This window comes from Pseudomonas sp. S2_A02 (genome assembly GCF_054668495.1).
In genome coordinates this window covers 3,797,352-4,253,454 of sequence record NZ_CP162776.1, presented here as the reverse complement: position 1 = coordinate 4,253,454, position 456,103 = coordinate 3,797,352, and the positions used below count along the sequence as shown (strand labels likewise).

Sequence of the window (456,103 nt, the reverse complement as noted above, 5' to 3'; positions counted from 1 at the left end):
GTACAGCCAGCGCGTGCCGACCTTTATGTACGTCACATCGCCACACCACACCTGATTGACCGCTGTAACATCAAACTTGCGCTTGAGCACATGCGGCGCCACCAGCGCTTCCACGCCGGAAGATTTGTACTTGTGCCGCCGGCGCTGACGACTGGCAACGCCCGCTTCGCGCATCAGGCTGCGAGCCATATGCCGCCCAACACGATGTCCCTTGGCTTGCAGCTCCTTGGCCAAAGTGCGCGAGCCAGCAGATGATCTGGATTCCTTGTGATGTTCGACCAGCACGGCCTTGAGTTTCTCCCTCTCAGGTTTGACCTTGCCTTGGCGCTGACGCCAGGCATAAAAGCTGCTGCGGTTGACGCCGAACGCCCGACAGCAATTGTTAACGCCGTACTGCTCGTCCAGCTCATCGATCAACGTGAATGATCTTTGGCGTCCAACAGCAGGAGAGCACTGGCCTTTTTTAGGATTTCGATATCCAGGTCTTTTTGCCTGAGCAAGGCTTTGAGTTGCTGGATCTCTCGCTGATCGGCGGTAATCGCCTTAGCGCCCACCGGAGTCGAGCCCAAACGTTCCTTCCGAACCTGGTCGACCCAGCGGCGCAGGGCCGTAGGACCGATATCCAGGCTGGCGCAGACCTCGGGAACTGACTGTCCCTCGTCCAGCACCATGCTCGCCGCCTTGAGTTTGAACTCACTGGAATAAGATTTACGCATAGCCAAAACACCTCAGATTTGGGCGCCATCATAGCGCCCGATTGAAGTGTCCAAAATCATTAGGCCAGTTCAGCTTGCTCGCGAAAGCGGTTTAACATTCAACATTGATGCAACTGAGCCACCGCTTTCGCGAGCAAGCCCGCTCCCACACTTCGTTCCGTGCTCAACCGTGAGCTCGCGCTTGAGCTCAAGCTTTAAAGCGCTATGCTGCCGACACTGCCCATGATCGAGATCGTCGCCATGTCCGTCCCCAGCATGACCTTGTTCCACAACCCTGCGTCGCCCTTCGTTCGCAAAGTCATGGTGCTGCTGCACGAAACCGGTCAAACCAACCGCGTGGCGCTGCAAGCCAGCCAGCTCACGCCGGTCAGCCCGGATCTGGCCCTCAACGAAGACAACCCGCTAGGCAAAATTCCAGCCCTGCGCCTGGCCGATGGCAATGTGTTGTACGACAGTCGGGTGATCCTCGACTATCTCGATTACCAGCACGTCGGCAATCCGCTGATCCCTCGCGACGGCTCGGCGCGCTGGCGGCGTCTGACCCTGGCTTCCTTGGCCGACGGGATCATGGATGCCGCAGTGATGATTCGCTATGAAGTGGCCCTGCGCGTCCCGGAAAAGCACTGGGACGAATGGCTCGACAGTCAGCGCGACAAGATTCGTCGCGCTCTGGCATTGCTGGAGGCCGACGCGATTGCCGAGCTGACCAGCCATTTCGATGTGGCGGCGATCAGTGTGGCCTGTGCCTTGGGTTATCTGGATCTGCGCCACCCGGATCTGGAATGGCGCAAAGAGAATCCGAAGCTGGCGGAGTGGTATTTTGAGGTGAGTCAGCGGCCTTCGATGATTGCGACGATGCCGAAGGTCTGAAACTCGCGGTGACTGGTCTGCCGTCTTCGCGGGCAAGCCACGCTCCTACAGGTCCAAGTGATCCGTAGGAGCGAGGCTTGCCCGCGAAGGAACCACCGCAATCCAACGGAAACAACCCGGCAATCCGCGTCGCCAACACCTCTCCCACTCGCTGATCCTCGCGCAACCCCAACGACCGGCTCATTCCACGGCTCCAATATCAAAGGCCAGCGGCTTGGCGGTTTTTTGCCCGATCCCGTACCAGTCCAGCTTGCGCGTCAGCACCATGAACACGCCCAGCAGCCCGAACAACAGCAGCGAGCCCATCAACAGCGCGTAATCCTCGGCACTCAGCAAGCCGTAGAGCAAGCCATACAATGCCGCCAGCCCCGCCGAAAAACTCAAACCGTGATGCACGCTGCGTAGCACATGGCAGACATAGAAACCGATCAACAACACACAACCACTCGCCGACAGCAGATACGCCAGGGCGAAGCCGATGTGCTCGGACAGCGACAACAGCAACAGGTAGAAGAACGCCAACGCCACACCCACCAAAGCGTATTGCACCGGGTGTACTGCCAGGCTTTTCAGCACTTCGAAGAGGAAAAAACCGGCGAAGGTCAGGACGATGAACAGCAACGCGTATTTGATTGCCCGGTCGCTTTTCAGGTACTGGTCCACCGGGTCGATGAAACTCACGCCGAAGCTGCGACCGATGAACGCCTCGCACTGGCCGCCAGACACGCAACTGTTCAACGCCTCTTGCAGGTTGGTGGAGAAAAACGAGGTCTGCCAATTGGCGGTGAAGCCCTGATCGGTGATTTCACGCTGGGCCGGCAGGTAGTTACCGATGAAGCTGGGGGTGAGGCCAATTGGCGGCCAGTGAAACCTTGCTGGTCTTGCCCACCGGGAGAATCTGCAACTGGCCGGTGCCTTGCAGGCGCAAGTCGAAACCGAAGGCCAGCTCCGTGGCCTGTTGGGTGTTCAGCGCTGGCAGCGTCACGTGCACACCCTCGCCCAACCAGCCCACTTGGCTACCCGGTACAAAGTCCAGGCTCTGGCCATTGAGTTCGAGTTTCAGGGCATTTTCGATGCCGCGAATGTCGCTGATGCCGACGGTCAGGAACGGTTGATCGAAGCGGTAATCGGCGAAATCCTCCTTGATGCCCAGTTGCGCCGGGACCGAGAAATGCCCGCTGATGCGGTTGTCGGCATGGAACAGCCGGGCTTCGTAGATACCCCGGGCGCGAAGTTCAGTCTGGACCTGGCCGTCCAGTTCGAAGCGCTCCGGCAGGAAATACAAACGCCCGCGTTCCTCGCCGACATCCTGGTAACGCTGGTTGGTTTTTTCGTTGGTTTTCCAGGTGCGCACCGTTTTTCGATAGGGCACCACCATCAGCGGGCCGCTCAGTTGCTGGCTGTAGCTGGAGCTGCGGGCGATGTCTTCGAGCACACCATCGCGCAGTTGTTGCCGCTCCTGGATCACGCCGTTGATCATCAGCAACGGGATCAGCAGCAATAGAATCAAAAGGGCAATCGCCCCGAGTTTTAGGGTCAGGCTACGGTTCATGGGACTCTCCCTGTTTGGATGGGGAAAGTCTGGAGTCGGTGTGTGGGAGTTTTATGGGGGGAATGTGGAGACTTTGTGGAGACTGGGCCGGCCTCTTCGCGAGCAAGCCCGCTCCCACAGTTAATCGGCGATGGGCACCTTTTTTGTGATCACAGGAGATCCAGTGTGGGAGCGGGCTTGCTCGCGATGGCCGCGACTCGGTCCTAAGGCAGGCTCAATTTGGCTTCAACCCCGCCGTCGACATTACCGATACTCATCACCCCGCCATGCAACTTGACCACCTCTTCAACGAAGTTAAGCCCCAACCCCGTACTTTTACGCCCACTGTCCGGGCGCGGCAGTGAATAGAAGCGCTCGCTCAAGCGCGGCAATGCATAGTCGGGAATCGCCTCGGCCTGGTTGAACAGCCTGAACTCAATCTGCTCACCGACTCGTTCAGCGCACAAGCGCAGCACGCCTCGAACCGGGGTGAAGTCCAACGCATTCTCCAGCAGATTGCCCAGCGCCTGACGCAACAGAAACGGCTCGCCGAGCAGGTTCAGATCCGCTGCAATTTGCTGTTCCACACGCAACTGCTTGCCTTCGATTCTCGCAGCCTGCGCGCTCAACAGCTCATCTACCAAACCCGCCAACGGCACGGCCACCCGCTCTTCCAGCCCTTGGCGCTGTTCCACCTGCGCGAGGTTCAGCAGTCGTTCGATCAACTGCTGCATGCGTACGCTTTCGCTGTCGATGTTGCTGACGAATCGCTGCTGCTGAGCCAGCGGCATCTCGCCTTGCAGTAACTCCGCCGCACCACGAATCGCCGCCAGCGGGCTTTTCAATTCATGGGTCAGGGTGTGCACATAACGCTCGACGTAGGCTTTGCCTTCGAGCTGGGTGCGCATCTGCTCCACTGCCGTGGCCAGTTGTTCCAGCTCGCCGCCACGATAATGCGGTACCTCGACCCGCCGGCCTTCACTGACTGCCTGGGCATACGCCGTCAACCGCCGCAGCGCCACGCTCAGCCACCACGACAACAACGCACCGAACAGCAAACCCAGGCCAATCAGCCCGGCGCCATAAATCAGCAATCGCCGCTCGGTGCGGTCAACGTAAGGCTGCAGCGAGCTGTTGGGCTTGGCCACCGTCACCACGCCAATGATCTGGCCGTTGTCGCGAATCGGTGCACCGACGTGCATCACCGACGAGTTCGAATCATCCGGGTTGCTGCGCGTCGAACGAGCGCCGTACTCGCCGCGCAAGGTCAGGTAGACGTCGTTCCAGCGCGAGTAGTCCTGGCCCACCGCGACGCCGCTGGAATCCAGCACCACAATGCCCTTGGCATCGGTGACGTAAATCCGGTGGTTGACCTGATTCTTCGGCATGCCCCAGATACTCGCCTTCGGTTGCCGTTCACCGTAAGCCTTGAGCAACTCGGGCCAGCGGTTCTGGCTGAGGGTGCCAGCCTTGAAGTCGTCGCGCAGGATCTCGGCCATCAGGTTGGCGGTGTCCACCAGGGTTTCTTCGGTGGACTGGCGCACGCCGGGGCGAATTTCTTCCATCACGGTATTGAGCACGAAGTAGCCGGTCAGGCCGATGAACAGCACGTAGACCAGAAAAATCCGGATCCCCAGTGGCATCAGCTGTGCCCCGGGCTGTAGCTGTAACCGAGGCCGCGGTGAGTCTGGATCGGTTCGGCGTCGGCTTTCACCTGGCGTAATTTGGCGCGCACACTCTTGATGTGGCTGTCGATGCTGCGCTCGTAGCCGGCATCGGCGGCCACGCCCAGCGCATCGAGCAATTGCTCGCGGCTGAAGACTCGCTCGGGTTGCTCGAGCAGGCACTGCAGCAAACGAAACTCATGGCGAGTCAGGCTCAGGGGCTGACTGCGATAGCTGATCTGTACGCGTTCGCTGTCGATGCGAAACAGCGCTGACGCCACCTCCGCCACCGGTCGTGGCGCCATGCGCTTGAGAATCGCCCGGACCCGCGCCGCCACTTCCCGAGGGCTGAACGGTTTAACCACGTAATCGTCGGCACCGATCTCCAGGCCCACCACCCGATCGATCTCTGCATCACGGGCGCTGAGGAAAATCACCGGCACTTCGCTAAAACGCCGCAACTGCTTGCAGGTCTCGAAGCCGCTGATGTCTGGCAGGCCGACATCGAGGATGATCAGGTCGGCCGGCGTGGCGCGCTGATGTTCAAGAGCCGCCCCGCCAAGGCTCAACCAGGTGGTGGTGAAGCCCTCGCCCTGCAAGGCGAAAATCAGGGTATCGGCAATCGCCGCTTCGTCTTCGACAATCAGGATATGAGGCATGGCGTCCGAGCCCGCTGGTTAAGTGGGCGAACGGTGCCCCAAGGCTGATTCGCCGTCAATCAGCAGTCGGGTTTGTCTGCCGTAAAACGCCGTGCCGGGTTCACCGCCGCACCGAATTCACGCAGCGCTTTGGCGCCGATCAGCAACGGGTAATTGAAGCTGCTGCGGTCGGTGAGGTTGACCTCGACGGTGCGTTTGACGTTGCCCAGGCACAGTTCCAAATCAACCACCGGGCGCTTGGTGGGCTCGATCGCTTCCTTGTCATCCTCGTCTTCTTCGGAGCGGGTCTTGATCTTGCTGATCCGCGCGACCTTGTGTTCATAGACCTTGTTGCTGGCACCTTTGGTGGCGAGGCGGAAACGCACCCACTCGTCGCCATCGCGGGTGAATGTTTCGATGTCTTTGGCCGACAGCGACGCGGTCAGGGCGCCGGTGTCCATTTTGGCCTTGAGAACTTCGCCGCCGATTTCCGGCAGCGCGATGTATTCGTAACGCCCGTACAGGGTCGGCTCAGCGGCCAGGACCGGAAGGGCCACGAGGGAAAGCAGTGCAAGGAGAGATTTCACGTAATGGGCTTCCTTGAAGAGTGGGCAGTGGGATTTTAGACCGTTGTGTGAATGATCGTTCCCATGCTCCGCGTGGGAATGCCGCATGGGACGCTCTGCGTCACGCTTTGGGGACGCGGAGCGTCCCGGCTGCATTCCCACGCAGAGCGTGGGAACGATCGTTATGTCAGTCAAACATACCGCCACAAACGTGAAACATTCGTCACCACCGATTTGGCCTGTCGCCTGAAGCTGCTTATCATGGCGCGCCCAAACGCTTTCAAGAGTTACCTATGCGCCGCCTGCTCACCGGCTGTTTCGTCACCCTGCTGCTGTTGCTTAACACCCTGGTGCTGTTCGGGCCTTTGATGGTGTTCGCCCTGCTGAAGCTGATCCTGCCCGGGCGCTTTCGCGATTACGCCTCCTGGACGGTGATGTGGATTGCCGAAACCTGGGCCGAAATCGACAAGCTGATCTTCCGACTGTGCATTCCCACCCAATGGGACATTCGCGGCGGCGATGATCTGCGCCGCGACACCTCGTATCTGGTGATCGGCAACCATCAGTCCTGGGTCGATATTCCGGCACTGATCCAGACACTTAACCGGCGCACGCCGTTCTTCAAATTCTTCCTCAAGAAAGAACTGATCTGGGTGCCGTTCCTGGGTCTGGCCTGGTGGGCGTTGGACTATCCGTTCATGAAGCGCTACACCAAGGCGTTTCTGGAGAAAAACCCGGAGCTGGCCGGCAAGGATCTGGAGATCACTAAACAAGCCTGCGAGCTGTACAAGCGTCAGCCAGTGACGGTGGTCAATTACCTGGAAGGTACTCGATACACCTCGGCGAAAAGCGCCCAACAGCAGTCACCCTTCACTCACCTGCTCAAGCCCAAGGCTGGCGGCGTGGCTTTTGTGCTGGCGGCGATGGGTGAACAGCTGGATGCCGTTCTCGATGTGACAGTGGTGTATCCGCAGCAGCAGATTCCAGGTTTCTGGGATTTGATCAGCGGCAACGTGCCAAGGGTGATCATCGATATCCAGACCCGCGAACTGGACCCGGCGCTGTGGCAAGGCGATTACGAAAACGATCCGGCATTTCGCGAAAAGGTCCAGAACTGGGTCAACCAGCTCTGGATCGAAAAAGACCGGCGCATCAAGGCGCTACGCGCCGAAGGCTGACTTAGCTACCGGTGCCTGTGCCCCAGATCCCGCCGAGGTTTTGCAGCAGCGAACCGGCCACGCCTTGCTGACCTAGGTATTGCAGGATCACGGGGGCAAACATGCCGATCATCCCGGTGTCCATGCCCAGGGCACTGAAGGCGTTGTTCAGGTCGCTAGTGTCCTTGACGTTACCCAACAAGCCATCGAGCAAAGCATTCTTGTCCGAACCGCCGCCGAGCAGTCCACCCAATCCATTCAAGCCACCGATGGCACTATTACCGGCGATTTGACTGAGGCCCGGTACGTTTTTGCTCAGTTCGGAGAAGTCCTGGCCGCTGAGCTGATTTCTCGCCAGCCCCAGCATCGCACCGGCACCGCCGATGGCCTGCTCCGGGGTGATGTCGAGCTGCGAGCCCAGGGTATTGAGCAAACCGGCGGCCTTGGGCGCCGCTGCCACGATGCCATCGGCCTCATCGCTCTCGTTGCTCATGTCGCCTTCGTCGCCCTGCATCGCCGAAACCGCTTTGGCCGCATCAACGAGGCTGAACTGTGCAAAGGCCGGGTTGGCCGCCAGCGTCGTCAACGAAGCAACAGCCATGAGCGATGCCAGTGCAAAACCGCGTGAAACGTTCATCAAGACATCCTCTATTGGCATGAAAACCGCCCGGTAACGAGGCGGAAAAACTGCCGATTTGACCGGGTATCCGCTGGCATGTTCCCCCGTCACGTCGAGGAAACGTGAAACCCCGGACTCACGCGATGAATGGCATACAGGCGCCCGGACCTGGAGGAAGAAGTGAGGCGACGTTTGTGGCGAGGGGAGCCACAAAGGCCCCCTCACCACAGGGTAAGCGTGACGCATAAAAAAACGGCGACCCGAGGGTCGCCGTTTTGCTTTGCTTGAAGCCTTACGCCGCGCTGAACATCTTGTGCGGATCGATCACAAACTTCTTCGGCACGCCCGCATCGAACTCGCCATAACCACGGGGTGCGTCATCCAGGCTGATGACTTCAACACCGACGATGTCGGCAATCTTGATGCGGTCCCACATGATCGCCTGCATCAGTTGGCGGTTGTACTTCATCACTGGCGTCTGGCCGGTGTGGAAGCTGTGGGATTTGGCCCAGCCCAGACCAAAGCGAATGCTCAGGCTGCCCATTTTCGCGGCTGCATCCACAGCACCCGGGTCTTCAGTCACGTACAGGCCAGGGATACCGATTTTGCCAGCCACGCGAACCACGCCCATCAGCGAGTTGAGCACAGTTGCCGGAGCTTCATGTTTCACGCCGGCATGGCCGTGACCGCGGGCTTCGAAGCCCACCGCATCAACAGCACAATCCACTTCCGGCTCGCCCAACAGCGCGGCGATCTGTTCGTGCAGCGGGGTGTCTGTCGACAGGTCGGCAATTTCGAAACCCTGCGCCTTGGCGTGAGCCAGGCGGATCGGGTTGACGTCACCGATGATCACCACTGCAGCACCCAACAAGCGAGCCGAAGCGGCAGCTGCCAGTCCGACTGGGCCGGCACCAGCGATGTACACGGTGCTGCCAGGTCCAACGCCGGCGGTCACTGCGCCGTGGTAACCGGTCGGCAGGATGTCGGAGAGGCAGGTCAGGTCGCGGATTTTCTCCATCGCGCGATCGCGATCCGGGAGTTTCAGCAAGTTGAAGTCGGCATACGGCACAAACGCGTACTCGGCTTGGCCACCGGTCCAGTCACCCATGTCGACATAACCATAGGCACCGCCCGGACGCGCCGGGTTAACGCTCAGGCAGACGCCAGTATGTTGCTCTTTGCACGAACGGCAACGACCACAGGCAACGTTGAAAGGTACCGACACCAAGTCGCCGATCTGCAGATTCTCGACACCGCTGCCCTTCTCGATCACTTCACCAGTGATCTCGTGGCCCAGCACCAGACCGGTCTGAGCGGTGGTACGACCGCGCACCATGTGCTGATCGGAACCACAGATATTGGTGGAAACTACGCGCAGGATGACACCGTGCTCGATCTTCCTGCCGCGCGGGTCCTGCATTTTGGGATAGTCGATTTTCTGTACTTCGACCTTGCCAGCGCCGAGATACACCACACCACGATTACCAGACATGCTTTCACCTCGCTGTTGTTTTTATGTAGCGGTCGCGTCGCCATGGATCGGCGGCGCGTTGATTACTCGGGTTATTGCCTGTGTCTTCTTGCGTTGTCTGTTGGGGCCTCATCGCGGGCAAGCCCGCTCCCACAGTGGATCTGGGTGGGCCCAAGGTTTGTGAACGACCCAAACCCTGTGGGAGCGGGCTTGCCCGCGATGGCGATCTAAAGAACGACGGTGCGATTGGCGTTCAAAAACACGCGTCTTTCAATGTGATAACCAACGGCCCGCGCCAGGGTCAGCCCTTCGATATCCCGCCCTTTGGCGATCAAATCTTCGGGATAGTGACTGTGATCCACAGCCTCCACGCCTTGGGCGATGATCGGGCCTTCGTCCAGGTCGTTGTTGATGTAGTGCGCCGTGGCGCCGACCAGTTTCACGCCCTTGTTGTAGGCCTGGTGATAGGGTTTGGCACCCTTGAAACCCGGCAGCAGGGAGTGATGAATGTTAATCGCCTTACCATCGAGTTTGCGGCACAGCTCTGGCGACAGGACCTGCATGTAACGGGCAAGGACCACCAGTTCAGCGCCGGATTCTTCGATCACCTGCCAGACCTGACGCTCCTGCGCCGGTTTGTCGTTCGGGTCCAGCGGAAAATGGTAGTACGGAATCTGGTGCCAGTCGGCCAACGGCTTGAGGTCCGGGTGGTTGGAGACCACGGCGACCACGTCCATCGACAACTGGCCGATGCGCTGGCGGTAGAGCAAATCGTTGAGGCAGTGATCGGCCTTGGAGACCATGATCACTACTTTTGGCCGGTGGTGCGGCGGGGTCAGCTCGAAGACCATCCCGAAGGCGTCACCACGCTCTGCCAAACCTGCGCGGAAAGCTTGTTCGTCGAAGCCATCAGGCTGACGAAATTCCACGCGAATAAAGAAACGGCCCGAGAGCCGGTCATCGAAGGAATGGTGCTCGGTGACGTAGCAGCCCTGCTCGAACAGAAAGCGGGTCACCGCATCCACGGTGCCGAGGACGCTAGGGCAATCGGCGGTCAGAATCCATGTGTCTGGGGCGCGGCTCATAGTGCGGTGACTCCTGTTCGAAAATACCTACGCGACTGCGAAGACCTGTGGCGAGGGAGCTTGCTCCCGCTGGGTTGCGAAGCAACCCCTATTTCAGCAACCGCATTCCTGCAGATGGAACGCGGACTCAGGTTTTACGACTGCTGCGCAGCCGAGCGGGAGCAAGCTCCCTCGCCACAATTACGCCTGGACGCTAAGCCCGTACTCGGCGGCAGCATCCTGCAACCACAACCACCAGTAATCCGAGAAGCTGCGACGAATCAGCAGTTCCCAGGTGTCTTCGGCAGTGTGGCGGATCATCAGTTGCGACTTGGCGAACACCGTGCCGACAGCCTTGCCCACCGGGAAGTTGTTGGGATGCACGTCGTAGCTGGTGGACTTCATCAGCACCTGGCGTACGTTCGGGCCGCTGAGTTCGAGGATCTGCTGGCCGCCGCTGACGTTGACGATCTGGATGTGCAGGTCGCCCAACGCTTTGCGCAATTTCTGCTCGGCGGCGAATTCTTCACCGGTCGGCACGATCAGCAGCCATTCATCCGGCCCCATCCATTGCAGGCTGGTTTCGCCCTTGATCACCACGGTCAACGCGGCTGGCAGCTCCAGGCCCAGAGCCTTGTGCACACCGGCAGCGAACGCTGGATCATGGCCATCGCCACGAATGGTCAGGTGACCGAGGAGTTTTTTCTCACGCACGATCACGCCGGCGTTCTTGCGGCCCTTGCCCACCAGGCTGGCGAGGTCGGCGTGATGCAGCGACGACTCGGCCTTGGCCCCGGTGGTTGGGCGTTGTTGGTAAACATTGGCTGCGGTCATAAAGCACCTGTTCCTGAATTCAATTTCCTGTGGGAGCGTGGCTTGCCCGCGATGGGAGCAACTCGGTCTGCCTGTGGCACCGCGTTATCGTTCATCGCGGGCAAGCCCGCTCCCACAGGGGACTGTGGTGTTACACGTTCTGGCGATCGCCTTTCGGATCGAAGAACACCGAAGAAACGATTTCCGCCTCGATCACGCTGCCGTCGGCCAGCGGTGCGAACACCCGCTCACCCATGCGCTTCAGGCCGCCCTTGACCACACCCATGGCAAACGAATAGCCCAGGGAGTTGTGCAGGTAGCTGGAAGTCACGTGACCGACCATGGTCATCGGGATGGTTTGCTTGGTGTTGAACACCAGTTGCGCACCTTCCGGTAGCCACTTGTTCGGATCGATCGGCTTCAGGCCGACCAACTGTTTGCGTTGATCACGTACACAGTCTTCACGGTTCATGCCGCGCTGGCCGATCCACGAGAACGGTTTGGTGCGACCGACACACCAGCCCATGTTCAGGTCGTCCGGGGTCATCGAGCTGTCAGTATCCTGGCCGACGATGATGAAGCCCTTCTCGGCCCGCAGTACGTGCATGGTTTCAGTGCCGTACGGAGTCAGGTTGTACTTCTTCCCGGCCTCGACGATTTTCTCGAGTACGCCCATGGCGTAGTCGGCCTGCACGTTGACTTCGTACGACAGCTCGCCGGTAAACGAAATCCGGAATATCCGCGCCGGTACGCCGCCGACCAGAGCTTCTTTCCAGGTCATGAACGGGAAAGCTTCGTTGCTCAAGTCGACATCGGTGACTTCGCTGAGCAGCTTGCGGCTGTTCGGCCCGGACAGGGTCATGGTTGCCCAGTGATCCGTCACGGAAGTGAAGTACACCTTCAGGTCTGGCCATTCGGTCTGATGGTAGATTTCCAGCCATTGCAGCACGCGTGCAGCGCCGCCGGTGGTGGTGGTCATCACGAAGTGGTTGTCGGCCAGGCAGGCGGTCACGCCGTCGTCGAACACCATGCCGTCTTCTTTGCACATCAGGCCGTAACGCGCCTTGCCCACGTCAAGCTTGGTCCAGGCGTTGGTGTAGATGCGGTTGAGGAACTCGCGGGTGTCCGGGCCCTGGATGTCGATCTTGCCCAGGGTCGAAGCATCCAGCAGGCCGACGCTGTCGCGCACGGCTTTGCATTCGCGCTTCACGGCGGCATGCAGGTCTTCACCGTTTTTCGGGAAGTACCAAGGACGTTTCCACTGACCGACGTCTTCGAATTCAGCACCGTTTTTCACGTGCCAGTGATGCAGCGCGGTGAAACGAACCGGCTCGAAGATGTGCCCACAGTGACGACCGGCCACGGCGCCGAAGGTCACCGGCGTGTAGTTCGGGCGGAACATGGTGGTGCCCATCTGCGGGATGGTCACGTTCAGCGAACGGGCGGCAATGGCCAGACCGTTGACGTTGCCGAGCTTGCCCTGATCGGTGCCGAAGCCCAGTGCGGTGTAGCGTTTGACGTGCTCGACCGACTCGAAGCCCTCGCGGGTCGCCAATTCGATGGCGGCAGCGGTGACGTCGTTTTGCAGGTCGACGAATTGCTTCGGCGCACGGGCAGTGGCTTTTTCGTGAGGCACCTGGAACAGCGCCAACGTCGGTTCTTCCAGACGGCTCAAGGCTTTCGGCAAAACGCCTTCGACCTTGCCGAAACCGGCTTCGCCAGCGGCGCGAGCACCGCCTTCAAAACCGTCGGCCAGCGAATCGCCGAGGCCGTAGACGCCGTTGATGCCACCGACGCACACGCGTTTTTGCGGTGCTTCGCCTGGTACGAAACCGAGGATATCTTCACGCCAGATCGGCTTGCCACCCAAGTGCGACGCCAGGTGAACCACCGGGCTGTAGCCGCCGGAACTGGCGACCAGGTCGCAATCGAGCCACTCGCCCGGGCTGGTCACGGTGTGTGCTTTTACGTCAATCGCGGCAACGCGAGCGGCGGTGACGTGCTTGCTGCCACGGGCCTCGATCACGGCACTGCCGGTCAGGATGCGAATGCCTTTGGCGCGCGCTTCTTCCACCAGCGCACCGCGAGGGTTGCTGCGGGCATCGGCGATTGCGACCACTTGCAGACTGGCATCGAGCCAATCCAGCGCTACGCGGTAAGCGTGATCGTTGTTGGTCGACAGCACGAGCTTTTTGCCCGGTGCCACGCCGTAACGGCGAACATAAGTCGACACGGCGCCGGCGAGCATGTTGCCCGGCACGTCGTTGTTGCCGTAAACCAGTGGACGCTCGTGAGTACCGGTCGCCAGCACTACACGTTTGGCGCGAACCCGGTGGATGCGCTGACGCACCTGGCCGATCGGGGCGCGGTCGCCGAGGTGATCGGTGAGGCGCTCGTGAATGGTCAGGAAGTTATGGTCGTGGTAACCGTTGACCGTGGCGCGCGGCAACAGCAGCACGTCCGGGGTGTTTTTCAGCTCGGCGATGACGCTGGCAACCCACTCGGTAGCGGGTTTGCCATCGAGGCTTTCGCGGGAATCGAGCAGGCTGCCGCCGAACTCTTCCTGCTCATCGGCCAGGATCACACGCGCACCGCTACGGGCAGCCGCCAGTGCAGCCGCCAGACCCGCAGGGCCAGCGCCGACGATCAGCACGTCGCAGTGCTGGTTCATGTAGTCGTAGGTGTCCGGATCGTTCTCGGTCGGCGAGCGGCCAAGGCCGGCAGCCTTACGAATGTACTTCTCGTAGGTCATCCAGAACGATTGCGGGTACATGAAGGTTTTGTAGTAGAAGCCCGGTGGCATCAGCTTGCCGCCGACCTTGCCGAGAATCCCCATCATGTCGTTGTTCACGCTCGGCCAGCCGTTGGTGCTGGTGGCGACCAGGCCTTGATACAGCGCTTGTTGCGTGGCGCGCACGTTCGGGATCTGCGTGGCTTCGGTCGCACCGATCTGCAGCACGGCGTTCGGCTCTTCGGCACCGGCGGCGAAGATGCCGCGCGGGCGCGAGTACTTGAAGCTGCGGCCGATGATGTCGACACCGTTGGCCAGCAAGGCGGCAGCGAGGGTATCGCCTTCAAAGCCTTTGTAGACCTGGCCGTTGAAAGTGAAGCTCAGCACTTTGTTGCGGTCGATGCGTCCGCCATTGGACAGGCGATTGATCTGGCTCATACCTTCTCTCCCAGAGCCGTGGCGGCCGCTTTCGGGCTGTCGGTCTTGTCGGTGAACTGCGGCTTGGCGCCGATCTTGTAGGTTTCGAGAATCTCGTAGGTCACGGTGTTACGGGTGACGTTGAAGTACTGACGGCAACCGGCAACGTGATCCCACAGTTCGTGGTGCAGACCGCGAGGGTTATCGCGGAAGAACATGTAGTCGCCCCACTCCTCGTCGGTGCAGCTGTTCGGATCCAGTGGACGCGGGATGTGCGCCTGGCCGGATGCGTGGAATTCCTCTTCGGAGCGCAACTCGCCGCAGTGAGGACAGAAGATATGCAACATGGGGATTTCTCCTGTTAGTGGGCAACCGCAGCAGCGCCGTGTTCGTCGATCAACGCACCGTTGTGGAAACGGTCGATGGAGAAAGGTGCAGCCAATGGGTGCATTTCACCCTTGGCCAGGCTGGCGGCAAATACGTTGCCCGAGCCAGGTGTTGCCTTGAAGCCACCGGTGCCCCAACCGCAGTTGAAGAACATGTTCGGTACCGGGGTTTTCGAAATGATCGGGCACGCATCCGGCGTGGTGTCGACGATGCCGCCCCACTGACGGTTCATGCGTACGCGGGACAACACCGGGAACATCTCGACGATGGCCTGAACGGTGTGCTCGATCACCGGGTACGAACCGCGCTGACCGTAGCCGTTATAACCGTCGATACCGGCGCCGATCACCAGATCGCCCTTGTCGGACTGGCTGATGTAACCGTGTACGGCGTTGGACATGATCACGCTGTCGATAATCGGCTTGATCGGTTCGGACACCAGCGCTTGCAGCGGGTGCGATTCGATCGGCAGACGGAAACCGGCGAGTTTGGCCATGTGCCCGGAGTTACCGGCGGTGACCACACCGACGCGCTTGGCGCCGATGAAGCCCTTGTTGGTTTCAACGCCGATGCACACGCCGTTTTCCTTGCGGAAGCCGATCACTTCGGTCTGTTGAATCAGGTCCACGCCCAAGGCGTCAGCGGCGCGGGCAAAACCCCACGCCACGGCATCGTGACGAGCCACGCCGCCGCGACGCTGGACGGTTGCGCCCATCACCGGGTAGCGAGTGTTCTTGGAGCAGTCGAGGTACGGAATCTCGTCGGCTACCTGTTTGGCATCGAGCAGTTCGCCGTCCACGCCGTTGAGGCGGTTGGCGCTGACCCGACGCTCGGAATCACGAATGTCCTGCAGGGTATGGCACAGGTTGTAGACGCCACGCTGGGAGAACATCACGTTGTAGTTCAGGTCCTGGGACAGGCCTTCCCACAGTTTCATCGCGTGTTCGTACAGGTGCGCCGACTCGTCCCACAGGTAGTTGGAGCGAACGATGGTGGTGTTGCGCGCGGTGTTACCGCCGCCCAGCCAGCCTTTCTCGACCACGGCCACGTTAGTGATGCCGTGTTCCTTGGCCAGGTAGTAAGCGGTCGCCAGACCATGCCCGCCACCGCCGACGATGACCACGTCATAGACCTTTTTAGGGGTCGGCGTGCGCCACATCTTCTGCCAGTTTTCGTGATGGCTGAGGGAGTGTTTGAAGAGGCCGAAGCCCGAATAGCGTTGCATAGTCATTTACTCCAAAACCGCGCTCAGCGATAAACCGGGAAGTCCGCGCACAGGGCTGCCACTTGCTGCGCGACATTGGCCTCGACATCGGCGTCGCCGAGGTTGTCGAGGATGTCGCAGATCCAGCCGGCCAGTGTGATGCACTGGGTGACCTTGAAGCCGCGAGTGGTCACCGCCGGGGTGCCGATACGCAGGCCGGAGGTCACGAACGGCGACTGTGGATCGTTCGGGACAGCGTTCTTGTTCACGGTGATGTGGGCGCGACCGAGTGCTGCATCCGCCTCTTTGCCGGTGAGGCCCTGACGGATCAGGCTGACCAGGAACAGGTGGTTATCGGTGCCGCCGGACACTACATCGTAGCCGCGTTTGATAAATACGCCGGCCATGGCCTGGGCGTTGTCGATCACTTGTTGCTGATAAGCCTTGAAGCCAGGTTCCAGCGCTTCCTTGAAGCACACCGCCTTACCGGCGATCACGTGCATCAGCGGGCCGCCCTGGGCACCCGGGAATACCGCGGCGTTGAGCTTTTTCTCGATTTCTTCGTTGGACTTGCACAGGATCAGGCCGCCACGAGGACCGCGCAGGGTCTTGTGGGTGGTGGTGGTGACCACATCAGCGTACGGCAGCGGATTCGGGTACAGGCCAGCAGCGACCAGACCGGCAACGTGGGCCATGTCGACGAACAGCAGCGCACCGACCTTGTCGGCAATCTGGCGGAAGCGAGGGAAGTCGAGGGTCTTGGAGTAGGCCGAAAAGCCGGCAACGATCATTTTTGGCTTGCATTCGACGGCAAGGCGCTCGACTTCGTCGTAATCGATCAGACCGGTTTTGGTGTCGATGCCATACTGCACGGCGTTGTACAGCTTGCCCGAAGACGACACTTTGGCACCGTGGGTCAGGTGACCGCCGTGGGCCAGGCTCATGCCGAGGATGGTATCGCCGGCTTGCAGCAGGGCCAGGTACACGGCGCTGTTGGCCGAGGAACCGGAGTGCGGCTGGACGTTGGCGTAGTCGGCGCCGAACAATTGCTTGGCGCGTTCGATGGCCAGGGCTTCGACCTTGTCGACGTGCTCGCAGCCACCGTAGTAGCGCTTGCCCGGATAACCTTCGGCGTATTTGTTGGTCAGGCCGCTGCCTTGCGCTTCCATCACGCGCTTGCTGGTGTAGTTCTCTGACGCGATCAGCTCGATGTGATCTTCCTGGCGTTGCTCCTCGGCATTCATCGCCGCCAGCAGTGCATCGTCGTAACCCTTGATCTGGTCTTGCTTGCTGAACATCGCGTCTCTCCCAGCGGCATCTATGCGCCATTCGTCTCGGTAAGGCACTGGCGTTACGGCAGTGCCCTTTGGATGCGATGGTATGACCGGCGCAGACAGGTCAAATGCCTATGGACGCCACGCAAAGGTGCGTTTACGACATGGGCCAAAAAGGCAGGACCAGGGAAGGCTCTTGTGGCGAGGAGCTTGCTCCCGCTCGGCTGCGCAGCAGTCGCAAAACGACCAACACGATCAACCTGAAGAACCGCATTCGCTGGGTTTGGGGCTGCTACGCAGCCCAGCGGGAGCAAGCTCCCTCGCCACAGAGCCTGGGGGTCAGGCGATCAGTTGGCGCAAGGCCAGAAGCACGAGGAAATGCGCGGGATAGAGCGCGTAAGCCCAGCGACGCATCGGCGCTGGCCGGATGCCTTGGGCGTGTCGCAATAGCAACAGCCCCAATAGTGGCGCAATCAGACAAGCGGCAATGCCGAGAATGGCTACATCGCTATGAAGTCGTGCAGCGTAATACAGCACTTGCCATTGATTGGCCGCCAGACAGACTAGCCCCGGCAGCAGGCTGAAATACCAGGGCCGATGGATCACCAGCAGCATCGCCAGCGGCAACAGCATGCCGAAGAACCCGAACATCAGTCGCTCCGGGAACAAAGCCGCCAGCAACAAGGCACCGGCCGCCAATAGTCGCGATTGGAGCATCCCCTGCTGCCAGCCACGGGCGATCAACAGACCCAGAACCAACGTGGGCAACACGTTCAAGGTGTCGTGATCAGGAATGTACATCCGGTAGGGGATTTCGCTTACAGCGCTAAACAGCAACAACCAACCGAGGTAACGCCACTGGCCGTCGGTCGTTGTTGCAGGTGCCCGCGATAGATTTGCCGCCATCGCCAAACAGAACCACGGGAATGCCAACCTACCCGGCACATACAGAAAGTCGATGGAGTAACCGACATATCGCAGGTGATCGAGCACCATGCACAGCAGCGCCAGCCACTTGAGCAGATCCAGTGCACCGTCCCTCTGAGTCATGTGCATAATTGCCCAAGGCGTTTGTAATTTTCTGACAGACTCACCCCGTGTGCTCCCCGGACGATCTTCGGTAAAGTGCGCATCATCATTGACCAACGAAGCGCCACAAGCGCCTCGATCACGGAAGCAGGCCATGACCGACAAGAGCCAACAATTCGCCAGCGACAACTATTCCGGTATCTGCCCCGAAGCCTGGGCTGCCATGGAACAGGCCAACCACGGCCACCAGCGCGCTTACGGCGACGATGAGTGGACCGCACGCGCCTCGGATCAATTTCGCAAACTGTTCGAAACCGACTGCGAGGTGTTCTTCGCCTTCAACGGCACCGCGGCCAACTCGTTGGCCCTGTCGTCACTGTGCCAGAGTTACCACAGCGTGATCTGCTCGGAAACCGCCCACGTCGAAACCGACGAATGCGGCGCGCCGGAGTTTTTCTCCAACGGCTCCAAGTTGCTCATTGCTCGCACCGAAAACGGCAAGCTGACGCCGGAATCGATCCGCGAAATCGCCCTCAAGCGCCAGGACATCCACTACCCGAAACCGCGCGTCGTGACCCTGACCCAGGCTACCGAAGTCGGCAGCGTGTACACCCCGCAAGAAATCCGCGCCATCAGTGTCACCTGCAAAGAACTGGGCCTGAACCTGCATATGGACGGCGCGCGTTTCTCCAACGCGTGCGCATTTCTTGGCTGCTCACCAGCGGACCTGACCTGGAAGGCCGGCGTCGACGTACTGTGCTTCGGCGGCACAAAAAACGGCATGGCAGTGGGCGAAGCGATTCTGTTCTTCAACCACAAACTGGCTGAAGACTTCGACTATCGCTGCAAACAGGCCGGGCAACTGGCGTCGAAAATGCGCTTCCTCTCGGCACCGTGGGTCGGGATTCTGGAAAACGACGCCTGGCTCAAATACGCCCGCCACGCCAACCACTGCGCGCAGCTGCTGGCCGAACTGGTGAGCGACATTCCGGGCGTGGAACTGATGTTCCCGGTGCAGGCCAACGGCGTGTTCCTGCAGCTGTCAGAGCCGGCCATTGCCGCACTGACCGCCAAGGGCTGGCGCTTCTACACCTTCATCGGCAACGGCGGCGCACGATTTATGTGTTCATGGGACACCGAAGAAGAACGCGTGCGCGAATTGGCGACGGATATTCGCGAAGTGATGGCGGCCTGACACCCACCAGTCTGATCGTTCCCACGCTCTGCGTGGGAATGCCTCTCGGGACGCTCCGCGTTCCTGCCTCACCGCTGACGCATGTCCAACACCCTTGTGACGCAGAGCGTCACGGGCTGCATTCCCACGCAGAGCGTGGGAACGATCATTAGAGGCGCGTCGCAATTTCCCACTTTCTCTGCGGCGCTGTCCGCTAGCACCACTACATCACCCCGCTCACCCTAGTCATTCCCTCGCAAAGGAATGCATCCATGGGCCGAAGTCGCTACACCATCACCGAACCCGACAAACCCCATTTCCTGACCTGCACCCTCATGGAATGGCTTCCGCTGTTTATCCGCCCCTACATTGTCGAGCACCTGCTCAATTGCTGGCGCTATCAACAAACCCGCCAAGATCTAAAGCTGTATGGTTACGTCGTCCTGGAAAACCATCTGCATTTCGTTGCCGAGGCTCCAGACCTGAGCAAATGCCTCCGCCAGTTCAAATCCTTCACCGCCCGCCAAATCATCGACGATCTGCAAAACAAAGGCGCAGAGCGCGCATTGCAACGACTGCGCTTCAGCAAACGGGCACATAAGCAGGATCGGGTTTATCAGTTGTGGCAGGAAGGTTCGCACGCGGAAATGGTGTACAGCGAAACGGTGATGCGCCAGAAGCTGGATTACATCCACTTCAACCCGGTGAAGCGTGGGTACGTGGATTTACCTGAGCACTGGCGCTATTCCAGTGCGAGGAACTATGCAGGGATGGAGGGGCTGATCGAGATTCAGCGTTGGTATTGAGGGCCCCCATCTGATCGTTCCCACGCTCTGCGTGGGAATGCAGCCCATGACGCTCTGCGTCACCAACGATGCTGGGCATTGTGTCAGCGGTGAGGCTGGAACGCGGAGCGCCCCGAGAGGCATTCCCACGCAGAGCGTGGGAACGATCATGATCGCGCAAGAGTTGGTCTACATTGACTGGCGAGCCGTTTCGATCCGCATCGATAACAACAATCAGGAGCGTACGCATGTCATTGAAAGGCAAAACCCTGTTCATTACCGGCGCCAGCCGCGGGATCGGGCGTGAGATTGCGCTGCGGGCAGCCAAGGATGGGGCCAACATCGTGATTGCCGCCAAAAGCGCCACCCCTCACCCCAAACTGCCTGGCACCATCTTCAGCGTGGCGGCGGAAGTTGAAGCTGCGGGCGGCAAGGCGCTGGCCTTGCAGGTAGATGTGCGCGATGAAATTGCCGTGCGCCAGGCCATGGCCGACGCCTCTGAGCATTTCGGCGGCATCGATGCGCTGATCAACAATGCCGGGGCGATCAAGCTGACCGGCGTGCAACACATCGAGCTCAAGCGCTTCGACCTGATGCACCAGATCAACACCCGCGCCGTGCTGCTGTGCAGCCAGGCTGCCTTGCCCTATCTGAAAAAAACCGCCGGCCACATCCTCAACCTGTCGCCACCGCTGAACCTGGCCACCAAGTGGTTCGCCCAGTACAGCCCTTACACGGTGACCAAATACGGCATGAGCATGCTGACTTTGGGCATGAATGAGGAATTTGCCTCCTACGGCATCAGCGTCAATTCCCTGTGGCCGCAAACCATGATCGCCACAGCCGCCATCGAGTTTCAGCTGGGGTCACGCGAGTCGTTCAAGCATGCGCGTTCGCCGGCGATTATGGCGGATGCTGCTTACGCGATTCTGAGCAGCAGTGGTCGCAGCATTACCGGGCGCTTGCTGATTGATGAGGAGATTTTGCGTGAGCATGGGGTGACCGAATTCGATCATTACCGCTTTGAGCCAGACAGCAACGACAAGCTGATGCCCGACTTGTTTGTGGACTGAAATACCAACCATTGTGGGAGCGAGCCTCATCGCGAGCAGGCTCGCTCCCACATAGGTTCTGCGGTGAGAATCAGAACTCGATCCGCACATCCCCCTTCGGCACGCTGCAGCACGACAGAATGTAACCCTCGGCCTCGTCTTCCTCGGTAATCCCGCCGTTGTGGTCCATTTCGACCTCACCGCCCAGCTTCATCACCTTGCAGGTCCCGCAGATCCCCATCCCGCAGGCCTTCGGAATCAGTAAGCCAAGCTTGGCCGCCGCCGCATGCACGGTTTCGCCCGGTGCCACACGAATGCTCTTGCCGGACGCGGTGAACTCCACCTGATGCAGATCCGCCGCATCGACTTCCGGAGCATCCGCCGCTTGTTCGGCTTGCTCCACCGCATCGGCACGGGCTTCCGCTGGCGTCGCGCCAAAGGATTCCTCGTGATAACGCGTCATGTCGAAGCCCGCCGTCTCGAGCATGCGCTTGACCGCGTTCATGTACGGGGTCGGGCCGCAGCAGAAGACTTCACGCTCAAGGAAGTCCGGCGCCATCAATTCGAGCATCTTGTGGTTCAGGTAACCGCGATAACCGGCCCACGGCTCGCCCAGACCATGCTTCTCGCAGATCAGGTGCAGACTGAAGTTGTCGATCCGCGATGCCATGTGTTCCAGCTCGCGGTGATAAATGATGTCTTTGGGCGAACGGGCGCTGTGGATAAACACCATGTCGACGTTGCCGTTGGTGTCGTAGAACCAGCGAGCCATCGACATAACGGGCGTAATGCCGACACCACCGCTGAGGTACAGCACTTTCGGCGCGGTGAAATCCATGGCATTGAACAGCCCGACCGGCCCGTGCACCGCCAGCTCCTGGCCTTCATGCAGGGTGTCGTGCAGCCAGTTGGACACCTTGCCCCCCGGCACACGCTTGATCGTCACCGAAAAGCTGTACGGCACCGACGGTGAGCTGGAAATGGTGTAGGAGCGCATAATCGGCACGCCGTCGATTTCCAGCTCCAGGGTGACGAACTGCCCGGGCTTGAAAAAGAACAGGACTGGCTGGTCGGCCATAAAGCAGAAGGTGCGCACATCCCAGGTTTCCTGGATGACTTTGACGCAACGGACAATGTGTCGACCATTGGCCCAGGTCTGGGTGGTTACCGGGTTCAGGAAGCTGTTGGACATGCTGATCTCCACGGCCGACTGTCGGCCTTCATGTTGGCGATTCTGCGTATAGCGCAGCCCCTCCATTTACCTATCTGCGACATTCACATACTTATCGCGACCAGCCCCCAATTACCGGGGGTTGCGCGTCGGGAACAGATTGGGCCATGTCGCCCATGGATAAGGTTCTGGCGAGCGCCGGCCCCACACTCGCCCCATACCAAGACACAACCTTTACACCTTGCGTAGCAAACCTGATCAGCCACTTTCGCGGCCACGCAGATGGCCTTGAGGAAACACACGATGGACGTCACCACTACCCTGAGCCTGGGCGATCCACTGGAACCCGCACGCAAGGCCACCGCGCAGATGCTACAAGAGCGCGAGCGCACTTTCTCGCTGCCGCAGCCGTTTTACTCTGACGAGCGGCTGTTTGATATCGACATGCAGGAAATCTTTCAGAAAGAGTGGTTGATCGCCGGCATGACCTGCGAAATCCCGACCAAGGGCAACTACCTGACCCTGCAAATCGGCAAGAACCCAATCATCGTGATTCGTGGTGCCGACGGCGTGGTCCATGCGTTCCACAACGTCTGCCGTCACCGCGGTTCTCGGCTGTGCACCAGTGAAAAAGGCAAAGTCGCCAAACTGGTCTGCCACTACCATCAGTGGACGTATGAGCTGGACGGTCGCCTGCTGTTCGCCGGCACCGAAATGGGCGCCGACTTCGACATGAAGCAGTACGGCTTGAAGCCTGTGAACGTGAAAACCGCTGGCGGTTACATCTTCATCAGCCTGTCGGAGAACCCACCGGCCATTGATGACTTCCTGTCGACGCTGAACCATTACATGGAACCGTACGACATGGAGAACACCAAGGTGGCGATCCAGACCACCTTGTTCGAAAAAGCCAACTGGAAACTGGTGCTGGAAAACAACCGCGAGTGCTACCACTGCAACGCGGCGCACCCGGAACTGTTGAAAACCCTGCTGGAATGGGACGACGTCACCGACCCGCGTGCCGACCAGGCCTTCAAGGACCACGTCGCTGCTTCGGCCGCTGCATGGGAAGCCGAGAAGATCCCTTACGCCCACGCCAGTTTCGGCCTGCGTAACCGTATCGTGCGCATGCCGCTGCTCAAGGGCACCGTGTCGATGACCCTGGATGGCAAACAGGGCTGCGCCAAACTCATGGGCCGCATCAAAAACCCGGACCTGGGCTCGATGCGCATCCTGCACCTGCCGCACTCGTGGAACCACTGCATGGGCGACCACATCATCGTGTTCACCGTGTGGCCGATCAGCGCTCAGGAAACCATGGTCACCACCAAGTGGATCGTCCATAAGGACGCGGTCGAAGGCGTGGACTACGACGTGGAGCGCATGCGCCAGGTCTGGGATGCGACCAACGACCAGGACCGTCGCCTGGCCGAAGAAAACCAACGCGGGATCAACTCCACCGCGTACCAGCCTGGGCCTTACTCCAAGACCTATGAGTTTGGCGTGGTGAACTTCGTGGATTGGTACAGCGAGCGGTTGCTGAACAACCTTGGGGCCGAGCCTGCACCGTACCTCAAAGGAGTTCCGGTTCAAGGCTAAAAAGCATCGCGAGCAGGCTCGCTCCCACACTGGATCTATGTGCATTGAAGATCCCTTGTGGGAGCGGGCTTGCCCGCGATGAGGCCGTAACATTCACTCCATTACCTTGAAGACCACCGCACACTGCCATCCTCGCCAATAAACGTCTCTTCGATGTTCTCCCCCACTAGCCGCACCTTCACATAACCGTTCAATACCCGATCCGGGTACGCCTCATCCCGCGCATTTTGGGTTTCCGACCACAGCACCCGTGCATGCCCGTTCAGCTCACTGGCATTGCCGTAGGGAATCGCCCCGTGCCCGGCGCAACGCGCATGCAACCCGCCTTGCGCGGCATAGCAGATGCCGTTGTGCAAATGCCCCCAATACCAGTAATCCGGTTCGCGCCCCAAGGCATCGCAGACCGGTTGGTACAACGCCGTCTTGTTGTGCCCGGAAATATCAAAGCCCTGGTGATGACTCAGCACCATGATTTTCTTGCGCTGGGGCAGGCTTTTCATCCAGTCGATCTGCGGTTGGTTGAGGGTGCCATCCATGTACAGATTCATGGCGTCCGAGGCATACGCCGTGTCGAGCCCGATCACCAGCCAGTCATCGTTGTACAACGCAAAATAACTGGTGCCTTGCTGCGCCGGAAAACGCTTGGCCAGTTCCTTGAAATAGCCGTGGGCGCCGTTGTACATCTCATGGTTGGAATTAAGAGTGAACGAGCCCTGCGTGCCCATCGGCCAACCGGCCATGTCCACGTCTTCCTGGGAATGGGTGCCGGCGTAATACACATCCCCCAGGTGAATGGTGAAATTGGCCCGGGCCAGTTGCATCTGATTCGCCACCGCCACCGCCGGGGCATGGCTGTCGAACGGCCCGGTGCCCCAGTCGCCGGCAATTGCCAGGGTCACGTCGCGCTCCATTTTCACCAGTGCCGGGTCTGTGGCGAACGGCGCGTGATGCCGCAGGTTTTCGATCCACTTCAGCAGGGCCTCGCTCCATAACAGGTCGAGCAGTTCCCATTTGCGGCAACCGAGCAGACTGCCGTCCTTCAGCACCCGGGTTTGTAGCTCATCAACCGATTGCGGCAACGGGCTGACATTACCGATGCGCAGGATCGACAAACCATGAGCCAACTCCCACGGCACGCCCGGCTGATCGTCCGGCAACTCGCCGTGTTTGAGCACGTACTGCGCCTGATCGTGGCCGCGTTTGAGCAGCGCAATGATGGCTTCGAACTCCTGGGGTTCGAGTTCGCTGACGAGCTTCATCCAGGCCATTTCCACGCGCGTGAGCAAACCATGCAGCCGCACTTTGACCTTGTCGTACTCGTGTTCCCAATGACTGACCAATGACATGTCGTTTTCCTCCATCCGTAGTGGAATCACAGGGTTTTCATGAACTCGATGAGCGCCCGCTTATCGAGTTCCGACAGCTGCGTACCGTACAGATGGCCGCCGTTGTGGTTGCCCTCCAGACGGGTGTCGTATTTGAAGTCCGCCGAGGCCTTCATCTGCTGGCCACTGGTGACGAAGCCGACCTTGTCCTGGTCGTACACATCGGAGCCGGTGAAGAACACCAGCGGTCTCTTTTCCGGTGGTTGCAGCAAGTCCCACAGGGTCGGCACCGAACCGTTGTGCAAGTATGGCGCGCGCAACCAGACGCCGTCGGTGGGCGTGTTGCTGTAGCTCTGGGTCTTGCGATAGGCGCCAAAGTCGAACGGCGATTTCTTGAAGCCATGGAATGCCGTCACCAAACCTGTGGTGAAAGAGTTCAGCCGATGGGGATCGGTGCCCAGTTCATCAATGCTGGTGGTGACCTGACCGGTGTCGGTGCGGCCAAAATCATGGCAACCGGCGCAGTTGTTTTCCCAGACCGGTTTACCCCGTGCGACTTTGGCCTGATCCAGCGCGAACGGCCATGCCGGCGCCTTGTGGCCCAGCAACCAGTTGGTCACCCGGTTGAAACTGGCCGGCAATACCGACTCCGGCGTTGCGCCCACGGCCATGGCTGCCGCGTAGTTGCGCTCATGGATGTCGTTATTGTTGCCGTCCCAGTGCAGGTACAGCGACTCCCGAGGCTTCTGGTTCCAGACTTGCGGCAAGTCGACGGTGCCGATGGTCGAGTCATCCGGGAAGCCGAACACCACCATTTTCGTCGGGTTGAAGGTGTCGGTACGTCCCGGCCCTTGCGGTGCGCGCAGTCGTTGCCAGGCATAGGCCTGCTTCTGTTTGACCAGTGCGCTGGTGGCCATGGGAATGATCACGTAGCGGTTGTACAAGCGCTCGAAAAACCCGAGCTGGAACTTGCTGTTGATCGCCGTCATCACTGCGTCGGGGGTGAATGTCGGGTCGCTGGCGCAATTGTAGGCGAACCACTGGAAGGCCTGCAGTTGCAAGGTATTGGCCGGCGCGGTGGCCACCGGGATGGCGACGTCGCTGGTAGTGGCCCGGTAAGAACCGGTGTGACACAAGGCGCAGTTGGGCTCCACGGTCGGGTAGCCGATCTGCCGCTTGGCCATGCCGATCGGCAGGTCCTTGCCGTTCTCGTAGAGGAAACCGAAGACTTCGTAGCCGCCGGGTTTGGGCAGTTTATCCGGGCACATCTGCGGTAATACGGCGAACAGGTAATAGGGAATCCGCGCCTCGATGCCCAGGCCGATGGCGCCGTATTTGTAGTGGTCCTCATCGGAGGCGTATTGCTCTGCCGGCACCACCCGCAGCATCTGGTACCAGGTTTCGTAGCCGATAAACCCCAGCGCCAGTACCACGACCAGCGTGGCAACCTTGAAGCTGTGCCGCTGCCAGCGTCGTGCCCACGCCTCGCGCCACTCATGCAAGCCATCGCGAAGCAACGCCAAGGGCCGATTGGCCGGCGCGCTGCCCAAGTAGAGCAGAGTCCCGAGGATCAGGAACATGCTCAGATCGCCCAGCAGCATCGGCACGAACACCTGGGCCTGGTTGCTGGTGTTGATCAGGTAAATCCAGAACGCCACGGCGACCAATCGCGACAACACGCACAGCCACGAATGCACCACGTATTTGGGCGCGTTGAAGCCTGACGGCATGTAGAACAGGCTAATCCCCACCAGCAGCATGCCGGCGTTTTCCAGCCACGGATCGGAGAGCTGCGGCGGCATCCCGAGCATTGAGGTCAGCAATGCCGGCGCGAACAGCGCCGGGATCGCGAAGACCATGTTCATCACAATGCCTAGCCAGATGAAACGTTGAAACCAGCGGATGTAACTGTCCATAGCATCCATTTCCTTGTGCATGACCCGCGAGGTATAGCGCCTGATAGATCGCCTTCGCGGGCAAGCCTCGCTCCTACAAAAGCAGCGCGAAACCTGTAGGAGCGAGGCTTGCCCGCGAAGAATCCAACTCGGTCTAACGACTAGCCGAGCGCTGTTTTCTCCAGGTGTTGCAGGATGATCGGGTACACATCGAGCACCGCATTCTTGCCGAACATGCAGTCGATATGCCCGTAACCCGGCACCACATGCCGGCTGTAGCGCTCCGGTCCATGGGCTTTGCACACGCGCTCATAGGTCTTGAGCGTGCTTTCCGGCAGGTAGCATTGGTTGTCTTCGCCGCTGATGAAGCAGATCGGCATGGTCAGCCGGTCGAAGTGCGGCATGTAGACGTCCTGGCCCTTGAAGTCCACCAGATGGCCTTTGCGCAGGATTAGCGCCAAGTGTTCGAAGGTCTGCATATTCGATTCGCCGAACAGTTCATGCAGGTTGTCATGCAGGGTCTCGTTGAGCGTGTCGTGCCGGTACAGCGACGCGTACATGAAGGTGATGCGATGGCACACCGGGTTGGTGCAGTAGCCCTGAGCCTCGATGCGGGCGTAGCCGTTGAGAGCCTTGTCGTAGAGCTTGTTGAACCAGCTCTCCTTGTTGTCGGCATACGCGGTGAGGGATTTGATGCCGATGGCGTCGAGCATCCCCGGAAGGTGCAAGCCGGCCTTGAGCCCGGTTGCCGTGGCGACCACCGTATCCGCCGCGATCTGTGAACACACCACCGAACGCACGCCCTGCAACCCGGCCAGCAGCGACATAAAGAAAGTCGTCGCCCCGTAGCAATGCACCACGCATTGCACGTCCGCCGCCTTGGTTGCTTGCTGGATCTGCGCGATGGCGGCCTTGAAGTCGAACTGCGCAATCTGGTCGCCGTTCCACTCCTTCTTGCTCGCAGGCAGCAGAATGCTCACCCGCAGATCCAGCAGCCAGACGTCGTACTCGTGCTTGCACAGGTACTCCAGCAGGTTGGTCTGGATGGTGTCGGTGGAGAAAATATTCGAGCCCACGCCCAAGCCATGCACCAACATCACCGGCCCTTTGCTGCCGCCCTGATAGCGGGTCAGGCGTAGCTGGACGCTGTCTTCAGTCTGGAAGAAATGCACGCTCGGCGTCGGTGCGTCCAGCGGACGTTTCTGCCGGGGCGGTGCATCGGGGTTGAAGTAGATGTCGCCGGCGAACACGCCGCCGTAGCTTTCCCACAAGATGCCGGCGAAGAACTTGCCGAACCGTGCCAAGCCTTCAACACGCTCGCGTTCGTTGCGGGCGTTGAGCACCTTCATCGTGGTCATTTGCTTGGCGAAATCGGCCGGATGAATGTGCATCACACCCGAACCCATCACCTCACCGGTCTTGTCCGACCCGCGATACAGCGTCACGTAAAGAGTGCTGGTGTCATGCCAGACGTTCAGCACGCCGTTGTCTTCGGGCACGGTCTTGAACGCGCTGAAGTAATAATCGCTGCCGTCCTCGGCGGTCAGTTTCATGTCGTATTTCATGTGCCGCACGCCGACCTGTTCCTGATATTCCTCAAACAGGTTGAACACGCCATTGCTGGCGGTCAGCGGTTCCCGCGACAGGCCTGGTGCATTGAGCGTGCCGACCAGCGTCGCAGCGTGTTGCGGCTCCTTGATCATGCGGTTGAGGTCGTTGGCGGTGATGGTCAGGGTGAACTCGATCGGCGAGTTCTCCGACTCGCCGCGTTTGGCCGCCGCTTCGTAGAGTTTGAGATCGGTGCCCTGAGGCTGAGTGAAGTCTTTGGAAAAATAGCCCTTCATGGTTTCTGTGAACTGCACGCCGAGGGTCGGCGGCGCCACCTGTTTGCGCGGCGCCGAGGGCAGCGTGTAGTCGATGTGCCAACCGCGATCGGCCGCCAGCAGGCCCATGTTGCGCTCGCTCACGGCGGAGATGGTCAGCAGCGGATTGACCGCCAGGGAGGTCGGAATCACCGCGCCGTCGGTTACGTACAACCCGGCGTAGACATTGGTGCCACTGGTGCTGCTGAACACCTGGCCCTTGTGATTGACCACGCCCTGCTCCGCGTCCTCGCCCATCACGCAACCGCCCAACGGGTGGACGGAAACGATGCTGTGTTTGAGCAGCTCGGTCCAGATCGGGTTCTCGACCCAGATCCCGCCTAATGCCTTGGTGCTCTGGTGCAGTCGCTCGTTACCGAGTTTGACGTTTTCCTGCTCGCCAACGCCCGGCCAGTCGATGCGCAGCTGATCCTTGCTGTCGAGCACCATGCGCCCCTTGCCGTCATCGTGACTCATGATCAGGTAGGTCTGCATGTTATGCAGGGCGCCGTGATACGGGCCGCGCAGGAAGCTTTCGGTTTCGCGCTCGGCGTACTTGAGCTTGCCGCTGAAACTGTCATCAGTGGGTTTGCCGATCAACCCGGCGAATGCGGCCATGCTCGGCACCATGGGCCGGCCGAGCGCGCCGGGGATCGAGCCTTCTTCGATGACCATGCGGCTGCGCCAGTCGCCTTCGGTGCGCATGTCGATGATCGAGGTGATGCACGGGCCGACCGGTTTCATTTCACTGGCCGGGTGCGCACCGAAACCGATGCCGTTGATCGCTTGGTCGCAGTTGTGGCCGAAACCGAGAATGTCACCGTTGCCGCTCATGTTCTCGCCGAGCTGATCGGACGTCGCCAGACCTTTGTCCCGAGAACGCAGGAGGATTTCGGTGGACCCCAGAGTGCCGGCCGAAACCACAACGACGTCAGCCTTGACGAACAGCGTCGGTGCCGAGAACTTCTCGCGGCCACTGTCCAGGTATTGGAAATGCACGATCCAGCCGTCGCCGTCGCGCTCCAGATGCCGCACCTCGGCCTGGCAGAAAATTTCCGCGCCGTGGTTCCAGGCGTCCGGCAGGTAATTCATCAGCGTGGTGTTCTTGGCCTTGTTGTTACAGCCCGACACGCAGTCGCCGCAGTGGTTGCACGGTAATTGCTCGACGCCGACATGGTTGAGGTTGTTCGGCAGTTTGTCGAAGGTCACGTTGATCGGCGGCTTGTAGAAGTGTGCATCTTGCTTGAGGTAATCCGCGGACTTTTTATTAGCGTCCAGCTTGGGCAGGTTTGGCGCGGTGTTCGGATACGGATTGGGTTTGAGCATCTCCCGAGCCCGGGCATAACCGTCCTTGAGCAGCGTGTCGCGGTGTTCACGCACCGCCAGTGGCCATCGTGGGTCGTCGAACACACCGGGTTCCGGTTCCAGCGCAACGTTGGCGTTGATCAGCGATGTGCCGCCCAGGCCGCAACCGACCACCACGTTCTGCTGGGCATTGACGTGCAAGTCGAACAGCCCGGTGCGCGAACCGATGTGCCCGTCCGGGTCATGGACTTGCAGTTCTTCAGTGGCCGCCAGCATCGTATTGGGGTATTCGCCGGGCTGGATTTCCCGTCCTCGCTCCAGCAGGCACACCCGCTTGCCGGCCCGGGACAGGCGCGACGCCGCGATCCCGCCGCCGTAGCCGGAGCCGATGACAATCACGTCGTAATGTTCCTTGATGTCGCTGATGGGCGTGGCGATCCGTGTCATGGGTCATTTCCTCTCAGGCAGATGGGCAACTCTGTGGTTGCCTGCAATCGATCGACGAACGAACGCCTGGTCACCAGGCACGGTCGGGCCTCAGTGGCAGCGGCGTCAGGGTATGGGGAAAGGTTTCAGGCGCTATAGACGAGCGCGCTGATTGGCGGCGCGACGGTGAATCCGCTTACGCAACAACGTCGCGGGTGTCGGTACACAGGTCGCGCAGGGATTTGGGTGCGAGCGATGTGGCTGGCTATCCATCACGCGTTCTCCCTGAACCAGATGTGGATAAGTGACGGCTGTCCTTGTGCCATGAGAGTGAAGACAGACGACAGATCGAAGTCAAGGAAGTGTCTTAGAACTGTATGAAATCTGATCTATCGCGTTGCGGCCTATATGGGCCGTGGCTTGCAGGGTTTAGCGAACAAGTTATCCACATCTCCACCCACAGCTATTGGGGACAACTGTGGATGAGGGGACAAATTTATTCACAAAAAACCAAGAAAAACCGTGACTTATCCAGAAGCAGGGTTTTGGGCACGCATTGATCATTTTTTAATCAGAAGCCTGTAGCCCACGGTTTATATGACGTGCAGAGGATGGCGAACACCTTATCCACAGAAGCGCCAACAGACTTTGGGGGCAACTTTGCAGGTTCTGTGGAAAACTGCTGAAAGCCGCGAGAATTCGGGGTTTGCGGAAGGATTAGTGAGAGAAAAGGGTCAATTGAACATTATTTGATCAACCCACTGAAAGCCACGGTTTATATAGCCTGTAGCGGACAGCGAACATCTTATCCACAGAAGCGCCAACAGAGATTGGGGGCAAGTATCCGCTTGCGAGCGAAGTCATTCTGTGGAAAAAGCTCGAAAAAACCGGGGGTTAGGCTGGTTGTTTTTTGTACGGAGGGATGGAGGGCTTGATGGGCATGGGGTGTAGAGAGGGGCGAACATGTTATCCACAGAAGCACTAACAGGGATTGTGGGTAACCACAGCGGATTGTTGGTGCCCACACAATCTGTGATCGACACTGCTCCGTGTGGGAGCGGGCTTGCTCGCGAAGGCTGACTGACCTTCAACATCGATGTCGACTGACCCGCCGCTTTCGCGAGCAAGCCCGCTCCCACATGGATTGGGCTCGGGCCTTAAGGCCGATACATCAAATAGGCTTCCCCCGTGACCCGAATCATCGGGTGGGGCGTGATCTGGCAGGTATCGACGATCCGGAAGCCATGGCGCTCATAAAACCGTCGGGCGCCGGTGTTCACCGCGTAGTCGATCAGGCTCAAGCCATTGAGCCCCAACCGGTTGGCACGGTCGTAAGCATAGGCGAGGAATTGTTTGCCCAACCCCTGATTGCGCCAGCCCTCATGCAGGGCCAGGCTCGAAATATAAAGGGTGTCGGGAATTTCCATCGTGGCATACGGCGCCAGGACCGGATCGGTCACGGGAGCAGCCTGCGGATCGTGGCGCATCGCGTAGCTGTGCAGCATGCCGATGACCTCTCCCTCGGCCTGCGCGATCAGGCAGTTTTGGTAGGAGAAATCGACGTCTTCGCGAGCGTAACGACTGGCACCAACCTCCAGCAGATCCTGCCCGGGCTCCGCCAACTGGCTCCAGATGTAATCCGCCGCACCTTCTGATGAGATCTGAAACAAGCGAGCAATCTCGCGCGCATCCGCGCGTGAAGCCGGACGAAATTCAACTTCCATTATTTCCCCATAAATTTCGGTGAGATGACTTTCACGTTCTGCGTTTCCGGCATTTCACCTGTTCGGGGCACGAACGGAGCCTCTGTGGGAGCGAGCCTGCTCGCGAATGCGGTGGGTCAGCCAGCGTATATGCTGAATGTCATGACCCCTTCGCGAGCAGGCTCGCTCCCACATGGATCGATGGTGATTATGAGTTAGCGAACCACGCCTTCTTCAATCAACAACTTGAGAATGGCTTCGGCGCCCGCCTGCGCGGTTACGCCCTTGAGCACCTGTCCGCCTCCACCACTGGCCTTGGCCGTCGCGGCTTTCATGCGGTCTGCACCGCTCTTGGCCTTGATCACTTTCAAGCGTTTGGGCCGTGGCTTGGCCGGTTGCAGCGTGGCCACCGCGAGCAGTTCATCGTCGATCACCTCGACTTCATCCGCCTGCAATACCCCGCGACGTGCCGGACCATAGGCACTCTGCCGAGGCTTGGGCGCCGCGTTATCCACAGTCGCAAGAAACGGCAGGCGTACTTTCAAGCGACGACGCTGCCCGCGCGGCAAGGCCTGCAGCACCAGCGCTGAACCACCGTCAATGGATTCGACCTGCGCCAAACCCACCACCAGCGGCCAACCAAGACTTTCCGCCAGCAGGAACGGCAACATGCCCGAGCCTTCACCGGTTTCCGCCTGGCTGCCGGTCAGCACCACTTGCGCCCCGGCATCGCGCAAATACGCGGTCAACGCTGGCAGTGCGTCCGCACCTTCAGGTTGCTCCAGCACATGCAGCTGTTCCAGGCCCATGCCCAGATAAGCGCGCAGTGCCGGTTCCGCGACGTCGCCGGCATGCAGCACTTGCAGGTTATCCCCAGCCAGTTGCAAACCCAGTTCAACCGCCCGCGCATCCTGCTCGGCGCGGCGTGGCCGGCCGGAGGTCGGGTGGGCGCCGATGGACACCAGGCTGATGATTTTCGTGCTCATAACCCTTTCCTTTCCTTAAGCCGCATCGCGCTTGGCTTCATTGCGGTAAGCCTCTAGCGCATCGATCAAGGCTTGAAGAATCTCGGCGCTCTCGCCGATCACCGACAGGTCGGCCCGTTTGATCATGTCGCAACCAGGATCGAGGTTGATCGCCACCACCTTGTCGCAGGCACCGATGCCTTGCAGGTGCTGGATCGCCCCGGAGATACCCACTGCCACGTAAACCCGTGCCGTGACCCAGGTGCCGGACGCACCGACCTGACGGTCGCGTGCCATGAAACCATCGTCCACCGCCACCCGCGATGCACCTTCGGTCGCGCCCAACGCCTCGGCCGTCCTGTGGAAAAGTCCCCAGTCCTTGACCCCGTTACCGCCGGAGAAGATGAACTCGGCTTCGGCCATCGGAATCGCCGCCGGGTCCACCGCCACCGCGCCCAGATCTTCGATCCGCGACAGGCTGCGGGCGACCGCTGTGGATAACTCCACCGGCAAGGCCTCATGACGGGTTTCGCTGACCGGTTCGGCGCATTCGGCAGCCGCCAGAATCAAGCGTGCGACCGGACGTGCAAGGTCTTGCAAACCAGCACCGGCGCGGCCGATGCACTCCTGATCCTTGACCTGCCAGACCCGCGTGGCCGGGCGTTCGCCCAGTGCGGCGGCAAAGCGGCGACCAAGTTCGCCACCACCGCTGCGGCTGTCCGGCAGCAACCAGTGACGTGGGCTGAACTGGTTATCCACAGCCCGCAGGCCCTGGACGCGTTGTTCCGGTGCATAACCGCTGAATTCGTCGCCCTCAAGCACCAGCAGGCGATCAACGCCAGCGGTGGCGAAAGCATTTTCCTTGTGTTCACCGAAGACCACGGCCAGTACCGCGCCGTCCTTGCCGGCCAACTGATGAGCCAGGCCGAGCAAGTCACGGTCGTGGCTGCTCAAACGGCCGCCGACCATGTCCGGCACCACGCAGATGTAGAACACGGGTGCAGGCACTTGATGCAGCGGCAATTGCACTTCAACCACGGCCGAGCGTTTGGTCGCCCCGCCCTGCTGAGCGCCGCTGCGGTCAATACGTTTGATGCCGTTGGGGCCGAGAAAACCGATCCCGTGAGGATTCTTGCGGATGAGACCGTTAGGCCCCATCCAGCTGTGTTGCGCCGGTTGCATGGCCGCGTGCAGCGGGTGCAAGCGGTTGCGGACGATCCATTCGGCGCGTGGGTCGCGGCGGATAATGTCGCTCATTAATGCACCTCCGCAGGTTCACGTTTGGCCGGTGCCGATGGCTTTCCCGGCGTTGCGTCTTCGAGCAACGCATCGGCTACCAGTTCGGCGATGTCCTTGATCATTGGACGCGGTTCGACCACGCCTTCGAGCATCGCAGTGCACTGTGGACAACCCACGGCCACCAGTTCGGCGCCGGTTTCGCGGATGTCTTCCATGCGCATGTCGGGAATCCGTTGCTTGCCCGGAATGTCGGTGATCGGCGCTCCGCCACCGCCGCCGCAGCAGCGTGAACGGAAGCCGGAGCGTTGCATTTCCTTGATCTCGATGCCCAGGGCGCGCAGCACTTCACGCGGCGCCTCGTATTCGCCGTTGTAGCGACCGAGGTAGCACGGGTCGTGATAGGTCACGCTGCTGCCTTTGTGCTGGCCGAGGTTCAGGGCGCCTTCGCCAATAATCTCAGCCATGTAAGTGCTGTGGTGCTGCACGAGGTAGTTGCCGTCGAAGGCGCCGTACTCGTTTTTCAGCACGTGGAAACTGTGCGGGTCACAGGTGACGATGCGGTTGAAGCTGTACTTGGCCAAGGTCTGGATGTTGCGTTTGGCCAATAGCTGGAAGGTCGCTTCGTCGCCCAAGCGTCGGGCCACGTCACCGCTGTCGCGTTCTTCAAGACCCAGCACCGCGAAGTCGACCTTGGCCGCTTTCAGCACTTTGACGAAGGCACGCAAAGTGCGCTGGTTGCGCATGTCGAAGGCACCGTCGCCGACCCAGAACAGTACGTCGGTGGATTTCTTCTCGCTGAGCAGGTTCAGGTTCAAATCCGCCGCCCAGTTCATCCGCCCGCCCGGCGCGAAGCCGCCAGGGTTGTCGGTGGCGATCAGGTTTTCCAGCACTTCGGCGCCCTTGTTCGGGGTCGCGCCTTTTTCCAGAGTCAGATGGCGACGCATGTCGACGATAGCGTCGACGTGCTCGATCATCATCGGGCATTCCTCGACGCAGGCACGGCAAGTGGTGCATGACCACAGGGTTTCAGCGTCCACCAGACCGTTGACGATCGGCTGATGCGGATTGCCACCGTGTTCGCCGATGGCTTTGCCCGGATAGGGGCTGCCGGCGAACTTGGCATCAGTGCCACCGGCCAGGCCAACGACCATGTCCTGAATCAGTTTTTTCGGGTTCAGCGGCTGGCCGGCGGCGAACGCCGGGCACGCGGCTTCGCATTTACCGCACTGCACGCAGGCGTCGAAGCCAAGCAGTTGGTTCCAGGTGAAATCCTTGGGTTTTTCCACACCCAGCGGTGCGTTCGGGTCATTCAGGTCCAGCGGTTTCAAACCGGTGGAACGACCGCCGCCAAAACGTTCGGCGCGACGGTGCCAGGCCAGGTGCAATGCACCGGCGAAGGCGTGCTTCATCGGCCCGCCCCAGGTCATGCCGAAGAACAGTTCCGACACGCCCCAGAGCACGCCGACGCCGAGGATCGCAGCCACCACCCAACCACCGAAGTTTTCCGGAAGGATGCCGGCGACCGGCAGGGTCAACAGGAAGAACGACGCCGAGAACGCCATCAGGCTTTTCGGTAGGCGCATCCACGGGCCTTTGGACAAGCGGGCCGGTGGGTTGCGACGGCGCAGGAACATAAAGATCGCGCCGACAAACATCACTGCCGACATCAGCAGCAGTGCATAACCGAGGATGCGGTTATGCAGGCCAAAGCCATGAACCAATATCGCCAGCACAATGGACGCCACCGCACCACCAGCCGTGGCGACGTGGGTGTTGGCAATGTATTTGTCCCGCGCGACGACGTGGTGCAAATCGACCATGTAGCGTTTGGGCATGGCGAACAGACCGCCGATCAGGTCGACTTTCGAAGCCCGGCCCTGACGCCACATAGCCACCCGCCGCAACGCGCCCAGGACAGCCAGGCCCAAGGCAGCGAACAACAGGATTGGAAGAAGGGTGTTCAACATGTGGAGCTCCCAAAGACCGCAGGGTCTTGCAGGCCAAACTACCTGGATGCCTTGCCCGAATCCCTGTAGGAGCGAGGCTTGCCCGCGAAGGCGATGGATCAGCCGACATCAATGTTGAATGTCAGTCCGCCTTCGCGGGCAAGCCTTGCTCCTACAGGTTATCCACAAGCTCTTAGAAATCCTTGCACAACCGCAACGCGTCATAGATCGCCGCGTGGGTGTTGCGCTGGGCCACGCAGTCGCCAATGCGGAACAGCAAGTAGCCGTCGCCCGCCTGGCTCAACGAAGGTTGTGGCTTGATCGCGAACAAAGCTTCGATGTCCATCTGGCCTTTGTTGCGCGAGCCTTCCTTCAACGCGTAGTAGATTTCTTCGTCTGGACGCACGCCGTTCTCGACGACGACCTGGTCCACCACCCGCTCCTCTTTGGCGCCGGTGTATTCGTTTTCCAGCACCGCCACCAGTTTGTCGCCTTCGCGGTAGACCTTCTCCAGCATCATGTCGCCGGTCATGATCACTTCTTTCGGGTACATGCTGCGGTAGTAAGTCGGGAACGACGTACCGCCGATGGCCACACCCGGTTTGATGTCGTCGGTGACGATCTCGACCTGGCTGCCCTTGTCGGCGAGGAAGTCGGCCGTCGACATCCCGGTGAACTCGCAAATGGTGTCGTAGACCAGCACGTTCTTGCCCGGCGCAACCTTGCCGTCGAGGATGTCCCAACTGCTGACCACCAGGCCTTCAGCCGCGCCCCAGTGTTCGTTCTGCTCCAGGAACGGATGACCGCCGACGGCGAGTACCACCACGTCCGGACGCAGGTCGAGAATGGTCGCCGCATCCGCCGCCACGCCCAGGCGCAGATCGACTTTCAAGCGCGCCAGTTCCAGTTGGAACCAGCGAGTGATGCCGGCGATCTGGTCCCGTTGTGGAGCTTTCGACGCGGTAGTGATCTGACCGCCGATGAATTCTTTCTTCTCGAACAGGGTCACATCGTGGCCACGTTCGGCCGACACGCGAGCCGCTTCCATCCCCGCAGGACCGGCACCGACCACCACGACTTTGCGCTTCACACCGGTCGATTTCTCGATGATGTGCGGCACGCCCATGTATTCACGGGAAGTCGCGGCGTTCTGGATGCACAAGACGTCCAGGCCCTGGTACTGACGGTCGATGCAGTAGTTGGCGCCGACGCACTGTTTGATCTGGTCGACCTGACCCATTTTGATCTTGGCGATCAGGTGCGGGTCGGCGATGTGGGCGCGGGTCATGCCGACCATGTCGACGTAACCGCCTTCCAGAATACGAGTCGCCTGGTTCGGATCCTTGATGTTCTGCGCATGCAAAACCGGGGCCTTCACCACTTCTTTGATACCGGCGGCCAAATGCAGGAATGGCTCCGGTGGATAACTCATGTTCGGAATCACGTTGGCCAGGGTATTGTGGGTGTCGCAACCCGAACCAACGACGCCGATGAAGTCGATCATGCCGGTGTCATCGTAGTACTTGGCGATCTGTTTCATGTCCTCGTGGGACAAGCCGTCCGGGTGGAATTCGTCACCGCACAGGCGGATGCCGACGCAGAAATCCGGACCGACTTCCTTGCGCACAGCCTTGATCACTTCCAGGCCGAAACGCATGCGATTCTCGAAGCTGCCGCCCCATTCATCGGTACGCTTGTTGACGCGCGGGCTCCAGAACTGATCGATCATGTGCTGGTGCACGGCGGATAATTCGACGCCATCCAGGCCACCGGCCTTGGCCCGCGCGGCTGCGCTTGCGTAGTTGCCGATCACCCGCCAGATTTCTTCCGGCTCGATGGTTTTGCAGGTCGCGCGGTGCACCGGTTCACGGATGCCCGACGGCGACAGCAGGGTTGGCCAATGCTCGCCGTCCCAGCGCGAACGTCGGCCCATGTGGGTAATCTGGATCATGATCTTGGCGCCATGCTTGTGCATGGCGTCAGCCAGGTTCTGGAAGTGCGGAATGATCCGGTCGTCGGCCAGGTTGACCGACTTCCACCAGCCTTGCGGGCTGTCGATGGCCACACTGGAGGAACCGCCGCAAATCGCCAGGCCGATCCCGCCCTTGGCTTTCTCTTCGTAATACTTGACGTACCGGTCGGTGGTCATGCCGCCGTCGGTGGCGTAGACCTCGGCGTGCGCGGTGCTGAGCACGCGGTTGCGGATGGTCAGTTTGCCGATCTGGATCGGCTGGAACATTGCTTCGAAAGCCATGGCGGGGTCCTCGACTTACAACGGCTTGACGGTGAACAAACCGTCGTCGTGGCCTTCTTCGGAGCCACCGTAGACTTGTTCGGCGACTGTACGGATCTTGCTGCCGCGAGCGGCCAGGATCTGGTCCATGGCGCCGGCGAACCAGCCAGTGAACATGTAGTCGACCTTGCGCCCGACCTTGCCGTACACGTAGACAAATGCGGAGTGTTCGAGCTTGACGCTGGCGGTGCCTTTGTCGAGGTCGATGTCCTGAATCTTGAACAGCCCCCAGCCGCGTTGCGACAGACGTTTCATGTAATGCTCGAACACTGCAACACCTTCCAGGCCGTGGCATTCAGCTTCTTTTTCACACCAGTGCCAAGCGGACTTGTAGCCGGCCTTGTAGAGGATTTCGGCGTAGGCGTCGGCGCCCAGCACTTCCTCGATGCCCATGTGGTTGTTGACGAAGAAATGGCGCGGCACATACAGCATCGGCAGGGCGTCGGAAGTCCAGATACCGGTTTCGCTGTCGACTTCGATTGGCAATTGCGGGGCGATTTTGGCCATGGAAACTTAACTCCAGAAAATTCGTTGTGTTGCCCCCGGCACGGACGGCCGGGGGAAAGGATTCAGAGGTGCGGTGGCTTATTCGCCCCAAACGTCTTTGAGGACGTTCACCCAGTTCTCGCCCATGATCTTGCGTACCACCCGCTCGGAATGGCCGCGCTTGAGCAGGGTCTCGGTCAGGTTCGGGAACTCGCCCACGGTGCGGATGCCCAGCGGGTTGATGATCTTGCCGAAGCTGGTCAGACGGCGGGCGTAGCCCTTGTCATGGGTCAGGTATTCGAAGAAGTCCTGGCCATGGCCCTGGGTGAAGTCGGTGCCGATGCCGATGGCGTCTTCGCCGACGATGTTCATGGTGTATTCGATGGCTTCGGCGTAGTCGTCGATGGTCGAATCGATGCCCTTGGCCAGGAACGGCGCGAACATGGTCACACCAACGAAACCACCGTGATCGGCGATGAACTTCAGCTCTTCGTCGGATTTGTTACGCGGGTGCACTTTCAGACCCGACGGCAGGCAATGGGAATAGCAAACCGGCTTCTTGGATTCGAGGATGACTTCTTCGGACGTTTTCGAGCCGACGTGGGACAGGTCGCACATGACGCCGACACGGTTCATCTCGGCAACGATTTCACGACCGAAACCCGACAGGCCGCCATCGCGCTCGTAGCAACCGGTACCGACCAGGTTTTGGGTGTTGTAGCACATCTGCACGATACCGACGCCGAGCTGCTTGAAGACCTCGACATAGCCGATCTGATCTTCAAACGCGTGAGCATTCTGGAAGCCAAAGAGGATGCCGGTCTTGCCCTGTTCCTTGGCCTTGCGGATATCGGCGGTGGTGCGCACCGGAATCACCAGGTCGCTGTTCTCGCGGATCAGCTTCTGGCTGGCGGCGATATTGTTGACAGTGGCCTGGAAGCCCTCCCACACCGACACGGTGCAGTTGGCCGCGGTCAGACCGCCCTTGCGCATGTCTTCAAACAGCTCGCGGTTCCACTTGGCAATAATCAGCCCGTCGATAACGATGCTGTCGGCGTGCAATTCGGCTGGGCTCATCAGGCTGTCCCCTATTAGCGATTCATGCGCCGAATCGTGTGCCGGCGCTTTGGGGCCAGCATATGCCTGAGGGACGGGGCAGCCGGGTGCAAAAACGACAGGGGGTTTGCCGAAAGCGTCAATCCGCGACAAAGGGTCATCAACAGGCGTCATTGCCTACCTATCCAACGCCGCCTGCTTGGGCCAGAATTCGCCGCATCACTTGGTGTAATCACTGAATTAAGGGCGGCGACGCAATGAAATCGATCTTCCTGGCTTTGGCACTGATAGCGACTGGCGTACAAGCAGCTGAAGAGGCCGACGACAATCCCTGCGACGCCGTCGAAAACGAAATCCAGACCCTGGAATGCTCGGCCTACAGCAGAACCACCGCCGAACAGCTGCTGAGCGACAACTATCAGAGCCTGACCGAGCGCATGCAAACGCTTTACGGCAACAACAAGGCACAACTGACCGACATCACCGCCAAAATCAAAACCGCACAACAGCAATGGCTGAAAACCCGGGATGCCGATTGCGCTGTGGATGCATTTCCGGCGACCAGTGGTAGCAAAGCATTCACCATTGCGCAGAATGATTGCGTGGCGCGAATGAGTGACGAGCGGTCGGAGTTTTTGGAGACGATTGGGCAGGAGTGATCCTGAATCGCCCGTCGAAAGCTGGTAGCCCTACCAGCTTTTACTTTCAATTAAGACCTTTCCCACAGGCTTCACCGAGCAGGCCTACAACTCCCGCTGGGTAAGGGTTAAAGCACTTTTTTCGAGCAACATCCCGACAAATTTCGTTTGTTGGCCACCTGAAAAATATAAGCAAAGATTAGCAAATCTTATAAAAGACTTATACTCTCCCATGAACAGCATTCACTGGAGGCAACGTCAAAGCACTGGTTGGTCATGACTATGCCTATCGACTGCGAGTCGGTAGCTATCGGGTCATGTTCGACTGGGATGGCGCGATCAAAGTGGTCAGTATTCAAGAGGTCAAAAAACGCGATGAACGCACCTACTGAGATTCAAATCATCAACGACGCGGAAGGAAAACCAGCGTTCGTAGTCATTCCGTACGCGCAATATGTGGCGCAGAAGATCGAGCCCGATCTAATCCCCCACGAAGTGGTCAGTCGCATCGTCGATGGCGCGACGCCCATTCGCGCCTGGCGCGAACACCTGAACCTTACGCAGGATGAAGTTGCCAAGCGCATGGGCATTTCACAACCGGCTTTCGCCCAGCAAGAGACGGTCGCCAAGCCCCGCAAGGCAACCCGTGAAAAAATTGCCGCAGCTTTTGGCATCACCGCCAACCAACTAGAGTTGTAAGCTGAACGCCATCAGCCAGTTAAGGGATTCAACATGAAAGTCTGCGGCATCGAAATCAAAGGCAGCGAAGCGATCATCGCCGTGGCGTCCCTCGACGGTACGAGCCTGAGTCATGTCGCGCTCAACACCAAGAAAATCGCCCTCGATGAGGATGACGAGGCGGCCAACGTCAAGCTGTTCGCAGCGCACGTGGCGTCGTTTGTTCGCGAGAATTCAATCGACCGGATCGCGATCAAGAAACGCAGCAAGAAAGGTGAGTTCGCCGGTGGGCCGACTACGTTCAAGATCGAGGGGATTTTCCAGCTGCTGGAAAATTGCGAGGTGACACTACTGTCGCCGCAGACCATTAATGCGCAGAACAAGAAGTTCGATTTTGCACTGCCGGACACGTTGAACAAGTATCAGCATGAGGCTTACAAAGCGGCGTGCTCGGCCCTGATGAAGAAGTAACGACACACCTCGCTCCTACAGAGGGTCGGTTTCAGGCCTTCTGGCTTTGCTGTCGGTCTTCACGCGGGCACCGCTCAAATCTCGCTCGATAACTGCGGGTGAAATACGACGGCGATTCAAACCCGCACGCGATACTCACCTCCAACACACTCATGTTCGTCTGGCGCAGCAACTGCCGCGCCTTCTCCAGCCTTAACCGCAGATAGAAATTGCTCGGCGTGTCGTTCAGATGCAGGCGAAACAGGCGTTCCAGCTGACGCCGGGTGACTTTGATCGATTCCGCCAGCGCCAGCGTACTCAGCGGCGGTTCGCTGTGCTGTTCCATCTCCCCGATCACCTGCACTAGCTTCTTGTTGCTGATGCCATAACGCGTGGCAACTTCCATGCGCTGGTGGTCTTTACGCGGGCGGATGCGCCCGAGTACGAACTGTTCGCTGACCTGAATCGCCAATTCCGGGCCGTGGGCTTGGCCGATGAGGTCGAGCATCAGATCGATGGAAGCCGTGCCGCCGGCAGAGGTGATGCGCCGACGGTCGATCTCGAACAGCTCCTGAGTGACGCTGAGCTGTGGATAAGACTCTTTGAAAGCATCGATAGCTTCCCAGTGCAGGGTCAGGCGGTGGCCGTCGAGCAGGCCGGCTTCGGCGAGGACAAAGCTGCCGGTGTCGATAGCGCCGAGCGTCACGCCTTCGTTGTCCAAACGACGCAACCAGTGCTCCATCGCCGGGGTGGTGAATTTCAGCGGTTCGAAACCGGCGACCACCAGCAAGGTTGCGCCTTTCTTCAGGGGTTCCAGCGCTGCATCGGCGTTGACCGACATGCCATTACTGGCCAGCACCGCCCCGCCATCAGCGCTCAACACATGCCAGCGGTACAGCTCACCGCGAAAGCGATTGGCGACCCGCAGCGGCTCGATGGCCGAGATGAAACCGATCGCCGAAAAACCCGGCATCAACAAGAAGTAGAAATCCTGGGACATGGAGCGCACTCGATGGCAGGTAGCGAGAGGGCGGGTAGCGTGTGGACGTTGATACGCCACTTGCAACCGGCAATCAAGCGCGCAGGTCGCTGCAGTGCAAGAGCTGGTCGCCGCAGTGCGTTTTTACGGGGGCTTTGCTGCGTAACTTGGCAACACCGGCGCACGAAGACGCCCGGACCCACAATAACGACCTGCCGAGGAACCCGACATGAAACGACTGATCAGCAGCTGTGTTCTTGCACTCAGCGGTACCGCTTTCTTGAGCGCCAGCGTCATGGCCGCCGAACCCGCGTCGTGCCAGAACGTGCGCATGGGCGTGGTGAACTGGACCGACGTAATCGCCACCAGCGCCATGACCCAGGTCCTGCTCGATGGCCTCGGCTACAACACCAAACAGACCAGCGCCTCCCAGCAAATCATCTTCGCCGGGATTCGCGACCAGCGGCTGGACTTGTTCCTCGGTTACTGGAACCCGCTGATGACGCAGACCATTACGCCGTTTGTCGATGCCAAGCAGGTCAAAGTGCTTGAAGCGCCAAGCCTCAAGGATGCTCGCGCCACCCTCGCCGTTCCGACTTACCTCGCCGACAAAGGCCTGAAAACCTTCGCTGACATCGCCAAATTCGAAAAAGAACTGGGCGGCAAGATTTACGGCATCGAGCCTGGCTCGGGCGCCAATACTCAGATCAAGGCGATGATCGCCAAGAACCAGTTCGGCCTGGGCAAGTTCCAGCTGGTCGAGTCCAGCGAAGCCGGCATGCTTGCGGCGGTGGATCGCGCCGTGCGGCGCAAGGAAGCCGTGGTGTTCTTCGGCTGGGCGCCGCACCCGATGAACGTCAACGTGCAAATGACCTACCTCACCGGCAGTGAAGACGCCCTCGGCCCGAACGAAGGCATGGCCACCGTGTGGACGGTCACCGCGCCTAAATACGCCGAGCAATGCCCGAACATTGGACGTTTGCTGAGCAACCTGACCTACACCGCCGAAGACGAGAGCCGGATGATGCAGCCGCTGCTCGATCACAAGGACGCTTTCGAGTCGGCCAAGCAATGGCTGAAAGATCACCCGCAAGACAAGCAACGCTGGCTCGAAGGCGTGACCACCTTCGATGGCAAACCGGCGGCTGAAAACCTGAAACTGACCAGTAAATAAACCTGAAATGAATCACCGATTCGCAGCCCGATGCGGGCTGCGAACGGAATCGTCACGCCCTGAGCCACACCCAAAAATCACGCCTGTAAGGAACCGCCTCATGAACCACGACGTCATCATCACCTGCGCACTCACCGGTGCTGGCGACACGACCGCCAGAAGCCCACACGTGCCGGTCACCCCGAAACAAATCGCCGCGGCCGCCGTGGAAGCCGCCAAGGCTGGCGCCACCGTGGTCCACTGCCACGTTCGCGACCCGCAAACCGGCAAGTTCAGCCGTGACGTGGCGTTGTACCGTGAAGTGATGGAGCGTATCCGCGAGGCCGACGTCGACATCATCGTCAACCTCACTGCCGGCATGGGCGGCGACCTGGAAATCGGCGCGGGCGAGAACCCGATGGAGTTCGGTCCGAACACCGACTTGGTCGGCCCGCTGACCCGTCTGGCCCATGTCGAAGAACTGCTGCCGGAAATCTGCACGCTGGATTGCGGCACCCTGAACTTCGGTGACGGCGACACCATTTACGTGTCCACCCCAGCGCAACTGCGCGCTGGCGCCAAACGCATTCAAGAGCTGGGCGTTAAGCCTGAGCTGGAAATCTTCGACACCGGTCACCTGTGGTTCGCCAAGCAGATGATCAAGGAAGGCCTGCTCGATAACCCGCTGTTTCAGCTGTGTCTGGGCATCCCGTGGGGCGCACCGGCCGACACCACCACCATGAAAGCCATGGTCGACAACCTGCCGGCCGACGCGGTCTGGGCCGGGTTCGGCATCGGTCGCATGCAGATGCCAATGGCGGCGCAAGCGGTGCTGCTCGGCGGCAACGTGCGGGTCGGTCTGGAAGACAACCTGTGGCTGGACAAGGGTGTTTTGGCGACCAACGGCCAACTGGTCGAACGCGCCTCGGAAATCCTCAGCCGCCTCGGCGCCCGTGTTCTGACGCCTGCTGAAGGCCGTAAGAAAATGGGCCTGACCACGCGCGGTTAACCCCCACACACAATACCTGTAGGAGCGAGGCTTGCCCGCGAAGGCGGTATTGCTGCCGTAAGAGATCCGTCGGATGTACCGGCCTCTTCGCGGGCAAGCCTCGCTCCTACAGGGATAACCAACCTTTTTAGGACGTCGCCATGAGCTTTATCACTGATATCAAAACCTTCGCCGCACTGGGCAGCGGTGTCATCGGCAGCGGCTGGGTGTCTCGCGCCCTCGCCCATGGCCTCGATGTGGTGGCTTGGGACCCGGCGCCCGGTGCCGAAGCGGCGCTGCGCAAACGCGTCGCCAATGCCTGGGGCGCACTAGAGAAACAAGGCCTGGCACCCGACGCATCGCCGGATCGTCTGCGCTTTGTCGCCACCATCGAAGAATGCGTTCGCGACGCAGATTTCATTCAGGAAAGTGCGCCAGAACGACTGGACCTGAAACTGGAACTGCACAGCAAAATCAGCGCGGCGGCCAAGCCCAATGCCTTGATCGCTTCCAGTACTTCGGGGCTGTTGCCGAGCGAGTTCTACGAGAGTTCGACCCACCCGGAACGCTGCGTGGTCGGGCACCCGTTCAACCCGGTTTACCTGCTGCCATTGGTGGAAGTGGTCGGGGGCAAAAACACTGCGCCAGAAGCGGTACAAGCGGCGATGAAAGTCTATGAATCCTTAGGCATGCGCCCACTGCATGTGCGCAAGGAAGTACCTGGATTTATTGCCGACCGTTTGCTCGAAGCGTTGTGGCGTGAGGCGTTGCATCTGGTCAACGACGGCGTGGCGACCACTGGCGAAATCGATGATGCGATTCGTTTTGGCGCGGGCCTGCGCTGGTCGTTCATGGGCACCTTCCTGACTTACACCTTGGCAGGCGGCGACGCAGGCATGCGGCACTTCATGGCGCAGTTCGGGCCGGCGTTGCAGTTGCCCTGGACGTATCTGCCGGCACCAGAGCTGACCGACAAATTGATCGATGACGTGGTGGATGGCACCAGCGAGCAATTGGGCAAACACAGCATCTCGGCGCTGGAGCTCTATCGTGATGATTGTTTGCTGGCGGTGCTGGAGGCGGTGAAGACCACCAAAGAGAAGCATGGGATGGCGTTCAGCGAATAAGCCGGCTCACTGATCGTTCCCACGCTCTGCGTGGGAACGATCATCCCCGATCATCTCTGGAGAGCAAGATGCCCACCCTCACCACCTACCAAACCAAAATCATCCCCGACTGGGTCGACTACAACGGCCACCTGCGCGATGCCTTCTACCTGCTCATCTTCAGCTACGCCACCGACGCGCTGATGGATCGACTGGGCATGGACAGCAACGACCGCGAAGCCAGCGGCAACTCGCTGTTCACCCTCGAACTGCACCTCAACTACCTGCACGAAGTGAAGCTCGATGCCGATGTCGAAGTGCACACCCAGATCATCGGCCATGACCGCAAGCGCCTGCACCTCTACCACAGCCTGCATCTGGTGGGCGGTGACAAGGAGCTGGCGGGCAATGAACAAATGCTGCTGCACGTCGACCTCGCCGGGCCACGATCCGCACCGTTCAGCGAAGAAACCTTGAGCAAACTGCAAGCCATTGTCGCCGAGCAAGCCGACCTGCCCGCACCCGCCTTAATCGGTCGAGTAATCGCTTTACCGCCCGAAAAATAATAAGGAGCTCGTCATGAACACCGCCGCCGCTTTTGCCGATTTCCGCACCTACCCGTTGATCAGCGCGTTGACCGCCGTGCACCCCCTGGCGGACCGCATTCAAGTGCAGTGGGCGGACGGTCGGGTCAGCCCTTTTCATCATCAATGGCTACGGGACAACTGCCCGTGCCCGCAGTGCGTCTACACGGTGACCCGCGAGCAAGTGCTGGAAATCGTCGATGTCGCGGAAAATCTGATCCCCGACAGTGCGCGAATCGATGCCGAAGGTTGCCTGTGTATCGATTGGCAGGACGGCCATCTCAGCCGCTTCGACCCGGGCTGGCTGCGAGCCCACGCCTATGACGACGAGTCCCGCGCCGAACGCCGGGCCACCAAACCGAAAAACAAGCTGTGGGACAGCCAGCTGAAGTTGCCGGTGTTCGACTATCAGGCGTTGATGGACGACAACGATGCCTTGCTGCAATGGTTGCTGGCCGTGCGCGACATCGGCCTGACCCAGGTTCGCGGTGTGCCCACGGAGCCGGGCTCACTGAAGCTGATCGCCCAACGGATCTCCTTCATCCGCGAGAGCAATTTCGGCGTGCTGTTCAATGTGCAATCCAAGGCCAACGCCGACAGCAATGCCTACACCGCCTTCAACCTGCCGCCGCACAGCGACCTGCCGACCCGAGAGTTGCAACCGGGGCTGCAATTTCTGCATTGCCTGGTCAATGACGCCGACGGTGGCGAGAGCATTTTCGTCGACGGTTTTGCCATCGCTGAAGCCTTGCGTCGGGAAGATCCCGAGGCATTTCAGGCCTTGTGTGAAATACCCGTGGAATTCCGCAACAAGGACCGCCATAGCGACTATCGCTGTCTGGCGCCGATCATCGCTCTGGACTCTTTCGGGCAAGTGTCGGAAATCCGCATGGCGAACTTTCTGCGTGGGCCGTTCGATGCTTCAGTCGAGCAAATGCCCAAGCTGTATCGCGCTTACCGACGCTTCATTACGATGACCCGCGAGGTGCGGTTCAGGCTGATGCAAAGGCTCAATCCCGGCGAGCTGTGGTGCTTCGACAACCGCCGCACCCTCCACGCCCGCAACGCTTTCGACCCCGCTACCGGCGCCCGGCATTTCCAGGGGTGTTATGTTGATCGGGATGAGTTGTTGTCGCGGATATTGGTATTGCAAAGATAAACCGCGTCATCGTTCATCGCGGGCAACACCAAACCCTCTGATTCACACGCAAAAAAAACCCCGATCAAGCCGTGACAGGATCGGGGCAGAGGTGGGTACTGTTGAGGAGCCGTTGCGCGAGGGTGACCAAACCTTCGTGAATCCAGCTGAGTCCAGTGTGCCCACTCTCCTCGCTCGCAAGTTAGCCGAAAACGACCTGTTCATAGGTATTGCGGCCATTGCGACAAATCGTCCTTGCCGCCATCCCCAGCCCCTACCAGAATCGAGCCACGACACCGTTCCCTGAAGAAGGATTGCGTCATGATGCACGCCGATTTGATTGACCAGGAAGACCTGTTGGGCCAGCTGAAATCGTTGGGTTTTCAAGTGCCGAATGGCTCTACAGCCGAACAGGCTTGCGAGTGTGCGGTGCGAGGCTTGAACGACGAGCGGGCGATGACGCTGCGGACCATGGTCAAGCAGATGTACACCAGCAGCGCGACCATCCTGCCGGCCGTGCGCCAGGCCATTGACCAGCAACTGTTACCCGCATTGGCGCAGTACCAGCAAAGCCGTAGCGCCTGAGTACCGCCTCGCCATGATCGTTCCCACGCTCTGCATGGGAATGCAGCCCGGGACGCTCCGCGTCCCTGCCGAAGCGGACGCAGAGCGTCCATTGAGGCATTCCCACGCAGAGCGTGGGAACGATCAGAGCATTAGAGCCTTACGCTCGCGAAAGTCGACTCATTGCGCGCCTGACTCAACGCCGACAGCGGCCCGGACAACGGCGATAGCACCAAGGCTTGCGGCAGCGGCATCATCGCCACTTGTTGTGTGGTGTTGGAACCCACACGCTCGTCACGCGGCGGAATGCCGAAGTATTCGCGGTAGCACTTGGAGAAGTGCGGCGTAGACACGAAACCACATACCGACGCGACTTCGATGATCGACATCGGCGTTTGCTTGAGTAGCTGCCGAGCGCGGATCAGACGCAGTTTCAGGTAGTACCTCGACGGCGAACAGTGCAGGTATTTCTGGAACAGCCGCTCCAGCTGACGACGCGAAACAGCGACGTACACCGCCAGCTCATCGAGGTCGATCGGCTCTTCGAGGTTGGCTTCCATCAACGCCACGATTTCCTGCAACTTCGGCTGGTTGGTGCCGAGCATGTGCTTGAGTGGCACGCGCTGGTGATCCTGCTCGTTGCGGATGCGCTCGTAGACAAACATCTCCGAGATCGCGGCCGACAGTTCACGACCGTGATCGCGGCTGATCAGGTGCAACATCATGTCCAGCGGCGCGGTGCCGCCGGAGCTGGTGAAACGGTTACGGTCGAGGGTGAACAGCCGGGTGCTCATGGCCACCCGCGGGAAAGCTTCCTGCATCGACGCCAGGCATTCCCAGTGCACGCTGCAATCGAAACCGTCCAGCAGACCGGCGCACGCCAAGGCCCAGCTGCCGGTGCAAACCGCGCCAAGACGACGATGCTGACGCGCCTGACTTTGCAGCCACGATACGTGCTCGCGGGTCACGGTGCGCTGAATGCCGATACCGCCGCAGACAATCACAGTGTCCAGGGGAGGCGCTTTGTGCATCGCAGCGTCGGGGGTGATCTGCAGACCGTCACTGGCCCAGACCTGACCGCCATCAACGGTGAGTGTGGTCCAGCGATACAGCTCGCGGCCGGACAATTGGTTGGCCATGCGCAGAGGTTCTACTGCGGAGGCCAGAGAAATAAGCGTGAAATTGTCCAGCAGCAAAAAGCCGATGGATTGAGGCGCACGGTTCTGGGGTTGGGCCCCGGAGTTGAACGTCGTCATCGCGGTATCTCCTCACACAAAGCGGGTGATGGCCTCAGGCGGAGGCTCTTTTTATTGCCATCGTTCTCGCGTGGGAGACGGGCTTTGTAATGACAGAGCAATTGCCATGCCTAAAATTGAATACGTGTTCAATAACTCCTGAAAACGACGTCGCGATGTGTCTGGATATGGCGCGCAGAGATAAGAGGTTATAAGTGCCATTAGAGGCCGCAAACCCGCTACCCCGTTGCCTGTGAGCAAATCGGTAGCACTTGTGGGAACCGGGCTGCGACGTGCCGGGAACGAGTGTCACCGCAGGCACGGGTGACGGACGGTCAGGCTTGAATTGGATCCCCGATCAGGGAAGACAGACTTACCTGTTTGCGACGCGCTAAAAGGTGGCGCGTTTTGGTGCGGGTGTTCACTTGGTGCGCAGTTTTGACTGGTCTGGCGCTATCGCGGGCAAGCCCGCTCCCACAGGAATTGTTGTGTGACGAAGAACTAATACACACCACAAATACTTGTGGGAGCGGGCTTGCCCGCGATGGGGTCAACCCGGTCTCAACATTCAACCGCGCTAACCGCCAACCCACCGCGCGATGTCTCTTTATATTTGTCGTGCATGTCGGCACCGGTATCACGCATGGTGCGGATCACCCGGTCCAGCGAGATAAAGTGCTGACCATCGCCGCGCAGCGCCATCTGCGCCGCGTTGATCGCTTTCACCGCGGCAATTGCGTTGCGCTCGATGCACGGCACTTGCACCAGGCCACCCACCGGGTCGCAGGTCAGGCCGAGGTTGTGTTCCAGGCCGATTTCCGCCGCGTTGCACAGTTGCTCCGGGGTGGCACCGAGAATCTCCGCCAACCCGGCTGCCGCCATGGCGCAGGCCGAACCGACTTCACCCTGGCAACCGACTTCGGCACCGGAGATCGATGCGTTCTTCTTGCACAGAATCCCTACCGCCGCAGCACTGAGGAAGTAATCGACCACGTTGGCGTCGGTCACTGCCTCGCTGAATTTCATAAAGTAATGCAGCACCGCCGGAATGATTCCCGCCGCGCCATTGGTCGGTGCCGTTACCATGCGCCCGCCGGCAGCGTTTTCTTCGTTGACCGCCAAGGCGAACAAGTTCACCCATTCCATGGCGCTCAGGGTCGAGCCGATCACGTTGGGTTTGTTCAGTTCTTGCAGGCTGCGGTGCAGTTTGGCTGCGCGACGACGCACATTCAGGCCACCGGGCAGGATGCCTTCGTGCTTGAGGCCTTGCTCCACGCAATCTTGCATCGCGCGCCAGAGTTTCATCAGGCCGGCGCGAATTTCCTCTTCGCTGCGCCAGACTTTCTCGTTGGCCATCATCAGCTCTGCAACGCGCAGGTTGTGCTGCTTGCAGAGACTGAGCAGCTCGACGGCACTGGAGAAGTCGTAAGGCAGCACGGTGCGATCCAGATCCACCACGCCACTGGAAGCTTGTGCCTCATCGACGACAAAACCGCCACCGATGGAATAGTAGGTGTCGCGATGCAGCTCGCCGTGATCGCCTTCGGCAACCAGGGTCATGGCGTTGGGATGGAACGGCAGGTTCTCGTCGATCAGGCGCATATCCCGAGCCCAGATGAACGGGACCGACAAACGACTGTCGAGCAATAGCGTGTTGGTTTCACGCAGGGCCGCGATACGGATGCCGATTTGCGACGGATCGATCGCGTCCGGCCACTCGCCCATCAGCCCCATGATCACCGCATTGTCGCTGCCATGACCGATGCCGGTGGCAGATAGCGAACCATAAAGCTGAACTTCGACACGGCTTACTTGTTCCAAAAGACCCTGCTCGCGCAAACCTTGCACGAACAGCGCCGCAGCTCGCATAGGCCCGACGGTGTGTGAACTGGAAGGGCCAATGCCGATTTTGAACAGGTCGAAAACGCTGATAGCCATTACTGCTGAACTCCTGGATGTGCCTGCTCCAGGCGCAAAAGCGCCCAGTGACGGAGCTGCTACGCTCAAGCTGCAATCCGCCGAGATGGCCGCATCATCAGGCTTTTGTCATGTCGTTCGACGTCTCACACCGACGCACTCATGCCCGCTAGCGCCGCAAGCCGCTCATGCAGTGTTTTCGCCGTTTTTTTGCGGATCAGCGAGGCAAAACGGGCTGAAAAAAGCTGTAAACGACGTCACCGACACTGGATGCGACCATCCCTGTACTGGTTACGACGCCCCCTGTAGGCGTCAGATTTTCACTGGTACATGATCGTATCGACTCGATTGCAAGGCGCCGTGGTAGAGCTGTCTCCAAAACGCCATCCAACCGCAACAGATAAGTGCGGTGGTCCAGTCGGAACACTGCCAAAAAAAACACCAAGGAGTCGCCCCTTATGAAAGGTTCCCCGTCGTTGTTGTTGGCCGCCATGCTGAGTCTGCCGTTTCTGGCTCAAGCCGCAGAACCGGCCCAATGCAGCACCGTAAACTTCTCCGATGTCGGCTGGACGGACATTACCGTCACTACCGCCACCACCAGCGTCGTTCTCGATGCCCTGGGCTACAAGACCAAGACAACGATGATTTCCGTGCCGGTGACCTACAAGTCCCTGGCCGACGGCAAGAACATGGACGTATTCCTCGGCAACTGGATGCCGACCATGGAAAACGACATCAAGGCCTACCGTGATGCCGGCACCGTGGACACGCTGCGCGCTAATCTGGAAAACGCAAAATACACACTCGCCGTCCCCGAAGAGTTGTATAACAAAGGTCTGAAAGATTTCGCCGACATCGCCAAGTTCAAGAAAGAACTCGACGGCAAGATTTATGGCATCGAACCGGGTAACGACGGCAACCGCCTGATCCAGAGCATGATCGACAAGAACGCCTTCGGCCTGAAAGACGCCGGCTTCAAGGTGGTCGAGTCCAGCGAGGCAGGCATGCTCTCGCAAGTCGATCGCGCCCAGCGCCGCAACACCGCCGTGGTGTTCCTGGGCTGGGAGCCGCACCCGATGAACACTCGATTCAAGATGAAGTACCTGACCGGCGGCGACGAATACTTCGGCCCGAACTTCGGCCAGGCGACCATCTACACCAACACCCGCAAGGGTTACGCACAGGAATGCAGCAACGTGGGTCAGTTGCTGAAAAACCTGGTCTTTACCCTCGACATGGAAAGCACGCTGATGGGCAACGTCCTGGACGACAAAATGAAGCCTGACGCGGCCGCCAAGGCCTGGCTGAAAAAGAATCCACAGGTGCTCGATACCTGGCTCGCTGGCGTGACCACCATTGACGGTAAACCTGGCCTGGAGGCCGTGAAAGCCAAGCTCGCGCAGCCTTGATTTAGGAAGCATCGCTTACGCCGGGCGAGCCAGCTCGCCCGGGCTGTTTATTTCCTTGCATGCGGACGTTCACTACCATGCTGATTGATCAGAAAATACCCTTAGGCCAGTACATCGCGGGCTTCGTTGAATGGTTGACGCAAAACGGCGCCAGCACCTTCGACGCAATCGCTGTGTCACTGGAAACGATGATCCACGGCGTGACTTTCGCGCTGACCTGGTTCAACCCGCTGGCATTGATCGGCCTCATCGCGCTACTGGCACACTTCATTCAACGCAAATGGGGCCTGACCGTTTTCGTCATTGCCTCCTTTCTGCTGATCCTCAATCTGGGGTACTGGCAGGAAACCATGGAAACCCTCGCCCAGGTGTTGTTCGCCACCCTGGTGTGCGTGCTGATCGGCGTGCCGTTGGGCATCGTCGCCGCGCACAAACCGATGTTCTACACATTGATGCGGCCGGTGCTCGATCTGATGCAGACCGTGCCGACCTTCGTGTACCTCATTCCTACCCTGACCCTCTTCGGTCTGGGTGTGGTCCCGGGTCTGATCTCGACGGTAGTGTTCGCGATTGCCGCGCCTATCCGCCTGACCTACCTGGGTATTCGCGATGTTCCGCAGGAATTGATGGACGCCGGCAAAGCCTTCGGCTGTTCGCGCCGTCAACTGCTTTCACGGATTGAACTGCCCCACGCCATGCCAAGCATCGCGGCCGGTATCACCCAGTGCATCATGCTGTCGTTGTCGATGGTGGTGATTGCGGCACTGGTGGGCGCCGACGGCCTGGGCAAACCCGTGGTCAACGCACTGAACACTGCTGATATCGCCCTGGGCTTCGAAGCAGGCCTGGCGATCGTACTGCTGGCGATCATGCTCGACCGTATCTGCAAACAACCCGACGCTAAAGTAGGGGGTGACGCATGAGCATTATTCGCTTCGAAGACGTGGACGTGATCTTCTCCAAAGACCCGCGCGAGGCCCTCAAACTCCTCGACCAGGGCATGACCCGTGATCAGATCCTGAAAAAGACCGGGCAAATCGTCGGCGTTGAAAAAGCCACGCTGGACATCGAAAAAGGTGAAATCTGCGTGCTGATGGGCCTGTCCGGCTCCGGCAAATCCAGCCTGTTGCGCTGCATCAACGGTCTCAATACCGTTAGCCGTGGCAAGTTGTTCGTCGAGCATGAAGGCAAGCAGATCGACATCGCTTCCTGCACCCCGGCGGAACTTAAAATGATGCGCACCAAGCGCATCGCGATGGTGTTCCAGAAGTTCGCCCTGATGCCTTGGCTGACGGTGCGCGAGAACATCAGCTTCGGTCTGGAAATGCAGGGCCGGCCGGAGAAGGAACGGAAAAAACTGGTCGATGAAAAACTCGAACTGGTGGGCCTGACCCAGTGGCGCAACAAGAAGCCGGACGAACTCTCCGGTGGTATGCAGCAACGTGTGGGCCTGGCCCGCGCGCTGGCGATGGATGCCGACATTCTGCTGATGGACGAACCGTTCTCGGCCCTGGACCCGCTGATCCGCCAAGGCCTGCAAGACGAACTGCTGGAACTGCAAAGCAAGCTGAACAAAACCATCGTGTTCGTAAGCCACGACCTCGATGAAGCCCTGAAGCTCGGCAGCCGTATCGCGATCATGAAAGACGGTCGGATCGTCCAGTACAGCAAGCCAGAAGAGATCGTGTTGAACCCTGCGGACGATTACGTGCGCACCTTCGTCGCCCACACCAATCCGCTGAACGTATTGTGCGGTCGCAGCCTGATGCGCACCCTGGACAACTGCAAACGCATCAACGGTTCGGTGTGCCTGGATCCGGGCGGCGATTCGTGGCTGGACCTGGCCGAAGGCAACACCATCAAAGGCGCACGCCAGAACGGCTCAAGCCTGGACCTGCAGAACTGGATACCGGGACAAGCGGTTGAAGGCTTGGGTCGTCGGCCAACGCTGGTGGACTCCAACATCGGCATGCGCGATGCGCTGCAGATTCGTTATCAAACCGGCAACAAGCTGGTTCTGCACGACAACAACAAGGTGGTCGGGATTCTGGGCGACAGCGAGCTGTACCACGCACTGCTCGGCAAGAACCTGGGGTAAGAAGCAGCAGACACAAAAAACGCCGCGAGATGATCGCGGCGTTTTTGTTTGCGGGATATCGGGTCACGCAGCTGTGCGGCTGATGACCCCTTCGCGGGCAAGCCCGCTCCCACAGGGATCGGTGTCGTGATCAATATTTGCGTCACAACCTGATCTTGTGGGAGCGGGCTTGCCCGCGATGAATGCGACGCGGTGCTTCAGACAGAAACACCGCGCCACTCACTTCTTAGCTATAAACCCGGCCAAGCAGCTGCCGATGGCTTTCAAACTGATCGAGCACGTCACGGGTGATCTGATCCTGAGTGAAACCCATCAGGTCGTAGTCCTGGCTGCCGTTATGCAGGTACACCTCGGCGCGGTAGTAACGTGCGCGCGGTTCATCGGCACTTTCAGCAGACACCGTGTCACTCGCCGCCGCCAGATAACCGTCCAGGCTCACTTCGTAGACAAACGGGTTGCCCTCTTCCATCTCGATCCGCACGCCCATACAGCGTTTCGACTTGCCCAGCAACGTCTGCACATCCAGACCCTGAGCACGCAATTGCACAGCCGCATCTTCCAGCGCCGGGCTGACTTGCTTGTCCATGAAACGCTGAACGATCGACTGGTTCGGTTGCAGATCCAGCTGGGTCAAGCGCTCGCTGAAACCACGACGACCACGCGCCGCCAGTTCCGCTTGCTCCTGTTCGATTTGCACGTCCTGGCGCATGGCCTTGTGCAAACCAAACATGAAGAACACCAGCACCACCGAGAACGGCAGCCCCGCCAGCACCACCATGGTTTGCATGGCTTCGAAGTTACCGGCGAACAGCAGACCGATGGTCACCAGGGTGATCACCGCCGACCAGAAAATCCGCAGCCAGTGTGGCGCATCTTCATCTACATTGCCGCCCTTGCAGGAAAGGTTGGCCATCATCACCGCGCCGGAATCCGCCGGGGTCAGGAACAGTACGAAGCCGACAAAAATCGACACGCCGATCACGATTTTCGACGCGGGGTAATGCTCAAGCAACTGGTAGATCGCCATCGACGGCTGTTCCAGCGCCGTCTTCCCGAGCTCCACCGCCCCATGATTCATCACCAGGTCCAGGGCCGAGTTACCGAAGATCGACAGCCATGCCAGGGTGAAGCCCAGCGGAATCAGCAGCACGCCGGCTACCAGTTCACGCACCGAGCGACCACGGGAAATCCGCGCGATGAACATGCCTACGAATGGCGCCCAGGAAATCCACCAGGCCCAGTAGAACAGGGTCCACAGGCCCAACCAGCGGTCGGACTTCTCACTGTCGCCTTCATACACATAGAGGTCGAAAGTCTTCAGCACCACGCCGTTCAGGTAGTCACCGATGTTCTGCACAAAGCCGTTGAGCAGGTGCAGGGTCGGGCCGAACAACAGCACGAAAATCAGCAGACCGCTGAACAGCACGATGTTCAAGTTGGACAGACGGCGAATACCGTTTTCCACGCCGGACACAGCAGCGATGGTCGCCACGGTGCTCATTACGATGATCACGATCAGCAGGTTGGTGTTGTTGTGTTCCATGCCGAACAGGTTTTCCAGCCCCGACGACACTTGCAGCGAACCGATCCCCAGGTTCGTCACCAGCCCCAGCAAGGTCACGAACATGCCGAAGCCGTCCACCGCATGACCGGCCGCGCCTTTGACCCAACGCTCGCCGACCAGCGGATACAGTGCCGACCGCAAGGCCAGCGGCTGGTTATGACGGTAAGCAAAGTACGCCACGGCCAGGCCGACCAGTGCGTAGATCGCCCAGCCATGCAGCCCCCAATGCAGGAACGTCAGTTGCACCGCATGACGAGCCGCAAGGTTGCTGCCGGCCACGCCTTCCGGTGGATTGAAGTAATGGTCCAGCGGCTCGGAAGCACCGAAGTACAGCAACGAGATGCCGATACCCGACGAGAACAGCATCCCCGCCCAGGCGCCGTAGCTGAAATCCGGGGTGTCGTCCTTGCTGCCCAGTTTGAGTTTGCCGTAGGACGAAAACGCCAGGCCAACCACAAAAACCAGATAGGCGGCGATCACCACCATGTAGTACCAGCCGAAGCTGCGGGACAACCAGGCCTGGGCAATGCCGAGCATTCTGCCGGCCTCTTGCGGGGCGATGATCAGAATGGCGGTCAACAGCAGGATCAGCGCGGTAGAGGTGTAAAACACCCAACCGTTGACCGTCACCTTCTCGGGTGGGGTCTTTATTAGAGAGGCAGAACTCATGGCACAGATGCTCCAGGCAGTGCGAGAGAAGAACACAAGGCAACGCGGTACCCTACCAATCGGTTAGTTGGCAGCCGACCGGCGGGTGATATAAAGACACCCCGAAAAAAGCCCGAAACCCTTGGGACGCTTGCGCGTATGGGTTTCGAGCATTTTTGGATGTCGTTTTTCCGCCAACTACACGTAGGAAAAACCTGTAGGTAGCGACGATTTGTCGCAGATCTTATTCTTTGTTGATTGAACGTTCAATCAAAACAAAATAGACTGGCCTTCGATCCGGTAGCCGTTTTTCGTCCACCGGAAGGCCTAAGGAGATGTGCAAGATGCCCAAGGTCGGTATGCAACCCATCCGCCGCCAGCAATTGATCGAAGCCACGATGCAGGCTGTCGATCAGGTCGGCATGGGGGACGCCAGCATTGCGCTGATCGCCCGTTTGGCCGGTGTCTCGAATGGCATCATCAGTCACTATTTTCGGGACAAGAACGGCCTGATCGCCGCCACGGCGCAGTACCTGATGAGCGTCCTCAGCGAGAACGTCACCGCGCGCCGTCAGGCGCTGGAGGACACCAGCCCACGGGCTCATCTTCAGGTGATTGTCGAAGGCAACTTCGACGCCAGCCAGGTCAATGGCCCGGCAATGAAAACCTGGCTGGCCTTCTGGGCCACCAGCATGCACCACCCGTCTTTGCACAGGTTGCAGCGGATCAACGATCACCGTCTGTATTCCAACCTGTGCTGCCAGTTCCGCCGTGTGTTGCCGCTTGATCAAGCGCGCAGCGCCGCCCGTGGCCTGGCAGCCCTCATTGACGGTTTGTGGTTGCGCGGCGCGCTGTCGGGAGATGCTTTCGACACCGGGCAGGCGCACCAGATCGCTTACGAATACATGGATTTCCAACTGGCAAAGCAGGTGAGTTAGAGCACACATAAAAACGCTCAGCCCCTGAACCGCCACTGATCAGCGTCGCCAACGCTACACGGCACGCCCCAGTGGTTAACGCCAACCAACTTATGCACTTGCGAGGACTTTATGGCCCGTTTCGAACTGCAAAAACTCTACATCGATGGCGGCTACAGTGACGCCAGCAGCGACGCCACTTTCGAAGCCATCAACCCGGCTAACGGTGAAGTCCTCGCAACCGTACAACGTGCGACCAAGGAAGACGTTGAGCGCGCTGTGGTCAGCGCCGAAAAGGGCCAGAAAATCTGGGCCGCGATGACCGCCATGGAGCGTTCGCGCATCCTGCGTCGCGCCGTCGACATCCTGCGCGAGCGCAACGATGAACTGGCCGCGCTGGAAACCCTGGACACGGGCAAGGCGTACTCCGAAACCCGTTACGTCGACATCGTTACCGGTGCTGACGTGCTGGAGTACTACGCAGGCCTGGTGCCAGCCATCGAAGGCGAGCAGATTCCACTGCGCACCACGTCTTTCGTTTACACCCGTCGCGAGCCGCTGGGCGTCGTGGCCGGTATCGGCGCCTGGAACTACCCGATCCAGATCGCTTTGTGGAAATCCGCACCTGCCCTGGCGGCCGGTAACGCGATGATCTTCAAGCCAAGCGAAGTCACTTCCCTGACTACCCTGAAACTGGCTGAGATTTACACCGAAGCTGGCGTTCCGGCTGGCGTATTCAACGTTCTGACCGGCAGTGGCCGTGAAGTCGGCACCTGGCTGACCGAGCACCCACGCATCGAAAAAATCTCCTTCACCGGCGGCACCGACACCGGCAAGAAGGTAATGGCCAGCGCTTCCGCCTCGTCGCTGAAAGACGTGACCATGGAACTGGGCGGCAAATCCCCGCTGATCATTTTCGACGACGCCGACCTGGATCGCGCCGCCGACACCGCGATGATGGCCAACTTCTACAGCTCCGGTCAGGTCTGCACCAACGGCACACGCGTGTTCGTACCGAGCCATCTGAAAGCTGCGTTCGAAGCCAAGATCGCTGAGCGCGTTGCACGCATTCGCGTCGGCAACCCGGAAGACGAAAACACCAACTTCGGCCCGCTGGTCAGCTTCGCCCACATGGAAAGCGTGCTGGGTTACATCGCCAAAGGTAAGGAAGAAGGCGCTCGCCTGCTGTGCGGCGGCGATCGTCTGACCGACGGTGAATTCGCCAAAGGCGCGTTCGTGGCACCGACCGTGTTCACCGACTGCACCGACGAGATGACCATCGTTCGCGAAGAAATCTTCGGCCCGGTGATGAGCATCCTGACTTACGAAACCGAAGAAGAAGTGATCCGTCGTGCCAACGACACCGAGTTCGGTTTGGCCGCTGGCGTCGTCACCAAAGACTTGAACCGTGCTCACCGTGTGATCCATCAACTGGAAGCCGGTATCTGCTGGATCAACGCCTGGGGCGAGTCCGACGCCAAGATGCCGGTCGGCGGCTACAAGCAGTCGGGCGTGGGTCGTGAGAACGGCATCAGCTCGCTGAACAACTTCACACGCATCAAATCGGTACAGGTCGAACTGGGCGATTACGCCTCGGTGTTCTGATCTGACGCGGTTCTGGAGTCGCGGCCCTTTGTGGCGAGGGAGCTTGCTCCCGCTGGGCTGCGAAGCGGCCCCACTCCAGGCACCGCATTCCTTCAGACAGAACACGGTCGCTGACTTGCGACTGCTGCGCAGCCGAGCGGGAGCAAGCTCCCTCGCCACAAGTGAGTGGTGTATCGGCGACCCGCGACCTGACCCAACACCAAAGAGGGTGCATTCAATGTCCCAAGAATTCGATTACATCATCATCGGCGCCGGCTCGGCCGGTAACACCTTGGCGACCCGTCTGACTGAAGACGAAGGCGTCACCGTCCTGCTGCTCGAAGCGGGTGGCCCGGATTACCGTCTGGATTTCCGCACACAAATGCCGGCCGCCCTGGCGTTCCCGCTGCAAGGTCGTCGCTACAACTGGGCGTATGAAACCGATCCAGAGCCACACATGGACGGTCGCCGGATGGAATGCGGTCGCGGCAAGGGCCTGGGTGGTTCTTCGCTGATCAACGGCATGTGCTACATACGCGGCAACGCGATGGACTACGACAATTGGTCGAAGCTGCCCGGTCTGGAAGACTGGAGCTACCTCGATTGCCTGCCGTATTTCCGCAAGGCGGAAACCCGTGACATCGGCCCGAACGACTACCACGGTGGCGACGGTCCGGTCAGCGTGACCACGCCGAAAGCCGGCAACAACCCGCTGTTCCACGCGATGGTTGAAGCAGGCGTGCAAGCCGGTTACCCGCGTACCGAAGACCTGAACGGCTACCAGCAAGAAGGTTTCGGCCCGATGGACCGCACCGTGACGCCGAACGGCCGCCGCGCCAGCACCGCTCGCGGTTACCTGGACGTCGCCAAGAAGCGTTCGACCCTGACCATCGTCACCCACGCCCTGACCGACAAGATTCTGTTCGAAGGCAAGCGTGCGGTCGGCGTGCGTTACCTGATCGGCGCCGCTGAAGAGCGCGTTGAAGCCCGCGCCCGCAAGGAAGTGCTGCTGTGCTCCGGCGCCATCGCTTCGCCGCAGATTCTGCAACGCTCCGGCGTCGGCCCGGCCGAACTGCTGAAGAAACTCGACATTCCGGTGGTCCACGACCTGCCGGGTGTTGGTGAAAACCTGCAGGATCACCTTGAGCTGTACCTGCAATATGCCTGCACCCAACCGGTCTCGCTGTACCCGTCGCTGCTGCTGCACAACCAGCCGGCCATCGGTGCCGAGTGGCTGTTCAACGGCACCGGCATCGGCGCCAGCAACCAGTTCGAGGCCGGTGGTTTCATCCGCACCCGCCCAGACTTCGAATGGCCAAACATTCAGTACCACTTCCTGCCGGTGGCGATTAACTACAACGGCAGCAACGGTGTGAAAGAGCACGGCTTCCAGGCGCACATGGGCTCGATGCGTTCGCCGAGCCGCGGTCGCATCCAGGCCAAGTCCAAGGATCCGCGCCAGTACCCGAGCATTCTGTTCAACTACATGGCCACCGAGCAGGACTGGCAGGAATTTCGCGATGGCATCCGCCTGACCCGTGAAATCATGCAGCAGCCTGCACTGGACGCCTTCCGTGGCCGCGAAATCAGCCCGGGCATCGACGTGCAAACCGACGAGCAGCTGGACAAGTTCATCCGCGAGCACGCCGAAACCGCGTTCCACCCGTCCTGCTCGTGCAAGATGGGCACCGACGAGATGGCCGTGGTCGATGGCGAAGGTCGTGTGCACGGCATGCAGGCCCTGCGCGTGGTCGATGCCTCGATCATGCCGATCATCACCACCGGCAACCTGAACGCGCCAACGATCATGATGGCCGAGAAAATCGCCGACAAGATCCGCGGTCGCAAGCCATTGCCGCGTAGCAAGGCCGCCTATTACGTGGCCGGTGATGCACCGGTGCGTGGCAAGCCGTTGCGGGATGTGAGCCTGACTGCTCAGTAAGTCGTAATACCGAGGCGCGGCCTTCGCGGGCAAGCCTCGCTCCTACAGGGAATCGCATTCCCCCTGTAGGAGCGAGGCTTGCCCGCGAAGGGGCCAGCCCAACCAACACACAACCTCTGACACATCCTGGCAATCCCTCCCTACACCGCTCCGCCCTTGATCTACCCCCCGCCCAGGCCTAATCTAGCGCCACGCAAACGCTTCACCCCCCTCGCAACATCGATGTACCGCCACTCCATACCAAGGAGGTTCCCGAATGTTCGATTTCCACCCCCAGCTCAAGCAGCGTTTTGCTGCCTTGCGCACGGGCGCTGAATTCTTTTCGCTGCGTTATGTGCGCGAGTCCGGCCAGTACCTGTCGGTGCGCAAGAACGTCGCCGAACCGCCGAGCCTGAGCCGTGACGAAGGCGCGATGCTGACCGTTCGGGTCAACGGCGTCGAAGCCTATGCCGCAACCAACGATCTGTCCCAATCCGGCCTGCAAGCCGCGCTGGAGAGAGCCGAGCAACAAGCCCGTCGACTCAAGCCTCACGCCCTCCTCGACCTGCGCGAGCAAGCCGTCTCCAGCGACCGCGCCGACTATTTCTCGCCCAACTTCGACCAGCCCTTTCCGTCCCTGAGCGATTGCTACCAATTGCTCGGCGCCGAATCCGCCGCCGTGCCCAAGGACGAGCGACTGGTGAACTGGCAGGCGAGCATCGGCATCACCAATGTCGAGCAAATCTACCTCAACAGCGCCGGCGCCGAATTGCGTCAGGCCCAGCGTTTCGTCTACCCGAGCGTGGACGTCACCGCCTACGACGGCAGCGACAGCCAGACCCGTACCCTGGGCCGCGAGAATTTCGGCCAGCAGGGCGGCTTTGATGTGATCAGCCGTTGCGGCCTGATCGGTGCCGGCCCGAAAGTCGCCGATCAGGCGCTGCAATTGCTGCTGGCGCCAAACACCCCGCAAGGCCCGCGCGATCTGTTGCTGATGCCCGACCAGATGATGCTGCAGATCCACGAGTCCATCGGTCACCCACTGGAACTGGACCGCATCCTGGGCGATGAGCGCAATTACGCCGGCACCAGTTTCGTCAAGGCAGAAGACTTCGGCCGCCTGCAGTACGGCTCCGAACTGCTCAACGTGACGTTCGACCCGGACATCCCCGAGCAAATCGCCAGCTATGGGCATGACGACGACGGCAGCGCCGCCAGCAAGCAATTTCTGATTAAAGAAGGTTTGTTGCTGCGGCCATTGGGCGGTGCGCTGTCGCAATTTCGCGCCGGCATGGATGGCGTTGCCAACAGCCGCGCGTGCAGCTGGAACCGCCCGCCGATCGACCGCATGGCCAACCTCAACATCGAGCCCGGCGATCAGCCGCTGGAGCAACTGATCGGCAATATCGAGCACGGCATTTTGATGAGCACCAACCGTTCGTGGTCAATCGATGATGCGCGCAACAAATTCCAGTTTGGCTGCGAATGGGGCCAACTGATCGAAAACGGCGAACTCAAGGGTGTGGTGAAGAACCCGAACTACCGGGCGATTTCCGCACAGTTTTGGAAAAGCCTCAGCGCTGTCGGCGATGCCAACACCGTCAAAGTGCTAGGCACGCCGAACTGCGGCAAGGGCGAACCGAACCAGGTAATCCGCGTCGGCCATGCTTCGCCGGTCTGTGTGTTCAGCAATGTTGATGTGTTTGGAGGAGACGCCTGATGAGTACTTCCACGAGCACTTCAAATAGCCAGGCCGAGTCATTCAAGGACCTGGTCAATTGGTTGCGCGATGCACTTCGCACGCCGGAGCAATTCACCCTCAGTTACGCCGCCGAGTCGTCGGCTTTCGTGCGCTTCAACCACGCCAAAGTCCGTCAGGCCGGGCAGGTGCAGCAGGCGAGTGTCGGGTTCAAACTGATTAACGATGGTCGTCATGCCGATCTGAATATCACGCTGTCGGGCGACCCCGAAGTCGATCTTCAGCGTCTGGCCGAAGGCCTGCAACAGTTGCGCGAAACCCTGCCACTGTTGCCTCAGGATCCATACCTGCTGCTTAACCAGAACGACTGGCAGAGCAACAACGTTCAGGATCATCCCCTGCCGGATACTGAGCAGGTGGTCGCTGAAATCACTCAGGCTGCCGAAGGGCTGGATCTGGTCGGCTTCTATGCCGCAGGTCCCATCAGTCGCGGTTTCGCCAGTTCCTCGGGCGCATTCGGCTGGCATCAGGCCAACAGCTTCAACTTCGATTTCAGCCTGTTTCATGAAAACGGTCAGGCAGTGAAAGCCAGTTATGCCGGGCACGACTGGAACAGCGAAGGGTTTGCCAGGCGCTTCCAGCAGGCCCGCGAGCAATTGGCGTTTCTGGGTCGGCCATTGCGCACGCTGCCGCCCGGCGAATACCGCGCCTACCTGGCGCCGGCAGCGCTGGAAGAAATCATGGGCATGTTGAGCTGGGGCGGGTTTTCGGCCCAGGCGATTGCCAGCAAACAGAGCCCATTGCAGAAGTTCTACGCCAGCGAAGCCTGCTTCAGTCCCGACGTAGGGTTGAGTGAGCAGGTCAGCGGTTCCTTGAGCCCGGCGTTTTCCGACGAAGGTTATCCTCGCGATGATCTGGGGTTGATCGCCAAAGGCATGGCCAATGCCCGACTGATCGGCTCCCGCAGCGCCGCCGAATACGACCTTACTGCCAACGGCGCCAGCAGCCATGAATACCCGACAGCGCTGGTCATGCAAGGCGGCAATCTGGAGCAGGCGGAGATCCTCAAGCGCCTCGGCACCGGGCTCTACATCAGCAACCTGTGGTACCTGAACTACTCGGACCAACCGGCGGCGCGCCTGACCGGTATGACGCGATTTGCGACCTTCTGGGTCGAGAACGGCGAGATTCAGGCACCGGTCAGCACCATGCGTTTCGATGACAGCGTCTACAGCCTGCTCGGTTCGCAGCTGGAAGCGTTGACCGAGGAACGTGAGCTGATGTTGTCGGCCAGCACCTACAGTCAGCGGGCGACTGCTTCGGCGTTATTGCCGGGTGCGCTCGTCAGCCGACTTACATTGACGCTCTGACACAGATCGTTCCCACGCTCTGCGTGGGAACACCGCCCGGGACGCTCGGCGTCCCATTGCAGGCGTGACGCAGAGCGTCACAGGATGCATTCCCACGCGGAGCGTGGGAACGATCATCTCCGCCAACAAGAGGTCCCATGCCCAACCGCCCACCTCTCGACGCTGTCACCGCCCGCTGGGTACCTTGGGTTGTGGCCATTGCCTTCTTCATGCAATCCCTCGACGGGACAATCCTCAACACCGCCCTCCCCGCCATGGCCCGGGACCTGGCCGAAGACCCGCTGCGCATGCAGGGCGTCATCATCGCCTACATGCTCACCGTCGCCTTACTGATCCCCGCCTCCGGCTGGATCGCCGACCGCTTCGGCACCCGGAAAATTTTCTTCGGCGCGATCCTCCTGTTCAGCTTCGGCTCATTGCTCTGCGCCTTGTCCAGCACCCTGAGCATGCTCATCGGCGCCCGGGTGATTCAGGGCTTGGGGGGCGCCTTGATGCTGCCGGTCGGGCGATTGGTGGTGCTGCGCGCATATCCGCGCTCGGATCTGGTGCGGATCATGGGGTTCATTACCATCCCTGGCCTGCTTGGCCCGCTGATCGGCCCGACCATGGGCGGCTGGATGGTGCAATACCTGACCTGGCACTGGATCTTCCTGATCAATTTGCCGGTGGGCGTCCTCGGTTGCTACGCGGTATGGAAATTCATACCCGACCTGCGCGGCACTGAGCGCACCCGCTTCGATAGCTTGGGCTTTTTATTGTTTGGCGCGGCGATGGTACTGATCACCATCGCCATGGAAGGCCTCGGCGAGCTGCACCTGCCGCACTTGCGGGTGATGTTGCTGCTGTTTGGCGGCATGGCCTGTCTGGCGGCGTATTGGCTGCGGGCCGGGCACGTAGACAATCCGCTGTTTGCGCCATCGTTGTTCAAAACCCGGACCTTCGCCGTGGGCATCCTCGGCAACCTGTTCGCTCGCCTCGGCAGCGGCGCATTACCGTTCCTGGTGCCATTGCTGCTGCAAGTGGCGCTGGGCTACTCGCCCTCTCAGGCCGGGATGAGCATGCTGCCCTTGGCCGCGGCCGCGATGGTCGCCAAGTCAGTGGCGCGGCCGTTGATCGAACGTTTCGGCTACCGCACCGTGCTGACCGGCAACACACTGGCGCTGGGGATCATGCTGGCAAGCATGGGCCTGGTCAGCGAGCAGACGCCGTATTGGCTGCTGCTGGCTCAGTTGGCGATTCTGGGGGCGATCAACTCCTTGCAGTTCACCGCAATGAACACCGTCACCCTGATCGACCTTGACGACGCCAGTGCCAGCAGCGGCAACAGTTTGCTGTCGGTGGTCGCGCAATTGTCCCTGAGCCTCGGTGTGGCCTGCGCCGGCGCCCTGCTCGGAGGCTTCACGGCGGAGATCGGCAACGACGGCGTGGACACGGTCCTGGGCGCGTTCCAGCTGACGTTTGTGACAGTCGGAATCATGGCGATGCTGGCTGCAACGATCTTCTCGCAGCTGTCTAGAACTGACGGACGGCGCGTCAGGGGTCCGGAAGAACACATCGAGCCTTAGTTTCCAGACGATAAGTGCCTGCGCTCGACCATGCTGCGTTGAAAACAGGCTCGGAATGCTCATTGGCTAAAGCCAAGTCGAGTGCGACCCCAGCCGTTTCTCGCCTATTTTCGCCTTGCCTGGTCTGCGCTCGGCGACTTCTCGTCTGGAAACTACGGGCGAATGGCCATGGGACTGATACACTGCGCGACATTTTGTTTTGCAGGCCCGTCCCGTGACCACCATCGCCACCGCTTTTAATACTTTGCCGCTGTCCGCCGCCATGCTGGCTAACCTCGACTCCCTCGGTTATGCCCAGATGACGCCGATCCAGGCGCAAAGCTTGCCGGTGATCCTCAAGGGGATGGACCTGATCGCCCAAGCCAAGACCGGCAGCGGCAAGACCGCCGCCTTCGGTATCGGCCTGCTGAACCCGATCAATCCACGCTTCTTCGGTTGCCAGGCGCTGGTCATTTGCCCGACTCGCGAGTTGGCTGACCAGGTTGCCAAGGAAATCCGTCGTCTGGCCCGTGCCGAAGACAATATCAAGGTACTGACCCTGTGTGGCGGCGTGTCCTTCGGCCCGCAGATCGGCTCGCTGGAGCACGGCGCGCACATCATCGTCGGCACCCCGGGTCGTATCCAGCAACACCTGCGCAAGGGTTCGCTGGTGCTCCATGGCCTGAACACGCTGATCCTCGACGAAGCCGACCGCATGCTCGACATGGGTTTCTACGATTCCATCGAAGAAATCATCGCCCAGACCCCGGAGCGCCGCCAGACCCTGCTGTTCTCCGCCACGTACCCGGTGGGCATCAAGCAACTCGCGTCGAAATTCATGCGCACCCCTCAGATCGTGAAGGCCGAGGCGTTCCACGACGATACGCAGATCGAGCAGCGCTTCTACGAGATCTCTCCGGAAGAGCGTATGGACGCGGTGGTCAAAGTCCTCGCGCATTTCCGTCCGGCGTCCTGCGTTGCCTTCTGCTTCACCAAGCAGCAGGTTCAGGAAACCGTTGATCACCTGACCTCCAAAGGCATCTCCGCCGTGGGTCTGCAGGGTGATCTGGAACAGCGTGACCGCGATCAGGTATTGGCCATGTTCGCCAACCGCAGTACTTCGGTACTGGTCGCCACCGACGTCGCCGCTCGCGGTCTGGACATCGATATGCTGGACATGGTGATCAACGTCGAACTGGCCCGTGATTCGGAAATCCACATTCACCGTGTCGGCCGTACTGGCCGTGCCGGTGAGAAAGGCATCGCGATCAGCCTGGTCGCCCCGTCCGAAGCGCACCGCGCCCAAGCCATCGAGCAACTGCAGAAGTCGCCGTTGAGCTGGGATCAGTTGGACAACCTCAAGTCCCAGGGCGGAGCACCGCTGCTGCCGGTAATGAGCACGCTGTGCATCGGCGCTGGCCGTAAAGACAAGGTTCGTCCGGGCGACATTCTCGGCGCACTGACCGGCGACGCCGGCATTCCGGGCGCTCAGGTCGGCAAGATTGCGATTTTCGACTTCCAGGCCTATGTGGCCGTGGAACGCGGTATCGCCAAGCAAGCCTTGCAGCGCCTGAACGACGGTAAAATCAAAGGCCGCTCGTTGCGCGTGCGCATCCTCTAACCTGATCGTTCCCACGCTCCGCGTGGGAATGCATCCCGTGACGCTCCGCGTCACATAACGGCGGACGCAGAGCGTCCGTGGCGGCATTCCCACGCAGAGCGTGGGAACGATCATTGTGTGAGGACACCGTTTTGCGCTCTACCGAAGTCGTGATCATTGGCGCTGGCGCCGCAGGGTTGATGTGTGCGCTGACCGCCGCCGGGCGCGGGCGCAAGGTGATGTTGCTCGACCATGCGAACAAGGCCGGCAAGAAAATCCTCATGTCGGGCGGTGGGCGCTGCAATTTCACCAACATGTACACCGAACCGAGCAATTTTCTCTCGCAGAACGAACACTTCTGCAAATCCGCGCTGGCGCGCTACACCCAGTGGGATTTCATCGGTCTGGTGGCCAAACACGGCGTGCCATACCACGAGAAGAAACTCGGCCAATTGTTCTGCGATAACAAATCCAGCGACATCCTCGAAATGCTGCTCAACGAGTGCGATCAGGTCGGCGTCAGCCTGCACCTGGACACCTCGATCCAGCACATCGAAAAAATGGAAAGCGGCTACCTGCTGCAAACCACCCTCGACCAAATTACCTGTGAGTCTCTGGTGATCGCCACCGGAGGCCTGTCGATTCCGACCCTCGGCGCCACCGGTTTCGGTTATCAAGTGGCCAAGCAGTTCGGCCACGATTTGCTGCCGACCCGCGCCGGCCTCGTGCCGTTCACCATCACCGATCAGCTCAAGGAGCTTTGCACCGAGCTGTCCGGTACATCGGTGGATTGCCTGGTGAGCTGCAACGACCAGAGTTTCCGCGAGAACATCCTGTTCACCCACCGCGGCCTCAGCGGGCCGGCGATTTTGCAGATCTCGTCGTTCTGGGAATCCGGCGACACGGTGGAGATCAACCTGATGCCGGATCACGACGTGCCGAGCTGGCTGCAACAGCAGCAGGCCGAACGCCCCAACAGTGAGCTGAAAACCCTGCTCGGTGAAATCTTCACCAAGAAGATGGCCAACCTGCTGGCGGACAACTGGTTCGTCTCCAAACCGATGAAGCAGTACACCCACGCCGAACTGGCGGACATCGCCGAAAAACTGGCGAGCTGGAAAGTCGTGCCGGCCGGCACCGAAGGCTACCGCACTGCTGAAGTGACCCTGGGCGGCGTCGATACGCGGGAAGTGTCGTCCAAGACCATGGAATCGCTGAAAAGCTCCGGCCTGTATTTCATCGGCGAGGTGCTCGACGTTACCGGGCATCTGGGTGGTTTCAATTTCCAGTGGGCCTGGGCCTCCGGTTACGCCGCCGCGCAATACGCCTGACAAACAAAATTTAAATGTGGGAGCGGGCTTGCTCGCGAAGGCGGTCTGACAGTCAACCTAGATGTTGAATGTACCGGCCTCTTCGCGAGCAAGCCCGCTCCCACAGATTTCTCTGCCAACCACAGAATTTTTGATCGGCAACAGATCCCTCATACTCCCGGGAACAGATTTTGCTGTCAGATGTGATCGGCGCCATTGCGTCGGCGTCATTAGTGGCTCAATTTAGCGTCATTGCCTCGGAAGGCCTTCGCACTTCATGTCATCGACCACATTTCGGCAGTCTCTGCGTCGCCTCTGGGCGCTGGATAAATTCAGCTACAGCGTGCGGGTATTCATCGCCCTGACCGGCAGCATGGCGCTGTGTTGGTATCAGGATGAAATGGGGCTGCTGATCCCGTTGTTCCTGGGGATCATCGCCAGCGCCCTGGCCGAAACCGACGACAGTTGGCAGGGTCGCCTCAACGCACTGGCCGTGACGCTGATGTGTTTTATGGTCGCCGCCCTGTCCGTCGAACTGCTCTTTCCCTACCCCGTCCTCTTTATCATCGCCTTTGCACTGGCCAGCTTTTGCCTGACCATGCTCGGCGCGCTGGGCGAACGTTATGGCGCGATTGCTTCGGCAACACTGATTCTGTCGGTCTACACCATGATCGGCGTGGACCAACGCGGTGGCGCGGTCACTGATTTCTGGCACGAGCCGGTGCTGCTGGTGTCCGGTGCGGCCTGGTACGGCTTGCTCTCGGTGCTGTGGCAGGCGCTGTTTTCCAACCAGCCGGTACAGCAGAGCCTGGCGCGGCTGTTTCGTGAACTGGGTTATTACCTGAAGCTGAAATCGTCGCTGTTCGAACCGATCCGGCAGCTGGACGTGGAAGCGCAGCGGCTGGAACTGGCCCAACAGAACGGTCGGGTGGTGGCGGCCCTGAACGCCGCCAAGGAAATCATTCTGCATCGGGTCGGCGACGGTCGGCCGGGCGTAAAAGTCAGTCGTTATCTGAAGCTGTACTTTCTCGCCCAGGACATCCACGAGCGCGCCAGTTCCTCGCACTACCCCTACAACGCGCTGGCCGAAGCGTTCTTCCACAGCGACGTGCTGTTCCGCTGTCAGCGCCTGCTGCGCCAGCAAGGCAAGGCTTGCCGCGCATTGGCCGAATCGATCCAGATGCGCCAGCCGTTCATCTATGACGCAAGCTTCGCCGAGGCCCTGAACGACCTGCACGCTTCCCTCGAACACCTGCGCATCCAGAGCAATCCGGCCTGGCGCGGTCTGCTGCGTTCGTTGCGAGCATTGGCTGCCAACCTCGGCACCCTCGACCGTTTGCTCAGCGACGCCAGTAACCCCGATGCGCTCGCAGACGCCACCGATAGCAGCCTGCTCGACCGTTCGCCACGCAGCCTCAAGGATGTCTGGATACGTTTGCGCACGCAGCTGACGCCGACCTCGTTATTGTTCCGCCACGCCCTGCGCCTGCCCCTGGCGTTGAGCATCGGCTACGGCATGGTGCATTTGATCCACCCATCGCAAGGTTACTGGATCATCCTCACCACGCTGTTTGTCTGTCAGCCGAACTACGGCGCCACCCGCCGCAAACTCGGGCAGCGAATCATTGGCACCGCCATTGGCCTGACCGTGGCCTGGGCGCTGTTCGATCTGTTCCCGAACCCGTTGATCCAGTCGAGCTTCGCCATTGTTGCCGGGGTGGTGTTCTTTACCAACCGCACCACCCGCTACACCTTGGCGACTGCCGCGATCACCCTCATGGTGCTGTTCTGCTTCAACCAGGTGGGCGATGGTTATGGGCTGCTTCTGCCGCGACTGTTCGATACCTTGCTCGGCAGCCTGATCGCCGGGCTGGCGGTATTTCTGTTCCTGCCGGACTGGCAGGGTCGACGCCTGAACAAAGTGCTGGCCAACACCCTCACCTGCAACAGCATTTACCTGCGCCAGATCATGCAGCAATACGCCGCAGGTAAAAGCGACGACCTGGCTTATCGCCTGGCCCGACGCAACGCGCACAACGCCGATGCCGCGTTGTCGACAACGCTGGCCAACATGCTGATGGAGCCGGGGCACTTCCGCAAGGAAGCGGATGTCGGGTTCCGTTTCCTGGTGTTGTCGCACACCTTGCTCAGCTATTTATCGGGGCTGGGAGCACACCGCGAAACCCAACTACCGTCGGATGTGCGCGAGCATTTGATCGACGGCGCCGGTGTGAACCTGGCCGCCAGCCTCGACGAAATCGCCAAAGGCCTGGCGAGCAAACAGCCGATTGCGATTCAGAGTGATGAGGAAGAAGCGCTGGCCAATGGGCTTGAGCAGATGCCGGATGAGATCGATGAAGGACAGCGGTTGGTGCAGACGCAACTGGCGTTGATCTGCCGGCAGCTGGGGCCGTTGCGGACGTTGGCGGCGCATCTCATCAAGGACACTAGCGAGGCCTGAGATTTGTAGTGACTGGTCTGACGTCATCGCGGGCAAGCCCGGCTCCCACAGGTTTGTGCAAATCCTGTGGGAGCCGGGCTTGCCCGCGATGACGCCAGCAGCTTCAACACAAACACCGGATCAAACCCATCACATCCCATGCTGCTTGAGCAACTTCTCATAACTCCCATCGGCCTTCATTGCCGCAATCTCACGGTCGAACCCGGCGACGATCTGTTCATGCTGGGGGTTCTTCAGGCTCACCAGAATATGCAGGCTGTTCTCGCTCAATGGCTTGGGCAAAAACTCCACGGAATTGCGTACCCTGGATGATTCCCGAGCCAGGTAATACCGGGCGACGAACTCGTCTTCCAGGGTCAGCTTGACCCGGTCGGCCGCAACCATGCGCACGGCCATGGCGAAGTTATGCACCGGTACTTTCTGCAACGACACATCGTCATCGAATGCTTGCGAGTAGGCATAACCGCGTACCACCGCTATCGGGTAGGTGTTCAGTTGTTGCAGATTGCTGAATTCGATCGGCGTGTCTTTGCGCTTGAGAAAGCGCACGCGGTTGAGCAGGTACTCGCCGGAAAACTGCCCCAGTTTCGTGCGTTCATCAGTGTACCAGGCGTTGACCAGCACGTCGTAACGCCCCTCGCCTACCCCAAACAAGGCTCGCGCCCAGGGCACTTGTTCGAAATCACTGGCATAACCGGCCCGTGCCAGCGCGGTGCTGACGATGTCTGTGGCCAATCCGCCATTGACCAACGTCGCGTCGGTAAAAGGTGGCCAGGCATCGGCTACCAGACGCAGCTTTTCCGCTGCCGCGCTCTGTGTCAGCAACAGCAATCCAATCAAAGCAAACGCTCGATGCAATCGCGGCATGCCAGAAAATCCTTAGCGGGCGGACTGCCCGACGTGTTTCTCAGCCAAAACTCCAAGGCCCCTCTAACGGCGAAACCCAGGTCCTCACATTAGCTTATCGACAACATTGCACAGAGCTTCATCGCAGATTACACAAAGAAGACAATCTCGCGAGAAATGAATGATGGCATTTTGGCCTTTGTCACAGATTTCTCTGCCATCAAGACATTCCGCATCCGGACGCTTAATATCGGAGCTACGTTGCTCAAGGAATCTGAAGATGACAATCGATTGGGTCTGCAAACATCACAGCGATCTGGGGAAAGAGCAGCTGTATGCCATTTTGCAGTTGCGTGCCGAGGTATTCGTCGTCGAGCAGAAATGCCTTTATCAAGACATCGATGGCCAGGACCTGGAAGGTGATACCCGCCATTTGATGGGCTGGGACGGGGATCGACTGGTGGCCTATCTGCGCTTGCTCGACCCGGAACTACAGGGCGGCGACGTGGTGGTTGGCCGGGTGATCATTGCTCCCGCTGCACGCGGCATCGGGCTTGGGCATGAGATGATGAGCCAGGCGTTGAAACAGGCCGAAAAGCACTGGCCTGAAGTGTCGATCTACCTCTCGGCCCAGGCGCATTTGCAGGGGTACTACGGACGGTACGGGTTTGTGGTGGTGGGTGAGGAATATTTGGAGGATGACATTCCGCATATCGGGATGCGTCGTTCCTGAGGGCCCCATCGCGAGCGGGCTCGCTCCCACATTGGACTTTTGGTGGGAATTTTATTTAAGCCACACAGAAGATCTATTGTGGGAGCGAGCCTGCTCGCGATGACGTCAGCCCTGTCACCGCAGGCATTCAGGGATATTCCAGCACCGCTTTGATCTGCCGCAGATTGCGCTCGATCCACCCCCGATCAATCGCCCCCCACTCGCGAATCCGATAGCGCCCCGCATGGTTACGCGCGCCTTCTTCCTGCTCGAATTCACAAACAATATCCAGATCCGCCAATGCTGCGATGGTGTCCTGGGCCGTGCGCCGGGGCATGCCGGTGACTTCGGTCAACGCCGGGACGCTGCTGGCCAGTCCGCTGTCGATCAGGTACGCCACGTACAAACGGCGGTAGAAGCTGCTTTTGGTCTTGCTCACGTCCATCCATGCGCTCCTTGTTAGAAGATCAAAGGATCGCAGCCTTCGGCAGCGCCCGCAGGCGCGTAGCAGTTGCCGAAGGTTGCGATCTTTTGATCTTGATCTTCTATTGCATATCCCGCCAAGTCAGGTACACCCGCAAATCGAACTCCACCTGGTGATACCCCGGCAACATGTGTTCGCACAACTTGTAGAACGCCTTGTTGTGATCCGACTCTTTGAAGTGCGCCAACTCATGCACCACGATCATTTTCAGGAACTGTGGCGCCGCGTCCTTGAACAACGAGGCGACGCGAATTTCTTTCTTGGCCTTGAGTTTGCCGCCCTGCACCCGGGAAATCGCGGTGTGCAGGCCGAACGCGCGGTGGGTCAGGTCCAGACGGTTGTCGAACAACACCTTGTCGATCGCCGGGGCATTACGCAGGTATTCCTGCTTGAGATCCAGGGCATAGGTGTACAGCGCCTTGTCGCTCTGCACCCCGTGCTTTTCTGGATACCGCTGGCTCAGGTAGTCGCCCAGTCGACCTTCGGCGATCAGCTGGCGCACTTGGTCCTGCAAAGCAGCGGGATAGGCCTGGAGGTATTTCAACGCGGTCATTGGGGCGGCAACACGAGTCACGAAAAGGTCGCCAGTGTAACGAATTCAATTCGTCAGCGCGCTCCAGTCGAACGGTTCCACAAAGTGACGGGTGTCCTCGGCCATCAGCGGTCGCGCGACCAGGAACCCCTGCACGTACTGGCAACCGTTGACTTGCAGCCACTCATATTGCGCCACTGTCTCCACCCCTTCAGCGATGACCAGCAGACCGAACTGCTTGCACAAATCGATGACACTGCGCGCCAGCGCCGCATCCCGTTCGGACCCCGGCAACCGGGCGATCAAATGCCGGTCGAGTTTGAGCGTGTCCAGTTCCAGGTCTCGCAGGTGTGCCAGCGAACAAGCCCCGGAGCCAAAGTCATCCAGCGCCACCCGAACCCCCAGATTGCGCAGCAAACGCAATTGCTTGCGGGTTTCGTCGGGGTTAAGCATCAAGGCCTCTTCCGTGACCTCGACCTCCAGCTGCCGCGGTTTCAAACCATGGCGCTCCAGCACCTGACGCAGCTCGGTGACCAGGTTGGGCAAACCGAACTGCGTGCTGCTCAAACTGACACCCAGCACCAAGTCTTCGGCAAACAAGGTTTCCCAGGCTTTTCGCTGTTTGGCCCCTCGATGGTAAATCCAGCTGCCCAGGCGACTGATCAACCGCGCCTCTTCCAGCAACGGCAAAAACAGCCCCGGTGGAACATCGCCGACACTCGGATGCTGCCAACGCAGCAACGCCTCGAACCCGCGAATCTGCCCGTCGGCAATGGCCACTTGAGGCTGATACACCAAGTTGAAATCTCGGTTCTCGATGGCCGTGCGCACGCTCTCTTCGAGCATCAGCCGCGAGCGCGCCCGGCCATTCATTTCGTGATCGTAGAAGCGATATTGCTGACGCCCGGCACGTTTGGCTTCGTACATGGCGATGTCGGACGCGCGCATCAACCCGTCGAGATTAGCGCCGCAATCGGGGTAAGTGGCAATGCCGATGCTGGCGCCCAAGGCGATGTCCATGCCTTCGATTTGCTGACAGATCGATACCCGCTCGATGAGCTTCTCGGCAATCTTCGCCGCTTGCTCGGGGTGCTCAAGATCCAGCAGCGCGGTGAACTCATCGCCACCCATCCGCGCCAGAATATCGAAGGGCCGCAGGCAGGCCTTCAGCTGCTCGGAGACCCAACGCAGCACCCGGTCGCCAGCATCGTGGCCGAGGGAATCATTGACCCGCTTGAAGCCGTCGAGGTCCAGGTACAACAGCACCCAGGTACTATCGGAGCGTTCGCCGCGCAGCAGCAGGTTTTCAGCGGTCTGATAGAAACCCCGGCGATTGAGCAGCCCGGTCAGCGGATCGGTCACCGCCTGAAACTCCAGCTGCTGATGCAGATGGCGCACCACCGACATGTCCAGCACCGTCACCACCATGGCCTGTTGTTCGGCGGGCAACGGCGCACAGGACAACGCCACCGGCACTTGCTGGCCGGGCGCCGTACGCAGTAATGCATCGTGCAGGCGCAGGGTTTCACCGCGTTTGTAGCCGGTAAACAATTCGGAGTCAGCCCAGATCGGGATGTGCGGTTTTTGCAGGAAATCGAGAAACTCTTTGCCTTGCAGCTCATGCACCGTGGCGTTGAGCAGGCGGGACATTGCCGGGTTGGCAAAGCGAATCAGCCCGTCCTCGCCCACCACCAGAATGCCTTCAGCGGCGTTATCCAGCACCGAGGCATTGAAGGCTCGGGCGACCTCCAGGTCATGGCTCAACTGCTGCAAGGCACGGCGATTACGCTGATGCTCGAGCAGGGCCTGGACTTTGGGCTTGAGAATTTGCGGGTCGAACGGTTTGAACAGGTAATCCACCGCACCACTGGCGTAGCCCTTGATCACGGCGTCCTGGGATTGTTCGTTGGCGGTAAGGAAAATGATCGGCGTGAGGCGGGTACGCTGGCTGCCACGCATCAAGCGCGCCACTTCGAAACCGTCCATACCTGGCATCTGCACATCCAGCAGCACCAAGTCGACGTCGTGTTCGAGCAACAGGCTGAGCGCTTCAAAGCCGGAAGCCGCGGTGATGACCTGCCAGTCCTGGCGCTGTAACAACGCGCGCATGCTGATCAGGTTTTCGGGGTAATCATCAACAATTAAAAGGATTGAGCTGCCTTCAGCTGGCGTAGGTTGTGCGCATTCCATGCTGCATCTCTTGTGCTGGACCTCAGGCCGGTCTCTTGTGAAAACCGGACACATAGTGCGACTTCACTCTAGACCCGGATCTGCGAAAGCAGAAGCAGCCAGAGTGCTATCACTTCAGTAAAGTTTCACATAGCCGACTAACGGTCAGTCCTACAGCCCCCGTAAACCGGGAAAGATGGCATTTCGACAGGATGTTGACGTCAACCATCTGCCAAACGGGCATTAACAAATAACCGTTCTACGCTTATAAAGACGGCCCGAAGGCGCGCGCTAGAGCTTCTGGCACGTGCGTACAGAAAAAGTGGAAGCTCGAATATGATCGATCTCGCAACCTGGAACCTCAGCGTTCCTGTCGGCAGTCCGCCGTACACCGTTGAAACAACCAAACTGGTGGACGGCTTCAAGGATCAATACTTCCACTCCGACACCGGCACCTTGTTTTTCTGGTCCCCGGTAACCGGCACCCGCACTGAAAACGCAATCTACCCTCGCACCGAACTGCGCGAAACCTACAGCAACGGCACGCTGAAAAACTGGTACTACCCCGACGCGGACAACTCCCTGCGGGCGACCCTTTCGGTCAGCCAGGTACCCAGTTCGGGCAAGATCGTCATTGGCCAGATCCATGCTTACAACAGCCAGAAGCCCATGGTGAAGGTCGAATATCAATACAAAGACTCCAGCGCAACCGGCAACATCGTCGCCAAAGTCCGCATGCACCCCGACGACGACACCGCCCGGGTCATCACCATCGCCACCGGCGTGAAACTCAATCAGGAATTCTCCTACCTCATCCACCTCAGCCCTGGCGGTGCATTGGGCATTAGTGCGGTGGGTTACTCATGGGACACCGACATCAGCGCGATGTGGCGGGATAAACCGCTGTACTTCAAGGCTGGCGTTTATGTGCAGGACAACACCGGATATACCAGCGAGGGTGGGGAAGTGACGTTCAGCAAGCTGGATATCGATCACGATACGTAATCCCTAAAAGATCGCAGCCTCCGGCAGCTCAGGTTACGCGTCCTCTTAGGAGCTGCCGAAGGCTGCGATCTTTTGATCTTCAGCTCCGAAAATCTCGTAGGAATCCATCCATTGTGGCGAGGGAGCTTGCCCCCGCCGGGCTGCGCAACAGTCCCTCTTTTTGGGGGCCGCTTCGCGCCCCAGCGGGAGCAAGCTCCCTCGCCACAGGTTCTTTATATCCAACTTCCTCTCTTCACTGATCGACATCAGCCCCCACTTAAACGCCCACGTTTAAAGGCACTCAGCGTTACTTCATGAGACCTACAACAGCTTGCGTCACCGCCTACGGTTACGCCAGAATCCGCCGACTTGTGCACCTTGAAGCCCATCGGTAACTTGATTCGCATCACTGATTCCCAGTGATCGGGTTTAGTAGCCCGTGGTGTTTTTTCAGTTAGGTGCAAAGCTCTGTCCATCAGATGTTCCTGTCTGAACGTGATGGTGGCTGTGCTCAGGGCGCTTCGGCGCGCCGGTTAATGCTGATAACTCCCCGGTCTACTAACCTGCGCACAGCTGCCACCCTTCTTTTAGTAGAGAAGGTTAAGCAGCTCCATTCAGGAGTTTTCAGCTTATGTTCAAGGTAACGCCTAATCCGCCGGACACAGACCCGGCCTCCCCCTACGAATCCCTCGATTCGAAAAAATTCCACGAAGCCGCCGAGCGTGCCCTCGACCACTATCTCAACCCAGCCGCCCAAATCATGGCCAGCACCAACGAACCCGAACCCATGTTCCTCGCCAATCCGAAGTACAACACCGAATCCCTGCTGGCCAACGCCAGCGAAACACTGGGCTCGGCCACCACCATGCTTAACGATTTCGCGGCGCTGCTGGAGACCTCACATCGCAAGACCCTGCTGGGTATTGCCCAGGTGGTCATGCTCGGCGAACTGGCGGTAAACCAGGCGCTGGATCACGTCGAATTGAAGGAGTAATCGCGGCCCAATTAGAGCAAGGCGAGCAAACTTGCTTCCAACAAAAACCCGCCTCTCGGCGGGTTTTTTACTACGTGCTTATTCTGACTCTTTCGGCAATGTGAAAGGCGCGGGTCCTTTAGAGTTTTGGATACTTTCCGGCTTTGGTGCAACTGGAATTGTGACAGGCGCAGGGCCTTTCGCTTTTGGTTTTACATCCTTGGTGCTCATAACTGCGTACTCCATTACAGGGTGGAGTTTTATTCTGAAAGAATCGATAAAGGCTGTCTACTATCAGATATGACAGTCCTTTAGATATATTGGCAATAACGCTCCAAATAACCGATTAAAATAAATCCGTCCTTTACTCATTAATCACCTTCTCGGCTATTTTTCAAAACAGATCTTTTCTCAATCGCAAAAAGTTATAAAACACTATCAATTCTTACGCGAAAAGCGAGAAAAGGGGACCAGAAAAGGGGACAGATTTATTTTCTATCACGCGCGCCCATGCATTCGCCTCGTTGTTATTTTCCGCTAGGCTTCGTGCATCACTACAAGGACGTAGGAGGCTATATGCCCAGAATGGGACGCATTGTTTTGCCAAATTATCCGCATCATGTCGTGCAACGAGGCCACAACAGGCAGGTTGTGTTCCCTGAGCCGAGTGACTTCCAGCGTTACCTCGAAGATCTGCGAGAGCTCAAAACGCTATACGACGTTAAAGTCTATGCCTTCTGCTTGATGACCAATCATGTCCATCTACTACTCGCGCCAGGAGACTCCGTCGCGAGTCTCGGACAATTGATGAAAGGCTTGGCAGGCCGCATGACGCGTTATCGCAATAAGCTGGAGGGGCGCACCGGTACCTTGTGGGAGAGTCGATACAAATCCAGCGTGGTTCAAACCGACACCTATTTGCTGGCTTGTAGTCGATACATCGAGCTAAATCCGGTGCGAGCGCAAATAGTTCAGCATGCGCAGGATTACCCTTGGTCGAGCTTGCACCTACGGCTCAACGAAACGGCAGAAAATCATTGGCTCGATGAAGACCTTTGCTTCAACGAGCTCGGTGAAACCCATAGCGAGCGCCTTGCTCGCTACACCTCCTTTATGGAGCAAACGACTCCTTCCTCGGAGCTGCAGTTGATCAGAGGCGCCCTCCAGCGTGGACAATTGACGGGCAATCCTCGATTCACAGATGAGATTGAAAAAATCACTGGATTGCGAATATCGCATCGAGCGCGAGGCAGACCTGCGAAACAACTCGAATAAAGTATGAGGGGCGACTAACTGTCGATTCCGATAGAAAGTGATGATTAAATAAATCTGTCCCCTTTTTTGTCCCTTTTCTATCCTATTAAAAACCTTCACCTATCGCGAAATGATATTAAAGACTGTCAAATCTAACAGGTGCCGCAGAAAGCATATCTGTCTATCCTCTTCTACGGAACATGAAAAGAAGCGAAACAGCGCAACCAATTAAATAAACTTTCCATCTAATTGAATTCGTCGACGCTCGATGAATTAAGGAGAAAAATATGACTGTTATAACTATAAACTCAGTCGTGCCATGCGGGAGTTATTTTACTGTCAATGGCGCAGGAGATCCAAATAGGAATTTTGTCGTGTGTGTAAGTGGCACAGGGCAGCAATTATCGCAGGGATGTACAGATCACAATGGAAATTTCTCAATCAATGTTACTCCGGGCTCTAACCATGAGTACGACATTGTTTTGCGACATTTGGAACAAGATGGGACGATAGGTGACAACAGAAGCTGGTCCACATCATTTCGCAACCCCGTAAAATGAAAGTTTTGTAAATGACATCTTCTACATAGCACTGGCTTATTTAAGTCAGTACTGATTCTTCCCCGCAATAAAAACCCGCCTCTCGGCGGGTTTTTATTATTACTCAAATACAGAGGCTCAATTCACCTTAGCATTCAACTCACCCTTCAAATACCGCTGATACATCGCTTCCAACGAGATCGGCTTGATCTTCGAAGCATTACCCGCCGTACCAAACTGCTCATAACGCGCAATACACACATCACGCATCGCAGTCACGGTCGCGCCGAAGAACTTACGCGGATCGAACTCGCTAGGGTTGGTAGCCATCAGGCGACGCATCGCACCGGTGGATGCCAGGCGCAGGTCGGTGTCGATGTTGACCTTGCGCACGCCGTGCTTGATGCCTTCGACGATTTCCTCAACCGGTACGCCGTAGGTTTCTTTGATGTCGCCGCCGTACTGGTTGATGATCGCCAGCCACTCTTGCGGAACCGAAGACGAACCGTGCATCACCAGGTGGGTGTTCGGGATGCGTTTGTGGATTTCTTTGATGCGGTCGATGGCCAGCACGTCGCCGGTAGGTGGCTTGGTGAACTTGTAGGCGCCGTGGCTGGTGCCGATGGCGATGGCCAGGGCATCGACTTGGGTGCGCTTGACGAAGTCAGCGGCTTCTTCCGGGTCGGTCAGCATTTGGCTGTGATCCAGAACGCCTTCGGCGCCGATGCCGTCTTCTTCACCGGCCATGCCGGTTTCCAGCGAACCCAGGCAGCCCAGCTCGCCTTCTACCGATACGCCGCAGGCGTGCGCCATGGCGACGGTTTGTTGGGTAACACGGACGTTGTAGTCGTAGTCGGTCGGGGTCTTGCCGTCTTCGCCGAGGGAACCGTCCATCATCACCGAGCTGAAGCCCAGTTGGATGGAGCGCTGGCAGACGTCAGGGCTGGTGCCGTGGTCCTGGTGCATGCACACAGGGATGTGCGGGAATTCTTCGATTGCCGCCAGGATCAGGTGACGCAGGAACGGTGCACCGGCGTATTTGCGAGCACCGGCCGAAGCCTGGACGATCACCGGGGAGTCAGTCTTGTCAGCGGCTTCCATGATGGCGCGCATCTGCTCAAGGTTGTTGACGTTGAAGGCTGGAACGCCGTAGCCGAACTCGGCTGCGTGGTCCAGCATCTGGCGCATGCTGATAAGTGCCATTGTGTGTGTCTCTCCCGGTTGAGGGTCGTTAATCGTGCCAGCCTGCCGTAGCGGCGGCGGCTATTCAAGTTATTGCAGATCGGGGGTTGGCCCGGGCTGCGAATTCGGTGTTGCCTGAATCTCTACGAGCCGTTGATTTCCTGTAGGAGCGAAGCTTGCTCGCGAAGAGGTCATCACATTCAACACATATGTTGTCAGTTAAACCGCTTTCGCGAGCAAGCTTCGCTCCTACAGATTTGGCGCAAGCCTTCAATTACTCGGCTTTACAACCGCGGCCGATCAAATCATTGGTGGCGACCCAGTACACCAGGCCTTCCTCACCTTTTACGTGAAACGCCAGCATGTCGTTGCTGTACAGCGAACCTTCGGCGCCCGGTTCAAGCTTCAAGCGGTAGACCTGATCGGCACCGCCCAGGCGCACGTCGACTTCCTTGCGGCTGACATCAGTGTAGCGCCAGAGCACTTTGGCCTGGCTATCGCAGGTCCAGGTGCTCCAACTGTCCGCAGGCTCGGCAGCGTTGAACAGATTCAAATTGGCGCAACCTGCCAGCAATGCCACTGCCGCAACGGCAATAAAGCGTTTCATCCGTGTTCCTCGACTGACGGCGCACGCTGCCAGCCTTGAGTAAAGAGTCAGACCCCTCAAGGGCAACCATGTTCCTTGGCCGGGGTCTGTGTCTCATATTTGTCCAGGCCATCCGGCCCGGAACGCTTGTTGATCACCGGGTTGGTTTCCGCTTGCCAGTCGGCCTGGTAGCAGCCTTTTTCCTGTGTTTGCGGCGCGGGTTCCGGCGTGGCTTTCGGGTTACTCCCGCAAGCCGCCAACATACCCGCGGCGATCAACAACACTAAGGTCCTGACCATCTGAACACTCCTTTGCCTGGTCAAATGCGCGGCCTCAGGCCTTGGCCCGGCTTTCCAGGACTTCAACGGCCGGCAGGACTTTGCCTTCGACGAACTCGAGGAACGCGCCGCCGCCGGTAGAAATGTAGGAGATTTGCTCAGCAACGCCATATTTATCGATGGCTGCCAGGGTGTCGCCGCCGCCAGCGATGGAGAACGCCGAGCTGTCGGCGATGGCCTGGGCCAGCACCTTGGTGCCGTTACCGAACTGGTCGAATTCGAACACGCCCACCGGGCCGTTCCACAGAATGGTCTTGGACGACTTCAGCAGCTCGGCGAAATTCGCCGCGGTCTGTGGGCCGATGTCCAGGATCATGTCGTCTGCAGCCACGTCGGCAATCAGCTTGACGGTCGCGGTCGCGCTTTCAGCGAATTCCTTGGCAACCACCACGTCGACCGGCAGGGGCACGCTGACTTTGGCAGCGATTTCACGGGCGGTGTCCAGCAGGTCTGGCTCGTACAGGGATTTGCCGACCGGGTGACCGGCAGCGGCCAGGAAGGTGTTGGCAATACCGCCACCGACGATCAGCTGGTTGCAGATCTGGCTCAGGCTGTTGAGCACGTCGAGTTTGGTCGACACTTTGGAGCCGGCCACGATAGCGGCCATCGGCTGCGCCGGGGCGCCCAGGGCTTTGCCCAGTGCATCCAGTTCGGCGGCCAGCAACGGGCCAGCAGCGGCGACTTTGGCGAACTTGGCCACGCCATGGGTCGAACCCTCGGCGCGGTGAGCGGTGCCGAAGGCGTCCATCACAAACACGTCGCACAGGGCAGCGTATTGCTTGGCCAGTTCGTCAGCGTTCTTTTTCTCGCCCTTGTTGAAGCGCACGTTTTCGAACAACACGATGTCGCCGGCTTTCACGTCGACGCCGCCAAGGTAATCGGACACCAGCGGCACTTCGCGGCCCAGCGCCTTGCTCAAGTAGTCAGCGACTGGCTTGAGGCTGTTCTCGGCCGAGAACTCGCCTTCGGTCGGACGGCCAAGGTGCGAGCAGACCATCACGGCCGCGCCTTTTTCCAGGGCCAGCTTGATGGTCGGCAGCGAAGCCAGGATTCGCGCATCGCTGGTGACAACACCGTCCTTGACTGGGACGTTGAGGTCTTCGCGGATCAGTACGCGCTTACCTTGCAGATCGAGGTCGGTCATCTTCAACACGGTCATGGGTCGCATTTCCTGGATAGCTGTTTTAGAGAGCAGGTTTTGGTTGGGGTGCAGCTGTTTGCAAATAGTGTTCTGCAACGTCCAGCATTCGATTGGCAAAACCCCATTCGTTGTCGAACCAGGCCAGGATGTTCACCAGCCGTGGGCCGGAAACGCGGGTCTGACTGGCATCGACGATGGCCGAATGTGGGTCGTGATTGAAATCACAACTGGCGTGAGGCAACTCGGTGTAAGCCAGAAGGCCCTTGAGCGGGCCATGGGTGGCGGCCTCGCGCAGAATCCGGTTGACCTCGGTGGCGTCGGTATCACTTACGGTCTGCATCGTAATGTCGAGGCAGGACACATTAACCGTCGGCACCCGCACGGCTTTGGCCTGAATTCGCCCGGCAAGTTCCGGCAGCAGGCGTTCAATGCCTCGCGCCAGACCAGTGGACACCGGAATCACCGACTGGAACGCCGAGCGGGTGCGACGCAGGTCTTCGTGGTGATAGGCGTCAATCACCGGCTGATCGTTCATGGCCGAGTGGATGGTGGTGATCGACACATATTCCAGACCAATGGCCTGATCCAGCAGGCGCAACAGCGGCACGCCGCAGTTGGTGGTGCAGGAGGCGTTGGACACCAGCAGCTCGTCGCCGGTCAGGCAATCCTGGTTCACACCGTAGACGATGGTAGCGTCGACATCCGCCTCGCTGGCCATCGGCTGGGAAAACAGCACCCGGGGCGCGCCAGCGTCGAGAAAACGCTGCCCATCCTGACGGGTGTGGTAAGCGCCGGAGCACTCCAGCACCAGATCGACGCCCAGCGATGCCCAATCGATGCCTTCGGGGGTGGCACTGCGCAGGACCTTCACGCAGTCGCCATTAATATGCAGACAATCGCCTTCGACCTTCACTTCGCCGGGAAAGCGCCCGTGAGTTGAGTCGAAGCGTGTCAGGTATTCGATGCTGGCCATGTCGGCCAGATCGTTGATCGCGACAATTTCAAACCCGGCCGTCGAGCCTCGCTCAAACAACGCACGCAAGACGCAACGACCAATCCGGCCGTAGCCGTTGAGTGCAACTTTGTAAGGACGCGGTTGAGGCATGGGGTTCTCGATTACCGTGGTGAATCCGTCAGTGTTGCGTTGCATGTTCAACTGCCTTCGCGGGCAAGCCTCGCTCCTACATGGGCGGCATAAATCCCTGTAGGAGCGAGGCTTGCCCGCGAAGACGTCAGCACAGACAACGCAGCTGTCGGACTTAGTCTTCCAGCAGCTCTTCAGCCTGACCCAGGATGTTTTCCAGGGTGAAGCCGAACTCTTCGAACAAGGCAGGCGCAGGCGCCGACTCGCCGTAGGTGGTCATGCCAATCACGCGGCCTTCCAGGCCCACGTACTTGTACCAGTAGTCCGCGTGAGCGGCCTCGATGGCGATACGAGCGCTGACCTGCAACGGCAGAACCGCTTGCTTGTAGCCAGCGTCCTGGGCTTCGAAGACGCTGGTGCATGGCATCGAAACAACACGCACCTTGCGGCCTTGCTCGGTCAGTTTGTCGAAGGCTTGAACGGCCAGGCCGACTTCCGAACCGGTGGCGATCAGTATCAGCTCAGGCTCGCCTGCGCAGTCTTTCAGCACGTAACCGCCACGCGCGATCTCTTCGATCTGGATCGCATTGCGGGTCTGGTGCTGCAGGTTCTGACGGGAGAAGATCAGTGCCGACGGACCGTCGTCACGCTCCAGAGCAAATTTCCAGGCCACAGCCGATTCAACGGCATCGGCTGGACGCCAAGTGTCGAGGTTCGGCGTGCAGCGCAGGCTGGCCAGTTGCTCGATCGGCTGGTGAGTCGGGCCGTCTTCGCCCAGACCGATGGAGTCATGGGTGAACACATAGATGATGCGTTTCTTCATCAGCGCCGACATGCGCACTGCGTTGCGGGCGTATTCCATGAACATCAGGAAGGTCGCGCCGTAAGGCACCAGGCCGCCGTGCAGGGCGACGCCGTTCATGATCGCGCTCATGCCGAACTCGCGAACGCCGTAGTACATGTAGTTGCCGCTGGCGTCTTCGGCGGTGACACCTTTGCAACCTTTCCACAGGGTCAGGTTGGAGCCTGCCAGGTCAGCCGAACCGCCGAGCAGTTCCGGCAGCAGCGGGCCGAACGCGTTCAGGGCGTTCTGGCTGGCTTTACGGCTGGCGATGGTTTCGCCTTTGGCTGCGACTTCAGCGATATACGCCGAGGCTTTTTCAGCGAAGTCAGTCGGCAGATCACCGCTCAGACGACGAACCAGTTCGTTGGCCAGCTCCGGGAAAGCAGCGGAGTAAGCAGCGAAGCGCTGATCCCACTCGGCTTCGGCCGCGCGACCAGATTCCTTGGCATCCCACTCGGCATAGATGTTGGCCGGGATTTCGAACGGGCCGTGGTTCCACTTCAGTGCTTCACGGGTCAGAGCGATTTCCGCGTCACCCAATGGGGCGCCGTGGCAGTCTTCCTTGCCTTGCTTGTTCGGCGAACCGAAACCGATAGTGGTTTTGCAGCAAATCAGCGTCGGTTGCTCGCTTTTGCGCGCAGTTTCGATGGCGATCTTGATTTCTTCCGGGTCGTGACCGTCAACGTTGCGGATCACTTGCCAGTTGTAGGACTCGAAACGCTTCGGCGTGTCGTCGGTGAACCAGCCTTCGACTTCGCCGTCGATGGAGATGCCGTTGTCATCGTAGAAGGCGATCAGTTTGCCCAGGCCCAAGGTACCGGCCAAGGAGCTGACTTCGTGGGAAATGCCCTCCATCATGCAGCCATCACCCAGGAACACGTAGGTGTGGTGGTCGACAACGTTGTGGCCCGGACGGTTGAACTGCGCCGCCAGGACTTTTTCTGCCAGGGCAAAACCAACAGCGTTGGCCAGGCCTTGGCCCAGTGGACCGGTGGTGGTTTCAACGCCCGGGGTGTAGCCGAATTCCGGGTGACCCGGGGTGCGGCTGTGCAGCTGGCGGAAGTTCTTCAGGTCATCGATCGACAGATCGTAGCCGGTCAGGTGCAGCAGCGAGTAGATCAACATCGAGCCGTGACCGTTGGACAGCACGAAGCGGTCACGGTCGGCGAACGATGGATTGCTCGGGTTGTGCTTCAGGTAGTCACGCCAAAGTACTTCGGCGATATCCGCCATACCCATAGGGGCACCGGGATGGCCGCTGTTGGCTTTTTGCACGGCATCCATGCTGAGGGCACGAATGGCGTTGGCACGCTCACGACGGCTGGGCATCGCTGTTCTCCTGCGGATATTGAATCGAGAGTTAATAAAACGAAACGGAAAAAAGGCGAGCATTTTCCCTCACCGACAGCCCTCGGGGCAATGACAGATAGTCATCCGAAGACGTTTTTCCAATCGATAACGACGTATTCGACGGGTGAAACCTTTCCGCCGTTCATTTGCTGACTGAACCTAACGCTGAGAAGTGCCATCCATCGAGCAATATCAAAACTTTTTGATATTGCTCTTGCGATGATTTCTGAGCGTCACTAGACTGCTGGCCTTATGAATTTACGCGTGCCTTCCATTCGACATGACGATTGCGATGAGCTGGCGGCCCTGTGCAAGGCCGGCGGCGATCCTCTGCGGCTGAATGTACTGCGCGCGCTGGCCAACGACTCGTTCGGCGTACTGGAACTGGCGCAGATCTTCGGCATCGGTCAGTCGGGCATGAGTCATCACCTCAAGGTTTTGGCCCAGGCCGATCTGGTGGCGACCCGCCGTGAAGGCAATGCGATTTTCTACCGTCGCGCCCTGCCCCACACCGATCTGCTGGGCGGCAAGCTGCATACCGCGCTGTTGGAAGAAGTGGATAACCTGACCCTGCCGACTGACGTTCAGTCGCGGATCGGGCAGGTACACGGGCAACGGGCGGCGGCCAGCCAGGACTTTTTCTCACGGGTGGCGGAGAAGTTTCGCGCCCAGCAAGACTTGATCGCCGGCCTGCCGCAATACCGCGAAAGCGTGGTGACACTACTCGACAAGCTGAGTTTCGGCCCCGGCGCCACAGCCATCGAAGTGGGCCCTGGCGATGGCGGTTTTCTGCCGGAGCTGGCGCGTCGTTTCGCTCGAGTTACGGCGTTGGACAACAGCCCGGCGATGCTCGATCTGGCTCGTCAGGTCTGTGAACGTGAAACGCTGGCTAACGTCAGCCTGCAATTGGCCGATGCATTGAACGGTGTAAGTCTCAAGGCTGATTGCGTTGTACTGAACATGGTACTGCACCATTTCGCCGCGCCGGCCGAAGCACTCAAGCACATGGCCGACTTGCTGCAACCGGGCGGTAGCCTGCTCGTGACAGAGTTATGTAGCCACAACCAGAGTTGGGCCAGGGAGGCCTGCGGTGATCTCTGGTTGGGGTTTGAACAGGACGATCTGGCCCGTTGGGCCACCGCTGCGGGACTCGTTCCCGGGGAAAGCCTCTATGTAGGCTTACGTAATGGTTTCCAGATTCAGGTCCGCCATTTTCAGCGACCGACTGGCGACACTCACCATCGGTAAATTCAGGAAAAAATCGAGATGAGCGAATACTCCCTCTTCACCTCCGAGTCCGTGTCCGAAGGGCATCCGGACAAAATCGCCGACCAGATTTCCGATGCGGTGCTGGACGCCATCATTGCTGAAGACAAGTTCGCCCGCGTGGCGTGCGAGACTCTGGTGAAAACCGGCGTGGCAATCATCGCAGGTGAAGTCACCACGTCGGCCTGGGTCGATCTGGAAGACATCGTCCGTAACGTGATTCTCGACATCGGCTACAACAGCTCCAATGTCGGCTTCGACGGTGCAACTTGCGGCGTGATGAACATCATCGGCAAGCAGTCCCCTGACATCAATCAGGGCGTCGACCGTGCCAAGCCTGAAGACCAGGGCGCCGGCGACCAGGGCCTGATGTTCGGCTACGCCAGCAACGAAACCGACGTGCTGATGCCAGCACCGATCACCTTCTCGCACCAGTTGGTTCAACGTCAGGCTGAAGCCCGTAAATCCGGCCTGCTGCCTTGGCTGCGCCCAGACGCCAAGTCGCAAGTGACTTGCCGCTACGAAGGCGGCAAGGTTGTCGGTATCGACGCCGTTGTACTGTCGACCCAGCACAACCCTGAAGTGTCCTACAAAGACCTGCGCGAAGGCGTGATGGAACTGATCGTCAAGCACGTATTGCCTGCCGAACTGCTGACCAAGGACACCCAGTTCCATATCAACCCGACTGGCCAATTCATCATCGGTGGCCCGGTTGGCGACTGCGGCCTGACCGGTCGCAAGATCATCGTCGACAGCTACGGCGGCATGGCCCGTCACGGCGGTGGCGCGTTCTCCGGCAAGGATCCATCGAAGGTTGACCGTTCGGCGGCCTACGCCGGTCGTTACGTGGCCAAGAACATCGTCGCTGCCGGCCTGGCCGAGCGTTGCGAGATTCAGGTTTCCTACGCGATCGGTGTTGCTCAGCCTACGTCGATTTCGTTGAACACCTTCGGCACCGGCAAAATCAGCGACGACAAGATCGTCAAACTGGTTCGCGAAGTGTTCGACCTGCGCCCATACGCAATCACCACCATGCTCGATCTGCTGCACCCGATGTACCAGGAAACCGCTGCGTACGGCCACTTCGGTCGCACTCCGGCAACCAAGACTGTGGGCGAAGATACTTTCACCACCTTCACCTGGGAAAAAACCGACCGCGCCGACGACCTGCGTGTCGCGGCCGGCCTGTAAGACTTTCCTGGCGGTACCCAAAGCCCCGCACGGTTCGCCGTGCGGGGCTTTTTCATGGGAAAGATCAAAGGATCGCAGCCTTCGACAGCGCCCACAGGCGCGGAGCTGCCGAAGGCTGCGATCTTTTGATCTTCCTATCTCGAAACACGCAGAATTACACCCTTGCAACCCACACCCGAAAACTGACTAGCCTTCAAGCATCCCACTGAGCAAGGACGCTCTCGATGCTGCCCAACCTGCGCCTGTTTTTCGGTTTTCTGCTGACCTTCACCTGCCTGACCACCCATGCCGCCGAATGCCCCGACTGGCCGCCCGCCCGCGCACTAGACGAAATCACTACCCTGCAACTGCAAATCGATCGCTGGGACGACAGCTACCACCGTGAAGGCCAGTCGCTGATCGCCGATGAACTCTACGATCAGTCCCGCGCGCGACTGAGCGAATGGCGCGAGTGTTTTGATTCAGGCCCCACCGACGAACCATTGCGTACGGCTGGCGGCACGGTTGCTCACCCCATCGCCCACACCGGCCTGGAAAAACTAAGCGACGGGCACGCCGTCGAAACCTGGCTAAAAGATCGGGAAGCGGTCTGGATTCAGCCCAAGGTCGATGGTGTGGCGGTGACATTGGTCTATCGCAACGGCTGGTTGCACCGGGTAATCAGTCGGGGGGACGGGGTAAACGGCCAGGACTGGACTGCCTCGGCGCGCCAGATCGCCGCCATCCCTAAAAAACTTTCGCAGTCGCTGGACTTGCTACTGCAAGGCGAACTCTATTGGCGCCAGACCGAACACGTACAAGCCCAGGCCGGCAGCCTCAATGCCCGCGCCACGGTGGCGGGGTTGATGGCGCGCAAGACGCTAAGCCCAGAGCAAGCGACTGGTATCGGGTTGTTTGTCTGGGACTGGCCGCAAGGCCCGAAAAGCCTGCCGGCCCGGGTGGCGGCCCTGGATGAATTGGGGTTCCCCAGCACGGCGCCCTACAGCCAGCCGATCGAGGCATTTGCCGATGCCGAACGCTGGCGCGATCACTGGTATCGCACGCCCCTGCCTTTTGCCAGCGACGGGGTCGTGTTGCGCCAGAACCAACGCCCGCCGGCCGAGCGCTGGCAGGCGAAAACACCTTACTGGAGCGTCGCCTGGAAATACCCTTTTGCCCAGGCGCTGGCCGAGGTGCGCAAGGTCCGCTTCAAGATCGGGCGGACCGGACGGATCACACCAGTGCTGGATCTGGTACCGGTGATGCTCGATGACCGACAGATCAAACGCGTGAGTGCCAGCTCCCTGCAACGCTGGGAAGCGCTGGACATTCGCCCGGGCGATCAGGTCGCCATCAGCCTGGCGGGGCTGACCATCCCCAGGCTCGATGGTGTCGTATTGCGCAGTACTGAACGCCCGGAATTGAATGTACCGCTGGCAGCAGACTTTCACTCTTTAAGCTGCTGGCAGCCAACACCCGGATGCGAAAGCCAATTCCTCGCACGCCTGACCTGGCTCAGTGGTAAACAGGGTTTGGCATTGCCTCATGTCGGACCAGGCACCTGGGAGAAACTACTCAAGGCCGAACGCCTCGGCAGTCTGCTCGATTGGATGACCCTCGATGGGCAAGAGCTTGCTAACATTGACGGCTTCGGTGAGCGCAGCAGTGCTCGTCTTTTGGACAGCTTCAACAGCGCCCGGCAACGCCCATTCACTCGCTGGCTCAAAGCCCTGGGTTTGCCGCCGACTGGCCAGGCACGCCTCGCCGATACATGGCAGGCGCTGGCGCAACGAACCACCGAACAATGGCAGGCCGAGGCCGGCATCGGTGCGGGACGCGCAGCGCAGTTGAGCGCATTTTTCCGCGACCCACAGGTCCTGGCCTTGAGTGAGACATTACGTGTTGCCGGGATTGACGGTTTCTAGACGCCAGGCCGCTCTGATAACCGGGAACCCAAAGGTGCCGATGCGCTCAAACAGCCCATCGCTATATCGAATTTTTCACCTGGAGCTTTTATGAAACTTCTTTCACCGCTCGCCGTGTTGACCCTGTGCAGCGTGATGGCCGCTCCATTGATGGCCGACGAAGATGCCCCGGGCCTGACCGGCTGCGCCGCAAAAAAACAAGGCATCATCAACCAGATCGAACTGGCCAAGTCCCGCGGCAACGCCGATCAACAGGCTGGCCTGGAAACCGCCCTGAACGAAGTCACTGCCCATTGCACCGACGCTTCCTTGAAGAAGGAACGGGAAAACAAGGTGCTCGACGCCAAGCACGAAGTCAGCACGCGTCAGGCCGACCTCGAGAAGGCGATGAAAAAAGGCGACGCCGAGAAGATCAACAAGCGCAAAGACAAACTGGCTCAATCGCGCAAGGAATTGCAGGAAGCACTGGATGAACTGGATAAGTAAGAATAGGTAAAAGACCAAGATTTTTGTCGTGCTTCGAGCAGCTTTCGCGAGCAAGCCCGCTCCCACATGTACGATGATTTCCTGTGGGAGCGGGCTTGCTCGCGAAGACGTTAGCCAGAGCGCCGCAAATCAATGATCCCGAAACTCTTTATGGCAGGCACTACAGGCGTCTTCGACTTTCTGTACCGCCGGCCCCAGGTTGCTGACCTTGTAGGGCTGAACCTTGCTGGCAATCACCAGTTCACCGGTGGCGCCTTCAAGGGTGCGGGCCATTTCCTGGAAGCGTGCCTGCTTCTGCCAGACATCATCCTTGGCGCTGGTGTGATCCTCTTCGCGCACCTGCGGGAAATGTTTCCACGGCTCATGGGACAACGCGTCGAGCTTCACGGCGCCGTCGACGAATTTCGGGCCATCGAACGGAATACGTCCGCGCAACATGCCACCCAGGTCTTCGCCGGTCTTGAGCATCTGTTTGAAGATCGCCTTGCGCTGACCCAGCGGCGAGTTCGGGTCGACACCACCGCAGGCGGACAAGGTCAGGCAGGCCAGCAATACAACAGAAAGTCTTTTAAGAGTCATGGTGGCTTCAGATCACTGGAAACGGCGGCCAGTATCCTCGCGTCACCGGCAAAGACCAATAGCCCTATTATCAATACGGGTTGTTCGAGCGCATGGAGCACTCAGGCAACCGGCAAAGGAATTACTCCATGAACAGCCGTTTCAAGGCATGGCGTCACAACCTGGCCTGGACCCTTCCGATGGTGGCCGTGCTGGCAGGCTGCACCGGCGGCGACAGCAGCAAACCGAAAACCCACGCACTGGCGACCTACTCCAGCGCCACCTGGGAAGCGCTTCCGGCGGTGTCCGACAACGACCTCGTCGCTGGCTTCGGCTCGTGGCGCAGCGCCTGCACCCGACTCAAGGCCGATCCGGTCTGGGGCGGCACCTGTGCGGCTTCCGTCAATGTGCAGCCAACCGCCAATGACATCCGCGGCTTCCTCAAACAGAACCTGGACGTCTATGGCCTGCGCGCCGCCAATGACAACCCCAACGGCCTGATTACCGGTTACTACGAACCGGTGTACCCCGGCAGCCTGACCCAGACCGAAGCAGCCAATATTCCGGTGTACGGTGTGCCCGAGGATATGATCATCGTCTCGCTGGACAGTATCTATCCGGAACTCAAAGGCAAACGCCTGCGCGGCAGACTCGAAGGTCGCGTGCTCAAGCCGTACGACGATGCTGCAACCATTGAAACCAAAGGTGTGAAGGCGCCGGTGATTGCCTGGCTGACCGACCCGATGAACCTGCAGTTCCTGCAAATCCAGGGCTCGGGTCGCATCCAGCTTGATGACGGTCGTCAGTTGCGCATCGGTTACGCCGACCAGAATGGCCACCCGTATCGCCCCATCGGCCGCTGGCTGGTGGACCAGGGTGAGTTGAAGAAAGAAGACGTGACTATGGGCGCTATCAGCACCTGGGCCAAAGCCAATCCGATGCGTATTCCCGAACTGCTCGGCAGCAACCCCAGCTACGTGTTCTTCACCCGCAACCCCGACAGCAACGAAGGACCGCGTGGTTCGCTGAATGTACCGCTGACCGCAGGTTATAGCGCGGCGGTGGACCGCAAGGTGATTCCGCTCGGCAGTCTGTTGTGGTTATCGACCACACGCCCGGACGGCAGCGCATTGGTGCGCCCGGTGGCCGCGCAAGATACTGGCGGCGCAATTGCCGGCGAGGTCCGCGCAGACCTGTTCTGGGGCACGGGGGACGCAGCCGGGCAATTGGCCGGCGACATGAAACAGCAGGGGCAGATCTGGATGCTGTGGCCTAAAGGGGCGGCGTTGCCACAAGTACCACAGGTGGCTGACAAACTTTAAAAAGCAAAAGATCGCAGCCTTCGCCAGCTCCTACATTGACCGTGTGCGCTGCAATATCGCGGATGAACATCGATCCCTGTAGGAGCTGGCGAAGCCTGCGATCTTTTGATCTTGTCTTTAAACAGACACAACAAAGAAACTGACAATCAACCCTATGCCTATGGCCCACACCAGCGACCGCAAAATCGCCCAGTCCGCCAGATAGCAAATGATGTACAGCAGTCGACTGGTGATAAACAACACCGCCAGCACATTGATCGTCACCAGATCGGCATTACCGGCCAGGTGCGCGACGATTACCGCTGCAGCAAACGCCGGTGTCACTTCGAAGCTATTCAACTGCGCCGAATGCGCACGCCTGGCCACCCCTTCGAGCGAATCCAGAAATGCCCGCGGATCGTGATTCTGTTTCAGCCCGAACTTGCCGCCGCTGAACTTGGCGACGCCTGTGCATAGATACGGCAAACAGATCGCAATCAAAATGCACCATAGAGCAACCGTCATAACGCAGTCCCTTCTTCAAAGTTATAGAGAGTCGAGTTCCATCAGGGGCGACTAAAACTTCATCACCAACATGCCGACCAGCACCAGCCCACAGGCTAAGAGCCGGGGTCTGCCGAAAGGTTCTTTCAGGTAGCGCATACCGAACAGCACCACCAGGATCACACTGATTTCGCGCAGCGCCGCTGCTTCGGCAATCGAACCGAGCTGCATGGCCCACAGCACCAGAGCGTAGCTGAACAGTACGCAAAACCCGACCGCCAACCCCAACCGCCACTGCTCACGCCAGAACACCATGAACGCCGGCCGCTTGCGTACCATCGCCAGCAATGGGAACGGCCAGGCGCTAAGCAAGGTGACCCACACCAGGTAGTCCAGCGGGTGAGACCAGCGCCGTAAAGCCTGGCCATCGATGAAGGTGTAGCAACCGATGCACAACCCGATCAGCGCCACTACCGGCAGCATTGACCACGGCAGACGCACCCCGCCACCGCCCTGCCAGAGCAGGCACAACATGCCGAGCGGGATCAGTAAAATGCCGAAGATCTGCTGAGCCGTCAGCACTTCCCCGGCGAAGATCAGTGTCAGTGCCAGCACCACTAGCGGCGACAGGCCACGCATCAACGGGTAGACCAAGCCGAGATCGCCGACCCGATAGGCCTGGATCAACAGATAGCGATAGAGCAACTCGAATGCTGCCGACGCGAGAATCCACGGCCACATCTCCAGTGGCGGCAACATCACGAAGGGCAGCATCAGGGCGACAAACAGCAGCGCCACGCTATCCATGCAGGCCACCACCAACAGCCGCTCCGCGCTGAATTTGATCAGGGTATTCCACGCCGCGTGCAACAGCGCCGCCACCAACACCAGAACCGTCGCAAGCACGGCACACTCCTTATGTTCCCCCCTCCCTCGCAGGAGCTGCCGAAGGCTGCGATCTTTTGATCCTGGCAATCCACGCCGCACCAAAGATCAAAAGATCGCAGCCTTCGGCAGCTCCTACAAGGGCGGGAGCAGAGAATTGATTCGCCATATATCCGCAGCTGTTTATACTGCAAGCGACTACGCCGCACTCAGTTGCGCACACACTAATTCCAATAATTCCTGCCTCTGCCCGCTCTCACCGGACTTACCGTGGACCGGCGCACTGGTCAGCGGGTTGACGGTACTGACGGCGCTGTTTTTCATCTACCTGCAGCGTCGCAGTGCTGTCGCGGCCAATGTGTCCGGCTGATTGACTGCATTGTTGCGCAAACCGCTATCGCGAGCAGGCTCGCTCCCACTTGGACAGCGTATTTCCCGGTGGGAGCGAGCCTGTTCGCGATGAAGCTTACGCGGTGCACCTCACTTCACTCATCTTTACGCTTGCGTGGATCCGGCGTTTGATCCGTGCTCTTCTTCGGCGGCCCGCTTTCACTGCGAATCTGCGCATGACTGATCAGCGCGAAAATAAAACTGCCACCGATGATGTTCCCCACCAGCGTCGGCCCAGCGAATACCAGCCAGAAATCCTTCCACGGCAACTCGCCGGCAAACACCAGATACGAAACCTCGACCGATCCGACCACAATGTGGGTGAAGTCTCCCAGCGCCATGAAATAGGTGATGAGGATGATGATCCACATCTTGGCGCTTTCCATGGACGGGATCATCCAGACCATGGTGGCGATCATCCAGCCGGAGATGATGCCTTTGGCGAACATTTTGCTCGCGTCGTTCTCCATGACCTTGCGTCCGATGTCGAGGAAGGCCAGATCGGTCTTGGTGTCGAAAATCGGCAGGTGCAGCATCACGTACGCCACCAGCAAGGTGCCGCAGAGGTTGCCCACCAGCACGACTGACCACAGCCGAAACAACCGACCGAAATTACCCAGCGTAGGCTTGCTCATGATCGGCAATACGGCAGTCAGGGTGTTTTCGGTGAAGAGTTGCTGACGGGCCAGAATCACCGCGAGAAAACCTGCGCAGTAACCGAAGCTGGCGATCACCTTGAAGCCTTCGCCGTCCGGCAGACGCGAGTTGAGCAGCCCCATCCCCATCAGTGACAAGCCCATGGTCAAACCCGCAGCCAGGGCTGACCACCACAGCGCCGCAACGCTGCGCTCGAGTTCCTGATTACCTTGGGTGCGAATGATTTCGTGCAGCACCGCCGCGCGCGGTGGCTGATTCTTGTCGACCTCGCGCTGTTCTTGCGCCGAGAGGTCCGGTGTCTTGCCGTCTTTGGGCGTGTCCATAAAGCTCCTGAACCCGTGGCGTGTCGTTTAATTACGACACGCGGGGTTCGGAGCTGTTCACTACCTGGCGAAACGAAGCAAACCCTGTGGCAATCACTGGCCGATGTCATCATCCTTGAACTGGTCTTTGACGTATCTGATCTCGGTCCGGCCATGCGGTGCCGGCAGGCCGTCTTCGCCCAGGTTCACGAAAACCATCTTCTCCACCGTCAGGATGCTCTTGCGGGTGATCTTGTTGCGCACTTCGCAGGTCAGCGTGATCGAGGTGCGACCGAACTCGGTGGCGGTGATGCCCAGTTCGATGATGTCGCCCTGGCGAGAGGCACTGACGAAGTTGATTTCGGAAATGTACTTGGTGACTACGCGCTGATTACCCAGCTGGACGATGGCGTAGATCGCCGCTTCTTCGTCGATCCAGCGCAACAGGCTGCCGCCGAACAGCGTGCCGTTGGGGTTGAGGTCTTCGGGTTTTACCCATTTGCGGGTGTGGAAATTCATACTCACTCCTGACCGTCTTGCCGATTGATGCCGGCCATCATGGCAGAGCCCGGACTAGAGCTCTATTACGCATCGACTATGGTCTCGATTACCGTTCGGACATTGACCAACAGAAAGGCTTTGGAAGATCAGCATAGCCCGCTATAATCGCCCCCGTTTCAAAACGGTAATGTTCACTTGCTACCGTTTTCCCGCCACCTGTCCGAGGGGCGCTGCAGCAGGTTCGACCTGTCAGGCTCGGATGGGGCGTTGACTGGCCACGGCCAGACACTAAACGCACAACGGCGCCCATTCGCATACATTACGAATGGAGGCTCATCATGAGCGCTGTTATCACGCCTGTAGATTTTAACGATTACAAAGTCGCCGACATGTCCCTGGCTGCCTGGGGCCGTCGCGAAACCATCATCGCCGAATCCGAAATGCCAGCCCTGATGGGTCTGCGCCGCAAGTATTCCGCCGAGCAACCGCTCAAAGGCGCGAAAATCCTCGGCTGCATCCACATGACCATTCAGACTGCCGTGCTGATCGAAACCCTGGTTGCCCTGGGTGCCGAAGTACGTTGGTCGTCCTGCAACATTTTCTCGACTCAAGACCAGGCCGCAGCCGCTATCGCCGCTGCCGGTATCCCGGTTTTCGCCTGGAAAGGCGAGACTGAAGAAGAGTACGAGTGGTGCCTGGAGCAAACCATCCTCAAAGATGGCGCGCCTTGGGATGCCAACATGATCCTCGACGACGGCGGCGACCTGACCGAGCTGCTGCACAAGAAATACCCGGCGATCCTGGACCGCGTCCACGGCGTCACCGAAGAAACCACCACCGGCGTTCACCGTCTGCTGGACATGCTGGCCAAGGGCGAGCTGAAAATCCCGGCCATCAACGTCAACGACTCGGTGACCAAGAGCAAGAACGACAACAAGTACGGCTGCCGTCACAGCCTGAACGACGCGATCAAGCGCGGCACCGACCACCTGCTGTCCGGCAAGCAAGCGCTGGTCATCGGTTACGGTGACGTGGGCAAGGGCTCGGCCCAGTCCCTGCGCCAGGAAGGCATGATCGTTAAAGTGTCCGAAGTCGACCCGATCTGCGCCATGCAAGCCTGCATGGACGGTTTCGAACTGGTTTCGCCGTTCATCGACGGTATCAACAACGGTACCGAAGCGAGCATCGACAAAGCACTGCTGGGCAAGATCGACCTGATCGTGACCACCACCGGCAACGTTAATGTTTGCGACGCGAACATGCTCAAAGCCCTGAAGAAGCGCGCTGTTGTCTGCAACATCGGTCACTTCGACAACGAAATCGACACCGCTTTCATGCGCAAGAACTGGGCATGGGAAGAAGTGAAGCCACAGGTTCACAAGGTTCACCGTACCGGCCCGGGCGCATTCGACGCTCAGAACGACGACTACCTGATCCTGCTGGCCGAAGGCCGCCTGGTTAACCTGGGCAACGCCACTGGCCACCCAAGCCGCATCATGGATGGCTCGTTCGCCAACCAGGTTCTGGCTCAGATCTTCCTGTTCGGCCAGAAGTACGCCGACCTGTCGCCAGCCCAGAAAGCCGAGCGCCTGACCGTTGAAGTACTGCCGAAGAAACTCGACGAAGAAGTGGCCCTGGAAATGGTCCGCGGTTTCGGTGGCGTGGTCACTCAACTGACCAAGCAACAGGCTGACTACATCGGCGTGACCGTCGAAGGCCCGTTCAAGCCGCACGCTTACCGCTACTGATTGGTCCTGCTGCCTGCTCTCCCTTGTGGGAGCGGGCTTGCTCGCGAAGGCGGTTTAGCATTCAACATTAAATGTCGTTTGACCCACCGCCTTCGCGAGCAAGCCCGCTCCCACATTGGGATGTGCAAGCGTCCGGCTTACGCGTTTCCAAGGATATGACCATGTCCCAAGACCGTCGCTACAGCTTCGAGTTCTTCCCCACGAAGACCGATGCTGGACATGAAAAACTGATCGCCACTGCCCGTCAGCTGGCGACTTACAACCCCGACTTCTTCTCCTGCACCTACGGCGCTGGCGGTTCGACCCGTGATCGCACCCTCAACACCGTGTTGCAGCTTGAAAGTGAAGTCAAAGTCCCTGCCGCACCGCATCTGTCTTGCGTGGGCGACAGCAAGGACGATATTCGTGGCCTGCTGAGTCAGTACAAGGCAGCCGGCATCAAGCGTATCGTTGCGCTTCGCGGTGACCTGCCCTCGGGCATGGGCATGGCCAGCGGCGAGATGCGTCACGCCAATGATCTGGTTGAATTCATTCGTGAAGAGACCGGCGATCATTTCCACATCGAAGTCGCCGCCTACCCGGAGATGCATCCGCAAGCGCGCAACTTTGAAGACGATCTCAACAACTTCGTGCGCAAGGCTAACGCCGGCGCCAACAGTGCGATCACCCAGTACTTCTTCAACGCCGACAGCTACTTCTATTTCGTCGAGCGTGTGCGGGCGAAGGGTGTGACCATCCCGATCGTGCCGGGGATCATGCCGATCACCAACTACAGCAAGCTCGCGCGTTTCTCCGACGCTTGCGGTGCGGAAATCCCGCGCTGGATCCGCAAGCAACTGGAAGCCTACGGCGACGACACCCAAAGCATTCAAGGCTTTGGTGAGCAAGTCATCACCGAGATGTGCGAACGCCTGCTGCAGGGTGGAGCTCCAGGGCTGCATTTCTACACGCTGAACCAGGCTGAGCCGAGTCTGCTGGTGTGGAATAACCTGAAGTTGCCGCGTTAATCGTCGTTAAAGCAAGATCAAAAGATCGCAGCCTTCGCCAGCTCCTACAGAGGTACGTATCCCCCTGTAGGAAATGCCGAAGGCTGCGATCTTTTGCTTTCCGGCGCCCCTTTATTGTGCAGTCATATCCTGAGATAGAGCTTCTGGATCCGGTTTCTGGCTCTTTATGATTTCTCGTCGTAATCTCAACCCATGCCCCTGATCGCTCAGCTACTGACCGTGCTTCTATTCACTTGCCTGAGCTTCACCGCTCGGGGCGAGAAGCTACGTATTGTCACCGAACCCTGGGCGCCTTACGTGTATGAGGAAAACGGAAAATCGCTGGGGCTTGACTACGAAACCACAGCCATCGTCTTCAAACGCCTGGGGATCGACGTGGAATGGCAGTTCCTCCCGTGGAAGCGTTGTCTGTCGATGCTCGAGCAAGGCCAAGCGGATGGCGTGCTGGATATTTTCTACAGCGATGAACGCGACGCGACCCTGCTCTACCCCAGCGAACCGCTCTCGCAAGTGGAGTTCGTGATGTTCTACGCCAATGAGCGAGCGCATCCGTTTCGCACGCTGGAGGATCTGAAAGGCCTGACCATCGGCACCTCGCCGGGCTACCTGTACAGCAAGGACTTCAGCGAATCGACGCTGTTCACTCAAGAGCCGGCACCCACCCATGAAGCCAACTTCGGCAAGCTGGTGCGCGGCCGCATCGACCTGCTGATCACTGATCGCCGGGTTGGCCAGTATTTGCTCGATCAACTGAATATCCGCGACAAGATCACCGAAAACCCGATCATCATCAGCCAGCAAAGCCAGTTTCTGGCGGTACGCCGCAATGCCGGGATGGATTTGTTGGTGCAGCGTTTCGGTGCCGAGCTCAAACGCTTCAAGCGCGAGCCGGCCTACGCCGAACTGAGCGCCCGCTACGGCGCCGGCCCGGCCACGGAAGCGCGGGCCGCCAGCGCCACCGCAACCGGCGGAAAAACCGTTGAGCAGCAGGAAAGCGGCGCGCAGTGATTGCTCTGTTATACTCCGGCCTTCCCGCCAGGCTCACGCCCGGACGCTCGGACTTGTTCAAGGCATCTCGATCCCGCTACAGCGCAGCTTTTCAGCCCGCGCGAGCGCTCCAGACGAGCCTTCGAGGCCCAGCAGGACCGGACGGGATTGCGTCCTCTTAAACGCGATTCGCGCCAGGCAAGACTCCCATTGGGCCAAGCCCTAACTAAAACAGGATTACTCATGTCCTTTGCTTCCCTCGGTCTCTCCGAGGCTTTAGTCCGCGCCATCGAGGCAGCGGGCTATACCGAGCCTACTCCGGTGCAACAGCGGGCCATTCCCGCCGTGTTGCAAGGTCGCGACCTGATGGTTGCGGCACAGACAGGTACTGGTAAAACCGGCGGCTTCGCCCTTCCGATTCTGGAGCGGTTGTTTCCCAACGGTCACCCGGACAAATCCCAGCGTCACGGCCCGCGCCAACCGCGCGTACTGGTCCTGACCCCAACCCGCGAACTCGCGGCCCAGGTGCACGAGAGCTTCAAGGTCTATGCCCGTGACCTGAAGTTCGTCAGCGCCTGCATCTTCGGCGGCGTCGGCATGAACCCACAGGTTCAGGCCATGTCCCGCGGTGTCGACGTGCTGGTGGCCTGCCCCGGTCGCCTGCTCGACCTCGCCGGCCAAGGCAGCGTCGACCTGTCCCACGTGGAAATCCTCGTACTGGACGAAGCCGACCGCATGCTCGACATGGGCTTTGTCCATGACGTGAAAAAGGTTCTTGCCCGCCTGCCGAGCAAGCGCCAGAACCTGCTGTTCTCGGCGACATTCTCCAAAGACATCACCGACCTTGCCGGCAAGCTGCTGCACAACCCGGAACGCATCGAAGTCACGCCGCCGAACACCACGGTCGAGCGGATCGAACAGCGCGTATTCCGCCTGGCCGCCAGCCACAAGCGTTCGTTGCTGGCGCACCTGATCACCGCGGGCGCCTGGGAACAGGTGCTGGTGTTCACCCGCACCAAGCACGGCGCCAACCGCCTGGCCGAGTACCTGGACAAACACGGCCTCACCGCCGTCGCGATCCACGGTAACAAGAGCCAGAACGCTCGCACCAAAGCCCTGGCCGACTTCAAGGCCGGCGAAGTGCGCATCCTGGTCGCCACCGACATCGCCGCTCGCGGCCTGGACATCGACCAGTTGCCCCACGTGGTCAACTTCGAACTGCCGAACGTCGACGAAGATTACGTGCACCGTATCGGCCGTACCGGCCGTGCCGGTCGTTCGGGCGAGGCGATCTCGCTGGTCGCTCCGGACGAAGAAAAGCTGCTGAAAAGCATCGAGCGCATGACCAAGCAGAAGATTGCCGACGGCAACCTGATGGGCTTCGACTCCAGTGCCGTGGAAGCCGAGAAGCCAGAAGTTCGCGAGCGTCCGGATGTGCGTAACCCGCGCAACCCACGTGGCCCGCGCGGCGACGGTCCGAACGGCAGCGGTGGTGGTGGCGGTCGTAAAGACAAAGGCAAGGACAAGGGCGGCAAGGAAAACCTGCTGCCACTGGCCGTGGTGATCGCCCTGCCCGTGAACACAAGCCCCGCGAAGGCACCCCGGCCCGTGAGCAACAGCGTCCGGCACCTCGCGCCGCCGCTGACCGTGCTCCGGACGAGTTCCTGGACGACGATGTCGATAACTTCGGTAACCGCGTCGACTACGTGCCTCAAGCCAAACCTGCTCAGGGCCGTGGTCGCCGTCCGGGCGCTCCGGCACAAGGTGCAGGTGCAGGTGCTCCGCGCACCGGTCAGCCACAAGGTCGCCAGAACGGTCCACGCAGCAGCAGCGGCGCAACCACCGGTACTCCGCCGGCCAAGCGTAGCGGCCCACGAAATGGTGCTCCACGTGACGGCCAGGCCCGTCGCGAAGAGTCCCGCAACCGCCGCCCGGCCCGTGACGAACAACCTCGTTCGGAACCAGCCGTGCAGAACCCGCGGGGCCCGGCACCGAAGATCATTCACAAGGAGTCGAAAAGCGATCGCTTCCCGACACCTGAGCAACTTGATCAACTTCCAGGCCGTCCACGCGGCGAAAAACCAGCCTTGCTGACCCGCAATCGCTGATTTATCGCTGATATGAAAAATGCCCCGGATCGCAAGATCAGGGGCATTTTTTATGCTGGCGAAGAACCCTGTGGGAGCGGGCTTGCCCGCGATGGCGTCCGTCCAGTAAACATTTATATTGACTGACCCACCGCCATCGCGGGCAAGCCCGCTCCCACAGTGGCTCGGCACCGTCCGTATGGATTCTGGCAGACCATAAAAAACGCCCCCGATCGCGAGATCAGGGGCGTTTTTTTGTTCAGGCAGCGAAATTCACTTCGCTTTCACGCCTTCAAACGTAACGTACAGCTCAACCGCGTCGGACGCTGGGCCCAAATCTTTCTGCTTGCCGAAATCGGAACGCTTGATGCTGGTGGTACCTTCGAAGCCGGCACGGTAGCCGCCCCATGGATCCTTGCCTTCACCCAGGAAGGTGGCTTTGACTACGATTGGCTTGGTCACACCCAGCAGAGTCAAGTTACCGGTAACGTCGGCAGTGTCTTTGCCAGCGGCGTTTTTGCCGGTGGATTTGACGCTGGTGGAAACGAACTTGGCGTCGGCGAATTTGCCCACATTCAGGAAGTCACCGCTGGCAATGTGCTTGTCGCGCTCAGCGTGGTTAGTGAACACGCTGGCGGTGCGTACATTGAACTCGATCTTGCTGTCTTCAGGTTTGGCGGCGTCAAAGCTGAACTTGCCGTCGATGTCCTTGAAGGTACCAGTAATATAGCTGTAACCCAGGTGACTGATCTTGAAGTCAACGAAGGCGTGCTGACCTTCTTTGTCGACAACGTAATCGGCCGCCATCACATTAGCGGACAGCAGAGCAGAACCGATTGCCAGAGCGGCGAGCGTCTTTTTCAACATGCTTTCTATTCCTTTGGAGTCGAGGTTGAACATCAGGCTTTGCGTCCCAGCATTCGCGTCAGGGTCGCATCACGGTCGATAAAGTGGTGTTTCAATGCTGCCAACGCATGGAGGCCGGAAAAAATTACCAGCGCCCAAGCCAGGTACAAATGGATCACACCAGCGGTGTCTGCCTGGTCCGGTAGTCCGGAAACCAGTGCAGGAATTTCAAACAGGCCAAACACCGGGATTCCGACACCGTCTGCGGTGGAAATCAGGTAACCGGCAATCATCACAACGAACAGCCCGATATAGAGGAAGGCATGGCCGAACACGGCGCCAAGACGTGTCATGCGGCTATAACTTTGCAGGGGCGGTGGAGGTGGGCTGATGAAGCGCCACAACACCCGCAGCAACATGACTGCGAACAACACCAGGCCAATGCTCTTGTGCAAATCCGGCGCATCTTTACGCCAGGCGCTGTAGTAGTCGAGACCGACCATCCACAACCCCAACGCGAACAGGCCGAAGACCGCGAGCGCCACACCCCAGTGCACGAAGATGCTGATCCAACCGTAGCGGGAAGAAGAGTTACGTAGCTGCATTGCCCAAATCCTGTAAGAACTGCGCCCAAGACTATCGAGTTATCTATCGACTTAAAGCGGAAAATTTCGCTCTGAAACATCGAGAAATACGATCATGACCTTGGGGTCGAGATGTTAAGAGAGTGTTAACCAGAAGAAAAAACCTACAGCCGCTGTCCCATATTCGCTTCAAAAAAGCTTTTACCATTCGTCAGAACTGTCATATCTGACAGTAGCCACCATTGCAGGTCATTGATGAACCTGACCTCGGGCGTTTGTCCGAGCCTCTGAACAGGAGTTCTACCATGAGTCACCATTCGAGTTCATCCTCCGCAACTACGCAAAACCTATCCAATTCGATACCCGTAGGGGAAGGACCGCGAGGGTTAGCCATCAACAACGATGGATCACGGGTTTTTGTTTGTAATTACATTTCAGGCAATGTGTCAGTGATCAACACCCGGAACAGAAAGGTCATTCGCACCATCGCCGTCGAGCGTTATCCCCAAAACATTGTTCTTGCCCATGGAGGGAAAAGAGCTTACGTGACCAACTACGGTTCAAGTTCGGTTTCAGTTATTGATACTGAAACCTATGCAGTGGGTAACGTCACGGTGGGAAGATATCCTCGGGGAATCGTCGTCAGCCGAGACGGGAAGCATGTTTACGTCACCGTTCGACAAGATAAAGAGTGGCTGGCAATTATTGATACCCGCACTTATGCGGTGAGCAGAGTGCGAGGACTACCCTCTCCCTCCATAAGTGTGGATATCAGCCAGGACGATTCACGTCTTTATATTTCCAGCACAAACTCTCCTGACGGCCCTTATCAGGACGCACTAACGATCATCAACAGCAAGACTTTCAAAGTCCTGGACATCATCAAAACCGAAAAATATCCGTCAGCGATTACCGTCAGCCCCGACGACAGAGAAGTGTATATCGTGTGCCTGGACGCTCAAAAACTGACCGTACTGGACCCTAAGTCATCGACCACCAGGCATTTCGATTTTGTGACGTGCGAAGGGAAAATAGTGTTTGGCGAAAAAAACGCTTATGCCGTTGATCAAATCAAAAAAGAGGTCGTGGAAATTAATACCGCCACGTATGAAATTGTTCGCCGGGTGCCCATCCCTGATGCTTCCGAACCGTATGACATGGTTCTTGATCAACATGAGCAGGCTTATGTCAGCGACTACCAAAGCGACAAAGTACATAGGGTCGATCTAGCTTAGCGTCAAAGCTAAATCAGCCGCCGGCTTTGGGGCGACATACCCAAGACATAAAAAAAGCGCGGCATCACTGCCGCGCTTTTTTTGATTCCAGGACTTACTGCGTCTTGGTTTCAGTTGTCGCCGGGGTCTTCGCAGCAGTACTGACCGCTGGTTTCTTCGTTGGCTCAGTCTTTTTCGCCGTCGCCTTGACCGGAGCTTTTTTGGCCTCGGTTTTGGCAGCAGGCTTTTTCACTGGCGCTTTGGCCGGTGCTTTCTTGGCAGGCTCTGCTTTCACCGGTGCGGCAGGTTTCGGCGCCTCAACCGGTGCTGGCGCTGGAGTCGGCGCAGGTGTTGGGACGGGTGCCGGAGCAACCGGGGCCACTGGTGCTGGCGCCTTGGCCGGTTCCGGTTTGTCGTCAGAACCACCGAACAGATTGGTGAAGAAGTTGCCTTTCTTCGCCGCCACTGCACCGGCCGCTGCTGCGGTCGCCGCCGGAACAACCTTCGCCGGCTCAAACGACTTGCCTGCCGCCAGGTCTTCTACCTGACTGGCTGCACGCTGACCGGTGCGCAATGCGCCTTCCAGAGTGCCTGGGTACAAGGTATCGGTGTGTTCGCCGGCAAAGGCTACACGTTGCAGCGGACGTTCCCACAGGCGCCAGTATTTGCTCATCTGGCCAGGGCCGAAGGCCAGGTAAGCGCCACCCATCGACGGGTCGGTGCTGTAGCGACGGATTTCATAACCGGTGAACGAACCGCGTGCCTGTGGATAAAAGGCGTGCAGACGAATCAGTACCTGATCGACCATCTGCTTGTCGCCGAAGGCCTGCATCACGCGCGCGTTGTCGCCGGACAGGTTGATCACCACGTTGGCGCCGCCCTTCAAGGCCGGCTCAACCCACAACATGCCCAAGCCGGTATTGCTGTAGATCTCGCCAGACATGCGCGCCTTGCTTTCCCATACTGGCGTCTTGAACTTCAGCATGATCTGGTCGCGCCAGCCGTAGTTGGTGCCTTTGATGGCGCCCATGTGCTGGGCATCCAGCGCCGGGGTCATCTGGATCTTGTTCAGTGCACGCAACGGCACGGCCAACACAACGTAGTCCGCCTGATAGCCAACACTGCCGACTTTGACGGTCACACCGTCCTTGTCCTGAGTAATGGCCGAAACCGGGGAGCTGGTCTTGATGGTTTTCAGTTGTTTGACGAAGGCCTGGGCCAGCAGCGGGCTGCCACCAGGCAGACGCGCGGCGCGCAGGTCACGGTCGGCAATGCCACGGTAGACGCGGCTCTGTTGTGCGAAGTACAGCAGTGACAGGCGCGAAGGCTCGTCATAGTGGGTACGAATCTGCTGATTCACCAACTGACGCGCAGTGGCTGGCAGATTCAGGCGATCGAGCCAGTTGGACACGTTGATCTGGTCCAGAGCAAACAGCGTACTGTTGGCGGCCGGGTTCTGCGGGTCCTCAATCGAACGCGCCAGATCATCCAGGGTCTTTTCATAGCGTTTCAGCGCTTCGGCGGTGGCTGGCTGTTTAGTCGCCAGATCGGCGGCGGTGTAGTATTCACCGTCGATCAGATAGCCTGGGGTGCGTACGAATTCAGGAGCTGGCGTGGTGGTCAGCTTGAACGTCGAGACGTACTTGTTCAGCACCGGCTGGGTCTTGTCGCTGCCGATCCACTCACTGGTGGCCATACCGGAACGACCACCCAAAGTCGGTTTGGCTTCCAGCAGGGTGACCTGCCAGCCTTTGTTCTGCAGCTCGTAAGCCGCAGTGAGGCCCGCAAGCCCGCCGCCGACCACGATCGCCGTTTTATCCTTGGCCAGCGCCGAAACGCTGAACAGCCCCAACATCACCAGCGCACAGGCGCGCAGCCAACCAGCAGACATTCAGCGAACTCCGGAAATACACGAGGAAATAGCGGTTTTACGAGTCAGACGACCCAAAGAACCGCGAAGAATACGTCAGCCATCAAATCGCCGCCAGCGACGTCTATCTCCTTATACAAAGTAGCTCAATCGACACAATGGGTTGTCCCGATGACGCGCATTGCATAGGCTTGCGCGATTGTTTGCCCGCGCACCCAGCGAGCCGCCTCGAGGAGACTGAACATGGGCCTGAATAATCAGTGGATGCAACGCGATCTCGCGGTGTTGTGGCATCCCTGCACCCAGATGAAAGACCACGAACAGCTGCCGCTGATCCCGATCAAACGCGGCGAAGGCGTCTGGCTGGAAGACTTCGAAGGCAAACGCTACCTCGACGCCGTCAGCTCCTGGTGGGTCAACGTTTTCGGTCACGCCAACCCGCGGATCAACCAGCGCATCAAGGATCAGGTCGATCAGCTGGAACACGTGATCCTCGCCGGTTTCAGCCATCAGCCGGTGATCGAACTGTCGGAGCGTCTGGTGAAGATGACGCCCGAAGGCCTGACCCGGTGCTTCTACGCTGATAACGGTTCGTCCTGCATCGAAGTCGCGCTGAAAATGAGCTTTCACTACTGGCTCAACCGCGGCCAGCCGAACAAAAAGCGCTTCGTCACCCTCACCAATGGCTACCACGGCGAAACCATGGCAGCGATGGCGGTGGGCGACGTGCCGCTGTTCACCGAAACCTACAAAGCCCTGCTGATGGACACCATCAAGGTGCCGAGCCCCGATTGCTACATGCGCCCCGAGGGCATGAGCTGGGAAGAACACTCGCGCACTATGTTCGCCGCCATGGAGCAAACGCTGGCCGACAACCACGACACCGTGGCCGCTGTGATTCTGGAGCCGCTGATTCAGGGCGCCGGCGGGATGCGCATGTATCACCCGGTGTACCTCAAGCTGCTGCGCGAAGCCTGTGATCGTTATGGCGTGCACTTGATCCACGATGAAATCGCCGTCGGCTTCGGCCGCACCGGAACGATGTTCGCCTGCGAACAGGCCGGCATCCGCCCGGACTTCCTCTGTCTGTCCAAGGCCCTGACCGGCGGCTATCTGCCGTTGGCGGCCTGCCTGACCACCGATGAGGTCTACAGCGCTTTCTACGACGACTACCCGACCCTGCGCGCCTTCCTGCATTCCCACAGCTACACCGGCAATCCGCTGGCGTGCGCGGCGGCATTGGCGACGCTGGATATCTTCGAAGAAGACAACGTTATCGAGAACAACAAGGCCCTGGCCCAACGCATGGCCTCCTCCACCGCGCACCTGGTCGATCACCCGAACGTTGCCGAAGTGCGCCAGACCGGCATGGTCCTGGCCATCGAGATGGTCAAGGACAAGGCCAGCAAGACTGCTTATCCATGGCAGGAACGTCGCGGTTTGAAGGTGTTCCAGCATGCGCTGGAGCGGGGTGCTTTATTGCGGCCGTTGGGCAGCGTGGTGTATTTCCTGCCGCCGTACGTGATTACCCCGGAGCAGATCGACTTTCTAGCCGAAGTGGCCAGCGAAGGCATCGACATCGCTACCCGTGACAGCATCAGCGTGGCGGTGCCGAAGGACTTTCATCCGGGTTACCGTGATCCGGGCTAGTTCCTCTCGTTCCCACGCTCTGCGTGGAAATGCAGCCGGGGACGCTCTGCGTCCCGAAAGCGGACGCGGAGCGTCCGGTGAGGCATTCCCACGCAGAGCGTGGGAACGATCAGTTCAAACGAATTACAGAGACCATTGATGAGACTGTCCCGCTTCTTTATCGACGCCCCCTTGAGCATCGGCGAACACGAACTGCCCGAGGCCCAGGCCCATTACATCAGCCGCGTGCTGCGCATGGCCGAGGGTGATGCGGTGCAATTGTTCGACGGCTCAGGCCATGAGTTTCGCGGCACGCTGGCGGACGTCGGCAAGAAGCGCGTCTCGGTGCGCATCGATGAAAGCTTCGCCGGGCAGGTCGAGTCGTCGCTGGCGGTCCATCTCGGCCAGGGTTTGTCCCGTGGCGAGCGGATGGACTGGGCGATCCAGAAAGCCACCGAACTGGGCGTCAGCGAGATCACCCCGATCTTCACCGACCGCTGCGAAGTCCGCCTCAAGGACGAGCGCGCCGACAAACGCCTGATGCACTGGCGTCAGGTGGCGATCAGCGCCTGCGAGCAGTGCGGGCGCTCATCGGTGCCGGTGATTCATCCGCCGCTGCTGTTGGCCGATTGGCTGAAGCAGACGCAGGCCGAATTGAAATTGGTGCTGCACCCGGTGGCCGAGCCGTTGGTGAGTCATGCGAAACCGGCGACGCTGGCGTTTTTGATTGGCCCGGAAGGCGGGTTGTCCGACGCTGAAGTCGAGCAGGCCAAGGCTGGCGGCTTTCATGCCGCCCGCCTCGGCCCTCGCGTGTTGCGCACCGAAACCGCGCCGGTGGTGGCGCTGGCGGTGGCCCAGCAGTTGTGGGGCGACTTCTGACCCCATGATCGTTCCCACGCTCCGCGTCACTGGACGCGGAGCGTCCGTAGAGGCATTCCCACGCAGAGCGTGGGAACGATCTTTCAGGCACTACTGCACCGGATCACTCACCGGTTTGGCGATAATCGCTTTCAACTCGCTGGTCATCGGAAACTCAAGGTTCAAACCTTTAGGCGGAATCGGCTGCTGGAACCAGCGGTTGTAGATGCCGTTGATTTCCCCTGAGCTGTACAAATCGGCGAGCGTCGAATTCACCAACTCGAGAAATTGCGGATCACCCTTGCGCACCATGCAGCTGTAGATTTCCCGCGATTGCTCCTCGCCCACCACGACCCACTTATGCGGATCGCGCGCCTTGGCGCGTTCACCGTAAAGCAGCGCATCGTCCATATAGAATGCCGCTGCCCGCCCTGACTGCAGCATCTGGAATGCTTCACCGTGGTCCTTGGCGCTGATCACGAACATATCGATCTTGTGATCGACGTTGTAGCTCTTCAGAAACCGCTCATTGGTGGTGCCGGCGGTGGTCACAACGTTCTTGCCGCGCAGATCAGCGAAGCTCTTGATGCCGCTGTCCTTCGCCGTGAGCAATTGCCCCTTCACGTAGATGAACCCATAGGAAAACGCCACTTGCTGCATGCGCTCGGCGGTCACACCGGTGGAGCCGCATTCAAGGTCGACCGTGCCGTTCTGCACCAGCGGAATGCGCGTTTGCGAGGTCACCAGGTTGTACTTCACCTGCAGATCCGGCAGCTCGAGTTTTTGCTTGATGCGCTCGACAATCTTGCTCGCCAGGTCCACCGAATAGCCCATCGGCTGCCCCGTGTGATCACCCACGTAAGAGAACGGCACCGACGCGTCGCGATAACCCAGCGTGATGCTCTTGGCATTGGCGACTTTGTTCAGCGTGCCGGTCAGCGGCGCTTCGTTGGCCTGGACCTGACTGGCGAGCAGCAGGCCGAGGGTGCAGCCGATCAACGTGATTTTTTGCATTGTTATTCTCCGTTGTGGGTAAGTGCGATTAGCGGCGGGCGGCGATCACGGTGATTTCCACCAGAACCTCTGGACGGGCCAGTTGCGCCTGCAACGTGGTGCGAGTCGGTGCCTTGTCCGGCGACAGCCATTGTGACCAGACCTCGTTCATGGCGGCGAAATCGCGGCCAATGTCGCTCAAGTAAATGGTCGCGCTGAGCAAGTGATCCTTGTCGCTGCCAGCCTCGGCCAGCAACCCATCGATTTTCGCCAGAACCTCTGCGGTTTGACCGGCGGCATCGTGGCTGTCACCCGGCACCTGCCCCGATAGAAATACCAGTTCGCCGAAGCTTACGGCGCCAGAGAGTCGACTGTTGCTGTTGAAACGCTTGATGCTCATCGGTTGTTCCTTTTCCAGTCAGGCGACGCGGGGTGCGAGGCCCTGCATTTCGATCGAGGGTGCGCGCCGGGCAATCAACTCACTCAGCAGCCGGGCGCTACCGCAGGCCAACGTAAAGCCCAAAGCGCCATGGCCGAGGTTGAGCCAGAGGTTGCGGTACGCCGTGGCGCCAATCAATGGCACGCCACTGGGAGTCGCCGGGCGCATGCCGGCCCATTCAATGGCAGCGTCATAGTCGCCGGCATTGGGTAAGGTTTCCTGCGCCTGGCGCTTGATCAACGCCAGACGCCTGGGGTCGAGCGCCGGGTCGAAACCGACAATGTCGACCATCGCCGCCACCCGAAGTTGTGCACCGATGCGGGCGTAAACGATCTTGCGGTTGTAATCGGTGATGCTCAGCTCCGGCGCGCGATGTTCGGCGCGGATCGGCAGGGTCAGGCTGTAGCCCTTGAGCGGGTACAGCGGCAGGTTCATGCCCGGCAACGCCAGCGCCGGGCTGCGATGACCGGCAGCGATCACCAGTTGCTCGACCGGCAGCACCTGCGCGCCCATTTCGATGGCCTGCACCGCGCCATCCGCGTGACGAATGCCGGTGACCGTGCGGCCCAGCAAAAACTCGCAACGCCCCGACGCCTTGAGCCGGGCCACCAGTTGCTGGCAGAACGCATGGCAATCAGCGACTTCTTCATCAGGCGTGTAAATCGCGCCCACAAACGGCGCCTCGGCGAGTGCCGGCTCCAACTGTGCGCACTCGGTCCGGGACAACACCTGTTGCTGTCGTGGATCGGCCAGACTGTGGCGCGCATGCTCGAAACTCGCGGCTTCACGAAACGTCACCAGTTTGCCGTTGCGCCGCCAATCGAAACCGTCGAGCCGGTCGTCGTCGCGCCAGCCTTGCAGCGTGGCCTGGCTCAGCAACGCCAGGCGCAGCAGGTGTGCGCCGTTGCGCTGATTCACCGAACGCCGGCAGGCCGCCAGAAAGGACGCCATCCAGCGCCATTGCGCCGGGTCCAGACGCGGGCGCAGCTTCAACGGCGAGTCCCCGCGCAACATCCAGCCCAATGCCTGCAACGGTACGCCGGCGTCGGCCAGTGGCGCGACATAGCGGTAGGACAACTGGCCGCCATTGGCGAAACTGGTTTCGCTGGCAAACGAATCCCGGGCCTCGATCAGCGTCACGTCGATGCCGTCGCGAACCAGTGCGTAAGCCGTCGTCAGCCCGATGACGCCACCACCGATGATGCAAACCCGCTGAGCCATGTCTGTCCTTAAGCGTTGTTGGAACGTGCTTCAGGTTAGGACCAGGTGACAGCCGTTGAACAATGCATAAAGATGGCTGACCCATAAACAAAGGTTATGGACTTGCCATGCGACTGCGACACATCGAAATTTTTCAGGCCATTCGCCAAACCGGTTCGGTCAGTGGCGCTGCACAACTGCTGCACGTATCGCAGCCGGCGGTGAGCAAGGTGCTGCAACACGCTGAACAGCAACTGGGCTTTCCATTATTCCTGCGGGTGCGCGGTAAATTGCAGCCGACGCCCGAAGCCCTGGAACTTGAGCGCGAGGTCGACAAGGTCACTGAAAGCCTGCAAGGCGTGCGACGTCTGGCCCAAAGCCTGCGCCGCGAGCCGGGCCACAGTGTACGGATTGGCGCGATCCCGGCGCTGGCCTTGTCGCTGCTGCCGCCGGCAATCAACGAATGGACGCAACGCTACCCGGAAATCGCCTGCGAACTGTCCAGCGCCCACAGCCGCGAGCTGATGCAGAACTTGTTGATGCGCGAAGTGGATGTCGCTCTGACGCTGCAACTGCCCGATCATCCGGGCCTGAAGGCGCAGGCCCTGGCCTGTGGGATGCTGGTGGCGCTGGCGCCGAAAGGCTTTTGGGCCGACGACACTCACGGTAAACCGCTGCCGTTGATCGAACTGGCCGGCGCGCCGCTGATCGGCTTGTCCAGCGCCGACCCGCTGGCCGCCAGACTCGACAGCTACCTCGAGGCGGTCGATCCGCCGCCAAAGGTACGCATCGCGGTGCAGACCTACTCGCTGGCGCGGGCGATGGTTGAATCCGGGGCCGGGTTGGCAGTGATCGACCCGTTCACCGCGCTCGGCGCGTCCCCCGCCACCACGGCGATTCGCCCTCTGGCACCGGCGCTACCAATCACCCTGTACGCAGTGACCCGCGCCGACGAACCGCCGCCACACACCTTGAGCGACTTGTTGCAGGTGTTCAGCCGACGGGCGCAGGCGCAACTGGATCGCCTGCGTCCCTGAGGGAGAAAGCCTGCTCGCGATCCCCTGTAGGAGCGAGGCTTGCCCTAATGTCACTCGGTTAAGCTGCGGAACCTGTGGGAGCGTGGCTTGCCCGCGATAGCGATCTGTCTGACACATCAATGGTGAATGTGCTGCCGCCATCGCGGGCAAGCCTCGCTCCCACAGGTTTTGCAAATAGCGATCTACAAGACATAAAACAAAATCGCCACAAAGTGCAGCAAGCTCCCGGCAATCACGAACAGATGCCAGATCCCATGCGCATGACGCAGGCGATTGTCGAGGGCAAAAAAGATAATCCCCACGGTGTACAACACCCCGCCCGACGCCAGCCAGGTAAAGCCGACTGGCCCCAGCGCGGCCAGTAATGGCTTGACCGCCACCAGCACGATCCAGCCCATCACCGCGTAGATCACGATCGACAGAATCCGCGCTTCCGAGCGGGGTTTGATCTCTTGCAGGATGCCGATCAGCGCCAGCCCCCAGACAATCCCGAACAGCGTCCAGCCCCACGGCCCGCGCAGAGTCACCAGGCAGAATGGCGTGTAACTGCCGGCAATCAGCAGGTAGATCGAAAAGTGATCGACCTTCTGCATGATCGCTTTCTTGCGCCCGCGCACGCTGTGATAAACGGTCGAGGCGCTGTAGAGCACCAGCAAGGTGAACGCGTAAATCGCCACGCTGACGATCTTCCACGGACTGCCGTCCATACTGGCGATCACCAGCAGCCACACACCCCCGACAAACGCCGCCACCGCCCCGACCAAATGCGTCCAGGCGTTCAATCTCTCCCCGTGATACATGTGTTGCTCACCTCAAAATTCGTTGCCGCATCGCGCAAGGCTCAGGCCTTGAGACTAAAAGCGCAATGTTTCAAAACACAATGCCCCCTGTAGGAGCTGTGTAGGAGCTGTCGAGTGAAACGAGGCTGCGATCTTTTGATCTTGATTCTAGGCGCCCTCTGAAAGTGCTGAAAGATCGCAGCCTTCGGCAGCTCCTACAAAAGCCATCGAGCCAAACGTCAGCCAATTGGGCACAATCGAGCGATTCGAATAAGAGTCACGCCCATGCTGATCGATGAAGAGTTGACCCTGAAAAAACTCGAGGTGTTCCTGGCCTTCATGCGCACCGGCAACCTGGCCCGCGCCGCCGCCGAGTTGCAAACCAGCAACGTCAGCGTGCATCGCGCCATCCACTCTCTGGAAAGCGCCCTGCGTTGCCCGCTATTCAAACACGAAGGCCGCAACCTGACCCCACTCGAAAGCGCTTATGTGCTGGAAGAACGGGCGCAGAAGCTGATTCAGGACGTACTCGAAAGCGTGCGCCTGACCCGCGAAGCGGCTGGGTTCTCGGCTGAGCGCTTCAAACTTGGGTCACTGTATTCGCTGACAGTGAAAACCGTGCCGCAGCTGATCATGGGCCTGAAGATTCGCCGTAGCGAACTCAATATCGACTTGATCCTGGGCTCGAACATCGACCTGTTGTACAAGCTCAAGAACATGGAAGTCGACGCGATCCTGGTGTCGCTGGATGACAGCGTGAATGACCCGGACTGTGAGCAGATTCCGCTGTTTTCCGATGACATCTTCCTCGCCACCCCGGCTGATTCGCCCTTTGCCCAGCGGGCCGAAGTCGATCTGGCCGAGGTGCGTGACGAGACATTCATCACCTTGACCCAAGGCTTCGCCACACACCAGGACGGTATTCGGGTGTTCAAGCAGGCGGGGTTCGAGCCGAAGGTGGCGATGCAGGTCAACGACATCTTCACCCTGCTGAGCATGGTCAGCTCCGGGGTGGGTTATGCGTTGCTGCCGGGAAGGATTGCGGCAGTGTATGAGAACCGGGTGAAGCTGATTCCGTTGCAGGAAAAGTATCGGTTGCAGCAGCATATCGGCGTGGTGTTTTTGAAGGCCAAGGAGCGTGACCCGAATTTGCTGGCGCTTTTGGCAGAGTGTCGGATGTATGCCAATCGCCAGGCTTGAGACCGTGTTGTGGCCTTCGCGGGCAAGCCTCGCTCCTACAGGATTTCGCAGTGCCGCAGAATTGCGGCACAACACATAACCCGTAGGAGCGAGGCTTGCCCGCGAAAGCGTCATCTCAGGCGATACACCTCTCGAACCTACCCCACAATCCCGCGAACAATGAAGTACAGCAACGAAGGCCCCAGCAAGCACCCAAGCCCGGTGTGGAACGTCGCCGTCAACGCGCCATATGGCACCAGCCGCCGATCCGTCGCCGCCAACCCGGCGGTCACACCGCTGACAGTCCCGGCCAAGCCGCCAAACACCATCGCCGAGCGCGGGTTATCCAGCCCCATCCAGCGCGCCGCCATCGGTGTGCCGACCATCACCAGAATCGCCTTGATCAGCCCGGTGGCAATCGACAACGCCATCACGTCGGACGTGGCACCAATCGCGGCCCCGGTCACTGGCCCGACGATATACGTCACTGCGCCTGCGCCAATGGTGGTCATGCTGATCGCATCGCGATAACCGAACACCCAGGCAATGCTCGCCCCGACAATGAACGGCAGGATCGTGCCCAGCAGCAGCGCGATAACACCAATCATCCCGGCCTTTTTCGCTTCGGTGGCCTGCACCTCGAACGCGGTGGCGACAATGGCGAAGTCACGCAACATCGCGCCGCCCATCAAACCAATGCCGGAAAACAGCGACAAATCCGCCAGGCCTTTTTGCCCGCCGGTCATAGTGCCGCCAACCCAGGCCAGCACCAGGCCGATGACGATGGCAATCGCCGAGCCGTGAATTCGTCCGAAGGTCAGGCGTTTGGACAACACCACCGACACCCACATGACCACGCCGACGAAGGCGAACGCCGTGACCAGACTGTTATTTACCAGACCTTTCTCGATGAGTTCCCACATATCAGCGACCTCCTGCCGGTGCGCCAACCGACGTTATATCCGCCGGTTCATCGGGCAAGGGTTCGCCCTTGTGGGTCCGGCTGATCAGGGCAATGGTGCAGCCGCAGAGCACCACCGAACCGATCGCCGCCAGCACCGCCACCGGGCCGCCGTGAAGGGCGGTGACGACGTTCTGTTGCGCGGCCATCGCCACTACCACCGGAATGTACATGGCGCCCCAGAAGCCGACGCCCATCTCGCAATCCTTGGTCATGCCGCCGCGTTTTTGCATCCACAACCGCGCGCAAATCAGCAGGATCATCGCGATCCCGACCCCGCCGACGTTGGATTTAACGCCCAGCAACGCGCCGAGCATGTCACCCATGATCACCCCTGCCAGCGTACAGATCGCCAACAGCGCCACACCGTAAATAATCATTGTTGTAGTCCTCAAAGTGCATCGTCGGAATTGTTGTTTTTGTAGTTCGCAGCCTGAGTCGGTGATCTAGGGTTGGCGGCTTCCCTCCTCATACAACAGCGCCTGCAGGGTATCGAGCCGCGCACCGTCGAAGGCAATCACGGTGCCCTGCTCGAACACCCGGCGCGCCAGCCCGGTCAACACCGCACCGGGCGGCAGTTCGATCTGTAGACGTACGCCACGCTCGTAAGCGCTTTGCACCGTGCCGCGCCAATCCACCACGCGGCACATGTTGAAGGCCAGGTCGTCGCGTAACGCCTCGGGATTGATAACAGGCCGTGCGCGACTACCGCTGAGATAACCCAGCATCGGCGTTTTCAATTGCACCTTGGCGAAGGCTTCGGCCAGGATTTTTGCCGGTGCTTCCAGCAGCAAGCAGTGGGACGGCACGCTGACCGCCAGACGTTTGGCCAGACCGGCGCCACAACCTTTCGCCAACTCGGCAACCGCTTTCATCGCACCATCGCTGCCGGCGATGACGACTTGGTTATCGGCGTTGATATTGGCCAGGTAAACCGGCGTGTCGAGGCTGTGAACCTGCGCCAGCAAACCTTCCACCGTCGCCAGATCCAGACCGATGATCGCGGTCATGCCATAGCCTTGAGGATAAGCCTGCTGCATCAGCTCACCGCGCAGGCTGACCAGATGCAGTGCATCGCTGAAACTCAAGGCGCCCGCGACCACCGCTGCCGGATAGGCGCCAATGGACAATCCCGCCACGTAATCCGGCGCCATTGATAACTGGCGCGAAGCGGCGACGCCGGCAATCAGCAGGCAAAGTTGAACGGCTCTCGTCGACAGCAACGCCTCGGCAGAATCGAGCAGCAAGGCATCTTCGCCAAGCACCTCACTCGCCTCGATCAGCGTTTCCCGAGGCAAACGATGGAGCATGCCCGGTTGCTGCGCACCCTGACCGGGGAACACCAGCAAACTGCTCATGCTGCTTGCTCCTGCGGGTTCCAGGGATCGGTTACCAGACGGGCTTCAAGGGCGTTTTTGAGTAGAACCCAGTGCGAAGAACCAGCCCATTCGCGCAAAGCGACAGCGCCATAAGGCGTCTGCAATTGCATGTCGGCCAGACATTCAGCGGTGCCGAGAAGCGTCACCCATTCTTGTGCTTGAAGTCGGCTCAACGGTTGCGGTGTACGCAGAATCAAATCCAGATCGCTGCGCTCATGCAACGCCGCAAAACCGCTGGCCAATTCAAAACCGGCGCTGCCGCTGACACCCCACACCCAACCGCAGGCGTCGAGCATTGGTCGCAATTGCGCCAGCGCTCGCAAAGCCGGGAGATCCCGAACCGTCTCGACATGACACAGCTCTTCCGGCCTTACCCGACGTGAAATCGCCGTGATCGCCATCGACGTTGCATAACGCTGCTCACGCAAGCGTCCGCGCACGCCGACCGCGATTTGATCCGGCGCAGTCATCGCACGCCGAACCACCACCGGCTGACCCAAGCTGATCGACTCGATCACCCACGCGGGCGCATCCGCAGGCAACTGCTTCGGGGTCATCCCCCAAAGCAGGTCGTGGGCCAGAAACGTGTTCACCACTGCTCTCTCAGCAGTTGGCGAACCTTGCTCGACGCGGCGCGATTGCTCGCCCCCAAGCGGCCGCTCAAATCGCGACGACCTGCCTCGACATCTGCAATTGCCTGAACCAGACACTCGTTCACCCGCACCAGATCCGCCGTCGTCGGCTGTTCGATCTGATCCACCGACAAGGTTTCCCAGAGCAAACCCAGGCTGGCAAAGCTGTCGATGTCATACGCCATCGGCGGCACGCTGGCGGCCAAGGCTTCAAGTTCTTCGACGCTGCGCAAGGTGACCCGCGCCGCCGACGCCTTGCCCATCGCATGCACCATCACCCCCGGATCGCGCAATGCGATCAGCCGGTTGGCCTGATAGCCATGAGCGAGAAAGGCACCAGACATGGCCTTGCCCACCAGCAAACCAATCACTGCGTGCCCGGCCAGTCGGGCGCGGGCATAACTGTCCGCCGCACCGGCCAAGGCCTGATGAATACCGAGGGCTTCTTCGCGTCGGCCGTAAGCCTGACTGGGTACATCGACAATGGCGATCAAGGCGCGTTTTTGAGGCTTGTCGTTATCTGCAGCAATGACGTCATCCACCGCTTTGGCCAGGCCCCAGCCTTCCAGCAAACCGACCTCGCCATTGCGGGCGCGGACGAAGCGGTTGTCGGGATCGGCCACCACCGCGATAAAACGCGCAGGCTGCTCACCCAATAAACCATCGGCGACTTTCAACGACGCCGGTAAACCCTCGACCGGTTTCGCGCCGGCACTCAGGGCGTTGAACCAGTTCAAGCCTCTCAGGGAATACAAACTCATGAGCGCTCTCCTTGATACAGATCGCGAACCGTCGCCGGCTCGATTTGTGGTTCAGCGTCCAGGCTGGCCAGCCGTTGCAGGAACCATTCGGCCTGGCGGCTGCGTTGCTGCGCCGGCAAACCCTGCTTAAGCAATTCGCCGACCTGCTGCTGAATCTGCGCCACGTCGTCAGCGACATAGCGATCCACCAACCCACTGGCGAGCCGTTGCTCGCCGCCGGTCAGGCTCCAGATAAACGGCCGGTCACGGGAGTCGTATTCCTCAAGCCCGGCTTCCTGCTCGATCACTTGGGGGCCGTTAAGGCCAAGGCGCGCTTCCTGAGTCACCAGCAAATAGCTGCACAACCCGGCGGCAATCGACATGCCGCCAAAGCAACCGACGCTGCCGGCGACTACGCCAACTACTGGCTGGTACTGGCGCAAATCGACAATCGCCGCGTGAATATCGGCAATCGCCGCCAACCCGAGATTCGCTTCTTGCAAACGCACGCCACCGGTTTCCAGCAGCAATACAGCGCACGTGGGAATGCCTTTGCGGTTGTCCTCGGCGGCCAATTCCAGCGCACCGGCAATCTTCGCCCCGCCGACTTCACCCAGGCTGCCGCCCTGAAACGCGCCTTCGATGGCCGCGATCACCACCGGCAAACCGTCGATGCTGCCCTTGGCGATCACCACGCCGTCATCGGCTTGCGGCACCACGCCCTGGCGTGACAACCACGGCGACATGACCCGCTGAAACGGGTCGAGCAGCTCACGGAAAGTACCCGCGTCGAGCAAGGCTTTCGCTCGTTGCCGGGCGCCGAGTTCTACGAAGCTATGTTTGCTGAGAAGCGATGCGCTGTCAGTCATGGCTGATCTCCTCAAAGCCTTGTTCCAGGCGCAAACGCACCACGCCGGGAGTGGCGCCGAAATCGTGGATATCAATCGCCATCGCGGGCGGTGTCTGGCCGTCGAACATCCGCGCGAACAGATGCTGCCAGCGTTGTTCACTGCCATTGACCGAGGTCTGCACCTGAATCGTCAGCTTGCCGGCCAACCCCGGCTCGATCAGCACTTCCAGATCGCCCGAGCCCACGCAACCCACCAGCGCCTTGCCCCGTGGCGGCTGCCCGGCGGGAAATTCAAAGGATAAGGTTTCCATCAAAACGCTCCCTGGAAGATGCCGTCGCCCGAGTCGATACGGTCGATGAACAGGCAGGCTGCGAGCAAGTCCGCAGCGCCGCCGGGCGAGGCATTCAACGCGATTAATTGTTGGTCCAGCTCATGCAAACGGCGACGGCCGGCCAGGCTCGCACTGCCGCCGGCGTCGAGCACTGCTTGGGCGCCGATTTGCATGGTCTGCAGGCCTTGTTCGCCTGCGCGGTAGAGCACGCAGGTGTCGGAGAGATGGGTCATGATCGCCAGCAAGGCGTCGAGCCGAGCATTCTGTTCGCCATGGCCGGCGGCGCGGCTGAGTTTGAGTTGCGGCAGTGCGCGTTGAATCACCGCCGGAAAGCCCAGCTGTGCTTCTTCGCGTGCACCGCGAGCGCCGTAACGCTGGGCGACTTGGGCGCCATGGCTTAGAGGACGCGGCGCGTAACGGTCGTCGAGCAAGGCCAGACGTGCAGCGCGCAAGGTCACGGCACTTGCTTTGGTATTCGTGCACTCCAGCGCCGCCGCAGCGACCAACAGCCCCAACGCCCAGATCGCCCCACGATGAGAATTCACACCGTTAGTGGTGGCGAGCATCGTTTGCTCACCGTCACGACCAATCCGCCCGAGGGCTTCGCGCAGGGGTAAACCGACTTCGCCAAACTCGATGGCCGCTTCTGCCATTGCCTTGAACGCCGGCCACAACGACAGCGCCGAGGCGTGCATCAGGCTCAGGTGTAAATCGGTGTGCGCGCCATTGCCGCGACGGTCGACCAGCGCCGGTTTCGGCGACAGATCCGCTTCGTCGATCAGCGCGTCCACCGCGAGATCCGCCAGCCGCTCAGTCAGGGTTAAAGGTTTCGGTTGCAGATTAAATGCGCGCATTACCAGCTCCTGAACTTGGCGGGGGGGTTGTAGAGGCCACCGGACCACTCCACCAGATCGGCCACGCTTTTCGCTGCGAGCAGCTCGCGGGTCGCGTCGGTGCGGCGGATGCCGAGGTCTTCGGGCAAAGCGATCAGGCCTTCGCGGCGCATGCGGGCGGTATCTTTCGGGTTGTGGCGCAGGCCGATGGCGGTCACCCCGGCGACAGCAGCGATCATCGCCTGACGTTCTTCCAGCGAACGGGCCTTGTACAAATAGGCGATGCCTTCTTCGGTGAGCAGATGGGTGACGTCGTCGCCGTAGATCATGATCGGCGCCAGCGGCATGCCGCTTTTCTTCGCTACGTCCACCGCGTCGAGGGTTTCGACGAAGGTCGGTTTGCCGCCCTCCTGGAAGGTCTCGACCATTTGCACCACGAGTTTTTTACCGCGCTCCAGCAGCGCTTCGGGCGCATCGTCGTGACGCATGTCGAGCCAGGCCGGCGTGCCATGGCGGCGACCGCGCGGGTCGTGGCCCATGTTCGGCGCACCACCGAAACCGGCCAGGCGACCGCGAGTCACGGTGGAGGAATGGCCGTCGCCATCGACTTGCAGGGTCGCGCCGATAAACAGGTCCACCGCGTATTGTCCGGCCAGTTGGCAGAACATTCGGTTGGAGCGCAGTGAACCGTCGCGGCCGGTGAAGAACACATCCGGTCGAGCGGCGATGTAGTTTTCCATGCCCAGTTCAGTGCCGAAGCAATGCACGCTTTCGACCCAGCCGCTTTCGATGGCCGGGATCAGGGTTGGGTGAGGATTGAGCGTCCAGTTGCGGCAGATCTTGCCCTTGAGGCCGAGGGATTCGCCGTAGGTCGGCAGGATCAGTTCGATAGCCGCAGTGTTGAAACCGATGCCGTGGTTGAGCGACTGGACGTTGTGTTTTTCGTAGATCCCGCGGATCGCCATCATCGCCATCAACACGTGCACAGGCTTGATGTGTCGTGGGTCGCGGGTGAACAGCGGTTCGATGTAGAACGGCTTGTCGGCCACCACCACGAAATCGACCCAGGACGCGGGAATGTCGACACGGGGCAGTTCGCTGACATCGTCCACCAATTGGTTGACCTGGACGATGACGATGCCGTCGCTGAACGCCGCCGGTTCGATCAACGCGGGGGTGTCTTCGGTGCTCGGCCCGGTGTAGATGTTGCCCGCGCGGTCGGCCATGAAACCGGCCGAGAGCACGACGTTCGGGATCAAGTCCACCACCAGCCGCGCATAGAGTTCGATGTAGGTGTGGATCGCGCCGATTTCCAGCAAACCGTCTTCAAGCAACTGGCTGATGCGCAGGCTCTGGGTGCCGGCGAACGAGAAGTCGAGCTTGCGGGCGATGCCGCGCTCGAACAGGTCCAGGTGCTCGGAACGTCCGACGCTGGGCATGATCATGTGCAAGTCATGCAGCTTGCCCGGATCGGCCTTGGCCAGGGAGCGGGAAAGGAAATCTGCCTGCTTCTGGTTATTGCCCTCCAGCACCACACGGTCGCCAGGCAGAATCAACGCCTCCAGCGCCGCAACGATCTTGTCGGTGGGCAGCACCACACCGTCGGCTAGATCCTTGACCAACTCCAGGCGCCGCTGCTTTTCGCTGCGCCGCCGCGTCCATCGCGAGTCGGGGGATATTGTTGTTGTCATGACCACTCCACGGGTTCGCTGTCGTGGGAGTCACCTTAGGAGCGTTGGGTGGGGGGCATCAATCAAGCAAAGTGGTGGATCGTTACGCTGACCGTAATGATCAAACACCGTCCCGATCGTTCCCACGCTCTGCGTGGGAACGATCAGGTCCGCGATGAACTGAAGGTCGCCATCTGTTGCTGCACTCGAATCAGAAGCTGTTCAGCACTTTCCAATAGCTGCGCCAACAACGCCGGATCTTCATCCATATAGCCTTCGTACTCCGCCAGGTTTCGTCGCTCATGACACAGGGCGAATAGCCGAACCTGTACTTTTGCCAATATCAGCGGTATGAACCAGGCACTGAAACACCAGATATCGCTTGTCTGAACGGTAGCCGCACAAGCGAAGAGCCGTCAGTGCAAGGGCATGGGCAGCGTTGTAAGCCAGGTCGAAACGACTCGCGAAGGAAAGCGAAGACATTTGCGCGTCTTTCAATCGATCCACAGCCGACCGCATCAGCCCTTCGCATTCCTTGCGGTCCGGCGGCTCAGCTTTCAGTCCACCGCTACGTAACAGGTTTTCCAGGTTCTCGTTGCTGCCCATCCTTGGACTCCAAAGGGTTTCCCCCATCAGATTGATCTTGTCCTGCTGCGCTACCCGCACGACAAAACTATTTTCAGCCGCCAGTTTGGCGGCCCAGTCGTCGGGGGTGTAGAGCGTCGGGTTGAGGACGCGGCCCAACTGCTCTTCCATCGGTATAAGCCGCTCCATCACTTCACTGTAGTGGAGGCCCTCACCGATCAGCATGAGATCAATGTCACTGGATGCGTTTGCCTGATCCTTGGCGATAGAGCCGTACACAAATGCCCAGGTGATCTGTTCGACAAAGGGTTGGAGCGCCTGACGCAGAGGCTCGGCAATACCAAAAGTTTTACGGGCGATACCCAGCAGTTCGGCATAGATCGGGCAGTCGGGATTGGCTTGATAGTGGGTCTGGTTGCCCTGACGGCTCATGGTCAGCACGCCTGCCCGCTGCAACCGATCCAGCTCGCGCATGAGGCTGCCTTTACCCACTTGAGCCCAGCGGGCGATCTCGTTGGCGTAAAAACTTCGGTCGGGTTTACCAAACAGCAGGCCGAGCACTTTTTGCTGGGTGGTGGTGAACAAGGCTTCGCTTAGTGACAGGTTTTTCACGGCAACGACCGATAAGTCCCAAAAAAGGAACGATAGGTCCCTTTTTGGGAATCTTCAACCTGACGCAGCGTAAACCATTGTTCTCGGTGTACCTGATACACCCCGGTTGCAGGTTTTGGGGCTGCTTCGCAACCCAGCGGGAGCAAGCTCCCTCGCCACAGGGGGGGCCGACCACTTGGGGTTTTGTGTTTAAAAGTTTGTCCGCAGGAGCGGTGAGAGGCTACGCAGTCTGGCGTCGCTGCCTACAGCAATGCCGGAACCCGCTGACTGGTGCGGTTTTGCGTTGATCTTTATTGTTTGTCGGTCGCTGCCAATTCAGCGACCGGGATTGGAAACCCCGACGAGCAAACGGCGTGAAAGCGCCACTCATGACGTATGCTTGCGCACCTTTAAAGTGTGCACTCCGTTATGGCGGCTGTGCGCGGGAGACCTTCGGGTCAACCGGGTTGCCGTTTCCCGGGTTTCCAGCCTGCGTACAGCTGCCACCCCTTCGTTCGGAAACCGAAAGGGCCAGCTCCAAACCATAAGCGGAGAATCACTATGTTCAAAGCTACTCCCAATCCCCCGGAAACCGACACCGATTCCCAAGCATCCCTCGATGCAGAAAAAATGAAGGAAGCCGCTGACCGCGCCTTCTCCCATTACTTCCCGTCACCCCACGAAAAACCGGCTAAACGCCGTAAGTCCCAGCTCTTCACCGTCTCCCCCGATATCGACACCGAAGCCCTTCTGGCCAATGCCTCCGAAGACCTGCTGTCCATCAGCGCCATTGCTGCCGACCTGGCGGACGATGTGGAAGGCTCACGCCGCTCTGTCGCCTTGGCGCTCAGCCGTTTGGCAGATGGCGTGCAGTTGTTGGTAGAGCGAGTGCTGGATCATCATGAGTCGTTGCAGATGAAGGCTCAGGCCGGGATTTAGCGCAGCCCCCCTGTGGCGAGGGAGCTTGCTCCCGTTCGGCTGCGGAGCAGTCGTAAAACCATTGTTCTCGGTGTACCTGATACACCTGGATTGCAGGTTTTGGGGCCGCTTCGCGACCCAGCGGGAGCAAGCTCCCTCGCCACAGTGATCCGGTCAGACCAGGCCTGCACTCACTAGCAGTTCTTCCAGCGCGAGCAAGTCAGGCACCTTCGCCACTTGCTCCCCCACTTGCACCGCCGCCTGCTCCAGCGAACACAACGGCACATCGACATAGCTCAACTGACTGTCGAGTTTGTAAGACCGCGGAATCCCCTGCACCAATAACGCAATGAATTTCAGCTCAGGCCGCCCGCCGAGGGCGTTGAGGATGACGATCCGCGCCCGCTCCCCGATCACCACTTTGTTGCCACACGCCGATTCGAAACTGAGCAACGGAATCTGTCGCTCCCGCCACGTCACCCGCCCCAGATACCACGGCGGTGTATCGAGGTCGAACGCCCCCGGTTGATAGTCGATCAGCTCAGCGACAGCGACGTTGGGCAGGATCAGGTTGCGGTCAGCCAAGGGCAGTAACAGGCCAGTGAGATTGCTGGAGCGGTGTTCATGCATGGGTTTTGCTCCACCGGGCGATGCTGTCGAGCAGCACCGACTCCTGGTATGGCTTGCCGAGGTAGTCGTTGACGCCGATGGCCATGGCGCGGTCGCGGTGTTTTTGGCCGGTACGGGAGGTGATCATGATGATTGGCAAATGCTGCAAGCGCTCGTCGGCGCGTACCTGGGTCGCCACTTCGAAGCCGTCCATGCGCGGCATTTCGATGTCCAGCAGCATCAGGTCGGGCATGTGTTCTTCGAGCAGCAACATGGCGTCGACCCCGTCCTTGGCGGTCAGCACGTTCATGCCGTGGCGTTCCAGCAGACGGCTGGTGACCTTGCGCACGGTGACCGAATCGTCGACCACCAACACCAGCAACGGCCGTTGCGATTCGGGCTCTACGTCCTGCGTCACCGGTCGTTGCGGCACCCGGGCTTGCATCGCACGGATCGGCGCCAGCAAGTCGAGAATCAGTACCACCCGGCCATCGCCGAGAATCGTCGCGCCGGACAAACCCTGCACCGCGGCGAACTGCGGGCCAAGGCTTTTGACCACGATTTCCCGGGTGCCGGCCATGGCATCCACCTGCACCGCGACATGCCGCTCGTTGCATTGCACCAGCAACACCGGCAACGGCAGGCTCTGGCCCAACAGTTTCGGGCGGGTGCTGGTTTTCAACAGCTCGCCGAGATAGCACAACTCATAACGTTGCCCGGCGTATTCGTAGGTCGGCGGATCGAGCCGGTAATGCCCTTCGAGTTCGTTGGGCAACACCCGAACGATGCCATCAATGGTGTTCAGCGGGATCGCGTATTGATCCTCTCCGCACTGCACCATCAACGCGCGGTTGACCGACACGGTGAACGGCAGGCGAATCCGGAAGTGCACGCCCTGCCCTGGCACAGAGTCGATGGTCATGCCGCCGCCGAGCTGTCGGACTTCTTCGTGAACCACGTCCATGCCGACGCCACGCCCGGAGATCTGAGTGATTTTCTCGGCGGTGGAGAACCCCGGCTGCAGGATGAATTGCAGCACATCGCGGTCGCTGATATCGCTTTCCGGGTGGAGTAATCCGCGCTTGATCGCCTTGCGCCGCACGGCGTCCAAAGGCACGCCGGCACCGTCGTCGCGGATGTCGAAAATGATGTCGCCACCCTCTCGCGACAAGTCGAGGGTGATCTTGCCTTGGGCCGGTTTACCGGCCGCAATACGCACCTCGGCCGATTCCAGCCCATGGTCGACGGCGTTGCGCAGCATGTGTTCCAGCGGCGCGGCCATGCGTTCGAGGACGTTGCGGTCCATCTCGCCTTCGGCGTTGCCGACGATGAAGTCCACGTCCTTGCCCAGTTCACTGGCGACCTGCCGAACGATGCGCTTCAAACGCGGCAGCATCCGCTCGAACGGCACCATGCGCGTACGCATCAGGCCTTCCTGCAATTCGGTGTTGATGCGGCCCTGCTGTTGCAGCAGGTTTTCCGCGTCATGATTGCGCCGCTCGAGGGTTTCCTTGAGGTCGAGCAGGTCGGAGGCGGACTCGAACAGTGCCCGCGACAACTGTTGCAACTGTGAGTGACGGTCCATTTCCAGCGGGTCGAACTCTTCGTAGCCCAGGCGTTCAGCCTCAACTTGCTGACGGCTGAGAATCCGCCCCTGGGTTTCGGTATCGAGGCGGCGCAATTGGTCGCGCATACGCTCGATGGTGGTTTCCATTTCGCTCAGGGCCACCCATGCGTCGTTGACCTGTTGTTCGATGCGGCCGCGGAAGATTGAAGTTTCCCCAGCCAGGTTGACCAGGACGTCGAGCAACTCCGCCGAAACCTTGACCGTGTCGGTACCTTCCGGTTGTAGCACGGTCGGCTCGGCTTTTGGCGCTACGGGCAGCGTTACGGGTGCCGATGTTTCGGGCACCACCGAATGGCTGAAATTCTTGATCGCATCGATCAGCCGATCGGCCGGCGGCAATGGCTGACCGGCACGGGTGGCGTCGAGCATCTGCGCCAGTCGGTCATGGCTGCGTTGCAACAGCGAGAATAGCTCGGCGGTGGGTTGCAGCACGCCAGCCGACAAGCCTTCGTAGAGGAATTCCAGTTCGTGGGCCAGGTCGCCAATCGGTGCAATTTCCACCATCCGAGCGCCACCCTTGAGGGTGTGCAGGTCGCGCAGCAGGGTTTCCACTTCTTGGCGATTCGACGGTTCGGCCTGCCAGCGCAACAGTGCCGCGCCGGAGTTTTCAATGATGTCGAAACCTTCTTCGAGGAAGATTTCCAGAAGCTCGGAATCATGGCCCGCTGAGTCATTGCTGACCGCTGGTTCGATCACCTCGGCGCTGCCGGCATTGCCCTGGCGATACTCACGAATGGCCGCGATCAACTCATCCGGATCACCCAAAGGACGATTGTGCTGCAACTGATCAAGGAACATGGCCAGTCGGTCATGGCTCTGCTGCAGCAACTGCGCCAGCCCTTCGCTGTGGCTATAACGGCGGTCCACCAAGCCTTCGTAAAGGCTTTCCAATTCATGGGCCAGATCGCCGACCGGACCGATCTCGGCCATCCGCGCACCGCCCTTGAGGGTGTGCAAATCGCGCTGCAAGGACGACAGCGGCGCGGCGTTGTCCGGCTCACTCAGCCAGCGCTGCAAGGCCTGGCCGGCGCTTTCGAGGATATCCACTGCCTCTTCGAGGAAGATCGAAACGATTTCGTCGTCCAGCTCCACCTGCGTCGCGGCTTGCTCCAGCTCGGCCGTGGCGCTGCCCAGTTCGCGGATGCTCAGGGTGCGGCTGCCGTCACTGCGGATCAGGCCCATGGAAGATGGATCGAGACTCTCATCGAGCAAGCCGCGCAAGGCCCGTACGCGTTCCGGTTGCGCAGTGACTTCCTGTCCGGCGGCCAGTTCGTCGAGCATGTTGATCAGCGCTTCATGGGCACTTTGCGCCTCATGGAAAAACCTGTCGCTGACCGCCAGGCTGCTTTCTTCCACAGCGCCATAGAGGTCGAGCAACGCTTCGCAGAGTTCATCCACCGGATGCAGATCGGCCAGGTGCGCGCCTTCGCCGAGGGTGGTCAATTCGTCCAGTAGCGCGCTCAGTTCCTGCCGCTCGCCGGGATGCTGCTGCCAGCGCTGTAACAGGCTTTCGGCGTCCAGCAGGATGTCCATGCCTTGGGCCAGGAAGTTGTTGATCAGTTGCGGATCGCGCTTGATGCGCTGCTTCGTATCGGGCGCGCTCAACAGGCTTTGCAGACGCTCGGCCAGCAATACCTTGGTTCGCTCGATCAGCGAGCGAGCGTCGGGGATTTCAGCCAGCGGGTCGCTCTTGAGTTGTCGCAGCCCAAGGCGGAACAACCCTTCGGCTTCCAGCAGCAATTCAACTTCGTCCAGGTCGAGGGCAATCCGGTGCGCCTTGTACTCCCGGGCCAGTTGATCCAGGGGCGCCGCCAGTTCGGCAATCGGCAGTACGCCAGCCATCGAGGCGCTACCCTTGAGCGTATGCAACGCCCGCTGCAACTCGTCGCTGGCCTGGAGCGGCACGTGTTCGCAGGCTTGGTCGAGGAAGCGATTGAGGCTGCTTAGATGGGTTTGCGCCTCGTTGCGGAAGATCTCCAGCAACAGTGGATCGAGCGCCGCGACATCCTGCGTGTCCTCGTCGGTCACCGGCTTATCACCCTTGGCGAGGGCATGGGCGCGAGCGGCCAATTGATCGACATCGTTGCGTTGGCGCTGCGCATTGGCGGCGAAATCGGCCACCAGTTCCGGCAGCAGCTTCAGCGCATCGCCCACCAGTTGTTGCACCGCAGGCGAAGGGGCGACGCTGTGCTCAAGCACACGGTTGAGCAGGTTTTCCACCGCCCAGGCCAACTCACCGAGCACCAGCGCGCGGACCATCCGGCCACTGCCTTTGAGGGTGTGGAAGCCGCGGCGTAGTTCACTCAAGGCCGATGTGCTGTCGGGATTGGCCGACCAGCGCGGCAGATACTCCTCGAGGACTTCCAGCACCTCGTCAGTCTCTTCGAGGAAGACGTCCCGTAGCTCATCGTCTACCGGTTTTTCACCGGCGGGCGGCGGCAACAGGCTGCCCGGCGTGGTCAGGGCTGGCGGGTTGACGGACGATACGGGGCTGGCCAGCACATCGGCCAGAGACTGAACGGTTTCGGGGTCGTCCAATTCCTGCATGTCCTGCATGACCAGGGCTTCACTGGGGCTGAGCACCTCCTTGAGCATCGGCACCTGCTGTTCGCTGGGGAAGAAGCCGAGTGAGGCCAGGCCTTTTTCCGCGACGTCGAGCAGGTGTTCCCCCGGTGCTTCGGGGTCGTCGCCGAGGCGCTCCAGGTAATACTCGATGCTGGTGATGACGTCGGCCAGGCTGTCCAGTTGCTGCCAGCCGGGTTGGCCAGGGTCCACCAGCAGATGCTCGCGGATGAAGCCGTTGCAGGTTTCGACCAGGCTCGCCGCCCGGGCCAATGGAATCATCGCCAACGCACCGCGCACCTGGGTCAGCAACGCCGGCAAGGGTTGCAAATGCTGGCGGTCCCAGTCGGCGTCGATGTAGTCGACGATCATGTCCTTGGCCTGTTGCAGGCAAATGCGCGCTTCCTTGATCACGATCTGATGGATCTGCGTCAGGTCGGTGGTCGGCAGACGGCTGTCTTCCTGGCTTTCCGGCTCCACGGTACCGACCATCCCGGCCAGGGTCGCTTCGACGTAAAGCAAGGCCCCGGCGACGTCCATGAGGGTCGCGTCGTTGGGTTCACGCTGGCCCTGAGCAAGGCTCAGCACCACCGCCAATTGATCGATGATGACTTTGCGCGGCTGGCCGAAACCGAGCACCGCCAAGGTGTCGGCGATTTGCCGCAGGGGCGCCAGCAGGCTTTCGAGGTCCGAGGTGTGCTGACGATCGCTGCGCACGAACAAGTCCAGGCGCTCCTTGACCCGCACCAGCTCTTCGCACAGCGCCGCCAATACCGAGCGCATGGCGTCGCGGTCAGGGCCGGCCAGCCGTGCCCGTTCTTCATCGACCATCGCGCCGTCGGGTAGCGCATCGTCAAGTGAGTAGCGATCTTTCATGGTCAGCATCTGCCCGGTGGGGTGTTCGGCCTTGGCAATATAGAACAACAAACTCTTGAGCAGCTCCGGCGGTGCCGGTTGATTGATTCCGGGCATGCCCTGTTCGAGCAAACGCTTGAGCTCTTTGTCGGTGTCCTTGAACAGGCTGCGCAACGCGGGGCTGTTGGCAATCGAGCCATTGCGCATGCCTTCGACCAGTGCCGAAGCGACTTGCCATAACGGGCTCAGCGGCGCGTTGTCGCACAGCGCTTCGAGGCGCGCAAACACTTTGGCCAGATAACCGAAGTGGGTTTCGTCATCCTGCTCACGCAACAAACCGACCAGGGCCATCTGCAACATTTGCCGCAACTTGCGCAGCACATTCGGCAAGTCGGACGGCTCCAGCAGCGCCAGGGCCTCTTGGCTCAGGGGCGGCAGCTCCAGCAGTTGCGGGCTGAACAGGCTGGTTTCCGATAACAGGCTTTCGCCGCGGGCGCTGCGCAGGTCGTTGATCAGCGGCAACACGACTAAAGGCAAATCACGACGGGCGCCTTGCACCCGGTCGAGGTAAGTCGGCAATTGCCCCAGGGCTTGCAGCAACAGATGGATCGCCTCGTCGCGATGGCTGACGCGGTTCTGTTCTAAGGCGCTGGTCAACTGCTCGATCTCTTCGGCGAGCAGGGCCGCGCCGTAAAACTCGACCATCTGCAAGCTACCGTGAACCTGATGGACACAGGCCAGACACTCACTCAGTGTGTGCGTCGCCTGCGGGTCGTCAATCAGGGTTTCGATCGCCTGATGAGCCTGTTTCAGCGTTTCGGCAATCTCGCCTTTGACCCACTCGAGGGCCACATAGTCGTGCCGATCACCCATAACTACTCCAATCAAATGCATACGCCCTGAGGCGGTTCAAGCTTTGTCCGCAGCCTGCGTTTTAGCGGCCGGCAAGGTGAAACCGGACACCGAACGCCGCAGCTGGCTGGCCATTTTCGCCAGGTTGCCAATGCTCTCGGCGGTGGCGGTGGAGCCGGACGAGGTTTGCGTGGTGATCTGCTGGATCACGTTCATCGTCAGGGAAATCTGGCCGGCCGACGAAGTCTGTTGCTGCGCGGCGTTGGAAATACTCTGGATCAATGCCGCGAGGGTCTTCGATACACCTTCGATTTCTTCCAGGGCCACCCCGGCATCCTGCGCCAGACGCGCGCCGCGCACCACTTCGGTGGTGGTCTGCTCCATGGAAATTACCGCTTCGTTGGTGTCGGTCTGAATCGCCCGCACCAGCGTTTCAATCTGCCGGGTCGCCGCGGACGAACGCTCAGCCAACCGCTGTACTTCGTCGGCCACCACCGCAAAACCGCGCCCGGCGTCACCGGCCATGGACGCCTGAATGGCCGCGTTGAGGGCGAGGATGTTGGTCTGGTCGGCAATGTCATCGATCAGGCTGACAATATCGCCGATTTCCTGAGAAGACTCACCCAACCGTTTTATGCGCTTGGCGGTGTCCTGAATCTGCTCGCGAATATTGTCCATGCCATGAATGGTGTTGTGCACCACTTCGTTGCCCTTGTTGGCGATTTCCACCGAGCGCTCGGCCACCGCAGAGGATTCGGCGGCGTTGGCCGAGACCTGATCGATGGACTGGGCCATGTCGTTGATGGCTGTGGAGGCTTCGGAAATCTGCTGGGCCTGATGCTCCGAGGCTTGGGCCAGGTGCATGGCGGTGGCCTGGGTTTCCTGCACGGCGGCGGCAACCTGGCCGGCGGTGAGGTTGATGGTCGCCACCAGATCGCGCAGTTGGTCGACGGAATAGTTGATCGAGTCAGCGATGGTCCCGGTGAAATCTTCAGTCACCGAGGCGGTCACGGTCAGGTCGCCGTCGGCGAGGTCTTCGATTTCGTCCAGCAAACGCATGATCGCGTTCTGGTTGCGCTCGTTCTTCTCGGCGGTTTCCCGCAACTGACGGTTGGTTTCGCGCACCATCACTAGGCCGATGAGGATGATCGATGTCAGTGCGAGCAAGCCCAGCACGTAACCCCCGATGGTATCGGTGTTGCGCCCGCCGGCGAGGTTTTCGAAACGGCTGGCCAGGTGCGAGGCTTCATCGAGCAGGGTTTGCGACAGGGTAAAAATGTTGCTGGCCGATTCGCGGACCTTGAACAGCTGCGGCGAAGTTTCGAGGATTTCATCCACCGAACCCGAGACGAATTCAAACAGTTCGGAGATTTCGGTCAAACGGGTACGCGCATCGCGGTCTTCGACCTGACTGATTTTCAGTGCCGCATTGCCCTGAAGCATGCCGTTGAGCACCAGGCCGAAACGCGCCGCGTCGCGACCGAAAGCGTCGGCCGCCTGCTGCGAATTTTCATCGCCGGACAGCACGGTGTTCACCGCGCCGAGAATCCGCTCGGCCAGCAGCGACTGACGCTGGGCCATCGCCACCTGAGTGGCCGGGGCGCCACGTTGCAGGAGGGTTTCGACGACCTTTTCATACTCGACCTGCAACTGCGGCACGGTCTCGGCCAAGGTTGCGGCCACTTGATGCAAGGACAACACGGTCTGCTCGCTGGAGAGGATGGCGTCGGTATTTTTCAGCAGACGCTCCCAATCCAGCTGCACGGCGCGCATTTCCGGGCGCACGGTGGAGGGTGCTGGTGGCAGGCCGGTGGAAGGATCGCCTTTCTTCAGATAACCCCAACGCTGGGCGAAGTCGTTGCGCGCATCGCTGAGCAATTTGAACGCCGCAGCCTTGCCGGCGGCGGCTTCGGTGGCGTTCTTGGCGATGCGTTGGGACAGCACGCGCAGCTCACCGGCGTGGCCGATGTACTGTTTGTCGTAATTCGCCTGGGTGTTGAGGTACGCGAAGTTGGCGAACAGCAGCATGATGAAGACAATCAGCGCGATGAACAGCACGATGATCTGCGACCGGCTGCGCGACCCTTCTGGCTTGCCTGTGTTTGCTTTTATCATCGGTCCTCGCCTGTTAACCAACATCTGTGAACCTTGCCCAGAACCCTGTGGGAGCGGCGGTGCGGCGATCCGACTTGCTCGCGAAGGCGGTGTCACAGTCGACATCATTGTTGGATGTGCCGGCCTCTTCGCGAGCAAGCCCGCTCCCACATTAGATCGGCGTCGCGCCGGTTATACGGCGACGTTCATGAATCCTTGCGACTGCGCCAACGCAAACGGGCTGAACACCTGCCACTTCTGCTCACGCTGAAACCGGCCTTTGACGAACGCCGACATCGGCCCTTGCAAGTCACCGACCGGTACCGGTTCCAGACTGTCCTGGGCAAAGTGCTGCAAGCCGAAGACCTCATCGACCATCAACCCTGCAAACACGTCTTTGTGCTCCACCACCAATATCCGCCGTTGCTTGCGCAAGGCAGGCGATTCATGGCCGGGCTCATGACCATAAAAAAAGCCATGCAAATCCATGATCGGCAGCAGGCGCCCGCGCAGGTTAGCCACGCCCTTGACCCAGGGTTTGACTCCCGGCAATTGCGTAACGCGCGGTTCATGCAGGACTTCACTGACTTCGCCCATGGGCGCGACGTACCAATGCTCGCCCAAGCGAAAGCCGATGCCGCTCCAGCTGTCCTGTCGGGTCGGCTGGGACGGCAGGTCCGCCGCCAGCAGACGACAGCGCTGGTCAATCTGCAGCAGCAGTTCGAAAGCCGTCAGCGACTCGGTCATGACCGGACGATCAACCGGCCAGCACGTTGTTCAGGGTTTTGATCAGGGTGTCTTCGTCGACCGGTTTGGTCAGGTAGTCCTTGGCGCCCTGGCGCGTACCCCAGACCTTGTCGGTTTCCTGATCCTTGGTGGTGATGATGATCACCGGAATGTGCCCGGTTTCCGGGTCTTTGGTCAGCTGACGGGTCGCCTGGAAACCGTTGAGGCCGGGCATGACGATGTCCATCAGCACCGCGTCGGGTTTTTCCTGACGGGCCAGGGCCACGCCGTCTGCGCCGTTTTCGGCTTTCAACACCTCATGACCGTGCTTTTCGAGCATGCCGGTCAATTTGTACATTTCGGTCGGCGAGTCATCGACGATCAGAATACGTGCCATGGTCTTCCCCATTCTTGTCGACACCGGGCCCCATGGCCGAGCGTCACTGTGCGTGTCCTACTGCGGCGAAACGGCGGCGAAGCCCGGTACATGGGCCTGAATCGCGTTCAGCAGTTCTTCCTTGCTGAAAGGCTTGGTCAAAAACTGGTCGGAACCGACGATCCGACCTTTGGCCTTGTCGAACAACCCGTCCTTGGACGACAGCATAATCACTGGCGTGGACTTGAACGCACTGTTGTTCTTGATTAAAGCGCAGGTCTGATAACCATCCAGACGCGGCATCATGATGTCGACAAAGATGATGCCGGGATGATTGTCGGCAATCTTGGCCAGGGCATCGAAACCGTCGATTGCGGTGATGACTTCACAGCCCACGTTTTTCAACAGCGTTTCGGCGGTGCGACGAATCGTTTTCGAATCATCGATCACCATGACCTTCAAGGCGCTGGAATGCTGTTCCATAGTGGCTCTACCGTCGCCTTTGTGAATCAAATTGTCCGTTTACGGCTCATCGATGGCTCAAAACCCTTATTGATCAAGGGCCGAGCCTTTTTAGCACAGTCTCCCCCTCCAATCTATCGGGCGACCCTGACGGTGGTTTTTCCTTGACCGGGAACACACTCAGCGCCACTCTGACGCCACTTTTTCACCACACTTTCCACCCCAATTTCGAGGAAAACCCCATGAGCGTTCGCGTCGGGATTGTCATGGATCCTATCGCCAGCATCTCCTATAAAAAGGATAGCTCGCTGGCCATGCTGCTGGCCGCGCAAAAGCGTGGCTGGGAACTGTTCTATATGGAACAGCGCGATTTGTATCAGGCCGAAGGCGAGGCTCGCGGACGGATGCGTCCGCTGAAGGTGTTCGCCAACCCGGAAAAATGGTTTGAGCTGGGCGCCGAAAGCGATGCGCTGCTGAGCGACCTGGACGTGATCCTGATGCGCAAGGATCCGCCGTTCGACATGGAATTCGTCTATTCCACGTATTTGCTGGAGCAAGCGGAAAATGCTGGCGTACTGGTGGTCAACAAGCCGCAAAGCCTGCGTGACTGCAACGAAAAGCTGTTCGCCACGCTGTTCCCGCAGTGCACGCCGCCGACCATCGTCAGCCGTCGCCCGGACGTATTGCGTGAATTCGCCGACCATCACGGTGACGTGATCCTCAAGCCCCTGGATGGCATGGGCGGCTCGTCGATCTTCCGTCATACCGCTGGCCACCCGAACCTGTCGGTGATCCTCGAAACCCTGACCTTGCATGGCCGTCAGCAGATCATGATCCAGGGTTACCTGCCGGCGATCGTTGATGGCGACAAACGCATCCTGATGATCGACGGCGAGCCGGTGGATTACTGCCTGGCACGGATTCCCGCGCTCGGCGAAACCCGTGGCAACCTCGCCGCCGGTGGCCGTGGCGAAGCCCGACCGCTGACCGAGAAAGATCGCTGGATCGCCGCGCAAGTCGGCCCGACCCTGCGTGAGAAGGGCTTGCTGTTCGTCGGTCTCGACGTGATCGGTGAGCATCTGACCGAAATCAACGTCACCAGCCCGACCTGCATTCGCGAGATCGATAACGCGTTCGGCACCGACATTGGTGGCCTTCTGATGGATGCCATCGATCAGAAGCTCAAGACTCGTTGATCGAGAACAGCCAAGAAACAACCAACATTGCGTTATCATCCCCGGCTTGTAAAAAACGCGATGTTGGTTTTCTTGTTATGACACTCCCGTCCGATCTGCCCCCTGAACTCGCCCACCGTGGCGTGCGACCGGCTGATCGCCTCGGTTTCACCCTGTTCCTCGCGGCGCTGATTCACCTGGCCTTGCTGTTGGGCGTCGGGTTCTCCATGGTCGAACCCAAGCAAATCAGCAAAACCCTGGAAATCACCCTCGCCACTTTCAAAAGCGAAAAGAAGCCTGCGAAAGCTGACTTTCTCGCCCAGGAAAATCAGCAAGGCAGCGGCACGCTGGAGAAAAAGGCGATTCCCAAGACCACCGAGGTCGCGCCCTTCCAGGACAACAAGGTGCAGCAAGTCACCCCACCGCCGGCGGCCAAGCCTCAAGTGCAGGAAGCCGCGCCCAAGGCGTCTGTGACCACCGTCGCGCCGAAGCCGAAAAAAGCCGCAACCAAGACTGAAGAACCCAAGCCCCTGACCAAACCCCAAGTGGCGGCACCGACGTTCGACAGCTCGCAGCTGTCCAGCGACATCGCCAGCCTGGAAGCGGAACTGGCCAACGAACAACAGCTGTACGCCAAGCGCCCGCGCATCCACCGCTTGAGCGCTGCGTCGACCATGCGCGACAAAGGCGCCTGGTACAAAGATGAATGGCGCAAGAAGGTCGAGCGTATCGGCAACCTCAACTACCCCGACGAAGCCCGGCGCAAACAGATCTACGGCAATTTGCGACTGATGGTCTCGATCAACCGCGACGGCTCGCTGTATGAAGTGCTGGTGCTGGAATCGTCTGGGCAGCCGCTGCTGGATCAGGCGGCGCAGCGCATCGTAAGGCTCGCGGCGCCGTTTGCACCGTTTACCGGGGATCTGTCAGACATCGATCGTCTGGAAATCATCCGCACGTGGAAGTTTGCACGTGGGGACAGGCTCTCCAGTAATTGACCAGCACAAAACCCCTGTGGGAGCGGGCTTGCTCGCGAAAGCGTCGGGTCAGTCGACATCAATGTTGAATGTACCGCCCTCTTCGCGAGCAAGCCCGCTCCCACATTTGATCTGTGTTGTCAGGGGTATTGGGGGCATTTCCTATGCATCCCCGGCTTGTCAGTTCGCCCCTCCAACGCCACACTAGCGCTCATGAAGAACGTCAGCCCCAGCTACCTCAAGCATCACTTCCTGATCGCCATGCCTCACATGGCCGACCCGAACTTTGCGCACACCTTGACCTACATCGTCGAGCACACGGCCAATGGTGCCATGGGGCTGGTGGTCAACCGTCCGCAGGACCTGAACCTGGCCGATATCCTCGAGCAATTGCGCCCCGATATCGAACCGCCGTTGCTCTGCCAGCATGTGCCGATCTTTATGGGTGGCCCGGTGCAAACCGATCGCGGTTTTGTCCTGCACCCATCGGGTAAATCTTTTCAGGCGACCGTTGATCTGGAAGGCGAGTTGTCCCTCTCGACCTCCCAGGACGTGCTGTTCGCCATCGCCGACGGCGTCGGTCCCGCGAAAAGCCTGATCACCCTCGGCTACGCCGGTTGGGAACCCGGGCAATTGGAAGCCGAACTGGCCGACAACGCCTGGCTGACCTGCCCGTTCGATGCCGACATCCTGTTCAACACCAGCAGCGAATTGCGTCTTGAAGCGGCAGCCAAACACTTGGGCGTCAATCTCAGCCTGCTCACCAGCCAGGCGGGGCACGCCTGATGGCCCTGCGGTTGATTTTGGGTTTCGACTACGGCACCAAACAGATCGGCGTTGCGGTCGGCCAGGTGATTACCGGCCAGGCCCGCGAGCTGTGCACCTTGAAGGCGCAAAACGGCATTCCCGACTGGAATCAGGTCGAAGCCCTGATTAAAGAGTGGAAACCCGACGCTGTGGTGGTCGGCCTGCCGCTGAACATGGATGGCACGCCAAGCGACATGTGCCTGCGGGCCGAGAAATTCGCCCGACGCCTGAACGGCCGCTACAACCTGCCCTTCTATACGCATGACGAGCGCCTGACCACCTTCGAGGCCAAGGGCGAACGCCTGGTCCGGGGCGGCCAGAAAGGCAGTTACCGCGACAACCCGGTCGATGCCATCGCCGCCGCGCTGCTGTTGCAAGGCTGGCTCGACGAAAACACCGCGCTGTTCGAATCCTGACCGCACCTAATTCTGAAGAGCCGCTGCGGCGTCTCCCTTAGCTACAACCCGAGCCACCACTCAAGCAGCATCCGGCTCGGGACAAAGAAGGAGCAAACCATGAGCCTGCCCAATCCCGCCGAACTGATCAGCCAGATGGCGATCCGTCTTGACACCTATCTGGCCAAACGGGGCATCAGCGAACCGCGCTATATCGGCATTCGGACCGGTGGCGTCTGGGTCGCGCAGGCGTTGCTCGATGAACTGGGCAGCGATTCGCCCCTGGGCACCCTGGACGTTTCGTTCTACCGCGACGATTTCAGCCAGAACGGCCTGCACCCACAAGTACGCCCATCCGCACTGCCATTCGAGATTGAAGGCCAGCACCTGGTGCTGATCGATGACGTGCTCATGAGCGGTCGGACCATCCGCGCCGCGATGAACGAACTCTTCGACTACGGCCGCCCAGCCAGCGTGACGCTGGTGTGCCTGCTGGACCTGGACGCCGGTGAGCTGCCGATCCGCCCGAACGTGGTTGGCGCCACTCTGTCGCTGGCGGCCCACGAACGAGTGAAACTGTCCGGCCCGGAACTCAAGCTCGAACTTCAAGACCTCGCCCTTTAATTCGCCCTATTGAGAGTCCCCCTCGCGATGACGCCTCTAGAAACCAAGCGCCCGCTGCAGCTCAATGATCAGGGCCAGCTGCGCCACTTCCTCTCGCTCGACGGTTTGCGCCGCGAGCTGCTGACGGAAATCCTCGACACCGCCGACTCGTTCCTCGAAGTGGGCGCCCGGGCGGTGAAGAAAGTCCCGTTGCTGCGCGGCAAGACCGTGTGCAACGTGTTCTTCGAGAACTCCACCCGCACCCGCACCACCTTCGAACTGGCGGCCCAGCGGCTGTCGGCAGACGTGATCACCCTGAACGTGTCCACGTCGTCGGCGAGCAAGGGCGAAACCCTGCTCGACACCCTGCGCAACCTGGAAGCCATGGCCGCCGACATGTTCGTCGTGCGTCACGGTGATTCCGGCGCGGCGCACTTCATCGCCGAGCATGTCTGCCCGCAAGTGGCGATCATCAACGGCGGCGACGGCCGTCACGCCCACCCGACTCAGGGCATGCTCGACATGCTCACGATTCGTCGGCACAAGGGCGGCTTCGAAAACCTCTCGGTGGCCATCGTCGGCGACATCCTGCACTCGCGGGTGGCGCGCTCGAACATGCTGGCCCTGAAAACCCTCGGCTGCCCGGACATCCGCGTGATCGCGCCGAAAACCCTGCTGCCGATCGGCATCGAGCAGTACGGTGTGAAGGTCTACACCGACATGACCGAAGGCCTGAAAGACGTCGACGTGGTGATCATGCTGCGCCTGCAGCGTGAACGCATGACCGGCGGCCTGCTGCCGAGCGAAGGTGAGTTCTACCGCCTGTTCGGCCTGACCACCGCGCGCCTGGCCGGGGCCAAACCGGATTGCATCGTCATGCACCCGGGGCCGATCAACCGCGGGGTGGAAATTGAGTCGGCGGTGGCCGACGGCCCGCATTCGGTGATCCTCAACCAGGTGACCTACGGCATCGCGATTCGTATGGCTGTGCTGTCCATGGCCATGAGCGGGCAAACAGCCCAGCGCCAATTCGAGCAGGAGAACGCCCAGTGAAGCTCAGCATTCTCGGCGCACGCGTTATCGATCCGGCCAGCGGCCTGGATCAAGTGACTGATATCCACGTTGAAGCCTGCAAGATCGTCGCCCTTGGCGCCGCTCCGGCCGGTTTCGTTGCAGTAGACACCATCGACGCCAAGGGCCTGGTGGCGGCTCCGGGCCTGGTTGACCTGAACGTCGCCCTGCGCGAACCGGGCTACAGCCGCAAAGGCTCGATCGCCAGCGAAACCCGCGCAGCTGCTGCCGGTGGCGTGACCAGCCTGTGCTGCCCACCAAAAACCAAACCGGTGCTGGATACCTCGGCGGTGGCCGAACTGATCCTCGACCGCGCCCGGGAGGCTGGCAACACCAAAGTCTTCCCGATCGGCGCCCTGAGCAAAGGCCTGGACGGCGAACAGCTGGCCGAACTGGTCGCCTTGCGCGATGCCGGCTGCGTGGCCTTCGGCAACGGTCTGGAGAGTTTCCGCAATACCCGCACCCTGTGCCGGGCGCTGGAATATGCGGCGACGTTCGACCTGACGGTAATTTTCAACTCGCAGGACCATGATCTGGCCGAAGGTGGCCTGGCTCACGAAGGCCCGACCGCCAGTTTTCTGGGTCTGCCGGGCATTCCGGAAACCGCCGAAACCGTGGCCCTGGCCCGGGATCTGCTGCTGGTCGAGCAAAGCGGCGTGCGTGCGCACTTCAGCCAGCTCACCAGCGCGCGCGGTGTGGCGCTGATCGCTCAGGCCCAGGCCCGTGGCCTGAAGGTCACGGCGGACGTGGCGTTGTATCAGCTGATCCTCACCGACGAAGCGCTGATTGACTTCAGCAGCCTCTACCACGTCCAGCCGCCGCTGCGCACTCGTGCGGATCGCGATGGCCTGCGGGCAGCGGTGAAGTCGGGGGTGGTGTCAGCCATCTCCAGCCATCACCAGCCCCATGAACGCGATGCTAAACTGGCGCCGTTCGGTGCCACCGAGCCGGGCATCAGCAGTGTTGAACTGCTGCTGCCGCTGGCGATGACCTTGGTGGTAGACGGTTTGCTCGACTTGCCGACGCTGCTCGCACGCTTGGGCGCCGGTCCTGCCGAAGCGTTGCGCTTGCCGGCGGGTAAGCTGGCGGTGGGTGGGCCAGCAGATATCGTACTGTTCGACCCGGCGGCCTCGACCGTGGCCGGTGAGACCTGGCTGTCCAAGGGCGAAAACTGCCCGTTCATTGGTCACAGCTTGCCGGGTGTAGTGCGTTACACCCTGGTGGATGGACGGATCAGCCACCAGGCTTAAGACCTGTGGCGAGGGAGCTTGCTCCCGCTGGGCTGCGCAGCAGACCTGTTTTGGGGTCGCTTCGCGACCCAGCGGGAGCAAGCTCCCTCGCCACAACTTATTGGAAGGCGCCTCTATTCTGCGCGTTGCGAATAGACACTTGGTCATTCAACGTCCAGAAGTCATACAACACCCCCAGAAAGAACACCCCGCCCGTCACCAGGTACAGCAACCCGCTGATCCACTTCCCCTGATACATCCGGTGTACGCCAAAGACCCCGAGAAACGTCAGCAGAATCCACGCAACGTTGTATTCGATGGGGCCAGCGGTAAAGCGCAGGTCCGCTTCACGATCCATGGCAGGGATCAGAAACACGTCGATCAACCAGCCGATACCCAGCAAACCGAAGGTAAAAAACCAGATCGTCCCGGTCACCGGTTTGCCGTAATAGAAGCGGTGAGCCCCGGTAAAACCGAAAATCCATAACAGGTAACCAATCACTTTGCTGTGCGTGTCTTGCCCTGAAACGGGGTGTTGATAGGTGTTCATGGATGACCTCGACTCACACGATAGAGAAATATTCTTGAATTATTTGTGACTTTTTTACAGGCGGCCGACATACGGCAAATGCTACCTTCATTCCTGTCAAAGCCTTGTAATACCTGACCTCTGTCCGACAATCGCGTCCATTTTCTGCTTATTTGGTTCCATTGCCCGCAAAGTGAATCGACCAACGGACTCGGAAGGGCCAAAAAAGCTGTTATAAAGTTGCGCGTTCACCTATATGAGCCTTGCCTAATGCGTCCATTTTTCAAGACATGGCTAACCATTTGCCTATTATTGCCCTTGGCCGCCCACGCCACCAATCGTGAGCAACGTCTTCCTAACGTTAATGGTTACACTCCAAAATCCCATGTTTCTGCTCCTTCGAGCAAAAACAAACAGACCGTAAAACGCTCCAGCCAACTGAGCAGCGTAAACAGCAAGCTGGTCCCGCCGATGGCGACCAAGGAAAGCAGTAACGTGCTGAGCCGCGCGGTAAACGTGCTCGGTACGCCTTATCGTTGGGGCGGCAGCAGCCCAAGTAAAGGGTTCGATTGCAGCGGTCTGGTGAAATACGCGTTCAACGACGCCACGTTCGACTTGCCACGTACCTCTAACGCCATGGCCAGCGGTCATGGTGAGAAAGTCGATCGCAACGATCTGAAGCCAGGCGACCTGATTTTCTTCAACATCAAGAGCCGTCGGGTCAATCATGTTGCCATCTACCTGGGCAACGACCGCTTCATCCACGCACCGCGCCGTGGCAAGTCGGTGAGCATCGACACCCTGAAGAAACCGTACTGGGAAAGCCACTACGTGGTTGCCAAGCGGGTTCTGCCGAAAGAACAGAACGCGTTGCGGGTTGTTCAGCGTTGATTTGAAATCCCCCTCCTTCTGAAGGCGGGCATTTGTGGCGAGGGAGCTTGCTCCCGCTCGAGTGCGCAGCGCTCGCAGTTTTTTGGGGCCGCTTCGCAGCCCAGCGGGAGCAAGCTCCCTCGCCACAGGTTCGCATTCCAGCCTTAAAAATTATCCGGCGACCGCGCCTTCTCCCGCGCATGCTCGCGACTGATCACGCCCTTGGTCACCAGCTCCTTCAGGCACATATCCAGTGTCTGCATCCCCAGCGACCCTCCGGTCTGAATCGACGAATACATCTGCGCCACCTTGTCTTCACGGATCAGGTTACGGATCGCCGAAGTGCCAAGCATGATTTCGTGGGCGGCAATTCGCCCGCCGCCGACTTTCTTGATCAATGTCTGCGACACCACCGCCAGCAACGACTCGGAGAGCATTGAACGCACCATCGATTTCTCGTCGCCCGGAAACACGTCCACCACCCGGTCGATGGTTTTCGCCGCTGATGTGGTGTGCAACGTGCCAAATACCAGGTGACCCGTTTCGGCGGCAGTCAATGCCAGTCGAATAGTCTCCAGATCACGCATTTCCCCTACCAGAATCACGTCCGGGTCTTCGCGAAGGGCCGAGCGCAGGGCCGTGGCGAAGCTGCGGGTATCGCGATGAACTTCGCGCTGATTGATCAGGCATTTGCGCGATTCGTGGACGAATTCGATGGGGTCTTCGATGGTGAGTATGTGGTGATGGCGATGGTTGTTCAGGTGATCGATCATCGCCGCCAATGTGGTGGACTTGCCGGAACCGGTCGGACCGGTCACCAGCACCAGACCTCGGGGCGCTTCGGTAATCTTGCGAAACACTTCCCCCATCCCCAGGTCGTCCATGCTCAGAACCTTGGACGGGATGGTCCGGAATACCGCGCCAGCACCACGATTCTGGTTGAAGGCATTGACCCGAAAACGTGCCACACCGGGCACTTCGAAGGAAAAGTCGGTTTCAAGATGCTTCTCGAAGTCCACCCGCTGGAGGTCGTTCATGATGTCGTAGATCAGCTCATGCACTTCCTTGTGGTCCAGGGCCGGCAGGTTGATGCGTCGCACATCGCCGTCGACTCGGATCATCGGTGGCAGGCCGGCGGACAGGTGCAGGTCAGACGCGCCTTGTTTGGCGCTGAAAGCCAGCAGCTCAGTGATATCCATAGCGCTCCTCAATTCCAGTAGAATGCCGCGAACCTCAGACCCGCTGGCGCCCAATCCTCGCCCGAAAAGTAGCCGAGCGATGATCAGGCAAGGCAAAAGTCGGCGAAGAAGCGGAGTTGACGTCAGTCAATAAGCATTCTGAGTCGACTTTTAACGCCGCATGATCGAGTGTAGGCACTTTTCAGGCAGGATTTGATGTCCACGATAGCAGACAACATTGCTCAGGTTAGTTCACGCATCCGTGCTGCTGCCCTCGCCGCAAAACGCGACGAGCACAGTATCCAGCTGCTGGCTGTGAGCAAGACCAAGCCCGCCGAGGCCTTGCGTGAAGCGTATGCCGCCGGCCTGCGCGATTTTGGCGAGAACTACTTGCAGGAAGCCTTGAGCAAACAGCTCGAATTGGCCGACCTGCCCTTGATCTGGCACTTCATCGGCCCCATTCAATCGAACAAGACTCGCGCTATCGCCGAGCATTTCGACTGGGTGCATTCCGTGGATCGCTTGAAAATCGCACAACGCCTGTCCGAACAACGCCCTGCCGATTTGCCTCCATTGAACATCTGCATCCAGGTCAACGTCAGTGGTGAAGCCAGCAAGTCCGGCTGCACCCCGGCCGATCTGCCCGCCCTGGCCGATGCCATCAGCGCTCTGCCGCGCTTGAAATTGCGCGGCCTGATGGCGATTCCCGAGCCGACGGAAGATCGCGCCGCCCAGGATGCAGCCTTTGCTGCCGTGCAGAGCCTGCAAGCCAGCCTGAATCTGCCACTCGACACACTTTCCATGGGCATGAGCCACGACCTCGAGTCGGCCATTGCTCAAGGCGCCACTTGGGTCCGTATCGGAACAGCCCTTTTTGGCGCTCGCGGCTCTCAACAAATGCATCGCCAGTCTTGAAACAATGGCTGACACCTCTCTTTATAAGGACCTGACATGAGCAAGACTCGTATTGCCTTTATCGGAGCCGGCAACATGGCCGCCAGCCTGATCGGCGGCCTGCGCGCCAAAGGTCTGGACGCCGCGCAGATCCGCGCCAGCGATCCGGGTGAAGAAACCCGTGCCCGCGTGAGCGCCGAACACGGCATCGAAGTGTTTGCCGACAACGCCGACGCCATTCAGGGCGTGGACGTGATCGTGCTGGCGGTCAAACCGCAGGCGATGAAAACCGTTTGCGAAGCCATTCGCCCAAGCCTCCAGCCGAATCAACTGGTTGTCTCGATTGCCGCCGGCATCACCTGCGCCAGCATGAACAACTGGCTTGGCGCCCAGCCTATCGTGCGCTGCATGCCCAATACCCCGGCGCTGCTGCGTCAGGGCGTGAGCGGCTTGTTCGCCACCAGCGAAGTGAGCGCCCAACAACGCCAGCAAGCTGAAGAGCTGCTGTCGGCGGTTGGCATTGCCCTGTGGCTGAACGAAGAACAGCAACTGGATGCAGTCACCGCCGTTTCCGGCTCGGGTCCTGCGTACTTCTTCCTACTGATCGAAGCCATGACCGCCGCGGGCGTGAAGCTCGGTCTGCCAGCGGACATCGCCGCCCAACTGACCGTGCAAACCGCGTTGGGCGCAGCACACATGGCGGTCGCCAGTGATGTCGATGCGGCTGAATTGCGTCGCCGCGTGACGTCGCCTGCAGGCACCACCGAAGCGGCGATCAAGTCGTTCCAGACCGGCGGCTTCGAAGCCCTGGTCGAAAAAGCACTCGGCGCCGCCGCGCACCGCTCGGCCGAGATGGCTGAGCAACTCGGTCGCTAATCAGCTCTTACAAAGGAATCAATGATGCTCGGACTCAATGACGCTGCCATTTTTGTGATTCAAACCCTGTGCAGCCTGTATCTGCTGATCGTGCTGCTGCGCTTCATCCTGCAACTGGTGCGGGCGAACTTCTACAACCCGCTCTGCCAGTTCGCCGTGAAAGCCACTCAACCGCTGCTCAAGCCGTTGCGTCGGGTTATCCCGAGCATGTTCGGGCTGGACATGTCGTCGCTGGTACTGGCGCTGATCGTGCAAATGGCGCTGTACGCGGTCATCCTGCTGCTCAGTGGCTACCAGGTCGACGTGCTGTTTCTGGCGCCGTGGGCATTGATTGGTATCTTCGCGCTGTTTTTGAAGATCCTGTTCTGGGCGATGATCATCAGTGTGATTCTGTCCTGGGTTGCTCCGGGCAGCCACAACCCGGGCGCAGAGCTGGTCCAGCAGATCACTGAACCGGTGCTCGCGCCGTTCCGCCGGATCGTGCCGAACCTGGGCGGCCTCGACATCTCGCCGATCTTCGCGTTTATCGCACTGCAGTTGCTGCAAAGCTGGCTGATTCCACGTCTCGCGTACTACGCCCTCATGCCGAAGGAACTGTTCGGCCTGATCTGATGAGCTACTTTCGCTGGGACGGTGATGACCTGATTCTGGAATGTCACCTGCAACCTGCGGCCCGCAGCGATGATTTCTGCGGGCTGCATGGCGATCGCCTGAAGATCCGCCTGACCGCACCGCCCGTTGAAGGCAAGGCCAATGCGTACCTGATGGCGTTTCTGGCCAAGGCGTTCGGGGTTTCCAAGAGTCAGGTGAGTTTGATCAGCGGGGAGCTGAACCGGCAGAAGCGGGTGCGGATTTGCTCGCCGAAGAAGTTGCCGGATTTGCCCGAATTGATCCTACCTTGATCGTTCCCACGCTCCGCGTGGGAATGCAGCCCGGGACGCTCCGCGTCCCTGCCGAAGCGGACGCAGAGCGTCCATTGAGGCATTCCCACGCGGAACGTGGGAACGATCATGGGTCGTCGCTTGCTGCTACGGGCAGCGGTCTTTAGACTTACGCCTCATTTCAATGAGAGCAGGGTCGATGCCAGCTGCCTTCCCCCCGATTCTGTTGGTCTGGTGACGCCGCAAGTGGCGCACTTCAGTGAACCCCTGGCCTTGGCCTGCGGACGTTCGCTGCCCGCTTATGACCTGATCTACGAAACCTACGGCACGCTGAACGCTACGGCGAGCAACGCCGTGCTGATCTGCCACGCCTTGTCCGGTCATCATCACGCTGCCGGCTTCCACAGCCCCGACGACCGCAAACCCGGTTGGTGGGACAGCTGCATCGGCCCCGGCAAGCCGATCGACACCAACAAGTTCTTCGTGGTCAGCCTGAACAACCTCGGCGGCTGCAACGGTTCCACCGGCCCCAGCAGCATCAATCCGGAAACCGGCAAGCCTTTCGGTGCCGACTTCCCGGTACTGACCGTGGAAGACTGGGTGCACAGCCAGGCGCGTCTCGCCGACCTGCTCGGCATCCGTCAATGGGCAGCGGTGATCGGCGGCAGCCTCGGCGGCATGCAGGCCTTGCAGTGGACCATCACCTACCCGGACCGCGTACGGCACTGCCTGGCCATCGCCTCGGCACCGAAACTGTCGGCGCAGAACATCGCATTCAACGAAGTCGCACGCCAGGCGATCCTCACCGACCCGGAGTTCCACGGCGGCTCGTTCCAGGAAGCGGGCGTGATCCCCAAGCGCGGGCTGATGCTGGCGCGGATGGTCGGGCACATCACGTACCTGTCCGACGACTCCATGGGCGAGAAATTCGGTCGCGGCCTGAAGAGCGAAAAGCTCAACTACGACTTCCACAGCGTCGAGTTCCAGGTCGAAAGCTACCTGCGGTATCAGGGCGAGGAGTTTTCCGGACGTTTCGACGCCAACACCTACCTGCTGATGACCAAGGCACTGGACTACTTCGACCCGGCGGCGAACTTCGACGATGACCTGGCGAAAACCTTCGCCAATGCCCAGGCCAGGTTCTGCGTGATGTCCTTCACCACCGACTGGCGCTTCTCCCCTGCCCGCTCGCGGGAACTGGTGGACGCGCTGATGGCGGCCAGGAAAGACGTCTGCTACCTGGAGATCGACGCTCCGCAAGGCCACGATGCCTTCCTGATTCCGATCCCGCGTTATTTGCAGGCCTTCAGCAATTACATGAACCGTATAGCGCTTTGAGGAAGACATGAGAGCCGATCTGGAAATCATCCAGGAATGGATCCCCGCCGGCAGCCGCGTGCTCGACCTCGGTTGCGGTGACGGCGAGCTGCTGACCTGGCTGCGCGACCACAAACAGGTCACCGGCTATGGCCTGGAAAACGACCCGGACAACATTGCCGAGTGCGTGGCCAAGGGCATCAACGTCATCGAGCAGGACCTGGACAAGGGCCTGGGCAACTTCGCCAGCAACAGCTTCGACATCGTGGTCATGACCCAGGCCCTGCAAGCTGTGCACTACCCGGACAAGATCCTCGACGAAATGCTGCGGGTCGGTCGCCAGTGCATCATCACCTTCCCCAACTTCGGTCACTGGCGCTGCCGCTGGTACCTGGCGAGCAAGGGCCGGATGCCGGTTTCGGAGTTTCTGCCATACACCTGGTACAACACGCCGAACATTCACTTCTGCACCTTCGAAGACTTCGAAGCGCTGTGTCGCGAACGTGAAGCCAGGGTCATTGATCGGCTTGCCGTGGATCAACAGCATCGGCATGGGTGGGCCAGTAAGCTATGGCCTAATCTGTTAGGTGAGATCGGTATCTATCGCGTCAGCAGCCCCGGTCTGCCGGACCACAAGGTCGCGGTCTGAATCACGACACTTCGAGGAGAACGATCATGGGTCGTCTAGCGCTGTTTTTACTTACTGCCTGCCTGAGCATTACCACCATGGCCGCCGATGTCATCAAGGGCGAGCGCAAGGAAACCTTTGGCGATGTGACGGTGCATTACAACACCTTCAATTCCACTTTCCTGACACCTGATATCGCCAAAGCGGCCGAGCTGACCCGCAGCAAGAACCAGGGCGTGATCAATATCTCAGTACTCAAGGAAGGTAAACCACAGACGGCTCAGGTCAGCGGCACGGTCAAAGACCTGACCAGCCAAAGTGTTCCGTTGAAGTTCAAACAGATCACCGAAACTGGCGCGGTCTACTACATCGCCGAGTACCCGGTGCCACAGCAGGAAATCCGCACCTTCGACATCAAGGTGCAGACAGGCGATAAAATCAACACCATCAATTTCAACCAAGAGCTTTTCCCCGGCGAATGATGAATTTCACGCAACTCGTACTGGCCAGCCATAACGCCGGCAAACTCAAGGAACTTCAGGCCATGCTCGGCGAATCGGTGCACTTGCGCTCGATCGGCGAGTTCAGCAGCGTCGAGCCTGAAGAAACCGGCCTGTCGTTCGTCGAGAACGCCATTCTCAAGGCCCGCAATGCCTCGCGCATTTCCGGTCTGCCGGCCTTGGCCGACGATTCGGGGCTGGCAGTGGATTTCCTTGGCGGTGCGCCGGGTATCTATTCGGCCCGCTACGCTGACGGTAAAGGCGATGCGGCGAACAACGCCAAACTGCTCGACGTCTTGAAAGACGTGCCCGAAGCCGAGCGCGGCGCGCAGTTCGTCTGTGTGCTGGCGCTGGTGCGTCATGCCGACGATCCGTTGCCGATTCTCTGCGAAGGCCTGTGGCATGGGCGCATCCTGACCCAGGCCAGCGGTGAGCATGGTTTTGGCTACGATCCGCTGTTCTGGGTTCCGGAGCGCGAATGCTCCAGCGCCGAACTGAGCCCGAGCGACAAGAACCAGATCAGCCACCGCGCCCGTGCAATGGATCTGCTGCGCCAGCGTCTGGGACTGAAATGACCCATGACTCGTCCGCGTCGCCGCTGATCTTCGGCGGCGATGCCCAATCGCCTCGGGCCGCGCTCCCCGTGCTGCCTCCCCCTGGCGCTGTACATCCACATCCCGTGGTGTGTGCGCAAATGCCCTTATTGCGACTTCAACTCCCACACCGCCAGCCCCGTGCTGCCGGAAGAAGAATATGTCGACGCCCTGCTGGCCGACCTCGATCAAGACCTGCATGCGGTCTATGGTCGCGAGCTGAGTTCGATCTTCTTCGGTGGCGGTACGCCGAGCCTGTTCAGTGCTGAGGCTCTGGGCCGTTTGCTCAAGGGTGTCGAGCAACGTATTCCGTTTGCCAGCGACATTGAAATCACCCTGGAAGCCAACCCCGGAACGTTCGAACAGGAGAAATTCCGCGCCTACCGGGCGCTGGGCATCAATCGCCTGTCGATCGGCATTCAGAGCTTTCAGGAAGAGAAACTCAAGGCCCTGGGGCGGATTCACAACGGTGACGAAGCGGTACGTGCCGCCGGTATGGCCCGTCAAGCCGGGTTCGACAACTTCAATCTGGACCTGATGCACGGTTTACCCGATCAGTCCCTGGACGACGCCCTGAGCGACCTGCGCCAGGCCATCGCCCTGAAGCCGACGCACCTGTCCTGGTATCAGCTGACCCTGGAGCCGAACACGGTGTTCTGGAACCAGCCGCCGACGCTGCCGGAAGACGACACCCTGTGGGATATTCAGGAGGCCGGTCAGGCACTGTTGGCCGAACACGGTTACGCGCAATACGAAGTCTCGGCCTACGCCCTGCCCGGTCGTCCGGCACGGCATAACCTCAATTACTGGAGTTTCGGCGACTTCATAGGCATCGGCGCCGGCGCCCATGGCAAGCTCAGTCACCCGGACGGGCGCATCGTGCGCACTTGGAAGACCCGCCTGCCGAAGGACTACCTCAACCCGGCCAAGAGCTTCCAGGCCGGCGAGAAAGCCCTGACCAACGAAGAGCTGCCGTTCGAGTTCCTGATGAACGCCTTGCGCCTGACCGAGGGCGTCGAAGCGCGGTTGTATCCGGAGCGCACCGGGCTGCCCCTGGAAAGCCTCGCCGAAGGCCGTCGCGAGGCCGAACAAAGTGGCTTGTTGCAGGTCGAACCGTCACGTCTGGCGGCCACGCTGCGCGGACAACTCTTTCTCAATGACTTGCTGCAGAATTTTCTGACATAAGGAAATCGAATGGATCTGGTACTCGACCTGCTCGCCACCGTGTCCCGCTGGAGCCGTAGCAACCTGTCGGAAATCTCTCTGGCGCTGGTGGGCTGCTTGCTGGTGCTGTTTGGCGCCGACATCAAAGGCTGGGTCGACCAACGCCTGGGCAGCATCGCCGGCGCCTTGCGCGTCCCGCTGATGGCTCTGCTGTGCATGGTCGGCAGCGGCGTGGCGCTGATCTATGCAACGCCATGGATCATTAAAGGCCTGAGCCAGTTCAACAACTACAGCCTGGCGCCGGTGTTGTTGGTGGTGTTGGTATTGATTGGCGTCGTGGCAGACCGCCGCTGATCTCCAAGCACAGCACAAAACAAATGTGGGAGCGGGCTTGCTCGCGAAAGCGGTAGATCACTCAACAGTGATGTTGACTGATACGACGCCTTCGCGAGCAAGCCCGCTCCCACATTTGGTATTGCGTAGGGCTTAGGACTGTTTTTCGAATTTCAAATCCCACACGCCATGCCCAAGACGTTCGCCGCGGCGTTCGAACTTGGTGATTGGGCGTTCTGTCGGGCGCGGGACGCATTTGCCGTCTTCGGCTAGGTTGCGATAGCCCGGCGCGACGTTCATCACTTCCAGCATGTACTCAGCGTACGGCTCCCAATCGGTGGCCATGTGCAACACACCGCCGACCTTCAACTTGCTGCGCACCAGCTCGGCGAACGACGCCTGAACGATACGACGCTTGTGGTGACGGCTCTTGTGCCACGGATCCGGGAAAAACAGCATCAGTCGATCGAGGCTGTTGTCGGCGATGCAACGGTTGAGCACTTCGATCGCATCGCAATCGTAGACGCGCAGGTTGGTCAGGCCCTGAGTCAGCACGCCATTAAGCAGCGCGCCGACACCCGGACGGTGAACCTCAACGCCAATGAAATCCTGCTCCGGCGAGGCCGCGGCCATTTCCAGCAGCGAATGGCCCATGCCGAAGCCGATTTCCAGCGAGCGCGGCGCTGCGCGACCGAACACCTGATCGAAGTCCACCGGCGCATCGGCCAAAGGCAGTACGAACAGCGGCGTACCTTGGTCCAGACCGCGCTGCTGGCCTTCGGTCATGCGCCCGGCGCGCATCACGAAACTCTTGATGCGGCGGTGTTGGCGCTCTTCACCTTCTTCCGTCTGGATAGGCGTGTCGTTTGATTCAGTCATCAGTGGCTCTTACTTGATCAGACCATCCAGCGGCGAGGAGGCGCTGGCATAGAGTTTTTTCGGCATGCGGCCGGCGAGGTAGGCCAAGCGACCTGCAACGATGGCGTGTTTCATGGCTTCAGCCATCATGATCGGCTGCTGGGCATGGGCGATGGCCGAGTTCATCAGCACCGCTTCGCAACCCAGTTCCATGGCGATGGTGGCGTCGGAAGCGGTGCCGACACCGGCATCTACCAGCACGGGAATCTTGGCTTCTTCGAGGATGATCTGCAGGTTGTAAGGGTTGCAGATCCCCAGGCCTGTGCCGATCAGGCCGGCCAGCGGCATGACCGCGATGCAGCCGATTTCCGCCAGTTGACGGGCAATGATCGGGTCATCGCTGGTGTACACCATCACGTCGAAGCCTTCCTTGACCAGCACTTCGGCGGCCTTGAGGGTTTCGATCACGTTAGGGAACAGGGTTTTCTGGTCCGCCAGCACTTCCAGCTTCACCAGGTTGTGGCCGCCGAGCAGCTCACGGGCCAGGCGGCAGGTGCGCACAGCCTCGGTAGCGTCGAAGCAGCCGGCGGTGTTAGGCAGGAAGGTGTAGCGATCCGGCGACAGGACTTCGAGCAGGTTCGGTTCGCCCGGGTTCTGCCCGAGGTTGGTGCGGCGCACGGCGAAGGTCACGATCTCGGCGCCAGAGGCTTCGATGGCCAGGCGGGTTTCTTCCATGTCGCGGTATTTGCCGGTGCCTACCAGCAAACGCGACTGGTAAGTACGACCGGCCAGGACGAAGGGCTTGTCGCTACGAACGATGCTCATGGGAAATCCTCTGTAGGGGTGAGGTTCTTGCAGAATTCTGTGCCCATTAGGGCCGGACGACTAGCCGCCGCCGATGGCATGGACCACTTCGACGGAATCGCCGTCGTTCAGCGTGGTGTCGGCATGTTGACTGCGCGGGACGATATCCAGATTGAGTTCGACCGCCACTCGGCGCCCGGTCAGTTCCAGACGGGTCAGCAGGGCCGCAACGGTTTCACCGTCGGGCAGTTCAAGGGATTCGCCGTTCAATTGAATGCGCATACCGAATGCCGCCATCATTTTTAGGGGCTGGCATTCTAGCCCGATCAGTCAGGCCGACCCAAGCCATTCGTCACGAAATGGACCGCGTGGTCAGCTCAACCGCCAGGCGGCAAGTCCCAGGCAAACCCAGCCGACCAGGAACGCCAGGCCACCGAAGGGCGTAACGATCCCGAGCTTGCTGATGCCCGTTATCGTCAGCAGGTACAGGCTGCCGGAAAACAACAGAATGCCAATAGCAAATGATGCGCCGGCCCAAGTAATCAGTCGACCGGGCATTTGCGTGGCAAGTAGCGCTATACCCAGCAGCGCCAGGGTGTGCACCAGTTGATAGGTGACGCCCGTATGAAAAATCGCCAGGTACTCGGCGCTCAGGCGGCTTTTCAGGCCATGAGCGGCGAATGCGCCCAAGGCGACACCGGTGAAGCCGAAAAAAGCAGCCAGCATCAGGAAGCCACGCAACATGAAGAACTCCAGTCAGACTCGATCAACAGGGTCTGTATAATGGCCGGCTCAACGGGTTCGGCCAAGCCATCTCTATGCTGCGTTTAATTTTCCGTCGTTTCACGAAGGCCCTGCTCTGGTTCGCGGGCGGCAGCGTATTGCTGGTGTTGCTGTTTCGGGTGGTGCCGCCACCGGGAACGGCGCTGATGGTCGAGCGCAAGGTCGAATCCTGGTTCGACGGCGAGCCCATCGACGTGCAACGCACCTGGAAACCCTGGGATGAAATCTCCGACGACCTGAAAGTCGCGGTGATTGCTGGTGAAGATCAGAAGTTTCCCGAGCATTGGGGCTTTGATATCGGCGCGATTCAGGCGGCGTTTGCGCATAACGAACGCGGTGGCTCGATTCGCGGCGCCAGCACCCTGAGCCAGCAAGTGTCGAAGAACCTGTTTCTGTGGTCTGGCCGCAGTTGGCTGCGCAAAGGCCTGGAGGTCTGGTTTACCGGGCTGATCGAGGTGTTCTGGCCCAAGCAGCGGATTCTTGAGGTGTACCTCAACAGCGTCGAGTGGGATGAAGGCGTGTTTGGCGCCGAAGCGGCGGCCCGGCATCACTTTGGTGTGGGCGCTCGCTCGATATCCCGCCAGCAGGCGAGTCTGCTGGCGGCGGTACTGCCGAACCCGCGGGTGTGGAGCGCCAGCCATCCAACCTCTTACGTTGCAAGACGCGCCGGGTGGATTCGCCAGCAGATGAGTCAGTTGGGCGGGGACAGCTATCTGCTCGGCCTCAACGATTCGCGTCGGGCACCTTGGGCTGAGTAACCGAACACGATCTTATGAACACTGAAGCCCCCTGTGGAAACGAGCCTGCTCGCGATAGCGGTGGATCAGTCAACATTTACAGTGTCTGACCTGGCGCTATCGCGAGCAGGCTCGCTCCCACAGGTGTCCGGTGTCAGTTGGACAAACTAGGCACCAACAAAAACGCCCCGATCAATGATCGGGGCGTTTTTTATTGCCGGCGCGCAGGTTATGCGGCGATCGACAACTTGAGCTTGTTCATCGCGCTCTTCTCGAGCTGACGAATACGCTCGGCCGACACGTTGTACTTCTGCGCCAGGTCGTGCAGCGTAGCTTTTTCTTCTGCCAGCCAGCGCTGGTAGAGGATGTCGCGGCTACGGTCGTCCAGCACTTCAAGCGCTTCGTGCAGGTTGTGGTTCGAATTGTCGCTCCAGTCAGCATCTTCCAGTTGACGGGCCGGATCGTACCGGTGGTCTTCCAGATAGTTGGCCGGCGACTGGAATGCACTGTCGTCGTCCGCTTCCGCAGCCGGGTCGAAAGCCATGTCATGGCCGGTCAGGCGACTTTCCATCTCGCGCACTTCCCGCGGCTCTACGCCGAGGCTTTCCGCCACGCGATGGACTTCCTCGTTGTTCAGCCAGGCCAGACGTTTCTTCTGGCTGCGCAGGTTGAAGAACAGCTTGCGCTGAGCCTTGGTGGTCGCGACTTTCACGATCCGCCAGTTGCGCAGGATGAACTCGTGGATTTCCGCCTTGATCCAGTGCACCGCAAAGGACACCAGGCGTACACCCATTTCCGGGTTGAAACGCTTGACCGCTTTCATCAGGCCGACGTTGCCTTCCTGGATCAGGTCAGCCTGGGCCAGGCCGTAGCCGGAATAGCTACGGGCGATATGTACGACAAAACGCAGGTGGGCGAGCACCATCTGCCGAGCCGCCCCCAAATCCTGCTCATAATAGAGACTCTCGGCCAGTTCACGCTCCTGCTCCGGTGTCAGCAATGGAATGCTGTTCACCGTGTGCACATAGGCCTCCAGGTTCGCACCCGGGACCAGAGCATATGCAGGCTGCAAAGAATTGGTCATACGAAAAAACCTCCGACTTACATAACTCGTGCAGTTCAGCACTGCGAAAATTGACCGGAAACCAAAAGGCAAGTTCCCATAAACGCTGAAAGGTCAATACGAGCAAAATGATATTACTTTGGCGCAAGCTCCCGCAGGTGGCGTGCGACTGCAATCCATGCACCGATATACCCCAACAGCACCGCGCCAAGCAAGAGCGATAGACCGTCGGCAACTGGCACTCCGGCCAGCGCAAAATCACTGCCGTACAAACCGGCCAATCCAACCACCGCGTCGTTCAGCCAGTTCAGGCCAAACGCCAATACACCCCAGGACAGAATCCCCGCACCAAAGCCATAAAGCGCGCCCATATACAGAAAGGGCCTGCGCACATAGCTGTCAGTGCCGCCGACGAGTTTAATCACTTCTATCTCTGTGCGGCGGTTTTCAATATGAAGACGAATGGTATTGCCTATCACCAAAAGTAATGCAGAAACCAAAAGCACGGTCAGACCGAAGACAAAACGGTCGCCCAGCTTGAGAATGGCTGCCAGACGCTCGACCCAGACTAGATCAAGTTGCGCCTGTTGTACCTTCGGCAATTCGGAAAGTTTTTGTCTCAATGCTTCAAGCGCGGGCTTGTCGACCTCGTTCGGGGTCACCAGGACCACGCCCGGCAGCGGGTTTTCCGGGAGTTCCTTGAGCGCTTCGCCCAGTCCGGACTGCTGCTGGAACTCTTCCAGCGCCTGATCGCGACCCACGTATTCGGCGTCGGCCACGCCCGGCATGCCCTTGATCTGCTCACGCAACGACTCGCCCTGTTCAGGGCTGGCATCGAGTTGCAGGTACAGGGAAATCTGCGCCGCACGCTGCCAGGAACCACCGAGACGCTCCACGTTGCTTAGCAAAAGTGACAGGCCCATCGGCAAGCTGAGGGCAACTGCCATCACCATGCAGGTAAAAAAGCTGCCGATCGGGTGTTTGCTCAAGCGGCGCAAGCTGTCCAGCAGACTGGCACGATGACTTTCGATCCAGGCGCGGAACAGCGTAGAGAAATCCGGGCCATCGTCATCGTCGCGCTTTTTCTTCTGCTGCTGCGGTTGCGGATCGGCGGCCTTCGGGGCCACGCGCTCGGAAACCTTGGGGCTACGTGTTGCACTCATACGCCAGCCTCCCCGTCGCCGATCAATCGGCCACGCTGCAGGGTCAGCATGCGATGACGCATGCGGGCAATCAGTGCCAGGTCGTGACTGGCGATCAGCACGCTGGTGCCCAGACGGTTGATGTCTTCAAACACGCCCATGATTTCTGCCGCCAGACGCGGGTCAAGGTTACCGGTCGGTTCATCCGCCAGCAGCAAGGCCGGACGGTGAACGATGGCGCGAGCGATGCCGACACGCTGTTGCTGACCGGTGGACAAGTCGCCGGGGTAGAGATCGGTCTTGTCCGAGAGCGCCACGCGCTCCAGGGCTGAGTCCACGCGCTTGGCAACTTCGGCCTTGGACAGGCCAAGGATCTGCAGCGGCAATGCGACGTTGTTGAACACCGTGCGATCGAACAGCAGCTGGTGATTCTGGAACACCACGCCGATTTGCCGACGCAGGAACGGAATCTGCGCATTGCTGATGGTGCTCAGGTCTTGCCCTGCCAGCAGCAATTTGCCAGTGGTCGGACGTTCCATGGCCAACAACAGCCGCAACAAGGTGCTTTTACCGGCGCCGGAATGGCCGGTGACAAACAAGAATTCGCCCCGACGGACTCGAAAGCTCAGCTCATGCAAGCCGACGTGACCATTCGGGTAGCGTTTACCGACCTGTTCGAAACGAATCATGAACGCTCCCGCTCGGCAAACAATGCCTGGACAAAGGGTTCTGCTTCAAAAGTACGCAAATCGTCGATGCCTTCGCCGACGCCGATGTAGCGAATCGGCAAGCCAAACTGCTTGGCCAGGGCGAAAATCACCCCGCCCTTGGCGGTGCCATCGAGTTTGGTCAGCGCCAGGCCGGTCAGTTCGACGGTCTGGTTGAATTGTTTGGCCTGGTTGATGGCGTTCTGGCCGGTACCGGCGTCGAGCACCAACAGCACCTCGTGCGGCGCATCGGTGTCGAGCTTGCCAATCACCCGGCGAACTTTTTTCAGTTCTTCCATCAGGTTGTCTTTGGTGTGCAAACGACCAGCGGTGTCGGCGATCAGCACGTCAATGCCACGGGCCTTGGCGGCCTGCACGGCATCGAAGATGACCGAAGCCGAGTCGGCGCCGGTGTGCTGGGCGATGACCGGGATCTTGTTGCGCTCACCCCAGACCTGCAATTGCTCCACCGCGGCGGCGCGAAAGGTGTCACCGGCGGCGAGCATGACTTTCTTGCCTTCCAGTTGCAGCTTTTTCGCCAGTTTGCCGATGGTGGTGGTCTTGCCGGCGCCGTTGACACCCACCACCAGAATCACGAATGGCTTGTTCTGGGAGGTGATTTTCAGCGGCTGTTCGACGGGCTTGAGCATCGCTGCCAGCTCGGCTTGCAGGGATTTGTACAACGCATCGGCATCGGCCAGTTCTTTGCGGGCGACTTTCTGGGTCAGGCGCTGAATGATCACCGAGGTCGCTTCGACACCGACATCGGCGGTCAGCAGACGGGTTTCGATGTCTTCGAGCAACTCGTCATCGATGATTTTCTTGCCGAGAAACAGGCTGGCCATGCCCTCGCCAATGCTGGCGCTGGTCTTGGACAAGCCTTGTTTGAGACGGGCGAAGAAACCGGCCTTGGTCTCTTCGGTACGCACAGGCTCGACCGGAGTTTCAACGGGCGCAACGGGCGTGGCGACAACCGGAATGATGACCGGTGCAGGTGCAGGTGCAGGTGCAGGCTCTGGCGCTTGAACAATCGGAGCAACCGGAGCAACCGGAGCAGGAGCAACAAATACCGGCACTTCAGGCTTTGGAGCAACTGGCGCAGGCTCAGCCACGAACACAGGTTCAACGACCGGTTCAACCACTGGCGCCTGAACCGGCTCAGGTGCAAACGCGGTCGGGGCCGGAATCGGCGGAGTGATGTGAGCTGCTTGCTCATCTTCGACCAATGCCACCGGTTCTTCCGCCACCGGCAACGTCAGCCACGGCTCGGCGGCAGGCGTCAGCGGCAATGGGGCCACGACTACGGTTTCAGGCGCAGGCGCAGGCTCGATCACGGATTGCAGCACCGGCTCGGCGATCGGCAGGGCAATCGGCGCGGGCACTTCTTCCATGACCGGCGCCGGTGTTGGCTCAGAAAGCGATTGTGGCTGTTCGACAACGGGTTCCTGCGGCTTTTTGCGCAGCCATCCGAACAGGCTTTTCTTCTCGCCAGCCGCAGCTGGGGTCTTCTTGTCGTCGTTGGAACCAAACATGGAGGACGGCTATCTCACGGTAGCGACGCGCCAAAGAGCGCCTCGGCAATAAATAATTCGATGCAGAACAGACTGCGATTCATCCAGCTTGTTCACGCGCAACATTTTGTCGAGGTACCAACGGCACCTCAAAGGTTGATTAATACGAAGGACTGGAACAGCATCGTCGGCGAAAACGCAGAGTTTAGCTGACAAACTCAAAGCCCAAGCCGCAAACCCAAACAACCTATTGACCGATCAAAGGCCTGATAGGCGTGGCCGCCAGTAAAACGGATCAGTATCCTAGCACCCTCTCGCCCGCCGACGCTAAGACCAAGCGGGCAGCCCAACAGGTTTAAAAACGAATGAATGCTCTAGCCCGCCGCGCTGCAGGCCTGCTGTTCAGCACAGTTTGTCTGCCCCTCTCGGCCTTGGCTGCCGATCCACAACCCACCCACGAATTCACCCTCGACAACGGCCTGAAGGTTGTAGTGCGCGAAGACCATCGTGCACCGGTCGTCGTTTCCCAGGTCTGGTACAAGGTCGGCTCAAGCTATGAGACCCCAGGCCAGACCGGGCTGTCCCATGCGCTGGAACACATGATGTTCAAGGGCAGCGAGAAAGTCGGCCCCGGCGAAGCGTCGCTGATCCTGCGCGACCTCGGTGCCGAAGAGAACGCCTTCACCAGCGACGACTTCACCGCGTATTACCAGGTGCTGGCCCGCGACCGCCTGGGCGTGGCCTTCGAGCTGGAAGCCGACCGCATGGCCAACCTGCGCCTGCCGGCCGACGAGTTCACCCGCGAGATCGAGGTGATCAAGGAAGAGCGTCGCCTGCGCACCGACGACAAGCCGATGTCCAAGGCCTACGAACGCTTCATGGCTATGGCCTACCCCGCCAGTGGTTATCACACGCCGACTATCGGCTGGATGGCAGACCTCGACCGTATGAAGGTCGAAGAACTGCGCCATTGGTATCAATCCTGGTATGTGCCGAACAACGCCACCCTGGTGGTGGTCGGTGACGTGACCCCGGACGAAGTCAAAACCCTGGCCCAGCGTTACTTTGGCCCGATCGCCAAGCGTGACGTGCCACCCGCGAAAATCCCGCTGGAACTGGCCGAGCCCGGCGAACGGAAGATCACCCTGCATGTGCAGACCCAATTGCCGAGCCTGATGCTGGCTTTCAACGTGCCGAGCATCGCCACCGCCGAAGACAAGCGTTCGGTTAACGCTCTGCGCCTGATCTCCGCACTGCTCGACGGCGGCTACAGCGGCCGGATCCCGACGCAACTGGAACGCGGCGAAGAGCTGGTGTCCGGCGGCTCGTCGAGCTACGACGCCTACACCCGTGGCGATAGCCTGTTCACTTTGTCGGCCACACCGAACACCCAGAAGAAGAAAACCATGGCCCAAGCGGAAGCCGGCCTGTGGAAACTGCTCGAACAGCTGAAAACCACCGTGCCGTCCGCCGAAGAGCTGGAGCGGGTGCGAGCACAGGTCATTGCCGGCCTGGTCTACGAGCGTGACTCGATCACCAGCCAGGCCACCGCCATCGGCCAACTGGAAACCGTCGGGCTGTCCTGGAAACTGATGGACACCGAACTCGCCGACCTGGAAAGCGTGACCCCGCAAGACATCCAGAAGGCCGCCAAGCTGTATTTCACCCGCGCACGTCTCAGCGTCGCCCATGTACTGCCAGAGGAGACGACTCATGAGTGAGCGTAAAAAACCGCGCCTGGCCCTGATCGGCCTGGTCGTCATTGCATTGCTCGGGTCTGCCGCCTTCTATTTCTCCAAGTCTGACGAAACCAGCGCCAGCGAAGCCCTCGACAAAGCCAAGGCGAGCCAGAAACTACAATCGCTGGCAGAACTCGACGGCAAGGCCCCAAGCCATCGCTCGCTGAACGTGCAGACCTGGAACACCGCCGAAGGCGCCAAGGTGCTGTTCGTCGAAGCCCGTGAGCTGCCGATGTTCGACATGCGCCTGACTTTCGCCGCTGGTAGCAGCCAGGACGGCGATGCATCCGGCCTGGCACTGTTGACCAACGCCATGCTCAACGAAGGTGTGGCTGGCAAAGACGTCGGCGCTATCGCCCAGGGCTTCGAAGGACTGGGGGCCGATTTCGGTAACGGCGCCTATAAAGACATGGCGATTGCCTCGCTGCGCAGTCTCAGTGCCGCGGACAAACGCGAGCCTGCCTTGAAGCTGTTCGCTGAAGTCGTCGGCAAACCGACCTTCCCCGCCGATTCGTTTGCCCGCATCAAGAACCAGATGCTGGCCGGCTTCGAATACCAGAAACAGAACCCCGGCAAACTCGCCAGCCTGGAGCTGATGAACCGCTTGTATGGCGATCACCCGTACGCGCATTCCAGCGACGGCACGGCGAAAAGCATTCCACCGATCACCCTGGCGCAGTTACGGGCCTTCCATCAGAAAGCCTACGCTGCCGGCAACGTGGTGATTGCGCTGGTGGGCGATCTGTCCCGCGCCGAGGCTGAGGCGGTTGCCGCACAAGTGTCCGCCGCTCTGCCCAAAGGGCCGGCCCTGGCGAAAATCGAACAACCGACCGACCCCAAGTCCAGCATCGGCCACATCGAGTTTCCGTCCAAGCAAACCAACCTGATGATCGCGCAACTGGGCATCGACCGTGACGATCCGGATTACGCTGCGCTGTCGCTGGGCAATCAGATCCTTGGCGGCGGTGGCTTCGGCACCCGGTTGATGAGCGAAGTGCGCGAGAAGCGCGGCCTGGCCTATGGCGTGTATTCGGGTTTCAGCCCGATGCAGGCTCGCGGCCCGTTCATGATCAACCTGCAAACCCGCGCCGAGATGAGCGAAGGCACGCTGAAACTGGTGCAGGACGTGCTCGCCGACTACCTTAAAACCGGCCCCACACAGAAAGAACTCGACGACGCCAAGCGCGAACTGGCCGGCAGCTTTCCGCTGTCCACCGCCAGCAACGCCGATATCGTCGGGCAACTCGGCGCCATGGGTTTTTACAACTTGCCGCTGAGCTACCTGGAAGACTTCATGCAACAGTCCCAGAGCCTGACCGTCGAGCAAGTCAAAGCCGCATTGAACAAACACCTGAGCACGGACAAACTGGTCATCGTCAGCGCTGGCCCGACCGTGCCACAAAAGCCTTTGCCGGCCCCCACAGACAAACCTGCCGAGCAACCGCTCGGGGTTCCGGAGCATTAATGGCCCATCCATCGCGTCCAAAAAAACCTGTTCACAACGTGCATAACGGTGTGAATCAACTGCGCATCATCGGCGGTGAATGGGGCAGCCGAAAGCTGAGCTTCCCCGATGCGCCAGGCTTGCGCCCAACGCCGGACCGAGTCCGTGAAACCCTGTTCAACTGGCTCGCGCCTTATGTCGCCGGAGCCAAGGTGCTCGACCCCTTTGCCGGTAGCGGCGCATTGTTTCTCGAGGCTTTGTCCCGTGGAGCAGCAATGGGCCAGGCACTGGATGCCAGCAACATTGCGGTAGCGAGCATCAAGGAACATCTGGGCACCCTGCGCTGCACGACCGGTCAGGTACAGACTGCCGACGCCTTGCGCTATCTGGAAACCCAACCGGCCACGGCATTCGATCTGGTGTTTCTCGACCCGCCGTTTAATCAGAATCTGTTGCCGGCCGTTTGCACTTTGCTCGAAGAGCGTCATTGGCTGAGTGACGATGCGTGGGTCTACACTGAAAGCGAAACGGCACCGTCGATATTGGGTTTGCCAGAAAATTGGCGCCTGCATCGGGAGCAAAAATCCGGACGGGTGTATTACGCGTTGTGGCAACGTATGGCAGGGATCGCCGGTTAGTCCGGCCTGTAAAAACGGTGCGAAGCTCAGTCAGTTAACGCTGCGGGTAAGCACCGCTGCATCGAGAGCAATCGTGTCCCATCTGCCAGAACGCTTCACCCCCGCCTTCACGCCCGCCTACGGCCTGGGCAATCCGCACTTACAAACCCTGTGGGGACCGCTATGGCGCAAAACCACTCACTTGGACCGCGAGCGCGAGCGTTTATGGCTTGAAGACGGGGACTTCCTTGACCTGGACTGGCACGGCCCCCACAGCGCGAATGCGCCGTTGGTGCTGGTGTTGCATGGCCTGACTGGCTCGTCGAATTCGCCTTACGTGGCTGGCCTGCAAAAGACGCTGGGCGCCCAGGGTTGGGCCAGTGTCGCGCTGAACTGGCGAGGCTGCTCCGGCGAGCCCAATCTGTTGCCACGCAGTTACCATTCCGGGGCCAGTGAAGACCTGGCGGAAACCATCAAACACCTGCGAAACCAACGCCCCCTTGCACCGCTGTATGCGGTCGGTTATTCCATGGGCGGTAACGTGTTGCTCAAGCATCTGGGCGAAACCGGCAGCAACAGCGGTGTGCTAGGCGCCGTTGCTGTGTCGGTGCCGTTTCGCCTCGATCACTGCGCCGATCGTATCAGCCAGGGGTTTTCCAAATTCTATCAAGCGCATTTCATGCGAGAGATGGTTGCCTACATCAAGAACAAGCAGCGCAGGTTCCAGCATGAAGGGCATCAGGATGGCCTGGCGGCATTGGAGGCGCTGGGCTCGCTGGAGAATATGCGCACCTTTTGGGATTTCGATGGCCGGGTGACCGCACCGCTGAATGGTTTCGCCGATGCCGCGGATTATTATCGCCGCGCGTCGAGTCGTTATTTCCTCGGAGAGATTCGCACACCAACCCTGATTATCCAGGCGGCCGATGACCCGTTTGTCTTTCCTCATAGCCTGCCGCAAGCCGACGAGTTGTCTGCCTGCACGCAATTCGAGTTGCAGGCCAAGGGCGGACATGTCGGCTTCGTCGAGGGCTCGTTCCGGCAACCGGGTTACTATCTGGAACGGCGCATTCCCCAATGGCTGGCCACCACAGGGCGCAAGTAGAGCATGGGTTCGGATCAGGGCGAGTCGATCCACTTCTGGCAAACGGCGCCGTTGGCCGGGGTCGAGTTGTTGTCCGCACGCTACATCGAACAGCGCTTCGCCCCCCACGTGCATGACGGCTATGTGATCGGCATGATCATGGCCGGCGCCCAGCGATATCGCTATCGAGGTGCCGAGCATCTGGCCGGCAGCGGCACGCTGGTGCTGATCAATCCGGATGAACTGCACACCGGCCATAAAGGTACGGAAGACGGTTGGTTGTACCGGGCGTTTTATCCCGACAGCGGGCAGATTCTTTCACTGCTGGACGAGCTCGAACTGCCGACCGATATCTTGCCGGCATTTGGCGCCACGTTGTATCGCGATCCGGATCTGGTGAAGGGGTTCTGCCAACTGCATCGGTTGCTGGAGAGTCCGTCCACGGCGCTGCAGCAGCAAACGGTCTGGCGGGAAATGATGCTGTCGCTGTTGCAACGTCACGCAGCCGTTCCGATCGCCAACAAACCTGGCAAGGAACACCGGGCGGTAACCCAGGCCAAGGAACTGCTGCAATCACGCTTGGCGGCGCCGCCCTCGCTGGAAGAACTGGCGACGACGGTGAACCTGTCGCCCTTCCACTTCGCCCGAGTGTTCCGCCGCGCTACCGGCATGCCGCCACACACCTGGTTGATGCAGCAGCGTATCGCCCGGGCACGGGCGCTGTTACAGCGCGGCTGCCTGCCGCTGGAGGTCGCGACGCAGCTGGGTTTTGCCGATCAAAGCCATCTGAGTCGGCAATTCAAACAGGTTTACGGCGTAGGACCGGGGGCGTATCGCAGCGCGCGGCAGCTGTGAAATCTCAAGCCACCTTATTAACCATGTGGGAGCGAGCCTGCTCGCGATGGTGGCGTATCAGTCAACATCAATGTTGAATGTTATGGCCTCATCGCGAGCAGGCTCGCTCCCACATTGGTTTGGCGTTTACTCGCCCTTGGCGACGCCTCGCGCAGGATCGTTGATCCACTCACTCCACGACCCGGCATACAACGACCCCAACGGATAACCCGCCAGGCACAGGGCGAACAAGTTGTGGCAGGCGGTCACACCGGAACCGCAATACGCGACCAACTCCGTCGGTGAACGATCACCGAGCTTTGCGGCAAACCGCTGCTTGAGCTGTTCGGCCGGCAGGAACCGCCCGTCGCTGCCCAGGTTATCGGTGAACGCGGCACATTGTGCGCCGGGGATGTGCCCGGCAACCGGATCGATCGGCTCCACTTCGCCCTTGAAGCGCGGCAAGCCGCGGGCGTCGAGCAAGGTCAGCGCCGGTTGGCCGAGACGTTGCTGGAGTTGTTCGGCACTGAGCACCAACGAAGCATCCGGCGTCCCGGTGAAGGTGCCACGGGTGATCGACGGCGGATCAAGACTCAGGGGTAATCCGGCGGCGTGCCAGGCTTTCAGCCCGCCATCGAGAATGAACACGCCATCGCGCTTGCCCAGCCACGCCAGCAACCACCAGGCCCGCGCCGCGTAGGCACCGGGACCGTCATCGTACAAAATCACTTCGCTGTCGGCGTTGATGCCCCAGGCTTGAAAGCGTTCGATCAAGTCGGCGGGCTCAGGCAATGGATGACGCCCAGTCAACCCCTTGACCACCGCACCGCTCAAATCACGCCCCAGATCGGCAAAGCTCGACCCGGCAATGTGCCCTTCAGCGTAGCTGCGCTGACCGTAATCAGGGTCTTCGAGGGCAGAACGACAATCCAGAATCACCAGCCCCGGCGTCTCCTTTTTCAGGTCCAACGCTTGCGGGCTGATCAGTTGCGCAATGGGCATAACGGGCTCCTGTGATTTTGTTTGTCTGGATTCCTGCTGCAATCTTTATCTCACTTCTTCCAGCGCCTGGGCCAGCGGCACATAAAACTCCTCGAACAGTGCATTCACCGCATCGTGAGCTTGATCCGTGACGAATCCGGCCTCCAGCACCAGCACCTGATACACGCCCCGTTTGATCGCCTGTTCGCTCAGATGGTTGGAGTTTTCCCGCGTGGTGCACAGAAAACGCACCCACGAGGTGAGGATGATCCAGGCATTGAGGGTCAGGGATTCGATCTGAACCTTGTCCATGCACAAAATGCCGGCCTCGACGAAGCCCGCGTAGATGTGCGTGCCCTGGATCAGGCAGCGCTGGGAAAAGCGCCGGTAACGGGCGGCCAGCTCGGGATCGCTGTCGAGCAAATGCTCGAGGTCGCGATGCAGGAAGCGGTATTGCCACATGGCTGCGAGCAATTCCTTGAGGTAGAAGCGCTTGTCTTCGACCGTCGCGGCGCGCCCCTGGGGCGGGCGCAGGAAGCTGTCCACCAGGTTTTCGTACTCACTGAACAACACGGCGATGATCGCCTGCTTGTTGGGGAAGTGGTAGTACAGGTTGCCCGGGGAAATCTCCATGTGGGCAGCAATGTGGTTGGTGCTGATGCTGCGCTCACCCTGCTGATTGAACAGCTCCAGGCTGTTCTGCACGATGCGCTCGCTGGTTTTGATCCGAGGGGCCATGGCTTGAGCTTTAATTCAGAGTGCGATGAGGGGCATCTTACGACCTATCCACGCATGGATAAAACAAAGCTGTACCAGAGTGTCATTTGACATTCTAGAGCATAGACTCTAAAAAGTTCCTCATTACAATAAATCCGGAGCCGACCATGCCTGCTGACATTGCCTACCTGAAGAACCTGCAGCAGCCTCTGGACGAACTCCAAGCCCTGTTCGATGCTCAACGCGCGGCGTATGCAGCCAACCCGATGCCACCCGCGGCCCAGCGCCAGCAATGGCTAAAGGCGTTGAAGGACCTGCTGAGCAATGAGCGCCAGGCCCTGATCGACGCCATCAGCCAGGACTTCAGCCACCGCAGCGCCGATGAAACCCTGCTCGCCGAACTGATGCCCAGCCTGCACGGCATTCACTACGCCAGCAGGCACCTCAAAGACTGGATGAAAACCTCGCGACGCAAAGTCGGTCTCGCCTTTCAACCAGCGTCAGCCAAAGTGGTTTATCAGCCGTTGGGCGTAGTCGGCGTGATTGTGCCGTGGAACTACCCGCTTTACCTGGCCATCGGGCCGTTGGTGGGTGCGTTGTCGGCGGGCAATCGGGTGATGCTCAAACTCAGCGAATCGACCCCTGCCACCGGTTTGCTGCTCAAGGAATTGCTGGGGCGAGTTTTTCCCCAGGACCTGGTCTGCGTGGTGCTGGGCGAGGCCGATATCGGTGTGGCGTTCTCGCGGCTGCGTTTTGATCATTTATTGTTCACCGGCGCCACCAGCATCGGCAAACACGTGATGCGCGCGGCGGCCGAGAATCTGACGCCGGTGACCCTCGAACTGGGCGGCAAGTCCCCGGCCATCGTTTCCCGCGATGTGCCGCTCAAGGACGCCGCCGAACGCATCGCTTTCGGCAAAACCCTCAACGCCGGGCAAACCTGTGTCGCCCCGGACTACGTGCTGGTGCCGGAAGACCGCGTCGGCTCTTTCGTCGAAGCCTATCGTCAGGCGGTTCGCGGGTTTTATCCGACGTTGGCTGACAACCCGGACTACACCGCCATCATCAACGACCGGCAGCTGGCGCGGCTCAACGGCTACCTCAGCGACGCCACCAGCAAGGGCGCGCTGCTGATTCCGCTGTTCGATCAGGGCCAGGGCCGGCGCATGAGTCATAGCCTGCTGCTCAACGTCAGCGACGACATGACAGTGATGCAGGACGAAATATTCGGCCCGTTGCTGCCGATCGTCCCGTACAAGGACCTCGACGAAGCGTTTGCCTACATCAACCAACGCCCTCGTCCGCTGGCGCTGTATTACTTCGGCTACGACAAGCGCGAGCAAAACCGCGTCCTCCACGAAACCCATTCCGGCGGCGTTTGCCTCAATGACACCTTGCTGCACGTTGCTCAGGACGATATGCCGTTCGGCGGCATCGGTGCCTCGGGCATGGGCCACTACCACGGTCACGAAGGCTTCCTGACCTTCAGCAAGGCCAAAGGCGTGTTGATCAAACAGCGCTTCAATGCGGCGAAGTTGATCTATCCGCCGTACGGCAAATCCATTCAGAAACTGATCCAGAAACTGTTTATCCGTTAACGATCATCACCGCCGGGTAATAACAATAATGAGCCCAAGCCTGTCCGACACACCCGCGCTGTCACGGCGCGGCCTGCTTAAATTCAGCCTCGGCGCCAGCGCTTTTCTGGCCACGGCCGGATTAGGCGCTAGTCTCAGCGGCTGCTCGTCGAGCAACCCGGTCAGCGGTTTCGCGATTCTGCGCAGCGGCGACCTGCTGTTTCTGCGGGCAGTGATCCCGGTGATGCTCGACGGAGCCATGGCCGTCGAAAAAATGCCGGCCGCCGTCGCCGATACCTTGCACTGCCTGGATAACGGCCTGAATCACTTGTCGCCGGAAATGCTCAAACTGACCCGGCAATTGTTCGATGTGTTGGGGATGAGCATTACCCGCGGCCCATTGACCGGAATCTGGGGCAGTTGGGAAAACGCCAGCAGCGAAGATATCCGGCACTTTCTCGACCGTTGGGAAAACAGCTCGTTGAGCTTGCTGCGCATGGGCCATAGCTCGTTGCTGCAAATGGTGATGATGGCGTGGTACAGCCGGGCGGAATCGTGGGCGCATTGCGGGTATCCCGGGCCGCCCACCGTTTGAAATCGTGGCGACGCCTTCGCGGGCAAGCCTCGCTCCTACAGGGTTTGAGTCGTTCACAAAAGGGTGGTCCACCTCAGACCCTGTAGGAGCGAGGCTTGCCCGCGAAGACGTCAGCCGCCTCACCACCGCATCCAAAACATAACAACAAGAGAACCCAAACATGCCCGTACCCGATCCGTTCCGCGAAGGCCTGGCCCGTGGCTGGAAAACCTACAACGGCGCCCGACTGACCCAGGACCTGACCCTCGAAGCGGACGTGGCGATCATCGGCAGCGGTGCCGGCGGCGGGACAACCGCCGAAATCCTCAGCGCCGCCGGCTACAAGGTGTTGCTGATCGAAGAAGGCCCGCTCAAGACCAGCAGCGACTTCAAGATGCTCGAAGACCAGGCCTACACCAGCCTCTATCAGGAAGGCATCGGGCGCATGAGCAAGGACGGCGCGATCACCATCCTCCAGGGCCGGGCAGTGGGCGGCACTACGTTGATCAACTGGACCTCGAGCTTTCGCACCCCGGACCCGACGCTGGAACACTGGGCCAAAGAGCACGACGTCATAGGCCACACATCGGCCGAGATGGCGCCCTGGTTCGAGAAAATGGAACAACGCCTGGGTGTCGCCCCGTGGATGGTGCCCCCCAACGCCAACAACGACGTCATCCGCAAAGGCTGCGAAAAGCTCGGCTACGCCTGGCATGTGATTCCGCGCAACGTGCGCGGCTGCTGGAATATTGGTTACTGCGGCATGGGTTGCCCGACCAACGCCAAGCAATCAATGCTGGTCACGACCATTCCAGCGACCCTGGAGAAAGGTGGCGAGCTGCTCTATCTGGCCCGCGCCGAAAAGCTGTCGATCCAAGACGGCAGGGTTACGGGGTTGCAATGTATGGCGATGGATGAGCGTTGCGTTGCACCCACCGGACGCACAATTACGGTCAAGGCGCGGCATTACGTGCTGGCCGGCGGCGGGATCAACAGCCCGGCGCTGCTATTGCGCTCCGAGGCGCCAGATCCGCACGAGCGCCTGGGTAAACGGACCTTCCTGCACCTGGTAAATATGTCGGCCGGGCTGTTCGATGAGGTGATCAATCCGTTCTACGGCGCGCCGCAGTCGATTTATTCCGACCATTTCCAGTGGCTGGATGGCACCACTGGCAAGATGTCCTACAAACTTGAAGTTCCACCGCTGCACCCGGCGCTGGCCAGCACATTACTCGGTGGTTTCGGCACGGAAAGCGCCCGGCATATGGAAAACCTGCCACACACTCACGCCATGCTGGCGTTGCTGCGGGACGGTTTTCACCCGGACAGCCCTGGCGGCAGCGTTGAATTGCGCGGTGACGGTACACCGGTGCTCGACTATCAGGTTTCACCGTATGCCTGGGACGGGTTGCGCCGGGCGTTCCACAGTATGGCCGAGATCCAGTTCGCCGGGGGCGCCAACGCCGTGATGCCGATGCACGCCGACGCTCGTTACGTGAAAACCCTCACCGAAGCGCGCGCATTAATCGACGATTTGAGTCTTGAGTTGTATCGCACGCGCCTGGGCAGTGCTCATGTGATGGGCGGTTGTGCCATGGGTGAAGAGCCGAAAAACGCCGTGACCGATAGCCTCGGCCGACATCATCAATTGCGCAATCTGTCGATTCATGACGGCTCGCTTTTCCCCACCAGTATTGGCGCAAACCCACAATTGTCGGTCTACGGACTGACGGCGCAATTGGCCACTTCGCTGGCCGATCGTTTGAAAAACCCATGAAAACGCGGAATATTCCCATCGTCTATAGTGCTTTCTTACCCAACAGGCGACTTGGCCGACCGGGAAGGCTGCGATACCATCCGACTCCCCAACGGACTCCCGCCAGGACGACGCGATGAACCGAGTGTTGTACCCAGGTACCTTCGACCCTATTACCAAGGGCCATGGCGATCTGGTCGAACGCGCCTCGCGCCTGTTCGATCATGTGATCATCGCCGTCGCCGCCAGCCCGAAAAAAAACCCGCTGTTTCCCCTGGAACAACGTGTGGAGCTGGCCCGCGAGGTCACCAAACATTTGCCGAACGTTGAAGTCGTCGGTTTCTCGACGTTGCTCGCGCACTTCGCCAAAGAGAAGAACGCCAACATATTCCTGCGTGGTTTGCGCGCGGTATCGGACTTCGAATACGAATTCCAGCTGGCCAACATGAACCGCCAACTGGCGCCGGATGTGGAAAGCCTGTTTCTTACCCCGTCCGAGCGTTATTCGTTCATTTCCTCGACGCTGGTTCGTGAAATCGCAGCCCTGGGCGGCGATATCACCAAGTTCGTCCACCCGGCGGTGGCCGACGCCCTCACCCTACGCTTTAAAAAGTAGGAGCTGCCGAAGGCTGCGATCTTTTACGGCTACCGCAATCTTCGATCGCTGCACTTGATCGCGCCCGCGTGCACTGCGGGCGCCAATGCGGCACAATTGTGCGCATTGATTTATTGCGCCCGGGCCTGCCGCCCCGGCTGGAGTTAGCATGTCCCTGATCATCACCGACGATTGCATCAACTGCGACGTCTGCGAACCCGAGTGCCCAAACGCCGCCATTTCCCAGGGCGAAGAGATCTACGTGATCGACCCGAACCTGTGCACACAATGTGTCGGCCACTACGACGAACCGCAGTGCCAGCAGGTCTGCCCGGTGGATTGCATCCCGCTGGACGAGGCTCATCCGGAGACTGAAGAACAGTTGATGGAGAAGTACCGCAAGATTACCGGTAAGGCTTGAGTCATATATTTTTGTAGTGTTTGTGTCGGCCCTATCGCGAGCAGGCTCGCTCCCACAAGGATCATGTAAACCCTGTGGGAGCGAGCCTGCTCGCGATGGCGCCATCAGCCACACCATAGAGGTAACTGACTTCACTCCCGCTGTTCAAACCCCTCCCCGATACATCCCAAACACCGCACAAATGCGGCTTTCGCTGGATCGACCACTAACGCCTGCCCCGCATCGCCAATACCGCCACCGAACGCGGTAAACGGCAACGACAGCACAAACGCCCCCGCACCGATCACCGTCGCCACCACCAATAACGGTCGGGCAATCAGTAAATCGCCAAGCATGGCGTAGGCCGGTGGGTTCTGGATGGTGTAACGCGGATCGCCGCTGCCGTTCTCAGCCGCCAGCGCGGACGCACCGACGCTCAGCAGCAGCGTAACAACAAGGGTTCGAAACAGGTTCATGGCACGGTCCTTCGGCTAGGCAGTGAGAACACTGACTATAGACCGTAGCCGATATCAGCTCTGGCAGCGCGGACAAAAGACGCTGGCGCGCTGCCCAAGCTTGACTTCCCGCAGCCCTGAGCCACAGACCTTGCAGTGTTCACCACCACGGCCGTACACGAACAGTTCCTGCTGAAAGTAACCCGGTTGACCATCGCCGCCGATAAAGTCCCGCAACGTGGTGCCGCCGCGCTCGATGGCGAGGGCCAGGATGCGCTTGATCTCGATCGCCAGCTTCAAATAGCGCCCCCGGGAAATGCTCTTGGCTTCGCGACGCGGGTCGATGCCAGCCGCAAACAACGCTTCGGTCGCGTAGATATTGCCGACGCCGACCACCACCGCGTTATCCATGATGAACGGCTTGACCGCCATGGAACGCCCGCGCGATTGCTGGAACAGCCGCTCGCCGTCAAACAGATCGGTCAACGGCTCCGGCCCCAGACGAATCAGCAGTTCATGGTTGAGCGGGTCCAGGCTCCAGAGCATCGCGCCAAAGCGTCGCGGGTCGGTGTAACGCAGGGCCAGGCCCGATTCCAGTTCAATGTCCACATGCTCATGCTTGGCCGCCGGCGTTCCGACTTCCACCAGCCGCAGGTTCCCCGACATCCCCAAATGGCTGATCAGTGTGCCAACTTCGGCGTTGATCAGCAGGTACTTGGCGCGCCGCTCCACCAGCACGATGCGCTGGCCGGACAGCCGCACATCCAGGTCTTCGGGGATCGGCCAGCGCAGACGGCGCTCACGCACGATCACCCGGCTGACGCGCTGGCCTTCCAGGTGCGGTGCAATCCCGCGGCGGGTGGTTTCGACTTCCGGCAGTTCAGGCATGGGGCTCTCGAATCAGGCGAGGTTCGACACTCAACGAGTGGCGAGGTCGCGAATCTCTTGTTTCTGGGTTTCGAAATCGTATTCCGACAGACCGATGTAATCGAGCACAAGAGGCCCGACACTGTTCCATTCATGGTCTTCAGGCTGGTTGCCCAGCACGCGGAAGGAGGCGCAAATGTGCTCGGCCATCTTCAGGATCGCCAGCAAGTTCTTCAGCGGCGTGTTGCGCGACGATTCATCGCTGAAAATGGCCAGGGCGTTGTGATGGTTGGCAATGGCCTGAGTGACGTGTTCCGGCAGGCGCCAGGACTTGGCGGTGTAATACCCGACCACGGCATGGTTGGTGTTGTATTGCTTGTTCTCGGTATCGACCACGCGGCATTCGGCGCTGGCATTGCCATAGGCCTGTTCCAGCACTTTCATGTAGTCGGGGAATTTCTTGATCATCAGCGGGATGCCGCAATCGTGGAACAGACCCAGCGCATAGGCTTCATCGCCGGCCTGGACACCAACACGCTTGGCCAGGGTCAGGCATGTCATCGCCACGTCCTGCGCCGTGTCCCAGAATCGGTTGAGGGTGACGATAGCGTCGTCGTTCAGCTCGCCCTTGATCGACTGCGCATTGATCAGGTTGATGATCGAGCGGCTGCCCAACAGGTTCACTGCCCGCTGGATCGCGGTGATTTTGTTACTCAGGCCGTAATACGGCGAGTTGACGATTTTCAGCAAGGCGCCGGAAAGGCCGGGGTCCTGAGAGATCAGCTTCGCGATCACTTCCAGGTCCGGGTCGGGCATGTATTGCTCCATCTGCAGATCCACCATGATCTGCGGCTGAGGCGGAACACTGATGCCTTGCAGGGACTGTTGAATCTGTTCGGTCGTCAGCTCTTGGGACATAAGTACACACTCCGGGTCAGGCGGGGATTCTAACCCTTAAGAAGATGAATCCGACACATTCACAGCTATGCCGCCGAAATTTCATTTACTGCCCAGAACAAATGCACTCCCACAAGTTGCAGGCCGCCTCGCCACAGGTCTATCCGCCAAGCCGAGCCCTTGCGCAACACGCTATACTCCCGCTCTTTTTCCGGAGCGACGTCATGTCCCTGCCTAGCCTGCGCCTCAAAGCCAACGCCGACCGTCGCCTGCGAAACGGCCACCTATGGGTCTACAGCAACGAAATCGATGTTGCCGCCACCCCTTTGCACGGTTTCAAGGCCGGCGACCAGGCGATCCTCGAAGCCGCCAGCGGCAAGCCGCTGGGCATCGTTGCCATGAGCCCGAACAACCTGATCTGCGCCCGCCTGCTGTCGCGTGACATCAAGCTGCCGCTGGACAAGTCGCTGCTGGTGCATCGCCTGAACGTTGCCCTGTCCCTGCGCGATCGCCTGTTCGACAAGCCGTTCTATCGCCTGGTCTACGGCGACTCCGACCTGCTGCCAGGCTTGGTGGTCGACCGTTTCGGCGACATCCTGGTAGTCCAGATCGCCTCGGCGACCATGGAAGCTCATAAAGATGACGTGATCGCGGCACTGACCCAAGTGCTCAAGCCAAGCGGCATTCTGTTCAAGAACGACTCCGCGGCCCGTGATGCCGAAGGCCTCAACCGCTACGTCGAAACCGTATTCGGCCTGGTGCCGGAATGGGTCGCGCTGGAAGAGAACGGCGTGAAGTTCGAAGCGCCAGTCATCCAGGGTCAGAAAACCGGCTGGTTCTACGACCACCGCATGAACCGCGCGCGTCTGGCACCTTACGCCAAAGGCAAACGCGTACTGGACTTGTACAGCTACATCGGCGGCTGGGGCGTTCAAGCGGCTGCCTTCGGCGCCAGTGAAGTGTTCTGCGTCGATGCTTCGGCCTTCGCCCTCGACGGCGTCGAGCGCAATGCCGCACTGAACGGCGTCGCCGAAAAAATGACCTGCATCGAAGGCGACGTATTCGAAGCCCTGAAGGAACTGAAAGCCAGCGAAGAGCGTTTCGACGTCATCGTGGCCGACCCTCCTGCCTTCATCAAACGCAAGAAAGACATGAAAAACGGTGAAGGTGCTTACCGTCGCCTGAACGAGCAAGCCATGCGCCTGCTCAGCAAGGACGGCATCCTGGTCAGCGCTTCGTGCTCGATGCATCTGCCGGAAGACGATCTGCAGAACATTCTGCTGACCAGCGCCCGTCACCTGGACCGCAACATCCAGATGCTGGAGCGCGGCGGCCAGGGCCCGGATCACCCGGTACACCCAGCGATTGCCGAGACTCGCTACATCAAGAGCATCACCTGCCGTCTGCTGCCAAACAGCTGAGTACGCTGGTTTGACGGGGAGTCAACAGGCTCTCCGTCAGCCGTTTTAACGCCACACCATCCACTCTTCAGCCTCTGCTTCTTACTCTTGCGGTCCTACTGACTTGCAGGACGTTTCTCTGCATTTTTTATTTAAAAGAATATAACTTACAAACTTACTCCTACCGCCAGATCGCTCCGACAAAATTACTAGAATATTCCTACTTAATATCCCCTTGATAAGAGCTCATTACAGCCTATGATTGAGTTGTCACCGCGAAGTGACACTCACTATCAATGACAAGGAGTCAAAAAACATGAAAGCAATTACTCTGGAAACAAACAAAATCGCTAACCTGGCTTTTCTGATTGCGCCAAAAACCCGCTAAGTAAATGAAACGCTGGGGAGTGCCGGCTACCCAGCGTTTTCTATAGCTATGCCCAGAGCGAACCGCCCATCATGCAGATAAATCCATACCTGTTCATACTTCCCCGCACGCCCGGCCAAATAGTCTGGGATTACAAGAACCATAAACAATTTGAACTTAATCTGGAATATTCAAGCCGACTTACACAACTTATCAGCAACCCTGAACTGTATAACGACAGCAACATCGTAGACACTCAACTTCTAAACTCAGGAATACTGACCACCTCAATACAAGACACTATTGAATGGGGCTGGGATGAACTGTCGAAGATATTCCATATCGGCACCAAGAACATTCCCTGCGAACATGTTCCTCAGAATATTCATGAATGGTCGATACACTATATGGATCATTGCGCTGAAGTCCTGGACGCACCCGCGCCGGACGCCAGGCTCACAGAACGCCAGGCACGCGACCTGATTGCCCTGCCAAAACCGTCCTGTCTGCCGGAGGGTCCTCTTACCAACGTCCTGATCGGCCGAAAAACCTGCCGCACCTTCACGGATGAAGCGGTCTCACTGGAAGATGTCGGCACACTGCTTTACCTGTCCCTGGGCTACTTGCATGAGCGCGAAAATGACGTCGACGAAACCATTGTCGAAGGTCTTGGTGCCCGACGCAGCAGCCCGTCCGGCGGAGGGCTGAATGCCTGCGAAGGCTTTCTTCATGTACAAAACGTCAGCGGCCTGAATCCAGGGCTCTACGCCTACCATCCCACCGACCATGCACTGAGCTTCGTCAACCCGGTACCTGACTCGCTCCTGGGGCAGTTGCTGTGTGGGCAACACTTCATCAATAACCTACCCGTAGGCTTATTCATTACCGCTCGCTTCGACAAGTTGTGGTGGAAATATGGACACTCACGCGCCTACCGAATGGCTTACGTCGAGGCAGGCCATATCTCCCAGACCTTTCAACTGGTGGCCACTGCACTGGGGTTGAACACCTGGCTGACCGGAGCACTGACGGACGATCAGGTCGAAACATTGCTGGGGCTCGAGAACAACGCAGAACAACCCCTGTTTTTTGTTGGCTGTGGCCACAGCGACGGACAAGTGATGTGCAAGGAATTGAAGGATCTGCTGAGCAGTCGGGAGCCGCAACAATGACCGCCCCCATCATTGCTCCGTTAGACCACCCCGTTTCCTGGGCGCTGCGTTTCACTCTCGGCGACTGGAATACCCGCGCGTCGGTGCGAACCAGCGAGCATGACTATCTATTACCGCCAGACCTGGAACAGCAACTGGAAACACGTCACTGGTTTCCCCCAGGCTTGCTGGCTTACCTGAATCACCCGGCGATCAAGGCGCTAGGTCCAACCGTCATCCATCGGCTGTCGGCCAATCATCTGGTGTACTTCCTCGACTACACCACCGTGCTCGAACACCGCATCGTCAACCGTTCCGTGGAAACCATCATCCACGATGAATTGAAGGTCAACATTCCCTCACGGATGAAGACCGCCGCGCTTCAGCTTTATACCGACGAGGGTTATCACGCGCTGTTCTCCAATAGCCTTGCCGAGCAGATTGCCGGGGTCTACGGGATCAACCTGCGCCCGGTCATGCCCCACCGCATCACGCGGTTGAACACCCTGCTCGAGCGCACACCTGACCAACACCGGGCGCTGGCCTGGTTTCTCGTCGGGTTCGTGTCGGAGACGATCATTGCCAGGGAATTGCTCGACGTCTGCCGTGACGACCTGGTGTCCAGCGTACAGGCAATGCTCAGGGATCATCTCGCGGACGAAGCGCGCCACAGTCGTTATTTCTCTGAAGTGTTCCATTACCTGTGGCTGACGCTGAACAGCCGTCAACGGGCGTTTGCCGCCAGGCTGCTACTGGACAGTATCCGGATTTTTTTGAAGTCGATGAAGCATGGCTGCGGGAAAGCCTGCATAGCGCAGGAGTTGGCGAGACCGCCATCACGCAGACGCTCGGCGAACTGACCAGCCCTCAATCCAGCCTTCAGCGTGCACGATCCGGCGCTGGCGCGACGCTTCAGGCGTTGAGAAAAGCCGGCTTCTTCGCCCTCTCCTACAACCAGCAACTGTTCATGAAGGCAGGACTGATCGATGGATGAAAGGCATTCTGCGACGACCTTCAGACACCGCCGAGGGAAGGTCAGCCTGCTGTTGGCAATGGTGCTGCTTGGCGTGTTCCCGCTGGATGTCCTGCTCCCCTCGTTCCCTGCGCTCGCTGAACACTTTCGCAACACGCGCGCCGATATTGCGCTGTCGGTCAGTCTGTTTGCCGTCGGTATAGCGGCCTCTCAACTGCTGATCGGGCCGCTGTCGGATGTGATCGGGCGCAAAGGACTGTTGCTCGCCGGAATAACCGTTTCGATGCTGGGCGCAGTGGGCTGCCTATTGACCACGGACTATGCCTACTTCCTGCTGTTCCGTGTCATTCAAGCCTTGGGGTGCGGGTGTTTCGTACTGACACAAGCGCTGGTTCAGGATCTGTTCGAGGGTGAGGAACGTACCCGGTTGCGGGTCCTGATGGTCACCGCCAGCGGCATTTTCATCTCGGTCTCGCCATTGGCCGGGACATTCCTGCAAGCCACGCTGGGCTGGCAGGGCAGCTTTTGGATGTTTATCGCACTGGCTGGAGTGGTACTGCTCAAAGCCTGTCTGTTTCTCGAAAACACCCGTCCGGTGGCAACCGGAGCTCGGCCGAATATCCTCCAGTCCTATGCTCGGGTCCTGCGTGATGCCGACTTCCTGCCCTACTGGTTGATCTCTGCCTTTGCTTTCGCCTGCCATTTTTCGTTCATCGTCATTTCGCCGCTGATTTTCATGGATCAACTCCAGCTATCGGCCTATGACTTCTCGCTGATTCTGTTGATGTACGGCGGCGCCTACATTGTCGGCGGCATGGTGGCGACTCTCTTGGGTAAACGCATCAATCCCGGTCATCAAATCATCAGCGGGCTGAGCCTGATCCTGCTGTCTGGCCTCATCATGCTTTACCTCGCGAGCCACTTTGCGCTGTCCCCGATCACCGTCCTGGTACCGATGCTTATCTGTACCGCCGGCACTACCATCACTCGACCGGCCGCCAGCTCCAAAGCCATGAGCCTGTTCCCTGAAAATGCGGGAACCTCCGCGTCGGCCGGCAGCACGGTGACTTTCATCTGCGGCGGATTGATCAGTGCGCTCATCAGCTTGAGCTCGGCCAATCTGCAATCCACTCTTGGATACAGCTTCATCATTTTGAGCAGCGCGGCACTGGTACTGAACAGTCGTATCAATCGTCGAGCCAAAAGCCCAAGAGCCAGCCCAAGCGTCGAATAACCCCGCCGATCGTCACTCCACACGCGCCATCAGCGCTGGTTCAACACTTTCCGGCATTCCCTCTTGACGCCAGCGGTGTAGAATCGCGAGATTCATCGCCATTCATCCCCCGGCGGGTTTATGAGCTCAAGCTGAAGCGCGCGGCGATCCCGCAAAGTTATCGGCAACTTCCGGACACACGGCCATTTCTGAGTGTTCCAGACGTCAATAGAAGCTCACTTCCCTTTTGATACCTGATTAGCCGCCCGGAGTGCTTCATGCCTGATTACCGCTCGAAAACATCCACCCACGGCCGCAACATGGCCGGTGCCCGCGCACTGTGGCGCGCCACGGGGATGAAAGATGACGACTTCAAGAAGCCGATCATCGCCATTGCCAACTCCTTTACCCAGTTCGTACCGGGCCATGTGCACCTCAAGGATCTGGGGCAACTGGTCGCTCGCGAAATCGAACGGGCCGGCGGCGTCGCCAAAGAATTCAATACCATCGCCGTGGATGACGGCATCGCGATGGGCCACGACGGCATGCTCTATTCGCTGCCGAGCCGCGAGATCATCGCCGACTCCGTCGAATACATGGTCAACGCTCACTGCGCCGACGCCATCGTGTGCATCTCCAACTGCGACAAGATCACCCCTGGCATGCTGATGGCCGCCCTGCGCCTGAACATCCCGGTGATCTTCGTGTCCGGCGGCCCGATGGAAGCCGGCAAGACCAAACTGGCCAGCCATGGTCTCGATCTGGTCGATGCCATGGTGATCGCCGCCGACTCCAGCGCATCCGACGAGAAAGTCGCCGAGTACGAGCGTAGCGCCTGCCCGACGTGCGGCTCGTGCTCCGGCATGTTCACCGCCAACTCAATGAACTGCCTGGTTGAAGCGCTGGGCCTGGCATTGCCGGGCAACGGCTCGACCCTGGCCACCCACAGTGATCGCGAACAGCTGTTCCTGCAGGCCGGCCGCACCATCGTCGAGCTGTGCAAGCGTTACTACGGCGAGAACGATGAGTCGGTGTTGCCGCGCAACATCGCCAACTTCAAGGCGTTCGAAAACGCCATGACCCTGGATATCGCCATGGGCGGTTCCACCAACACTATCCTGCACTTGCTGGCCGCTGCCCAGGAAGCCGAGATCGATTTCGACCTGCGCGACATCGACCGTCTCTCCCGTCACGTACCACAACTGTGCAAGGTCGCGCCGAACATCCAGAAGTACCACATGGAAGATGTGCACCGTGCCGGCGGGATCTTCAGCATCCTCGGCTCCCTGGCCCGTGGCGGTCTGTTGCACACCGACCTGCCGACCGTGCACAGCAAGTCCTTGGCTGAAGGCATCGCCAAGTGGGACATCACGCAGACCACCGACGAAGCCGTGCATCACTTCTTCAAGGCCGGCCCGGCGGGCATTCCGACGCAAACCGCGTTCAGCCAGTCGACCCGTTGGGAAACCCTGGATGACGACCGTGAAAACGGCTGCATCCGCAGTGTCGAACACGCTTACTCGAAAGAAGGCGGCCTGGCCGTTCTGTACGGCAACATCGCTCTGGATGGCTGCGTGGTAAAAACCGCCGGCGTCGACGAGTCGATCCACGTCTTCGAAGGCAACGCGAAGATCTTCGAAAGCCAGGACAGCGCCGTACGCGGCATCCTCGCCGACGAAGTGAAGGCCGGCGACATCGTGATCATCCGTTACGAAGGCCCGAAAGGCGGCCCGGGCATGCAGGAAATGCTGTACCCGACGTCTTACCTGAAATCCAAAGGCCTGGGCAAAGCTTGTGCGCTGCTCACCGACGGCCGCTTCTCTGGCGGTACTTCGGGCCTGTCCATCGGCCACGCTTCGCCAGAAGCCGCTGCTGGCGGCGCGATCGGTCTGGTGCAGGATGGCGACAAGGTGCTGATCGACATTCCAAACCGCTCGATCAACCTGTTGATCAGCGATGAAGAAATGGCCGCGCGCCGTGCCGAGCAGGACAAGAAAGGCTGGAAACCGGTGGAAGTGCGTCCACGTAAAGTGACCACTGCGCTGAAAGCGTATGCCCTGTTGGCCACCAGCGCCGACAAGGGTGCTGTACGTAACAAGGCGATGCTCGACGGGTTGTAATATTTAACCGTCAAACAAAAATGCCCCGCCAAGTGCGGGACTGATCGTTCCCACGCTCCCGCGTGGGAATGCCTCTAGAGACGCTCCGCGTCCAGTGACGCGGAGCGTCACGGGCTGCGTTCCCACGCAGAGCGTGGGAACGATCATCACCGAAGATCCCTGTGGGAGCGAGGCTTGTCCGCGATGGAGGCGACTCGTGCTTACTGAATCTCTTCCGGCTTCACGATCACCCAGTTCTTGTCCGCTGTCACCGCCACCCCCTCTTTCGCCTGGGCTGCTGCGTTTTTGGCCATCATGCCGTTAATCTGGGTCATGTATTTGTCTTTGCGGTTGACCCACAAATGGATGCCGCCCTTGGACACGTCGACGCTGTGGAACAGCATGTAACCGTCGCTGCTCGGTGTATCACCACCCACCAGGACCGGCTTTTTCCATTGATCGATGTAGGTCAGGATTGCCGCCTGCTTGCCGGCCATCCAGGTTGCCGGGGTCCACAGGTACGGAGTCAACTCGAGGCCAAGGTTGGCCTTCTCGTCATACTTGCCGGCAGTGATCTGCTTACGCGCCGTGGTCAGTTCGCCAGTCTTGCGGTCCTTGAGCAGCGTGGTCACGCCGATCACATTCTGCGGTTTGACGTTGTAGCCGTACTTCGGATCAGCAGCGACCATGCGCACCAACTCTTCGGAGGCAGCGGTCATCACGTAGACCTCAATGCCGTTCTCCATCAGCTTGTTGTAGAGCTCGGCCTGGCCGGTGAAGACTTTTGGCGGCTGGACATCGATGGTCTTGACCACATCGCCTTCGTAATAAGTGCTCGGCACCGGTTTGCCAGACGCCATCAGCTCATCGACGTTGCCCTTGAGCTCTTGAAGCGTGAAACCGGAAAACACTTGGGCGACCCATGGATAGCAAACCATGTCGTCGATTTCGCAGAGGCGATAGTAATAGCTGAACAGGCTTTCCTTATGGTCGGCCGTGTCCTTGAACGGGATCAGTTTCAGGGAGGGATCGAGACTCTCGCGGGTGATCAGGCCCTTGTTTTCCATGAACGGCAACAAGGACTCTTCGAGGTCGTAGCGGTAACTGGTGTTGTCCATGTCGAACACCGCGAAGTTACCCTTGTTGGCGTTGGCCGCGATCATCGCATCCAGCGCCTTGGCCTGATCGGCCGGCCAGTGCTTCAGGTCAGTAGCGAACGCCTGGCCAGCAAGGCCAAAGCCCAAACTCAATCCAAGTGTGACAGCCAGAAATTTCGGTGCGAGCTTCATCGGCGTTTCTCCCTGATTCAAAGAAATCGACGCTAACAAATAAGTGTGACAGTCCTCGTCTGTCAGCGACCGCCCGCGTTCCTATAGCGCCAACTGCATCTCCGACAGCGACACCCGCTTATTCCAAAAACGACAGTAGTCATACGTTTTTGATATTAATTCATTAATTTTCAAGCTGTTAGGCTTCCCGGTTCGCAGCTGCCCCGGAAGGCAGTTGGCACACGTCCTATGGGAGTTCCAATGAATCTGCCGCTGATCCTCAATCTGTTGGTATTCCTCGCCTTGCTCTTTGGCCTGGCGCAAACCCGTCACACCACTTGGAGCCTGGCCAAAAAGGTTCTGCTGGCGCTGGTCCTGGGCGTGGTATTTGGCGTCGCTCTGCACACGATTTACGGTGCGGGCAACCCGGTATTGAAAGCCTCGATCGGCTGGTTCGATCTGGTGGGCAACGGTTACGTGCAGTTGCTGCAAATGATCGTGATTCCGCTGGTGTTCGCCTCGATCCTCAGCGCCGTGGCACGCCTGCACAACGCTTCGTCGCTGGGCAAGATCAGCTTCCTGACCATCGGCACGTTGCTGTTCACCACCGCTATCGCGGCGCTGATTGGCATCGGCCTGACCAACCTGTTCGGCCTCACCGCCGAAGGCCTGGTCGCCGGCACCCAGGAAATGGCTCGCCTGCAAACCATTCAGAGCGACTACGCGGGCAAGGTCGCCGACCTGAATGTGCCGCAATTGCTGCTGTCGTTCATCCCGCAGAACCCGTTCGCCGACCTGGCCCGCGCCAAGCCGACGTCGATCATCAGCGTGGTGATCTTTGCGGCATTCCTTGGGGTCGCCGCGCTGCAATTGCTCAAGGATGATGTCGAAAAAGGTCAGAAAGTAATCAACGCCATCGACACCCTGCAAGCCTGGGTGATGCGCCTGGTACGCCTGGTGATGAAGCTGACCCCGTACGGCGTATTGGCGCTGATGACCAAAGTGGTTGCCGGCTCCAACCTGCAAGACATCATCAAGCTCGGCAGTTTCGTGGTGGTGTCCTACATCGGCCTGGGCTTGATGTTTGTGGTCCATGGCCTGCTGGTGTCTGCGGCCGGGATCAACCCGCTACGGTTCTTCCGCAAAATCTGGCCGGTGCTGACGTTTGCCTTCACCAGCCGCTCCAGCGCCGCAACTATTCCGCTGAGCATTGAAGCCCAGACCAGCCGTTTGGGTATTCCACAATCCATCGCCAGTTTCGCCGCCTCGTTTGGCGCGACCATTGGCCAGAACGGCTGTGCCGGTCTGTACCCGGCAATGTTGGCGGTGATGGTGGCGCCAACCGTGGGCATCAACCCGCTGGACCCACTATGGATCGCGACGTTGGTGGCGATTGTGACGCTGAGTTCGGCCGGTGTGGCCGGGGTCGGTGGCGGCGCGACCTTCGCCGCGCTGATCGTGCTCCCGGCCATGGGTTTGCCGGTGTCACTGGTGGCGTTGCTGATTTCGGTTGAGCCGCTGATTGATATGGGTCGTACGGCGTTGAACGTCAGTGGTTCGATTACGGCGGGTGCGATTACCAGCCAGATGATGCAGCAGACGGATAAAGCGTTGCTGGATGCGGATGAGCATGGGGCGTTGGCTCAGGCTTAAGGCTTCCATCGTCTGAGCAGGCCTCTTCGCGGGCAAGCCCGCTCCCACAGGTTTTTTGGTGTTTACACAATTTGTGTTCCACCTTGATCACTGTGGGAGCGGGCTTGCCCGCGATGCTTTTAAGCTTTTTCCCACACCTCAAAGCTATACGCCGGCTTGTCACCCTCCGCCGGATTCGGAACATTCGACACCAGTTTCCACTGGTTCAAATCAAACTCCGGAAACCACGCATCCCCTTCCGGACTCAACGCCACGCGGGTCAGGTACAGCCGATCAGCTTGTGCCAACCCTTGCGCATACAGCTGCGCCCCGCCAATCAACATCACCTCATCGACGCCCTGCTCGTTCGCCCATTGCTGCGCCCGAGCCACCGCTGCCTCCAGCGACGGATAAACCTCCGCGCCTTCCAGCTGCAGATCCGCCTGACGGCTGACCACGATGTTCAACCGCCCCGGCAGCGGACGACCGAGGGAATCCCAGGTCTTGCGACCCATGATGATCGGCTTGCCGAGGGTGGTGGCCTTGAAGTATTTGAAGTCCCCCGGCAAGTGCCAGGGCATGCTGTTGTCGACGCCGATCACACGGTTTTCACCGAGGGCTGCGATCAGGCTGAGGGGGAGTGATTTAGTCATGTCGGCGAGGATACCAGAGCCTCCCTTACCCCGATAAGCGTCACAGCGGTTATGCTCACCGCTCAATTAAGCGACGGGAAGCCGCGTGACTGAACTGACTCCACTGCAAAACCTCTGGCTGAGCGAAACCGTGCGCCTGCGTGAAGAACACGCCGGCCCGCTGGATGATCTGGAAGCCAATCGAATCGCCCGTAGCGCCGGCGGCGACCTGCCGACGCGCATTCAACGCCGCGCCCTGTGGCTGGCCGAGCGCGACGGACAGACCCACGCCCTCAAACATTGGCTGCAAGGCGCGCGACTGGCGCTGATCGTGTTGGCCGTGCTGGCCGTGATCAGTGGCGCCGGCCTGACGTTTGCCGCGCTGGGCGACGGCCAAACCCCGGTCAATGTTTTCTGGGCGTTGGGCAGCCTGCTCGGGCTGAATCTGATTTTATTGCTGAGCTGGGCCCTGGGTCTGGTGTTTGCCGGCGAGCAGGGTGCAGCCCTTGGACGATTATGGCTGTGGCTCAGTGAAAAACTCGCCCGTGATGCCAACGCCGCGCAACTGGCGCCAGCCCTGCTGCTGTTGCTGCAACGGCAGAAACTCAATCGTTGGGCGCTTGGTGTACTGGTCAATGGATTGTGGTTATTGGCGATGCTCAGCGCCTTGGTGATGGTCCTGACGCTGATGGCGACCCGGCGTTACGGTTTCGTCTGGGAAACCACCATTCTCGGCGGCGACACCTTCGTCGCCATGACCCAAGCCCTCGGCGCCCTGCCGGCCTTGCTCGGTTTCAGCGTGCCCAGCGTGGAGATGATCCGCGCCAGCGGCGATGCCGCGCTGAACATCGAAAGCGCCCGCCAGGCCTGGGCAGCGTGGCTGGTTGGGGTGCTGCTGGTGTACGGCGTGTTACCGCGCTTGCTGCTTGCACTGTTCTGCCTGTGGCGCTGGAAAACCGGGCAAGCAACCCTGCGTCTGGATCTGAACCTGCCCGGCTACGCCCAACTGCGCGAACGGCTGATGCCCACCAGTGAACGCCTGGGCATCAGCGATGCCGCGCCAGAACAACTTCATCGGATTGAAAATTCTGCCAGCGATCTGCAAAGCGATGGCGCGCTGTTGGTGGCCATCGAGCTGGACGAGCAACGCCCCTGGCCGCCGCAGTTGCCGAAAAACGTCAACAACGCCGGCGTCCTCGACAGCCGTGAATCCCGGCACAAACTGCTCGAACAGCTGAGTCGTTTTCCCCCGGCGCGCTTGGCCATCGCCTGTGACCCACGGCGTTCGCCGGACCGTGGCAGCCTGGCGCTGATTGCCGAACTGGCTCGCAGCGCCAGCGCCACCCGCGTGTGGTTGTTGCAAGCGCCACCCGGCGAAGCGCTGGATGCCGAACGCCTGGGCGACTGGCATGTTGCGCTACAACAACTGGACCTGCCATTCGCCGATTGCGCGCCGTTGAACTGGCTGGAGACGGGTCATGACTAATCCATTAAAACTCGCCGTGGTCGGCCACACCAATGTCGGCAAAACCTCGTTGCTGCGAACGCTGACGCGAGATGTCGGCTTCGGCGAAGTGTCCCATCGCCCCAGCACCACTCGCCACGTCGAAGGCGCACGATTGTCGGTAGACGGCGAGCCGTTGCTCGATCTCTTCGACACTCCGGGCCTGGAAGACGCCATCGCCCTGCTCGACTATCTCGAACGCCTGGAACGACCCGGCGAACGCCTCGACGGCCCGGCACGATTGGCGCGTTTTCTTGAGGGCAGCGAAGCCCGACAGCGCTTCGAACAGGAAGCCAAGGTGCTGCGGCAACTGCTCGCCTCGGACGCCGGTCTCTATGTGATCGACGCCCGGGAGCCGGTGCTGGCCAAGTACCGCGACGAACTGGAAGTGTTGGCCAGTTGCGGCAAACCGCTATTGCCGGTGCTGAACTTTGTCAGCAGCGCCCAGCATCGCGAACCTGATTGGCGTGAAGCCCTGGCGCGATTGGGCTTGCATGCATTGGTGCGTTTCGACAGCGTCGCGCCACCGGAAGACGGCGAACGTCGACTCTATGAAAGCCTCGCACTGCTGCTGGAAAACTCCCGCGAACAACTGGAGCGCTTGATCGCCGACCAGCAAGCCCAACGCCTGGCCCGTCAGCAAAGTGCAGCGCGGCTGATTGCCGATTTATTGATCGATTGCGCAGCCTTCCGCCGCAGTGTGGTCAGCGAGGCGGCGCAAGAACAGCAAGCGATCAGCGAACTGCGCAAAGCAGTGCGTCAGCGCGAACAACGCTGCGTCGAGGCCTTGCTCAAGCTCTACGCCTTCCGTCCACAAGATGCGGCGGCCAGTGACTTGCCGCTGCTCGATGGCCGCTGGGGCGATGACCTGTTCAACCCGGAAACCCTGAAGCAGCTCGGTGTGCGGGTCGGCGGCGGTATCGCAGCCGGCGCAGCGGCCGGGGCCGGTGTCGATTTGTTGGTGGGCGGCCTGACCCTCGGTGCCGCCGCACTGGCCGGAGCGATTGCCGGCGGCACCCTGCAAACCGCCCGCAGTTATGGCAGCCGGCTGCTGGGCAAGATCAAAGGGCAGCGAGAACTGACCGTCGACGACGGTGTGCTACGGCTGTTGGCCTTGCGCCAGCGGCAATTGCTGCAAGCTCTGAATTCCCGTGGGCACGCGGCGATGGACAGCATTCAGGTCGCCGCGCCGCAGGACAAAACCTGGCGCGAAGGCAAACTGCCGGAAGCGCTGAACAAGGCGCGGGCGCATCCGCAGTGGTCGTCGCTGAATCCTCATTCGAAGTTGAATCAGGCGGAGCGCCAAGAGCAGGTTGAGGAGTTGGCGCAGCAGCTGTAGAGCCCGAGTAATGTATTGTTCAGGGGGCCTCTTCGCGAGCAAGCCCGCTCCCACATTTGATCTTCGGTGACCAAAATTTTTGTGTACGACGCAGATCCAATGTGGGAGCGGGCTTGCTCGCGAAGGCGCCAGACCAGTCACCGCAATTCTTAAGCCGGGCCTCAGCAAATCGTCTATTTGCGCAACAGGCGCAAACCATTGAACACCACCAACAGGCTCACGCCCATGTCGGCGAACACCGCCATCCACATGGTGGCGATCCCGGCGAAGGTTACCCCAAGAAAGATCGCTTTGATGACCAAAGCCAGGGCAATGTTCTGTTTGAGGATATTCGAGGTCTGCCGCGACAGGCGGATGAATGCCGGAATCTTGCGCAGATCGTCGTCCATCAGGGCGACATCAGCGGTTTCAATGGCAGTGTCGGTACCGGCGGCCGCCATGGCGAAACCGATCTCGGCCCGCGCCAGTGCCGGGGCGTCATTGATACCGTCGCCGACCATTCCGACCCGATGACCTTGGGCATACAGACTTTCAATGGCTTGCAGCTTATCGGTCGGCAACAGATCGCCCTGCGCCTGATCGATGCCCACGTGGGCGGCGATGGCCTGGGCGGTGTGAACGTTGTCGCCGGTCAGCATCAGGGTTTTGATGCCCAACTCATGCAACTGCTGGATCGCTTCGCGACTGGACGCTTTCACGGTGTCCGCGACGGCAAACAGCGCCAAGGGACCCGACTTGTCGAGCAGCAGCACCACGGATTTGCCCTGTTTCTCCAGAGCAAACAGTTTCTCTTCCAGCGCTGGAGAACACAGGCCCAAATCTTCCACCAGGCGATGGTTGCCCAAGTGGTAGAGCTCACCGTTGATCTCGCCGCGCACACCACGACCCGCCAGGGCTTCGAAGTTATCCACAATCAGCGGTGCGCGTTGGTTATCCACAACTGCATCCACAGCCGCATTGGCGATGGCCAGCGACACCGGGTGATCCGAACGACCGGCCAGTGCCGCTGCAATGGCCGGGGCTGTTTCATTAGCGGTTGGGTCGAGGGACACATAGTCGGTCTGCACCGGTTTGCCGTGAGTAAGGGTGCCGGTCTTGTCGAGGGCCAGGTAATCGAGTTTGTGGCCGTGCTCCAGGTAGACGCCGCCCTTGACCAGAATCCCTTTGCGCGCCGCTGCCGCGAGGCCGCTGACGATGGTCACCGGGGTGGAAATCACCAATGCGCACGGGCAGGCGACCACCAGCAACACCAGCGCCCGGTAGATCCAGTCGAACCACAACGCATCCATGAACAGTGGCGGGATCACCGCCACGGCCACGGCCAGGATGAACACCGCCGGGGTGTAGATTTTCGAGAAGGCGTCGACAAAACGCTGGGTCGGAGCGCGAGCACCCTGAGCCTGTTCCACGGCGTGGATAATCCGCGCCAGGGTCGAATTGTTCGCCGCGGCTGTCACGGTATATTCCAGCGAACCGGACTGGTTGATGGTGCCGGCGAATACCTTGTCGCCGATGGTTTTCTCCACCGGCAGGCTTTCACCGGTGATCGGCGCCTGATCGATGGTCGAGTTGCCGGACAGCACTTCGCCGTCCAGACCGATCCGTTCACCTGGGCGCACCCGCACCCGCGCACCCAGTTCGATGTCTTTAACCGGTTGTGCGACCCAACTGCCGTCGACCTGCTGCACCGTGGCTTGCTCGGGGGTCATCTGCATCAGCCCGCCGATAGCGTTGCGCGCCCGGTCTAGAGACCTGGCCTCGATCAACTCGGCCACGGTGAACAGGAACATCACCATCGCCGCTTCCGGCCACTGACCGATCAGGATTGCGCCGGTCACTGCGATGCTCATCAGCGCGTTGATGTTCAGGTTGAGATTTTTCAGGGCGATCCAGCCCTTCTTGTAAGTGCTGAGGCCACCGCTGAGGATCGAGATCAGCGCGATAACCGCTACCACCCAGTTTGGCGCCGCATTGGTGAAGTGGATAAGCTCGGCGGCCAGCGCCCCGACGCCGGACAGCGCCAACGGCCACCAAGGCTTTTTCGCAGGTTCAGGGCTCGACGCTGGCGCTTCAGCCCCTGCCCCATCGGCTCGGCGTGCATGCCGAGGGACTTGATCGCGTCGATGATCGGCGTAGTGCTTGGCAGGTCATGGGTCACGCCCAGCACCCGGTTGATCAGGTTGAATTCCAGTTGCTGCACACCCGAAAGCTTCCCGAGTTTGTTCTGGATCAGCGTCTGCTCGGTCGGGCAGTCCATCGCCTCGATGCGGAAACTGCTCAGCCGGGCGCCGGCTGTTGGCGTTTCGCTCAGCTTGATAAGCGACGGTGCCGCCGCTTTGGAGGAACAGCAGGAATCCCCGTGGCCGCCATGGTCATGCTTCTGCACAGGCTGCAGCTTGTGGCGGTGATCGTGATCGTGATCGTGATCAGCCTCGGGTTTGTGGGTGTGAAGAGAATCGCTCATTGGTCGCGTCCATGAAGGTGCCTGTTGCCAAGTAAAGACCCTGTAGCCACTATAGGGTCAAGCACCCTTTTGGAGATTGTCGCGATGAAAATCGGAGAACTGGCGAAACTCACCGACTGCGCCGTGGAAACCATCCGTTACTACGAGCGCGAAAGCCTGTTGCCGGAGCCGGCCCGCAGCGACGGCAATTACCGCGTCTACACCCAGGCCCACGCCGAGCGCCTGACCTTCATCCGCAACTGCCGCACCCTCGACATGACCCTTGAGGAAATCCGCAGCCTGCTAGCCCTGCGCGACAGCCCGCAGGATCAATGCGAAAACGTCAACGCGCTGATCGACGAACACATCCACCATGTGAAAGCCCGGATCGACGGTTTGCTGGCGTTGCAGACACAACTGCTCGACCTGCGCCAACGCTGCAGCGAAGGGCCGGATATCGATCAGTGCGGGATTTTGCAACGGTTGGAAGTGAGCGGCGGAGTTGTGGCGACGGAGGTTGAGCATTCCCATGTCGGGAGAAGCCACGGGCACTAAGAACACCACAAAAACCTGTGGGAGCGGGCTTGCCCGCGATAGCGGTTTGTCAGTCACATCAATGTTGGATGTGACGCCGTCATCGCGGGCAAGCCCGCTCCCACAGGTTCAGTCGTTGATCTTCAGACCGCCATCGGCGCGGTCATCGGCGCGTGGTGTTCATAGCCTTCTAGCGAGAAATCGCTCGGCTCGATCTGCTCCAGCCATTCCGGCTGATAAACACCGGTCTTGGCAAACTCCGGCACGCGGTCGGCAATCACCAGTTTCGGCATCGGGAACGGCTCGCGCTTGAGCTGTTCGTTGAGCATGTCCAGGTGATTTTCGTAGACGTGGGCGTCGCCGATGAAATAGGTGAACCAGCGCGGTGTGTAACCGGTCAGACGACCGATCAGGCTCAGCAGCGCGGCGCCTTCGGTGAGGTTGAACGGCGTGCCCAGGCCCAGGTCGTTGGAGCGGATGTAGAGGGTCAGGGAGATTTCCTTGGTCTCCACATTCGGGTGGAACTGGTACAGCAAGTGGCACGGCGGCAGGGCCATTTCGTCGAGTTGGGCAACGTTCCAGCCGTGGAACAGGATGCGACGGCTGCCCGGGTCCTTGATGATGGTGTCGACGCACTGGCGTATCTGGTCGATCGCCTTGTACAGCACCACATAGGCCTGACCGGCCTCGGAGCCTTCGGCAATCTGACGATAACCCTGGCTCAGGGTCTGCTCGATGGCCGCCTGGTTGCTGACCGGAATCTGCTTGTACGCCGGCCAATTGCGCCATTGCACACCGTAGATCTCGCCGAGGTCGTCTTCGCCCTGACGGAACGGGTTGGCCAGCCATTGAGCGTTTTCGTTGGCGTTCTGGTCCCAGACCTTGCAGCCCAGGGCACGGAACTCGGCAGCGTTGTTCACCCCGCGCAGAAAACCGCACATCTCGCCGATGGCGGATTTGAAGGCCATCTTGCGAGTGGTAATCGCCGGGAAACCTTCCTGCAGATCGAAGCGCAGCATCGCGCCCGGAAAGCTGATGGTGTTCACGCCGGTGCGGTTGGCCTGTTTGGTGCCGTTCTTGATGACGTGGGCGACCAGTTCGAGATATTGCTTCATGAATTACCTGTGTCCTTGAACCCGGGAGCCTCGCCCCGGGGTTCGAATTTATAGCGTTTGCTTCTTATACAGCAGCTGCGGGGGCCGCCGGGGCGCGCCGATAAGCCAGCCAGATCAAGAACAGACCGCCGACGATCATCGGTACGCACAGCACCTGGCCCATGGTCAGCCAGTTCCACGCCAGATAGCCCAGTTGCGCATCCGGCACGCGAACGAATTCGACGATGAAACGGAAGATGCCATAGAACAGCGCGAACATCCCGGACACCGCCATGGTCGGCCGCGGCTTGCGCGAGAACAGCCAGAGGATCGCGAACAGCGCCACGCCTTCCAGCGCGAACTGGTACAGCTGCGACGGATGACGCGCCAGTTGCGCCGGATCGGTCGGGAAGACCATCGCCCACGGCACGTCGGTCGCCTTGCCCCACAACTCGGCGTTGATGAAGTTACCGATGCGCCCGGCACCCAGGCCGATCGGCACCATCGGCGCGACGAAGTCCATCAGCTGGAAGAACGACTTGTCATTCTTTTTACCGAACCACAGCGCCGCCAGCATCACACCGATAAATCCGCCATGGAACGACATGCCGCCCTTCCACACTTCGAAGATCAGCAGTGGGTTGGCGATGTAGGCGCTCAGGTCGTAGAAAAGCACATAACCCAAACGGCCGCCGACGATGACGCCCATCGACATCCAGAACACCATGTCGGAGAGTTTCTCTTTGCTCCAGGTCGGGTCGAAGCGGTTCAGTCGACGGGACGCCAACAGCCATGCACCGCCGATGCCGATCAGGTACATCAGGCCGTACCAGTGGATTTTCAGCGGACCGATGGCCAGGGCCACCGGGTCGATCTGCGGGTAAGGCAGCATTGCGACTCCTCGTTAGAGTTGAAACCTTCAAATTCCCGGGCGACGCTGTCACACCAGGATTAAGCCAGGATTGCGCGATGCGTCAGAGCAGGAAGCTCAAGCCGACGCAAAACAGCAAAGCGGCAAACAGTCTTTTCAGCAAGCGCGGCGACAGCGTGTGGGCCAGTCGCGCACCGAGGCGGGCGAAAACCATGCTGGTCAGGGCGATCCCCAGCAGCGCCGGCAAATAAACAAAACCGAGACTATGGGCCGGCAGCAGTGGATCGTGCCACCCCAGAATCATGAAACTTAATGCACTGGCCAGGGCGATTGGCAGGCCACAGGCCGACGAAGTGGCCACCGCCTGCTGCATCGGCACGCTGCGCCAGGTCAGGAACGGCACGGTCAACGAGCCGCCGCCAATCCCGAAAATCGCCGAGGCCCAGCCAATCACGCTGCCAGCCACGGTCAGACCGACTTTGCCCGGCACCGTTCGGCTGGCCTTGGGCTTGAAGTCCAAAGCGAGTTGAACGGCGATGATCAGCGCGAATACGCCGATGATCTTCTGCAAATGCGGCCCGGAGATCGCCTCGGCGGTCAGCGCGCCGAAACCGGCACCGATCAGAATGCCCAGCGTCATCCAGGCAAAAATCGGCCAACGCACGGCACCGCGGCGATGATGCTCGCGAACCGCATTGACCGACGTAAAGATGATCGTCGCCAGCGAGGTGCCGACTGCCAGATGCGTCAGGATCGACGCATCAAATCCCTGCAAGGTGAAACTAAACACCAGCACCGGGACAATGATGATCCCGCCGCCTACTCCAAACAGCCCGGCCAGCACGCCCGCACAGGCGCCCAGCGCCAGATAGAGCAGAAATTCCATGTCCGCATCCCCAAGCATCCCGAATCAGGAGCGGCATGGTAACGGAAGCATGGCCTCGGGCTCCACTGTGGATGGCGATGGATCGATGAGCGATGTCTGCGTAGAGTGAGCAAAAAACACACAAGGACCACCTTATGTGCCTGATTGTTTTTGCCTGGCGACCGGGTCATGCCCAGCCACTGATCGTGGCGGCCAACCGCGACGAATTCTATGCCCGGCCCAGCCTGCCCTTGGCGCAATGGCCGCAAGCCCCGCACGTGTACGCCGGTCGCGACCTTGAGGCTGGCGGTACGTGGCTCGGTGTCGGCGCCAACGGGCGCTTCGCCGCACTGACCAACATCCGAGATCCCCTTCAACCGCCAGCGCGCAAATCGCGGGGTGAACTGGTGGCGCAGTTTCTTAGCGGGGACATGTCGATTGACGACTACTTGAGGGACGTTGTTGCACGTTCGCTGGAATATGCCGGGTTTAACCTGCTGATCGGCAATGCCAACGAGCTGTGGCACTTCAATGCCCGTGAGACAGAGGCGGTCATGCTCAAACCTGGGGTTTATGGCCTATCGAACGCGGGGCTGGATACGCCGTGGCCAAAAGTGCTCAAAGCCAAGGCAGCATTGAGCGAGGTGTTGGGCGATCCGCAGCCGCAGGCGCTATTGGCCTTGCTCAGCGACCCGCAGACGGCGCCGCTCTCCGAACTGCCGGACACTGGCGTGGGGCAGACTACCGAGACGTTGTTGTCGAGCGTGTTTATCAAGAGCCCGACTTACGGGACACGGGCGAGCACGGCGCTGATTGTTCAGGCGGATGGGGGGCGGCATATGGTCGAACGGAGTTTCGGGCCGTATGGGGGGCATTTGGGGGAGGTAGAGATCAGGGTTTGAAGCTCGGGCGATTAATTGTGGCGAGGGAGCTTGCTCCCGCTGGAGTGCGAAGCGCTCCCGATCCGGCCAATGCGTTCTTTCAGAAAGATCGCATCGGCCGGATTACGACTGCTTCGCAGCCGAACGGGAGCAAGCTCCCTCGCCACAGGCCCTCAGCGTTTTAGAGGGTTTTAACCGAAGCCGGATTAATCATCCGCGCCAACCCAAGATTCTTCAGCGCCAACTGCAGCGAGCTGTGGATAACTTGCGGGTTGTCGATGGTCATCAGCTCAGCCAGCAATTCCTTGGCCTTGCTCAAGTTGATCTGACGCAGCATCCACTTCACTTTTGGCAAGTTGGTGGCGTTCATCGACAGACTGTCGAAGCCCATCGCCATCAATAACACCGCCGCCGCCGGGTCACCGGCCATTTCGCCGCAGATACTCACGGGCTTGCCTTCGGCATGGGCATCACGCACGACGTTCTGCAAGGCTTGTAATACCGCCGGGTGCAGGTAGTCGTAGAGATCGGCCACCCGCGGGTTGTTGCGGTCCACGGCCAGCAAGTACTGGGTCAGGTCGTTGGAGCCGACCGACAGGAAGTCCACTTGTCGCGCCAGTTCCTTGGTCTGATACACCGCCGCCGGAATCTCGATCATCACGCCAACCGGCGGCATCGGCACGTCGGTGCCTTCGTCGCGGACTTCGCCCCAGGCTCGGTGAATCAGGTGCAGGGCTTCTTCCAGCTCATGGGTGCCGGAAATCATCGGCAGCAGAATGCGCAGGTTGTTCAAGCCTTCGCTGGCCTTGAGCATGGCGCGGGTCTGCACCAGGAAGATTTCCGGGTGGTCGAGCGTCACGCGAATGCCGCGCCAGCCGAGGAACGGGTTGTCTTCCTTGATCGGGAAGTACGACAGTGCCTTGTCGCCGCCGATGTCCAGGCTGCGCATGGTCACCGGTTGCGGATGAAACGCGGCGAGTTGCTCGCGATAGATCGCCAGCTGCTCTTTTTCGCTCGGGAAGCGCTGGTTGATCATGAACGGCACTTCGGTGCGGTACAGACCCACGCCCTCGGCGCCGCGCTTCTGCGCCCGTGCCACGTCCGCCAGCAGGCCAGTGTTGACCCACAGCGGCATGCGGTGACCGTCGACCGTGATGCACGGCAGGTCCCGCAGTGCATCCAGACCGAGGGCCAGTTGCTTCTCTTCCTCGACCACCTCGGCGAACTGCTTGCGCAGCACATCACTCGGGTTGGTATAGACCTCACCGTGGTAGCCGTCGACGATCATCTGGATGCCGTCGACCTTGGAGTACGGCAAGTCGACCAGGCCCATCACCGTCGGAATACCCATGGCGCGCGCCAGGATCGCCACGTGGGAGTTGCCGGAACCGAGTACCGACACCAACCCCACCAGCTTGCCTTCCGGCACCTCGCCGAGCATCGCCGGCGTCAGTTCTTCGCTGACCAGAATGGTGTTGTCGGGGTAGACCAGGGTCTGCTGCCGCTCTTCCTGCAGATAAGCCAGCAAGCGCCGACCGAGGTCTTTGACGTCCGAGGCGCGCTCACGCAGGTAGGCGTCGTCCATCAACTCGAAACGGTTGACGTGTTCTGTGACCACCTGACGCAACGCGCCCTGGGCCCACTGACCGGTCTTGATCACCGTGGTGATTTCGCTGCCGAGAGAGGCATCGTCGAGCATCATCAGATAAACGTCGAACAGCGCCCGCTCTTCAGGCCGCAGCTGGGTGGCCAGTTTGGCGGACAAGGCACGCATGTCGGCGCGCACGCCCTCGATGGCGGTCTTGAACAGGCCAAGTTCCGCGTTGATGTCGGTGATGGTCTTGTCCGGCACCACGTCCAGATCGGCCGGCGGCAGCATGACAACCGCGGTTCCGACCGCCGCGCCCGGTGAGCCCGGTACACCGACGAACTTTGCTTCCTGGATACCTTTGCCCTGACGGCCCAGGCCACGGATCGAGCCGGTGGCCTCGGCGTGGGCGATAACGCCGGCAAGTTGCGCGCTCATGGTCACGAGGAAGGCTTCTTCACCCTCATCGAACTGGCGGCGTTCTTTTTGCTGAATGACCAACACGCCGACGACGCGACGGTGGTGAATGATCGGCGCCCCGAGGAACGAGGCGTAGCGCTCTTCACCGGTCTCGGCGAAGTAACGGTAGCGCGGGTGATCCGCGGCGTTTTCGAGGTTCAGGGGTTCTTCACGCGTGCCGACCAGGCCGACCAGACCTTCGTTGGGTGCCATGCTGACTTTGCCGATCGAGCGCTTGTTCAAGCCCTCGGTGGCCATCAGCACGAAGCGATTGGTCTCTGGGTCAAGCAGGTAGACCGAGCAGACCTGGCTGCCCATGGCCTCTTTGACGCGCAACACAATAATCCCCAACGCCGCCTTGAGATCCTTGGCGGAGTTAACTTCCTGGACGATCTTGCGCAGCGTATTGAGCATGGCTCGGGGTCGAACTCCGTCGTCAGTCGCGCGCTAAAAGGCGCGGGGCAAGCTCTTTGAGAGCGCGGCGATAAACCTCGCGCTTGAATGTCACCACCTGGCCCAACGGATACCAATAACTGACCCAGCGCCAGCCATCGAATTCCGGTTTACCGGTCAAATCCATCCGCACCCGCTGCTCGTTGGAGATCAGGCGCAGGAGAAACCATTTCTGCTTCTGGCCGATGCACAGCGGTTGGCTGTGCGTCCTGACCAGACGTTGCGGCAAACGATAGCGCAACCAGCCCCGGGTGCAGGCGAGTATTTCAACATCTTCGCGCTCCAGGCCCACTTCTTCGTTCAACTCGCGGTACAAGGCGTCTTCCGGCGTCTCCTGGGGGTTGATCCCTCCCTGTGGAAACTGCCAGGCATCTTGATTGATACGGCGAGCCCATAGCACCTGGCCGGCATCATTCGTCAGAATGATCCCGACATTGGGGCGGAAACCATCGGGGTCGATCACGGCAACAACCTCGCAAACGCATGTCGTCGCATTGTTCCACAAAGGTTGTGAAAGCAGCAACGAGCCGACCTACCTTATGTGCACTCTTGTGAAAAGTCCGTATTCTGGACACCTTTCTACAGACTTTTCAGCGAGTAACTGCAATGCGGCTGGCTTTATTCGACTTGGACAACACGCTTCTGGGCGGTGACAGTGACCACGCCTGGGGCGATTATCTGTGCGAACGCGGTTTCCTCGACGCCGTCGCCTACAAGGCACGCAACGACGAGTTCTATCAGGATTACCTGGCCGGCAAGCTGGATAACGACGCGTACCTGAACTTCTGCCTGGAAGTTCTCGGCCGCACCGAGATGGCCACGCTGGATCAATGGCATCTGGACTACATGCGCGATTGCATCGAGCCGATCGTTCTGCCCAAGGCTATCGAACTGCTGGCCAAGCACCGTGAGGCCGGCGACAAGCTGGTGATCATCACCGCCACCAACCGCTTTGTGACCGGGCCGATTGCAGCACGCTTAGGCGTCGAAACCCTGATCGCCACCGAGTGTGAAATGGTTGATGGCCGCTACAGCGGGCGCAGCACCGATGTTCCATGCTTCCGTGAAGGCAAGGTGACCCGGTTGATTCGTTGGCTGGAAGAGACTGGCCATAACCTGGAAGACAGCTATTTCTACAGCGATTCGATGAATGACTTGCCGTTGCTGGAACAGGTGACGAATCCGATTGCTGTTGATCCGGATGTAAATCTGCGGGCCGAGGCTGAAAAGCGTGGTTGGCCGGTGATTTCGTTGCGCGATTGATATCGCCATCGCGGGCAAGCCCGCTCCCACAGGTTCTACGGTATGGCGTAAATAGCATTCACACCAGAGATCCCTGTGGGAGCGGGCTTGCCCGCGATTGGGTCAACTCGGTCTGTAGCCTTAAACCGGCTTGGCCCCCATCAACCCCGCAATGGCGACAAAGCAGACAAAGCTGAACAGCGCCAACGCAAACGTAAACTTCCCACTCCCCCCAGCGGGCGCCTGGCGCAGCCGATTGAGCCGCACCACCAGCCAGAACCATCCCAGCGCCGCCACGGTATAGAGCACACTGGAAGCCAACAGCCAGGTCTGCCCCAACGGCCAGCCCACCAGATGCACCATCCACCAACCGGTGAACGGCATGCTCAGCAGTGCCAGGCCCATCAATAGCCAGATGAATACCAGCGGTCGTTGCAAGGTGCGACTTCCCGTCGTTGCATCACCGGCACGGCGTGCGCGCCAGACCCAGATCGCCAGCCCCAGTGCGCTGATCAATAGCACCACCGTCGCCACTATGTGAGCGATTTTAAGGGCGGTTAACGTTTCCATTGTTCGATTTCCTTATGACTTGCTCGTCAGCGTAGCCGCTCAGCCGAGAAACAGCTTATAGGCCGGGTTGTCGCTTTCGTCCCAGTACGGGTAGCCGATTTCTTCCAGCGCAGCCGGTACCAGGTGACGCTCGTCGTGCGGTACTTGCAGGCCTGCGACCACGCGGCCATCAGCCGCGCCGTGGTTGCGGTAGTGGAACATCGAAATGTTCCAGCGCCCGCCGAGTTTGTTGAGGAAGTTGAACAATGCACCCGGACGCTCCGGGAACTCGAAGCGCAGCACCACTTCATCGACAACCTGGGCGGCACGCCCGCCTACCATGTGGCGGATGTGCAACTTGGCCAGTTCGTTGTCGGTCAGGTCGAGCACCGGGAAACCCTGCTCGGTGAGACTGGCGAGCAGTGCACTGCGCGGGTCGTTTTCCGGATGCGTCTGCACGCCGACAAAGATGTGCGCTTCGCTGCCAGTGTTGTAGCGGTAGTTGAATTCGGTGATCTGACGCTTGCCGATCGCTTCGCAGAACGCCTTGAAGCTGCCCGGTTTCTCGGGAATGGTCACGGCGATGATGGCTTCGCGACCCTCGCCCAGTTCAGCGCGCTCGGCCACGTGGCGCAAGCGGTCGAAGTTGACGTTGGCGCCGGAGTCGATGGCCACGAAGGTATGCCCCGTGACACCGCGTTGCTCGACATATTTCTTGATCCCGGCCACGCCCAAGGCGCCAGCAGGTTCAGTGATTGAGCGGGTATCGTCGTAGATATCCTTGATTGCCGCACAGATCTCGTCGGTGCTGACGGTGATGACTTCGTCTACGTAGTCTTTGCAGATATCGAAAGTGTGCTGACCGATCTGGGCCACAGCAACGCCATCGGCGAAGAGACCCACGGTCGGCAAAACCACGCGCTCGCCGGCTGCCATGGCGGCTTGCAGGCAGTTGGAGTCATCCGGTTCGACGCCGATGATTTTGATGTCCGGGCGCAGGTATTTTACGTACGCCGCGATCCCGGCGATCAGCCCGCCGCCGCCCACCGGAACGAAGATCGCATCCAGACGCCCCGGGTGCTGGCGCAGAATCTCCATGGCCACCGTGCCCTGCCCGGCAATGGTGTGAGGATCGTCGTAAGGGTGAATGTAGACGTAGCCTTTTTCGTCGACCAGTTTCAGCGAGTAGGCCAGGGCTTCCGGGAACGAATCCCCGTGCAGCACCACTTTGCCGCCGCGAGAACGCACGCCTTCGACCTTGATCTCCGGGGTGGTCTTGGGCATCACGATGGTCGCTTTCACGCCTAGAACCTTGGCCGCCAGGGCCAGGCCTTGCGCGTGATTGCCCGCCGACGCGGTGACCACGCCGCGAGCGCGCTCTTCATCGCTCAGCTGCGTCAACTTGTTGTAGGCGCCGCGAATCTTGAACGAGAACACCGGCTGCAAGTCTTCACGCTTGAGCCAGATATCGTTGCCCAGCCGCTCGGAGAGCTGGCGGGCAGTCTGCAATGGGGTTTCTACGGCAACGTCATAAACGCGCGAGGTGAGGATCTTTTTGACGTACTGTTCGAGCATCGGAAAGCATCACTGAGCGGGTTGGGCAGGGTCAAGGAGTCTAACCCGGCTTTTGGGCGGGCGACCACACGAATCATGAGGTTTCAGGCTTCGCAGACACCGCGGATCCATTGTGACGAGGGGGCTTGCCCCCCGTTCGGCTGCGAAGCAGTCGCAAAACCTGCTTACGCGAGACTGTCTGAAAGAATGCCGGGGAGCGTTGCGCGCTCCAACGGGGGCAAGCCCCCTCGCCACAGGCAAGCTCCGTCGCCACCATTCGACATACCGGCAATGACCTTCCTCATCGCGAGGCCTATAATGCCGGCCTTTCGTTCCCCTTTCGGCACTTCGGAGCCCGCATGACCCAGGATCAACTCAAACAGGCCGTAGCCCAGGCCGCCGTCGACTTCATCCTTCCAAAACTCGACGACAAAAGCATCGTCGGGGTCGGCACCGGCTCCACCGCCAACTGCTTCATCGATGCCCTGGCCAAGCACAAAGGCGCATTCGATGGCGCGGTCGCCAGTTCCGAAGCCACCGCCGCCCGCCTCAAGGGCCACGGCATTCCGGTGTATGAGCTCAATACCGTCAGCGACCTGGAGTTCTACGTCGACGGCGCCGACGAAAGCGACGAGCACCTGAACCTGATCAAGGGCGGCGGCGCGGCCCTGACCCGCGAGAAGATTGTCGCGGCCGTGGCCAAGACCTTCATCTGCATCGCCGACGCCAGCAAACTGGTGCCGGTGCTCGGTGCGTTCCCGCTGCCGGTGGAAGTGATCCCGATGGCCCGCAGCCACGTAGCCCGCCAACTGGTGAAGCTCGGCGGCGACCCGGTTTACCGTGAAGGCGTGCTGACCGACAACGGCAACATCATCCTCGATGTGTTCAACATGCAGATCACCAACCCGGTGGAGCTGGAAACACAGATCAATGCCATCGTCGGCGTGGTCACCAACGGTTTGTTCGCAGCCCGCCCGGCCGATTTGCTGTTGCTGGGGACGAGTGAAGGTGTGAAAACCCTGCGCGCCCAATAAGGCAAACACCAAACAGTGTGGGAGCGGGCTTGCTCGCGAAGAGGGAGTGTCAGTTGACATCAATGTTGCTGACACACCGCTTTCGCGAGCAAGCCCGCTCCCACATTTGTTTTGGGGTGTTTGTCAGGGTTGCGGTGGTTTTTTGAAGACGTAGAAAAGATTCGGCTCGCTGACGAGGTACAGGGTGCCGTCGTCGTCCATGGCGATGCCTTCTGCTTGCGGCACAGTCTTTTGCAATCCCTGACGTCCCTTGCTCAGTGACAGGGTGGTCAGCGGTCGCCCATCGACATCCAGCTCCAGAATCAGTCGTGACTCATCGGACAGCGCCAGCAGATGGCCACTGCGCTCGTCGTATTGCAGGCTCGACAGGTCTCGCACGAACATCCCGGCATCGCGCTTGGGGTTGTTCACCACATGCACCGCGTAGGATTTCTCCGGATTGTAATGAGGGAAGCCCTGAACTTCGTAGATCAGCATTGGGTCGCGCTCCTTGGCGACGAACAAGCGCTTGCCCGCCGAGTCATAGGCCAACCCTTCAAATCCTTTGTTGCCGCTCATGTGCACGCCGAGGGTCATCTGCTCGGCATCCGCGGCATCGAGGAACGTCGTGTCCTTCTCCAGATGAATCTTGATCAGCCGTTGCTGGCGCTCGTCGGTGATCACGTAAGTGTCAGCACTGATGAATTCCACCGCTTCAGGATCGCCAAACCCGATCAGCGCCACACGTTGCAGGATTTTGCCCTCCAGGGACAATTCAATCAGTTCGGCATTTTTATTGGTGACGGTGAACAGGCTTTTGCGCACGGGATCGAAGGTCAGCGCCGAAACATCGGCGTCCAGACCTTCAATGACTTGCGCCTCGATCACTGCCTGATACTGATCCAGACCAATCGACTGGGCATTCATCGGCTGCCATAACGCCTGCACATTGAACCAGGAGCGCTCGAACAGACGCAGGTACTGGCCGACAGCAATCAGCACGATCAGCGCAATTACCGACAGGATCAGCATCAGGGGTTTGGGACGGGCAAGTCGGCGCATTCAGGCGAGCTCGGCAACAAGACGGGCGGATGAAATACCACGTATGAACTCAAGCTTAATGGCGCAGGAGGTGCCGAAGGCTGCGATCTTTTGACTTTCAACAACTTTGTCGGCGCCAAAAGATCAAAAGATCGCAGCCTTCGGCAGCTCCGGTTGTTTTTCGAACCGGTAGAACAGGTTCGGCTCACTCACCATGTACAACGTGCCCGCTTCGTCCATCGTCACGCCTTCGGCACGGGGAATGGTTTTCTTCAGACCATTGAAACCACCGAGCAAGGTCATGAAACTGACCTGCTGGCCTTTCTCGTCCAATTCCAGCAACAAATGAGAGTCGGCGGACAACACCAGGGTATGGCCAGTGCGTGGGTCGATGGCCAAAGCCGACAGGTTGCGGACATCCAGTTCGTCGCCGGACAGCTTTTGCTTGTCGCCCTTGAGGGTCTGACTGCCGTCGCTTTTCCAGCTGAACAGCGCTGGCGGGCGCTCTTCACCCAGCAATAATTGCTGGGTGCGTGCATCCCATACGACTGCCTCGAAGCCTTTATTCTGGTTTTTCGACGGGCCGAGGTCGTATTTCGGGAAATTGGCGATATTCAGCTCGCGAGTATCGGCATCAACCTTGACGATGGAGAGCAGGTGTTCGCGCTCATCGGTAATCGCCAGCAAACCGTTGCCCATCACTGTGACCCCTTCCGGATTGCTCCAGCCCACCAGCGGCATCTTGCGCAATACGTCGCCCTGCAAGGTCAACTCCACCAGGAACGGGTTCTTGCCCATCACTGCAAACAGGGTTTTGGTCTGCGGGTCGTAAGACACGTCCGATGCTTCGTCCTTCTCCATGCCCGGGAGCAGCTTGGCGTCGATCACCGCCCGGTAATCCGGCAGCCAGACACTCTCTTGACGTTCGGCCGGGCTTTCGAAACGCTCCATCACCCAGAGCACGCCGCGATCATCCCAGTGCATCGCAAACATCAGGCTATACACGGCAGCCGCCACCAGCAAAAGCCAGGAATACCACCGCATGACAAAGCGCGAGCGGCGGGCAGTTTTCAACTTGGGCAGCGGTTGGGTGGCCATGCAGGGATGCGTTCCAGAAATTCAGGCTATGGGTAATAGCACATTGGGACTGGCTCAGACGCCAGAAGCCCCGGAATTATCCGGACAAAATGTGAAAAAAACGGGAAATGGCGGGATTACCCTGTGCGGGCAGATGCGATTTGCAGGAAGGATCACAAACCAATGTGGGAGCGGCGGTGCGACGATTCGACTTGCTCGCGAATGCGGTCTGTCATCCAACATTGATGTTGGATTTGACGACCTCTTCGCGAGCAAGCCCGCTCCCACAGTTGGATCAGCGCACGCTACTGGTGAAGCGGCTGGCGCCTGGCAGTTCGAGCACCAGTTCGTCACCGACATTCAGCGGGCCAACGCCCACCGGCGTACCCGTGAGAATCACATCACCGGCCTGCAGCGAGAAGCAGCCGGCCATGTACTGGATCATCGGCACGATCGGGTTCAGCATGTCCTTGCTGTTGCCATCCTGGCGAACTTCGCCATTGATGGTCAGGCGGATGCCAATGTCGGTCAGGTCGGCGAAGGTACTGCCCGCCACGAATGGCGCAATCACCGCTGCGCCGTCGAAGGACTTGGCGATTTCCCACGGCAGGCCCTTGGCTTTCAGCTCGGCCTGTTTGTCGCGCAGGGTCAGGTCCAGCGCCGGGGCGATGCCGGAGATGGCGTCCAGCACTTCTTCACGGCTCGGTTTGGTCGACAACGGCTTACCGATCAATACGGCGATTTCCGCTTCGTAATGCACCGAACCACGCTCGGTTGGAATGCTGAAACCGCCTTCCAGCAGCACCACGCAACTGCCCGGTTTGATGAACAGCAGTGGCTCGGTAGGCACCGGATTGTCCAGTTCCTTGGCGTGTTCGGCGTAGTTGCGGCCGATGCATACCACTTTCCCCAGCGGGAAATGAATACGCGTACCGTCGACATACTGGTGCTGATAGCTCATTACCGACTCCTGCTTCGTGCTTTTAAGTTCGAAGAATCAAACAGCGAAAATCTTGCCCGGGTTCATGATGCCGTTCGGATCGAACACCGCTTTGACGGCTTTCATGTACTCGATCTCAACCGGCGACCGGCTATAGGTCAAGTAGTCACGTTTGGTCATGCCCACACCGTGTTCAGCGGAAATCGAACCGTTGTACTTCTCGACGGTTTCAAACACCCACTTGTTGACGGTCGCGCACTTGGCGAAGAACTCGTCCTTGCTCAGGTTGTCCGGCTTGAGGATGTTCAGGTGCAGGTTGCCGTCGCCAATGTGGCCGAACCAGACGATTTCGAAATCCGGGTAATGTTCGCCGACGATCGCGTCAATCTCCTTCAGGAACCCCGGGACTTTCGACACAGTGACCGAAATGTCGTTCTTGTACGGCGTCCAGTGGGAAATGGTTTCGGAGATGTATTCGCGCAGCTTCCAGAGATTCTGCAACTGGGTTTCGCTCTGGCTCATCACGCCGTCCAGCACCCAGCCTTCCTCGACGCAGTGCTCGAAGGTTTCCAGGGCGTGGTTGGCCACTTCTTCAGTGGTCGCTTCGAATTCCAGCAGCGCGTAGAACGGGCAATCGGATTCAAACGGTGCCGGCACATCGCCGCGCGCCATAACCTTGGCCAGAGCTTTGTCGGAGAAGAATTCGAAGGCGGTCAGGTCAAGTTTGCTCTGGAACGCGTGCAATACCGGCATGATCGAATCGAAATCGGCGGTGCCGAGGACCATTGCAGTGAGGTTTTTCGGCGCACGATCCAGACGCATGGTGGCCTCGACCACAAAACCCAGCGTGCCTTCGGCGCCGATAAATAGCTGACGCAGGTCGTAGCCGGTGGCGTTCTTGATCAAGTCTTTGTTCAGTTCAAGCAGATCGCCCTTACCGGTGACGACCTTCATGCCGGCTACCCAGTTGCGGGTCATGCCGTAGCGAATCACCTTGATCCCGCCGGCATTGGTGCCGATATTGCCGCCAATCTGGCTGGAACCTGCCGACGCGAAGTCCACCGGGTAGTACAGACCGTGTTCTTCGGCTTTGTTCTGTAATTGCTCGGTGACCACGCCTGGCTGACAAACGGCCGTGCGGTCGGTCAGGTTCACGTCGAGGATCTGATTCATATAGTCGAAGGACACGACCACTTCGCCATTGGCGGCCACAGCCGCAGCCGAAAGCCCGGTACGACCGCCGGACGGCACCAGCGCCACCTTGTGTTCATTGGCCCAACGAACAATGGCCTGGACCTGCTCGGTGGTCTTGGGAAACACGATGGCCGTCGGGGCCGGGGCGAAATGCTTGGTCCAATCCTTACCGTAAGCATTCAGGGAGTCGGCGTCGGTCAGCACCTTGCCAGGCTCAACCAGGGTCTTCAGCTCATCAATCAGGGCAGGATTGGTCATCGACAGAACTCTCGAACAATTCATGGTCATCCTGAAGACGCTTCACGTCGCAGGAATGAGTGTTTAGCGGGGTGCATATGCTAGCATACCGACCCCGCAGGATAGTGCCCAAAGGCTGTTCTGCGGCGACGGCTTTCTTGCCGTCCGGGTCAGCATCTGTTGACCATTTCCTGCCATTTTTCTCCGGGACACAGGTTTACGCAGATGAGCAAGACTTCTCTCGATAAGAGCAAGATCAAGTTCCTTCTTCTCGAAGGCGTCCACCAATCGGCTGTCGACGTCCTAAAGGCGGCGGGCTACACCAGCATCGAGTACCTCACAGGTTCTCTGCCGGAAGCCCAGCTGAAGGAAAAGATCGCTGATGCTCACTTCATCGGCATTCGCTCCCGCACTCAACTGACCGAAGAGATCTTCGATCACGCGAAGAAACTGGTGGCTGTCGGCTGTTTCTGCATCGGCACCAACCAGGTCGACCTCAACGCGGCTCGCGAACGCGGCATCGCGGTATTCAACGCGCCGTACTCCAACACTCGCTCCGTAGCCGAGCTGGTATTGGCCGAGGCGATCCTGTTGCTGCGCGGCATTCCTGAGAAGAACGCTTCCTGCCACCGTGGCGGCTGGATCAAGAGCGCAGCCAATTCCTTCGAAATCCGTGGCAAGAAGCTCGGCATCGTCGGTTACGGCTCGATCGGTACTCAATTGTCTGTTCTGGCTGAAGGCCTTGGCATGCAGGTGTACTTCTACGACACCGTGACCAAGCTGCCACTGGGTAACGCCACCCAGGTCGGCAACCTGCACGAGCTGTTGGGTATGTCCGACATCGTCACCCTGCACGTTCCGGAAACCGCAGCCACCCAGTGGATGATCGGTGAGAAAGAAATCCGCGCCATCAAGAAGGGCGGCATCCTGATCAACGCTGCTCGCGGCACTGTTGTTGAACTGGACGCCCTGGCGGACGCGATCAAGGACAAGCACCTGATCGGTGCGGCCATCGACGTATTCCCAGTGGAGCCGCGCTCCAACGAAGAAGAGTTCGAAAGCCCGCTGCGTGGCTTGGACAACGTGATCCTGACCCCGCACATCGGTGGTTCCACCGCTGAAGCGCAGGCCAACATTGGTCTGGAAGTGGCGGAAAAACTGGTCAAGTACAGCGACAACGGTACTTCGGTATCGTCCGTGAACTTCCCGGAAGTGGCTCTGCCGGCTCACCCTGGCAAGCACCGTCTGCTGCACATCCACGAGAACATTCCGGGTGTGATGAGCGAGATCAACAAGGTCTTCGCCGAAAACGGTATCAACATTTCCGGTCAGTTCCTGCAGACCAACGAGAAAGTCGGCTACGTCGTAATCGACGTCGATGCCGAATACTCGGAAATGGCGCAAGAGAAGCTGCAGCACATCAACGGCACCATTCGTTGCCGCGTGTTGTTCTGATAGTGACTTGAGTGACAAAAAAAGGAGACCTTCGGGTCTCCTTTTTCATGGGCGCGACAAATGTTACTTAACGTTGACGGTGATTTTCTCCGACACGATAGGCGGATCGAACGGCATATGACCGCTGTCGCCCAGCTCGAGCTGCAAGGTGTGCTTGCCCGGTGCCAGTTTGATTTCGGCCTGAGTCTGCGCTTTGCCGAAGTGCATATGATTGGTATCCATCGGGATAGGTGCACCGGCGGCGGGCAGTTTGTCGACATCGATCAGCAAGTGATGATGCCCCGTGTTCTTGGTGACATCGCCGGCAGGCGCCAGCGCGATGTTCTTCACAGCGAATTTGACGGTGAAGGTCTGGGGAACCGTGGCTCCGTCCGCAGGAGAAACGATGGACACTTCTGCACCTTTGGGAGCCGGTGTAGCAGCCGTAGCCAGCATCGATGCACCCAGCAACAGGCCAGCCAACGCTGCACGTGACATAAAGCTTTTCATTCTCTTCTCCAGTTTTTCCGTAAAATCCGCTCGACCGTGACAACTTCACGGCCATTCGTTGTCGAAGTCACTCAATAACCATAGCAAAGCGAGCCTGAACAGCGCGTCGCGATAAATGAATTCAAAGGAGTGACCATGCGTTTTTTGCCTGGCCTGATCTGCCTGCTACCCCTTTTGAGCCCTTTGGCTCATGCCGAACTGATTGACGATGTAAACGACCGCGGCGAATTGCGCATTGCCCTTGAGGCTAATACACCGCCCTTCAACTTCAAGGAGGACGACAAACTGACCGGGTTCGAGGTCGAGCTGGGGCAGTTGCTGGCCGCTGAGCTGGATGTGCGCGCCGACTTTGTCGTCACCGATTCCGGCGATCTGTTGACCGGTGTCGAAAGTGGCAAATACGACGTGGCCATCAATCACATCACAGAGACCCCGGCGCTCACGGAGCGTTTCGACTTCAGCCAACCTTACATTCAAACCGATGCGCAATTGATCGCGCAGAAGGAAGAACCGCGCTCAATACTATTGGTGCAGTCACTGACGGAGGAAAAGCCGAAAGCCAGCCAGACCGTGAGCCTGGCGATTCCGTTTCAGAAGGGTAACCCGGCGTTCCACGCCAGCCTCGAAAACGCCTTGCAGCGGATCAAGGCGGATGGCCGATTGGAGGCGCTGGAGCAGAAATGGTTCGGGGCTGATACGGGTGTGGCGCCGAAACCCTGATTTGAGGCTGACGAGTAACCCTGTGGGAGCGGGCTTGCCCGCGATGAGGCCATAACATCCAGCATCGATGTTGAATGTTAAACCGCCATCGCGGGCAAGCCCGCTCCCACAGGGATTTGTGCAGGGAGCGCTAGTTCAGGGCTGTCAGAGCCTGCGCCGCTTCGGCCAACTCCCGCTCGCTGAAAACCTGGACACCATTGCGCTTGAGCAATGCCGCGGTGACCCCCTCACCACTGACCTTCACGCCACTGAACGTCCCGTCATAGGTCAGCAGATTCCCGCAAGACGGGCTGTTGGCCTTGAGCACGGCAATGCGGATGCCGTGCTGCTGCACCAGTTCCAGCGCCTGATAAGCCCCCGAAAGAAACTCGGCACTGACGTCCTCGCCCTCGGTGGTGATGACCGACGCAAGGCCATCAAGCACTTCAGCGCCCTGCCCGCCCGGAATCTCCGCCGCGGCCCTTGGCGTCGGTAAACCGCCGGCGACTTCCGGGCACAACGGCACCACCCGGCCTTCGGCAATCCACTGTTCCAACAGGTTGAATGGCCCACTGGCGCCGCCGTCGTAACGGACGCGGTGACCGAGCAAACAGCGGCTTACCAGAATCTTTTGCATGATCAGAACGGCTCGTTGCCACGACGACGGAACCAGCCCGTCAACGACAGGCGATCACGGGTCGCGGGCAGCACTTCGTGAGGGACTTCGCCCGACAGGAACACCACCAGGCATCCGCCGGTGGGCACCACATCGTGTTCGACGCCTTTGTCGAGGTACATGCGCAGCTGACCGCCATGCTCGGGCAGCCAGCCGTCATTGAGGTAGATCACCGCCGAGACCATGCGCCGATCGTCGTCGCGGAAACGGTCGACATGCTTTAGGTAGAAAGCGCCAGGCGGGTACAGAGCGAAATGGCTTTCGAAATCTTCCAGGCCCAGAAACAAACCGCGATTCATCGCCTCACGCAGGCTGTCCATCAACCCCAGATAACGGTCGCAGGCCTCGGCCTGACCGGGTTCGATCCACTGGATATGGTCACCACGAATGCCCTCGCGAATTTCCGAAAACGGCCCGCGCCCCACGGCGGCCGGGGCGAGCTCACCCTCAGCGGCACGTTTTCGGCACTCGGCTGCCAGCGCCTGGGTCAGATCCAGAGGCAGGAAAATATTCTGCCGCGACCAGCCGCGCTCAGCCAGGTCGTCGACGATACGTAACAGCAGCGGATGATCAGAGGATATTTGCATGGCGCGCATAGTATTCCTGTGCCCGCAAATCCGACAGAGCCGCGTAGCGGAGGATTGGTCGGATAAGGCACTCAACCTGATACGAATTCTCGACAAGTACGAATGCCGCACGGAGAATAGTCGCCTGCTGACAGGAGTCCCTATGCGTCGCTTGCTTTTCTCACTGTTGATGTTCTGCGTTTTGCCCGCTTGGGCGGACGGCCACGACCAGTTGTACAAGGTCGCCGGTTGGCCAGAACAACGCGCGCATTTCAACGATGCTCTTTCGGCCGCTCAGCAGCGTTACCAAAACAGCCTGCCGCCGGCGGTGTTCCAGGCTCTGGTCAACAACAGCAATCAGCGTTTTGCTCCCAAGGCCATGGACCAGCGTGCCGAAGCGCAGCTGCGCAAAAATCTTGCCGATCCGAAACCCGCGCTGACCTTCTTTCAATCCCCCCTGGGCAAAAAAATCGTCGCCGCCGAATTGCTGGCGACCCGTCGCGACCAATTGGCGAAAAACGTCAAGGGCTTGCCGAAAATTCAGGCCAGCGATACCCGTCAACTCATCATCGGCCACCTCGCCCAAGCCCTGCCCGCTCGCGAGGCCGGCGCTGAAGTCAGCCTGGCGATCGCGGGCGTGGCGGCCGACAGCCTGAGTTCGATGATCCCCGGCCTGCTCGGTGGCGGTCAGGCGCAAGGCATGTTGAACGGCCAGCGCCAGCGCCTGATGGAGCAGATCGGCGCCGATCTGAACAACACGCTGCTGTATGTCTATCGCGACCTGTCGGATGACGAGCTGGAAGAGTTCGCGACGTTTGCCGAGTCCACTGAAGGCAAGACTTACTACCAAGCGGCATTGGCGGCGATTCGGGCGGGGTTGGCGGTGGGGCAGAGTACGTCGAGCCTCAGTCAATAATATTCAGCGTCTGGAAGATCGCTTTCGCGAGCAAGCCCGCTCCCACAGTTGACCGGGTTACCCAGACAAACACGGTCTAATGTGGGAGCGAGCCTGCTCGCGATGGGGTCGTAATTACCGCTAAAGATTCCGCCCCTTCATCCGCCTGCTCAAAAACCCGAAATACTCCTGCCGCAATCCCGCTGACTCATTCGCCAGATGATGCCGCGCCTCAGGCAGCATCAGCACCTGAGGCCGATCGAACTTGCCCCGCAATACCTCAAGGTTGTGCTGCCAATCCACGGTCATGTCCGCCTGCCCCTGCACGATTAGCGGCCGCCGCGGGCTGTGCGGTGCCGCTTCGATGCGCTTGATCCATCGACCCAGTGCACCGACCCAGGCCGTTGGCAAACGCAGCGGTTGCAGCGGATCGGCTTGCAGGAATGCAAGGAAGTCAGGGTCGTTGGAGTTCTCGCTGAAACGCCGGGCGATGCCTTTGACGAACGGCTTGAGCAGGTAATAACTGAGCTGCGACCAGCCCCAGGCTCGCGGTCGCACCAGTGGCGACAGCAGAATCACTTGCCCCTGCGCGGGACTGTGCGCGCCCTGATTGAGCACATGATCGATCACGATCGCCCCGCCGGTGCTTTGCCCGCACAGGTGCCAGGGCTGCGGAAGGCCCAGCGATTGCGCCTCGGCCAACAGCCCTTGCAGCGTGCTCTGATACTCGGCGAAATCCTTGATGCTCGCCCGTTCGCCGCTGGAAAGGCCATGCCCCGGCAGGTCACAGGCGATCACCGCAAAACCCTGGTCCAGCGCCCACTCGATCACATGCCGATAGAGCCCGGTGTGATCGTAGAAGCCGTGAAACAGAAACAGCGTCGCCTTCGCCCGCTCGGGCCACCAGAGTTGGCTGACCACCTCATAGCCATCGATCTCGAAACGCCCCAGGCCACTGCGCAAGGTTCGTCGGGGAAAATCCAGCCCATAAAAAAGCTGGTAGGTCATGGCCTCCGCCGACAGCGGCTGCCACTCGGCCAATGGCCGCAGGCTGGCACGCAAATGATCGGGGTTGAAAGTGGCAGACATGGGCTATTCCAGAGCGCGAAACGGACTTTATGGGTCTGCGATATTCATCTGTCGCGGCAAGCATGGCAAGCTAGCCGACCTTCGAGGATTGAAACCCATGCGTCCGGCCTACCGCACCACACTGCTTGCCAGCCTGCTCGCCCTTGTGTGTGCCGGCGTGCTGTGGGCCGCCTATGACTGGTTTCAGGGGCGCTACTTGCGCGCCTTCAGTTCGCACACTGCGGTGTTCTCCGGCGACCCCTTGCGCCTGCCGGACGAACTCGCCGGCCCCGGCGCCATCCGCCTGGTGCACTTCTGGGACCCGGCCTGCCCGTGCAATGTCGGCAACCAACAACACCTGACCGAACTGGTTGAGCGCTATGCACCGCAGGGCGTCGAGTTTTATGCGGTACAAAAGCCCGGCAGTCATGGTCAGTTGCCCGGCACCTTGAGTCGCCTTAAAACCATCACCGTCCTGCCAGGTTCCGAACAGATCCCCGCCAGCCCGGCGGTGGCGATCTGGGACCGCAGTGGCAAGCTGGCGTATTTCGGTCCGTACAGCGAAGGCCTGACCTGCAATTCGAGCAACAGTTTTATCGAGCCCATCCTGCAAGCGCTGAACGAAGGCCGGGCGGTGAATGCCACCCATACGCTGGCGGTGGGTTGCTACTGCCCGTGGCCTGCGCAAGCGAAGTAAGACGTTCCCGACTTTTCCAGGACCGCAATGCCCGGCACAGGAGGTCTGTGCTACACGTTTGCAGCCCACACGGGCAGCAATCCCGAAAGAACAAGGAGTCACCATGAAACGCGTCCTGACCGTACTTGCCTTGCTGATCGTCGTACTCGTCGCCGGGGGCGGCTGGTATGTGTACAGCAAGCAACCGACGCGCCAGGGCCAGGTGGCGTTGCAGCACCTGCATGGTTCGGTGACCGTGCGCTACGACGTACGCGGCGTGCCGCATATTCGTGCCGAAAACGAAACCGACCTCTACCGCGCCCTCGGCTATGTGCAGGCCCAGGACCGACTGTTCCAGATGGAAGCCGTGCGGCGTTTGGCCCGTGGGGAACTGGCCGAAGTCCTCGGTCCGAAACTGCTCGACACCGACAAACTGTTTCGCAGCCTGCGCATCCGCGAACGGGCTGAAAGCTACGTGGCCGCGCTGGATCGTCAGTCGCCGGCGTGGAAGGCCCTGCAAGCTTATCTGGACGGCATCAACCAATATCAGGACAGCCACGCTGCGCCGGTAGAGTTCGATGTGCTGGGGATCCCCAAGCGCCCTTTCACCGCCGAAGACAGCATCAGCATCGCCGGCTACATGGCTTACAGCTTTGCTGCGGCGTTTCGCACCGAACCGTTGCTGACTTACGTGCGTGACCAACTGGGCGCCGAGTACCTGAACATCTTCGATCTCGACTGGCAGCCCCAAGGCGTGTTGGCCAAAAGGCGCGCCAACCCTGCACCGGCCCTTACCGCCAATGACTGGAAGGGTCTGAACGCCCTTGCCCGTTTGAGTGAGCAGGCGCTGGCCGACAATGGCCTGCCACAATTCGAAGGCAGCAATGCCTGGGCGATTTCCGGCAACCGCAGCAAAAGCGGCAAGCCTCTGCTGGCCGGAGACCCACACATTCGCTTCTCGGTGCCGTCGGTGTGGTACGAAGCGCACCTGTCGGCACCGGGTTTCGAGCTTTATGGCTACCATCAGGCGCTGGTGCCGTTTGCGTTTCTTGGCCACAACCTGGACTTCGGCTGGAGCCTGACGATGTTCCAGAATGACGATCTGGACCTGATCGCCGAGAAGGTCAACCCGGACAACCCGAACCAGGTCTGGTATCGCGGCCAGTGGGTCGACATGGTCAATACCGAACAACAGATCGCGGTCAAAGGCCAGTCACCGGTTACGCTGACCCTGCGCCAGTCGCCCCACGGCCCGATCATCAACGATGCACTCGGCACCGCCGCCGGCAAGACGCCGGTCGCCATGTGGTGGGCCTTCCTCGAGACGCCGAATCCGATCCTCGACGGCTTCTATCAGCTCAACCGCGCCGACACCCTGGCCAAGGCCCGCGCCGCGTCGTCCAAGGTTCAGGCACCGGGGCTGAACATTGTCTACGCCAACGCCAAGGGCGACATCGGTTGGTGGGCCTCGGCGCTACTGCCCAAGCGCCCGGCCGGAGTGAAACCCGGTTTCATTCTCGACGGCAGCACCCCTCAGGCAGACAAGGAAGGCTTTTACCCGTTCAGTGCCAACCCACAGGAAGAGAACCCGGCGCGAGGCTATATCGTCTCGGCCAACTTCCAGCCGGTGTCGCCGACCGGCATGGAAATTCCCGGTTACTACAACCTCGCCGATCGCGGTCAGCAGCTCAATCGTCAACTCAGCGACAAGAACGTGAAGTGGGACAACGAGGCCAACCAGAAGCTGCAACTGGGCACCACCACCGACTACGGTCCGCGTTTGCTGGCGCCGTTGCTACCGGTACTGCGTGAAGTAGTGAGCGATCCCGCCGAGCTCAAACTGGTGGAGCAACTGGCGCAGTGGAGCGGCGATTATCCGCTGGACTCCATCAGCGCCACGCTGTTCAACCAGTTCTTGTTCAACCTTGCCGACGCGGCGATGCGCGATGAACTGGGCAATGACTTCTTCGAAACGCTGCTCCCGACTCGGGTGATCGATGCCGCACTGCCGCGTCTGGCGGCCTCCGCCGATTCACCGTGGTGGGACAACCGCAACACCCCCGGCAAAGAAACCCGCGCCGATACAGTCAAGGTTGCCTGGCAAGCGAGCATGGCTCACCTCAAGACCACCCTTGGCGCTGATTCCACGCAATGGAAGTGGGGCAAGGCGCACACCCTGACTCATGGCCATCCGCTGGGGACGCAGAAACCGCTGGAGCGGATCTTCAACGTCGGCCCGTTCGCGGCGCCCGGCACCCACGAAGTGCCGAACAACCTCTCGGCCAAGATCGGCCCGGCGCCGTGGCCCGTGACTTACGGCCCGTCGACGCGACGGCTGATCGACTTCGCCGACCCGGCCCACAGCCTGACCATCAACCCGGTCGGGCAGAGCGGCGTGCCGTTCGACAGCCACTATACCGATCAGGCCGAGGCGTATATCGAGGGGGTCTACTACCAGGCGCATTTCAATGATGAAGAAGTGACGGCCAATACCCGCAGTACGTTGAAGCTGTTGCCAGCGCGTTCAGGGCAATAGATTTCTGTTGGTTGAACTGACGTCATCGCGGGCAAGCCCGCTCCCACAGTGATCGGTGTGAAGCAACAATCTTGCAATCAACACAAAACCTGTGGGAGCGGGCTTGCTCGCGAAGAGGCCCTGACAAGCAACACAAATTGCCGCTAAACCATCACCGCAAAATTCAACCTGAACTGCTGCGGCGTCACCCCCAGCCTGCGGTTGAACACACTGCGCATGTGCTGGGCGTCGCGAAACCCACATTGATACGCCACGGTTTTCAGCGGGGCATGGGTGCTTTCGAGCATCACCCGCGCCGCATCCACCCTCGCCCGCTCGACGAACTCCGCCGGGGTGATTTTCGCCTCCTTGGCGAACACCCGGGAAAAGTTGCGCGCACTCATATTGGCGGCGTTGGCCAGATCAGCGATGGTCAGGTCGCCATTGAGGTTGGCCAACACATAGAGCTGGACCAGCGCCACCGCCGAAGTTGGTTCGGCATGGGGCGTGAGGAACGGGCTGAACTGCGATTGCCCGCCGGAGCGCTGAGTGAATACCACCAACCGCTTGGCCACGCTGAGTGCCACGTCCGGCCCGTGATCCCGAGCCAGCAGATACAGCGACAGATCGATCCCCGCCGTAACCCCGGCCGAGGTGTAAAGCTCGCCGTCCTGCACGTACAAACGATCAGCCTCGACCTGAGTCGACGGGCACAACTGCGCCAGCGCCGCGGCATCGCCCCAATGGGTGGTGACTGTTCGCCCGTCGAGCAATCCGGCCCGGGCGAGCATGAAGGCGCCGTTGCAGATCGAGCCGAAGCATTGCGACCGCGCGCAGGCATCGCGCAACCAGGTATCGAACGCCGCGCCAAAATTCAGGAACGGCAACTGCGGCCCGCCGGCCACCAACAGCAAATCATAAGCCTCCAGCACTTCACTGAAATGCCGGTGGGCATTGAGTGACAAACCGTTGGAGCACGCCATCACCCCATGCTCGACGCCGATCACCTCCAGCCGATAGTGATCCTGCGGGGCCAGGAAACGATTGGCTTCGGAAAACACATCCATGGGGCCGGTGACATCCAGCGACTGGACGCCTGGGAACACCACGATGGCAACGGTTTTGTGCATGGTTCAAGTTCACCTTCAAATTGAAAAGATCGCAGCCTTCGGCAGCTCCTTGTATCTCGACTATTGCTCCATCAGGAGCGATAGTTCTCGACTGATCATCGAGGGAGGGACCTGGAAGCCGTGCAGCTCCTTAGGCTTTTTGCCTGTGACGTAGATCGTGCTCCAACCCTCCACACTCACTCGTACAGTTCGAACGGTATCTTGGGCCCGTCTCTGGCGAGAGCCCGCATTCACAAGGTTGGACAGAGTGTAGTGATGATCGCAACTGATCTGATTGGGAGAAGACATGTCCAGTTTCGTCGGCGTCGATGTCGCTAAAAACACCTTTGATATCGCTACACACCTGCCGAATGGCAAGCATAAAACCAAAGCCAAACTGGCGAACGACGCCAAAGGATTCAAAGAGTTTGAAGCCTGGCTGCACAAGCAGGTCGAACCTTCGGCACTGATCGTGATGGAGGCCACCAGTGTCTATCACCTGGCGCTCGCCGAGTTCGTCTACAACAAGGGTTACCGGGTTTGCGTGGTGAATCCGGCCACGACCCATGCCTACGCCGGCAGTGAGTTACGCCGGATCAAAACCGATAAAAGCGACGCCAAGCTGATCGCGGACTTCGCCCGGGAAAAGGATGAAAAGCTTCAGCCATGGGCGCCGGAGCCTCTGAAGTATCGCCAGTTGAAAGCCTTGGTTCGCCGCCTGGATGACCTTCAGGAAATGCAGCAAATGGAGCTCAATCGTCTGGGGGTATCTGACGAAAAGGTCAAAGCCTCAATTAACTCCGTGCTGCACCATATCGAAAAAGAGATCGCTGAAACGCACAAAGCGATCAAAAAACACATCGATGACGACCCGGATATGCGTCAAATGCGCGACTTGATCGTGACCATCGACGGTATCGGGCAGAAAACGCTTGAGCGGCTGCTGGCCGAGCTGGGCGACCTGCGTAAATATGACGATCCTCGCAAGCTGGTTGCTGCTGCTGGGTTGAACCCCAAGCTGCAGGATTCGGGACTGCTCAAAGGCCGTACTGTGATCTCAAAAATCGGCTCAGCGCGCGTGCGGGCAGGCCTTTACATGCCCGGCCTGGTGGCGCTGCAGCACAACAAGGCGATCATGGCCATGAAGGATCGCTTGAAGGCCAACGGCAAGGCCCCCAAGCAGATCATTTGTGCCGCGATGCGCAAGCTGCTGCACTTCGTTTATGGCGTGCTCAAATCGGGCCAGCCTTATGACCCGAAACTTGCGCTTGCTCGGTGAGGTTTAAGACGGTATCTACAGGTGTACGCAATCCCATGTAGGAGCTGCCGAAGGCTGCGATCTTTTCTGCTGATCACCATCAACCCTAGCCAATCCAAGCCCAACAAGCGAGGTTGGCACGATATGCAGGTTCATTGGCCGGGATCGCAGCCATGGATCGATTGTCCGGTTTCGGCTGCGCGAACAGACTGACCCATCAGCGCCGCCACGGCGTTCCCCATGAGGACAGCACCATGAACAGCATCATCGCCGGTATCAAAATCCCCGACAGCGCGTTGGCCAAGGCCACCACTGAATACATTCGCGACGTCGAGTCCGACCTGCTGTTCCATCACTCACGCCGGGTGTTTCTGTTCGGTGCCTTGAGCGGTGAGCGCAAGCAGTTGGCCTATGACCCGGAGTTGCTATATGTCGGCGCGATGTTCCATGACTTGGGCCTGGTGGAGGGTCACCGCAGCGATGATGAGCGATTCGAAATCGACAGTGCCAACGCGGCGAAAGCGTTCCTCAAACCCTACGGTTTGTCTGACGACGATATCGAACAGGTCTGGTTGTCGATTGCCCTGCACACCACACCGGGCGTGCCGCAACACTTGCGCCCCAACGTGGCGCTGGTGACGGCCGGCGTCGAGATGGATGTGCTGGGTATCGACTACGCGGCGTTTTCCACCGTGCAGCGTGAAGCAGTGGTGCATGCGCATCCACGGGGTGAAGGGTTCAAGGAGTGCATTCTGTGTGCGTTTGCCAACGGCTTCAAACATAAGCCGGACAGCACGTTTGGCACCGTGAACGCGGATGTGCTGGTGGACAGCGAGCCGGGCTTCAAGCCGATGAACTTCGTCGAGATCATCCGCCAATCACCTTGGGTGGCTTGATCTGATCGTTCCCACGCTCTGCGTGGGAATGCAGCCCGGGACGCTCCGCGTCCCATCAAGAGCCGAACGCGGAGCGTCCGTTGAGGCATTCCCACGCAGAGCGTGGGAACGATCATGCGTGGCTCAAGCCGCTTCCGGCGCCTGCGCCCGGCGCACGTCCGGTTGTTTCCAGGAATCGGCGGCGCCTTCTTCGATGGCCTGCTGGATCGCACGCTTGCGAATCTCTTCGGCACGACGGCTGAAGTACCAGACCAGGAAAGTCACCAGCGACACCGCCAGCAGAATCAGGCTGGCCACGGCGTTGATCTCAGGCTTCACGCCCAGGCGCACCGCCGAGAACACTTCCATCGGCAGGGTCGTGGAACCCGGACCGGAAACGAAGCTTGCCAGTACCAGGTCATCCAGCGACAAGGCAAACGACATCATCCCGCCCGCCGCCAGCGACGGGGCGATCATCGGGATGGTGATCAGGAAGAACACCTTCCACGGCCGCGCGCCCAGATCCATGGCTGCCTCTTCGATGGACAGGTCCAGTTCACGCAAGCGTGCCGACACCACCACCGCCACATATGCGGCACAGAACGTGGTGTGGGCGATCCAGATGGTGACGATGCCGCGTTCCTGTGGCCAGCCGATCATCTGCGCCATGGCCACGAACAGCAGCAACAGCGACAGACCGGTGATCACTTCCGGCATCACCAGCGGCGCGGTGACCAAACCACCAAACAGCGTGCGGCCCTTGAAGTGGGTGATGCGGGTCAGCACGAACGCCGCCAAGGTGCCGAGCGCCACCGCTGCAATCGCCGTGTAGCAGGCAATTTCCAGCGAGCGCACCACCGAGCCCATCAGTTGGGTGTTGTCCATCAACCCCACGTACCACTTGATCGACCAGCCGCCCCACACCGTCACCAGTTTCGAGGCGTTGAACGAGTAGATCACCAGGATCAGCATCGGCGCGTAGATGAACAGCAAACCCGCTACCAGCATGAAACTTGAGAAACGGAAGCGCTTCATTCCTTGCCCTCCATTTCTTTGGCCTGACTACGGTTGAACAGGATGATCGGCACAATCAGGATCGCCAGCATCACCACCGCAAGCGCTGATGCCACCGGCCAGTCACGGTTGTTGAAGAACTCTTGCCAGAGCACTTTACCGATCATCAGGGTTTCCGGACCGCCGAGCAGCTCCGGGATCACGAACTCACCCACCACCGGGATGAACACCAGCATTGCACCTGCAATGATGCCGTTTTTCGACAGCGGCACGGTGATCTTCCAGAAACTGTTGAAGGTGCTCGAACCGAGGTCCGACGCGGCTTCCAGCAGGCTGGTGTCGTGTTTGACCAGGTTGGCGTAGAGCGGCAGGATCATGAACGGTAGATAGGAATAAACGACCCCGATATAAACTGCGAGGTTGGTGTTGAGGATCTGCAGCGGCTCGTCGATCCAGCCCATGCTCATCAAAAAGCCGTTAAGAAGACCGTTGTTGCTGAGGATGCCCATCCACGCATAAACGCGGATCAGGATCGCGGTCCAGGTCGGCATCATGATCAGCAGCACCAGCACCGTCTGCAGCTCTTTGCGGGCGCTGGCAATGGCGTAGGCCATCGGGTAGCCGATCAGCAAACAGAGAATGGTGCTGATCAACGCCATCTTCAACGAGCCTAGGTAGGCGGCGATGTACAACTCGTCGTCGCCGAGCATCGCGTAGTTGCTCAGGTTAAGCAGCACCTGGAGCTTCTGGTCGATGAAGCTGTAGATCTCGGTATACGGCGGAATGGCCACGTCGGCTTCGGCGAAGCTGATCTTCAAAACGATGAAGAACGGCAGCATGAAGAACATAAACAGCCAAATGAACGGAACCCCGATGACCAGCTGACGGCCACCGGGAATTATTCGATTGAGCCGGCGTTTGAATTTGCGCATGTTCATGAGCGAAGTACCACGCCGCTGTCGTCTTCCCAGTACACGTAAACCTGGTCACCCCAGGTTGGGCGCTGGCCGCGGCGTTCGGCGTTGGCGACGAACGACTGGACGATCTTGCCGCTCGGCAACTCGACGTAGAACACTGAGTGGCCGCCAAGGTAGGCGATGTCATGCACTTTGCCGCTGGACCAGTTGTACTCGCAGGTCGGCATGACCGGCGTCACCAGCAGTTTTTCCGGACGGATCGCGTAGGTCACGGACTTGTCCTGCACCGAAGTGCTGATGCCGTGGCCCACATAAATCTGCCGGTCCAGGTCCTTGCAGGTGATGGTCGCGTGGCCTTCGGCGTCGTCGATCACTTCACCATCGAAAATGTTGACGTTGCCGATGAACTCGCAGACCAGACGGCTGGTCGGGGTTTCGTAGATGTCGATCGGGCTGCCGATCTGGGCGATCCAGCCCAGGTGCATGATCGCGATGCGCTCGGCCATGGTCATGGCCTCTTCCTGGTCGTGGGTCACCATCACGCAGGTCACGCCGACCCGCTCGATGATCTCGACCAGTTCCAGCTGCATTTGCGAACGCAGTTTTTTGTCTAGCGCGCCCATCGGTTCGTCGAGCAGCAACAGCTTCGGCCGCTTGGCCAACGAACGCGCCAGCGCCACACGCTGACGCTGACCGCCGGACAACTGATGGGGTTTGCGCTTGGCATACTCGCTCATCTGCACCAGCTTGAGCATGTCGGCCACGCGTGCATCGACTTCAGCGGCGGGGAGCTTGTCCTGCTTGAGGCCGAAGGCGATGTTCTGCGCCACGGTCATGTGCGGGAACAAGGCATAGGACTGGAACATCATGTTGATCGGTCGCTCGTACGGCGGCATCTCCGTGATGTCGACGCCGTCGAGGTAAATGCGCCCCTCCGTGGGCCGTTCGAAACCTGCCAGCATCCGCAGCAAGGTGGATTTGCCCGAACCCGAGCCGCCGAGCAGGGCGAAGATTTCGCCTTTCTTGATTTCCAGGGACACGTCGTCCACGGCAATCGTCTCGTCGAACTTTTTGGTGACCCGGTCGATTTTGACCAACACCTGTTTAGGTGTCTGGTCGCCCTCGAGGGCTTTCTTATAGGCGCCGGAGGCAACTGCCATTTACGAAACTCCCAACAGAATTTGCAGTTCGCTCAACGTGGCGAACCTGGATAGTTTGAAGCTATTTGCCCGACTTGACCTTGGTCCAGCTGCGCGTCATTAAACGTTGAATGTTCGGTGGCAACTCGATGGATACGTACGTCTTGTCGAGGACCGCTTGCGGTGGATATACCGACGCGTCGGTGCGTATGGACTGTTCCATCAGTTTGTCCGACCCGGGGTTCGGGTTGGCGTAGCCTACGGAATCGCTGACCTTGGCAATCACCTCGGGTTTCAGCAAATAGTTGATGAAGGCATGGGCTTCTTTGGCGTTGGCGGCATCCTTGGGGATCGCCAGCATGTCGAACCAGAGCGCGCCGCCCTCTTTCGGAATCGAGTAGGCGATGTTCATGCCTTTGCCGGCTTCAGCCGCGCGGGCCTTGGCCTGGAACATATCGCCAGAGAAACCGATCGCCACGCAGATGTCACCGTTGGCCAGGTCTGCGATGTATTTGGACGAGTGGAAATACGTCACGTAAGGCCGCACTGCCAGCAACTTGGCTTCAGCCTTTTTGTAGTCTTCGGGGTTGGTGCTGTTGGCGTTCAGGCCCATATAGTTGAGGACCGTGGGCATCATTTCATCGGCAGAGTCGAGGAACGCCACGCCACAGCTGTGCAGCTTCTTGATGTTCTGCGGTTCGAACACAACATCCCAGGAATCGATCTTGTCGAGGCCCAGCACCGCCTTGACCTTATCAACGTTGTAACCGATGCCGTTGGTGCCCCACAGATACGGCACGGCATACTGATTGCCCGGATCGTTCTGTTCCAGGCGCTTGAGCAGTACCGGGTCGAGGTTGGAGTAGTTGGTCAGCTTCGATTTGTCGAGCTTCTGAAAAGCCCCGGCCTTGATCTGCTTGCCAAGGAAGTGGTTGGACGGCACGACTACGTCATAACCGGTACGCCCGGCCAGCAACTTGCCTTCCAGGGTTTCGTTGGAATCGAATACGTCATACACCGGCTTGATGCCGGTTTCTTTCTGGAAGTCGGCCAGGGTGGTTTCACCGATGTAGTCCGACCAATTATAAATATGCACTGTGCCAGCGGCCTGAACACTGACAGCCAGTGTCAGCCCGGCGCCGACCAGCAGGGCATTGCGCAACAAAGAAAAAATAGGCAAGTGGAGGTCCTCTAAAATTAGTTGGGCCCAAGTTGCCCCGCGTTACATGACAGCCATGGCTGCCAGGCAACAAAACCGGCGCGCAACTTACCCGCGAAAAACCGTTCCAGCAAAACTTTCTGTCATTTAATTATTCCTGTTGCCGCGGTCGCGTGACGACGGCAACAGGTAGTTGCCTCAAATCGGCTTATTTACCGGATTTGATCTTGGTCCAGCTGCGAGTCAGGATCCGCTGGGTGGCGGCCGGCAAATCGGCAATCGCGTACAGCTTGGCCAGGACTTCCGCTGGCGGGTAGATGCCTGGATCGCTGGTGATTTCTTTATCGACCAGTGGAGTCGACGCCGCGTTACCGTTCGGGAAACGCACGGCGTTGGTGATCTCGGCCATGATTTCCGGCTTCTGCAGGAAGGTCATGAACTTGTAGGCGCCTTCGACGTTCTCGGCATCTTTAGGGATGGCGACCATGTCGTAGAAACTGCCGGCACCTTCTTTCGGAATGTTGTAGCTGACTTTCACCTTGTCACCGGCTTCAGCGGCGCGAGCCTTGGCCTGGTAGATGTCACCCGAATAACCCACGGCGACGCAGATGTTGCCGTTGGCCAGGTCGGAGATGTACTTGGACGAGTGGAAGTAGCCCACCGAAGGACGAATCTTCAGGAACAGCGCTTCGGCTTCAGCCAATTGTTTCTTGTCCTGGCTGTCGGTTGGATAGCCCAGGTAATGCAACGCCACCGGAATCATCTCGGTTGGCGAATCGAGGAAGCTGATACCGCACGACTTCAACTTGGCAGCGTTTTCAGGTTTGAACAGCAAGTCCCAGGAGTTGGTTGGCGCATCGGCACCCAGTGCAGCCTTGACCTTCTCGGCGTTGTAACCGATACCGATCGAACCCCACATGTAAGGGAATGCGTGTTCGTTACCCGGGTCGCTCACCGACACCGCTTTGAGCAGGTCCGGGTTCAGGTTTTTCCAGTTAGGCAGCTTGGACTTGTCCAGCTTCTGGTAGACGCCGGCCTTGATCTGCTTGGCCAGGAAGTTGTTCGACGGCACGACGATGTCGTAGCCGGACTTGCCTGCCAATAGCTTGGCTTCGAGGGTTTCGTTACTGTCGAACACGTCGTAGACGACTTTAATACCCGACTCGGCTTCGAACTTCTTGACGGTATCCGGTGCGATGTAATCGGACCAGTTGTACACGTGCAGCACTTTGTCGTCCGCCTGAACGGCGCCCGCCATCACGCCCATCAGGGACATGGCGAGGAGGGTCTTGCCAGCTATCTTCATACCTAATGCCTTCATGGGTAATGCTCCAATTTTCTTTTTAACCACGTGCTCAGCGGCCTGTTACTGGGCATCCGAACAACCGGTAGTCTGGCAAGATCCAAGGCAGGCTTTCAAGGAAAGACCCATCCTTTGTTTGCACTGAGCGAAGTACAATTTTCGCACCTCGCTCAGAGCCTAGCACTTAGCCCTGTAACGCACTCAGGGTCAGGTCCAGGCACTTGCGTGCTTTTGTTACCAGCTCATCGATTTCAGCCGGTGTAATCACCAGTGGCGGTGCAATGATCATGGTGTCGCCCACCGCGCGCATGATCAGGCCGTTGTCGAAGCAGAAGGTGCGGCAAATCATGCCGACGCCCTTGCCTTCGTAACGTTTGCGGGTGGCTTTGTCCTGAACCAGTTCGATGGCCCCCAACAGACCGACCCCACGCACTTCTCCCACCAACGGGTGATCGCTCAGTTCCCGTAGACGCTTTTGCAAATAAGGTGCCGTTTCTGTACGCACGCGCTCGACAATTTTCTCGTCGCGCAAGATGCGGATGTTTTCCAGCGCCACCGCAGCGGCCACCGGGTGCCCGGAATAAGTGAAACCGTGGTTGAAATCACCGCCTTCGTTGAGCACCTCGACCACGTCGTCATGCACGATCAGGCCACCCATCGGGATGTAGCCGGAGGTCAGGCCTTTGGCGATGGTCATCATGTGGGGTTTGAGGTCGTAGAAATCGGTACCGAACCACTCGCCGGTACGGCCGAAACCGCAAATCACTTCGTCGGCCACGAACAGAATGTCGTACTTGGCGAGGATTTCCTTGATGCGCGGCCAGTAGCTGTCTGGCGGAATGATCACGCCGCCAGCGCCCTGGATCGGTTCGGCAATAAAGGCACCGACGTTGTCGACCCCGACTTCCAGAATCTTCTCTTCCAGCTGATTGGCCGCCCAGATACCGAACTCATTCGGGGTCATGTCGCCGCCTTCGCCGAACCAGTACGGCTGGGCAATGTGGACGATGCCCGGGATCGGCAAGTCGCCCTGTTCGTGCATGTACGTCATGCCACCCAGGCTCGCGCCGGCCACGGTAGAACCGTGATAGCCGTTCTTGCGACTGATGATGACTTTCTTCTTCGGCTGGCCCTTGATCGCCCAGTAGTGGCGAACCATCCGCAGCATGGTGTCGTTGCCTTCGGAACCGGAACCGGTGAAGAACACGTGATTCATGCCTTCAGGCGCAACGTCGGCAATCACCTTGGCCAACTCCAGCACCGGCGGGTGAGCGGTCTGGAAAAACAGGTTGTAATAAGGCAGTTCGCGCATCTGTTTGCTGGCGGCATCGGCCAGCTCATCGCGACCGTAGCCGATCGCTACACACCACAGGCCGGCCATGCCGTCGAGGATCTTGTTGCCTTCGCTGTCCCAGAGGTAAACGCCCTTGGCATTGGTGATGATGCGCGGGCCTTTCTCTTTCAACTGCTTGAAGTCGCTGAACGGGGCCAGGTGGTGATCGTTGCTCAGGGCTTGCCATTCACGGGTTTGCGGGTTGTTGCTGGTCATGCGAATTCTCCTTGGATTCGAGTAGAGGGCACCGCCAAGACCCGCGGTACCCGGCGCATCAGACGGCGAAAAGCAGGAACTCCCGCTCCCACGAACTGATCACGCGCTTGAAGTTTTCATGCTCGGCACGCTTGACCGCGATGTAGCCCGTGATGAATTTCTTGCCCAGGTACTTTTCGATGGTCTTGCTGTTTTCCATGCGATCCAGGGCATCTTCAATAGTCAGTGGCAGGCGCAGGTTGCGCCGCTCGTAACCACGACCCACGACCGGAGCACTCGGGTTATGCCCTTCGACCATGCCGATGAGGCCGCACAACAGGCTGGCGGCGATGGCCAGGTAAGGGTTGGCATCGGCACCCGGCAGGCGGTTTTCCACCCGACGGTTCTGCGGCCCGGCATCCGGAACCCGCAGGCCTACGGTGCGGTTCTCTTCGCCCCACTCCACGTTCACCGGTGCCGAGGTATCCGGCAGGAAGCGGCGGAACGAATTGACGTTGGGTGCGAACAACGGCAGCAGCTCAGGAATGAATTTCTGCAAGCCGCCGATGTGGTTGAGGAATAGCTGGCTCATGGTCCCGTCTTCATTGGAGAAAACGTTTTTGCCGGTCTCGATACTGATGATGCTCTGGTGCAAGTGCATGGCGCTGCCCGGCTCGCCGGTCATGGGCTTGGCCATGAAGGTCGCCGCCACGTTGTGCTTGAGCGCGGCTTCACGCATGGTGCGTTTGAACACCAGAATCTGGTCGGCCAAAGATAGGGCATCGCCATGACGGAAGTTGATTTCCATCTGCGCGGTGCCGTCCTCGTGGATCAGCGTATCAAGGTCCAGCTCTTGCAGTTCGCACCAGTCGTAGACGTCTTCGAACAACGGATCGAATTCGTTCGCGGCTTCAATCGAGAACGACTGGCGACCGGTTTCCGGACGACCAGAGCGGCCAATCGGCGGTTGCAACGGGTAATCCGGGTCATCGCTGCGCTTGGTGAGATAGAACTCCATTTCCGGCGCCACGATCGGCTGCCAGCCGTGGTCGGCGTAGAGTTTCAGCACCTTCTTGAGCACATTGCGCGGTGACAGCTCGATCGGATTGCCCTGCTTGTCGTAGGTGTCGTGGATCACCTGCGCGGTGGGCTCGATGGCCCAAGGCACCAGAAATACCGCGTTCTGGTCGGGGCGGCAGATCATGTCGATGTCGGCCGGGTCGAGCAGTTCGTAATAGATGTCGTCTTCGACGTAGTCGCCGGTCACGGTCTGCAACAGAACGCTTTCGGGCAGGCGCATGCCTTTTTCGGCAATGAACTTGTTGGTCGGCGAAATCTTGCCCCGGGTGATGCCGGTCAGGTCGCCAATCATGCATTCGACTTCTGTGATCTTGTGGTCTTTCAACCAATCGGTGAGCTGGTCGAGGTTGTTACTCATAAATGCCTCTTAGGCTGAGTTTCCTGACTTTGATAAGTCAGGCGTTGTTTGACGCATCGGCGTCGCGTTGTAGTGCGCGCTTGCGGCAGGCATCGCCAAATGCCTGGAAAATCGCAAGGTAGTCAGGGTTAGAGCTTACCTGCCATTCGGGATGCCATTGAACTCCCAGAGCAAAAGCCTTGGCGCCATCGAAGGAGACAGCTTCGATCAATCCGTCTGGCGCCAAAGCCTCTACGCGAAGGCCCGGCGCCAGACGGTCAACGCCCTGACCATGAATCGAATTGACTTGAATCTCGCTCGCCAGGCCAAGTCCGGCCAGTACACCGCCCGATTGGACGTGCACCGGGTGACTTGGCGCGTACTGCCCTTCCAGAGGCAAGCTGTCATCTTCACGGTGATCCATGAAAGCACCGGCTTCGTGAACTTTTTGATGCAGGCTGCCGCCGAACGCCACATTCATTTCCTGGAAGCCGCGGCAAATGCCGAGCACGGGAACACCGGCCTCGACAGCGGCGCGGATCAGCGGGAGAGTGGTGGCATCGCGTGCAGAATCATGAGCAGTACCTGGCGCACTGGCCGGGCCGTTATAGTGAAACGGTTCTATATTAGATGGAGAGCCTGTAAAGAGAATGCCGTCCAGAGAGTCCAGAATATCGGGCGACGCCAGTAGATCCGCCAGCGATGGAAGAATCAACGGCAGGCCCTTGGCAGCTGAAGCCACGGCGCGTACGTATTTGTCGCCACTGATGTGATAAGCATGCAGACCGATCTGCTTTGAGCAGGCGGTGACGCCGATTAACGGCAGGCGAGACATGAAGCACCCCGGTATTATTGCTGTTATGGGTTTAAATCGAGCTTAGCCTTGTTCATTTTTTTACACAACACCCCCGTAAAAAATACAACACGGCCCGCTCAAGCTCGCGGGCGCCAAGAACGCTGAAGGCCAAAAAAACGCCCCAAAGTGCCTCAAAAAAGCCCAGAGAGTGCTTTTTAGGGCAAAAAAGGCCTCGCTTGACTTCGGCATGCCGTTCGGGTTGACTGGAATCCGAAGAGATCAATGATTGATATTTTTAACAACAAAGGTGTTGCATCATGTCGGTACCCCCGCGTGCCGTTCAGCTTAACGAAGCGAACGCGTTCCTTAAGGAACATCCTGAGGTTCTGTACGTTGACCTTCTGATTGCGGATATGAATGGTGTGGTGCGCGGCAAGCGCATTGAACGCACCAGCCTCCACAAGGTTTACGAGAAAGGCATCAACCTGCCGGCCTCTCTATTTGCTCTGGATATCAATGGCTCGACGGTGGAAAGCACCGGCCTGGGCCTGGACATCGGCGATGCTGACCGAATCTGCTATCCAATCCCCGACACCCTGTGCAATGAGCCTTGGCAGAAGCGCCCGACCGCGCAACTGTTAATGACCATGCACGAACTCGAAGGTGATCCTTTCTTCGCCGACCCGCGCGAAGTCCTGCGACAAGTCGTAGCCAAGTTCGACGAGATGGGCCTGACCATCTGCGCCGCGTTCGAACTGGAGTTCTACCTGATCGACCAGGAGAACGTGAACGGTCGTCCACAACCGCCGCGCTCGCCGATCTCCGGCAAACGCCCGCATTCGACACAGGTCTACCTGATCGACGACCTCGACGAATACGTCGACTGCCTCCAGGACATTCTGGAAGGCGCCAAGGAGCAAGGCATCCCTGCCGACGCGATCGTCAAGGAAAGCGCCCCGGCACAGTTCGAAGTGAACCTGCACCACGTGGCCGACCCGATCAAGGCCTGCGACTATGCGGTCCTGCTCAAGCGTCTGATCAAAAACATCGCCTACGACCATGAAATGGACACCACCTTCATGGCCAAGCCTTACCCAGGCCAGGCGGGTAACGGTCTGCACGTCCACATCTCGATTCTTGATAAAGATGGCAAAAACATTTTTGCCAGCGAGGATCCCGAGCAGAACGCCGCACTGCGTCACGCGATCGGCGGTGTGCTCGAGACCCTGCCGGCGCAGATGGCTTTCCTCTGCCCGAACGTCAACTCCTACCGTCGTTTCGGCGCACAGTTCTACGTGCCGAACTCGCCGTGCTGGGGCCTGGACAACCGCACCGTGGCCATCCGCGTACCGACCGGTTCCTCCGATGCCGTGCGCATCGAGCATCGTGTCGCCGGCGCCGACGCCAACCCGTATCTGTTGATGGCTTCGGTTTTGGCGGGCGTGCATCACGGCCTGACCAACAAGATCGAGCCGGGCGCACCCGTGGAAGGCAACTCCTACGAGCAGAACGAGCAAAGCCTGCCGAACAATTTGCGTGATGCACTGCGTGAGTTGGATGACAGCGAAGTCATGGCCAAGTACATCGATCCGAAATACATCGATATCTTTGTCGCCTGTAAAGAGAGCGAGCTGGAGGAGTTCGAACACTCCATCTCCGACCTCGAGTACAACTGGTACCTGCATACCGTGTAAGCGGTTGCAGTAAAAAACAACGCCGCCGGCCTCACAGCTTGCGGCGTTTTTTATGGTCGCCTACGGCGAATCGCGAGCAGGCTCGCTCCCACAATTAATCTCCAATGAACATAAATTTTGTGTACACAGGAAATCCCCTGTGGGAGCGAGCCTGCTCGCGATAGCGTCCTGGCAGACAACATCAAACCCTGCTCGTACAATGCCCCCTGCCCTGCAGGAGACTTCAATGACGCGCACCGCCACCATTCGCAAACCTCGCGCCCGCAGCCAGGCCCGGATCGATTCGATACTCGATGCCGCCCGCACGCTGCTGGCCGCCGAGGGCGTGGCCAGCCTGTCGATTTACAGCGTCGCCGAACGCGCGGAGATCCCGCCCTCCTCCGTCTACCATTTTTTTGCCAGTGTCCCGGCGCTGCTTGAAGCCCTGACCGCCGACGTCCACGCCGCGTTCCGCGCCTGCCTGCAAGCGCCCATCGACCACGATGCGTTGAGCGGTTGGCGTGACCTGTCGCGGTTGGTGGAACAACGCATGCTGGCGATCTACAGCGAAGACGCCGCCGCCCGCCAACTCATTCTGGCCCAGCATGGCCTGACCGAAGTCACCCAGGCCGACCGTCAGCACGACATCGAACTCGGCGACCTGATGCATAAGTTGTTCGACCACCACTTCGAACTGCCGACGCTGCCAAGTGATGTCGATGTGTTTGCCCTGGCCATGGAGCTGGGCGATCGGGTGTATGCACGCTCGGTGCAGCAGCATGGGCAGATCACGCCGCGAATGGCTGAAGAAGGGATGCGGGTGTTTGATGCTTATCTTGGGCTGTATTTGCCGCCCTATCTGCCCAAGCGCGCTATTACAGCCTGATCTTCGCTGGCTTCACTGGCCCCTTCGCGAGGAAGTCGAATCGTCGCACCGCCGCTCCCACAGTGGATTTCTGTCGTACAGAGAATCTGTGTCCACTGAAAATCAAATGTGGGAGCGGGCTTGCTCGCGAAGGCCGCACCGCCGAACTCACTGAATCACGCGCATTAAAAACCCCGAAGGGCTCACACCCTCCGGGGTTGTTGTTTGCGCATGCGCTTACAACTTGGCGATCGATACCTCGGTGGATTTTACAAACGCGATCACTTCACTGCCGACCACCAGTTCCAGCTCTTTCACCGAACGGGTGGTAATCACCGAAGTGACGATGCCGGAGGCGGTCTGCACGTCGATTTCCGACAGCACGTCACCCAGCACGATTTCCTTGATCGAGCCTTTGAACTGGTTGCGAACGTTGATGGCTTTGATAGTCATGATGTTGATTCCTGTCGTGGGATGAATCTCTAAGTTATTGAGCCCAGCGCAATTGCGTAGGCAGTGGTGAAACAGGTTCCGGTTCTGGCGGTTGGCCAGGCAGGGACAGCACGCGGTTGAGCACTTCGGTTTCCAGCGCCGCCAGCCGATGGGAGCCACGGACCCGAGGGCGCGGCAGTTCCACATGCAGGTCGAGGCCGACTTCGCCCTCTTCAATCAGGATCACCCGATCGGCAATCGCCACCGCTTCGCTGACGTCGTGGGTCACCAGCAACACGGTGAAGCCATGCTGTTGCCAGAGTCGTTCGATCAGTTGCTGCATTTCGATTCGGGTCAGGGCATCCAATGCGCCCAGGGGTTCATCGAGCAACAGCAAGCGCGGTTGATGAATCAATGCGCGAGCCAGGGCCACACGCTGCTTTTGCCCGCCGGACAAGGCTGCCGGCCACTCGTTGGCGCGATCCGCCAGGCCGACCGCTTCCAGCGCTTCCAATGCTTGCGGTCGCCAGCTGCCCTTGAGCCCGAGACCGACGTTGTCGATGACCTTTTTCCATGGCAGTAAGCGTGCTTCCTGGAACATCAACCGAGTGTCTTCCCGCGCATCACTGAGTGGCGCGGAGCCTGCAAGCAACTCACCTCCCGTGGGCTTGTCGAGACCGGCGAGCAAGCGCAGCAAGGTGCTTTTACCGCAGCCGCTACGCCCGACCACCGCCACAAACTGCCCGGCCGGAATGTGCAGATCGATTTCACGCAGCACTTGCCGTGAACCAAAGTTTTTTTGCAGCTTGCGCACGGCCAGCGGAATACCGCGCAGCAGGCGTGGAGGTTGTTGAGCCGTCATGCAGCACCTCCCTTGGCAACCTGATAAGCCGGATGCCAGCGCAGCCACACACGTTCAAGCCCACGTGCCGCAAGATCAGCCAGCTTGCCGAGCACCGCGTACAAAAGAATCGCCAGCACCACAACGTCGGTCTGCAAAAACTCCCGGGCATTCATCGCCAGGTAGCCGATGCCCGAGCTCGCGGAAATGGTTTCCGCCACGATCAATGTCAGCCACATAAAGCCCAACGCGAAACGCACACCGACCAGAATCGAAGGCAATGCACCCGGCAGGATCACTTGGCGAAACAGGCTGAAACCGGACAAGCCATAACTGCGCGCCATCTCCACCAGCGCCGGATCGACGTTGCGGATACCGTGATACGTGTTGAGATAGATCGGGAACACCGTGCCCAACGCCACCAGAAAAATCTTCGCCGACTCGTCGATACCAAACCACAGGATCACCAGTGGAATCAGCGCCAGGTGCGGTACGTTGCGGATCATCTGCACCGAACTGTCGAGCAGGCGCTCGCCCCATTTTGACAAGCCGGTGATGAAGCCCAAGGCCAGACCGATGCCGCCGCCAATGGCGAAACCGAGTGCCGCGCGCCAGCCGCTGATGGCCAGGTGGGTCCAGATTTCACCGCTCCTGACCAGGCTCACACCGGCCTCGATCACCGCGATCGGCGCCGGCAGAATTCGCGTAGACAACCAGCCCGTCGATACTGACAACTGCCATACCGCCAGCAATAAGACCGGCAACGCCCAAGGCGCGAGGTTGTTGATGATTTTCTTCATGGTGAATTACTGCGCTTTGGCTACGGCCGCCGGTGGCGTCCAGATTACGTCCTTGATGCTCAAGGGTTTGGGAATCAACTTGAGCTGGTAGAAGCTGTCGGCGATTTTTTGCTGGGCCGCGACCACGTCAGGTGTAAGGAACAGCGCGCCGTAGCCCTGGCGTTTCATCGAGGTCAGGGTGATGTCCGCTGGCAGGCCGAGCAGTGGCGAAACTTGCTTGGTCACGTCCTCGGGATTGGCCTTGGACCATTCGCCAACCGCGCGCACTTCTTCCACCAGCGCCTTGATCACTTCAGGATTTTTCTGCGCGTAAGGTTTGGTCGCCAGGTAGAACTGATGGTTGTCGACGATGCCTTGGCCATCGCGCAGGGTGCGCGCTTGCAGTTGTTGTTCGGCGGCGGCCTGGTACGGGTCCCAGATCACCCAGGCATCGACACTGCCACGCTCGAACGCGGCGCGGGCATCGGCTGGCGGCAGGAATACGGTCTGGATGTCAGTGTATTTGAGGCCGGCGTCTTCAAGCGCACGCACCAACAGGTAATGCACGTTGGAGCCTTTGTTGAGCACAACTTTCTTGCCCTTGAGGTCCTGCACCGATTGGATCGGCGAGTTCTTCGGCACCAGGATCGCTTCGCTGTGGGGCGCTGGTGGTTCATAGGCCACGTAGAGCAGATCGGCGCCGGCCGCCTGGGCGAACACCGGTGGAGTTTCACCGGTGACGCCAAAGTCGATGGAGCCGACGTTCAGGCCTTCGAGCAGTTGCGGGCCGCCGGGGAATTCAGTCCATTGCACGTCCACGCCTTGGGCGGCGAGGCGTTTTTCCAGAGTGCCTTTGGCTTTAAGTAGCACCAGGGTGCCGTACTTCTGATAACCGATTCTTAGTGTCTCAGCCTGAGCTTGAGCAATAACGCCGAAGGACACAGCCGCAGCAAACAGAGCGACCAGACCACGACGCAAAATGACAGTGCGCATAGCGCTCTCCTTTTTGCAGTTGGGTTTTGGCTGCACCTGCTTGCCCGTTAGCGGGCCAGTAAGGTGAAGTACTTCAAATTCAGGTGTGGCTTGAGTGCTGGCTTAAATGCTCCAGCGAGCACTCAGCAAACGTTCATTCAACAGGTTAGGATCGAGCGGCCTGGGCCGACGAGCCATGGCGCTGAAAAACTGCTCCAGCGCTTCAAACAATCGTTGCGCAAGCTCCGGCGCCAACTGTGCCTGGGCGCTGCCTTCGCCGTAGGCGATCTGGCTGTCCACGGCGAAAATCCCCTGCAGCATTTCCTGGGCTTTCAAGGCCGACAGCACCGGTTTGAGCGCGTAATCCACCGCTAGCATGTGGGCGATGCTGCCGCCGGTAGCCATCGGTAAAACCACCTTGTGGCTCAGGGCACGTTCGGGCAGCAGATCGAGCAGGGTTTTCAGCGCGCCGGAAAACGATGCTTTGTAAACCGGCGTGGCGATCAGCAAGCCATCGGCGTTTTCAATCTGTTGCAGCAGGTCGATCACCTTCGGGCTGTCGAAGCGGGCATGCAGCAAATCTTCGGCCGGGAAGTCCCGTACCTGGTAACTCACCACTTCCACCCCTTGCTCTTGCAACCAGCGTTGGGAGCGCTCCAGCAAAACTCCGGAACGGGACCGTGGGCTGGGACTGCCACCGAGTGAGACGACCAGCATTCAGACAATTCCTTGAGCCGTGTTGGCGATTCGCGGCTTGCGATCTCGCGTTGATGGAGTGACCTTAACAGCTGATTTATATATCCATAAATCATATTTATTCATTTGTTTATACTTTAAATGAATATACAGATTGTCTTTTTTCAGACAAAAAAACAGGCCGTCGAAACGGCCCGAAATCCCCTGCTTTGTGGTGATCGTTCCCACGCTCCGCGTGGTAATGCCTCAAGGGACGCTCCGCGTCCAGTGACGCGGAGCGTCACGGGCTGCATTCCCACGCAGAGCGTGGGAACGAGAGTAATTCGGATAATTACCTGTTCGGTTGAGGCGTCAGGCGCAGGTACGGCGTCACTGCGCGATATCCCTTGGGAAAACGTCGTTTGATTTCGTCTTCGTCCTTGAGCGACGGCACGATCACCACTTCATCACCATCCTGCCAGTTGGCCGGGGTCGCCACCTTGTAGTTGTCGGTGAGCTGCAGCGAATCGACCACCCGCAAAATTTCATTGAAGTTACGGCCGGTACTCGCGGGGTAAGTAATCGTCAGCCGGATCTTTTTGTTCGGATCGATCACAAACAGCGAACGCACAGTCAGGGTGTCGTTGGCATTCGGATGGATCAGGTCGTACAGGTCGGATACTTTACGGTTCGCATCGGCGAGGATCGGGAAGTTGACGATGGCGTTCTGGGTTTCGTTGATGTCCTCGATCCACTTGTGATGCGAGTCCACCGGGTCTACCGACAGAGCAATGGCTTTGACGCCGCGCTGGGCGAATTCATCCTTGAGCCTGGCGGTGAAGCCCAGCTCGGTGGTGCACACCGGCGTGAAGTCCGCCGGATGGGAAAACAACACGCCCCAGCTATCGCCCAGCCATTCGTGGAAACGAATAGTGCCGGCGCTGGAATCCTGCTCGAAATCGGGGGCGATATCGCCAAGTCTGAGGCTCATGATGCTGATCCTTGTGAGTGCTTGTTGAGCTCAACTGTGCCTGCGTTCGATATTAATTAAAAAGAATAAATATCGATTTATTTAGATCATAAGTGAATATTAAATATCTGTTCACTGGACCTGAATGCACATGAGGACGAACATCGCCGACAAGGTTCGAGAAGGCCTTGAGTTGCTGTAAAGAGGGGATTTTCAAGGCGGGATTACGGGGGTGACCCCGCTTTGAAAACGCAAAAGCCCCGCCCGGCGAGATGCCGGGCGGGGCTTTTTTTACGTCGGTAACGCGAGCGCTATTACAACAGCGGGATCGAGTAGCTGACGATCAGGCGGTTTTCGTCCTGCGAACGAGTGCTCGGCAGGTCGGTACGCCACATGGCGTTTTTCCACATGAAACCAAGGTTTTTCAGCGGGCCTTCTGGTACGACGTAACCCAGAGTCAGGTCGCGTTCCCACTCGGAAGCACCGTTAGCCAACTCGCCACCGCGAGCGTTGACGGTATCAATGTCATCACCTTTCAGGTAGATCAGACCGGCCGTCAGACCTGGTACACCGACCTTGGCAAAGTCATACGAGTAGCGTGCTTGCCAAGTGCGCTCGCCGGCACGGGCGAACTTCTGGATCTGCACGTCGGTAGTCAGGTAAGCCGAAGCGCCGTCACCTTGGTTCAAGTAAGGGAAGTCGCTGCTACCGTTGCTGACCTGATAGCCGCCGCCGAAGGTGTGGCCGGCAACGGTATACAGGAACAGGCCGCTATACAGGTTGTTGTCGACCTTGCCTTTACCGTTTGGCGCATTGTAGTTGCCAGAGGTGAAGTAGTTGGCGTCGTGACCGTTGGCACCGTCATCCCGGCTGTTGAAGTAGCGCAGGTCGGATTTCAGAACGCCCGGGCCGATTGCCCAGTTGTGAACCAGACCCAGGAAGTGCTGCTTGTAGAAATCTTCCAGGTTGCCGTAGTAGTACTGGGCAGTCAGGTCTTTGGTGATTTTGTAGTCACCGCCACCGTAATAGAATTTGTTGCTGTCGCGACCAGCCGCCGTGCGACCGTTGGCACCAACGATCGACAACTCTTCGTTGTTGCTGGAGTTACGGCCCTTGGCGTGCTCGATCTGACCACCGACCAGTGTAAGGTCCTTGATCTCGCCCGAAGTGATCTGACCGCCCTGGAAGGTTTGTGGCAGCAGACGACCGTCGTTGGTCACGATCACCGGCAGTTTTGGCTGCAAGGTACCCAGCTTCAGTTCAGTCTGGGAGATCTTGGCTTTGGCAGTCAGGCCCAGGCTGGAGAAATTATCAACCGCTTCGCCGTTGGACTCGCTCGGGAACACAGTGCCGCCATAAGCGTTACCAGGGGTGCCATTGGCGTTAACGTTGCCATTAGTGCCGCCGCCCGAATCCAGACGTACACCCAGCAGGCCGATGGCGTCGATACCGAAGCCGACAGTGCCTTGGGTATAACCGGAAGTGAAGCGCAGATCGAAGCCTTGGCCCCACTCTTCGTTTCGACTTGGGCTGGCAGTGCCGTCACGGTTATCGGTGTTGATGTAGAAGTTACGCAGCCCCAATGTAGCCTTGCTGTCTTCGATAAAACCGGCGGCGCCTGCCTGCTGCGCCAAAACCCCTACGGCCACAGCCAGGGCCAAGGTGGACTTCTTCATTGTTTCGCTCCTCTCGTTCTAATTTTTGTGTTCTTTGGTCTTGGGTCTAACGCCCAGATCCATAGATGCGCGATTAGCGCCAGACCGTGACTGACAAGTCAATCGTAACCATGCGTGTCTACGACCAAGGTCTAACCGCAGTGTTTTGGTCCCTGCAGGGTAATGATTTTTCCATAAAACCAAAAAGAATTATTTCATTCTTTTTCATACCATTCAGGATATAGCTCACTGCTAATAATCCGAACCGGGACACCCTGTATCGGCTCATAAGCTAATTCCTAAATGGTATTTATTGGCCTTTTTTTAGATCGATTAGCGTTGTCGTATTCCCCCAACGTCAATCACTTTCGAAAAGGCGACGCCATCATGGCCAAACGCGCACTATCTAGTCAATTTGTTACAGTTTGTGTATCGCTTATATTTTCTTTTTCCGCCCAGGCGGCGAATCTCACCGTCGGTTATCAAACCGGTATCGACCCCAGTAAAGTCCCTCAGGCCGATGGCATTTACGAGAAAGCCATTGGCCAGAAAATCGATTGGCGTCGCTTCAACAGTGGCCCGGAAGTGGTCACCGCCATTGCGTCCGGCGATGTGCAAATTGGCAATCTCGGCTCAAGCCCGCTGGCGGCAGCCGCTTCGCGCAATCTGCCGATTGTCGCGTTTATTGTTTCGGCCCAGATCAACGCTGCCGAAGCACTTGTGGTGCGCAATGGCAGCGGCATCGATAAACCGGAAGATCTGATCGGCAAAACCATCGCCACGCCCTTCGTTTCAACCTCCCACTACAGCCTGCTCGGCGCGCTGAAGCATTGGGGCCTGGACACCTCGAAAGTCAAAGTGGTGAACCTGCAACCGGCGGAAATCGCCGCCGCCTGGAAACGTGGCGACATCGATGGCGCGTTTGTCTGGTCGCCGGCGCTGGGTGAGATCCGCAAGACCGGCAAGACGTTGACCGACGCGGCGCAGGTCGGCCAATGGGGCGCGCCGACCTTCGAGGTGTGGGTCGCTCGCAAGGATTACGCCGAGAAGCATCCTGAAGTCGTGGCCCGATTTGCCAAGGTCACGCTGGATTCATTCGCCGACTATGCCGCCCATAAAGACAGCTGGACCGCCGATTCGGTACCGGTGCAGAAAATCGCCAAACTGACCGGTGCCAATGCCGCCGATGTGCCGGAGCTGCTAGCCGGTTCCGCATTCCCGGGTGCCAAGGCACAACAGACCACCGCGCTGCTCGATGGCGGCACAGCCAAGGCAATTGGCGAGACGGCTAAGTTCTTGAAGGAGCAAGGAAAGGTCGAGACGGTGCTGCCGGATTACTCGCCCTATGTCAGCGCGAAATTCGTCACTGAATAACACCCTGCTCCTGTAGGAGCGAGGCTTGCCCGCGAAGGCGGCCTGACATTCAACACTGGTGTCGGCAGGTATGGCCTCTTCGCGGGCAAGCCTCGCTCCTACAGGGTTCGGGTAACCCGGAGGTCAGAGAGTTTTTTCGAAGATCTTCGAATTTCGCTGGTAATTGTAAAGCGACGCCCGCGCCGACGGCAGGCGTTCTACGCTGCTCGGCACGAAGCCCCGCTCACGAAACCAGTGGGCCGTCCGGGTGGTCAGCACGAACAAGGTTTTCAGACCCTGTGCCCGGGCGCGGGTTTCGATGCGTTCCAGCAGTTCATCGCCGCGACCGCCATGGCGGTACTCCGGGTTCACCGCCAGACACGCCAACTCCCCGGCATCCGAATCGGCGATCTGATACAGCGCCGCGCAAGCGATGATCATGCCTTCGCGTTCGACCACGCTGAACTGCTCGATCTCACGTTCCAGCACCTCGCGGGAACGCCGTACCAGAATGCCCTGCTCTTCCAGCGGGCTGATCAAGTCGAGCAAACCGCCGACGTCCTCGATGGCCGCCTCGCGCACAACTTCGAATTGCTCCTGCGCCACCAGCGTACCGCCACCGTCACGGGTGAACAGTTCGGTCAGCAGCGCGCCATCTTCGGCGTAACTGACGATGTGACTGCGCGCCACCCCGCCCCTGCACGCTTCAGCGGCCGCGTCCAGCAGCTCGGCCTGATAATTGTTGCCCAGACGCAGCAAATGCGCCGGCACTTGCTGCGGGCGCAATTCGCGAACCAGACGACCATTTTCATCGATCAAGCCCAAATCGGCGCCGAACAGCAGCAGCTTGTCCGCACCCAGATCGATAGCGGCTCGAGTAGCGACATCTTCGCAAGCGAGGTTGAAGATCTCACCGGTCGGCGAGTAACCCAATGGCGACAACAGCACGATGGAGCGCTCGTCCAGCAGGCGATTGATGCCCTTGCGATCGACCCGGCGCACTTCGCCGGTGTGGTGATAGTCGACACCTTCAAGTACGCCGATCGGCCGCGCAGTGACCAGATTGCCGCTGGCCACCCGCAGGCGCGAACCCTGCATCGGCGATGAGGCCATGTCCATGGACAGCCGCGCTTCGATGGCGATGCGCAGTTGGCCGACCGCATCGATCACGCACTCAAGCGTCGCCGCATCGGTGATGCGCATGCCATGGTGGTAATGCGGGGTCAGGCCACGAGCAGCGAGGCGGGTTTCAATTTGCGGACGCGAACCGTGAACCAGCACCAGTCGTACGCCCAGGCTGTGCAACAGCACCAAGTCGTGGACGATATTGCCGAAGTTCGGGTGTTCCACACCGTCGCCGGGCAGCATGACGACGAAGGTGCAATCGCGGTGGGCGTTGATGTAAGGCGAAGCGTGACGAAGCCAATTGACGTATTCGGGCATGAACCTGGGCCTGTAATAAATAGCAGCCGAAAAAAGGGTAAAGCAGTAAACGCACAGCGGGCTGATGGTTATCGTCGGAACAGGCTTGGCGACACGCGCGCTCTCCTCATGAATACGGGTTTGGGTACCGGCAATTTATACGGCTTGTCAGGCAAAGCACAAACCCTGTGGGAGCGAGCCTGCTCGCGAAGACGCCGTGACAGTCGACATCAATGCCGCCTGTTCAATCGCATTCGCGAGCAGACTCGCTCCCACATTGATTTTTGCACTTAACGCACTGGCATCGCCGTTTTGGCCGGTGTCAGGCAGTAATGTTCAATCAGTTGACGTAATAGATGCACGGTAGGCTGCAAACGTGACATTTCGAGGTATTCCCCCGGCTGGTGCGCGCAGGCGATATCACCCGGCCCCAATACCAATGTTTCACAACCAAGACGCTGAAGATAAGGCGCTTCCGTGCCGAACGCCACTGCTTCGGCGCGATGGCCGGTGAGCTTTTCAGCGACCCTCACCAATTCGCAGTCCTCGGCTTGCTCAAAAGGTGGTACTTCGGGGAACAGCGGCGCGTAATCGATCTTCACCATATGCCGTTCGGCAATCGGATTGAGTTTCTGCAAAATCGCTGCGCGAAGGGCTTTGGGGTCCATGCCTGGCAACGGACGCAAGTCGAACTCCAGCGAGCACTGGCCGCAGATGCGGTTGGGGTTATCGCCGCCGTGAATGCAGCCAAAATTCATCGTCGGTTGCGGCACGCTGAACTGCAGGTTACGAAATTCGCGCTGCCACGCCAGGCGCAAGCCGCGCAATTCGCCGATGGCATCGTGCATGGCCTCGAGGGCGCTGTGGCCCAGGCGCGGGTCCGAGGAATGGCCGCTCTGGCCGAGGATGTCGATGCGCTCCATCATGATGCCTTTATGCATCCGCACCGGCTTCAGCCCGGTCGGCTCGCCGATCACCGCCGCGCGACCTAATGGCCGCCCGGCTTCGGCCAAAGCGCGAGCGCCGGACATCGAGCTTTCTTCATCGCAGGTGGCGAGGATCAGCAAGGGTTGCTTGAACGGTTGGTCGAGCAAGGGTTTGACGGCTTCGATGGCCAGGGCGAAAAAACCCTTCATGTCGCAACTGCCCAAGCCGACCCAGCGACCGTCCACTTCCGTCAGCTTCAGCGGGTCGGTCTGCCACAACGCCTCATCGTACGGCACCGTATCGCTGTGACCGGCCAGCACCAGGCCGCCGGGGCCGGAACCAAAACTGGCCAGCAGATTGAATTTGCCGGGGCTGACCTGCTGGACATCGCAGGCAAAACCCAGGTCCCCGAGCCATGTCGCCAACAAGTCGATGACTGGCCGATTGGTTTGATCCAGGCTGGGTTGGGTACAGCTGACGGACGGCGCGGCGATCAGCGCAGCGAACTGATCTTTCATGGATGGCAAAGGCATCGCTGACTCCCAACTCGCGAATTGAAGTCCATCATAGAACCATCCGGCGACAGGAATAAACCGTTGCGGAGCGTAGGGTCTGTTGACGCTTGGTGATGAGCCGCGACGGAGACCCACTTGGTGCAGGGCAAGGCGCGCGGAACGTGGTTTGGTCGTCCCAAATAAGTTCCGAGCAACGCAGCCCTGCGCCAAGTGGGGCCCATCGCGGTCGTCACCAAGCGTCAACAGACCCTATCTCGGATGAGTCCTGTACACTGCACGACCTTGGCAGCCACACATTCCCCCCGGCTGCGCTCCCGATCCTGGATTTTCCGGCCATGCAGAAAGAAACCGAAATCAAACTCCGCGTCAGCCGCGAAACCCTCGCCGCCCTGCGCGAGCACCCGCTACTGAAAAAACGCAACAAAAGTGGCTGGGAACGCCGTGAATTGATGAACCAGTACTTCGACACGCCTGAGCGAGACCTGGCCCGCGCCAAGGTTGCCCTGCGCCTGCGCCGCGATGGCGAAGAAGTGATTCAGACCCTCAAGACCCGTGGCCAGAGCGTCGCCGGTCTGTCCGAGCGTCACGAGTACGACTGGTCCCTGCCCAAAGCCAAACTCGACGTGAAGAAACTCGACGGTGAATGCTGGCCCGAAGAGCTGGCCGAGCTGGACAAGAAAACCCTGAAAGCCATCTTCACCACCGATTTCGTTCGCGAACGCGCGGAAATCGCTTGGGGCCGTGGCAAGACCAAAGTGGTCATCGAAGCTGCGCTGGACCTGGGTCATGTAGTGGTCGGCAAGCAGAAAGAAGAAATCTGCGAGCTGGAACTGGAATTGCGCGAAGGCGAACCGGCCGCGTTGCTGGAACTGGCCGCCGAACTGGCTGCGACCCTGGCGCTGATGCCATGTGACATCAGCAAGGCCGAACGCGGTTATCGCTTGTACGACGCCAACAGCTACTCGCTGAGCTTGCCGGCGCCGCAGATCACCACCGAAATGCCGCTGGACGATGCGTTCGCCGCCCTGAGCTGGCATTTGCTGAGCAGCAGCCAGCGTCTGGCCGAGCAGTATCGCTTCAATGGCCACTGGCGCCTGTTGCAGGACTGGGTCGAGAACCTCGCTGAAATGCGCGCGCTGATCAGTAGCCTCGGTCAGGCCGCGCCGCGCCAATCGACTCACGATCTGCGGGTCGCGCTGGATGCCCTGCTGGAAGACTGGCGCCCGCTGGTACAAGCCGGCCTGGACGACGAAGACGTGCGCAAAGCCGCGCCGGAGCAATTCCTCGAAGAACTGGAAGACGTGCGTTGGGGTCTGTTCTCCCTGAACACTTCGCGCTGGTTGCTGGCCCGCACCTGGGCCGCCGATCGCAACACCCGCGGCAATCGCCAGGGTGCGGCACAACTGGGCAGCTGGCTGCCGCGCATGCTGGGTGAAGAAGCCAACTCGCTGCAATTGCAGCGTTACCAGCAACAGCCGGAAGACTTGGCCGAACAGTTGCCGCGCATTGAACGCATCCAGGCCTGGCTGCACCATGCCCGTAGCGTGCTGGAGATCCCGGAAATGGATCGCCTTTATGGTGAGCTGAAACAGCTTGCTCTGCTAGCGAACGAGCCGATCACCGATGAATCGCTGGATGCGCGTAAGCACCAGGCGATTGCGGTGTATCAGAATCGTGCCTGGAAGATGCTCCTGCGTATGTAAGACCGCCATCGCGGGCAAGCCCGCTCCCACAGGGATCAAGTTGGAACGCGCATCGTGTTTCAACACAAAATACTGTGGGAGCGGGCTTGCCCGCGATGAGGCCCTCACACTCACCGCAAGACTTGGCTCAGCGCAACACCGGCAAACTCGTCGTGGATTTGATCTCCGACAACGCCACGATCGAGTTGACCTCCTGAATCCCCGGCACCATCGACAGCTTCTCGAAGAAGAAGCGCTCATAAGCCTCAATGTCCGCCGTGACGATCCGCAGCAAGAAATCCACCGCCCCCATCAGCACATAACACTCCAGCACTTCGGGAAAACCGCGAATCGCCTCGGTGAACTCAGTGAAGTTCGAACGTCCGTGGGCGTTGAGTTTGATCTCGGCGAAGATCTGCGTGTTAAGGCCGATTTTCTTGCGGTCGAGCAACGTCACCTGACCGCGAATGATCCCCTCTTCCTTCATCCGCTGAATCCGTCGCCAGCACGGCGACTGCGAGAGCCCTACCTGTTCGGCAATCTGTGCACTGGAAAGCGAAGCGTCCTCTTGCAGCAACGCGAGAATCTTGCGGTCGTAGCCATCCAGCTCGCTGTGCATAGAAAAACCTATAGTTGGTACTAAATCGAATTGATCGATTCGATAAATGGTCAATAAGCCCAATCATAGATAAGAAATGCCCCGCACCGAATGTAAAAATTCCTCCAGTAATTTTGGAGACCGGAACATGCCGCATTTAGAAGCCGTGAACACCCCACCCGCCCGCGCCGACGTCTGGAACGTCAGCAACGCCCACTGCCGCGTTCACTATCAATTACTGGCCGAGGCCGAGCCGGATCTGTTGTGCCGGGCGCTCAATCTGTTCGCCTTGCAGTTTCTAACGCCGCAGCAGGTCAACGTGCAGCGCAGGGACGATCTGCTGTCGATCGACATCGTCATGGACGGCCTGAGCTGGCACCGTGCTCAAGTGATCGCGGAAAAATTACGTAACCTGATCAGTGTCTGCTCGGTGAACCTGCAAGCGGCTGATTCTGCGTGGGGAGAGCCGGTTCAGGCAGCTGGCTGAAAAAACCCGACACGTCTTGGTCGGGTAGTGGCCCAACGGTCTACGGCTGCGCGACTATCCTTTGCGAACGGTTGTTCATAAGGAGCCCGCATGTCCGTTCAACTCGCCACTCAGGACCGCTGGCTGGACCTCAATGATTTGCTGCGTGAATTGGTCGCCCAAGGCTTTATCAGTCAGGATTCGGCCGAACATGCACTCAACGCCCGCCGCCGTCACGCCATAAATGGTCAGCAGCACCCGCTGGAATTCATCGCCAGCCAACACCTGGACGACCTCAGCCGTCCCGGCAAACACCTCGATCTGGAAAGCCTGACGCTCTGGCTGTCTCAGCAGGCCGGTCAGCCTTACTTGCGCATCGACCCGCTGAAAATCAATGTCGCGGCCATTACGCCGTTGATGTCCTATGCCTTCGCCCAACGCCACAAGATTTTGGCGGTGTCCATCGACCGCGATGCCGTCACCGTGGCCAGCGCCCAGCCCTTCGTCAGCAGCTGGGAAGCCGACCTGACCCACGTGCTGAAGCTGCCGATCAAGCGCGTGGTGGCCAACCCGGTGGACATCCAGCGCTTCAGCGTGGAGTTTTTCCGCCTGGCCAAGTCGGTCACCGGCGCCACCAACGCTGATCAGCAAATAAGCACCCTGGGCAACTTCGAACAGTTGCTCAACCTCGGCGCCAGCGACCAGGAGCCGGACGCCAACGATGCGCACATCGTCAACATCGTCGATTGGCTGTTCCAGTACGCGTTCCAGCAACGGGCCAGCGATATCCACATCGAACCCCGGCGCGAGCAAGGCACGGTGCGCTTTCGCATCGACGGCGTGCTGCACAACGTCTATCAATTCCCGCCACAGGTGACCATGGCCATCGTCAGCCGCCTGAAAAGCCTGGGGCGGATGAACGTCGCGGAAAAGCGCAAACCCCAGGACGGCCGGGTCAAAACCAAGACCCCGGACGGTGGCGAAGTCGAGCTGCGGTTGTCGACATTGCCCACCGCGTTCGGCGAGAAGATGGTCATGCGGATCTTCGACCCGGAAGTGCTGCTCAAGGACTTCGATCAGTTGGGTTTTTCCGCCGATGACCTGCGCCGCTGGCAAGACATGATCCGCCAGCCCAATGGCATCATTCTGGTGACCGGCCCGACCGGTTCAGGCAAGACCACCACGCTGTACACCACCCTGAAGAAACTGGCGACGCCGGAGGTCAACCTCTGCACCATTGAAGACCCGATCGAAATGGTCGAACCGGCGTTCAATCAGATGCAGGTCCAGCACAACATCGACCTGACCTTTGCCGCCGGCGTGCGCGCGCTGATGCGGCAAGACCCGGACATCATCATGATCGGCGAGATCCGCGACCTCGAAACCGCCGAGATGGCGATTCAGGCGGCACTCACCGGCCACTTGGTGTTGTCGACGTTGCACACCAACGACGCCCCGAGCGCCATCAGCCGCCTGCTGGAACTCGGCGTGCCGCATTACCTGATCAAGGCCACGGTGCTAGGGGTCATGGCTCAGCGCCTGGTCCGGACCCTTTGCCCGCATTGCAAGGCGCCATTAACTTTGGGCGAGGACGACTGGCATACCCTGACTCGACCTTGGCAAGCGCCACTGCCAGGCAACGCACAACGCGCCATCGGCTGCCTGGAATGCCGCGAAACCGGTTATCGGGGTCGCGCCGGGGTGTACGAAATCATGCAGCTGACTGACGGCATTAAAGCGCTGATCAACCCTGATACCGATTTGCTGGCGGTCCGCCGTCAGGCCTTCAAGGAAGGCATGCGCAGTTTGCGGTTGTCGGGTGCGCAGAAAGTGGCGGCGGGTTTGACCACGATTGAAGAGGTGTTGCGAGTGACGCCGCAGAGCGAGCAGAAGTAGGCAATAGTCCCGGTAGCACGCGTTCAGACATATAAAGCCCCAAGTCGAACACAACGTTGCAGGCCTTTTGCCTTACACTCTGGCCATCGCAACTCCACCAGATGGACAGGGACCGTTATGGGTATTGCACTGAGTCTTTTCGTCGCGCTGACCGTGGCCATTCTTTTCATGGGTTTCAAGGTGGTGCCTCAGGGCTTTGAATGGACGGTCGAACGTTTCGGCCGTTACACCAACACCCTCAAACCAGGCTTGAACATCATCATTCCGGTGATGGACCGCATCGGTCGCAAGATCAACGTGATGGAAAGCGTGCTGGACATACCGCCTCAGGAAGTCATCACCGCCGACAACGCCACCGTGCAAATCGACGCAGTGTGTTTCTTCCAGGTGGTAAACACCGCCCAGGCCGCCTACGAGGTGAACAACCTCGAACACGCGATCCGCAATCTGCTGCAAACCAATATCCGTACCGTGCTTGGCTCCATGGAGCTGGACGCGATGCTCAGCCAGCGCGACAACATCAACGAAAAACTGCTGCGCACCGTTGATGAAGCCACCGCGCCGTGGGGCATCAAGATCACCCGGATCGAGATCAAGGACATCAGCCCGCCCGCCGACCTGATGGCCGCCATGTCCGGCCAGATGAAAGCCGAGCGGATCAAACGCGCACAAATTCTTGAAGCCGAAGGTTTGCGCGCCTCGGCGATCCTCACCGCCGAAGGCAAGAAGCAGGCGCAAATTCTGGAAGCCGAGGGTAGCCGTCAGGCGGCGTTCCTCGAAGCCGAGGCCCGGGAGCGCCAGGCGGAGGCCGAAGCCCAAGCCACCAAAGTGGTGTCCGAAGCCATCGCCGGCGGTAACGTGCAGGCAGTCAATTACTTCGTTGCGCAGAAGTACATCGATGCCTTGGGCAAACTGGCCTCGGCCAACAACAGCAAAGTGATCCTGATGCCGCTCGAGGCCAGTTCGATGATCGGCGCAGTCGGCGGCATTGGCGAAATCGTCAAAGCCACGTTCGACGGCAAGAAAGGCTGAGGTCGGTGCCCATGGAGCTGTTTTCGTTCTGGAGCTGGTTGGCCCTGGGCACGCTGTTGTTGATCCTCGAGGTATTTGGGGCCGGTGGTTATCTGTTGTGGATCGGCATGGCAGCCGCCGCTGTCGGCGTGCTGACCTTCGTAATACCGGGCTTGCCCTGGGAATTGCAGGTGCTGCTGTTTGCGGTCTTTTCAATCCTCACCGCGCTGTACTGGTGGAGACGTCAGCGCAGCGTGGTGCGGGTCAGCGACCAGCCGAATCTGAACCTGCGAGGACAAGAGCTGATCGGCAAGGTGTTCGTGGTCAGCGAAGCGATTATCGACGGCCGCGGCAAGATCAAGGTCGCCGATGGCGTGTGGATGGCCCGAGGACCTGACTCCGCATCCGGCAGCCGTGTTCGGGTAGTCGGGCAGCAAGGGGCGATTTTACTGGTGGAGCGAGCCGACTAACGTCACGGAACTCGATTGGGTTATCGGCAATCAAAGGCCGCAGTTAAAACCCAGTGGAGTCACCTTTTATGCGTCTCAAACTTGCTGTCGCTACCCTCGCCGTGTTGTCCCTTCAAGTCGGTTCGGCGATGGCTGATGACAGCTTTTTGCGTAACGTCCTTACGTCCGGTGCCACCACCGGTACGTCCTACCTGACCTCCAGGGATCACAAGCTGGTCGTCGCTGCCCAGGACGACGCCGGCAGCTTTGTCGCCAGTGACGGCGCAATTCGCGGGCCGTACCTGGAAGCCGCCATGCAGAAAGTCCGCGCCGACAACCCTGGCCTGCAAGCCACGGACATGGAATTGGCGAACGCAATTCTGGCGAAGAATGCCATCGCCTCGAAATAAGGTTCGTTGCTGAACAAAATGCCGCTCTCATGAGCGGCATTTTTTTGCCTGACGCAAAACCCTGTAGGAGAGAGGCTTGCCCGCGAAGCTTTTGGCGTTCTTGAGGACGCCTTCGCGGGCAAGCCTCGCTCCTACAGGGCCTGGTACTTCAGCGGTATTCATCCACCGGCACACACGCGCAAAACAGGTTGCGATCGCCGTAGACATTGTCCACACGGTTCACCACCGGCCAATACTTGTGGGCCTTGGTGTGAGCATCCGGCGTCACCGCCCGCTCAATGCTGTACGGCCGTTCCCAAACTCCGGTGATGTCGGCCAAGGTATGCGGCGAACGTTTCAGCGGGTTGTCCTCCGCCGGCCAGTTACCGTTCTGCACCTCGGTGATTTCCGCGCGGATACTCAGCATCGCGCCGATAAAACGGTCCAGCTCGGCCTTCGACTCACTCTCGGTCGGTTCGACCATCAACGTCCCTGGCACCGGGAATGACATGGTCGGCGCATGAAAGCCGTAGTCCATCAGGCGTTTGGCAACGTCTTCTTCGCTGATCCCGGTCAGCGCCTTGAGCGGCCGCAAGTCGAGGATGCATTCGTGGGCCACTCGCTCGTTGCGCCCGGTGTAGAGCACCGGGAACGCCCCGGACAAATGCTGTGCCAGGTAATTCGCGGCGAGGATCGCCACCTCACTCGCATCCGCCAGTTGCGGGCCCATCATGGCGATGTACATCCAGCTGATGGGCAGAATGCTTGCGCTGCCCCAAGGTGCCGCGCTCACCGCGCCGTTCTCCGGCAGCGGGCCATCGATTGGCACTACCGGGTGATTGGCAACGAACGGTGCCAGGTGCGCCCGAACGCCGATCGGGCCCATCCCCGGTCCGCCACCGCCGTGGGGAATGCAGAAGGTTTTGTGCAAGTTCATGTGCGACACGTCGGCACCGATGTCGGCCGGCCGTGCCAATCCGACCTGCGCATTAAGGTTGGCGCCATCCATGTACACCTGACCGCCATGGCTGTGGATAACTTCACAGATCTCGCTGATGCCCTCCTCGTAGACGCCATGGGTCGAAGGATAAGTCGCCATCAGGCAAGCGAGTTTGTCCCCCGCCTCCGTGGCCTTTTCCTTCAGATCATTCAGATCGACATTACCCCCCTCGTCGCACTCGACGATCACCACCCGCATCCCGGCCATCTGCGCCGAGGCCGGGTTGGTGCCGTGGGCCGAGGACGGGATCAGGCAGATATCCCGCGCGCCCTGATGGCGGCTCTCGTGATATTTGCGAATCGCCAACAACCCGGCGTACTCACCCTGAGCGCCCGAGTTGGGCTGCATGCAGATCGCATCGAAACCGGTGATCGCGCAGAGCCAGCGCTCCAGCTCCTCGATCATCAAGGAATAACCCACCACCTGCTCTTTCGGCACAAACGGATGCAGGTTGGCGAACTGCGGCCAGGTGATCGGGATCATCTCGCTGGTGGCGTTGAGCTTCATGGTGCAGGAGCCCAGCGGAATCATCGATTGATTGAGCGCCAGGTCTTTGTTCTCCAGCTGTTTGAGGTAACGCAGCATTTCAGTTTCGCTGTGATGAGCGTTGAACACCGGATGACGCAGATACGGTGTACTGCGCTGCAACCCGGCAGGAATGCCGGATACCAGCGTTTCAGCGTCCAATTCGTCGACGTTGAGCCCATGATCAGCACCGAGAAACACATCGAACAGCTTCGCCACGGTGGTTTCGTCACAGGTTTCGTCGAGGCTGAGGCCGAGCTGTCCACGGCCAAGAATGCGCAAGTTGATCTGCGCCGCCTGGGCACTTTCGATGATCGCAGTCTGAGTGCCACCGACCTCCAGGGTCAGGGTGTCGAAGAAATGCTGGTTGAGACGGGTGATGCCGTGGCGCTCCAGGCCGGCAGCGAGGATGCAGGTCAGCCGATGGACGCGCTGGGCAATCCGTTTGAGCCCTTCCGGGCCATGGTAGACCGCGTAGAAACTGGCGATATTGGCCAGCAACACCTGGGCGGTACAGATGTTCGAGTTGGCCTTCTCCCGGCGGATATGTTGCTCGCGGGTTTGCAGGGCCATGCGCAGGGCGACGTTGCCACGAGCATCTTTCGAGACGCCGATGATCCGCCCGGGAATCGCCCGTTTGTATTCGTCGCGACTGGCAAAAAACGCCGCGTGCGGGCCGCCGTAGCCCATTGGCACGCCGAATCGCTGGGACGAACCGAACACCACGTCGGCGCCCAACTCCCCCGGCGGGGTCAGCAACAGCAGGCTTAGCAGATCGGTTGCCACACAGGCCAAGGCTTGCTGGGCATGCAGATGATCGATCAATGGACGCAGATCGCGCACTTCACCGTGGGTGTCGGGATATTGCAGCAGCGCGCCGAACACCTGGTGCTGCTTCAAGTTATCCACAGCGTCGATAATCAACTCGAAACCGAACCCCTCGGCCCGGGTCCGCACCACGGAAATGGTCTGCGCGTGGCAATTCTCATCGACGAAAAACAGATTACTTCTGGATTTTGCCACGCGCTTGGCCAGAGCCATGGCCTCGGCTGCCGCCGTGGCTTCATCCAGCAGCGAGGCGTTGGCCAGTTCCAGGCCGGTCAGGTCGATGGTCAGCTGCTGGAAATTCAGCAACGTTTCGAGCCGGCCTTGGGCGATCTCTGGTTGATAGGGCGTATAGGCGGTGTACCAACCGGGATTTTCCAGCACGTTGCGCAGGATGACGGCCGGCGTGAGGGTGCCGTGGTATCCCATGCCGATCAGGCTGGTCCAGACCTGGTTCTGCTCGGCGTAGCCGCGCAGCTTGGCCAGTGCGGCTTCTTCGTCGAGGGCCGGCGGCAAGTCCAGCGGCCGGTTGAGGCGGATTCCCGGCGGCACCGTCTGCTCGATCAGTTCGACCCGGCTGCCGAGGCCTAGGCTGTCGAGCATCGCTTGCTGCTCGGCGGCATCGGGGCCCAAGTGGCGGCGCAGGAAGGTATTGGGGTCGCGTAACTGGCTCAAGGACGGCAACTGGGACATGACGGGCTCTCTCTTGACTGGCGCTCGGCGTCGATGCAATGCGGTCAAACCAGCATAGCAGTCGCTGCCAGCAGCGAGCCTGTGGGAAAGGTTGACACTTACCCTGTGGGAGCGGCGGTGCGACGATTCGACTTGCTCGCGAAAACGGTGGGTCAGTCGACATATACGTTGAATGATTAATCGCTTTCGCGAGCAAGCCCGCTCCCACATTTAATCTCCAGCGCATCAAGTTAGCAGAGACAAAAAAGCCCCGAAAAATCGGGGCTTTTGGGGTAATGCTGAAGGCTTACTCGCCAATAGCAGCCTTGTAGGCCACCGGGTCGAGCAGGTTGTTCAGCTCAGAGGTATCGCTTGGCTCGAGTTTGAAGAACCAGCTGTCATAAGGCGCGCTGTTGACCAGTTCCGGATTGTTGGCCAACTCTTCGTTAACGGCAATGACGGTGCCGGAAACTGGCGAGTAGATATCGGAGGCGGCCTTGACCGACTCGACGACACCCGCAGCCTCACCGGCAGCGAACACTTTGCCGATTTCCGGCAGTTCAACGAACACTACGTCACCCAAGGCTTCCTGAGCATGGTCTGAAATACCCACTTTCACGCCGCCATCATGGTCTAGACGGGCCCATTCGTGACTTTCGGCAAAACGCAGGTCGACAGGGATTTCGCTCATGTTCTGTGTCCTCAAGAAAAATGTCAGCGGTCATTGCCCGCCAAAAAAGTTAGATCAAGGTTTTGCCGTGGCGTACGAAGGTCGGTTTGACCACTCGAACCGGGTACCACTTGCCACGGATTTCCACTTCAGCGCGGTCGGCGGTGGCCACCGGCACGCGCGCCAGTGCTATCGACTTGCTAAGCGTAGGAGAGAAACTACCACTGGTGATCTCTCCTTCGCCAACATCGGCGATGCGAACCACCTGATGCGCACGCAAAACTCCCCGTTCTTCAAGGACCAGACCGACCAGTTTGTGCTGCACACCAGCGGCCTGTTCGGCCTCCAAGGCAGTGCGACCAATGAACTGGCGCGTGGCCGGCTCCCAGGCAATGCTCCAGGCCATGTTGGAAGCCAATGGCGAAACGTCTTGATGAATGTCCTGACCGTAGAGGTTCATACCGGCTTCGACACGCAAGGTATCGCGCGCGCCGAGGCCGATCGGGGAAATACCCGCGCCCACCAGATCGTTGAAGAAACCCGGTGCCTGATCGGCCGGCAGCACGATTTCCAGACCATCCTCACCGGTGTAACCGGTGCGCGCGATGAACCAGTCACCGTCGGTCTGACCTTCGAAATATTTGAGCTGCTGAATCAGCGTGCCACGGGACTGAGTCACCAGTTCGGCAATCTTGTGCCGGGCGTGGGGCCCTTGAATGGCCAGCATCGCCAACTCGGAGCGCTCGTTGAGCCGCACCTCGAAGTCACCGAGATGAGCTTGCATCCAGGCCAGGTCCTGATTGCGGGTGGAGGCGTTGACCACCAGGCGATAACCGTCCTCGAGACGGTAGACGATCATGTCGTCGACGATGCCTCCGTGCTCGTTGAGCATGGCGCTGTACAAGGCACGGCCGGAGCTGTGCAGACGTTCGACGTCATTGGCCAGTAAATACTGAAGCCAGGCCTTGGCCTGGGGGCCGTCAACATCGATCACGGTCATGTGGGATACATCGAAAACCCCGCAATCGCGGCGCACCTGATGGTGTTCCTCGACCTGCGAGCCGTAATGCAGAGGCATATCCCAACCGCCAAAATCGACCATCTTCGCGCCGAGGGCGAGATGAAGGTCATACAGAGGCGTACGCTGTCCCATGGGTTTCTCCTTCCGGGCGTGGCGAAGGTGCGGACAGGTGCTGCACGGGGTGAATGCCTTGAAATAAAAGGCTTTCAGCCGTTCCAGCGACCCGGTCTGAAAGACGGACCGCACCGAATGCCGCGCATTGTAGCCGCAAGGTGTAGGACTGGCACAGCGCCCTGTCTCACGAATCACTGTCCCGTTTTGACGGCGCCTGTTATTGCCATGTTGTGTTGCCGTTCCTGGCAATAACAGTCACTCGTCAAACTCGGGACGGATTCGCGAGACAGGGCGCCTACGCGTTTCGATGCGCCGACCTTCGGATCAATCCGATGACCGGTAACAGCCCGACCAACACCAGGGTCAGTGCCGGCAACGAGGCCCTCGCCCACTCGCCCTCGCTGGTCATTTCAAAGATCCGCACCGCCAGCGTGTCCCAGCCAAACGGGCGCATCAGCAGGGTCGCGGGCATTTCCTTGAGCACGTCGACGAATACCAGCAACGCCGCGCTCAACGTGCCCGGCAGCAGCAGTGGCAGATACACTTTGAAAAACAGTCGTGGCCCACTGACGCCAAGGCTACGTGCAGCTTCGGGCAAAGAGGGCCGTATTCGCGCCAGGCTGCTTTCCAGCGGTCCATAAGCCACAGCGATGAATCGCACCAGATAGGCCAGCAGCAACGCCGACAGACTGCCCAGCAGTAACGGTTTGGCGGCGCCGCCCAGCCAGCCCGACAACGGGATCACCACTTCGCGATCCAGGTAACTGAACGCCAGCATGATCGACACCGCCAGCACCGAGCCCGGCAAAGCGTAGCCAAGGTTGGCCAGACTGATGCCAGAACGGATCGCCCGGGTCGGCGCCAATCGACGGGCAAAGGCCAGCACCAGAGCAACACCGACGGTGATAAACGCCGCCATGCCGCCCAAGTACAAGGTATGGATGATCAATCCGGTATAGCGCTCATCCAGATCGAAACGTCCGCGTTGCCAGAACCACACCACCAGTTGCAGCACGGGAATGACGAAGGCGCAGGCGAAGACCAGACCACACCAGCTCATCGCCGCCAGCGCCTTGACCCCGCGCAGGTGATACAACGCCTTGACCCGTGGCCGTTCGTTGCTCGCCCGGTTGGCCCCGCGGGCACGGCGCTCGCCATACAGCACGACCATCACCACCAACAGCAACAGGCTGGCCAGTTGCGCGGCGGTGGAAAGACTGAAAAAGCCGTACCAGGTTTTGTAGATAGCGGTGGTGAACGTATCGAAGTTGAACACCGACACCGCACCAAAATCCGCCAGGGTTTCCATCAGCGCCAACGCCACTCCCGCGCCGATGGCCGGACGTGCCATGGGCACCGCCACGCGCCAGAACGCCTGCCATGGAGATTGCCCAAGGACTCGCGCTGCTTCCATCAAGCCTTTGCCCTGAGCCAGGAATGCGGTACGCGCCAACAGGTAAACGTACGGATAGAAAACCAGTACCAGCACCAGAATCACACCGCCGGTGGAGCGCACTCGCGGCAGCCTCAAACCGCTGCCGAACCATTCGCGTAGCAAGGTTTGCACGGGCCCGGCAAAATCCAGCAGGCCGACGAAGACGAATGCCAGCACGTAAGCAGGAACCGCAAAGGGCAGCATCAGCGCCCAGTCCAGCCAACGCCGCCCGGGGAATTCGCAGAGGCTGGTGAGCCAGGCCAGGCTGACGCCCAGCAGCGTTACGCCGAAACCGACACCGAGGACCAGCGTGAGTGTATTGCCCAGCAGCCGCGGCATCTGGGTGTCCCACAGGTGGGACCAGATTTGCTGATCGATGGTTTGCCAGGAGAGAAGCAGGACGCTCAGGGGCAGCAGGACCAGCGCAGCAATGGCGAAGACCAGGGGATACCAGCGGCGTTGGGCGGGGTGGGCCAAGGAAAGTTCTCTAGAAAGTGAGGAGCCAACGCGGGCCTGCGTCTGCCCCATTTTTGTGGCGAGGGAGCTTGCTCCCGCTCGGCTGCGCAGCAGTCGTAAAGCAGCGGATGCGATTTAACTGATGCACCGCACCGCATGGTTTTAGGGCCGCTTCGCAGCCCAGCGGGAGCAAGCTCCCTCGCCACTGTCGCGGTAAACAGAGACTCAGTTCCAGCCAGCCCGATCCATCATCCGGATCGCTTCAGCCTGACGCTTGCCAGCGATTTCCACCGGCAAGGTGTCGGCCACAAATTTGCCCCAGCTCGCTACTTCAGCTGAAGGCTGAACGGCAGGGTTGGCCGGGAATTCCTGGTTCACGTCAGCGAAAATCTTCTGCGCTTCAGGCGTGGTCATCCACTCCACCAGCGCCTTGGCGGCTTCCGGGTGCGGCGCATATTGGGTCAGGCCGATGCCCGACAGGTTGACGTGCACGCCACGGTCGCCCTGATTCGGCCAGAACAGCTTTACCGGCAGGTCTGGCTTTTGTTTGTGCAAACGGCCGTAGTAGTAAGTATTGACGATGCCGACGTCGCACTGGCCGGCGTTGATCGCCTCCAGCACGGCAATGTCGTCGGAGAACACGTCGGTGGACAGGTTGTTGACCCAGCCCTTGAGGATCTTCTCGGTTTTCTCGGCGCCATGGACTTCAATCATGGTGGCGGTCAGGGACTGGTTGTAGACCTTCTTCGCCGTGCGCAGGCACAGGCGACCTTCCCACTGCTTGTCGGCCAGCGCTTCGTAGGTGCTCAGTTCACCGGGTTTCACCCGGTCGGTGGAGTAGGCGATGGTCCGCGCCCGCAGGCTCAGGCCGGTCCAGGCATGGGAGGAAGCGCGGTATTGCAGTGGGATATTGGCGTCGATCACCTTGGAAGTGAACGGCTGGAGGATGCCCATCTGCTCGGCCTGCCAGAGGTTGCCGGCGTCGACGGTCAGCAGCAGGTCGGCAGTGGCGTTTTCGCCCTCGGCCTTGATCCGCTGCATCAGCGGCGCTTCCTTGTCGGTGATGAACTTCACCTGCACGCCGGTTTTCTGGGTGTAGGCATCGAAGACCGGTTTGATCAGCTCATCGATACGCGAGGAGTAAACCACCACCTCGTCGGCGGCCTGGGCGGCGGTGCTGCCAATCAGGGTCAGGGCCAGTGCGGTCAGTAGACGCTTGGGTGCCAACATGGAAGCGGTCTCTCGAGTGGGGAAGTGATGCCAAATGATAAGGACTCACATTTCGCTTCTCAATCGAACAGTGAGTGGAGGAGTTACCGGATGTTGCACAGTTAGGGATATGAGGTGTCTGATCTGCCGCCATCGCGGGCAAGCCCGCTCCCACAGGTATTCAGGTGTTAATGCATTATGTGTGAGCGCTGAAGATCCTGTGGGAGCGGGCTTGCCCGCGATGGGGCCAGTTACCTCAGCGAAAATTTCAAGCCTTGGCGAGTGTCGGCAGATCCCCAATCAACCCAAGCGCCTCACGCACGAACAACGCCTTGGCCTCGGGCATCTGATCGACCATCTTCAACCCGGTATTACGCAACCAGCGCACTGGCAACGGATCGGCCTGGAACAGTCGCTCGAACCCTTCCATCGCCGCCATCAACGCCAGGTTGTGGGGCATGCGCCGACGCTCGTAGCGACTGAGCACTTTCACGTCCGCCAACCGCTCGCCACGCTCGGCCGCTTGCAGCAGCACTTCGGCCAGCACCGCGGCATCGAGGAAACCGAGGTTCACGCCCTGCCCGGCCAGCGGATGGATGGTGTGGGCCGCGTCGCCGATCAGCGCCAGGCCTTCAGCCACGTAACGTTTGGCATGACGCTGACGCAGCGGCACGCACAAACGCGGGTCGACGCTGAGCACTGTGCCGAGGCAACCTTCGAAGGCCCGTTCCAGCTCCTTGCAGAAGCCTTCGTCGTCCCGCGCCATCAGGCGTTCGGCTTCGCTCGGCGTGGTCGACCAGACGATCGAGCACCAATCCTGTTGACCGTCCCGTTCCAGCGGCAGAAACGCCAGCGGGCCATTGTCGGTGAAGCGCTGCCACGCGGTCATTTGATGAGGTTTTGAGCTGCGCACACTGGTGACGATCGCGTGGTGCATGTAATCCCACTCGCGAGTCGCAACGCCGGTCAGGCGTCGAACGGCCGAGTTGGCGCCATCCGCCGCGATCACCAAAGGCGCGCGCAAGGTGCGGCCATCGGCCAGGGTCAGCAGCCAGTCCTCACCGGAGCGGCGCATCTGCTCCAGGCGCGCATTGGCCAGCATCCCGAGATCGCAGTCGTGCAGTCGATCGAGCAAGGCGTCCTGAACCACGCGGTTCTCGACGATATGCCCGAGCACTTCGGCATGTACGCTGGTCGCCGAGAAATGGATCTGACCGGTGCCGCTGCCGTCCCAGACGTGCATGTCGGTGTATGGACTACTGCGCCGGCTGGCGATGCCATCCCAGACGCCGAGGCGTTCGAGTATTCGCTGGCTGGCAGCCGATAAGGCACTCACCCGTGGTTCGAACGGAGCCTGCCCGTCGAAGGGTTTGACGCTCAGGGGGCTACCGTCCAGCAGCAGGACTTCGAGCCCACTGTTTTGTAACGCCAGCGCCAGGGCACTGCCGACCATTCCGGCCCCGACAATCAGCAGATCTGCGCGCATTTCCATGCTTTAAGCCTGTCTCGCTTGCGGCTTGAGCCGCACGTAAAGGTGTTTTTCGACCCGCGCCAACAAGGCGCCCGCGCCGTCGTGAATATCGATTTGTAGGTGCGCCCACTTAAACATCGGGACGCGTACCCAACCCCATGGCCTGCCGGGCGAACCAGCGCTTGGCCGGCGGCAGCAGATCGAGACCTAGCAATCCAATGTTGCGCCCCAGGGAAACCAGCGGCTGAGTGCTGCCGAATAACCGGGTAACCTGATCGGAAAAACCCACGGTCAGGTTCTGATCCATGCGCTGACGCTCGCGGTAGGCCTGCAAGGTGGCGAAGTCGCCGGGCCCGGTCTCGCTGCCCAACAAACTGTCGGCCAGCGCCTGGGCGTCACGCAACGATAGATTGAAACCCTGCCCGGCGATCGGATGCAGGCTATGAGCAGCGTTGCCGAGAATTGCCAGATGCGGGCGGACTTGTTCCTCGGCTTCGATCAGCGACAGCGGATACAAATGCCGTGCGCCAACCTGTTTCAGCGTGCCGAGGCGATAACCGAAGATGCCCTGCAACTCGGTGAGAAAGCTGCGGTCATCCAGGGCTGCCAGCCGTTGCGCGTCCATGCCCAGACGAGTCCAGACCAAGGCGCAGCGATTGTCCGGCAACGGCAGCAAGGCCATCGGACCATCGTCGGTGAAACGCTCGAAGGCCATGCCGTTGTGCGCTTCACTTGGGGTAATGTTGGCGATCAGCGCGCTCTGGTTGTACGGGCGTTTCTTGATGCCGATCCCCAGTTGCTCACGCAAACCGGAACGGCCGCCATCGGCGAGCACCGCAAGGTCGCATTCCAGGGTGGTTTCATCGTTGAGCGTCAGGCGATAGCCGTCGGTCAACGGTTCCATGCGGGTGACTTCCGCCGGGCAACGCCAACTGATCACGTCCTTGTCCAGACCTTGCCAGAGGCATTGGCCAAGCCAGGCGTTTTCGACCACATAACCCAGCGCCGGAACGCCCTCTTCCATCGCCGACAGGCGCGCGGTGGAGAAACGCCCACGGTCGGAGACATGAATCTGCTTGATCGGCTCGGCGCGGCGGGAGATTTCCTGCCAAACGCCCAACCGTTGATAAATCTGCCGGGCACCGAAGGACAGCGCCGAAGAACGGGCGTCATAACTCGGTTGATAGGTGTCGCCGGGGGCAAACGGTTCGATCAGCACGATCTTCCAGCCACGGGCCTTAGCCCCGGCCTGCAACGCCAATGCCAGACTGGCGCCGACCAGGCCACCACCGATGATTGCCAGATTGACTCGACTCATGCCGCTTGTGTCCGTGCTGCGGCCATCAATGCCTCGATTTCGGCGACCGTTTTCGGCACGCCGTTAGTCAGGATTTCACAACCGGTTTTGGTGACCACCACGTCGTCCTCGATGCGTACGCCAATGCCGCGCCATTTCTTCGCCACGTTCTGGTTGTCCGGAGCAATATAAATGCCCGGCTCGACCGTCAGCGCCATGCCGACTTCCAGCACGCGCCATTCGCCGCCGACCTTGTACTCGCCAACGTCATGCACATCCATGCCCAGCCAGTGGCCGGCGCGGTGCATGTAAAACGCTTTATAGGCTTCGCTGGCGATCAACTCGTCGACGTCGCCCTGCAACAGACCCAACTTCACCAGACCGGTGGTAATCACCCGGACCGTGGCTTCGTGTGCCTGATTCCAATGTTTGTTCGGCGCGATCTCGGCAAACGCCGCTTCCTGGGAAGCCAGCACCAACTCGTAAATCGCCTTCTGCTCCGGTGAATACTTGCCGTTGACAGGCCAGGTGCGGGTGATGTCGCTGGCGTAGCAGTCGATCTCGCAACCGGCGTCGATCAGCACCAGATCGCCGTCCTTGAGCACCGCGTCATTCTGCTGGTAATGCAGGATGCAGCTGTTGCGCCCCGCTGCGACGATCGACCCGTACGCCGGCATCTTCGCCCCGCCCTTGCGGAACTCGTAATCGAGCTCGGCTTCGAGGCTGAACTCATGCAAACCGGCACGGCTGGCTTGCATCGCACGAATATGGGCCTGGGCGGAAATCCGCGCGGCTTCGCGCATCACCTTCACTTCTGCCGCCGATTTATACAGGCGCATGTCGTGAAGCAGATGATCCAGGGCAACGAATTCGTTCGGCGGCTGGGCGCCGAGGTGCGCCTTAGAGCGGATCACGTTGATCCAGTCCATCAGGTGCCGGTCGAATTCGGGGTTGCTACCCATGGCCGAGTACACCCGGTCGCGGCCTTCGATCAGGCCCGGCAGGATGTCGTCGATGTCGGTGATCGGGAAAGCGTCGTCGGCGCCGAAGTCGCGGATCGCGCCTTCCTGGCCTGCGCGCAGGCCGTCCCACAATTCACGTTCGGCATTACGTTCCCGGCAAAACAACACGTATTCGCCGTGCTCACGGCCAGGCATCAAGACGATGACGGCTTGAGGCTCGGGGAAACCGCTGAGGTACTGGAAATCGCTGTCCTGACGGTAGACATGCTCGACATCGCGGTTGCGGATGGCCACCGCGGCGGCGGGCAAGATGGCAATGCTGTTGGGTTCCATCTGCGCCATCAGCGCCTTGCGGCGACGGCTGTATTCCGATTTCGGGATATGAATCATGGGCAGATGGCTTTCCCTGGCACGCGATTAATGCAACGACGGTTTGGCAGCCGCTTCGTCGGTTTTCTTGGTTTCGGTGAACAGCAGCAACGGAGCGACGCGCAGGTACTCCATCACTTCCATGTAGTCGCTTTCGCCGTCGTCGGACTCTTCCAGCGCGTCTTGCACCTGGGCGATAGCGGCCAGATCCTGCAGCACCTCGGTGGCTTCAGTGCTCAAGGCATATTCGCGGCGGGTCAGACCGAAGCCGGTAAGGAAGCCCTGGCACCACTGGCCCAGTGCAGCCGCGCGCTCGGTGAGCGGCGCGTCGTCGGTCGGCAGCAGCAGAACAACGGTCATGTCGTCGCTGGTGAGCTCGCCCTTGACCATCTCTTGCAGGCCGATCAAGGCGTTGCGAACGTTGTCTTGTGGTTCGCCTTCGAGCAGTTCGGCGGCGTCGGCCAACCAGCTGTCGGCTTCGAAGCCGGCACCGGCGCAACTGCGGCCGAGCAACAGGCCGTGCAGTTCGGCAGGCGAGACGGGATGGCCGCTGGTGCTCAGCAGGGTGGCAAAGGCTTGGTACGGAGAATTCTGAATGGGCATGGGCAGCTAGGCGCCAGACGGCGCTATGTCTAGAATGAAGGCCTTGTATCCTACATCGACAGACTCGCCAAGACTATTAAAGGCTGTCCGCCAGCCAGGGTCTGTACGAAACTCGCCGAGCGCCGATCAGGCGAGCCTGTTTTTAACGCAGCATGATCGACGCGCAGGCAGTTTCGTACAGGGCCTGCCATCCATCAGACACAAACTCAGTGGACACAATGGAAGACACCGACCTGCAAGCGCTGATGGCCAGACTCGAACTGCTAATTACTCGAGTCGAGCAACTAAAGAGTCAGAATGGACTCCTATTAGCTCAGGAAAAGAGCTGGCGCGAAGAACGCGCGCACCTCATTGAAAAAAATGAAATCGCCCGGCGTAAGGTCGAATCGATGATTTCGCGCCTCAAGGCCCTGGAGCAAGACTCATGAGTTCAAGCAATAGCGTTACCGTGCAGATCCTCGACAAAGAATATTCGATCATCTGCCCCCAGGAAGAGCGCAGCAACCTGGTGAGCGCTGCCCGTTACCTGGACGGCAAGATGCGCGAAATCCGCAGCAGCGGCAAAGTCATCGGCGCCGACCGCATCGCCGTGATGGCCGCGCTGAACATCACGCACGATCTCCTGCACAAGGAAGAACGCCCGGATGTGCAGGCCAGCGGTTCGACCCGTGAGCAGGTTCGCGACCTGCTGGACCGCGTCGATCTGGTGTTGTCGACCGATCCGGATGTCACCAAGGGCTGATTCGCACGACCGCTTGGGGTATACTCGCATCACTCCCTGGGGTGCTTGCCAGTTGACGACGTCCCTGAGCCGATTCGCACTACCCTGGAGGTTGCACGTTGGGCTGGTGTGCATGTCCGCTAGACGGAAAGCCTTAAAGCCTACTGCATCTTCCACCTTGAACTTTCGGGTTCAAGGGCTAAGTCGACAGCGGTTCATCCGGGGAGCCTGATTCCAGTCCGATGCCGGTTTTAATACCGGCATCGGCTTTTTTACGGGTACGCTTTACGTACTCGCACTTCGAAGCCTGAATCCATGACCGAACCTGCGCTGCTGCCCCGCCCGCAACTTCGACGCATGCTGCGCAAGGCCCGTCGCGCACTGACACCCAGTCAGCAGCGCGAGGCCGCTCGCGGGCTGTATAAGCAATTGGCCCAACACCCGCTGTTTCGCCGCGCAAAACACATCTCCCTGTACCTGCCCATGGACGGTGAAATCGATCCGCGTCTGCTGATGCGTGCCGCTCAACGTCGGGGCAAGGCGACTTATCTGCCGGTGCTCAGTGCCTGGCCGCAAACCAAAATGGTGTTCCAGCGGATTCGTTCCGGCGAAAAGCTCAAACCCAACCGTTTTCGCATCCCCGAACCTCGGCACAACATCGCCCGACAACGCAAGGTCTGGGCGCTGGATCTGGTGTTGTTGCCGCTGGTGGGGTTTGACGATGTCGGCGGACGCCTGGGAATGGGCGGTGGTTTCTACGACCGCAGCCTGGCGTATCTGGCGCGCCGCAAAAACTGGCGCAAGCCGACGTTGCTGGGCCTGGCCCATGAATGTCAGAAGGTTCAACGATTGGCTCAGGCGAGCTGGGATGTGCCGCTGCAGGGAACGGTCACGGACAAGGCGTGGTATTTCGCGGACTAGACGCCACTGATTTCAGCGGCGTCGAAAGACAGGTTCAGCGCTTGAAGGCCGTCGGCTGTTGCTGTGCGATCTCGACAGGAGCATCGGGTTTGTTGTTCCACAGGCTTTGGGCATAGCCGGTGGTCACGACACCAAGGCCGAATAAAATTACCAAAATCCATAGTAAATCCGGTTTGCGTTTCATCGATTGCCCCCCAAAGGCACATCAATACGATGACAGCAGCGGTTTCCGTTGTAGGTGTAGGCCGTGCAGCAGCGTCAAGCTTAGAAGGCCGGCATTTTGCGACAACGTGAACCGACACGCAAACGCTGGCGTCAACCGACTGTCGGTTTGTCATAAAATTGCCCGACCGCTTGCCCACTCACCTCGCAAGGAGCAAACCCATGGCCTATTGGCTGATGAAATCCGAGCCCGACGAACTCTCGATCAAAGACCTGGAGAAGCTTGGCCGAGCGCGCTGGGACGGGGTTCGCAACTACCAGGCACGTAACTTCCTGCGGACCATGGCGGTGGGTGACGAGTTCTTTTTCTACCATTCCAGCTGCCCTGAGCCAGGGATTGCCGGGATCGGCAAGATTGTCGAAGCCGCGTACCCGGACCCGACGGCGCTGGAGCCGGAGAGTCACTACTTCGATCCGAAGGCCACTGCCGAGAAAAACGCCTGGAGCGCGATTGATGTTGCGCATGTCGAGACGTTTGCCAGCGTGCTGAAGCTGGATTATCTGAAGCAGCAAACGGCGCTGGCCGAGATGCCATTGGTTCAGAAAGGCTCGCGACTGTCGGTGATGCCAGTGACAGCCGAGCAGTGGGCGGCAGTGATTGCGCTTTTGTAGGAGCACGGCTTGCCGGGCGATGGCGATCTCAAGGGCGCTATCGCGAGCAGGCTCACTCCCACACTGGATCTGCATTCACTGGAGATCCCCTGTGGGAGCGAGCCTGCTCGCGATGAGGCCGACCGGAACAGCGAAAGACCTATTGAATGATTAGGTTGTTGAACAACAAATCCTCAACCACCGGTTTGCCGGTCTCGTCGTTCATCACTTGTTGAGTCTGCTTCAAGGCTTCCTGACGCAGTTTTTCCTTGGCTTCGACGTTGTTCATCGCCTCGGTAGTCTGCTGCGCAAACAACGCCACCAACTGATTACGGATCAATGGCTCATTGGCCTTCACCGCTTTGGTCGCCTCTTCACCGGTCACCCGCAGCGCCACATCGGCCTTGTAGACCTTGAGTTTCGGCGTACCGTCCAGCCCGTAGTTGCCCACGAATGGCGGGCTCAGGGTGATGTAGTTGACCTTCGGGGCTTCACCTTCTTTGGCTTCTTCGGCCATCGCTGCCACAGGCAGAGACAGGGCCAGCATCAACATGATCCACGCTTTCACAATTCGCTCCTTATCCGGTTTGCGGCCAAGCATAACGACCCGCCGCTCAAGCACAAGCTTATGGCTGACTATCAGGGTCGGGCATGCTCGTTGACCCAATGACTCACACACCTACACTTATCGGCCATCACTCCCAAAGGAATAGCCCTGATGAAAGCCGTGCTGTGCAAAGCCTTCGGCCCTGCCGAATCGCTGGTGCTGGAAGACATCGCCAGTCCTGTCGCGAAGAAGAATGAAATCCTGCTGGATGTGCATGCAGCCGGGGTGAATTTCCCGGACACGTTGATCATCGAGGGCAAATACCAGTTCAAACCGCCCTTCCCGTTTTCGCCAGGTGGCGAAGCGGCTGGCGTGGTCAGCGCGGTGGGCGAAAAGGTCAGCCACCTCAAGGTCGGTGACCGGGTCATGGCCCTGACTGGCTGGGGCAGCTTTGCCGAGCAGGTCGCGGTGCCGGGCTACAACGTGCTGCCGATCCCGTCATCGATGGATTTCAACACCGCCGCCGCATTCAGCATGACCTACGGCACTTCGATGCACGCCCTCAAGCAACGGGGCAACCTGCAACCCGGCGAAACCTTGCTGGTGCTCGGCGCTTCCGGTGGCGTCGGCCTCGCTGCAGTGGAAATCGGCAAAGCCATGGGCGCCCGGGTGATCGCCGCCGCCAGCAGCGCGGAAAAACTCGCAGTGGCCAAGGCCGCCGGTGCCGATGAGTTGATCAACTACAGCGAAACCAGCCTCAAGGACGAGATCAAACGCCTGACCGACGGTCAGGGCGCCGACGTGATCTACGATCCGGTGGGCGGCGACCTGTTCGACCAGGCCATCCGTGCCATCGCCTGGAACGGCCGTCTCTTGGTGGTCGGTTTCGCCAGCGGACGAATTCCGGAACTGCCAGTGAATTTGGCGCTACTCAAAGGTGCCGCGGTGGTCGGCGTGTTCTGGGGCTCCTTCGCCCAACGCCAACCACAGGACAACGCGGCCAACTTCCAGCAGTTGTTTGGCTGGTTTGCCGAGGGCAAGTTGAAACCGCTGGTGTCGCAGGTGTATCCGCTGAGCAACGCGGCGCAGGCGATCAATGATCTTGGCCAGCGCAAGGCGGTCGGGAAAGTGGTGGTTCAGGTTCGCTGATTGTTTACCTGACCTGTTTTCCCTATACCGGGTCGCAACCCTGCGACCCGGTTCCGCCATCCCCATACCGCCCTTCATTTATACCTGAGCGACATGTTCATAAAAGAACATGCGATCTCCAACATTTCCTCTATTTGGCCGATGTGAACCGGTGCTATTTTCGGTAACGAAACTGTAACATTCGCATCCGCAGTCAAAACAAGAAATCTGGAGCTCTTGAATGTTTGCTTTCTTTCGTCCTGCCGCACATCAGGCTCCATTGCCTGAAGAAAAAATAGACAGCACCTACCGACGCCTTCGCTGGCAGATCTTCGCCGGGATTTTCATTGGGTATGCGGGTTACTACCTGCTGCGCAAGAACTTCACCCTGGCATTTCCGGATCTGATCGCCCAAGGCTATACAAAAGGCCAACTCGGGGTGGCGATGTCGGCGATTGCGATCGCCTACGGTCTTTCAAAGTTTTTGATGGGCATCGTGTCCGACCGCTCCAACCCTCGTTACTTCCTGCCCTTTGGCCTGATTGTGTCCGCTGGGGTGATGTTCGTTTTCGGTTTCGCGCCGTGGGCGACGTCCAGCGTGACCATGATGTTCATCCTGTTGTTCATCAACGGCTGGGCGCAAGGCATGGGTTGGCCACCGAGCGGGCGCACCATGGTGCACTGGTGGTCGCAGAAAGAACGCGGCGGTGTGGTTTCGGTATGGAACACCGCACATAACGTCGGCGGCGGCTTGATCGGCCCGCTGGCGATCCTCGGCATGGGCTGGTTCAACGACTGGCACAGCAAGTTCTACGTTCCGGCAGCGGTGGCGTTGCTGGTCGCTGTATTTGCCTTCATTGTCATGCGCGATACCCCCCAATCGACGGGCTTGCCGCCCATTGAGAAGTACAAGAACGATTACCCGGAAGGCTACGACGCCAGTCACGAAGAAGAATTCAGCGCCAAGGACATCTTCGTGAAATACGTGCTGCGCAACAAAATGCTCTGGTTCATCGCGTTGGCCAACGTCTTCGTCTACTTGTTGCGCTACGGCATTCTGGATTGGGCGCCGACCTACCTTAAAGAGGTCAAGCACTTCGATTTCGACAAGACGTCGTGGGCTTATTTCCTGTACGAGTGGGCGGGCATTCCCGGTACGCTGCTGTGCGGCTGGATGTCGGACAAGATCTTCCGGGGCAACCGTGGCCTGACGGGCATGGTGTTCATGGCATTGGTGACCGTTGCGACGATCGTGTATTGGCTGAATCCGCCGGGTAACCCGATGGTCGACATGATCTCGCTGTTCGCGATCGGCTTCCTGATCTATGGCCCGGTGATGCTGGTGGGGTTGCAAGCGCTGGAACTGGTTCCGAAGAAGGCCGCGGGTACGGCTGCAGGCTTTACCGGCCTGTTCGGTTACTTGGGTGGTTCAGTCGCGGCCAGTGCGCTGATGGGCTACACGGTGGACTATTTCGGCTGGGATGGCGGCTTCATCCTGCTGGTCGTTGCCTGCCTGCTGGCGATGGCGTTCCTGGCACCTACTCTGGGTCACAAGAACGTCGCCAGTCAGAGCCGCGAAGCAATCGCCTGATCGGCCTTTGATTTGCAGCGCTTGAGCCGCGCCTCCAGATTCCGGTCTGGCATGGCGTGGCTACGCAGGGCGTTGGCGGTCTGCTCGACATACTCGCGAGTGGTGCCGTAACGCCCGCAAGCGTTTTCGAACACGTGGCTCAACACGTGATCCGGCAAGTTGCCGGCGTAGCTGGGCAGATGCCGCTCCAATACAAATCCCAATGCCTGAACCTGGCTTCCGTCTTCAAGACGGCAGTTGAGCCAATGTGGGCGATAGGACGGGAATGGCATTTCACGTTGCCAAAGTGCATAAAGCGAAGCTTCGAGTTGTTCTTCGGGCAAGCGGTAGGCAAACCCGCTGCATGAGCCGCCACGATCCAGGCCAAACACCAGCCCTGGCACTTCCGGCGTACCGCGATGTTCGTGGGACCACAGGTACAAACCGCGATGGTAGCCATGCACACGCCCGCGTACACGCTCAACCGCCGCACATTCAGGACGCCAGATCAGCGAACCATAAGCGAATAGCCAGACCGGCCCGCCCTTGTGGCGCGCCATGGTCGCCTGCATTGAGCCGAGTAATTGTTCGTGCGTAAGCTGCGGCCCCAGATCGAGCCGCGGAGGGTAAGCCAGATTCAAAAAAGCAGATTCAATGGCGCTCATGGCGAATAGCGTTCAGCTCCCCGCGAGTGAAGAATTACTTAATAGAACGCACCGTTGTAACAATAAGGCACATAAGTTTTAAGGCAATTTAAGTGCCATGCGGCGCTCTAAAACTTATTGCCTGAATGACATATAACCTACCGGTATTTATATAAATCTATAAATACCGATCGGCTATATGGGGAGTTATAACGATTTAGATCGAGGACCAAAATCGGGGATCAAGATCGAGGCGCGTAAGCGAAAACATCCGCGCGCATTTGATGGGCATCCATCCCTGCTTCGACCAACGCATCCAGCGTGCCATAGACCATGGCCGGAGAACCGCTGGCGTAGACGTGCAGGGCTTTCAGATCAGGGAAATCTTCGCACACCGCCTGATGCAACATACCGCAGCGCCCGCCCCAGCCACATTGATCGCTGACGACTTTATGCAGGAATAGATTGGGCAGTTTTTCCCATTCATCCCAATGCTCAATGTCATAAAAGTCTTCGGGACGACGCACGCCCCAATACAGGTGCACCGGATACTTGAAACCCGTGGCCCGGCAATGTTCGATCAGGCTGTGGATCTGGCCCATGCCGGTTCCGGCAGCAATCAGTACCAATGGACCGTCCGGCAGTTCCGCCAGATGGGTATCGCCGAACGGCATCTCGATGCGCACCATCGGGTTGCGCTGAAGCTGTTCGATCAGGCTCAGCGCACTGCTTTCGCGCGCCAGTACGTGAATTTCCAGATCGCGGCCGGAATGCGGTGCAGAGGCCAGGGAGAAGGCAGACTTCTCGCCATTCTCACGCTCGATCATCAGGTATTGACCGGCGTGATAGCGCGGCGGCTTGCCCGCGGGCGCACGCAGACGCACGCGCCAGGTATCGCCGCCGACGTCTCTGCATTCAATGACCTGACACGACACGCTACGCACCGGCAATTCTCCCAGCGCAAGCACGCCATCCCACAGCACGATGCAGTCTTCCAGCGGCTCTGCAATGCAAGTGTAGAACTCGCCATGGTCGCGCACATCACCGGCTTGTTCGACCCGCCCTTCCACCAGCAACGCGCCGCACACATGGCAATTGCCATTGCGACAGCTTTGCGGGCATTCATAGCCCAGGCGCCGCGCGCCATCGAGAATTCGCTCGCCGGGCAGAATCTCTAGCACTGCTCCGGAGGGCTGCAAGGTTACACGCATCAATCTATTCCTAATTGATTCCAGATGGCATCGATCCGTTGGGTAACGGCTTCATCCTTGACGATGACCCGGCCCCACTCGCGAGTGGTTTCGCCCGGCCATTTATGTGTGGCATCGAGCCCCATCTTCGAACCCAGGCCGGAGACCGGCGAGGCGAAGTCCAGGTAGTCGATCGGCGTGTTGTCGATCATCACCGTGTCACGCTTGGGGTCCATGCGCGTGGTGATGGCCCAGATCACGTCGTTCCAGTCCCGTGCATTGATATCGTCGTCAGTGACGATAACGAACTTGGTGTACATGAACTGTCGCAAAAACGACCAGACACCGAGCATGACCCGCTTGGCATGCCCCGGATACGACTTCTTCATGGTCACGATGGCCATGCGGTACGAACAGCCTTCGGGCGGCAGGTAGAAGTCGGTGATCTCCGGAAACTGCTTTTGCAGGATCGGCACGAACACTTCGTTCAGCGCCACACCGAGAATCGCCGGCTCATCCGGCGGACGGCCGGTGTAGGTGCTGTGGTAGATCGGTTTGATCCGGTGGGTAATGCGCTCGACGGTGAACACCGGGAAGCTGTCGACTTCGTTGTAGTAGCCGGTATGGTCGCCATACGGGCCTTCATCGGCCATTTCGCCCGGATGGATCACGCCTTCGAGGATGATCTCGGCGGTGGCCGGCACTTGCAGGTCGTTGCCGCGGCACTTCACCAGTTCGGTGCGATTGCCGCGCAACAGACCGGCGAAAGCGTATTCGGAGAGGCTGTCCGGCACCGGCGTCACGGCGCCAAGAATGGTTGCCGGGTCAGCGCCCAAGGCCACAGAGACAGGGAACGGCTGGCCAGGGTGTTTCTCGCACCACTCACGGTAATCCAGCGCGCCGCCACGGTGGCTCAACCAGCGCATGATCACCTTGTTGCGGCCGATCACTTGCTGACGGTAGATACCGAGGTTCTGGCGATCCTTGTTCGGACCTTTGGTGACGGTCAGACCCCAAGTAATCAGCGGACCGACGTCGCCCGGCCAGCAGGTCTGTACCGGCAACATCGCCAGATCGACATCGTCGCCTTCGATGACCACTTCCTGGCACACCGCGTCTTTGACGACTTTCGGCGCCATGGCAATGATCTTGCGGAAAATCGGCAACTTGGACCAAGCGTCCTTCAGGCCCTTCGGCGGCTCGGGCTCCTTGAGGAACGCCAACAGCTTGCCGATTTCGCGCAACTCGCTGACCGCTTCCGCTCCCATGCCCAGCGCCACGCGCTCGGGGGTGCCGAACAGGTTGCCGAGTACTGGAATGTCATAACCGGTGGGTTTTTCGAACAGCAGCGCCGGGCCTTTGGCACGCAGCGTGCGATCACAGACTTCGGTCATCTCCAGCACTGGAGAGACGGGGATCTGGATGCGTTTCAACTCTCCGCGCTGCTCAAGCTGCTGCACGAAATCCCGAAGATCCTTGAATTTCATTGACGATGGCACCCCTAAAATAGGCGTACATCCTACCTGCTCTGCCGACCAAACAGCAGCCTGTCAGTGCATAGCCAGCAATCAATTGTGATTTGCACCCAGCAGCACCGGAGCAAACAATGGACTCAACCGGACACTGCCTGTGTCTGACAGATGATCCTCGTCCTTGTACTGCGAATGGCCATTGACCTCGATACTGCAAATCTGGTTCGCACACATCAACGGCGTAGGATCGATAACATGTACACCTGGGTCGGCGGCGCTCATCGAGTTGAACAAGGTACTGAGAAAATGCTGGCGCGCCAGGTGCTCTTCGAGTGGTCGACCCAGCCCCTCGGCCGAACGACCGACCTGGGCCAGACTCGTCAGTCGATCGATGGAGCCCTTGCGCTGCAGCGGCACTTCCTTGAACAACCAGACTTGCGCGCCCGCCGCCCTTAATGCCGTCACCCGTGCCTTGAGCGCTGTGGCCATGCGTTCCTCGGCCCGGGTCGTATTGTCATGCTGATTGAGCAGAACCTTTTTATCGCCGTCTTCGCGACCGTAAACGTAAAGACTCCAATTGGCTGCCAGCACCACATCCTTAATCTGCAGGCTACGAACCCGCTCCATTGTCTGTTCGTTGAAGTCCTTGCAACGCTGACGCACGTCATTGCTCTGGATCGGCGGACAGGCACTCATGCTGTAAAGCCACACCGGGCGACTCTCGCGCTTTGCGCTACTTTCGATCGCAGGCAACAGCGCGGCTGCGTGACTGTCGCCCCAGAACATTTGCGTCGCCGGAACCTCTTCGTTACCCCCCACCAGACACGCCTTGTCCAGTTTTTTGTCCGAGGTTACCAACAAGCATTTCATCTGCCCGGCCCGCCAATCCCGAGACTGCGCATATTCCAGCGCTTTGCCGGTAAGGCGCTGAGGAAAACCGTCCGCCGATCGCACCATCGAACCTGTGACTGCCAGAGCGGCCATGGCCAGCAAGCCCCCCAACAACACGGGTTTGCGTCCGGCAAGCAGGCGGCGTTCACGAAATGGAAGTTCGACGAAGCGCCAGCTCAACCATGCAAGGCCGAGCGCCAATAGTATCCAGCCCGTAGCCTCCAAGGGCTGAATGCCGTCGATCGAGATGGCATTGGCGTAGACATAGACCGGCCAGTGCCACAAATACAAGGAATAGGAGAGCAAGCCGATCCATACCAGCGCCCGAGAACTCAACACCTGACCGGCCCATGTAGAACCGTGCCCGCCAGACCAGATCAGCGCGGTGGCGCCGAGCACGGGTAGCAAAGCCGCCCAGCCTGGGAACACCGTAGCCTTGTCAAAGGTGAAAACCGCGACCAGGACAGCCATCAACCCGGCCACCCCGACAGACTGATAGAGCCAGGGCCGCACGGCTTGTTTTGACGCAGGCAAGACCGCAAGCATGGCACCGCACAACAGCTCCCAGGCACGTGTCGGCAGCGAGAAGAAAGCGACATCGGGCTTGCGCTCGATATAGGCGATATTGAGCCCGAAAGACACCAGCAGCACGGCAAACAGCATCCAGCGCCAATGACGAACATGGCGCATCAACAACACCATCAACAACGGAAAGAAGATGTAGTACTGCTCTTCAACGGCCAGGGACCAGGTATGAAGCAACGGTTTCAAATCCGACGCGGGCTGGAAATAGCCGTCTTCGCGCATGAACAGAATGTTTGAAATAAACAGCGACTGATAACGAACCGTCCTTCCCAGCTCGGAGAAGTCCTTGGCCGTCAGTAACAACCAGCCCAGAGCCAGCGTCGCCAGCAGCACCACGCTCAAGGCCGGAATGATCCGTCGTGCACGGCGAGCCCAGAAATCGACGAAGCTGAAACGCTGGGCGCCGATCTCACGAAACAGGATGCTGGTAATCAGGAACCCGGAAATGACAAAGAAGACATCAACACCGACAAAGCCACCGCTGAAAGTGCTGAAGCCAAAATGAAACAGCACGACTGGAATAACGGCCAGGGCCCGCAATCCGTCGATATCACGGCGATTGCCAAATGTGTGCATAACGTTGTCGCTTCAGATACAAAGCCGATTGAAAATGGGACTCACCGATCGCGACTGCGGATATTCGACGGAGGTCAACTCAGGGAAAGACCTGTCAGAACAATTGATTCAATCGCCAGCAAGATGGAATGCAGAGGCGATAGATCCGCTGTTGGCGGGCGGCGGCCCCCATTGAATGGGCGCCAGTTTACAGCACAGTAAGTATCAATCCAGATACAAAAAACCCTGCGCAAAAAAAAGAGCGCCCTTTCGGGGCGCCCTTTTTGAAGCGTATGTCTCGTCCTGAATGGGTTAAACCTGCTTCAGGACCAGACAGTACTTCGTGTTACTTACGTTTCATCGACAGGAAGAACTCGTCGTTGGTCTTGGTCTGTTTCAGCTTGTCGACCAGGAACTCGATGGCAGAGACTTCATCCATCGGGTGCAGCAGCTTGCGCAGGATCCACATACGCTGCAGTTCGTCGTCGGCCGTCAGCAACTCTTCGCGGCGAGTACCGGAACGGTTGATGTTGATGGCCGGGAACACACGCTTTTCGGCGATCTTGCGATCCAGAGGCAGTTCCATGTTGCCGGTGCCTTTGAATTCTTCGTAGATCACTTCGTCCATCTTCGAGCCGGTTTCAACCAGCGCGGTAGCGATGATGGTCAGCGAGCCGCCTTCTTCGATGTTCCGTGCAGCACCGAAGAAACGTTTCGGTTTCTCCAGGGCGTGGGCATCGACACCACCGGTCAGCACCTTGCCGGAGCTCGGGATCACGGTGTTGTAGGCACGCGCCAGACGGGTGATGGAGTCGAGCAGGATCACCACGTCCTTTTTGTGTTCGACCAGGCGCTTGGCCTTCTCGATCACCATTTCGGCAACCTGCACGTGGCGGGTTGGCGGCTCGTCGAACGTCGAGGCAACCACTTCGCCGCGCACGGTGCGCTGCATTTCGGTTACTTCTTCCGGACGTTCGTCGATCAGCAATACGATCAGATGAACTTCAGGATTGTTACGTGCGATGTTCGCCGCGATGTTTTGCAGCATGATCGTTTTGCCGGCTTTGGGCGGTGCAACGATCAGGCCGCGCTGGCCTTTACCGATCGGGGCGCACAGGTCGATGACACGACCGGTCAAGTCTTCGGTGGAACCGTTGCCGGCTTCCATCTTCATGCGCACAGTCGGGAACAGCGGGGTCAGGTTCTCGAAGAGAATCTTGTTTTTCGCGTTCTCGGGACGATCGTAGTTGATCGTGTCGACCTTGAGCAGCGCGAAATACCGCTCGCCTTCCTTTGGAGGGCGGATCTTGCCAACGATGGTGTCACCGGTGCGCAAGTTGAAGCGGCGGATCTGGCTCGGCGAGACGTAGATATCGTCTGGGCCGGCGAGATAGGAAGCGTCAGCGGAGCGCAGGAAGCCGAAGCCGTCCTGGAGAATCTCCAGCACGCCATCACCGGAGATTTCCTCGCCGCTTTTAGCGTGCTTTTTGAGCAGGGAGAAAATCACGTCCTGCTTGCGCGAACGGGCCATATTTTCTATGCCCATCTGTTCGGCCAATTCGAGCAGTTCGGTAATCGGCTTTTGCTTGAGTTCAGTCAGATTCATATAGGAATGACGTAATCATTTATGGAGGGGGGAAATTAAGCTTTTGGCTTAATGAGGCCGCGCCGCAGAGAAGGCGACAGGATCGCGTACTTATTCGAAAAGGAGTGCGTCGGCGACGGCTAGCAGGGGGCAGTGGAGAAACCAGTGCGGGGCCGAATGTACCACCTGAGTTTCGGAGCGTCTAGCCCTCAATAACGAAAAGGCCCCGCATAATGCGGGGCCTTTTCATGACGCTTTATAACAACGCTTAGATGTTGGCGTCGAGGAAAGCAGCCAGTTGCGACTTCGACAGCGCGCCAACCTTGGTGGCTTCGACGTTGCCGTTCTTGAACAGCATCAGCGTCGGGATACCACGTACGCCGTGCTTGGCCGGGGTTTCCTGGTTTTCGTCGATGTTCAGCTTGGCAACGGTCAGCTTGCCAGCGTAGGTGCCAGCGATTTCGTCCAGAACCGGGGCGATCATTTTGCAAGGGCCGCACCACTCAGCCCAGTAGTCAACAAGCACAGGGCCAGCAGCCTTCAGTACTTCTTCTTCGAAGTTCGCGTCGGTGACGTGCTTGATAAGATCGCTGCTCATGGATGTCTCCGGGTTGTAAGCAATAAAAAACGTGGCCCATCATAGCCGCCCTTCCCGTGTTCAGGAAGCCGCAGATGATTGAGTCTCGCTATGGTGGCCCATGAGTTTGGGTATAGCTCAAGTCATGAGGTGGCGGGAGCGACGAAAGCAATTCCGGTACGCAGGGCGGCGTTGCGCACATGCTCTTGCATCGCCTTCTGTGCGGCACCAGAGGCCCGACGAGCCAGCGCGCGGAGGATTTTACGGTGTTCCTGCCAGGTTTCCATGGCCCGTTCGGCCCGGATGAACGGTAGCTTCTGGCTCTCCAGGAAGATGTCGGCGCTGGCTGTAAGGATGCTCAGCATCGCCTGATTGCCGCTGGCGAGAAGAATGCGCCGGTGAAACTCGAAATCCAGTCGCGCCGCTGCATCGAAGTCAGCGGCACGCAGTTCGTTGCGCATGGCGGCGACATTGTCTTCCAGCGCATCGAGCTCATCGGTGCTCAGGGTCACGGCCGCCAGCCCGGCGGCAAAACCTTCCAGCGCGTAGCGCAACTGGAAAATGTCCAGCGGCGATGCCTGAGCCGCGAACGGCCAGCCCGGCGCCGCATCGCCCCGGGGCAGATCGACCGGTGACTGCACGAACACGCCCTTGCCTGGCTGGATACTGATCACGCCCAGCGCACTCAGGGACGATAACGCCTCACGCAATGAGGCCCGACTGACCCCCAATTGCACCGCCAGGTCCCGTTGCGAGGGCAAGGCATCCCCCGCCCCGAAACCTTGCTCGGCGATCAGTTTGCGGATGGCTTGCAGCGCCACTTCAGGTACGGCGCGGGAGATCGAGTTCATGGTTTTTTCAGACGAGCCAGGCCAATGAGCGGCTAGTTGTAAAGCTATTCGCGACGCCCGGCAAGTCGTGCCCCATGGGGGTTCGGGAATTTTCACGGGTGCGCCATCAGGGTGCGAAATGTCACTCAACTGTTCAGACCAGTAAGACCGAACGACACCAGCAAAACCGTGGCCTGCGCCCCCCAAAACCTGATCTTGGCATGGCCCGTGCTCTGTCGATCCGCAGAAATCACTTCCCGCCGATCCGGAGATTTGCCATGACCATGCGTTACAGCGTCCTCCTCGCAGCCCTGTTTGCCAGCCTGATGCTGAGCCAGGCACCCGCCCACGCCGACGGTCTGGAGGATGTGGTCAAGCGCGGCACCCTCAAAGTCGCGGTGCCCCAGGACTTCCCGCCGTTCGGTTCGGTCGGCCCGGACATGAAACCTCGGGGCCTGGACATCGACACCGCCAAACTGCTGGCCGACCAGCTCAAGGTCAAACTTGAACTCACCCCAGTCAACAGCACCAACCGCATTCCGTTTCTGACCACCGGTAAAGTCGACCTGGTGATTTCCAGCCTCGGCAAGAACCCTGAGCGCGAAAAAGTCATCGACTTCTCCCGTGCTTACGCCCCCTTCTACCTCGCCGTGTTCGGCCCGCCAGACGCCACCATCAAGGGCCTGGACGATCTCAAGGGCAAAACCATCAGCGTCACCCGTGGCGCCATTGAAGACATCGAATTGACCAAAGTTGCCCCCGAAGGCGCGACCATCAAACGCTTCGAAGACAACAACTCGACCATCGCTGCCTACCTCGCAGGGCAAGTCGACCTGATCGCCAGCGGCAACGTGGTGATGGTGGCGATCAGCGAGAAAAACCCGAAACGCGTGCCGGCCCTGAAAGTGAAGCTCAAGGATTCGCCGGTTTACGTTGGCGTGAACAAGAACGAGCCAGCGCTGCTGGGCAAGGTCAACGACATCCTCACCACGGCCAAGGCTGACGGTGCGCTGGAAAAGAATTCGCAAATCTGGCTGAAAGAGCCGCTGCCGGCCGATCTCTGATCGTTCGCGCGGGAGACGATTTATGGCTTATCAGTTCGATTTCTTGCCGGTGGTGGAAAACACCGACCTGCTGCTGCGCGGTGCGCTGTTCACCCTTGAGTTAACGGCCATTGGCGCGGTGCTCGGAGTCAGCCTGGGCATCGTCGGGGCACTGGTGCGGGCGTGGAACATCCGCCCGTTCGCCGGCATTTTCGGGGTTTACGTCGAGTTGATCCGCAACACGCCATTTTTGGTGCAGTTGTTTTTCATCTTCTTCGGTTTGCCGTCGCTAGGCCTGCAGATTTCCGAATGGCAGGCGGCGGTGCTGGCGATGGTGATCAACCTCGGCGCCTATTCGACCGAGATCATCCGCGCCGGCATTCAAGCGATCCCCCGCGGACAGCTGGAAGCCGCAGCCGCCTTGGCGATGACGCGCTTCGAAGCCTCCCGCCACGTGGTTCTGTTGCCGGCGCTGGGCAAGGTCTGGCCGGCCCTGAGCAGCCAGATCATCATCGTGATGCTCGGCTCGGCGGTCTGTTCGCAGATCGCCACCGAAGAGCTGAGTTTCGCCGCCAACTTCATTCAATCGCGCAACTTCCGCGCCTTTGAAACCTATGCCCTGACCACATTGATCTACCTGTGCATGGCGCTGCTGATCCGCCAATTACTGAACTGGATCGGCCGACGGTTTATTTCAAGAAGCAGCAGCGCAAGGAGCAGCAGCCAATGAGCGATTTCACCTTCTGGGACATCCTGCGCAATCTGCTCACGGGCCTGCAATGGACCCTGGCATTGTCGCTGGTGGCGTTTATCGGCGGGGGGCTTATCGGCTTGCTGATCATGGTGATGCGGATTTCAAAAAAATCCCTGCCCAGCCACTTCGCCCGCACCTACATCGAACTGTTCCAGGGCACGCCGCTATTGATGCAGCTGTTTCTGGTGTTCTTCGGTGTGGCATTGGCCGGTCTGGAGATTTCGCCGTGGATGGCGGCGGCGATTGCCTTGACGCTGTTCACCAGCGCCTACCTGGCGGAGATCTGGCGCGGTTGCGTCGATTCGATCCCCAACGGTCAGTGGGAAGCCTCGTCAAGCCTGGCGCTCAACCCGCTGGAGCAACTGCGTTACGTGATCCTGCCGCAAGCCCTGCGCATCGCCGTGGCGCCAACCGTGGGTTTCTCGGTGCAAGTGGTCAAAGGCACCGCCGTCACCTCGATCATCGGCTTCACCGAACTGACCAAGACCGGCGGCATGCTCGCCAACGCGACCTTCGAGCCCTTTATGGTCTACGGCTTGGTGGCCCTCGGTTACTTCCTGCTCTGCTACCCCTTGTCCCTCAGTGCGCGCTATCTGGAAAGGAGACTGCATGCCTCTGCTTAGAATTTCCGCCCTGCATAAATATTACGGCGACCACCATGTGCTCAAAGGCATCGACCTGAGTGTCGACGAAGGCCAGGTGGTGGCGATCATCGGTCGCAGCGGCTCGGGCAAATCCACCTTGTTGCGCACCCTCAATGGTCTGGAGTCGATCAATGACGGCGTGATCGAAGTCGACGGCGAATACCTCGACGCCGCCCGCGCCGACCTGCGCAGCCTGCGGCAGAAAGTCGGGATGGTGTTTCAACAGTTCAATCTATTCCCGCACCTGACCGTGGGCGAAAACGTCATGCTCGCACCGCAAGTGGTGCAGAAAGTGCCGAAAGCCAAAGCCGTCGAACTGGCGCGGCAGATGCTGGAACGGGTCGGTCTGGGGGAGAAGTTTGATGCCTTCCCGGATCGGCTGTCTGGCGGCCAGCAACAGCGGGTGGCGATTGCTCGGGCGTTGGCCATGTCGCCAAAAGTCTTGCTGTGCGACGAGATTACCTCGGCACTCGACCCGGAACTGGTCAACGAAGTGCTGAGCGTGGTCCGGCAACTGGCCAAGGAGGGCATGACGCTGATCATGGTCACCCATGAAATGCGCTTTGCCCGCGAGGTGGGGGACAAATTGGTGTTCATGCACCATGGCAAGGTGCATGAGGTGGGGGATCCGAAGGTGTTGTTTGCCAATCCGCAGACGGCGGAGCTGGCGAATTTCATCGGGACGGTGGAAGCAGCAGGCTGAAGGATATTTGTGCCTTTGAAGCCGCCTTCGCGGGCAAGCCCGTTCCCACAGGGTTCTCTGTTGGAACGCGATCATGTGTTCGACGCAAAAACCTGTGGGAGCGGGCTTGCCCGCGAAGAGGCCATCTGCAACGCCACGAATGCCCCCCGTGGTAAAAGATCGCAGCCTTCGACAGCTCCTACGCGTTGGCGGCAGCGTTTGATCGTGGCAGGATGTCGAGGTTATCGACCGAGACCCCCTGACCATGCCGCTATCCCAAGCCAAGAATCTGTCCCTGATCGCCGCAATCGACCTGGGCTCCAACAGCTTTCACATGGTCGTGGCCAAGGCCCAGAACGGCGAAATCCGGATTCTCGAACGTCTCGGGGAGAAGGTTCAGCTGGCCGCCGGCATCGACGAAGAACGTCAACTCAGCGAAGAATCCATGCAGCGCGGGCTCGATTGCCTGAAGCGTTTCGCCCAACTGATCAACGGTATGCCGCCCGGCACCGTGCGGATCGTCGGCACCAACGCCCTGCGCGAAGCCCGTAACCGCGCCGAATTCATCCACCGTGCCGAAGAAATTCTCGGGCATCCGGTAGAAGTCATCTCCGGCCGAGAAGAAGCGCGCCTGATTTACCTCGGCGTCTCCCATACCCTCGCCGACACCCCGGGCAAGCGCCTGGTGGCCGATATCGGCGGCGGCAGTACTGAATTCATCATCGGGCAGAGATTCGAGCCATTGTTGCGCGAAAGTCTGCAAATGGGCTGCGTGAGCTTCACCCAACGCTATTTCAAGGATGGCAAGATCACCCCGGCCCGCTACGCCCAGGCGTATACCGCGGCGCGGCTGGAGATCATGAGCATCGAACACGCCCTGCACCGCCTGACCTGGGATGAAGCCATCGGCTCCTCGGGCACCATTCGCGCCATTGGCCTGGCGCTGAAGGCCGGCGGGCATGGCACTGGCGAAGTGAATGCCGAAGGCCTGGCCTGGCTCAAGCGCAAGCTGTTCAAACTCGGCGATGCCGAGAAAATCGACTTCGAAGGCATCAAGCCCGACCGCCGGGCGATCTTCCCCGCCGGTTTGGCGATTCTCGAAGCAATCTTCGACTCCCTCGAACTGCAACGCATGGATCACTGTGAAGGCGCCCTGCGCGAAGGCGTGCTCTATGACCTGCTGGGCCGTCATCATCACGAAGACGTCCGTGAACGGACGCTCAGCTCGCTGATGGAGCGTTACCACGTCGACCTCGAACAAGCGGCGCGTGTTGAACGCAAGGCGCTGCATGCCTTCGATCAAGTGGCTGAAGACTGGGACCTGAATGACGGCGTCTGGCGCGAATTGCTGGGTTGGGCGGCCAAGGTCCATGAGGTGGGCCTGGACATCGCCCACTATCAGTACCACAAGCATGGCGCCTACCTGATCGAGCACTCGGACCTGGCCGGATTTTCCCGTGAAGACCAGCAAATGCTCGCGCTGCTGGTGCGTGGCCATCGACGCAACATTCCCAAGGACAAGTTCGCCGACTTTGGTGACGACGGCATCAAGCTGATTCGCCTGTGCGTGCTGCTGCGCTTTGCAATTTTGTTCCATCACATCCGCGGCACCCAGGAAATGCCACAAGTGGTGCTGCACGCCAATGGCGATAGCCTGGATGTGTTGTTCCCGGAACACTGGCTGGACGACAACCAGTTAACCCAGGCCGACTTCGCCCTGGAAGCAGAGTGGCTGACCCGCGTCAGCTTCGTACTCAACGTCCGCTAAAACCCCAGAAAGAGCGAACACTATCCCTGTGGCGAGGGAGCTTGCTCCCGCTGGGCTGCGAAGCGGCCCCAAAAAGAGGGACTGCTGCGCAGTCCAGCGGGAGCAAGCTCCCTCGCCACAAGTCATTCACCCCTCGTGCGGGGATAAAAAAAGGGCGATCCACATGGATCGCCCTTTTTTTGTATCAACCGAATCTACGTTAACGAACAGCCAGAATCGGACTGCCCAAACGCTCAAGCAAGGTTGCCTGGGCACTGCGCGGGTTCTGGTTGCCGGTCGGCGTGTTGCGGATGTAGCGACCGTCCGCTTGCAGGCTCCAGCTGTGGGTGTTGTCGGTGAGATAGAGCTCCAGCTCTTTCTTGACCCGCATGATCAGCTTCTTGCCTTCGACCGGGAAGCAAGTCTCGACGCGCTTGTCGAGGTTGCGCTCCATCCAGTCGGCACTGGACAGGAACATCTGTTCTTCGCCGCCGTTGAGGAAGTAGAAGACCCGGGTATGTTCCAGGAAGCGACCGATGATCGAGCGCACGTGGATGTTGTGGGAGACCCCGGCGATGCCCGGTCGCAAGCAGCACATGCCGCGCACCACCAGATCGATACGCACACCGGACTGACTGGCCTTGTACAACGCACGGATGACTTTCGGATCGGTCAGCGAGTTGAACTTGGCGATGATGTGCGCCGGCTTGCCGTCGAGAGCAAACTGCGTCTCCCGGGCAATCATGTCGAGCATGCCCTTCTTCAACGTGAACGGCGCATGCAGCAGTTTCTTCATGCGCAGGGTTTTACCCATGCCGATCAACTGGCTGAACAGTTTGCCGACGTCTTCGCACAAGGCATCGTCGGAGGTCAGCAGGCTGTAGTCGGTGTACAGACGGGCGTTGGCCGCATGGTAGTTGCCGGTACCCAAGTGGGCGTAACGGACAATCTCGCCAGCCTCGCGGCGCAAAATCAGCATCATCTTGGCGTGGGTCTTGAAGCCGACCACGCCGTAAATCACTACCGCACCGGCCGCTTGCAGACGGCTGGCCAGTTGCAGGTTGGACTCTTCGTCAAACCGCGCGCGCAATTCGATCACCGCGGTCACTTCCTTGCCGTTACGCGCTGCGTCCACTAGCGCATCGACGATCTCGGAGTTGGCGCCGCTGCGATACAACGTCTGGCGAACCGCCAACACGTGAGGATCCTTGGCCGCCTGGCGCAGCAAGTCGACCACCGGGGTGAACGACTCGAAGGGGTGCAGCAGCAGGATGTCCTGCTTGCTGATCACGCTGAAAATGTTCTCGCTGTTTTGCAGCAGTTTCGGGATCTGCGGGGTGAACGGCGTGTATTGCAGCTCCGGATGACTGTCCAGGCCAGTGATGCTGAACAGCCGGGTCAGGTTGACCGGGCCGTTGACCTGATACAGCTCGGTCTCGTGCAGGTTGAACTGCTTGAGCAGGTAATCGGACAGGTGTTTCGGGCAGGTATCGGCCACTTCCAGCCGCACCGCGTCACCGTAGCGACGGGAGAACAACTCGCCGCGCAGGGCGCGCGCCAGGTCTTCCACGTCTTCGGTATCGACCGCGAGGTCGGCGTTACGGGTCAGGCGGAACTGGTAGCAGCCTTTGACCTTCATGCCTTGGAACAGGTCATCGGCATGGGCGTGGATCATCGACGACAAGAACACGTAGTTGTCGCCTGGGCCACCGACTTCTTCCGGCACCTTGATGATCCGCGGCAACAGACGCGGTGCCGGGATAATCGCCAGACCGGAATCGCGACCGAAGGCGTCGACGCCTTCGAGCTCGACGATGAAGTTCAGGCTCTTGTTCACCAGCAACGGAAACGGGTGTGTCGGGTCAAGGCCGATCGGGGTGATGATCGGCGCGATCTCGTCGCGGAAATAACGACGAACCCAGGTCTTGAGCTTGGTGGTCCAGTAGCGGCGGCGAATGAAGCGGACCTGATGTTTTTCCAGTTCCGGCAACAGAATGTCGTTGAGGATCGCGTATTGGCGATCGACGTGGCCGTGCACCAGCTCACTGATGCGAGCCAGGGCCTGGTGCGGTTGCAAGCCATCGGCGCCAGCCTGTTCACGGGCGAAGGTGATCTGCTTCTTAAGGCCGGCCACCCGAATCTCGAAGAACTCGTCCAGGTTGCTGGAGAAGATCAGCAAAAACTTCAGCCGCTCCAGCAACGGGTAAGACTCATCCAGCGCCTGTTCCAGCACGCGGATGTTGAACTGCAGTTGCGAGAGCTCACGATGGATGTACAGGCTGCTGTCATCCAGGCCGGGAATGGCAATCGCTGGCGCCGCCACAACGGGCTCGGCCACCACCGCGGGTGGAGCAGGCTCCAGCTCCGGCGGGGTTTCGGCGATTTGCTCCACCACAGGTTGAGCGTCTTTTACGGCAACTTCAGTGAGTCCTTCGGTATTCATCGAATGTTCCTGGGAGGGCTATTTTTGCTCTCGTAACAATTGAGCGGCACGGACGGCAAAGTAAGTCAGGATGCCATCAGCGCCTGCACGTTTAAAAGCGGTCAGGGATTCGAGGATAACCCCTTCGCTCAACCAGCCATTCTGGATCGCTGCCATGTGCATGGCGTATTCGCCGCTGACCTGATAGACAAAGGTCGGCACTTTGAACTCTTCCTTGACCCGGCAAAGGATATCCAGATACGGCATGCCTGGTTTGACCATGACCATGTCCGCGCCCTCTGACAAGTCCGCCGCCACTTCGTGCAGGGCTTCGTTGCTGTTGGCCGGGTCCATTTGATAGGAGGCCTTGTTGGCCTTGCCCAGGTTCAGCGCCGAGCCCACCGCATCGCGGAACGGGCCGTAATAGGCGCTGGCGTATTTAGCCGAGTAAGCCATGATCCGCACATTGACGTGATCGGCCAGCTCGAGCGCCTCGCGGATCGCCTGGATGCGACCGTCCATCATGTCCGACGGGGCCACCACCTGAGCGCCGGCTTCAGCGTGGGACAAAGCCTGCTTAACCAGTGCGTCGACGGTAATGTCGTTCTGCACGTAGCCTTCTTCATCGAGAATGCCGTCCTGACCGTGAGTGGTGAACGGGTCCAGAGCGACGTCGGTGATCACACCCAACTCCGGGAATCGATCACGCAGAGCTCGGGTCGCGCGCTGGGCGATGCCATCCGGGTTCCAGGCTTCAGCGGCGTCCAGGGATTTGAGCTCTGGTGGCGTCACCGGAAACAATGCCAGCGCCGGAATCCCCAACTCGACCCACTTGGCCGCTTCTTCAAGCAACAAATCGATGGTCAGGCGTTCGACGCCCGGCATCGAGGCCACCGCTTCTCGACGGTTTTCACCGTCCAGTACGAACACCGGCAAGATCAGATCGTCGACGGTCAACACGTTTTCACGGACCAGTCGACGCGAGAAATCATCACGACGGTTGCGACGCAGGCGGGTTGCAGGAAACAAACGGTTGGCGGGGGTAAAGCTCACGGCAGACTCCTGAGCCCGCGCTGGCGGGCGAGCGTGACAGTTATAAGCGGCCATTATGACGAACGTATTACATAAGTGTCTCGTCTTGAAGTCACTGTTCAACTGCAGCGGCGGCTTGAACGTGACTCCAAGACGAGACACCTGCTTACCCCCTATAGCCGCATTCCATTGTCCTTGTAGGAAATGTTCACGTCGAGACACATTTTGACACTTTCCTGAATGTGTCCGAGGGGTTAGGCTGCGCGTTCATTTCGCCAGCACCCAGACAATGCTCCAACAATTTCTTCAGGAATTCGGCTACTTCGCCCTCTTTCTCGGCACGTTCTTCGAAGGCGAAACCATCCTGGTGCTCGCGGGCTTCCTTGCGTTCCGCGGATACATGGACATCAAGGTGGTAATGCTCGTGGCGTTCCTCGGCAGTTATGCCGGCGATCAGCTGTGGTACTTCCTGGGGCGCAAGCACGGGCGCAAATTGCTGGCGCGCAAACCGCGCTGGCAACTGATGGGTGATCGGGCGCTGGAACATATCCGCAAACACCCGGACATCTGGGTGCTGAGCTTCCGCTTTGTCTACGGCTTGCGCACCGTGATGCCGGTGGCGATCGGTCTGTCGGGCTATCCGCCGGGACGTTATCTGCTGCTCAACGGGATTGGCGCAGCGATCTGGGCCGCCGCGCTGGCTTCCGCCGCCTATCACTTCGGCGCAGTGCTCGAAGGCATGCTGGGCAGCGTCAAGAAGTATGAGCTGTGGGTGCTGGGCGCCCTGCTGGTACTGGGCTTTTGCCTGTGGCTGCGGCGGCGCTTCAAGAATGCCCGTCTGGCGAAGAAGATCTATGCCGACGAGCAAGCGTTGAAAGCCGAACAGGCCAAGTCCAGCGAACCTACGACGCCCATCGAGTGAAGCGGTTTCTACAACAGTAGAGACCGATTCCGCTGAGCAGGCTGTAACTGAGCAGCCCTACCCAGCCCACCGCGCTGCCCGGCCATAGCCCGACCATTGGCGCCAGCCATACCAGCGGCAGGTTCGACGCCAACCGTAACAGCTCCAGTTTCAGTGCCTGCGGGCGATTTTCCAAGGCCACGCCCAACACAAACAGCCCCCATGCCACGGCACCCCAGCCCAACACCAGAGCCGAAACCGGCAGGCTCTGTTCCAGGTTCATCAAGTAACTGCCCAAAGCGATGTAGACGCAGAACTGTAGCGCCACATACCACTGCTGGCGCCCGTCCAGCGGCACCTCAAATTTGCGGAACTGGCTCAGGTCCGGTTTGTTCATCGGGTATTTAGCCGCCACATCCGCTGGCCGCCAACCGGTGCGCATGAACCAGATCCGCAGCTTGTCCCACCCGCTTTCGGCGCGCCGGGCGTCATCCCACAGCTGCGCATAGAACTGCACGTTTGCCCACAATGGATTCCAGCTCGCCAGCGGCGTGGTCACGCCGAAAATCACCGGATCGTTGTCGTCCTCTTCCTGGAACGAGCCAAATAGACGGTCCCAAATAATGAACACCCCGCCGTAGTTGCGATCCATGTAGAGAGCGTTCTGTGCATGGTGAGCCCGATGATTGGACGGCGTGACGAAGAACCATTCGAACCAGCCGAGCTTGGGAATGTGCCGGGTATGCACCCAGAACTGGTACAGCAGATTCAGCGCCGCAACGCTGACAAACACCACCAGCGGCACGCCGAGCACGGCCATGGGCAGATAGAAAATCCAGCTCAACAGAAACCCGGTGCTGGTCTGGCGCAAGGCCGTGGAGAGGTTGTAATCCTCGCTCTGGTGATGCACCGAGTGGGCAGCCCAGAGGATGTTGCGCTCGTGGCCCATGCGGTGCAGCCAGTAATAGCAAAAGTCGTAGAAGACGAAGGCAAACACCCAGACCCAGACACTGTCGGCCGACAACTCAATCAAGGCCAGATGCTTCAGGGCGAAGGCATAAGTCACCAGGCCGACGCCTTTGGTCAACAGACCCGTGGTGGTCGACAGCACGCCGGTGCTGACGCTGTTGATCGCATCTGCCACGCGGTAATTGCTCACCCCGCGCCAACGGTCGGCCAGCCACTCGACCGCAATCAGCACAAAGAAAAACGGCACCGCATACAGAATGAAGTCCATGACGCGCCCTGATCAGAATCGTTCAGCAGAGATTAGGTGTAGCCGCGTATTAACCCTATGGCAACGAGTGACAAATTAGTGGACATTTAACGCCATGAATCTGGAGAAAAGCCCATGAGCAAAAAAATTGCAGTGATCCTTTCCGGCTGCGGCGTGTACGACGGCGCCGAGATCCACGAAAGCGTGATCACCCTGCTGCGGCTGGACCAGCGCGGCGCCCAGGTGCAGTGTTTCGCACCCAATATCGCGCAGTTGCATGTGATCAACCACCTGACCGGCGAAGAAATGCCCGAGGCGCGCAATGTGCTGGTGGAATCGGCACGGATCGCCCGGGGCAACATCAAGGATATCCGGGACGCCAGCGTCGAAGACTTCGATGCGCTGATCGTTCCAGGCGGATTCGGCTCGGCCAAGAACCTGTCGAACTTTGCCGTCGAAGGCGCCGGTTGCAGCGTTCAGCCTGACGTCCTGGCGTTGACCGAAGCGTTCGCCGAGGCCGGCAAACCGGTGGGGCTGATCTGCATCTCGCCGGCCCTGGCCGCCAAGATCTACGGCCCGGGTGTGACCTGCACCATCGGCAACGACGCCGATACCGCCGCCGCAATGAACAAAATGGGCGCCACCCATGCCGAGTGCGCAGTGACCGACATCGTCGAAGACAAGGCGCGCAAGCTGGTGAGCACTCCGGCGTATATGCTGGCGCAATCGATCAGCGAGGCCGCTTCCGGCATCAACAAACTGGTCGACCGCGTACTGGAACTGACCCACGAAAACGACGCCTGACACGGACCAATGTGGGAGCGAGCCTGCTCGCGATAGCGGCCTAACATTCAACGCTTAGGTTGACTGTTAGGCCGCTATCGCGAGCAGGCTCGCTCCCACAGGGACTAGGTCGCCCTCAAGACTTGCGCGACAACCGCGTAAGTATCCGGTCCAGCGCATTGGCGAACGCCTGCTTCTCACGGTCGCCAAACGGCGCCGGTCCGCCGCTCATCTGACCCTGCTCGCGCAGATCGGTGAACAGGTTACGCACCGCCAGTCGATCACCCATGTTCTGCGCATCGAACTCCTTGCCCCGTGGATCCAGCGCCGCAACGCCTTTCTTCACCAACCGGTCCGCAAGCGGCACATCGCTGCAAATCACCAGCTCACCCGGCACCGCGTATTCCACCAGGTAATCATCGGCGGCATCCGGGCCGCTGGGCACCACGATCAGCTTCACCAGGGCGAGGCCCGGTTTGATCTGCGGCTGACCGGCCACCAGTACCACTTCGAACTGGCGCTTGAGGGCGAATTTCACCACCAGATCCTTGGCTGCCCGAGGACAAGCGTCGGCATCGATCCACACGCGCATAGTGTTTTTCCTCTTCCAAAAAAATCGCGAGCAGGCTCGCCCCCACAGGTTATACGCAATCCTGTGGGAGCAAGCCTGCTCGCGATTGTGAGCGCAGCGAATGCTTTTAAGAAACCGGCAGACGCCGCTTCTCGGCCAACCGGCTACGGCTGTACAACACGATGATCGCAATGATCGCCACGGCCTGAGCACTCAGCGAATACGCATCAGCGTGGATCCCCAGCCAGTCGAAGTCAAAGAACGGCACCGGCCGCGTGCCGAAGATCCCGGCTTCCTGCAACGCCTTCACGCCATGGCCGGCAAACACCACCGACAACGCGCACAGCAGCCCGGCATTGATGCCGAAGAACAACGCCAACGGCAGTTTCGCCGAGCCGCGCAGAATCACCCAGGCCAGACCGATCAGCAATACCAGCGCCGTCGCCCCGCCCGCCATTACGGCGTTGTGCCCTGCCGGCCCGGCCTGCAACCACAGGGTTTCGTAAAACAGGATCACTTCGAACAGCTCGCGATACACCGAGAAGAACGCCAGGATCGCAAACCCGAAACGCCCACCGCCGCTCACCAGGCTGCTCTTGATGTAATCCTGCCAGGCCGCCGCGTGGCGACGGTCGTGCATCCACACCCCGAGCCAAAGCACCATGACACTGGCAAATAACGCCGTCGCGCCTTCCAGCAGTTCACGCTGGGCACCGCTGACGTCGATTACATACGCCGCCACCGCCCAGGTCGCCAGCCCGGCCAGCAGTGCCAAGCCCCAACCGATGTTGACGCTACGCACTGCCGATTGCTGACCGGTATTGCGCAGGAACGCGAGGATCGCCGCGAGCACCAGAATCGCTTCCAGACCTTCTCGCAACAGAATCAACAGACCGGAAATGTAGCTCAGCGACCAGCTCAAACCATCACTGCCTAGCAGGCCAGCGGACTCTTTCAATTTGGCCTTGGCCGCCTCCAGACGCTGCTCGGCCTGGGCCACCGGCAAACCGTCCTGCAACGATTGACGGTAAGCCATCAGGGACTTCTCGGTGTCTTTGCGCACGTTGGCGTCGACGTTGTCCAGGGAGCTTTCGACCAGCTCAAAGCCTTCCAGGTACGCGGCCACCGACAGGTCGTAGGCCTGATCGTGTTCGCCGGCACGGTAGGCGGCGATGCTCTTGTCCAAGGTGGCCGCCGTGTAATCCAGCAACTGTCCCGGGCCACGCTTGACCTGCGGCGGTTGCGCTCGTTGCGCGCGGAAGGTCGCGGCCGCTTGCGAACCTTCGGCGGTCTGCACTTCGGCTGGCGTCTGACGTGCCAGGTCGGCGATGTTGTAGGTTTTCTCGGATTTTGCCGCGGCGGGGTCGGCACTGAAGCTGGCGATATAAGTCGCCAGGTCCCAACGTTGACGATCATCCAGTTGATCGGCGAAGGCCGGCATGTCGGTGCCTTCAACGCCCATGCCCAGCGTGTTGTAGATCGCATAGAGGCTCAGACGGTCCAGTCGCACGGCATCGCGCAGATTGGCCGGCGGCGGCGTCATGCCGACACCTGCCGGGCCATCACCAGCGCCCGCATCGCCATGGCACACCGAGCATTGCTGGGCATACAGCGGCGCGCCGCGAGTCGGGTCCGGCGTGATAACCGGAGCCTGGCTGACCTCATAGGTCACCGCCAGTTTTGCCCCCAGCTGCCGCGCCTGACGGGCGACGTCTGCGCCCTCCTTGCGAGCGGCGATTGCAACGCCAAGACTACCGATGCCCTGCTCCAGCTCTGCGCGTTCAGGTTTGGCCGGCAAATCGGCGATCAAGCCTTGCAGCACCTTGAGGAATTCCTGCTGTTCGCGGTATTCAGACTCATCGATGATTTTGCCCGCCTCGACCGTCGCCGGGTAATCAGCGCCAATGTAATCGAGCAAATGCAGAGCCTTGGGCGCACCTTCCGCGGTTTCGGCCAGCGCATTGAAGCTGCAGAACGCGATCACCGGCAGCACGAGCCACGCCAGAAAACGAGAGGAGGCAATCATGAATAAATCTCAAATGGAAATACGAAGTAACACATTGTTCACTCCCAATGAGTTTCACTCAAGCTTTGTTGGTATTTCCTGCCTAGCTGCGTATAAATTCAGCGGCCAATTGCCACCCTTTGAGCACGCGGATACCCGAACCTGGCGTACGTTGTCCAACATCACCCTGGTGGCGCGCCTGCGCCTGAAAAAAGGCGAGCACCTGATCAGCCTGCCCAACGCGCCGGGCGCTGCGCCCCTGAAAGTCCGCATCGAGCAGAACCATCAGGTCAAAAGCCTGCGAGCGCTGGGCGAGCGGGTTTACAGCAACGGAGTGGCTTTCGAACCTGCCGTTGCGCCTGAAAGCGGTGTGGTATCCGGTCTGAAATAAGTAATGGCACATTTGTGAAGGCATGTAATTAAAAAGCCATTACATGGCCAGTATCCCTGTTTATAATGCCGCGCCGTCGTTATTGCGATATGGCATTTAAGCTCCTCTTTTTATGAGGAATTGGCAGGAGGCCAACAGCCCTGTCGATGGGTCCCCACAGCCGACCAGCACGCGGCTGCTTATATTCAGGGAAGACGTACCCCTTATGGCATTCCGTGCCCCCACCTTGATCGCGCTCAGCGCTGTCACGTTGCTTTCCGGCTGTTCGGCCTTTCGTAACTACGATTCGGAACTGGCACAAACCAACCAGCAACTGGCCGCCGGCAACGTCGACGCTGCCTTGACCCTGCTGGAAAAGAACAACACCAGCAAAGACAAAGACCTGCTCTATTACTTCGAGAAGGGTGAACTGCTGCGCGCCAAGGGCGACTTGTCCGGCAGCCAGAACGCCTGGACCAGCGCCGATCAAGTGGTGGGCAAGTGGGAAGACGCAGTCAAGCTCGACACCGAAAAATACCTGGCCCAGTTCGGCAGCTTCCTGGTCAACGACAAGGTTCGTCGTTACGAAGGCTATGACTACGAAAAAGTCATGCTGACCACGCAGATGGCCCTCAACCTGCTGGCGGTGAACGACTTCGACGGCGCGCGCACCGCGATCAAGAGAACCCACGAGCGTGAAGCGGTGATTGCCGAGCTGCGCGACAAGGAATACCTCAAGAGCGAAGAGCAGGCCGAGAAAGAAGGCGTCAAAACCCAGTACAAGGATCTTCAGGGTTACCCAGTGGCCAGCCTCGACGCGCCGGAAGTGGTCGGCTTGAAAAACAGCTACCAGAGTGCGTTCAGCCATTACCTGGCCGGCTTCGTCTATGAAGCCCTGGGCGAGAAAGATCTGGCGGCGCCAGGTTATCGCAAAGCCGCCGAGCTGCGTCCGAACACGCCATTGCTGGAACAGGCGCTGGTGAATCTCGACAGACCCGCCAAGGACGAGGACAGCGACATCCTGATCGTTGTGCAAAGCGGCCTGGCGCCGTCCCGCGACTCGATCCGCATTCCGCTGCCATTGCCGATCAGCAACAACGTGGTGATCACGCCGCTGTCATTCCCGATCATCAAACCGGATACCTCCACTGCCACCTTCGCCCAGATCGGCGTAGACGGTCAGCAGCTGAATCTGACGCAACTCAACAGCACCACCGCCATGTCCCGTCGCGCGCTGCGTGATGACATGCCGGGCATCATCCTGCGCACCACCGTGCGGGCGATCACTCGTGGTGTGGCACAGAAGCAGATCAACGAAACCAACCCGCTGGCGGGCCTTGCAGTCGGCATCACTTCAGCCGTGCTCGAAGGTGCCGATACCCGTACGTGGCGTACCTTGCCGGACAACACTCAGGTGGTGCGTCTGCGCTTGAAGAAAGGCGAGCACAGCATCACGCTGCCGAGCGCCGTGGGCGGCTCGGTGGTCAAGGTCACCGTTGATCAGCGCTTTCAGGTCATCACCCTGCGCGCCGTGGGCAATCAGGTATTCGCCAGCGGCGTGGCTGCGCACGTGATCCCGAGCGCCAACCCGACCGCCGTGGCCAGCCTCAAACAACCTTAAGAACGGAGTCTTTGCATGCGCTTCAAATTCATCGCTGTCGTCGCCCTCGCCTTGTTGGCCGGCTGCGCCACCCCGCCACCGCCGGAGCCAGGCAGCGCTGCCAGCAAGGTCGTGGCCATGGGCAAGCTCAAGAACATCGTGGTCGGCGCCATGCGCGTGGCCCGGGAAAACGGCTTCATGACGGTCAATGCCCAGCTGAGCAACACCAGCTACAACAACAAGACCTTCTACTACCGTTTTGCCTGGCTCGGCCCTGAAGGCTTCCCGGTTGCCGAAGAAGAAACCTGGAAAAGCCAGCTGATGTACGGCGAGCAGACCAGTTTCATTCAGGCCATTGCGCCAACCGCCAAAGCCGTGGATTTCCGTCTCGAAATCAAAACGCCTTAAGCCCGACACCCTATTCGTTCAGTTCTAGAGAGCATTCCCATGTTTGCACGCTTTTCGTTCATCGCCGTCATCGCCCTTCTGGCCAGCGGTTGCGCCAACACTTCACCAACCCTGGGCAGCAAAAACATCAGCTACGGCGACACCAAAGCCGTGGAAACCGTGACTAACGAGTTCGGCTCCACCGACCTGCAGATGATCGCCGAATCCATGACCCGCTCCCTGGCCCAGTCCGGCATCCTGCAAGGCCGTCCGGTGGTTCAGGTTTACGACGTGAAGAACAAGACCAGCGAGTACATCGACACCCGCGAAATCACCACCAGCATCAAGACCCAATTGATGAAGACCGGCGTCGCCCGCTTCGCCAGCGACAACACCGCCATGCAAAGCCAGGTTGACCAGCTCAAGCTGCAAAACCAGAGCGGCCTGTACAAGAAAAGCACCGTGGCCAAGACTGGCAACATGATTGCTGCTCAGTATCGCATCGAAGGTTCGATCAGCTCGATCGTCAAGCGCAGCAGCGACTACAAGGACGTCTTCTACAAATTCAGCCTGCAATTGATCGACGTTGAAAGCGGTCTGGCCGAATGGATGGATGAAAAAGAGATCCGCAAAACCACGGAGCGTTAATCGATGCGCGCATGGATTGGCATGATGGCCCTGGCTTGCGCGTTCAGCGTGCAAGCGGCCCCGAAAGTCGCAGTAGCGGATCTGGCGTATCAGGAACGGGTAGAGCAATACGTCCACACTGTTTCGGCCCAGAGCAACCACAGCCAGAGCTATTACGGCGCCAGTGGTTCGTCCAATTACGAAGAGTACGAAGCAACCAGCAGCTACATCGAGCAAGGTGAACTGCGGAAATTCACCGGCGATATCAAGGGCGAGATTCTGCGCTCCGGCATGTTTCAGCTGGTGCAAGGCACGCCTTACACGGCATCGTCCAAAGGTGACGTGTATGACGTGATCAAGCGGATCAAGGCCGGTAGCTTCAAGGGTGCCGACTATGTGCTGTTCGGCACCGTGTCAGACATCGACTTCACCCGCGACATGAACGAGCTGGCCAACACCGACAGTTATTCGGCAGTGCTGGGGCTGACGCTGGTGGCGGACTTCAGCTTGATCAACACCAAGACCTATGAGATCACCTCGGCCTTCACGGCGATGGGTGAAGGTCAGGACACCAAACTGGTGAATGGCCGGGATATCAAGATTTCGCTGAACCGCCCACGGGTGGTACGTGATGTGTCCAAGGCACTGGGTGAGGATGTGGCTGCGCAACTGAGCCAACAGCTCGGTGGCGGTGGTTATGAGCAGCCGGGGCAGGCGCCGCAGCGCAATAACCTGCCGCGGGATACGGCGCCGGTGATTCTGCACTGAGTAGGCTTTGATCGTTCCCACGCAGAGCATGGGAACGATCAGGCGACCTGAAGAGGTCGCCTTTTTTGTGCCTGAAGGTTTTACATCGCCGCTTTGCGCAGGGTAGCCATGAACGCCGCCGCGCCGATGAACAGCCCGGCAAAGGTGCGGTTCATGCGTTTTTGCTGCCTGGGTGTGCGCAACAAACGCAGCACCTTGGCCGCCAACCCGGTGTAGCCGGCCATGACGATCAGGTCGACACAAATCATGGTCGCACCGAGGATCAGGTACTGGGCCACCAGTGGTGCGTGGGGGTCGATGAATTGCGGCAGCACCGCGAGCATGAACACCAAGGCCTTGGGGTTGCTGACGTTTACCAGAAAACCGCGGAACACCAGTGCCATCGGCTTGCCGATCTGCCGGATGGCAGCGTCGTCGTTCATCTCATTGGGCAGCGCGCGCCATTGCTTGACCGCGAGGTAGACCAGGTAGGCCACGCCAAACCATTTGATCGCATAGAAAGCCGTGGCAGAGGCCGCGAGGATCGCACCGACACCGGCAGCAACAATCGCAATCTGCAACGCCAGGCCCAATTGCAGACCCAAGGCGTTCCAGTAACCGCGCCAGAAACCGTAGCGCAAACCGCTGGACATCGACGCAATGGCGCCGGCACCGGGCGAAAGACTGATCACCCAGCAGGCGGCAAAAAACGCCAGCCATGTTTGAAGCACCATCGCACACCTCGACTCAGACTCGTGACAGACGTCTAAGCTAATGCGCCTTTGGGCCGATGACTACCGATTTTTGTAGGACGTGGCGACTGCCGACCAGCGTTTATGGCTGTAAGGCCTCATCGCGAGCAGGCTCGCTCCCACATGGGCTCTCATCTGTTCACAAAACTTGTGTCCACTAAAGATCAACTGTGGGAGCGAGCCTGCTCGCGATGGCGATATGGCAGGCAACAGAAGGTTACTTTTCGAACCCGTTCGAAGGGAACACATCCGTGCCACGCCAGCGTCGAACCGAGCGCTGGAAGAACAGGCTATTGGGCACTTGCACCATGGCGCTGCCGGTACCGAGTTCTTCGGCTTCGATCAGCGTGGTGTAGAGCAGATTGATCGCCACCACCCGGCCTTTGACGCCGGGCTTGTCGGTGGTATCCACCAACTCGACCACATCGCCGATACGGAACGGGCCGACGGTAAAGATCAGGATCGCGCACAGCAGGTTGGACAGCACGCTCCACATGGCGAAGAACGCCACGGCAGCCACCGCAACGAAACCGGACAACGCCGTCCAGAGTACCGTGGCCGAAACGCCAAGGCGCTCCAGCACAAAGATCAGCGCGCTGCCCATGATGAGCCAGCGCAAACCGCCGCGCAGCGGCATGAAGAACTGCGGCGGAAACGGATAGCGCTCACCCAACCGAGTCAGGCATTTAGCGACAACGCGCTGGGCGATATAACCGGCCAGCAGGATCAGCAGGATTTGCACGACCAGCCAGAGCGGCTCGACCCACATCGCCGGCAACAGCAGCTTGAAGGCTTCCATCAGGACAGCGCCTCCAACTCCGCCTGCATGCTTTCGAGCAGTTCCAGCGCTTCCATCCAGGCTTCTTCCAGTTCGGCTTCACGCACCTTCAGCCTGGCCTGTTCAGCCAGCAGATCACGCAAGTCGTTCTTGCGCATCGGCTCGTAAATGTCGCTGTCGCCGAGGCTGGTATCGATCTTCGCCAACTTCTCGTGCAGCTTGCCCAGCTCGGCTTCAAGCTTGTCGGCCTCACGCTTGTGCGGTGCCAGTTGCTGACGCAACGCAGCAGCAGCCTGACGCTGGGCCTTCTTGTCGGTCTTGTCCGGATTGACCGGGGTATTGCTGACCGGGGCATTGCGTTGACGGTACTCGACCAGCCAACGAGCGTAGTCTTCCAGGTCGCCGTCGAACTCCTCGACCTTGCCGTCTGCCACCAGATAGAAATTGTCGGTGGTGCTTTTGAGCAGATGGCGATCGTGTGAGACCACCAAAACCGCGCCACTGAACTCCTGCAGGGCCATGGTCAGCGCCAGACGCATTTCCAGATCCAGGTGGTTGGTCGGTTCGTCGAGCAGCAGCAAGTTCGGTCGATCCCAGGCGATCAATGCCAAGGCCAGACGCGCCTTCTCACCACCGGAGAAATTCAGTACCGGCTCATCGATACGCGCGCCGCGGAAGTCGAAACCACCGAGGAAGTCGCGCAGGGTCTGCTCACGCTCGGTCGGCGCCAGGCGCTGCAAGTGCAGCAACGGGCTGGCCTTGGAATCGAGGGAATCGAGCTGATGCTGGGCGAAGTAGCCAACGACGGTGTTTTCACCGCGCGTCAGGCGACCGGCCAACGGCTCAAGTTCACCGGCGAGGTTTTTGATCAGGGTCGATTTACCCGCGCCGTTCGGGCCGAGCAAGCCGATCCGCGCGCCTGGGGTCAGTTGCAGCTTGACCTTCTCCAGAATGGCTTTGTCGCCGTAACCCAGTCGAGCATCCGACAGATCGATCAACGGGCTGGAAATTTTCGTCGATTCGCGGAAGACGAAGTCGAACGGCGAATCGACGTGGGCGGCGGACAACTCTTCCATCCGCTCCAGCGCCTTGATCCGGCTCTGGGCCTGACGGGCCTTGGTGGCTTGGGCCTTGAAGCGGGCGATGTAGCTTTCCATGTGCGCACGTTGCGCCTGTTGCTTCTCGTAGGCCTGTTGTTGCTGGGCCAGACGTTCGGCACGGGCGCGTTCGAAGGCGCTGTAACCACCGCGATACAGGGTGATCTTGCGTTGATCGACGTGGGCTACGTGATCGACCACTGCATCGAGGAAGTCCCGGTCGTGGGAAATCAGCATCAAGGTGCCGGGATAGCTTTTAAGCCAATCTTCGAGCCAGATGATTGCGTCGAGGTCCAAGTGGTTGGTCGGCTCGTCGAGCAGCAACAGGTCCGAAGGACACATCAATGCCTGCGCCAGGTTCAGACGCATCCGCCAGCCACCGGAGAAATCTCCTACCTGTCGATCCATTTGCTCGTTGGTGAAACCAAGGCCGGCCAGCAGCTTTCGAGCCCGTGCGTCGGCAGTGTAGCCGTCGGCGCTGTCGAGTTCCGAGTGCAGGCGGGCCTGAGCGGCACCGTCATGGGCCGCTTCGGCTGCGGCGAGGTCGCGTTGCACCTCGCGCAGACGCAGGTCACCATCGAGCACGTAGTCGACCGCGATGCGTTCGAGCGTCTCGATTTCCTGACGCATGTGGGCGATGCGCCAGTCGGCCGGCAGGAAGCAATCACCCGAGTCCGGGTGCAGTTCGCCCCGGATCAAGGCGAACAGGCTCGATTTGCCGGCGCCGTTGGCACCGATGAGGCCGGCTTTGTGGCCGGCGTGCAGGGTCAGCTCGGCGTCTTCTAGCAGACGTTGCGGGCCACGCTGTAAAGTCAGGTTCTGAAGTCGAATCATAATGGCGGCGGAGTCTACCAGCTTCGCTCGCAACTGGCGCGAGTAGCACTATGTCCTCTGACCTGTGGAGCTTTTCCGTTATCACTTACTCCCGTCGCGGAGTAGAACGTGCGTGCCTGCAATTGCAATCGGCAGGCGTGAATGTGTGCCTGCTGCTGTGCGGGTTGTGGCTTGAAGAACGTGGAGTTACCTGCGACAAACAACGCTTGCAGCTGCTTCGCAATGTAGCCGGGCCTTGGGACGCGGATGTCGTGCAACCGCTGCGCGCCTTGCGCCTGCAATGGAAAGCCGCCGCTATCGAAGATGCCGGGCTGAATGATTTGCGCGAACAAGTGAAGTCACTGGAGATGGAAGCCGAACGACATCTGCTGTCACGGCTGGAACGAGTGGCACAGAGTTGGCCGCAGTATGAGGAGACCGAACGAACGGCCTGGCTCGAAGGTGTGGCAGCGAGCGCCGCCAACCTGAACCGCGACGCGCTGAATCAGCTGCGCGTCGCGGTAACCGGCACTTAGGAAGCGCTGGTTGGGGTGGTGCTGGTGCTCGACGACACGGCTGGCGTTGGCGCAGAGGTGGTTGTCGAGGTGGTTGCTGCAGGCGCGGACGAAGCCGAGGAGGCCGGGGCCGGAGTTGCTGGCTTGATCGCTGGCGCAGCAGGCGGCTTGGCAGCGGCGACTGGCTTTTTCACGGCCGGTTTTGCTGCTGGCTTGGCTGCTGGCTTGGCTGCTGGTTTTGCAGCCGGTTTTGCGGCGGCTGGTTTGGCTGCAGTGGCTGACTTGGCAGCAGCCGCAGGTTTCGCAGCAGCAGTTTTGGCAGCCGGTTTCGCGGCGGGTTTGGCCGCAGCTTTTGCAGCCGGTTTAGCAGCTGGTTTAGCGGTTGGTTTTGCAGCAGGCTTGGCTGCGGCGGTTTTAGCCGCGACAGGTTTGGCAGCTGGCTTGGCAGCAGGTTTCGCGGCGGCAGTTCTAGCGGCTGGCTTGGCAGCAGGTTTAGCCGCTGGTTTTGCCGTTGCAGTTTTTGCCACGGTGGTTTTTGCAGCCGGTTTAGCGGCAGCTGTTTTGGCAGCAGTTGGCTTGGCGGCAGGTTTGGCAGCCGTCGTTTTAGCCGCTGGTTTCGCAGCACTGGCAGCGACTGGTTTTTTAGCCGCCGGTTTTGCGGCTGGCTTGGCTGCGGCTTTTACCGGAGCTTTGGCAGCAGGCTTGGCCGGTGCTTTTGCAGCAGCTGGTTTGGCAGCGGCTTTCTTCGCAGGTGCCGCAGCTGGTTTGGCCGAACGCAGGGACAACGCCTTGCCGACAGCCTCTTGGACACGACCGACACCCTGGGCCAGTTTCAGGCTTTCTTGAGCGTCGCGTTTGAGTTGCAGGATGTAGCTGCGCGTTTCGGACTGGCGATCCTTGAGGGCATCGAGCAAGTCCTCAAGTTCTTTCACCGCCTCTTTGGCCTTGGCCTGCGCCTTGGCTTTGCCGGCCGCCGCAGCGTCCTGCAATTTGGTCCGGGATTTGTGCAGTTTTTCCTGCGCTTTTCCGCGCTGCTTTTCCAGTTTGGCGAGCAGTTTTTCAGCATCAGCCAGAGCTTGGGAACAAGCGTTTTCCAAATGCTCGAGCAAGCTGCCCGAGAGTTGTTGGAGTAAGTGCAACGGAGTATTTACTGGCTTCTTGGTGGCCGACATGGTTTACCTCCTGGCTGACGTGAATGCGGCTCATACTAGACCTCTGCTGCAACCGCCGCTAGGGCATGTTGACAGTATCGAAAGCGCTCCGTTGCAACGGATCAAAAAAGTTCTGCGCTTAGGCAAAACCAGTTCACCTTCGAGCGCATTCACACTGGCATAATCCTGCGCATTCCAGGCCGGAGAGTGCCCATGTCGCGCTACCTTTTTTTATCGCTGTGCGTGTTTTTTTCCATGGCTCAGGCCGCCGAAAAAAACACCACGAATGACGATCACGATCTCGCTTACAGCTTGGGTGCAAGCCTTGGCGAACGCTTGCGCCAAGAGGTTCCGGATCTGCAACTTCAGGCCCTGCTCGAAGGTTTGCAGCAAGCCTATCAAGGCAAGCCACTGGCACTGAAAGACGAGCGGATCGAACAGATTCTGGCCGAGCATGAAGCCCGGGTTGCCATGCAATCGGCTGTGCCGCAAAGCGAACTGGCTTTGGAAAACGAGCGACGCTTCCTCGCCGAGGAAAAAGCCAAACCCGGCGTTCGCGAACTGACCGATGGAATATTGCTGACAGAGTTGGCGCCGGGCACCGGCGCCAAGGCTGGTCCGAACGGCAAGGTCCAGGTGCTGTACATCGGACGCCTGCCTGACGGCTCAGTGTTCGACCAGAATAGCCAGCCGCAGTGGTTCAGTCTTGATAGTGTGATTACGGGCTGGCGCAGTGCGCTGCAAAACATGCCGGTCGGCGCGAAATGGCGCCTGGTGATTCCATCGGCCCAAGCCTATGGTGCCGACGGTGCCGGCGACCTGATCGCGCCGTTCACACCACTGGTATTCGAAGTCGAATTGCGTGGTGCTACAAGCTGAAAGCCGGAAACGAAAAACGGCGCGCATTTGCGCACCGTTTTGAGGGTGTTGCTGGATAAGGTTCAAGCCTGAACCGAATCCTCTTCCTTGTGAGCGGTGTGGAGCACTTCGATCAGGCAATCTTCCAGTTCGAAGCGTTCGTGCAACAAGCCACCCAGCTCCTTGAATTTCTCCGCGACACACTTACCGGCATCACACAGATCGTTGAACGCCAGCAGCTTCTCGGTAATGACGTCGATGCGCGGGTAAATCGTCTCGGCCAACTCCAGACCGCGAGTATCACCGAACGCCTTGGCTTCGCCAGTCAGTTGTTCGTAGATCTCGAAATGCCCGGCAGACACGTAGTCGACCAGCACACCGCAGAATTCCTGCAACGGTTTTCGGTTCTCGCCCAAAGCTTCGGGCTTGGCGCCGAGAGCATCATAGGCCCGAACCAGTTCGTGACGCTCCTGCAACCAGCGATCGATCAGCAGATGCACTCCACCCCAGCGTTCCTGAGCATTCTGACAACTTTCGAGCATGGTGATTCTCTCTTCCCTTGTGGGTCATGCTGCTCTACACCTGTCGCACACTTGAAAATCAAGAATCGACCAGGCAGAGCGTCATTCGAGCAACATAAATCCAATGACACGTGCGGGCCAGATTATGCCCGCGCGCCTATGGCTTCAAGGTACGCAGGAGATAAAGTTCATACAAGTGTTTAATCACCCGTCAGTACCCGGTGCGACGACTCGCCGCTGAGCGGTCGCTGACACGCGATCCAGACAAGGCGCAGCAACTGATACCCCCCCAGAATCATCATCGCAACGAAGAACAGCAGGCTCCACTCCGGAATGCTCAGGTCGAACAGCGTCCAGGAAATTTCCGCGCAATCGGCGGTTCCTTTGAACATTTGCTGCACGACATACAACCAGGGCGTACTGGCGAACAGATCCGCCAGATCAGGCGAGCAGGCCGATAGCTGATGCACCGGATCGCTCTGCAACAACACCTGCCGCCACGCCGTGACGGTGCCTGCCAGACTGCAGAGCAGACCCAGCAGCCAATACAGGAACGATCCGAAGCGGCCAGGTCCCTGAACTGAAGCCGCCAGGCAGACACCCGTGAGCAGCGCCAGGCAAACCCGCTGCAACAGGCACAACCCGCAAGGCTTGAGGCCGACCGCATATTCCAGGTAATAGGAAACGCCCAAGGCCAGGGCACCTGCAATGAAAACCATGAAAAACAAGGAGCGTGAGCAGGCCAAAGACATGGCTTTTCCGTAACAGTAGAGACAGGCGGTTACGGTAGAGGAAAGCGCAGCAGCCTTTCAAGGCAGGCCACCACGGACACTTCACCAGAAGTGTAGGGAATTCCCGACAGTGCCGAGAGGATTTGATGTAGTCCTCTGTAGGACTTTGCCGGCGAAGGATTACAACACTGAAACAGTGGCGGATTCGAAGCGATTCCCGCTCCTGTAGCAGCTGGCGCAGCCTGCTGCTACAGGAGCAGGAATCAGGCGTGAGCCGGCACCGGCAGCGGTGCCGCCAGCAAGCGCTCATCCAATAGGCCCAAGCCTTCCTGGAACAGCTGATTGCTGCGTTCGGTGTCACCCAGTTGCGCCAGCAACCGCGCCAATTCGGCGCAAGCTTCAGGGTTGCGCTGCACACGCAGGCTGCTCTCTAGATAATCCCTGGCCTTGCCCCACAGACTGCTTTGCAGACACAAACGGCCCAACGTCAGCAACAGGCTCGGGTCGGCGGGATGATCCTTGAGCCAACCCTCGGCGGTGTGCAGTTGCCTGGCCGGATCGTTGCCGCGAACCAGCCCATACAGGCGTGCCAGATGGCTGTCGTATTTGCGCTTTAGGGCTGCACGCAGGATCTCTTCGGCCTCGACCTGTGCCCCCAGTTGCCGCAATTGCTCGGCATAGGCCAGCACCAGTTGCGGTTCCTGGCGCTGAGCGGCGGTGAGTTGCTGCCAGGCGCGATTGAGCGATTGCAAACCGACCGTTCCGTCCTCTTCCCGGTGTGCCGCCAACGAAAGATTTTCACCCCAGGCCCGGCGCTCCAGCTCAGCCAGTTCGGCCGGTGGCAATACCTTGTCCTTGCGTAACTCCGGCAACAAGCGAATCACTGCCGACCAGTCGCCCCGTTGCTGAAGCAGGCGCTGCAACTGGCGCAAGGTCTGGACGTTATGAGGATGACGCTCGTGCATGGCTTGCAGGGTCACCAGCGCGCCTTCAGTGTCACCGCGATCAGTCTGCAATTGGGCATGGTTCAAGGCAATCGCCAGCTCGGCCTGGGGCTGTCGCTCCAGAGCGCGCTCCAGCAGATTGTCGCTTTCCTCGTAGTGACCTTGTTCGTTCGCGGCGCGGGCAGCACCCAGGTAGTAGAGCAGCGGCTGGCGCTCGGCTTCCGCTGCGCGATAGAGATGACGCTGCGCACTGGCCCAGCGGCCCTCTGCCAAATCCAGCTGACCGTGCTCGATCGCTACTTGCACCCGCCGACTGCGATTGCGCCGCGACCATGGATTGACCACTCCACCGGAGGTCGTCACCAGCTCGATCAACGCCTTGATGCCCCAGAACACCAGCCACAGCACGACCACCAGGGCCAGGGTTGCCCACAGGCTCGATTCGTAACGGAAGCTCTTGTAGGCGATCAGCACGTAGCCGGAATGCTCGGCAATCGCCAGCCCCAGCGCGGCGGCAGCGGCGATGACCACGAACACGATCACATAGAGGCGCTTCATGGCGTGGCCTCCTGCATAGTGCTCGCAGCAGGTTTGGCCAGAGGTTTCACCGACTCCTCGGCGTTGACGTTGCGCCGCTCAAGATAGGCCTGAACCGAACTCAACGTGCCCGTCAGATCTGGCGTGACCACCGTGACCGGCTGCTTACTCAACTCGGTCACCTGCTCGAGCATGATTTTGCTCTGGGGGTTGTCCGGGTTGAAGTTGCCCTTGAGCACGTCCCGCGCCTCGGCCAGCGCCTGGGTGTAAACCGCGGCCTGGCCATTGAGTGCGGCCCACTGAGCCTGTTCCAGCGCCAGGCTCAAGGCCAGACGCACCTGGCTCAGACTCTGCCCTGCCAGCAACGGACGAACATTCTTGTCGGCGTTGAAATCGATGCGGATATAACGCGAGATCTGATCCCACCATTGCGCCCAGCGACTGGCACCGTCGCCATCGGCGGTCAGGCCCAACAGGGATTCGCCACGGTCCTTGTACTCAGGCGCCAGCTCGGTGAGGTTGATCACCTGGTCGCGCAAGGCACCCAGTCGCAGGAACAATCCGGTGCGATCCGGCTGTTCGGTACTGCGCAGGGCTACCAGGGTTTTGGCCACTTGCTCGCGAGCGGCAAAAGCCCCGGGGTCGTTCTGTTCACGGAGAATTTCATCGGCGCCCTGCACCAGGGCCTGGGCGCTGCTGATGTCCTGCAACGCCGACAGGCGCAGGCTGGCCAGACGCAGCAAGTGCTCGGCTTCGGCCAGACGCCAGTCCTTGCGGCTCGCGCCGAGGACGGTTTCCAGGCGTTGATTCAGGCGTTGCTGATCGCCTTGGAGTTGAGTGACCAGACGACTGCGCGCGTCGAGTTCCTCGGCGGCCGGCATTTGCTCGAGGCGAGCCGTCAGGCGCTGCTCGTTGAGCTTCAGGCTCTGGGCCTGATCGTTCAACGCCTGTACCTGACTCAACTGTTGTTGGTTATTGGCTTGCAGGTGACGCACCTGCCAGACTCCCCAACCACCCACGGCAACACCGGCTGCGCCCAACAGCAGCGCAACGATTGCCAACCCATTGCCTCGGCGCTGCTCAACAGCAGGTGGCGCAGTTTCAACCGATGCATCAAGCACAGGTCGGACGTCATCTTTAGGCAAGGCTGTTTCGCTCACGTATCCATCCTTTGCATTAGAAAACGGGCACGGGGTGTTCCCGTAACGCCGCCAGCAAGGCCGCGGCACTGGCGCCACGACAATCCACAACTGTTTGGGCCCCGGCGGCACGTGCCAGCTCGGCGACCCTGGGGCTTGGAACAAACAACGGCAACCGCGCCATGCTCGGCCAGGCATCGCCAGCCAATCGGTGCAGGTGCTCAAAACCCTGTCCACTGCTGACCACCAGCCCGTTCAAGCGTTCCGCTTTGATCCGGTCAGGCAGCGTTGCCGACGGGTACTGCGGCAAACCGCGTCGATACAACTCCAGATACTCGACACTAGCACCAAGCTCGCGTAAACGCTCAGCCAGTAGCTCGCGCCCACCCTCCCCGCGCATGATCAACACTCGCGGATCGGGTCGAGTGACAGCCTCGCGCAACGGCGCAAGCTCAAGCAAGGCTTCGCTGTCATCGCCATCGACCGGAAAACTCACATCCAGCCCGCTATCCTCGAGGATCTGCGCCGTCGCCGCGCCCACGCTGAACCACTTCAGACCCGGTGGTTGCGGCCAGTATTGGTTGAGCAGATCGACAGCGATTCTGGCGGCAGGCTTGCTGACCACGATCACCGCGCAATAGCTATCCAGGTTCTGAATGACTTCGCGCATTGTGTCAGAGACAGGAATCGGCTCGATATCCAAAAGCGGCAGGCTGCTGCTGAAAACCCCCGCGTCGGCCAGCACACGGGCAAGCGCCGCCGACTCATCCGCAGGGCGCGTCAGCAACAGGCGCCAGCCAGTCACTCGTGCCCTGCCTCGCCATAGACTGCTTTCAGAATGTCGGCGGCGCCCTGGCTCAGCAGGTCTTCGGCCACCTGCACACCCAAAGCCTCGGCATCCGCCCGTGGCGCCCGGGCCTCGGCGCTGAGCAGCAGGCCACCATTCGGATCACCCACCAAACCGCGCAACCAGATCTGCTCGCCTTCAAGCACGGCGTAGCAAGCGATTGGCACCTGGCAGCCGCCATTCAGATGTTTGTTGAGAGCACGTTCGGCGGTAACGCGAGTGGCCGTGTCCTGATGATGCAGCGGCGCCAGCAGCGCATGTATTTCAGTGTCGGCGCTACGGCATTCGATACCGACCGCGCCTTGGCCACCTGCCGGCAGACTGTCTTCGACACTGATAGCCGAAGTGATGCGGTCTTCAAAGCCCAGGCGAATCAAACCCGCCGCGGCGAGAATGATGGCGTCGTATTCGCCGGCATCGAGCTTGGCCAGGCGAGTATTGACGTTGCCGCGCAGGAAGCGGATTTCCAGATCCGGACGGCGGGTCAGCAACTGAGCCTGACGACGCAGGCTGGAGGTGCCGACGATGCTGCCTGGCGGCAACTCATCCAGACTGGCGTAGGTATTGGAGACAAATGCATCGCGCGGGTCTTCACGCTCGCAGATGCAGAACAGACCGAGACCTTCGGGGAAGTCCATCGGCACGTCTTTCATGGAATGCACGGCGATGTCGGCTGCGTTTTCCAGCAGCGCGGTTTCCAGTTCCTTGACGAACAGGCCCTTGCCGCCGATTTTCGACAGCGGCGAATCGAGCAGCTTGTCGCCTCGACTGACCATGGGAACCAGCGTCACGAGCAGGCCCGGATGGGCCTCTTCCAGACGAGCCTTGACGTATTCGGCCTGCCACAGGGCGAGAGCACTTTTTCGGGTGGCGATGCGGATTTCGCGAGAGGACATGGATCAATCCGTACTGAATAGATACGGCAGATAATAACAGCTCAGCCAAATCCGCTTTGACTTGTATCAGAAACTGCGTGGCCTCCCTGGCCCTCAATGTCCGGTAATAGGGTAGAAATCCGCCCCTTAAAGCTGTTGCATCATTTTGCGCACACCGGCCACATGGCGTCGGCTGACGATCAGGGCATCGCCGTTCAGGCCTTTGAGAAACAGCTGGAAATGCCCCAGGGGCGTGCGTTGCAGCCGCTCGATGCGTTCGCGAGCAACCAGTGCGTTGCGGTGGATCCGCACGAAACGATCGCCAAATTCGTCTTCGAGGGCCTTAAGGGGTTCGTCGAGCAGCACCTCACCGCCTTCATGACGCAAGGTGACGTACTTGTGGTCGGCAATGAAGTAGACCACCTGACCCAATGGGATCAGTTCGATGCCTTTTCGGGTGCGGGCGCTGATGTGGCTGCGCGGACCGCTACCGGTTTCGGCCGCCGGGCGAGTCAAGGCCGCAAGCTGGACGCGATTGGGTCGCTCGGCTTTCTTTAATGCTTCGTGTAACTGTTCTGTGCGCACTGGCTTCACCAGATAGCCCACGGCGCTGGCCTGTAGGGCTTCCACGGCAAATTCATCGGGCCCGGTGCAAAACACCACGGCGGGCGGGGTTTCGCGCTCGCACAATCGTGCAGCCACTTGCAGGCCATCGAGGCCCGGCATGCGAATATCGAGCAGCACGATATCCGGTTTGTGACTGTCGATCAGTGCCAACGCCTCTTCGCCGTTCGTGGCGCTGGGCTCCAGGACATTGTATCCCTCGAGTTCGCCGACCATTCGGCTCAGGCGCTCGCGGGCCAGGGGTTCGTCATCAACGATCAGGACATTCATATTGCGCTGGATTCCTGCGTGAGTCTCGCACAAGGATAGCGTAGACAGGTGAAGTGACGTCCGTCACCGCGATCCACGCTAAGACTAGCGCGAGGGCCAAAAAGTGCCGCGAGACCGGCGGCTAAATTTTTATCTGCCGTCTGACTGGCGGCCCAGGCCCGCACTGGCGAGGCATCGCCGTAGGGTTTGCTGATACACAATATGAACACCCCTCTTCTCTCTATAGTCAGCTGCAGCATCGAGAAGTGCGCTGATCCTCTGTCCAACTGTAGACGGTTGCCGGGACGATATTGCTCAATTGAAAAATATCGTTGCGCAATTTCTGTATCGTTTGCTTCGAGCAGGGGTCGCACGATGAGAAAAAAACCTGTCGACCAGTGTCAGCGACAGGATTGGCAACCCTGTTATTATCCGCGTCAGCGTTTCACGCCATCTTTCTTCAAGCCGATACGAGCGAATTCATGAGCACTGACAAGACCAATCAGTCCTGGGGCGGCCGCTTCAGTGAACCCGTCGACGCCTTCGTCGCCCGCTTCACCGCCTCCGTCACCTTCGACCAGCGCCTGTATCGCCACGACATCATGGGCTCGATCGCCCACGCCAGCATGCTGGCCAAGGTCGGCGTGCTGACCGATGCCGAGCGCGACAGTATCATCGATGGCCTGAACACCATCCAGGGTGAAATCGAGGCTGGCCAGTTCGACTGGCGCATCGACCTTGAAGACGTGCACATGAACATCGAGGCGCGTCTGACCGACCGTATCGGCGTGACCGGTAAAAAGCTGCACACCGGCCGCAGCCGTAATGACCAGGTCGCCACCGACATCCGCCTGTGGCTGCGTGATGAGATCGACCTGATCCTCAGCGAAATTACCCGTCTGCAACAAGGCTTGCTGGAGCAGGCCGAGCGCGAGGCCGCCAGCATCATGCCGGGCTTCACTCACCTGCAAACCGCGCAGCCGGTGACCTTCGGGCATCACATGCTGGCCTGGTTCGAAATGCTCAGCCGCGACTATGAGCGTCTGGTCGACTGCCGCAAGCGCACCAATCGCATGCCACTGGGCAGCGCCGCACTGGCGGGCACCACTTACCCGATCGACCGCGAATACACCGCTCAACTGCTGGGCTTCGACGCTGTCGGCGGTAACTCCCTGGACAACGTGTCCGATCGCGATTTCGCCATCGAGTTCTGCTCGGCCGCGAGCATCGCGATGATGCACTTGTCGCGTTTCTCCGAAGAGTTGGTGTTGTGGACCAGCGCGCAGTTCCAGTTCATCGATCTGCCTGACCGTTTCTGCACCGGCAGCTCGATCATGCCGCAAAAGAAAAACCCGGACGTCCCGGAGCTGGTTCGCGGCAAGACTGGCCGGGTATTTGGCGCATTGATGGGCCTGCTGACCCTGATGAAAGGCCAGCCGCTGGCCTACAACAAGGACAATCAGGAAGACAAAGAGCCACTGTTCGACGCCGCCGACACCCTGCGCGACTCGCTGCGGGCCTTTGCCGACATGATCCCGGCGATCAAACCCAAGCACGCGATGATGCGCGAGGCAGCTCTGCGTGGTTTCTCCACGGCTACCGACCTGGCTGACTATCTGGTTCGTCGTGGCCTGCCGTTCCGTGATTGCCACGAGATCGTTGGCCATGCCGTGAAGTACGGCGTGGATAGCGGCAAGGACCTGGCGGAAATGAGCCTGGAAGAACTGCGCAAGTTCAGCGATCAGATCGAGCAGGACGTATTTGCCGTGCTGACCCTGGAAGGCTCGGTGAATGCCCGTGACCACATCGGCGGGACTGCGCCGGCGCAGGTCAAGAAGGCAGTTGCTCGCGGTCAGGCATTGCTCGCCAGCCGCTAAAAGCATCGCGGGCAAGCCCGCTCCCACAAGGATCTCCGACCGGCCAGAAATTTTTGCCAGACGGTTAAACCTGTGGGAGCGGGCTTGCCCGCGATGACTGACTTCAGAACACTACAAAACCTACTTCTTCGACGCGATCATCTCCAGAAACGCTGGCATCGCCGCGTCCTTGTCCTTTGCGATCTGCTGCACATGCGGATTCTGCCCCAGACGTTCCAGCAGCGCCCTGGCCGCCGGCATCTCAGCCAACAGATCGATATCGAACAGCTTCTGCGCCACGGCACAGGCCATCGGCACGCTGTACAGGAAATACAAATCCGCAATGCTGAGACTGTCGCCTGCTACGTAAGGAGCGAACTTGCCGTGCCTGCCCAGCGAGGCGAACCCCAGCAGCAGCTCGGCCTTGGTCTTGTCCTTGATCGCCTCCGGCACAGACATGCCGAAAAACGCTTCGGGGTAGCAGGCGCGCGCCGGCAGTTCGATGTACAACTCGATTTCCTTGGCCAAAGCCAGCGCCTGCGCTCGTTCAAAGGGCTCGCTCGGCAGCAGTGGCATACCTTTCTGGCTCTGCTCGAGGTACTCGATAATCACGCTGGTTTCGTTGATGAAACCTTGTTCGACACCCAGCACCGGAACCTTCCCACGTGGGCTGATGGCTAGCGTCTCGGGGGTAGTGCCTGGGTAAAATGGCACTTCTTCAAATGGCAGTCCCTTCTCCAGCAACGCCAGCTTGACCATGTTGTAGTAGTTGCTGACGCAAAATCCATAAAGCTTGAGCATTACATAGCCTCCAGGCCGTGCAGGGGGTTGGCAGCGCCAGTTATAGAACGCCCGGGCACTTCTTGCCAGCAGCATCACAGCGCTGAATGCGGGTAAACTGGCCGCCTTTCCTTGAGGAGCCTGCCATGAGCGAGCCAACTGATATCGAGATCGACGAAGAAGAGTTCGCCGAAAACACTCTGATCGAAGCGATTGAAAACCAGATCGAAAGCGACAACCCACCGGCCGCCAAGGCGACCTTCAACAAGCTGACCCTGGTGGGTTACGAGCGTGAAGAAATCCTCAATCTGATGGCTCACGTGCTGGCAGTGGAAATCGACGCGATCCTCGAAGAAGACCGCGCGTTCAACACCCAATGGTACGAAGCTGCGCTGCGCGCGCTGCCAGAGTTGCCGCCGGAAAAGCAATAAGCCAGCCCTGTCACGGGGCTTTTGTGGCGAGGGAGCTTGCTCCCGTTCGGCTGCGCAGCAGTCGCAAAGCTTTTGGGGCCGCTTCGCGCCCCAACGGGAGCAAGCTCCCTCGCCACAGGTAACCCCCCTCGCCACGGAAGCCCGCCTCCACATGGATTGTCACCCATCAGTACAGCCTTGCCCCAGACGCTGACTAAACCGCAAACCACCCCAAGACGAAAAAACCCTGTAGCCAGCACTGGACATGCCGCACCAGCGAGTTCACCTTAGGAGCGCTATCGTCTAATTCCTAGAAAGTCTGGAGTCCTTATGTCGCTTACCCCTGAGTTGGTTGCCGAACTGGAAATCCTCGCCCTCTTCAACCTGGACAGCTCCCAGGAAGGTTTGAAAATTCATCAGACCGCTGCCCCGAAAGCCATTGCCGCTGCCCAAAGACTGTTCGACAAAGAATTGATCACCCAGCCCGATGGCGGTTATCTGACCAGCCTGGGGCGTGATGCTGCACAAAATGTGCAAACCGTTCTAACCATTCTGTCCGTGCGCGAAACAGCCTGAGCCTCACCGCATCGCCCACGGAAACCTCTGTCACGGGATTTCCGCGGGCACACTTTGGTGCCCGCTGTCGCCGTGCGATAGGAACCTGACGCCAGAAAGACAAAATCAGCTTAAAAGTCACGGTGCCGAGGCGCTAAACTGCCCCTCATCCCGAGCCCTCCACGTCCGAGCCCCGCGAGCCGGATTGAGCTGACATGACCCGCACCCATGAAATCCGCCCCGATCTGGACGAGGGAATCGACCGCAAGGTTCTCAGCCAGCTGCGCGCCCGTTTTCTGAAGCTCAACGAGGGCCGCATGGCACGCGCCATGGAAGGGCTGTCGACCCGCCAGCAAACGGTTCTGACCCTGCTGCCGCTGTTTTTCCATGTCAATCATCCGCTGTTGCCGGGTTACGTTTCGGGCAGCACCCCGGCCGGGCTGTCAAATTTCGAACCTGACGCCAACGCCCTCGCCGAAGCCCAGCGCCTGACTCGCTCGTTTTCCTATAAGCCGCGCCACGGCAGCAATCCGCCGCGACCGATCCACGGCCTGTTCCTGATGGGCAGCCTCGGCACCCTTGCCCAGGCCGACCAGAGCGATATGGACGTATGGGTCTGTCACGGGCCGGACTTGAGCGAAAGCGAGCTCACAGAGTTGCGCAAGAAATGCCAGTTGCTAGAGATATGGGCCGCCGGCCAGGGTGCCGAGGCGCATTTCTTCCTGATCGACCCTGCTCGCTTCGTGCTCGGTGAGCGCGATACCCAACTGAGTTCGGAAGACTGTGGCACCACCCAGCACTACCTGCTGCTGGACGAGTTCTACCGCACCGCGATCTGGCTGGCCGGCCGTACACCCATCTGGTGGCTGGTGCCGGTTTACGAAGAGGCGGCGTACGACCGGTATACCCACACGCTGTTATCCAAACGTTTTATCCGTGCCGACGAAACCCTGGACCTGGGGCATCTGGCGTATATCCCGCCCGGGGAATTCATCGGTGCCGGGCTCTGGCAGTTGTTCAAAGGCATTGAGTCACCGTACAAATCAGTGCTCAAACTGCTGCTGACCGAGGTCTACGCCAGCGAACACCCCAAGGTCCAGTGCCTGAGCCTGCGCTTCAAGCAGGCGGTGTTTGCCAATCGACTGGATCTCGACGAACTGGATCCATACATCGTGGTTTACCGGCGTATCGAGGAATACCTCGCGGCCCGGGGCGAACCGGAACGGCTGGAGCTGGTACGCCGCGCGCTGTACCTGAAGGTCAATCGCAAACTCACCGGCAGCAGCGGTCGCACTCAGAACTGGCAGCGCTCGTTACTCGAACGCCTGGCCCACGAATGGCACTGGGATCAGCGTCAGCTCGCATTGCTCGACAGCCGCAGCCAGTGGAAAGTCCGCCAGGTCAGCGCCGAACGCAGGGCCCTGGTCGGCGAGCTGAATTACAGCTACCGCTTCCTGACGCAGTTTGCCCGCAACGAACAGACCGTCAGCCTGATCAACAAGCGCGACCTCAATGTACTGGGCCGGCGGCTGTACGCGGCTTTCGAGCGCAAGGCCGACAAGATCGAATTCATCAACCCGGGCATTGCCCCCGATCTGGCCGAAGACACTCTGACGCTGGTGCAGGCGCCGAACAAAAAAGAACCGGGGCAAACCCAATGGGGTTTGTACAACGGCAGCCTGACCATTCATGAGTGGGAGCATTTCGCGCCGATCAAGCGCAGTCGTCAGTTACTGGAACTGCTCACCTGGTGCCACCGCAACGGCGTGATCGACAGCAGCACCCGCCTGGCCCTGCACCCCGGCACCAGCGACTTGAGCGAGTTCGAATTGTTCAACCTGCTCGGCAGCCTGCAACAAAGCATCGCCCTGCCCCTGACCACTGTCGCCGAAGAGCCTTTGCTGCGCGCCAGTGTGCCGAGCGAAATACTGATTCTGGTGAACGTCGGCGTCGATCCGCTCAGGCACCATCGCGACCTGAACATCCTGATGACCACCGAGCGCACCGACTCCCTGAGCTATGCCGGCGTGCGGGAAAACCTGGTGCTGACCCTGGACCAAGTCACGCTCAATAGCTGGAACGAGGTGCTGGTCAGCCGTTTTGACGGTCCCCACGCCCTGCTTGACTGCCTGCGCGATTACCTCAACAACCTGCCGGACGGGCCACAACAGCCCAAACTGCGGGTGCGTTGTTTCTGCCACAACCGCGCGCAATTCATTGCGCGGCGGGTCGAAGAAATCCTCGACACCGCGCAGAACCTGCTGCTGAGCAAACTCAATCATCGTTACCTGATTCAGGTCCAGCAGCACTACCACGTGCTGGAGCTGGTGCCGGGCCAGGTCAGTCACGTCGCCCTCGCCACACTGCCGGCGCTGTTCGACTACCTCGGCGAAGAACTGCCGAGCTACAGCCCGTTTCATCTGGACCCGATGGCACTGGAAGACCACGATCTGGCGCTGATCCTGCCCATGGGGCAACCCGACTGCGTTCAGGTGTTCTACCGGATCAATGAGTACCAGGCCGATTTGTATGTGCTCGATGAATTCAATGCCTTGTGGCAGCAGCGTTTGCCCTATCACGATGAACAGAGCCTGTTGGTGCCGCTGCAACGCTTCCTGCAATCGATCCAGTACCGGCGCGATGCCTTGCTGCCGATAGACGCCGCCCAGCCACTGAGCCTGGAGACTTTGTATTACCAGTTGTTGCCTTCAGGTCCCACGCGGGCGCGTCGGGTCGAAGCCCGGCCGACACCGCAAACACCGCTCAACAAACCGTTCTATGACGTGCAGGCCATCGTCGGCAAAGCCGCACCGGGGCAGGTGCAGGTCACCTTGTATTGCAATCAGCGGGAATTTTCCGAGCTGGAACATGGCGATCAGTTGTTCACCGCAGTCGCGGGGGAAATCGTCGAGCAGCGTCGCGAGACAGAACGCTACCGCTGCTACATCACCGACCTGGACCTGTCGGGCCTGCTCGGTGATGGTCAGGGTTCAAGCCATCTGTATCTGCGCTACAAGGCCGACCTGGAACGCGCACTGAACGAGGCGCTCGAGCAGGTCTGAAGGGATGTTATTCCGGGAAGTCGCCGCCATGAGCAGGCTGCGATTCAACTTCCAGCAGGGTCAGTTTCAAGGTCTTGCCGCCCGGTGCCGGCCAGTCGATGTGCTGGCCAACCTTCAGGCCGAGCAAGGCACTGCCCACCGGCGCCAGAATGGAAATCCGGCCTTCGTCGGCGTTGGCATCCTTGGGGTAAACCAGGGTCAGGTGATAGTCCTTGCCGCTGCTCTCTTCACGGCAATGCACTCGGGAATTCATGGTCACGACATCGGCGGGCACTTCATCGTGACCGACCAGAGTATCGGCGCGATCCAGTTCGGTTTGCAGCGCGATAACGCCCGGCAGCGTGTCATCCAGGCTGTCGATCAGGCGCTCCAGACGTTGTACGTCCAGACGGGTAAGGGTGATGGAAGGTGCGGTCATGATCAGGGCAGACTCCTTTCTTCTGCACGAAAAAAGCAAAACCCCGCCAGAAAAAGGCGGGGTTTTCACGAGCCTCGATGGGTTGAGGCGTCTCTGGACACTATCACAGCTCAATAAATATACAAGCCGCCACCCGGCGGCGTAGGAGCTGTTGCAGGCTGCGATCTTTTGATCTTGATTTTTTACGGATCCGATATCGCTGAAAATCAAGAGATCGCAGCCTTCGGCAGCTCCTACAGGGGCCGGGTCAGCCTCTATTCTTGCGGTCGAGGGCTGATGTGCAAATCACCCGCCGCCGCTCATCATCTGCCGAGCGCCATTCGCGAATATCTTCGACATGGCGGAAACACCCCAGGCAGACCTTCTGTTCATCCAGCCGACACACACCGCTGCACGGCGAAGGCACCGCCGGGCTAACATTGCTGTAAAGCGGTTTGGGCGGACGAACGGGCGCAGGCGGGGTCACGATCTCACAGACCTTCGAAATCGAGTTCGACGTCGGCTTGCTGCTTGACGATGCGCTCAAGCATCTCACCGAGCTGCTCTTCACTCTTGTCACACATCCAGCGCTCGCTTTCTGCGTCGTAATCAAAGTGGAAGCCTCCGGATACCGCCGCCAGCCACAGCTGACGCAGCGGTTCCTGACGACTGAAGATCAATTGGCTGCCGTTTTCGAACTTGACGGTGAGCACACCGGCCGAGCTCTCCAGATCTACATCCAGGCCACTCTCGTCGAAAATATCCTCCAGCGACTGCTGGGTTGCATCGACCAGGTCGTGAAAACGGGCTTCGGTCAAACTCATTGCGGGAACCTCAAAAAGTGTCTACTCACGCTCAAGCGCCGCAAGATACGGGCGAGCCCCGGCGAATGCAAAGAATAACAACCTGTGAGAGCGAGCCTGCTCGCGAATGGCCGGTACATTCAACCTATTCGTTGCCTGACACACCGCTTTCGCGAGCAGGCTCGCTCCCACAATGGACTGCACATAACTTACTGGCATCAGGCCAAGCCCCGCCGGACGGGAGCCGCGTCACATAGGCAAGCTGCCGGGTGGCCGGTATACTCCGGCGCAATTAACGCATTTTCAAGGATTTCGCCATGAAGCGCCTGATCTCTTCCCTTGCTGCGCTCGTCGCGGTCGCCTGCCTTGTATCGGCCTGTGGTCAAAAAGGCCCGCTGTACCTGCCTGATGAAAATCAGGATCCTGCAGAGCAAGCCAAATCGTCGCAGCAGACTCCGTCGAAAGCACACAAGCACGACGTCTACTAAGGGAACGCTATGGACGCTTTTAACTACCGTGACGGTGAGCTGTTCGCGGAAGGGGTTGCCCTGTCCGCCATCGCCGAACGCTTTGGTACACCGACTTACGTCTACTCCCGTGCCCACATCGAAGCCCAGTACCTGGCTTACGCCGATGCGCTGGCCGGCATGCCGCACCTGGTCTGCTTTGCGGTCAAGGCCAACTCCAACCTGGGCGTGCTGAATGTCCTGGCGCGTTTGGGCGCCGGTTTCGACATCGTTTCCCGTGGCGAGCTGGAACGTGTACTGGCCGCCGGTGGCAGCGCCGATAAGATCGTGTTCTCCGGTGTCGGCAAGACCCGTGACGACATGCGTCGCGCGCTGGAAGTCGGTGTGCATTGCTTCAACGTCGAGTCCACCGATGAGCTCGAACGCCTGCAAGTGGTGGCTGCCGAGCTGGGCGTTCGCGCGCCGATCTCGTTGCGCGTGAACCCGGACGTCGATGCCGGCACTCATCCGTACATCTCCACTGGTCTGAAGGAAAACAAGTTCGGCATCGCCATCGCCGACGCCGAAGACGTGTATGTCCGTGCCGCACAACTGCCTAACCTGGAAGTGGTCGGCGTCGATTGCCACATCGGTTCGCAACTGACCACCCTGCCGCCGTTCATCGACGCCCTCGACCGCCTGCTGGGCCTGGTCGACCGCCTCGGCGACTGTGGCATTTACCTGCGCCACATCGATCTCGGTGGTGGTTTGGGCGTGCGTTATCGCGATGAAGTGCCGCCATTGGCTGCCGACTACATCAAAGCCGTGCGCGAGCGTCTCGACGGTCGTGACCTGGCGCTGGTGTTCGAGCCGGGCCGTTTCATCGTTGCCAACGCTGGCGTGCTGCTGACCCAGGTCGAGTACCTCAAGCACACCGAGCACAAAGACTTCGCCATCGTCGACGCGGCCATGAACGACCTGATCCGCCCGGCGCTGTATCAAGCCTGGATGGACGTCACCGCCGTGCGCCCGCGCAACAGCACCGCTCGCGCCTACGACATCGTCGGCCCGATCTGCGAAACCGGCGACTTCCTGGCCAAGGATCGTCAACTGGCCCTGGAAGAAGGCGACCTGCTGGCCGTGCATTCGGCCGGTGCCTATGGGTTTGTCATGAGTTCCAACTACAACACCCGCGGCCGTGCCGCTGAAGTGTTGGTGGACGGTGATCAGGCATTTGAAGTGCGTCGCCGTGAGACGGTAGCTGAGTTGTTTGCTGGCGAAAGCCTGCTGCCGGAGTAAAACCATGCTGCTGCGTTTTACCAAGATGCACGGCCTGGGCAACGACTTCATGGTCCTCGACCTGGTCAGCCAGCACGCGCACATCCTGCCAAAACACGCAAAGCTTTGGGGCGATCGGCACACGGGGATCGGTTTCGACCAGTTGCTGATCGTCGAAGCGCCGAGCAACCCGGACGTGGATTTCCGCTATCGGATCTTCAATTCCGACGGCTCCGAAGTGGAACAGTGCGGCAACGGTGCGCGCTGTTTCGCCCGCTTCGTGCTTGACAAGCGCCTGACCGCCAAGCGGTTGATTCGCGTCGAGACCAAAAGCGGCATCATCGAACTGGACATCCGCAACGATGGCCAGATCAGCGTCAACATGGGCGCCCCGCGCCTGGTGCCGGCCGAGATTCCGTTCGAAGCCCCGAGCCAGGCCCTGAGTTATCAAGTCGACGTCGACGGCACCACGGTCGAACTGGCCGCAGTGTCCATGGGCAACCCCCATGCTGTGTTGCGGGTCAGCGACATCAACAACGCACCGGTGCATGAACTGGGACCGAAAATCGAACATCACCCGCGCTTCCCGGCGCGGGTCAATGTCGGTTTTCTCCAGATCATCGACCGGAGCCGCGCGCAGTTGCGCGTCTGGGAACGCGGGGCCGGGGAAACCCAGGCGTGCGGAACCGGCGCCTGTGCTGCCGCAGTGGCCGCGATCAGCCAGGGGTGGATGGATTCACCGCTATTGATCGACCTGCCTGGCGGGCGTCTGTCCATTGAATGGGCAGGCCCAGGCCAACCGGTCATGATGACCGGCCCGGCAGTGCGCGTATACGAAGGACAAGTGCGTCTTTGAGTGAGCGAAATCCATGACCGACAAGCCCCAGGTTCCCGCCCTACAGCCCGACGAATCCCCTTCCGAAAGCCTTGAGGCGGCGGCGATTGCCGCGTACCTGGAGGCTCATCCGGATTTCTTCATCGAGCACGAAGAACTGCTCCCGGCCCTGCGCATTCCGCACCAGCGCGGCGACACCATTTCGCTGGTCGAACGCCAGATGACGATTCTGCGCGACCGCAACATCGAGCTGCGTCATCGCCTCTCGCATTTGATGGACGTGGCCCGCGACAACGACCGCCTCTTCGACAAGACCCGCCGCCTGATCCTCGCGCTGATGGACGCCACCAGCCTGGAAGATGTCGTGATCAGCGTCGAAGACAGCCTGCGCCAAGACTTCCAGGTGCCCTTCGTCAGCCTGATCCTGCTGGGCGACAACCCGATGCCGGTGGGTCGCTGGGTAACGCATGCCGACGCGCAAACGGCCATTGGCGGCTTGCTCTCGGAAGACAAAAGCGTCAGCGGCAGCCTGCGCGAACACGAACTGGACTTCCTGTTCGGCGAAGAACAGCGCAAGCAGATCGGCTCCACCGCCGTCGTCGCCATCAGCCATCAGGGCATCCACGGCGTTCTGGCCATCGCCAGCCGTGATCCGCAGCACTACAAGAGCTCGGTGGGTACGCTGTTCCTGAGTTACATCGCCGAAGTCATGGGCCGCGTGCTGCCACGGGTCAACAACTCCCTGCGCTCGGTACGCTGACCATGGAACGACAACTGGACGCTTACTGCGAACACCTGCGCAGTGAGCGGCAGGTGTCGCCGCACACGCTGTACGCCTACCGCCGCGACCTCGACAAGGTCCTGGGCTGGTGCGTCAAACAGAACATCAACAGCTGGGCCGCGCTGGACATCCAGCGCCTGCGCAGCCTGATCGCTCGCCTGCATTCCCAAGGTCAATCGTCCCGCAGCCTGGCGCGTCTGCTGTCGGCAGTGCGCGGGCTCTATCACTACCTGAACCGCGAAGGTTTGTGCGACCACGACCCGGCCAATGGCCTGGCACCGCCCAAGGGCGAGCGCCGCCTGCCGAAAACCCTCGACACCGACCGCGCGCTGCAACTGCTTGAGGGCGCAGTGGAGGATGATTTTCTGGCGCGTCGGGATCAGGCGATTCTGGAACTGTTCTATTCCTCAGGCCTGCGCCTCTCCGAACTGACCGGGCTCAACCTTGATCAGCTGGACCTGGCTGACGGCATGGTCCAGGTGCTCGGCAAGGGCAGCAAGACCCGGCTGTTGCCAGTGGGCAAAAAGGCTCGCGAAGCGCTGGAGTTGTGGCTGCCACTGCGAGCCATGACCAACCCGGCGGACGACGCGGTGTTTGTCAGCCAGCAAGGCCGGCGCCTCGGCCCTCGGGCGATTCAGGTGCGGGTCAAGGCCGCCGGCGAGCGCGAACTGGGACAGAACCTGCATCCGCACATGTTGCGACACTCCTTCGCCAGCCATTTGCTGGAGTCCTCTCAGGACTTGCGGGCGGTGCAGGAACTGCTCGGCCACTCGGACATCAAGACCACCCAGATCTATACCCACCTGGACTTCCAGCACCTGGCGACGGTCTACGACAGCGCCCATCCACGGGCCAAACGCATTAAAGGCGATGATTCATGACCCTCCAATTGATCACCTTCGACCTCGACGACACCCTGTGGGACACCGCCCCGGTGATCGCCAGCGCCGAAGTCGTATTGCGTGAATGGCTGACCGAGCATGCACCGAACCTGGGCGCGGTGCCGGTAGAACATCTGTGGTCGATTCGCGAGCGGGTGCTGAGCAACGAACCGAACCTCAAACACCGCATCAGCGCCCTGCGTCGGCGGGTGCTGTTCCATGCACTTGAAGAATCCGGTTATGGACATAGTGAAGCATCCGACCTGGCCGATCAGGGTTTCGAAGTGTTTCTGCATGCGCGGCATCAGTTGGAGATCTTCCCGGAGGTGCAACCGACCCTGGAAATTCTGGCCAATCACTATGCGCTTGGCGTGGTGACCAACGGCAATGCCGATGTGCGGCGATTGGGGCTGGCGGATTACTTCAAGTTTGCGTTGTGCGCCGAAGACATCGGCATCGCCAAGCCGGATGCACGACTGTTTCATGAAGCGCTGCAGCGGGGCGGCGCGACCGCCGAAACAGCGGTGCATATCGGCGACCATCCCGGCGACGATATTGCCGGCGCCCAGCAGGCGGGGTTACGGGCAATCTGGTTTAACCCGGCGGGCAAGGTGTGGGAAGCCGAGAAGGCGCCGGATGCCGAGATTCGTAGCCTGACCGAATTGCCGGGGTTGTTGGCGCGGTGGAATTCGGTTTTGTAACGGCTTTGAGATCGCCTTCGCGGGCAAGCCTCGCTCCTACAGGATTTGCGTCGTGCGCGATATTTGCGAACGACACAAACCTGTAGGAGCGAGGCTTGCCCGCGAAGCTCTTCGGCCCATTTATCCTTCCCCATGAAAAAGCCCGCAGCGACGGCGGGCTTTTTCAGCAAGCAAGAAGCAGGCGTTTAGATAGGCCGGCTGCCGTACTTGTTATCCGGCTTCTTGGGAGGATCGGCGACCACATTGGCCTCCACTTCCTGCACCTTGCCGCCGCGCGCAAGAAACTCTTCCATGGCCTTGGCCAGGGCGTCGCGTTCCTTGTTCTTGGCTTCGACGCTCGGCAGCTCATCGACCGATACCGCAGCCTTGGCCTTGCCTTTGGCGGTCGGAACGGGCGTATCACCGCCGTCATCTTCAGCAACGTCTTCTGCCGCTGCTTCAAGGCCTTCTTCGGTTTCGTCTTCGTCGCCTACTTCGAGGTCGTCGTTTTCCAGATCATCGTCGCTCATGTTCTACCTCATGACTTGCGAAAAGCAGATTAGTTATAGCCCAGCTTTGCCGTCTGTCGACGGCTGCCGGAAAAAAATCAACCACCGCTGGCAACCAGCGGTTTTCATGCCCCTTCACCGTGCACGGTGGCGAGGACTTTACGGGCACCGCCATGATCACGGTGCTCGCCCAGATAAACACCTTGCCAGGTCCCTAACGCCAGTCGGCCTGCCGAGATCGGCAAACTGAGCTGACAGCCAAGTACGCTGGCCTTGAAGTGCGCCGGGAGGTCGTCCAGGCCTTCGTCGTTATGCTCATAACCGTCTGTTCCTTGTGGGATCAGACGATTGAAAAATCGTTCGAAGTCGCGACGTACCGCCGGATCGGCGTTCTCGTTGATGGTCAACGACGCCGAGGTATGTTGTAGCCACAAATGCAACAGACCGACCCGACACGCCTTGAGTTCAGGCAAGCCTGCGAGTAATTCATCCGTTACCAGATGAAAGCCCCGGGGCCGTGCCCGCAGGGTAATCAGAGTCTGTTGCCACATACAGTTCTCCGCACGTTCGGGGCGCATTCTAGCGCGCTCTGTGAAAAAACAAAGGCCCTAATATTCCTTCAATCGTGTAAGCCATTGGCCGCAGAAAAACGCCCGTCGCAAACGCGACTGAACGTGTCAGAAAAAACCTTTCAGCCCTTCCTCCACTGACAAATCCCAGACAAAAAAATGCCCGGCAAGCCGGGCAAAATTTTCATGCGCGTGCTTACAAGTTGTAGCCGCGTTCGTTGTGGAGCGCCAGATCGATGCCGACCGCCTCTTCTTCATCAGTGACACGCAGACCCATGACGGCGTCCAGGACCTTGAGGATGATGAACGTGACGATCGCGGTGTAGATCACCGTGAAGCCCACGCCTTTGCACTGAATCCAGACTTGAGCAGCGATGTCGGTAACAGTGCCGAAACCGCCCAGCGATGGTGCCGCGAACACACCGGTCAGGATTGCGCCGAGGATACCGCCGATACCATGCACGCCGAAGGCATCCAGGGAATCGTCATAACCGAGTTTGCGTTTCAGGGTGGTGGCGCAGAAGAAGCACACTACGCCCGCCGCCAGACCGATCACCAGAGCGCCCATCGGGCCCACGGTGCCTGCCGCTGGAGTGATTGCAACCAGACCGGCCACCACACCCGAAGCGATACCCAGTGCGCTTGGTTTGCCGTGGGTGATCCACTCGGCAAACATCCAGCCCAGCGCCGCAGCAGCGGTGGCGATCTGGGTGACCAGCATCGCCATGCCGGCAGTGCCATTGGCGGCGGCAGCGGAACCGGCGTTGAAGCCGAACCAGCCGAACCACAACATCGCGGCGCCCATCAGGGTATAGCCAAGGTTGTGCGGAGCCATCGGGGTAGTCGGGAAGCCTTTGCGCTTGCCCAGTACCAGGCAGCAAATCAGACCGGCCACACCGGCGTTGATGTGCACGACAGTGCCGCCCGCGAAGTCGAGCACGCCCCAGTCCCACAACAGGCCGCCATTACCGGACCAGACCATGTGCGCAATCGGTGCGTAAACCAGAGTGAACCAGATCCCCATGAAGACCAGCATGGCGGAGAACTTCATCCGCTCGGCGAAGGCACCGACGATCAGCGCGGGGGTAATGATGGCGAAAGTCATCTGGAAGGTGACGAACACCGCCTCAGGAAACAGCGCCGCAGGCCCGGTCAGACTCGCAGGCGTGATGCCGGCGAGGAAGGCCTTGTTCAGACTCCCGAAGAACGAGTTGAAATTGATGACACCCTGTTCCATGCCGGTGGTGTCGAACGCAACGCTGTAGCCATAAATGACCCACAGAATGCTGATCAGACCGGTAATGGCGAAGCACTGCATCATCACGGAAAGAATGTTTTTCGAACGAACCATGCCGCCGTAGAACAGCGCGAGGCCGGGAATGGTCATGAACAGCACAAGGGCTGTCGAGGTCATCATCCAGGCGGTATCGCCGGAATTGAGGACTGGGGCCGCCACTTCGTCTGCCGCCATGGCCAGGCCGGGCATTACGAGGGACAACAGGGCTCCGAGCCCTGCGAATTTACGCAGAGTCATATTGTTTTCTCCTGGGGCGTTGGGTTTGTGGCGGCTTAGATTGCGTCGGTATCGGTTTCGCCGGTACGGATGCGAATCGCCTGTTCCAGATTGACCACGAAGATCTTGCCGTCACCGATCTTGCCGGTGTTGGCGGCCTTGGTTATCGCCTCGATAACCCGGTCCAGATCCTTGTCGTCAATGGCGACATCGATCTTCACCTTTGGCAGGAAATCGACCACGTACTCCGCGCCGCGATACAGCTCGGTGTGACCCTTCTGCCGACCGAAGCCTTTGACCTCAGTAACGGTAATGCCCTGCACGCCGATCTCGGACAGCGACTCGCGTACGTCGTCCAGTTTGAACGGCTTGATGATGGCAGTGACTAGCTTCATGAAAACTCTCTCCCGAATTGGTGGACTTGCCCCAGGAAAACAAACCCGACTCAAGTCTAAGCGCAGTGCCTGGCTTTGTAACGCATCGTCGGCCTTACCTGCCCGTCCGACGCCAGCGAACCACTCCGCACGAAACTTCCCCCGTTCCGCTTGGCGCACTGCATTCGTCACAGCGACTGCATCAGTGCATGGGTCACCAGCGACTAAGCAGAAAGCTTGCCATCTATCCAAAACCCATTGATTTCAATACCTTGGCCGCTGCCGAAGAACCTTTCGATCGATTGACACAACCCTTACGCACAACAACAGTGCGCGACTGCCCACTCGACTGCGCGAAAAGCGTGCATCGCAGCTGCCGAGAATGACTATAGACACTGCGTGATACACTGCCCGCCATTGTTGACAGGACATTTCCCATGCTCGCGCCCAAAGACTTCCTCGACGCCCTGAGCGGCACCGCCTCCCGCCTCTTCAGCGGCGACACCCCACTGCCAAAAAGCGAAATCGAAAGCCAGTTCAAGGCTCTGTTGCAGAGCGGCTTCAGCAAGCTGGACCTGGTGAGCCGGGAAGAGTTTGATAGCCAGATGGTTGTGCTGGCACGGACCCGGGCACGGTTGGAGAGCCTTGAGGCGAAAGTGGCTGAGCTGGAAGCGAAGCTGAATCCACCAGCTGACGCCGAGTAACCTGAGCATTCCCACGCTCTGCGCGGGAATGCCGCCAGGAACGCTCCGCGTTCCGCTCCAGATGTGACGCAGAGGGTCACGGGATGGATTCCCACGCAAAGCGTGGGAACGATCATTCAATGTGTTGATCGTAGGTCGATTGCAGGTTTAGCCAGAACTCAGGCGTGGTTTTCAGGTAGCGCGAGAGCTTCTTTGCGAGCTCAGGACTGATACCACTCTCCTGCATCACAAGGGCTTTCACGTCACCCGCGCCTTCATTCAACAAGCTAGCCAAACCAGCCGCCGTGATGCCCAGCGGCTCAAGAAACTCCTTTTCCAGGATTTCACCTGGATGAATCGGCCGCATTCCAGAATTGCTCATTTCTCCTCCTGAGGGATCGATTAGCTGTGATCATAAGCAGCCACCTCGATCCGACAAGTGCGTCGTCGAGTTTTCACCGAATTCCTTCATTTATCCAAGACCGGTCCTACAAAAAACTAGCTGCCGCGACTGATTACGCCTAAATATCAGCCGTAGCAGTTCCGAAGGCAGGCTCCGCTGGATCCTACGGATTGCATTACGGCTTAACTGACTGGAATCAGCTCGCCCCAGCAACATCCTGCGAAAGTTTGGTTACTCCGCCGCCACACAAAATCATCGGTCCACGACTACCCTTCAAAAACCGCAGGAAGCGGTCCCCGTATAGCTCAAGGAACGACCATGTCCCTCTCCATCGTCCATAGCCGCGCTCAGGTCGGCGTGGAAGCGCCCGCCGTTACCGTAGAAGTGCATTTGGCCAATGGCTTGCCGTCGCTGACCATGGTCGGTTTGCCTGAAGCCGCCGTGAAGGAAAGCAAGGATCGAGTGCGTAGCGCGATCATCAATTCAGGTCTGCAATTTCCGGCGCGGCGTATCACCTTGAATCTCGCCCCGGCCGATTTACCGAAGGACGGCGGACGGTTCGATCTGGCGATTGCCCTGGGGATTCTGTCGGCCAGTGTGCAAGTGCCAACATTGACGCTGGATGATGTGGAGTGTCTTGGGGAGTTGGCACTGTCGGGCGCGGTGCGGGCGGTTCGGGGTGTGTTGCCCGCTGCGCTGGCAGCACGCAAGGCCGGGCGTACGCTGGTGGTGCCGCGAGCGAATGCCGAGGAGGCCTGCCTGGCTTCAGGGCTGAAAGTGATTGCAGTGGATCATTTGCTGGAAGCCGTCGCGCATTTCAACGGCCACACGCCCATTGCCCCCTACGCTTCCAATGGTTTGCTGTACGCCAGCAAACCCTACCCCGACTTGAATGAAGTGCAAGGTCAGCTTGCAGCCAAACGCGCATTGCTGATCGCTGCCGCGGGAGGTCATAACCTGCTGTTTAGTGGTCCACCCGGCACGGGAAAAACGTTGTTGGCGAGTCGTCTGCCGGGGCTGTTACCACCATTGTCCGAGAGCGAAGCATTGGAAGTCGCGGCGATTCAATCCGTCGCCAGTTGTGTGCCACTGAGCCATTGGCCGCAGCGCCCCTTCCGACAGCCACACCATTCCGCTTCAGGCCCCGCACTGGTGGGCGGCGGCTCGAAACCGCAACCCGGCGAAATCACCCTCGCCCACCATGGCGTGCTGTTCCTCGATGAACTCCCGGAATTTGATCGCAAGGTGCTGGAGGTATTGAGAGAGCCACTGGAATCCGGCCACATCGTGATTTCCCGCGCCAAGGACCGCGTACGCTTCCCGGCGCGCTTTCAGCTAGTCGCCGCGATGAATCCCTGCCCCTGTGGATATCTTGGTGAGCCGAGCGGTCGTTGCTCCTGTACGCCGGACATGGTTCAGCGCTATCGCAACAAACTGTCGGGGCCGCTGCTGGACCGCATCGATCTGCATCTAACCGTAGCCCGGGAAAGCACGGCGCTGAACCCGATCAAAACCGGTGACGACACGGCCAGCGCTTCTGCCCTGGTCGCCCAGGCCCGGGAGCGCCAGCAACGGCGTCAGGGCTGCGCCAACGCCTTTCTCGACCTGTCAGGGCTGCGCCAGCATTGCGCGTTATCCAAAGCCGATGAAGGCTGGCTGGAAAGCGCCTGCGAGCGACTAACCCTTTCGCTTCGTGCCGCTCACCGCCTACTGAAAGTCGCCCGTACCCTGGCGGATCTGGAACAAGTAGACGCTATCGGTCGCTGCCACGTAGCCGAAGCACTGCAATATCGGCCATCAGCACCCAGCTAGAGACTCGACAGGTTGGCACCGGGCGTCTGGTTTTTCGCCCAATGATGACATCAGCCGGGTAATAGCCCGGAGCAAAAGGGTTAACGATAGACAGGATGACGGCGGCAGAGCTCCACCACCTGCTCACGCACGTGATGCCCCACCTTCTCGCTGTTGCCGTTTTCCAGGGCGTCCAGTACGTCGCACAACCAGCCCGCCAATTGTTCACATTCGATCACGCCGAAACCACGGGTGGTGATGGCCGGGGTACCGATGCGCAGCCCGGAGGTCACGAACGGTGAGCGCGGATCATTGGGCACCGAGTTCTTATTGGCGGTGATATAGGCGTTGCTCAGGGCCGCATCGGCTTCCTTGCCGGTATAAGGCCTGTCGGACAGGTCGATTAGCATCATGTGGTTATCGGTGCCACCGGAGACGATCTTGTAACCCCGCTCTTGCAGCACGACCGCCATGGCCCGGGCGTTGATCACCACCTGCGCCTGATAGGTTTTGAACTCCGGCCTCAGTGCTTCCTTGAAAGCGACGGCCTTGGCAGCGATCTGGTGCATCAATGGGCCGCCCTGAACACCCGGGAATACCGCAGAATCGAGCTTTTTGTAGAATGCTTCATCTTGCCCCTTGGACAAAATCAAGCCACCCCGTGGGCCCCGCAGGGTCTTGTGCGTAGTGCTGGTGACCACATGGGCGTGCGGCAATGGGTCCGGGTATTCTCCCGCGGCGACCAACCCTGCGACGTGGGCCATGTCGACCCAGAAAATGGCTCCGACCTTGTCGGCAATGGCCCGCATGCGCGCCCAGTCTTTGTACCGGGAGTAGGCAGAAAAACCACCGATCAGCATCTTCGGTCGAGTTTCCAGGGCAATACGCTCCATCTCGTCGTAGTCGAGAAAGCCCGTCTGCGGGTCAAGGCCATAAGGAACGATCTTGTAATGACGGCCCGAGAAGTTTGAAGGGTTACCGTGGGTCAGGTGCCCACCTTGGGCCAGGTTCATGCCCATCACCGTGTCGCCGGGATTGATCAATGCCAGGAATACCGCGGCGTTCGCCTGGGCACCCGCATGCGGCTGCACGTTGGCGTAGTCACAGTTGAACAGGGTCTTGACCCGCTCGATGGCCAGACGCTCGGCCACATCGACATACTCACAGCCGCTGTAATAGCGCTTGCCTGGATAGCCTTCGGCGTATTTATTGGTGAGCACGGTGCTCTGGATTTTCATCACCAGAGGGCTGGCGTAATTTTCGGAAGCGATCAGTTCGACGTGGTCCTCCTGACGATGTTCTTCGTTATGAATCGCCTCACACAGCTCGGCGTCGAATGCTTTAAGGGTCAGCGTTGAGTCGTACATCGGATTGGCTTCCTGTAGAGCTGGATCAAGATGTTAAGGGGGGCAACGGCGACTATTCATCACATTTCCGGACAGGCATCCGCGCTCGGCCAGTAGTAGGCATCCGGCATGGCACGTGCGCCGAAGATGGCCTGACCGACACGCACCACGGTGGCCCCCTCTTCAATGGCGACTTCGAAATCACCGGACATGCCCATGGACAGTTCCTCCAGCCCGACGCCCGCCGGGGCGTGCTGGCGCAAGCGCTCGCGCAGTTCGCGCAGTCGTACAAAGCAAGGGCGGACACGGACCACGTCGGCCGAAAACAGCGCCAGTGTCATCAACCCACGCACCCGTAACGCCGGGAACGCCGGCAGAGCGGTCAAAAAGTCCGCGACGGCTTCGGGCGCCAAGCCGTATTTGCTGGCTTCGCCGGAGGTATTGACCTGAACGAACACATCCAGCTGGCGCCCCTCGATGTGCAGGCGACGATCCAGGGCCTCGGCCACTCGCAAGCTGTCCAACGCCTGAAACTCACTGGCAAAACGCGCCACCTGCTTGGCCTTGTTGGTTTGCAGGTGGCCGATAACCGACCATTGCAAGTCGGCCAGATCGGCCATGGCCTGCGATTTGCGCTGCGCTTCCTGCACTTTGTTCTCACCCAGTAGCCGGCAGCCGGCGGCATAGGCCAGACGCAGATGAGCTTCGCCAAAGGTTTTGCTGACCGGCAGCAGGCGCACACTCGCCGGATCACGTCCGACCCGCTGACAGGCATTGGCGATTCGCTCCTGCACGGCTGCCAGGTTGCGGCGAAAGTCCTCGACGCTGGTGGCCTGTGGGTAACGGCCATGACGCTCGTGCAGGGTGACGGTTTCTTCCAGTTGATCGAGCATCAGCGGGTGGCTCCTTTGGTCGTCACAACAGCGTCGGCAGCCGGAATGACCACCGTCTCGCGACGCGGCAAGCGGCCATTGAGTAAGGCGTAGGCCGCCAGACCGATCAGCAACCCCCAGAACGCCCCACCGATCCCCAGCAAGGTGATGTTGGCGGCGGACGCCAGAAAGGTGATCAGCGAGGCTTCGCGGGTTTTGACGTCAGCCATGGCGCTGGCCAGGCTGGCGCCGATAGTGCCGAGCAGGGCCAGCCCGGCCAGCGTCGTAATGAAGGTGGCCGGTAACGCCATGAACACCTGCAGCGAGGGTCACCCCGAAAATCCCTACGAGGATGTAGAACAGTCCCGCGGCAACCCCGGCAATCCAGCGCTTGGACGGATCCTCCGAGGCTTCTTTGCCGGTGCAGATGGCCGCCGTGATGGCCGCGATATTGAAGGCGTGAGAACCGAAGGGCGCCATTAGCAAGGAGCCCAGCCCTGTGACAGTCAGGATAGGATTAGCGCTGGTGCTGAAGCCATCGTTGCGCAGCACCAGCATGCCCGGCATGTACTGGCCAGTGAGGGTGATCAGGAACAGCGGCAGTGCCACACTGAGCAGCGCATTGATCGAAAACTCAGGCTGGGTGAATACCGGTGCGGCGAATTGCAGCGCCAGCCCCGACAGTTCTACACGGCCCTGCGTCAGCAGAAACGCCAGCCCCAGCACCAGAATGCCCACCACCGCGTAGCGCGCGGTAAAGCGCTTGAGCACAACGTAAGCGGCAATCAGCAACCCGACCAACACGGGGTCAAGACTCATCCCACCAAACGCGCCGATCCCGAACTGCAACAAGATGCCGGCCAGCAGGCCAGCAGCCACACCCGGCGGAATCAGGCGGATGACTTTTTCGAAGCAGCCGGACAAACCCAGCAGCACGAAGGCGGCGGCCGAAATAATGTACGCACCCACCGCCTCGGCGTAAGGCGTGGTGGACAGCGCGACGACCAGAAAAGCCGCGGCGGGTGTCGACCAGGCGGTAATGATCGGCTCACGGCTCACCCAACTCAGCAACAGCCCGGTAATGCCCACTCCAATCGACACCGACCATACCCACGACGCCGTCAGCTCTGGGCTGAGTCCGGCCACTTTGGCGGCCTGAAAGACCAGGATGAACGTGCCGCCATAGTTGACGATGACTGAAATCAGCCCGGCGACAATCGGATGCAGAAGGTCCCGTAGACGCAGGGGCGATGGCAATGCTGAAGACGACATGATGGCTTTGCTCCTTGCAAAACGAGGTGCCTGTCCCACCGAGCGCAAAGGCAGTGACGAGGGGCGGATTCTACGGATAGACTGGCCTGCCTTTGCAGGCCAATTTATTAAGATCAGGCAGACCGCATGGCAAAAACGTTCGAGCTGGAAACGCTGAAAATGCGCCTCAACGATGTTGAGTTTCAGCTGTTAAATCTGCATCAGCGGGTTCAGCGCGCACTGCGTGCATTGATCCTCGATGGCGCCCTTGCCCCAGGCTTGAAGCTGCCCGCGACCCGGGTCCTGGCCAAGTCACTCGGAATTGCCCGCGATACCGTTGAAAACGCCTACGTGCAACTGCACCGCGACGGCTTTATCGTGCGGCGCGAGGGGGCTGGCAGTTATGTCTGCGAAACGCTAGGCACCGAATTGCGCGGCGCAGCAGCGCGCCGACGCATCAAGGCGCAGGAGGTCAAAAGCAGTCAGGCGGCACCGGGGGCGGGATTGAGCCAGCGTGGGCGGATGATCTTCGACAGTGGCGGCGTGAACGATCAGCAGGTAATCAAGGCATTCGCGACCGGCCTGCCGGAAACCCGCACCTTCCCCAGCGATGTCTGGGAGCGCCTGCAACGCCAGGTGATGAAGGACTATCGCGCCAACGTGCTGTTGCACGGAGATCCGCAAGGTGCCGAGCCGCTGCGCAAGGCGATTGCCACCTACTTGAACCTCGAGCGCGGGGCCAAATGCTCCCCCGACCAGGTCATGGTGCTGAGCAGCACTCGCCAAGCCCTCTTTCTGTGTGCGCAGTTGCTGGTGGACGCTGGCAAACCGATCCTGCTGGAAAACCCGGGCTACTATGGCGCCAAGAAAGCCTTTGAAACCGCCGAGACCAAGGTCCTGCCCATCGATGTCGATGAACTGGGTATACGCACCGACCTGCTGTACGCCGACCGCAGCGGCGCCAATTGCGTTTATGTCACGCCGTCTCATCAATACCCCACCGGCGCGACCTTGCCGCTGGAGCGTCGTCTTGAGTTGATCAACTGGGCAGCGGAGAAGGGCAAGTGGCTCATCGAAGATGACTACGACAGCGAATTTCACTACGACGGGCAACCGACCGCCTGCGTACAGGGCCTGGACAAGTACCAGCGTACGCTCTATATCGGCACCTTCAGCAAGACCCTCTACCCCGGTCTGCGAATGGGTTACATGGTATTACCCCACGAGTTGATCAAAGCCTTCACCTACGCACGCAGCATGATGGACGGCCACACGCCACAAATCCTGCAACTGACCTTGGCGCGCTTCATGGAGGACGGCCATTACAACGCCCACGTCCGAGCCATGCGCAAGCTGTATGCCGGACGCCGCTCCATCATGCTCGACACGATCGGCAAGCACTTGGACGGCATCGTTACCGCCTTGCGCCCTCCCGGCGGGCTACAAATTCCCTGCCTGCTGCACGATGGCTGGTCTGAAGAAAAAACCATCCGCCAAGCGGCCAGCGCGGGCGTACAACTTTCCGGCCTGAGCCGGTTGTACGCCGGCGAGGAGAAGAAACAAGGTTGGCTATTGGGTTACTCGTCCCTGACCGCTTATGAAATCGAAGCGGCCATGCTGCGCCTGGCCAATGCACTGAAAACCCGGTAGGGCATTTGGGGGATGGCTCGCGCGATACCCGTCACTGCTGAACCTGGCTGGAAACGGCGTGTGAACGGCTGACCTTGTCGCTGCGCGCGGCCCATCGACTGCTCAAGGTCGCTCGCACCCTGGCGAACCTTGAGCAAATCGATGGCATTACCGGTAAACACTTGGCCGAAGCGCTGCAATATCGGCCGACAACGCTCTAATCAGCATTATCCCTTGGTGAGATCAACCAACGGCGTCTGCCGCACCTCAGTCTCCCGCCCACCCTGAATCTCGCTCACCTGCTTCAACGCTTTATCCACAGCCGCCTTATCCGCCAGCAAGCTGTAGTTGATGCGGAACTGCTTCTGTTCCTTCGGCCCAATCGTCGGCACCAGGTTCAGTGGCCGTTGATACCGGCGGTTGTAGGAAAAACTCGTCCCCGGCTCTAGCCCCGTGACATAGCCCTGCCCTTGGGTATCGGTGTTTTTCCACAGGGAGAACACGGGCAGTGTTTGCGTATTGAAGCCAACCGAGACGCCCAGGCTGCCGGCCTTGTTATGCAACACGGTCAGCGTATCGCCCTTGGCATCGGCATACGGCACCACGTTGTAAACCGTTTCGTCGTAGTCCTTGGTCGGTGCGCGGTAGGTTTGCCAGTCCGGCAGATCGCCCTTGGCCTTGTCGTTGAACGGCGACACTTGTTTCACCGGCGCGGCGAAGCGGGCGCCCTGCTCCAGGAATGGGGTGCTGAAGTTACTGTGATACAGCGCCTGGTATTCCTTCGGATAGTCGCCATTGTTGGTCAGGGTGTCGTTGAGGGCGAACACTACACTGCCGGGTTCGGTGACCAGTTCGGTGGCGACGGAGAAGTCGACTTTCTTGAACGCCTGCTCTTTCAGCTCGCCGCGCAGGGTGATGGCATACGGCGGTTTTTCGTCAATGTGCAGGGTGACTTTGTTCGCCGGGATGTTAGCGGCGCGACCGTGCAGGGTCAGCAGTTCGCCGTTGTCGATGCCGGGGTGGCCGACCCATTCGTAGCCGCAGCGGGTGACCAGTTCATTGAAACCTTCCAGCCAACCCAGACCACCACGGCCGTTGAGTTCGATGAAGGATGGATTGACCACTTCCTTGACCGGCGAATCCCAGCCCATGCGCACATCGCCTACAGACGCCTGTAGGACGTTCATCCCGCGAGTCGGCACCACCGAGAGCTTCATCGTGCCGTTATCGATGTCGACGATGCTGACACCTTCCTGCCGACCGCCGTGCAAAGTGCGCAGGGTCACGCTGAAGGGTTTGTCGGTTTTTGCCCCGAGTTGCTGGCTGGTGATTTGCCAGTTCTGGGCAGCTTTGTCGGTGTCGAGCAGGACGTAGTCCCAAGCCATGGCCTGGGAAGCAGCGGACAGTGCGCTGAGAGCAACGAAGAGTTTGAGCGGGGTCATGGCAGCAGCCTTTCTTGGAGTTGTGCCAATTTTATAGACTTGAAGAAACGTTTCAGCAAGCATAAAAATCGAGACACTGGTGCTAAGTGCCAAGGAATACCACTAGACAGGAATTGATCCGCAGATTTGGGCATAGAGTCGATCCCTTCGCGAGCAAGCCCGCTCCCACATTTGATCTCGGGTGTTCACAGATACTGTGTTCGCCGCAGATCTACTGTGGGAGCGGGCTTGCTCGCGAAGGCAATTTCAGAGGCGACTCAACGAAACCGGTCAACCTCATGCCGCAAATCCGCCGCCAGCTTCTCCAGCTCTTTGGCAGTCACCGCCAGGTTCGACACCACTTCGCGCTGCTCACTGTTCGCCAAAGCGATGCTTTGCAGATTGCTACTGAGCAAGGTCGCGGTGCTGCTTTGTTCCTGGGTCGCCGTGGTAATCGCAGCGAATTGCTGACCGGCCGAGCGGCTTTGCTCGTCGATCCGTGCCAGCGCCGAGGCGACGTTGGCGTTGCGCGACAGGCCTTCCTGCATCAACACGTTGCCTTGCTCCATGGTGCTGATGGCGTTGCCGGTTTCCTGCTGGATGCTTTGAATCATTCCGGAAATTTCGTCAGTGGCCTGGCGGGTACGTGAAGCCAGGTTGCGCACCTCATCGGCCACCACCGCAAACCCACGGCCCTGCTCACCTGCGCGGGCGGCTTCGATGGCGGCGTTGAGCGCCAGCAAGTTGGTTTGTTCGGCGATCGCGGTAATCACCCCGACAATGCCGCCGATTTCCTGGGAACGCTGCCCCAAGGTATTGATCACCGTCGCGGTGCTGTTCAGCGCACCGGCGATTTGCTCCAGAGATGAGGACGCTTCGTCCATCGACGTACGACCGATCTGAGTTTGCTGTGCGTTTTCCTGCGCCAGACGCTGGGTGTTGCCCATGTTGTCGGCGATGTTCAGCGAGGTGGCGCTGAATTCTTCTACGGCGCCGGCCATGCTGGTGATTTCGCCGGACTGTTGTTCCATCCCTTCATAGGCACCACCGGACAGACCGGACAACGCCTGGGCACGGCTGTTGACCTCTCCCGAGGCTTTACGGATGTGCTCGACCATGGTCGACAGGGCCTGACTCATCTGGTTGAAGGCGCGGGCAAGTTGGCCGATTTCGTCATTGCTCGATACGTTCAGGCGAACACTCAAATCACCAGCACCCAAGGCCTCGGCCTGACGTACCAGATCACCCAGTGGCGCCAGTTTGCTGCGCAGCAACCAGACCGCCGCACCGACCGCCAGCAGCATCGCCAGCAGACTGCCGATCGCCAATTGAATGCCGACGCTCCAGGTCACGGCGCGGATTTCGGTTTTCGGCATGCTCGCCACCACCGACCACGGCCCGCCTTCGAACGGCACGGCAACACTGTAAAAGTCTTGCGACTTGTCGTTCCAGAAGTCGCCTTTGCCCGGCGTCTTGGCCAGACCGACAATGCTCGGGACCGCTTGATCCGGCGCTTGTACACCGGCAATCGGCACCAGCCATTTGCCTTGTTCATCCAGCAACGCCAGAGAACCGGTCTGGCCGATGCGGAAGCGTTTGAGGTTGGCGAACTGCGCGTTCTGCGCGTCGGTGTAATCGAATCCTACGTACAGCACAGCAATGATCTTACCGCTGCTGTCACGTACGGGGGTGTACTGCGACATGTAGAAGCGTTCGAAAAGCAACGCTCGACCCACGTAGCTCTGCCCCGCCATTAAACGGGCGTAAGCCGGGTTCGCGTGGTCGAGCAGAGTGCCAATGGCACGACTGCCATCTTGTTTGGTGACATTCGTGCTGACCCGAATGAACTCCTCACCACTGCGCACGAACACGGTCGCGACGCCTGCGGTCATCTGCTTGAACTCGTCGACTTCCGCGAAGTTATTGTTCAACACCTCGCTGCCCAGGTGCAGGCCCGGAGTCTGCACACCCGCCACAGTCGCCGGCTCATCCGGATGCACGCTCAAACCGGCGCTGAAGCGCTTCTCGAACAGACCGGCCAGGCGCTGGGTACTTTCACGCAAGGTGCCGTGAAAGGTGCTCAACTGATCGGCAAGCAAGCGGGCCTCGCTGGCCAGGTGTTCTTCACGTGTGGCGAGGTTGGCCGAGTCAAGCGAGCGCAGGGCGAATACCGTACTGCCGCTGATGACAATCGCCAGAATCACGGCAAGCGCAAGACCCAGCTGTGAGGCAATCCGAGCACGAGGTTGAGACATGGCAGCTCCTGACCCAGTGGCCGGATCATTCTGATCCCATCGCACACTCGGCAAAATTTCTGATTGTGGGGAAAACATGGAACCTGCACGAAGGTTCCATCAGCAGATTTTCGGCGGCAAAGCTGAATACTTGAGTAATTAACGGGGATATGGCTCAAGGCCGCCATTGCGGCGGCTCCATCGATTCAGCCCAGGCGTTCGACCTCCGGTAATTCCATGGCCCGGACCTCGCCTTGCAGGAAATCGCTGAGGCGGCGCAAACGCTCACCGCCGGGGCGGGTTTTCGGCCAGACCAGGTAATAATTCTCACCACTGGCGACGGCCGTCGGCCACGGCAAACTCAGACGTCCCTGCGCAACATCCTCCGCCACCATCAGCAAATCGCCCATGGACACGCCGTAACCTCGGGCAGCGGCGATCATGCCCAGTTCCAGCGTGTCGAACACCTGCCCGCCCTTGAGCGAGACTTGATCGGTCAGGCCCATGCGTTCCAGCCAGTTGCGCCAGTCACGGCGGTCCGGCGTTGGGTGCAGCAGCTCGGTACTGGCCAGGCGCGCAACGTCCCACGGTTGATCCTTCAGAAGATTCGGCGCGCCCACCGGAATCAGCTCTTCGGGGAACAGCAAAGTCGTCTCCCAGTCCGGTGGAAAATGCCCGTTGCTGAGAATGACGGCGCAGTCGAAGGGCTCATGGTTGAAGTCCACCGAATCGATGTCCATCCAGGCGCTGGTCAATTGCACCTCGTTCCCCGGTCGCAGGTGCCGAAAACGGCTGAGCCGCGCCAACAGCCAACGCATGGTCAGGGTCGACGGGGCCTTCATGCGCAGGATGTCGTCCTCGGCGCGCAAGGTATTGCAGGCCCGCTCAAGGGCGGTGAAGCCTTCGCGAATGCCGGGCAGGATCAGCCGCGCCGATTCAGTCAGTTGCAGGTTTCGCCCGCTGCGATGAAACAGCCGGCAGGCGAAATGCTCTTCGAGCGTACGAATGTGCCGGCTGACCGCACTTTGCGTGATCGACAGTTCTTCGGCGGCGCGGGTAAACGAGCTATGCCGCGCTGCCGCTTCGAATGCTCGAAGGGCATACAAGGGAGGAAGACGACGAGACATCAGGAAAGCTCCTACAGCGTGATTGCTTCAACTTATCAGAAACTCTCTCGCATGAGTTTTAATCATGCCACCCATCCTTTTTATCCCTTTGTGAAAACCCCGCAGAGCGCCGAGAATCGACGCTTCCTGTTCTCTCTGACAATCGAGCGTGATGATCATGCAGCATCCAGCGCGTATTGAACTCTGGGCCATCCTGCGGCTGGCGGGGCCGTTGATTGCCTCGCAGTTGGCGCACATGTTGATGGTCCTCACCGACACGTTGATGATGGCGCGCCTGAGCCCCGAAGCACTGGCCGGCGGCGGCCTGGGCGCGGCGACGTATTCATTCGTGTCGATTTTCTGCATCGGCGTGATCGCCGCCGTCGGCACCCTGGTGGCGATTCGTCAGGGCGCGGGCGATATCATTGGCGCGGCGCGGCTGACCCAGGCCGGGTTGTGGCTGGCATGGTTGATGGCGCTGGTGGCAGGTTTGCTGCTGTGGAACCTGAAACCGGTGTTGCTGCTGTTCGGTCAGACCGAAACCAACGTTCAGGCGGCTGGCCAGTTTCTGTTGATCCTGCCGTTCGCCCTGCCCGGCTACCTGAGCTTCATGGCGCTGCGCGGCTTCACCAGCGCCATCGGCCGGGCGACACCGGTGATGGTCATCAGCCTCGCCGGCACCGTGGCCAACTTCCTGCTCAACTATGCGTTGATCACCGGCATGTTCGGCCTACCAAAAATGGGCCTGGTGGGCATCGGCATCGTCACGGCGATCGTTGCCAACCTCATGGCGTTGGCGATCGCGCTGCACATTCGTCGGCATCCGGCTTACGACGCGTATCCACTGCGTCAGGGCCTGTCGCGGCCCAATCGTCAATACTTGAAGGAATTGTGGCGCCTGGGCCTGCCGATTGGCGGCACCTATGCGGTGGAAGTCGGCCTGTTTGCCTTCGCTGCGCTGTGCATGGGCACCATGGGCAGTACGCAACTGGCGGCGCACCAGATCGCCCTGCAAATCGTCTCGGTGGCGTTCATGATTCCGGCGGGGCTTTCTTACGCGATCACCATGCGCATCGGCCAGCATTACGGTGCCGGGCAATTGCTCGATGCACGGCTGGCCGGACGTGTCGGGATCGCCTTCGGGGCTGCGGCAATGCTTGGCTTCGCGATGGTCTTCTGGCTGCTGCCCCATCAGTTGATCGGCTTGTTCCTGGACCACAACGACCCGGCGTTCCGCGAAGTCATCAACCTGGCCGTGAGCCTGTTGGCGGTGGCGGCGTGGTTCGAGCTGTTCGACGGCACGCAAACCATCGCCATGGGCTGCATCCGCGGGCTCAAGGATGCCAAGACCACATTCCTGGTGGGTTTGGGTTGCTATTGGCTGATCGGCGCACCGGCCGCCTGGTGGATGGCCTTCCATTTGAACTGGGGGCCAACGGGGGTCTGGTGGGGTCTGGCGCTGGGTCTGGCGTGTGCGGCGGTGAGCCTGACGTTGGCGTTTGAGTGGAAGATGAAGCGGATGATTCGGCGCGAGCCGTCGTCAGGGGCGAACTTCCAGGTCGCCCAGCCAGATTAAGACCCCCTGTGGGAGCGGGCTTGCTCGCGAAAGCGGTGTGTCAGTCGACATCTACGTTGACTGATACACCGCTTTCGCGAGCAAGCCCGCTCCCACATTTGTCCGTGTTTAAACCACGACTTCCAGTACGTGCTGCGGGCTGCTGCCGAAGGTCAAATACTCAACCAGTTCCGCCAATGGCAACGGCTTGCTGATCAGATACCCCTGCACCTGATCGCAACCAAATCCGCGCAATAAATCCAGCTGTGCCTGTGTTTCCACCCCTTCGGCGACCACTTCGAGGTTGAGGTTGTGCGCCAGGTTGATCATCGCGTGGACCAGTTTGCGATTCTCTTCCCGTTCTTCCATGCCGCCGACAAAGCTCTTGTCGACCTTCAACAATGCAATCGGCAGGCTGTTGAGGTGCACGAATGAAGAGAACCCGGTGCCGAAATCATCCAGCGAGAAGCGCACGCCCAAACGCCCGAGGGCGTCCATGGTCTGCTTGACCAGATCACTGCGACGCATCACCGCGGTTTCGGTCAGTTCGAATTCCAGCCATTGCGCCTCGACGCCTCGCTCGGCAATCAGCCGGCTCAGGGTCGACAGCAATTGGCTGTCCTGAAACTGCCGGAACGACAGGTTGATTGCCATGTGCAGCGCTGGCAAACCCCGTTCGCGCAACGCCTGCATGTCTCGCAGGGCCCGGGAAATCACCCAGTAACCCAACGGCACGATCAAGCCACTTTGCTCGGCCAACGGCACGAATTCGCTGGGGGGCAGCAAGCCGCGTTCGCCATGACGCCAGCGCACCAACGCTTCGAGGCCGACGATCTGGCCGTCCTCAAGGTTCAGGCGCGGCTGGTAATGCAGCTCCAGCTCATCGCGGCGCAAGGCCCGGCGCAGCTCGCTTTCGAGGTCGGCGATGCTGCGGGCATTGCGATTGATCCGTTCGTTGAAGATGTGAAAAGTGCAGCCCTGAGTGCTCTTGGCCTGCTGCATGGCGATGTGCGCATGCCACATCAACGGGTCTGCGCCGGCCTGCGCTCGTGCGTGGGCGATGCCGAGGCTGGAACCGATCAACAGGCTTTCGCCGTCGACCCAATAGGGTTCGGACAGGGCTTCGGTAATGCGTTCGGCCATCCATTCGGCGCGCTGAGGGGCGCGGCGGGTGTCGATCAGCAGGGCGAATTCATCGCTGCCCAGCCGCGCCAGTTGATCGCTGGCCTCGAGCTGGCTTTTCAGCCGCGAGACCACTTGCAGGATCAACCGATCGCCGGCCTGGTGGCCGAGGGCGTCGTTGGCGTGTCGAAAGTTGTCGAGATCGAGGTGACCGAGGGCCAGGCCGCGACCGTCGTTTTCGGCCAGGCGCGCCGCCAGCAAGGTCTGGAAGCCCTGACGGTTGGCGATACCGGTCAACGGGTCCTGCTCGGCCAGGCGCTGCAAAGTGTTTTCCAGCACGCCGCGCTCACGCACATGGCGCAGGCAGCGGCGCAACATGCCGGGATCCAGCAGATTGCGCACCAGCCAGTCGCTCACACCGTCGGGCGGCGCCAGCGGCTCGTGTTCGAGCAGCAACACGGTCGGCAGGTTGCAACGGCCGGGTGCTGGCTGGAGAGCAGGAATCGTCAACAACACCGCGCTGCGGTTGTCATCGAACAGGTTGCTGACCGACTCCCAGCTCGGCGCGCTGAGCAGCACAGCCGAACTCCCCATCGGAGCCAGACACTCGCGCAACAACGCTGCCCACGCCGGCTCTTCGGCCAGTAGCAGCAAACGCAAGGGTTCGACAGGCGTAGACAAGCTAGCTCCCTAGACTCTGCAAAGATGTAGGCGGCGGGCATTATGCCGCGCAGATAACCAATGACAAAATGACATCGGTTATCAAACACGACTTTGGCGTATTGAATACGAACATTAGACGCAAATTCACTGCGCATCCTGCGTGAAAGTATCAAAACCGGCAAATAGAGATAGCGTGTTGCGTCACAAGTCGGAGAGAGCAGCACAATTCGCTGAGCCTGTTAAAATGCCGGCCCATTTCGCTAATGACTCCCTGACTTCGTATGTCCCGACTCAATCCCCGGCAGCAAGAAGCCGTGAACTACGTCGGCGGCCCTCTTTTGGTGCTCGCCGGCGCAGGCTCCGGCAAGACCAGCGTGATCACCCGCAAAATTGCGCATCTGATCCAGAGTTGCGGCATCCGCGCCCAGTACATCGTCGCCATGACCTTTACCAACAAGGCCGCGCGGGAGATGAAGGAGCGGGTCGGCACGCTGCTCAAGGGCGGCGAAGGCCGCGGCCTGACGGTCTGCACCTTCCACAATCTGGGCCTGAACATCATCCGCAAGGAACACGTGCGGCTGGGCTACAAACCGGGCTTCTCGATCTTCGACGAGACCGACGTCAAAGCCCTGATGACCGACATCATGCAGAAGGAATACTCGGGCGACGACGGCGTCGACGAGATCAAGAACATGATCGGCTCGTGGAAAAACGACCTGATCCTGCCACCCGAAGCCCTGGAAAACGCGCGCAATCCCAAGGAACAGACCGCCGCCATCGTCTACACCCACTACCAGCGCACGCTCAAGGCGTTCAACGCGGTGGACTTCGACGACCTGATCCTGCTGCCGGTAAAACTGTTCCAGGAACACGACGATATCCTGGAAAAATGGCAGAACAAGGTCCGCTACCTGTTGGTGGACGAATACCAGGACACCAACGCCAGCCAGTATTTGCTGGTGAAACTGCTGATCGGCAAACGCAACCAGTTCACCGTGGTGGGCGACGACGACCAGTCGATCTACGCCTGGCGCGGCGCCCGTCCGGAAAACCTGATGCTGCTCAAGGACGATTACCCGTCCCTGAAAGTGGTCATGCTCGAGCAAAACTACCGCTCCACCAGCCGCATCCTGCGTTGCGCGAACGTGCTGATCTCAAACAACCCGCACGAGTTCGAAAAGCAGCTGTGGAGTGAGATGGGCCACGGTGACGAAATCCGCGTGATCCGTTGCCGCAACGAAGACGCCGAAGCGGAGCGCGTGGCCGTCGAACTGCTGACCCTGCACCTGCGCACGGATCGGCCATACAGCGATTTTGCGATCCTGTATCGCGGCAACTACCAGGCCAAGCTGATCGAGCTGAAGCTGCAGCACCACCAGATTCCGTATCGCCTGTCCGGCGGCAACAGCTTTTTCGGACGTCAGGAAGTGAAAGACCTGATGGCCTACTTCCGGCTGATCGTGAACCCGGACGACGACAACGCCTTCCTGCGGGTGATCAACGTCCCACGCCGGGAGATCGGTTCGACCACGCTGGAGAAGCTGGGCAACTACGCCACCGAGCGAAAAATCTCGATGTACGCCGCCACCGACGAAATCGGTTTGGGCGAGCATCTGGACACGCGATTCACCGATCGCCTGTCGCGCTTCAAGCGTTTCATGGACAAGGTCCGCGAGCAGTGCGCCGGCGAAGACCCGATCTCCGCCCTGCGCAGCATGGTCATGGACATCGACTACGAGAACTGGCTGCGCACCAACAGTTCCAGCGACAAGGCCGCCGATTACCGCATGGGTAACGTCTGGTTCCTGATCGAGGCGTTGAAGAACACGCTGGAGAAAGACGAAGAAGGCGAGATGACCGTTGAAGACGCTATCGGCAAACTCGTTCTGCGCGACATGCTGGAGCGTCAACAGGAAGAGGAAGACGGCGCCGAAGGCGTGCAGATGATGACCTTGCACGCCTCCAAGGGTCTGGAATTCCCCTACGTGTTCATCATGGGCATGGAAGAGGAAATCCTCCCGCACCGCTCCAGCATCGAAGCCGACACCATTGAAGAGGAACGTCGCCTGGCCTACGTCGGGATTACCCGAGCGCGTCAGACGTTGGCGTTCACCTTCGCCGCCAAGCGTAAGCAATACGGCGAGATCATCGACTGCGCGCCTAGCCGTTTCCTCGATGAACTTCCGCCGGACGACTTGGCTTGGGAAGGCAACGACGACACTCCTGTTGAAGTCAAAGCGGTTCGCGGTAATACCGCATTGGCGGATATACGCGCGATGTTAAAGCGCTAGAATCGAGCACTTTTATAAGAGTTTAGGGGCCACAAGGCGCCAAAAGAGGAACGCTTCATGGAAGCACTGCACAAGAAAATTCGCGAAGAAGGCATCGTGCTTTCCGACCAGGTTCTGAAAGTCGACGCCTTTCTGAACCACCAGATCGACCCGGCCCTGATGAAACTGATCGGCGACGAATTCGCCACGCTGTTCAAGGACTCGGGCATCACCAAGATTGTCACCATCGAAGCCTCGGGCATTGCTCCGGCGATCATGACCGGCCTGAACCTTGGCGTGCCGGTGATTTTTGCCCGTAAGCATCAGTCCCTGACCCTGACTGAAAACCTGCTGTCGGCGACCGTTTACTCGTTCACCAAGCAGACCGAAAGTACCGTGGCGATCTCCCCACGCCACCTGACTAGCAGCGACCGCGTGCTGATCATCGACGACTTTTTGGCCAACGGTAAGGCCTCGCAAGCGCTGATCTCGATCATCAAACAGGCCGGCGCGACCGTGGCCGGCTTGGGTATTGTGATCGAGAAGTCGTTTCAGGGAGGGCGTGCGGAACTGGATGCTCAGGGTTATCGCGTTGAATCGTTGGCGCGGGTGCAGTCGCTGAAGGACGGCGTTGTAACCTTCATCGAATAAACCGCCACACCGCAAAACCAGTGTGGGAGCGGGCTTGCTCGCGAATGCGGTGTGTCAGTCGACATCAACTTTGACTGACACACCGCATTCGCGAGCAAGCCCGCTCCCACATTTGGTCTCCGCTGGCCGTTACAAAGCGGTGGCTTTGAGGCCGGTGAGCAACAGCCGCTGAAACAAATCCTCTTTCAAACCCTCCGGTTTCGTCAGCTGCATCCTTTCCAGATGCACCGGAAATTCCGAAGGCTCTGGTGCATCCAGCGCAGCCTTGCCCAACTCCAGAATCTCCGTGAGCTTGAATTTGCTCTTCAGCCAGTTCAGCGCCCGCAATAAGTCCCGTTCCTCAGCGGTGAAATCACAGCCCAGCGGATATTCCGGAAACAGATTCAAATGCCGCGCTTGAATGGCCTGCAACCACTGTGGGCTGTTGTCGGCGAAACGCGGATCGAGGCGAAAATGCTTCGGCAATTTACCAACGCTCTGCGCTTGCTCGATCAGCCCCGGTTGGAAGCGTGAGTCGCTGATGTTCAGCAACGCCTCGATCACCGCCGCATCGGTCTTGCCCCGCAAATCGGCGATGCCGTACTCGGTGACGACGATGTCCCGCAGATGCCGTGGGATCGTGCAGTGACCGTATTCCCAGACGATATTCGAACTGACTTCACCGCCCGACTCGCGCCAACTGCGCAGCAGCAGGATCGAACGCGCGCCTTCCAGCGCATGGCCCTGGACGACGAAGTTGTATTGCCCGCCGACGCCGCTGAGCACCCGCCCATCTTCGAGTTGATCGGCCACGCCGGCGCCGAGCAAGGTCATGGTGAAGACAGTATTGATGAAGCGCGCATCGAGGCGCTGCAAGCGTTTGAGTTCCTCCTGACCGTAGAGCTCGTTGATGTAGCTGATGCGGGTCATGTTGAATTCGAGCCGTTTGCCTTGGGGCATCTCCCGCAGGCGTTCATAGAAACTGCGCGGCCCGAGGAAAAATCCACCATGCACCGAGATGCCGTCAGTCTGCGCGGCCTCGTCCAGTGTTCCGGCATTCGCCTGCTGTTGGGTCGGCACGTCCGGGTAGACCTTGCGCCGCACGATCCCGGCGTCCGCTAATACCAGCAAGCCGTTGACGAACATTTCGCTGCAACCGTAAAGGCCCTTGGCGAACGGTTCGATGCCTCCTTCACGCTCAATCAACTGCGCCCACTGGCTGAGATTCAGATCCGCCAACAACGCCTTGTAACCATCACTGTCAGCCTGCCGCGCCAGCAACGCTGCCGTCAGGGCATCACCCATGGCGCCAATACCAATCTGCAAAGTGCCGCCATCACGCACCAACGTACTGGCGTGCAGCCCGATGAAATGATCCTGAAAGCCCACCGGCATGTTCGGCGTGGAAAACAGTGTGGTTTCGTCCTTCGCGTCGATCAGCAGGTCGAAGTTGTCGATGCCGATTTCCGCATCGCCAGGCATGTACGGCAAATCGTTGTGTACCTGCCCCACCAGCATGATCGTTTCCCCCGCCGCCCGGCGTTTGGCGATCATCGGCAACAGATCGAGGGTGATGTCCGGGTTGCAGCTCAGGCTCAGGCGATCGGGATGCTCGCTGTGGCTGGCAACCAGTTGCGCGACCAGGTTCAAGCCAGCGGCATTGATGTCCCGGGCGGCGTGGCTGTAATTGCTGCTGACGTAATCCTGCTGGGCCGACGCGCTGTTAAGCAGGCTGCCTGGTTGCATGAAAAATTGATGAATGTGGATGTTGGCTGGCAGGCTGTCGCGATGCAGGTCGGCGAGGAAATCCAGCTCCGGATAATCGCCGAACACCCGCTCGATGAAGGGTTCGAGGAAGCGCTTTTGCAAGCCATCGCCCAATGGCGGGCGGCCGAGGCACAGAGCGGTGTAAATCGTCAGTTGCCGCTCGGGCAGTTGCGCGATCCGTTGATACAGCGCGTTGACGAAGTGATTGGGCTTGCCCAGCCCCAGCGGCAATCCCATGTGGATATGCGCCGACAACCGCGCCAGAACGTCATCGACCGCCTGCTCGATAGAACACAACTGCACCATCTGATCCTCCCGCCCGTTCCATGAATTGGGGTTGGACCGAGCTTGCCGGGTCTTTGCTGCAAAGCATAGCCTCAGGGGTAAATCGCAGGCACAAAAAAGCCGCTCGTAAGCGGCTTTTCGTTGAAGACCGGGCTTACTTCAGGCCGGACATCTTCTGGATGGCGCCTTTGAGCTCGGCGTCGGCGCAATCGGCGCAGGTGCCTTTTGGCGGCATCGCGTTGAGGCCGGAGATTGCTTTCGCCAGCAAGCCATCCAGGCCGCCTTCTTTCTTGGCGCGCTCGCCCCAGGCTGCAGCATCACCAATTTTCGGTGCGCCCAACAGGCCGGTACCGTGGCAAGCGTTGCAATGTTTCGCAATCACTTCGTCAGGGGTCTTGGCACCACCACCGCCACCAGCAGAGGCAGCGACTTCCATCCCCTTGCACTCTTTGCCCTGCACACAAACCTGGCCGACGGGTTCAAGACGTTTAGCAATATCGTCGTTGGTCGCTGCTTGTGCGCTGACTGCCCAAAGGGCCAATACGGTTGCTGGTACAGCCAGCATTTTCATAATTAGATTCACGCGTTCACCCTCAATGGTGGCTAGTCACGCCCACGGCCACGGTTCGCAGGCGGGCGCAAGTATAGCGGTAAGCCCGTCACACTGAAACAACCCCAAAGTCGAAGGGGTTTTATCGTGGGCGGAAATACAGCATGGGCGTCTCCACAATCCGGGCAGGACGCCTCTTCTCTTAGAAATTCGCCGGGGTAGCTGCGCTGATTAGTCGCGCCGGAGCATCGAACGGATTACGGAAGCGGTGCGGCTTGGTACTTTCAAAGTAGTAGCTATCGCCGGCCTCGAGCACAAATGTTTCGAGCCCGACCACCAGCTCCAGCCGACCTTCCACCAGAATTCCGGTTTCCTCGCCCTCATGGGTGAGCATCTCGTCACCGGTGTCGGCGCCAGGCGGGTAAATTTCGTTGAGGAACGCGATAGCCCGGCTCGGGTGAGCCCGACCGACCAGTTTCATGGTCACTGCCCCATCGGAAATATCGATCAGCTCGTGGGCCTTGTAGACGATCTGAGTCGGTTTTTCCTGCAGGATTTCTTCGGAAAAGAACTCGACCATGGACATGGGAATCCCGCCCAGTACCTTCCTCAGCGAACTGATCGAGGGGCTGACGCTGTTCTTCTCGATCATCGAAATGGTGCTGTTGGTTACACCCGCGCGTTTGGCGAGCTCACGCTGGGAAAGACCTTTGAGCTTACGGATCGATTGCAGTCGTTCACCGACGTCCAATGCTGGAGCCTCCAGGGATTCAGGTTGCAGGAATATTGAGCGTTATCATGGCGACAGCGTTCAGTATTTACAACACTTGGGCCTGAATCCTGTTTGGCGAAGCGACTTTCGGTCGGGAGCATTATTCGTCAGGCCCCGGAATAGAGCAGCGGCACCCGACGCAGGTTGCAGAAGATCTGGTAAGGAATCGTGCCCGCGGCCGTCGCAACGTCACTGGCGAGGATATTTTTACCCCACAACTCGACGGGCGAACCAAGGCCGGCTTGCGGCACATCGGTCAGGTCGACGCAGAGCATGTCCATCGACACGCGGCCAATCAACTGGCTGCGCTGCCCGGCGACCATTACGGGCGTACCGGTCGGCGCCTGACGTGGATAGCCGTCGGCATACCCCATCGCCACCACGCCAACGCGCATTGGCTTGGGGGTGACGAATTTCGCGCCGTAGCCAATCGGCTCGCCGGCCGGCAGTTCACGCACGCAAATCACTTTCGATTCCAGGGTCATCACCGGTTGCAGGCGGGACGCCACGGCATTGGCCTCTTCGAAAGGCGTCGCGCCGTAGAGCATGATGCCTGGACGCACCCAATCGCTCGGAATCTGCGGCCAACCGAGCACCGCCGGCGAGTTACGCAGACTGATTTCGGCCGACAACCCCTGACGCGCCGCCTCGAACACCGCAACCTGCTCGGCGCTGGTCTGGCAGTGCAGCTCATCGGCGCGGGCGAAGTGACTCATCAGCACGATCTTCGCCACTTTGCCGCTGGCCAGCAGCCGTTGGTAGGCTGCCTGGTAATCCGCCGGGTGCAAACCAACCCGATGCATGCCCGAGTCGAGCTTGAGCCAGACCGTGATCGGTTTGCTCAGCGCGGCTTTTTCGATGGCTTCGAGCTGCCACAGCGAATGCACCACGCACCAGAAGTCATGCTCGACGATCAGCGACAGCTCATCGGCTTCGAAAAAGCCTTCGAGCAACAACACCGGCGCACGAATGCCCGCGGCACGCAGCTCCAACGCCTCTTCGATGCACGCCACAGCAAACCCGTCCGCCTCGGCTTCCAGTGCCTGGGCGCAGCGTACCGCGCCATGGCCATAGGCATCGGCCTTGATCACCGCGAGGGCCTTGGCCCCCGTGACTTCACGGGCGATCCGGTAGTTGTGGCGCAGGGCTTGAAGGTCGATCAGGGCACGGGCTGGACGCATGGCGGCAGACTTCTAGTCGGTCATTGGAATAAAAAACCGGCACTGGCTGACAGCGTGAACCGCCAACAGCACCGGGAGAGGGATCTTTCTGGCCGAGCGTTATGGCAGCGCGGCGACAACCGACAGCTCGACCAGGATTTGCGGTTCGCACAGCTTCGACTCAACGGTAGCGCGGGCCGGGGCAACGCCTTTTGGCAGCCACTGGTCCCACACCGAATTCATGCCTTCGAAGTGCGCGTCGATGTCTTTCAGGTAAATCGTCACCGACAGCAGACGGCTCTTGTCGGTCCCGGCCAGATCCAGCAAACGCTCGATGTTGGCGAGGGTTTCACGGGTCTGCTGTTCAATCCCGGCGCTCATGTCATCGCCGACCTGCCCTGCCAGATACACCGTACTGTTGTGGACAACGATCTGGCTCATGCGCTCATTGGTGAGCTGGCGCTGGATTGACATGTTTTGCGGACTCCTGAAGTTTGTTGCCATAACGGGAAATATCAAGGCCTTCGGCACTGATCTGCGGCGTTTTCTTCGCCATCAGGTCAGCCAGCAAACGACCGGAACCACAAGCCATGGTCCACCCGAGCGTACCGTGGCCCGTATTCAGAAACAGGTTTTTGAACGGTGTGGCGCCAACAATCGGGGTGCCGTCCGGAGTGGTCGGACGCAGGCCGGTCCAGAAGCTCGCCTGGGGCAGATCGCCGCCCTGAGGATAAAGGTCGTTGACGATCATCTCCAGGGTTTCGCGTCGACGCGGGTTCAATGACAGGTCAAAACCGGCAATTTCCGCCATGCCGCCGACGCGAATGCGGTTGTCGAAACGGGTGATCGCGACCTTGTAGGTCTCGTCGAGAATGGTCGAGGTCGGGGCCATCGCCGGGTTGATGATCGGCACGGTCAGCGAGTAACCCTTGAGCGGATACACCGGAGCCCGGATGCCCAACGGCTTGAGCAATTGCGGCGAGTAGCTGCCCAGCGCCAGCACGTAGCGGTCGGCGGTTTCCAGCTTGCCGTCGATCCACACGCCGTTGATGCGATCACCGGCGAAGTCGAGGCGCTGAATGTCCTGGCCGAAACGGAATTCCACACCCAGCTTCGTGGCCATTTCGGCCAGGCGGGTGGTGAAGATCTGGCAGTCGCCGGTCTGGTCGTTCGGCAGACGCAAGGCACCCGCGAGGATGTCGGTGACACTGGCCAGGGCCGGTTCGACCCGGGCAATACCGGCGCGGTCGAGCAGTTCGAACGGCACGCCGGACTCTTGCAGCACGGCGATGTCTTTGGCGGCGCCATCAAGCTGCGCCTGGGTGCGGAACAGCTGGGTAGTCCCCAAGCTGCGGCCTTCGTAGGCAATGCCGGTTTCGGCGCGCAATTCGTCGAGGCAGTCGCGGCTGTATTCGGACAGGCGCACCATGCGCTCCTTGTTCACCGCGTAACGGCTGGCGGTGCAGTTGCGCAGCATCTGCGCCATCCACAGGTATTGGTCGATGTCGGCAGTAGCCTTGATCGCCAGCGGTGCGTGACGCTGCAACAACCACTTGATGGCTTTGAGCGGCACGCCCGGCGCGGCCCACGGCGAGGCATAACCCGGCGAAACCTGCCCGGCGTTGGCGAAACTGGTTTCCATGGCCGCCGCGGGCTGACGGTCAACCACCGTCACCTCAAAGCCGGCCCGTGCCAGATAATAGGCACTGGCGGTACCGATGACGCCGCTACCCAAGACCAGAACGCGCATTTTCATATCCCTCATCGCGGCTTACCGCTGACGTTTATTGTGCAGACCGAAGATGTGGGCAGTTTAAAAAAGATTAGCCAGTGCTTTTCACTATATAAGTGCCTATATTTGGCGACAATTCTCGGCAAAAACCCTTTTCACGGAGGAGCATCCCCTATGCGGACCAATACTCAGACCAAACGTGAGCTGGACAAGATCGACCGCAACATCCTGCGGATCCTGCAAGCGGACGGGCGCATTTCCTTCACCGAGCTGGGGGAAAAGGTCGGCCTCTCCACCACGCCCTGCACCGAGCGAGTACGGCGACTGGAGCGCGAAGGGATCATCATGGGCTACAACGCCCGCCTGAATCCGCAGCACCTCAAGGGTAGCTTGCTGGTGTTCGTCGAGATCAGCCTCGACTACAAATCCGGCGATACTTTCGAAGAGTTCCGACGCGCGGTGCTGAAACTGCCCCACGTACTGGAATGCCATTTGGTGTCAGGGGATTTCGATTACCTGGTGAAAGCACGGATTTCCGAGATGGCCTCGTACCGCAAACTGCTGGGCGACATCCTGCTCAAGCTGCCGCATGTGCGCGAATCCAAGAGCTATATCGTGATGGAAGAAGTGAAAGAGAGCTTGAACCTGCCGATTCCGGATTGAGGGCTCAGCCACAAGGGAAGGGCTGCCTGAGCGACCGCTATCGCGAGCAGGCTCGCTCCCACAGGTACAGCGGTGTCCTTGTGGGAGCGAGCCTGCTCGCGATTGATGCGACTCGGTCCCGGTTGAAGTAACGCGGCTTTAAACCAACACCTGCCGCGTCGAAGCCATGTACTCATGAATCTGCTTCTCGACCCGCGGATGGATCAGCTCCACCGGTCGCCGCCCGTTGGGGCACGGCAACGTCTTGGTGGTACCGAACAGCCGACAGATCAGCGGTCGTTCGTCATATACCGTGCAGCCGTTGGGGCCCAGATGGACGCAGTTGAGCTCATCCATCGCCGCATCTTGCTCCGCCCGGGTCTTGCGCGGCAGGCGGGACATTTCTTCGGGCGAGGTGGTCACCGGCCCACAGCAGTCATGGCAGCCGGGCACGCACTCGAAAGAGGGAATCTGCTGGCGCAGCGTGCGAATTTTCTGGCTGTTGCAACTCATCGAAGCGGTGACCGAATGCGGAATAGACTGGGATTCTGACGCAAAAAACCTGATCTAGACAGCGCCAACCGACCGGTGTTGCCCGTGTCCGAAGCGGCGGCTTATGCTCCGTCAACTTTTTCAAACACACGAACTCAGGATGACGCACATGAACGCCCCCGTTCAGCAACCCGCCCCGAGCCATCAACACGCGGCCTCTTATTACGCCGCCAGCAGTTTGCCGCAACCCGATCTTGCGGTGCTCACAGGTGAGCTGGTTGCGGACGTGTGTGTGGTGGGCGGCGGGTTCTCCGGGCTGAACACCGCGCTTGAATTGGCCGAACGTGGCTTCAGCGTGGTGCTGCTGGAAGCGCACAAGATCGGTTGGGGCGCCAGCGGACGCAATGGCGGGCAATTGATTCGCGGCGTCGGCCATGGCCTCGATCAGTTCGCCAACGTGATCGGTGTCGATGGTGTGCGCCAGATGAAACTGATGGGCCTGGAAGCGGTGGAAATCGTCCGGCAGCGGATCGAGCGTTTTCAGATCCCTTGCGACCTGACTTGGGGTTACTGCGACCTCGCCAACAAGGCTCACGAGCTGGAAGGCTTTGCCGAAGAAGCCATCGAGTTGCGCAGCCTCGGTTACCGTTACGAAACCCGTCTGCTGCAAGCCAATGAAATGCACAGCGTGGTCGGTTCCAACCGCTATGTCGGCGGCTTGATCGACATGGGCTCCGGGCATCTGCACCCCTTGAACCTGGCACTCGGCGAAGCGGCTGCCGCCGGGCAATTGGGCGCGAAGCTGTTCGAACAATCGGCGGTAACCCGCATCGATTACGGCCCCGAGGTCAAGGTCCACACCGCCCAGGGCACGGTTCGCGCGAAGACGCTGGTGCTGGGTTGCAACGCCTACCTCAACGATCTCAATCCGCAACTCGGCGGCAAGGTGCTGCCCGCTGGCAGTTACATCATCGCCACCGAACCTTTGAGCGAAGAACTGGCCCACGCGCTGCTGCCACAAAACATGGCGGTCTGCGATCAACGGGTGGCGCTGGATTACTACCGACTCTCGGCCGACCGACGCTTGCTGTTCGGCGGTGCCTGCCATTATTCAGGACGCGATCCGAAAGACATCGCCGCGTATATGCGACCGAAGATGCTGGCGGTGTTCCCGCAACTGGCCGGGGTGAAAATCGACTATCAATGGGGCGGGATGATCGGCATCGGCGCCAATCGCCTGCCGCAGATCGGACGACTCAAGGAGCAGCCGAATGTGTATTACGCCCAGGCTTATTCCGGTCATGGGGTGAACGCCACGCATCTGGCGGGGAAATTGTTGGCTGAAGCCATCAGTGGTCAGCAGAGTGGAGGGTTCGATCTGTTTGCCAAGGTGCCGCATGTCACCTTCCCGGGTGGCAAACATTTGCGTTCGCCGTTGCTGGCGTTGGGGATGTTGTGGCATCGGATGAAGGAGTTGGTCTGAAAGATTTTCGGCGTCTGTGTCGACGCCTTCGCGAGCAAGCCCGCTCCCACATTTGATTTTTAGCGAACACAGATTTTGTGTTCGACAACGATCAAATGTGGGAGCGGGCTTGCTCGCGAATCGATTTAAAGAACACCACAAAACTCAGATCCGCCAGAACGGTTTAAGCCCCTCCTCCCGCGCCTGCTCCTGACTCAATCCGACATCCCTGAGCTGTTCCGCCGTCAATTCCAGCAACACCTTGCGCGTGTGCAGACGATGCCAGAACAGGCCCCAGCGACCCAGGCAGGACGGTGCGTTGCGCATGACCGCCTCGCGTGCGCCGTTGTTTTGCCCTGCCGCCAGTTCCTGACTGTGTAACGTCAGCCGCACATCGCTCAAGCCGTTCATTTTCATTGCTCCTGTTTACTTGGGTAGCCAGAGCTTTCATGATGCGCGGACGGCGAAAAGCATTACAGATTCAACGATGGTGTATTAACTCCATACAGATTTTCCGTTTCAGCCTCTGAATCACATATTTTTGCCCCATCTGTGCTGGTTAACCGAATCACCCACACCGAGACTGCGCCATGACCCTTTACGTTAACCTCGCCGAATTGCTCGGCACTCGTATCGAACAGGGCTTCTATCGTCCCGGCGACCGGTTGCCCTCGGTGCGGGCGCTGAGTGTCGAACATGGGGTCAGCCTGAGCACGGTGCAGCAGGCCTATCGAGTGCTGGAAGACGTTGGTCTGGCGATGCCCAAACCCAAGTCCGGCTACTTCGTACCGGTGAGTCGCGAGCTGCCGGAGCTGCCCGTGGTTGGCCGACCAGCCCAACGACCGGTGGATATTTCGCAGTGGGATCAAGTGCTGGAACTGATCCGCGCCGTACCGCGCAAGGACGTCGTGCAACTGGGTCGCGGCATGCCGGACATCACCACGCCGACCATGAAACCGCTGCTGCGCAACCTGGCGCGAATCAGCCGTCGGCAGGACATGCCCGGCCTGTATTACGACAACATCTACGGCACCCTCGAATTGCGCGAGCAGATCGCTCGCCTGATGCTCGACTCCGGTTGCCAGTTGAGCGCCAACGATCTGGTGATCACTACCGGTTGCCACGAAGCACTGTCCACCAGCATCCGCGCCATCTGCGAGCCGGGTGACATCGTCGCCGTAGATTCGCCGAGCTTTCACGGCGCCATGCAGACGCTCAAGGGCCTGGGCATGAAAGCCCTGGAAATCCCCACCGACCCGCTCACCGGCATCAGCCTCGATGCTTTGGAACTGGCATTGGAGCAATGGCCGATCAAAGCCATACAGTTGACCCCCAACTGCAACAACCCGCTGGGCTACATCATGCCGGAGGCGCGCAAACGTGCGCTGTTGACACTCGCACAGCGTTTCGACGTGGCGATTATCGAGGACGATGTGTATGGCGAACTGGCCTACACCTACCCGCGCCCGCGCACGATCAAATCATTCGACGAAGACGGCCGCGTCCTGCTCTGCAGTTCTTTTTCCAAGACTTTGGCACCAGGCCTGCGCATTGGTTGGGTCGCACCGGGCCGTTATCTGGAACGGGTGCTGCACATGAAATACATCAGCACCGGCTCCACGGCGCCGCAACCGCAAATTGCGATTGCCGAATTTCTCAAGGCCGGGCACTTCGAACCGCATTTGCGCAAGATGCGCACGCAATACCAGCGCAATCGCGACGCGATGATCGACTGGGTGACCCGCTACTTCCCCGCTGGCACCCGGGCCAGCCGTCCGCAAGGCAGCTTCATGCTGTGGGTCGAACTGCCGGAGGGCTTCGATACCCTGAAACTCAATCGGGCGCTACATGATCAAGGCGTACAGATTGCTGTCGGCAGTATCTTTTCCGCCTCGGGCAAATACCGCAATTGCCTGCGGATGAACTACGCTGCCAAAACAACCCCGCAGATCGAAGAAGCAGTGCGCAAGGTCGGTGCGGCGGCGATCAAACTGCTGGCGGAAACCGACTGACCTTTCTTCGGGATCCGGCGTCCATATAACTAACAAGGCCGCCAACGGAACATGCTCCGTGAGAATCAGACAGCCCCTGCTTGCTCTTCTGTTACTCGCCTCGTTCCTGGGTGGCTGCGCGACGCTCGACGTCCCTCGTGAGCCGAGTCAGGCCCTACCGGCAGCAGACTCGGCGTTCGGCCGTTCGATCCAGGCCCAGGCTGCCCCCCATCAGGGCCAATCGGGCTTTCGCTTGCTCTCTGACAGCGCCGAGGCCTTCACCGCCCGCGCCGAGCTGATTCGCAACGCCCAAAGCAGCCTCGATCTGCAGTACTACATCGTCCACGACGGCATCAGCACACGAATACTGGTGAGGGAGCTGCTCAATGCCGCCGACCGCGGCGTGCGGGTGCGGATTCTGCTCGACGACACCACCAGTGATGGCCTGGACCGGATCATCGCCACCCTCGCCGCCCATCCGAAGATTCAGATCCGCGTGTTCAATCCGCTGCACCTGGGCCGCAGCACCGTTGTTACGCGAACCATGGGCCGGCTGTTCAACCTGTCGCAGCAACATCGGCGCATGCACAACAAACTGTGGGTGGCGGATAACAGCGCGGCGATCGTTGGCGGGCGCAACCTGGGGGACGAGTATTTCGATGCCGAGCCAAAAATGAATTTCACCGACATCGATATGCTCAGTGTCGGCCCGGTCGCAGAGCAGCTGGGGCATAGCTTCGACGAGTACTGGAACAGCGCTCTGAGCAAGCCGATCGAGCAGTTTCTCTCGACCAAGCCGACCGCCAGGGATCTAAAAAACACCCGGACTCGACTGGATGAGTCCCTCGAAGAAACGCGCAAACAGAATCACGCGCTTTATCAACAGTTGATGGCTTACACCACTCAACCGCGCCTGGATGTCTGGCGCCGGGAGCTGATCTGGGCCTGGAACCAGGCGTTGTGGGATGCACCGAGCAAAGTACTGGCCGACGGCGAGCCGGATCCGCACTTGCTGCTGACCACCCAGTTGGCGCCCGAACTCAATGGGGTCAGCAAGGAGCTGATCATGGTCTCGGCCTACATTGTGCCCGCTCAACCGGGGCTGGTTTACCTGACCGGTCGCGCCGATGCCGGCGTTTCTGTGAGTTTGCTGACCAATTCACTGGAAGCCACCGATGTACCGGTCACACACGGTGGTTATGCGCCTTATCGCAAAGCCTTGCTGGAACATGGTGTGCAGCTGTTCGAATTACGCCGCCAGCCCGGCGATAACGGCGGCAGCGGCAGTGGACCGAGACTGTTTCACAGCGGGAGCAGTTACCGTAGCTCCGACTCCAGCTTGCATAGCAAGGCGATGATTTTCGACCAACAGAAAGCATTCATCGGCTCGTTCAATTTCGACCCGCGCTCGGTCCTGTGGAACACCGAAGTCGGGGTGCTGGTGGACAACCCGCAGCTCGCCGGACGGGTTCGAGAACTGGCACTGGAGGGTATGGCGCCTGCACTCAGCTATCAGGCCCGACTGGAAAAGGGTCAAATCGTCTGGGTCACCGAAGATGACGGCAAACAGCACACATTGACCAAAGAACCAGGGGGTTGGTGGCGGCGATTCAATTCATGGCTCGGCAGCGTGGTCGGCCTGGAGCGGATGTTGTAGACCGGCCCTGTGGCGTTCAGGCCGGTTCGGCAACCGTGCCAAACGCCCCTTGCCGCGACACTAGAATCACCAGCCCCAATGCACCCGCCGCCATCAGCAACGGCAAGGCATGCCCGCTGATCCATTGGCTGCCGGCACCCGCCGCCAATGGCCCAATCAGGCAACCAATGCCCCAGAGCTGCGCGATGTGGGCATTAGCCCGCACCAGCGCATCGTCGCGATAACGCTCGCCGATCAGGATCAGCGACAAGGTGAACAAACCGCCGGCACTGGCGCCAAACAACACCCACAGCGGCCAGATCAGTAGCGTGTCGATCAGCAACGGAATCGCCAGGCTCGACAGCAACAAGAGCAGCGCACAGCCAGTGAACAACGTACGCCGCGACAAGCGATCGGCCAGCGCGCCAATCGGCAATTGCAGCAAGGCATCACCCACCACCACCGTGCTGACCATCGCCAAGGCGATTTCCGTGGTGAAGCCCTGACGCAGGCAATAGACCGGCAGCAAAGTCAGGATCATCGCTTCGAACGCCGCGAACAGCGATACCGCCCAGGCAATCGCCGGCAAGCCACGGCAGAAGGTCAACAAGTCTGCGAGGGTTACGCTGCAGGCTTCGCTGGTGGGTGCGCCGCTGCGGCCCAACAGCAGAAGCGGCGACATCATCAGCAAACCGACGCCAACCCAGAAGCCGTAATCGTGCTCGGTGCCCAATGCCCCCAACAGTAACGGCCCGGCCAGCTGACTCAGCGCATAGCTACTGCCATACAGTGCCACCAGTCGACCACGCCATTGCTCGACCACTAGCTGGTTGATCCAGCTTTCGCCGAGGATGAAGACGAGGGTCAGGATCACCCCAATCATCAACCGCAGTACCAGCCAAACCGGGTAGCTCGGCCACACTGCCAGCAAACCGATGGACACCGCCCCAGCCCACAGGCAAAGGCGCATCAAATTGGCCGTGCCAAGACGGGCTGCGAGGTGGCTGGAGATTTTCGCCCCCAGCAATACGCCAATGGCCGGCATCGCCGCCATCACGCCGATTGCGAACGAGCCATAACCCCAGCCTTCCAGACGCAGCGATACCAACGGCATGCTGACCCCCAAGGCCAGGCCGACACTCAAGACAGACGCCAAAACGGCGAAATACGTCGCCCAACGCATGTTCCACGCTCCTGTGGATACTTTATGTGCAACACAAAACACTGTGGGAGCGAGCCTGCTCGCGATGACGGAGCAACATTCAACCTTGACGTCGACTGTCATACCGCTATCGCGAGCAGGCTCGCTCCCACGAGGGATCTATGTTGCGTCGGGCCTCGATATGAACCGGGGCCCGCTACACATTACAACTTGATCCAGGTCGCCTTCAGCTCGGTGTACTTGTCGAACGCATGCAACGACTTGTCGCGACCGTTGCCGGACTGTTTGAATCCACCGAACGGTGCGGTCATGTCGCCGCCGTCGTACTGATTGACCCACACGCTACCGGCACGCAAAGCCTTGGCGGTCAGGTGAGCCTTGGAGATGTCGGCGGTCCAGACTGCTGCGGCCAGACCGTAAGGCGTGTCGTTGGCGATCTGGATGGCTTCTTCAGCGCTGTCGAAGGTAATGACCGACAACACCGGACCGAAGATTTCTTCCTGAGCAATTTTCATCGCGTTGCTCACGCCATCGAAAATCGTCGGCTCGATGTAAGTGCCACCGGTTTCCTGAAGAATGCGCTTGCCGCCAGCCACCAGTTTGGCGCCATCGATGTGACCGGATTCGATGTAGGACAACACAGTGTTCATCTGCTGGGTGTCCACCAGCGCACCGACATTGGTTGCCGGGTCCAGTGGGTTGCCCGGCTTCCAGGTTTTCAGAGCCTCGATCACCAGCGGCAGGAATTTGTCCTTGATCGAACGCTCGACTAGCAGGCGCGAGCCAGCGGTGCAGACTTCGCCCTGGTTGAAGGCGATCGCACCGGCGGCGGCTTCGGCGGCGGCTTGCAAGTCCGGCGCATCAGCGAACACGATGTTCGGGCTCTTGCCGCCAGCTTCCAGCCAGACGCGCTTCATGTTCGATTCGCCGGAGTAGATCAGCAGTTGCTTGGCGGTCCTGGTCGAACCGGTAAACACCAAGGTGTCGACGTCGTTGTGCAGGGCCAGGGCCTTGCCGATAGTGTGACCGTAACCTGGCAGCACGTTCAGCACGCCTTTGGGAATGCCGGCCTCGACGGCCAGTTCGGCGATGCGGATGGCGGTGAGCGGCGATTTTTCCGATGGCTTGAGAATCACCGAGTTACCGGTGGACAGCGCAGGCCCCAGTTTCCAGCAGGCCATCATCAAAGGAAAGTTCCACGGCACGATGGCGCCGACCACACCGACCGGCTCGCGAGTGACCAGACCCAGCAGATCGTGTGGGGTGGCGGCGACTTCGTCGTAGATCTTGTCGATGGCTTCACCGCTCCAGCTCAGGGCTTGCGCCGCGCCGGGAACGTCGATGTACAGGGAATCGCTGATCGGCTTGCCCATGTCCAGGGTTTCGAGCAGGGCCAGCTCTTCGGCGTGCTGTTTCAGCAGGCCGGCGAAACGAATCATGGTGGCTTTGCGTTTGGTCGGCGCCAGGCGCGACCAAGCGCCGGAATTGAAAGTGGCGCGGGCATTGTCCACGGCACGCTGGGCGTCGGCGGCATCACAACTGGCAATCTTGCCCAGCAGGCGGCCATCGACCGGGCTGATGCACTCAAAGGTATCGCCAGAGACGGCATCGGTGTATTCGCCATTGATGTAGGCGCGGCCTTCGATCTTCAGATCGCGAGCCCGTTGTTCCCAGTCGGCACGAGTCAGGGTGGTCATACGAGTGTCCTCCTCTTATTGAATACGAGTGCCCCGCGTTCTATGCGGGTGCTGTCAGGAATGCTGCCCGGCCAGCCTACCTTTCGGCCTGGACAACCGTCACCCTAAACCAGCGGCCGTAATTGTTTCAATATATTTGACACAAGGTCGGTAAACGGTCTTGAAGTGTTCATTTTAATAAACATAGACTTCTATCCAGCCACTCGCGCCGCAATCATGGGGAATTACAAGAATGAACATCCAAGACATCGTCGATTTCAGCCAGGCCAACACCCAGCCTGATCGCTATCGGCCAGACCCGGCGAAAGTCCTCAAGGGCGACCCCGAGCAAGCGGTGTACAACCACTACAACAGCCCGTGCGGCCAGATGAGTACAGGTGTCTGGGAAGGCGAAGTCGGCCAGTGGCTAGTGAACTATACCGAGCACGAATACTGCGAAATCGTTCAGGGGGTTTCAGTACTGCGCGACAACGATGGCAACGCCAAGACTTTGCGCGTGGGCGATCGCTTCGTGATCCCGGCCGGTTTCAAAGGCACCTGGGAAGTGCTGGAGCCGTGCCGCAAGATCTATGTGGTGTTTGAACAGAAGGCTTGAGGATTTGTGCTGTTTGGGCCGGCCCCTTCGCGAGCAAGCCCGCTCCCACAGGGATCTGTGTCAATCACAAAACCTGTGGGCGCGTGGCTTGCCCGCGATGAGGCCCTGACAGACAACACAAAACCCACAGGCAACAAAAAAAAGGCCCGTATCTCGCGATACGGGCCTTTTTTCGTAAGAGGGAAAAATCAATTACTTGATTTTGCCTTCTTTGTAGATCACGTGCTTACGAACAACCGGATCAAATTTCTTGATCTCGATTTTGTCCGGAGTAGTGCGCTTGTTCTTGTCGGTAGTGTAAAAGTGACCAGTACCGGCGCTCGAAATCAAACGAATCAATTCACGCATGATTAGCTCCCTTAGATCTTGCCGGCTTTGCGGATTTCGGCCAGCACGACAGTGATGCCACGCTTGTCGATGATACGCATGCCTTTGGCAGATACGCGCAGACGCACGAAACGTTTCTCTTCTTCAACCCAGAAGCGGTGATGCTGCAGGTTCGGCAGGAAACGACGACGGGTTTTGTTGTTTGCGTGGGAAATGTTATTCCCAGTCACCGGACCCTTACCGGTAACTTGACATACTCTCGACATGCCTCAGCCCTCTAAAACCACATGCCCAACCCGGCATGGGTTGGCCGCTTAATCTCTCAGTCATTTGGCGCCAGGCGCCGCGTTTCTTTAGAGGTCTTACCGGCTACACCTACAGTGAAGGAACCGGGCCCCTAGAAAAGAGCGCTGCTTTATACCAGAAAGACTGGAGAGCAACAACATTCCGTGTGCGCGAACTTGATAAATTCCCCCTTTTACGGGCGCCGGGCGCCTTGGATAAAGGCTGTCGTCGATTAAGACCGCTCGTCGCAGAGAATCGGCTAACCGACCGGTTCCGGGTTTTCCTCGGCCCGCATCACCGAAAACAAGCGCACATAGTCCCCTTAAAACGAAAAAGGGGATAGTCATTTGCAAAAGAGCCCACTAGGGTAAGCCTTTTCCAGACTGCACTTGCAGATGGGCCTTCGATCTGTAAAGGAATCCGACCATGCGCCTTGCTGCCCTACCGCTGCTGCTCGCCCCACTGCTGCTGAGCCCATTGGCCCATGCCGCCGCCCTGACCGTCTGCACCGAGGCCAGCCCTGAAGGGTTCGATGTGGTGCAATACAACTCGCTGACCACCACCAATGCCTCGGCCGATGTGCTGATGGACCGCCTGGTGGACTTCGACACGGCCAGCGGCAAAGTGGTCGCCAGCCTCGCGGACAGTTGGGAAGTCACGCCCGATGGCCTGACCTATATCTTCAAATTGCACCCGCAGGTGAAATTTCACCATACCGAATACTTCAACCCGACGCATGACCTGACCGCCGAAGACGTGAAGTTCAGTTTCGACCGCATGCTCGACCCGGCAAACACATGGCACAAAGTGGCGCAGAGTGGCTTTCCGCACGCGCAATCGATGCAGTTACCGGCGTTGATCAAGAAGATCGACGCACTGGACCCGCTTACCATCCGCTTCACCCTCGATCACCCGGACTCTACTTTCCTGCCGACCCTGAGCATGGGTTTCGCCTCGATCTATTCGGCTGAGTACGCCGACAAACTGCTGAAGGCCGGCACCCCGGAGAAACTCAACAGCCAGCCGATCGGCAGCGGCCCGTTCATCTTCACGCGTTTCCAGAAAGACGCCTCGATTCGCTACAAGGCCAACCCGGATTACTTCCGCGGCAAGCCGTCGGTTGACCCGCTGATCTTCGCCATCACTCCGGACGCGAACGTGCGCTTGCAGAAATTGCGCCGCAACGAGTGCCAGATCGCCCTGTCGCCCAAACCGCTGGACGTACAGTCTGCGAAGCAGGAACCAACGCTGAAGGTGGAAAAGACTGACGCCTTCATGACCGCATTCGTCGGCATCAACAGCCAGCATCCGCCGCTGGACAAACCCGAAGTACGTCAGGCAATCAACCTGGCGTTCGACAAGGCCAACTACATCAAGGCCGTGTTCGAAGACACCGCCGAACCCGCCAACGGTCCATATCCGCCCAACACCTGGAGCTACGCCAAAGGCTTGCCGGGCTACCCGCATGACGTCGAAAAGGCCCGTGCATTGATGGCCAAGGCAGGGCTCAAAAATGGTTTCCAGACCACCATCTGGACCCGCCCTTCCGGCAGCCTGCTGAACCCCAATCCGAGCCTCGGCGCGCAATTGCTGCAGTCCGACCTCGCGGAAATCGGCATCCAGGCCGAAATTCGCGTGATCGAATGGGGCGAGCTGATTCGTCGCGCCAAGGCCGGCGAGCACGACCTGCTGTTCATGGGCTGGGCCGGCGACAACGGCGACCCGGATAACTTCCTCACGCCGCAGTTTTCCTGCGCGGGGGTCAAATCCGGCACCAACTTCGCCCGCTACTGCAACCAGGACCTGGACAAGCTGATCAGCGCCGGCAAGACCACTGGCGAGCAAGGTGTACGCACCAAGCTCTACGAACAGGCTCAGGCGCAGATCCAGCAACAGGCGCTGTGGCTGCCACTGGCTCACCCGACCGCTTTCGCGTTGACGCGCAAGGACGTTGAGGGCTATCAAGTGAGCCCGTTCGGCCGCCAGGATTACTCGAAGGTCAACCTCAAGTAATCAGCGTCACCACCAAACCCTGTGGGAGCGGGCTTGCTCGCGAAAGCGGTCTGTCAGTAGACATTGATATCGACAGACACGATGCCTTCGCGAGCAAGCCCGCTCCCACATGGGTTTTCGTCGCTCACTACATCCACCCGTACTCAGCCATGGACAGCGGATCGCCGTCACCGACGATGAAAGGTCGAGCACCCGCACATCAATCAAGTCCAGGGCCTCTTGCAGGCGCTTGGTCAGCGTGCGGTCGGCTTGACTGGGGTTGGTGTTACCCGACGGATGGTTGTGGCAGAGGATCAACGCTGCGGCGTTGTGGGCCAAGGCGCGTTTAACCACTTGCCTCGGATAAACACTGGTGCTGTCGATGGAGCCGCGAAACAGAACTTCAAACGCCAGAACTTGATGCTTGGAATCCAGAAACAGACACCCGAATACCTCGTGAGGCTCGTGGCGCAGCATCGCTTTCAGGTAGTCACGAACCGCCTGTGGATTCTCCAGTGCCGATTTTTGACGCGCACATTCGGCCAAATGCCTTCTGCCCATTTCCTGTGCCGCTTGCAGCTGAGCGAATTTCGCTGGCCCAAGCCCTAATTGCCTGCTGAACGCAGCTTGATCGGCCTCTAGCAGTGAGCGCAGGCTGCCAAATTGATTCAGCAGGTGTCGCGCCAGATCCACCGCGCTTTTACCCGACACGCCGGTTCGTAAAAAAATCGCCAGCAGCTCGGCGTCCGAAAGACTCCCCGAGCCCAACTCAAGCAACCTCTCCCGCGGCCGCTCCGCCGCCGGCCAATCACGAATACTCATAGCACCTCCCTGGAATGTGGGCGCCGCTGTTCCATAGCGGTCGCTGTGATATCGTAGCCCATCTTTTTTGCTGGCGAATTCATCCCTGGGGAGGGGGTATCGCCAAGCAGTCATCAACGAAATGAAAGGCAGACCTATGCAGCGGCTGTATCGGAAACGCATCGTTCTGGGCGTCGGCGGCGGCATTGCTGCCTACAAGAGCGCCGAGCTGGTTCGCCGCCTGATCGACCAGGGCGCTGAAGTGCGCGTGGTCATGACCCGTGGCGGCAGCGAATTCATTACCCCGCTGACCATGCAGGCCTTGTCAGGGCATCCGGTCCATCTCGATTTGCTGGACCCGGCGGCCGAAGCCGCGATGGGCCACATCGAGCTGGCCAAATGGGCCGATCTGGTACTGATCGCTCCCGCCACCGCGGACCTGATCGCCCGACTGGCCCAAGGCATTGCCGACGACCTGCTGACCACGCTAGTGCTGGCCACCGACGCCGTGGTCGCGGTTGCCCCGGCGATGAACCAGGCCATGTGGCGCGACCCGGCGACCCAGGCGAATCTGAAAACCCTCGAAAGTCGCGACCTCAAGGTCTTCGGCCCAGCCTCCGGCAGCCAGGCCTGCGGCGACGTCGGCATGGGCCGCATGCTCGAAGCCACCGACCTCGCCCAGTGCGCGGCAGACTGCTTCCAGCGTCAGGCACTGACCGGCAAACACGTGCTGATCACCGCTGGCCCGACCCAGGAAAACATTGATCCGGTGCGCTACATCACCAACCACAGCTCCGGAAAAATGGGCTTTGCCCTGGCCGAAGCCGCGGTAGAAGCCGGCGCCCGCGTAACCCTGATCACAGGCCCCGTGCACCTGCCGACCCCGGATCGCGTCACCCGTATCGATGTGGTCAGCGCTCGCGACATGCTCGCCGCCTGCGAAGCGGCGATCCCTTGCGACCTGTTCATCGCCTCTGCTGCGGTCGCGGACTACCGCCCGGAAGTCGTCGCCCCACAGAAACTCAAGAAAGACCCTACGAACGGCGACGGCTTGTTGCTACAGATGGTGCGCAACCCAGACATCCTGGCCACCATCGCCACTCGCCCTGACCGTCCGTTCAGTGTCGGCTTCGCCGCCGAAACCGAACATCTGCTCGATTACGCTGCACGCAAGTTGAAAGACAAGAACCTCGATCTGATCGTCGCCAACGACGTCGCGAACCCGAGTATTGGCTTCAACAGCGAAGAAAACGCCTGCAGCGTGATCGACCGTGAGCTGCACGCCATACTCTTCGCCCAGACCAGCAAGAGCAAAATCGCTCGCCAGCTGATCACTTTTATCGCCGAACGTCTGAACCAGGTTTAATTTACATGCACGCTTTGCAAGCCAAGATCCTCGACCCACGCATCGGTACCGAATTCCCGCTGCCGCAATACGCCACGCCAGGCTCCGCCGGCCTCGACCTGCGCGCCATGCTGGAAAAAGACACCATCATCAAGCCGGGCGAAACCCTGCTGATTCCGACTGGCCTGTCTGTCTACATTGGCGATCCAGGTTTGGCCGCGCTGATTCTGCCGCGCTCAGGCCTGGGCCATAAGCACGGCATCGTGCTGGGCAATCTGGTCGGCCTGATCGACTCCGATTACCAGGGCCCGCTGATGGTGTCGTGCTGGAACCGTGGCCAGACCGATTTCAACATGGTGGTAGGCGAACGCCTGGCCCAATTGGTGCTGGTACCGGTGGTTCAAGCGCATTTTGAAATGGTCGAAGAGTTCGTCGAAACCCAGCGCGGCACCGGCGGTTTCGGACATTCCGGCAGCCACTGATCTGATAGAGAACCCTGTGGCGAGCGAGCTTGCTCGCGCTGGGCTGCGAAGCGGCCCCAAGATTTTATGGGTGCTGCGCACCCAAGCGGGAGCAAGCTCCCTCACCACAAATTGCAAAGACGTCATCTGGAAGGTTTACCACTGAAAATCAAGGCATTGAACGGACAATTGCTCGCCAATGCTGATGGCATGGCCTTTTCACACCACGAACTCTCGGTGGAAAACACCGTCATACCCTTCAGTTTGAGCCTGTAGACGAGTTTTTCGCCGGCAGGTCCAGCCACTTTCAAGATGGAGCATTCCTACAGATGAGCACCCCAGCCCAAGTCGCACCCAAGTTCCCCGACAGCATCTTCCGCGCCTACGACATTCGCGGCACCGTCCCGGAATTCTTGAACGCTGAAACAGCTTATTGGCTTGGTCGCGCCATCGGCTCCCAGAGCCTGGCCCAGGACGAACCCAACGTGTCCGTCGGCCGTGACGGTCGCCTCTCCGGCCCGGAGCTGGTCGAGCAACTGATCAAAGGCCTGGCCGACAGCGGTTGCCACGTCAGCGACGTCGGCCTGGTGCCAACCCCTGCACTGTACTACGCCGCCAACGTATTGGCCGGCAAATCCGGCGTGATGCTCACCGGCAGCCACAACCCGTCGAACTACAACGGCTTCAAAATCGTCATCGCTGGCGACACTTTGGCCAACGAACAGATCCAGGCCCTGCACGACCGCCTCAAGACCAACAACCTGAGCAGCGGCAAGGGCAGCATCACCCAGGTCGACATCCTCGACCGTTACAACACCGAAATCGTCCAGGACATCAAACTGGCTCGCCGCCTCAAAGTCGTGGTCGACTGCGGTAACGGCGCGGCCGGCGTGATCGCCCCGCAACTGATCGAAGCCCTGAACTGCGAAGTCATCCCGCTGTTCTGCGACGTCGACGGCAATTTCCCGAATCACCACCCGGACCCGGGCAAGCCTGAAAACCTGGTCGACCTGATCGCCAAGGTCAAGGAAACCAATGCCGACATCGGCCTGGCCTTCGACGGCGACGGCGACCGCGTTGGCGTAGTGACCAACACCGGCAGCATCGTCTACCCCGACCGTCTGCTGATGCTGTTCGCCCGCGACGTCGTGGCGCGCAACCCGAACGCGGAAATCATCTTCGACGTCAAATGCACCCGTCGCCTGACGCCATTGATCAAGGAATACGGCGGTCGCCCGCTAATGTGGAAGACCGGTCACTCGTTGATCAAAAAGAAAATGAAACAAACCGGCGCCCTGCTGGCCGGCGAAATGAGCGGCCACATCTTCTTCAAGGAACGCTGGTTCGGTTTCGACGACGGTATTTACAGCGCCGCGCGCCTGCTGGAGATCCTCAGCAAGGAAAAATCCACCGCGGAAGAGCTGTTCGCGACCTTCCCGAACGATATTTCTACGCCAGAGATCAATATCCATGTGACCGAAGAGAGCAAATTCAGCATCATTGATGCTCTGCACGACGCGAAGTGGGGCGAAGGCGCCGACCTGACCACCATTGACGGCGTGCGAGTCGACTACGCCAAAGGCTGGGGCCTGGTTCGCGCGTCCAACACCACACCGGTGCTGGTGCTGCGCTTCGAGGCCGATGACGAGGCTGAATTGCAGCGCATCAAGGATGTGTTCCACGTCCAGCTGAAACGCGTTGCACCTGATCTCCAATTACCGTTTTGATCTTCTGAAGCACCCGGAGCCCTGAATGACCCTCGAACGCGAAGCCGCCGCCAACACCGCCAAGGTCCTGTCCGAAGCGCTGCCTTACATTCGCCGCTATGTCGGCAAGACGCTGGTGATCAAATACGGCGGCAACGCGATGGAAAGCGAGGAGCTGAAAACCGGCTTCGCCCGCGACATCGTGCTGATGAAAGCCGTCGGCATTAACCCGGTGGTGGTTCACGGCGGCGGCCCGCAAATCGGCGACCTGCTCAAGCGTCTGTCGATCGAGAGCCACTTCATCGATGGTATGCGCGTGACTGATGCGCAAACCATGGACGTGGTGGAAATGGTCCTCGGCGGCCAGGTCAACAAGGACATCGTCAACCTGATCAACCGTCATGGCGGCAGCGCCATCGGCCTGACCGGTAAAGACGCCGAGCTGATTCGCGCGAAAAAGCTCACTGTTACCCGCCAGACGCCGGAGATGACCCAACCGGAAATCATCGATATTGGCCAAGTGGGCGAAGTGGTCGGCATCAACACTGACCTGCTGAACCTGTTGGTCAAAGGCGATTTCATCCCGGTGATCGCGCCTATCGGCGTCGGCGCCAACGGCGAGTCGTACAACATCAACGCTGACCTGGTGGCCGGTAAAGTTGCCGAAGCGCTGAAGGCTGAAAAGCTGATGCTGCTGACCAACATCGCCGGCCTGATGGACAAGTCGGGCACGGTTCTGACCGGCCTGACGACTCAACAGGTCGACGACCTGATCGCCGACGGCACTATCTACGGCGGCATGCTGCCGAAGATTCGTTGCGCGCTGGAAGCGGTACAGGGCGGCGTGGGTAGCTCGTTGATCATCGATGGGCGGGTGCCGAACGCGATTCTGCTGGAAATCTTCACCGACACCGGTGTGGGTACTTTGATCAGCAATCGCAAGCGTCACTGATTCAAACCTTAAAAAGATCGCAGCCTTCGGCAGCTCCTGCAACAGCGGATTTTCGGATGTACGAAAACTCTGTAGGAGCTAACGAAGTCTGCGATCTTTTTTATACGAGCAGGAAATGCCTGACCTGATTGGGCGAAACGTCCGACATCGCAAAAGAATCAATCTGCATAGGATCGTCCCTGAATCCACAGGAGATCTATCCATGCAAAAAGCCTATGTCCCATACGGCAGTGATGTTTCACCTGGCACCTATGCCTGCGTCGATTGCGGTCATGAGTATTCGAACCAAGCCAAAACCTCGATGCCGCCGTGCCCGCAACTCCGGAAAACCCCACACACCCGTCATGGCTGGAAAATTCTTAACGGTCAGGGCGATGCCGCTGTTGATCCGTACCCAGAGAAAACCAATAAACCCGTCGGGATCAAAAAGCGCTGACAAAAAAACCCGCTCAGACTGGCTGGGCGGGTCTTTTGTTTGCCTGCGATCTTTGTAGGAGCGAGGCTTGCCCGCGAAGAGGTCGTCACATCCAACATGAATGTTGGCTATTCGATCGCTTTCGCGGGCAAGCCTCGCTCCTACAAGGGATGGCGTCAGACGCCGAACTGGGCGCGATACGCTTCGACGGCAGGCAAATGCTGCTTGAGCTGCGGATCGTCAGCCAGGAATTCCAGCACCTGGTTCAGCGAAACAATGCTGATCACCGGGATACCAAAGTCACGCTCCACTTCCTGGATGGCCGACAATTCGCCGTTGCCCCGCTCCTGACGGTTCAGAGCGATCAACACGCCGGCGGCTTTGGCGCCATCCTGGGATGCGATGATCTGCATCACTTCACGGATGGCGGTGCCTGCGGTGATCACGTCGTCGATGATCAACACGTCGCCGGTCAATGGCGCGCCGACCAGACTGCCGCCTTCGCCGTGGGCCTTGGCTTCCTTGCGGTTGAAGCACCATGGCAAATCACGACCATGATGTTCGGCCAGCGCCACGGCGGTAGTCGCCGCCAACGGGATGCCTTTGTAGGCAGGGCCGAACAGCACGTCGAACGAAATACCGCTCTCGACGATGGCTGCCGCATAGAAACGACCCAGCTGCGCCAGGGCAGAACCCGAGTTGAACAGGCCGGCATTGAAGAAGTAAGGACTGGTGCGTCCGGACTTCAGGGTGAACTCACCGAAGCGCAAAACGCCACGATCAATGGCAAAACGAATGAAGTCGCGCTGATACGCTTGCATGAAAAAAACCCCAAATACCACGGATTTAGCTAATTAGGTAGACGCCGTGTATCATACCCGCACGCGATTTTTGGGGCCACTTATGCGGATCATCAGTGTGAACGTCAATGGTATTCAGGCTGCAGTCGAGCGTGGTTTGCTCAGTTGGCTGCAAGCACAGAATGCCGACGTCATCTGCCTGCAGGACACCCGCGCCTCCGCCTTTGAACTGGACGATCCAGCCTTCCAACTGGATGGCTACTTCCTTTATGCCTGCGAAGCCGAAGTTCCCGCCCAAGGTGGCGTGGCTTTGTACTCGCGGTTGCAACCGAAGGCAGTCATCAGCGGTCTCGGTTTCGAGACGGCCGACCGCTACGGGCGTTACCTGCAAGCCGATTTCGACAAGGTCAGCATCGCGACCTTGCTGCTCCCTTCGGGACAGAACGGCGATGAAGACTTGAACCAGAAGTTCAAGCTAATGGACGACTTCGCCCGTTATCTGGATAAACAGCGACGCAAACGTCGCGAGTACATTTATTGTGGCTCGCTGTACGTGGCGCAACAGAAGCTGGATATCAAGAACTGGCGCGACAGCCAGCAATCTCCGGGTTTCCTGGCGCCTGAGCGTGCCTGGATGGACGAGATTGTCGGCAACATGGGTTATGTCGATGCCCTGCGTGAGGTCAGCCGTGAAGGCGACCAGTACAGCTGGTGGCCGGACAACGAACAGGCCGAGATGCTCAACCTGGGCTGGCGTTTCGACTACCAGATACTGACGCCGGGCCTGCGGCGTTTTGTACGCAGCGCACGCCTGCCGCGCCAGCCACGGTTCTCGCAGCATGCACCGTTGATCGTGGACTACGACTGGACGCTGACTATCTAAGCGTCTTTTCGCAGATGCAAAAAAGCCGACTTCGCTGTCGGCTTTTTTGTGGGTGATTTGCTTTCTGTGGGAGCGGGCTTGCCCACGATGAGGTCGTCGCAGTCAACAGATGTGTTGCCTGCCAGATCGCTATCGCGGGCAAGCCCGCTCCCACAGGAAATCTTTGCTGGCTATTATTTGATCAGCCGCCAGGTGAACGGGTACCGGTAAGGGAACCCTTCATTGGCTTTCACGCCAGCAATGATCGTCAACACCAGCGCACCGATCGCGACCAGACCAAACAGGAAGAACCCGATGATCACCACCATCAGCAGGAAGCAGATGGCGGAAGCAATGGCGACGGTGATCTGAAAGTTCAGCGCTTCCTTGCCTTGCGCGTCGATGAACGGGTCTGACTCGCGCTTCATCTGCCAGAGAATCAGCGGCCCGATCAGCGTGCCGAACGGCAGCCAGATCCCCAGCAAGGCGGACAGGTGACAAAACATCGCCCACTGACGAACCTCGCGGCTCGGTGTGGGTAGCGGCAGTTGCTCGTCACTCATGGCGTCCTCCTTGCGTGGAGCAGGTCCGATCAGTCAGCCAGTGCAGCCTTCTGCAGTTCGAAAATCTCGTTCATGCCTTTCTTCGCCAGCGCCAGCATCGCGTTTAGCTCTTCCGGCTGGAACGGCGCGCCTTCGGCAGTGCCCTGAACCTCGATGAAACCGCCAGTGCTGATCATCACCACATTGAGGTCAGTCTCGGCAGCCGAATCTTCCAGGTAGTCGAGGTCAAGCACAGGCTCGCCCTGGTACATGCCCACCGAAACGGCAGCGATCATTTGCTTGAGTGGGTCGCCACCTTTCAGGCCGCCACGCTTCTTGATCACTTTCAAGGCGTCGATCAGTGCAACCATCGCACCGGTTATGGACGCGGTGCGGGTGCCGCCGTCAGCCTGGATCACGTCGCAGTCGACGTACAGGGTGACGTCGCCCAGCTTGGACATGTCCAGCGCAGCGCGCAGGGAACGGCCGATCAGACGCTGGATTTCCAGAGTACGGCCGCCTTGCTTGCCGCGGCTCGCTTCACGCTGGTTACGCTCACCAGTGGCGCGTGGCAGCATGCCGTATTCGGCGGTCAACCAACCCTGGCCCTGACCTTTGAGGAAACGCGGCACGCCGTTCTCGACGCTGACGGTGCAGATGACTTTGGTATCACCGAACTCGACCAGCACAGAACCCTCGGCGTGTTTGGTGTAGTTGCGGGTAATGCGGATCGAGCGGAGCTGATCGGCAGCGCGACCACTTGGACGTTTCATAGGGATTACCTGTACGGAGGACGGAAAACTGCCGAGCATTATAGAGCCGTGGGCCGCGAGTGGGCACTTCTAAAAAAATCGCCCGACGATTGAAGCCCCTGAATAGAGCTTAGCCGACGGCCTGCAGCTCTTTGTCACAGCGTGTGTTTGGGCGCATCCGCCCCACTGCGCTACAATCCTGCGCCTTTGCTGCCTGTCGGCTTTAATTCACAGATAGCGGGTCCGCGAAACCATGGGTTACGCGCCGACCTGCATTGCGAGGTACCTCCATGGTGCACAGCATGACCGCCTTCGCCCGCGTCGAGAAAGCCGGCGTCCAGGGCACCCTGAGTTGGGAACTGCGCTCGGTCAACAGCCGCTACCTGGAACCCCACCTGCGTCTGCCGGAATCTTTCCGCGACCTCGAAGGCGCGGTCCGCGAAGCCCTGCGCCAGGAACTGTCCCGGGGCAAGCTCGAATGCACCCTGCGCTTTACCGAAGAAAGCACCGGCAAACCGCTGCAAGTGGACCGCGAGCGCGCCGCGCAACTGGTCGCTGCCGCCGAGACGGTCGCCAGCCTGATCAAGAACCCGGCCGCACTGAACCCGCTGGAAGTCCTGGCCTGGCCCGGCGTGCTGGTGGCCGATGCCGCCGACCCGCAAGCGCTGAATGCCGAAGCCCTGGCGCTGTTCCATCAGGGGCTGAAAGAACTCAAGGCCGGTCGCGAGCGCGAAGGCACTGAGCTGGCGCGATTGATCAACGAGCGCCTGACCTCTATTGAAGGGGATGTGGTGATCCTGCGTGAGCTGGTCCCGCAGATGCTCGCCACCCAACGCCAGAAAGTCCTCGACCGCTTCACCGACATGAAGGCCGACCTCGACCCGCAGCGACTGGAACAGGAAATGGTCATGCTCGCGCAAAAGAGCGACGTCGCCGAAGAACTGGATCGCCTGAGCACTCACATCATCGAAGTTCGCCGGGTGCTCAAATCCGGCGGCGCTGCCGGTCGGCGCCTCGACTTCCTGATGCAGGAACTCAACCGCGAAGCCAACACACTGGGCTCCAAAGCCTTCGACCCGCGCAGCACGACAGCGGCGGTCAACCTCAAAGTGTTGATCGAGCAGATGCGCGAACAAGTGCAGAATATTGAGTAAGGCAAACCCGACATGACCCACAGCACCGGCACCCTGTACATCATTTCCGCCCCTTCGGGCGCGGGCAAGAGCAGTCTGGTCAAGGCTCTGACCGACGCTGATCAGGAGATCCGCGTCTCGGTCTCCCACACCACCCGCGCCATGCGCCCCGGTGAAGTGAACGGCGTGAACTATCACTTCGTCGAACGCAGCGAGTTCGTGAAGATGATCGAGCACGGAGATTTCCTCGAGCGCGCCGAGGTGTTCGGTAATCTCTATGGCACCTCGCAAAGCCACCTGCAGCAGACCCTGGATGAAGGCCACGACCTGATTCTGGAAATTGACTGGCAGGGTGCCGAGCAGGTGCGCAAGTTGATGCCCCAGGCGCGTTCGATCTTCATTCTGCCGCCGTCCCTGGAAGCCTTGCGTCAGCGCCTGAACAATCGCGGCCAGGACAGCAACGAGGTCATCGAAGGCCGGATGCGTGAAGCCGTCAGCGAAATGAGCCACTACGTCGACTACGACTACCTGATCATCAACGACGATTTCGCCCACGCGCTGCGTGATTTGCAGGCGATTTTCCGTGCCAATCAGCTGCATCAGAAGCGTCAGCAGCAGCGTAACGGAAAACTTTTGGCTGAATTGCTCGGCTAAACAGCTCTTCCCAAAACCGCTGTAAGGGCTTTACATTGGCACTTATAGCGCGTCGAAGAGCCTGGTCAAAAAATCAGCGCTTCCCTAATCGCTGGTGATTTTTTAAACTGTTGAGTCCGCTCGCCCACCCGGGCAGCGCGCATATTGCATTCGCTCCGAGGAATACCATGGCCCGCGTAACCGTTGAAGACTGCCTGAACCACGTGGAAAACCGTTTTGAACTGGTCATGCTGTCCACCAAGCGTGCCCGTCAACTGGCCACCGGCGGCAAAGAGCCCCTGGTTCAGTGGGAAAACGACAAGCCTACTGTTGTAGCGCTGCGTGAAATCGCCGAAGGCCTGATGAGCTACGAGTTCATCGCCAACGCAGAAATCGTCGAAGACGAACCGCTGTTCGCAGCGTTCGAGGACGAGTCCAACGAGGCAGTATAAGCCTATGCCTGGTCGACGTAGCACGGCGCGGGGTCACAACGAACGGCAGGAATTATCATGCCGAGCATAGACGCCCTCGCCGATCGCTTATCGACCTACCTCGGCAAGGACCAGGTCAACCTGGTCCGCCGAGCGTACTTCTACGCCGAACAAGCCCACGATGGCCAACGCCGTCGCAGCGGTGAGGCGTACGTCACGCACCCACTCGCGGTTGCGAATATTCTTGCCGACATGCATATGGACCATCAGAGCCTGATGGCGGCCATGCTGCATGACGTGATCGAAGACACCGGTATTGCCAAGGAAGCGCTGCAAGCGCAGTTCGGCGAAACCGTGGCCGAACTGGTCGATGGGGTCAGCAAACTGACCCAGATGAACTTCGAGACCAAAGCCGAAGCCCAGGCCGAAAATTTCCAGAAAATGGCCATGGCCATGGCGCGCGATATTCGCGTGATCCTGGTCAAGCTGGCCGACCGCCTGCACAACATGCGCACCCTGGAAGTGCTGTCCGGCGAAAAGCGCCGGCGGATTGCCAAGGAAACCCTGGAAATCTATGCGCCCATCGCCAACCGGCTGGGCATGCACGCCATTCGCATAGAGTTCGAAGACCTCGGCTTCAAGGCCATGCACCCGATGCGTTCCGCGCGGATCAACCAGGCGGTCAAACGCGCCCGGGGCAACCGCAAGGAAATCGTCAACAAGATCGAAGAATCCCTCAGCCACTGCCTGGCCATCGATGGCATTCAGGGCGAGGTCAGCGGTCGCCAGAAACACCTCTACGGCATCTACAAGAAAATGCGCGGCAAGCGTCGGGCCTTCAACGAGATCATGGACGTCTACGCGTTCCGGATCATCGTCGACAAGGTCGATACCTGCTACCGCGTGCTGGGCGCTGTACATAATTTGTACAAACCGTTGCCGGGTCGCTTCAAGGATTACATCGCGATCCCCAAGGCCAACGGCTACCAGTCGTTGCACACCACGCTGTTCGGCATGCACGGTGTACCGATCGAGATCCAGATCCGCACCCGTGAAATGGAAGAGATGGCCAATAACGGCATCGCCGCCCATTGGCTGTACAAGTCCAGCGGCGACGAGCAGCCCAAAGGCACTCACGCCCGCGCCCGCCAGTGGGTCAAAGGCGTGCTGGAAATGCAGCAACGGGCCGGCAACTCGCTGGAATTCATCGAAAGCGTGAAGATTGACCTGTTCCCGGACGAGGTCTACGTGTTCACGCCCAAAGGCCGGATCATGGAGCTGCCCAAAGGCTCCACGGCGGTCGACTTCGCTTACGCGGTGCACACCGACGTGGGCAACAGTTGCATCGCCTGCCGAATCAATCGTCGTCTCGCGCCGCTGTCCGAACCGCTGCAAAGCGGCTCCACGGTCGAGATTGTCAGCGCCCCGGGCGCGCGGCCGAATCCGGCATGGCTCAACTTCGTGGTCACCGGCAAAGCGCGGACGCACATTCGTCATGCGCTGAAACTGCAACGCCGTTCCGAGTCCATTAGCCTCGGCGAACGCCTGCTGAACAAGGTACTCAACGGTTTCGACAGTTCCCTGGAAAAAGTCCCGGCCGAGCGCGTCCAGTTGATGCTCCACGAATACCGCCTCGAACTGATCGAAGACCTGCTCGAAGACATTGGCTTGGGCAATCGCATGGCTTACGTGGTCGCCCGTCGCCTGCTTGGCGAAGGCGAGCAATTGCCAAGCCCGGAAGGCCCGCTGGCGATTCGTGGCACCGAAGGTCTGGTACTCAGTTACGCCAAGTGCTGCACGCCGATCCCGGGCGACCCGATTGTCGGCCACCTCTCCGCCGGCAAAGGGATGGTGGTGCACCTGGACAACTGCCGCAACATCAGCGAAATCCGCCACAACCCGGAAAAATGCATCCAGCTCTCGTGGGCCAAGGATGTCACCGGCGAATTCAACGTCGAGCTGCGCGTCGAACTGGAACATCAGCGCGGTCTGATCGCCCTGCTGGCCAGCAGCGTCAACGCGGCCGACGGCAATATCGAAAAAATCAGCATGGACGAACGCGACGGTCGTATCAGCGTGGTCCAACTGGTGGTCAGCGTGCACGACCGCGTGCATCTGGCCCGCGTGATCAAGAAACTGCGCGCCTTGACCGGGGTGATTCGCATCACCCGCATGCGCGCGTAGCCCCCCATTACAAGGAGTCATTCATGACCAAGACTGTTATCACCAGCGACAAGGCCCCGGCCGCCATCGGTACTTATTCCCAGGCGATCAAGGCTGGCAACACCGTTTACATGTCGGGTCAGATTCCTCTGGACCCAAAAACCATGGAGCTGGTTGAAGGCTTCGAAGCACAGACCGTCCAGGTGTTCGAGAACCTCAAAGCCGTGGCTGAAGCGGCCGGTGGTTCGTTCAAGGACATCGTCAAACTGAACATCTTCCTCACCGACCTGAGCCACTTCGCCAAGGTCAACGAGATCATGGGCAAGTACTTCGACCAACCTTACCCAGCCCGCGCCGCCATCGGCGTAGCAGCCCTGCCAAAGGGCTCGCAGGTTGAAATGGATGCCATTCTGGTCATCGAGTAATGTGTCCGGTGCAGCCCGCTAAAGGCTGCGCCGATCTTGTTTTGAAAGGATTCCACCATGCGCCAAGCGCTAGCTCTCTCGCTGGTCGCCCTTCTCTTGGGCGGTTGTGCCAGCGACCCTGCCGACCGCGATATCAGCGGCACCTGGATCAATCAGTCGGCAATCGATGCTGCATCCAAAGGCGGCCCCCTGCGGGAAGCGCTTCAGGCCTATGGCCCGAATCTGGAATGGGACGTCAACACCCGAGCCGGTCAGGCCCGCTACACCAATGGTTTTGAAAATGTCGAAGGCAAGCTGCTGGGCGAAGAGTCCGGCGCCTGGAAAGTCGACTTTTATGGCAGCTCCGCCAGCGAGCTGAAGCGTGATGGCAAGCAACTGAGCCAGGCCGCCAACGACAACGAGCCGGAGCAAGTCTTCGACCGTGCAGCGGTCCCGGTGCCGGAAGGCGCACCGATTGGGGCGAGTTTCGAGCGGGCGCTATATTCGGCTTACATGGGCGGCAGCTGGAAAATTCTCAGCGGCCCCGGCGAAGGCAATACCGTGCAGTTCCAGGCCGACGGCCAGGTTGCCGGCCTGCCCGGTGCGGATCGTTATGCCCTATGCCTGGCGGGCGATTGCGCATCGATGAGCGGCGGCAACGACAACATCTGGCTGCAGGTAAACGGCCAGGGCAATACCTGGATCTTTGCGCGCAAGGGCAAGGAACTGGAGATCTTCCAGACGGTGAATACCGCACTGGCGGACGAGATGCCTTCGTTTACGCCGGGTGATCGCAAATGGTTGCTGGAAAAGCAGTAACCCGGTTCTGAAACCGCTAAAGACCCCATGTGGGAGCGAGCCTGCTCGCGATGAGGCCATAACATTCAACATCATCGCTGACTGTTAAGCCGCCATCGCGAGCAGGCTCGCTCCCACAGTTGTTTTGGGGGCGTAGTCAGCAGCGGCCTTCGAGGATCGCGGCATAGCCTTCGCGGAAACTCGGATACTTCGGCACCCAACCCAACGCCTTCGCCCGGGCATTGCTGCAGCGCTTGCTGCCGGCACGACGCACACTCGCATCCTCGGCCCATTCGGTCACGCCCAAATACTCACGCAACCAGCCCACCACCTCCGCCAATGACGCGGGCGCATCGTCGACGCCTATATAGTCATCATCCAGCGTCACCCCACGCCGATCTGCCTCAAGCAAAAACGCCAGCAAACCCGCCGCGTCATCGACGTGAATGCGGTTGGCATACAACGGTGGATCGATCGCCACGCGATAACCGCGACGGACCTGGGTCAGCAGCCATTCTCGGCCGGGACCATAAATGCCGGTCAGGCGCACGATGCTGGCCGGAATGCCGCTATCACGCGCCACTTGCTCGGCTTCCAGCATCACACGCCCTGAATAGCCAGCCGCCACGGTCGGCGAGTTCTCGTCGACCCACTCGCCCTCTTGCTGGCCGTAAACGCTGCTGCTGGAAACGAATAGCAGCCGATTGGGCACTTGCCCGTAGTCGCCCAGCCATTCCAGCACGTGCTGCAAACCCTGAATATAAGCGGCTCGGTATCCGGCCTCATCGTGATCGGTAGCCGCCGCGCAATACACCAGGTAATCCACCGCTCCGATTGGCCAGGTCGCCGGGCAGTCTTTATTGAACAAGTCACCGGCAACGCCAATCACCCCTTGGGGCAGGCGTGAAACATCACGCCGCAAGCCGTGAACCTCCCACCCCGAATTCAACAATTGCCTGGCCAGGCGACTGCCGACATCACCGCAGCCGGCGATCAAAACAGATGGCGCGGACATCAGAAAACTCCTATCGGAAAGCTACAGACTAGCGCCGGCAAAGGACACGCGGCTAGCAATGAAGGAAAAAAAGATACTCTATTACTTTTGTTAACAAGAATTACTTGCAATAATGCACGCCACTTTTGTTCTCGGCCTCACGAGGCCTGGAAGAACATTTACCGTCTTTTCCTCTCAGGTCCGGCCAGCATGACACGCAATCAATTCCCCGCTTCGCCAACCAAACGACCTCGCGCCTGGAGCGCGGTGGCCGCCCTGCTGCTCAGCCTGATGCTGGCGCCGACCGCCACCTTCGCCGACGCACAAGCGCCGGTCACACAGCCTGCTGCCGCTCAAACACCCGCTGCACCTGCCGTGACACCTGCCGCGACCGATCCGGTCCAGGCCGTAGACGCCGCTGACGTGCCGGAAGTACTCGAAGCCGACAACACCTTGGGCATGGCCCATGACTTGTCGCCGTGGGGCATGTACCAGAACGCCGACATCATCGTGAAGATCGTGATGATCGGCCTGGCCATCGCCTCAATCATCACCTGGACCATCTGGATCGCCAAGGGCTTCGAGTTGATGGGCGCCAAGCGTCGTCTGCGCACTGAAATCGTTCACCTGAAAAAAGCCGCCACCCTTAAAGAAGCCAGCGCCACGGCAGCCAAGCAAGGCACCCTCGCCAACCTGCTGGTCCACGACGCGCTGGAAGAAATGCGCCTGTCGGCCAACAGCCGCGAGAAGGAAGGCATCAAGGAACGCGTGAGCTTCCGCCTCGAGCGCCTGGTCGCTGCGTGCGGTCGTAACATGAGCAGCGGCACCGGCGTACTCGCCACCATCGGTTCCACCGCGCCATTTGTCGGTCTGTTCGGTACCGTATGGGGCATCATGAACAGCTTCATCGGCATCGCCAAAACCCAGACCACCAACCTCGCCGTCGTGGCCCCCGGCATCGCCGAAGCCCTGCTGGCAACCGCGCTGGGTCTGGTTGCAGCGATTCCTGCGGTGGTCATCTACAACGTCTTCGCCCGCTCAATCGCCGGTTACAAGGCGCAAGTGTCCGATGCCTCGGCAGAAGTCCTGCTGCTGGTCAGCCGTGATCTCGACCACCTGCCGACCGAGCGCAGCTCGCAACCGCACATGGTGAAAGTGGGGTAATCGGCCATGGGCCTGCATTTGAAAGAAGGCGCAGACGACGATCTGGCCGAGAACCACGAAATCAACGTCACGCCGTTCATCGACGTGATGCTGGTGCTGTTGATCATCTTCATGGTGGCAGCGCCGCTGGCCACCGTGGACATCAAGGTCGACCTGCCTGCTTCCACCGCCAAACCGGCGCCGCGACCAGAGAAACCGGTGTTCCTCAGCGTGAAAGCTGACCAGCGCCTGTTCCTCGGCGAAGACGAAGTGAAGGCCGAGACCCTCGGCGCCACACTCGACGCCAAGACCAAGGGCAAGAAAGACACGACGATCTTCTTCCAGGCCGATAAAGGCGTGGACTACGGCGACTTGATGAGCGTGATGGACGCCCTGCGCGCCGCCGGCTATCTGAAGGTCGGCCTGGTCGGACTCGAGACGGCAGCCAAGAAATGATCAACACGCGCCAAAAGCTGACGCGTTACAGCGGGAGCCTGGCCGTGGTGCTGGGCGTCCATGCGCTGGCCATTGCGCTCGCGCTGAACTGGACGTCGCGCTCGCCGATCGAGCTGCCGCCGCAAGCGATGATGGTCGAGCTGGCGCCGGTTCCGGCGCCGCCACCGCCCGCACCGCCGAAGGTGATCACGCCGCCACAACCTCCGACCCCGGTGGAGGAGCTGCCACTGCCGAAACTCGCTGAAGCGCCGAAGGCTGAGATTGCTGTGCCGAAACCGGTCAAACCCAAGCCGAAGCCTCAACCGCCCAAGCCTGTGGAGAAAAAGCCGGAACCGCCGAAGGAAAAGCCTTCCGAGGAAAAACCGAGCGACGCGCAGCCGACCCAGGCGCCGACGGAGAAATCCGCTCAGCCGGCACCCGGTCCATCGCCGGCGCAGCAAGCTGCCAAGGCCAGCTGGCAAGGCACCCTGCTCGCGCACTTGGCCAAGTACAAAAAGTACCCGGCCAGCGCACAGCAGCGGGGCAAGGAAGGTTTGAACCGTCTGCGCTTCGTGGTCGATGCTGAAGGCAATGTGCTGTCGTTCGAACTGGTGGGCCGCTCCGGCAACGCCGATCTGGACCGGGCCACCCTGGAAATGATCCGCCGCGCCCAACCGCTGCCCAAGCCACCGGCCGACATGCTGAACAACGGCTCCATCGAAATCGTTGCACCGTTTGTTTACTCGCTGGAACGCCGCCGTTAAGACACCGCCGAACCAATGTGGGAGCGGGCTTGCTCGCGAAGAGGCCATGACATTCAACCTCTATGTTGACTGTCACACCGCTTTCGCGAGCAAGCCCGCTCCCACAGGTTCTGCGGCGGCTACAAAACCTATGAAAGGCACCGAAAGGTGCCTTTTTGTATATCTGGAAGCGCCAAACCCGCATTGCCCTGTGTCACTCAGCACACTCAGTCTGATAACGTGCGTCTATCGATTGCAGCCGGTATGCTTGGCCCGCAACTTCATGGACGCTTGCTATGACTCTCACAGAATTACGCTACATCGTTACCCTCGCCCAAGAGCAGCACTTCGGCCACGCGGCCGAGCGTTGCCACGTCAGCCAGCCGACCTTGTCGGTGGGCGTGAAAAAGCTTGAAGACGAACTCGGTGTGCTGATTTTCGAGCGCAGCAAGAGCGCCGTGCGCCTGACGCCGGTCGGCGAAGGCATTGTCGCCCAGGCGCAGAAAGTCCTGGAACAGGCCCAAGGCATCCGCGAACTGGCCCAGGCCGGCAAGAACCAGCTGACCGCGCCGCTGAAAGTCGGCGCGATCTACACCGTCGGCCCCTACCTGTTCCCGCACCTGATTCCACAACTGCACCGGGTCGCCCCGCAGATGCCGTTGTATATCGAAGAAAACTTCACCCACGTGCTGCGCGACAAACTGCGCAACGGCGAGCTCGACGCGATCATCATCGCCCTGCCGTTCAACGAAGCCGACGTACTGACCTTGCAGCTCTACGACGAGCCGTTCTACGTCTTGATGCCGGCCCAGCACCCGTGGACCCAAAAAGAATCCATCGACGCCGCCCTGCTCAACGACAAGAGCCTGCTGCTGCTCGGCGAAGGCCACTGCTTCCGCGATCAAGTGCTGGAAGCCTGCCCGACCCTGGCCAAAGGCAACGACGGCGCCAAACACACCACGGTGGAATCCAGCTCGCTGGAAACCATTCGCCACATGGTCGCGTCCGGCCTGGGTATTTCGATCCTGCCGCTATCGGCGGTGGACAGCCATCACTACGCTCCCGGCGTGATCGAAGTTCGCCCATTGAGCGCGCCAGTGCCGTTCCGCACCGTCGCCATCGCCTGGCGCGCGAGCTTCCCGCGGCCAAAGGCGATTGAAATTCTCGCCGACTCCATTCGCCTGTGCTCGGTGGCCAAGCCGCCAGCGCCGGTGGTGGCCGGTTAAGTCGCTACCATGACCGAGTTGTCGCAAGTGTCGGTGACGGCACTCAAGGGTGTCGGCGAAGCCATGGCCGAGAAACTGGCCAAGGTCGGCCTGGAGAATCTCCAGGACGTGCTGTTCCACCTGCCGCTGCGTTATCAGGACCGCACCCGCGTGGTCCCGATCGGCCATTTGCGACCCGGGCAAGACGCCGTGATCGAAGGCACCGTCAGCGGCGCCGACGTGGTCATGGGCCGGCGACGTAGTTTGGTTGTCCGCTTGCAGGACGGCACCGGCGGGCTCAGCCTGCGCTTCTACCATTTCAGCAACGCCCAGAAAGAAGGCCTCAAACGCGGCACGCGCATTCGCTGCTACGGCGAAGCGCGGCCCGGTGCGTCGGGGCTGGAGATCTACCACCCGGAATACCGCGCCATCACCGGCGACGAGCCGCCGCCGGTGGATGAAACCCTGACCCCGGTCTACCCGCTCACCGAAGGCCTGACACAGCAGCGTTTGCGCCAACTGTGCATGCAAACCCTGACCCTGCTCGGCCCCAGCAGCCTGCCCGACTGGCTGCCGACCGAACTGGCCCGGGACTATCAACTGGCGCCGCTGGCCGATGCAATCCGTTACCTGCATCACCCGCCCGCCGATGCCGATGTCGACGAGCTCGCCCTCGGTCATCACTGGGCGCAGCATCGGCTGGCATTCGAAGAACTGCTGACCCATCAATTGTCTCAGCAGCGCCTGCGCGAGAGCATGCGCTCCCTGCGTGCCCCGGCGATGCCAAAAGCCACGAAGCTGCCCGCTCTGTATTTGGCCAACCTCGGCTTCACGCCGACCGGCGCCCAGCAACGGGTCGGCAACGAAATCGCTTACGACCTCAGTCAGCACGAACCCATGCTGCGGCTGATTCAGGGCGACGTGGGCGCCGGCAAAACCGTGGTCGCTGCCCTCGCCGCATTGCAAGCGCTGGAGGCCGGTTATCAGGTCGCATTGATGGCGCCCACAGAGATTCTCGCCGAGCAGCATTTCATCACCTTCAAACGCTGGCTCGAGCCACTGGGCATCGAAGTCGCGTGGCTGGCCGGCAAGCTCAAGGGCAAAAATCGCGTGGCCGCGCTGGAGCAAATCGCCAGCGGTACGCCAATGGTGGTCGGCACCCACGCGCTGTTTCAGGAAGAAGTGCAGTTCAAGAACCTGGCGCTGGCGATCATCGACGAACAGCACCGCTTCGGCGTGCAGCAGCGCTTGGCATTGCGGCAGAAAGGCGTCGGTGGGCGGATGTGTCCGCACCAGCTGATCATGACCGCCACGCCGATTCCCCGGACGTTGGCCATGAGTGCCTACGCCGACCTCGACACCTCGATCCTCGACGAACTGCCGCCCGGCCGTACGCCTGTAAACACGGTGCTGGTCACCGATACCCGGCGCGTCGAAGTGATCGAACGGGTGCGCGGCGCCTGTGCCGAAGGGCGTCAGGCCTATTGGGTGTGCACGCTGATCGAAGAGTCTGAAGAGCTGACCTGTCAGGCCGCCGAAACTACTTTTGAAGACCTCACCGCCGCCCTCGGCGAGTTGAAGGTCGGGCTGATCCACGGCCGCATGAAGCCCGCCGAGAAAGCCGCCGTCATGGCCGAGTTCAAAATGGGCAACCTGCAACTGCTGGTCGCCACCACGGTGATCGAAGTCGGCGTCGACGTGCCCAACGCCAGCCTGATGATCATCGAAAACCCTGAACGCCTCGGCCTCGCGCAGCTACACCAATTGCGTGGCCGCGTCGGCCGGGGCAGCGCCGTCAGCCATTGCGTGCTGCTTTACCATCCTCCGCTGTCGCAGATCGGTCGTCAGCGGCTGGGCATCATGCGTGAAACCAACGACGGTTTTATCATCGCTGAAAAAGACCTCGAACTGCGCGGCCCCGGCGAAATGCTCGGCACGCGCCAGACCGGCCTGCTGCAATTCAAGGTCGCAGACCTGATGCGCGACGCCGATTTGCTGCCCGCCGTACGCGACGCCGCTCAAGCCTTGCTCGAGCGCTGGCCGGATCACGTCAGCCCACTGCTCGACCGCTGGCTACGCCATGGGCAGCAATACGGCCAAGTGTGAGCACTGTCGCAGTTTCTGGGCCCTGGCTTTAAACAAGCTGGTTATACTCCTGCAATTGTTTGAAAACGGATACAGACCATGACAGAAGCTGCCCTCGCCCCCGAAACCCCGCACGCTCCGTCTGTTATTCGGCTGCTGCTCGACAAGCAGGGCATCGCCTACGAGGAAGTCCTCGACCATCACGGCCTGAACGCCGCGCGTAAAGTGCAGGCAGTTCTGCTGGACGATGCCGTCGGCACGCTCATGGTGCTGTTCCCCCAGAACCAATTGCTGGACCTCAACCGCCTCGCCGAACTCACTGGCCGCCGGTTGACTGCTGTACCCACCGAACGCCAGGTAAAGATGCTCGGCAAACACAGCCTGAGCCTGCTGCCCGGCCTGCCGGCACTCACCAGCTCGCCGTGCCTGTATGAAGAAAGCCTGCTGCGCGAACCGACGTTGCTGATCAACCCGGGTGAGCCGGGCGTGCTGCTGAAAATCTCCAGCGACGATTTCAAAACCATGCTGACCAAGGCCAGCGCCGGCAATTTCGGCGAAGCCGTGCACAGCATCCGCCCGAACCTCGACCGCCCCGACGATGACCGCGAGGAAATCACCCAGGCCGTGCAAGCGTTCACCGCGCGGCGCATCCAGCAACGTTTGGAAGAGACCATCGAGATTCCGCCGCTGGCCGAGACCGCGCAGAAAATCATCAAGCTGCGCGTCGACCCCAACGCCACCATCGACGACATCACCGGAGTGGTGGAAACCGACCCGGCCTTGGCCGCACAAGTCGTCAGTTGGGCAGCGTCACCGTACTACGCCTCGCCGGGCAAGATTCGTTCAGTGGAAGACGCCATCGTCCGCGTGCTGGGTTTCGACCTGGTGATCAACCTGGCGCTGGGTCTGGCCCTGGGCAAAACCCTGAGCCTGCCCAAAGACCACCCGCAACACACCACACCGTACTGGCAGCAATCGATCTACACCGCCGCCGTCATCGAAGGCCTGACCCGCGCCATGCCCCGCGCCCAGCGCCCGGAAGCCGGCCTGACTTACCTCGCCGGCCTGCTGCACAACTTCGGCTACTTGCTGCTGGCTCACGTGTTTCCGCCACACTTCTCGCTGATCTGCCGCCACCTGGAGGTCAACCCGCACCTGTGCCACAGCTACGTGGAACAACACCTGCTGGGCATCAGCCGCGAACAGATCGGCTCATGGCTGATGCGCTACTGGGACATGCCGGAAGAACTGGCCACTGCCCTGCGCTTCCAGCACGACCCAGGCTACGACGGCGACTACGCCGAATACCCGAACCTTGTGTGCCTGGCCGTGCGTTTGCTGCGCAGTCGCGGCATTGGGTCTGGGCCGGATGAAGACATCCCGGATGCATTGCTGGAGCGTGTGGGTTTGACGCGTGACAAAGCCAATGACGTCGTCAGCAAAGTGCTTGAAGCCGAAGTGCTGCTGCGCGAACTGGCCTCGCAATTCAGCCAAGCCTAAAAGCTTCGCGAGCAGGCTCGCTCCCACAAGGATCACCTAAATCCCTGTGGGAGCGAGCCTGCTCGCGATGAATCCAACTCGGTTTACCTGACCACCTCAAACCTGAGCCCCGCTATGATAGAGAAAAGGCGTTCTCAGCAAGTCTGAAATCCTGGCGCTTCAAGGGCGCTATCTTCGGGAAAGGCGCACACAGAAACAAAGCGCATGACTTTTGATCCGTTCAGCGACTTAGAGGCCAGCCACTCGACGCCCACGAGCCCCCAGAGTCGGATGACTGAAGAGGCGAGCTCGCTCTCTCACAGATCCCGGCGAGCTACTTGAAGGACCTCAAGCTTTCGGCTTGACCTTCCTCGGCTTCAAATACTTGGTCAACCCCTGAAACCAGATCACCAGTGCCGGGTTGCCCTTGATCTGAATCGACTTGTCCTGAATCCCCGTCATAAACGCCAACTGCTTGTTCTTCGCCTGCATCGTGGCAAAGCCATACGCCGCGTCCTTGAACGCAATCGCAAACGCCGGCTCGGCATACACGCCCGACTTGCTGGTAATGCGCTGGTCCTTCACAAAGAAATGCCGCGCCACTTTCCCGTCCTGGGTCTGTAATTGGAATACAAGCTCCTTGTCACCCAACTGCTGCTGAAACGCAGGATTAGTCCGACTGGCCTTACCCATCAACCAGCCCAGCATCCACAAAAGAAAACGAAATTTCATGCGCACAGCCTCAAAAGAAAAATGAACGGCCGGCGCAGTGTAGCCGCTTCAAGCCAGAACGCCACCATCGGGTTGCGTTAGAAGAAGATGAGCCGCTTTTCCAGCATGATGACTGCCAAGTCATGGTTTCCCCGTCTCCAACTTAATCGTTCCCACGCTCCGCGTCATACCCACCCCCCGGCAACACCGGCGGTTCAATCCCAATCCCGGTCCCCGAGCCCGCCGACCCACCCGCATTAATCTTCACCATCGGCCCAACCACGGTAACCCCACCCGCATCGAGTTTGATGAAGCTTCCGCCTGCTTTTACTGTCAGTTCCATCCCTGCTTCGATGACGATTGTGTCCCCAGCCTTGAGGTGAATCTCTTTCCCAACACTGGTCAGCTGCGCAGTTCCCAACTTCACATGCTGGTTCTGCCCAATCATAAGGTGATCATCCACCCGCACTTCAGTCTTGCGGTCGGCGATGGTGGTCCGATGTTCCTCAGCCTTCAGCTCGGTGTACGTGTTCTTCTCAACGGTGTCGTGGCGCTCATTCCCCACCCGAATCTTCTGGTCATGCTCTATGTTTTCATCCCAATCTCGCTGGGCATGGATGAAGATCTGCTCTGCCCCTTTCTTGTCTTCAATCCGCAGTTCATTGAACCCACCGCCCCCCGGTGAGCTGAGGGTTTTGAACACCGTGCGGGTTTTGTTCGCCGGCAGTTCGTACGGAACCTGGTTTTCCTTGTGGTACAGGCAACCGGTCACCAGCGGTTGGTCGGGGTCGCCTTCGAGGAAGGTGACGAGTACTTCCATGCCAATACGCGGAATGGCGATGGCGCCATAACGGTCGTCAGCCCAACTGGAAGAAACGCGCATCCAGCAGCTGGTTTTGTCATCCGCCAAACCTTCGCGGTCCCAGTGGAATTGCACTTTGATGCGGCCATATTGGTCGCAGTGGATTTCTTCGCCTTTGGGGCCGGTGACCATGGCGGTCTGGCTGCCGAGCACGCGGGGTTTCGGGTGTTCCAGGGCCGGGCGGTAGAACACGGCCCATGGGGTGGCGAGGAAGCGGTTGCGATAGCCTTGGTGGAAGTCGTCTTTGTTGTCGGTGGTGTCGCTGGTCACGGACTCTTCGAGCACTTGCGGCTGTTTGCCTTCGTGGACGACTTCGGTGAGCAGCCAGAGGTCGTTCCACTCGGTGCGCGGGTGGTCGGACATTTCCAGGAAGTGGCCGCTGACTAGGGTGGTCTGGTCGCCATGGCCTTCGGCTTGCTGGTAGTCGGCGCGGTGGCGTTCGAGGGCGCGTTGGCTGAGGAGTTTGCCGCGCGCGCGGTCGAGGAAGCGGCCGGGGTAGTCGTAGTCTTCCAGGTCTGGTTCGGTGCTTTCGCCGTCGGGTTTGTACGCGGCTTCAAGTCGCAGGTTGGGCTTTTCGAAGTCGTAGTCGCGGCGCGTGACGCAGCCGGTGCGGGTTTCCAGGCGCAGTTTGAAGCCTTTGATCACTGGCTCGTCGGCGACCATGCCGCTGCCTTGCACATAGGCGGTGGGCTGGCCGAGTTTCGGAAACACCGTTTGATCGTCACCGAAGACCAATAAATGACCTTTGGAGGTGTGCTGGAAGTGGTAGTGAATGCCTTCTTCTTCGCACAGGCGCTGGACGAAGTGCAGGTCGGTTTCATCGTATTGCACGCAGTAGTCGCGGTCCGGGCACGGAGTGCTCAGCTGGAAGCGGTAGGCGTTGCCCTTGATGCCATGTTCTTCGAGGATCAGCGCGATGATTTTCGGCGCCGACATCTGCTGGTAGATGCGCTGATTGGTGCGGTGATGCAGGTATTGCAGGTGCGGCACCAGGGAGACTTTGTAGCGGGTCAGGCGCCTGCCGGCATCGCCTTGGCCGACGCGGTAGATCTGGCCGTGGATGCCGGAGCCCTTCGGGTCAAATGCGAGGAACGCCTGTTTGTGCAGGAGCTTTTCCAGGTCCAGGTCCGGGTTTTCGCTGACCAGTTCCAGGTCGAAGCGATACGGCTGGCTGATGCCTTCAGTGCCGGTGAACGACAACACATGCAGGTCGCCGACATAGTCTTCGACTGTGAGGCTGAAGTGCGTTTCGTTAGCTGAGTTGAACATTGCTTGCTCCCTGTTCGGTAGTCATCCGTTACGCCCGCAGTCGAAGGCGTTGCAGCCAAGACGATGTGGCGCCCATAGCGTCATGCAGTTGGGCAGCAGTGATCGTTCGATCTGCCGCATCGAAAGCCAGCGCCGTTCGCAGGGCTGGCCAGCAGTGTTTCGGTAGATTTCGAGGGGCGTGCAGCTCGCGCTCGAGTTGGCCGTCGCGGGCCTCGGTCGACGGCAAGCGGCGGAACGGGTGTTTGCCGCCCGCCAGTTCGTAGATCACGCAGGCCACGCCGTACACGTCCGCGCTGGCCGACAGCGGCTGGCCTTCGAGCAGTTCGGGGGCGGCGTAGCCGGGGGTCCAGGCGTTGAAGCGGTTGCGGCTCAGGTGCGGCAGGCCGGGCAAGATGCCCTCCTCCGCCTGGCCGAGGCCGAAGTCGAACAGGCGCACGCCTTCTTCGCTGAGCATGACGTTGCTCGGCTTCATGTCGCCATGCTGCACGCCGCGAGCGTGGGCGTAGGCCAGTGCGTCGAGCAGCGGCAGCGCGATGTCGCGCAGCTCTTTCCACGGCAGGCCCAGGGGTCGCTCGCAGAGTAATTTGTCCAGGGTCAGCCCACGCATGAATTCCATGGTGATGAAGGCACGCTGGCAGTCGGTGTCCACTTCAAAGGTGTGCAAACGCAGCACGTTGTCGTGGCGCAGTCGTCGGGTCAGGGCGAACTCGCTGTAGAGCAAGACACTGGCGTCCGGCGACTCGGCAAATTCTTCGCTGAGAATTTTCAGCGCGATGTAAGGATCGGGGTCGCCGAACTGTTCGCTCAGCAAGTCCCGTGCACGGTAAACCGTGCCCATGCCACCGGCACCGAGCAGGCGCTCGATGCGGTAACGGCCTGCGAGCACGTCGGGCAGTTCACCGACGCTGCCCCGGGTTGGCGCCAGCGCAGGCTCAGCCTGATGCGGCTTTCCGTTTAGAGGCTTTCCGTTTAAAGGCTTGGCGAACGCGAAGTAAGTCAGGTTATTGGCTTCTTCCTCGGTCACCAGCAGGTCGTCGATCGGTGGCATGAATTCAGTCATTGGCGGATCACCACGGCAGTCAGGTTGTCCCGGGCCGAGCCACGCAGAGCGCCGTCGAACAGACGCTCCAGCGCAACGTGCGGCGCGGTCAGGCTGAGAGCATTGCCCAGGGCATCGCTGCTCAGCCCTTGATACAAACCGTCGCTGCATAATAGAAACGCATCGCCGGGATAGACCTCGAGTTCCAACACATCCAGCGTCAGTTGCTCGGCAGCGCCGACCGCACGGGTCAGCGCATGAGCGGCAGGATGCGCACGAGCGTCTTCGACACTCATTTGTTGCTCGTCGATCAGTTGCTGTAGCAGCGAATGGTCCTTGGACAGCTGATACAAACGCTGGCCGCGCCACAGGTAGCAGCGGCTGTCGCCGGCCCAGATGCAGGCCGCGCGATTGTCTTCCACCAGCAGCGCCACCACGGTGCTGCCCATGATGCTGTCATGGCGCCCGGCGGTGACGGTCAACTCCTGACCCAAGCGGCGGTTGAGCCAGTGCAGGCACTGGCGAATACCTTTGAGTCGTTCGTCGAAGGCGTCCTGCACCGGCAATTCCGCCAGGCTGGCGACGATCAACTGGCTGGCGATGTCGCCACCCTGATGACCGCCCATGCCGTCCGCGACCACCCACAGCCCCTGCTGTGGACAGTCGAGAAAAGCATCTTCGTTGCGCGCCCGAACCTTGCCCGGATCGGTACGCGCAGCGCTGCGCCAGGGACTGGCAACCCGCATCAGAGCTGCACCGGCATACGGAAAGTACGCAGCACGCCCATGTCGAACGGGTTCGGCGTGCGCTGGCTCGACAGCAAGTAATTGGCGCGCAGGCCACCTACGTCAGCCTTGAGCACCAGCACGTCGCGACCGGTCAGGTACTCGGTCTGCATCAGGTCGAACAGACGGAACAGCGACCATGGGCCGGTGTTCTTCTCGATGCCGATCGGGCGACCGGCCATTTTGTCGAGGACCAGGCTAGTGCGACCGTCTTCAGCATCGGTCGGCCATTTAAACGACACCGGCACGATCGGGCCGTGACGGTATTCAATGGTCTTGTCGCCGAACTTGAACTCGGAACGGCTGATGGCCGGGTCGAGAGTGTACGGCTCCAGTTTGAACTGCACTTGCGGCTCGGCCGGGTTGATCGAGAAGAAGCTCTGGCGAATCACTTTTGCCGCGCCCATCTGGTCGAGGTAGACCTTGGAGATCGGCACGCTGTGACCGTCAATGCTGCGCAGGCGATAGTTGCCTGGATCGCCACTCACGAACGGACGCATGTAGTTCTCGAAGAAGCGATCGGCGATGCCCTGGGCCTTGAAGAACTCGCGGAAGTCGCTGATCGCGACGTCGCTGGTGCTGTGGGCGCTGAACGGGTAACGCTTGTTGATTGCCTTGCCGTAGAAGCTGTACAGCTCGTTCTGATAACGCTGGTTCAGGTACTGGTAAGAATCGTTGAGCACAAGACGCCAGGTGTCTTCGGCCAGCACGTTGAACCACACGCTGACAGGGCGCGGCAAACGGTTCGACGCATTACGCAAGTTGCTCAGCGCATCACGTTGGCCGCTCATGCGGGTCTTGGCCATTTCGAACGCAGCCTGCTCTGGCGCGCTGGCGCGAGCGAGGCTCGACAGTTGCAGTTGCAGGTCGTTGAGTGCTGTCAGCGCCGGAGTCAAATCAGCGGCGGGGCCGTTGTTGTCATCCAGCAAACGGTGCAGCGGTTCGAAGCGACGTTGCAGGGATTTCTTCGCGGTGTCCGGCAGCTGCTTTGCCATATGAGCCGCCATGTCCGACGCTTTGTCCGCGGCAGCCGCAGCGAGTTTGCCCAACTTGCCGCCCTTCTCACCCAGCTTGTCAGCCGCATCGGCGGCTTCATCAGCACTGTCTGCGATAACCTGGAAACGGGTGTTCTCACGCACTTCCACCAGCAGTTGTAGCACCGGCGAGTTGGCGGAGGTCAAGCCAGCCAGTTGCTCGGCGCCTTCACCGGCATCGTTGATCGGTGGCAAGGCAACCTGCCCGACCGCTTCGCTCCAGAAGTTGGCGTAGTCGCGGAAGTACAGCTGCTCCAGTTCGACCATCAGGCGACGCAAGTCCATACCGCTGATGCCCGAGCCTTCGCCCAGCACCCAGTTGTCACGCAGGATATCGGTAACCAGCGCAGCGCCCTGCACCGAGAAATACTGCTGATAACCCTGTCGGGTGTAGAACCCCGGGATCACGTAATCGGTGCCGACAAACAACGAACCCTGCGGGCCGATGTGTTGGCTCAGGCGGTATTCCGGCAGATTGCGAGCCTGCTCGCGCAGCATCCGGTAAACCACGTTGGCCAGCGACTCACTGCGCAGCACCTGACGGGCCTGCGCCACCAGTTGATCGTTCAGCGGGTAGATAAACGGCTGCTTGAGCAAACGCTCGAAGTGGGTGTTCAAACCGTTCTGCACTGCGGTATTGCCGGCGTAACGCAGGGACCAGTCGGTGGCGACCCAATCCTTGAGCCACGCAGCATCGCGGCGATCTTTCATGTTCAGCATCAGGTACGCACGCAGGCTGTTGAGCAAGCGTTCGCGGTCCTTCATGTTGGCGCGAATCTGCCCTTCCAGCAGTGTTGCAACCCGTGGCAGCAATTGCGCTTCAAGTTCACGCTCGTAGGCGCTCTTAACCACCGGATTGACGTCTTCGCCTTGGTACAGGCCGCCGCGCTCGTGGTATGACACGTCACCTTTGTTCGGGAAGACCTGGGTCGCCGCGTAGCGGGTGTTGAGGGTCTTGAGCACCGCCATGGAATCATCGCGAGCGGTCAGGGCCGAGCGTTGCTGATTCCAGTTTTGTGCCAGGGAACGCAGGTTTTCCAGACGCTCATAGTTGGCCGAGAAACCGCCGGCCCACAGCATGCCGAACAGCGCCAGTGCCGCCAGTGCGCCCACGTACAGGGCACGTTGCCCCCAATGAATGCGGCTGCGCTCGCGCTTGTCCAGACCGGCCAGATCGGCCTCGGGGAAAATCACCCGGCTGAGCAAATGGTGAATAAACCGCGAGCGGCCGCTGCGCAGGGTCGGCAACACACCGGCGTTCATGCCCAGGTTCGCGCCAATGCCAGCGGTGGTCTGGTCCATCTCTTGAGTCAGGTGCGGTGCGCTGGTCAGGTAGAAACCGCGCAACTGGCTGACACGCTGGTAGCGGTTGCCGGTGAACGCCATGTCGACGAACAGGCACAGGCGCTCGCCGATTTGCCCCAGTTGATGCGGGAAGTCGAGGATGCGACCACGGCGCTGGGTGTCGCGCTCCTGGTGCATGCGCATGATCACTTGGCTGTTCAGCCGACGCAGCAGCTCTTCGAACTCGGCGCGCAGCACGGCCACGTCAGTACCGTTCTGCTCTTTGCGGAAGCTGGTGCCAAGTACCTGATCGCTTTCTTCGCGGGTCAGTTGATCGAAGAATTCGTCGAAACCGAGCAGCTTGTCAGCCTTGCTCAGCACCAGATAAACCGGCACATCGACGTGCAGTTTTTGATGAACATCCTGCAAGCGAGCGCGCACCTGGCGAGCCAGGGTGTCGAGGTCTTGCTCGGTGTTGCCCAATAGCATTTCCACCGGGATGGTCACCAGCACACCGTTCAATGGACGGTTGCGGCGACGCTTGCGCAACAGGTCGAGCAAGGTGCTCCAGGCGCTGCCATCGACTTCGGCATCCGGCTGGGTCAGGTAACGCCCGGCGGTGTCGATCAGCACGCCGTGGTCGGCGAAGTACCAGTCGCAATGCCGAGTGCCGAGGGTGTCGCGGGTGAGTTTGCGGTCGATCTTGTTGATCGGAAACTCAAGGCCCGAGAAGTCCAGCAGGCTGGTCTTGCCGCTGCCCTGCGGGCCGATCAACAAGTACCACGGCAAATCACTGCGCCAGCGTTCGCTGCGACCTCGATACAGGCTCGAGGTCTTCAGGGTTTTCAGGGCGTCCTTGAAACGCACCTTCAACTCTTTCTGCTCTTCGTCGATCAGCTCTTCACGACGGATACGGTCCTGGCCGCCTTCGGTTTCTTCCACAGCTTTTTTACGCACACCGGCGCGCCAGCTGACGAAGACCATGGTCAGGCCCCAGATCAGGAACAGCACACTGATGGTCAGCAGGCGGGAGGTCGACCCCTCCCAGAACTTGTAGTCATTGACCGCCAGCACTGGCCCGACCAACCACACCAGCAGCGCGACAAACAGCACCAGCAGCAGGGTCCAGACCCAGGTCTGGCGCAGAAATGCGCCGACTTTCTTGAAAAGTTTTTTCATTACACGTCCCTGTTTACGGCTGCGACTGCGGCTGAATCGCAGCCAGATCTAGCTGCTGATAAAGTTGCAAAACGGTTTCGCGTTGCTCGCCCAGCACCCAGGCGAAGCCCGAATACATCACCATTAGGCAGACCACGGTAAACAGCACCATCATCCACGCCGGCACGATGCGCACCAGGCTGCGGCGCTGATCGTTCAAGCCTTCCCAATGCGGTGACAGCTCACGCGGCACGTCGCCGCGCAGTTGACGAATCTGCCGATACAAGGCGTCGCGGATGCCTTCGAGTTCGAGCATACCGCGCGCTTGTACGCGGTACTTGCCTTCGAAACCGAGGGACAGGCACAGGTACATCAGCTCCAGCATCGGCAGGTGCTTGACCGGGTTTTTCGACAGGCGATCCAGCAACTGGAAGAACTTCTCACCACCGAACGTTTCGTTGTGGAAGCTGCTGAGCAGGCTCATCTGCGACCACTCGCTTTCGTTGCCCCACGGTGTGGTGACGACGGCTTCGTCGACCGCAGTGCAGAGCACGTAACGGGCAGCCATCACCTGGCTGCTTTCGGCGCCGTTGTGCAGCGCCCGTACTTCAAACAGCTTCAGCCCGGCGGTCAGTCGCTCATTGAGCGCGAACAGGTCTTCGCGGGTGTCGCTGTGCTTGAGTCGCACCACTTCCGACAGCAAGTCGGACGCCGCCGCTACCAGCGAATTGAGGCTGATGTTGAACGCTTCGGCCGGGCGCAAACGCGCGGCGTAGATCATCCGTTCTTCCAGCTGTTCGAAACGCGGCGGTGCAGCGAAGTCAGTCAGTGGACTCGATGCCGGGCCGTGGCCCTGGCGGTCGAGCAGGACGGTTTTGTCGTCCTGGGTATGTTCCATGTCCTTGATCATGTCGGTCAGTTCCTGATGGCCCAGAATTTCAGTTCAAGCTCGGCGAATTCGCCGGACACGTGGAACGCGAATCCGCCGGAGCGCTCGAGTTGCGCCAGGTCTTCGGAACTGAGTTCGAGGATGAAATAGGTTTTGTTGGAGTGGAACGCGATCTGCCGTGGGGCCACCGGCAACGGTTTGACCTTGATGCCCGGCAGGTGCAGGTTGACCAGTTGACGGATGCGTTCCACCGGGCCGACCTTGAGGTGCGCCGGCAAGCGATGGCGCAGTTCTTCGGAGTCGCAGTTGGCACTGGCCGCGAGCACGAACGAGGCCGAGCCCAGCAGTTTGTGGTCGTGCAACGGCGACACGATGATCCCGTACTGACGCGATTGCAGCACCAGTTCGATAGCGTGCTGCTCGAGCACCATCGACAGCACCTGACGAATCGCTTCCATCAGTTTGCGGAAGCTCGCGCCCTGGTCGCTGTGCTGGTAACGGCTGTCCAGACGCGGGCGTTTGCTCTCGCTGGAAAACGTCGCCAGATCGCCGAGCATGGTCAGCAGCGTGCGGTACAACTGTTCCGGGTGAACCTGTTCCAGGCCGAGGTAATGGCGCAGCAACAGTTCGGTGCGGTTGATCAGTTGCAGCATCATGAAGTCGCCGACTTCCGCGCCACCGACCTCGCCGTTGGAGCGAATCCGGTCGGCGATGGTGTCGCCCCGGTGGCCGAGCATGCTGATCACTTCTTTCAGACACGACAGCAGGTAGCTGGACGAATGCGCCTGAAGGTAGGTCGGCACGAAGTCCGGGGCGAGACTGATCACTCCGTCGGGCGTGGTGTCGAGTACTTCGCAGACTTTCAGCTTCACGTAGGCACGATCGCTCTGCTGCTCGCCGAGCAACAATTTGAAGTCCAGACGACCGCAGCTGACTTGGCTGGCGGAGTCGTCGCCGGCGTTGGAGTCGGCCACTTCTGCTTCGTACGCGGTGTAACGCGCCAGCACGTCGGATTGCTCCGGGCGGCGAGACTCGATGTGGTTACCGGTCACCAGTGGCAGCGCCAGATAGATCGGCGTGTTGCCCGTGTTCGGCGGCACGTCCAGGGCCAACGGCTCAGTGTTGCCGCCCAGTTCGAACAGGCTGCCGTCCGGCAGAATTCCCGAGGCCTGGCTGATCACCAGTTTGCCCATGTTGAGGAACTGCAAGTCGACTTCCAGGTTGAGGAAGCCCCAGGTGTAACTGCCCAGCAACTGGGTGCGGGTCTTCATCTGGTGGTCGTAGTAACGATCGTTGTGCTGGAAGTGCTGCGGACGCAGCAGCATACCTTCCTGCCAAATGACTTTATGCGCATTCATGATCAGTCATCCGCCTTGGCAAGCGTTTCATGGGTATTGCGGATGCCGGCCTGATCGAGGGTCAAGTCAGCCACAGTGACTTCCAGCGGAGTGATTTGCACGGTGTAGCTCCATTTGGTTTCCGGCAGGTCGCGATACGCCGCGAGTACGCCGACGTAACGGCTGCCCTCTTCCACACTGAGCTTGAGCTCGACGGTTTCACCCGGGCGCAGCTCGAGTTCTTCACTGGCCACCAAGTCCGGGACCAAGGATTCCTTGGCGCGTTCGTAGAGACTGAAGAAATCAGCGTTCTCGAACGTCACCGGGTGCCTGAGTTCGAACAGGCGCACGACAATCGGCGACGGACGACCGTTGAGGTCCGGGTTCAACTGATCGCTGGCGGTTAGCTTCAGGTTGAGCTTGGTCACGGTGGAATACGGCGACAGCGACGAGCAACCGGCCAATAGCACGAGGGCAGTGAGCGCGGTCAGCGTCTTGAAAAAGCGGTCAAGCAGCGAGACATGCGCATCATCCTTGGTGGTCGGTGTGAAGGGTGGAAATCAGACGGATCTGTTCTTCGTAGGCCTGAGCGAAGTCGCGGGCCAGCAGGCGTTCGCTCCAGTCATCATCCTGACGCAGGGCCTGGTGATAACGCCCGTAAGCTCTCCAGCGACTGCCGGAGGTGGCGAGCAACGGCTTGTTGTCGCGCTCGAAACGCAGGGTCAGCTGTTGCGGCGAGAAGTGTTCCAGGGTGCCGCGAACGGCGGCGCGACTGGCGGTCAGCAACGCGACCTGATGCGCCTGCAAATCGCGGAACGCACGGGAGATTGCTTGCTCCGCCGGCAACTGGCCCGGCTTATTGCCCTGCAACAGAATGCCCAGCGCTTCGCTGGCATCGACGGCAAATTTGAGTGGGTTCTTTTGGGTGCCTTGCACGGTGGTCTGGGCCAGGCGCAATTCGTTTTTCAGTTCGCTGCGGGTGCGCAGGCTCTGCTGCAAACCACCGACGCTCTGCTTGAGCAGGCGCGCGGTGTTCAGGGCCAGCGCTTCGCGGGCGTCGTGATCGAGACATTCGAGGTCTACACCCAACGCCGCACCGAAGTACTCCCAGAAACCTTCGCTTTGACGCTGCACAGTTTTTGGCGGCGGGGCTGGCGCAGGTTCTGCCGGAGCGTCTATCAGCTCCGGGACCATCAGGCGTTCCATGTCGATGCGCGCGTAGTCGGCACACTGACGGGGGTCTTCGATAGTGGTGCTCGGGGAAATCAGTTCGTCGATTTCCGAGTACACACGCTCTTGCTGGTCGAGGGCATTCAGCGGGTCGAGGTCGAGGAACGCATCATCCGGAATGATGCTGCCCGCAGCCTGAGGACGACCAACTTCAACGTCGAATGTCGCCGGGTCGCGCACCAGTCGCGCGCGGATCTCGAAGTCACCCAGCAGATACACGCTGCCGTGCTCGATACGCATCGGCTCGCCCTTGCGCAGGCGCTCGCCGCTGTCGCTGTCCTGGATACCGTTGCTGCTGGTATCGGTCAGGAAAAACGTGCCTTCGCGGTAGCTGATCAACGCATGGTGGTTGGACAGGTGACGCTTGCGGTCGGGGATGATCCAGTCGCAATCCTCGCCCCGGCCAATTACGCCACCGGCTTGCTTGAAGGTCTTCTGGCACAAATTCGTGGGCACGAACTGCTTGGTGTTCAGCATTTCGAAAACCAGTTCCATGGTGATACTCCTTGCGGTCAATTGCCGCGATTGACCGCCTGCGGATCACCCAATGGGCGATAGGTGTTGTCGTTGTATTTGTAATTGCCGCTACAGCCGCCAAGGCTGCATAGAACGACGAGGGTCAGCAGGACGGCTTGCCAGTGACGAACAGACATCAGAGGGTCTCCAGGGATAGACAAAGCACAAAGCGCCGACCCGTTTGGGTGGCGCTGTTAGAAGCGGACAAGGTGAAATAGACGGTCGTTTGCCTACCCATCGAAGTCACCCAAATTGATATTCAGGCGCCCGAGGCGATACAGCAGCGTGCGGCGCGGCAGCCCAAGTTCGCGGGCGGCGAGGGTCTGGTTACCGTCGTTTTTGCGCAGGCAATCGAGCAACAGACTGCGCTCGACCTGCTCCAGGCGTTCGCGCAGGTTCAGGCCGTTGCTGTCTTCCGGCATGGCTTCCATGCGCAGGGAAAAATGCTCGGCCAGCAACTCGCCGCCTTCGCACAACAGCACGGCGCGTTCGACCAAACCTTTGAGTTCGCGAACGTTGCCGGGGAAGGCATAACCGGACAGGTGATCCAGCGCCGCGTCGGACCAACGCACCGCATCCCGTTGCAGAAACGCGCAAGCCTTGTCGGCGAAGTGCCGAGCCAGGTCGAGGATGTCGCCTTCACGCTGACGCAGGGCCGGCAGCTCGATCGGGAACTGCGCGAGGCGGTAGTACAAGTCCTCGCGGAATTTGCCTTCGCTGACCAGTACCGCCAAATCCCGGTGCGTCGCGGCGATGATGCGCACGTCGATCTTGTGGGTGTCGTTGGAACCGAGCGGGCGGATCTCGCCTTCCTGCAACACGCGCAACAGCTTGGCTTGCAGGGACAACGGCATGTCGCCGATTTCATCGAGCAACAAGGTGCCGCCATTGGCCGCGTCGAACAGCCCGGCACGGTCGCGGTCGGCGCCGGTGAAGGCGCCTTTGCGGTAGCCGAACAGTTCACTTTCCAACAGGTTCTCGGGGAACGCCGCGCAGTTCTGCACGATGAACGCCTGGGAACGTCGTGGGCCGCAGTCGTGAATCGCCCGCGCGACCACTTCCTTGCCGGTGCCGGTCTCTCCGCGCAACAGCACGGTGTATGGGCTGTGCAGGACTTTGCTGATCAGCGAACAGGTCTGGCGCATGGCCGAACTCTTGCCGATCAGACCATAGCCGCTGGCGCTCGGGACATTGACCGGAGTCGGCCGTGTATTGCCGGTCGGCTGACGCAAACGCTGCAGCAAGTGCAATTGGCCAAGCACGAACGAGCCCAGTTGACCGAGGGAATCGGCAAAGCCTTGCAGGTCGGTGCGCCGGTGACTGGCGCACAACAACAACAAACCTTCGACGGCCTTCTGCTGATTGACCAACGGCACGCACAGCAGCGACTGCCAAGGCGTGGCCTGGGGCGGCAGGAAACTGGTTTCGTGCAGACTGCCACTCAGTTCGCTGAGGCACACCACGCGGTTTTGGCACAGGGCGAATTGCAGCAGTTGTTCGCCGCTGTAATCCGCCGGCAGGCTCGCCGCTTCCCGGGGTTGCAGGATGCCGCTCAGGCACTCGGCGTTCATCCCCAGGCAGGTATGGGTCGCGTCCAGCAAGTACAGCTGCGTCAGCTCGCACCCGCTGAGCTCGGCCAACCCACGCACGAAGTCACCCAGCAGCGCAGCACTGTCCGCCGCGCGCGACAGGCTGGCGAACCGCGCCAGCAAGGCTTCGGCATAGACCAGCGGTTGCGGCATTTGAGTGAACATCACACCCACCTCAGGCGAACTCGCACATCACGCTGGCGTTGCCGTCGAGCGTTGCGTGGACACGCTTGAGGCTTTCACCGGTGGCCATTGCATCGAGCAAGCGGTCAGCCACCAACGGCAGCACGTGCAGGTCGAGCAAATGGTCGATCAGACGCGCGCCGCTGTCGCTCTGGGTGCAGCGCTCGGCCAGGTGATCGACGAGGTCTTGGGAGTAAGTGAAATCGAGCTGACGACGGTTCAGGCGCTCGCCCAAACGACCGAGTTTGATTTCGAGCAGCTCGCGCAGCACCGGGCCACCGACCGGGTAGTAAGGCACCACGCGCATGCGCGCCAGCAGCGCCGGTTTGAAGTGCTTGCTGAGCACCGGGCGAATGGTTTCTTCAAGGACTTCGGCGGTCGGCCGCGCGCCGTTTTCGCAGAGTTCGCTAATGCGGTCGCTGCCCAGGTTCGAGGTCATCAGGATCAGCGTGTTGCGGAAGTCGATCTCGCGCCCTTCCCCGTCGTTCGCCACGCCTTTGTCGAAGATTTGGTAGAACAGGTTCAGCACGTCCGGGTCGGCCTTTTCGACTTCATCGAGCAACACCACCGAGTACGGTTTCTGGCGCACCGCTTCGGTGAGCATGCCGCCCTCGCCGTAGCCGACGTAGCCCGGTGGCGCACCGATCAGACGGGAGACGGTGTGCTTCTCCTGGAACTCGGACATGTTGATGGTGGTAATGAAGCGATCACCGCCGTACAGCAAATCCGCCAGGGCCAGCGCCGTTTCGGTTTTGCCGACGCCGCTCGGGCCGACCAGCAGGAACACGCCGACCGGTGCATCAGGTTTGTTCAGGCCAGCGGCTGTGGCGCGCATCGAACGGTCAAGGGCATGAACCGCTTGCTCCTGACCACGAATACGGGTGCGCAGGTCGGTGGCGAAGCTCGCGACCTTGGCGTTGTGCTCGCGTGCCAGTTGCGCCAATGGCACGCCGGTCCAGGCGCTGATCACTTCGGCCACCAGACGCGGGCAGACTTCGAAGCTCACTAGACGTTCTTTGACTTGAACCTCGGTCAGGGCGCGGTGGGTTTCGTTCAGCGCGGTTTCCAGGGACGCAACGCTTTGTGCTTCGTCTACTGGCAGGGTTTCGATCACGCTGCCTTCGCCGTCCTCTTCAACCGTGATGGTCGGTTCGACGGCAGCGGCTTCACGGGCCTTGGCCAGTTGCTGACGCAGGTCCAGCAGGCGCTCGGCCAGGGCTTTCTGCTCGGTCCAGAGGGTTTCCAGAGCGACCCTTTCGTCTTCGGCGTCGGCCAGGCGATCTTCCAGGGCGTCCAGCGCTATATGGTCGATCAGCAGACCGGCCTCGGCGTCGCGACGCACGGCCTGACGCTGACGGCCACCTTCGGCCAGTTCGCCACGCAGGCGTTCCAAGCTTTCCGGGGCGGCCGCGAGGCTGATCCGTACTCGGGCGCACGCGGTATCGAGCACGTCGACGGCTTTGTCTGGCAGCTGACGACCCGCAAGGTAACGGGCAGACAACTCGGCCGCTGCAACCACCGCGTCATCGCGCAGGTAGATCCCGTGGCTCTTCTCGTAAATCTGAGCCAGGCCACGCAGGACGGTCACCGCTTCGCTGACCGTCGGTTCGTGCAGTTGCACCGGTTGGAAGCGCCGAGTCAGGGCCGGGTCTTTCTCGAAGTATTTTTTGTACTCCGCCCAGGTGGTGGCGGCGATGGTGCGCAACTCGCCACGGGCCAGGGCCGGTTTCAGCAAGTTGGCCGCGTCGGAGCCGCCGGCATTGCCGCCCGCACCAATCAGGGTGTGGGCTTCGTCGATGAACAGGATGATCGGTTTTGGCGAGGCTTTGACTTCATCGATCACGCCTTTGAGACGACGTTCGAATTCACCTTTGACGCTGGCGCCGGCCTGCAACAGGCCCATGTCCAGGGACAGCAACTCGACGCCTTTGAGTACCTGCGGCACTTCACCGGCCGCGATGCGCGAGGCCAGGCCTTCGACGATTGCAGTTTTGCCGACGCCGGCTTCACCGACCACAATCGGGTTGTTTTTGCGGCGACGGGCAAGGATGTCGACCATCTGACGGATCGCGCCATCGCGGCACAGCACCGGGTCGAGTTTGCCGTCGCGGGCCTGTTGGGTCAGGTTGTGAGTGAAGCGCTGCAACAACGATTCGCCGGGCACGGCGGGTTTACTGGTGGCCGGCTGTTCTTTCTGCGACAGGGCGAATTCTTTCAGGCGCTCAATGTTCAGCTTGGCCAGCAACGACTGATAACGACTGCCGGCATAACGCATCGGGTTGCGCAACAGTGCGAGGATCAACGCGGCTTGCTCGACCTGGCTCTGGCCCAGTTCGAGGTTGGCCACCAGCAAGGCGTCTTGCAGCCACTGCACCAGCTCCGGGGCAAACACCGGGTTGCGCGAGGCGCTGTGCTCGACTCGCGATTGCAGTGCGGCGCTCAGTTCGCCGGCGTCCAATTCAGCGTCCTGCAACGCACGGGCGAGCAGGCCTTGCGGGCGTTCCAGCAGGCCCAGCAGCAAGTCTTCGACGAGGATCTTGTTGCCGCCACGGGCGACGCAACGTTCCGCAGAACTTTCCAGATCACGACGGGTTTCGGCGTCCAGCGCCTGGATAAGTTGTTGCAGGTCTACGTTGATCATGTGTCATCTATCCTTAATGAATTTTGCTGCCCAAGGTCACTACGCCGTCCGCTTTTTCGCGGCCGAGCCAGCTGGTCCATCCCAGGCGACAAGCGTTCTGCTCACCGATGCGCAGTTCGCGGATTTCTTCCAGGCGCAATACCAGGCGAATGTCGTAATCGAGCGGGTCACGCAGGGTGAACCGCACCAGCGCGCACAGCGGCTGGTAGCCGAAACCGATCGGCAGGAATTCGTGAAAGCGTTGCCAGTCGAGCTCGCGGATATGAATGCGGAATTTGCCGCTGCGATCACGCACGTGCTCACCCAGCACCAGGTCTTCGCCGAGCATGCTGTTGGCGCGACCCAGGCGATTGCGCTGCTCGTCGAGGATTTCGACGCGGCGCTCGATGCACTGCTCGATGGTCAGTTCGGCGTGTTTGAAGTAGTAACGCAGCACCGCTTCGATCAACGCCGCCGAGTGCGCCCGCAAGCTGAGCAGGCCGAGGTACGGCAGCAGGCGTTTCCAGTTCAGGTCCTGAGCCTTGCGGATCTCCTCGCCATCGAGGCCGATCAATGCAAACAGCTGCGCCGAAAACGGATCGAGGGCGCCGCTCTGAAAGCTGGCTCGGTAGCGGTATTTGCGCCAGATCGGCAGCATCAGCCGTTGCAGGCGATGGTGAAACAGGTCGAGGAAATCGCGGGTCGGATTGCCGTCCTCGCTATCGCCCAAGGCCTGTTCACCATAGAACGCCGGCAGCGGCGAACCAGAACCGACCAGGCCTATCAGGTTGAAACGCAGGCGCGCACGCATCTGCCCATGCTCTTTGAAAAACTCCACGCGATCGACGTCGCTGCCTGGGAAACCCAGGCTCGGATTGGCCTGGAATTCCAGCTGGTCGTACAGATCGTCTTCGCTCAGATGCGGGTGTGTATCGCGCAGCCGGTCAATGACCAGCAGTACAGCCTGAAACAGCGAGTACTCGCGTATTACCCGGGTCAGCCCGCTTAAAGCAGGGGCTGCAGGCCCATACGGGGTGTCCATTGGTACACCTCTCCCTGTGTGCTTTTTACCCGCAGCTCGTGGTACGAATTGAGACTGGCGTAAAGCGCGAAAAACTCGTTAAGAACCGAAGCGAACACGAACAGGTCGCCCTCGCCTATATACCCTTGCGGGTCGATGGTCAGCTCGGTGCGCAACCCGCGAACCGGCAACCCTCGGTGCAATCTGTCGACGTGTTGGTGCTTGATCGACTTGAGCCCGCCCAGCAGACGCTTGCTGACTTTTTCCGCGTGTTGGTCGTAGTAGCGCGGCAGGTCGTAGGTTTCGAGAATCACCTTCAACGCATTGACATCGGCCAGCGACAGGTAGTTAAGCGACATGTTGCTGATCAGCTTCCAGAGGAAATCGTGGTTCAGCGGCGGCGCGAAACTCGAAGTGGCCGGGGTGATGTTGCGGAAGCTGAGGAACTCCGGGGTCTCTTCGCAGGCCATGCAGATGTCGCCGAGCTTGAGCTTGCGCGGCAGATTCTGGTTGGTGCACATCAGCTCGATCGACAGGGTTTCGTGAGCTTCGGTGTGGCGGATGCCGAAGCTCAGATAAGTGTCGAGGCCGTCGTACAGCAAGGACGAACGCTGGCGGATGCTGTAATGCGAACGGCTGGTGGGCACGTCGAAACTCGGGTCGTGCTCGAAGGATTCGAACGGCACGTACTCCTGATAACCGAGACCACCGGGCTTCCAGCCGGTGACGGTTTTCACCGAAAACACACCGCAGTTTTCGAGATCGAATTCGGCGGGAAGCAACAGGTATTCGTCCTGCTTGCCATCAAGGCGAATCGGCAGTGCATCGTGTTCGAACAGATTCACGATCGGGGTGCAGTAGAGCTTCACGTTGTCCAGGGTCGGACGCATACGCATGATGCCGCTCTTGCGAATATCGAAGCGCAACTCCAGGCCACGCATCTGCTTGAGGGTGTCTTCCGGCAACGTCTTGAGCAGGTCCAGTCCGTAGATATCGACGAAGAGGAATTTGTCCTGGAAGGCGAAATATTCCTGCAGGTAGCGGTAGCCGCGGAAAGTATTCAGCGGATACGGAATCAACGCTTCTTCTTCGGCAAAACCCACCGGCTGCACCCGGTCGCCGGGCATCTTGAACGCCATCGGCTGGCCGTTCACCCCATTGATGGCTTTGCCGGCGCCGTCCAGCGGGATCAGTTCGATGCCTTCGAGGTTGCGCAACAGGCTCAGGTAAAGCATCTGGCTGATGTAACGCTCACCGGCAAAGTGCAGGCGCAGACGACTCAGCGCCAGCTCGCCGAGGTGACCGTCAGCGCTCATCTCCAGACGCAGGCTCAACAGCGACCCGTCGCCCTTCACCGAGTAAGTCAGCGCGGCCAGATCCAGCGGCAACACCTCGGTCGGGTAGCACGTGCGGAAACGGCAGCGCACATCATCGACCGGCACACTCTCCACCGGAGTGTCGCGCTCGACCATCAACGCAGGCCCCGAACGCTTCAACGGATCGAACTGCAAAATGCTGAACGCCGGCAGCGGCCGCATGTAGTTGGGCCACAGCAGGTGCATCAGCGAATGGCTCAGCTCCGGCAATTCGTCATCGAGCTTCTGGCGCAGGCGCCCGGTCAGAAAGGCAAAGCCCTCGAGCAACCGCTCCACATCCGGATCCCGCCCGGCCTGACCGAGGAAAGGCGCCAACGCCGGGCTACGCTCGGCGAAACGACGACCTAACTGGCGAAGTGCGGTGAGTTCGCTTTGGTAGTAGTGGTTGAATGACACGGGGGTTACCTGTTTGTCTGTTCTGCAAAGTTTTGTCCGGAGAATGGCGCCGGCGAATGCGAATTCCCGATAATCACCGTCCCTGACCCGGCCGTAACCTTGTTGCCATGAGTGCCAACAGAACCCACAGTGGCCGCCGGTTTACCGTTGATCAAAACGGTCGTCGCCAAGTCGCCCACCATCGCACCACCACACGCCGAGGCATCGCCTTGGCGGGCGGCCGCGAGGCCGTCGAAGAACACGTCGCCGGAACCGGCGGCGATCGCGTTGGTGCCGTGGCCGGGGAGCGGGCAAGCGGTGGGGTTGGTGACGCGTGCTGCGGGTTTGCCGGACATCGGAGTCTCCTTAATTGACCTTCACTTGACCGCTGCCATCCAGGCGCGCGGTGAAACTGACCTGGCGCTTGGAACCATCAACTTCCAGCAGGCCTTCGATGCTGAAGGACAGGCGAAGCTGATCGTTGTTACGCGGCAGGGAGATGACACGCACGTTGCTCAGGCGCGGTTCGTAGGCTTCGATGAAGTTTTCGATGGCCTGGCGGGCCTGACTCAGGGAGTCGTGCAGGCTCAGGCGCATGTCATTGAGATCGGGTAGCCCGTAATCGGACAGCGTTTGCACGCTGCCCGCACGGGTGCTGAGCATCTTGGCCAGGTGGGCAGCCACGGACGCCATGGCGGAAACCTCGCGGCTCCAGCCGACGCGTTTGTCCGCGTCGCCACCCAGGCGTTCGAAAAGGCTGCCGTATCCAGTCATGAGTCAGGCTCCGCTTACTCTTTATCCAGCTTGCCAACCAGCGACAGGGTGAAATCGGCACCCATGTACTTGAAGTGTGGGCGCACGTTCAGGCTGACGCGGTACCAGCCTGGCTCGCCTTCAACATCGCTGACGATGATCTGGGCGGCGCGCAGTGGACGACGACCACGCACTTCGGCACTTGGGTTTTCCTGGTCGGCCACGTACTGGCGGATCCATTTGTTGAGTTCCAGCTCGAGGTCGGTGCGTTCTTTCCACGAACCGAGTTGCTCGCGCTGCAGCACTTTCAAGTAGTGAGCCAGGCGGTTGACGATCATCATGTACGGCAGTTGGGTGCCGAGCTTGTAGTTCAGCTCTGCAGCCTTGCCTTCTGCGCTGATGCCGAAGAACTTCGGCTTCTGCACCGAGCTTGCGGAGAAGAACGCCGCGTTGTCGGAGCCTTTACGCATGGTCAGGGAGATGAAACCTTCCTCGGCCAGTTCGTATTCACGACGGTCGCTAACCAATACTTCGGTAGGAATCTTGGTTTCGATTTCGCCCATGCTTTCGAAGTGGTGCAACGGCAGGTCTTCAACCGCGCCACCGCTCTGCGGGCCGATGATGTTCGGGCACCAGCGGAATTTGGCGAAGCTGTCGGTCAGCTTGGTGCCAAACGCGTAGGCCGTGTTGCCCCACAGGTAGTGCTCGTGGCTGTTGGCGACGGTTTCTTTGTACACGAACGATTTGACCGGGTTTTCTTCCGGGTCGTACGGGTTACGCAGCAGGAAACGCGGCACGGTCAGGCCAACGTAACGGGAGTCTTCCGACTGGCGGAAGCTCTGCCATTTGGCGAATTGCGGGCCTTCGAAGTGATCTTTCAGATCCTTCAGGTCCGGCAGACCGGTGAAGCTTTCCAGGCCAAAGAATTTCGGACCGGCCGCGGCGATGAACGGCGCGTGGGACATGCAGGCAACGCTGGACACGTACTGCATCAGTTTCACGTCCGGCGAGCTTGGGGACATGAAGTAGTTGGCGATGATCGCGCCAACCGGCTGACCACCGAACTGACCGTACTCAGCGGTGTAGATGTGCTTGTACAGGCCAGCCTGCATCACTTCCGGCGAATCCTCGAAATCGTCCAGCAGGTCTTCTTTGGAGACGTTGAGGATTTCGATCTTGATGTTTTCGCGGAAGTTGGTGCGGTCGACCAGCAACTGCAGGCCACGCCACGACGATTCCAGGGACTGGAAGTCCGGGTGGTGCAGGATCTCGTCCATCTGACGGCTGAGCTTGGCATCGATCTCGGCGATCATTCGATCGACCATGGCCTTCTTGACCGGCTCACCGTTGTTCTGCGGCTTGAGCAACTCTTCGATGAAGGCCGACACACCGCGCTTGGCGATGTCGTAGGCTTCGTCGTCCGGCGTCAGGCGGGTTTCGGCGATGATGCTGTCGAGAATGCTGTATTCGCCGTTCTCGTTGCTCTTTTGCGGTGCTGCGCTAATGCTCATTGTTGGCTTCCTTGACTGATAGAGGCTCAGACGTTTTGGGCGGCGTCCTGGGCTGCGGCGTTCAGGCCCAGTTCACCCAGTACGCGACCGCGGGATTCGTCGTCGGCGAGCACGCCTTCGATGGCTTTGCGGAACGCAGGCGCGTTACCCAGCGGACCTTTGAGGGCCACCAGCGCGTCGCGCAGTTCCATCAGTTTTTTCAGCTCAGGCACTTGCTCGACCAGGCTGGCCGGGTTGAAGTCCTTCATCGAGTTGACGCGCAGTTTCACGGCCAATTCTTCCGTGTCGCCTTCTTCCTGAAGACGGTTCGGCACGCTCAGCGTCAGGCTCAGTTCTTGCTTGGCCAGCACTTCGTCGAAAGTCATTTTGTCGATGCTGATCGGCTTGCGATCTTCGACTTTGCGTTCGTCCTTGCGGTGGGTGTAGTCACCGATTGCCAGTAGCTTCAGCGGCAGTTCAATCTCTTCCTGAGCACCGCCGGTGGCGGGTTTGAAGGTGACGTTGATGCGTTCCTTGGGGGCTACCGAGCCTTCTTTGGCCATGGCTTTTCTCCTTGCGGTTGTGGCCCTGGGGCCTATTCGAGTACCACTTCGAGATCGAGGTGGCACAGCCTGCAATAAATCTCTTCCTTGCGTTCACGCACTGCATGGTTCTGCGGTAACAATTCACAGCAGCTATGCAGCAAATGCAGCACTTCCAGCGCAAGATCGGGCTCCCAGGCGTGCAGGCCTGAGTCCTGTAATATTTGGTCGAGGGTTTCGAGTTGGGTCTTGGCCAGTTCGTACTTCTTGGCCATGAAGCACAGCCGCGCGAGGGCGAACTGCCAGAAGAATCGAACCCGCCCGCCGTGGGCACTTTGCAGGCCTTGTTTGAGGATTTGTACGGCGGCCTTGAGGCCGTCCTTGCGCAGAATCGGCAAGACCTCTTCCAGGGCCAGCTCCCAACCCGGCTGGGTATCGGCGACTTCGATCTTGCGCGGCGCACTGGCGCTTTGCAGGTGCGGCATGACGTGGGCGCCGATCCAGACGCGGGTGGCCGGATCGGCAAACGGCACGCCGTCATGGAAACGCAATTCGATGATGCCGGGCAGGCGCTGAAAAAAGCGCGAAGTGGATTTCCACTTCGCGCATCGCCATCTCGGCGCTCAGCCCTTGAAGGCATTCCCAGACCATTCGCTGGCCATCGAACCAGAACGGCGCCTTCGCCAGACTCGCCTCCAGCTCTACCAGCAGATCAGCGTATTTCCCCTGGTCGTAGCGGTCCTGATAGGCCTTGAGCTTGTCGGCAGGCAAACCGCGCAGAACGGTGATCTGTTCAGCGTTGCGCTCGGGCACCGCGTCGATCGGCAGCCACAACAACGTGCGATTGAGGCGCAGGGCACGCAGATCAGTAGCCTTCTGCTTGAGCCACCAGGCACACAACGGACGGGCGTTTTCCTGCTGGGCACGCAGGGCCTTGTGGGCTTCTTTCTCGTTGTCGATTGGCGCGCCGGGGGTGAACAGCTGAGTCGCGGCCTGCTTGACCTGCGCCACTGCGGCGCCCACTACACCGGGTTCCGGTTGATTGTCGGCGGCGCGTTGGACCATGTTTTTCAAGCGACGGGAAATCGGCAACAGCAACGGCGCGTCGTCGTCCAGATGCTCGGTGCACGCGGCGTCGAGGCCTTCAAGATGCTCGACCAGACGGCGGAACAGCGGCAGCTGCTCTTTTATAGCGACGTTTTCGTTCAGCACCTGCTCAAGACGCGGCACCAACCAACTGATGGCAGCAGCGCGAGTGCGAGCCTTGTTCGGGTGAACCTCGGCCCAATGGTGTTCACAGAGATGGTGCAGCAAACCGAGGCCGGCCAGCAGCCCCTGGAAGGATTCGCGCTGGTACAGCGCCCAAGTCAGCCACGCTCCGACACGCAAGTCCTTGGATTGAGTTCGCAGCAGGTTTTCACTGTTTTCGCGGATTTTCAGCCAGTCGATCTGACCGCTCTCGTACATGGATTGGGCTTTGCCCAGCTCGCTTTCCAATGCCTCATATTCGCTCGAAAAGCGAACATCCTCGCCCGCGAAATTCTCTTCTGAAACGGAGGCTTTTGCGAGTTCAAGGTAATGAGCGGAAAGTTTGCTTGAGTAGGACATCCATGGCCTTTAATTAGTATTACGGTCATAAGGACTTTGAAGTTGCAATGGTGCCGGACAGTATCAAAGAGCTGCGATGAGTCTCATCCAATTGAATTCGCGCTCTTTCAAGGCGCGCCCCTCCCAATCACGACGATGGCCATTTGCAAGCCCGATTAAACAATAAAACTGCGTCTTTTTGTTGCTGTAGGAGATCTGCCCTATATGGCACAGAGTATCCCCTGACTTTGGTTTTGACTTCGCCTCTCTCGACGCATTCCCCATGCAACAACGAGCCAGAGCGGTTCATTAACCTCGCCAATAATCACCGAATATTCACGCGCTGAAACGGAACTCAGCATGACAAAAATAAACAATAAAAAATGTAGGAGTTTTCCGAAAGTTACAGTCATTTATGGATATAGCGATAACTGACAATAAGCAATATAAGGCACGGCACCTTGTATTTACCCACCCCCCTCAAATACCTATCCAGTTCGCCTCAAACTTATTACAAAAGTATCGAAAGCCATTCGCGCATTACTGACATATTCTGAAATGGGGAAAACTCTGACGTACTTTCTGGACATGTCCGACATTTATTCTTTTGCCTTTTGTTAGCGTGCTGGGCAGTCTGCGCTTGCTCGCGCCGGGCATGGCTTTGGCACCGCGACTTGTCTCCTCTTTCGGCTTAAGGACGAGCCATGGAAAAGCAAGAGGATAAGCGTATGTCGCCCCGGCCAATGCTGTTCACTTCACGTTGTTGATTCCAACGGTTCGCAACAATTTCAAAGTGCAGGGCTTTGAAGGTACTGAAGCCTTCAGCATCTTGTATTCGATCCAGATCGAGCTGGTTGGCGAATACCCCTGATTTCGATCTGGAAAGCTTGCTCAGCCAGCCAGCGTTTCTCCAGTTCGGCCTTATGGGTGAAGGCATTCATGTCCGTATAGAAGATGTGCTCAAGCTGATAGACGCCTGACCTGTCAACATGGGGAAAATAATTTCGAGCTCGTCCAGCGGACATTTGCGGGGAAATTTCGGCGCGGTGATCATTCCACGCATCGGCATGGGAGTCGTGGTCCCCTATCTGGATGGCAATCCCGACCATATGCTGCAAGCCGAGTTTTTCACCGACGCAACCAAATACACCGAGCTGATGGACGCGGACTACCAGCGAGGCAAAACGGTGGTTGACTGGACCAGTGGCGGTCTTGCGCCGATCGATGCGTTCAATCCGGAGTATGGCAATTCGGCCATCGACTTCTACAGCCCGACCAGCTCTCTGCGTCGCTTGGAACAGGCCGGCATCTACCTGCAAGACCTCATCGAGACGGATAAGTGGCGTGTCTCTTTGGGCTGCGTCAGGACTGGGTTGAAACCAGCTATGAAAATCAAGGCACGCAAGACCTGGATCTGACCCGTTCCGGATTGAAGTTTCTACGGCCCTAGAAAGACAAAACCCCTGTCTGCATAAGCAGACAGGGGTTTCGGAATTCAATCTTGACGATGACCTACTCTCACATGGGGAAACCCCACACTACCATCGGCGATGCATCGTTTCACTGCTGAGTTCGGGATGGGATCAGGTGGTTCCAATGCTCTATGGTCGTCAAGAAATTCTGTGACCAGCCCGTTACAGCGGTAACGTGCCAGCAAAATCGGTGACTTCTACTAAAACAAAACCCCTACCTGCGTATGCAGATAGGGGTTTCGGAATTTAATCTTGACGATGACCTACTCTCACATGGGGAAACCCCACACTACCATCGGCGATGCATCGTTTCACTGCTGAGTTCGGGATGGGATCAGGTGGTTCCAATGCTCTATGGTCGTCAAGAAATTCGGGTACTGAGTCGTGACCAGGTGGCCTCGCTTCAGCAAATTGGGTATGTGACAGCTTGGTGTTTTGTGAGCATTTTCGAACTTTCGGTTCATTTCGTCTTCACACACCGCAATCTGATGCTCTTTCGAGTAGTCAAATTGCTTGGGTGTTATATGGTCAAGCCTCACGGGCAATTAGTATTGGTTAGCTCAACGCCTCACAGCGCTTACACACCCAACCTATCAACGTCGTAGTCTTCGACGGCCCTTCAGGGGACTCAAGGTCCCAGTGAGATCTCATCTTGAGGCTAGTTTCCCGCTTAGATGCTTTCAGCGGTTATCTATTCCGAACATAGCTACCCGGCAATGCCACTGGCGTGACAACCGGAACACCAGAGGTTCGTCCACTCCGGTCCTCTCGTACTAGGAGCAGCCCCTCTCAAATCTCAAACGTCCACGGCAGATAGGGACCGAACTGTCTCACGACGTTCTAAACCCAGCTCGCGTACCACTTTAAATGGCGAACAGCCATACCCTTGGGACCGGCTTCAGCCCCAGGATGTGATGAGCCGACATCGAGGTGCCAAACACCGCCGTCGATATGAACTCTTGGGCGGTATCAGCCTGTTATCCCCGGAGTACCTTTTATCCGTTGAGCGATGGCCCTTCCATACAGAACCACCGGATCACTAAGACCTACTTTCGTACCTGCTCGACGTGTCTGTCTCGCAGTCAAGCGCGCTTTTGCCTTTATACTCTACGACCGATTTCCGACCGGTCTGAGCGCACCTTCGTACTCCTCCGTTACTCTTTAGGAGGAGACCGCCCCAGTCAAACTACCCACCATACACTGTCCTCGATCCGGATAACGGACCTGAGTTAGAACCTCAAAGTTGCCAGGGTGGTATTTCAAGGTTGGCTCCACGCGAACTGGCGTCCACGCTTCAAAGCCTCCCACCTATCCTACACAAGCAAATTCAAAGTCCAGTGCAAAGCTATAGTAAAGGTTCACGGGGTCTTTCCGTCTAGCCGCGGATACACTGCATCTTCACAGCGATTTCAATTTCACTGAGTCTCGGGTGGAGACAGCGCCGCCATCGTTACGCCATTCGTGCAGGTCGGAACTTACCCGACAAGGAATTTCGCTACCTTAGGACCGTTATAGTTACGGCCGCCGTTTACCGGGGCTTCGATCAAGAGCTTCGCGTTAGCTAACCCCATCAATTAACCTTCCGGCACCGGGCAGGCGTCACACCCTATACGTCCACTTTCGTGTTTGCAGAGTGCTGTGTTTTTAATAAACAGTCGCAGCGGCCTGGTATCTTCGACCGGCGTGGGCTTACGCAGTAAATGCTTCACCCTCACCGGCGCACCTTCTCCCGAAGTTACGGTGCCATTTTGCCTAGTTCCTTCACCCGAGTTCTCTCAAGCGCCTTGGTATTCTCTACCCAACCACCTGTGTCGGTTTGGGGTACGGTTCCTGGTTACCTGAAGCTTAGAAGCTTTTCTTGGAAGCATGGCATCAACCACTTCGTGTACTAAAAGTACACTCGTCATCAGCTCTCGGCCTTAGAATCCCGGATTTACCTAAGATTCCAGCCTACCACCTTAAACTTGGACAACCAACGCCAAGCTGGCCTAGCCTTCTCCGTCCCTCCATCGCAATAACCAGAAGTACAGGAATATTAACCTGTTTTCCATCGACTACGCTTTTCAGCCTCGCCTTAGGGACCGACTAACCCTGCGTCGATTAACGTTGCGCAGGAAACCTTGGTCTTTCGGCGTGGGTGTTTTTCACACCCATTGTCGTTACTCATGTCAGCATTCGCACTTCTGATACCTCCAGCAAGCTTCTCAACTCACCTTCACAGGCTTACAGAACGCTCCTCTACCGCATCACCTAAGTGATACCCGTAGCTTCGGTGTATGGTTTGAGCCCCGTTACATCTTCCGCGCAGGCCGACTCGACTAGTGAGCTATTACGCTTTCTTTAAAGGGTGGCTGCTTCTAAGCCAACCTCCTAGCTGTCTAAGCCTTCCCACATCGTTTCCCACTTAACCATAACTTTGGGACCTTAGCTGACGGTCTGGGTTGTTTCCCTTTTCACGACGGACGTTAGCACCCGCCGTGTGTCTCCCATGCTCGGCACTTGTAGGTATTCGGAGTTTGCATCGGTTTGGTAAGTCGGGATGACCCCCTAGCCGAAACAGTGCTCTACCCCCTACAGTGATACATGAGGCGCTACCTAAATAGCTTTCGAGGAGAACCAGCTATCTCCGAGCTTGATTAGCCTTTCACTCCGATCCACAGGTCATCCGCTAACTTTTCAACGGTAGTCGGTTCGGTCCTCCAGTTAGTGTTACCCAACCTTCAACCTGCCCATGGATAGATCGCCCGGTTTCGGGTCTATTCCCAGCGACTAGACGCCCTATTAAGACTCGCTTTCGCTACGCCTCCCCTATTCGGTTAAGCTCGCCACTGAAAATAAGTCGCTGACCCATTATACAAAAGGTACGCAGTCACCCAACAAAGTGGGCTCCCACTGCTTGTACGCATACGGTTTCAGGATCTATTTCACTCCCCTCTCCGGGGTTCTTTTCGCCTTTCCCTCACGGTACTAGTTCACTATCGGTCAGTCAGTAGTATTTAGCCTTGGAGGATGGTCCCCCCATATTCAGACAAAGTTTCTCGTGCTCCGTCCTACTCGATTTCATGACTAAGAGATTTTCGCGTACAGGGCTATCACCCACTATGGCCGCACTTTCCAGAGCGTTCCGCTAATCTCAAAGCCACTTAAGGGCTAGTCCCCGTTCGCTCGCCACTACTAAGGGAATCTCGGTTGATTTCTTTTCCTCAGGGTACTTAGATGTTTCAGTTCCCCTGGTTCGCTTCTTAAGCCTATGTATTCAGCTTAAGATACCTAACTTATGTTAGGTGGGTTCCCCCATTCAGACATCTCCGGATCAAAGTCTGTTTGCCGACTCCCCGAAGCTTTTCGCAGGCTACCACGTCTTTCATCGCCTCTGACTGCCAAGGCATCCACCGTATGCGCTTCTTCACTTGACCATATAACCCCAAGCAATCTGGTTATACTGTGAAGACGACATTCGCCGAAAATTCGATTCTTGCTCATAAAGAGCAACTCACAAATTTTACCTTAGCCTGATCCGTTACCAGTGAAAGTAACGTTCAGTCTATCTTTCTATCACATACCCAAATTTTTAAAGAACGATCTAATCAAAGACTAGAAATCAACATTCATCACCGGCTCGGTGGAATGCTCATTTCTAAGCTTTCAACAAACAGAAGCAGTAGTGGTGGAGCCAAACGGGATCGAACCGTTGACCTCCTGCGTGCAAGGCAGGCGCTCTCCCAGCTGAGCTATGGCCCCGTATTTCTACAGGCGTTTCCCACACAAAATTGGTGGGTCTGGGCAGATTCGAACTGCCGACCTCACCCTTATCAGGGGTGCGCTCTAACCAACTGAGCTACAGACCCAATTTCGGGCTGCTTCTTTATCGTCTTCTTCAATGAATCAAGCAATTCGTGTGGGAACTTATGGAGCAGCTGATGTCGTCGATTAAGGAGGTGATCCAGCCGCAGGTTCCCCTACGGCTACCTTGTTACGACTTCACCCCAGTCATGAATCACACCGTGGTAACCGTCCCCCCGAAGGTTAGACTAGCTACTTCTGGTGCAACCCACTCCCATGGTGTGACGGGCGGTGTGTACAAGGCCCGGGAACGTATTCACCGCGACATTCTGATTCGCGATTACTAGCGATTCCGACTTCACGCAGTCGAGTTGCAGACTGCGATCCGGACTACGATCGGTTTTCTGGGATTAGCTCCACCTCGCGGCTTGGCAACCCTCTGTACCGACCATTGTAGCACGTGTGTAGCCCAGGCCGTAAGGGCCATGATGACTTGACGTCATCCCCACCTTCCTCCGGTTTGTCACCGGCAGTCTCCTTAGAGTGCCCACCATTACGTGCTGGTAACTAAGGACAAGGGTTGCGCTCGTTACGGGACTTAACCCAACATCTCACGACACGAGCTGACGACAGCCATGCAGCACCTGTCTCAATGTTCCCGAAGGCACCAATCCATCTCTGGAAAGTTCATTGGATGTCAAGGCCTGGTAAGGTTCTTCGCGTTGCTTCGAATTAAACCACATGCTCCACCGCTTGTGCGGGCCCCCGTCAATTCATTTGAGTTTTAACCTTGCGGCCGTACTCCCCAGGCGGTCAACTTAATGCGTTAGCTGCGCCACTAAGAGCTCAAGGCTCCCAACGGCTAGTTGACATCGTTTACGGCGTGGACTACCAGGGTATCTAATCCTGTTTGCTCCCCACGCTTTCGCACCTCAGTGTCAGTATCAGTCCAGGTGGTCGCCTTCGCCACTGGTGTTCCTTCCTATATCTACGCATTTCACCGCTACACAGGAAATTCCACCACCCTCTACCATACTCTAGCTCGTCAGTTTTGAATGCAGTTCCCAGGTTGAGCCCGGGGATTTCACATCCAACTTAACGAACCACCTACGCGCGCTTTACGCCCAGTAATTCCGATTAACGCTTGCACCCTCTGTATTACCGCGGCTGCTGGCACAGAGTTAGCCGGTGCTTATTCTGTCGGTAACGTCAAAACAATTACGTATTAGGTAACTGCCCTTCCTCCCAACTTAAAGTGCTTTACAATCCGAAGACCTTCTTCACACACGCGGCATGGCTGGATCAGGCTTTCGCCCATTGTCCAATATTCCCCACTGCTGCCTCCCGTAGGAGTCTGGACCGTGTCTCAGTTCCAGTGTGACTGATCATCCTCTCAGACCAGTTACGGATCGTCGCCTTGGTGAGCCATTACCTCACCAACTAGCTAATCCGACCTAGGCTCATCTGATAGCGCAAGGCCCGAAGGTCCCCTGCTTTCTCCCGTAGGACGTATGCGGTATTAGCGTCCGTTTCCGAGCGTTATCCCCCACTACCAGGCAGATTCCTAGGCATTACTCACCCGTCCGCCGCTCGCCACCAGGTACAAGTACCCGTGCTGCCGCTCGACTTGCATGTGTTAGGCCTGCCGCCAGCGTTCAATCTGAGCCATGATCAAACTCTTCAGTTCAAACATCTTTGGGTTTTTAAGAAACCCTAAACTTGGCTCAGCAATCGTTGGTTACATCTTTGATTTCTCGCGGAGTAACTTGTGATGCTGATAATCTTGTTGACTATCAGTCTGACTCCACAAGCACCCACACGAATTGCTTGATTCAGTTGTTAAAGAGCGGTTGGTTAAGATCTTTCGTCTCAACCGAGGCGCGCATTCTACAGCAGCCTCTGTTACTGTCAAGCGGTTATTTTCAGAAGTTTTCAAAGTTTCGCTTGGAAATCCTTAACAACTTCAACCACTTGCGCTTCCGATCTCTCGTTAGCGGGAGGCGAATTCTACAGCGTTAATCGCTGCTGTCAACACCTCTTTTTCTCCGCTTTCGACCGAGAAGATCGAACCGTCAATAAGGCGAAAACACACGGCCTTACCAACTCCTTCTGGCTTCGATGAACTGAAGCGTAACCGCTGTCGAAAACTGCATAACTCTTTGTTTACCAAGGAGTTTTCCGTTTCGACTGCGCCGGAAGTGGGGCGAATTATAGACTTCCAGAATCTGTCGTCAACCCCTGATTACGCTTTTCTATCAATAACTTGCGAAAAGCCGGAAAACTGCGCATTTCCCTCTATATAGGAGAGCAAAACCAGCCCTGCTATATAGAAGGAATGCTCAGAGCACTCCAGACGCCTTGAACCCAGCAATGACGCCGACATCCAAACCCAACACCCGTTGCAGAACCTCCAGTGTGTGCTCACCCAACAGAGGAGGCGCACTACGGTACTCCACCGGAGTCTCGGACAGACGTATCGGGCTCGCAACCTGCGGCACCATCCCGGCCAAAGCATGAGGCAGCTCAATGGCCAACCCACGCGCCTGAACTTGAGGATCGGCAAACATCTGAGCCAGATCATTGATCGGTCCGCATGGCACGCCTGCCTGCTCCAGCTGCACCACCCATTCGGCAGTAGTCTTGAACACGGTCGCCTGGCGGATCAGCGGAATCAATACTGCTCGGTTAGCCACCCGTAATTTGTTGGTCGCAAAGCGCGGATCATCCGCCCACTGCGGCTGACCAGCCACCTGCGCAAACTTGCGGAACTGCCCATCGTTGCCCACGGTGAGGATGAAATCACCATCGGCCGTAGGAAAGTCCTGATAAGGCACGATATTCGGGTGAGCGTTGCCCAAGCGTTTAGGCGCATTGCCTGTAGTCAGGTAGTTCATCGCCTGATTGGCCAGACAAGCCACCTGAACATCCAGCAACGCCATATCTATATGCTGACCGCCCCCGCCCTGAGCCCGATGAGCCAAGGCCGCCAGGATCGCTACCGTTGAATAGAGACCGGTCAAAATATCTGTCAACGCCACACCGACTTTCACCGGGCCCGCACCTTCATCTCCTTCGGGGCGACCGGTCAAACTCATCAGACCGCCCAAGCCCTGGATCATGAAGTCGTAACCCGCACGCTTGGCATACGGACCGGTCTGACCGAAGCCGGTGATCGAGCAATAGATCAGCTTCGGATTAATCGCCTTGAGCGACTCATAGTCCAACCCATAAGCCGCCAGGCCACCCACCTTGAAGTTTTCAATGAGGATGTCCGACTTCGCCGCCAACTCGCGCACCAACTGCTGCCCCTCTGGCCGCGTGAAGTCAATGGTCACTGATTGCTTGTTGCGATTGGCGGACAAGTAATAGGCCGCCTCGCTGGTGTTCTCGCCATAGGCATCTTTAAGGAACGGAGGCCCCCAGGCGCGCGTGTCATCGCCATTGCCCGGGCGCTCGACCTTGATGACTTCGGCGCCAAGATCCGCCAGGATCTGCCCGGCCCAAGGCCCGGCAAGCACCCGCGATAAATCCAGTACCCGTAGATGCGAAAGCGCGCCCATGACCGTTCTCCTATTAATAGAACGCCTGGATACCGGTCTGCGCGCGACCGAGGATCAGAGCGTGGACGTCATGCGTACCTTCATAGGTATTCACCACTTCCAGGTTGACCAGATGCCGAGCGACACCGAACTCATCGGAGATGCCGTTGCCACCCAGCATGTCGCGCGCCATGCGAGCAATGTCCAGGGACTTGCCACAGGAGTTGCGCTTCATCATCGAAGTAATCTCGACCGCAGCAGTGCCTTCATCCTTCATACGACCCAGACGCAGGCAGCCTTGCAGCGCCATGGTGATTTCGGTCTGCATGTCAGCCAGCTTCTTCTGGATCAACTGTGTGGCTGCCAATGGACGACCAAACTGCTTACGGTCCAGGGTGTACTGACGAGCGGTGTGCCAGCAGAACTCGGCAGCGCCCAGTGCGCCCCAGGAAATGCCGTAACGCGCCGAGTTAAGGCAGGTAAAAGGACCTTTCAAACCACGGACATCCGGAAAGATGTTCTCTTCAGGGACAAACACGTTGTCCATGACGATCTCGCCCGTGATGGATGCACGCAGGCCAACCTTGCCGTGAATCGCCGGAGCGCTAAGGCCTTTCCAGCCCTTCTCCAGAACAAAACCACGAATGTCGCCCGCGTCGTCCTTGCCCCAAACCACGAACACATCGGCGATCGGGCTGTTGGTGATCCACATTTTGCTGCCGGTGAGGCTGTAGCCGCCTTCCACTTTGCGTGCACGAGTAATCATCGCACCCGGGTCGGAACCGTGGTCAGGCTCAGTCAGACCGAAGCAACCGATCCATTCCCCCGAAGCCAGCTTCGGCAGGTATTTCTGCTTCTGTGCTTCAGTACCGAATTCGTTGATCGGCACCATGACCAGCGAGGACTGCACGCTCATCATGGAGCGATAGCCGGAGTCGACACGCTCGACCTCACGGGCAATCAGACCGTAACTGACGTAGTTCAGGCCGCTGCCACCGTATTGTTCAGGGATGGTCGCACCCAAAAGACCCACTTCACCCATCTCGCGGAAGATCGCCGGGTCGGTCTTCTCATGGCGGAAAGCTTCGAGAACACGCGGCGCGAGCTTCTGCTGAGCGAATTGCTGAGCCGTGTCGCGAATCATGCGTTCTTCTTCAGTAAGCTGTTGATCCAGCAGCAGAGGATCGATCCAGTTGAAGCTAGCTTTACCGCCCATGAGTGAGTCCTCTCGAATCGGGTCAAATAACGTGGAGTGATCCTAGGCCGGGTTCGGTTTCACGGCAAACGAGGATTTTGCATACTGTTGTGCTAATTTCTCACTCCGTAACGTCGTAAAATAGCTTATATGCGATGTATTAGTGAGGTTGACGTACATGCGCCGGAAGATCCCCAGTACAACTGCCCTGATCAGTTTTGAAGCGGCAGCACGCCACGAGAGCTTTACCAAGGCCGCCCAGGAACTTTCCCTCACGCAGGGAGCGATTTGCCGACAGATCGCCGGCCTGGAGGAGTTCCTTAGCGTCGAACTATTCCGACGCTCCCGGCGCGGAGTGAAGCTGACGGAAGCCGGGCTTTCCTACAGCCGCCGAGTGGCCACCCAACTCGACGCGGTCGAACGAGACACCTTGTCAGTGATGGGCCAGCAAGGTGCCAACGTGATCGAACTGGCGGTGGTACCAACCTTCGGCACTCAATGGCTGTTGCCGCGACTCAAGGATTTTCAGCACAAACATCCGGAAGTGACGGTTAACCTCACCAACCGCACCCGCCCCTTCCTGTTTGCCGACACCGAATTCGATGCCGCGATCTATTTCGGCGACGCCGACTGGTCCGGTACCGAATCCCATAGGCTAATGGGCGAAAATCCGATGCCGGTGTGCAGCCCCACGTTACTGGGAAAAAAAACCAACCTGACCCCCAGTGAAATCGCCGAACTGCCCCTGCTTCAGCAGACCACACGCCCTTATGCCTGGCGCCAGTGGTTCAACTCTAAAAACCTGAATATCCCGCGAGACATGACAGGGCCGCGTTACGAGCTATTCTCCATGCTTGCTCAAGCTGCGATGCACGATATGGGGATCGCGCTGATTCCACCGTTCCTGATTCAGCGCGAATTGGCAGAGAAGCGCCTGGTGATTGCCAACGCTCAGGCACTATCGAGCATTAAGGCCTACTACCTGATGATTCCCGAGCGAAAAGTCGAATCAGCCTCTTTAAAGGCGTTTCGCGATTGGCTGGTAAATCAGGCACAAAGCTACAGCCTAGAAGGATAAAGGCCCCCCTTATTAGCTGACCCCGTAGTCAGGAAGACAAAAGCACTACAGATGTAAGTATTTGTCGCATATTGGCAGACTGTACTGAGGAGTAGCACAAACGTCCTACAAAGGCCTGAATACGTGGCCTTGAGCCTCTATTGGTAGGCAATGACAACTCATTCACCGGGCCGATGTGTAAATTCTTGAATTTTGGACATAATCCTCACAAGCCACGGCCTGCAAGGGATTTCACGGATCGGTGCGACATTCGGTCACGGGGTGACTTGTAGTTAATTTTCCGTCACCCGTCATAATCCCTTGAAGGGCACAAAGTTCGCCTGCAAAATGCCGCGCCCCGCCCTGATTTTGGCGGGATCGTGCTGATCGGCCGCCCCAGCCGCACCATCCGAAGTGCCTGGGTTTACTCAATAAGATCACGCAGGAGATTTGACGTGCACATTGGTGTTCCTCTCGAAACCCAGACGGGTGAAACACGGGTTGCTGCAACCCCGGAAACCATCAAGAAGCTGATCGGCCAGGGTCATAAGGTCACTGTGCAAAGCGGCGCCGGCATTAATGCCAGCGTTGTCGACAGTGCTTATGAAGCGGCAGGCGCAACCATTGGCAGCGCCAATGATGCGTTTGGCGCCGAGCTGATTCTCAAGGTGGTAGCCCCCAGCGACGGTGAGCTGACGCTGATCAAGAGCGGCACCGTAGTGGTGGGCATGCTCAACCCGTTCAGCAATGAAACCATTGCCAAACTGGCCGAGTGCGGCATTACTGCGTTTGCGCTGGAAGCCGCACCGCGCACCTCCCGCGCCCAGAGCCTGGATGTGCTGTCCTCTCAGGCGAACATTGCCGGTTATAAATCCGTGCTGTTGGCCGCCCACTACTATCCACGCTTCATGCCGATGCTGATGACGGCTGCGGGCACCGTGAAAGCGGCGCGCGTGCTGATTCTCGGCGCTGGCGTAGCCGGTTTGCAGGCGATTGCCACGGCGAAACGTCTGGGTGCAGTCATCGAAGCGTCCGACGTGCGTCCTGCCGTAAAGGAACAGATCGAATCCCTCGGTGCGAAATTCGTCGATGTGCCGTACGAAACCGATGAAGAGCGCGAATGCGCCGTCGGTGTCGGCGGTTACGCGCGCCCAATGCCGGCCAGCTGGATGCAGCGCCAGGCCTTGGCCGTGCATGAACGCGCCAAGCAGGCTGACATCGTCATCACCACCGCACTGATCCCGGGCCGCAAGGCGCCCACACTGTTGAGCGCCGAAACCGTGGCGCAGATGAAGCCCGGCTCGGTGGTCATCGACCTCGCGGCAGCCCAGGGCGGCAACTGCCCGCTGACCGTGGCCGATCAGGTGGTCGTCGAAAATGGCGTGACCATTTGCGGCCCGACCAATCTGGCCGGCGCAGTCGCGGCCGATGCTTCGGCTCTGTACGCGCGCAACCTGCTGGACTTCCTGAAGCTGGTCTTCAACAAAGAAGGCCAGTTCGAAGTGAACCTAGAAGACGACATCGTCGCTGCGTGCCTGATGTGCCGCGACGGCCAAGTCATCCGCAAAAACGCCTAAGCAGGGATTCAGACGATGGAAGAGCTTATCTCCCCCGGTATCTACAACCTGATCATCTTCGTGCTGGCGATTTATGTCGGTTATCACGTGGTCTGGAACGTTACACCTGCACTGCACACACCATTGATGGCGGTGACCAACGCCATTTCGGCGATTGTGATCGTCGGCGCCATGCTGGCGGCGGCTTTGACCGTGACGCCACTGGGCAAGACCATGGGCACCCTGGCGGTAGCTCTGGCGGCGGTGAACGTATTTGGTGGCTTCCTTGTCACCCGCAGAATGCTTGAGATGTTCAAGAAAAAAGCCCCGAAAGCCGTAAAAGAAGAGGCGCCCAAGTAATGAGCATGAATTTGGTAACGACGCTTTATCTGATCGCGTCGATCTGCTTCATCCAGGCCCTCAAAGGCCTGTCGCACCCGACGACCTCCCGACGCGGCAATGTCTACGGCATGCTCGGCATGGCCCTGGCGATCCTCACTACCGTGGGCCTCATTTATAAGCTGGGCGCAGAGCTCGCCACTGCGGGCATCGGTTACGTCATCGTCGGCCTGCTGATCGGCGGCACTGCCGGCTCGATCATGGCCAAACGCGTTGAAATGACCAAGATGCCGGAACTGGTCGCCTTCATGCACAGCATGATCGGTATGGCCGCAGTGTTCATCGCCATCGCGGCGGTGGTCGAGCCGCAATCCCTGGGCATCGTTAAACACCTGGGTGATTCGATTCCGGCGGGCAACCGTCTGGAACTGTTCCTCGGCGCGGCCATCGGTGCAATTACCTTCTCCGGTTCGGTGATCGCGTTTGGCAAGCTGTCGGGCAAGTACAAGTTCCGCCTGTTCCAGGGCGCACCGGTACAGTTCAGCGGTCAGCACAAGCTGAACCTGCTGTTGGGTCTGGCGACGCTGGCACTGGGCATCACCTTCATGCTGACCGGCAATCTCAGTGCGTTTGCTCTGATGCTGGCCCTGGCCTTCGTGATGGGCGTGCTGATCATCATCCCGATCGGCGGCGCAGACATGCCTGTCGTGGTGTCGATGCTCAACAGTTACTCCGGCTGGGCAGCAGCGGGTATCGGCTTCTCGCTGAACAACTCGATGCTGATCATTGCTGGCTCGCTGGTCGGTTCGTCCGGTGCGATCCTCTCGTACATTATGTGCAAGGCGATGAACCGTTCGTTCTTCAACGTGCTGCTCGGCGGTTTCGGCAACACAGCAGATGCCGCTGGCCCGGCAGGCTCGAAAGAAGCCCGCCCGGTGAAATCCGGTTCGGCTGACGACGCCACCTTTCTGCTGACCAACGCCGACACTGTCATCATCGTTCCGGGCTATGGCCTGGCGGTGGCTCGCGCGCAGCATGCATTGAAAGAGCTGACCGAGAAGCTGACACACCGTGGCGTGACCGTGAAGTATGCGATTCACCCGGTTGCGGGTCGGATGCCTGGCCACATGAACGTATTGCTGGCCGAGGCCGAAGTGCCTTACGACCAGGTGTTCGAGATGGAAGACATCAACTCCGAGTTCGGTCAGGCCGACGTGGTGCTGGTGCTGGGTGCCAACGATGTGGTCAACCCGGCGGCCAAGAACGACCCGAAATCGCCGATTGCCGGCATGCCGATTCTGGAAGCGTTCAAAGCCAAGACCATCATCGTCAACAAGCGCTCGATGGCCAGCGGCTATGCCGGTCTGGACAACGAACTGTTCTACCTGGACAAGACCATGATGGTTTTCGGCGATGCCAAGAAAGTCATCGAAGACATGGTTAAAGCCGTCGAGTAACACCCTTCGGCAACCTGAACGCCCCGACTCGTCGGGGCGTTTTTGTTTGTGGCTGTTACCGATCCTGTAACGGTGTTTTGTCTGAAAGACCCAGAATAGACGTCTCGAATGCGACCTTGGTAGCGGGACGGGCACTGATCAAATTCACTAGACTGCGTACCTTGCTTCCGTTGCCCCGAGAAAACAATTATGTACCGTGACCGTATTCGCTTGCCTTCATTGTTGGACAAGGTAATGAGCGCCTCCGACGCTGCCGCTCTGATTCAGGACGGCATGACCGTCGGCATGAGTGGCTTTACCCGCGCCGGCGAAGCCAAGGCCGTGCCGCATGCCCTGGCCGAGCGTGCCAAGGTCGCACCGCTGAAAATCACCCTGATGACCGGTGCCAGCCTGGGCAACGACCTCGACAAACAACTGACTGAAGCCGGCGTACTGTCGCGACGCATGCCGTTCCAGGTGGACAGCACCCTGCGCAAGGCGATCAATGCCGGCGAAGTCATGTTCATCGACCAGCACCTGTCGGAAACCGTAGAGCTACTGCGTAACCAACAACTCAAGCTACCGGACATCGCGGTGATCGAAGCCGTGGCAATCACCGAGCAGGGCCATATCGTGCCGACCACCTCGGTAGGCAACTCGGCCAGTTTCGCGATTTTCGCCAAACACGTGATCGTCGAGATTAATCTGGCTCACAACCCGAATCTCGAAGGTCTGCACGACATCTATATCCCGACCTATCGGCCGACCCGCACGCCTATTCCGCTGGTGAAAGTAGACGACCGCATCGGCAGCACCGCCATCCCGATACCGCCAGAAAAAATCGTCGCGATCGTGATCACTAATCAGTCTGACTCGCCGTCCACTGTCTTGCCGCCGGACAGAGACACTCAGGCCATCGCTGATCACCTGATCGATTTCTTCAAACAAGAAGTGGCTGCCGGGCGCATGACCAACAAGCTCGGCCCGCTGCAAGCCGGTATCGGCACCATCGCCAATTCGGTGATGTGCGGCTTGATCGACTCGCCGTTCGAAGACCTGACCATGTACTCCGAAGTGCTGCAGGATTCGACTTTCGATCTGATCGACGCTGGCAAGCTGAGCTTTGCTTCGGGCAGTTCGATCACTCTGTCGAGCCGGCGCAATGCCGATGTGTTCGGGAATCTGGAGCACTATAAGGACAAGCTGGTGCTGCGCCCTCAGGAAATCTCGAACCATCCCGAAGTGGTGCGGCGCTTGGGCATTATTGGCGTCAACACTGCGCTGGAATTCGACCTGTACGGCAACGTCAACTCCACCCACGTCTGCGGCACGCGGATGATGAATGGCATCGGCGGTTCCGGCGATTTCGCGCGCAATGCGCACCTGGCGATCTTTGTCACCAAGTCGATCGCCAAGGGTGGCGCGATTTCCAGCGTGGTCCCCATGGTCAGCCACGTCGACCACACAGAACATGACGTCGACATTCTCGTAACCGAGATAGGCCTGGCCGACTTGCGTGGCCTGGCCCCGCGTGAGCGCGCCCGGGTCATCATCGACAACTGCGTTCACCCGGACTATCGACCAGCGTTGAATGACTACTTCACTGCCGCTTGCTCAGTCGGCGGGCATACCCCGCACATCCTTCGCGATGCCTTGAGTTGGCACATAAACCTGGAAGAAACCGGGCGCATGCTGGCGGTGTAATTGATACAGATTGCAGCTGACGCAAACACAGTTTCGTCAGCTCGCGGTGATAACACTCAACCACGTCAAAAACTGTACTGCTGTACCGGTCTTTTCCTACGGTATTTTCCCGCCTCCTTAGCTGAATTGAGCAAAAATGCACCGTATTAGTGCGCATAGGTACAGTTGCCTCAATTTCGACCAGTACACTGCCTTTTAACAGTTAACTGGTCTCTCACAATACAGGTGAACTGTATCTACAGAGACTGGCCAAACGAGAGGATCATTGGCATCAGTTAAACCACTACCTAATCCCGCCATAAGCGGAAGGATGTCAACCATGGAACGTACACTCAGTTCCGAACTGTTCTTCGAAGATACTGCTGCAAAAACCCAGGCTTCCATGCCTCTGCGCGTTATCGCCAACCTGATGCTGTGGCAGCGCCGCATTACCAGCCGCCATCAACTGGCTCGTCTGGATTCGCGTCTGCTGGCTGATGCCGGGATTAGCGAAGCACAACGCTACGAAGAGCTGAGCAAGCCGTTCTGGCGCTAAGTTAGCGTCGCTGGCTCTGATCCTCCGGATCCACCGCCAGCACCCGAATTGAACAAACAAAACCCGTCGTGGGGAACCACGACGGGTTTTGTCGTTTTGGAGCTTTCATATTGGGCCGCACAGAAGAGATAGCTACCAACAGGTACAGTTTATAGGTTTCGCAAATTTAACCAGTACAATTTCATCGAAGTGTGTCTGCCCACTGGTGTAAGGGGTCACCATTGAATCCCGACAAGCTGGCAAAAGGACCAGGCCCATGAATCACTTACTAAATGTTTCCATATCACACCGCAAGCGAAGCCCTGCTTGGCCAAGCTTCGAGGATTACTGAGAGCGCCCACCGACAGCCTGGGAAGGGCTCGCACCCGACGGCTGCTGGGCCAACTCAATGATCAACAACTCTCGGATTTGGGCATTAGCAATGCCGACCGCCTCAACGAAGTGAACAAACCGTTCTGACGCGAGCTTTCTCCATTAACAGACGGGGCTGTTCTAACCGAGGTGCACAGGCCTAATATCCAGATAGAACGTGGCGAACGCTTTACGACAGGCGTCTGATCCTGAGCCACCTCTAAATCGGTCTATCCAAAGGAGCTATTCCATGTCCCGTCTTCGTCTGCTCAGTGCTGCTGCCCTGCTTGCCGTTGCTGCCAATTCCCACGCCACCAGTTTTATCGTGACCACCGATTCCATTGTTGGCGGACTGAAGGCGTCCTCCGACGCGACCTCAGATGTTTCGTCTTCCTTTCGTGATGACAAAATCGTCCGTGCCGCTCGTGACGATGCCGCCAGTTTCGTCGCCAGTGAAGGCGCCATTCGTGGTGTGAAACTGGAAAGCGCACTCGACCACATCCGCCAACAGACTCCACAACTGAATGCGACCGACGCACAGTTGGCCCAGGCCATCCTGACGATCTAAGCGACAGCTCTGAAGTGGGACACGCCTGTCGTGTCCCAATGTTTCGGCACTGGCTCTAGCCCGGGCATTACGCTAGCCTTGGGACTCGCTTTCAGCTATCGAGTCTCATGCGTTTTCTTTCCAATCTGTCGATCAATGCGGTTTTTCTTGCGGCTTGCTGGTCGGGTTCGGCCCATGCCTTCGACGCTTTCAACCTGTCTACGCAAGGCACCGTGGCCAGTGGTTATGCCTCCAGCATGGTGACCTCCGCGCCCTTCGACCATAAACTGCTGATCGCCGCCCGGGATGACGCTGCCGCGTTCATTGCCAGTGACGGTCAACTGCGAGGATCGCAACTGGAGTCCGCCTTGATTTACCTGCGTCGGACCCAGCCAAAACTTCATGCCAGCGACCTTGAACTGGCAGAGGCAATTCTCGTCCAATAGTTATCCCTTGTTCCTCCGGAGTCGTTCCATGCGTAGCCCGCTGATTGCTGCCACCCTTGGCCTGCTGTTGTTGGCCGACGTGGCCCAGGCGCACACCCTGGTAGCCACCAGTAACATCCTCATCAACGCCACCCAGCGCACACTTGATTTCACGTCCGATACCACCACGTCCATCCGTGATTCGAAGATTGTCCGTGAAGCCCACGACGATGCGGCCAGTTTCGTCGCCAGCGACGGTGAAATCCGCGGCGCGCACCTGGAAGCGGCCTTCGCCACTTTGCGCACCCGCGTACCGGAAGCCCGCGACGCCAGTGATCAGGTTCTCGCCGAAGCTATCCTCGCACTGTGAAGTCATTAGGCGCCTGGCTGTTGGCCGGGGTTGTATTGCTGCTCGGCAATACGGCTCAGGCCGGCCTGCAACTACGGCTCAAGACCGACGGCCTGACCCCCGCGCAACAGCAGGCCAGTCAGGCGCTGCTTGATGAAGCCATGCTGGCGTTACCGCCGCGCTTCATCGAGCAACTGGACCGGCGCATTGATGTTGGCTGGACCGACGACATGCCGAGCGATGCTTACGGTCAGGCATCGCTGGTGTCCGAGCTGGACCTGAATCGCAATCTGCTCGCCAGCCTCACCAACGGCAGCGCCGCGACCAAAAAAACTTACCGTCCCCACGGTACCGTGCGCCGGGAAATGCTCGCCACGGTGTTGCACGAACTCACCCATATTTATGACCGTGCGCGCCTGTGGCCAGCCGCCGAGCGCACGTTGATCCAGCGTTGCACTCAACGTAATAGCAGCTCCGGACTGATCGGCATCCCCGATCAATGCCGTGGGCAGACGGAGCGGCGCTGGACCCTCAGCGATGACCCTCGTCTACTGGATTTGGCCGGCTGGCCGCAATACGTCGGTCGGCGCGGCGAGCGCGAACAGCACAACCGGCAGATTGCCCGCAGCCCGGACATCTACGAGACGAGCAGCCCGAAGGAGTTCGTCGCGGTCAACATGGAGTACTTCCTCCTCGACCCAAGCTATGCCTGCCGTCGTCCTGCGCTGTATCGCTACTACAAAGAACATTTCGGTTGGGCGCCCGCCGCAAAAGATACGTGCGCCCAATCATTCGCCTTCCTCAATGCGGGTAACGACTTCGCCAAGCAGCCCCTGGGCCAGGTCGATCCGGAGCGGGTTTACGCTGTTGACTATCTATTGGCAGAAGCCAACCAGAATTGGGTCAGCCGCTGGGGCCACAGCATGCTGCGACTGGTGATCTGTGCACCGGGTCGGCCGCGAGGGCCGGATTGTCGACTGGATCTGGATCAGCATCTGGTGCTGTCCTACCGCGCCTTCGTCGGTGACTTGCAGCTGTCGAGCTGGGATGGACTGGTGGGTAAATACCCATCGCGCCTGTTTGTCTTGCCGCTGGCCCAAGTGATCGACGAATACACCAAGACCGAACTGCGCAGCCTCGCATCGGTGCCGCTGAACCTGTCGCACAGCGAGATCGAAGACGTGGTGGAACACGCCGCCGAGATGCACTGGAGTTACGACGGCAACTATTTTTTCCTGTCCAACAACTGTGCGGTAGAAGGCCTGAAATTACTGCGCAGCAGCACCAACAATACGCAACTGGTCGGCCTCGACAGCATCATGCCCAACGGTTTGCTGGAAGTGCTCAAGGGCCGCGGATTGGCAGACACCAGCGTGCTGGACGATCCCCGCGAAGCGTTACGTCTGGGCTATCGCTTCGACTCCTTCCGCGAGCGTTATCAAGCAATGTTCGAAGTGCTGAAGAAGCATTTACCGATCAAGCAGGACAAGGTCGAGGACTGGCTGTCCTTGAAAGCCGAAGAGCGCCGCAAATGGATTGATCAGGCTGACTTACGCACCAGCGCGGCATTGCTGCTGCTGGAGCAGGCCAGTTTCCGGCAGCAGATGGTGCTGGCCCAGGACGAAGTGAAGCAACGTTATCTGGGCGCTCGGGAATTGAAGAATGGCGGCATGGATAAAGCTAATGCGACCTTGCAGGAAATTCTCGCCAACAGCGGCTTCCTCAGCCGTCCGGCCGAACTGCTCGGCACCGGTGGTTATGGTTTGCCGCAGCCAAACGAGTGGACGCGCCTGGAGTCGGAAAGCAACCTGCGCCAGAAGCAGCTGCAAGCGCTGACCGGGGATCTCGATAAGGAAGTGAGAGCGTTACTCGAGCCGAGTCGTGCCGCCGAAATGGCCGCCAACGAAGCCAACCTGAAGCAGGTTGGCGAACATCTGCGGAAGTTGCACAAGGCTGCGGGTGGGTTGGAATTGCCCTGAAGCATAAGACCCCGAGAGAGCAAAATCCTCTGTGGCGAGGGAGCTTGCTCCCGTTCGACGGCGAAGCTGGCGCGATAGGGTGCCTGGTCGATTTTGGGGTCGCTTCGCGCCCAGCGGGAGCAAGCTCCCTTGCCACAGTAGGTCGCCTGATTGCTTAGCTGTGGGTCAATACAAAACCCCATCAAGGACCTCATAAACAATCCCGGTGCCTACGGCGATCAGCACAATATCCTCACAGCCAGACAGCAAAAAGGGCCTCAGAACGTAGTCCTGAAGCCCCCGGTCTTGCTGTTTAGTCTGTGCCGCGAGGCTCTAACCCTCTGTATCAGGCACTTTACCTTCAGCTGACCCGCGCTTTACGTACGCCGTCAGACAAGGCTGCGCACAGGCTGAGTACGCCCTCCACAGCCTGATCCGGCGTTGAGGCATTGGCGATGTGATCGATCAGTGCCGACCCCACCACCACACCATCAGCCAGACGTGCGATGGACGCCGCTTGCTCCGGTGTACGGATACCAAAACCGATACTGATCGGCAGATCGGTATGGCGACGCAGACGAGTGACGGCTTCTTCGACATGTTCCAGAGTCGCCGCGCCCGCACCGGTCACACCCGCCACCGACACGTAGTAAACAAAGCCGGAACTGCCATTCAACACAGTCGGCAAGCGCACGTCATCAGTCGTCGGAGTGGTCAGACGGATGAAGTCCAGGCCCGCCGCCTGTGCCGGGTCGCACAGCTCGCCGTTATGCTCGGGCGGCAAGTCGACCACGATCAAGCCATCGACACCGGCCTCTTTGGCTTCAGCGATGAAACGCGGCACGCCGTACATGTGAATCGGGTTGAAGTAACCCATCAGCACCAACGGAGTCTCGTTATTGCCTTCGCGGAACTCGCGAACCATTTGCAGGGTTTTCGCCAGGTTCTGTTTGGCGCCCAAGGCACGAATGTTGGCCAGTTGAATCGCCGGGCCATCGGCCATTGGATCGGTGAAGGGCATGCCCAACTCGATCACGTCGGCGCCCGCTCCCGGCAAGCCTTTGAGGATCGCCAGAGACGTGTCATAGCTTGGGTCGCCGGCGGTCACAAAGGTCACCAGGGCGGCGCGGTTCTGTTCCTTGAGTTCGGCAAAACGCGTTTGCAGGCGGCTCATCAGTGTTTCTCCTGCTTGGATTGCTCTTGTTGAGAGTGTTCCATGTGGTGCATCACGGTCTGCATGTCTTTGTCGCCACGGCCGGACAGGTTGACCACCATCAAGTGATCTTTCGGCAGTGTCGGTGCGCGTTTGAACACTTCGGCCAGGGCATGGGCGCTTTCCAGAGCAGGAATAATCCCTTCCAGACGGCAGCATTTGTGGAACGCATCGAGGGCTTCATCGTCGGTTACCGAGGTGTACTGGACGCGGCCGATGTCATGCAACCATGCGTGTTCCGGGCCGATACCCGGATAGTCGAGGCCGGCGGAAATCGAGTGGGCGTCGATGATTTGACCATCATCGTCCTGCAGCAGGAAAGTACGATTGCCGTGCAGCACGCCCGGCACACCGCCGTTCAGGCTGGCCGCATGCTTGCCGGTTTCGATGCCGTAACCGGCGGCTTCGACGCCGATGATCTCGACGCTCTTGTCATCGAGGAATGGGTGGAACAGGCCCATGGCGTTGGAACCACCGCCAATGCATGCCACCAGGCTGTCGGGCAGACGACCTTCCTGGGCTTGTAACTGCTCGCGGGTTTCCTTGCCGATCACAGACTGGAAGTCGCGAACCATGGCAGGGTACGGGTGTGGACCGGCCACGGTGCCGATCAGGTAGAAGGTGCTGTCGACGTTGGTCACCCAGTCACGCAGGGCTTCGTTCATCGCATCTTTGAGGGTGCCGGTGCCAGCGACCACCGGGATCACTTCGGCGCCCAGCAGCTTCATGCGAAACACGTTGGCTTGCTGACGTTCGATGTCGGTGGTGCCCATGTAGATCACACAATCGAGGCCGAAACGCGCGGCCACGGTGGCGGTCGCCACGCCGTGCATGCCAGCGCCGGTCTCAGCGATGATGCGTTTTTTGCCCATGCGCCGCGCCAGCAGAATCTGGCCGATGCAGTTGTTGATCTTGTGCGCGCCGGTGTGGTTCAGCTCTTCGCGCTTGAGATAAATCTTCGCGCCACCGCAGAACTCTGTCAGACGCTCGGCGAAATACAGCGGGCTTGGACGTCCGACGTAATCACGCTGGAAGTAGGCCAATTCTTCTTTGAACGCCGGATCTTCCTTGGCCGCTTCGTATTCGCGGGCCAGATCGAGGATCAACGGCATCAGGGTTTCGGCGACGTAACGGCCACCGAACGCGCCGAACAGGCCGTTGGCGTCGGGGCCGTTGCGCAGATTAGTCTGGGTCATGGGTCGCTCCAGTTGTATTCGAGAGGTGACGATGGGGTTCACTCTACCCCTGACATCCCGTACTGAAAACCGATAAGATCGACACAACCTGTCAGGAAAACTCACAGATTCCATGAGCCACGACCTTCCTCCCCTGAACGCCCTTCGCGCCTTCGAAGCCACTGCCCGCCTGAACAGCGTCAGTCAGGCCGCCGAACAGCTGCACGTCACTCATGGTGCGGTCAGCCGACAACTCAAGGTGTTGGAAGAACACCTCGGCGTGAGTCTGTTCTTCAAGGATGGACGCGGCCTGAAACTCACAGATGCCGGTGTCCGTTTGCGCGATGTCAGCGGTGAAGCCTTCGAGCGATTGCGCAGCGTTTGCGCCGAACTGACCCAAAGCACCGCCGATGCGCCATTCGTGCTCGGCTGCTCGGGTAGTCTGCTGGCGCGCTGGTTCATTCCGCGTTTGGGGCGGCTCAATGCGGACCTGCCGGATCTGCGTTTGCATCTGTCGGCTGGCGAAGGCGATCTCGATCCACGGCGACCCGGCCTGGATGCCTTGTTGGTATTTGCCGAGCCACCCTGGCCGGCGGACATGCAGGTCTACGAATTGGCCAGCGAACGCATCGGCCCGGTCATGAGCCCACGATTCGTCGGCTACGAAAGGCTGCAGAACGCACCGGCAAACGCCCTGTTGACCGAACCCTTGCTGCACACCACCTCACGCCCGCAAGCCTGGCCGAGTTGGGCACAGCAAAGCGGCCTCGACGCCAAGGCGTTGAAGTACGGTCAGGGGTTCGAGCATTTGTATTATTTGCTGGAGGCGGCAGTGGCCGGACTGGGTGTAGCCATCGCGCCCGAGCCGCTGGTGGCCGAGGATTTGAAAGCCGGTCGTCTGGTTGCGCCATGGGGTTTCTGTGAAACCCCGGCGCAACTGGCGTTGTGGCTACCCAAGCGCGCCGCGGACGGGCGCGCTCGGCAATTGGCGCAATGGCTTAAAAACGAACTGCGCCAGGCGCCTTAATTACCGCGTTTGCACAGCAGGTAGGCCGCGAGAAGACCCAATGCACCAACGGCGACACCGGCGGTAGTCCAAGGGTGTTCCTGGGCGTAGTCACGTGTCGCGATCCCGGTTTCACGGGTTTTGACCTTGACCTCTTCATAGGCATCGGAGAGCAGATGACGCGAATGTTTCAGTGCGTTTTCGGCGTTGATTTTCAGCGTTTTAAGGGTTTTACGCGACTCGTCCGAGGCGTCGTCCTTCAGGCTTTCCAACGATTTCAGCAGACTCTCGATTTCGGCTTCCATGCTTTGCAATGAGGCTTTGCGTAACGAGGTATTGGCCATGGTGGCTCTCCTGCATTGTTGATGAGTGCGTGTGTTGGTTGGGACTTCAGAGGTTCGAGAAAGTGCAGTAAATCTGAGCTTCCCCCCGGATTGGTCGACAGAAGAAATAAAAAAAATCACTGCTAGGCTGTATTTCACACCTCAAGGAGAACGCCATGACTGACCATCACACCTACAAGAAAGTCGAGCTGGTTGGCTCATCCACCACCAGCATCGAAGACGCCATCAACAATGCCCTGGCCGAAGCCAACAAAAGCCTCAAGTATATGGAATGGTTTGAAGTGACCGAAACCCGTGGGCACATCAAGGACGGCAAAGCTGCACACTTTCAGGTAACGCTCAAAGTCGGATTCCGGATTGCCAGTAGCTGAGCTTAAGCTAGCCTTCTGAACTTGCGCACCGGCCGACTGCCATAGGGAATGGCAAAGCGCTACGCGGTGAGTGCGTCCGGCCGATAGCTGGATGCCCTCACCCTATTGATCCGACCAGGGAGTGCAACCCATGAAGAAGTTTATTTTGGCGCTAGGTCTGTTGAGCCTTGCGGGAACAGCCTTTGCCCAAGGCAAGTCGTGTGATGAGCTTAAAGCCGAAATCGCAGCGAAACTGGATGCCAAGGGTATTGCCAATTACACACTGGAGATCATCGACAAAGGCGCTGCAGCTGACGGAAAAGTCGTCGGCACCTGTGAAAAAGGCTCCAGGCAAATCGTCTACAAGCAGGGCTGACCGCCCTCGAAAATGGAAAAGCCGACGCAATGGCGTCGGCTTTTTTGTGGGCGCTGTTTGCTCCTCAGCCCTTCATGACCTGCGCCAGCAACTCATAGGAGTGCAGGCGATCGGCATGTTCGTACAGGTCACAGGTGAAAATCAGCTCGTCGGCCTGAGTCTGTTCGACAAGCACTTCGAGCTTGGCGCGGATTTTCTGCGGGCTGCCGACCATGGCCAGGCCAAGGAAATCACCGACCGCTTCTCTCTCATGGGGCAGCCACAGGCCGTCCATGGTCTTCACTGGCGGGCGTTGCACCAGGCTCTGGCCACGCATCAACGCGAGAATCCGCTGGTAGACCGAAGTGGCCAGGTAATCAGCTTGCTCATCGGTGTCCGCGGCCACCAGTGGCACGCCGAGCATTACGTAAGGCTTATCCAAAACCGCGGAAGGCTTGAAGTGGTTGCGGTAAACGCGAATCGCCTCATGCATGAAGCGCGGTGCGAAATGCGAGGCGAAGGCGTAGGGCAAACCGCGCTCACCGGCCAGTTGAGCACTGAACAGGCTCGAACCCAGTAACCAGATCGGGACGTTGGTGCCGGTACCTGGCATAGCAATGATCCGTTGGTCCGGCGTGCGTGGACCGAGGTATCGCATCAGTTCGGCCACGTCTTCCGGGAAGTCGTCGGCGCTGCCGGAACGCTCACGACGCAAGGCGCGGGCGGTCATCTGATCGGAGCCGGGGGCACGACCCAGGCCCAGGTCGATCCGACCCGGGTACAGACTTTCAAGGGTGCCGAACTGCTCGGCGATCACCAGCGGCGCGTGGTTGGGCAACATCACGCCACCCGAACCGACACGAATGGTCGAAGTGCCACCGGCCAGATAGCCCAGCAGAACAGAGGTCGCCGAACTGGCGATCCCGTCCATGTTGTGGTGCTCGGCGACCCAGAAGCGGTTATAGCCGAACTTTTCGACGTGCTGCGCCAGATCCAGGGAATTGTGCAGGGACTGGGCCGCACTGCCGTTCTCCCGAACGGGCACCAGATCGAGGGTCGAAAACTTGATATCAGACAGTCGTTTCATGAACCTGCTTCTCCAATGGGTAAGCAGGTTTTTTCACGAACGAAACCTGCCGAATCTATAAGCGTGCTCTATGCAATGAGGGCATATACCCGAGTTTCAATAGGAGAGACAAAATTCCTACGCGATTAGAGGACCGATCAGATGAGGTGAACTTTGCCTGACGGTCTATCCTCAGAACCCTGGTAACCGAAAACCACGAAGGCGCGACGTTTCGCGCCGGATCTTGAGGAGGCAGACATGGCTATCACAAAGAAAGCATCGGCTCATTGGGAAGGTGATCTGAAAACCGGTATTGGCTCGATTTCCACGGAAACCGGTGTCCTCAGAGACGCGCCCTACGGCTTCAAGGCCCGTTTCGAAGGGGGTAAAGGCACCAATCCGGAAGAGCTGATCGGCGCGGCTCACGCGGGGTGTTTCTCCATGGCATTTTCAATGATTCTCGGCGAGGCCAACCTTAAGGCTGACAGCATCGACACCACTGCCGAAGTCACTCTGGACCAGGTAGACGGTGGCTTCGCAATCACTGCGGTAAAACTGATTCTCAAGGCGAAAATCCCCGGGGCGACCCAGGCGCAATTCGAGGAGCTGAGCAACAAAGCCAAAGAAGGCTGCCCGGTGTCCAAAGTACTCAATGCGAAAATCAGCCTGGATGCGACGTTGGTCAGCTGATAAAGGGTTGATAGCTGATAAAAGATCGCGGCCTTCGCGGGCTCCCTTCCGCAGGTTGCGGTCTTTTTTTGCCCTGAAACATAACCTGACAGATAAAACTGTGGTCGAATAAATGACAGCAGCTTCAGCGCATCACCATGCGCGCTGCCTTAAGGGAGCTTCAACCATGAAACGTTTTGCCTTGGCGGTTATCTGTTGCACGCTGGCCACATCGGCCCTCGCGGCACCGAAATCCTGTGAGGAACTCAAGGCCGAGATCGAAGCCAAGATTCAGGCCAATAACGTCTCGTCCTACACCCTGGAAATCGTCACCAACGACGAAGTTCACGATCAGAACATGGTCGTCGGCTCATGCGAAGGCGGCACCAAGAAAATCATCTACCAAAAAAATGACCGTTGATTCGTCTCACATGACGCAATTGGTCAGTCGATCCTCGGCGACAATCTCCCGCTTGGCGTTGTACAGCCGGGCGCTGGGGGTGAACGCTATAGAACGCGCTTCCAGCAGGTAACGCTGGCCGGCCTCGAAATGGTCGTAGTTGATGGTCAGATAGCACAGCCGCTCCAGCGGAGCATTCATCAAGCCCGAGCCGCCACCAAACACTTCAAAATCGAAACGTACCCTCAGTTCATGGCTACCCGGGGTGACCTGGAAGTAACGCCCGTCGCTCAGCCGCTGGTTGTCCAGCCGTTCGGCCATCAGCAGTTTCCCGCCGGGGCTCGGCGTAGCGAAGTCGACCCAGGCCATTTGCGGATCGACCGCCGGCAACGGACTCGTGCACCCGACAAAGGCGCCTGCAGCGAGCAACAGCAACAACCTGCGCATGATGAATTTCCCAAGGACTGATAATTCAGCATAGCGTCGATCAAGTACGTTGGCAGCCTGCCGGTGTGCCCTGCCCAATCACTTTTCGCTGTTGATCGTAGAGCTTCGCCCACGGCCGAAAGCCGATATACCCCGCTTGCAGCTGATACCGCTGACCGGCGTTGAAGTCCTTGAATTTCACATTCAACTGGCAGTCGCGCCACAGGGGGTCGGCGCCGGGGCCAATGTTGGTCGGCTGGACTGCGAACAAGTAGCGAACCGTCAGCTCATGGCTACCCGGCTGCACCTCGAAGTAGCGCTTATCGATGGAAGCCTTGTCATCGACTTCCACGGCTTGCAGCGCGGTGTCTTCCTGCCGTGAATCCAGATCGATCCATGCCTGTGAAGGATCAGGGGTGGGCAGTCCAGCACAACCGGCCAGCATCAGCAGGCCTCCCGTCAGCATCAACTTGCGCATAGCGGAGCTCCAATAGGCGGGATAGTCTTGCGGGCAGACTTTCCAGGGATGTTTTTATTTTGATCAGGCCGCGTCCAAGCCTTGGGTTACTTGATCGCGTTTTACGCATTTTGTTTCCGGGTGTGATTTTTTTGTTGCTCAACGGTTGCGCAAGCGTCAGCTATTACGGCCAATTGGCCAGTGGTCAGCTGCATTTGCTGCAGGCACGGGAGCCGGTTTCCAGTGTGATTGCCGATCCCGGCCGCGATCAGCAATTGCGCGCGCATCTGGTGCAATCACAAAAGGCCCGGGCATTCGCCAGCCAACATCTGCACCTGCCGGACAACCAGAGCTACCGCCTGTACGCCGACATCGGCCGACCGTTTGTAGTCTGGAACGTCTTTGCCACGCCGGAGTTTTCGCTGAAACCGCAAAACCATTGCTTCCCCATCGCTGGCTGCGTCGCCTATCGCGGGTATTACAGCCAGAGCGCTGCCCGCGGTGAGGCCGCGTTGCAACGATTGCAAGGTATGGATGTGTCGATTGGCGGTGTCGAGGCCTATTCGACGCTCGGTTGGTTCAACGACCCGATCATGAGCTCAATGATGGGTTGGGGCGACGAACGGCTGGCGACGCTGATTTTTCACGAACTCGCCCATCAACGTTTTTATGTGAAAGACGACACCGAGTTCAACGAGTCCTTCGCCACCTTCGTCGAGCAGGAAGGCACTCGGCAATGGCGCGCATTCCGCGGCATGCCGCCGGATAATGGAGTTTTGGAGCAGCAACGCGATCAGTTCATCCAATTGATTCTGGACGCCCGCAAGAGGCTGGAACGGCTTTACACGCTGCCGCTGCCTGCCGAGCAAATGCGTGAACGGAAAGCGGCAGAGTTCGTACAATTGCGCCGTGAATACCGGATGCTGCGCGACAGCCAATGGGCCGGAAATAAACGCTACGACGCTTGGATCAACGCCCCGATGAACAACGCCCGGCTACTGCCGTTTGGTTTGTATGACCAATGGGTGCCGGCGTTTGCCGCGTTGTTCAGGCAGATCGATGGGGATTGGATGAGGTTTTATGCGGCGGTGGAGAGGTTGGGCGCGTTACCGGTTGGGGAACGTAAGGCGGCGTTGAAAGTGTTGGCGGGATCAAAGAGCCCCGGCGGCTGAGCGGGCCTCTTCGCGGGCAAGCCTCGCTCCTACAGATGATCGAAGACTCCCTGTAGGAGCGAGGCTTGCCCGCGAAGGGTTTTGATCAGCGCCGCAAAAACGCCTGATGCAACTCATCCAGCGTCTCGAAGTGATATGCCGGTGCTTCGGCGCTCAACTCTTCCCGGCTGCCAAACCCATAACCCACCGCCGCCGCGTCCAGTCCATTGCTGCGAGCGCCGATCAGATCGTGTTTACGGTCACCAATCATCAGCGTGTTGGCCGGGTCCAGGCCTTCTTCGCTCATCAAGTGCGCAATCAGCTCGACCTTGTTGGTCCGCGTGCCATCCAGTTCACTGCCGTAAATCACTTTGAAATGCTTGGCGAAGTCGAAGTGCCGGGCGATTTCCCGGGCGAAAATCCATGGTTTTGAAGTCGCGATGTACAGCTGTCGCCCTTGCCCACCGAGGGTTTCCAGCAGCGGCATGACGCCATCGAACACCCGGTTCTCATACAGGCCGGTGACCTTGAAGCGCTCGCGATAGAAGTTCACCGCTTCCCAGGCCTTGGGCTCGTCGAAGTCGTAGAACTGCATGAATGCCTGCAACAACGGCGGGCCGATGAAGTGCTCGAGCCTGGTCAGGTCCGGTTCATCGATCCCCAGTTTGCTCAGGGCGAACTGGATGGAACGGGTGATGCCTTCACGCGGATCGGTCAGCGTGCCATCGAGGTCGAACAGTACGGTTTGGTAATGCATGAAAATTCCTGGGCAATAGCGAGACACTTTCCATTATCAAGAGGCTTAGAGCTGGTCGTAGCCTTCGGCCAGATGCAGGTCCTTGAGCTTCACGTAGTTCGCCGCGCTGTAGGTGAAAAAGGCTTTTTCCTTGTCAGTCAGCGGCCGGATCTGTTTCACCGGGCTACCGACGTAGAGGAACCCGCTTTCCAGGCGCTTGCCCGGGGGTACCAGGCTGCCAGCGCCGATGATCACATCGTCCTCGACCACCGCACCGTCCATGACGATGCTGCCCATGCCGATCAGAATCCGGTTACCCACGGCGCAACCATGAAGCATGACTTTATGCGCGATGGTCACATCGTCACCGATCAACAGCGGGAAGCCATCGGGGTTGAATGGTCCGGCGTGGGTAATGTGCAACACGCAGCCGTCCTGCACGCTGGTGCGTGCACCGATTCGGATGCGATGCATGTCGCCGCGGATCACTGTCAGGGGCCAGACGGAGCTGTCTTCGCCGATTTCGACGTCGCCGATCACCACCGCCGAGCCGTCGACAAAGGCGCCTTTGCCCAGCAGCGGCGTGTGGTTCTGATACTTGCGAAGGGTCACGATAGGCTCTCTCTCTTTTGCTGATAGCTGCGGTGAGCGTCGATTGTAATTAAGATGGGGCCATGTTTCTTCCCCGCATGTTTTCCAGCCAAGGTGCCAACCGTGAGCGTGAACAACCCTCTTCTGCAGTCCTACGACCTGCCGCCGTTCTCGGCGATCCGTGCCGAACACGTGCAACCGGCCATTGAAAAGATCCTGGCTGACAACCGCGCCGCCATCGTCGATATCCTCCAAACCCAAGGCACACAACCGACCTGGGCCGGCCTGGTGTTGGCGATGGATGAGCTCAACGATCGTCTGGGCGCCGCCTGGAGCCCGGTCAGCCACCTCAATGCCGTGTGCAACAGTGCCGAGTTGCGCGAAGCCTATGAGTCCTGCCTGCCGGCCTTGAGCGCCTACGCCACCGAGTTGGGCCAGAACCGTGAACTGTTTCAGGCTTATGAAGCGCTGGCCAACAGCCCAGAGGCCGCCGGTTTCGACGTGGCGCAGAAAACCATCCTGGAACACGCCCTGCGTGACTTCCGCCTGTCGGGTATCGACCTGCCTGCGGCTGAGCAAAAGCGTTACGCCGATGTGCAGAGCAAACTGTCGGAGCTGGGCAGCCGCTTCTCCAATCAATTGCTCGACGCCACCCAGGCCTGGACCAAGCACGTCACCGACGAAGCCGCCCTCGCCGGCCTGACCGAGTCGGCCAAGGCGCAAATGGCCGCCGCCGCACAAGCCAAAGAGCTGGATGGCTGGTTGATCACCCTGGAATTCCCGAGTTACTACGCGGTGATGACCTACGCCCAGGACCGCGCCCTGCGTGAAGAAGTCTACGCCGCCTACTGCACCCGTGCGTCGGACCAAGGGCCGAATGCCGGTCAGAATGACAACGGCCCGGTCATGGAAGAAATCCTCGACCTGCGTCAGGAACTGGCAAAGCTACTGGGTTTCTCCAGCTTCTCGGAGCTGAGCCTGGCCACCAAAATGGCCGAGTCCAACGATCAGGTATTGAGTTTCCTACGCGACCTGGCCAAACGCAGCAAGCCGTTCGCCGCCCAGGATCTGCAACAACTCAAGGCCTATGCCGCCGAACAAGGTTGCCCGGATCTGCAAAGCTGGGACAGTGGTTTCTACGGTGAAAAACTTCGCGAACAGCGCTATAGCGTCGCCCAGGAAACCCTTCGCGCGTACTTCCCGATCGACAAGGTGCTGGGTGGTTTGTTCAGCATCGTCCAGCGCCTGTACGGCATCGAGATCGCCGAGCTGAAAGGCTTCGATACCTGGCATCCGGACGTTCGCCTGTTCGAAATCAAGGAAAACGGCCAGCACGTCGGCCGGTTCTTCTTCGACCTGTATGCCCGCGCCAACAAACGCGGCGGTGCCTGGATGGACGGCGCTCGCGATCATCGCCGCACGATCAACGGCGTGCTGCAAAGCCCGGTGGCGAATCTGGTGTGCAATTTCACCCCGGCCGACAGCGGTAAACCGGCCCTGCTGACCCACGATGAAGTGACTACGCTGTTCCACGAATTCGGTCACGGCCTGCATCACCTGCTGACCCGCGTCGAGCATGCTGGCGTGTCCGGCATCAATGGCGTGGCTTGGGATGCGGTCGAGCTGCCAAGCCAGTTCATGGAAAACTGGTGCTGGGAGCCGGAAGGCCTGGCGCTGATTTCCGGTCACTACGAAACCGGCGAGCCGTTGCCTCAGGACTTGCTGGAGAAAATGCTCGCGGCGAAGAACTTCCAGTCCGGCCTGATGATGGTCCGCCAGCTGGAATTCTCGCTGTTCGACTTCGAATTGCACGCTACTCACGGCGACGGTCGTAGCGTGCTGCAAGTGCTCGAAGGCGTGCGTGACGAGGTCTCGGTCATGCGTCCGCCGGCCTACAACCGTTTCCCCAACAGCTTCGCTCACATCTTCGCCGGCGGTTACGCGGCGGGTTACTACAGCTATAAATGGGCTGAAGTATTGTCGGCCGATGCCTTCTCGAAGTTCGAAGAAGACGGCGTGCTCAATGCCGAGACCGGTCGTGCGTTCCGTGAAGCGATCCTGGCGCGGGGCGGTTCCCAAGAACCGATGGTGCTGTTCGTCGACTTCCGTGGCCGTGCGCCATCGATTGACGCACTCTTGCGCCACAGCGGCCTGAGTGAGGACGCGGCAGCATGAGTGAGGGACCTGTGATTACCAAAAAACGCTTTATCGCCGGGGCGGTCTGCCCGGCCTGCAGCGAGCCGGACAAGTTGATGATGTGGAGCGAAGACACCGTTCCGCATCGCGAGTGCGTGGCCTGCGGTTATTCCGATACGCTGAATGAACAAGGTCTGTCGGTGCCCAAGGAATTGGGCACACGGGTCAATACTTCAGCACTCAAGGTGCCGGACGCCAAGGTCCAGGCCGTGCAGTTTTTTCCGAACCCGAAGTTGAAGAAGAAGCCAGACGAGCACTGAGTGCTGGAAACAACCTTCCACTGCGCCATGCAGTGGGAGGTATTACTTACTCGACATGGGCCGATTTGAACCAGTTCTTCATCGAGCAACTGGCAAATGGGCTGGTGCTGCAATCACCATTGGCCAGCGCCGTACGAAGTTTGTCGACATCGGCCTGCATCATGTAACGCACCCCATCCTTGAAATGGGTGCTGTCACCAAAGCCACCTTGGGTCATTTCATTCAAGGCATCTTCCTTGCTCCAGCCCTGCACGACCACTCGGTACATCGCAGCCATCAGGCCAGTGCGATCCGAACCATGCTTGCAGTGCATCAGCACCGGGCCTTTGGCTTCGGCGGTCTGAATCGTGCGAAGAGCCTTGATCACATCACTGTCATCCACGTGATTGGTGCGGTAAGGCAACTGTATCCGGGTGATTCCGGGTGTGGACAACCAGGTCGAGTCCGACTCGGGCAGGAAATTGATGACAGTGCCGACCTTGAGTTTCTCCAGCAACGGTACCGCTGTGCGGTCGGGCAATGCACTGCGATACAGCGTCGGGGACATTTTAAAAAGGTTGTATTTGGCCTCTACCGGTTGAGCCCACTCCGAGGGCCGAGGTATAGCCGAGTCGTCAGCGTAGGCAAGCGTCAGGTTGAAAAATGCGGCCAGCGACAAAAAGAGCATCGCGGGTAAAAGGCGCAGTAGTGGCATGCTCAGGTTGACCGTGAAGTGTGGAGAAGTAACCGACATCCTGAACCTGGGGCAGTCAAAGGCCTGTGAGGCCACTGTCAAAGAATCGTGAATAAATAGCTGTTTTCGACACAGAGGGTCATCCAGGGTGTTGCAGTCAAAGTACCCGACTTCGCTGATTGACGTTATATACAGAAAAAACTCTGACTTTCAGTGATGCATTAGTTTCGAGACTAACTCCGGCACGGGACTGAATCAGTAAAGGGAGATAAAACCAGGCCTGCACGTACTCATGCAGGCTTGGCAACAACTATAAACTTCAGGGATTTACAATACTGGAATAAGCCTTGGCCAAAACCAGAAGTTTGGCCTTGTCATCATTATCAATATCGCCGTCCCCGTCCACATCGCTGTTGATGGTCTTGATCGTGAAGGACCGGCCAGCATCGTTGGAAACCGCTGTCACATAGACGGAGTCGACCAGTGCTGTGGTCTCCACCTTATTTACCGCATCCCACTCCAACTCTTTACGTGCAAGTTGCATCGATACCTGGGCTTCATGCGGGCTGGTGATATTTGGCGCCAGCAGTTGTAAAAAAATACCGCGCTGATTAAAAAGCGACATGATTAGATCCTTCTAATTATTGATCCACGACAACTTCGTGAGGAATGGATAGTAATGGCATTTATTGTAAGCGCACCACTTTATATCTGTTTCTCGCGATGACTGCTGCGGGGCACAATTCATCGTGTTAGTTAACTTGGTTATCCAAGGTATGAAGCTGCCGAACGGCACTAGTCTGTCACCTGAGCTTCGGATACTGTATGCACATACAGCTACCGGACTTTTGTCGATGAATACGCCTCTGCCACCCCGCGGCCGCGGTACCGCCACCAACCCGCACAACCGCTTCGCGCCTAACTGTTCAGTGGCCGAGGATGACGGCTGGTATCAGGAAGCGCCGATCACCCAAGGCACCGAGGTGCGCATTGAGACGGCGAAAACCATCATCACCCGCAACAACTCGCCAGACCTGCCGTTCGATCGTTCGATCAATCCCTATCGCGGCTGCGAGCACGGCTGCATCTATTGCTACGCACGGCCCAGCCACGCCTATTGGGATATGTCACCGGGGCTGGATTTCGAAACCAAACTGATTGCCAAGACCAACGCCGCCGATGTGCTGGAAGAACAACTGTCCAAGCGCGGCTATCAATGCGCGCCGATCAATCTGGGTTCCAATACCGATCCCTATCAGCCCATCGAACGTGAACACAGAATCACCCGCAAGACTCTCGAAGTGCTGCTGCGTTACCACCATCCGGTGACCATCATCACCAAGGGCTCGCTGATTCTTCGCGATCTGGACTTGTTGGCCGAACTCGCCGAACAAAGGCTGGTGGCGGTGATGATCAGCCTGACCACGCTGGATGATGAACTCAAACGCATTCTCGAACCTCGCGCCGCGGCACCCAAGGCACGACTGCGGGCCATCCGGGTGATGCACGAGGCCGGGATTCCGGTGGGCGTTTTGTGTTCCCCTATGATTCCAATGATCAACGACAGCGAACTCGAAAGCCTGCTGACCGAAGCTCATGCGGCCGGCGCGCAAAGCGCGGCCTACATGATGTTGCGCCTGCCGCTGGAAGTGGCGCCGCTGTTCGAAGAGTGGCTGGCTGCCCACTATCCTCAGCGCGCAGCTCATGTGTTGAGCCTGATTCGCCAAAGCCGTGGTGGTGAGCTCTACGACAGCCGGTTCGGTGCCAGAATGCGCGGTGAAGGACCGTTTGCGGATCTGTTGGCGCAGCGCTTCGCCAAAACCATCAAACGTCTGGGGCTCAATCGTCGGGAAGGTTTCAATCTGGATTGCGAAGCCTTTTGTCCGCCGGGTCGCCAAATGTCGTTGATTTAAGGACAATTGGCCCTATGGTTGAGTAGAGAAAACGATACGCCGCGTTTAGGCTGGTCACGTTTTTGGTGACCTGGAACACTCGTTCTAGAGCGTTTTATTCAGTTTGAGTTAAGTTTCAACCGCTACCTTGTTCATCGAGTGACTGACGGGTCTGGCCTTGCGACCTGGACGTTTTTTAAACAGCCACTGGCTTCATACCGGACAAAACGGGAAAATTCCCTGACTCCGCCAAAGAGGATGAATCATGAGTGACAAGGATAAACAGCCGTTGGCTGCGTCGGCTTCAGCCCAACCCGAGGCGGAAACCGCCGATGCAGCGCTGCAGCATATCGTTGACGGCTTTTTGCACTTTCATCACGAGATCTTTCCACAGCAGGAAGAACTCTTCAAAAAACTCGCCACGGCCCAGCGGCCTCGAGCGATGTTCATCGCGTGTGCCGATTCACGCATCGTTCCCGAACTGATTACCCAAAGCGCCCCAGGCGACTTGTTCGTGACCCGCAACGTCGGCAACGTCGTGCCGCCCTATGGGCAAATGAACGGCGGTGTTTCCACGGCCATCGAGTACGCGGTGCTGGCTCTTGGCGTGCAGCACATCATTATCTGCGGGCACTCTGACTGTGGCGCCATGCGCGCGGTACTCAATCCGCAGAGCCTGGAAAAGATGCCGACGGTAAAGGCTTGGCTGCGTCATGCGGAAGTGGCGAAAACCATGGTTCAAGACAACTGCCATTGCACTGACGAAAACGAGAGCATGCATATCCTCACCGAGGAGAATGTGATCGCTCAGTTGCAGCATTTGCGCACACACCCGTCGGTGGCCTCGCGCATGGCCAATGGTCAGCTGTTTATCCATGGTTGGGTCTACAACATCGAAACCAGCGAAATCAAAGCTTACGACGCGGATCAGGGGTGTTTCCTGCCGCTCGATGGCAGTCATCCGATTCCGGTGGCGACGCCTAAAGCGCGCTTCTAAATCCTCCGTGTGGTTTAGCCGAGGCTGCTGATCTGGCAGCCGGCTTTGCCATGTCTGAAGAAAACTTCGGGAGAGTCACCATGCGTGCTGCTCAACTAAAAGCTGTTCTGCCACGGGAGCTACTGGCTTCGGTGGTTGTCTTTCTGGTCGCCCTGCCCTTGTGCATGGGTATCGCCATCGCCTCGGGGCTGCCGCCGGCCAAAGGTCTGATCACCGGCATCATCGGTGGCCTGGTAGTCGGCTGGCTTGCCGGATCGCCGCTGCAAGTCAGCGGCCCGGCGGCGGGTCTGGCGGTATTGGTGTTCGAACTGGTGCGCCAGCATGGTATCGCCATGCTCGGGCCGATCCTGCTGCTGGCGGGTTTTCTGCAATTGGTGGCCGGGCGCCTGAAACTGGGTTGCTGGTTTCGGGTCACGGCGCCGGCGGTGGTGTACGGCATGCTCGCCGGGATTGGGGTGCTGATCGTGCTGTCACAGGTGCATGTGATGCTCGATGCCGTGCCCAAACCCTCAGGGCTGGATAATCTGGCGGCCTTCCCCGCTGCAGTGATTCAGGCTTTGCCTTCGTTTGGCTGGCAAGCGGGTTTGCTCGGGCTGTCGACCATTGCCGTGATGTGGCTGTGGGAAAAATTCCGTCCGCACTCCCTGCGTTTCGTTCCCGGAGCATTGCTCGGGGTCGGCCTGGCAACGGTCGCCAGCCTCGTGCTCGCATTGCAAGTCAAACGCGTGGAAGTCCCGGCCAACCTGGCAGAAGCCATCGATTGGCTGCGCCCGGCAGACTTGCTCAACCTCGCCGACCCGACCCTGCTGATCGCCGCCTTCGCCGTGGCCTTTATCGCCAGCGCCGAAACCTTGCTGTCAGCCGCCGCCGTGGACCGAATGCACAACGGCCAGCGCTCGGACTTCGATCGTGAACTGTCGGCGCAAGGTGTGGGCAACATGCTGTGTGGTCTGCTCGGCGCGCTGCCGATGACCGGGGTAATCGTGCGCAGCTCGGCCAACGTTCAGGCCGGCGCTACTACTCGACTATCGACCGTGTTTCATGGTCTGTGGTTGCTGGCTTTCGTGCTGCTGCTGTCGAGCGTGCTGCAAAGCATTCCGGTGGCGAGTCTGGCGGGGGTTCTGGTTTATACCGGTTTCAAACTGGTGGACCTCAAGGCCTTTCGCGGTCTGGGCCGTTATGGCCGGATGCCGATGTTTACGTATGCGGCGACCGCACTGGCAATCATCTTCACCGACCTGTTGACCGGCGTATTGATCGGCTTCGGCCTGACACTGGCCAAACTGGCCTGGAAGGCTTCGCGCCTGAAAATCAGCCTGATCGATCTTCCGGCAGACGGCGAGATGGAGTTGCGACTGGTGGGGGCGGCGACCTTCCTCAAGGTACCGGCGTTGACCCAAGTGCTGGGGAGCATTCCGGCAGGCGCAACGGTGCATGTGCCGCTCAATAACCTGAGTTACATCGATCACTCGTGTCTGGAGTTGCTGGAGGAGTGGGGTCGGGCCAATGCGGCCAAGGGTTCGAAGCTGATAATCGAAGCGCGGGGATTGAAGCGCAGGCTTGAAGGACGGTTGCGTACCACGACCGGAGTAGGCTCAGCCGCTTAAGCCACTTGTAGGGGCGAGGCTTGCCCGCGAAGGCGGTGTGTCAGTCGACATCAATGTTGAATGTCACGCCGCCTTCGCGGGCAAGCCTCGCTCCTACAGGTATTGCATAGACTTATGCCGCTGGCTGATCCAGCTCAAGGCCCACGCCCAATTGGCGCGACAGGCACGGCCAGCGCTTCCACGCAGCGCCGGTGTCCGGGCTGTTGAGTTTATCGCGGTAGGCTTCTACCGACTCCAGCGCGAAACTTTCATCGTCAAGCATCTCGTCCACGGCGTGATGCACGGCCTCATCCAGTTGATTGGCAAATTCCTCGCCGATCAGTTGGTGGGCAATCAGGTTGGCCACAGTCATGTCCAAGGGGATCAATGGCTGGCCAAAATGCTTGATGTACAGATCGTTAACCTCTTCGACCAACCGATGCGCCAGATAAGCTTCATCCAGCAGGCCATCCAGGCCGACATGACCGGCCATGATCGCCGGCGGCTGGAGGAAAAACTGCTCGGCGATTGTCAGCACCGGTTTGATCTGCGATTCGATACCCGCTTCCCGTGCGACTTCATTGGCTGCGTCCAGCAGGTCCGGCACTTGTTCTATATACGCGGCCACAAAACGCGTCATCACGCCGTTGGCATCGACATCCGGTAGCTGGATGGCGGAATGCAGGTGTGGCAGTTGAGTTTCCAGTTGACGAGTTAACAGGCCGGTCTCGGCCTCGTGTTGTTGGGCTTTTTGGATCTGCTCGCGCAATGCGGCGGTGTTCATGAAAACTCCAGGAAACAAAGGCAATGAAATAGGGAAGACATAACTTAGCTGGCTTACGAAAAAGGCTAAGACGCATTTGTCATAATTATTTCATCCTTGAGACGTCTACGTTATATCCATTTGCCACCACTCGTCTGCATCCTTCTCCATTCGTGACCTGGAACGCAAGTCCAACCTGTTTCGGTTGATTTACGCCATCGCGTTGCGAGGTGGCGGTCGCTGTCTATACTCGGTTCTGAATGGAGTTAGCTGATGACGCCCGACTGCATATGCAGCAAGGCTCGGCGATTCAAGTTCGTAGTCTGAAAAAGCCGCTCCCTTGCCGCAGGTGAAAGCCGGCGGGATAAAAAGAACTATAAGGGGAACCCGCAATGATGCGACATCCACATGTCTGGATGGGCCTCCTGTTGTGGTCGATTTTCAGTCAGGCGCAAGCGGCCTGGACTGTGAATATGGCGCCTGGAGCGACTGAAATCAGTCACGCAGTATTCGATCTGCACATGACCATTTTCTGGATCTGTGTAGTGATCGGCATCATCGTCTTCGGCGCCATGTTCTGGTCGATGATCCTCCACCGCCGCTCTACCGGGCAGGTGGCTGCAAAATTTCATGAAAGCACCACCGTCGAAATCCTCTGGACCATCGTGCCCCTTCTGATTCTGGTGGCCATGGCGGTTCCCGCCACCGCGACCCTGATCAAGATGTACGACAACACGGAGCCGGATATCGATATCCAGGTCACCGGTTATCAGTGGAAGTGGCACTACAAATACCTGGGCCAGGACGTCGAATTCTTCAGCAACCTGACCACCCCCGCCGATCAGATCCACAACAAAGAAGCCAAGGGCGAGCATTACCTGCTAGAGGTCGACAAGCCGCTGGTGCTGCCGATCGGTGCCAAGGTGCGCTTTCTGGTGACTTCCGCCGACGTCATCCACTCCTGGTGGGTGCCGGCCTTCGCGGTCAAGCGCGATGCGATTCCGGGCTTCGTCAATGAATCCTGGACCCGTATCGAAAAGCCCGGCATCTACCGTGGCCAGTGCGCCGAGCTGTGCGGCAAGGATCACGGCTTCATGCCGATTGTGGTCGAGGTCAAGGAAAAGGCCGATTACGAAACCTGGCTGGGCGAACGCAAGGCGGAAGCTGCGCAGCTCAAAGAGCTGACCAGCAAGGAATGGACCCTGGACGAGCTCAAAGAGCGCGGCGACAAGGTCTATCACACCACCTGCGTGGCCTGTCACCAGGCTGAAGGCCAAGGCCTGCCGCCGATGTTCCCGGCACTCAAGGGCTCGAAAATTGCCACCGGACCGATCAAGGATCACCTGAATCTTGTCTTCCACGGCAAGCCCGGCACCGCCATGGCGGCGTTCGGCAAGCAGCTTTCGGAAGTCGATATCGCAGCGGTCGTGACCTACGAACGTAACGCCTGGGGCAACAACAAAGGCGACATGGTCACCCCTAAAGAAGTGCTGGAGCTGAAACAGGCGGAAAGCAAATGAGCCGGTCTATTGCGTACGTAAGGAACCGCTCGGGGCATGACGCCCCGGCCCGCCCAGCCCATCCGTTTGCAGGAGACAGGACATGACAGTTGTAGTCGATGAGCATGTTCATACCGGCACCGCCCACGCCCACGGCCCCGCCAAAGGCCTGATGCGCTGGGTGCTGACCACCAACCACAAGGATATCGGCACGCTGTACCTGTGGTTTGCGTTCACCATGTTCCTGCTGGGCGGCTCGTTCGCCATGGTGATTCGTGCCGAGCTGTTCCAGCCGGGACTGCAAATCGTCCAGCCGGAATTCTTCAACCAGATGACCACCATGCACGGCCTGGTGATGGTGTTCGGTGCGGTGATGCCGGCCTTCGTCGGCCTCGCCAACTGGATGATCCCGTTGATGATCGGCGCGCCGGACATGGCCTTGCCGCGGATGAACAACTTCAGCTTCTGGCTGTTGCCGGCAGCGTTCCTGCTGCTGGTATCGACCCTGTTCACCCCCGGTGGCGGGCCGAATTTCGGCTGGACCTTCTACGCACCGCTGTCGACGACCTATGCGCCGGAAAGCGTGACGTTTTTCATCTTCGCCATCCACTTGATGGGGATCAGTTCGATCATGGGGGCGATCAACGTGATCGCGACCATCCTCAACCTGCGCGCCCCCGGCATGACGTTGATGAAAATGCCGCTGTTCGTCTGGACCTGGCTGATCACCGCGTTCCTGCTGATCGCGGTGATGCCGGTGTTGGCCGGCTGCGTGACCATGATGCTGATGGACATCCACTTCGGCACCAGCTTCTTCAGTGCCGCCGGTGGCGGTGACCCGGTGCTGTTCCAACATGTGTTCTGGTTCTTCGGTCACCCCGAGGTGTACATCATGATCCTGCCGGCCTTCGGTGCCGTCAGCTCGATCATTCCGGCCTTTTCGCGCAAGCCATTGTTCGGCTACACCTCGATGGTCTATGCCACGGCGAGTATTGCGTTCCTGTCGTTCATCGTCTGGGCGCACCACATGTTCGTAGTCGGCATTCCGCTGGTGGGCGAGTTGTTCTTCATGTACGCCACGTTGCTAATCGCGGTGCCCACCGGGGTCAAGGTGTTCAACTGGGCCAGCACCATGTGGCAAGGCTCGCTGACCTTCGAGACGCCGATGCTGTTCGCCGTGGCGTTCGTCATCCTGTTCTCCATTGGCGGGTTCTCAGGGTTGATGCTGGCCATCGCTCCGGCGGACTTCCAGTACCAGGACACCTACTTCGTGGTCGCGCACTTCCATTACGTGCTGGTGCCGGGGGCGATCTTCGGGATCTTCGCCTCGGCCTACTTCTGGCTGCCGAAATGGACCGGCCACATGTACGACGAAACCCTCGGCAAGCTGCACTTCTGGCTCTCGTTCATCGGCATGAACATGGCGTTCTTCCCGATGCACTTCGTGGGTCTGGCGGGCATGCCGCGGCGGATTCCGGACTACAACCTGCAATTCGCCGACTTCAACATGGTGTCGTCGATCGGCGCGTTCATGTTTGGGGCCACGCAGATCTTCTTCCTGTTCATCGTGATCAAGACCATTCGTGGTGGCGAGCCGGCACCGGCCAAACCGTGGGATGGGGCAGAAGGTCTGGAGTGGAGCATTCCGTCGCCGGCGCCGTATCACACCTTCACCACACCGCCGGAAGTGAAATGAAACGCCTCGGTCTTGTAGGAATTCCTGTGGGAGCTAGCTTGCCTGCGATGCATGCGATGCGGTGTGTCAGACATATCGCTATCGCGGGCAAGCCCGCTCCCACAGGGACGTCGATGGAGGTTAGAAATCATGGCTGATTCGATTTCGACGAAGAAACTGGTCACCCGCCTGTTACTGGTGGTGGTGGCGATGTTTGTCTTCGGCTTTGCCCTGGTGCCGATCTACGACGTGATGTGCCAGGCGTTCGGCATCAATGGCAAAACCGCCGGGCAGTACGAAGGCGAGCAAACGGTCGACGTCTCGCGGCAGGTTCGTGTGCAGTTTCTGTCAACCAACGCCGCCGATATGGCTTGGGACTTCTATCCCAAGGGCGATGAATTGGTCGCACACCCGGGGGAGGTGAACGAGATGATTTTTATCGCACACAACCCGACCGATAGCCCGATGAGCGCCCAAGCGGTGCCGAGCATCGCACCCAGCGCAGCCGCGGCGTACTTCCACAAGACCGAATGTTTCTGCTTTACCCAGCAAGTGCTGCAGCCCGGTCAACGCATCGAGATGCCGGTACGGTTCATTGTTGACCGCGACATGCCCAAGGATGTGAAGCACCTGACGCTGTCCTACACGCTGTTCGATATCACCGCACGTCATCCGCCCGTGGCTGTTGCAGCAAGCACCGGCGGCTAGGCGTTAAAGCGTGCCCGATAAGGAGAACAATAAATGGCAACTCATGAACATTATTACGTTCCAGCCCAGAGCAAATGGCCGATCATCGCCACGGTCGGCATGCTGGTCACGGTGTTCGGCCTAGGCACCTGGTTCAACGACCTTAAGGCTGCGCGGCCGGAATCCCACGGCCCGCTGATCTTTTTCGTCGGCGGACTGTTGCTGGCCTACATGCTGTTCGGCTGGTTCGGTACGGTGATCAAGGAAAGTCGCCAAGGGTTGTACAGCGCACAGATGGACCGCTCGTTCCGCTGGGGCATGAGCTGGTTCATTTTCTCGGAGGTGATGTTCTTCATCGCCTTTTTCGGTGCACTGTTTTATGTGCGCAACATCGCCGGCCCGGCACTGGGCGGTGAAGGCACCAAAGGCATCGCTCACATGTTGTGGCCGGCGTTTGAATTCACTTGGCCGCTGCTGAACAATCCGGACTCGAAACTCTTTCCTCCACCCAAGGAAGTCATCAGCCCTTGGGGCCTGCCGCTGCTCAATACCGTGCTGCTGGTGAGTTCCAGCGTCACCGTGACCATCGCTCACCATGCCTTGAAGAAAGGCCATCGCGGCGCACTGAAAATCTGGCTGGCACTGACCGTGTTGCTCGGTTGCGCGTTCCTCGGTTTCCAGGCCGAAGAATACCTGCACGCCTACCACGAGCTGGGCCTGACCCTGGGCTCCGGCATCTACGGCGCGACCTTCTTCATGCTCACCGGTTTCCACGGCGCCCACGTGACCATCGGCACGATCATTCTGTTTGTCATGCTGATGCGGATCATGCGCGGACACTTCGATGCCGACCATCAATTCGCCTTCGAGGCGGCGAGCTGGTACTGGCACTTCGTGGACGTGGTGTGGATCGGTCTGTTCGTTTTCGTCTACGTGCTCTGAGCCTTGGCTTCATGACTACCAAGGCACGTGAGACACCAACTGACCGCTGAAAAAACCCCAGGCGATCAAGCCGACAGTGGTGGCGGCCAGCGCAACACGAACACTCAAGGCGATGACCAGGCGATTCGAGTGGCTGTCGTCCTTGACCAGAAAAAACAGGCCGCTGAACAGGCTGACAACCGTGGCAATCAGCATCAGGACGATGGCGGCTTTGAGCATGGTGACACTCCGGGGGGACAGGCGATGCATCTGAGTATAGCTATCGCGACTACCGACTTTCTGGCGACGCCATGAAGCGCTTCCGGCCGGGCCTCGTGCCGACCCTCGTGGTCGCGATGCTGCTGCCTTTGCTGGTGTCGCTCGGGTTCTGGCAGTTGAGCCGGGGCGCGGAGAAAAGCGCGCTGCTGCAAAGCTACGCCGAGCGCCGGGCGGCCGAACCGATGGCCAGCACTGAACTGCAACACACCGAAGATCCGGCCTTCCGCCGGGTTCGCCTGCACGGCCAGTTCGATGCCGAACACAGCCTGTTGCTGGACAACCGTCAGCGCGACGGCAAGGTCGGGGTCGAGCTGCTGCAACCGTTCCAGGACCGGGCAACCGGGCTCTGGCTGCTGGTCAATCGCGGCTGGTTGCCGTGGCCGGATCGGCGCACACCACCGTCATTCACCACACCGACTCAAGCATTGAGCCTCGACGCCTGGGTCTACGTCTCCCCCGGCGCAACGTTCCAGTTGCATGCGGACCCAGACACCACGACCTGGCCACAACTGGTCACCGCCATTGAACCGGCCAGGCTCTGGGCGGCGCTTGACCGTGACGGTTACGCCTATGAATTACGCGCGCAAAGCGGTCCCGCGATCTACCAGGCCGATTGGCCGGTGGTGGCCATGGGGCCGGAAAAACACTTGGCTTATGCCGTGCAGTGGTTCGCCCTGTCGATCGCCCTACTCGGCCTTTACCTCTATCTCGGATGGCACAACGCAAAGGAGAACAATAATGGGAGCGGTCATGAATCCACCCGGCATGTCTGAGGCGAAAACGCCGGTAAATCGGCGGCGCGGGCGCTTGCAGTTGCTACTGATCCTGTTGGGAGTGGTGGGTCCGATGATCCTCGCCACCGGCATGTACAAATTGCAGTTCTGGGTGCCAGAGGGCCGCAGTTATCACGGTGAACTGATCGGCAACGGCCAGACCCGCGCTGACCTCGGCGTACCGGCGCAAGAAGACCGCTGGCAGTTGCTGGTGACGGCGCCCAAGGACTGTTCGGTGGACTGCCAGCAGCTGGTGTATCTGGCTCGGCAGATCCAGATCGGCCTCGGCCGCGATGCTGCCCGCGCCAGCCATGCGCTGGCCATCGCGCAGCCGCTGCACAGCGATTACGAGACTAAACTTCAACGAGAGTACCCGCAGCTGCAACGTTATTCACTGGACCTGCCGACCTACATCAAAGGCGCACAGGGCAATGACACGCCGCACCTGTGGATCATCGACCCTCACGGCAATCTGGTGCTGCGCTACGACCCGACGGTGAAGGGCAAGGACCTGCTCAACGACCTGCGCCATTTGCTGAAACTGTCGAACATCGGATAAGGGCATCGTCATGGCCAAACCTGGATTTCGCCTCGCGCTGTTTGCCACCTTGCTGGCACTGATTGTGGTGTTGCTCGGCGCCTACACACGCCTGACCCACGCTGGCCTTGGCTGTCCGGACTGGCCCGGCTGCTACGGTTTTATCAGCGTGCCGAACAGCGAAGCCCAACTGGCCCATGCCGAACTGCATTTTCCCGATACGCCGGTAGAAGCCCACAAAGGCTGGAACGAGATGCTTCACCGCTACTTCGCCGGCACATTGGGGCTGTTGATCACGGTGCTGGCGGGCCGCGCCTGGACCCATCGTCATCACCCGGGGCAGCCGGTGAAATTACCGTTGTTCTTGCTGGCGGTGGTGTTCGCTCAAGCGGCGTTCGGCATGTGGACGGTGACGCTCAAGCTCTGGCCGCAAGTGGTCACCGGGCATTTACTAGGCGGCTTTGCGACCTTGAGCCTGTTGTTTCTGCTGACCTTGCGCCTGTCCGGCGTGTTGCCGGCGCTGACCGTGCCACGGCGTTTGCAGCACTGGGCGACCGCCGGGTTGCTGCTGGTGATCCTGCAAATTGCCCTGGGTGGCTGGGTCAGCTCCAATTACGCGGCGGTGGCCTGCATCGACTTTCCGACTTGCCACGGACAATGGCTGCCACCGACTGATTTCGCCAACGGCTTTCACCTGACCCAACACATCGGCCCCAATTACCTGGGCGGGCAACTGGACAGCGATGCCCGCACCGCGATTCACCTGACTCACCGTATCGGCGCGTTACTGGTCACCCTCGTTCTGCTCGGTCTGGCCTGGCAACTGAAGGTCGTCGGCATGACGCGCCTGGCCGCCATGGTGCTGATCGCCCTTGCAGCACAAATCACCTTGGGCATCAGCAACGTGGTGTTTCACTTGCCGCTGCCGGTGGCCGTCGCTCACAACGCCGGTGGCGCAGCCCTGCTGCTGACGATGGTGCTGGTCAATTATCACGCGCGAACCAGTCTGGTTCGGGTCAAGCATCAGCCCCCAGTGCGCTGGCGTTTCAGCCTGCGTAAACACTCGGCCGGGCCCATAACAATAAAAGGAGAAATGCCATGGCGACCCTGATCGGCGAACGTCACAGTCAGGCAATCTGGCGCGATTACCTGGAGCTGACCAAGCCGAAAGTGGTGGTGCTGATGCTCATCACCTCGCTGGTCGGCATGTTTCTCGCGACGCGCGCCGGGGTGCCGTGGACGGTGCTGGTGTTCGGCAATCTGGGGATTGCCTTGTGTGCCGGCGGTGCGGCGGCGGTCAACCATGTGGTGGACCGGCGCATCGACGCGGTCATGGCCCGGACCCACAAGCGGCCCTTGGCTGAAGGTCGAGTATCTCCGAGCGCTGCGCTGACTTTCGCTCTGGTGCTGGCGCTGCTCGGCCAGGCTTTGCTGCTGGCCTTCACCAACCCGTTGACGGCATGGCTGACCCTCGCGTCCTTGCTCGGTTATGCCGTGGTTTACACCGGTTTCCTGAAACGTGCGACGCCGCAGAACATCGTCATCGGCGGCCTCGCTGGTGCGGCCCCGCCGCTGCTCGGCTGGACCGCCGCCACCGGTCATGTCAGTGCCGAACCGTTGCTGCTGGTGCTGATCATCTTCGCCTGGACCCCGCCGCACTTCTGGGCGCTGGCGATTCATCGCAAAGAGGAATACGCCAAGGCTGACATTCCGATGCTGCCGGTGACCCATGGCGAGCACTACACCAAAGTCCACATCCTGCTTTATACCTTTGCGCTGCTGGCTGTCAGCCTGATGCCCTACGTAATCCACATGAGCGGCGTGCTCTACCTGATGTGTGCCCTCGCACTGGGCGCAAGGTTTCTGCAATGGGCCGTGGTGCTGTACCGTGGCACTCGGCCGCACGCGGCGATCAACACGTTCAAGTACTCTATTTACTACTTGTTCCTGCTGTTTATCGCGCTGCTCGTAGATCACTACTTACTGTTGAACCTATGACTCGAACCCAGAAAACCGTCTTCATTCTCGTCGCCCTGATCGCGCTGATCCTGGGCCTGACCATCAATAAAGTACTGAGCGGAAAAAACCAGGGCGACCCGACGGCACTGATCGATGCGGGGATCATCCTGTTGCCCCAAAGCCGTAACCTGCCGGACGTGAAGATGACCGATCAGGACGGTAAACCAGTGGCAGTCAACGAGCTGAAAGGCAAATGGAGTGTGTTGTTCTTCGGCTACACCTTCTGCCCGGACATCTGCCCGACCACCCTTGCCCAGCTGCGGCAGATCAAGAGCGAACTGCCGGCGGATGCTGTGGACAAGTTGCAGATCATTTTGGTCAGCGTCGACCCGAACCGCGACACGCCCAAGCAACTCAAGCAATACCTGGGCTACTTCGATCCTCAGTTCATCGGGCTGACTGCATCCTCGGTCGAAGACCTTCAGAAGCTAGCCAATGCGGTGAGCATTCCGTTTATTCCGGCGGACACCAGCAAGCCTAATTACACCGTCGACCACAGCGGTAACCTGGCGGTGATCGGCCCGGACGGGACTCAACGCGGGTTCATTCGTGCACCGTTGAACAACCAGAAGCTGGTGGCGCAGTTGCCGGTAATGCTCAAGCGCGAATAACCGACGCAATACCCTGTGGGAGCGGGCTTGCCCGCGATGGCGGCCCGACATTCAACATCTGTTTTGGAGCTGATGGCCTATCGCGGGCAAGCCCGCTCCCACAAGGTCGATGTTTCAGGCAAAAAAATGGGGCGCATTCAATGCGCCCCATTTTTCGTTAAAGCTTCAAATCAGAACGCCGGCAATACCGCGCCTTTGTACTTCTCGAGAATGAAGGCTTTCACTTCCGGGCTGTGCAAGGCAGCAACCAGTTTTTTCATTGCTTCACTGTCCTTGTCGTCCGGACGGGCAACGAGGATGTTCACGTACGGCGAGTCGCTGCCTTCGATGACCAGCGCATCCTTGGACGGATCGAGCTTGGCTTCCAGCGCGTAGTTGGTGTTGATCAGCGCCAGGTCGACCTGAGTCAGCACGCGCGGGATGGTCGCGGCTTCCAGTTCGCGGAATTTCAGGTCCTTGGTGTTCTCGGTAATGTCCTTCACGGTCGACAGGATGTTGTTCGAATCCTTCAACTTGATCAGGCCAGCCTTCGCCAGCAGCAACAGCGCACGACCACCGTTGGTGGCGTCGTTCGGGATCACCACGTTGGCGCCGCCCGGCAGCTCGGTCAGCGCTTTGTACTTGCTGGAGTAAGCGCCCAGCGGCTCCAGGTGCACGCCGGCAACGCTGACGAGATTGGTGCCCTTGGCTTTGTTGAACTCATCCAGGTACGGCTGGTGCTGGAAGAAGTTGGCGTCCAGACGCTTCTCGGCCACCTGCACGTTCGGCTGGATGTAGTCGGTGAAAACCTTGACGTTCAGGTTCACGCCTTCTTTGGCCAGGGCCGGTTTAACGAACTCGAGGATTTCCGCGTGAGGCACCGGAGTGGCCGCGACGGTCAGCGTGTCGGCAGCGTGTGCGGAAAAGGCTGCAACGGCAGCGAACGCGACGAGTAGTTTTTTCATTCAGCTAACTCCTTGTGAGGCGCCCGTTTGGCGCCTGCCAGCGAATGGCCGGCTCATGACTTATTTACGTGAGAAGTGGACAACCAATTTGTCGCCAACGGTTTGCAGCACTTGAACCAGCATCAGCAGCAACACCACCGTCACAACCATCACATCCGTCTGGAAACGCTGGTAACCGAAACGGATCGCCAGGTCACCCAGGCCGCCAGCGCCGACCACACCGGCCATTGCCGTGTAGGACACCAGTGTAATCGCTGTCACCGTAATCGCCGCGAAGATGCCCGGGCGGGCTTCTGGCAGCAAGGCATTGATGATGATCTGACGTGTCGTCGCGCCCATGGCCTGGGTCGCCTCGATGATGCCCCGATCCACTTCACGCAGGGCGGTTTCCACCAGTCGCGCGAAGAACGGCGTGGCACCCACCACCAAGGGTGGAATCGCACCGGCGACACCCAGGGAGGTGCCCGTGATCAACACAGTGAACGGAATCATCACGATCAGCAAAATGATGAATGGCAGCGAGCGCAGAATGTTCACCACCAGCGACAGCATTGCGTAGACGCCTTTGGCTTCCAGCAATTGGCGCGGGCTGCACAGGAACAACAGCACGCCCAGCGGCAATCCCAAAAGCACGGTGAACAACAGCGAACCGCCGAGCATCAGCAGGGTGTCGCCGGTGGCCAGCCAGATTTCGTACCAGTCGATATTGGAAAAGAAACTCATCAAGACTTCCATCAGCGCAGCACCTCCATGTGGACGTCAGCTGCAGTGAAGTGCGCAAATGCCGCTTCCATGTCGCCACCGGTGACGGCCAGGGTCAATTGCCCGTAAGGGACGTCTTTGATGCGATCGATACGACCCGCCAGGATGCTGTAGTCCACGCCCGTTTCCCGGGCAACGGTACCCAGCAACGGCGCGTAGGTCGCTTCGCCCTGGAAGGTCAGACGCACGATGCGCCCCGGTACATGAGCGAAGTCGTCGCGCTGTTCGCTTTCGTCGATTTGCTCGTCTTCCTGCACGAAGCGCTTGGTGGTCGGGTGCTTGGGGTGCAGGAACACCTCGGCCACCGAACCTTGCTCGACGATCTTGCCGGCATCCATCACCGCCACCTGATCGCAGACCCGACGGATCACATCCATTTCGTGGGTGATCAGGACGATGGTCAGTTTTAGTTCGCGGTTGATCTCGGCCAGCAGTTGCAGGACCGACGCCGTGGTTTGCGGGTCCAGGGCACTGGTGGCTTCATCGCACAGCAGGATTTTCGGTTTGGTTGCCAGGGCGCGGGCGATGCCGACACGCTGCTTCTGACCACCAGACAGTTGCGCCGGATACTTTTTCGCATGGTCAGACAGGCCAACCCGCGCCAGCAACTCCGCCACACGCCGGTCGATTTCGCTACGGGACAGTTCACCGGCGAGGGTCAGCGGCAGCGCGACATTGTCGGCCACGGTTTTGGACGCCAGCAGGTTGAAGTGCTGGAAAATCATCCCGACCTGCTGACGGAAGCGCCGCAGGCTATTGGCGTCCAGCGCGGTGACTTCTTCGCCATCGACGATGATCTTGCCGCCACTGGCGTTTTCCAGGCGATTGATCAGACGCAGCAGGGTACTTTTTCCCGCGCCCGAATGGCCGATCAGACCAAAGACCTGACCATTCTCAATCGTCAGACTGGTCGGATGCAGGGCGGGAATATCCTTACCGGCGACGCGGTAAGTTTTGTGGACGTTTTGAAACTCGATCACGTAGCGAACCTTGTGGGCGCGTTAGAAAAGGATCAGCGGTTAGCCGGGCGCGCATTTTAGCCTGTCCGTATAGAGGTTATTAGCATTTATTCCGCATTGAACCTTCCATTTGGCAATAAGGCGATCAAAGGTAGGGAGCCTAAAGGCCAAGGCGGTTCCGGCTGGAGGATCTTTTTCGAAGGGGAGGACGCCTTCGCGGGCGAGCCTCGCTCCTACCAGTTTTAATGTCGTTCGTTGATCGCCAAACCTGTAGGTGCGAGGCTTGCCCGCGAAGCTTTTAAGGCTTGCGCGGACTCAAAACCATCTGCGCCGGAATGTTGCGCAGAATCTGCTTCTCCAGTTTTAGATCAAACTCCGAATCCAGCTTCTTCACCCGTTTGGTCAGCAACGTGGCCAGCCAAGGGTAATCCTGGGTGCGCGGAGCCTGAATGCTCACGTCGCACTGATAATTCACCACATCGGCGGCGATGGCATCCAGTTGACGGCGAAGCTTGCTCATATCGGTGAGGTTCAACGCCACCGTGGTGCTTTCAGCCGTCGGGTCGATGACTTTGGCCTGCGGTTTGGCTTCGGCAGCCTTGAGAGCCGCTTCGGCTTTATCCAGTTCAGCCTTGCGCGCATGGACAATGGCGCTGTTGACGCCACCGGTCAGCGCCGGAGCCTTGGGCATCAATACCCGGGCACGGCTGAGTGCAGTGGCTGCGGCATTCACATCGCCTTTTTGCAACACGATCTGGCTACGCAGCAAATAAGCTTCGGCCAATTGCCGCTGGTATTGCTCGAGGGATTGATCGTTGGGCGACTCGGCCTGCAAGGCTGCCAATTGTCCTTCGGCGGTGGCCAGTTCGCTGCTGGCCAGGCTTTGTTCCAGCTGTGCGATAGCCGTGGCCCGCGCATCGGGAGCCTCGGTGGCCGCCGGTGGCGTGCTTTGGCAAGCGCCCAGCAGCAGCGAAAATGCGACAAGGAGCAGATAACGGGAGGCGAACAGCTTCATTCCTGCGACTCTCTATTTGCGCAAAAAACGAGCAAGTCTACACCCCTCGACGGGGCAGGACAAAACTCAGCAGAAACAGCGCGGCGGCCATCACCACAATCGACGGGCCGGCCGGGGTGTCCTTGAACCAGGACAACGCCAGCCCGCCACACACCGCGAGCATGCCCAGCAGGCTCGCGCCCAGTGCCATCTGCTCCGGCGAGCGGGCGTGACGCTGTGCCGCAGCCGCCGGAATAATCAGTAACGAAGTAATCAGCAACACGCCAACGATTTTCATCGCCACCGCAATCACCACAGCGATCAGCAACATCAGGGCCAGACGCAACGCCGCCACTGGCAAACCTTCCACTTTAGCCAGCTCTTCATGCACCGTGATTGCCAGCAAAGGTCGCCACAACGTGACCAGCAAGGCCAGCACCGCCGCGCTACCGCCGAGGATCCAGGCCAGATCAGTCGGGCTGATCGCCAGCAAGTCGCCGAACAGATAGGCCATCAGGTCGATCCGCACTTCATGCATGAAGCTTAGTACCACCAGGCCAAGCGAGAGCGTGCTCGGTGCGAGAATTCCCAAAAGCGTGTCGGACGCCAGTGGCTGCCGTTGTTGCAATGTCACCAGCAATACCGCCAGCAACAAGCAGCCTACCGTGACGGCAACGGTCGGGCTGACATCCAGCAGAAAACCCAGCGCCACACCGAGCAGTGCGGCGTGGGACAGGGTGTCGCCGAAATAGGCCATGCGCCGCCAGACCACGAACGACCCCAACGGGCCCGCGACCAGCGCCAGGGCCAGACCTGCAAGCAGGGCAAAGAGCAGAAAATCAGCCATGCTTGCAGCTATCTCCGTGAACGTGGGTAGGGGCCGACGGGGCCGCGCTGACCACCGAGCCATGCAGGTCGTGGGCATGGTCGTGGTGGTGGTGATAAATCGCCAGGCTTTGTGCGTTTTTTCCGAACAACTCGACGAATGCCGGATCGCCGCTGACCTGCTCGGGATGTCCGGAGCAGCAGACGTGGCGATTCAGGCACACCACCTGGTCGGTGGTGCTCATCACCAGATGCAGATCGTGAGAGACCATCAAAACACCGCAACCATGCCGGTCGCGCAAGCGTGTAATCAGGCTGTAGAGCTCGGCTTGACCGGCCACATCGACGCCTTGCACCGGCTCATCAAGCACCAGCAATTCCGGCTCGCGCAGCAATGCCCGCGCCAGCAGCACTCGCTGCATTTCGCCACCGGAAACACTTTGCACCGGGCTGTCGATGACCTGTTCGGCACCGACTTCCTTGAGAGCGGCCAAGGCGCGAGCGCGGTCCACGCCCGGCACCAGACGCAAGAAGCGCAGCACCGAAAGCGGCAGGGTTGGGTCGACATGGAGTTTTTGCGGCATGTAACCGACGCGCAACTTCGGCTTGCGCCAGACGCTACCGCTGTCCGGTTTCAGCAGACCGAGCACTGCGCGCACCAGCGTGGTTTTGCCGGCACCGTTAGGGCCGATCAAGGTGACGATCTGCCCCGGTTCGACGCTCAGCTCGATGTTGTCCAGCACGTTTTGCCCGGCAAAGGTGACAGCCACCTGCTCGAGGCGAATCAGCGCGTTGCTCATCAAGCCCCCTGACAACCCGAGCAGAGACCGATCACTTCAACGGTCTGTGCCTCGACGATAAATCCGACATCTTTGGCGCTATTGATGATCGCGTCGCTGATGGATTTCTGTTCGAGTTCGATGGCGGCGTGGCATTCGCGGCAGATCAGGAACTGGCCCTGGTGAGCGTGTTCCGGGTGATTGCAGCCGACGAAGGCGTTCAGCGAGGAGATGCGGTGTACCAGTCCGTTTTCCAGCAGGAAATCCAGCGCGCGGTACACGGTTGGAGGCGCGGCGCGGCGGCCGTCCTGCTCACTGAGCACCGCCAGAATGTCGTATGCCCCCAACGGTTTGTGGCTTTGCCATACCAGTTCAAGCACCCGACGACGCAAAGCGGTCAGACGCAGCCCCTGACGTGCGCACAAGGCATCAGCCTCAGACAATGCGCTATGCACGCAATGAGAGTGGTCGTGGGGACGGCTGGCAATCGGTGTTTTAGGCATGAGCGGCGACGAGTTTTGTGAGAGACGTTATTATGTTACCCGTTCTCGCCTCTTCGAGTGGTCATCGTGTCCCGACTTTTTTCTATCTTTGTCGCATTTGTCGCCAGTTTTCTGCTGATCGGCTCGGCTCAAGCCGAGGTCAAAGTCCTCACCAGCGTCAAACCCCTGCAGCTGATCGCCGCAGCGGTGCAGGACGGCGTAGCGGTTCCGGAAGTCTTGCTGCCGCCCGGCGCCTCGCCCCATAACTACGCCTTGCGCCCTTCCGACGTACGGAAAGTGCAATCGGTGGATCTGCTGTACTGGATCGGCCCGGACATGGAAGGTTTCCTGCCTCGCGTACTGAAAGGTCGTACGTTGCCCAGCGTCGCGGTGCAGGATTTGCCTGGTCTGAAACTGCGACACTTCGCCGAAGATAACCATTCCCACGCCGAAGAAGCCAACGAGCATGACCACGATCACCGCCCCGGTAGCCTGGATGCACACTTGTGGTTGTCACCGATCAACGCCCGAGTGATCGCCAGCAAAATGGCCGCCGATCTGAGCGCCGCCGATCCGGCCAACGCGGCGCGCTACCAGAGCAACCTCAAGGCGTTCGATGAGCGTCTCGATGCTTTGGACCTGCGCCTGAAGGCTCGCCTGGCGGGTATTGCGGGCAAGCCTTACTTCGTGTTCCACGAAGCCTTCGACTACTTTGAAGACGCTTACGGCCTCAAGCACACCGGCGTGTTCAGTGTCGCTGCCGAAGTGCAGCCCGGTGCCCAGCACGTGGCAGCGATGCGCACGCGGTTGCAGGAAGTCGGCAAGACCTGTGTATTCAGTGAACCTCCGTTGCGCCCGCGCCTGGCAGAAACCCTGGTGGCCGGGCTGCCGGTGAAACTGGCGGAGCTGGATGCGCTGGGCGGGTACACGCCAGCGACCGCTCAGGGGTATGAGCAGGTATTGGAAAAGCTGGGGAATGATTTGGCGGGGTGTTTGGAGTCGCTGTAGTTCCGAAAATTGTGTCGCCCCATTCGCGAGC

408 protein-coding genes, 2 tRNA genes, 4 rRNA genes, 1 other RNA gene, 20 pseudogenes and 1 riboswitch (1 of these 436 running past the window's edge) are annotated in these 456,103 nt (G+C 59.5%); of the genes and pseudogenes, 200 read left to right on the top strand and 235 right to left on the bottom strand.

The features are described 5' to 3' along the window. Positions 1-417 carry the 5' end (the start) of an IS3 family transposase gene (locus AB4O41_RS19385; RefSeq protein WP_223464022.1) on the bottom strand. Its footprint begins 420 nt before the window's first position, so the window shows 417 of its 837 coding nt (coding positions 1-417); the start codon lies at positions 415-417; its stop codon lies beyond the left edge, outside the window. Then, positions 414-716 (bottom strand): transposase, encoded by a 303-nt coding sequence (locus AB4O41_RS19380; protein WP_223464023.1) that lies wholly within the window; start codon positions 714-716, stop codon positions 414-416. Before AB4O41_RS19380 ends, AB4O41_RS19385 begins: the two co-directional genes overlap by 4 nt. A gap of 240 nt (positions 717-956) precedes the next feature. On the opposite strand from AB4O41_RS19380, the gene AB4O41_RS19375 reads away from it, so the two are divergent. Further along, positions 957-1,586, top strand: a complete 630-nt coding sequence (locus AB4O41_RS19375) for a glutathione S-transferase (RefSeq protein WP_460144321.1) — start codon at positions 957-959, stop codon at positions 1,584-1,586. 180 nt (positions 1,587-1,766) lie between these two features. On the opposite strand, the pseudogene creD reads toward AB4O41_RS19375, so the two are convergent. From creD to rloA2, 4 genes and pseudogenes are all read right to left on the bottom strand, one after another. Continuing rightward, positions 1,767-3,138, bottom strand: a pseudogene (gene creD, locus AB4O41_RS19370) (cell envelope integrity protein CreD). A gap of 203 nt (positions 3,139-3,341) precedes the next feature. Continuing rightward, entirely contained in the window at positions 3,342-4,760 is a 1,419-nt protein-coding gene (gene creC / locus AB4O41_RS19365; RefSeq protein ID WP_460144320.1) for a two-component system sensor histidine kinase CreC, read from the bottom strand. Then, the gene (gene creB / locus AB4O41_RS19360) at positions 4,760-5,440 is read right to left on the bottom strand and encodes a two-component system response regulator CreB (protein WP_460144319.1); all 681 of its coding nucleotides are present in this window, start codon (positions 5,438-5,440) and stop codon (positions 4,760-4,762) included. Before creB ends, creC begins: the two co-directional genes overlap by 1 nt. Positions 5,441-5,499: 59 nt before the next feature. Continuing rightward, the gene (gene rloA2, locus AB4O41_RS19355) at positions 5,500-6,006 is read right to left on the bottom strand and encodes a retropepsin-like aspartic peptidase RloA2 (RefSeq protein ID WP_460144318.1); all 507 of its coding nucleotides are present in this window, start codon (positions 6,004-6,006) and stop codon (positions 5,500-5,502) included. A gap of 272 nt (positions 6,007-6,278) precedes the next feature. Here rloA2 and AB4O41_RS19350 point away from each other — a divergent pair, with 272 nt between their 5' ends. Next, the gene (locus tag AB4O41_RS19350; RefSeq protein ID WP_460144317.1) at positions 6,279-7,163 is read left to right on the top strand and encodes an acyltransferase; all 885 of its coding nucleotides are present in this window, start codon (positions 6,279-6,281) and stop codon (positions 7,161-7,163) included. A 1-nt stretch (position 7,164) separates the two neighbouring features. Here AB4O41_RS19350 and AB4O41_RS19345 read toward each other — a convergent pair whose 3' ends face one another. From AB4O41_RS19345 to AB4O41_RS19305, 9 genes are all read right to left on the bottom strand, one after another. Then, positions 7,165-7,779 carry a DUF2780 domain-containing protein gene (locus tag AB4O41_RS19345; RefSeq protein WP_460144316.1) on the bottom strand — a complete coding sequence of 205 codons (615 nt, stop codon included), beginning with the start codon at positions 7,777-7,779 and terminating at the stop codon, positions 7,165-7,167. 274 nt (positions 7,780-8,053) lie between these two features. Further along, on the bottom strand, positions 8,054-9,253 hold the full coding sequence (fdhA, locus tag AB4O41_RS19340; protein WP_007907573.1) for a formaldehyde dehydrogenase, glutathione-independent: 1,200 nt from the start codon (positions 9,251-9,253) through the stop codon (positions 8,054-8,056). A 206-nt stretch (positions 9,254-9,459) separates the two neighbouring features. Further along, positions 9,460-10,317 carry a formyltetrahydrofolate deformylase gene (purU, locus tag AB4O41_RS19335; RefSeq protein WP_460144315.1) on the bottom strand — a complete coding sequence of 286 codons (858 nt, stop codon included), beginning with the start codon at positions 10,315-10,317 and terminating at the stop codon, positions 9,460-9,462. A gap of 180 nt (positions 10,318-10,497) precedes the next feature. Then, complete coding sequence (locus tag AB4O41_RS19330) at positions 10,498-11,130, bottom strand: sarcosine oxidase subunit gamma (RefSeq protein WP_052967382.1); 633 nt, start codon at positions 11,128-11,130, stop codon at positions 10,498-10,500. Between the two features lie 130 nt (positions 11,131-11,260). After that, positions 11,261-14,278 (bottom strand): sarcosine oxidase subunit alpha, encoded by a 3,018-nt coding sequence (locus AB4O41_RS19325; protein WP_460144314.1) that lies wholly within the window; start codon positions 14,276-14,278, stop codon positions 11,261-11,263. After that, positions 14,275-14,604 (bottom strand): sarcosine oxidase subunit delta, encoded by a 330-nt coding sequence (locus AB4O41_RS19320; RefSeq protein ID WP_038981140.1) that lies wholly within the window; start codon positions 14,602-14,604, stop codon positions 14,275-14,277. The genes AB4O41_RS19325 and AB4O41_RS19320 overlap by 4 nt, the downstream gene beginning before the upstream one ends. A 14-nt stretch (positions 14,605-14,618) precedes the next feature. Continuing rightward, the gene (locus AB4O41_RS19315; RefSeq protein WP_038981138.1) at positions 14,619-15,869 is read right to left on the bottom strand and encodes a sarcosine oxidase subunit beta; all 1,251 of its coding nucleotides are present in this window, start codon (positions 15,867-15,869) and stop codon (positions 14,619-14,621) included. A gap of 23 nt (positions 15,870-15,892) precedes the next feature. After that, the gene (gene glyA / locus AB4O41_RS19310; RefSeq protein ID WP_038981136.1) at positions 15,893-17,146 is read right to left on the bottom strand and encodes a serine hydroxymethyltransferase; all 1,254 of its coding nucleotides are present in this window, start codon (positions 17,144-17,146) and stop codon (positions 15,893-15,895) included. 315 nt (positions 17,147-17,461) lie between these two features. After that, positions 17,462-18,178 carry a TraX family protein gene (locus AB4O41_RS19305; RefSeq protein ID WP_460144313.1) on the bottom strand — a complete coding sequence of 239 codons (717 nt, stop codon included), beginning with the start codon at positions 18,176-18,178 and terminating at the stop codon, positions 17,462-17,464. 127 nt (positions 18,179-18,305) lie between these two features. Between AB4O41_RS19305 and AB4O41_RS19300 the strand changes: the two genes are divergently transcribed. From AB4O41_RS19300 to AB4O41_RS19290, 3 genes are all read left to right on the top strand, one after another. Further along, complete coding sequence (locus tag AB4O41_RS19300) at positions 18,306-19,346, top strand: threonine aldolase family protein (protein WP_460144312.1); 1,041 nt, start codon at positions 18,306-18,308, stop codon at positions 19,344-19,346. A 251-nt stretch (positions 19,347-19,597) separates the two neighbouring features. Further along, the gene (locus tag AB4O41_RS19295) at positions 19,598-20,131 is read left to right on the top strand and encodes an REP-associated tyrosine transposase (protein WP_460144311.1); all 534 of its coding nucleotides are present in this window, start codon (positions 19,598-19,600) and stop codon (positions 20,129-20,131) included. A 227-nt stretch (positions 20,132-20,358) separates the two neighbouring features. Then, the gene (locus tag AB4O41_RS19290; protein ID WP_460144310.1) at positions 20,359-21,183 is read left to right on the top strand and encodes an SDR family oxidoreductase; all 825 of its coding nucleotides are present in this window, start codon (positions 20,359-20,361) and stop codon (positions 21,181-21,183) included. Between the two features lie 70 nt (positions 21,184-21,253). On the opposite strand, the gene gbcB is transcribed toward AB4O41_RS19290, so the two are convergent. Continuing rightward, positions 21,254-22,354 carry a glycine-betaine demethylase subunit GbcB gene (gene gbcB / locus AB4O41_RS19285; RefSeq protein WP_460144309.1) on the bottom strand — a complete coding sequence of 367 codons (1,101 nt, stop codon included), beginning with the start codon at positions 22,352-22,354 and terminating at the stop codon, positions 21,254-21,256. A 282-nt stretch (positions 22,355-22,636) separates the two neighbouring features. On the opposite strand from gbcB, the gene gbcA reads away from it, so the two are divergent. After that, on the top strand, positions 22,637-23,932 hold the full coding sequence (gene gbcA / locus AB4O41_RS19280) for a glycine-betaine demethylase subunit GbcA (RefSeq protein WP_460144308.1): 1,296 nt from the start codon (positions 22,637-22,639) through the stop codon (positions 23,930-23,932). 101 nt (positions 23,933-24,033) lie between these two features. On the opposite strand, the gene AB4O41_RS19275 is transcribed toward gbcA, so the two are convergent. From AB4O41_RS19275 to AB4O41_RS19230, 10 genes are all read right to left on the bottom strand, one after another. Continuing rightward, positions 24,034-25,278 carry a metallophosphoesterase gene (locus tag AB4O41_RS19275; protein ID WP_460144307.1) on the bottom strand — a complete coding sequence of 415 codons (1,245 nt, stop codon included), beginning with the start codon at positions 25,276-25,278 and terminating at the stop codon, positions 24,034-24,036. A 26-nt stretch (positions 25,279-25,304) separates the two neighbouring features. Further along, positions 25,305-27,173 carry a c-type cytochrome gene (locus AB4O41_RS19270; RefSeq protein WP_460144306.1) on the bottom strand — a complete coding sequence of 623 codons (1,869 nt, stop codon included), beginning with the start codon at positions 27,171-27,173 and terminating at the stop codon, positions 25,305-25,307. A gap of 140 nt (positions 27,174-27,313) precedes the next feature. Next, the gene (locus tag AB4O41_RS19265; RefSeq protein ID WP_460144305.1) at positions 27,314-30,766 is read right to left on the bottom strand and encodes an alpha/beta fold hydrolase; all 3,453 of its coding nucleotides are present in this window, start codon (positions 30,764-30,766) and stop codon (positions 27,314-27,316) included. Between the two features lie 1,136 nt (positions 30,767-31,902). Continuing rightward, positions 31,903-32,469, bottom strand: coding sequence for an N-acetyltransferase family protein (locus AB4O41_RS19260; RefSeq protein WP_460144304.1), 567 nt, complete (start codon positions 32,467-32,469; stop codon positions 31,903-31,905). A 194-nt stretch (positions 32,470-32,663) separates the two neighbouring features. Next, complete coding sequence (gene etfB, locus AB4O41_RS19255; protein WP_030128552.1) at positions 32,664-33,434, bottom strand: electron transfer flavoprotein subunit beta; 771 nt, start codon at positions 33,432-33,434, stop codon at positions 32,664-32,666. Positions 33,435-33,449: 15 nt separating this feature from the next. Continuing rightward, positions 33,450-34,670: an electron transfer flavoprotein subunit alpha gene (gene etfA, locus AB4O41_RS19250; RefSeq protein ID WP_460144303.1), complete on the bottom strand. Its 1,221-nt coding sequence runs from the start codon at positions 34,668-34,670 to the stop codon at positions 33,450-33,452. Next, positions 34,670-36,619, bottom strand: coding sequence for a dimethylglycine demethylation protein DgcB (gene dgcB / locus AB4O41_RS19245; protein WP_460144302.1), 1,950 nt, complete (start codon positions 36,617-36,619; stop codon positions 34,670-34,672). The genes etfA and dgcB overlap by 1 nt, the downstream gene beginning before the upstream one ends. A gap of 172 nt (positions 36,620-36,791) precedes the next feature. Further along, the gene (gene dgcA, locus AB4O41_RS19240; RefSeq protein ID WP_008008115.1) at positions 36,792-38,852 is read right to left on the bottom strand and encodes a dimethylglycine demethylation protein DgcA; all 2,061 of its coding nucleotides are present in this window, start codon (positions 38,850-38,852) and stop codon (positions 36,792-36,794) included. Positions 38,853-38,867: 15 nt separating this feature from the next. After that, positions 38,868-39,398: a DUF5943 domain-containing protein gene (locus tag AB4O41_RS19235; RefSeq protein WP_052967365.1), complete on the bottom strand. Its 531-nt coding sequence runs from the start codon at positions 39,396-39,398 to the stop codon at positions 38,868-38,870. Positions 39,399-39,476: 78 nt separating this feature from the next. After that, positions 39,477-40,454 carry a dipeptidase gene (locus AB4O41_RS19230; protein WP_007907542.1) on the bottom strand — a complete coding sequence of 326 codons (978 nt, stop codon included), beginning with the start codon at positions 40,452-40,454 and terminating at the stop codon, positions 39,477-39,479. A gap of 236 nt (positions 40,455-40,690) precedes the next feature. Here AB4O41_RS19230 and AB4O41_RS19225 point away from each other — a divergent pair, with 236 nt between their 5' ends. The 4 genes and pseudogenes from AB4O41_RS19225 to AB4O41_RS19210 all read left to right on the top strand — a co-directional run bounded on the left by AB4O41_RS19225 (position 40,691) and on the right by AB4O41_RS19210 (position 42,220). Next, positions 40,691-41,092: a lysozyme inhibitor LprI family protein gene (locus AB4O41_RS19225; RefSeq protein ID WP_460144301.1), complete on the top strand. Its 402-nt coding sequence runs from the start codon at positions 40,691-40,693 to the stop codon at positions 41,090-41,092. 230 nt (positions 41,093-41,322) lie between these two features. Beyond that, positions 41,323-41,463, top strand: a pseudogene (locus AB4O41_RS19220) (type II toxin-antitoxin system RelE family toxin); the annotation flags it as partial. Next, positions 41,447-41,770, top strand: coding sequence for a helix-turn-helix domain-containing protein (locus tag AB4O41_RS19215; RefSeq protein WP_123719627.1), 324 nt, complete (start codon positions 41,447-41,449; stop codon positions 41,768-41,770). The pseudogene AB4O41_RS19220 and the gene AB4O41_RS19215, both read left to right, overlap by 17 nt. A 33-nt stretch (positions 41,771-41,803) precedes the next feature. Then, complete coding sequence (locus AB4O41_RS19210; RefSeq protein ID WP_460144300.1) at positions 41,804-42,220, top strand: DUF3010 family protein; 417 nt, start codon at positions 41,804-41,806, stop codon at positions 42,218-42,220. Between the two features lie 31 nt (positions 42,221-42,251). Here AB4O41_RS19210 and AB4O41_RS19205 read toward each other — a convergent pair whose 3' ends face one another. After that, complete coding sequence (locus tag AB4O41_RS19205; protein ID WP_460144299.1) at positions 42,252-43,199, bottom strand: GlxA family transcriptional regulator; 948 nt, start codon at positions 43,197-43,199, stop codon at positions 42,252-42,254. A gap of 208 nt (positions 43,200-43,407) precedes the next feature. On the opposite strand from AB4O41_RS19205, the gene AB4O41_RS19200 reads away from it, so the two are divergent. From AB4O41_RS19200 to AB4O41_RS19175, 6 genes are all read left to right on the top strand, one after another. Further along, positions 43,408-44,352 (top strand): choline ABC transporter substrate-binding protein, encoded by a 945-nt coding sequence (locus AB4O41_RS19200; RefSeq protein WP_192344854.1) that lies wholly within the window; start codon positions 43,408-43,410, stop codon positions 44,350-44,352. A 100-nt stretch (positions 44,353-44,452) separates the two neighbouring features. After that, positions 44,453-45,340: a beta-keto acid cleavage family enzyme gene (locus AB4O41_RS19195; protein ID WP_460144298.1), complete on the top strand. Its 888-nt coding sequence runs from the start codon at positions 44,453-44,455 to the stop codon at positions 45,338-45,340. Positions 45,341-45,480: 140 nt separating this feature from the next. Continuing rightward, entirely contained in the window at positions 45,481-46,446 is a 966-nt protein-coding gene (locus tag AB4O41_RS19190) for an L-carnitine dehydrogenase (RefSeq protein ID WP_460144297.1), read from the top strand. A 68-nt stretch (positions 46,447-46,514) separates the two neighbouring features. Beyond that, a complete protein-coding gene (locus AB4O41_RS19185) occupies positions 46,515-46,991 on the top strand; it encodes a thioesterase family protein (RefSeq protein WP_460144296.1) in 477 nt (158 codons plus the stop codon). A gap of 13 nt (positions 46,992-47,004) precedes the next feature. Next, on the top strand, positions 47,005-48,168 hold the full coding sequence (locus tag AB4O41_RS19180) for a gamma-butyrobetaine dioxygenase (RefSeq protein WP_460144295.1): 1,164 nt from the start codon (positions 47,005-47,007) through the stop codon (positions 48,166-48,168). A gap of 300 nt (positions 48,169-48,468) precedes the next feature. After that, on the top strand, positions 48,469-48,732 hold the full coding sequence (locus tag AB4O41_RS19175) for a hypothetical protein (protein WP_460144294.1): 264 nt from the start codon (positions 48,469-48,471) through the stop codon (positions 48,730-48,732). Positions 48,733-48,863: 131 nt separating this feature from the next. Here the strand turns inward: AB4O41_RS19175 and gbdR are convergent, their stop codons facing one another. Both gbdR and AB4O41_RS19165 read right to left on the bottom strand, forming a co-directional pair. Beyond that, the gene (gene gbdR / locus AB4O41_RS19170; RefSeq protein ID WP_258617744.1) at positions 48,864-49,967 is read right to left on the bottom strand and encodes a choline metabolism transcriptional regulator GbdR; all 1,104 of its coding nucleotides are present in this window, start codon (positions 49,965-49,967) and stop codon (positions 48,864-48,866) included. Positions 49,968-50,507: 540 nt separating this feature from the next. Further along, positions 50,508-51,884, bottom strand: a complete 1,377-nt coding sequence (locus AB4O41_RS19165; RefSeq protein WP_460144293.1) for an L-serine ammonia-lyase — start codon at positions 51,882-51,884, stop codon at positions 50,508-50,510. A gap of 437 nt (positions 51,885-52,321) precedes the next feature. On the opposite strand from AB4O41_RS19165, the gene AB4O41_RS19160 reads away from it, so the two are divergent. From AB4O41_RS19160 to choV, 3 genes are all read left to right on the top strand, one after another. Then, on the top strand, positions 52,322-53,272 hold the full coding sequence (locus AB4O41_RS19160) for a choline ABC transporter substrate-binding protein (protein ID WP_007907523.1): 951 nt from the start codon (positions 52,322-52,324) through the stop codon (positions 53,270-53,272). 77 nt (positions 53,273-53,349) lie between these two features. Then, positions 53,350-54,195 carry a choline ABC transporter permease subunit gene (choW, locus tag AB4O41_RS19155; RefSeq protein ID WP_123359168.1) on the top strand — a complete coding sequence of 282 codons (846 nt, stop codon included), beginning with the start codon at positions 53,350-53,352 and terminating at the stop codon, positions 54,193-54,195. Further along, positions 54,192-55,370 (top strand): choline ABC transporter ATP-binding protein, encoded by a 1,179-nt coding sequence (gene choV / locus AB4O41_RS19150; RefSeq protein ID WP_123359169.1) that lies wholly within the window; start codon positions 54,192-54,194, stop codon positions 55,368-55,370. The genes choW and choV overlap by 4 nt, the downstream gene beginning before the upstream one ends. Positions 55,371-55,596: 226 nt before the next feature. On the opposite strand, the gene AB4O41_RS19145 is transcribed toward choV, so the two are convergent. After that, the gene (locus tag AB4O41_RS19145) at positions 55,597-57,546 is read right to left on the bottom strand and encodes a BCCT family transporter (RefSeq protein ID WP_460148379.1); all 1,950 of its coding nucleotides are present in this window, start codon (positions 57,544-57,546) and stop codon (positions 55,597-55,599) included. A 380-nt stretch (positions 57,547-57,926) separates the two neighbouring features. Between AB4O41_RS19145 and betI the strand changes: the two genes are divergently transcribed. The 9 genes from betI (at position 57,927) to yccS (ending at position 71,988) form a co-directional block, all read left to right on the top strand. Next, complete coding sequence (betI, locus tag AB4O41_RS19140) at positions 57,927-58,520, top strand: transcriptional regulator BetI (RefSeq protein ID WP_460144292.1); 594 nt, start codon at positions 57,927-57,929, stop codon at positions 58,518-58,520. A gap of 111 nt (positions 58,521-58,631) precedes the next feature. Further along, positions 58,632-60,104 carry a betaine-aldehyde dehydrogenase gene (gene betB / locus AB4O41_RS19135; protein ID WP_460144291.1) on the top strand — a complete coding sequence of 491 codons (1,473 nt, stop codon included), beginning with the start codon at positions 58,632-58,634 and terminating at the stop codon, positions 60,102-60,104. Between the two features lie 217 nt (positions 60,105-60,321). After that, the gene (gene betA, locus AB4O41_RS19130; RefSeq protein ID WP_460144290.1) at positions 60,322-62,025 is read left to right on the top strand and encodes a choline dehydrogenase; all 1,704 of its coding nucleotides are present in this window, start codon (positions 60,322-60,324) and stop codon (positions 62,023-62,025) included. 256 nt (positions 62,026-62,281) lie between these two features. Further along, complete coding sequence (locus AB4O41_RS19125) at positions 62,282-63,724, top strand: TldD/PmbA family protein (RefSeq protein ID WP_460144289.1); 1,443 nt, start codon at positions 62,282-62,284, stop codon at positions 63,722-63,724. Then, the gene (locus AB4O41_RS19120; RefSeq protein WP_460144288.1) at positions 63,724-65,073 is read left to right on the top strand and encodes a TldD/PmbA family protein; all 1,350 of its coding nucleotides are present in this window, start codon (positions 63,724-63,726) and stop codon (positions 65,071-65,073) included. The genes AB4O41_RS19125 and AB4O41_RS19120 overlap by 1 nt, the downstream gene beginning before the upstream one ends. 137 nt (positions 65,074-65,210) lie before the next feature. Next, entirely contained in the window at positions 65,211-66,638 is a 1,428-nt protein-coding gene (mdtD, locus tag AB4O41_RS19115) for a multidrug transporter subunit MdtD (RefSeq protein WP_460144287.1), read from the top strand. A 262-nt stretch (positions 66,639-66,900) separates the two neighbouring features. After that, positions 66,901-68,238, top strand: coding sequence for an ATP-dependent RNA helicase DbpA (gene dbpA / locus AB4O41_RS19110; RefSeq protein WP_229768771.1), 1,338 nt, complete (start codon positions 66,901-66,903; stop codon positions 68,236-68,238). 131 nt (positions 68,239-68,369) lie between these two features. Continuing rightward, the gene (locus tag AB4O41_RS19105) at positions 68,370-69,548 is read left to right on the top strand and encodes a BaiN/RdsA family NAD(P)/FAD-dependent oxidoreductase (RefSeq protein WP_460144286.1); all 1,179 of its coding nucleotides are present in this window, start codon (positions 68,370-68,372) and stop codon (positions 69,546-69,548) included. A gap of 256 nt (positions 69,549-69,804) precedes the next feature. After that, positions 69,805-71,988: a YccS family putative transporter gene (gene yccS / locus AB4O41_RS19100; protein ID WP_460144285.1), complete on the top strand. Its 2,184-nt coding sequence runs from the start codon at positions 69,805-69,807 to the stop codon at positions 71,986-71,988. A gap of 129 nt (positions 71,989-72,117) precedes the next feature. Here the strand turns inward: yccS and AB4O41_RS19095 are convergent, their stop codons facing one another. Then, entirely contained in the window at positions 72,118-72,855 is a 738-nt protein-coding gene (locus tag AB4O41_RS19095) for a substrate-binding periplasmic protein (RefSeq protein ID WP_460144284.1), read from the bottom strand. 259 nt (positions 72,856-73,114) lie between these two features. On the opposite strand from AB4O41_RS19095, the gene AB4O41_RS19090 reads away from it, so the two are divergent. Continuing rightward, positions 73,115-73,567 carry a GNAT family N-acetyltransferase gene (locus AB4O41_RS19090; protein WP_460144283.1) on the top strand — a complete coding sequence of 151 codons (453 nt, stop codon included), beginning with the start codon at positions 73,115-73,117 and terminating at the stop codon, positions 73,565-73,567. 127 nt (positions 73,568-73,694) lie between these two features. On the opposite strand, the gene AB4O41_RS19085 is transcribed toward AB4O41_RS19090, so the two are convergent. The 3 genes from AB4O41_RS19085 to AB4O41_RS19075 form a co-directional block, all read right to left on the bottom strand. Then, positions 73,695-73,991 (bottom strand): winged helix-turn-helix domain-containing protein, encoded by a 297-nt coding sequence (locus tag AB4O41_RS19085; protein WP_007894945.1) that lies wholly within the window; start codon positions 73,989-73,991, stop codon positions 73,695-73,697. Positions 73,992-74,091: 100 nt separating this feature from the next. Next, positions 74,092-74,583 carry a M48 metallopeptidase family protein gene (locus tag AB4O41_RS19080; RefSeq protein ID WP_460148378.1) on the bottom strand — a complete coding sequence of 164 codons (492 nt, stop codon included), beginning with the start codon at positions 74,581-74,583 and terminating at the stop codon, positions 74,092-74,094. 45 nt (positions 74,584-74,628) lie between these two features. After that, positions 74,629-76,752 carry a putative bifunctional diguanylate cyclase/phosphodiesterase gene (locus AB4O41_RS19075; protein WP_460144282.1) on the bottom strand — a complete coding sequence of 708 codons (2,124 nt, stop codon included), beginning with the start codon at positions 76,750-76,752 and terminating at the stop codon, positions 74,629-74,631. Positions 76,753-77,067: 315 nt separating this feature from the next. On the opposite strand from AB4O41_RS19075, the gene AB4O41_RS19070 reads away from it, so the two are divergent. From AB4O41_RS19070 to AB4O41_RS19060, 3 genes are all read left to right on the top strand, one after another. Further along, a complete protein-coding gene (locus AB4O41_RS19070; RefSeq protein WP_460144281.1) occupies positions 77,068-77,736 on the top strand; it encodes a polysaccharide lyase family 7 protein in 669 nt (222 codons plus the stop codon). Positions 77,737-78,346: 610 nt separating this feature from the next. Further along, a complete protein-coding gene (locus AB4O41_RS19065; protein ID WP_460144280.1) occupies positions 78,347-78,709 on the top strand; it encodes a DUF6124 family protein in 363 nt (120 codons plus the stop codon). A 555-nt stretch (positions 78,710-79,264) separates the two neighbouring features. Then, entirely contained in the window at positions 79,265-79,963 is a 699-nt protein-coding gene (locus tag AB4O41_RS19060; protein WP_460144279.1) for a transposase, read from the top strand. Between the two features lie 656 nt (positions 79,964-80,619). Here the strand turns inward: AB4O41_RS19060 and fba are convergent. The 6 genes from fba to tkt all read right to left on the bottom strand — a co-directional run bounded on the left by fba (position 80,620) and on the right by tkt (position 86,985). Next, complete coding sequence (gene fba / locus AB4O41_RS19055; protein WP_007894938.1) at positions 80,620-81,684, bottom strand: class II fructose-bisphosphate aldolase; 1,065 nt, start codon at positions 81,682-81,684, stop codon at positions 80,620-80,622. A 253-nt stretch (positions 81,685-81,937) separates the two neighbouring features. Then, positions 81,938-82,270 (bottom strand): MliC family protein, encoded by a 333-nt coding sequence (locus AB4O41_RS19050; protein ID WP_460144278.1) that lies wholly within the window; start codon positions 82,268-82,270, stop codon positions 81,938-81,940. 56 nt (positions 82,271-82,326) lie between these two features. Continuing rightward, positions 82,327-82,548 (bottom strand): hypothetical protein, encoded by a 222-nt coding sequence (locus AB4O41_RS19045; RefSeq protein ID WP_123719649.1) that lies wholly within the window; start codon positions 82,546-82,548, stop codon positions 82,327-82,329. A gap of 34 nt (positions 82,549-82,582) precedes the next feature. Then, a complete protein-coding gene (locus tag AB4O41_RS19040) occupies positions 82,583-83,746 on the bottom strand; it encodes a phosphoglycerate kinase (protein ID WP_460144277.1) in 1,164 nt (387 codons plus the stop codon). A 25-nt stretch (positions 83,747-83,771) separates the two neighbouring features. Further along, positions 83,772-84,833, bottom strand: a complete 1,062-nt coding sequence (gene epd, locus AB4O41_RS19035) for an erythrose-4-phosphate dehydrogenase (protein ID WP_258617803.1) — start codon at positions 84,831-84,833, stop codon at positions 83,772-83,774. Between the two features lie 154 nt (positions 84,834-84,987). Then, positions 84,988-86,985 (bottom strand): transketolase, encoded by a 1,998-nt coding sequence (gene tkt, locus AB4O41_RS19030; RefSeq protein ID WP_460144276.1) that lies wholly within the window; start codon positions 86,983-86,985, stop codon positions 84,988-84,990. Positions 86,986-87,258: 273 nt separating this feature from the next. Here tkt and AB4O41_RS19025 point away from each other — a divergent pair, with 273 nt between their 5' ends. The 4 genes from AB4O41_RS19025 to AB4O41_RS19010 all read left to right on the top strand — a co-directional run bounded on the left by AB4O41_RS19025 (position 87,259) and on the right by AB4O41_RS19010 (position 91,853). Further along, positions 87,259-88,254 carry an ArsR/SmtB family transcription factor gene (locus tag AB4O41_RS19025; RefSeq protein ID WP_460144275.1) on the top strand — a complete coding sequence of 332 codons (996 nt, stop codon included), beginning with the start codon at positions 87,259-87,261 and terminating at the stop codon, positions 88,252-88,254. A gap of 18 nt (positions 88,255-88,272) precedes the next feature. Next, positions 88,273-89,463, top strand: coding sequence for a methionine adenosyltransferase (gene metK / locus AB4O41_RS19020; RefSeq protein ID WP_367373275.1), 1,191 nt, complete (start codon positions 88,273-88,275; stop codon positions 89,461-89,463). 224 nt (positions 89,464-89,687) lie between these two features. Continuing rightward, positions 89,688-91,367, top strand: a complete 1,680-nt coding sequence (ligB, locus tag AB4O41_RS19015; protein ID WP_460144274.1) for an NAD-dependent DNA ligase LigB — start codon at positions 89,688-89,690, stop codon at positions 91,365-91,367. 90 nt (positions 91,368-91,457) lie between these two features. Then, complete coding sequence (locus AB4O41_RS19010) at positions 91,458-91,853, top strand: DUF1090 domain-containing protein (RefSeq protein ID WP_007894925.1); 396 nt, start codon at positions 91,458-91,460, stop codon at positions 91,851-91,853. 129 nt (positions 91,854-91,982) lie between these two features. Here the strand turns inward: AB4O41_RS19010 and AB4O41_RS19005 are convergent, their stop codons facing one another. Further along, the gene (locus AB4O41_RS19005) at positions 91,983-92,432 is read right to left on the bottom strand and encodes a c-type cytochrome (RefSeq protein ID WP_460144273.1); all 450 of its coding nucleotides are present in this window, start codon (positions 92,430-92,432) and stop codon (positions 91,983-91,985) included. Positions 92,433-92,560: 128 nt separating this feature from the next. Here AB4O41_RS19005 and mltA point away from each other — a divergent pair, with 128 nt between their 5' ends. Further along, complete coding sequence (mltA, locus tag AB4O41_RS19000; protein WP_460144272.1) at positions 92,561-93,733, top strand: murein transglycosylase A; 1,173 nt, start codon at positions 92,561-92,563, stop codon at positions 93,731-93,733. Positions 93,734-93,850: 117 nt separating this feature from the next. On the opposite strand, the gene AB4O41_RS18995 is transcribed toward mltA, so the two are convergent. The 4 genes from AB4O41_RS18995 to AB4O41_RS18980 all read right to left on the bottom strand — a co-directional run bounded on the left by AB4O41_RS18995 (position 93,851) and on the right by AB4O41_RS18980 (position 96,969). After that, positions 93,851-94,237 carry an MAPEG family protein gene (locus AB4O41_RS18995; RefSeq protein WP_123719655.1) on the bottom strand — a complete coding sequence of 129 codons (387 nt, stop codon included), beginning with the start codon at positions 94,235-94,237 and terminating at the stop codon, positions 93,851-93,853. 51 nt (positions 94,238-94,288) lie between these two features. After that, on the bottom strand, positions 94,289-95,122 hold the full coding sequence (locus AB4O41_RS18990) for an EamA family transporter (RefSeq protein WP_460144271.1): 834 nt from the start codon (positions 95,120-95,122) through the stop codon (positions 94,289-94,291). 464 nt (positions 95,123-95,586) lie between these two features. After that, positions 95,587-96,471, bottom strand: coding sequence for a formate/nitrite transporter family protein (locus tag AB4O41_RS18985; RefSeq protein WP_460144270.1), 885 nt, complete (start codon positions 96,469-96,471; stop codon positions 95,587-95,589). Between the two features lie 93 nt (positions 96,472-96,564). Further along, positions 96,565-96,969, bottom strand: a complete 405-nt coding sequence (locus tag AB4O41_RS18980) for an acyl-CoA thioesterase (protein WP_460144269.1) — start codon at positions 96,967-96,969, stop codon at positions 96,565-96,567. A gap of 198 nt (positions 96,970-97,167) precedes the next feature. Further along, positions 97,168-97,266, top strand: a riboswitch (S-adenosyl-L-homocysteine riboswitch). 23 nt (positions 97,267-97,289) lie between these two features. On the opposite strand from AB4O41_RS18980, the gene ahcY reads away from it, so the two are divergent. The 4 genes and pseudogenes from ahcY to AB4O41_RS18960 all read left to right on the top strand — a co-directional run bounded on the left by ahcY (position 97,290) and on the right by AB4O41_RS18960 (position 102,801). Continuing rightward, complete coding sequence (ahcY, locus tag AB4O41_RS18975; protein ID WP_007898042.1) at positions 97,290-98,699, top strand: adenosylhomocysteinase; 1,410 nt, start codon at positions 97,290-97,292, stop codon at positions 98,697-98,699. 161 nt (positions 98,700-98,860) lie between these two features. Then, complete coding sequence (gene metF / locus AB4O41_RS18970; protein WP_367373282.1) at positions 98,861-99,706, top strand: methylenetetrahydrofolate reductase [NAD(P)H]; 846 nt, start codon at positions 98,861-98,863, stop codon at positions 99,704-99,706. A 192-nt stretch (positions 99,707-99,898) separates the two neighbouring features. After that, positions 99,899-100,714 carry a substrate-binding periplasmic protein gene (locus tag AB4O41_RS18965; protein WP_460144268.1) on the top strand — a complete coding sequence of 272 codons (816 nt, stop codon included), beginning with the start codon at positions 99,899-99,901 and terminating at the stop codon, positions 100,712-100,714. Between the two features lie 222 nt (positions 100,715-100,936). Further along, a pseudogene (locus AB4O41_RS18960) lies at positions 100,937-102,801 on the top strand (DEAD/DEAH box helicase). 252 nt (positions 102,802-103,053) lie between these two features. Here the strand turns inward: AB4O41_RS18960 and AB4O41_RS18955 are convergent. Next, positions 103,054-103,647 (bottom strand): YceI family protein, encoded by a 594-nt coding sequence (locus AB4O41_RS18955; protein ID WP_253546516.1) that lies wholly within the window; start codon positions 103,645-103,647, stop codon positions 103,054-103,056. Positions 103,648-103,679: 32 nt separating this feature from the next. Then, a complete protein-coding gene (locus tag AB4O41_RS18950) occupies positions 103,680-104,231 on the bottom strand; it encodes a cytochrome b (RefSeq protein ID WP_460144267.1) in 552 nt (183 codons plus the stop codon). Between the two features lie 284 nt (positions 104,232-104,515). On the opposite strand from AB4O41_RS18950, the gene AB4O41_RS18945 reads away from it, so the two are divergent. Continuing rightward, positions 104,516-105,445: a beta-propeller fold lactonase family protein gene (locus AB4O41_RS18945; RefSeq protein ID WP_460144266.1), complete on the top strand. Its 930-nt coding sequence runs from the start codon at positions 104,516-104,518 to the stop codon at positions 105,443-105,445. A 94-nt stretch (positions 105,446-105,539) separates the two neighbouring features. On the opposite strand, the gene AB4O41_RS18940 is transcribed toward AB4O41_RS18945, so the two are convergent. Beyond that, complete coding sequence (locus AB4O41_RS18940) at positions 105,540-107,315, bottom strand: flavin monoamine oxidase family protein (RefSeq protein WP_460144265.1); 1,776 nt, start codon at positions 107,313-107,315, stop codon at positions 105,540-105,542. Positions 107,316-107,537: 222 nt separating this feature from the next. Here AB4O41_RS18940 and AB4O41_RS18935 point away from each other — a divergent pair, with 222 nt between their 5' ends. Both AB4O41_RS18935 and AB4O41_RS18930 read left to right on the top strand, forming a co-directional pair. After that, entirely contained in the window at positions 107,538-108,944 is a 1,407-nt protein-coding gene (locus AB4O41_RS18935) for an adenosylmethionine--8-amino-7-oxononanoate transaminase (protein WP_460144264.1), read from the top strand. Between the two features lie 138 nt (positions 108,945-109,082). Next, the gene (locus AB4O41_RS18930) at positions 109,083-109,802 is read left to right on the top strand and encodes a 16S rRNA (uracil(1498)-N(3))-methyltransferase (RefSeq protein ID WP_460144263.1); all 720 of its coding nucleotides are present in this window, start codon (positions 109,083-109,085) and stop codon (positions 109,800-109,802) included. Between the two features lie 90 nt (positions 109,803-109,892). Here the strand turns inward: AB4O41_RS18930 and AB4O41_RS18925 are convergent, their stop codons facing one another. Genes AB4O41_RS18925 through AB4O41_RS18915 form a run of 3 tightly spaced genes read right to left on the bottom strand, consistent with a single transcriptional unit; the run spans position 109,893 to position 112,434 of the window. Further along, positions 109,893-110,795 carry a transporter substrate-binding domain-containing protein gene (locus AB4O41_RS18925; protein ID WP_007898005.1) on the bottom strand — a complete coding sequence of 301 codons (903 nt, stop codon included), beginning with the start codon at positions 110,793-110,795 and terminating at the stop codon, positions 109,893-109,895. 28 nt (positions 110,796-110,823) lie between these two features. After that, entirely contained in the window at positions 110,824-111,174 is a 351-nt protein-coding gene (locus AB4O41_RS18920; RefSeq protein ID WP_460144262.1) for a RidA family protein, read from the bottom strand. An 18-nt stretch (positions 111,175-111,192) separates the two neighbouring features. Next, positions 111,193-112,434, bottom strand: a complete 1,242-nt coding sequence (locus tag AB4O41_RS18915) for a D-amino acid dehydrogenase (RefSeq protein WP_460144261.1) — start codon at positions 112,432-112,434, stop codon at positions 111,193-111,195. A gap of 107 nt (positions 112,435-112,541) precedes the next feature. On the opposite strand from AB4O41_RS18915, the gene AB4O41_RS18910 reads away from it, so the two are divergent. Beyond that, on the top strand, positions 112,542-113,450 hold the full coding sequence (locus tag AB4O41_RS18910; RefSeq protein WP_460144260.1) for a LysR family transcriptional regulator: 909 nt from the start codon (positions 112,542-112,544) through the stop codon (positions 113,448-113,450). A 182-nt stretch (positions 113,451-113,632) separates the two neighbouring features. Here AB4O41_RS18910 and trhA read toward each other — a convergent pair whose 3' ends face one another. Further along, positions 113,633-114,250: a PAQR family membrane homeostasis protein TrhA gene (gene trhA, locus AB4O41_RS18905; RefSeq protein ID WP_460144259.1), complete on the bottom strand. Its 618-nt coding sequence runs from the start codon at positions 114,248-114,250 to the stop codon at positions 113,633-113,635. A gap of 264 nt (positions 114,251-114,514) precedes the next feature. Here trhA and AB4O41_RS18900 point away from each other — a divergent pair, with 264 nt between their 5' ends. After that, positions 114,515-115,429, top strand: coding sequence for a LysR family transcriptional regulator (locus AB4O41_RS18900; RefSeq protein WP_123357331.1), 915 nt, complete (start codon positions 114,515-114,517; stop codon positions 115,427-115,429). Between the two features lie 137 nt (positions 115,430-115,566). Here AB4O41_RS18900 and madM read toward each other — a convergent pair whose 3' ends face one another. The 11 genes and pseudogenes from madM to AB4O41_RS18845 form a co-directional block, all read right to left on the bottom strand. Then, positions 115,567-116,331, bottom strand: coding sequence for a malonate transporter subunit MadM (madM, locus tag AB4O41_RS18895; RefSeq protein ID WP_367373295.1), 765 nt, complete (start codon positions 116,329-116,331; stop codon positions 115,567-115,569). 1 nt (position 116,332) lies between these two features. Further along, complete coding sequence (madL, locus tag AB4O41_RS18890) at positions 116,333-116,749, bottom strand: malonate transporter subunit MadL (RefSeq protein WP_007897996.1); 417 nt, start codon at positions 116,747-116,749, stop codon at positions 116,333-116,335. Between the two features lie 66 nt (positions 116,750-116,815). Continuing rightward, the gene (gene mdcH / locus AB4O41_RS18885) at positions 116,816-117,727 is read right to left on the bottom strand and encodes a malonate decarboxylase subunit epsilon (RefSeq protein ID WP_460144258.1); all 912 of its coding nucleotides are present in this window, start codon (positions 117,725-117,727) and stop codon (positions 116,816-116,818) included. Continuing rightward, the gene (locus AB4O41_RS18880) at positions 117,724-118,344 is read right to left on the bottom strand and encodes a malonate decarboxylase holo-ACP synthase (RefSeq protein WP_460144257.1); all 621 of its coding nucleotides are present in this window, start codon (positions 118,342-118,344) and stop codon (positions 117,724-117,726) included. The genes mdcH and AB4O41_RS18880 overlap by 4 nt, the downstream gene beginning before the upstream one ends. Beyond that, positions 118,338-119,141: a biotin-independent malonate decarboxylase subunit gamma gene (gene mdcE, locus AB4O41_RS18875; RefSeq protein ID WP_460144256.1), complete on the bottom strand. Its 804-nt coding sequence runs from the start codon at positions 119,139-119,141 to the stop codon at positions 118,338-118,340. The genes AB4O41_RS18880 and mdcE overlap by 7 nt, the downstream gene beginning before the upstream one ends. Next, positions 119,138-119,989 (bottom strand): biotin-independent malonate decarboxylase subunit beta, encoded by an 852-nt coding sequence (locus AB4O41_RS18870; RefSeq protein WP_460144255.1) that lies wholly within the window; start codon positions 119,987-119,989, stop codon positions 119,138-119,140. Before AB4O41_RS18870 ends, mdcE begins: the two co-directional genes overlap by 4 nt. After that, on the bottom strand, positions 119,982-120,281 hold the full coding sequence (locus tag AB4O41_RS18865) for a malonate decarboxylase subunit delta (protein ID WP_460144254.1): 300 nt from the start codon (positions 120,279-120,281) through the stop codon (positions 119,982-119,984). Before AB4O41_RS18865 ends, AB4O41_RS18870 begins: the two co-directional genes overlap by 8 nt. Continuing rightward, positions 120,281-121,156, bottom strand: a complete 876-nt coding sequence (locus AB4O41_RS18860; protein ID WP_460144253.1) for a triphosphoribosyl-dephospho-CoA synthase — start codon at positions 121,154-121,156, stop codon at positions 120,281-120,283. The genes AB4O41_RS18865 and AB4O41_RS18860 overlap by 1 nt, the downstream gene beginning before the upstream one ends. After that, a complete protein-coding gene (gene mdcA, locus AB4O41_RS18855) occupies positions 121,156-122,826 on the bottom strand; it encodes a malonate decarboxylase subunit alpha (protein ID WP_460144252.1) in 1,671 nt (556 codons plus the stop codon). Before mdcA ends, AB4O41_RS18860 begins: the two co-directional genes overlap by 1 nt. 143 nt (positions 122,827-122,969) lie before the next feature. Beyond that, a pseudogene (locus AB4O41_RS18850) lies at positions 122,970-123,411 on the bottom strand (hypothetical protein). Further along, positions 123,374-124,002 (bottom strand): annotated as a pseudogene (locus AB4O41_RS18845) (nucleotidyltransferase domain-containing protein). Before AB4O41_RS18845 ends, AB4O41_RS18850 begins: the two co-directional pseudogenes overlap by 38 nt. Positions 124,003-124,542: 540 nt before the next feature. Here AB4O41_RS18845 and AB4O41_RS18840 point away from each other — a divergent pair. Then, the gene (locus AB4O41_RS18840; protein ID WP_460144251.1) at positions 124,543-124,920 is read left to right on the top strand and encodes a DUF6124 family protein; all 378 of its coding nucleotides are present in this window, start codon (positions 124,543-124,545) and stop codon (positions 124,918-124,920) included. A 153-nt stretch (positions 124,921-125,073) separates the two neighbouring features. Here the strand turns inward: AB4O41_RS18840 and AB4O41_RS18835 are convergent, their stop codons facing one another. The 6 genes from AB4O41_RS18835 to pilG form a co-directional block, all read right to left on the bottom strand. Continuing rightward, the gene (locus tag AB4O41_RS18835) at positions 125,074-125,529 is read right to left on the bottom strand and encodes a chemotaxis protein CheW (protein WP_253546493.1); all 456 of its coding nucleotides are present in this window, start codon (positions 125,527-125,529) and stop codon (positions 125,074-125,076) included. Then, positions 125,522-131,425 (bottom strand): Hpt domain-containing protein, encoded by a 5,904-nt coding sequence (locus tag AB4O41_RS18830; protein ID WP_460144250.1) that lies wholly within the window; start codon positions 131,423-131,425, stop codon positions 125,522-125,524. The genes AB4O41_RS18835 and AB4O41_RS18830 overlap by 8 nt, the downstream gene beginning before the upstream one ends. Before the next feature lie 36 nt (positions 131,426-131,461). Then, positions 131,462-133,519, bottom strand: coding sequence for a methyl-accepting chemotaxis protein (locus tag AB4O41_RS18825; protein WP_460144249.1), 2,058 nt, complete (start codon positions 133,517-133,519; stop codon positions 131,462-131,464). Between the two features lie 171 nt (positions 133,520-133,690). Further along, positions 133,691-134,245, bottom strand: a complete 555-nt coding sequence (locus AB4O41_RS18820; protein ID WP_460144248.1) for a chemotaxis protein CheW — start codon at positions 134,243-134,245, stop codon at positions 133,691-133,693. 10 nt (positions 134,246-134,255) lie between these two features. Continuing rightward, the gene (gene pilH / locus AB4O41_RS18815) at positions 134,256-134,621 is read right to left on the bottom strand and encodes a twitching motility response regulator PilH (protein ID WP_007897961.1); all 366 of its coding nucleotides are present in this window, start codon (positions 134,619-134,621) and stop codon (positions 134,256-134,258) included. A 57-nt stretch (positions 134,622-134,678) separates the two neighbouring features. Next, entirely contained in the window at positions 134,679-135,083 is a 405-nt protein-coding gene (gene pilG, locus AB4O41_RS18810; RefSeq protein WP_038980984.1) for a twitching motility response regulator PilG, read from the bottom strand. 221 nt (positions 135,084-135,304) lie between these two features. Here pilG and gshB point away from each other — a divergent pair, with 221 nt between their 5' ends. From gshB to AB4O41_RS18775, 7 genes are all read left to right on the top strand, one after another. Then, on the top strand, positions 135,305-136,258 hold the full coding sequence (gene gshB / locus AB4O41_RS18805; protein WP_038980983.1) for a glutathione synthase: 954 nt from the start codon (positions 135,305-135,307) through the stop codon (positions 136,256-136,258). A gap of 77 nt (positions 136,259-136,335) precedes the next feature. Beyond that, positions 136,336-137,235, top strand: a complete 900-nt coding sequence (locus AB4O41_RS18800) for a TonB family protein (protein WP_460144247.1) — start codon at positions 136,336-136,338, stop codon at positions 137,233-137,235. 192 nt (positions 137,236-137,427) lie between these two features. Then, positions 137,428-138,000 (top strand): YqgE/AlgH family protein, encoded by a 573-nt coding sequence (locus AB4O41_RS18795; protein WP_460144246.1) that lies wholly within the window; start codon positions 137,428-137,430, stop codon positions 137,998-138,000. Then, the gene (ruvX, locus tag AB4O41_RS18790; RefSeq protein WP_007897947.1) at positions 138,000-138,437 is read left to right on the top strand and encodes a Holliday junction resolvase RuvX; all 438 of its coding nucleotides are present in this window, start codon (positions 138,000-138,002) and stop codon (positions 138,435-138,437) included. The genes AB4O41_RS18795 and ruvX overlap by 1 nt, the downstream gene beginning before the upstream one ends. A 99-nt stretch (positions 138,438-138,536) precedes the next feature. Further along, positions 138,537-139,040, top strand: coding sequence for a bifunctional pyr operon transcriptional regulator/uracil phosphoribosyltransferase PyrR (gene pyrR, locus AB4O41_RS18785; RefSeq protein WP_008068126.1), 504 nt, complete (start codon positions 138,537-138,539; stop codon positions 139,038-139,040). A gap of 27 nt (positions 139,041-139,067) precedes the next feature. After that, complete coding sequence (locus AB4O41_RS18780; protein ID WP_007897943.1) at positions 139,068-140,072, top strand: aspartate carbamoyltransferase catalytic subunit; 1,005 nt, start codon at positions 139,068-139,070, stop codon at positions 140,070-140,072. Further along, positions 140,069-141,340 (top strand): dihydroorotase, encoded by a 1,272-nt coding sequence (locus tag AB4O41_RS18775; RefSeq protein ID WP_460144245.1) that lies wholly within the window; start codon positions 140,069-140,071, stop codon positions 141,338-141,340. Before AB4O41_RS18780 ends, AB4O41_RS18775 begins: the two co-directional genes overlap by 4 nt. A gap of 97 nt (positions 141,341-141,437) precedes the next feature. On the opposite strand, the gene AB4O41_RS18770 is transcribed toward AB4O41_RS18775, so the two are convergent. Continuing rightward, positions 141,438-141,869 (bottom strand): NINE protein, encoded by a 432-nt coding sequence (locus AB4O41_RS18770; protein ID WP_367373308.1) that lies wholly within the window; start codon positions 141,867-141,869, stop codon positions 141,438-141,440. A gap of 249 nt (positions 141,870-142,118) precedes the next feature. Between AB4O41_RS18770 and AB4O41_RS18765 the strand changes: the two genes are divergently transcribed. Beyond that, the gene (locus AB4O41_RS18765) at positions 142,119-142,739 is read left to right on the top strand and encodes a C40 family peptidase (RefSeq protein ID WP_367373309.1); all 621 of its coding nucleotides are present in this window, start codon (positions 142,119-142,121) and stop codon (positions 142,737-142,739) included. A gap of 143 nt (positions 142,740-142,882) precedes the next feature. Here AB4O41_RS18765 and AB4O41_RS18760 read toward each other — a convergent pair whose 3' ends face one another. Then, positions 142,883-143,917 (bottom strand): type IV pilus twitching motility protein PilT, encoded by a 1,035-nt coding sequence (locus AB4O41_RS18760; RefSeq protein ID WP_460144244.1) that lies wholly within the window; start codon positions 143,915-143,917, stop codon positions 142,883-142,885. A gap of 195 nt (positions 143,918-144,112) precedes the next feature. Here AB4O41_RS18760 and AB4O41_RS18755 point away from each other — a divergent pair, with 195 nt between their 5' ends. The 10 genes and pseudogenes from AB4O41_RS18755 (at position 144,113) to AB4O41_RS18710 (ending at position 151,103) form a co-directional block, all read left to right on the top strand. Further along, complete coding sequence (locus AB4O41_RS18755; protein ID WP_460144243.1) at positions 144,113-144,811, top strand: YggS family pyridoxal phosphate-dependent enzyme; 699 nt, start codon at positions 144,113-144,115, stop codon at positions 144,809-144,811. A gap of 36 nt (positions 144,812-144,847) precedes the next feature. After that, complete coding sequence (proC, locus tag AB4O41_RS18750) at positions 144,848-145,666, top strand: pyrroline-5-carboxylate reductase (protein ID WP_460144242.1); 819 nt, start codon at positions 144,848-144,850, stop codon at positions 145,664-145,666. 24 nt (positions 145,667-145,690) lie between these two features. Further along, complete coding sequence (locus AB4O41_RS18745; protein ID WP_123357325.1) at positions 145,691-146,278, top strand: YggT family protein; 588 nt, start codon at positions 145,691-145,693, stop codon at positions 146,276-146,278. Next, positions 146,278-146,568, top strand: a complete 291-nt coding sequence (locus AB4O41_RS18740; RefSeq protein WP_460144241.1) for a DUF167 domain-containing protein — start codon at positions 146,278-146,280, stop codon at positions 146,566-146,568. Before AB4O41_RS18745 ends, AB4O41_RS18740 begins: the two co-directional genes overlap by 1 nt. Before the next feature lie 178 nt (positions 146,569-146,746). Then, positions 146,747-147,885, top strand: a pseudogene (gene metX, locus AB4O41_RS18735) (homoserine O-succinyltransferase MetX). A 7-nt stretch (positions 147,886-147,892) separates the two neighbouring features. Next, on the top strand, positions 147,893-148,513 hold the full coding sequence (metW, locus tag AB4O41_RS18730; protein WP_105340807.1) for a methionine biosynthesis protein MetW: 621 nt from the start codon (positions 147,893-147,895) through the stop codon (positions 148,511-148,513). 26 nt (positions 148,514-148,539) lie between these two features. Then, positions 148,540-148,974, top strand: a complete 435-nt coding sequence (locus AB4O41_RS18725; RefSeq protein WP_460144240.1) for a DUF4426 domain-containing protein — start codon at positions 148,540-148,542, stop codon at positions 148,972-148,974. Next, positions 148,971-149,567: an RdgB/HAM1 family non-canonical purine NTP pyrophosphatase gene (gene rdgB, locus AB4O41_RS18720; RefSeq protein ID WP_123500249.1), complete on the top strand. Its 597-nt coding sequence runs from the start codon at positions 148,971-148,973 to the stop codon at positions 149,565-149,567. The genes AB4O41_RS18725 and rdgB overlap by 4 nt, the downstream gene beginning before the upstream one ends. A 39-nt stretch (positions 149,568-149,606) precedes the next feature. Further along, positions 149,607-150,770, top strand: a complete 1,164-nt coding sequence (gene hemW / locus AB4O41_RS18715; RefSeq protein WP_460144239.1) for a radical SAM family heme chaperone HemW — start codon at positions 149,607-149,609, stop codon at positions 150,768-150,770. A gap of 9 nt (positions 150,771-150,779) precedes the next feature. Further along, on the top strand, positions 150,780-151,103 hold the full coding sequence (locus tag AB4O41_RS18710; protein WP_007897907.1) for a DUF3392 domain-containing protein: 324 nt from the start codon (positions 150,780-150,782) through the stop codon (positions 151,101-151,103). Positions 151,104-151,235: 132 nt separating this feature from the next. Here the strand turns inward: AB4O41_RS18710 and trmB are convergent, their stop codons facing one another. From trmB to AB4O41_RS18690, 4 genes are all read right to left on the bottom strand, one after another. Further along, entirely contained in the window at positions 151,236-151,961 is a 726-nt protein-coding gene (trmB, locus tag AB4O41_RS18705) for a tRNA (guanosine(46)-N7)-methyltransferase TrmB (RefSeq protein ID WP_460144238.1), read from the bottom strand. Between the two features lie 9 nt (positions 151,962-151,970). Continuing rightward, the gene (locus AB4O41_RS18700) at positions 151,971-152,765 is read right to left on the bottom strand and encodes a thiazole synthase (protein ID WP_007897902.1); all 795 of its coding nucleotides are present in this window, start codon (positions 152,763-152,765) and stop codon (positions 151,971-151,973) included. A 60-nt stretch (positions 152,766-152,825) separates the two neighbouring features. Further along, positions 152,826-153,026 (bottom strand): sulfur carrier protein ThiS, encoded by a 201-nt coding sequence (gene thiS, locus AB4O41_RS18695; RefSeq protein WP_008026157.1) that lies wholly within the window; start codon positions 153,024-153,026, stop codon positions 152,826-152,828. Between the two features lie 90 nt (positions 153,027-153,116). Continuing rightward, a complete protein-coding gene (locus AB4O41_RS18690) occupies positions 153,117-153,488 on the bottom strand; it encodes a DUF423 domain-containing protein (RefSeq protein WP_460144237.1) in 372 nt (123 codons plus the stop codon). 74 nt (positions 153,489-153,562) lie between these two features. Between AB4O41_RS18690 and mtgA the strand changes: the two genes are divergently transcribed. Continuing rightward, positions 153,563-154,285, top strand: a complete 723-nt coding sequence (mtgA, locus tag AB4O41_RS18685; RefSeq protein ID WP_460144236.1) for a monofunctional biosynthetic peptidoglycan transglycosylase — start codon at positions 153,563-153,565, stop codon at positions 154,283-154,285. Positions 154,286-154,493: 208 nt separating this feature from the next. On the opposite strand, the gene rpoH is transcribed toward mtgA, so the two are convergent. The 4 genes from rpoH to ftsY form a co-directional block, all read right to left on the bottom strand. Continuing rightward, the gene (rpoH, locus tag AB4O41_RS18680) at positions 154,494-155,348 is read right to left on the bottom strand and encodes an RNA polymerase sigma factor RpoH (protein ID WP_007897890.1); all 855 of its coding nucleotides are present in this window, start codon (positions 155,346-155,348) and stop codon (positions 154,494-154,496) included. Positions 155,349-155,461: 113 nt separating this feature from the next. Continuing rightward, entirely contained in the window at positions 155,462-156,490 is a 1,029-nt protein-coding gene (gene ftsX / locus AB4O41_RS18675; protein ID WP_460144235.1) for a permease-like cell division protein FtsX, read from the bottom strand. Continuing rightward, complete coding sequence (gene ftsE / locus AB4O41_RS18670) at positions 156,487-157,158, bottom strand: cell division ATP-binding protein FtsE (RefSeq protein WP_007897888.1); 672 nt, start codon at positions 157,156-157,158, stop codon at positions 156,487-156,489. Before ftsE ends, ftsX begins: the two co-directional genes overlap by 4 nt. Then, on the bottom strand, positions 157,155-158,708 hold the full coding sequence (gene ftsY, locus AB4O41_RS18665; RefSeq protein ID WP_460144234.1) for a signal recognition particle-docking protein FtsY: 1,554 nt from the start codon (positions 158,706-158,708) through the stop codon (positions 157,155-157,157). The genes ftsE and ftsY overlap by 4 nt, the downstream gene beginning before the upstream one ends. 344 nt (positions 158,709-159,052) lie before the next feature. Here ftsY and AB4O41_RS18660 point away from each other — a divergent pair, with 344 nt between their 5' ends. The 5 genes from AB4O41_RS18660 to AB4O41_RS18640 all read left to right on the top strand — a co-directional run bounded on the left by AB4O41_RS18660 (position 159,053) and on the right by AB4O41_RS18640 (position 164,426). Next, positions 159,053-160,408, top strand: coding sequence for a M16 family metallopeptidase (locus tag AB4O41_RS18660; RefSeq protein ID WP_460144233.1), 1,356 nt, complete (start codon positions 159,053-159,055; stop codon positions 160,406-160,408). After that, entirely contained in the window at positions 160,401-161,891 is a 1,491-nt protein-coding gene (locus AB4O41_RS18655) for a M16 family metallopeptidase (RefSeq protein ID WP_460144232.1), read from the top strand. The genes AB4O41_RS18660 and AB4O41_RS18655 overlap by 8 nt, the downstream gene beginning before the upstream one ends. Continuing rightward, on the top strand, positions 161,891-162,508 hold the full coding sequence (rsmD, locus tag AB4O41_RS18650; RefSeq protein ID WP_454188090.1) for a 16S rRNA (guanine(966)-N(2))-methyltransferase RsmD: 618 nt from the start codon (positions 161,891-161,893) through the stop codon (positions 162,506-162,508). The genes AB4O41_RS18655 and rsmD overlap by 1 nt, the downstream gene beginning before the upstream one ends. A gap of 73 nt (positions 162,509-162,581) precedes the next feature. Further along, positions 162,582-163,592, top strand: a complete 1,011-nt coding sequence (locus AB4O41_RS18645) for a hydrolase (protein WP_460144231.1) — start codon at positions 162,582-162,584, stop codon at positions 163,590-163,592. A 3-nt stretch (positions 163,593-163,595) separates the two neighbouring features. Beyond that, complete coding sequence (locus AB4O41_RS18640) at positions 163,596-164,426, top strand: AraC family transcriptional regulator (RefSeq protein WP_460144230.1); 831 nt, start codon at positions 163,596-163,598, stop codon at positions 164,424-164,426. Between the two features lie 126 nt (positions 164,427-164,552). Here AB4O41_RS18640 and AB4O41_RS18635 read toward each other — a convergent pair whose 3' ends face one another. Both AB4O41_RS18635 and AB4O41_RS18630 read right to left on the bottom strand, forming a co-directional pair. Next, entirely contained in the window at positions 164,553-165,407 is an 855-nt protein-coding gene (locus AB4O41_RS18635) for a sulfurtransferase (RefSeq protein WP_460144229.1), read from the bottom strand. A gap of 45 nt (positions 165,408-165,452) precedes the next feature. Then, the gene (locus AB4O41_RS18630; RefSeq protein ID WP_460144228.1) at positions 165,453-166,124 is read right to left on the bottom strand and encodes a TetR/AcrR family transcriptional regulator; all 672 of its coding nucleotides are present in this window, start codon (positions 166,122-166,124) and stop codon (positions 165,453-165,455) included. A 146-nt stretch (positions 166,125-166,270) separates the two neighbouring features. Between AB4O41_RS18630 and AB4O41_RS18625 the strand changes: the two genes are divergently transcribed. From AB4O41_RS18625 to AB4O41_RS18605, 5 genes are all read left to right on the top strand, one after another. Next, positions 166,271-167,701 (top strand): coniferyl aldehyde dehydrogenase, encoded by a 1,431-nt coding sequence (locus AB4O41_RS18625; protein ID WP_460144227.1) that lies wholly within the window; start codon positions 166,271-166,273, stop codon positions 167,699-167,701. 28 nt (positions 167,702-167,729) lie between these two features. Beyond that, on the top strand, positions 167,730-168,275 hold the full coding sequence (locus AB4O41_RS18620) for a twin-arginine translocation pathway signal protein (RefSeq protein ID WP_460144226.1): 546 nt from the start codon (positions 167,730-167,732) through the stop codon (positions 168,273-168,275). Positions 168,276-168,435: 160 nt separating this feature from the next. Continuing rightward, positions 168,436-170,031: a GMC family oxidoreductase gene (locus AB4O41_RS18615; protein WP_460144225.1), complete on the top strand. Its 1,596-nt coding sequence runs from the start codon at positions 168,436-168,438 to the stop codon at positions 170,029-170,031. A gap of 115 nt (positions 170,032-170,146) precedes the next feature. Then, entirely contained in the window at positions 170,147-170,626 is a 480-nt protein-coding gene (gene coaD, locus AB4O41_RS18610) for a pantetheine-phosphate adenylyltransferase (protein ID WP_038980940.1), read from the top strand. 148 nt (positions 170,627-170,774) lie between these two features. Continuing rightward, positions 170,775-171,026, top strand: coding sequence for a YfhL family 4Fe-4S dicluster ferredoxin (locus tag AB4O41_RS18605; RefSeq protein WP_003195146.1), 252 nt, complete (start codon positions 170,775-170,777; stop codon positions 171,024-171,026). A gap of 131 nt (positions 171,027-171,157) precedes the next feature. On the opposite strand, the gene AB4O41_RS18600 is transcribed toward AB4O41_RS18605, so the two are convergent. From AB4O41_RS18600 to AB4O41_RS18590, 3 genes are read right to left on the bottom strand one after another with little or no spacing between them, the layout of a single operon-like run. Next, a complete protein-coding gene (locus tag AB4O41_RS18600; RefSeq protein ID WP_048396333.1) occupies positions 171,158-171,481 on the bottom strand; it encodes a hypothetical protein in 324 nt (107 codons plus the stop codon). Between the two features lie 54 nt (positions 171,482-171,535). Next, positions 171,536-172,348, bottom strand: coding sequence for a bifunctional DNA-formamidopyrimidine glycosylase/DNA-(apurinic or apyrimidinic site) lyase (gene mutM, locus AB4O41_RS18595; RefSeq protein ID WP_460144224.1), 813 nt, complete (start codon positions 172,346-172,348; stop codon positions 171,536-171,538). A 30-nt stretch (positions 172,349-172,378) separates the two neighbouring features. Next, on the bottom strand, positions 172,379-173,245 hold the full coding sequence (locus AB4O41_RS18590) for an HDOD domain-containing protein (protein ID WP_460144223.1): 867 nt from the start codon (positions 173,243-173,245) through the stop codon (positions 172,379-172,381). 203 nt (positions 173,246-173,448) lie between these two features. Here AB4O41_RS18590 and AB4O41_RS18585 point away from each other — a divergent pair, with 203 nt between their 5' ends. The 5 genes and pseudogenes from AB4O41_RS18585 to ilvD all read left to right on the top strand — a co-directional run bounded on the left by AB4O41_RS18585 (position 173,449) and on the right by ilvD (position 180,448). Beyond that, positions 173,449-174,645 carry a class I SAM-dependent rRNA methyltransferase gene (locus tag AB4O41_RS18585; RefSeq protein ID WP_007897847.1) on the top strand — a complete coding sequence of 399 codons (1,197 nt, stop codon included), beginning with the start codon at positions 173,449-173,451 and terminating at the stop codon, positions 174,643-174,645. 438 nt (positions 174,646-175,083) lie between these two features. Continuing rightward, positions 175,084-176,163, top strand: coding sequence for a SagB family peptide dehydrogenase (locus AB4O41_RS18580; RefSeq protein ID WP_460144222.1), 1,080 nt, complete (start codon positions 175,084-175,086; stop codon positions 176,161-176,163). Next, a pseudogene (locus AB4O41_RS18575) lies at positions 176,160-177,136 on the top strand (diiron oxygenase). Before AB4O41_RS18580 ends, AB4O41_RS18575 begins: the two are co-directional and overlap by 4 nt. Beyond that, entirely contained in the window at positions 177,129-178,349 is a 1,221-nt protein-coding gene (locus tag AB4O41_RS18570; protein ID WP_460144221.1) for an MFS transporter, read from the top strand. Before AB4O41_RS18575 ends, AB4O41_RS18570 begins: the two are co-directional and overlap by 8 nt. Positions 178,350-178,606: 257 nt before the next feature. Further along, entirely contained in the window at positions 178,607-180,448 is a 1,842-nt protein-coding gene (gene ilvD, locus AB4O41_RS18565) for a dihydroxy-acid dehydratase (protein ID WP_123719714.1), read from the top strand. 200 nt (positions 180,449-180,648) lie between these two features. Here ilvD and AB4O41_RS18560 read toward each other — a convergent pair whose 3' ends face one another. Beyond that, positions 180,649-181,716 carry an HAD family hydrolase gene (locus tag AB4O41_RS18560; protein WP_460144220.1) on the bottom strand — a complete coding sequence of 356 codons (1,068 nt, stop codon included), beginning with the start codon at positions 181,714-181,716 and terminating at the stop codon, positions 180,649-180,651. 240 nt (positions 181,717-181,956) lie between these two features. Between AB4O41_RS18560 and AB4O41_RS18555 the strand changes: the two genes are divergently transcribed. Continuing rightward, entirely contained in the window at positions 181,957-183,348 is a 1,392-nt protein-coding gene (locus AB4O41_RS18555; RefSeq protein ID WP_460144219.1) for an L-cystine transporter, read from the top strand. Positions 183,349-183,467: 119 nt separating this feature from the next. On the opposite strand, the gene AB4O41_RS18550 is transcribed toward AB4O41_RS18555, so the two are convergent. After that, complete coding sequence (locus AB4O41_RS18550) at positions 183,468-183,980, bottom strand: dihydrofolate reductase (protein WP_460144218.1); 513 nt, start codon at positions 183,978-183,980, stop codon at positions 183,468-183,470. An 85-nt stretch (positions 183,981-184,065) separates the two neighbouring features. On the opposite strand from AB4O41_RS18550, the gene AB4O41_RS18545 reads away from it, so the two are divergent. Next, entirely contained in the window at positions 184,066-185,445 is a 1,380-nt protein-coding gene (locus AB4O41_RS18545) for a DUF2868 domain-containing protein (protein WP_460144217.1), read from the top strand. After that, positions 185,438-186,802, top strand: a complete 1,365-nt coding sequence (locus AB4O41_RS18540; RefSeq protein ID WP_460144216.1) for a GTPase/DUF3482 domain-containing protein — start codon at positions 185,438-185,440, stop codon at positions 186,800-186,802. Before AB4O41_RS18545 ends, AB4O41_RS18540 begins: the two co-directional genes overlap by 8 nt. A 173-nt stretch (positions 186,803-186,975) precedes the next feature. Here AB4O41_RS18540 and AB4O41_RS18535 read toward each other — a convergent pair. After that, positions 186,976-189,266 (bottom strand): annotated as a pseudogene (locus tag AB4O41_RS18535) (heavy metal translocating P-type ATPase). 84 nt (positions 189,267-189,350) lie between these two features. Here AB4O41_RS18535 and cadR point away from each other — a divergent pair. Beyond that, positions 189,351-189,800, top strand: a complete 450-nt coding sequence (gene cadR / locus AB4O41_RS18530; RefSeq protein ID WP_454836413.1) for a Cd(II)/Pb(II)-responsive transcriptional regulator — start codon at positions 189,351-189,353, stop codon at positions 189,798-189,800. Positions 189,801-189,922: 122 nt separating this feature from the next. Here the strand turns inward: cadR and AB4O41_RS18525 are convergent, their stop codons facing one another. The 3 genes from AB4O41_RS18525 to AB4O41_RS18515 form a co-directional block, all read right to left on the bottom strand. Then, positions 189,923-190,894, bottom strand: coding sequence for a thymidylate synthase (locus AB4O41_RS18525; RefSeq protein ID WP_460144215.1), 972 nt, complete (start codon positions 190,892-190,894; stop codon positions 189,923-189,925). 64 nt (positions 190,895-190,958) lie between these two features. After that, a complete protein-coding gene (lgt, locus tag AB4O41_RS18520) occupies positions 190,959-191,765 on the bottom strand; it encodes a prolipoprotein diacylglyceryl transferase (protein ID WP_460144214.1) in 807 nt (268 codons plus the stop codon). Positions 191,766-191,847: 82 nt separating this feature from the next. After that, entirely contained in the window at positions 191,848-192,630 is a 783-nt protein-coding gene (locus AB4O41_RS18515; RefSeq protein ID WP_123361009.1) for a sulfite exporter TauE/SafE family protein, read from the bottom strand. 134 nt (positions 192,631-192,764) lie between these two features. Between AB4O41_RS18515 and AB4O41_RS18510 the strand changes: the two genes are divergently transcribed. Beyond that, entirely contained in the window at positions 192,765-193,511 is a 747-nt protein-coding gene (locus tag AB4O41_RS18510; protein ID WP_460144213.1) for an NRDE family protein, read from the top strand. Between the two features lie 160 nt (positions 193,512-193,671). Here the strand turns inward: AB4O41_RS18510 and ptsP are convergent, their stop codons facing one another. After that, the gene (ptsP, locus tag AB4O41_RS18505; protein WP_460144212.1) at positions 193,672-195,951 is read right to left on the bottom strand and encodes a phosphoenolpyruvate--protein phosphotransferase; all 2,280 of its coding nucleotides are present in this window, start codon (positions 195,949-195,951) and stop codon (positions 193,672-193,674) included. Between the two features lie 22 nt (positions 195,952-195,973). After that, positions 195,974-196,453 (bottom strand): RNA pyrophosphohydrolase, encoded by a 480-nt coding sequence (locus tag AB4O41_RS18500; RefSeq protein ID WP_007897732.1) that lies wholly within the window; start codon positions 196,451-196,453, stop codon positions 195,974-195,976. 143 nt (positions 196,454-196,596) lie between these two features. Between AB4O41_RS18500 and AB4O41_RS18495 the strand changes: the two genes are divergently transcribed. Beyond that, the gene (locus AB4O41_RS18495) at positions 196,597-197,253 is read left to right on the top strand and encodes a histidinol-phosphatase (protein WP_460144211.1); all 657 of its coding nucleotides are present in this window, start codon (positions 196,597-196,599) and stop codon (positions 197,251-197,253) included. 120 nt (positions 197,254-197,373) lie between these two features. On the opposite strand, the gene AB4O41_RS18490 is transcribed toward AB4O41_RS18495, so the two are convergent. Both AB4O41_RS18490 and ilvA read right to left on the bottom strand, forming a co-directional pair. Continuing rightward, positions 197,374-197,802, bottom strand: a complete 429-nt coding sequence (locus AB4O41_RS18490; RefSeq protein ID WP_460144210.1) for a DUF2269 domain-containing protein — start codon at positions 197,800-197,802, stop codon at positions 197,374-197,376. Between the two features lie 39 nt (positions 197,803-197,841). After that, complete coding sequence (gene ilvA / locus AB4O41_RS18485; RefSeq protein ID WP_095052484.1) at positions 197,842-199,356, bottom strand: threonine ammonia-lyase, biosynthetic; 1,515 nt, start codon at positions 199,354-199,356, stop codon at positions 197,842-197,844. A gap of 338 nt (positions 199,357-199,694) precedes the next feature. Between ilvA and rpiA the strand changes: the two genes are divergently transcribed. Continuing rightward, positions 199,695-200,369 carry a ribose-5-phosphate isomerase RpiA gene (gene rpiA / locus AB4O41_RS18480; RefSeq protein ID WP_007897721.1) on the top strand — a complete coding sequence of 225 codons (675 nt, stop codon included), beginning with the start codon at positions 199,695-199,697 and terminating at the stop codon, positions 200,367-200,369. 123 nt (positions 200,370-200,492) lie between these two features. Here the strand turns inward: rpiA and AB4O41_RS18475 are convergent, their stop codons facing one another. From AB4O41_RS18475 to AB4O41_RS18460, 4 genes are all read right to left on the bottom strand, one after another. Beyond that, positions 200,493-201,410 carry an SdiA-regulated domain-containing protein gene (locus tag AB4O41_RS18475; protein WP_460144209.1) on the bottom strand — a complete coding sequence of 306 codons (918 nt, stop codon included), beginning with the start codon at positions 201,408-201,410 and terminating at the stop codon, positions 200,493-200,495. Between the two features lie 123 nt (positions 201,411-201,533). Next, on the bottom strand, positions 201,534-202,487 hold the full coding sequence (locus AB4O41_RS18470) for an SdiA-regulated domain-containing protein (protein ID WP_460144208.1): 954 nt from the start codon (positions 202,485-202,487) through the stop codon (positions 201,534-201,536). A 274-nt stretch (positions 202,488-202,761) separates the two neighbouring features. Beyond that, complete coding sequence (locus AB4O41_RS18465; protein WP_460144207.1) at positions 202,762-203,427, bottom strand: fumarylacetoacetate hydrolase family protein; 666 nt, start codon at positions 203,425-203,427, stop codon at positions 202,762-202,764. A gap of 36 nt (positions 203,428-203,463) precedes the next feature. Then, positions 203,464-204,858 carry an FAD-binding oxidoreductase gene (locus tag AB4O41_RS18460; RefSeq protein WP_367373349.1) on the bottom strand — a complete coding sequence of 465 codons (1,395 nt, stop codon included), beginning with the start codon at positions 204,856-204,858 and terminating at the stop codon, positions 203,464-203,466. Between the two features lie 204 nt (positions 204,859-205,062). On the opposite strand from AB4O41_RS18460, the gene serA reads away from it, so the two are divergent. Continuing rightward, positions 205,063-206,292, top strand: coding sequence for a phosphoglycerate dehydrogenase (gene serA, locus AB4O41_RS18455; RefSeq protein ID WP_007897715.1), 1,230 nt, complete (start codon positions 205,063-205,065; stop codon positions 206,290-206,292). 63 nt (positions 206,293-206,355) lie between these two features. Here the strand turns inward: serA and AB4O41_RS18450 are convergent, their stop codons facing one another. Further along, the gene (locus tag AB4O41_RS18450; RefSeq protein ID WP_460144206.1) at positions 206,356-206,781 is read right to left on the bottom strand and encodes a DUF4399 domain-containing protein; all 426 of its coding nucleotides are present in this window, start codon (positions 206,779-206,781) and stop codon (positions 206,356-206,358) included. A gap of 135 nt (positions 206,782-206,916) precedes the next feature. Between AB4O41_RS18450 and AB4O41_RS18445 the strand changes: the two genes are divergently transcribed. After that, the gene (locus tag AB4O41_RS18445) at positions 206,917-207,501 is read left to right on the top strand and encodes a transporter substrate-binding domain-containing protein (RefSeq protein ID WP_460144205.1); all 585 of its coding nucleotides are present in this window, start codon (positions 206,917-206,919) and stop codon (positions 207,499-207,501) included. A gap of 130 nt (positions 207,502-207,631) precedes the next feature. Here the strand turns inward: AB4O41_RS18445 and AB4O41_RS18440 are convergent, their stop codons facing one another. Further along, complete coding sequence (locus AB4O41_RS18440; protein ID WP_460144204.1) at positions 207,632-208,117, bottom strand: 2-thiouracil desulfurase family protein; 486 nt, start codon at positions 208,115-208,117, stop codon at positions 207,632-207,634. 2 nt (positions 208,118-208,119) lie between these two features. Further along, positions 208,120-208,752 (bottom strand): 2OG-Fe(II) oxygenase, encoded by a 633-nt coding sequence (locus AB4O41_RS18435; protein WP_460144203.1) that lies wholly within the window; start codon positions 208,750-208,752, stop codon positions 208,120-208,122. Between the two features lie 133 nt (positions 208,753-208,885). Between AB4O41_RS18435 and AB4O41_RS18430 the strand changes: the two genes are divergently transcribed. Next, the gene (locus AB4O41_RS18430; RefSeq protein ID WP_460144202.1) at positions 208,886-209,638 is read left to right on the top strand and encodes a DUF2059 domain-containing protein; all 753 of its coding nucleotides are present in this window, start codon (positions 208,886-208,888) and stop codon (positions 209,636-209,638) included. Between the two features lie 120 nt (positions 209,639-209,758). Here AB4O41_RS18430 and bipL read toward each other — a convergent pair whose 3' ends face one another. Beyond that, a complete protein-coding gene (gene bipL / locus AB4O41_RS18425) occupies positions 209,759-210,706 on the bottom strand; it encodes a phospholipase BipL (RefSeq protein ID WP_460144201.1) in 948 nt (315 codons plus the stop codon). Between the two features lie 97 nt (positions 210,707-210,803). On the opposite strand from bipL, the gene AB4O41_RS18420 reads away from it, so the two are divergent. Together AB4O41_RS18420 and AB4O41_RS18415 are read left to right on the top strand one after the other, a co-directional pair. Continuing rightward, a complete protein-coding gene (locus AB4O41_RS18420) occupies positions 210,804-211,382 on the top strand; it encodes a DUF6436 domain-containing protein (protein ID WP_460144200.1) in 579 nt (192 codons plus the stop codon). Positions 211,383-211,485: 103 nt separating this feature from the next. Continuing rightward, complete coding sequence (locus tag AB4O41_RS18415) at positions 211,486-213,897, top strand: penicillin acylase family protein (protein ID WP_460144199.1); 2,412 nt, start codon at positions 211,486-211,488, stop codon at positions 213,895-213,897. A 143-nt stretch (positions 213,898-214,040) separates the two neighbouring features. Here the strand turns inward: AB4O41_RS18415 and AB4O41_RS18410 are convergent, their stop codons facing one another. Beyond that, the gene (locus AB4O41_RS18410; protein WP_460144198.1) at positions 214,041-215,006 is read right to left on the bottom strand and encodes a GlxA family transcriptional regulator; all 966 of its coding nucleotides are present in this window, start codon (positions 215,004-215,006) and stop codon (positions 214,041-214,043) included. Positions 215,007-215,292: 286 nt separating this feature from the next. Here AB4O41_RS18410 and AB4O41_RS18405 point away from each other — a divergent pair, with 286 nt between their 5' ends. Continuing rightward, positions 215,293-216,264 carry an IS110 family RNA-guided transposase gene (locus tag AB4O41_RS18405; RefSeq protein WP_460144197.1) on the top strand — a complete coding sequence of 324 codons (972 nt, stop codon included), beginning with the start codon at positions 215,293-215,295 and terminating at the stop codon, positions 216,262-216,264. A 233-nt stretch (positions 216,265-216,497) separates the two neighbouring features. Then, complete coding sequence (locus AB4O41_RS18400) at positions 216,498-217,139, top strand: HD domain-containing protein (protein WP_460144196.1); 642 nt, start codon at positions 216,498-216,500, stop codon at positions 217,137-217,139. Between the two features lie 123 nt (positions 217,140-217,262). Here the strand turns inward: AB4O41_RS18400 and AB4O41_RS18395 are convergent, their stop codons facing one another. The 8 genes from AB4O41_RS18395 to AB4O41_RS18360 all read right to left on the bottom strand — a co-directional run bounded on the left by AB4O41_RS18395 (position 217,263) and on the right by AB4O41_RS18360 (position 226,430). Next, entirely contained in the window at positions 217,263-218,153 is an 891-nt protein-coding gene (locus AB4O41_RS18395; protein ID WP_007897694.1) for an ABC transporter permease subunit, read from the bottom strand. After that, entirely contained in the window at positions 218,150-219,031 is an 882-nt protein-coding gene (locus AB4O41_RS18390; protein ID WP_460148376.1) for an ABC transporter permease subunit, read from the bottom strand. Before AB4O41_RS18390 ends, AB4O41_RS18395 begins: the two co-directional genes overlap by 4 nt. 35 nt (positions 219,032-219,066) lie before the next feature. Continuing rightward, on the bottom strand, positions 219,067-220,209 hold the full coding sequence (locus tag AB4O41_RS18385) for an ABC transporter ATP-binding protein (protein ID WP_460144195.1): 1,143 nt from the start codon (positions 220,207-220,209) through the stop codon (positions 219,067-219,069). A gap of 61 nt (positions 220,210-220,270) precedes the next feature. Then, complete coding sequence (locus AB4O41_RS18380) at positions 220,271-221,368, bottom strand: polyamine ABC transporter substrate-binding protein (RefSeq protein WP_050682232.1); 1,098 nt, start codon at positions 221,366-221,368, stop codon at positions 220,271-220,273. Between the two features lie 187 nt (positions 221,369-221,555). Then, positions 221,556-222,653 (bottom strand): polyamine ABC transporter substrate-binding protein, encoded by a 1,098-nt coding sequence (locus tag AB4O41_RS18375; protein WP_367375792.1) that lies wholly within the window; start codon positions 222,651-222,653, stop codon positions 221,556-221,558. Between the two features lie 181 nt (positions 222,654-222,834). Further along, positions 222,835-224,199 (bottom strand): aspartate aminotransferase family protein, encoded by a 1,365-nt coding sequence (locus tag AB4O41_RS18370; RefSeq protein ID WP_460144194.1) that lies wholly within the window; start codon positions 224,197-224,199, stop codon positions 222,835-222,837. A gap of 58 nt (positions 224,200-224,257) precedes the next feature. Further along, positions 224,258-225,616 carry a glutamine synthetase family protein gene (locus AB4O41_RS18365; protein ID WP_217857521.1) on the bottom strand — a complete coding sequence of 453 codons (1,359 nt, stop codon included), beginning with the start codon at positions 225,614-225,616 and terminating at the stop codon, positions 224,258-224,260. A gap of 37 nt (positions 225,617-225,653) precedes the next feature. Then, the gene (locus AB4O41_RS18360) at positions 225,654-226,430 is read right to left on the bottom strand and encodes a gamma-glutamyl-gamma-aminobutyrate hydrolase family protein (RefSeq protein WP_460144193.1); all 777 of its coding nucleotides are present in this window, start codon (positions 226,428-226,430) and stop codon (positions 225,654-225,656) included. A 278-nt stretch (positions 226,431-226,708) separates the two neighbouring features. Here AB4O41_RS18360 and AB4O41_RS18355 point away from each other — a divergent pair, with 278 nt between their 5' ends. Both AB4O41_RS18355 and AB4O41_RS18350 read left to right on the top strand, forming a co-directional pair. Continuing rightward, on the top strand, positions 226,709-228,085 hold the full coding sequence (locus tag AB4O41_RS18355) for a glutamine synthetase family protein (protein ID WP_007897683.1): 1,377 nt from the start codon (positions 226,709-226,711) through the stop codon (positions 228,083-228,085). A 226-nt stretch (positions 228,086-228,311) separates the two neighbouring features. Further along, the gene (locus tag AB4O41_RS18350; RefSeq protein ID WP_460144192.1) at positions 228,312-228,950 is read left to right on the top strand and encodes a TetR/AcrR family transcriptional regulator; all 639 of its coding nucleotides are present in this window, start codon (positions 228,312-228,314) and stop codon (positions 228,948-228,950) included. A gap of 216 nt (positions 228,951-229,166) precedes the next feature. Here AB4O41_RS18350 and AB4O41_RS18345 read toward each other — a convergent pair whose 3' ends face one another. From AB4O41_RS18345 to AB4O41_RS18315, 7 genes are all read right to left on the bottom strand, one after another. Further along, on the bottom strand, positions 229,167-229,382 hold the full coding sequence (locus AB4O41_RS18345) for a TOBE domain-containing protein (RefSeq protein ID WP_003229256.1): 216 nt from the start codon (positions 229,380-229,382) through the stop codon (positions 229,167-229,169). A gap of 34 nt (positions 229,383-229,416) precedes the next feature. Continuing rightward, complete coding sequence (gene ssuB / locus AB4O41_RS18340) at positions 229,417-230,223, bottom strand: aliphatic sulfonates ABC transporter ATP-binding protein (RefSeq protein ID WP_460144191.1); 807 nt, start codon at positions 230,221-230,223, stop codon at positions 229,417-229,419. Then, positions 230,220-231,002, bottom strand: a complete 783-nt coding sequence (gene ssuC, locus AB4O41_RS18335) for an aliphatic sulfonate ABC transporter permease SsuC (RefSeq protein WP_460144190.1) — start codon at positions 231,000-231,002, stop codon at positions 230,220-230,222. The genes ssuB and ssuC overlap by 4 nt, the downstream gene beginning before the upstream one ends. A 6-nt stretch (positions 231,003-231,008) precedes the next feature. Then, positions 231,009-231,974 carry a sulfonate ABC transporter substrate-binding protein gene (locus AB4O41_RS18330; RefSeq protein ID WP_460144189.1) on the bottom strand — a complete coding sequence of 322 codons (966 nt, stop codon included), beginning with the start codon at positions 231,972-231,974 and terminating at the stop codon, positions 231,009-231,011. A 102-nt stretch (positions 231,975-232,076) separates the two neighbouring features. Next, positions 232,077-232,670, bottom strand: coding sequence for an NADPH-dependent FMN reductase (gene ssuE / locus AB4O41_RS18325; protein ID WP_460144188.1), 594 nt, complete (start codon positions 232,668-232,670; stop codon positions 232,077-232,079). Positions 232,671-232,980: 310 nt separating this feature from the next. Then, complete coding sequence (locus AB4O41_RS18320; protein ID WP_460144187.1) at positions 232,981-233,619, bottom strand: peroxiredoxin; 639 nt, start codon at positions 233,617-233,619, stop codon at positions 232,981-232,983. Between the two features lie 293 nt (positions 233,620-233,912). Then, positions 233,913-235,274 (bottom strand): OprD family porin, encoded by a 1,362-nt coding sequence (locus AB4O41_RS18315; protein WP_460144186.1) that lies wholly within the window; start codon positions 235,272-235,274, stop codon positions 233,913-233,915. Positions 235,275-235,640: 366 nt separating this feature from the next. Between AB4O41_RS18315 and tauA the strand changes: the two genes are divergently transcribed. Beyond that, positions 235,641-236,627, top strand: a complete 987-nt coding sequence (gene tauA / locus AB4O41_RS18310; RefSeq protein WP_460144185.1) for a taurine ABC transporter substrate-binding protein — start codon at positions 235,641-235,643, stop codon at positions 236,625-236,627. A 123-nt stretch (positions 236,628-236,750) separates the two neighbouring features. On the opposite strand, the gene argA is transcribed toward tauA, so the two are convergent. After that, positions 236,751-238,049 carry an amino-acid N-acetyltransferase gene (gene argA, locus AB4O41_RS18305; protein ID WP_460144184.1) on the bottom strand — a complete coding sequence of 433 codons (1,299 nt, stop codon included), beginning with the start codon at positions 238,047-238,049 and terminating at the stop codon, positions 236,751-236,753. Between the two features lie 269 nt (positions 238,050-238,318). Beyond that, positions 238,319-239,488, bottom strand: a complete 1,170-nt coding sequence (argE, locus tag AB4O41_RS18300) for an acetylornithine deacetylase (protein WP_460144183.1) — start codon at positions 239,486-239,488, stop codon at positions 238,319-238,321. A 317-nt stretch (positions 239,489-239,805) separates the two neighbouring features. On the opposite strand from argE, the gene AB4O41_RS18295 reads away from it, so the two are divergent. Then, a complete protein-coding gene (locus AB4O41_RS18295) occupies positions 239,806-241,173 on the top strand; it encodes a CYTH domain-containing protein (RefSeq protein ID WP_460144182.1) in 1,368 nt (455 codons plus the stop codon). Between the two features lie 127 nt (positions 241,174-241,300). On the opposite strand, the gene AB4O41_RS18290 is transcribed toward AB4O41_RS18295, so the two are convergent. Next, positions 241,301-241,771: an Lrp/AsnC family transcriptional regulator gene (locus AB4O41_RS18290; RefSeq protein ID WP_007940379.1), complete on the bottom strand. Its 471-nt coding sequence runs from the start codon at positions 241,769-241,771 to the stop codon at positions 241,301-241,303. Positions 241,772-241,898: 127 nt separating this feature from the next. On the opposite strand from AB4O41_RS18290, the gene AB4O41_RS18285 reads away from it, so the two are divergent. The 5 genes from AB4O41_RS18285 to AB4O41_RS18265 all read left to right on the top strand — a co-directional run bounded on the left by AB4O41_RS18285 (position 241,899) and on the right by AB4O41_RS18265 (position 245,982). Further along, on the top strand, positions 241,899-242,237 hold the full coding sequence (locus tag AB4O41_RS18285) for a hypothetical protein (RefSeq protein WP_460144181.1): 339 nt from the start codon (positions 241,899-241,901) through the stop codon (positions 242,235-242,237). A 90-nt stretch (positions 242,238-242,327) separates the two neighbouring features. Continuing rightward, positions 242,328-244,112 (top strand): GspE/PulE family protein, encoded by a 1,785-nt coding sequence (locus AB4O41_RS18280; RefSeq protein WP_460144180.1) that lies wholly within the window; start codon positions 242,328-242,330, stop codon positions 244,110-244,112. A 117-nt stretch (positions 244,113-244,229) separates the two neighbouring features. Next, positions 244,230-245,144 carry an SPFH domain-containing protein gene (locus AB4O41_RS18275; protein ID WP_437128247.1) on the top strand — a complete coding sequence of 305 codons (915 nt, stop codon included), beginning with the start codon at positions 244,230-244,232 and terminating at the stop codon, positions 245,142-245,144. A gap of 11 nt (positions 245,145-245,155) precedes the next feature. After that, entirely contained in the window at positions 245,156-245,593 is a 438-nt protein-coding gene (locus AB4O41_RS18270; RefSeq protein WP_460144179.1) for an NfeD family protein, read from the top strand. Positions 245,594-245,661: 68 nt separating this feature from the next. After that, entirely contained in the window at positions 245,662-245,982 is a 321-nt protein-coding gene (locus tag AB4O41_RS18265) for a DUF2388 domain-containing protein (protein ID WP_460144178.1), read from the top strand. Between the two features lie 148 nt (positions 245,983-246,130). Here AB4O41_RS18265 and gcvP read toward each other — a convergent pair whose 3' ends face one another. From gcvP to AB4O41_RS18215, 10 genes and pseudogenes are all read right to left on the bottom strand, one after another. Beyond that, positions 246,131-249,004, bottom strand: coding sequence for an aminomethyl-transferring glycine dehydrogenase (gene gcvP / locus AB4O41_RS18260; RefSeq protein ID WP_460144177.1), 2,874 nt, complete (start codon positions 249,002-249,004; stop codon positions 246,131-246,133). A gap of 286 nt (positions 249,005-249,290) precedes the next feature. Beyond that, positions 249,291-249,674, bottom strand: coding sequence for a glycine cleavage system protein GcvH (gene gcvH / locus AB4O41_RS18255; protein WP_038980852.1), 384 nt, complete (start codon positions 249,672-249,674; stop codon positions 249,291-249,293). Between the two features lie 49 nt (positions 249,675-249,723). Continuing rightward, entirely contained in the window at positions 249,724-250,806 is a 1,083-nt protein-coding gene (gene gcvT / locus AB4O41_RS18250; protein ID WP_460144176.1) for a glycine cleavage system aminomethyltransferase GcvT, read from the bottom strand. Positions 250,807-251,083: 277 nt separating this feature from the next. Further along, on the bottom strand, positions 251,084-252,700 hold the full coding sequence (locus AB4O41_RS18245; protein ID WP_460144175.1) for an ABC transporter permease: 1,617 nt from the start codon (positions 252,698-252,700) through the stop codon (positions 251,084-251,086). Positions 252,701-252,904: 204 nt separating this feature from the next. Then, a complete protein-coding gene (locus AB4O41_RS18240; protein ID WP_460144174.1) occupies positions 252,905-253,909 on the bottom strand; it encodes an extracellular solute-binding protein in 1,005 nt (334 codons plus the stop codon). 247 nt (positions 253,910-254,156) lie between these two features. Beyond that, positions 254,157-255,374, bottom strand: coding sequence for a 2-octaprenyl-3-methyl-6-methoxy-1,4-benzoquinol hydroxylase (locus tag AB4O41_RS18235; RefSeq protein ID WP_460148374.1), 1,218 nt, complete (start codon positions 255,372-255,374; stop codon positions 254,157-254,159). A gap of 9 nt (positions 255,375-255,383) precedes the next feature. Beyond that, positions 255,384-255,479, bottom strand: a pseudogene (locus AB4O41_RS18230) (tetrameric acyl-CoA thioesterase); the annotation flags it as partial. 10 nt (positions 255,480-255,489) lie between these two features. Beyond that, positions 255,490-256,677: a 2-octaprenyl-6-methoxyphenyl hydroxylase gene (gene ubiH, locus AB4O41_RS18225; protein ID WP_460144173.1), complete on the bottom strand. Its 1,188-nt coding sequence runs from the start codon at positions 256,675-256,677 to the stop codon at positions 255,490-255,492. Next, positions 256,674-258,008 carry a Xaa-Pro aminopeptidase gene (gene pepP, locus AB4O41_RS18220; protein WP_367373386.1) on the bottom strand — a complete coding sequence of 445 codons (1,335 nt, stop codon included), beginning with the start codon at positions 258,006-258,008 and terminating at the stop codon, positions 256,674-256,676. The genes ubiH and pepP overlap by 4 nt, the downstream gene beginning before the upstream one ends. 27 nt (positions 258,009-258,035) lie before the next feature. Then, a complete protein-coding gene (locus AB4O41_RS18215; RefSeq protein WP_008012538.1) occupies positions 258,036-258,590 on the bottom strand; it encodes a YecA/YgfB family protein in 555 nt (184 codons plus the stop codon). A 218-nt stretch (positions 258,591-258,808) separates the two neighbouring features. Between AB4O41_RS18215 and AB4O41_RS18210 the strand changes: the two genes are divergently transcribed. The 4 genes from AB4O41_RS18210 (at position 258,809) to AB4O41_RS18195 (ending at position 260,232) form a co-directional block, all read left to right on the top strand. Continuing rightward, positions 258,809-259,018: a TIGR02449 family protein gene (locus tag AB4O41_RS18210; protein ID WP_007899405.1), complete on the top strand. Its 210-nt coding sequence runs from the start codon at positions 258,809-258,811 to the stop codon at positions 259,016-259,018. Further along, positions 259,015-259,332 (top strand): cell division protein ZapA, encoded by a 318-nt coding sequence (locus tag AB4O41_RS18205; protein WP_007899404.1) that lies wholly within the window; start codon positions 259,015-259,017, stop codon positions 259,330-259,332. Before AB4O41_RS18210 ends, AB4O41_RS18205 begins: the two co-directional genes overlap by 4 nt. Before the next feature lie 30 nt (positions 259,333-259,362). Further along, positions 259,363-259,541, top strand: a non-coding RNA gene (gene ssrS / locus AB4O41_RS18200) — 6S RNA. Positions 259,542-259,626: 85 nt separating this feature from the next. Then, positions 259,627-260,232, top strand: a complete 606-nt coding sequence (locus AB4O41_RS18195; RefSeq protein WP_460144172.1) for a 5-formyltetrahydrofolate cyclo-ligase — start codon at positions 259,627-259,629, stop codon at positions 260,230-260,232. 34 nt (positions 260,233-260,266) lie between these two features. Here AB4O41_RS18195 and AB4O41_RS18190 read toward each other — a convergent pair whose 3' ends face one another. Continuing rightward, a complete protein-coding gene (locus AB4O41_RS18190) occupies positions 260,267-260,416 on the bottom strand; it encodes a hypothetical protein (protein ID WP_460144171.1) in 150 nt (49 codons plus the stop codon). A gap of 200 nt (positions 260,417-260,616) precedes the next feature. Here AB4O41_RS18190 and AB4O41_RS18185 point away from each other — a divergent pair, with 200 nt between their 5' ends. Beyond that, on the top strand, positions 260,617-261,066 hold the full coding sequence (locus AB4O41_RS18185) for an EVE domain-containing protein (RefSeq protein WP_460144170.1): 450 nt from the start codon (positions 260,617-260,619) through the stop codon (positions 261,064-261,066). A 139-nt stretch (positions 261,067-261,205) separates the two neighbouring features. On the opposite strand, the gene AB4O41_RS18180 is transcribed toward AB4O41_RS18185, so the two are convergent. After that, positions 261,206-261,613, bottom strand: a complete 408-nt coding sequence (locus AB4O41_RS18180) for a flagellar basal body-associated protein FliL (RefSeq protein WP_032835866.1) — start codon at positions 261,611-261,613, stop codon at positions 261,206-261,208. 150 nt (positions 261,614-261,763) lie between these two features. On the opposite strand from AB4O41_RS18180, the gene AB4O41_RS18175 reads away from it, so the two are divergent. Then, a complete protein-coding gene (locus tag AB4O41_RS18175) occupies positions 261,764-262,741 on the top strand; it encodes an NADPH:quinone oxidoreductase family protein (RefSeq protein WP_460144169.1) in 978 nt (325 codons plus the stop codon). A 220-nt stretch (positions 262,742-262,961) separates the two neighbouring features. Further along, positions 262,962-264,311, top strand: coding sequence for a glycerol-3-phosphate transporter (glpT, locus tag AB4O41_RS18170; RefSeq protein ID WP_008012529.1), 1,350 nt, complete (start codon positions 262,962-262,964; stop codon positions 264,309-264,311). Here the strand turns inward: glpT and AB4O41_RS18165 are convergent. The 7 genes from AB4O41_RS18165 to AB4O41_RS18135 form a co-directional block, all read right to left on the bottom strand. Continuing rightward, complete coding sequence (locus AB4O41_RS18165) at positions 264,287-264,955, bottom strand: gamma-glutamylcyclotransferase (RefSeq protein WP_460144168.1); 669 nt, start codon at positions 264,953-264,955, stop codon at positions 264,287-264,289. The genes glpT and AB4O41_RS18165 overlap by 25 nt on opposite strands. Before the next feature lie 221 nt (positions 264,956-265,176). After that, positions 265,177-266,145 carry a CDP-6-deoxy-delta-3,4-glucoseen reductase gene (locus AB4O41_RS18160; protein ID WP_460144167.1) on the bottom strand — a complete coding sequence of 323 codons (969 nt, stop codon included), beginning with the start codon at positions 266,143-266,145 and terminating at the stop codon, positions 265,177-265,179. Continuing rightward, a complete protein-coding gene (ubiD, locus tag AB4O41_RS18155; RefSeq protein ID WP_129440127.1) occupies positions 266,145-267,611 on the bottom strand; it encodes a 4-hydroxy-3-polyprenylbenzoate decarboxylase in 1,467 nt (488 codons plus the stop codon). Before ubiD ends, AB4O41_RS18160 begins: the two co-directional genes overlap by 1 nt. 81 nt (positions 267,612-267,692) lie before the next feature. Beyond that, the gene (locus AB4O41_RS18150) at positions 267,693-269,648 is read right to left on the bottom strand and encodes an acyltransferase family protein (protein ID WP_460144166.1); all 1,956 of its coding nucleotides are present in this window, start codon (positions 269,646-269,648) and stop codon (positions 267,693-267,695) included. 325 nt (positions 269,649-269,973) lie between these two features. Next, positions 269,974-271,233: a transcription termination factor Rho gene (gene rho / locus AB4O41_RS18145; RefSeq protein WP_007899384.1), complete on the bottom strand. Its 1,260-nt coding sequence runs from the start codon at positions 271,231-271,233 to the stop codon at positions 269,974-269,976. A 247-nt stretch (positions 271,234-271,480) separates the two neighbouring features. Then, entirely contained in the window at positions 271,481-271,810 is a 330-nt protein-coding gene (gene trxA, locus AB4O41_RS18140) for a thioredoxin TrxA (RefSeq protein WP_007899382.1), read from the bottom strand. Positions 271,811-271,932: 122 nt separating this feature from the next. Further along, positions 271,933-272,640, bottom strand: a complete 708-nt coding sequence (locus AB4O41_RS18135) for a FadR/GntR family transcriptional regulator (RefSeq protein WP_038980830.1) — start codon at positions 272,638-272,640, stop codon at positions 271,933-271,935. Between the two features lie 257 nt (positions 272,641-272,897). Between AB4O41_RS18135 and AB4O41_RS18130 the strand changes: the two genes are divergently transcribed. The 5 genes from AB4O41_RS18130 (at position 272,898) to ppx (ending at position 277,510) form a co-directional block, all read left to right on the top strand. After that, a complete protein-coding gene (locus AB4O41_RS18130) occupies positions 272,898-273,683 on the top strand; it encodes a transporter substrate-binding domain-containing protein (RefSeq protein WP_460144165.1) in 786 nt (261 codons plus the stop codon). Positions 273,684-273,705: 22 nt separating this feature from the next. Continuing rightward, a complete protein-coding gene (locus tag AB4O41_RS18125) occupies positions 273,706-274,392 on the top strand; it encodes an amino acid ABC transporter permease (RefSeq protein WP_460144164.1) in 687 nt (228 codons plus the stop codon). Continuing rightward, on the top strand, positions 274,389-275,039 hold the full coding sequence (locus AB4O41_RS18120; RefSeq protein ID WP_460144163.1) for an amino acid ABC transporter permease: 651 nt from the start codon (positions 274,389-274,391) through the stop codon (positions 275,037-275,039). The genes AB4O41_RS18125 and AB4O41_RS18120 overlap by 4 nt, the downstream gene beginning before the upstream one ends. Next, positions 275,026-275,763, top strand: coding sequence for an amino acid ABC transporter ATP-binding protein (locus AB4O41_RS18115; RefSeq protein WP_460144162.1), 738 nt, complete (start codon positions 275,026-275,028; stop codon positions 275,761-275,763). The genes AB4O41_RS18120 and AB4O41_RS18115 overlap by 14 nt, the downstream gene beginning before the upstream one ends. Before the next feature lie 244 nt (positions 275,764-276,007). Continuing rightward, complete coding sequence (ppx, locus tag AB4O41_RS18110) at positions 276,008-277,510, top strand: exopolyphosphatase (RefSeq protein WP_367373396.1); 1,503 nt, start codon at positions 276,008-276,010, stop codon at positions 277,508-277,510. 199 nt (positions 277,511-277,709) lie between these two features. Here the strand turns inward: ppx and ppk1 are convergent, their stop codons facing one another. Both ppk1 and hemB read right to left on the bottom strand, forming a co-directional pair. Beyond that, positions 277,710-279,932, bottom strand: coding sequence for a polyphosphate kinase 1 (gene ppk1, locus AB4O41_RS18105; RefSeq protein ID WP_367373397.1), 2,223 nt, complete (start codon positions 279,930-279,932; stop codon positions 277,710-277,712). Positions 279,933-279,950: 18 nt separating this feature from the next. Further along, positions 279,951-280,964: a porphobilinogen synthase gene (gene hemB / locus AB4O41_RS18100; RefSeq protein WP_460144161.1), complete on the bottom strand. Its 1,014-nt coding sequence runs from the start codon at positions 280,962-280,964 to the stop codon at positions 279,951-279,953. A gap of 268 nt (positions 280,965-281,232) precedes the next feature. Here hemB and AB4O41_RS18095 point away from each other — a divergent pair, with 268 nt between their 5' ends. Beyond that, on the top strand, positions 281,233-281,865 hold the full coding sequence (locus AB4O41_RS18095) for a DedA family protein (RefSeq protein WP_008076083.1): 633 nt from the start codon (positions 281,233-281,235) through the stop codon (positions 281,863-281,865). On the opposite strand, the gene AB4O41_RS18090 is transcribed toward AB4O41_RS18095, so the two are convergent. Further along, on the bottom strand, positions 281,846-283,081 hold the full coding sequence (locus tag AB4O41_RS18090; RefSeq protein ID WP_460144160.1) for a sterol desaturase family protein: 1,236 nt from the start codon (positions 283,079-283,081) through the stop codon (positions 281,846-281,848). The two genes, AB4O41_RS18095 and AB4O41_RS18090, sit on opposite strands and share 20 nt — an antisense overlap. A gap of 114 nt (positions 283,082-283,195) precedes the next feature. Between AB4O41_RS18090 and elbB the strand changes: the two genes are divergently transcribed. Beyond that, positions 283,196-283,864, top strand: a complete 669-nt coding sequence (gene elbB, locus AB4O41_RS18085) for an isoprenoid biosynthesis glyoxalase ElbB (protein WP_460144159.1) — start codon at positions 283,196-283,198, stop codon at positions 283,862-283,864. A gap of 115 nt (positions 283,865-283,979) precedes the next feature. On the opposite strand, the gene AB4O41_RS18080 is transcribed toward elbB, so the two are convergent. Both AB4O41_RS18080 and AB4O41_RS18075 read right to left on the bottom strand, forming a co-directional pair. Next, on the bottom strand, positions 283,980-284,435 hold the full coding sequence (locus tag AB4O41_RS18080) for a YaiI/YqxD family protein (RefSeq protein WP_201061311.1): 456 nt from the start codon (positions 284,433-284,435) through the stop codon (positions 283,980-283,982). Positions 284,436-284,541: 106 nt separating this feature from the next. Next, the gene (locus tag AB4O41_RS18075; protein ID WP_460144158.1) at positions 284,542-286,440 is read right to left on the bottom strand and encodes an FTR1 family protein; all 1,899 of its coding nucleotides are present in this window, start codon (positions 286,438-286,440) and stop codon (positions 284,542-284,544) included. 118 nt (positions 286,441-286,558) lie between these two features. Here AB4O41_RS18075 and AB4O41_RS18070 point away from each other — a divergent pair. The 5 genes and pseudogenes from AB4O41_RS18070 to AB4O41_RS18050 form a co-directional block, all read left to right on the top strand. After that, a pseudogene (locus AB4O41_RS18070) lies at positions 286,559-286,810 on the top strand (hypothetical protein); the annotation flags it as partial. Between the two features lie 205 nt (positions 286,811-287,015). After that, positions 287,016-288,410: a COG3014 family protein gene (locus AB4O41_RS18065; protein ID WP_460144157.1), complete on the top strand. Its 1,395-nt coding sequence runs from the start codon at positions 287,016-287,018 to the stop codon at positions 288,408-288,410. A 15-nt stretch (positions 288,411-288,425) separates the two neighbouring features. After that, on the top strand, positions 288,426-288,797 hold the full coding sequence (locus AB4O41_RS18060; RefSeq protein WP_038980807.1) for a YcfL family protein: 372 nt from the start codon (positions 288,426-288,428) through the stop codon (positions 288,795-288,797). Between the two features lie 39 nt (positions 288,798-288,836). Continuing rightward, positions 288,837-289,424, top strand: a complete 588-nt coding sequence (gene lpoB / locus AB4O41_RS18055) for a penicillin-binding protein activator LpoB (protein WP_007899345.1) — start codon at positions 288,837-288,839, stop codon at positions 289,422-289,424. Positions 289,425-289,427: 3 nt separating this feature from the next. Then, positions 289,428-290,171: a penicillin-binding protein activator LpoB gene (locus AB4O41_RS18050; RefSeq protein ID WP_460144156.1), complete on the top strand. Its 744-nt coding sequence runs from the start codon at positions 289,428-289,430 to the stop codon at positions 290,169-290,171. Between the two features lie 80 nt (positions 290,172-290,251). Here the strand turns inward: AB4O41_RS18050 and AB4O41_RS18045 are convergent, their stop codons facing one another. The 3 genes from AB4O41_RS18045 to AB4O41_RS18035 all read right to left on the bottom strand — a co-directional run bounded on the left by AB4O41_RS18045 (position 290,252) and on the right by AB4O41_RS18035 (position 293,611). Then, positions 290,252-290,884: a LysE family transporter gene (locus tag AB4O41_RS18045; protein WP_460144155.1), complete on the bottom strand. Its 633-nt coding sequence runs from the start codon at positions 290,882-290,884 to the stop codon at positions 290,252-290,254. 235 nt (positions 290,885-291,119) lie between these two features. Then, positions 291,120-291,701 carry a mechanosensitive ion channel domain-containing protein gene (locus AB4O41_RS18040; protein WP_460144154.1) on the bottom strand — a complete coding sequence of 194 codons (582 nt, stop codon included), beginning with the start codon at positions 291,699-291,701 and terminating at the stop codon, positions 291,120-291,122. Continuing rightward, positions 291,701-293,611, bottom strand: coding sequence for an ATP-binding cassette domain-containing protein (locus AB4O41_RS18035; protein ID WP_367373407.1), 1,911 nt, complete (start codon positions 293,609-293,611; stop codon positions 291,701-291,703). The genes AB4O41_RS18040 and AB4O41_RS18035 overlap by 1 nt, the downstream gene beginning before the upstream one ends. A gap of 50 nt (positions 293,612-293,661) precedes the next feature. Here AB4O41_RS18035 and AB4O41_RS18030 point away from each other — a divergent pair, with 50 nt between their 5' ends. Beyond that, entirely contained in the window at positions 293,662-294,126 is a 465-nt protein-coding gene (locus tag AB4O41_RS18030; protein WP_460144153.1) for a TIGR02444 family protein, read from the top strand. Here the strand turns inward: AB4O41_RS18030 and AB4O41_RS18025 are convergent. Next, positions 294,123-295,277 (bottom strand): AlgP family protein, encoded by a 1,155-nt coding sequence (locus AB4O41_RS18025; RefSeq protein ID WP_460144152.1) that lies wholly within the window; start codon positions 295,275-295,277, stop codon positions 294,123-294,125. The genes AB4O41_RS18030 and AB4O41_RS18025 overlap by 4 nt on opposite strands. Positions 295,278-295,469: 192 nt before the next feature. Here AB4O41_RS18025 and AB4O41_RS18020 point away from each other — a divergent pair, with 192 nt between their 5' ends. Then, a complete protein-coding gene (locus AB4O41_RS18020; RefSeq protein WP_460144151.1) occupies positions 295,470-296,135 on the top strand; it encodes an FKBP-type peptidyl-prolyl cis-trans isomerase in 666 nt (221 codons plus the stop codon). Positions 296,136-296,197: 62 nt separating this feature from the next. On the opposite strand, the gene AB4O41_RS18015 is transcribed toward AB4O41_RS18020, so the two are convergent. The 7 genes from AB4O41_RS18015 to AB4O41_RS17985 all read right to left on the bottom strand — a co-directional run bounded on the left by AB4O41_RS18015 (position 296,198) and on the right by AB4O41_RS17985 (position 302,602). Then, positions 296,198-296,656, bottom strand: coding sequence for an Rsd/AlgQ family anti-sigma factor (locus tag AB4O41_RS18015; protein ID WP_007899333.1), 459 nt, complete (start codon positions 296,654-296,656; stop codon positions 296,198-296,200). 179 nt (positions 296,657-296,835) lie between these two features. Continuing rightward, on the bottom strand, positions 296,836-297,387 hold the full coding sequence (locus AB4O41_RS18010) for a disulfide bond formation protein B (protein WP_460144150.1): 552 nt from the start codon (positions 297,385-297,387) through the stop codon (positions 296,836-296,838). 242 nt (positions 297,388-297,629) lie between these two features. Next, a complete protein-coding gene (locus AB4O41_RS18005) occupies positions 297,630-298,868 on the bottom strand; it encodes a heme biosynthesis HemY N-terminal domain-containing protein (RefSeq protein ID WP_460144149.1) in 1,239 nt (412 codons plus the stop codon). Then, complete coding sequence (locus AB4O41_RS18000) at positions 298,865-300,007, bottom strand: uroporphyrinogen-III C-methyltransferase (RefSeq protein ID WP_460144148.1); 1,143 nt, start codon at positions 300,005-300,007, stop codon at positions 298,865-298,867. Before AB4O41_RS18000 ends, AB4O41_RS18005 begins: the two co-directional genes overlap by 4 nt. A 16-nt stretch (positions 300,008-300,023) precedes the next feature. Further along, entirely contained in the window at positions 300,024-300,791 is a 768-nt protein-coding gene (locus tag AB4O41_RS17995) for a uroporphyrinogen-III synthase (protein ID WP_460144147.1), read from the bottom strand. Next, positions 300,788-301,729: a hydroxymethylbilane synthase gene (gene hemC / locus AB4O41_RS17990; RefSeq protein WP_460144146.1), complete on the bottom strand. Its 942-nt coding sequence runs from the start codon at positions 301,727-301,729 to the stop codon at positions 300,788-300,790. The genes AB4O41_RS17995 and hemC overlap by 4 nt, the downstream gene beginning before the upstream one ends. Positions 301,730-301,855: 126 nt before the next feature. Next, complete coding sequence (locus tag AB4O41_RS17985; protein WP_007899317.1) at positions 301,856-302,602, bottom strand: LytR/AlgR family response regulator transcription factor; 747 nt, start codon at positions 302,600-302,602, stop codon at positions 301,856-301,858. 461 nt (positions 302,603-303,063) lie between these two features. Here AB4O41_RS17985 and argH point away from each other — a divergent pair, with 461 nt between their 5' ends. After that, positions 303,064-304,458, top strand: coding sequence for an argininosuccinate lyase (gene argH, locus AB4O41_RS17980; RefSeq protein WP_460144145.1), 1,395 nt, complete (start codon positions 303,064-303,066; stop codon positions 304,456-304,458). A 120-nt stretch (positions 304,459-304,578) separates the two neighbouring features. Here the strand turns inward: argH and AB4O41_RS17975 are convergent, their stop codons facing one another. After that, positions 304,579-305,238, bottom strand: coding sequence for a glutathione S-transferase family protein (locus AB4O41_RS17975; protein WP_460144144.1), 660 nt, complete (start codon positions 305,236-305,238; stop codon positions 304,579-304,581). A gap of 125 nt (positions 305,239-305,363) precedes the next feature. On the opposite strand from AB4O41_RS17975, the gene AB4O41_RS17970 reads away from it, so the two are divergent. The 3 genes from AB4O41_RS17970 (at position 305,364) to AB4O41_RS17960 (ending at position 309,244) form a co-directional block, all read left to right on the top strand. Further along, entirely contained in the window at positions 305,364-305,648 is a 285-nt protein-coding gene (locus AB4O41_RS17970) for a hypothetical protein (RefSeq protein ID WP_460144143.1), read from the top strand. A 309-nt stretch (positions 305,649-305,957) separates the two neighbouring features. Beyond that, entirely contained in the window at positions 305,958-306,203 is a 246-nt protein-coding gene (locus AB4O41_RS17965; RefSeq protein ID WP_007894898.1) for a TIGR02647 family protein, read from the top strand. Between the two features lie 194 nt (positions 306,204-306,397). After that, positions 306,398-309,244 (top strand): class I adenylate cyclase, encoded by a 2,847-nt coding sequence (locus AB4O41_RS17960; protein ID WP_460144142.1) that lies wholly within the window; start codon positions 306,398-306,400, stop codon positions 309,242-309,244. 7 nt (positions 309,245-309,251) lie between these two features. Here AB4O41_RS17960 and rnk read toward each other — a convergent pair whose 3' ends face one another. The 3 genes from rnk to cyaY all read right to left on the bottom strand — a co-directional run bounded on the left by rnk (position 309,252) and on the right by cyaY (position 310,465). Beyond that, on the bottom strand, positions 309,252-309,662 hold the full coding sequence (gene rnk / locus AB4O41_RS17955; protein ID WP_034147684.1) for a nucleoside diphosphate kinase regulator: 411 nt from the start codon (positions 309,660-309,662) through the stop codon (positions 309,252-309,254). Between the two features lie 247 nt (positions 309,663-309,909). After that, complete coding sequence (locus AB4O41_RS17950) at positions 309,910-310,128, bottom strand: DUF1289 domain-containing protein (RefSeq protein WP_460144141.1); 219 nt, start codon at positions 310,126-310,128, stop codon at positions 309,910-309,912. 4 nt (positions 310,129-310,132) lie between these two features. Beyond that, positions 310,133-310,465 carry an iron donor protein CyaY gene (gene cyaY / locus AB4O41_RS17945; protein ID WP_460144140.1) on the bottom strand — a complete coding sequence of 111 codons (333 nt, stop codon included), beginning with the start codon at positions 310,463-310,465 and terminating at the stop codon, positions 310,133-310,135. Positions 310,466-310,761: 296 nt separating this feature from the next. Here cyaY and lptM point away from each other — a divergent pair, with 296 nt between their 5' ends. The 6 genes from lptM to AB4O41_RS17915 are packed head-to-tail and all read left to right on the top strand — an operon-like array spanning position 310,762 to position 315,366. Then, positions 310,762-310,932 (top strand): LPS translocon maturation chaperone LptM, encoded by a 171-nt coding sequence (gene lptM, locus AB4O41_RS17940; protein ID WP_074871901.1) that lies wholly within the window; start codon positions 310,762-310,764, stop codon positions 310,930-310,932. A 9-nt stretch (positions 310,933-310,941) separates the two neighbouring features. Further along, positions 310,942-312,189: a diaminopimelate decarboxylase gene (gene lysA / locus AB4O41_RS17935; protein ID WP_460144139.1), complete on the top strand. Its 1,248-nt coding sequence runs from the start codon at positions 310,942-310,944 to the stop codon at positions 312,187-312,189. A 4-nt stretch (positions 312,190-312,193) separates the two neighbouring features. Beyond that, positions 312,194-313,024, top strand: a complete 831-nt coding sequence (dapF, locus tag AB4O41_RS17930; protein ID WP_460144138.1) for a diaminopimelate epimerase — start codon at positions 312,194-312,196, stop codon at positions 313,022-313,024. Between the two features lie 13 nt (positions 313,025-313,037). Beyond that, positions 313,038-313,763: a DUF484 family protein gene (locus AB4O41_RS17925; RefSeq protein ID WP_460144137.1), complete on the top strand. Its 726-nt coding sequence runs from the start codon at positions 313,038-313,040 to the stop codon at positions 313,761-313,763. 2 nt (positions 313,764-313,765) lie between these two features. Further along, entirely contained in the window at positions 313,766-314,665 is a 900-nt protein-coding gene (xerC, locus tag AB4O41_RS17920; RefSeq protein ID WP_460144136.1) for a tyrosine recombinase XerC, read from the top strand. Next, a complete protein-coding gene (locus AB4O41_RS17915) occupies positions 314,662-315,366 on the top strand; it encodes an HAD family hydrolase (RefSeq protein WP_460144135.1) in 705 nt (234 codons plus the stop codon). Before xerC ends, AB4O41_RS17915 begins: the two co-directional genes overlap by 4 nt. A gap of 185 nt (positions 315,367-315,551) precedes the next feature. Here AB4O41_RS17915 and sutA read toward each other — a convergent pair whose 3' ends face one another. The 4 genes from sutA to glnK all read right to left on the bottom strand — a co-directional run bounded on the left by sutA (position 315,552) and on the right by glnK (position 318,331). Next, positions 315,552-315,875: a transcriptional regulator SutA gene (gene sutA / locus AB4O41_RS17910; protein ID WP_030129119.1), complete on the bottom strand. Its 324-nt coding sequence runs from the start codon at positions 315,873-315,875 to the stop codon at positions 315,552-315,554. Between the two features lie 104 nt (positions 315,876-315,979). Continuing rightward, positions 315,980-316,405: a secondary thiamine-phosphate synthase enzyme YjbQ gene (locus tag AB4O41_RS17905; protein WP_007989493.1), complete on the bottom strand. Its 426-nt coding sequence runs from the start codon at positions 316,403-316,405 to the stop codon at positions 315,980-315,982. Between the two features lie 214 nt (positions 316,406-316,619). Then, complete coding sequence (locus AB4O41_RS17900; RefSeq protein ID WP_460144134.1) at positions 316,620-317,957, bottom strand: ammonium transporter; 1,338 nt, start codon at positions 317,955-317,957, stop codon at positions 316,620-316,622. A 35-nt stretch (positions 317,958-317,992) separates the two neighbouring features. After that, positions 317,993-318,331 carry a P-II family nitrogen regulator gene (gene glnK, locus AB4O41_RS17895; RefSeq protein WP_002555808.1) on the bottom strand — a complete coding sequence of 113 codons (339 nt, stop codon included), beginning with the start codon at positions 318,329-318,331 and terminating at the stop codon, positions 317,993-317,995. Between the two features lie 416 nt (positions 318,332-318,747). Here glnK and AB4O41_RS17890 point away from each other — a divergent pair, with 416 nt between their 5' ends. After that, entirely contained in the window at positions 318,748-319,014 is a 267-nt protein-coding gene (locus AB4O41_RS17890; RefSeq protein ID WP_007894783.1) for an accessory factor UbiK family protein, read from the top strand. A 112-nt stretch (positions 319,015-319,126) separates the two neighbouring features. On the opposite strand, the gene AB4O41_RS17885 is transcribed toward AB4O41_RS17890, so the two are convergent. After that, entirely contained in the window at positions 319,127-319,375 is a 249-nt protein-coding gene (locus tag AB4O41_RS17885; RefSeq protein WP_460144133.1) for a HigA family addiction module antitoxin, read from the bottom strand. A gap of 339 nt (positions 319,376-319,714) precedes the next feature. Between AB4O41_RS17885 and AB4O41_RS17880 the strand changes: the two genes are divergently transcribed. After that, positions 319,715-321,208 carry a YifB family Mg chelatase-like AAA ATPase gene (locus AB4O41_RS17880; RefSeq protein WP_460144132.1) on the top strand — a complete coding sequence of 498 codons (1,494 nt, stop codon included), beginning with the start codon at positions 319,715-319,717 and terminating at the stop codon, positions 321,206-321,208. A gap of 80 nt (positions 321,209-321,288) precedes the next feature. On the opposite strand, the gene glyA (AB4O41_RS17875) is transcribed toward AB4O41_RS17880, so the two are convergent. The 3 genes and pseudogenes from glyA (AB4O41_RS17875) to AB4O41_RS17865 form a co-directional block, all read right to left on the bottom strand. Beyond that, positions 321,289-322,554, bottom strand: a complete 1,266-nt coding sequence (gene glyA, locus AB4O41_RS17875; protein WP_460144131.1) for a serine hydroxymethyltransferase — start codon at positions 322,552-322,554, stop codon at positions 321,289-321,291. Positions 322,555-322,613: 59 nt separating this feature from the next. Next, positions 322,614-323,426, bottom strand: a complete 813-nt coding sequence (locus AB4O41_RS17870) for a YggS family pyridoxal phosphate-dependent enzyme (protein ID WP_460144130.1) — start codon at positions 323,424-323,426, stop codon at positions 322,614-322,616. Beyond that, positions 323,426-324,677, bottom strand: a pseudogene (locus tag AB4O41_RS17865) (benzoate/H(+) symporter BenE family transporter). The gene AB4O41_RS17870 and the pseudogene AB4O41_RS17865 overlap by 1 nt, the downstream one beginning before the upstream one ends. 126 nt (positions 324,678-324,803) lie before the next feature. Between AB4O41_RS17865 and pdxR the strand changes: the two are divergent. Both pdxR and AB4O41_RS17855 read left to right on the top strand, forming a co-directional pair. Beyond that, positions 324,804-326,306 (top strand): MocR-like pyridoxine biosynthesis transcription factor PdxR, encoded by a 1,503-nt coding sequence (gene pdxR, locus AB4O41_RS17860; RefSeq protein WP_460144129.1) that lies wholly within the window; start codon positions 324,804-324,806, stop codon positions 326,304-326,306. Between the two features lie 44 nt (positions 326,307-326,350). Then, positions 326,351-326,506, top strand: a pseudogene (locus AB4O41_RS17855) (magnesium chelatase subunit ChlI family protein); the annotation flags it as partial. Positions 326,507-326,512: 6 nt separating this feature from the next. On the opposite strand, the gene AB4O41_RS17850 reads toward AB4O41_RS17855, so the two are convergent. The 3 genes from AB4O41_RS17850 to AB4O41_RS17840 all read right to left on the bottom strand — a co-directional run bounded on the left by AB4O41_RS17850 (position 326,513) and on the right by AB4O41_RS17840 (position 331,067). Continuing rightward, a complete protein-coding gene (locus AB4O41_RS17850) occupies positions 326,513-327,727 on the bottom strand; it encodes an aldose 1-epimerase family protein (protein WP_460144128.1) in 1,215 nt (404 codons plus the stop codon). Between the two features lie 257 nt (positions 327,728-327,984). Beyond that, a complete protein-coding gene (locus AB4O41_RS17845) occupies positions 327,985-329,961 on the bottom strand; it encodes a methyl-accepting chemotaxis protein (RefSeq protein ID WP_460144127.1) in 1,977 nt (658 codons plus the stop codon). A gap of 185 nt (positions 329,962-330,146) precedes the next feature. Then, positions 330,147-331,067 (bottom strand): LysR substrate-binding domain-containing protein, encoded by a 921-nt coding sequence (locus AB4O41_RS17840; protein WP_460144126.1) that lies wholly within the window; start codon positions 331,065-331,067, stop codon positions 330,147-330,149. A 157-nt stretch (positions 331,068-331,224) separates the two neighbouring features. Between AB4O41_RS17840 and AB4O41_RS17835 the strand changes: the two genes are divergently transcribed. Beyond that, entirely contained in the window at positions 331,225-332,622 is a 1,398-nt protein-coding gene (locus AB4O41_RS17835; RefSeq protein WP_460144125.1) for a NorM family multidrug efflux MATE transporter, read from the top strand. A 108-nt stretch (positions 332,623-332,730) separates the two neighbouring features. On the opposite strand, the gene AB4O41_RS17830 is transcribed toward AB4O41_RS17835, so the two are convergent. Further along, positions 332,731-334,404 carry a putative bifunctional diguanylate cyclase/phosphodiesterase gene (locus tag AB4O41_RS17830; protein ID WP_460144124.1) on the bottom strand — a complete coding sequence of 558 codons (1,674 nt, stop codon included), beginning with the start codon at positions 334,402-334,404 and terminating at the stop codon, positions 332,731-332,733. Between the two features lie 263 nt (positions 334,405-334,667). On the opposite strand from AB4O41_RS17830, the gene rep reads away from it, so the two are divergent. After that, positions 334,668-336,677, top strand: coding sequence for a DNA helicase Rep (gene rep / locus AB4O41_RS17825; protein WP_123360904.1), 2,010 nt, complete (start codon positions 334,668-334,670; stop codon positions 336,675-336,677). Positions 336,678-336,734: 57 nt separating this feature from the next. Continuing rightward, positions 336,735-337,307, top strand: coding sequence for a xanthine phosphoribosyltransferase (locus AB4O41_RS17820; RefSeq protein WP_007934646.1), 573 nt, complete (start codon positions 336,735-336,737; stop codon positions 337,305-337,307). 129 nt (positions 337,308-337,436) lie between these two features. On the opposite strand, the gene AB4O41_RS17815 is transcribed toward AB4O41_RS17820, so the two are convergent. The 6 genes from AB4O41_RS17815 to dadA form a co-directional block, all read right to left on the bottom strand. After that, positions 337,437-339,359, bottom strand: a complete 1,923-nt coding sequence (locus AB4O41_RS17815; RefSeq protein WP_460144123.1) for an acetyl-CoA hydrolase/transferase C-terminal domain-containing protein — start codon at positions 339,357-339,359, stop codon at positions 337,437-337,439. Positions 339,360-339,492: 133 nt separating this feature from the next. Then, positions 339,493-339,909 (bottom strand): c-type cytochrome, encoded by a 417-nt coding sequence (locus AB4O41_RS17810; protein ID WP_460144122.1) that lies wholly within the window; start codon positions 339,907-339,909, stop codon positions 339,493-339,495. Between the two features lie 181 nt (positions 339,910-340,090). Then, entirely contained in the window at positions 340,091-340,639 is a 549-nt protein-coding gene (locus AB4O41_RS17805) for a cupin domain-containing protein (protein WP_007894746.1), read from the bottom strand. 128 nt (positions 340,640-340,767) lie between these two features. Beyond that, positions 340,768-341,841, bottom strand: a complete 1,074-nt coding sequence (alr, locus tag AB4O41_RS17800; protein ID WP_460144121.1) for an alanine racemase — start codon at positions 341,839-341,841, stop codon at positions 340,768-340,770. A gap of 99 nt (positions 341,842-341,940) precedes the next feature. After that, positions 341,941-342,294 (bottom strand): RidA family protein, encoded by a 354-nt coding sequence (locus AB4O41_RS17795; RefSeq protein ID WP_030132425.1) that lies wholly within the window; start codon positions 342,292-342,294, stop codon positions 341,941-341,943. Continuing rightward, entirely contained in the window at positions 342,266-343,570 is a 1,305-nt protein-coding gene (gene dadA, locus AB4O41_RS17790; RefSeq protein ID WP_217856857.1) for a D-amino acid dehydrogenase, read from the bottom strand. The genes AB4O41_RS17795 and dadA overlap by 29 nt, the downstream gene beginning before the upstream one ends. 156 nt (positions 343,571-343,726) lie before the next feature. On the opposite strand from dadA, the gene AB4O41_RS17785 reads away from it, so the two are divergent. Beyond that, a complete protein-coding gene (locus tag AB4O41_RS17785) occupies positions 343,727-344,215 on the top strand; it encodes an Lrp/AsnC ligand binding domain-containing protein (protein ID WP_003206849.1) in 489 nt (162 codons plus the stop codon). A 138-nt stretch (positions 344,216-344,353) separates the two neighbouring features. On the opposite strand, the gene AB4O41_RS17780 is transcribed toward AB4O41_RS17785, so the two are convergent. Next, entirely contained in the window at positions 344,354-344,707 is a 354-nt protein-coding gene (locus tag AB4O41_RS17780) for a YkgJ family cysteine cluster protein (protein ID WP_007894729.1), read from the bottom strand. 148 nt (positions 344,708-344,855) lie between these two features. Between AB4O41_RS17780 and AB4O41_RS17775 the strand changes: the two genes are divergently transcribed. Then, positions 344,856-346,169, top strand: coding sequence for an NAD(P)/FAD-dependent oxidoreductase (locus AB4O41_RS17775; protein WP_460144120.1), 1,314 nt, complete (start codon positions 344,856-344,858; stop codon positions 346,167-346,169). Between the two features lie 144 nt (positions 346,170-346,313). On the opposite strand, the gene AB4O41_RS17770 is transcribed toward AB4O41_RS17775, so the two are convergent. Next, a complete protein-coding gene (locus tag AB4O41_RS17770) occupies positions 346,314-346,559 on the bottom strand; it encodes a DUF1127 domain-containing protein (protein WP_460144119.1) in 246 nt (81 codons plus the stop codon). A 179-nt stretch (positions 346,560-346,738) separates the two neighbouring features. Here AB4O41_RS17770 and AB4O41_RS17765 point away from each other — a divergent pair, with 179 nt between their 5' ends. Next, positions 346,739-348,160 (top strand): aminotransferase-like domain-containing protein, encoded by a 1,422-nt coding sequence (locus AB4O41_RS17765; RefSeq protein WP_460144118.1) that lies wholly within the window; start codon positions 346,739-346,741, stop codon positions 348,158-348,160. Between the two features lie 58 nt (positions 348,161-348,218). Next, positions 348,219-349,796 (top strand): phospholipase D family protein, encoded by a 1,578-nt coding sequence (locus AB4O41_RS17760; RefSeq protein ID WP_460144117.1) that lies wholly within the window; start codon positions 348,219-348,221, stop codon positions 349,794-349,796. Between the two features lie 16 nt (positions 349,797-349,812). Here the strand turns inward: AB4O41_RS17760 and AB4O41_RS17755 are convergent, their stop codons facing one another. Both AB4O41_RS17755 and AB4O41_RS17750 read right to left on the bottom strand, forming a co-directional pair. Further along, positions 349,813-350,958, bottom strand: coding sequence for an MFS transporter (locus AB4O41_RS17755; protein ID WP_460144116.1), 1,146 nt, complete (start codon positions 350,956-350,958; stop codon positions 349,813-349,815). Positions 350,959-351,140: 182 nt separating this feature from the next. Further along, the gene (locus AB4O41_RS17750) at positions 351,141-352,634 is read right to left on the bottom strand and encodes an aldehyde dehydrogenase (protein ID WP_460144115.1); all 1,494 of its coding nucleotides are present in this window, start codon (positions 352,632-352,634) and stop codon (positions 351,141-351,143) included. 232 nt (positions 352,635-352,866) lie between these two features. Here AB4O41_RS17750 and AB4O41_RS17745 point away from each other — a divergent pair, with 232 nt between their 5' ends. Further along, entirely contained in the window at positions 352,867-353,229 is a 363-nt protein-coding gene (locus AB4O41_RS17745; protein ID WP_460144114.1) for a cupin domain-containing protein, read from the top strand. Between the two features lie 192 nt (positions 353,230-353,421). On the opposite strand, the gene rpmG is transcribed toward AB4O41_RS17745, so the two are convergent. Both rpmG and rpmB read right to left on the bottom strand, forming a co-directional pair. Beyond that, positions 353,422-353,577 (bottom strand): 50S ribosomal protein L33, encoded by a 156-nt coding sequence (gene rpmG, locus AB4O41_RS17740; RefSeq protein ID WP_007894709.1) that lies wholly within the window; start codon positions 353,575-353,577, stop codon positions 353,422-353,424. A gap of 11 nt (positions 353,578-353,588) precedes the next feature. After that, a complete protein-coding gene (rpmB, locus tag AB4O41_RS17735) occupies positions 353,589-353,822 on the bottom strand; it encodes a 50S ribosomal protein L28 (RefSeq protein ID WP_007894701.1) in 234 nt (77 codons plus the stop codon). Positions 353,823-354,267: 445 nt separating this feature from the next. Here rpmB and AB4O41_RS17730 point away from each other — a divergent pair, with 445 nt between their 5' ends. Beyond that, complete coding sequence (locus AB4O41_RS17730; RefSeq protein WP_460144113.1) at positions 354,268-355,854, top strand: ABC transporter substrate-binding protein; 1,587 nt, start codon at positions 354,268-354,270, stop codon at positions 355,852-355,854. 127 nt (positions 355,855-355,981) lie between these two features. Here AB4O41_RS17730 and radC read toward each other — a convergent pair. After that, positions 355,982-356,655 (bottom strand): annotated as a pseudogene (radC, locus tag AB4O41_RS17725) (RadC family protein). A 136-nt stretch (positions 356,656-356,791) separates the two neighbouring features. On the opposite strand from radC, the gene coaBC reads away from it, so the two are divergent. The 5 genes and pseudogenes from coaBC (at position 356,792) to AB4O41_RS17700 (ending at position 361,534) form a co-directional block, all read left to right on the top strand. Next, positions 356,792-358,000 (top strand): bifunctional phosphopantothenoylcysteine decarboxylase/phosphopantothenate--cysteine ligase CoaBC, encoded by a 1,209-nt coding sequence (coaBC, locus tag AB4O41_RS17720; RefSeq protein ID WP_460148373.1) that lies wholly within the window; start codon positions 356,792-356,794, stop codon positions 357,998-358,000. Positions 358,001-358,005: 5 nt separating this feature from the next. Further along, positions 358,006-358,461, top strand: a complete 456-nt coding sequence (gene dut, locus AB4O41_RS17715) for a dUTP diphosphatase (RefSeq protein WP_095054492.1) — start codon at positions 358,006-358,008, stop codon at positions 358,459-358,461. Between the two features lie 329 nt (positions 358,462-358,790). Further along, positions 358,791-360,167, top strand: a pseudogene (locus AB4O41_RS17710) (phosphomannomutase/phosphoglucomutase); the annotation flags it as partial. A gap of 25 nt (positions 360,168-360,192) precedes the next feature. Beyond that, the gene (gene argB, locus AB4O41_RS17705; RefSeq protein WP_008007602.1) at positions 360,193-361,098 is read left to right on the top strand and encodes an acetylglutamate kinase; all 906 of its coding nucleotides are present in this window, start codon (positions 360,193-360,195) and stop codon (positions 361,096-361,098) included. 202 nt (positions 361,099-361,300) lie between these two features. Then, on the top strand, positions 361,301-361,534 hold the full coding sequence (locus AB4O41_RS17700) for a hypothetical protein (protein WP_460144112.1): 234 nt from the start codon (positions 361,301-361,303) through the stop codon (positions 361,532-361,534). A gap of 155 nt (positions 361,535-361,689) precedes the next feature. On the opposite strand, the gene pyrE is transcribed toward AB4O41_RS17700, so the two are convergent. Next, positions 361,690-362,334 (bottom strand): orotate phosphoribosyltransferase, encoded by a 645-nt coding sequence (pyrE, locus tag AB4O41_RS17695; protein ID WP_007894680.1) that lies wholly within the window; start codon positions 362,332-362,334, stop codon positions 361,690-361,692. Between the two features lie 82 nt (positions 362,335-362,416). On the opposite strand from pyrE, the gene AB4O41_RS17690 reads away from it, so the two are divergent. After that, complete coding sequence (locus AB4O41_RS17690) at positions 362,417-363,196, top strand: exodeoxyribonuclease III (protein ID WP_008030595.1); 780 nt, start codon at positions 362,417-362,419, stop codon at positions 363,194-363,196. Between the two features lie 173 nt (positions 363,197-363,369). Here the strand turns inward: AB4O41_RS17690 and AB4O41_RS17685 are convergent, their stop codons facing one another. Together AB4O41_RS17685 and rph are read right to left on the bottom strand one after the other, a co-directional pair. Further along, a complete protein-coding gene (locus AB4O41_RS17685) occupies positions 363,370-363,738 on the bottom strand; it encodes a DUF4870 domain-containing protein (RefSeq protein WP_030132446.1) in 369 nt (122 codons plus the stop codon). A gap of 29 nt (positions 363,739-363,767) precedes the next feature. After that, positions 363,768-364,490 (bottom strand): ribonuclease PH, encoded by a 723-nt coding sequence (rph, locus tag AB4O41_RS17680; protein WP_460144111.1) that lies wholly within the window; start codon positions 364,488-364,490, stop codon positions 363,768-363,770. Positions 364,491-364,759: 269 nt separating this feature from the next. On the opposite strand from rph, the gene AB4O41_RS17675 reads away from it, so the two are divergent. The 6 genes from AB4O41_RS17675 (at position 364,760) to AB4O41_RS17650 (ending at position 370,052) form a co-directional block, all read left to right on the top strand. Continuing rightward, entirely contained in the window at positions 364,760-365,623 is an 864-nt protein-coding gene (locus AB4O41_RS17675) for a YicC/YloC family endoribonuclease (RefSeq protein WP_038980731.1), read from the top strand. Positions 365,624-365,635: 12 nt separating this feature from the next. Further along, the gene (gmk, locus tag AB4O41_RS17670) at positions 365,636-366,256 is read left to right on the top strand and encodes a guanylate kinase (RefSeq protein ID WP_007894672.1); all 621 of its coding nucleotides are present in this window, start codon (positions 365,636-365,638) and stop codon (positions 366,254-366,256) included. Positions 366,257-366,423: 167 nt separating this feature from the next. Next, entirely contained in the window at positions 366,424-366,687 is a 264-nt protein-coding gene (gene rpoZ / locus AB4O41_RS17665) for a DNA-directed RNA polymerase subunit omega (protein WP_007894670.1), read from the top strand. 57 nt (positions 366,688-366,744) lie between these two features. Next, on the top strand, positions 366,745-368,850 hold the full coding sequence (gene spoT / locus AB4O41_RS17660) for a bifunctional GTP diphosphokinase/guanosine-3',5'-bis pyrophosphate 3'-pyrophosphohydrolase (protein ID WP_007934594.1): 2,106 nt from the start codon (positions 366,745-366,747) through the stop codon (positions 368,848-368,850). Positions 368,851-368,873: 23 nt separating this feature from the next. Continuing rightward, a complete protein-coding gene (locus AB4O41_RS17655) occupies positions 368,874-369,254 on the top strand; it encodes a RidA family protein (RefSeq protein ID WP_003229509.1) in 381 nt (126 codons plus the stop codon). A 57-nt stretch (positions 369,255-369,311) separates the two neighbouring features. Beyond that, positions 369,312-370,052: a hypothetical protein gene (locus AB4O41_RS17650; RefSeq protein ID WP_460144110.1), complete on the top strand. Its 741-nt coding sequence runs from the start codon at positions 369,312-369,314 to the stop codon at positions 370,050-370,052. Positions 370,053-370,188: 136 nt separating this feature from the next. On the opposite strand, the gene AB4O41_RS17645 is transcribed toward AB4O41_RS17650, so the two are convergent. Next, positions 370,189-371,046, bottom strand: coding sequence for an SDR family oxidoreductase (locus AB4O41_RS17645; protein ID WP_460144109.1), 858 nt, complete (start codon positions 371,044-371,046; stop codon positions 370,189-370,191). A 189-nt stretch (positions 371,047-371,235) separates the two neighbouring features. Here AB4O41_RS17645 and exbB point away from each other — a divergent pair, with 189 nt between their 5' ends. The 6 genes from exbB to AB4O41_RS17615 all read left to right on the top strand — a co-directional run bounded on the left by exbB (position 371,236) and on the right by AB4O41_RS17615 (position 378,136). After that, entirely contained in the window at positions 371,236-372,189 is a 954-nt protein-coding gene (gene exbB, locus AB4O41_RS17640; RefSeq protein WP_460144108.1) for a tonB-system energizer ExbB, read from the top strand. 6 nt (positions 372,190-372,195) lie between these two features. After that, positions 372,196-372,624, top strand: a complete 429-nt coding sequence (gene exbD / locus AB4O41_RS17635) for a TonB system transport protein ExbD (protein ID WP_038980717.1) — start codon at positions 372,196-372,198, stop codon at positions 372,622-372,624. After that, the gene (locus tag AB4O41_RS17630; RefSeq protein WP_460144107.1) at positions 372,621-373,367 is read left to right on the top strand and encodes an energy transducer TonB family protein; all 747 of its coding nucleotides are present in this window, start codon (positions 372,621-372,623) and stop codon (positions 373,365-373,367) included. Before exbD ends, AB4O41_RS17630 begins: the two co-directional genes overlap by 4 nt. A gap of 275 nt (positions 373,368-373,642) precedes the next feature. Beyond that, positions 373,643-374,572: a hydrogen peroxide-inducible genes activator gene (locus tag AB4O41_RS17625; RefSeq protein WP_008007618.1), complete on the top strand. Its 930-nt coding sequence runs from the start codon at positions 373,643-373,645 to the stop codon at positions 374,570-374,572. A gap of 9 nt (positions 374,573-374,581) precedes the next feature. After that, the gene (gene recG, locus AB4O41_RS17620; RefSeq protein WP_460144106.1) at positions 374,582-376,657 is read left to right on the top strand and encodes an ATP-dependent DNA helicase RecG; all 2,076 of its coding nucleotides are present in this window, start codon (positions 374,582-374,584) and stop codon (positions 376,655-376,657) included. Positions 376,658-376,735: 78 nt separating this feature from the next. Then, positions 376,736-378,136: an aminoacyl-tRNA deacylase and HDOD domain-containing protein gene (locus AB4O41_RS17615; protein WP_460144105.1), complete on the top strand. Its 1,401-nt coding sequence runs from the start codon at positions 376,736-376,738 to the stop codon at positions 378,134-378,136. A gap of 327 nt (positions 378,137-378,463) precedes the next feature. Here AB4O41_RS17615 and AB4O41_RS17610 read toward each other — a convergent pair whose 3' ends face one another. The 19 genes and pseudogenes from AB4O41_RS17610 to tssA all read right to left on the bottom strand — a co-directional run bounded on the left by AB4O41_RS17610 (position 378,464) and on the right by tssA (position 401,786). After that, positions 378,464-378,847, bottom strand: coding sequence for a helicase (locus tag AB4O41_RS17610; protein WP_460144104.1), 384 nt, complete (start codon positions 378,845-378,847; stop codon positions 378,464-378,466). Between the two features lie 148 nt (positions 378,848-378,995). Then, positions 378,996-380,957 (bottom strand): annotated as a pseudogene (locus AB4O41_RS17605) (type VI secretion system Vgr family protein); the annotation flags it as partial. Positions 380,958-380,985: 28 nt separating this feature from the next. Next, on the bottom strand, positions 380,986-382,017 hold the full coding sequence (locus AB4O41_RS17600; RefSeq protein WP_460144103.1) for a serine/threonine-protein kinase: 1,032 nt from the start codon (positions 382,015-382,017) through the stop codon (positions 380,986-380,988). Next, a complete protein-coding gene (locus AB4O41_RS17595; RefSeq protein WP_460144102.1) occupies positions 382,014-382,742 on the bottom strand; it encodes a PP2C family protein-serine/threonine phosphatase in 729 nt (242 codons plus the stop codon). Before AB4O41_RS17595 ends, AB4O41_RS17600 begins: the two co-directional genes overlap by 4 nt. Beyond that, positions 382,742-386,278 (bottom strand): type VI secretion system membrane subunit TssM, encoded by a 3,537-nt coding sequence (gene tssM, locus AB4O41_RS17590; protein ID WP_460144101.1) that lies wholly within the window; start codon positions 386,276-386,278, stop codon positions 382,742-382,744. The genes AB4O41_RS17595 and tssM overlap by 1 nt, the downstream gene beginning before the upstream one ends. Before the next feature lie 13 nt (positions 386,279-386,291). Further along, positions 386,292-387,167 carry a type IVB secretion system protein IcmH/DotU gene (gene icmH / locus AB4O41_RS17585; protein WP_460144100.1) on the bottom strand — a complete coding sequence of 292 codons (876 nt, stop codon included), beginning with the start codon at positions 387,165-387,167 and terminating at the stop codon, positions 386,292-386,294. A 5-nt stretch (positions 387,168-387,172) separates the two neighbouring features. Beyond that, complete coding sequence (gene tssK, locus AB4O41_RS17580; RefSeq protein WP_460144099.1) at positions 387,173-388,504, bottom strand: type VI secretion system baseplate subunit TssK; 1,332 nt, start codon at positions 388,502-388,504, stop codon at positions 387,173-387,175. Positions 388,505-388,506: 2 nt separating this feature from the next. Then, positions 388,507-389,006, bottom strand: a pseudogene (gene tssJ, locus AB4O41_RS17575) (type VI secretion system lipoprotein TssJ). A 5-nt stretch (positions 389,007-389,011) separates the two neighbouring features. After that, entirely contained in the window at positions 389,012-390,208 is a 1,197-nt protein-coding gene (gene tagH / locus AB4O41_RS17570; RefSeq protein ID WP_460144098.1) for a type VI secretion system-associated FHA domain protein TagH, read from the bottom strand. A gap of 17 nt (positions 390,209-390,225) precedes the next feature. After that, on the bottom strand, positions 390,226-390,366 hold the full coding sequence (locus AB4O41_RS17565) for a type VI secretion protein (RefSeq protein ID WP_460144097.1): 141 nt from the start codon (positions 390,364-390,366) through the stop codon (positions 390,226-390,228). Positions 390,367-390,459: 93 nt separating this feature from the next. Beyond that, on the bottom strand, positions 390,460-391,983 hold the full coding sequence (locus AB4O41_RS17560; protein WP_460144096.1) for a sigma-54 interaction domain-containing protein: 1,524 nt from the start codon (positions 391,981-391,983) through the stop codon (positions 390,460-390,462). Between the two features lie 10 nt (positions 391,984-391,993). Beyond that, positions 391,994-394,642: a type VI secretion system ATPase TssH gene (gene tssH, locus AB4O41_RS17555; protein WP_460144095.1), complete on the bottom strand. Its 2,649-nt coding sequence runs from the start codon at positions 394,640-394,642 to the stop codon at positions 391,994-391,996. A 13-nt stretch (positions 394,643-394,655) separates the two neighbouring features. Next, positions 394,656-395,663 carry a type VI secretion system baseplate subunit TssG gene (gene tssG, locus AB4O41_RS17550; protein WP_460144094.1) on the bottom strand — a complete coding sequence of 336 codons (1,008 nt, stop codon included), beginning with the start codon at positions 395,661-395,663 and terminating at the stop codon, positions 394,656-394,658. Beyond that, positions 395,627-397,414: a type VI secretion system baseplate subunit TssF gene (gene tssF / locus AB4O41_RS17545; RefSeq protein ID WP_460144093.1), complete on the bottom strand. Its 1,788-nt coding sequence runs from the start codon at positions 397,412-397,414 to the stop codon at positions 395,627-395,629. The genes tssG and tssF overlap by 37 nt, the downstream gene beginning before the upstream one ends. A gap of 41 nt (positions 397,415-397,455) precedes the next feature. Then, a pseudogene (locus AB4O41_RS17540) lies at positions 397,456-397,749 on the bottom strand (PAAR domain-containing protein); the annotation flags it as partial. Positions 397,750-397,759: 10 nt separating this feature from the next. After that, complete coding sequence (tssE, locus tag AB4O41_RS17535) at positions 397,760-398,167, bottom strand: type VI secretion system baseplate subunit TssE (RefSeq protein ID WP_460144092.1); 408 nt, start codon at positions 398,165-398,167, stop codon at positions 397,760-397,762. A gap of 14 nt (positions 398,168-398,181) precedes the next feature. Beyond that, the gene (gene tssC / locus AB4O41_RS17530) at positions 398,182-399,657 is read right to left on the bottom strand and encodes a type VI secretion system contractile sheath large subunit (protein ID WP_460144091.1); all 1,476 of its coding nucleotides are present in this window, start codon (positions 399,655-399,657) and stop codon (positions 398,182-398,184) included. A gap of 26 nt (positions 399,658-399,683) precedes the next feature. Then, positions 399,684-400,199: a type VI secretion system contractile sheath small subunit gene (gene tssB / locus AB4O41_RS17525; RefSeq protein ID WP_460144090.1), complete on the bottom strand. Its 516-nt coding sequence runs from the start codon at positions 400,197-400,199 to the stop codon at positions 399,684-399,686. Between the two features lie 32 nt (positions 400,200-400,231). Next, positions 400,232-401,786, bottom strand: a pseudogene (gene tssA, locus AB4O41_RS17520) (type VI secretion system protein TssA). Between the two features lie 739 nt (positions 401,787-402,525). Between tssA and AB4O41_RS17515 the strand changes: the two are divergent. Together AB4O41_RS17515 and AB4O41_RS17510 are read left to right on the top strand one after the other, a co-directional pair. Beyond that, positions 402,526-402,724: pseudogene (locus AB4O41_RS17515) on the top strand (hypothetical protein); the annotation flags it as partial. Between the two features lie 144 nt (positions 402,725-402,868). After that, positions 402,869-403,161: pseudogene (locus AB4O41_RS17510) on the top strand (TonB-dependent receptor domain-containing protein); the annotation flags it as partial. Between the two features lie 103 nt (positions 403,162-403,264). On the opposite strand, the gene rrf (AB4O41_RS17505) reads toward AB4O41_RS17510, so the two are convergent. From rrf (AB4O41_RS17505) to AB4O41_RS17470, 8 genes are all read right to left on the bottom strand, one after another. Next, positions 403,265-403,380: ribosomal RNA gene (gene rrf, locus AB4O41_RS17505) — 5S ribosomal RNA — on the bottom strand. Positions 403,381-403,487: 107 nt separating this feature from the next. Continuing rightward, a 5S ribosomal RNA gene (rrf, locus tag AB4O41_RS17500) occupies positions 403,488-403,603 on the bottom strand. 158 nt (positions 403,604-403,761) lie between these two features. After that, positions 403,762-406,653, bottom strand: a 23S ribosomal RNA gene (locus AB4O41_RS17495). Between the two features lie 249 nt (positions 406,654-406,902). Then, a tRNA-Ala gene (locus tag AB4O41_RS17490) sits at positions 406,903-406,978 on the bottom strand. Positions 406,979-407,008: 30 nt separating this feature from the next. Then, positions 407,009-407,085, bottom strand: a tRNA-Ile gene (locus AB4O41_RS17485). 83 nt (positions 407,086-407,168) lie between these two features. Then, a 16S ribosomal RNA gene (locus tag AB4O41_RS17480) occupies positions 407,169-408,707 on the bottom strand. The 16S, 23S and 5S rRNA genes sit together here with 2 tRNA genes alongside, the layout of an rRNA operon. 652 nt (positions 408,708-409,359) lie before the next feature. Beyond that, positions 409,360-410,580 carry a CaiB/BaiF CoA transferase family protein gene (locus tag AB4O41_RS17475; protein WP_460144089.1) on the bottom strand — a complete coding sequence of 407 codons (1,221 nt, stop codon included), beginning with the start codon at positions 410,578-410,580 and terminating at the stop codon, positions 409,360-409,362. Positions 410,581-410,593: 13 nt separating this feature from the next. After that, positions 410,594-411,775, bottom strand: a complete 1,182-nt coding sequence (locus AB4O41_RS17470) for an acyl-CoA dehydrogenase (RefSeq protein WP_007897013.1) — start codon at positions 411,773-411,775, stop codon at positions 410,594-410,596. Between the two features lie 157 nt (positions 411,776-411,932). On the opposite strand from AB4O41_RS17470, the gene AB4O41_RS17465 reads away from it, so the two are divergent. The 11 genes from AB4O41_RS17465 to AB4O41_RS17415 all read left to right on the top strand — a co-directional run bounded on the left by AB4O41_RS17465 (position 411,933) and on the right by AB4O41_RS17415 (position 422,032). Further along, positions 411,933-412,832, top strand: coding sequence for a LysR family transcriptional regulator (locus tag AB4O41_RS17465; RefSeq protein ID WP_460144088.1), 900 nt, complete (start codon positions 411,933-411,935; stop codon positions 412,830-412,832). Between the two features lie 434 nt (positions 412,833-413,266). Continuing rightward, entirely contained in the window at positions 413,267-414,388 is a 1,122-nt protein-coding gene (locus tag AB4O41_RS17460; RefSeq protein ID WP_460144087.1) for a Re/Si-specific NAD(P)(+) transhydrogenase subunit alpha, read from the top strand. 15 nt (positions 414,389-414,403) lie between these two features. Next, a complete protein-coding gene (locus AB4O41_RS17455) occupies positions 414,404-414,727 on the top strand; it encodes an NAD(P) transhydrogenase subunit alpha part 2 (protein WP_003187010.1) in 324 nt (107 codons plus the stop codon). Further along, positions 414,727-416,163 carry an NAD(P)(+) transhydrogenase (Re/Si-specific) subunit beta gene (locus tag AB4O41_RS17450; protein ID WP_460144086.1) on the top strand — a complete coding sequence of 479 codons (1,437 nt, stop codon included), beginning with the start codon at positions 414,727-414,729 and terminating at the stop codon, positions 416,161-416,163. The genes AB4O41_RS17455 and AB4O41_RS17450 overlap by 1 nt, the downstream gene beginning before the upstream one ends. A 189-nt stretch (positions 416,164-416,352) precedes the next feature. Continuing rightward, positions 416,353-417,846, top strand: coding sequence for an acetyl-CoA hydrolase/transferase family protein (locus AB4O41_RS17445; protein WP_460144085.1), 1,494 nt, complete (start codon positions 416,353-416,355; stop codon positions 417,844-417,846). Between the two features lie 382 nt (positions 417,847-418,228). Further along, positions 418,229-418,381, top strand: coding sequence for a DUF1127 domain-containing protein (locus AB4O41_RS17440; protein ID WP_460148371.1), 153 nt, complete (start codon positions 418,229-418,231; stop codon positions 418,379-418,381). Between the two features lie 306 nt (positions 418,382-418,687). Next, the gene (locus tag AB4O41_RS17435; RefSeq protein ID WP_460144084.1) at positions 418,688-418,840 is read left to right on the top strand and encodes a DUF1127 domain-containing protein; all 153 of its coding nucleotides are present in this window, start codon (positions 418,688-418,690) and stop codon (positions 418,838-418,840) included. 142 nt (positions 418,841-418,982) lie between these two features. Then, on the top strand, positions 418,983-419,300 hold the full coding sequence (locus tag AB4O41_RS17430; protein ID WP_007902756.1) for a DUF2388 domain-containing protein: 318 nt from the start codon (positions 418,983-418,985) through the stop codon (positions 419,298-419,300). 107 nt (positions 419,301-419,407) lie between these two features. Then, the gene (locus tag AB4O41_RS17425) at positions 419,408-419,725 is read left to right on the top strand and encodes a DUF2388 domain-containing protein (protein ID WP_460144083.1); all 318 of its coding nucleotides are present in this window, start codon (positions 419,408-419,410) and stop codon (positions 419,723-419,725) included. A gap of 28 nt (positions 419,726-419,753) precedes the next feature. Beyond that, positions 419,754-420,074: a DUF2388 domain-containing protein gene (locus AB4O41_RS17420; protein WP_460144082.1), complete on the top strand. Its 321-nt coding sequence runs from the start codon at positions 419,754-419,756 to the stop codon at positions 420,072-420,074. Continuing rightward, entirely contained in the window at positions 420,071-422,032 is a 1,962-nt protein-coding gene (locus AB4O41_RS17415) for a DUF7844 domain-containing protein (protein WP_460144081.1), read from the top strand. Before AB4O41_RS17420 ends, AB4O41_RS17415 begins: the two co-directional genes overlap by 4 nt. Positions 422,033-422,372: 340 nt before the next feature. Here the strand turns inward: AB4O41_RS17415 and trpA are convergent, their stop codons facing one another. Then, complete coding sequence (gene trpA / locus AB4O41_RS17410; protein WP_460144080.1) at positions 422,373-423,185, bottom strand: tryptophan synthase subunit alpha; 813 nt, start codon at positions 423,183-423,185, stop codon at positions 422,373-422,375. After that, complete coding sequence (gene trpB / locus AB4O41_RS17405; RefSeq protein WP_460144079.1) at positions 423,185-424,420, bottom strand: tryptophan synthase subunit beta; 1,236 nt, start codon at positions 424,418-424,420, stop codon at positions 423,185-423,187. Before trpB ends, trpA begins: the two co-directional genes overlap by 1 nt. A 112-nt stretch (positions 424,421-424,532) precedes the next feature. Between trpB and AB4O41_RS17400 the strand changes: the two genes are divergently transcribed. Beyond that, the gene (locus AB4O41_RS17400) at positions 424,533-425,426 is read left to right on the top strand and encodes a LysR family transcriptional regulator (RefSeq protein WP_460144078.1); all 894 of its coding nucleotides are present in this window, start codon (positions 424,533-424,535) and stop codon (positions 425,424-425,426) included. Here the strand turns inward: AB4O41_RS17400 and AB4O41_RS17395 are convergent. Then, the gene (locus tag AB4O41_RS17395) at positions 425,423-425,749 is read right to left on the bottom strand and encodes an ElaB/YgaM/YqjD family protein (RefSeq protein ID WP_007902771.1); all 327 of its coding nucleotides are present in this window, start codon (positions 425,747-425,749) and stop codon (positions 425,423-425,425) included. The genes AB4O41_RS17400 and AB4O41_RS17395 overlap by 4 nt on opposite strands. A gap of 155 nt (positions 425,750-425,904) precedes the next feature. Between AB4O41_RS17395 and AB4O41_RS17390 the strand changes: the two genes are divergently transcribed. Next, positions 425,905-426,120 carry a dodecin gene (locus tag AB4O41_RS17390; protein ID WP_007902773.1) on the top strand — a complete coding sequence of 72 codons (216 nt, stop codon included), beginning with the start codon at positions 425,905-425,907 and terminating at the stop codon, positions 426,118-426,120. A gap of 130 nt (positions 426,121-426,250) precedes the next feature. Beyond that, a complete protein-coding gene (locus tag AB4O41_RS17385) occupies positions 426,251-426,475 on the top strand; it encodes a DUF1161 domain-containing protein (protein ID WP_460144077.1) in 225 nt (74 codons plus the stop codon). Positions 426,476-426,539: 64 nt separating this feature from the next. On the opposite strand, the gene AB4O41_RS17380 is transcribed toward AB4O41_RS17385, so the two are convergent. Beyond that, positions 426,540-427,541 (bottom strand): LLM class flavin-dependent oxidoreductase, encoded by a 1,002-nt coding sequence (locus AB4O41_RS17380; RefSeq protein ID WP_460144076.1) that lies wholly within the window; start codon positions 427,539-427,541, stop codon positions 426,540-426,542. Positions 427,542-427,778: 237 nt separating this feature from the next. Between AB4O41_RS17380 and AB4O41_RS17375 the strand changes: the two genes are divergently transcribed. Together AB4O41_RS17375 and AB4O41_RS17370 are read left to right on the top strand one after the other, a co-directional pair. Continuing rightward, complete coding sequence (locus AB4O41_RS17375; RefSeq protein WP_008008030.1) at positions 427,779-428,210, top strand: OsmC family protein; 432 nt, start codon at positions 427,779-427,781, stop codon at positions 428,208-428,210. Between the two features lie 166 nt (positions 428,211-428,376). After that, positions 428,377-428,610, top strand: a complete 234-nt coding sequence (locus tag AB4O41_RS17370; protein WP_048397315.1) for a DUF1161 domain-containing protein — start codon at positions 428,377-428,379, stop codon at positions 428,608-428,610. 6 nt (positions 428,611-428,616) lie between these two features. On the opposite strand, the gene AB4O41_RS17365 is transcribed toward AB4O41_RS17370, so the two are convergent. Then, a complete protein-coding gene (locus tag AB4O41_RS17365; protein WP_123720043.1) occupies positions 428,617-429,036 on the bottom strand; it encodes a PA0061/PA0062 family lipoprotein in 420 nt (139 codons plus the stop codon). 40 nt (positions 429,037-429,076) lie between these two features. After that, entirely contained in the window at positions 429,077-429,493 is a 417-nt protein-coding gene (locus tag AB4O41_RS17360; RefSeq protein ID WP_460144075.1) for a PA0061/PA0062 family lipoprotein, read from the bottom strand. 59 nt (positions 429,494-429,552) lie between these two features. Here AB4O41_RS17360 and AB4O41_RS17355 point away from each other — a divergent pair, with 59 nt between their 5' ends. Next, a complete protein-coding gene (locus AB4O41_RS17355) occupies positions 429,553-430,644 on the top strand; it encodes an aminopeptidase (protein WP_460144074.1) in 1,092 nt (363 codons plus the stop codon). Positions 430,645-430,729: 85 nt separating this feature from the next. Here AB4O41_RS17355 and AB4O41_RS17350 read toward each other — a convergent pair whose 3' ends face one another. Both AB4O41_RS17350 and AB4O41_RS17345 read right to left on the bottom strand, forming a co-directional pair. After that, positions 430,730-431,380, bottom strand: coding sequence for an HAD family hydrolase (locus AB4O41_RS17350; RefSeq protein WP_460144073.1), 651 nt, complete (start codon positions 431,378-431,380; stop codon positions 430,730-430,732). 45 nt (positions 431,381-431,425) lie between these two features. After that, positions 431,426-431,971 (bottom strand): gamma carbonic anhydrase family protein, encoded by a 546-nt coding sequence (locus AB4O41_RS17345; protein ID WP_007902790.1) that lies wholly within the window; start codon positions 431,969-431,971, stop codon positions 431,426-431,428. A gap of 102 nt (positions 431,972-432,073) precedes the next feature. Between AB4O41_RS17345 and prlC the strand changes: the two genes are divergently transcribed. Then, positions 432,074-434,125, top strand: coding sequence for an oligopeptidase A (gene prlC / locus AB4O41_RS17340; protein ID WP_460144072.1), 2,052 nt, complete (start codon positions 432,074-432,076; stop codon positions 434,123-434,125). Next, positions 434,122-434,406 (top strand): YheV family putative zinc ribbon protein, encoded by a 285-nt coding sequence (locus AB4O41_RS17335; protein ID WP_460144071.1) that lies wholly within the window; start codon positions 434,122-434,124, stop codon positions 434,404-434,406. The genes prlC and AB4O41_RS17335 overlap by 4 nt, the downstream gene beginning before the upstream one ends. Before the next feature lie 46 nt (positions 434,407-434,452). Here AB4O41_RS17335 and AB4O41_RS17330 read toward each other — a convergent pair whose 3' ends face one another. Continuing rightward, complete coding sequence (locus tag AB4O41_RS17330) at positions 434,453-435,100, bottom strand: dual specificity protein phosphatase family protein (protein ID WP_460148369.1); 648 nt, start codon at positions 435,098-435,100, stop codon at positions 434,453-434,455. Positions 435,101-435,398: 298 nt separating this feature from the next. Then, positions 435,399-435,704 carry a hypothetical protein gene (locus AB4O41_RS17325; protein WP_460144070.1) on the bottom strand — a complete coding sequence of 102 codons (306 nt, stop codon included), beginning with the start codon at positions 435,702-435,704 and terminating at the stop codon, positions 435,399-435,401. Between the two features lie 229 nt (positions 435,705-435,933). Between AB4O41_RS17325 and AB4O41_RS17320 the strand changes: the two genes are divergently transcribed. The 3 genes from AB4O41_RS17320 to AB4O41_RS17310 all read left to right on the top strand — a co-directional run bounded on the left by AB4O41_RS17320 (position 435,934) and on the right by AB4O41_RS17310 (position 439,575). Further along, entirely contained in the window at positions 435,934-436,992 is a 1,059-nt protein-coding gene (locus tag AB4O41_RS17320; RefSeq protein WP_460144069.1) for a PA0069 family radical SAM protein, read from the top strand. Positions 436,993-437,236: 244 nt separating this feature from the next. After that, the gene (locus tag AB4O41_RS17315) at positions 437,237-437,968 is read left to right on the top strand and encodes a carbonic anhydrase (RefSeq protein WP_123356889.1); all 732 of its coding nucleotides are present in this window, start codon (positions 437,237-437,239) and stop codon (positions 437,966-437,968) included. 80 nt (positions 437,969-438,048) lie between these two features. Next, positions 438,049-439,575 carry a SulP family inorganic anion transporter gene (locus tag AB4O41_RS17310; protein ID WP_460144068.1) on the top strand — a complete coding sequence of 509 codons (1,527 nt, stop codon included), beginning with the start codon at positions 438,049-438,051 and terminating at the stop codon, positions 439,573-439,575. Positions 439,576-439,687: 112 nt separating this feature from the next. Here AB4O41_RS17310 and AB4O41_RS17305 read toward each other — a convergent pair whose 3' ends face one another. Next, positions 439,688-440,338: a hypothetical protein gene (locus tag AB4O41_RS17305; RefSeq protein ID WP_460144067.1), complete on the bottom strand. Its 651-nt coding sequence runs from the start codon at positions 440,336-440,338 to the stop codon at positions 439,688-439,690. A 371-nt stretch (positions 440,339-440,709) separates the two neighbouring features. On the opposite strand from AB4O41_RS17305, the gene coxB reads away from it, so the two are divergent. From coxB to AB4O41_RS17285, 4 genes are all read left to right on the top strand, one after another. Further along, entirely contained in the window at positions 440,710-441,837 is a 1,128-nt protein-coding gene (gene coxB, locus AB4O41_RS17300) for a cytochrome c oxidase subunit II (protein WP_460144066.1), read from the top strand. An 82-nt stretch (positions 441,838-441,919) separates the two neighbouring features. Next, the gene (ctaD, locus tag AB4O41_RS17295) at positions 441,920-443,512 is read left to right on the top strand and encodes a cytochrome c oxidase subunit I (protein ID WP_460144065.1); all 1,593 of its coding nucleotides are present in this window, start codon (positions 441,920-441,922) and stop codon (positions 443,510-443,512) included. 129 nt (positions 443,513-443,641) lie between these two features. Continuing rightward, complete coding sequence (locus AB4O41_RS17290) at positions 443,642-444,199, top strand: cytochrome c oxidase assembly protein (protein WP_460144064.1); 558 nt, start codon at positions 443,642-443,644, stop codon at positions 444,197-444,199. Between the two features lie 33 nt (positions 444,200-444,232). Next, positions 444,233-445,120 carry a cytochrome c oxidase subunit 3 gene (locus AB4O41_RS17285; RefSeq protein ID WP_460144063.1) on the top strand — a complete coding sequence of 296 codons (888 nt, stop codon included), beginning with the start codon at positions 444,233-444,235 and terminating at the stop codon, positions 445,118-445,120. A gap of 15 nt (positions 445,121-445,135) precedes the next feature. Here AB4O41_RS17285 and AB4O41_RS17280 read toward each other — a convergent pair whose 3' ends face one another. After that, positions 445,136-445,339, bottom strand: a complete 204-nt coding sequence (locus tag AB4O41_RS17280) for a twin transmembrane helix small protein (RefSeq protein WP_030129650.1) — start codon at positions 445,337-445,339, stop codon at positions 445,136-445,138. Positions 445,340-445,410: 71 nt separating this feature from the next. Here AB4O41_RS17280 and AB4O41_RS17275 point away from each other — a divergent pair, with 71 nt between their 5' ends. The 5 genes from AB4O41_RS17275 to AB4O41_RS17255 are packed head-to-tail and all read left to right on the top strand — an operon-like array spanning position 445,411 to position 449,319. Then, the gene (locus AB4O41_RS17275; RefSeq protein WP_460144062.1) at positions 445,411-446,151 is read left to right on the top strand and encodes an SURF1 family protein; all 741 of its coding nucleotides are present in this window, start codon (positions 445,411-445,413) and stop codon (positions 446,149-446,151) included. Beyond that, positions 446,117-446,710 (top strand): hypothetical protein, encoded by a 594-nt coding sequence (locus AB4O41_RS17270; protein WP_460144061.1) that lies wholly within the window; start codon positions 446,117-446,119, stop codon positions 446,708-446,710. Before AB4O41_RS17275 ends, AB4O41_RS17270 begins: the two co-directional genes overlap by 35 nt. A gap of 10 nt (positions 446,711-446,720) precedes the next feature. After that, positions 446,721-447,800 carry a COX15/CtaA family protein gene (locus AB4O41_RS17265; RefSeq protein WP_367373497.1) on the top strand — a complete coding sequence of 360 codons (1,080 nt, stop codon included), beginning with the start codon at positions 446,721-446,723 and terminating at the stop codon, positions 447,798-447,800. Further along, complete coding sequence (gene cyoE, locus AB4O41_RS17260; RefSeq protein ID WP_460144060.1) at positions 447,788-448,687, top strand: heme o synthase; 900 nt, start codon at positions 447,788-447,790, stop codon at positions 448,685-448,687. Before AB4O41_RS17265 ends, cyoE begins: the two co-directional genes overlap by 13 nt. Then, positions 448,684-449,319, top strand: coding sequence for an SCO family protein (locus AB4O41_RS17255; protein WP_460144059.1), 636 nt, complete (start codon positions 448,684-448,686; stop codon positions 449,317-449,319). Before cyoE ends, AB4O41_RS17255 begins: the two co-directional genes overlap by 4 nt. 170 nt (positions 449,320-449,489) lie before the next feature. Here AB4O41_RS17255 and AB4O41_RS17250 read toward each other — a convergent pair whose 3' ends face one another. The 7 genes from AB4O41_RS17250 to zur form a co-directional block, all read right to left on the bottom strand. Continuing rightward, positions 449,490-450,263, bottom strand: a complete 774-nt coding sequence (locus AB4O41_RS17250) for a MetQ/NlpA family ABC transporter substrate-binding protein (RefSeq protein ID WP_460144058.1) — start codon at positions 450,261-450,263, stop codon at positions 449,490-449,492. Between the two features lie 60 nt (positions 450,264-450,323). Beyond that, positions 450,324-450,998 carry a methionine ABC transporter permease gene (locus AB4O41_RS17245; RefSeq protein ID WP_123500528.1) on the bottom strand — a complete coding sequence of 225 codons (675 nt, stop codon included), beginning with the start codon at positions 450,996-450,998 and terminating at the stop codon, positions 450,324-450,326. Continuing rightward, positions 450,998-452,005, bottom strand: a complete 1,008-nt coding sequence (locus AB4O41_RS17240; protein ID WP_460144057.1) for a methionine ABC transporter ATP-binding protein — start codon at positions 452,003-452,005, stop codon at positions 450,998-451,000. Before AB4O41_RS17240 ends, AB4O41_RS17245 begins: the two co-directional genes overlap by 1 nt. Positions 452,006-452,282: 277 nt before the next feature. Further along, complete coding sequence (locus AB4O41_RS17235; RefSeq protein ID WP_007902852.1) at positions 452,283-452,999, bottom strand: PA5502 family lipoprotein; 717 nt, start codon at positions 452,997-452,999, stop codon at positions 452,283-452,285. A gap of 37 nt (positions 453,000-453,036) precedes the next feature. Further along, the gene (gene znuB / locus AB4O41_RS17230; RefSeq protein ID WP_460144056.1) at positions 453,037-453,825 is read right to left on the bottom strand and encodes a zinc ABC transporter permease subunit ZnuB; all 789 of its coding nucleotides are present in this window, start codon (positions 453,823-453,825) and stop codon (positions 453,037-453,039) included. After that, entirely contained in the window at positions 453,818-454,603 is a 786-nt protein-coding gene (gene znuC / locus AB4O41_RS17225; protein ID WP_008007978.1) for a zinc ABC transporter ATP-binding protein ZnuC, read from the bottom strand. Before znuC ends, znuB begins: the two co-directional genes overlap by 8 nt. Further along, positions 454,603-455,085, bottom strand: coding sequence for a zinc uptake transcriptional repressor Zur (gene zur / locus AB4O41_RS17220; protein WP_007902861.1), 483 nt, complete (start codon positions 455,083-455,085; stop codon positions 454,603-454,605). Before zur ends, znuC begins: the two co-directional genes overlap by 1 nt. A gap of 66 nt (positions 455,086-455,151) precedes the next feature. On the opposite strand from zur, the gene AB4O41_RS17215 reads away from it, so the two are divergent. Then, positions 455,152-456,072 (top strand): zinc ABC transporter substrate-binding protein, encoded by a 921-nt coding sequence (locus AB4O41_RS17215; RefSeq protein ID WP_460144055.1) that lies wholly within the window; start codon positions 455,152-455,154, stop codon positions 456,070-456,072. Positions 456,073-456,103 lie beyond the last annotated feature (31 nt).

Excerpts from the sequence above, each read along its gene's own strand:
- AB4O41_RS17600 (WP_460144103.1), bottom strand. The coding sequence starts at position 382,017 with ATGACTGAATTCATGCCACCGATCGACGACCTGCTGGTGACCGAGGAA.
- AB4O41_RS17845 (WP_460144127.1), bottom strand. The coding sequence starts at position 329,961 with ATGTCTCAACCTCGTGCTCGGATTGCCTCACAGCTGGGTCTTGCGCTT.
- betA (WP_460144290.1), top strand. The coding sequence starts at position 60,322 with ATGTCCCAAGAATTCGATTACATCATCATCGGCGCCGGCTCGGCCGGT.
- AB4O41_RS18915 (WP_460144261.1), bottom strand. The coding sequence starts at position 112,434 with ATGGCTCAGCGGGTTTGCATCATCGGTGGTGGCGTCATCGGGCTGACG.
- AB4O41_RS18600 (WP_048396333.1), bottom strand. The coding sequence starts at position 171,481 with ATGAACCTGTTTCGAACCCTTGTTGTTACGCTGCTGCTGAGCGTCGGT.
- madM (WP_367373295.1), bottom strand. The coding sequence starts at position 116,331 with ATGTGGGAACTCATCGAGAAAGGTCTGGTAAATAACAGTCTGGTCACG.
- AB4O41_RS18965 (WP_460144268.1), top strand. The coding sequence starts at position 99,899 with ATGCCCCTGATCGCTCAGCTACTGACCGTGCTTCTATTCACTTGCCTG.
- AB4O41_RS19125 (WP_460144289.1), top strand. The coding sequence starts at position 62,282 with ATGTTCGATTTCCACCCCCAGCTCAAGCAGCGTTTTGCTGCCTTGCGC.
- AB4O41_RS18175 (WP_460144169.1), top strand. The coding sequence starts at position 261,764 with ATGAAAGCCGTGCTGTGCAAAGCCTTCGGCCCTGCCGAATCGCTGGTG.
- AB4O41_RS19325 (WP_460144314.1), bottom strand. The coding sequence starts at position 14,278 with ATGAGCCAGATCAATCGCCTGTCCAATGGCGGACGCATCGACCGCAAC.
- AB4O41_RS18135 (WP_038980830.1), bottom strand. The coding sequence starts at position 272,640 with ATGAACTCGATCTCCCGCGCCGTACCTGAAGTGGCGCTGCAAGCCATC.
- AB4O41_RS19010 (WP_007894925.1), top strand. The coding sequence starts at position 91,458 with ATGAAACTTCTTTCACCGCTCGCCGTGTTGACCCTGTGCAGCGTGATG.
- recG (WP_460144106.1), top strand. The coding sequence starts at position 374,582 with ATGACCGAGTTGTCGCAAGTGTCGGTGACGGCACTCAAGGGTGTCGGC.
- AB4O41_RS19225 (WP_460144301.1), top strand. The coding sequence starts at position 40,691 with ATGAAATCGATCTTCCTGGCTTTGGCACTGATAGCGACTGGCGTACAA.
- AB4O41_RS17565 (WP_460144097.1), bottom strand. The coding sequence starts at position 390,366 with ATGTCTGTTCGTCACTGGCAAGCCGTCCTGCTGACCCTCGTCGTTCTA.
- AB4O41_RS17265 (WP_367373497.1), top strand. The coding sequence starts at position 446,721 with ATGGCCAAACCTGGATTTCGCCTCGCGCTGTTTGCCACCTTGCTGGCA.
- tssH (WP_460144095.1), bottom strand. The coding sequence starts at position 394,642 with ATGATCAACGTAGACCTGCAACAACTTATCCAGGCGCTGGACGCCGAA.
- AB4O41_RS18820 (WP_460144248.1), bottom strand. The coding sequence starts at position 134,245 with ATGACCGAGTCGCTGACGGCTTTCGAACTGCTGCTGCAGATTGACCAG.
- AB4O41_RS18725 (WP_460144240.1), top strand. The coding sequence starts at position 148,540 with ATGGGTCGTCTAGCGCTGTTTTTACTTACTGCCTGCCTGAGCATTACC.
- gbdR (WP_258617744.1), bottom strand. The coding sequence starts at position 49,967 with ATGACGACGTTCAACTCCGGGGCCCAACCCCAGAACCGTGCGCCTCAA.
- AB4O41_RS19005 (WP_460144273.1), bottom strand. The coding sequence starts at position 92,432 with ATGACTCTTAAAAGACTTTCTGTTGTATTGCTGGCCTGCCTGACCTTG.
- AB4O41_RS18375 (WP_367375792.1), bottom strand. The coding sequence starts at position 222,653 with ATGAAGATAGCTGGCAAGACCCTCCTCGCCATGTCCCTGATGGGCGTG.
- AB4O41_RS18040 (WP_460144154.1), bottom strand. The coding sequence starts at position 291,701 with ATGGAAGCCTTCAAGCTGCTGTTGCCGGCGATGTGGGTCGAGCCGCTC.
- AB4O41_RS18985 (WP_460144270.1), bottom strand. The coding sequence starts at position 96,471 with ATGGACACGCCCAAAGACGGCAAGACACCGGACCTCTCGGCGCAAGAA.
- AB4O41_RS19060 (WP_460144279.1), top strand. The coding sequence starts at position 79,265 with ATGCCCAGAATGGGACGCATTGTTTTGCCAAATTATCCGCATCATGTC.
- AB4O41_RS18185 (WP_460144170.1), top strand. The coding sequence starts at position 260,617 with ATGGCCTATTGGCTGATGAAATCCGAGCCCGACGAACTCTCGATCAAA.
- hemC (WP_460144146.1), bottom strand. The coding sequence starts at position 301,729 with ATGTCCTCTCGCGAAATCCGCATCGCCACCCGAAAAAGTGCTCTCGCC.
- bipL (WP_460144201.1), bottom strand. The coding sequence starts at position 210,706 with ATGTCTGCCACTTTCAACCCCGATCATTTGCGTGCCAGCCTGCGGCCA.
- AB4O41_RS18910 (WP_460144260.1), top strand. The coding sequence starts at position 112,542 with ATGCGACTGCGACACATCGAAATTTTTCAGGCCATTCGCCAAACCGGT.
- icmH (WP_460144100.1), bottom strand. The coding sequence starts at position 387,167 with ATGATCAAGGACATGGAACATACCCAGGACGACAAAACCGTCCTGCTC.
- AB4O41_RS17275 (WP_460144062.1), top strand. The coding sequence starts at position 445,411 with ATGAAGCGCTTCCGGCCGGGCCTCGTGCCGACCCTCGTGGTCGCGATG.
- tssE (WP_460144092.1), bottom strand. The coding sequence starts at position 398,167 with ATGACTGGATACGGCAGCCTTTTCGAACGCCTGGGTGGCGACGCGGAC.
- trpB (WP_460144079.1), bottom strand. The coding sequence starts at position 424,420 with ATGACCCAGACTAATCTGCGCAACGGCCCCGACGCCAACGGCCTGTTC.
- mdcA (WP_460144252.1), bottom strand. The coding sequence starts at position 122,826 with ATGACAACAACAATATCCCCCGACTCGCGATGGACGCGGCGGCGCAGC.
- AB4O41_RS18035 (WP_367373407.1), bottom strand. The coding sequence starts at position 293,611 with ATGATTCGACTTCAGAACCTGACTTTACAGCGTGGCCCGCAACGTCTG.
- AB4O41_RS18620 (WP_460144226.1), top strand. The coding sequence starts at position 167,730 with ATGAGCCCAAGCCTGTCCGACACACCCGCGCTGTCACGGCGCGGCCTG.
- AB4O41_RS18860 (WP_460144253.1), bottom strand. The coding sequence starts at position 121,156 with ATGCGCGCATTTAATCTGCAACCGAAACCTTTAACCCTGACTGAGCGG.
- rpoZ (WP_007894670.1), top strand. The coding sequence starts at position 366,424 with ATGGCCCGCGTAACCGTTGAAGACTGCCTGAACCACGTGGAAAACCGT.
- AB4O41_RS18020 (WP_460144151.1), top strand. The coding sequence starts at position 295,470 with ATGTCGCGCTACCTTTTTTTATCGCTGTGCGTGTTTTTTTCCATGGCT.
- AB4O41_RS18460 (WP_367373349.1), bottom strand. The coding sequence starts at position 204,858 with ATGACCAATCCTGCCCTGATTGATGAGCTGAAGACCCTGGTTGAGCCT.
- yccS (WP_460144285.1), top strand. The coding sequence starts at position 69,805 with ATGTCATCGACCACATTTCGGCAGTCTCTGCGTCGCCTCTGGGCGCTG.
- AB4O41_RS18280 (WP_460144180.1), top strand. The coding sequence starts at position 242,328 with ATGTCCGTTCAACTCGCCACTCAGGACCGCTGGCTGGACCTCAATGAT.
- metK (WP_367373275.1), top strand. The coding sequence starts at position 88,273 with ATGAGCGAATACTCCCTCTTCACCTCCGAGTCCGTGTCCGAAGGGCAT.
- AB4O41_RS17290 (WP_460144064.1), top strand. The coding sequence starts at position 443,642 with ATGGCTGATTCGATTTCGACGAAGAAACTGGTCACCCGCCTGTTACTG.
- tssB (WP_460144090.1), bottom strand. The coding sequence starts at position 400,199 with ATGGCCAAAGAAGGCTCGGTAGCCCCCAAGGAACGCATCAACGTCACC.
- AB4O41_RS18440 (WP_460144204.1), bottom strand. The coding sequence starts at position 208,117 with ATGCAAAAGATTCTGGTAAGCCGCTGTTTGCTCGGTCACCGCGTCCGT.
- etfB (WP_030128552.1), bottom strand. The coding sequence starts at position 33,434 with ATGAGCACGAAAATCATCAGCCTGGTGTCCATCGGCGCCCACCCGACC.
- AB4O41_RS19080 (WP_460148378.1), bottom strand. The coding sequence starts at position 74,583 with ATGACCGCGTTGAAATACCTCCAGGCCTATCCCGCTGCTTTGCAGGAC.
- rpoH (WP_007897890.1), bottom strand. The coding sequence starts at position 155,348 with ATGACCAATTCTTTGCAGCCTGCATATGCTCTGGTCCCGGGTGCGAAC.
- AB4O41_RS18740 (WP_460144241.1), top strand. The coding sequence starts at position 146,278 with ATGAGCTACTTTCGCTGGGACGGTGATGACCTGATTCTGGAATGTCAC.
- AB4O41_RS17465 (WP_460144088.1), top strand. The coding sequence starts at position 411,933 with ATGCGCCGGAAGATCCCCAGTACAACTGCCCTGATCAGTTTTGAAGCG.
- AB4O41_RS17685 (WP_030132446.1), bottom strand. The coding sequence starts at position 363,738 with ATGAGTGACGAGCAACTGCCGCTACCCACACCGAGCCGCGAGGTTCGT.
- ppx (WP_367373396.1), top strand. The coding sequence starts at position 276,008 with ATGCCGCTATCCCAAGCCAAGAATCTGTCCCTGATCGCCGCAATCGAC.
- AB4O41_RS19095 (WP_460144284.1), bottom strand. The coding sequence starts at position 72,855 with ATGCCGCGATTGCATCGAGCGTTTGCTTTGATTGGATTGCTGTTGCTG.
- sutA (WP_030129119.1), bottom strand. The coding sequence starts at position 315,875 with ATGAGCGACGATGATCTGGAAAACGACGACCTCGAAGTAGGCGACGAA.
- AB4O41_RS17795 (WP_030132425.1), bottom strand. The coding sequence starts at position 342,294 with ATGTCAATCCAGCGCCAGCTCACCAATGAGCGCATGAGCCAGATCGTT.
- AB4O41_RS18830 (WP_460144250.1), bottom strand. The coding sequence starts at position 131,425 with ATGGGTGATCGGCACGACTATGTGGCCCTCGAGTGGGTCAAAGGCGAG.
- AB4O41_RS18935 (WP_460144264.1), top strand. The coding sequence starts at position 107,538 with ATGGGCCTGAATAATCAGTGGATGCAACGCGATCTCGCGGTGTTGTGG.
- AB4O41_RS19025 (WP_460144275.1), top strand. The coding sequence starts at position 87,259 with ATGAATTTACGCGTGCCTTCCATTCGACATGACGATTGCGATGAGCTG.
- AB4O41_RS18345 (WP_003229256.1), bottom strand. The coding sequence starts at position 229,382 with ATGACTATCAAAGCCATCAACGTTCGCAACCAGTTCAAAGGCTCGATC.
- AB4O41_RS18525 (WP_460144215.1), bottom strand. The coding sequence starts at position 190,894 with ATGAAGCAATATCTCGAACTGGTCGCCCACGTCATCAAGAACGGCACC.
- lptM (WP_074871901.1), top strand. The coding sequence starts at position 310,762 with ATGAAGCGCCTGATCTCTTCCCTTGCTGCGCTCGTCGCGGTCGCCTGC.
- AB4O41_RS19070 (WP_460144281.1), top strand. The coding sequence starts at position 77,068 with ATGATCGATCTCGCAACCTGGAACCTCAGCGTTCCTGTCGGCAGTCCG.
- etfA (WP_460144303.1), bottom strand. The coding sequence starts at position 34,670 with ATGAGCGACATTATCCGCCGCGACCCACGCGCCGAATGGATCGTCCGC.
- pilH (WP_007897961.1), bottom strand. The coding sequence starts at position 134,621 with ATGGCACGTATTCTGATCGTCGATGACTCGCCGACCGAAATGTACAAA.
- AB4O41_RS18405 (WP_460144197.1), top strand. The coding sequence starts at position 215,293 with ATGTCCAGTTTCGTCGGCGTCGATGTCGCTAAAAACACCTTTGATATC.
- glyA (WP_038981136.1), bottom strand. The coding sequence starts at position 17,146 with ATGTTCAGCAAGCAAGACCAGATCAAGGGTTACGACGATGCACTGCTG.
- AB4O41_RS19270 (WP_460144306.1), bottom strand. The coding sequence starts at position 27,173 with ATGGACAGTTACATCCGCTGGTTTCAACGTTTCATCTGGCTAGGCATT.
- AB4O41_RS18540 (WP_460144216.1), top strand. The coding sequence starts at position 185,438 with ATGACTAATCCATTAAAACTCGCCGTGGTCGGCCACACCAATGTCGGC.
- elbB (WP_460144159.1), top strand. The coding sequence starts at position 283,196 with ATGAGCAAAAAAATTGCAGTGATCCTTTCCGGCTGCGGCGTGTACGAC.
- AB4O41_RS18930 (WP_460144263.1), top strand. The coding sequence starts at position 109,083 with ATGAGACTGTCCCGCTTCTTTATCGACGCCCCCTTGAGCATCGGCGAA.
- AB4O41_RS18945 (WP_460144266.1), top strand. The coding sequence starts at position 104,516 with ATGAGTCACCATTCGAGTTCATCCTCCGCAACTACGCAAAACCTATCC.
- fba (WP_007894938.1), bottom strand. The coding sequence starts at position 81,684 with ATGGCACTTATCAGCATGCGCCAGATGCTGGACCACGCAGCCGAGTTC.
- AB4O41_RS18870 (WP_460144255.1), bottom strand. The coding sequence starts at position 119,989 with ATGACTGACAGCGCATCGCTTCTCAGCAAACATAGCTTCGTAGAACTC.
- AB4O41_RS17975 (WP_460144144.1), bottom strand. The coding sequence starts at position 305,238 with ATGCTCAAGCTTTATGGATTTTGCGTCAGCAACTACTACAACATGGTC.
- AB4O41_RS17470 (WP_007897013.1), bottom strand. The coding sequence starts at position 411,775 with ATGGGCGGTAAAGCTAGCTTCAACTGGATCGATCCTCTGCTGCTGGAT.
- gbcA (WP_460144308.1), top strand. The coding sequence starts at position 22,637 with ATGGACGTCACCACTACCCTGAGCCTGGGCGATCCACTGGAACCCGCA.
- AB4O41_RS18060 (WP_038980807.1), top strand. The coding sequence starts at position 288,426 with ATGCGCTTCAAATTCATCGCTGTCGTCGCCCTCGCCTTGTTGGCCGGC.
- choV (WP_123359169.1), top strand. The coding sequence starts at position 54,192 with ATGAGCATTATTCGCTTCGAAGACGTGGACGTGATCTTCTCCAAAGAC.
- AB4O41_RS19230 (WP_007907542.1), bottom strand. The coding sequence starts at position 40,454 with ATGAGCCCAGCCGAATTGCACGCCGACAGCATCGTTATCGACGGGCTG.
- AB4O41_RS17325 (WP_460144070.1), bottom strand. The coding sequence starts at position 435,704 with ATGTCGCTTTTTAATCAGCGCGGTATTTTTTTACAACTGCTGGCGCCA.
- AB4O41_RS17925 (WP_460144137.1), top strand. The coding sequence starts at position 313,038 with ATGACCGACAAGCCCCAGGTTCCCGCCCTACAGCCCGACGAATCCCCT.
- AB4O41_RS19235 (WP_052967365.1), bottom strand. The coding sequence starts at position 39,398 with ATGGCCAAAATCGCCCCGCAATTGCCAATCGAAGTCGACAGCGAAACC.
- AB4O41_RS18360 (WP_460144193.1), bottom strand. The coding sequence starts at position 226,430 with ATGTCTCGCCTGCCGTTAATCGGCGTCACCGCCTGCTCAAAGCAGATC.
- AB4O41_RS17365 (WP_123720043.1), bottom strand. The coding sequence starts at position 429,036 with ATGCGCAGGTTGTTGCTGTTGCTCGCTGCAGGCGCCTTTGTCGGGTGC.
- AB4O41_RS17280 (WP_030129650.1), bottom strand. The coding sequence starts at position 445,339 with ATGCTCAAAGCCGCCATCGTCCTGATGCTGATTGCCACGGTTGTCAGC.
- AB4O41_RS18130 (WP_460144165.1), top strand. The coding sequence starts at position 272,898 with ATGACCATGCGTTACAGCGTCCTCCTCGCAGCCCTGTTTGCCAGCCTG.
- AB4O41_RS18115 (WP_460144162.1), top strand. The coding sequence starts at position 275,026 with ATGCCTCTGCTTAGAATTTCCGCCCTGCATAAATATTACGGCGACCAC.
- mltA (WP_460144272.1), top strand. The coding sequence starts at position 92,561 with ATGAACAGCCGTTTCAAGGCATGGCGTCACAACCTGGCCTGGACCCTT.
- glpT (WP_008012529.1), top strand. The coding sequence starts at position 262,962 with ATGTTTGCTTTCTTTCGTCCTGCCGCACATCAGGCTCCATTGCCTGAA.
- AB4O41_RS17390 (WP_007902773.1), top strand. The coding sequence starts at position 425,905 with ATGACTGACCATCACACCTACAAGAAAGTCGAGCTGGTTGGCTCATCC.
- AB4O41_RS19090 (WP_460144283.1), top strand. The coding sequence starts at position 73,115 with ATGACAATCGATTGGGTCTGCAAACATCACAGCGATCTGGGGAAAGAG.
- betI (WP_460144292.1), top strand. The coding sequence starts at position 57,927 with ATGCCCAAGGTCGGTATGCAACCCATCCGCCGCCAGCAATTGATCGAA.
- AB4O41_RS17835 (WP_460144125.1), top strand. The coding sequence starts at position 331,225 with ATGCAGCATCCAGCGCGTATTGAACTCTGGGCCATCCTGCGGCTGGCG.
- AB4O41_RS18770 (WP_367373308.1), bottom strand. The coding sequence starts at position 141,869 with ATGAACACCTATCAACACCCCGTTTCAGGGCAAGACACGCACAGCAAA.
- AB4O41_RS18290 (WP_007940379.1), bottom strand. The coding sequence starts at position 241,771 with ATGCACAGCGAGCTGGATGGCTACGACCGCAAGATTCTCGCGTTGCTG.
- cyaY (WP_460144140.1), bottom strand. The coding sequence starts at position 310,465 with ATGAGTTTGACCGAAGCCCGTTTTCACGACCTGGTCGATGCAACCCAG.
- AB4O41_RS18270 (WP_460144179.1), top strand. The coding sequence starts at position 245,156 with ATGGAGCTGTTTTCGTTCTGGAGCTGGTTGGCCCTGGGCACGCTGTTG.
- pdxR (WP_460144129.1), top strand. The coding sequence starts at position 324,804 with ATGGCAAAAACGTTCGAGCTGGAAACGCTGAAAATGCGCCTCAACGAT.
- AB4O41_RS17915 (WP_460144135.1), top strand. The coding sequence starts at position 314,662 with ATGACCCTCCAATTGATCACCTTCGACCTCGACGACACCCTGTGGGAC.
- AB4O41_RS17610 (WP_460144104.1), bottom strand. The coding sequence starts at position 378,847 with ATGAAATTTCGTTTTCTTTTGTGGATGCTGGGCTGGTTGATGGGTAAG.
- trxA (WP_007899382.1), bottom strand. The coding sequence starts at position 271,810 with ATGAGCAGCGATCTTATCAAGCACGTCACCGACGCGAACTTCGAAGAA.
- AB4O41_RS18710 (WP_007897907.1), top strand. The coding sequence starts at position 150,780 with ATGGATCTGGTACTCGACCTGCTCGCCACCGTGTCCCGCTGGAGCCGT.
- rdgB (WP_123500249.1), top strand. The coding sequence starts at position 148,971 with ATGATGAATTTCACGCAACTCGTACTGGCCAGCCATAACGCCGGCAAA.
- rph (WP_460144111.1), bottom strand. The coding sequence starts at position 364,490 with ATGAAACGTCCAAGTGGTCGCGCTGCCGATCAGCTCCGCTCGATCCGC.
- AB4O41_RS19120 (WP_460144288.1), top strand. The coding sequence starts at position 63,724 with ATGAGTACTTCCACGAGCACTTCAAATAGCCAGGCCGAGTCATTCAAG.
- AB4O41_RS18580 (WP_460144222.1), top strand. The coding sequence starts at position 175,084 with ATGCAGATAAATCCATACCTGTTCATACTTCCCCGCACGCCCGGCCAA.
- AB4O41_RS18555 (WP_460144219.1), top strand. The coding sequence starts at position 181,957 with ATGAATCTGCCGCTGATCCTCAATCTGTTGGTATTCCTCGCCTTGCTC.
- AB4O41_RS18995 (WP_123719655.1), bottom strand. The coding sequence starts at position 94,237 with ATGACGGTTGCTCTATGGTGCATTTTGATTGCGATCTGTTTGCCGTAT.
- AB4O41_RS18395 (WP_007897694.1), bottom strand. The coding sequence starts at position 218,153 with ATGAAGCGCTTCCGTTTCTCAAGTTTCATGCTGGTAGCGGGTTTGCTG.
- AB4O41_RS17885 (WP_460144133.1), bottom strand. The coding sequence starts at position 319,375 with ATGAGCAATTCTGGAATGCGGCCGATTCATCCAGGTGAAATCCTGGAA.
- AB4O41_RS17335 (WP_460144071.1), top strand. The coding sequence starts at position 434,122 with ATGAGTGAGGGACCTGTGATTACCAAAAAACGCTTTATCGCCGGGGCG.
- AB4O41_RS17595 (WP_460144102.1), bottom strand. The coding sequence starts at position 382,742 with ATGCGGGTTGCCAGTCCCTGGCGCAGCGCTGCGCGTACCGATCCGGGC.
- AB4O41_RS19265 (WP_460144305.1), bottom strand. The coding sequence starts at position 30,766 with ATGACACGGATCGCCACGCCCATCAGCGACATCAAGGAACATTACGAC.
- AB4O41_RS18585 (WP_007897847.1), top strand. The coding sequence starts at position 173,449 with ATGTCCCTGCCTAGCCTGCGCCTCAAAGCCAACGCCGACCGTCGCCTG.
- AB4O41_RS17745 (WP_460144114.1), top strand. The coding sequence starts at position 352,867 with ATGAACATCCAAGACATCGTCGATTTCAGCCAGGCCAACACCCAGCCT.
- AB4O41_RS17445 (WP_460144085.1), top strand. The coding sequence starts at position 416,353 with ATGTACCGTGACCGTATTCGCTTGCCTTCATTGTTGGACAAGGTAATG.
- madL (WP_007897996.1), bottom strand. The coding sequence starts at position 116,749 with ATGATTATTTACGGTGTGGCGCTGTTGGCGATCTGTACGCTGGCAGGG.
- AB4O41_RS17770 (WP_460144119.1), bottom strand. The coding sequence starts at position 346,559 with ATGAACGGCTTGAGCGATGTGCGGCTGACGTTACACAGTCAGGAACTG.
- AB4O41_RS17450 (WP_460144086.1), top strand. The coding sequence starts at position 414,727 with ATGAGCATGAATTTGGTAACGACGCTTTATCTGATCGCGTCGATCTGC.
- AB4O41_RS17400 (WP_460144078.1), top strand. The coding sequence starts at position 424,533 with ATGAGCCACGACCTTCCTCCCCTGAACGCCCTTCGCGCCTTCGAAGCC.
- AB4O41_RS17320 (WP_460144069.1), top strand. The coding sequence starts at position 435,934 with ATGAATACGCCTCTGCCACCCCGCGGCCGCGGTACCGCCACCAACCCG.
- AB4O41_RS17270 (WP_460144061.1), top strand. The coding sequence starts at position 446,117 with ATGGGAGCGGTCATGAATCCACCCGGCATGTCTGAGGCGAAAACGCCG.
- AB4O41_RS19320 (WP_038981140.1), bottom strand. The coding sequence starts at position 14,604 with ATGTTGCATATCTTCTGTCCTCACTGCGGCGAGTTGCGCTCCGAAGAG.
- AB4O41_RS18700 (WP_007897902.1), bottom strand. The coding sequence starts at position 152,765 with ATGAGCATCGTTCGTAGCGACAAGCCCTTCGTCCTGGCCGGTCGTACT.
- AB4O41_RS17360 (WP_460144075.1), bottom strand. The coding sequence starts at position 429,493 with ATGCGCAAGTTGATGCTGACGGGAGGCCTGCTGATGCTGGCCGGTTGT.
- AB4O41_RS18635 (WP_460144229.1), bottom strand. The coding sequence starts at position 165,407 with ATGCCCATTGCGCAACTGATCAGCCCGCAAGCGTTGGACCTGAAAAAG.
- AB4O41_RS18165 (WP_460144168.1), bottom strand. The coding sequence starts at position 264,955 with ATGAGCGCCATTGAATCTGCTTTTTTGAATCTGGCTTACCCTCCGCGG.
- AB4O41_RS17675 (WP_038980731.1), top strand. The coding sequence starts at position 364,760 with ATGGTGCACAGCATGACCGCCTTCGCCCGCGTCGAGAAAGCCGGCGTC.
- AB4O41_RS17730 (WP_460144113.1), top strand. The coding sequence starts at position 354,268 with ATGCGCCTTGCTGCCCTACCGCTGCTGCTCGCCCCACTGCTGCTGAGC.
- trmB (WP_460144238.1), bottom strand. The coding sequence starts at position 151,961 with ATGACTGAATCAAACGACACGCCTATCCAGACGGAAGAAGGTGAAGAG.
- AB4O41_RS17965 (WP_007894898.1), top strand. The coding sequence starts at position 305,958 with ATGTCGCTTACCCCTGAGTTGGTTGCCGAACTGGAAATCCTCGCCCTC.
- epd (WP_258617803.1), bottom strand. The coding sequence starts at position 84,833 with ATGCCTCAACCGCGTCCTTACAAAGTTGCACTCAACGGCTACGGCCGG.
- znuB (WP_460144056.1), bottom strand. The coding sequence starts at position 453,825 with ATGGCTGATTTTCTGCTCTTTGCCCTGCTTGCAGGTCTGGCCCTGGCG.
- creB (WP_460144319.1), bottom strand. The coding sequence starts at position 5,440 with ATGCCTCATATCCTGATTGTCGAAGACGAAGCGGCGATTGCCGATACC.
- gshB (WP_038980983.1), top strand. The coding sequence starts at position 135,305 with ATGAGCGTTCGCGTCGGGATTGTCATGGATCCTATCGCCAGCATCTCC.
- AB4O41_RS17310 (WP_460144068.1), top strand. The coding sequence starts at position 438,049 with ATGCGTGCTGCTCAACTAAAAGCTGTTCTGCCACGGGAGCTACTGGCT.
- gcvT (WP_460144176.1), bottom strand. The coding sequence starts at position 250,806 with ATGGGACAGCGTACGCCTCTGTATGACCTTCATCTCGCCCTCGGCGCG.
- creC (WP_460144320.1), bottom strand. The coding sequence starts at position 4,760 with ATGCCACTGGGGATCCGGATTTTTCTGGTCTACGTGCTGTTCATCGGC.
- glyA (WP_460144131.1), bottom strand. The coding sequence starts at position 322,554 with ATGTACGACTCAACGCTGACCCTTAAAGCATTCGACGCCGAGCTGTGT.
- AB4O41_RS17765 (WP_460144118.1), top strand. The coding sequence starts at position 346,739 with ATGACCCTTTACGTTAACCTCGCCGAATTGCTCGGCACTCGTATCGAA.
- AB4O41_RS18515 (WP_123361009.1), bottom strand. The coding sequence starts at position 192,630 with ATGGAATTTCTGCTCTATCTGGCGCTGGGCGCCTGTGCGGGCGTGCTG.
- AB4O41_RS18655 (WP_460144232.1), top strand. The coding sequence starts at position 160,401 with ATGAGTGAGCGTAAAAAACCGCGCCTGGCCCTGATCGGCCTGGTCGTC.
- AB4O41_RS18470 (WP_460144208.1), bottom strand. The coding sequence starts at position 202,487 with ATGGCCACCCAACCGCTGCCCAAGTTGAAAACTGCCCGCCGCTCGCGC.
- AB4O41_RS18760 (WP_460144244.1), bottom strand. The coding sequence starts at position 143,917 with ATGGATATCACTGAGCTGCTGGCTTTCAGCGCCAAACAAGGCGCGTCT.
- AB4O41_RS18605 (WP_003195146.1), top strand. The coding sequence starts at position 170,775 with ATGTCCCTGATCATCACCGACGATTGCATCAACTGCGACGTCTGCGAA.
- ssuC (WP_460144190.1), bottom strand. The coding sequence starts at position 231,002 with ATGAAGAAAATCATCAACAACCTCGCGCCTTGGGCGTTGCCGGTCTTA.
- exbB (WP_460144108.1), top strand. The coding sequence starts at position 371,236 with ATGACACGCAATCAATTCCCCGCTTCGCCAACCAAACGACCTCGCGCC.
- AB4O41_RS17850 (WP_460144128.1), bottom strand. The coding sequence starts at position 327,727 with ATGACCCCGCTCAAACTCTTCGTTGCTCTCAGCGCACTGTCCGCTGCT.
- AB4O41_RS17430 (WP_007902756.1), top strand. The coding sequence starts at position 418,983 with ATGTCCCGTCTTCGTCTGCTCAGTGCTGCTGCCCTGCTTGCCGTTGCT.
- AB4O41_RS18010 (WP_460144150.1), bottom strand. The coding sequence starts at position 297,387 with ATGTCTTTGGCCTGCTCACGCTCCTTGTTTTTCATGGTTTTCATTGCA.
- mtgA (WP_460144236.1), top strand. The coding sequence starts at position 153,563 with ATGCTGCGTTTAATTTTCCGTCGTTTCACGAAGGCCCTGCTCTGGTTC.
- AB4O41_RS18435 (WP_460144203.1), bottom strand. The coding sequence starts at position 208,752 with ATGCGCGCCATGCAAATATCCTCTGATCATCCGCTGCTGTTACGTATC.
- AB4O41_RS19075 (WP_460144282.1), bottom strand. The coding sequence starts at position 76,752 with ATGGAATGCGCACAACCTACGCCAGCTGAAGGCAGCTCAATCCTTTTA.
- AB4O41_RS19345 (WP_460144316.1), bottom strand. The coding sequence starts at position 7,779 with ATGAACGTTTCACGCGGTTTTGCACTGGCATCGCTCATGGCTGTTGCT.
- tagH (WP_460144098.1), bottom strand. The coding sequence starts at position 390,208 with ATGGAACTGGTTTTCGAAATGCTGAACACCAAGCAGTTCGTGCCCACG.
- AB4O41_RS17820 (WP_007934646.1), top strand. The coding sequence starts at position 336,735 with ATGGAAGCACTGCACAAGAAAATTCGCGAAGAAGGCATCGTGCTTTCC.
- AB4O41_RS18950 (WP_460144267.1), bottom strand. The coding sequence starts at position 104,231 with ATGCAGCTACGTAACTCTTCTTCCCGCTACGGTTGGATCAGCATCTTC.
- xerC (WP_460144136.1), top strand. The coding sequence starts at position 313,766 with ATGGAACGACAACTGGACGCTTACTGCGAACACCTGCGCAGTGAGCGG.
- AB4O41_RS18030 (WP_460144153.1), top strand. The coding sequence starts at position 293,662 with ATGTCCTCTGACCTGTGGAGCTTTTCCGTTATCACTTACTCCCGTCGC.
- AB4O41_RS18640 (WP_460144230.1), top strand. The coding sequence starts at position 163,596 with ATGGGTTCGGATCAGGGCGAGTCGATCCACTTCTGGCAAACGGCGCCG.
- AB4O41_RS19190 (WP_460144297.1), top strand. The coding sequence starts at position 45,481 with ATGAGCTTTATCACTGATATCAAAACCTTCGCCGCACTGGGCAGCGGT.
- AB4O41_RS17655 (WP_003229509.1), top strand. The coding sequence starts at position 368,874 with ATGACCAAGACTGTTATCACCAGCGACAAGGCCCCGGCCGCCATCGGT.
- AB4O41_RS18690 (WP_460144237.1), bottom strand. The coding sequence starts at position 153,488 with ATGTTGCGTGGCTTCCTGATGCTGGCTGCTTTTTTCGGCTTCACCGGT.
- pyrE (WP_007894680.1), bottom strand. The coding sequence starts at position 362,334 with ATGCAAGCGTATCAGCGCGACTTCATTCGTTTTGCCATTGATCGTGGC.
- AB4O41_RS18370 (WP_460144194.1), bottom strand. The coding sequence starts at position 224,199 with ATGACCAGCAACAACCCGCAAACCCGTGAATGGCAAGCCCTGAGCAAC.
- rep (WP_123360904.1), top strand. The coding sequence starts at position 334,668 with ATGTCCCGACTCAATCCCCGGCAGCAAGAAGCCGTGAACTACGTCGGC.
- AB4O41_RS17385 (WP_460144077.1), top strand. The coding sequence starts at position 426,251 with ATGAAGAAGTTTATTTTGGCGCTAGGTCTGTTGAGCCTTGCGGGAACA.
- AB4O41_RS17425 (WP_460144083.1), top strand. The coding sequence starts at position 419,408 with ATGCGTTTTCTTTCCAATCTGTCGATCAATGCGGTTTTTCTTGCGGCT.
- tkt (WP_460144276.1), bottom strand. The coding sequence starts at position 86,985 with ATGCCCAGCCGTCGTGAGCGTGCCAACGCCATTCGTGCCCTCAGCATG.
- AB4O41_RS17315 (WP_123356889.1), top strand. The coding sequence starts at position 437,237 with ATGAGTGACAAGGATAAACAGCCGTTGGCTGCGTCGGCTTCAGCCCAA.
- AB4O41_RS18755 (WP_460144243.1), top strand. The coding sequence starts at position 144,113 with ATGTCCACGATAGCAGACAACATTGCTCAGGTTAGTTCACGCATCCGT.
- ppk1 (WP_367373397.1), bottom strand. The coding sequence starts at position 279,932 with ATGAATACCGAAGGACTCACTGAAGTTGCCGTAAAAGACGCTCAACCT.
- AB4O41_RS18490 (WP_460144210.1), bottom strand. The coding sequence starts at position 197,802 with ATGGAAACGTTAACCGCCCTTAAAATCGCTCACATAGTGGCGACGGTG.
- ilvA (WP_095052484.1), bottom strand. The coding sequence starts at position 199,356 with ATGCTCGAACAGTACGTCAAAAAGATCCTCACCTCGCGCGTTTATGAC.
- AB4O41_RS17870 (WP_460144130.1), bottom strand. The coding sequence starts at position 323,426 with ATGCTCGATCAACTGGAAGAAACCGTCACCCTGCACGAGCGTCATGGC.
- AB4O41_RS18365 (WP_217857521.1), bottom strand. The coding sequence starts at position 225,616 with ATGAGTAACAACCTCGACCAGCTCACCGATTGGTTGAAAGACCACAAG.
- AB4O41_RS19375 (WP_460144321.1), top strand. The coding sequence starts at position 957 with ATGTCCGTCCCCAGCATGACCTTGTTCCACAACCCTGCGTCGCCCTTC.
- tssC (WP_460144091.1), bottom strand. The coding sequence starts at position 399,657 with ATGAGCATTAGCGCAGCACCGCAAAAGAGCAACGAGAACGGCGAATAC.
- ftsY (WP_460144234.1), bottom strand. The coding sequence starts at position 158,708 with ATGTTTGGTTCCAACGACGACAAGAAGACCCCAGCTGCGGCTGGCGAG.
- AB4O41_RS18765 (WP_367373309.1), top strand. The coding sequence starts at position 142,119 with ATGCGTCCATTTTTCAAGACATGGCTAACCATTTGCCTATTATTGCCC.
- AB4O41_RS19260 (WP_460144304.1), bottom strand. The coding sequence starts at position 32,469 with ATGGAAGTTGAATTTCGTCCGGCTTCACGCGCGGATGCGCGCGAGATT.
- pilG (WP_038980984.1), bottom strand. The coding sequence starts at position 135,083 with ATGGAACAGCATTCCAGCGCCTTGAAGGTCATGGTGATCGATGATTCG.
- choW (WP_123359168.1), top strand. The coding sequence starts at position 53,350 with ATGCTGATTGATCAGAAAATACCCTTAGGCCAGTACATCGCGGGCTTC.
- AB4O41_RS18025 (WP_460144152.1), bottom strand. The coding sequence starts at position 295,277 with ATGTCGGCCACCAAGAAGCCAGTAAATACTCCGTTGCACTTACTCCAA.
- AB4O41_RS18590 (WP_460144223.1), bottom strand. The coding sequence starts at position 173,245 with ATGTCCCAAGAGCTGACGACCGAACAGATTCAACAGTCCCTGCAAGGC.
- ligB (WP_460144274.1), top strand. The coding sequence starts at position 89,688 with ATGCTGCCCAACCTGCGCCTGTTTTTCGGTTTTCTGCTGACCTTCACC.
- AB4O41_RS18450 (WP_460144206.1), bottom strand. The coding sequence starts at position 206,781 with ATGAAAAGCTTTATGTCACGTGCAGCGTTGGCTGGCCTGTTGCTGGGT.
- pyrR (WP_008068126.1), top strand. The coding sequence starts at position 138,537 with ATGAGCCTGCCCAATCCCGCCGAACTGATCAGCCAGATGGCGATCCGT.
- AB4O41_RS18795 (WP_460144246.1), top strand. The coding sequence starts at position 137,428 with ATGAAGAACGTCAGCCCCAGCTACCTCAAGCATCACTTCCTGATCGCC.
- AB4O41_RS18015 (WP_007899333.1), bottom strand. The coding sequence starts at position 296,656 with ATGCTCGAAAGTTGTCAGAATGCTCAGGAACGCTGGGGTGGAGTGCAT.
- AB4O41_RS18240 (WP_460144174.1), bottom strand. The coding sequence starts at position 253,909 with ATGTTGGCACCCAAGCGTCTACTGACCGCACTGGCCCTGACCCTGATT.
- pepP (WP_367373386.1), bottom strand. The coding sequence starts at position 258,008 with ATGATTCATATCCCGAAATCGGAATACAGCCGTCGCCGCAAGGCGCTG.
- AB4O41_RS18210 (WP_007899405.1), top strand. The coding sequence starts at position 258,809 with ATGGAAGACACCGACCTGCAAGCGCTGATGGCCAGACTCGAACTGCTA.
- AB4O41_RS19050 (WP_460144278.1), bottom strand. The coding sequence starts at position 82,270 with ATGAAACGCTTTATTGCCGTTGCGGCAGTGGCATTGCTGGCAGGTTGC.
- AB4O41_RS18835 (WP_253546493.1), bottom strand. The coding sequence starts at position 125,529 with ATGCATGAACACCGCTCCAGCAATCTCACTGGCCTGTTACTGCCCTTG.
- AB4O41_RS18275 (WP_437128247.1), top strand. The coding sequence starts at position 244,230 with ATGGGTATTGCACTGAGTCTTTTCGTCGCGCTGACCGTGGCCATTCTT.
- rnk (WP_034147684.1), bottom strand. The coding sequence starts at position 309,662 with ATGACCGCACCTTCCATCACCCTTACCCGTCTGGACGTACAACGTCTG.
- AB4O41_RS19185 (WP_460144296.1), top strand. The coding sequence starts at position 46,515 with ATGCCCACCCTCACCACCTACCAAACCAAAATCATCCCCGACTGGGTC.
- AB4O41_RS17905 (WP_007989493.1), bottom strand. The coding sequence starts at position 316,405 with ATGTGGCAACAGACTCTGATTACCCTGCGGGCACGGCCCCGGGGCTTT.
- AB4O41_RS18840 (WP_460144251.1), top strand. The coding sequence starts at position 124,543 with ATGTTCAAAGCTACTCCCAATCCCCCGGAAACCGACACCGATTCCCAA.
- AB4O41_RS19275 (WP_460144307.1), bottom strand. The coding sequence starts at position 25,278 with ATGTCATTGGTCAGTCATTGGGAACACGAGTACGACAAGGTCAAAGTG.
- AB4O41_RS17755 (WP_460144116.1), bottom strand. The coding sequence starts at position 350,958 with ATGCGTTGGGCGACGTATTTCGCCGTTTTGGCGTCTGTCTTGAGTGTC.
- AB4O41_RS18825 (WP_460144249.1), bottom strand. The coding sequence starts at position 133,519 with ATGATAAAAGCAAACACAGGCAAGCCAGAAGGGTCGCGCAGCCGGTCG.
- AB4O41_RS19305 (WP_460144313.1), bottom strand. The coding sequence starts at position 18,178 with ATGCACATGACTCAGAGGGACGGTGCACTGGATCTGCTCAAGTGGCTG.
- AB4O41_RS18420 (WP_460144200.1), top strand. The coding sequence starts at position 210,804 with ATGCGTCCGGCCTACCGCACCACACTGCTTGCCAGCCTGCTCGCCCTT.
- argB (WP_008007602.1), top strand. The coding sequence starts at position 360,193 with ATGACCCTCGAACGCGAAGCCGCCGCCAACACCGCCAAGGTCCTGTCC.
- AB4O41_RS18660 (WP_460144233.1), top strand. The coding sequence starts at position 159,053 with ATGAATGCTCTAGCCCGCCGCGCTGCAGGCCTGCTGTTCAGCACAGTT.
- AB4O41_RS17690 (WP_008030595.1), top strand. The coding sequence starts at position 362,417 with ATGCGGATCATCAGTGTGAACGTCAATGGTATTCAGGCTGCAGTCGAG.
- AB4O41_RS17890 (WP_007894783.1), top strand. The coding sequence starts at position 318,748 with ATGCTCGCGCCCAAAGACTTCCTCGACGCCCTGAGCGGCACCGCCTCC.
- ubiD (WP_129440127.1), bottom strand. The coding sequence starts at position 267,611 with ATGAAATTCAAGGATCTTCGGGATTTCGTGCAGCAGCTTGAGCAGCGC.
- AB4O41_RS17350 (WP_460144073.1), bottom strand. The coding sequence starts at position 431,380 with ATGCATTACCAAACCGTACTGTTCGACCTCGATGGCACGCTGACCGAT.
- AB4O41_RS18045 (WP_460144155.1), bottom strand. The coding sequence starts at position 290,884 with ATGGTGCTTCAAACATGGCTGGCGTTTTTTGCCGCCTGCTGGGTGATC.
- AB4O41_RS18900 (WP_123357331.1), top strand. The coding sequence starts at position 114,515 with ATGCTGATCGATGAAGAGTTGACCCTGAAAAAACTCGAGGTGTTCCTG.
- AB4O41_RS19350 (WP_460144317.1), top strand. The coding sequence starts at position 6,279 with ATGCGCCGCCTGCTCACCGGCTGTTTCGTCACCCTGCTGCTGTTGCTT.
- cyoE (WP_460144060.1), top strand. The coding sequence starts at position 447,788 with ATGGCGACCCTGATCGGCGAACGTCACAGTCAGGCAATCTGGCGCGAT.
- AB4O41_RS18865 (WP_460144254.1), bottom strand. The coding sequence starts at position 120,281 with ATGGAAACCTTATCCTTTGAATTTCCCGCCGGGCAGCCGCCACGGGGC.
- AB4O41_RS18090 (WP_460144160.1), bottom strand. The coding sequence starts at position 283,081 with ATGGACTTCATTCTGTATGCGGTGCCGTTTTTCTTTGTGCTGATTGCG.
- AB4O41_RS18295 (WP_460144182.1), top strand. The coding sequence starts at position 239,806 with ATGCAGAAAGAAACCGAAATCAAACTCCGCGTCAGCCGCGAAACCCTC.
- AB4O41_RS17815 (WP_460144123.1), bottom strand. The coding sequence starts at position 339,359 with ATGGTGCAGTTGTGTTCTATCGAGCAGGCGGTCGATGACGTTCTGGCG.
- AB4O41_RS17420 (WP_460144082.1), top strand. The coding sequence starts at position 419,754 with ATGCGTAGCCCGCTGATTGCTGCCACCCTTGGCCTGCTGTTGTTGGCC.
- AB4O41_RS19160 (WP_007907523.1), top strand. The coding sequence starts at position 52,322 with ATGAAAGGTTCCCCGTCGTTGTTGTTGGCCGCCATGCTGAGTCTGCCG.
- AB4O41_RS18265 (WP_460144178.1), top strand. The coding sequence starts at position 245,662 with ATGCGTCTCAAACTTGCTGTCGCTACCCTCGCCGTGTTGTCCCTTCAA.
- AB4O41_RS18160 (WP_460144167.1), bottom strand. The coding sequence starts at position 266,145 with ATGCGTGTAACCTTGCAGCCCTCCGGAGCAGTGCTAGAGATTCTGCCC.
- AB4O41_RS18400 (WP_460144196.1), top strand. The coding sequence starts at position 216,498 with ATGAACAGCATCATCGCCGGTATCAAAATCCCCGACAGCGCGTTGGCC.
- mdcH (WP_460144258.1), bottom strand. The coding sequence starts at position 117,727 with ATGAGCAGTTTGCTGGTGTTCCCCGGTCAGGGTGCGCAGCAACCGGGC.
- proC (WP_460144242.1), top strand. The coding sequence starts at position 144,848 with ATGAGCAAGACTCGTATTGCCTTTATCGGAGCCGGCAACATGGCCGCC.
- AB4O41_RS18190 (WP_460144171.1), bottom strand. The coding sequence starts at position 260,416 with ATGAAACGCAAACCGGATTTACTATGGATTTTGGTAATTTTATTCGGC.
- ahcY (WP_007898042.1), top strand. The coding sequence starts at position 97,290 with ATGAGCGCTGTTATCACGCCTGTAGATTTTAACGATTACAAAGTCGCC.
- coaD (WP_038980940.1), top strand. The coding sequence starts at position 170,147 with ATGAACCGAGTGTTGTACCCAGGTACCTTCGACCCTATTACCAAGGGC.
- glnK (WP_002555808.1), bottom strand. The coding sequence starts at position 318,331 with ATGAAGCTAGTCACTGCCATCATCAAGCCGTTCAAACTGGACGACGTA.
- thiS (WP_008026157.1), bottom strand. The coding sequence starts at position 153,026 with ATGCGCATTCAATTGAACGGCGAATCCCTTGAACTGCCCGACGGTGAA.
- alr (WP_460144121.1), bottom strand. The coding sequence starts at position 341,841 with ATGCGTCCAGCCCGTGCCCTGATCGACCTTCAAGCCCTGCGCCACAAC.
- AB4O41_RS17255 (WP_460144059.1), top strand. The coding sequence starts at position 448,684 with ATGACTCGAACCCAGAAAACCGTCTTCATTCTCGTCGCCCTGATCGCG.
- ctaD (WP_460144065.1), top strand. The coding sequence starts at position 441,920 with ATGACAGTTGTAGTCGATGAGCATGTTCATACCGGCACCGCCCACGCC.
- AB4O41_RS19195 (WP_460144298.1), top strand. The coding sequence starts at position 44,453 with ATGAACCACGACGTCATCATCACCTGCGCACTCACCGGTGCTGGCGAC.
- AB4O41_RS19205 (WP_460144299.1), bottom strand. The coding sequence starts at position 43,199 with ATGTCCCAGGATTTCTACTTCTTGTTGATGCCGGGTTTTTCGGCGATC.
- AB4O41_RS17645 (WP_460144109.1), bottom strand. The coding sequence starts at position 371,046 with ATGTCCGCGCCATCTGTTTTGATCGCCGGCTGCGGTGATGTCGGCAGT.
- AB4O41_RS18315 (WP_460144186.1), bottom strand. The coding sequence starts at position 235,274 with ATGAAGAAGTCCACCTTGGCCCTGGCTGTGGCCGTAGGGGTTTTGGCG.
- metF (WP_367373282.1), top strand. The coding sequence starts at position 98,861 with ATGTCCCAAGACCGTCGCTACAGCTTCGAGTTCTTCCCCACGAAGACC.
- AB4O41_RS17900 (WP_460144134.1), bottom strand. The coding sequence starts at position 317,957 with ATGACTCTGCGTAAATTCGCAGGGCTCGGAGCCCTGTTGTCCCTCGTA.
- cadR (WP_454836413.1), top strand. The coding sequence starts at position 189,351 with ATGAAAATCGGAGAACTGGCGAAACTCACCGACTGCGCCGTGGAAACC.
- AB4O41_RS19290 (WP_460144310.1), top strand. The coding sequence starts at position 20,359 with ATGTCATTGAAAGGCAAAACCCTGTTCATTACCGGCGCCAGCCGCGGG.
- AB4O41_RS18410 (WP_460144198.1), bottom strand. The coding sequence starts at position 215,006 with ATGCACAAAACCGTTGCCATCGTGGTGTTCCCAGGCGTCCAGTCGCTG.
- fdhA (WP_007907573.1), bottom strand. The coding sequence starts at position 9,253 with ATGTCTGGTAATCGTGGTGTGGTGTATCTCGGCGCTGGCAAGGTCGAA.
- AB4O41_RS19180 (WP_460144295.1), top strand. The coding sequence starts at position 47,005 with ATGAACACCGCCGCCGCTTTTGCCGATTTCCGCACCTACCCGTTGATC.
- spoT (WP_007934594.1), top strand. The coding sequence starts at position 366,745 with ATGCCGAGCATAGACGCCCTCGCCGATCGCTTATCGACCTACCTCGGC.
- lpoB (WP_007899345.1), top strand. The coding sequence starts at position 288,837 with ATGTTTGCACGCTTTTCGTTCATCGCCGTCATCGCCCTTCTGGCCAGC.
- AB4O41_RS19165 (WP_460144293.1), bottom strand. The coding sequence starts at position 51,884 with ATGGCTATCAGCGTTTTCGACCTGTTCAAAATCGGCATTGGCCCTTCC.
- AB4O41_RS18955 (WP_253546516.1), bottom strand. The coding sequence starts at position 103,647 with ATGTTGAAAAAGACGCTCGCCGCTCTGGCAATCGGTTCTGCTCTGCTG.
- AB4O41_RS19295 (WP_460144311.1), top strand. The coding sequence starts at position 19,598 with ATGGGCCGAAGTCGCTACACCATCACCGAACCCGACAAACCCCATTTC.
- ilvD (WP_123719714.1), top strand. The coding sequence starts at position 178,607 with ATGCCTGATTACCGCTCGAAAACATCCACCCACGGCCGCAACATGGCC.
- AB4O41_RS18120 (WP_460144163.1), top strand. The coding sequence starts at position 274,389 with ATGAGCGATTTCACCTTCTGGGACATCCTGCGCAATCTGCTCACGGGC.
- dgcB (WP_460144302.1), bottom strand. The coding sequence starts at position 36,619 with ATGTTGAACACCCTTCTTCCAATCCTGTTGTTCGCTGCCTTGGGCCTG.
- AB4O41_RS18465 (WP_460144207.1), bottom strand. The coding sequence starts at position 203,427 with ATGAGCTATCAGCACCAGTATGTCGACGGTACGCGTATTCATTTCCCG.
- AB4O41_RS17780 (WP_007894729.1), bottom strand. The coding sequence starts at position 344,707 with ATGAGTTGCAACAGCCAGAAAATTCGCACGCTGCGCCAGCAGATTCCC.
- AB4O41_RS18350 (WP_460144192.1), top strand. The coding sequence starts at position 228,312 with ATGACGCGCACCGCCACCATTCGCAAACCTCGCGCCCGCAGCCAGGCC.
- znuC (WP_008007978.1), bottom strand. The coding sequence starts at position 454,603 with ATGAGCAACGCGCTGATTCGCCTCGAGCAGGTGGCTGTCACCTTTGCC.
- AB4O41_RS18445 (WP_460144205.1), top strand. The coding sequence starts at position 206,917 with ATGCGTTTTTTGCCTGGCCTGATCTGCCTGCTACCCCTTTTGAGCCCT.
- AB4O41_RS17330 (WP_460148369.1), bottom strand. The coding sequence starts at position 435,100 with ATGCCACTACTGCGCCTTTTACCCGCGATGCTCTTTTTGTCGCTGGCC.
- AB4O41_RS18355 (WP_007897683.1), top strand. The coding sequence starts at position 226,709 with ATGTCGGTACCCCCGCGTGCCGTTCAGCTTAACGAAGCGAACGCGTTC.
- ftsE (WP_007897888.1), bottom strand. The coding sequence starts at position 157,158 with ATGATTCGTTTCGAACAGGTCGGTAAACGCTACCCGAATGGTCACGTC.
- AB4O41_RS19085 (WP_007894945.1), bottom strand. The coding sequence starts at position 73,991 with ATGGACGTGAGCAAGACCAAAAGCAGCTTCTACCGCCGTTTGTACGTG.
- AB4O41_RS17380 (WP_460144076.1), bottom strand. The coding sequence starts at position 427,541 with ATGAAACGACTGTCTGATATCAAGTTTTCGACCCTCGATCTGGTGCCC.
- argH (WP_460144145.1), top strand. The coding sequence starts at position 303,064 with ATGAGCACTGACAAGACCAATCAGTCCTGGGGCGGCCGCTTCAGTGAA.
- AB4O41_RS18065 (WP_460144157.1), top strand. The coding sequence starts at position 287,016 with ATGGCATTCCGTGCCCCCACCTTGATCGCGCTCAGCGCTGTCACGTTG.
- AB4O41_RS19200 (WP_192344854.1), top strand. The coding sequence starts at position 43,408 with ATGAAACGACTGATCAGCAGCTGTGTTCTTGCACTCAGCGGTACCGCT.
- AB4O41_RS17560 (WP_460144096.1), bottom strand. The coding sequence starts at position 391,983 with ATGTTCACTCAAATGCCGCAACCGCTGGTCTATGCCGAAGCCTTGCTG.
- AB4O41_RS18320 (WP_460144187.1), bottom strand. The coding sequence starts at position 233,619 with ATGAGCCTCAGACTTGGCGATATCGCCCCCGATTTCGAGCAGGATTCC.
- ssuE (WP_460144188.1), bottom strand. The coding sequence starts at position 232,670 with ATGCTGGTCGTCTCACTCGGTGGCAGTCCCAGCCCACGGTCCCGTTCC.
- betB (WP_460144291.1), top strand. The coding sequence starts at position 58,632 with ATGGCCCGTTTCGAACTGCAAAAACTCTACATCGATGGCGGCTACAGT.
- AB4O41_RS17750 (WP_460144115.1), bottom strand. The coding sequence starts at position 352,634 with ATGACCACCCTGACTCGTGCCGACTGGGAACAACGGGCTCGCGATCTG.
- coxB (WP_460144066.1), top strand. The coding sequence starts at position 440,710 with ATGATGCGACATCCACATGTCTGGATGGGCCTCCTGTTGTGGTCGATT.
- AB4O41_RS18125 (WP_460144164.1), top strand. The coding sequence starts at position 273,706 with ATGGCTTATCAGTTCGATTTCTTGCCGGTGGTGGAAAACACCGACCTG.
- AB4O41_RS18005 (WP_460144149.1), bottom strand. The coding sequence starts at position 298,868 with ATGAAGCGCCTCTATGTGATCGTGTTCGTGGTCATCGCCGCTGCCGCC.
- AB4O41_RS19215 (WP_123719627.1), top strand. The coding sequence starts at position 41,447 with ATGAACGCACCTACTGAGATTCAAATCATCAACGACGCGGAAGGAAAA.
- AB4O41_RS19380 (WP_223464023.1), bottom strand. The coding sequence starts at position 716 with ATGCGTAAATCTTATTCCAGTGAGTTCAAACTCAAGGCGGCGAGCATG.
- rsmD (WP_454188090.1), top strand. The coding sequence starts at position 161,891 with ATGGCCCATCCATCGCGTCCAAAAAAACCTGTTCACAACGTGCATAAC.
- hemW (WP_460144239.1), top strand. The coding sequence starts at position 149,607 with ATGCCCAATCGCCTCGGGCCGCGCTCCCCGTGCTGCCTCCCCCTGGCG.
- rpmB (WP_007894701.1), bottom strand. The coding sequence starts at position 353,822 with ATGTCGAGAGTATGTCAAGTTACCGGTAAGGGTCCGGTGACTGGGAAT.
- AB4O41_RS17285 (WP_460144063.1), top strand. The coding sequence starts at position 444,233 with ATGGCAACTCATGAACATTATTACGTTCCAGCCCAGAGCAAATGGCCG.
- AB4O41_RS17960 (WP_460144142.1), top strand. The coding sequence starts at position 306,398 with ATGACCCGCACCCATGAAATCCGCCCCGATCTGGACGAGGGAATCGAC.
- AB4O41_RS18205 (WP_007899404.1), top strand. The coding sequence starts at position 259,015 with ATGAGTTCAAGCAATAGCGTTACCGTGCAGATCCTCGACAAAGAATAT.
- tssM (WP_460144101.1), bottom strand. The coding sequence starts at position 386,278 with ATGAAAAAACTTTTCAAGAAAGTCGGCGCATTTCTGCGCCAGACCTGG.
- AB4O41_RS17395 (WP_007902771.1), bottom strand. The coding sequence starts at position 425,749 with ATGGCCAATACCTCGTTACGCAAAGCCTCATTGCAAAGCATGGAAGCC.
- metW (WP_105340807.1), top strand. The coding sequence starts at position 147,893 with ATGAGAGCCGATCTGGAAATCATCCAGGAATGGATCCCCGCCGGCAGC.
- mutM (WP_460144224.1), bottom strand. The coding sequence starts at position 172,348 with ATGCCTGAACTGCCGGAAGTCGAAACCACCCGCCGCGGGATTGCACCG.
- AB4O41_RS17775 (WP_460144120.1), top strand. The coding sequence starts at position 344,856 with ATGAACGCCCCCGTTCAGCAACCCGCCCCGAGCCATCAACACGCGGCC.
- dadA (WP_217856857.1), bottom strand. The coding sequence starts at position 343,570 with ATGCGCGTTCTGGTCTTGGGTAGCGGCGTCATCGGTACCGCCAGTGCC.
- AB4O41_RS18510 (WP_460144213.1), top strand. The coding sequence starts at position 192,765 with ATGTGCCTGATTGTTTTTGCCTGGCGACCGGGTCATGCCCAGCCACTG.
- AB4O41_RS18925 (WP_007898005.1), bottom strand. The coding sequence starts at position 110,795 with ATGCAAAAAATCACGTTGATCGGCTGCACCCTCGGCCTGCTGCTCGCC.
- AB4O41_RS18940 (WP_460144265.1), bottom strand. The coding sequence starts at position 107,315 with ATGTCTGCTGGTTGGCTGCGCGCCTGTGCGCTGGTGATGTTGGGGCTG.
- gbcB (WP_460144309.1), bottom strand. The coding sequence starts at position 22,354 with ATGTCCAACAGCTTCCTGAACCCGGTAACCACCCAGACCTGGGCCAAT.
- ubiH (WP_460144173.1), bottom strand. The coding sequence starts at position 256,677 with ATGAGTCGAGTCAATCTGGCAATCATCGGTGGTGGCCTGGTCGGCGCC.
- AB4O41_RS17440 (WP_460148371.1), top strand. The coding sequence starts at position 418,229 with ATGCCTCTGCGCGTTATCGCCAACCTGATGCTGTGGCAGCGCCGCATT.
- argA (WP_460144184.1), bottom strand. The coding sequence starts at position 238,049 with ATGCCCGAATACGTCAATTGGCTTCGTCACGCTTCGCCTTACATCAAC.
- AB4O41_RS18050 (WP_460144156.1), top strand. The coding sequence starts at position 289,428 with ATGCGCGCATGGATTGGCATGATGGCCCTGGCTTGCGCGTTCAGCGTG.
- AB4O41_RS17840 (WP_460144126.1), bottom strand. The coding sequence starts at position 331,067 with ATGTCTCGTCGTCTTCCTCCCTTGTATGCCCTTCGAGCATTCGAAGCG.
- AB4O41_RS18235 (WP_460148374.1), bottom strand. The coding sequence starts at position 255,374 with ATGCGCGCAGATCTGCTGATTGTCGGGGCCGGAATGGTCGGCAGTGCC.
- AB4O41_RS18625 (WP_460144227.1), top strand. The coding sequence starts at position 166,271 with ATGCCTGCTGACATTGCCTACCTGAAGAACCTGCAGCAGCCTCTGGAC.
- AB4O41_RS18080 (WP_201061311.1), bottom strand. The coding sequence starts at position 284,435 with ATGCGCGTGTGGATCGATGCCGACGCTTGTCCTCGGGCAGCCAAGGAT.
- AB4O41_RS17625 (WP_008007618.1), top strand. The coding sequence starts at position 373,643 with ATGACTCTCACAGAATTACGCTACATCGTTACCCTCGCCCAAGAGCAG.
- mdtD (WP_460144287.1), top strand. The coding sequence starts at position 65,211 with ATGCCCAACCGCCCACCTCTCGACGCTGTCACCGCCCGCTGGGTACCT.
- AB4O41_RS18630 (WP_460144228.1), bottom strand. The coding sequence starts at position 166,124 with ATGGCCCCTCGGATCAAAACCAGCGAGCGCATCGTGCAGAACAGCCTG.
- AB4O41_RS18330 (WP_460144189.1), bottom strand. The coding sequence starts at position 231,974 with ATGCGCACTGTCATTTTGCGTCGTGGTCTGGTCGCTCTGTTTGCTGCG.
- AB4O41_RS19065 (WP_460144280.1), top strand. The coding sequence starts at position 78,347 with ATGTTCAAGGTAACGCCTAATCCGCCGGACACAGACCCGGCCTCCCCC.
- tssK (WP_460144099.1), bottom strand. The coding sequence starts at position 388,504 with ATGAATGCGCATAAAGTCATTTGGCAGGAAGGTATGCTGCTGCGTCCG.
- dapF (WP_460144138.1), top strand. The coding sequence starts at position 312,194 with ATGCTGCTGCGTTTTACCAAGATGCACGGCCTGGGCAACGACTTCATG.
- rpiA (WP_007897721.1), top strand. The coding sequence starts at position 199,695 with ATGACCCAGGATCAACTCAAACAGGCCGTAGCCCAGGCCGCCGTCGAC.
- AB4O41_RS17880 (WP_460144132.1), top strand. The coding sequence starts at position 319,715 with ATGTCCCTCTCCATCGTCCATAGCCGCGCTCAGGTCGGCGTGGAAGCG.
- purU (WP_460144315.1), bottom strand. The coding sequence starts at position 10,317 with ATGAGCCGCGCCCCAGACACATGGATTCTGACCGCCGATTGCCCTAGC.
- dgcA (WP_008008115.1), bottom strand. The coding sequence starts at position 38,852 with ATGGCTTTCGAAGCAATGTTCCAGCCGATCCAGATCGGCAAACTGACC.
- trpA (WP_460144080.1), bottom strand. The coding sequence starts at position 423,185 with ATGAGCCGCCTGCAAACGCGTTTTGCCGAACTCAAGGAACAGAACCGC.
- AB4O41_RS18495 (WP_460144211.1), top strand. The coding sequence starts at position 196,597 with ATGCGGCTGGCTTTATTCGACTTGGACAACACGCTTCTGGGCGGTGAC.
- lysA (WP_460144139.1), top strand. The coding sequence starts at position 310,942 with ATGGACGCTTTTAACTACCGTGACGGTGAGCTGTTCGCGGAAGGGGTT.
- AB4O41_RS17630 (WP_460144107.1), top strand. The coding sequence starts at position 372,621 with ATGATCAACACGCGCCAAAAGCTGACGCGTTACAGCGGGAGCCTGGCC.
- AB4O41_RS17475 (WP_460144089.1), bottom strand. The coding sequence starts at position 410,580 with ATGGGCGCGCTTTCGCATCTACGGGTACTGGATTTATCGCGGGTGCTT.
- AB4O41_RS17970 (WP_460144143.1), top strand. The coding sequence starts at position 305,364 with ATGAGCGAGCCAACTGATATCGAGATCGACGAAGAAGAGTTCGCCGAA.
- AB4O41_RS19315 (WP_038981138.1), bottom strand. The coding sequence starts at position 15,869 with ATGCAACGCTATTCGGGCTTCGGCCTCTTCAAACACTCCCTCAGCCAT.
- AB4O41_RS17985 (WP_007899317.1), bottom strand. The coding sequence starts at position 302,602 with ATGAATGTCCTGATCGTTGATGACGAACCCCTGGCCCGCGAGCGCCTG.
- argE (WP_460144183.1), bottom strand. The coding sequence starts at position 239,488 with ATGCCTTTGCCATCCATGAAAGATCAGTTCGCTGCGCTGATCGCCGCG.
- rpmG (WP_007894709.1), bottom strand. The coding sequence starts at position 353,577 with ATGCGTGAATTGATTCGTTTGATTTCGAGCGCCGGTACTGGTCACTTT.
- AB4O41_RS19300 (WP_460144312.1), top strand. The coding sequence starts at position 18,306 with ATGACCGACAAGAGCCAACAATTCGCCAGCGACAACTATTCCGGTATC.
- mdcE (WP_460144256.1), bottom strand. The coding sequence starts at position 119,141 with ATGAGTTTGTATTCCCTGAGAGGCTTGAACTGGTTCAACGCCCTGAGT.
- AB4O41_RS18150 (WP_460144166.1), bottom strand. The coding sequence starts at position 269,648 with ATGCACACATTTGGCAATCGCCGTGATATCGACGGATTGCGGGCCCTG.
- AB4O41_RS18095 (WP_008076083.1), top strand. The coding sequence starts at position 281,233 with ATGCTCCAACAATTTCTTCAGGAATTCGGCTACTTCGCCCTCTTTCTC.
- AB4O41_RS18385 (WP_460144195.1), bottom strand. The coding sequence starts at position 220,209 with ATGGCAGTTGCCTCCGGCGCCTATAAGAAAGCCCTCGAGGGCGACCAG.
- AB4O41_RS18075 (WP_460144158.1), bottom strand. The coding sequence starts at position 286,440 with ATGATTGCCTCCTCTCGTTTTCTGGCGTGGCTCGTGCTGCCGGTGATC.
- serA (WP_007897715.1), top strand. The coding sequence starts at position 205,063 with ATGAGCAAGACTTCTCTCGATAAGAGCAAGATCAAGTTCCTTCTTCTC.
- AB4O41_RS19175 (WP_460144294.1), top strand. The coding sequence starts at position 48,469 with ATGATGCACGCCGATTTGATTGACCAGGAAGACCTGTTGGGCCAGCTG.
- AB4O41_RS19045 (WP_123719649.1), bottom strand. The coding sequence starts at position 82,548 with ATGGTCAGGACCTTAGTGTTGTTGATCGCCGCGGGTATGTTGGCGGCT.
- AB4O41_RS18980 (WP_460144269.1), bottom strand. The coding sequence starts at position 96,969 with ATGAATTTCCACACCCGCAAATGGGTAAAACCCGAAGACCTCAACCCC.
- AB4O41_RS18780 (WP_007897943.1), top strand. The coding sequence starts at position 139,068 with ATGACGCCTCTAGAAACCAAGCGCCCGCTGCAGCTCAATGATCAGGGC.
- dbpA (WP_229768771.1), top strand. The coding sequence starts at position 66,901 with ATGCTGGCTAACCTCGACTCCCTCGGTTATGCCCAGATGACGCCGATC.
- gcvP (WP_460144177.1), bottom strand. The coding sequence starts at position 249,004 with ATGTCCCAGTTGCCGTCCTTGAGCCAGTTACGCGACCCCAATACCTTC.
- ssuB (WP_460144191.1), bottom strand. The coding sequence starts at position 230,223 with ATGACGGCTCAACAACCTCCACGCCTGCTGCGCGGTATTCCGCTGGCC.
- gmk (WP_007894672.1), top strand. The coding sequence starts at position 365,636 with ATGACCCACAGCACCGGCACCCTGTACATCATTTCCGCCCCTTCGGGC.
- tssG (WP_460144094.1), bottom strand. The coding sequence starts at position 395,663 with ATGGACACCCCGTATGGGCCTGCAGCCCCTGCTTTAAGCGGGCTGACC.
- AB4O41_RS18215 (WP_008012538.1), bottom strand. The coding sequence starts at position 258,590 with ATGCCCATTCAGAATTCTCCGTACCAAGCCTTTGCCACCCTGCTGAGC.
- AB4O41_RS17700 (WP_460144112.1), top strand. The coding sequence starts at position 361,301 with ATGCAAAAAGCCTATGTCCCATACGGCAGTGATGTTTCACCTGGCACC.
- AB4O41_RS18920 (WP_460144262.1), bottom strand. The coding sequence starts at position 111,174 with ATGAGCATCAAGCGTTTCAACAGCAACAGTCGACTCTCTGGCGCCGTA.
- AB4O41_RS17810 (WP_460144122.1), bottom strand. The coding sequence starts at position 339,909 with ATGAAAATGCTGGCTGTACCAGCAACCGTATTGGCCCTTTGGGCAGTC.
- gcvH (WP_038980852.1), bottom strand. The coding sequence starts at position 249,674 with ATGAGCGAAATCCCTGTCGACCTGCGTTTTGCCGAAAGTCACGAATGG.
- lgt (WP_460144214.1), bottom strand. The coding sequence starts at position 191,765 with ATGCTGCCTTACCCGCAGATCGACCCGGTGGCCCTGGCCATCGGTCCG.
- exbD (WP_038980717.1), top strand. The coding sequence starts at position 372,196 with ATGGGCCTGCATTTGAAAGAAGGCGCAGACGACGATCTGGCCGAGAAC.
- AB4O41_RS18800 (WP_460144247.1), top strand. The coding sequence starts at position 136,336 with ATGACACTCCCGTCCGATCTGCCCCCTGAACTCGCCCACCGTGGCGTG.
- tauA (WP_460144185.1), top strand. The coding sequence starts at position 235,641 with ATGGCCAAACGCGCACTATCTAGTCAATTTGTTACAGTTTGTGTATCG.
- AB4O41_RS18570 (WP_460144221.1), top strand. The coding sequence starts at position 177,129 with ATGGATGAAAGGCATTCTGCGACGACCTTCAGACACCGCCGAGGGAAG.
- AB4O41_RS18550 (WP_460144218.1), bottom strand. The coding sequence starts at position 183,980 with ATGACTAAATCACTCCCCCTCAGCCTGATCGCAGCCCTCGGTGAAAAC.
- AB4O41_RS18285 (WP_460144181.1), top strand. The coding sequence starts at position 241,899 with ATGCCGCATTTAGAAGCCGTGAACACCCCACCCGCCCGCGCCGACGTC.
- AB4O41_RS18195 (WP_460144172.1), top strand. The coding sequence starts at position 259,627 with ATGACCGAACCTGCGCTGCTGCCCCGCCCGCAACTTCGACGCATGCTG.
- AB4O41_RS18615 (WP_460144225.1), top strand. The coding sequence starts at position 168,436 with ATGCCCGTACCCGATCCGTTCCGCGAAGGCCTGGCCCGTGGCTGGAAA.
- AB4O41_RS17235 (WP_007902852.1), bottom strand. The coding sequence starts at position 452,999 with ATGAAGCTGTTCGCCTCCCGTTATCTGCTCCTTGTCGCATTTTCGCTG.
- AB4O41_RS17615 (WP_460144105.1), top strand. The coding sequence starts at position 376,736 with ATGACAGAAGCTGCCCTCGCCCCCGAAACCCCGCACGCTCCGTCTGTT.
- trhA (WP_460144259.1), bottom strand. The coding sequence starts at position 114,250 with ATGTATCACGGGGAGAGATTGAACGCCTGGACGCATTTGGTCGGGGCG.
- AB4O41_RS18560 (WP_460144220.1), bottom strand. The coding sequence starts at position 181,716 with ATGAAGCTCGCACCGAAATTTCTGGCTGTCACACTTGGATTGAGTTTG.
- AB4O41_RS17305 (WP_460144067.1), bottom strand. The coding sequence starts at position 440,338 with ATGAACACCGCCGCATTGCGCGAGCAGATCCAAAAAGCCCAACAACAC.
- ptsP (WP_460144212.1), bottom strand. The coding sequence starts at position 195,951 with ATGCTCAATACGCTGCGCAAGATCGTCCAGGAAGTTAACTCCGCCAAG.
- AB4O41_RS18430 (WP_460144202.1), top strand. The coding sequence starts at position 208,886 with ATGCGTCGCTTGCTTTTCTCACTGTTGATGTTCTGCGTTTTGCCCGCT.
- AB4O41_RS19210 (WP_460144300.1), top strand. The coding sequence starts at position 41,804 with ATGAAAGTCTGCGGCATCGAAATCAAAGGCAGCGAAGCGATCATCGCC.
- AB4O41_RS17650 (WP_460144110.1), top strand. The coding sequence starts at position 369,312 with ATGCGCCAAGCGCTAGCTCTCTCGCTGGTCGCCCTTCTCTTGGGCGGT.
- AB4O41_RS19330 (WP_052967382.1), bottom strand. The coding sequence starts at position 11,130 with ATGACCGCAGCCAATGTTTACCAACAACGCCCAACCACCGGGGCCAAG.
- AB4O41_RS18415 (WP_460144199.1), top strand. The coding sequence starts at position 211,486 with ATGAAACGCGTCCTGACCGTACTTGCCTTGCTGATCGTCGTACTCGTC.
- AB4O41_RS18745 (WP_123357325.1), top strand. The coding sequence starts at position 145,691 with ATGCTCGGACTCAATGACGCTGCCATTTTTGTGATTCAAACCCTGTGC.
- AB4O41_RS19040 (WP_460144277.1), bottom strand. The coding sequence starts at position 83,746 with ATGACCGTGTTGAAGATGACCGACCTCGATCTGCAAGGTAAGCGCGTA.
- AB4O41_RS17785 (WP_003206849.1), top strand. The coding sequence starts at position 343,727 with ATGCGGACCAATACTCAGACCAAACGTGAGCTGGACAAGATCGACCGC.
- ftsX (WP_460144235.1), bottom strand. The coding sequence starts at position 156,490 with ATGAGTGCAACACGTAGCCCCAAGGTTTCCGAGCGCGTGGCCCCGAAG.
- coaBC (WP_460148373.1), top strand. The coding sequence starts at position 356,792 with ATGCAGCGGCTGTATCGGAAACGCATCGTTCTGGGCGTCGGCGGCGGC.
- dut (WP_095054492.1), top strand. The coding sequence starts at position 358,006 with ATGCACGCTTTGCAAGCCAAGATCCTCGACCCACGCATCGGTACCGAA.
- AB4O41_RS17250 (WP_460144058.1), bottom strand. The coding sequence starts at position 450,263 with ATGAAAAAACTACTCGTCGCGTTCGCTGCCGTTGCAGCCTTTTCCGCA.
- AB4O41_RS17370 (WP_048397315.1), top strand. The coding sequence starts at position 428,377 with ATGAAACGTTTTGCCTTGGCGGTTATCTGTTGCACGCTGGCCACATCG.
- AB4O41_RS17245 (WP_123500528.1), bottom strand. The coding sequence starts at position 450,998 with ATGGAAGTCTTGATGAGTTTCTTTTCCAATATCGACTGGTACGAAATC.
- AB4O41_RS17375 (WP_008008030.1), top strand. The coding sequence starts at position 427,779 with ATGGCTATCACAAAGAAAGCATCGGCTCATTGGGAAGGTGATCTGAAA.
- AB4O41_RS18475 (WP_460144209.1), bottom strand. The coding sequence starts at position 201,410 with ATGCGCCGACTTGCCCGTCCCAAACCCCTGATGCTGATCCTGTCGGTA.
- rho (WP_007899384.1), bottom strand. The coding sequence starts at position 271,233 with ATGAATCTGACTGAACTCAAGCAAAAGCCGATTACCGAACTGCTCGAA.
- AB4O41_RS17455 (WP_003187010.1), top strand. The coding sequence starts at position 414,404 with ATGGAAGAGCTTATCTCCCCCGGTATCTACAACCTGATCATCTTCGTG.
- ruvX (WP_007897947.1), top strand. The coding sequence starts at position 138,000 with ATGGCCCTGCGGTTGATTTTGGGTTTCGACTACGGCACCAAACAGATC.
- zur (WP_007902861.1), bottom strand. The coding sequence starts at position 455,085 with ATGCCTAAAACACCGATTGCCAGCCGTCCCCACGACCACTCTCATTGC.